383 protein-coding genes, 2 tRNA genes, 10 pseudogenes and 1 riboswitch (2 of these 396 running past the window's edge) are annotated in these 461,373 nt (G+C 72.5%); of the genes and pseudogenes, 225 read left to right on the forward strand and 170 right to left on the reverse strand.

Annotated features, from left to right (window positions below):
* From OG472_RS34860 to OG472_RS34875, 4 genes are all read left to right on the forward strand, one after another.
* Positions 1-632: the 3' portion of a helix-turn-helix domain-containing protein gene (locus tag OG472_RS34860; protein WP_401604920.1), read on the forward strand. 358 nt of this gene lie to the left of the window's left edge; only the last 632 of its 990 coding nucleotides appear in the window; its start codon lies off the left edge, out of view; it ends in the stop codon at positions 630-632.
* A 194-nt stretch (positions 633-826) separates the two neighbouring features.
* Positions 827-2,182: a 6-phospho-beta-glucosidase gene (locus OG472_RS34865; RefSeq protein ID WP_405832863.1), complete on the forward strand. Its 1,356-nt coding sequence runs from the start codon at positions 827-829 to the stop codon at positions 2,180-2,182.
* Positions 2,183-2,344: 162 nt separating this feature from the next.
* Entirely contained in the window at positions 2,345-4,327 is a 1,983-nt protein-coding gene (locus OG472_RS34870) for an MDR family MFS transporter (protein ID WP_405943227.1), read from the forward strand.
* Positions 4,328-4,462: 135 nt separating this feature from the next.
* Positions 4,463-5,128: a GPP34 family phosphoprotein gene (locus OG472_RS34875; protein ID WP_405832865.1), complete on the forward strand. Its 666-nt coding sequence runs from the start codon at positions 4,463-4,465 to the stop codon at positions 5,126-5,128.
* Positions 5,129-5,183: 55 nt separating this feature from the next.
* Here the strand turns inward: OG472_RS34875 and OG472_RS34880 are convergent, their stop codons facing one another.
* Together OG472_RS34880 and OG472_RS34885 are read right to left on the reverse strand one after the other, a co-directional pair.
* On the reverse strand, positions 5,184-5,681 hold the full coding sequence (locus OG472_RS34880; protein ID WP_405942378.1) for an NUDIX hydrolase: 498 nt from the start codon (positions 5,679-5,681) through the stop codon (positions 5,184-5,186).
* Entirely contained in the window at positions 5,678-6,295 is a 618-nt protein-coding gene (locus OG472_RS34885; protein WP_405942379.1) for a helix-turn-helix domain-containing protein, read from the reverse strand. Before OG472_RS34885 ends, OG472_RS34880 begins: the two co-directional genes overlap by 4 nt.
* Positions 6,296-6,445: 150 nt before the next feature.
* On the opposite strand from OG472_RS34885, the gene OG472_RS34890 reads away from it, so the two are divergent.
* The 3 genes and pseudogenes from OG472_RS34890 (at position 6,446) to OG472_RS34900 (ending at position 9,112) form a co-directional block, all read left to right on the forward strand.
* Complete coding sequence (locus OG472_RS34890) at positions 6,446-7,456, forward strand: NAD(P)/FAD-dependent oxidoreductase (protein WP_401604933.1); 1,011 nt, start codon at positions 6,446-6,448, stop codon at positions 7,454-7,456.
* 149 nt (positions 7,457-7,605) lie between these two features.
* Positions 7,606-7,692: pseudogene (locus tag OG472_RS34895) on the forward strand (hypothetical protein); the annotation flags it as partial.
* A gap of 241 nt (positions 7,693-7,933) precedes the next feature.
* Complete coding sequence (locus tag OG472_RS34900; protein WP_405942380.1) at positions 7,934-9,112, forward strand: FAD-dependent oxidoreductase; 1,179 nt, start codon at positions 7,934-7,936, stop codon at positions 9,110-9,112.
* Here OG472_RS34900 and OG472_RS34905 read toward each other — a convergent pair.
* Complete coding sequence (locus OG472_RS34905; RefSeq protein WP_405832871.1) at positions 9,019-10,143, reverse strand: ATP-dependent DNA ligase; 1,125 nt, start codon at positions 10,141-10,143, stop codon at positions 9,019-9,021. The genes OG472_RS34900 and OG472_RS34905 overlap by 94 nt on opposite strands.
* Before the next feature lie 75 nt (positions 10,144-10,218).
* Between OG472_RS34905 and ligD the strand changes: the two genes are divergently transcribed.
* The 3 genes from ligD to OG472_RS34920 all read left to right on the forward strand — a co-directional run bounded on the left by ligD (position 10,219) and on the right by OG472_RS34920 (position 12,933).
* Positions 10,219-11,238, forward strand: coding sequence for a non-homologous end-joining DNA ligase (ligD, locus tag OG472_RS34910; protein WP_351291914.1), 1,020 nt, complete (start codon positions 10,219-10,221; stop codon positions 11,236-11,238).
* A gap of 131 nt (positions 11,239-11,369) precedes the next feature.
* The gene (locus OG472_RS34915; protein ID WP_405942381.1) at positions 11,370-12,530 is read left to right on the forward strand and encodes a hypothetical protein; all 1,161 of its coding nucleotides are present in this window, start codon (positions 11,370-11,372) and stop codon (positions 12,528-12,530) included.
* A gap of 157 nt (positions 12,531-12,687) precedes the next feature.
* Complete coding sequence (locus OG472_RS34920) at positions 12,688-12,933, forward strand: WhiB family transcriptional regulator (protein ID WP_405832874.1); 246 nt, start codon at positions 12,688-12,690, stop codon at positions 12,931-12,933.
* On the opposite strand, the gene OG472_RS34925 is transcribed toward OG472_RS34920, so the two are convergent.
* From OG472_RS34925 to OG472_RS34955, 7 genes are all read right to left on the reverse strand, one after another.
* Positions 12,934-13,515 (reverse strand): hypothetical protein, encoded by a 582-nt coding sequence (locus tag OG472_RS34925; RefSeq protein WP_405942382.1) that lies wholly within the window; start codon positions 13,513-13,515, stop codon positions 12,934-12,936. It lies immediately after the preceding gene.
* Complete coding sequence (locus OG472_RS34930; protein ID WP_405942383.1) at positions 13,512-13,988, reverse strand: hypothetical protein; 477 nt, start codon at positions 13,986-13,988, stop codon at positions 13,512-13,514. Before OG472_RS34930 ends, OG472_RS34925 begins: the two co-directional genes overlap by 4 nt.
* A 140-nt stretch (positions 13,989-14,128) precedes the next feature.
* On the reverse strand, positions 14,129-15,262 hold the full coding sequence (locus OG472_RS34935; protein ID WP_405942384.1) for a hypothetical protein: 1,134 nt from the start codon (positions 15,260-15,262) through the stop codon (positions 14,129-14,131).
* A complete protein-coding gene (locus tag OG472_RS34940) occupies positions 15,255-15,557 on the reverse strand; it encodes a hypothetical protein (protein ID WP_401604950.1) in 303 nt (100 codons plus the stop codon). Before OG472_RS34940 ends, OG472_RS34935 begins: the two co-directional genes overlap by 8 nt.
* A 72-nt stretch (positions 15,558-15,629) precedes the next feature.
* Positions 15,630-16,601, reverse strand: a complete 972-nt coding sequence (locus OG472_RS34945) for an acyl-ACP desaturase (protein WP_401604951.1) — start codon at positions 16,599-16,601, stop codon at positions 15,630-15,632.
* 244 nt (positions 16,602-16,845) lie between these two features.
* Entirely contained in the window at positions 16,846-18,486 is a 1,641-nt protein-coding gene (locus OG472_RS34950) for an ABC-F family ATP-binding cassette domain-containing protein (protein ID WP_405942385.1), read from the reverse strand.
* Between the two features lie 202 nt (positions 18,487-18,688).
* The gene (locus OG472_RS34955; RefSeq protein ID WP_401604957.1) at positions 18,689-19,105 is read right to left on the reverse strand and encodes an SsgA family sporulation/cell division regulator; all 417 of its coding nucleotides are present in this window, start codon (positions 19,103-19,105) and stop codon (positions 18,689-18,691) included.
* 350 nt (positions 19,106-19,455) lie between these two features.
* Between OG472_RS34955 and OG472_RS34960 the strand changes: the two genes are divergently transcribed.
* Positions 19,456-20,571, forward strand: coding sequence for a WD40/YVTN/BNR-like repeat-containing protein (locus tag OG472_RS34960; protein WP_405942386.1), 1,116 nt, complete (start codon positions 19,456-19,458; stop codon positions 20,569-20,571).
* 37 nt (positions 20,572-20,608) lie between these two features.
* Here the strand turns inward: OG472_RS34960 and OG472_RS34965 are convergent, their stop codons facing one another.
* A complete protein-coding gene (locus OG472_RS34965; protein WP_401604962.1) occupies positions 20,609-20,908 on the reverse strand; it encodes a YciI family protein in 300 nt (99 codons plus the stop codon).
* Between the two features lie 26 nt (positions 20,909-20,934).
* Here OG472_RS34965 and OG472_RS34970 point away from each other — a divergent pair, with 26 nt between their 5' ends.
* Positions 20,935-21,615, forward strand: a complete 681-nt coding sequence (locus tag OG472_RS34970) for an endonuclease V (protein WP_401604965.1) — start codon at positions 20,935-20,937, stop codon at positions 21,613-21,615.
* A gap of 26 nt (positions 21,616-21,641) precedes the next feature.
* Here the strand turns inward: OG472_RS34970 and OG472_RS34975 are convergent, their stop codons facing one another.
* Entirely contained in the window at positions 21,642-22,841 is a 1,200-nt protein-coding gene (locus OG472_RS34975) for a saccharopine dehydrogenase family protein (protein WP_405832885.1), read from the reverse strand.
* 196 nt (positions 22,842-23,037) lie between these two features.
* Positions 23,038-24,645, reverse strand: a complete 1,608-nt coding sequence (locus OG472_RS34980; RefSeq protein WP_401604970.1) for a hypothetical protein — start codon at positions 24,643-24,645, stop codon at positions 23,038-23,040.
* 336 nt (positions 24,646-24,981) lie between these two features.
* On the opposite strand from OG472_RS34980, the gene OG472_RS34985 reads away from it, so the two are divergent.
* From OG472_RS34985 to OG472_RS35005, 5 genes are read left to right on the forward strand one after another with little or no spacing between them, the layout of a single operon-like run.
* Positions 24,982-26,136, forward strand: coding sequence for a CaiB/BaiF CoA transferase family protein (locus tag OG472_RS34985; protein WP_401604973.1), 1,155 nt, complete (start codon positions 24,982-24,984; stop codon positions 26,134-26,136).
* Positions 26,136-27,161 (forward strand): LLM class F420-dependent oxidoreductase, encoded by a 1,026-nt coding sequence (locus OG472_RS34990; RefSeq protein WP_401604975.1) that lies wholly within the window; start codon positions 26,136-26,138, stop codon positions 27,159-27,161. The genes OG472_RS34985 and OG472_RS34990 overlap by 1 nt, the downstream gene beginning before the upstream one ends.
* An 11-nt stretch (positions 27,162-27,172) precedes the next feature.
* Entirely contained in the window at positions 27,173-28,315 is a 1,143-nt protein-coding gene (locus tag OG472_RS34995) for an acyl-CoA dehydrogenase family protein (protein ID WP_401604977.1), read from the forward strand.
* Positions 28,316-28,343: 28 nt separating this feature from the next.
* Positions 28,344-29,558, forward strand: a complete 1,215-nt coding sequence (locus tag OG472_RS35000) for an acetyl-CoA C-acetyltransferase (protein ID WP_401604980.1) — start codon at positions 28,344-28,346, stop codon at positions 29,556-29,558.
* A gap of 51 nt (positions 29,559-29,609) precedes the next feature.
* Positions 29,610-31,781 (forward strand): 3-hydroxyacyl-CoA dehydrogenase NAD-binding domain-containing protein, encoded by a 2,172-nt coding sequence (locus OG472_RS35005; RefSeq protein WP_405832894.1) that lies wholly within the window; start codon positions 29,610-29,612, stop codon positions 31,779-31,781.
* A gap of 63 nt (positions 31,782-31,844) precedes the next feature.
* Here OG472_RS35005 and OG472_RS35010 read toward each other — a convergent pair whose 3' ends face one another.
* Positions 31,845-32,426, reverse strand: coding sequence for a maltokinase N-terminal cap-like domain-containing protein (locus OG472_RS35010; protein WP_401604983.1), 582 nt, complete (start codon positions 32,424-32,426; stop codon positions 31,845-31,847).
* 58 nt (positions 32,427-32,484) lie between these two features.
* Positions 32,485-33,210, reverse strand: a complete 726-nt coding sequence (locus OG472_RS35015) for a MerR family transcriptional regulator (RefSeq protein ID WP_405942387.1) — start codon at positions 33,208-33,210, stop codon at positions 32,485-32,487.
* Positions 33,211-33,295: 85 nt separating this feature from the next.
* On the opposite strand from OG472_RS35015, the gene OG472_RS35020 reads away from it, so the two are divergent.
* Positions 33,296-35,137, forward strand: coding sequence for an AMP-dependent synthetase/ligase (locus OG472_RS35020; RefSeq protein ID WP_405942388.1), 1,842 nt, complete (start codon positions 33,296-33,298; stop codon positions 35,135-35,137).
* 54 nt (positions 35,138-35,191) lie between these two features.
* On the opposite strand, the gene sph is transcribed toward OG472_RS35020, so the two are convergent.
* Positions 35,192-36,181 (reverse strand): sphingomyelin phosphodiesterase, encoded by a 990-nt coding sequence (gene sph, locus OG472_RS35025; RefSeq protein ID WP_401604992.1) that lies wholly within the window; start codon positions 36,179-36,181, stop codon positions 35,192-35,194.
* 128 nt (positions 36,182-36,309) lie between these two features.
* Between sph and OG472_RS35030 the strand changes: the two genes are divergently transcribed.
* Entirely contained in the window at positions 36,310-37,206 is an 897-nt protein-coding gene (locus OG472_RS35030) for an oxygenase MpaB family protein (protein WP_405832896.1), read from the forward strand.
* A 64-nt stretch (positions 37,207-37,270) separates the two neighbouring features.
* On the opposite strand, the gene OG472_RS35035 is transcribed toward OG472_RS35030, so the two are convergent.
* Positions 37,271-38,860, reverse strand: a complete 1,590-nt coding sequence (locus tag OG472_RS35035) for a M1 family aminopeptidase (RefSeq protein WP_405832898.1) — start codon at positions 38,858-38,860, stop codon at positions 37,271-37,273.
* Positions 38,861-39,243: 383 nt separating this feature from the next.
* Positions 39,244-40,278 carry a PucR family transcriptional regulator gene (locus OG472_RS35040; RefSeq protein ID WP_405832899.1) on the reverse strand — a complete coding sequence of 345 codons (1,035 nt, stop codon included), beginning with the start codon at positions 40,276-40,278 and terminating at the stop codon, positions 39,244-39,246.
* A 108-nt stretch (positions 40,279-40,386) separates the two neighbouring features.
* Here OG472_RS35040 and OG472_RS35045 point away from each other — a divergent pair, with 108 nt between their 5' ends.
* From OG472_RS35045 to OG472_RS35075, 7 genes and pseudogenes are all read left to right on the forward strand, one after another.
* Positions 40,387-41,283 carry an alpha/beta hydrolase gene (locus OG472_RS35045; RefSeq protein WP_401605002.1) on the forward strand — a complete coding sequence of 299 codons (897 nt, stop codon included), beginning with the start codon at positions 40,387-40,389 and terminating at the stop codon, positions 41,281-41,283.
* A 217-nt stretch (positions 41,284-41,500) separates the two neighbouring features.
* Positions 41,501-42,627: pseudogene (locus tag OG472_RS35050) on the forward strand (serine hydrolase domain-containing protein).
* A gap of 60 nt (positions 42,628-42,687) precedes the next feature.
* Positions 42,688-43,551 carry an SCO6745 family protein gene (locus tag OG472_RS35055; RefSeq protein ID WP_405942389.1) on the forward strand — a complete coding sequence of 288 codons (864 nt, stop codon included), beginning with the start codon at positions 42,688-42,690 and terminating at the stop codon, positions 43,549-43,551.
* An 84-nt stretch (positions 43,552-43,635) separates the two neighbouring features.
* Positions 43,636-46,116, forward strand: coding sequence for a Tex family protein (locus OG472_RS35060; RefSeq protein WP_405942390.1), 2,481 nt, complete (start codon positions 43,636-43,638; stop codon positions 46,114-46,116).
* A gap of 331 nt (positions 46,117-46,447) precedes the next feature.
* Positions 46,448-46,888, forward strand: a complete 441-nt coding sequence (locus tag OG472_RS35065; RefSeq protein WP_401605014.1) for a hypothetical protein — start codon at positions 46,448-46,450, stop codon at positions 46,886-46,888.
* Entirely contained in the window at positions 46,878-48,068 is a 1,191-nt protein-coding gene (locus tag OG472_RS35070; protein WP_405942391.1) for an MAB_1171c family putative transporter, read from the forward strand. The genes OG472_RS35065 and OG472_RS35070 overlap by 11 nt, the downstream gene beginning before the upstream one ends.
* A gap of 7 nt (positions 48,069-48,075) precedes the next feature.
* The gene (locus tag OG472_RS35075; RefSeq protein WP_405942392.1) at positions 48,076-48,867 is read left to right on the forward strand and encodes an SDR family NAD(P)-dependent oxidoreductase; all 792 of its coding nucleotides are present in this window, start codon (positions 48,076-48,078) and stop codon (positions 48,865-48,867) included.
* Positions 48,868-48,900: 33 nt separating this feature from the next.
* Here OG472_RS35075 and OG472_RS35080 read toward each other — a convergent pair whose 3' ends face one another.
* Positions 48,901-50,538, reverse strand: coding sequence for an ABC-F family ATP-binding cassette domain-containing protein (locus OG472_RS35080; protein ID WP_401605022.1), 1,638 nt, complete (start codon positions 50,536-50,538; stop codon positions 48,901-48,903).
* Between the two features lie 102 nt (positions 50,539-50,640).
* On the opposite strand from OG472_RS35080, the gene OG472_RS35085 reads away from it, so the two are divergent.
* Positions 50,641-51,609, forward strand: a complete 969-nt coding sequence (locus tag OG472_RS35085) for a GlxA family transcriptional regulator (protein WP_405942393.1) — start codon at positions 50,641-50,643, stop codon at positions 51,607-51,609.
* A 63-nt stretch (positions 51,610-51,672) separates the two neighbouring features.
* Positions 51,673-52,302, forward strand: coding sequence for a DJ-1/PfpI family protein (locus OG472_RS35090; protein WP_401605028.1), 630 nt, complete (start codon positions 51,673-51,675; stop codon positions 52,300-52,302).
* A 39-nt stretch (positions 52,303-52,341) separates the two neighbouring features.
* On the opposite strand, the gene OG472_RS35095 is transcribed toward OG472_RS35090, so the two are convergent.
* Positions 52,342-53,094, reverse strand: coding sequence for an enoyl-CoA hydratase/isomerase family protein (locus OG472_RS35095; protein WP_405942394.1), 753 nt, complete (start codon positions 53,092-53,094; stop codon positions 52,342-52,344).
* Between the two features lie 76 nt (positions 53,095-53,170).
* On the opposite strand from OG472_RS35095, the gene OG472_RS35100 reads away from it, so the two are divergent.
* Together OG472_RS35100 and OG472_RS35105 are read left to right on the forward strand one after the other, a co-directional pair.
* The gene (locus OG472_RS35100) at positions 53,171-53,866 is read left to right on the forward strand and encodes an HdeD family acid-resistance protein (RefSeq protein ID WP_405942395.1); all 696 of its coding nucleotides are present in this window, start codon (positions 53,171-53,173) and stop codon (positions 53,864-53,866) included.
* A 130-nt stretch (positions 53,867-53,996) separates the two neighbouring features.
* Positions 53,997-54,491 carry an ATP-binding protein gene (locus OG472_RS35105; protein WP_401606399.1) on the forward strand — a complete coding sequence of 165 codons (495 nt, stop codon included), beginning with the start codon at positions 53,997-53,999 and terminating at the stop codon, positions 54,489-54,491.
* Between the two features lie 80 nt (positions 54,492-54,571).
* Here the strand turns inward: OG472_RS35105 and idi are convergent, their stop codons facing one another.
* A complete protein-coding gene (gene idi, locus OG472_RS35110) occupies positions 54,572-55,171 on the reverse strand; it encodes an isopentenyl-diphosphate Delta-isomerase (RefSeq protein ID WP_383572546.1) in 600 nt (199 codons plus the stop codon).
* A 161-nt stretch (positions 55,172-55,332) separates the two neighbouring features.
* Positions 55,333-56,628 carry a GNAT family N-acetyltransferase gene (locus OG472_RS35115; RefSeq protein ID WP_401605036.1) on the reverse strand — a complete coding sequence of 432 codons (1,296 nt, stop codon included), beginning with the start codon at positions 56,626-56,628 and terminating at the stop codon, positions 55,333-55,335.
* A 375-nt stretch (positions 56,629-57,003) separates the two neighbouring features.
* Here OG472_RS35115 and OG472_RS35120 point away from each other — a divergent pair, with 375 nt between their 5' ends.
* The 16 genes from OG472_RS35120 to OG472_RS35195 all read left to right on the forward strand — a co-directional run bounded on the left by OG472_RS35120 (position 57,004) and on the right by OG472_RS35195 (position 74,649).
* Positions 57,004-58,800, forward strand: coding sequence for a DUF5941 domain-containing protein (locus tag OG472_RS35120; protein ID WP_401606402.1), 1,797 nt, complete (start codon positions 57,004-57,006; stop codon positions 58,798-58,800).
* A complete protein-coding gene (locus tag OG472_RS35125) occupies positions 58,797-59,549 on the forward strand; it encodes a sugar phosphate nucleotidyltransferase (RefSeq protein WP_405832912.1) in 753 nt (250 codons plus the stop codon). The genes OG472_RS35120 and OG472_RS35125 overlap by 4 nt, the downstream gene beginning before the upstream one ends.
* The gene (locus OG472_RS35130; RefSeq protein ID WP_351287210.1) at positions 59,537-60,598 is read left to right on the forward strand and encodes an iron-containing alcohol dehydrogenase family protein; all 1,062 of its coding nucleotides are present in this window, start codon (positions 59,537-59,539) and stop codon (positions 60,596-60,598) included. The genes OG472_RS35125 and OG472_RS35130 overlap by 13 nt, the downstream gene beginning before the upstream one ends.
* On the forward strand, positions 60,576-61,355 hold the full coding sequence (locus OG472_RS35135; RefSeq protein WP_383572555.1) for a CDP-alcohol phosphatidyltransferase family protein: 780 nt from the start codon (positions 60,576-60,578) through the stop codon (positions 61,353-61,355). Before OG472_RS35130 ends, OG472_RS35135 begins: the two co-directional genes overlap by 23 nt.
* Positions 61,356-61,363: 8 nt before the next feature.
* Entirely contained in the window at positions 61,364-62,236 is an 873-nt protein-coding gene (locus OG472_RS35140; protein WP_401606405.1) for a glycosyltransferase family 2 protein, read from the forward strand.
* Positions 62,237-62,330: 94 nt separating this feature from the next.
* Positions 62,331-63,260 (forward strand): ABC transporter permease, encoded by a 930-nt coding sequence (locus tag OG472_RS35145; protein WP_405942396.1) that lies wholly within the window; start codon positions 62,331-62,333, stop codon positions 63,258-63,260.
* A gap of 7 nt (positions 63,261-63,267) precedes the next feature.
* Positions 63,268-64,035: an ABC transporter ATP-binding protein gene (locus OG472_RS35150; protein WP_362798131.1), complete on the forward strand. Its 768-nt coding sequence runs from the start codon at positions 63,268-63,270 to the stop codon at positions 64,033-64,035.
* 364 nt (positions 64,036-64,399) lie between these two features.
* Entirely contained in the window at positions 64,400-65,329 is a 930-nt protein-coding gene (gene hpnC / locus OG472_RS35155; protein WP_405832915.1) for a squalene synthase HpnC, read from the forward strand.
* A gap of 44 nt (positions 65,330-65,373) precedes the next feature.
* Positions 65,374-66,294, forward strand: coding sequence for a presqualene diphosphate synthase HpnD (hpnD, locus tag OG472_RS35160; RefSeq protein WP_401605046.1), 921 nt, complete (start codon positions 65,374-65,376; stop codon positions 66,292-66,294).
* Complete coding sequence (locus tag OG472_RS35165; protein WP_405832917.1) at positions 66,294-66,512, forward strand: hypothetical protein; 219 nt, start codon at positions 66,294-66,296, stop codon at positions 66,510-66,512. The genes hpnD and OG472_RS35165 overlap by 1 nt, the downstream gene beginning before the upstream one ends.
* Positions 66,509-67,888 (forward strand): hydroxysqualene dehydroxylase HpnE, encoded by a 1,380-nt coding sequence (gene hpnE, locus OG472_RS35170; protein WP_401605049.1) that lies wholly within the window; start codon positions 66,509-66,511, stop codon positions 67,886-67,888. Before OG472_RS35165 ends, hpnE begins: the two co-directional genes overlap by 4 nt.
* Positions 67,885-69,051, forward strand: a complete 1,167-nt coding sequence (locus OG472_RS35175; RefSeq protein ID WP_383572570.1) for a polyprenyl synthetase family protein — start codon at positions 67,885-67,887, stop codon at positions 69,049-69,051. The genes hpnE and OG472_RS35175 overlap by 4 nt, the downstream gene beginning before the upstream one ends.
* A gap of 120 nt (positions 69,052-69,171) precedes the next feature.
* The gene (gene shc / locus OG472_RS35180; RefSeq protein ID WP_405942397.1) at positions 69,172-71,508 is read left to right on the forward strand and encodes a squalene--hopene cyclase; all 2,337 of its coding nucleotides are present in this window, start codon (positions 69,172-69,174) and stop codon (positions 71,506-71,508) included.
* Positions 71,508-72,200, forward strand: coding sequence for a 1-hydroxy-2-methyl-2-butenyl 4-diphosphate reductase (locus OG472_RS35185; RefSeq protein ID WP_405942398.1), 693 nt, complete (start codon positions 71,508-71,510; stop codon positions 72,198-72,200). The genes shc and OG472_RS35185 overlap by 1 nt, the downstream gene beginning before the upstream one ends.
* 5 nt (positions 72,201-72,205) lie before the next feature.
* Positions 72,206-73,237 carry an adenosyl-hopene transferase HpnH gene (hpnH, locus tag OG472_RS35190; RefSeq protein WP_401605061.1) on the forward strand — a complete coding sequence of 344 codons (1,032 nt, stop codon included), beginning with the start codon at positions 72,206-72,208 and terminating at the stop codon, positions 73,235-73,237.
* Positions 73,234-74,649: an aspartate aminotransferase family protein gene (locus OG472_RS35195; protein ID WP_401605064.1), complete on the forward strand. Its 1,416-nt coding sequence runs from the start codon at positions 73,234-73,236 to the stop codon at positions 74,647-74,649. Before hpnH ends, OG472_RS35195 begins: the two co-directional genes overlap by 4 nt.
* An 18-nt stretch (positions 74,650-74,667) precedes the next feature.
* Here OG472_RS35195 and OG472_RS35200 read toward each other — a convergent pair whose 3' ends face one another.
* Positions 74,668-75,459: a tyrosine-protein phosphatase gene (locus OG472_RS35200; RefSeq protein WP_401605066.1), complete on the reverse strand. Its 792-nt coding sequence runs from the start codon at positions 75,457-75,459 to the stop codon at positions 74,668-74,670.
* 282 nt (positions 75,460-75,741) lie between these two features.
* Positions 75,742-75,947, forward strand: a riboswitch (cyclic di-AMP (ydaO/yuaA leader).
* A 5-nt stretch (positions 75,948-75,952) separates the two neighbouring features.
* Between OG472_RS35200 and OG472_RS35205 the strand changes: the two genes are divergently transcribed.
* The 10 genes from OG472_RS35205 to OG472_RS35250 all read left to right on the forward strand — a co-directional run bounded on the left by OG472_RS35205 (position 75,953) and on the right by OG472_RS35250 (position 84,401).
* A complete protein-coding gene (locus OG472_RS35205; RefSeq protein ID WP_405832925.1) occupies positions 75,953-76,921 on the forward strand; it encodes a peptidoglycan DD-metalloendopeptidase family protein in 969 nt (322 codons plus the stop codon).
* A gap of 163 nt (positions 76,922-77,084) precedes the next feature.
* Positions 77,085-77,870: an SGNH/GDSL hydrolase family protein gene (locus OG472_RS35210; protein WP_383572592.1), complete on the forward strand. Its 786-nt coding sequence runs from the start codon at positions 77,085-77,087 to the stop codon at positions 77,868-77,870.
* A gap of 194 nt (positions 77,871-78,064) precedes the next feature.
* Positions 78,065-79,267: an MBL fold metallo-hydrolase gene (locus tag OG472_RS35215; protein ID WP_401605070.1), complete on the forward strand. Its 1,203-nt coding sequence runs from the start codon at positions 78,065-78,067 to the stop codon at positions 79,265-79,267.
* 261 nt (positions 79,268-79,528) lie between these two features.
* Entirely contained in the window at positions 79,529-81,682 is a 2,154-nt protein-coding gene (locus OG472_RS35220; RefSeq protein WP_405942399.1) for an ATP-binding protein, read from the forward strand.
* A gap of 35 nt (positions 81,683-81,717) precedes the next feature.
* Positions 81,718-82,152 carry a roadblock/LC7 domain-containing protein gene (locus OG472_RS35225; RefSeq protein WP_383572739.1) on the forward strand — a complete coding sequence of 145 codons (435 nt, stop codon included), beginning with the start codon at positions 81,718-81,720 and terminating at the stop codon, positions 82,150-82,152.
* Positions 82,149-82,568 (forward strand): DUF742 domain-containing protein, encoded by a 420-nt coding sequence (locus tag OG472_RS35230; protein WP_405832929.1) that lies wholly within the window; start codon positions 82,149-82,151, stop codon positions 82,566-82,568. The genes OG472_RS35225 and OG472_RS35230 overlap by 4 nt, the downstream gene beginning before the upstream one ends.
* Positions 82,546-83,172: a GTP-binding protein gene (locus OG472_RS35235; protein ID WP_401605076.1), complete on the forward strand. Its 627-nt coding sequence runs from the start codon at positions 82,546-82,548 to the stop codon at positions 83,170-83,172. The genes OG472_RS35230 and OG472_RS35235 overlap by 23 nt, the downstream gene beginning before the upstream one ends.
* The gene (locus tag OG472_RS35240) at positions 83,169-83,738 is read left to right on the forward strand and encodes a GAF domain-containing protein (protein ID WP_401605079.1); all 570 of its coding nucleotides are present in this window, start codon (positions 83,169-83,171) and stop codon (positions 83,736-83,738) included. Before OG472_RS35235 ends, OG472_RS35240 begins: the two co-directional genes overlap by 4 nt.
* A gap of 72 nt (positions 83,739-83,810) precedes the next feature.
* On the forward strand, positions 83,811-84,173 hold the full coding sequence (locus OG472_RS35245) for an MmcQ/YjbR family DNA-binding protein (RefSeq protein WP_401605081.1): 363 nt from the start codon (positions 83,811-83,813) through the stop codon (positions 84,171-84,173).
* Between the two features lie 154 nt (positions 84,174-84,327).
* Positions 84,328-84,401: transfer RNA gene (locus OG472_RS35250), tRNA-Pro, on the forward strand.
* Positions 84,402-84,564: 163 nt separating this feature from the next.
* On the opposite strand, the gene OG472_RS35255 is transcribed toward OG472_RS35250, so the two are convergent.
* Positions 84,565-85,344: an IclR family transcriptional regulator gene (locus OG472_RS35255; RefSeq protein ID WP_405942400.1), complete on the reverse strand. Its 780-nt coding sequence runs from the start codon at positions 85,342-85,344 to the stop codon at positions 84,565-84,567.
* Between the two features lie 399 nt (positions 85,345-85,743).
* On the opposite strand from OG472_RS35255, the gene OG472_RS35260 reads away from it, so the two are divergent.
* The 4 genes from OG472_RS35260 to OG472_RS35275 all read left to right on the forward strand — a co-directional run bounded on the left by OG472_RS35260 (position 85,744) and on the right by OG472_RS35275 (position 91,462).
* Positions 85,744-87,153: a phenylacetate--CoA ligase family protein gene (locus OG472_RS35260; protein WP_405942401.1), complete on the forward strand. Its 1,410-nt coding sequence runs from the start codon at positions 85,744-85,746 to the stop codon at positions 87,151-87,153.
* Positions 87,150-88,064, forward strand: a complete 915-nt coding sequence (locus tag OG472_RS35265; protein ID WP_405942402.1) for a hypothetical protein — start codon at positions 87,150-87,152, stop codon at positions 88,062-88,064. Before OG472_RS35260 ends, OG472_RS35265 begins: the two co-directional genes overlap by 4 nt.
* A gap of 152 nt (positions 88,065-88,216) precedes the next feature.
* The gene (locus tag OG472_RS35270; RefSeq protein ID WP_405832937.1) at positions 88,217-89,884 is read left to right on the forward strand and encodes a phospholipase D family protein; all 1,668 of its coding nucleotides are present in this window, start codon (positions 88,217-88,219) and stop codon (positions 89,882-89,884) included.
* A 132-nt stretch (positions 89,885-90,016) separates the two neighbouring features.
* Entirely contained in the window at positions 90,017-91,462 is a 1,446-nt protein-coding gene (locus tag OG472_RS35275; protein ID WP_383572624.1) for a glyceraldehyde-3-phosphate dehydrogenase, read from the forward strand.
* Positions 91,463-91,506: 44 nt separating this feature from the next.
* Here the strand turns inward: OG472_RS35275 and OG472_RS35280 are convergent, their stop codons facing one another.
* From OG472_RS35280 to OG472_RS35290, 3 genes are all read right to left on the reverse strand, one after another.
* Positions 91,507-92,712 (reverse strand): MFS transporter, encoded by a 1,206-nt coding sequence (locus OG472_RS35280; protein ID WP_405942403.1) that lies wholly within the window; start codon positions 92,710-92,712, stop codon positions 91,507-91,509.
* Positions 92,713-92,767: 55 nt separating this feature from the next.
* Entirely contained in the window at positions 92,768-93,802 is a 1,035-nt protein-coding gene (locus OG472_RS35285) for an NUDIX domain-containing protein (RefSeq protein WP_401605100.1), read from the reverse strand.
* A gap of 88 nt (positions 93,803-93,890) precedes the next feature.
* Positions 93,891-94,514: a LysE/ArgO family amino acid transporter gene (locus OG472_RS35290; protein ID WP_401605103.1), complete on the reverse strand. Its 624-nt coding sequence runs from the start codon at positions 94,512-94,514 to the stop codon at positions 93,891-93,893.
* A gap of 69 nt (positions 94,515-94,583) precedes the next feature.
* On the opposite strand from OG472_RS35290, the gene OG472_RS35295 reads away from it, so the two are divergent.
* The 8 genes from OG472_RS35295 (at position 94,584) to OG472_RS35330 (ending at position 102,746) form a co-directional block, all read left to right on the forward strand.
* Positions 94,584-95,501: a LysR family transcriptional regulator ArgP gene (locus OG472_RS35295; protein ID WP_405942404.1), complete on the forward strand. Its 918-nt coding sequence runs from the start codon at positions 94,584-94,586 to the stop codon at positions 95,499-95,501.
* A gap of 10 nt (positions 95,502-95,511) precedes the next feature.
* Positions 95,512-95,904, forward strand: a complete 393-nt coding sequence (locus OG472_RS35300) for a TOBE domain-containing protein (protein WP_319722527.1) — start codon at positions 95,512-95,514, stop codon at positions 95,902-95,904.
* An 80-nt stretch (positions 95,905-95,984) separates the two neighbouring features.
* Entirely contained in the window at positions 95,985-97,067 is a 1,083-nt protein-coding gene (corA, locus tag OG472_RS35305) for a magnesium/cobalt transporter CorA (RefSeq protein ID WP_401606409.1), read from the forward strand.
* 86 nt (positions 97,068-97,153) lie between these two features.
* Positions 97,154-97,783, forward strand: coding sequence for a GNAT family N-acetyltransferase (locus OG472_RS35310; RefSeq protein ID WP_405942405.1), 630 nt, complete (start codon positions 97,154-97,156; stop codon positions 97,781-97,783).
* 141 nt (positions 97,784-97,924) lie between these two features.
* Complete coding sequence (locus OG472_RS35315) at positions 97,925-98,740, forward strand: chitosanase (protein WP_405943228.1); 816 nt, start codon at positions 97,925-97,927, stop codon at positions 98,738-98,740.
* Positions 98,741-99,051: 311 nt separating this feature from the next.
* Positions 99,052-99,405, forward strand: coding sequence for a DUF805 domain-containing protein (locus OG472_RS35320; RefSeq protein ID WP_383572648.1), 354 nt, complete (start codon positions 99,052-99,054; stop codon positions 99,403-99,405).
* Between the two features lie 201 nt (positions 99,406-99,606).
* Complete coding sequence (locus tag OG472_RS35325; RefSeq protein ID WP_405942406.1) at positions 99,607-101,826, forward strand: NADP-dependent isocitrate dehydrogenase; 2,220 nt, start codon at positions 99,607-99,609, stop codon at positions 101,824-101,826.
* A gap of 143 nt (positions 101,827-101,969) precedes the next feature.
* Positions 101,970-102,746, forward strand: a complete 777-nt coding sequence (locus tag OG472_RS35330) for a hypothetical protein (RefSeq protein ID WP_405832947.1) — start codon at positions 101,970-101,972, stop codon at positions 102,744-102,746.
* 17 nt (positions 102,747-102,763) lie between these two features.
* Here OG472_RS35330 and OG472_RS35335 read toward each other — a convergent pair whose 3' ends face one another.
* From OG472_RS35335 to OG472_RS35345, 3 genes are all read right to left on the reverse strand, one after another.
* Positions 102,764-103,177, reverse strand: a complete 414-nt coding sequence (locus OG472_RS35335) for a hypothetical protein (RefSeq protein ID WP_383572657.1) — start codon at positions 103,175-103,177, stop codon at positions 102,764-102,766.
* Positions 103,178-103,367: 190 nt separating this feature from the next.
* Positions 103,368-105,647: a terpene synthase family protein gene (locus OG472_RS35340; protein WP_401605114.1), complete on the reverse strand. Its 2,280-nt coding sequence runs from the start codon at positions 105,645-105,647 to the stop codon at positions 103,368-103,370.
* An 11-nt stretch (positions 105,648-105,658) separates the two neighbouring features.
* Positions 105,659-107,068, reverse strand: a complete 1,410-nt coding sequence (locus tag OG472_RS35345) for a family 2B encapsulin nanocompartment shell protein (protein WP_401605116.1) — start codon at positions 107,066-107,068, stop codon at positions 105,659-105,661.
* Positions 107,069-107,400: 332 nt separating this feature from the next.
* Between OG472_RS35345 and OG472_RS35350 the strand changes: the two genes are divergently transcribed.
* Both OG472_RS35350 and OG472_RS35355 read left to right on the forward strand, forming a co-directional pair.
* On the forward strand, positions 107,401-108,777 hold the full coding sequence (locus OG472_RS35350; protein WP_405832951.1) for a hypothetical protein: 1,377 nt from the start codon (positions 107,401-107,403) through the stop codon (positions 108,775-108,777).
* A gap of 162 nt (positions 108,778-108,939) precedes the next feature.
* The gene (locus OG472_RS35355; protein ID WP_401605121.1) at positions 108,940-109,494 is read left to right on the forward strand and encodes a hypothetical protein; all 555 of its coding nucleotides are present in this window, start codon (positions 108,940-108,942) and stop codon (positions 109,492-109,494) included.
* A 47-nt stretch (positions 109,495-109,541) separates the two neighbouring features.
* Here the strand turns inward: OG472_RS35355 and OG472_RS35360 are convergent, their stop codons facing one another.
* Complete coding sequence (locus OG472_RS35360) at positions 109,542-110,789, reverse strand: family 2 encapsulin nanocompartment cargo protein terpene cyclase (RefSeq protein ID WP_405942407.1); 1,248 nt, start codon at positions 110,787-110,789, stop codon at positions 109,542-109,544.
* Between the two features lie 273 nt (positions 110,790-111,062).
* Here OG472_RS35360 and OG472_RS35365 point away from each other — a divergent pair, with 273 nt between their 5' ends.
* The 3 genes from OG472_RS35365 (at position 111,063) to OG472_RS35375 (ending at position 115,812) form a co-directional block, all read left to right on the forward strand.
* Positions 111,063-112,481 (forward strand): family 2B encapsulin nanocompartment shell protein, encoded by a 1,419-nt coding sequence (locus tag OG472_RS35365; protein WP_405942408.1) that lies wholly within the window; start codon positions 111,063-111,065, stop codon positions 112,479-112,481.
* A gap of 281 nt (positions 112,482-112,762) precedes the next feature.
* Entirely contained in the window at positions 112,763-114,448 is a 1,686-nt protein-coding gene (locus tag OG472_RS35370; protein WP_405942409.1) for a glycoside hydrolase family 71 protein, read from the forward strand.
* 152 nt (positions 114,449-114,600) lie between these two features.
* On the forward strand, positions 114,601-115,812 hold the full coding sequence (locus tag OG472_RS35375) for an aminotransferase class V-fold PLP-dependent enzyme (RefSeq protein ID WP_405942410.1): 1,212 nt from the start codon (positions 114,601-114,603) through the stop codon (positions 115,810-115,812).
* On the opposite strand, the gene cobF is transcribed toward OG472_RS35375, so the two are convergent.
* The gene (gene cobF, locus OG472_RS35380) at positions 115,799-116,551 is read right to left on the reverse strand and encodes a precorrin-6A synthase (deacetylating) (RefSeq protein WP_401605132.1); all 753 of its coding nucleotides are present in this window, start codon (positions 116,549-116,551) and stop codon (positions 115,799-115,801) included. The two genes, OG472_RS35375 and cobF, sit on opposite strands and share 14 nt — an antisense overlap.
* Positions 116,552-116,569: 18 nt before the next feature.
* Here cobF and OG472_RS35385 point away from each other — a divergent pair, with 18 nt between their 5' ends.
* Genes OG472_RS35385 through OG472_RS35400 form a run of 4 tightly spaced genes read left to right on the forward strand, consistent with a single transcriptional unit; the run spans position 116,570 to position 119,871 of the window.
* Complete coding sequence (locus OG472_RS35385; protein ID WP_401605135.1) at positions 116,570-117,325, forward strand: (Fe-S)-binding protein; 756 nt, start codon at positions 116,570-116,572, stop codon at positions 117,323-117,325.
* Between the two features lie 17 nt (positions 117,326-117,342).
* Positions 117,343-118,815 carry a lactate utilization protein B gene (locus OG472_RS35390; RefSeq protein ID WP_405943229.1) on the forward strand — a complete coding sequence of 491 codons (1,473 nt, stop codon included), beginning with the start codon at positions 117,343-117,345 and terminating at the stop codon, positions 118,813-118,815.
* Complete coding sequence (locus OG472_RS35395; RefSeq protein WP_401605138.1) at positions 118,812-119,471, forward strand: lactate utilization protein C; 660 nt, start codon at positions 118,812-118,814, stop codon at positions 119,469-119,471. Before OG472_RS35390 ends, OG472_RS35395 begins: the two co-directional genes overlap by 4 nt.
* Before the next feature lie 4 nt (positions 119,472-119,475).
* Entirely contained in the window at positions 119,476-119,871 is a 396-nt protein-coding gene (locus OG472_RS35400; RefSeq protein WP_405942411.1) for a VOC family protein, read from the forward strand.
* Here OG472_RS35400 and OG472_RS35405 read toward each other — a convergent pair.
* Positions 119,848-120,333 carry a DUF309 domain-containing protein gene (locus OG472_RS35405; RefSeq protein ID WP_401605142.1) on the reverse strand — a complete coding sequence of 162 codons (486 nt, stop codon included), beginning with the start codon at positions 120,331-120,333 and terminating at the stop codon, positions 119,848-119,850. The two genes, OG472_RS35400 and OG472_RS35405, sit on opposite strands and share 24 nt — an antisense overlap.
* 109 nt (positions 120,334-120,442) lie before the next feature.
* Here OG472_RS35405 and OG472_RS35410 point away from each other — a divergent pair.
* The 3 genes from OG472_RS35410 (at position 120,443) to OG472_RS35420 (ending at position 125,212) form a co-directional block, all read left to right on the forward strand.
* Positions 120,443-120,516 (forward strand) — tRNA-Pro (locus tag OG472_RS35410).
* A 338-nt stretch (positions 120,517-120,854) separates the two neighbouring features.
* A complete protein-coding gene (locus OG472_RS35415; protein ID WP_401605229.1) occupies positions 120,855-122,003 on the forward strand; it encodes an FHA domain-containing protein in 1,149 nt (382 codons plus the stop codon).
* Between the two features lie 176 nt (positions 122,004-122,179).
* Positions 122,180-125,212 (forward strand): protein kinase domain-containing protein, encoded by a 3,033-nt coding sequence (locus tag OG472_RS35420; RefSeq protein WP_405942412.1) that lies wholly within the window; start codon positions 122,180-122,182, stop codon positions 125,210-125,212.
* 106 nt (positions 125,213-125,318) lie between these two features.
* Here the strand turns inward: OG472_RS35420 and OG472_RS35425 are convergent, their stop codons facing one another.
* A complete protein-coding gene (locus OG472_RS35425; RefSeq protein WP_405942413.1) occupies positions 125,319-126,851 on the reverse strand; it encodes an amino acid permease in 1,533 nt (510 codons plus the stop codon).
* Between the two features lie 86 nt (positions 126,852-126,937).
* Complete coding sequence (locus OG472_RS35430) at positions 126,938-127,918, reverse strand: hypothetical protein (protein WP_405943230.1); 981 nt, start codon at positions 127,916-127,918, stop codon at positions 126,938-126,940.
* A 303-nt stretch (positions 127,919-128,221) separates the two neighbouring features.
* Between OG472_RS35430 and OG472_RS35435 the strand changes: the two genes are divergently transcribed.
* The 3 genes from OG472_RS35435 to OG472_RS35445 are packed head-to-tail and all read left to right on the forward strand — an operon-like array spanning position 128,222 to position 132,278.
* Entirely contained in the window at positions 128,222-129,658 is a 1,437-nt protein-coding gene (locus OG472_RS35435) for an FGGY family carbohydrate kinase (protein ID WP_405942414.1), read from the forward strand.
* A complete protein-coding gene (locus OG472_RS35440) occupies positions 129,655-131,082 on the forward strand; it encodes an FAD-dependent oxidoreductase (RefSeq protein ID WP_405942415.1) in 1,428 nt (475 codons plus the stop codon). The genes OG472_RS35435 and OG472_RS35440 overlap by 4 nt, the downstream gene beginning before the upstream one ends.
* A complete protein-coding gene (locus OG472_RS35445) occupies positions 131,079-132,278 on the forward strand; it encodes an NAD(P)/FAD-dependent oxidoreductase (RefSeq protein WP_405942416.1) in 1,200 nt (399 codons plus the stop codon). The genes OG472_RS35440 and OG472_RS35445 overlap by 4 nt, the downstream gene beginning before the upstream one ends.
* Positions 132,279-132,382: 104 nt before the next feature.
* On the opposite strand, the gene OG472_RS35450 is transcribed toward OG472_RS35445, so the two are convergent.
* From OG472_RS35450 to OG472_RS35460, 3 genes and pseudogenes are all read right to left on the reverse strand, one after another.
* Positions 132,383-133,534, reverse strand: coding sequence for a hypothetical protein (locus tag OG472_RS35450; protein WP_405942417.1), 1,152 nt, complete (start codon positions 133,532-133,534; stop codon positions 132,383-132,385).
* A 109-nt stretch (positions 133,535-133,643) separates the two neighbouring features.
* Positions 133,644-134,021, reverse strand: a pseudogene (locus OG472_RS35455) (protein kinase domain-containing protein); the annotation flags it as partial.
* Between the two features lie 265 nt (positions 134,022-134,286).
* A complete protein-coding gene (locus OG472_RS35460; protein WP_405942418.1) occupies positions 134,287-136,353 on the reverse strand; it encodes a phosphocholine-specific phospholipase C in 2,067 nt (688 codons plus the stop codon).
* A 246-nt stretch (positions 136,354-136,599) separates the two neighbouring features.
* Between OG472_RS35460 and OG472_RS35465 the strand changes: the two genes are divergently transcribed.
* The gene (locus OG472_RS35465; RefSeq protein ID WP_405942419.1) at positions 136,600-137,946 is read left to right on the forward strand and encodes a cytochrome P450; all 1,347 of its coding nucleotides are present in this window, start codon (positions 136,600-136,602) and stop codon (positions 137,944-137,946) included.
* Between the two features lie 196 nt (positions 137,947-138,142).
* On the opposite strand, the pseudogene OG472_RS35470 reads toward OG472_RS35465, so the two are convergent.
* Positions 138,143-138,414 (reverse strand): annotated as a pseudogene (locus tag OG472_RS35470) (transposase); the annotation flags it as partial.
* A gap of 168 nt (positions 138,415-138,582) precedes the next feature.
* Here OG472_RS35470 and OG472_RS35475 point away from each other — a divergent pair.
* Positions 138,583-138,987, forward strand: coding sequence for a type II toxin-antitoxin system PemK/MazF family toxin (locus OG472_RS35475; RefSeq protein ID WP_401605251.1), 405 nt, complete (start codon positions 138,583-138,585; stop codon positions 138,985-138,987).
* Positions 138,988-139,121: 134 nt separating this feature from the next.
* Here the strand turns inward: OG472_RS35475 and OG472_RS35480 are convergent.
* A pseudogene (locus OG472_RS35480) lies at positions 139,122-139,759 on the reverse strand (IS5 family transposase).
* Between the two features lie 43 nt (positions 139,760-139,802).
* Here OG472_RS35480 and OG472_RS35485 point away from each other — a divergent pair.
* Positions 139,803-140,375, forward strand: coding sequence for a barstar family protein (locus OG472_RS35485; RefSeq protein ID WP_405942420.1), 573 nt, complete (start codon positions 139,803-139,805; stop codon positions 140,373-140,375).
* 160 nt (positions 140,376-140,535) lie between these two features.
* Positions 140,536-142,377, forward strand: coding sequence for an ABC transporter ATP-binding protein (locus OG472_RS35490; protein WP_405832976.1), 1,842 nt, complete (start codon positions 140,536-140,538; stop codon positions 142,375-142,377).
* Between the two features lie 162 nt (positions 142,378-142,539).
* On the opposite strand, the gene OG472_RS35495 is transcribed toward OG472_RS35490, so the two are convergent.
* The 5 genes from OG472_RS35495 to OG472_RS35515 all read right to left on the reverse strand — a co-directional run bounded on the left by OG472_RS35495 (position 142,540) and on the right by OG472_RS35515 (position 150,955).
* Complete coding sequence (locus tag OG472_RS35495; RefSeq protein ID WP_405942421.1) at positions 142,540-144,345, reverse strand: trypsin-like serine protease; 1,806 nt, start codon at positions 144,343-144,345, stop codon at positions 142,540-142,542.
* A 219-nt stretch (positions 144,346-144,564) separates the two neighbouring features.
* The gene (locus OG472_RS35500) at positions 144,565-145,062 is read right to left on the reverse strand and encodes a hypothetical protein (RefSeq protein WP_401605262.1); all 498 of its coding nucleotides are present in this window, start codon (positions 145,060-145,062) and stop codon (positions 144,565-144,567) included.
* A 61-nt stretch (positions 145,063-145,123) separates the two neighbouring features.
* Positions 145,124-145,519, reverse strand: a complete 396-nt coding sequence (locus tag OG472_RS35505) for a hypothetical protein (RefSeq protein ID WP_401606425.1) — start codon at positions 145,517-145,519, stop codon at positions 145,124-145,126.
* On the reverse strand, positions 145,519-149,046 hold the full coding sequence (locus OG472_RS35510) for a hypothetical protein (RefSeq protein ID WP_405832978.1): 3,528 nt from the start codon (positions 149,044-149,046) through the stop codon (positions 145,519-145,521). The genes OG472_RS35505 and OG472_RS35510 overlap by 1 nt, the downstream gene beginning before the upstream one ends.
* A 913-nt stretch (positions 149,047-149,959) precedes the next feature.
* Complete coding sequence (locus tag OG472_RS35515; protein ID WP_401605266.1) at positions 149,960-150,955, reverse strand: LuxR C-terminal-related transcriptional regulator; 996 nt, start codon at positions 150,953-150,955, stop codon at positions 149,960-149,962.
* A gap of 80 nt (positions 150,956-151,035) precedes the next feature.
* Here OG472_RS35515 and OG472_RS35520 point away from each other — a divergent pair, with 80 nt between their 5' ends.
* The 4 genes from OG472_RS35520 to OG472_RS35535 all read left to right on the forward strand — a co-directional run bounded on the left by OG472_RS35520 (position 151,036) and on the right by OG472_RS35535 (position 154,760).
* Positions 151,036-151,326, forward strand: a complete 291-nt coding sequence (locus tag OG472_RS35520; protein WP_405942422.1) for a hypothetical protein — start codon at positions 151,036-151,038, stop codon at positions 151,324-151,326.
* A 233-nt stretch (positions 151,327-151,559) separates the two neighbouring features.
* Positions 151,560-151,712 carry a hypothetical protein gene (locus OG472_RS35525; protein ID WP_401605269.1) on the forward strand — a complete coding sequence of 51 codons (153 nt, stop codon included), beginning with the start codon at positions 151,560-151,562 and terminating at the stop codon, positions 151,710-151,712.
* Between the two features lie 205 nt (positions 151,713-151,917).
* Positions 151,918-152,646 (forward strand): carbonic anhydrase, encoded by a 729-nt coding sequence (locus tag OG472_RS35530; RefSeq protein WP_401605271.1) that lies wholly within the window; start codon positions 151,918-151,920, stop codon positions 152,644-152,646.
* A 137-nt stretch (positions 152,647-152,783) separates the two neighbouring features.
* Complete coding sequence (locus OG472_RS35535) at positions 152,784-154,760, forward strand: flavin monoamine oxidase family protein (RefSeq protein ID WP_405942423.1); 1,977 nt, start codon at positions 152,784-152,786, stop codon at positions 154,758-154,760.
* 30 nt (positions 154,761-154,790) lie between these two features.
* Here OG472_RS35535 and OG472_RS35540 read toward each other — a convergent pair whose 3' ends face one another.
* Both OG472_RS35540 and OG472_RS35545 read right to left on the reverse strand, forming a co-directional pair.
* On the reverse strand, positions 154,791-156,752 hold the full coding sequence (locus tag OG472_RS35540) for a CASTOR/POLLUX-related putative ion channel (RefSeq protein WP_405942424.1): 1,962 nt from the start codon (positions 156,750-156,752) through the stop codon (positions 154,791-154,793).
* A gap of 155 nt (positions 156,753-156,907) precedes the next feature.
* Positions 156,908-157,495 (reverse strand): isochorismatase family protein, encoded by a 588-nt coding sequence (locus OG472_RS35545; protein WP_401605277.1) that lies wholly within the window; start codon positions 157,493-157,495, stop codon positions 156,908-156,910.
* A 127-nt stretch (positions 157,496-157,622) separates the two neighbouring features.
* On the opposite strand from OG472_RS35545, the gene OG472_RS35550 reads away from it, so the two are divergent.
* Together OG472_RS35550 and OG472_RS35555 are read left to right on the forward strand one after the other, a co-directional pair.
* Entirely contained in the window at positions 157,623-158,183 is a 561-nt protein-coding gene (locus tag OG472_RS35550) for a DUF6434 domain-containing protein (protein ID WP_401605279.1), read from the forward strand.
* A gap of 94 nt (positions 158,184-158,277) precedes the next feature.
* On the forward strand, positions 158,278-159,375 hold the full coding sequence (locus tag OG472_RS35555) for an enoyl-CoA hydratase/isomerase family protein (protein ID WP_401605282.1): 1,098 nt from the start codon (positions 158,278-158,280) through the stop codon (positions 159,373-159,375).
* Here the strand turns inward: OG472_RS35555 and OG472_RS35560 are convergent.
* Positions 159,362-160,123, reverse strand: a complete 762-nt coding sequence (locus tag OG472_RS35560) for a TetR/AcrR family transcriptional regulator (protein ID WP_401605283.1) — start codon at positions 160,121-160,123, stop codon at positions 159,362-159,364. The genes OG472_RS35555 and OG472_RS35560 overlap by 14 nt on opposite strands.
* A gap of 70 nt (positions 160,124-160,193) precedes the next feature.
* Positions 160,194-162,461, reverse strand: coding sequence for an ATP-binding cassette domain-containing protein (locus OG472_RS35565; RefSeq protein WP_401605285.1), 2,268 nt, complete (start codon positions 162,459-162,461; stop codon positions 160,194-160,196).
* 104 nt (positions 162,462-162,565) lie between these two features.
* Here OG472_RS35565 and OG472_RS35570 point away from each other — a divergent pair, with 104 nt between their 5' ends.
* Positions 162,566-163,339 (forward strand): TetR/AcrR family transcriptional regulator, encoded by a 774-nt coding sequence (locus OG472_RS35570; RefSeq protein WP_405942425.1) that lies wholly within the window; start codon positions 162,566-162,568, stop codon positions 163,337-163,339.
* Between the two features lie 5 nt (positions 163,340-163,344).
* Here the strand turns inward: OG472_RS35570 and OG472_RS35575 are convergent, their stop codons facing one another.
* From OG472_RS35575 to OG472_RS35585, 3 genes are all read right to left on the reverse strand, one after another.
* Positions 163,345-165,249, reverse strand: a complete 1,905-nt coding sequence (locus tag OG472_RS35575) for a helix-turn-helix domain-containing protein (RefSeq protein WP_405832992.1) — start codon at positions 165,247-165,249, stop codon at positions 163,345-163,347.
* Between the two features lie 7 nt (positions 165,250-165,256).
* A complete protein-coding gene (locus tag OG472_RS35580; protein WP_405942426.1) occupies positions 165,257-166,639 on the reverse strand; it encodes an MFS transporter in 1,383 nt (460 codons plus the stop codon).
* A gap of 1,045 nt (positions 166,640-167,684) precedes the next feature.
* Positions 167,685-168,704, reverse strand: a complete 1,020-nt coding sequence (locus tag OG472_RS35585; RefSeq protein WP_405942427.1) for a LacI family DNA-binding transcriptional regulator — start codon at positions 168,702-168,704, stop codon at positions 167,685-167,687.
* Between the two features lie 153 nt (positions 168,705-168,857).
* Here OG472_RS35585 and rhaI point away from each other — a divergent pair, with 153 nt between their 5' ends.
* From rhaI to OG472_RS35610, 5 genes are all read left to right on the forward strand, one after another.
* Positions 168,858-170,024 carry an L-rhamnose isomerase gene (gene rhaI / locus OG472_RS35590; protein WP_401605296.1) on the forward strand — a complete coding sequence of 389 codons (1,167 nt, stop codon included), beginning with the start codon at positions 168,858-168,860 and terminating at the stop codon, positions 170,022-170,024.
* Positions 170,025-170,139: 115 nt separating this feature from the next.
* Complete coding sequence (locus OG472_RS35595; RefSeq protein ID WP_405942428.1) at positions 170,140-172,179, forward strand: bifunctional aldolase/short-chain dehydrogenase; 2,040 nt, start codon at positions 170,140-170,142, stop codon at positions 172,177-172,179.
* A gap of 7 nt (positions 172,180-172,186) precedes the next feature.
* Positions 172,187-173,659 (forward strand): rhamnulokinase family protein, encoded by a 1,473-nt coding sequence (locus OG472_RS35600; RefSeq protein WP_405942429.1) that lies wholly within the window; start codon positions 172,187-172,189, stop codon positions 173,657-173,659.
* 448 nt (positions 173,660-174,107) lie between these two features.
* A complete protein-coding gene (locus tag OG472_RS35605) occupies positions 174,108-177,272 on the forward strand; it encodes a discoidin domain-containing protein (protein WP_405942430.1) in 3,165 nt (1,054 codons plus the stop codon).
* Positions 177,269-177,595 carry an L-rhamnose mutarotase gene (locus tag OG472_RS35610; protein WP_405942431.1) on the forward strand — a complete coding sequence of 109 codons (327 nt, stop codon included), beginning with the start codon at positions 177,269-177,271 and terminating at the stop codon, positions 177,593-177,595. The genes OG472_RS35605 and OG472_RS35610 overlap by 4 nt, the downstream gene beginning before the upstream one ends.
* 349 nt (positions 177,596-177,944) lie before the next feature.
* Here the strand turns inward: OG472_RS35610 and OG472_RS35615 are convergent, their stop codons facing one another.
* The 12 genes from OG472_RS35615 to OG472_RS35670 all read right to left on the reverse strand — a co-directional run bounded on the left by OG472_RS35615 (position 177,945) and on the right by OG472_RS35670 (position 199,659).
* Positions 177,945-178,397 carry a hypothetical protein gene (locus OG472_RS35615; protein ID WP_405942432.1) on the reverse strand — a complete coding sequence of 151 codons (453 nt, stop codon included), beginning with the start codon at positions 178,395-178,397 and terminating at the stop codon, positions 177,945-177,947.
* Positions 178,398-178,552: 155 nt separating this feature from the next.
* A complete protein-coding gene (locus OG472_RS35620) occupies positions 178,553-179,350 on the reverse strand; it encodes a 3-hydroxybutyrate dehydrogenase (RefSeq protein WP_405942433.1) in 798 nt (265 codons plus the stop codon).
* A gap of 108 nt (positions 179,351-179,458) precedes the next feature.
* Positions 179,459-180,382 carry an SDR family oxidoreductase gene (locus OG472_RS35625; protein WP_401605310.1) on the reverse strand — a complete coding sequence of 308 codons (924 nt, stop codon included), beginning with the start codon at positions 180,380-180,382 and terminating at the stop codon, positions 179,459-179,461.
* A gap of 9 nt (positions 180,383-180,391) precedes the next feature.
* Positions 180,392-181,666 carry an MFS transporter gene (locus OG472_RS35630; RefSeq protein WP_405833006.1) on the reverse strand — a complete coding sequence of 425 codons (1,275 nt, stop codon included), beginning with the start codon at positions 181,664-181,666 and terminating at the stop codon, positions 180,392-180,394.
* 19 nt (positions 181,667-181,685) lie between these two features.
* Positions 181,686-182,972 carry an alkaline phosphatase family protein gene (locus OG472_RS35635; RefSeq protein ID WP_405942434.1) on the reverse strand — a complete coding sequence of 429 codons (1,287 nt, stop codon included), beginning with the start codon at positions 182,970-182,972 and terminating at the stop codon, positions 181,686-181,688.
* Positions 182,973-183,009: 37 nt separating this feature from the next.
* Entirely contained in the window at positions 183,010-183,999 is a 990-nt protein-coding gene (locus OG472_RS35640; protein ID WP_405942435.1) for a galactokinase, read from the reverse strand.
* Complete coding sequence (locus tag OG472_RS35645; RefSeq protein ID WP_405942436.1) at positions 183,996-185,864, reverse strand: methyltransferase domain-containing protein; 1,869 nt, start codon at positions 185,862-185,864, stop codon at positions 183,996-183,998. The genes OG472_RS35640 and OG472_RS35645 overlap by 4 nt, the downstream gene beginning before the upstream one ends.
* Complete coding sequence (locus tag OG472_RS35650) at positions 185,861-187,027, reverse strand: glycosyltransferase (RefSeq protein ID WP_405943231.1); 1,167 nt, start codon at positions 187,025-187,027, stop codon at positions 185,861-185,863. The genes OG472_RS35645 and OG472_RS35650 overlap by 4 nt, the downstream gene beginning before the upstream one ends.
* Before the next feature lie 2 nt (positions 187,028-187,029).
* Positions 187,030-187,899: an alpha/beta fold hydrolase gene (locus OG472_RS35655; RefSeq protein ID WP_405942437.1), complete on the reverse strand. Its 870-nt coding sequence runs from the start codon at positions 187,897-187,899 to the stop codon at positions 187,030-187,032.
* Between the two features lie 7 nt (positions 187,900-187,906).
* Complete coding sequence (locus OG472_RS35660; RefSeq protein ID WP_401605324.1) at positions 187,907-188,227, reverse strand: acyl carrier protein; 321 nt, start codon at positions 188,225-188,227, stop codon at positions 187,907-187,909.
* Positions 188,217-192,842 carry a beta-ketoacyl synthase N-terminal-like domain-containing protein gene (locus OG472_RS35665; protein WP_405942438.1) on the reverse strand — a complete coding sequence of 1,542 codons (4,626 nt, stop codon included), beginning with the start codon at positions 192,840-192,842 and terminating at the stop codon, positions 188,217-188,219. The genes OG472_RS35660 and OG472_RS35665 overlap by 11 nt, the downstream gene beginning before the upstream one ends.
* A complete protein-coding gene (locus OG472_RS35670) occupies positions 192,835-199,659 on the reverse strand; it encodes an SDR family NAD(P)-dependent oxidoreductase (RefSeq protein ID WP_405942439.1) in 6,825 nt (2,274 codons plus the stop codon). Before OG472_RS35670 ends, OG472_RS35665 begins: the two co-directional genes overlap by 8 nt.
* Positions 199,660-200,141: 482 nt before the next feature.
* On the opposite strand from OG472_RS35670, the gene OG472_RS35675 reads away from it, so the two are divergent.
* The 3 genes from OG472_RS35675 to OG472_RS35685 all read left to right on the forward strand — a co-directional run bounded on the left by OG472_RS35675 (position 200,142) and on the right by OG472_RS35685 (position 203,757).
* The gene (locus OG472_RS35675; protein WP_383576751.1) at positions 200,142-201,035 is read left to right on the forward strand and encodes a LysR family transcriptional regulator; all 894 of its coding nucleotides are present in this window, start codon (positions 200,142-200,144) and stop codon (positions 201,033-201,035) included.
* An 88-nt stretch (positions 201,036-201,123) separates the two neighbouring features.
* Positions 201,124-202,404, forward strand: coding sequence for a putative Ig domain-containing protein (locus tag OG472_RS35680; protein WP_405942440.1), 1,281 nt, complete (start codon positions 201,124-201,126; stop codon positions 202,402-202,404).
* A gap of 84 nt (positions 202,405-202,488) precedes the next feature.
* A complete protein-coding gene (locus OG472_RS35685; RefSeq protein ID WP_405833020.1) occupies positions 202,489-203,757 on the forward strand; it encodes a cytochrome P450 in 1,269 nt (422 codons plus the stop codon).
* A 43-nt stretch (positions 203,758-203,800) separates the two neighbouring features.
* Here OG472_RS35685 and OG472_RS35690 read toward each other — a convergent pair whose 3' ends face one another.
* The 3 genes from OG472_RS35690 to OG472_RS35700 all read right to left on the reverse strand — a co-directional run bounded on the left by OG472_RS35690 (position 203,801) and on the right by OG472_RS35700 (position 207,759).
* The gene (locus OG472_RS35690; RefSeq protein WP_405833022.1) at positions 203,801-204,976 is read right to left on the reverse strand and encodes a serine hydrolase domain-containing protein; all 1,176 of its coding nucleotides are present in this window, start codon (positions 204,974-204,976) and stop codon (positions 203,801-203,803) included.
* A gap of 77 nt (positions 204,977-205,053) precedes the next feature.
* A complete protein-coding gene (locus OG472_RS35695; protein WP_405942441.1) occupies positions 205,054-206,181 on the reverse strand; it encodes an alpha/beta hydrolase in 1,128 nt (375 codons plus the stop codon).
* Between the two features lie 75 nt (positions 206,182-206,256).
* The gene (locus OG472_RS35700) at positions 206,257-207,759 is read right to left on the reverse strand and encodes a molybdopterin-dependent oxidoreductase (RefSeq protein ID WP_401606431.1); all 1,503 of its coding nucleotides are present in this window, start codon (positions 207,757-207,759) and stop codon (positions 206,257-206,259) included.
* A gap of 224 nt (positions 207,760-207,983) precedes the next feature.
* Here OG472_RS35700 and OG472_RS35705 point away from each other — a divergent pair, with 224 nt between their 5' ends.
* The gene (locus OG472_RS35705) at positions 207,984-209,222 is read left to right on the forward strand and encodes an MFS transporter (RefSeq protein ID WP_405942442.1); all 1,239 of its coding nucleotides are present in this window, start codon (positions 207,984-207,986) and stop codon (positions 209,220-209,222) included.
* A 63-nt stretch (positions 209,223-209,285) separates the two neighbouring features.
* Here OG472_RS35705 and OG472_RS35710 read toward each other — a convergent pair whose 3' ends face one another.
* Both OG472_RS35710 and OG472_RS35715 read right to left on the reverse strand, forming a co-directional pair.
* A complete protein-coding gene (locus OG472_RS35710) occupies positions 209,286-211,634 on the reverse strand; it encodes an alpha-N-acetylglucosaminidase (RefSeq protein WP_405942443.1) in 2,349 nt (782 codons plus the stop codon).
* 16 nt (positions 211,635-211,650) lie between these two features.
* The gene (locus OG472_RS35715; RefSeq protein WP_401605345.1) at positions 211,651-213,339 is read right to left on the reverse strand and encodes a ricin-type beta-trefoil lectin domain protein; all 1,689 of its coding nucleotides are present in this window, start codon (positions 213,337-213,339) and stop codon (positions 211,651-211,653) included.
* A 155-nt stretch (positions 213,340-213,494) separates the two neighbouring features.
* Here OG472_RS35715 and OG472_RS35720 point away from each other — a divergent pair, with 155 nt between their 5' ends.
* A complete protein-coding gene (locus OG472_RS35720; RefSeq protein WP_401605348.1) occupies positions 213,495-214,136 on the forward strand; it encodes a TetR/AcrR family transcriptional regulator in 642 nt (213 codons plus the stop codon).
* A 14-nt stretch (positions 214,137-214,150) separates the two neighbouring features.
* The gene (locus tag OG472_RS35725; protein ID WP_401605350.1) at positions 214,151-215,101 is read left to right on the forward strand and encodes a serine/threonine dehydratase; all 951 of its coding nucleotides are present in this window, start codon (positions 214,151-214,153) and stop codon (positions 215,099-215,101) included.
* A gap of 45 nt (positions 215,102-215,146) precedes the next feature.
* Here OG472_RS35725 and OG472_RS35730 read toward each other — a convergent pair whose 3' ends face one another.
* Positions 215,147-215,623, reverse strand: a complete 477-nt coding sequence (locus tag OG472_RS35730) for a universal stress protein (RefSeq protein ID WP_401605353.1) — start codon at positions 215,621-215,623, stop codon at positions 215,147-215,149.
* Between the two features lie 189 nt (positions 215,624-215,812).
* On the opposite strand from OG472_RS35730, the gene OG472_RS35735 reads away from it, so the two are divergent.
* A complete protein-coding gene (locus tag OG472_RS35735) occupies positions 215,813-216,178 on the forward strand; it encodes a hypothetical protein (RefSeq protein WP_401605355.1) in 366 nt (121 codons plus the stop codon).
* Positions 216,179-216,235: 57 nt separating this feature from the next.
* Here the strand turns inward: OG472_RS35735 and OG472_RS35740 are convergent, their stop codons facing one another.
* From OG472_RS35740 to OG472_RS35750, 3 genes are all read right to left on the reverse strand, one after another.
* Positions 216,236-216,784 carry a DUF1062 domain-containing protein gene (locus tag OG472_RS35740; protein ID WP_405833032.1) on the reverse strand — a complete coding sequence of 183 codons (549 nt, stop codon included), beginning with the start codon at positions 216,782-216,784 and terminating at the stop codon, positions 216,236-216,238.
* Positions 216,785-217,041: 257 nt separating this feature from the next.
* Entirely contained in the window at positions 217,042-218,382 is a 1,341-nt protein-coding gene (locus OG472_RS35745) for a DUF4157 domain-containing protein (RefSeq protein ID WP_401605360.1), read from the reverse strand.
* A gap of 393 nt (positions 218,383-218,775) precedes the next feature.
* Positions 218,776-218,958, reverse strand: a complete 183-nt coding sequence (locus tag OG472_RS35750; protein WP_405942444.1) for a hypothetical protein — start codon at positions 218,956-218,958, stop codon at positions 218,776-218,778.
* Positions 218,959-219,318: 360 nt separating this feature from the next.
* Here OG472_RS35750 and OG472_RS35755 point away from each other — a divergent pair, with 360 nt between their 5' ends.
* From OG472_RS35755 to OG472_RS35770, 4 genes are all read left to right on the forward strand, one after another.
* Positions 219,319-220,653, forward strand: coding sequence for an ABC transporter substrate-binding protein (locus tag OG472_RS35755; protein ID WP_405833034.1), 1,335 nt, complete (start codon positions 219,319-219,321; stop codon positions 220,651-220,653).
* Positions 220,654-220,820: 167 nt separating this feature from the next.
* Positions 220,821-221,714 carry a carbohydrate ABC transporter permease gene (locus tag OG472_RS35760; RefSeq protein WP_405943232.1) on the forward strand — a complete coding sequence of 298 codons (894 nt, stop codon included), beginning with the start codon at positions 220,821-220,823 and terminating at the stop codon, positions 221,712-221,714.
* Positions 221,711-222,637, forward strand: a complete 927-nt coding sequence (locus OG472_RS35765; protein ID WP_401605365.1) for a carbohydrate ABC transporter permease — start codon at positions 221,711-221,713, stop codon at positions 222,635-222,637. The genes OG472_RS35760 and OG472_RS35765 overlap by 4 nt, the downstream gene beginning before the upstream one ends.
* Before the next feature lie 83 nt (positions 222,638-222,720).
* Positions 222,721-225,744, forward strand: a complete 3,024-nt coding sequence (locus OG472_RS35770) for an alpha-mannosidase (protein ID WP_405942445.1) — start codon at positions 222,721-222,723, stop codon at positions 225,742-225,744.
* A gap of 29 nt (positions 225,745-225,773) precedes the next feature.
* On the opposite strand, the gene OG472_RS35775 is transcribed toward OG472_RS35770, so the two are convergent.
* Positions 225,774-226,310: a hypothetical protein gene (locus OG472_RS35775; protein ID WP_405942446.1), complete on the reverse strand. Its 537-nt coding sequence runs from the start codon at positions 226,308-226,310 to the stop codon at positions 225,774-225,776.
* Between the two features lie 341 nt (positions 226,311-226,651).
* On the opposite strand from OG472_RS35775, the gene OG472_RS35780 reads away from it, so the two are divergent.
* Together OG472_RS35780 and OG472_RS35785 are read left to right on the forward strand one after the other, a co-directional pair.
* Entirely contained in the window at positions 226,652-228,676 is a 2,025-nt protein-coding gene (locus OG472_RS35780) for an FAD-dependent oxidoreductase (RefSeq protein WP_405942447.1), read from the forward strand.
* A 55-nt stretch (positions 228,677-228,731) separates the two neighbouring features.
* Positions 228,732-229,145, forward strand: coding sequence for a PaaI family thioesterase (locus OG472_RS35785; protein ID WP_401605375.1), 414 nt, complete (start codon positions 228,732-228,734; stop codon positions 229,143-229,145).
* Positions 229,146-229,165: 20 nt separating this feature from the next.
* On the opposite strand, the gene OG472_RS35790 is transcribed toward OG472_RS35785, so the two are convergent.
* Complete coding sequence (locus OG472_RS35790; protein ID WP_405942448.1) at positions 229,166-230,275, reverse strand: FAD-dependent monooxygenase; 1,110 nt, start codon at positions 230,273-230,275, stop codon at positions 229,166-229,168.
* Positions 230,276-230,438: 163 nt separating this feature from the next.
* Between OG472_RS35790 and OG472_RS35795 the strand changes: the two genes are divergently transcribed.
* Positions 230,439-231,386, forward strand: a complete 948-nt coding sequence (locus tag OG472_RS35795; RefSeq protein ID WP_405942449.1) for a TetR/AcrR family transcriptional regulator C-terminal domain-containing protein — start codon at positions 230,439-230,441, stop codon at positions 231,384-231,386.
* Positions 231,387-231,429: 43 nt separating this feature from the next.
* Here OG472_RS35795 and OG472_RS35800 read toward each other — a convergent pair.
* Positions 231,430-231,528 (reverse strand): annotated as a pseudogene (locus OG472_RS35800) (enoyl-CoA hydratase); the annotation flags it as partial.
* A gap of 153 nt (positions 231,529-231,681) precedes the next feature.
* Here OG472_RS35800 and OG472_RS35805 point away from each other — a divergent pair.
* On the forward strand, positions 231,682-232,596 hold the full coding sequence (locus tag OG472_RS35805) for a cobalamin-binding protein (RefSeq protein ID WP_405833045.1): 915 nt from the start codon (positions 231,682-231,684) through the stop codon (positions 232,594-232,596).
* 18 nt (positions 232,597-232,614) lie between these two features.
* On the opposite strand, the gene OG472_RS35810 is transcribed toward OG472_RS35805, so the two are convergent.
* Complete coding sequence (locus OG472_RS35810) at positions 232,615-234,018, reverse strand: short-chain fatty acyl-CoA regulator family protein (RefSeq protein WP_401605385.1); 1,404 nt, start codon at positions 234,016-234,018, stop codon at positions 232,615-232,617.
* 390 nt (positions 234,019-234,408) lie between these two features.
* On the opposite strand from OG472_RS35810, the gene aceA reads away from it, so the two are divergent.
* The 4 genes from aceA to OG472_RS35830 all read left to right on the forward strand — a co-directional run bounded on the left by aceA (position 234,409) and on the right by OG472_RS35830 (position 239,003).
* The gene (aceA, locus tag OG472_RS35815) at positions 234,409-235,710 is read left to right on the forward strand and encodes an isocitrate lyase (RefSeq protein WP_401605388.1); all 1,302 of its coding nucleotides are present in this window, start codon (positions 234,409-234,411) and stop codon (positions 235,708-235,710) included.
* Between the two features lie 106 nt (positions 235,711-235,816).
* Complete coding sequence (gene aceB, locus OG472_RS35820; protein ID WP_405942450.1) at positions 235,817-237,409, forward strand: malate synthase A; 1,593 nt, start codon at positions 235,817-235,819, stop codon at positions 237,407-237,409.
* The gene (locus tag OG472_RS35825; protein ID WP_405942451.1) at positions 237,406-238,332 is read left to right on the forward strand and encodes a 3-hydroxybutyryl-CoA dehydrogenase; all 927 of its coding nucleotides are present in this window, start codon (positions 237,406-237,408) and stop codon (positions 238,330-238,332) included. The genes aceB and OG472_RS35825 overlap by 4 nt, the downstream gene beginning before the upstream one ends.
* 215 nt (positions 238,333-238,547) lie before the next feature.
* Positions 238,548-239,003 carry an SRPBCC family protein gene (locus OG472_RS35830; protein WP_405942452.1) on the forward strand — a complete coding sequence of 152 codons (456 nt, stop codon included), beginning with the start codon at positions 238,548-238,550 and terminating at the stop codon, positions 239,001-239,003.
* A 21-nt stretch (positions 239,004-239,024) separates the two neighbouring features.
* Here OG472_RS35830 and OG472_RS35835 read toward each other — a convergent pair whose 3' ends face one another.
* From OG472_RS35835 to OG472_RS35855, 5 genes are all read right to left on the reverse strand, one after another.
* Positions 239,025-240,599: an alpha/beta hydrolase gene (locus tag OG472_RS35835; protein WP_405942453.1), complete on the reverse strand. Its 1,575-nt coding sequence runs from the start codon at positions 240,597-240,599 to the stop codon at positions 239,025-239,027.
* Positions 240,600-240,741: 142 nt separating this feature from the next.
* Positions 240,742-241,278: a hypothetical protein gene (locus tag OG472_RS35840; RefSeq protein ID WP_401605399.1), complete on the reverse strand. Its 537-nt coding sequence runs from the start codon at positions 241,276-241,278 to the stop codon at positions 240,742-240,744.
* A 128-nt stretch (positions 241,279-241,406) separates the two neighbouring features.
* Positions 241,407-242,369: an SCO0930 family lipoprotein gene (locus OG472_RS35845; RefSeq protein WP_401606437.1), complete on the reverse strand. Its 963-nt coding sequence runs from the start codon at positions 242,367-242,369 to the stop codon at positions 241,407-241,409.
* A 137-nt stretch (positions 242,370-242,506) separates the two neighbouring features.
* Complete coding sequence (locus OG472_RS35850; RefSeq protein ID WP_401605401.1) at positions 242,507-243,955, reverse strand: NADH-ubiquinone oxidoreductase-F iron-sulfur binding region domain-containing protein; 1,449 nt, start codon at positions 243,953-243,955, stop codon at positions 242,507-242,509.
* On the reverse strand, positions 243,952-244,761 hold the full coding sequence (locus OG472_RS35855; RefSeq protein ID WP_401605403.1) for a hypothetical protein: 810 nt from the start codon (positions 244,759-244,761) through the stop codon (positions 243,952-243,954). Before OG472_RS35855 ends, OG472_RS35850 begins: the two co-directional genes overlap by 4 nt.
* Before the next feature lie 603 nt (positions 244,762-245,364).
* Between OG472_RS35855 and OG472_RS35860 the strand changes: the two genes are divergently transcribed.
* Positions 245,365-246,660, forward strand: a complete 1,296-nt coding sequence (locus OG472_RS35860; protein WP_405942454.1) for a PucR family transcriptional regulator — start codon at positions 245,365-245,367, stop codon at positions 246,658-246,660.
* A 225-nt stretch (positions 246,661-246,885) separates the two neighbouring features.
* Here OG472_RS35860 and OG472_RS35865 read toward each other — a convergent pair whose 3' ends face one another.
* The 3 genes from OG472_RS35865 to OG472_RS35875 form a co-directional block, all read right to left on the reverse strand.
* A complete protein-coding gene (locus OG472_RS35865) occupies positions 246,886-248,262 on the reverse strand; it encodes a DUF1996 domain-containing protein (RefSeq protein WP_401605407.1) in 1,377 nt (458 codons plus the stop codon).
* Positions 248,263-248,271: 9 nt separating this feature from the next.
* Entirely contained in the window at positions 248,272-248,910 is a 639-nt protein-coding gene (locus OG472_RS35870) for a DUF4142 domain-containing protein (protein ID WP_401605409.1), read from the reverse strand.
* Positions 248,911-249,164: 254 nt separating this feature from the next.
* Positions 249,165-249,458, reverse strand: coding sequence for a hypothetical protein (locus OG472_RS35875; RefSeq protein WP_405942455.1), 294 nt, complete (start codon positions 249,456-249,458; stop codon positions 249,165-249,167).
* Between the two features lie 355 nt (positions 249,459-249,813).
* Here OG472_RS35875 and OG472_RS35880 point away from each other — a divergent pair, with 355 nt between their 5' ends.
* From OG472_RS35880 to OG472_RS35890, 3 genes are all read left to right on the forward strand, one after another.
* Positions 249,814-250,431 (forward strand): helix-turn-helix domain-containing protein, encoded by a 618-nt coding sequence (locus tag OG472_RS35880; RefSeq protein WP_405942456.1) that lies wholly within the window; start codon positions 249,814-249,816, stop codon positions 250,429-250,431.
* Positions 250,428-251,336, forward strand: a complete 909-nt coding sequence (locus OG472_RS35885; RefSeq protein WP_401605414.1) for an SDR family oxidoreductase — start codon at positions 250,428-250,430, stop codon at positions 251,334-251,336. The genes OG472_RS35880 and OG472_RS35885 overlap by 4 nt, the downstream gene beginning before the upstream one ends.
* A 167-nt stretch (positions 251,337-251,503) precedes the next feature.
* Positions 251,504-251,923: a molybdopterin-binding protein gene (locus tag OG472_RS35890; protein WP_383577762.1), complete on the forward strand. Its 420-nt coding sequence runs from the start codon at positions 251,504-251,506 to the stop codon at positions 251,921-251,923.
* A gap of 29 nt (positions 251,924-251,952) precedes the next feature.
* Here OG472_RS35890 and OG472_RS35895 read toward each other — a convergent pair whose 3' ends face one another.
* The 3 genes from OG472_RS35895 to OG472_RS35905 are packed head-to-tail and all read right to left on the reverse strand — an operon-like array spanning position 251,953 to position 256,069.
* Positions 251,953-252,420 carry a molybdopterin-dependent oxidoreductase gene (locus OG472_RS35895; RefSeq protein WP_405942457.1) on the reverse strand — a complete coding sequence of 156 codons (468 nt, stop codon included), beginning with the start codon at positions 252,418-252,420 and terminating at the stop codon, positions 251,953-251,955.
* Positions 252,417-255,245, reverse strand: a complete 2,829-nt coding sequence (locus OG472_RS35900) for a molybdopterin-dependent oxidoreductase (RefSeq protein ID WP_405942458.1) — start codon at positions 255,243-255,245, stop codon at positions 252,417-252,419. The genes OG472_RS35895 and OG472_RS35900 overlap by 4 nt, the downstream gene beginning before the upstream one ends.
* A complete protein-coding gene (locus OG472_RS35905; protein WP_401605420.1) occupies positions 255,242-256,069 on the reverse strand; it encodes an FAD binding domain-containing protein in 828 nt (275 codons plus the stop codon). Before OG472_RS35905 ends, OG472_RS35900 begins: the two co-directional genes overlap by 4 nt.
* Positions 256,070-256,292: 223 nt before the next feature.
* On the opposite strand from OG472_RS35905, the gene OG472_RS35910 reads away from it, so the two are divergent.
* On the forward strand, positions 256,293-257,762 hold the full coding sequence (locus OG472_RS35910; RefSeq protein WP_401605423.1) for a PucR family transcriptional regulator: 1,470 nt from the start codon (positions 256,293-256,295) through the stop codon (positions 257,760-257,762).
* Positions 257,763-257,801: 39 nt separating this feature from the next.
* On the opposite strand, the gene OG472_RS35915 is transcribed toward OG472_RS35910, so the two are convergent.
* From OG472_RS35915 to OG472_RS35925, 3 genes are all read right to left on the reverse strand, one after another.
* Positions 257,802-258,200, reverse strand: coding sequence for a molybdopterin-binding protein (locus tag OG472_RS35915; protein ID WP_405942459.1), 399 nt, complete (start codon positions 258,198-258,200; stop codon positions 257,802-257,804).
* Between the two features lie 107 nt (positions 258,201-258,307).
* A complete protein-coding gene (locus OG472_RS35920) occupies positions 258,308-260,110 on the reverse strand; it encodes an Ig-like domain-containing protein (protein WP_405942460.1) in 1,803 nt (600 codons plus the stop codon).
* 102 nt (positions 260,111-260,212) lie between these two features.
* The gene (locus OG472_RS35925) at positions 260,213-261,292 is read right to left on the reverse strand and encodes a hypothetical protein (protein WP_405942461.1); all 1,080 of its coding nucleotides are present in this window, start codon (positions 261,290-261,292) and stop codon (positions 260,213-260,215) included.
* Between the two features lie 578 nt (positions 261,293-261,870).
* Between OG472_RS35925 and helR the strand changes: the two genes are divergently transcribed.
* Positions 261,871-264,045, forward strand: coding sequence for an RNA polymerase recycling motor ATPase HelR (helR, locus tag OG472_RS35930; RefSeq protein ID WP_405942462.1), 2,175 nt, complete (start codon positions 261,871-261,873; stop codon positions 264,043-264,045).
* Between the two features lie 61 nt (positions 264,046-264,106).
* Here helR and OG472_RS35935 read toward each other — a convergent pair whose 3' ends face one another.
* Both OG472_RS35935 and OG472_RS35940 read right to left on the reverse strand, forming a co-directional pair.
* The gene (locus OG472_RS35935) at positions 264,107-264,562 is read right to left on the reverse strand and encodes a GNAT family N-acetyltransferase (protein ID WP_405833078.1); all 456 of its coding nucleotides are present in this window, start codon (positions 264,560-264,562) and stop codon (positions 264,107-264,109) included.
* Positions 264,563-264,797: 235 nt separating this feature from the next.
* Positions 264,798-265,217 carry a VOC family protein gene (locus tag OG472_RS35940; protein ID WP_405942463.1) on the reverse strand — a complete coding sequence of 140 codons (420 nt, stop codon included), beginning with the start codon at positions 265,215-265,217 and terminating at the stop codon, positions 264,798-264,800.
* Between the two features lie 232 nt (positions 265,218-265,449).
* Here OG472_RS35940 and OG472_RS35945 point away from each other — a divergent pair, with 232 nt between their 5' ends.
* The 5 genes from OG472_RS35945 (at position 265,450) to OG472_RS35965 (ending at position 271,239) form a co-directional block, all read left to right on the forward strand.
* Positions 265,450-267,513 carry a SpoIIE family protein phosphatase gene (locus tag OG472_RS35945; protein ID WP_405942464.1) on the forward strand — a complete coding sequence of 688 codons (2,064 nt, stop codon included), beginning with the start codon at positions 265,450-265,452 and terminating at the stop codon, positions 267,511-267,513.
* Positions 267,514-267,595: 82 nt separating this feature from the next.
* Positions 267,596-268,840 carry an erythromycin esterase family protein gene (locus tag OG472_RS35950; protein ID WP_405942465.1) on the forward strand — a complete coding sequence of 415 codons (1,245 nt, stop codon included), beginning with the start codon at positions 267,596-267,598 and terminating at the stop codon, positions 268,838-268,840.
* A gap of 70 nt (positions 268,841-268,910) precedes the next feature.
* A complete protein-coding gene (locus OG472_RS35955; RefSeq protein ID WP_405942466.1) occupies positions 268,911-269,273 on the forward strand; it encodes a gamma-glutamylcyclotransferase family protein in 363 nt (120 codons plus the stop codon).
* A gap of 161 nt (positions 269,274-269,434) precedes the next feature.
* Complete coding sequence (locus OG472_RS35960; protein ID WP_405942467.1) at positions 269,435-270,427, forward strand: ATP-binding cassette domain-containing protein; 993 nt, start codon at positions 269,435-269,437, stop codon at positions 270,425-270,427.
* Positions 270,424-271,239 (forward strand): ABC transporter permease, encoded by an 816-nt coding sequence (locus OG472_RS35965; RefSeq protein WP_401605449.1) that lies wholly within the window; start codon positions 270,424-270,426, stop codon positions 271,237-271,239. The genes OG472_RS35960 and OG472_RS35965 overlap by 4 nt, the downstream gene beginning before the upstream one ends.
* Before the next feature lie 9 nt (positions 271,240-271,248).
* Here the strand turns inward: OG472_RS35965 and OG472_RS35970 are convergent, their stop codons facing one another.
* On the reverse strand, positions 271,249-272,046 hold the full coding sequence (locus OG472_RS35970) for a VOC family protein (RefSeq protein WP_401605451.1): 798 nt from the start codon (positions 272,044-272,046) through the stop codon (positions 271,249-271,251).
* Between the two features lie 15 nt (positions 272,047-272,061).
* A complete protein-coding gene (locus OG472_RS35975) occupies positions 272,062-272,808 on the reverse strand; it encodes a hypothetical protein (protein ID WP_405942468.1) in 747 nt (248 codons plus the stop codon).
* Between the two features lie 169 nt (positions 272,809-272,977).
* On the opposite strand from OG472_RS35975, the gene OG472_RS35980 reads away from it, so the two are divergent.
* Together OG472_RS35980 and OG472_RS35985 are read left to right on the forward strand one after the other, a co-directional pair.
* Positions 272,978-273,790, forward strand: a complete 813-nt coding sequence (locus OG472_RS35980) for a crotonase/enoyl-CoA hydratase family protein (RefSeq protein ID WP_401605455.1) — start codon at positions 272,978-272,980, stop codon at positions 273,788-273,790.
* A 95-nt stretch (positions 273,791-273,885) separates the two neighbouring features.
* Entirely contained in the window at positions 273,886-274,446 is a 561-nt protein-coding gene (locus OG472_RS35985; RefSeq protein WP_383576717.1) for a 2'-5' RNA ligase family protein, read from the forward strand.
* Here OG472_RS35985 and OG472_RS35990 read toward each other — a convergent pair.
* A complete protein-coding gene (locus tag OG472_RS35990) occupies positions 274,428-275,276 on the reverse strand; it encodes a DeoR/GlpR family DNA-binding transcription regulator (protein ID WP_405942469.1) in 849 nt (282 codons plus the stop codon). The genes OG472_RS35985 and OG472_RS35990 overlap by 19 nt on opposite strands.
* Positions 275,277-275,374: 98 nt before the next feature.
* Here OG472_RS35990 and galT point away from each other — a divergent pair, with 98 nt between their 5' ends.
* Entirely contained in the window at positions 275,375-276,424 is a 1,050-nt protein-coding gene (gene galT / locus OG472_RS35995; RefSeq protein WP_405942470.1) for a galactose-1-phosphate uridylyltransferase, read from the forward strand.
* The gene (gene galK, locus OG472_RS36000) at positions 276,421-277,617 is read left to right on the forward strand and encodes a galactokinase (protein WP_405942471.1); all 1,197 of its coding nucleotides are present in this window, start codon (positions 276,421-276,423) and stop codon (positions 277,615-277,617) included. Before galT ends, galK begins: the two co-directional genes overlap by 4 nt.
* Positions 277,618-277,669: 52 nt before the next feature.
* On the opposite strand, the gene OG472_RS36005 is transcribed toward galK, so the two are convergent.
* From OG472_RS36005 to OG472_RS36020, 4 genes are read right to left on the reverse strand one after another with little or no spacing between them, the layout of a single operon-like run.
* Positions 277,670-279,214, reverse strand: coding sequence for a glycoside hydrolase family 31 protein (locus OG472_RS36005; protein WP_405833093.1), 1,545 nt, complete (start codon positions 279,212-279,214; stop codon positions 277,670-277,672).
* Positions 279,215-279,255: 41 nt separating this feature from the next.
* Positions 279,256-280,614, reverse strand: coding sequence for an ABC transporter substrate-binding protein (locus tag OG472_RS36010; protein WP_405942472.1), 1,359 nt, complete (start codon positions 280,612-280,614; stop codon positions 279,256-279,258).
* A gap of 44 nt (positions 280,615-280,658) precedes the next feature.
* Positions 280,659-281,531: a carbohydrate ABC transporter permease gene (locus OG472_RS36015; protein ID WP_405833097.1), complete on the reverse strand. Its 873-nt coding sequence runs from the start codon at positions 281,529-281,531 to the stop codon at positions 280,659-280,661.
* Complete coding sequence (locus tag OG472_RS36020; protein ID WP_401605472.1) at positions 281,528-282,412, reverse strand: carbohydrate ABC transporter permease; 885 nt, start codon at positions 282,410-282,412, stop codon at positions 281,528-281,530. Before OG472_RS36020 ends, OG472_RS36015 begins: the two co-directional genes overlap by 4 nt.
* Before the next feature lie 345 nt (positions 282,413-282,757).
* On the opposite strand from OG472_RS36020, the gene OG472_RS36025 reads away from it, so the two are divergent.
* The 4 genes from OG472_RS36025 (at position 282,758) to OG472_RS36040 (ending at position 288,500) form a co-directional block, all read left to right on the forward strand.
* The gene (locus tag OG472_RS36025) at positions 282,758-283,741 is read left to right on the forward strand and encodes a LacI family DNA-binding transcriptional regulator (protein ID WP_405943233.1); all 984 of its coding nucleotides are present in this window, start codon (positions 282,758-282,760) and stop codon (positions 283,739-283,741) included.
* 70 nt (positions 283,742-283,811) lie between these two features.
* Positions 283,812-285,878 carry a beta-galactosidase gene (locus tag OG472_RS36030; protein WP_405942473.1) on the forward strand — a complete coding sequence of 689 codons (2,067 nt, stop codon included), beginning with the start codon at positions 283,812-283,814 and terminating at the stop codon, positions 285,876-285,878.
* 72 nt (positions 285,879-285,950) lie between these two features.
* Complete coding sequence (locus tag OG472_RS36035) at positions 285,951-287,855, forward strand: glycoside hydrolase family 5 protein (RefSeq protein WP_405942474.1); 1,905 nt, start codon at positions 285,951-285,953, stop codon at positions 287,853-287,855.
* A 135-nt stretch (positions 287,856-287,990) separates the two neighbouring features.
* Positions 287,991-288,500 carry a hypothetical protein gene (locus OG472_RS36040; protein WP_401605480.1) on the forward strand — a complete coding sequence of 170 codons (510 nt, stop codon included), beginning with the start codon at positions 287,991-287,993 and terminating at the stop codon, positions 288,498-288,500.
* A gap of 92 nt (positions 288,501-288,592) precedes the next feature.
* Here the strand turns inward: OG472_RS36040 and OG472_RS36045 are convergent, their stop codons facing one another.
* Together OG472_RS36045 and OG472_RS36050 are read right to left on the reverse strand one after the other, a co-directional pair.
* Complete coding sequence (locus tag OG472_RS36045; RefSeq protein WP_405942475.1) at positions 288,593-289,738, reverse strand: ABC transporter substrate-binding protein; 1,146 nt, start codon at positions 289,736-289,738, stop codon at positions 288,593-288,595.
* A gap of 121 nt (positions 289,739-289,859) precedes the next feature.
* Complete coding sequence (locus OG472_RS36050; protein WP_401605486.1) at positions 289,860-292,526, reverse strand: SpoIIE family protein phosphatase; 2,667 nt, start codon at positions 292,524-292,526, stop codon at positions 289,860-289,862.
* 450 nt (positions 292,527-292,976) lie between these two features.
* Between OG472_RS36050 and OG472_RS36055 the strand changes: the two genes are divergently transcribed.
* The 5 genes from OG472_RS36055 (at position 292,977) to OG472_RS36075 (ending at position 297,598) form a co-directional block, all read left to right on the forward strand.
* Positions 292,977-293,810, forward strand: coding sequence for a class II glutamine amidotransferase (locus tag OG472_RS36055; RefSeq protein ID WP_401605488.1), 834 nt, complete (start codon positions 292,977-292,979; stop codon positions 293,808-293,810).
* Positions 293,811-293,921: 111 nt separating this feature from the next.
* On the forward strand, positions 293,922-294,341 hold the full coding sequence (locus tag OG472_RS36060) for an SHOCT domain-containing protein (protein WP_401605491.1): 420 nt from the start codon (positions 293,922-293,924) through the stop codon (positions 294,339-294,341).
* Between the two features lie 54 nt (positions 294,342-294,395).
* Positions 294,396-296,258, forward strand: coding sequence for a glycoside hydrolase family 15 protein (locus OG472_RS36065; RefSeq protein WP_405942476.1), 1,863 nt, complete (start codon positions 294,396-294,398; stop codon positions 296,256-296,258).
* Between the two features lie 28 nt (positions 296,259-296,286).
* Positions 296,287-296,979 carry a GAP family protein gene (locus tag OG472_RS36070; RefSeq protein WP_405942477.1) on the forward strand — a complete coding sequence of 231 codons (693 nt, stop codon included), beginning with the start codon at positions 296,287-296,289 and terminating at the stop codon, positions 296,977-296,979.
* A gap of 154 nt (positions 296,980-297,133) precedes the next feature.
* On the forward strand, positions 297,134-297,598 hold the full coding sequence (locus OG472_RS36075) for a DUF6325 family protein (RefSeq protein ID WP_405833109.1): 465 nt from the start codon (positions 297,134-297,136) through the stop codon (positions 297,596-297,598).
* Positions 297,599-297,668: 70 nt separating this feature from the next.
* Here the strand turns inward: OG472_RS36075 and OG472_RS36080 are convergent, their stop codons facing one another.
* The 5 genes from OG472_RS36080 to OG472_RS36100 form a co-directional block, all read right to left on the reverse strand.
* A complete protein-coding gene (locus OG472_RS36080) occupies positions 297,669-297,977 on the reverse strand; it encodes an SHOCT domain-containing protein (protein ID WP_401605502.1) in 309 nt (102 codons plus the stop codon).
* Between the two features lie 91 nt (positions 297,978-298,068).
* The gene (locus tag OG472_RS36085; RefSeq protein ID WP_401605505.1) at positions 298,069-299,163 is read right to left on the reverse strand and encodes a glutamate--cysteine ligase; all 1,095 of its coding nucleotides are present in this window, start codon (positions 299,161-299,163) and stop codon (positions 298,069-298,071) included.
* A 145-nt stretch (positions 299,164-299,308) separates the two neighbouring features.
* A complete protein-coding gene (locus OG472_RS36090) occupies positions 299,309-300,274 on the reverse strand; it encodes a CinY protein (RefSeq protein ID WP_405942478.1) in 966 nt (321 codons plus the stop codon).
* 50 nt (positions 300,275-300,324) lie between these two features.
* Entirely contained in the window at positions 300,325-300,633 is a 309-nt protein-coding gene (locus OG472_RS36095) for an amphi-Trp domain-containing protein (RefSeq protein WP_401605510.1), read from the reverse strand.
* A 9-nt stretch (positions 300,634-300,642) separates the two neighbouring features.
* Positions 300,643-302,055 (reverse strand): MFS transporter, encoded by a 1,413-nt coding sequence (locus tag OG472_RS36100; protein WP_401605513.1) that lies wholly within the window; start codon positions 302,053-302,055, stop codon positions 300,643-300,645.
* A 201-nt stretch (positions 302,056-302,256) separates the two neighbouring features.
* On the opposite strand from OG472_RS36100, the gene OG472_RS36105 reads away from it, so the two are divergent.
* Positions 302,257-302,583 carry a carboxymuconolactone decarboxylase family protein gene (locus tag OG472_RS36105; protein ID WP_361766248.1) on the forward strand — a complete coding sequence of 109 codons (327 nt, stop codon included), beginning with the start codon at positions 302,257-302,259 and terminating at the stop codon, positions 302,581-302,583.
* A gap of 87 nt (positions 302,584-302,670) precedes the next feature.
* On the forward strand, positions 302,671-304,101 hold the full coding sequence (locus OG472_RS36110) for a DUF2252 domain-containing protein (RefSeq protein ID WP_401605516.1): 1,431 nt from the start codon (positions 302,671-302,673) through the stop codon (positions 304,099-304,101).
* Between the two features lie 48 nt (positions 304,102-304,149).
* On the opposite strand, the gene OG472_RS36115 is transcribed toward OG472_RS36110, so the two are convergent.
* The 4 genes from OG472_RS36115 to OG472_RS36130 form a co-directional block, all read right to left on the reverse strand.
* A complete protein-coding gene (locus OG472_RS36115) occupies positions 304,150-305,541 on the reverse strand; it encodes a chloride channel protein (RefSeq protein ID WP_405942479.1) in 1,392 nt (463 codons plus the stop codon).
* A gap of 221 nt (positions 305,542-305,762) precedes the next feature.
* Positions 305,763-308,087: an FtsX-like permease family protein gene (locus OG472_RS36120; protein WP_405942480.1), complete on the reverse strand. Its 2,325-nt coding sequence runs from the start codon at positions 308,085-308,087 to the stop codon at positions 305,763-305,765.
* Positions 308,088-308,089: 2 nt separating this feature from the next.
* Complete coding sequence (locus tag OG472_RS36125) at positions 308,090-308,857, reverse strand: ABC transporter ATP-binding protein (RefSeq protein WP_401605524.1); 768 nt, start codon at positions 308,855-308,857, stop codon at positions 308,090-308,092.
* Positions 308,854-309,360: a PadR family transcriptional regulator gene (locus OG472_RS36130; RefSeq protein WP_401605526.1), complete on the reverse strand. Its 507-nt coding sequence runs from the start codon at positions 309,358-309,360 to the stop codon at positions 308,854-308,856. The genes OG472_RS36125 and OG472_RS36130 overlap by 4 nt, the downstream gene beginning before the upstream one ends.
* Before the next feature lie 169 nt (positions 309,361-309,529).
* On the opposite strand from OG472_RS36130, the gene OG472_RS36135 reads away from it, so the two are divergent.
* The 14 genes from OG472_RS36135 to OG472_RS36200 all read left to right on the forward strand — a co-directional run bounded on the left by OG472_RS36135 (position 309,530) and on the right by OG472_RS36200 (position 339,866).
* Entirely contained in the window at positions 309,530-310,804 is a 1,275-nt protein-coding gene (locus OG472_RS36135) for an ABC transporter substrate-binding protein (protein WP_405942481.1), read from the forward strand.
* 214 nt (positions 310,805-311,018) lie between these two features.
* On the forward strand, positions 311,019-312,701 hold the full coding sequence (locus OG472_RS36140) for a glycoside hydrolase family 13 protein (protein WP_405942482.1): 1,683 nt from the start codon (positions 311,019-311,021) through the stop codon (positions 312,699-312,701).
* 77 nt (positions 312,702-312,778) lie between these two features.
* Positions 312,779-314,110 carry an ABC transporter substrate-binding protein gene (locus tag OG472_RS36145; protein WP_401605538.1) on the forward strand — a complete coding sequence of 444 codons (1,332 nt, stop codon included), beginning with the start codon at positions 312,779-312,781 and terminating at the stop codon, positions 314,108-314,110.
* Positions 314,111-314,120: 10 nt separating this feature from the next.
* Positions 314,121-315,461 (forward strand): ABC transporter permease subunit, encoded by a 1,341-nt coding sequence (locus OG472_RS36150; RefSeq protein ID WP_401605541.1) that lies wholly within the window; start codon positions 314,121-314,123, stop codon positions 315,459-315,461.
* Positions 315,458-316,414, forward strand: a complete 957-nt coding sequence (locus OG472_RS36155; protein ID WP_405942483.1) for a carbohydrate ABC transporter permease — start codon at positions 315,458-315,460, stop codon at positions 316,412-316,414. The genes OG472_RS36150 and OG472_RS36155 overlap by 4 nt, the downstream gene beginning before the upstream one ends.
* Before the next feature lie 634 nt (positions 316,415-317,048).
* Positions 317,049-326,399 carry a neuraminidase-like domain-containing protein gene (locus tag OG472_RS36160; protein WP_405942484.1) on the forward strand — a complete coding sequence of 3,117 codons (9,351 nt, stop codon included), beginning with the start codon at positions 317,049-317,051 and terminating at the stop codon, positions 326,397-326,399.
* Positions 326,396-327,607, forward strand: a complete 1,212-nt coding sequence (locus OG472_RS36165) for a Kelch repeat-containing protein (protein WP_401605546.1) — start codon at positions 326,396-326,398, stop codon at positions 327,605-327,607. Before OG472_RS36160 ends, OG472_RS36165 begins: the two co-directional genes overlap by 4 nt.
* A 28-nt stretch (positions 327,608-327,635) precedes the next feature.
* Positions 327,636-328,847 (forward strand): Kelch repeat-containing protein, encoded by a 1,212-nt coding sequence (locus OG472_RS36170; protein ID WP_405942485.1) that lies wholly within the window; start codon positions 327,636-327,638, stop codon positions 328,845-328,847.
* Entirely contained in the window at positions 328,844-330,004 is a 1,161-nt protein-coding gene (locus OG472_RS36175) for a kelch repeat-containing protein (RefSeq protein ID WP_405942486.1), read from the forward strand. Before OG472_RS36170 ends, OG472_RS36175 begins: the two co-directional genes overlap by 4 nt.
* A gap of 115 nt (positions 330,005-330,119) precedes the next feature.
* Entirely contained in the window at positions 330,120-337,550 is a 7,431-nt protein-coding gene (locus tag OG472_RS36180; RefSeq protein WP_405942487.1) for a SpvB/TcaC N-terminal domain-containing protein, read from the forward strand.
* A gap of 1 nt (position 337,551) precedes the next feature.
* Positions 337,552-337,944, forward strand: a complete 393-nt coding sequence (locus tag OG472_RS36185; protein WP_405942488.1) for a hypothetical protein — start codon at positions 337,552-337,554, stop codon at positions 337,942-337,944.
* 378 nt (positions 337,945-338,322) lie between these two features.
* Entirely contained in the window at positions 338,323-338,742 is a 420-nt protein-coding gene (gene panD, locus OG472_RS36190) for an aspartate 1-decarboxylase (protein ID WP_401605557.1), read from the forward strand.
* Between the two features lie 15 nt (positions 338,743-338,757).
* Entirely contained in the window at positions 338,758-339,117 is a 360-nt protein-coding gene (locus OG472_RS36195) for a GNAT family N-acetyltransferase (RefSeq protein ID WP_405833137.1), read from the forward strand.
* Positions 339,118-339,128: 11 nt separating this feature from the next.
* Positions 339,129-339,866, forward strand: a complete 738-nt coding sequence (locus tag OG472_RS36200; protein WP_401606443.1) for an aspartate/glutamate racemase family protein — start codon at positions 339,129-339,131, stop codon at positions 339,864-339,866.
* A 139-nt stretch (positions 339,867-340,005) separates the two neighbouring features.
* Here the strand turns inward: OG472_RS36200 and gndA are convergent, their stop codons facing one another.
* Positions 340,006-341,451 (reverse strand): NADP-dependent phosphogluconate dehydrogenase, encoded by a 1,446-nt coding sequence (gene gndA / locus OG472_RS36205; protein ID WP_401605560.1) that lies wholly within the window; start codon positions 341,449-341,451, stop codon positions 340,006-340,008.
* A gap of 194 nt (positions 341,452-341,645) precedes the next feature.
* Between gndA and OG472_RS36210 the strand changes: the two genes are divergently transcribed.
* Complete coding sequence (locus OG472_RS36210) at positions 341,646-342,962, forward strand: transglycosylase family protein (RefSeq protein ID WP_405833140.1); 1,317 nt, start codon at positions 341,646-341,648, stop codon at positions 342,960-342,962.
* A 24-nt stretch (positions 342,963-342,986) separates the two neighbouring features.
* Here the strand turns inward: OG472_RS36210 and OG472_RS36215 are convergent.
* Positions 342,987-343,799, reverse strand: a pseudogene (locus OG472_RS36215) (DMT family transporter); the annotation flags it as partial.
* 292 nt (positions 343,800-344,091) lie between these two features.
* Here OG472_RS36215 and OG472_RS36220 point away from each other — a divergent pair.
* Positions 344,092-345,579 carry an SDR family NAD(P)-dependent oxidoreductase gene (locus tag OG472_RS36220; protein ID WP_405942489.1) on the forward strand — a complete coding sequence of 496 codons (1,488 nt, stop codon included), beginning with the start codon at positions 344,092-344,094 and terminating at the stop codon, positions 345,577-345,579.
* 18 nt (positions 345,580-345,597) lie between these two features.
* Here the strand turns inward: OG472_RS36220 and OG472_RS36225 are convergent, their stop codons facing one another.
* A complete protein-coding gene (locus tag OG472_RS36225; RefSeq protein WP_401605567.1) occupies positions 345,598-346,089 on the reverse strand; it encodes an HD domain-containing protein in 492 nt (163 codons plus the stop codon).
* Positions 346,090-346,401: 312 nt separating this feature from the next.
* Between OG472_RS36225 and OG472_RS36230 the strand changes: the two genes are divergently transcribed.
* Both OG472_RS36230 and OG472_RS36235 read left to right on the forward strand, forming a co-directional pair.
* Positions 346,402-346,578 (forward strand): hypothetical protein, encoded by a 177-nt coding sequence (locus OG472_RS36230; RefSeq protein ID WP_361759439.1) that lies wholly within the window; start codon positions 346,402-346,404, stop codon positions 346,576-346,578.
* 153 nt (positions 346,579-346,731) lie between these two features.
* Positions 346,732-347,715, forward strand: coding sequence for an NAD-dependent epimerase/dehydratase family protein (locus tag OG472_RS36235; protein WP_405942490.1), 984 nt, complete (start codon positions 346,732-346,734; stop codon positions 347,713-347,715).
* On the opposite strand, the gene OG472_RS36240 is transcribed toward OG472_RS36235, so the two are convergent.
* Genes OG472_RS36240 through OG472_RS36250 form a run of 3 tightly spaced genes read right to left on the reverse strand, consistent with a single transcriptional unit; the run spans position 347,701 to position 350,647 of the window.
* Complete coding sequence (locus OG472_RS36240; protein WP_405942491.1) at positions 347,701-349,140, reverse strand: lipase maturation factor family protein; 1,440 nt, start codon at positions 349,138-349,140, stop codon at positions 347,701-347,703. The two genes, OG472_RS36235 and OG472_RS36240, sit on opposite strands and share 15 nt — an antisense overlap.
* Before the next feature lie 20 nt (positions 349,141-349,160).
* Positions 349,161-349,694 (reverse strand): DUF1990 family protein, encoded by a 534-nt coding sequence (locus OG472_RS36245; protein ID WP_401606446.1) that lies wholly within the window; start codon positions 349,692-349,694, stop codon positions 349,161-349,163.
* Between the two features lie 41 nt (positions 349,695-349,735).
* The gene (locus tag OG472_RS36250) at positions 349,736-350,647 is read right to left on the reverse strand and encodes a YndJ family protein (protein ID WP_405942492.1); all 912 of its coding nucleotides are present in this window, start codon (positions 350,645-350,647) and stop codon (positions 349,736-349,738) included.
* A gap of 232 nt (positions 350,648-350,879) precedes the next feature.
* Between OG472_RS36250 and OG472_RS36255 the strand changes: the two genes are divergently transcribed.
* The 5 genes from OG472_RS36255 to OG472_RS36275 all read left to right on the forward strand — a co-directional run bounded on the left by OG472_RS36255 (position 350,880) and on the right by OG472_RS36275 (position 356,813).
* On the forward strand, positions 350,880-352,112 hold the full coding sequence (locus OG472_RS36255) for a DUF6777 domain-containing protein (protein ID WP_405942493.1): 1,233 nt from the start codon (positions 350,880-350,882) through the stop codon (positions 352,110-352,112).
* A gap of 7 nt (positions 352,113-352,119) precedes the next feature.
* Entirely contained in the window at positions 352,120-354,183 is a 2,064-nt protein-coding gene (locus OG472_RS36260) for a SpoIIE family protein phosphatase (RefSeq protein WP_405942494.1), read from the forward strand.
* A 79-nt stretch (positions 354,184-354,262) separates the two neighbouring features.
* Positions 354,263-355,516 carry a hypothetical protein gene (locus OG472_RS36265; protein ID WP_405942495.1) on the forward strand — a complete coding sequence of 418 codons (1,254 nt, stop codon included), beginning with the start codon at positions 354,263-354,265 and terminating at the stop codon, positions 355,514-355,516.
* A 20-nt stretch (positions 355,517-355,536) separates the two neighbouring features.
* Entirely contained in the window at positions 355,537-356,397 is an 861-nt protein-coding gene (locus tag OG472_RS36270; protein WP_405942496.1) for an Fpg/Nei family DNA glycosylase, read from the forward strand.
* Between the two features lie 26 nt (positions 356,398-356,423).
* The gene (locus OG472_RS36275) at positions 356,424-356,813 is read left to right on the forward strand and encodes a hypothetical protein (RefSeq protein ID WP_401605583.1); all 390 of its coding nucleotides are present in this window, start codon (positions 356,424-356,426) and stop codon (positions 356,811-356,813) included.
* Positions 356,814-356,817: 4 nt separating this feature from the next.
* On the opposite strand, the gene OG472_RS36280 is transcribed toward OG472_RS36275, so the two are convergent.
* Together OG472_RS36280 and OG472_RS36285 are read right to left on the reverse strand one after the other, a co-directional pair.
* Positions 356,818-357,318 carry a hypothetical protein gene (locus OG472_RS36280; RefSeq protein WP_361759354.1) on the reverse strand — a complete coding sequence of 167 codons (501 nt, stop codon included), beginning with the start codon at positions 357,316-357,318 and terminating at the stop codon, positions 356,818-356,820.
* A gap of 208 nt (positions 357,319-357,526) precedes the next feature.
* A complete protein-coding gene (locus OG472_RS36285) occupies positions 357,527-358,066 on the reverse strand; it encodes a sigma-70 family RNA polymerase sigma factor (protein WP_401605586.1) in 540 nt (179 codons plus the stop codon).
* Positions 358,067-358,394: 328 nt separating this feature from the next.
* Here OG472_RS36285 and OG472_RS36290 point away from each other — a divergent pair, with 328 nt between their 5' ends.
* The 3 genes from OG472_RS36290 to OG472_RS36300 all read left to right on the forward strand — a co-directional run bounded on the left by OG472_RS36290 (position 358,395) and on the right by OG472_RS36300 (position 364,184).
* On the forward strand, positions 358,395-359,582 hold the full coding sequence (locus tag OG472_RS36290) for a CapA family protein (RefSeq protein ID WP_401605589.1): 1,188 nt from the start codon (positions 358,395-358,397) through the stop codon (positions 359,580-359,582).
* A 289-nt stretch (positions 359,583-359,871) separates the two neighbouring features.
* Positions 359,872-363,177, forward strand: coding sequence for a bifunctional lysylphosphatidylglycerol synthetase/lysine--tRNA ligase LysX (gene lysX, locus OG472_RS36295; RefSeq protein ID WP_405833154.1), 3,306 nt, complete (start codon positions 359,872-359,874; stop codon positions 363,175-363,177).
* A gap of 92 nt (positions 363,178-363,269) precedes the next feature.
* Positions 363,270-364,184, forward strand: a complete 915-nt coding sequence (locus OG472_RS36300) for a polysaccharide deacetylase family protein (protein ID WP_401605594.1) — start codon at positions 363,270-363,272, stop codon at positions 364,182-364,184.
* Positions 364,185-364,211: 27 nt separating this feature from the next.
* Here OG472_RS36300 and OG472_RS36305 read toward each other — a convergent pair whose 3' ends face one another.
* Positions 364,212-364,874: a class F sortase gene (locus OG472_RS36305; protein ID WP_383575950.1), complete on the reverse strand. Its 663-nt coding sequence runs from the start codon at positions 364,872-364,874 to the stop codon at positions 364,212-364,214.
* Between the two features lie 365 nt (positions 364,875-365,239).
* Here OG472_RS36305 and OG472_RS36310 point away from each other — a divergent pair, with 365 nt between their 5' ends.
* Positions 365,240-365,749, forward strand: coding sequence for a hypothetical protein (locus OG472_RS36310; RefSeq protein WP_383575948.1), 510 nt, complete (start codon positions 365,240-365,242; stop codon positions 365,747-365,749).
* Between the two features lie 67 nt (positions 365,750-365,816).
* Here OG472_RS36310 and OG472_RS36315 read toward each other — a convergent pair whose 3' ends face one another.
* The 3 genes from OG472_RS36315 to OG472_RS36325 all read right to left on the reverse strand — a co-directional run bounded on the left by OG472_RS36315 (position 365,817) and on the right by OG472_RS36325 (position 367,575).
* The gene (locus OG472_RS36315) at positions 365,817-366,413 is read right to left on the reverse strand and encodes a hypothetical protein (protein ID WP_405942497.1); all 597 of its coding nucleotides are present in this window, start codon (positions 366,411-366,413) and stop codon (positions 365,817-365,819) included.
* Positions 366,414-366,619: 206 nt separating this feature from the next.
* Positions 366,620-367,390 (reverse strand): hypothetical protein, encoded by a 771-nt coding sequence (locus tag OG472_RS36320; protein ID WP_405942498.1) that lies wholly within the window; start codon positions 367,388-367,390, stop codon positions 366,620-366,622.
* Between the two features lie 32 nt (positions 367,391-367,422).
* Positions 367,423-367,575, reverse strand: coding sequence for a hypothetical protein (locus OG472_RS36325; RefSeq protein WP_327418259.1), 153 nt, complete (start codon positions 367,573-367,575; stop codon positions 367,423-367,425).
* A 900-nt stretch (positions 367,576-368,475) separates the two neighbouring features.
* Between OG472_RS36325 and OG472_RS36330 the strand changes: the two genes are divergently transcribed.
* Together OG472_RS36330 and OG472_RS36335 are read left to right on the forward strand one after the other, a co-directional pair.
* Positions 368,476-369,306, forward strand: coding sequence for an SAM-dependent methyltransferase (locus OG472_RS36330; RefSeq protein ID WP_405943234.1), 831 nt, complete (start codon positions 368,476-368,478; stop codon positions 369,304-369,306).
* Positions 369,307-369,419: 113 nt separating this feature from the next.
* Positions 369,420-371,561: a putative bifunctional diguanylate cyclase/phosphodiesterase gene (locus OG472_RS36335; RefSeq protein WP_401606453.1), complete on the forward strand. Its 2,142-nt coding sequence runs from the start codon at positions 369,420-369,422 to the stop codon at positions 371,559-371,561.
* 95 nt (positions 371,562-371,656) lie between these two features.
* On the opposite strand, the gene OG472_RS36340 is transcribed toward OG472_RS36335, so the two are convergent.
* On the reverse strand, positions 371,657-372,724 hold the full coding sequence (locus tag OG472_RS36340; RefSeq protein WP_405833162.1) for an FAD-dependent monooxygenase: 1,068 nt from the start codon (positions 372,722-372,724) through the stop codon (positions 371,657-371,659).
* Positions 372,725-372,830: 106 nt separating this feature from the next.
* On the opposite strand from OG472_RS36340, the gene OG472_RS36345 reads away from it, so the two are divergent.
* Complete coding sequence (locus tag OG472_RS36345) at positions 372,831-373,541, forward strand: TetR/AcrR family transcriptional regulator (RefSeq protein WP_405942499.1); 711 nt, start codon at positions 372,831-372,833, stop codon at positions 373,539-373,541.
* A 75-nt stretch (positions 373,542-373,616) separates the two neighbouring features.
* On the opposite strand, the gene OG472_RS36350 is transcribed toward OG472_RS36345, so the two are convergent.
* Positions 373,617-374,495 (reverse strand): LysR family transcriptional regulator, encoded by an 879-nt coding sequence (locus OG472_RS36350; RefSeq protein ID WP_383575935.1) that lies wholly within the window; start codon positions 374,493-374,495, stop codon positions 373,617-373,619.
* A 95-nt stretch (positions 374,496-374,590) separates the two neighbouring features.
* On the opposite strand from OG472_RS36350, the gene OG472_RS36355 reads away from it, so the two are divergent.
* The 5 genes from OG472_RS36355 (at position 374,591) to OG472_RS36375 (ending at position 379,982) form a co-directional block, all read left to right on the forward strand.
* Complete coding sequence (locus OG472_RS36355; RefSeq protein ID WP_401605609.1) at positions 374,591-375,295, forward strand: succinate dehydrogenase; 705 nt, start codon at positions 374,591-374,593, stop codon at positions 375,293-375,295.
* A 2-nt stretch (positions 375,296-375,297) separates the two neighbouring features.
* The gene (locus OG472_RS36360) at positions 375,298-377,250 is read left to right on the forward strand and encodes a fumarate reductase/succinate dehydrogenase flavoprotein subunit (protein ID WP_401605610.1); all 1,953 of its coding nucleotides are present in this window, start codon (positions 375,298-375,300) and stop codon (positions 377,248-377,250) included.
* Positions 377,247-377,993 (forward strand): succinate dehydrogenase/fumarate reductase iron-sulfur subunit, encoded by a 747-nt coding sequence (locus tag OG472_RS36365; RefSeq protein WP_401605612.1) that lies wholly within the window; start codon positions 377,247-377,249, stop codon positions 377,991-377,993. The genes OG472_RS36360 and OG472_RS36365 overlap by 4 nt, the downstream gene beginning before the upstream one ends.
* 278 nt (positions 377,994-378,271) lie before the next feature.
* Complete coding sequence (locus tag OG472_RS36370; RefSeq protein ID WP_405942500.1) at positions 378,272-378,922, forward strand: hypothetical protein; 651 nt, start codon at positions 378,272-378,274, stop codon at positions 378,920-378,922.
* A gap of 103 nt (positions 378,923-379,025) precedes the next feature.
* Positions 379,026-379,982, forward strand: a complete 957-nt coding sequence (locus OG472_RS36375; RefSeq protein WP_401605616.1) for an endonuclease/exonuclease/phosphatase family protein — start codon at positions 379,026-379,028, stop codon at positions 379,980-379,982.
* 56 nt (positions 379,983-380,038) lie between these two features.
* On the opposite strand, the gene OG472_RS36380 is transcribed toward OG472_RS36375, so the two are convergent.
* The 4 genes from OG472_RS36380 to OG472_RS36395 all read right to left on the reverse strand — a co-directional run bounded on the left by OG472_RS36380 (position 380,039) and on the right by OG472_RS36395 (position 388,315).
* On the reverse strand, positions 380,039-382,432 hold the full coding sequence (locus OG472_RS36380; RefSeq protein WP_405942501.1) for an ABC transporter: 2,394 nt from the start codon (positions 382,430-382,432) through the stop codon (positions 380,039-380,041).
* 38 nt (positions 382,433-382,470) lie between these two features.
* Positions 382,471-383,274, reverse strand: a complete 804-nt coding sequence (locus OG472_RS36385) for a hypothetical protein (protein WP_405833172.1) — start codon at positions 383,272-383,274, stop codon at positions 382,471-382,473.
* Positions 383,271-387,230 (reverse strand): hypothetical protein, encoded by a 3,960-nt coding sequence (locus OG472_RS36390; protein ID WP_405942502.1) that lies wholly within the window; start codon positions 387,228-387,230, stop codon positions 383,271-383,273. The genes OG472_RS36385 and OG472_RS36390 overlap by 4 nt, the downstream gene beginning before the upstream one ends.
* 83 nt (positions 387,231-387,313) lie before the next feature.
* A complete protein-coding gene (locus OG472_RS36395) occupies positions 387,314-388,315 on the reverse strand; it encodes an LLM class flavin-dependent oxidoreductase (RefSeq protein WP_401605624.1) in 1,002 nt (333 codons plus the stop codon).
* Between the two features lie 88 nt (positions 388,316-388,403).
* On the opposite strand from OG472_RS36395, the gene OG472_RS36400 reads away from it, so the two are divergent.
* Positions 388,404-388,898, forward strand: coding sequence for a hypothetical protein (locus OG472_RS36400; RefSeq protein ID WP_405833176.1), 495 nt, complete (start codon positions 388,404-388,406; stop codon positions 388,896-388,898).
* A 48-nt stretch (positions 388,899-388,946) separates the two neighbouring features.
* On the opposite strand, the gene OG472_RS36405 is transcribed toward OG472_RS36400, so the two are convergent.
* Positions 388,947-389,162, reverse strand: a complete 216-nt coding sequence (locus tag OG472_RS36405; protein ID WP_030663252.1) for a dodecin — start codon at positions 389,160-389,162, stop codon at positions 388,947-388,949.
* A 165-nt stretch (positions 389,163-389,327) separates the two neighbouring features.
* On the opposite strand from OG472_RS36405, the gene OG472_RS36410 reads away from it, so the two are divergent.
* Complete coding sequence (locus OG472_RS36410; protein ID WP_401605630.1) at positions 389,328-390,590, forward strand: extracellular solute-binding protein; 1,263 nt, start codon at positions 389,328-389,330, stop codon at positions 390,588-390,590.
* Here the strand turns inward: OG472_RS36410 and OG472_RS36415 are convergent.
* Positions 390,574-390,717, reverse strand: coding sequence for a hypothetical protein (locus OG472_RS36415; RefSeq protein ID WP_401605633.1), 144 nt, complete (start codon positions 390,715-390,717; stop codon positions 390,574-390,576). The genes OG472_RS36410 and OG472_RS36415 overlap by 17 nt on opposite strands.
* An 87-nt stretch (positions 390,718-390,804) precedes the next feature.
* Between OG472_RS36415 and OG472_RS36420 the strand changes: the two genes are divergently transcribed.
* Together OG472_RS36420 and OG472_RS36425 are read left to right on the forward strand one after the other, a co-directional pair.
* Positions 390,805-391,647 carry a GNAT family N-acetyltransferase gene (locus OG472_RS36420; RefSeq protein WP_405833181.1) on the forward strand — a complete coding sequence of 281 codons (843 nt, stop codon included), beginning with the start codon at positions 390,805-390,807 and terminating at the stop codon, positions 391,645-391,647.
* Positions 391,644-392,582 carry a lysophospholipid acyltransferase family protein gene (locus OG472_RS36425; RefSeq protein ID WP_405833183.1) on the forward strand — a complete coding sequence of 313 codons (939 nt, stop codon included), beginning with the start codon at positions 391,644-391,646 and terminating at the stop codon, positions 392,580-392,582. Before OG472_RS36420 ends, OG472_RS36425 begins: the two co-directional genes overlap by 4 nt.
* Here OG472_RS36425 and egtD read toward each other — a convergent pair.
* Genes egtD through egtA form a run of 4 tightly spaced genes read right to left on the reverse strand, consistent with a single transcriptional unit; the run spans position 392,465 to position 396,847 of the window.
* The gene (gene egtD / locus OG472_RS36430) at positions 392,465-393,439 is read right to left on the reverse strand and encodes an L-histidine N(alpha)-methyltransferase (RefSeq protein ID WP_401605639.1); all 975 of its coding nucleotides are present in this window, start codon (positions 393,437-393,439) and stop codon (positions 392,465-392,467) included. The two genes, OG472_RS36425 and egtD, sit on opposite strands and share 118 nt — an antisense overlap.
* A complete protein-coding gene (egtC, locus tag OG472_RS36435; protein WP_401605641.1) occupies positions 393,436-394,194 on the reverse strand; it encodes an ergothioneine biosynthesis protein EgtC in 759 nt (252 codons plus the stop codon). Before egtC ends, egtD begins: the two co-directional genes overlap by 4 nt.
* Positions 394,194-395,504, reverse strand: a complete 1,311-nt coding sequence (egtB, locus tag OG472_RS36440) for an ergothioneine biosynthesis protein EgtB (protein ID WP_405833185.1) — start codon at positions 395,502-395,504, stop codon at positions 394,194-394,196. The genes egtC and egtB overlap by 1 nt, the downstream gene beginning before the upstream one ends.
* A complete protein-coding gene (egtA, locus tag OG472_RS36445; RefSeq protein WP_405833187.1) occupies positions 395,501-396,847 on the reverse strand; it encodes an ergothioneine biosynthesis glutamate--cysteine ligase EgtA in 1,347 nt (448 codons plus the stop codon). Before egtA ends, egtB begins: the two co-directional genes overlap by 4 nt.
* Positions 396,848-396,954: 107 nt before the next feature.
* Between egtA and OG472_RS36450 the strand changes: the two genes are divergently transcribed.
* A complete protein-coding gene (locus OG472_RS36450) occupies positions 396,955-397,806 on the forward strand; it encodes a TIGR02452 family protein (protein ID WP_405942503.1) in 852 nt (283 codons plus the stop codon).
* A gap of 156 nt (positions 397,807-397,962) precedes the next feature.
* On the opposite strand, the gene OG472_RS36455 is transcribed toward OG472_RS36450, so the two are convergent.
* The 4 genes from OG472_RS36455 to OG472_RS36470 form a co-directional block, all read right to left on the reverse strand.
* Complete coding sequence (locus tag OG472_RS36455) at positions 397,963-398,427, reverse strand: type II toxin-antitoxin system PemK/MazF family toxin (protein WP_401605648.1); 465 nt, start codon at positions 398,425-398,427, stop codon at positions 397,963-397,965.
* Between the two features lie 54 nt (positions 398,428-398,481).
* The gene (locus OG472_RS36460; RefSeq protein ID WP_405833191.1) at positions 398,482-398,919 is read right to left on the reverse strand and encodes a hypothetical protein; all 438 of its coding nucleotides are present in this window, start codon (positions 398,917-398,919) and stop codon (positions 398,482-398,484) included.
* A gap of 187 nt (positions 398,920-399,106) precedes the next feature.
* The gene (locus OG472_RS36465; RefSeq protein ID WP_405833193.1) at positions 399,107-400,525 is read right to left on the reverse strand and encodes an amidase; all 1,419 of its coding nucleotides are present in this window, start codon (positions 400,523-400,525) and stop codon (positions 399,107-399,109) included.
* Between the two features lie 100 nt (positions 400,526-400,625).
* Positions 400,626-401,294: a hypothetical protein gene (locus OG472_RS36470; protein WP_405833195.1), complete on the reverse strand. Its 669-nt coding sequence runs from the start codon at positions 401,292-401,294 to the stop codon at positions 400,626-400,628.
* Positions 401,295-401,364: 70 nt separating this feature from the next.
* Here OG472_RS36470 and OG472_RS36475 point away from each other — a divergent pair, with 70 nt between their 5' ends.
* Complete coding sequence (locus tag OG472_RS36475) at positions 401,365-401,865, forward strand: GNAT family N-acetyltransferase (RefSeq protein WP_405833197.1); 501 nt, start codon at positions 401,365-401,367, stop codon at positions 401,863-401,865.
* Positions 401,866-402,050: 185 nt separating this feature from the next.
* Here OG472_RS36475 and OG472_RS36480 read toward each other — a convergent pair whose 3' ends face one another.
* Complete coding sequence (locus OG472_RS36480) at positions 402,051-402,746, reverse strand: alpha/beta fold hydrolase (RefSeq protein ID WP_405833198.1); 696 nt, start codon at positions 402,744-402,746, stop codon at positions 402,051-402,053.
* Between the two features lie 127 nt (positions 402,747-402,873).
* A complete protein-coding gene (locus OG472_RS36485) occupies positions 402,874-404,130 on the reverse strand; it encodes an MFS transporter (RefSeq protein WP_405833200.1) in 1,257 nt (418 codons plus the stop codon).
* A 331-nt stretch (positions 404,131-404,461) separates the two neighbouring features.
* Here OG472_RS36485 and OG472_RS36490 point away from each other — a divergent pair, with 331 nt between their 5' ends.
* The 5 genes from OG472_RS36490 (at position 404,462) to OG472_RS36510 (ending at position 410,569) form a co-directional block, all read left to right on the forward strand.
* Positions 404,462-405,514, forward strand: a complete 1,053-nt coding sequence (locus OG472_RS36490; protein WP_401605661.1) for a LacI family DNA-binding transcriptional regulator — start codon at positions 404,462-404,464, stop codon at positions 405,512-405,514.
* Between the two features lie 255 nt (positions 405,515-405,769).
* On the forward strand, positions 405,770-406,969 hold the full coding sequence (locus OG472_RS36495) for a thiolase family protein (protein ID WP_401605664.1): 1,200 nt from the start codon (positions 405,770-405,772) through the stop codon (positions 406,967-406,969).
* Between the two features lie 185 nt (positions 406,970-407,154).
* Entirely contained in the window at positions 407,155-408,594 is a 1,440-nt protein-coding gene (locus tag OG472_RS36500) for an aldehyde dehydrogenase family protein (protein ID WP_401605666.1), read from the forward strand.
* A 99-nt stretch (positions 408,595-408,693) separates the two neighbouring features.
* A complete protein-coding gene (locus tag OG472_RS36505; RefSeq protein WP_401605669.1) occupies positions 408,694-409,101 on the forward strand; it encodes a thioredoxin family protein in 408 nt (135 codons plus the stop codon).
* A gap of 40 nt (positions 409,102-409,141) precedes the next feature.
* Positions 409,142-410,569 carry a dihydrolipoyl dehydrogenase family protein gene (locus tag OG472_RS36510; RefSeq protein WP_401605671.1) on the forward strand — a complete coding sequence of 476 codons (1,428 nt, stop codon included), beginning with the start codon at positions 409,142-409,144 and terminating at the stop codon, positions 410,567-410,569.
* Positions 410,570-410,613: 44 nt separating this feature from the next.
* On the opposite strand, the gene OG472_RS36515 is transcribed toward OG472_RS36510, so the two are convergent.
* The gene (locus OG472_RS36515; RefSeq protein ID WP_401605672.1) at positions 410,614-410,814 is read right to left on the reverse strand and encodes a DUF5988 family protein; all 201 of its coding nucleotides are present in this window, start codon (positions 410,812-410,814) and stop codon (positions 410,614-410,616) included.
* Between the two features lie 294 nt (positions 410,815-411,108).
* On the opposite strand from OG472_RS36515, the pseudogene OG472_RS36520 reads away from it, so the two are divergent.
* The 3 genes and pseudogenes from OG472_RS36520 (at position 411,109) to OG472_RS36530 (ending at position 414,377) form a co-directional block, all read left to right on the forward strand.
* Positions 411,109-411,647: pseudogene (locus OG472_RS36520) on the forward strand (hypothetical protein).
* Positions 411,648-411,749: 102 nt separating this feature from the next.
* Positions 411,750-413,486 (forward strand): hypothetical protein, encoded by a 1,737-nt coding sequence (locus OG472_RS36525; RefSeq protein ID WP_405942504.1) that lies wholly within the window; start codon positions 411,750-411,752, stop codon positions 413,484-413,486.
* 126 nt (positions 413,487-413,612) lie between these two features.
* Positions 413,613-414,377 (forward strand): metallophosphoesterase, encoded by a 765-nt coding sequence (locus OG472_RS36530; RefSeq protein ID WP_405942505.1) that lies wholly within the window; start codon positions 413,613-413,615, stop codon positions 414,375-414,377.
* On the opposite strand, the gene OG472_RS36535 is transcribed toward OG472_RS36530, so the two are convergent.
* Genes OG472_RS36535 through OG472_RS36545 form a run of 3 tightly spaced genes read right to left on the reverse strand, consistent with a single transcriptional unit; the run spans position 414,350 to position 415,939 of the window.
* Positions 414,350-414,658, reverse strand: coding sequence for a DUF2087 domain-containing protein (locus OG472_RS36535; RefSeq protein ID WP_383577506.1), 309 nt, complete (start codon positions 414,656-414,658; stop codon positions 414,350-414,352). The genes OG472_RS36530 and OG472_RS36535 overlap by 28 nt on opposite strands.
* Positions 414,651-415,178, reverse strand: a complete 528-nt coding sequence (locus tag OG472_RS36540; RefSeq protein ID WP_405942506.1) for a nuclear transport factor 2 family protein — start codon at positions 415,176-415,178, stop codon at positions 414,651-414,653. The genes OG472_RS36535 and OG472_RS36540 overlap by 8 nt, the downstream gene beginning before the upstream one ends.
* A 26-nt stretch (positions 415,179-415,204) precedes the next feature.
* A complete protein-coding gene (locus OG472_RS36545) occupies positions 415,205-415,939 on the reverse strand; it encodes an SDR family oxidoreductase (RefSeq protein ID WP_405942507.1) in 735 nt (244 codons plus the stop codon).
* A gap of 139 nt (positions 415,940-416,078) precedes the next feature.
* Between OG472_RS36545 and OG472_RS36550 the strand changes: the two genes are divergently transcribed.
* The gene (locus tag OG472_RS36550) at positions 416,079-416,939 is read left to right on the forward strand and encodes a helix-turn-helix transcriptional regulator (RefSeq protein ID WP_405942508.1); all 861 of its coding nucleotides are present in this window, start codon (positions 416,079-416,081) and stop codon (positions 416,937-416,939) included.
* A 24-nt stretch (positions 416,940-416,963) separates the two neighbouring features.
* Here the strand turns inward: OG472_RS36550 and OG472_RS36555 are convergent, their stop codons facing one another.
* The 6 genes and pseudogenes from OG472_RS36555 to OG472_RS36580 all read right to left on the reverse strand — a co-directional run.
* Positions 416,964-417,620 carry a hypothetical protein gene (locus OG472_RS36555; protein ID WP_401605691.1) on the reverse strand — a complete coding sequence of 219 codons (657 nt, stop codon included), beginning with the start codon at positions 417,618-417,620 and terminating at the stop codon, positions 416,964-416,966.
* Positions 417,617-418,144, reverse strand: a complete 528-nt coding sequence (locus tag OG472_RS36560; protein ID WP_405942509.1) for a DUF6114 domain-containing protein — start codon at positions 418,142-418,144, stop codon at positions 417,617-417,619. Before OG472_RS36560 ends, OG472_RS36555 begins: the two co-directional genes overlap by 4 nt.
* A complete protein-coding gene (locus tag OG472_RS36565; RefSeq protein ID WP_405942510.1) occupies positions 418,135-418,776 on the reverse strand; it encodes a DUF6230 family protein in 642 nt (213 codons plus the stop codon). The genes OG472_RS36560 and OG472_RS36565 overlap by 10 nt, the downstream gene beginning before the upstream one ends.
* Positions 418,777-418,883: 107 nt before the next feature.
* Entirely contained in the window at positions 418,884-419,645 is a 762-nt protein-coding gene (locus tag OG472_RS36570; RefSeq protein ID WP_405833217.1) for a MerR family transcriptional regulator, read from the reverse strand.
* A gap of 28 nt (positions 419,646-419,673) precedes the next feature.
* Positions 419,674-420,867: a methyltransferase gene (locus tag OG472_RS36575; protein ID WP_401606456.1), complete on the reverse strand. Its 1,194-nt coding sequence runs from the start codon at positions 420,865-420,867 to the stop codon at positions 419,674-419,676.
* Between the two features lie 457 nt (positions 420,868-421,324).
* A pseudogene (locus OG472_RS36580) lies at positions 421,325-421,621 on the reverse strand (tetratricopeptide repeat protein); the annotation flags it as partial.
* Between the two features lie 570 nt (positions 421,622-422,191).
* Here OG472_RS36580 and OG472_RS36585 point away from each other — a divergent pair.
* Positions 422,192-423,649 (forward strand): hypothetical protein, encoded by a 1,458-nt coding sequence (locus OG472_RS36585; RefSeq protein WP_405942511.1) that lies wholly within the window; start codon positions 422,192-422,194, stop codon positions 423,647-423,649.
* Between the two features lie 133 nt (positions 423,650-423,782).
* Here OG472_RS36585 and OG472_RS36590 read toward each other — a convergent pair whose 3' ends face one another.
* Positions 423,783-424,115 carry a type II toxin-antitoxin system prevent-host-death family antitoxin gene (locus OG472_RS36590; protein ID WP_405942512.1) on the reverse strand — a complete coding sequence of 111 codons (333 nt, stop codon included), beginning with the start codon at positions 424,113-424,115 and terminating at the stop codon, positions 423,783-423,785.
* A 406-nt stretch (positions 424,116-424,521) separates the two neighbouring features.
* Here OG472_RS36590 and OG472_RS36595 point away from each other — a divergent pair, with 406 nt between their 5' ends.
* From OG472_RS36595 to OG472_RS36705, 23 genes are all read left to right on the forward strand, one after another.
* Positions 424,522-424,692, forward strand: a complete 171-nt coding sequence (locus tag OG472_RS36595) for a hypothetical protein (RefSeq protein ID WP_405942513.1) — start codon at positions 424,522-424,524, stop codon at positions 424,690-424,692.
* Between the two features lie 109 nt (positions 424,693-424,801).
* The gene (locus OG472_RS36600; RefSeq protein WP_405942514.1) at positions 424,802-425,002 is read left to right on the forward strand and encodes a hypothetical protein; all 201 of its coding nucleotides are present in this window, start codon (positions 424,802-424,804) and stop codon (positions 425,000-425,002) included.
* A complete protein-coding gene (locus tag OG472_RS36605) occupies positions 425,002-425,154 on the forward strand; it encodes a hypothetical protein (RefSeq protein WP_405942515.1) in 153 nt (50 codons plus the stop codon). Before OG472_RS36600 ends, OG472_RS36605 begins: the two co-directional genes overlap by 1 nt.
* On the forward strand, positions 425,154-425,309 hold the full coding sequence (locus OG472_RS36610) for a hypothetical protein (RefSeq protein ID WP_405942516.1): 156 nt from the start codon (positions 425,154-425,156) through the stop codon (positions 425,307-425,309). The genes OG472_RS36605 and OG472_RS36610 overlap by 1 nt, the downstream gene beginning before the upstream one ends.
* Complete coding sequence (locus OG472_RS36615; RefSeq protein WP_405942517.1) at positions 425,306-425,548, forward strand: hypothetical protein; 243 nt, start codon at positions 425,306-425,308, stop codon at positions 425,546-425,548. Before OG472_RS36610 ends, OG472_RS36615 begins: the two co-directional genes overlap by 4 nt.
* A gap of 130 nt (positions 425,549-425,678) precedes the next feature.
* The gene (locus tag OG472_RS36620; RefSeq protein WP_405942518.1) at positions 425,679-427,118 is read left to right on the forward strand and encodes a DUF2637 domain-containing protein; all 1,440 of its coding nucleotides are present in this window, start codon (positions 425,679-425,681) and stop codon (positions 427,116-427,118) included.
* Between the two features lie 158 nt (positions 427,119-427,276).
* A complete protein-coding gene (locus OG472_RS36625) occupies positions 427,277-427,492 on the forward strand; it encodes a hypothetical protein (protein WP_405942519.1) in 216 nt (71 codons plus the stop codon).
* The gene (locus tag OG472_RS36630) at positions 427,489-428,007 is read left to right on the forward strand and encodes a hypothetical protein (RefSeq protein WP_405942520.1); all 519 of its coding nucleotides are present in this window, start codon (positions 427,489-427,491) and stop codon (positions 428,005-428,007) included. Before OG472_RS36625 ends, OG472_RS36630 begins: the two co-directional genes overlap by 4 nt.
* A complete protein-coding gene (locus OG472_RS36635; RefSeq protein ID WP_405942521.1) occupies positions 428,004-428,498 on the forward strand; it encodes a hypothetical protein in 495 nt (164 codons plus the stop codon). The genes OG472_RS36630 and OG472_RS36635 overlap by 4 nt, the downstream gene beginning before the upstream one ends.
* 161 nt (positions 428,499-428,659) lie before the next feature.
* Positions 428,660-431,035 (forward strand): FtsK/SpoIIIE domain-containing protein, encoded by a 2,376-nt coding sequence (locus OG472_RS36640; RefSeq protein WP_405942522.1) that lies wholly within the window; start codon positions 428,660-428,662, stop codon positions 431,033-431,035.
* Positions 431,036-431,136: 101 nt separating this feature from the next.
* Entirely contained in the window at positions 431,137-431,484 is a 348-nt protein-coding gene (locus tag OG472_RS36645) for a hypothetical protein (RefSeq protein WP_405942523.1), read from the forward strand.
* Positions 431,485-431,540: 56 nt separating this feature from the next.
* The gene (locus OG472_RS36650; protein ID WP_405942524.1) at positions 431,541-431,753 is read left to right on the forward strand and encodes a hypothetical protein; all 213 of its coding nucleotides are present in this window, start codon (positions 431,541-431,543) and stop codon (positions 431,751-431,753) included.
* 354 nt (positions 431,754-432,107) lie between these two features.
* The gene (locus OG472_RS36655) at positions 432,108-432,482 is read left to right on the forward strand and encodes a hypothetical protein (protein ID WP_405942525.1); all 375 of its coding nucleotides are present in this window, start codon (positions 432,108-432,110) and stop codon (positions 432,480-432,482) included.
* Complete coding sequence (locus OG472_RS36660; RefSeq protein WP_405942526.1) at positions 432,479-432,994, forward strand: hypothetical protein; 516 nt, start codon at positions 432,479-432,481, stop codon at positions 432,992-432,994. The genes OG472_RS36655 and OG472_RS36660 overlap by 4 nt, the downstream gene beginning before the upstream one ends.
* Positions 432,991-433,320: a hypothetical protein gene (locus OG472_RS36665; protein WP_405942527.1), complete on the forward strand. Its 330-nt coding sequence runs from the start codon at positions 432,991-432,993 to the stop codon at positions 433,318-433,320. The genes OG472_RS36660 and OG472_RS36665 overlap by 4 nt, the downstream gene beginning before the upstream one ends.
* Before the next feature lie 58 nt (positions 433,321-433,378).
* Positions 433,379-433,849 carry a hypothetical protein gene (locus OG472_RS36670; protein ID WP_405942528.1) on the forward strand — a complete coding sequence of 157 codons (471 nt, stop codon included), beginning with the start codon at positions 433,379-433,381 and terminating at the stop codon, positions 433,847-433,849.
* The gene (locus OG472_RS36675; protein ID WP_405942529.1) at positions 433,846-434,121 is read left to right on the forward strand and encodes a hypothetical protein; all 276 of its coding nucleotides are present in this window, start codon (positions 433,846-433,848) and stop codon (positions 434,119-434,121) included. Before OG472_RS36670 ends, OG472_RS36675 begins: the two co-directional genes overlap by 4 nt.
* Before the next feature lie 119 nt (positions 434,122-434,240).
* Positions 434,241-434,660, forward strand: coding sequence for a hypothetical protein (locus OG472_RS36680; RefSeq protein ID WP_405942530.1), 420 nt, complete (start codon positions 434,241-434,243; stop codon positions 434,658-434,660).
* Positions 434,661-435,093: 433 nt separating this feature from the next.
* Complete coding sequence (locus OG472_RS36685) at positions 435,094-436,311, forward strand: tyrosine-type recombinase/integrase (RefSeq protein ID WP_405942531.1); 1,218 nt, start codon at positions 435,094-435,096, stop codon at positions 436,309-436,311.
* Positions 436,308-436,916, forward strand: a complete 609-nt coding sequence (locus OG472_RS36690) for a hypothetical protein (RefSeq protein WP_405942532.1) — start codon at positions 436,308-436,310, stop codon at positions 436,914-436,916. The genes OG472_RS36685 and OG472_RS36690 overlap by 4 nt, the downstream gene beginning before the upstream one ends.
* The gene (locus tag OG472_RS36695) at positions 436,916-437,698 is read left to right on the forward strand and encodes a hypothetical protein (RefSeq protein WP_405942533.1); all 783 of its coding nucleotides are present in this window, start codon (positions 436,916-436,918) and stop codon (positions 437,696-437,698) included. Before OG472_RS36690 ends, OG472_RS36695 begins: the two co-directional genes overlap by 1 nt.
* Positions 437,695-438,357, forward strand: a complete 663-nt coding sequence (locus tag OG472_RS36700; RefSeq protein ID WP_405942534.1) for a hypothetical protein — start codon at positions 437,695-437,697, stop codon at positions 438,355-438,357. Before OG472_RS36695 ends, OG472_RS36700 begins: the two co-directional genes overlap by 4 nt.
* A 9-nt stretch (positions 438,358-438,366) precedes the next feature.
* Positions 438,367-439,314 (forward strand): hypothetical protein, encoded by a 948-nt coding sequence (locus tag OG472_RS36705; protein ID WP_405942535.1) that lies wholly within the window; start codon positions 438,367-438,369, stop codon positions 439,312-439,314.
* Here OG472_RS36705 and OG472_RS36710 read toward each other — a convergent pair whose 3' ends face one another.
* On the reverse strand, positions 439,315-439,593 hold the full coding sequence (locus OG472_RS36710; RefSeq protein WP_405942536.1) for a hypothetical protein: 279 nt from the start codon (positions 439,591-439,593) through the stop codon (positions 439,315-439,317).
* Positions 439,594-439,639: 46 nt separating this feature from the next.
* On the opposite strand from OG472_RS36710, the gene OG472_RS36715 reads away from it, so the two are divergent.
* The 3 genes from OG472_RS36715 (at position 439,640) to OG472_RS36725 (ending at position 441,312) form a co-directional block, all read left to right on the forward strand.
* Positions 439,640-440,464, forward strand: coding sequence for a DNA cytosine methyltransferase (locus OG472_RS36715; protein WP_405942537.1), 825 nt, complete (start codon positions 439,640-439,642; stop codon positions 440,462-440,464).
* Positions 440,425-440,646: a hypothetical protein gene (locus OG472_RS36720; protein WP_405942538.1), complete on the forward strand. Its 222-nt coding sequence runs from the start codon at positions 440,425-440,427 to the stop codon at positions 440,644-440,646. The genes OG472_RS36715 and OG472_RS36720 overlap by 40 nt, the downstream gene beginning before the upstream one ends.
* A gap of 162 nt (positions 440,647-440,808) precedes the next feature.
* Positions 440,809-441,312 (forward strand): hypothetical protein, encoded by a 504-nt coding sequence (locus tag OG472_RS36725; protein WP_405942539.1) that lies wholly within the window; start codon positions 440,809-440,811, stop codon positions 441,310-441,312.
* Here the strand turns inward: OG472_RS36725 and OG472_RS36730 are convergent.
* The 13 genes and pseudogenes from OG472_RS36730 to OG472_RS36790 form a co-directional block, all read right to left on the reverse strand.
* Complete coding sequence (locus tag OG472_RS36730; protein WP_405942540.1) at positions 441,309-442,769, reverse strand: hypothetical protein; 1,461 nt, start codon at positions 442,767-442,769, stop codon at positions 441,309-441,311. The genes OG472_RS36725 and OG472_RS36730 overlap by 4 nt on opposite strands.
* 130 nt (positions 442,770-442,899) lie before the next feature.
* Entirely contained in the window at positions 442,900-443,193 is a 294-nt protein-coding gene (locus tag OG472_RS36735; protein WP_405942541.1) for a hypothetical protein, read from the reverse strand.
* Between the two features lie 485 nt (positions 443,194-443,678).
* Positions 443,679-444,128, reverse strand: a complete 450-nt coding sequence (locus OG472_RS36740; RefSeq protein WP_405942542.1) for a hypothetical protein — start codon at positions 444,126-444,128, stop codon at positions 443,679-443,681.
* Positions 444,129-444,398: 270 nt separating this feature from the next.
* Positions 444,399-444,704: a hypothetical protein gene (locus tag OG472_RS36745; RefSeq protein WP_405942543.1), complete on the reverse strand. Its 306-nt coding sequence runs from the start codon at positions 444,702-444,704 to the stop codon at positions 444,399-444,401.
* A gap of 523 nt (positions 444,705-445,227) precedes the next feature.
* Positions 445,228-445,743: a hypothetical protein gene (locus tag OG472_RS36750; protein WP_405942544.1), complete on the reverse strand. Its 516-nt coding sequence runs from the start codon at positions 445,741-445,743 to the stop codon at positions 445,228-445,230.
* A gap of 73 nt (positions 445,744-445,816) precedes the next feature.
* Positions 445,817-447,109 carry a hypothetical protein gene (locus OG472_RS36755; RefSeq protein WP_405942545.1) on the reverse strand — a complete coding sequence of 431 codons (1,293 nt, stop codon included), beginning with the start codon at positions 447,107-447,109 and terminating at the stop codon, positions 445,817-445,819.
* 234 nt (positions 447,110-447,343) lie between these two features.
* On the reverse strand, positions 447,344-447,640 hold the full coding sequence (locus OG472_RS36760; RefSeq protein ID WP_405942546.1) for a hypothetical protein: 297 nt from the start codon (positions 447,638-447,640) through the stop codon (positions 447,344-447,346).
* 35 nt (positions 447,641-447,675) lie between these two features.
* Positions 447,676-448,095, reverse strand: a complete 420-nt coding sequence (locus OG472_RS36765; RefSeq protein WP_405942547.1) for a hypothetical protein — start codon at positions 448,093-448,095, stop codon at positions 447,676-447,678.
* A gap of 606 nt (positions 448,096-448,701) precedes the next feature.
* On the reverse strand, positions 448,702-450,330 hold the full coding sequence (locus tag OG472_RS36770) for a hypothetical protein (protein WP_405942548.1): 1,629 nt from the start codon (positions 450,328-450,330) through the stop codon (positions 448,702-448,704).
* A gap of 435 nt (positions 450,331-450,765) precedes the next feature.
* Positions 450,766-451,206: pseudogene (locus tag OG472_RS36775) on the reverse strand (transposase); the annotation flags it as partial.
* A gap of 358 nt (positions 451,207-451,564) precedes the next feature.
* Entirely contained in the window at positions 451,565-452,341 is a 777-nt protein-coding gene (locus OG472_RS36780) for a hypothetical protein (protein ID WP_405833249.1), read from the reverse strand.
* Positions 452,341-452,889, reverse strand: a complete 549-nt coding sequence (locus OG472_RS36785; protein ID WP_405833251.1) for a hypothetical protein — start codon at positions 452,887-452,889, stop codon at positions 452,341-452,343. The genes OG472_RS36780 and OG472_RS36785 overlap by 1 nt, the downstream gene beginning before the upstream one ends.
* A 796-nt stretch (positions 452,890-453,685) precedes the next feature.
* Entirely contained in the window at positions 453,686-453,889 is a 204-nt protein-coding gene (locus OG472_RS36790; RefSeq protein WP_405833252.1) for a transposase, read from the reverse strand.
* A gap of 383 nt (positions 453,890-454,272) precedes the next feature.
* Between OG472_RS36790 and OG472_RS36795 the strand changes: the two genes are divergently transcribed.
* From OG472_RS36795 to OG472_RS36810, 4 genes are read left to right on the forward strand one after another with little or no spacing between them, the layout of a single operon-like run.
* The gene (locus OG472_RS36795; protein ID WP_405833254.1) at positions 454,273-455,043 is read left to right on the forward strand and encodes a hypothetical protein; all 771 of its coding nucleotides are present in this window, start codon (positions 454,273-454,275) and stop codon (positions 455,041-455,043) included.
* A gap of 17 nt (positions 455,044-455,060) precedes the next feature.
* Positions 455,061-455,582 (forward strand): hypothetical protein, encoded by a 522-nt coding sequence (locus OG472_RS36800; protein ID WP_405942549.1) that lies wholly within the window; start codon positions 455,061-455,063, stop codon positions 455,580-455,582.
* Complete coding sequence (locus tag OG472_RS36805; RefSeq protein WP_405833257.1) at positions 455,579-456,391, forward strand: hypothetical protein; 813 nt, start codon at positions 455,579-455,581, stop codon at positions 456,389-456,391. Before OG472_RS36800 ends, OG472_RS36805 begins: the two co-directional genes overlap by 4 nt.
* 20 nt (positions 456,392-456,411) lie before the next feature.
* Positions 456,412-456,870 carry a hypothetical protein gene (locus OG472_RS36810; RefSeq protein ID WP_405833259.1) on the forward strand — a complete coding sequence of 153 codons (459 nt, stop codon included), beginning with the start codon at positions 456,412-456,414 and terminating at the stop codon, positions 456,868-456,870.
* Between the two features lie 116 nt (positions 456,871-456,986).
* Here the strand turns inward: OG472_RS36810 and OG472_RS36815 are convergent, their stop codons facing one another.
* The 4 genes in view from OG472_RS36815 to OG472_RS36830 are tightly spaced (each overlapping or abutting the next) and all read right to left on the reverse strand, a layout consistent with a single transcriptional unit that may run on beyond the window.
* A complete protein-coding gene (locus OG472_RS36815; protein WP_405833261.1) occupies positions 456,987-457,403 on the reverse strand; it encodes a hypothetical protein in 417 nt (138 codons plus the stop codon).
* On the reverse strand, positions 457,400-459,520 hold the full coding sequence (locus OG472_RS36820) for an integrase (protein WP_405833263.1): 2,121 nt from the start codon (positions 459,518-459,520) through the stop codon (positions 457,400-457,402). Before OG472_RS36820 ends, OG472_RS36815 begins: the two co-directional genes overlap by 4 nt.
* On the reverse strand, positions 459,517-461,250 hold the full coding sequence (locus tag OG472_RS36825; RefSeq protein WP_405942550.1) for a hypothetical protein: 1,734 nt from the start codon (positions 461,248-461,250) through the stop codon (positions 459,517-459,519). The genes OG472_RS36820 and OG472_RS36825 overlap by 4 nt, the downstream gene beginning before the upstream one ends.
* Positions 461,247-461,373: the end of a tyrosine-type recombinase/integrase gene (locus OG472_RS36830; protein ID WP_405942551.1), read on the reverse strand. Its footprint extends 1,481 nt past the window's final position; 127 of the gene's 1,608 nt are visible here — the last part of the coding sequence; its start codon lies off the right edge, out of view — the gene reads right to left on this strand; the stop codon is at positions 461,247-461,249. Before OG472_RS36830 ends, OG472_RS36825 begins: the two co-directional genes overlap by 4 nt.

A 461,373-nucleotide genomic window follows, 5' to 3' on the forward strand; every position in this document is an offset into this window, starting at 1 on the left:
CCGAGGACCCCGCGCAGCGCGACTACCTGTGCGACTATGCGGCCCTCATGGAGTCCGTGCCGTACCCGAGCTTCCTGGTGGACCACCGCTGGGACGTCGCACTCACCAACTCGGCCTTCGACCAGCTCTTCCAGTCCGTACGGCCGCACCCGACGGCCCTGCCGGACGACAACTTCCTGCGCTTCGTGCTGTTCCACCCGGACGCGGCGGCCGTGCTGGAGGACCACGAACCGGCCTGGTGCGTACCGCTGCTGGCCCAGTTCGCGGCCGCCCTGGCCGCGGCTCCGGAGGACGAGGGGCTGCGCAGCATCCGCCAGGAGGTGGCCCGTGACCCGTTCATGGAGGCCGCCTACCGGTACGGGGTGCCGCACTGGCTGAGCATGCGCGGGGCCGAGGCCGCCGAGATGGACGGGGCGGTGCGGACCGTGCGCCACCCCGACCCGCGGAGGGGGCTGGTGCGCTGCCGGATGGTGGCCGAAACCAGCCGGATGCTGGGCGAGATGGGGCTGACGCGGATCACCCTGATCCTGTCGGCGCCGCAGGGCGGACCGGTGGGTCCCGTGCGGGGCGGCGCCGGGGTCGTGCACCAGCAGGGCGCCCGGCTGCGCGCCGTGCCGTCGCTGGGGGAGTGACCGGCCGGGGCAGACTGGTGCCGGCGGGTGCGCGCCTCGGGTTCCCTGCCACCGATCGTGTCGACGATCGTGGCATCGGAGCCCCCGGAGCCGCCGCCGGCACGATCGTGGTGCGTGGAACGGCCACGGGAGCTGCCACTGTCACCGGCACCTGCCGTGGCATGTGCACCGGCACGGGCGAAGGGCGGTAGGGCGTGCGGCTGACGATCCTCGGCGGGGGCGGTTTCCGGGTACCGCTCGTCTACGGAGCACTGCTCGGCGACCACGCCGAGGGCCGGGTGTCCCATGTGACGCTGTACGACGAGGACCCGGCGCGGCTCACCGCCATGGCCCGCGTCCTTCACGACCAGGCCGCGGCCGCCGGCGTACCGGACGCCCCGGCCGTCACCGCCACCGGGGACCTCGACGAGGCCCTGCGCGGCGCGGACTTCATCTTCTCGGCCATCCGCGTCGGCGGCCTGGACGGACGCGCCGCGGACGAGCGGATCGCCCTGGCCGAGGGAGTGCTGGGCCAGGAGACGGTGGGCGCGGGCGGCATCGCGTACGGCCTGCGGACCGTGCCGGTGGCCCGCGCGATCGCGCGCAGGATCGCCCGTACCGCCCCCGAGGCGTGGGTCATCAACTTCACCAACCCGGCGGGTCTGGTCACCGAGGCCATGGCCGAGGAGCTCGGCGAGCGGGTGATCGGCATCTGCGACTCCCCCGTGGGCCTCGGCCGGCGCATCGCCCGGCTGCTCGGGGCCCGGCCGGGGGAGGCGTGGATCGACTACGTCGGTCTCAACCACCTGGGCTGGGTGCGCGGGCTGCGCATCGGCGGCCGCGACGAACTCCCCCGGCTGCTGGCCGACACCAAGGCCCTGGAGTCCTTCGAGGAGGGCCGCCTCTTCGGAGCCGAGTGGCTGCGCTCGCTCGGCGCGATCCCCAACGAGTACCTGCACTACTACTACTTCAACCGTGACACCGTACGGGCGTACCAGGAAGCCGTGCAGACCCGCGGGGCCTTCCTGCGCGACCAGCAGCGCGGCTTCTACGCCGAGGCCGGCCGGGCCGGGCAGCCGGCCGGGGCGGCGCTGGCCGCCTGGGACCGGACCCGGGCCGAGCGCGAGGCCACGTACATGGCCGAGAACCGCGAGGCGGCCGGCGTCGGCGAGCGCGACGAGAGCGACCTCGAGTCCGGGGGCTACGAGAAGGTCGCGCTCGCCCTGATGCGGGCCATCGCCCGGGACGAGCGGGCCACGCTGATCCTCAATGTCCGCAACGGCTCGACGCTGTCGGTCCTGGACGCCGGGGCGGTCATCGAGGTGCCCTGCCTGGTCGACGCGAACGGCGCCCACCCGGTCGGCGTCGAACCGCTGCCGCTGCACGCGGTGGGGCTCGTGACGGCCGTCAAGGCGGTCGAACGGGAGGTCCTGGCGGCCGCGGCGAGCGGGTCCCGGGCGGCCGCGGTCAAGGCCTTCGCGCTGCACCCGCTGGTGGACTCCGTGGCCGTGGCGCGGCGGCTGCTCGACGGGTACGCGGCGGAGCACCCGGGCCTGGCCTACCTGCGCTGATCCGCCTGCGCCGAGCGCCGCCCGGTCCCCCCGTACGGCGCAGTGCCGCATGCGGTGGGGCGGGGGCGCTGTGAGAGTGCGAGGGTGACCACTGCTCCCGCCGTAGCCGCCGCGCCACCCGTGCTCGACCGGGCGCAGCGCAACATCATCTTCGGCACGATCATGCTGGGCGTGCTGCTCGCGGCACTCGACCAGACGATCGTCGGCACCGCCCTGCCCACGATCGTGGGGGACCTCGGCGGCGGGGACCACATGTCCTGGGTGGTGACCTCCTACCTGCTCGCGGAGACCGTGTCGACGGTGCTGGTGGGAAAGTTCGGCGACCTGTACGGCCGGAAACTGATCTTCCAGATCTCCGCGATCATCTTCATCAGCGGCTCCTTCCTGTGCGGCCTGTCCAGCAACATGACGCTCCTTATCGTGTGGCGCGGCGTCCAGGGCGTCGGAGCCGGCGGCCTGATGGTCACCGCCATGGCACTGATCGCCGACGTGGTGCCCCTGCGCGAACGCGGCAAGTACCAGGGCATGATCGGCGCGGTCTTCGGCGTCGCCACCGTGATCGGACCGCTGCTCGGCGGATTCTTCACCGACCAGCTGACCTGGCGGTGGTGCTTCTACGTCAACGTCCCGATCGCGATCCTCGTGGTCGTCGCGGCCGCCAAGACGATCCCGGTGGTACGGGCCTCGGGCAAACCGGTCATCGACTACCTGGGCATCGCCCTCGTCGCGGTCGGCGCGAGCGCACTGATCCTGGCAACCAGCTGGGGCGGGAACGAGTACGCCTGGACCTCGCCGGCGATCATCGGCCTCTTCGCGGGCGGCGCGGTCGCGCTGGCCCTGTTCTGCCTGGTCGAGACGCGGGCCGCGGAACCGATGCTGCCGATGCGGCTCTTCCGCAATCCGGTCTTCGCCGTGTGCTCCGTACTGAGCTTCGTCGTCGGGTTCGCGATGCTCGGCGCGATGACGTTCCTGCCGACCTACCTCCAGTACGTCGACGGGGACTCGGCCACCATCTCGGGCGTCCGGACCCTGCCCATGGTCTTCGGACTGCTGATCGCCTCCGTCTTCAGCGGCAACGTCACCAGCAAGACCGGCCGGTACCGGATCTTCCCGATCGTCGGCAACGCGGTCATGGGCGTCGGCCTCTACCTGCTGTCGCGGATGCAGCCGGGGACCAGCACCCTGCTGGAATCGCTCTACATGTTCGTGCTCGGCACGGGCATCGGCCTGTCCATGCAGGTGCTGACGATCGCCGTGCAGAACACCGTCGACTACGCCGACCTCGGCACCGCCACCTCCGGGGTCACCTTCTTCCGCACGCTCGGCAGCGCCTTCGGGACGGCGGTCTTCGGCACGATCTACGCGAACCACCTGGGGCCCGGACTGGAGGCGGCGGTGGCGGAGGCGGCCCGTGCCACCGGGCAGGACCCGGCACGGCTGGCCGAGGCCGCGTCGACCCCGGAAGGGGTGCACCGGCTCAGCCCCGAGGCCGCGGCACCCATCATCGACGCGTACGCGGAGGCCCTGCACACGGTGTTCCTCTGGACCGTGCCGGTCGCGGTCTTCGGGTTCGTCGCCGGGCTCTTCCTCAAGCAGGTCAAGCTGCGCGACACCGCCCGGGCCGGCTCCACGGACATGGGCGACGGTTTCGGCTCGCCGGCCACGGCCAGCGGGGATTCGGCCAAGCTGCTGGAGCTGGCGGTCGGCAAACTCGTACGGAGCATGGGGCGGGACACGGCACGCGGGATCTTCGAGGCCTCCGACACCCGGCTGGACATCGCGGGGGCGTGGGCGGTGATGCAGGTGGAACTCATGACCCGGACGGTCGGCACCGCCAGCATCGGGCTGATCGCCGCGCGCCGGTCGCTGCCGCCGGAGGTGCTGCTCCCGGTCTTCGACCGGATGACGGACGAGGGCTACCTCAGCCGCGAGGCCAGCTACTTCTCCCTCACCCCGGCCGGGGAGCGGGAGGCCGCCGTCATCTCGGCGGCGTGGGCCCGGTGGCTCGGCGACCAGCTGGAGAAGGACCGGGGGCGGCCGCGGAGCGCCGAACTGCGGGTGGCGGCGGACGCGATCGCGAGGCGGCTGCTGGCCGAGGACCTGGGCGAGGGGAACTTCGCGCCGCGGGTGGTGGCGCGGACGTAGCGCGGTGGGGTCCGGCGGGTCCGTGGCGGGATCCGTGGCGGGATCCGTGGCGAGTGCGTGCCGGAATCGGAACCTCCGCCTGTCGGCAGCCGTCCTCCCCGTCGACGCGTGTGGAGCACGGGGACGGGAGCCGACATGGGAATCACACTGGCCGAGGAGATCGTGCTGCTGTCCCTGGACGACGGGTCCGGGCAGGTGCGCGAGCGCCAGTCGGCGGGCTGGGCCGCAGCGGGCGCGATCCTGCTCGAACTGGTCATGGCGGAGCGGGTGTCCGTGGCCGGCAAGTACCTGGAGCTGCGGGACACCACGCCCACCGGGGAAGAACTGCTCGACGGCCGGATCCGGCTGATGGAGGCCTGGCTGCGCGGCCGCGCCAGCCGCCGGGTGACGGACTGGCTGACCAGGGACCAGACCAAGGCGGTCGGCGCCGCGCTGGAGCGCCTGGTCGCGCGCGGCCTGGTGGCGGCGGAAGTGCACAAGGTGCTCGGGATGTTCCCGCAGCGGCGCTACCCCGAGACCGACGGCGCCGTCGAGCGCGCGCTGCGGGAGCGGCTGTGCTCCGTCGTCATCGACGGTGCCGAGCCGGACGAGCGAACGGCCGGCCTCATCGCACTGATCCACTCGACCGGGCTGCACCGGCTGGCCTTCCCCGACCGGCCCCGCGACGCCGTGGCCCCGAGGGCGGCGGAGATAGCCGCAGGTCAGTGGGCGGGCGACAGTGTCCGGACGGCCATCCGCGACGTGCAGGCCGCGATGGTGGCGGTGACGGCCGTGACGGTGGCGACGACCTTCACGGTGTGAGGCCGGGTCCCGTACCCGCCCGGGGCCGCGGGTGGCCGCGGGCGGTGCGGGGGTCTCAGGATGTCGCGGTCGGGCCCGGGCTCGCGGTCGGATAGTCGTACGAGGGGACGCGCGGCAGGGCCGCGAGGTCCGGGCGCCAGGTACGCAGCACGGCGGCCGACGGGGCATACAGGGCCGAGGGGATCTCGGCCGGGGCGAACCACTGCCAGCGGGCGATCTTGTGGGGCTCGGTGACGGTGGGGACGCCTTCCGCCGAGGTGGTGACGGCGGCCGCCGTCAGCCGGGTCATGCCGGATTTCGCGTCGATCTGGACGGAGAGGACGCGGATCTCCTCGGGGGCCGCCCGCAGATCCGTCTCCTCGGCGAGCTCCCGGGCCGCGGCCTGTTCGAAGCCCTCCCCGGGGTCGACCTTGCCGCCGGGCAGCTCCCAGCGGCCGTCGTGCGCCTGGCCGAGCAGCACCCGGCCGTCCGGGCCGACGACGACCAGCCCCACGCCGACGACGGCATTGGGCTGCGGCACGGCGCGCTCGGGACGTTCTCCGGCGGTGGTCATGGGCGTCCTTCCGGTGGAGTGGTGGGCCGGGCGCGGACGTGGATCCGTTCGCCCTGGGGGCCGAAGAGGCTGAGGAACTCCGCAGGCTGCGGACCCGCGTTGAAGAAGGCGTGCGGGGTGCGCGTGTCGAACTCGGCGGCCTCGCCGGGGCCGAGGACGAGATCGTGCTCCCCGAGCAGCAGCCTGATGCGCCCGGACAGCACGTACAGCCACTCGTAGCCCTCGTGGACCTTGAGTTCGGGCTCGGGCGCCGGGCCCTCGAGGGGCGGGAGGATCTGCTTGAAGGCGTGCACCCCGCTGAACTTGCGGGTCAGCGGCACGTAGGTGCTGCCGTGCCGGACGAAGGGGCGCGGACGGACCCGGGGATCACCGGTCTCCGGGGCGCCGACCAGCTCGTCGAGCGCCACCCGGTGCGCCCTGGCCAGCGGCAGCAGCAGCTCCAGCGTCGGCCTGCGCTGCCCGGACTCCAGCCGGGAGAGGGTGGAGAGGGAGATCCCCGTGGTCTCGCTGAGCTGGGCCAGCGTGGTGCCGCGCTGCCGGCGCAGGGCGCGCAGCCGTGGACCCACGGCGGTGAGCACGCCGGCGAGTTCCTCGTCCTGCTCCTCGGTGGCCATGGCTCCATTTGCCACTTCGGCAAGAACATTTGTCAAGCGGGCGCCTGCGAGCGGACCCTCGGAGGCATGGACAACGCACGGGACCCAAGGAATTCAGGCGCCTCAGGGAATGCGGGCGCCTCAGGGAATGCGGGCGACTCGGGGGACGACGTGTTCGACGTGGTGGTCGTGGGCGGTGGGGCCGCCGGGCTCGCCGCGGCCCTGACCCTGGTCCGGGCCCGCCGGTCGGTGCTGGTGATCGACTCCGGCAGCCCGCGCAACGCCCCGGCCGCGCACCTGCACGGATACCTCGGCCAGGACGGGGAGAGTCCGGCCGCACTGCTGGCCCGGGGGCGCGCCGAGGTGGCCGGTTACGGCGGCCGGATCAGGCAGGGCACGGCCATCGCCGCGGACCGGCTGCCCGACGGGGGTTTCCTGGTCCGCTGCGCGGACGGCTCTGCCGTCCGGGCGCGGCGGCTGCTGGTCGCCACCGGTCTGGTCGACGAGCTTCCCGCGGTGCCGGGCCTTCGGGCGCGCTGGGGCCGGGACGTGCTGCACTGCCCGTACTGCCACGGCTGGGAGGTCCGGGACCTGCCGGTCGCCGTGCTGGCCGACGGACCCGTCGCGGTGCACCAGGCCCAGCTCTGGCGGCACTGGAGCGAGCGGACCACCCTGCTGGCGCACACCTGGCGGCTCACCGGCGCGGACCGGGAACTGCTGGCCGCCCTCGGCGTCCGCGTCGTCGAAGGAGAGGTGACCGGGCTCGCGGTCGAGGAGGACCGGCTGACCGGGGTGACCCTGACCGACGGCGCCGTCGTGGAGTGCGGGGCCCTGGTGGTGGCCCCGCGGTTCACCGCGCGCTCGGGCGTCCTGACCGCTCTGGGCCTGCCGACCACCGCCGTGGAGCGGGACGGGCACGTGATCGGCACCTGCGTCGAGTCCGACCCGGCGACCGGTGCCACCGCGCTGCGCGGGGTCTGGGCTGCGGGCAATGTGACCGCCCCGATGGAGCAGGTCGCGGGCGCGGCCGCGCAGGGGGTGCGTGCGGCCGTCTCCGTGAACGCCGACCTGATCGAGGCGGAGGCCCGCCGGGCCCTGGAGGCCCACCGCGCGGGTACGGGCGCGGGCGTGCGCAGCGAGGCCGGCGCCGGAGGACCGGTCGCAGGACCGGGTCGCGGCTGAGCGGCCCGGCCCGCGGCCGGGCGGACGGCCGCTCGGCGAACGGCTCGTATCGGACAACTGTGCGGGTTTCGGCCGCCGTCCGTCCGCGCAGGCTCTGGGCGGTGTGATCGTCGTACGGTCCGACGGTCCAATGGGCGGGGGGATGCTCCATGGCACATCTACTGGTCATCGGCGGAGGAGTCGGAGGGCTGGCCACGGCCCTGCTCGCGGCGCGGCACGGACACACGGCGGAACTCTTCGAGCGCGATACGCGCGCTCCGGGCACCGCCCTCGACCGTGACTTCTTCGGCTGGCGCCGGCCGACCGTACCGCAGGCGGTCCAGCCGCACGTGCTGCTCGGGGCCGCCCGCGCCGTCCTGCGGGACGAACTGCCCGATGTCTACACGGAGATGCTCGCACTCGGCGCCCGGGAGCGGCACGAGCTGGACTGGTTCGACGTGCGGCCCCCCCGCCCTCCCGGGCGACGAGGACCTCGTCATGCTCCAGGCCCGGCGCATCGTGCTGGAGAGCGCGCTGACCACGGCCCTGCGCGCGGAGGCGGGCGTCGTCGTCCGGTACGGGGAGCCGGTCACCGCACTGACGACCGTCCCGGGGCCGGCCGAGGCCGCGGAGGTCCACGTGACGGGAGTGACCACCGAGACCGGGAGTTACGAGGGGGACCTCGTCGTGGACGCGGGCGGGCGGCGCGGGGGCGTCGAGCGCAGGCTGGCCGAGGCGGGCTGCCGGCCGCCCGTCGTGGAACGGCACCGCACGGGCCTCGCGTACTTCTGCCGCTGGTACCGGCTGCCCGAGGGCATGGAGGAGGGGCCGCGCCGCCCCTGGGCGGTGACCGGCGGGGCCTTCGCCGGGTGCGCGGTGTTCCCGGCCGACAACCGGGTCTTCGCGGTGACGCTGTTCGTGCACACCTCCGACACCACCCGCTCGGCGCTGCGCGACCCCGCCGTCTTCGAGCGGGCGGCCCGCGCCTTCCCGCCCGGTGCTGCCTGGCTGGCCCTGGGCGCCGAGCCGCTGTCGGACGTGCGGGCCACGGCGAGCCTGGACAACCGGTGGAGCGCGCTGGTCGACGAGCGGGGCCCGGTGGTGACCGGGCTGGTGCCGGTCGGCGACTCGATCACGCACACCAATCCGACCCTGGGGCAGGGCACCTCGCTCGCTCTGTGGGCCGCGCACCGGGTGGCCCGTACGGCGCACCGGGGCCCGGGATCGGCCCGGTTCGCGGTCGGCCACCACGACTGGGCGGTGCGCACGCTGAAGCCGTGGTTCGACTTCCAGGTGGTCGCCGACGCGGCCATCGGGGAGCGCTTCGCGACCCGGGCCGGGCGTACGGGGACGGCGCGCGAGGTGGCCGCGCTGTTCGACTGCGCACTGGAGGATCCCGAGGTGATGCGGGCGCGGGCGAGGGTCCGGCACCTGGCCGAGCCGCCGGAGCGGGCGTACGCGGATCCGCGGATCAGGGCCCGGGTGGCGCGCTGGCTGGCCGCGCGGCCGGACTACGTCCCCCACGAGGCGGGGCCGGACCGGGCGCTGTGGGAGGAGCTGACGGCGGGGCCGGGGTGGGGCGCTCAGCAGGCGGAACCTCCGGTACCGGAGGCCCGGGCGGTACCGGAAGCACCTCCGGTGCCAGCGGCCGGGCCGAGCACTTCGGCGAGGTCGTAGCCGACGACCTCCTCCAGTTGGGTGTAGGTGCAGCTCTCCGGTGTCCGGTCCTCCCGCCAGCGGTGGAACTGGGCGGTGTGCCGGAAGCGGTCGCCCTCCATGTGGTCGTACTTCACCTCGACGACCCGCTCGGGCCGCAGCGGCACCCAGGACAGGTCCTTCTTGCCGGTCCAGCGGCTCTGCGCACCCGGCAGCCGGGCGCTCTCGTGGGCCGACTCCTCCGCCCAGGCGGCCCACGGATGTCCGGCAGGGTCGGGCATCCGCAGGGGTTCGAGTTCCTCCACCAGCTCGGCGCGGCGCTTCATGGGGAAGGCCGCGCAGACGCCCACGTGCTGGAGGGTGCCCTGGGCGTCGTACAGGCCGAGGAGCAGCGATCCGACAATCGGACCGCTCTTGTGGAATCGGAAACCCGCGACGACGACGTCGGCGGTACGTTCGTGCTTGATCTTGAACATGAGGCGGGCATCGGGCCGGTAGAGGAGATCGAGCGGTTTGGCGATCACTCCGTCGAGCCCGGCGCCCTCGAACCGCTCGAACCACTCCTGCGCGAGCGCGGGATCGGTGGTCGCGGGCGCGAGGTGGACGGGGGGCCGAGCAGTGGAGAGCGACCGGACCAGGGCGGCACGGCGGTCGGTGAGCGGCGTGTCGAGGAGCGACTCGTCGCCCAGCGCGAGCAGGTCGAAGGCGACGAAGCTGGCGGGGGTGGTCCCGGCCAGCAGGGCGACACGGGACTGCGCGGGATGGATCCGCTCGGTCAGCCGGTCGAAATCGAGCCGCCCGCCGTGAACGATCACGATCTCGCCGTCGACGACGCAGCGATCCGGCAGATTGGCCTTCAGCGCCTCCGCCAGCTCGGGAAAGTACCGGGTCAGGGTCTTGCCCGTGCGGCTGCCGATCTCGATCTCGTCGCCGTCGCGATGGACGATGGCCCGGAAGCCGTCCCACTTGGCCTCGTACTGCATGCCGGGCGGGATCTTCGCCACGGACTTGGCGAGCATCGGCTTCACGGGCGGCATCACTGGCAGATCCATGCCTTCGATTCTGCGGTGGTACGTCCGGCCCCGCCCGGTATGCGCCCTCGCCCGGGCCCGCCTACCGTGGCGCACATGGGTGCTGCCGGTAATGCCATCGAGCTGGACGCGGGCGGGCGGACGGTACGGCTGTCCAGCCCGGACAAGGTGTACTTCCCGGAGCGCGGCCTCACCAAGCGGCACGTGGCCGAGTACTACCTGGCGGTCGCGGACGGCATCACGCGAGCCCTGCGCAACCGGCCCACAACCCTGGAACGCTTCCCGGACGGCGTGGAAGGCGAGTCCTTCTTCCAGAAGAGGGCGCCGAAGAACCTCCCCGACTGGATCCCGACCGCCCACATCTCCTTCCCGAGCGGCCGCTCGGCCGACGAGATCTGCCCGACCGAGCCGGCCGCCGTCCTGTGGGCCGCCAATCTGGGCTGCCTCACCTTCCACCCCTGGCCGGTACGCCGCGAGGACACCGACCGCCCCGACGAACTGCGCATCGACCTGGACCCGCAGCCGGGTACCGACTACCACCACGCGGTGGCGGCCGCCCACGAGCTGCGCGCCCTGCTGGAGGAGCTGGGCCTGCGGGGCTGGCCCAAGACCTCCGGCGGCCGCGGGCTGCACGTCTTCGTGCCGATCGCCCCGCGCTGGACCTTCACCGAGGTCCGCCGGTGCGCCATCGCCCTCGGCCGGGAACTGGAACGCCGGATGCCGGGCAAGGTCACGACGGCCTGGTGGAAGGAGGAACGCGGCGAGCGGATCTTCGTCGACTACAACCAGACGGCCCGCGACCGCACGATCGCCTCCGCCTACTCCATCCGCCCCCGCCCGCACGCCCCGGTCTCGGCACCGCTGCGCTGGGACGAGGTGGACGACGCGGAGCCGCGCGACTTCGACATCGTGACGATGCCGGCCCGCTTCGCCGAACTGGGCGACCTGCACGCCGACATGGACGAACACGCCTTCGCCCTGGACCCCGTACTGGAACTCGCGGCGCGCGACGAACACGAGCACGGCCTGGGCGACATGCCCTACCCCCCGGACTACCCGAAGATGCCGGGCGAGCCCAAGCGCGTCCAGCCCAGCCGCGCCAAGCACGAGGACTGACGTCCGTCCTTCCGCCGCGGGGCCGGGGGAGGGCCCGGCTGTCCGGATCGTGTCTGTTCATCCCGGTGCGGCACGGCAAGGATGTGTCGCGGCCAGCCGGCCGTCACGTGAATCGATCCGGGGGGATGTTCATGGGAACGAGGAACACGCGCATCGGTCTCGCCGTGGTGGGGAGCCTCCTCGCCGCGCTCGCGGTGACCGCTCCCGCGCAGGCGGCACCGGTGGGAGCCGGCGCGGGCTGCAAGCCGTCCCTCCAGATCCTGGAGAGACTGTCCCCCGCGGAGGACCCGCATCCGAGCCCGTGGGTGCGCCGCACCCAGGTCAGCGCCATCGCGCCGGGGCCGTCACGGCTGGCCGTCGGCATGTCCGGGCTGCAGCCCGTCTACTGGATCGGGACCCGGGTGTTCGCCGTGCCGCTGCCCGCCGGCTCCGGCCCGGGCGCGCTCACGGACGTCAACCGGTCCGGCCTCATGGTCGGCAAGGTGCTCACGTCCGAAGGCAGCAAGGCGTTCAGCTACCGGCACGGCGACCGCGCCATCACCGTACTGCCCGGCGGGGGTGCGGCGTACGGAGTCAACGACCACGGGGTCATCGTCGGCAATGTCTGGGACGTGGCCCGGAACCGGACCATCGCCATGGAATGGTCCGGCACGAGGATCCGCCGCGAACTGCCGGCGCCCGCCGGATACCGGATCCACTTCATGTCCGGGATCAACAACGCCGGCCAGGCCGTCGGCAACGGCGAGACGCAGGAGCCCCTCCCCGGCACACAGATCTGGATCACCCCGGGGCTGCACTGGTCCGCCGACCCGCGCACCGCCCCCAGGGTGCTCCAGCCCGCCGACCACACCGGGGACCACTACGTCACCCGGGGCATCGACGAATCCGGCCGGATCGTCGGCTACCAGAAGCAGGCATCGGTCGACGGGAGCGAGGTCGCCGTGATGTGGAACCGCCCCGACGGCCCCCCTGTGTACGCGCCCTGGGCGCCCGGCGCCATGGGCGGCACCTTCGAGGCCGTCAGCCCGAACACCGACGTCGCTGTCGGCCTGGCCGAATTCCGCTACGACTCCCCGCGGCCGGCGGACAGCCCGGACGCCCGGGCCCAGTACTGGACCGGCAGCGGTCCGATGCGGGTCCTTCCCGGACTCGCCCCGTCCCGCTTCACCGCCGCGTTCGCCGTCACCGACGACGACCGCGTCGGCGGGGCCGCCCTGGACGCCGAGGGGCGGGTCCAGCCGGTGATCTGGACCTGCGCGGCCAAGCAGGCCTTCGTCCTGCCCGAAGGGTGAGCCGGCCCCGGCCGGCCCCTGTGCGGGCAGGGCCGCTGTCAGTGGGGGGTGCGATGCTGGAAGACGAGGCCGTAACCGGCGCGCCGGCGGGGGGCCATGACGGAGTGTTGATCAGGCGTTGATCGGACGTCCATCGGCGGCGGCCAGTATCTGCGGCATGTCTATGAACACCACTACCGCAGCCACGGACACCGCCTGGTACGAACTCGCCCTGTGCGCCCAGACGGGCCCCGGCTTCTTCTTCCCGGAGCCGGGCTCGTCGCTGCGCGACGCGAAGCGGCTGTGCGGGGCGTGCGAGGGGCGGGCGGCGTGCCTGGAGTACGCCCTGGCCAATGACGAGCGCTTCGGCGTCTGGGGCGGCCTCTCAGAAGCCGAACGCCTCGCCCTCCGCCCCCGCCGCTGATCAGGTCCGCGTCCCCTTGCCGCTTGCCCGAACCAGCCCCACCCGCCGCGCGAGTTCGAACCCCTCGCCACCACATTCCTCGCGGCGCGGCGTGTGGGGTACGACGCGCACGGGATAGTGCCCCCCGACGGGCGAGACGACCCCGCCGAACCGAGGATCCCCTGCGAACCAGATCCGGCCCGGGTGCGCGTTGTCCAGCTGTGTGAGCACGACCGGGAACGGGATGAACCGGAACGTGGCCGTGAAGTCGTCCCGGAACGGGATGACGACGGTCCCGGGACTCCCGGGTGGCCGGGGCGGGTGCTGGCACGGCCACTCACGCCAGGGGTAGGCCTGCAGGACGGCGGCGACGCGCCGCCGCCTGAAGTAGGCGATGACCACCCAGGGGAGAAGAGGCGAGACCAGCAGCGTGATGAGGGCGAACGCCGTTCCAGCATGGGGGACGTGGTCAGTGCAGGCCAGGGCGACCAGAGGCGGGCCTCCGAGGCTGAGTACCCATCCGATACGGCGGGCCACCAACCGCCTGTAGCCGACCACCGTCGGAGGGTGGTCCCACGCCACCTTGGTGAGCGTGAGACTCACAGGAGTACCTCCAGGATGCGTGAGCTCCCGGTCGCCGTCGGAGTGCTCGGTTCGGGGTCCGTGAAGAGGAGGGTGTGCGCCACGGCTTCAAGGATGTCCGCGTACGCGTCGGCGTGCTGGATGGAGGCGCTGGTCAGATCGAGCACGAGCAGGTGGAGACCGTCCGGATGCACGGTCGCGACCCTGGCCTGAAACAGTCGCTGCTCCACACCGGGCACGCAAATGATGCCGGCGACGAGGCAGCACGGGAGCGCTGATGGCAGATCGATGAACCTGCGAGTGGAGCTCTCCCACAAGGAGGATCGTGCGATGGCCAGGGCCGTGCGCGCCACGGTGAGCCGGGGGTTGGGTTGTTCGGCACGTTGGATGACCAGAGAGAACAGCGAGGTGGTGACGCCGACCGGCTCCTCGGGGTGAAAGCCGAGTGCGGTATGCACGACGTCGTGTCCTGCCAGTTCCTCAAGGGCATCCATGAGCTGGGTCAGTTCCCTTTGGGCGTCAGCACTGCCCAGGGCCTCGGCAACGACGAGGAGGGAGTCTCTGTCGCCTGGGCCCACGTCGTGAAAGCCGGGAGGGAGGCGGAACCAGACCGGCGGGACGCTGCGCTGATGTGTCACGGCCTCAACCCCGACCAGACGCGCCCCGATTTCCTCAGGGCCGAAGGAGCGTCGTCGAGGGCCCCTCGGGCACCGTCCATCGCCGTCGAGCCATGCTCAAGCGCTTCGTTGTCCGGGGCGTAATCCAGTCCGGCGGTTGCGGCACCTGTACCAGCCACGGCCACACCCACCCGGTCTCGGGTCCCCTGAGTCGCTGACCGCATGGCCCATCCGGTGAGGGGGCTCTCCACCTGCCGCAGCTCCTCGGCGCTGGTCCATGCGCTGTGGCGGAACGCGGTGGCCCCAGGAGACAGCCCTGCCAAAGCGCTGCCCTCCGGCGCGGCTGCCATTGCTGCGCGGGCGGCCGCGGTGCCGGCCTTGGCGCCGGAGGCAACCGCCGCCACGCCAGGGACCGTGCCTGCAAGGTCGCCGACCAGGGTCACACTGCTCTTCCAGAAATCTGCGTCGAACTCGCCCTTCGTGACGCCGTCCCCGAGGGACTTCCGGAATTTCGGGTCAGACGTGTGCATCGCCAAGGCCGCCAAAGACAGGCCGCTCCCGACGAGCATGATCGCGAGCCCGGCAGGCGGGCAGGCGAGCGACACCAGGGCGCCGACGAAACCCAGGACCGCCGACGCGTTCGACAAGGCGTCGCCCGGGTCGTCCACGATCTTGTGCCAGATCGAGGCCAGCATGCCCGGTTCCTTCGGAGCCAGCCGGTCCGTGGCCGCGGTCAGGGTGCGGGCGACGCGGCTCGCCGCCGCCGCGTGTTCGGCGGCGAGTTCGCGGGCCAGGCGGCGGGTGTCGGAGAGGGCTTCGTCCGTCTTGGCCGAGGCGGCCTGGGCCTCGTAGCGGGCGGCCAGTGTGCGGTGCGCGACCAGGGTGTCGTGCCAGCCGGTGAGCCGGCGGGCGGCCTCCGCGAGGGAGGTGTGGGCCGCGGCCAGGTAGCGGGGGAGGTCCTGCGAGAGGGAGGCGCGGAAGGCGGTCGCGGCCTCGCCCTGCCACTGCGAGCTGTGGGAGACGAGGTCCTTCACGACGCGGGCGGCCTCCCCGAGGGAGTGCGCGGACGCGGCGAGCGTCTTCGTCAGGGCCAGGACCGAGGCAGGGTTGCCGGGCGCCGGGTCGAAGCCCAGCGCCGCGTGGTCAGCCATGCGCGGCCACCGCCCGGAGGAAGGCCCCGCGGATGGCCTCCTCGAGCTCCGCGTACTCCGCCGCGCTGCGGTCCACGCCCTCCCGCACGGTCTTGACGCGTTTCGTCAGCTCCCGCGTGCCGTGGGCCCACCGTTCCTGGAAGGCGTCGCACGCCGCGTCGAGATCGGCCGTGCCCAGCTGGTCGGGCCGTACGTGGGCCAGCGCGCGCCGGGCCTCCCGCAGGGAGACCAGCGAGGAGTCCAGGGCGCGCGTCAGACGGGTCAGCTGGTCGATGTCCACCTGGAGCGAGGTCATGACGCGAAACCCTGGCAGAGCACGGCTCTGCCAGGGCAATCGGCATCACTCGCCCGAGCGAGCGGAAACAGGTCAGGCCTTGCGGGCCGCGATCCGTGCGGCGCGGGCGGCCAGGCGCTCGTCGAACTTGCGGGCCTCGCCGTCCAGGCCGTTCATGAACAGGCCGAGCTCCTCCTGGGCCTTCTGGCCCTCGGGGCCGAGGCCGTCGATGTCCATGATCTTCAGGAAGCGGATCACGGGGCTCAGCACGTCGTCGTGGTGGATCCGCAGGTTGTAGACCCCGCCGATCGCCATCTGCGCGGCCATCCGCTCGAAGCCGGGCATGCCGTGTCCGGGCATCCGGAAGTTGACCACGACGTCCCGCACGGCCTGCATCGTCAGGTCCGGGGCGAGCTCGAAGGCCGCGCCCAGCAGGTTGCGGTAGAAGACCATGTGCAGGTTCTCGTCCTGCGCGATGCGCGCCAGCATCCGGTCGCAGACCGGGTCACCGGACTGGTGGCCGGTGTTGCGGTGCGAGATGCGGGTGGCGAGCTCCTGGAAGGCCACGTACGCCACCGAGTGCAGCATGGAGTGGCGGTTGTCGGACTCGAAGCCCTCCGACATGTGCTGCATGCGGAACGCTTCCAGCTTGTCCGGGTCCACGGCGCGCGAGGCCAGCAGGTAGTCGCGCATCACGATGCCGTGGCGGCCCTCCTCGGCCGTCCAGCGGTGCACCCAGGTGCCCCAGGCGCCGTTGCGCCCGAAAAGGCTGGCGATCTCGTGGTGGTAGCTGGGGAGGTTGTCCTCGGTCAGCAGGTTCACGACGAGCGCGATCTTGCCGATGTCGGTGACCTTGGACTGCTCCGGGTCCCAGGCCTCGCCGTCCTCGAAGAAGCCCGGGAAGTTCCGGCCGTCGCTCCACGGGACGTACTCGTGGGGCATCCAGTCCTTGGTGACCTTCAGATGGCGGTTGAGCTCCTTCTCGACCACCTCTTCCAGCGCGAACAGCAGCTTGGCGTCGGTCCACGCCTCCGAGCTGCCGAGGTGGGGAGAGGTGATCGTCACGGGTACTCCTGGGTGCAAAGCGAATTACCTACGGTTCCGTAGCCTACGGAGTCGTAGGTTAAGCGCGGCATCAAGGCCAGCCAAGTCCCGCCCAGGTGTCGGTCTGGTTACATTCAGTTATCTGTGCAGTTGGTGAGGGGTATGAGAGGGGATCGAGGGGGCGAAAACACGCCGGTGGGCGGTCTGCAGCCCTGCCTTGACGGCCGAGATTGGTACAAAGAGGCCCGGGCAGGGCGGCCGTCGATCACTCGTGCCACAGCGTTTCCCGGACCTCCTCGGCCGTGGTCGGCCGCAGCTCGCCGTCCAGCAGCAGCCACCGCGTGACGCCGATCGACTCCAGGAACGGCACGTCGTGGCTCGCCACCACCAGCGCGCCCTCGTAGGACTCCAGCGCCTGCGTCAGCTGCCGCACGCTCGACAGGTCCAGATTGTTCGTGGGCTCGTCGAGCATGAGCAGCTGCGGGGCGGGCTCCGCCAGCAGCAGGGCCGCCAGCGCCGCCCGGAACCGCTCGCCGCCCGACAGGGTGCCCGCCGGCCGGTCCGCCCGGCCACCCCGGAACAGGAAGTGCGCGAGCCGCGCCCGGATCAGGTTGTTCGTGGCCTGCGGGGCGAACCGCGCCACGTTCTCCACGACCGACCGGCTCTCGTCGAGCACGTCCAGCCGCTGCGGCAGGAACCGGGTGGTCACATGCGCCACCGCCGCCCCGGACTCCGGTGCGAGCTGCCCCGCGACCGTGCGAAGCAGCGTGGTCTTCCCCGAGCCGTTGCGGCCCACCAGGGCGATCCGCTCCGGACCCCGCAGCTCCCACTCGCCCGGTACGGAGGCCCCGTGGGTCAGGCGCAGATCGCTCAGGGTCAGCACGCGGCGCCCCGGCGGGACCCGGGTGGCGGGCAGCTCGATGCGGATCTCGTCGTCGTCGCGCACTGCCTCCACCGCCTGGTCCAGCCGCTCCTTCGCCTGCGCCAGCTTCTCGGTGTGCATGATCCGGTGCTTGCCGGCCGACTCCTGCGCGGCCCGCTTGCGCGCACCCATCACGATCTTCGGCTCGCGCTTGTTCTCGAACATCTTCTGGCCGTACCGCTTGCGCCGCGCCAGTTTGACCCGGGCGTCGGCCAGTTCGCGCTTCTGCCGCTGTACGTCGGCCTCCGCGACCCGGACCATCCGCCCGGCAGCCTCCTGCTCGGCGGCGAGCATCTCCTCGTAGTCGGTGAAGTTCCCTCCGTACCAGCGGACTTCGCCGTCGCGCAGATCGGCGATCTGGTCGACCCGCTCCAGCAGCTCGCGGTCGTGGCTGACCAGGAGCATCACCCCGGACCAGGACTCGACGGCCGCGTACAGGCGGCCCCGTGCGCGCAGGTCCAGGTTGTTGGTGGGCTCGTCCAGCAGCAGGACGTCGGGGCGCGCGAGCAGCAGCGCGGCCAGCCGCAGCAGCACGGACTCGCCGCCGGAGAGCTCGCCGACGGTGCGGTCCAGGCCGATGCCGGCGAGACCGAGCTGGTCGAGCGTGGCCAGGGCCCGCTCCTCCAGGTCCCAGTCGTCGCCGACGGCGGCGAAGTTCGCCTCGGTGGCCTCGCCCGCCTCGATGGCGTGGAGGGCGGCGCGGGCGGCGCGGATGCCGAGCGCCTCGTCCACGCGCAGCGCGGTGTCGAGGGTGACCGTCTGGGGGAGGTGACCGACCGAACCGGTGACGGCCGACTGGCCCCCGGTCGGGGTCAGTTCACCCGCGATCAGCTTCAGCAGGGTGGACTTCCCGCAGCCGTTGAGTCCGATCAGGCCGGTGCGGCCGGGACCGACGGCGAGTTGGAACCCGTCGAAGACGGGGGTGCCGTCGGGCCAGTCGAAGGACAGCGCGGAGCAGGTGATGAAAGCAGGGGCGTGACTCATGGAGGCCTCCAGGTTGCGTGAGTGGTGCGTGCAACGCGGGGAGACAGCCGACGCTCAGCCGTGGCGACAGGGGGTCACGGTGATCGGTGGTCGGTGTCTCGAACCTCAGACGAGCAATGTCCTGCTCCGTTTCGACGACAATGGGACGTCGACGAAGCTACGGGCGGCCGGAGCCGCCCGCAATCGAATAACCGGCGCCGGGTCAGCAGGTGTCGCGCATCAGCTCGGCCAGGCTGTGGTCCATGTCGAGGTAGAGGTGCTCCATACCCGGAGGCACCACGCCCGCCGCCCGCTCCAGGAAGCGGTGCAGCTCGGCCGTCAGCATCAGCACGATCGCGACGCCCTCCGCCGCGTGGAACTCGATGGTCGTCCGGTCGCCGTCGTACGGGCGCACGCGCACGTCGCCGCGGCCCGACGGACGGTCCAGCCCGGACTCCAGCAGCTCGCGGGAGAAGGTCCACGAAACCTCGACCCCCTCCAGCGTCGCCGGGGCGGGGAAGGCCATCCGCACGGCGAAAGGATCCGCACGGTCGTAGCAGAGGGTGACGGGAACGGTCTCGACCTTCGGCGCGGTGGCGACCAGACGGGCCTGTGCGGCCTGCTCGATGACAGTGATCAAGGCTCACTCCCTTGCGGCGGATCTGCTGCCGGGCCGTGGGGTGGAGCCCGGCAACCCGATAGACGCCGGAATCGGCAAATCCGTGCATGGGCCGTTGCGTGAGCTGTGTCACCGATTGGCCGGAACCCATCCGTGCGATCGCACAGAGTGACCGGTGGAGGGGAGATGCCCGAAGGAGGACCAGTGGTTCCCGCAGGCCCCGGAGGCGCCGCAGAAGGGCTGGTTAACGATCACTCCACAGGCGCAAGGCAGGCCCCGCGTCCCGCTGCTCCCCTCCCGTCCGCGCTGGTCGCGCGGGGCCGGTGAGGCGCTCTGGACGACGGATCCGGGGTGCGTTAGCTTCCGGCGCCATGAGACTTCTGGGAGTTGGAGTGGGCCTGTGCGCGGCTGCCCTGGTGGTGGGGGCGCTGGCCGCCCCCGCCCACGCCGGGGCGGACCCGGCCGGGGAACCGTCCGGCGGGGCCCCGCCGGCGCAGGACTTACGGGGCGCCGGCTGGGCGCTGAAGGAGACCGGGAAGACCGCACGCTTCCGGGGGCTCGCGGCGGTCAGCCGGAGCACGGCCTGGGCGGCCGGTTCCCAGGGGACCGTGCTGCGCACCCTGGACGGCGGGCGCAGCTGGCAGGACGTCTCGCCGCCCGGAGCGGTCGCGGAGGGGCTGGAGCTGCGCGACATCGAGGCCTTCGACGCGCGGAGAGCGGTGGCCCTGTCCATCGGGGAGGGCGAGGCCTCCAGGGTGCTGCGCACCGAGGACGGCGGCGCCACCTGGACCGAGACCTTCCGCAACCCCGACCCGCGCGCCTTCTACGACTGCCTGACCTTCTTCGACGCGCGGCACGGACTGGCGATGAGCGATCCGGTGGACGGCAGGTTCCGCATCCTGTCCACGGACGACGGCGGGCGGAACTGGCGGGTCCTGCCGACCGCGGGCATGCCCGAGGCGCTGCCCGGCGAGGCGGGCTTCGCCGCGAGCGGCCAGTGCCTGGTCAGCGCGGGCCCGCGGGACGTCTGGCTGGCCACGGGCGGCGGGGCGAGCGCACGGGTCCTGCACTCCGCGGACCGCGGTCTGACCTGGCGGGTCGCCGAGTCCACCGTCCCGGCGGGCGACCCGGCGCGCGGGGTCTTCGCCCTCGCCTTCCGCGACCGTACGAGGGGACTCGCGGTCGGCGGCGACTACCGCACCGGGCAGGCCTCCCCGCAGGCCGCGGCCGTCTCCTCCGACGGCGGACGCACCTGGCGCCGGGCGGCGGCCCCGCCGCCCGCCTACCGCTCGGGCGCGGCCTGGTTCCCGTACAGCAGGGGGACGGCCCTCGCGGTGGGGCCGACGGGTACGGACGTGACCACGGACGGCGGCGGCAGCTGGCGGCCGCTGGAGCCGGGGTCCTTCGACACGGTCGACTGTGCGCCGGACACGGGATGCTGGGCGGCGGGGGAGAAGGGGCGGGTGGCACGGCTGGAGCGGCGCTGACCGGCCGCGCCCTGCACCGGCCGCGTCGTCGCGCCGGCTACGCCACCGGGTTCTCCCGCACCGTCGCCAGGTCCGACGAGGTCTTCGTCGCGATGAACTCGGTGATGCGGTAGGCGCAGACGCCCGCCACCGTGAAGGGGTCCTCGGCCGCGATCTTCTCGATCTCGGCCCGGGACACCCCGCCGGCCAGGATCACACCCCCGTCGCGCGGGACCTTGCGCCCCGACGCGAGGAAGACGCCCGCGGCGTAGTAGCCGTCCAGCCAGGCGATGTGGGCGTCCATCTCCTCCTCGACGGCCTCGATGGGTGCGGTGTAGCTGAGCTCCATGACGAACATGATCGCCAGGCTACTCTCGCTCCATCATGACGAGTGTGAAGACCCCCGCCGACGAGGCCGAGGCCCGGGCGATACAAGACGAACTACGCCATCAGGTCGTGCTCACCGAGCCCGGCCCCCGACCCGGCCGCGGGCTGGTCGCGGGAGTGGACGTGGCCTACGACGACGAGCGCGACCTGGTCGCCGCCGCGGCCGTGGTGCTCGACGCCGCCACCCTGGAGGTCGTCGAGGAGGCCACGGCCGTCGGGCACGTCAGCTTCCCGTACGTGCCCGGGCTGCTCGCCTTCCGCGAGCTGCCGACCGTACTGGCCGCCCTCGACGCCCTGACCACCGGGCCCGGCCTCGTCGTCTGCGACGGCTACGGCCTCGCCCACCCGCGCGGCTTCGGCCTCGCCTGCCACCTCGGCGTGGTCACCGGGCTCCCGGCGATCGGCGTCGCGAAGAATCCGTTCACCTTCACCTACGAGGAACCGGGCGCCCGGCGGGGCGACGCCGCCGCGCTGCTCGCGGCCGACGGGGCCGAGGTCGGGCGGGCGCTGCGGACGCAGGACGGGATCAAGCCGGTCTACGTCTCCGTCGGGCACCGGGTCTCGCTGGACAACGCCTGCGCGCACGTCCTGGCCCTGAGCCCCCGCTTCCGGATCCCCGAGACCACCCGGCACGCCGACTCCCTGTGCCGGCGCGCCCTGCGCGAGGCCACCGCCTAGGCCTTCGCCCCGGTCCACCGCGCACGTCAGCGGGCGTCGGCCACCCGGAAGGCGATACCCGCCTTCTGCAGGCGGGCGGTGAGGGCGTCGCCCATCGCCACGGCCGTCGTCAGCTGTCCGGCGGCCTCCGGCAGGGCGTCGTAGGCCAGGCACAGCGCCGACTCCGCCAGCATCTTCGCGGTCTCCGTGTAGCCCGGGTCGCCGCCCGACACCTCGGTGAACACCCGCCGGCCGCCGCCCTCGCCGACGAACCGCAGGCTGAACCAGCTGCGCGCACGGCGTTCGGCGTCCGGCCCCAGGCCCGGCTCCCAGCGGTTCATCAGCCACTGCCGGGCCGGCGGCACCTGCGCCAGGGCCACCGTCGCACCCAGCGCCGCCGTGCCGCCGACCGCGACCGGGAGGTGCTTGACGGAGGCGTAGTGCCGGTAGCGGAAGTCCGGGCCGTACCGCTCCAGGGCGGCCGCCGAGCGGGCCACGATCCGCGGGTCCAGGGTGGGCAGGGGCATCGCCCAGGTGCCGGTCTCCCGGCTGAACCGCGGCGCGCCCACCGGCCCGCGGGCCCGCCGCCCCAGCAGCCGGGGCTCGTGCAGCCGGCGCTGCCGGGCGGCCGCCACGGTCTGGGGGCCGCGGGACAGCGCGGTCAGCGCGGAGGCCAGGGTGCCGCCGGAGAAGAGCGCGTTGGACCGTACGAACCCGTCGACCGTCAGCGGCACGCCTTCCGGCAGCTGACGGACCGTGAAGTAGGCCCCGAGGTCGGCCGGGATCGAGTCGAAGCCGCAGGCGTGGACGAGCCGCGCTCCGGTCTCCCGGGCCCGTGCGTCGTGCTCCACGTACATCCGGTCCACGAACTCGGGCTCGCCGGTGAGGTCCACGTAGTCCGTGCCCGCCTCGGCGCAGGCGGCCACGAGCTCCGCCCCGTACCAGACGTACGGCCCCACGGTCGTGGCCAGCACCCGCGTGGAGGCGGCGAGCTCGCGCAGGGCCCCGGCATCGGCCGCGTCCGCCCGCAGCAGCGGCAGCCCCGCGCACGCCGGATCGATCGCGGCCAGCCGCTCGCGCAGCCGCTCCAGCTTCGCGAGGTCCCGGCCGGCGAGGGCCCACCGGCAGCCGGCGGGCGCCTGCGCGGCCAGGTACTCGGCGGTGAGCGCCCCCACGAACCCGGTGGCGCCGAAGAGCACGACGTCGTAGGCCCGTTCCGGTCGGTCCTGCGGGACCCGTGCGTTCATGAGCGCTCCTCCCAGGTGGTGGCGGTGGTGCCGGTGGCCGAGGCTAGCGTGACGCTCGGCCGCCCGTGCGAGCAGGTGACGAGAACCGCTCGCGGCGGGCGTCGCCCGCGGCAAGAGCCGCCTGCGACGAGAACAGCGCCCCGGGAACGGCCTTGCGGCCGCGCCCGGGGCGCTGTGGGAACCGCCTGTCGGCGGATCAGCCCTGCTGGTACAGGCCGAAGAGGTCGACGACGAGGTCGATGTCCTCCCAGCCCTGGTTCCAGAAGTCGATGATGCCGTTGGCCCCGGTGCTCGCCTGGACCAGGTTCGGGACGGTGTCGCCCTTCACCCAGTTCAGGTTGGAGGAGTTGGGCGGCGTCGGCCAGGACTCCGTGCCGTTGTCGTAGTCGTCGATCGAGTTCGGGTCGGGGGTGACCGTGAGGAACCCGTCGCCGTTCGTGTTCGTGACCGTGGAGTTCATCACGAAGCCCGTGATGCTCGGCGCGTTGAACGAGAGCGGCATGTAGACGTAGCTACGGGCGCCCAGCGGGCCGAAGGCCCACTGCTGCGGGTCGCGGGTGTCGAGCAGGCGCTCCGGCTCGAGCGGCACGAAGGCGCTCGTGCTGTCGGTGCTGTAGAAGCCGACGACGTCGACGACGACGTCGGTGCCCGCCCAGGCGCCGTTGAAGACGCTGATCTTGCCGTCCGCGCCCACGGGCACGATCACCGAGTTGGCGACCGTCTGACCGGGGGTGAAGTTCAGGTTCGACGCGGTCGGGGTGGCGCCGCCGCTCGGGAAGACCGACAGGTGGCCGGCTTCCTTCGGGTTGGTGACCGTCACGTTGAGCGCCACGGCGGTGATGCCCTGGGGCACGCCGAGCCGGCCGCCGATCTGGGTGGAGAACGTCTTGCGGCCGCCGAGCTGGCCCTTGACCGTGCCGAGGCCCTCGCGGGTGTCGACGAAGCGGGACGGGGTGATCGGGGTGTAGCCGCTGGACGCGGTGGCGCTGAAGTAGCCCGTGACGTCCGCGATCAGGTCGACCGACTGCGAGCCGCGGTTGGCGAGCTCGACGTAGCCGTTCTTGCCGACCGGCACGATGACCAGGTTCGGGACGGTCTGGCCGGCCTTGAAGTTGACGTTCGACGTGGTCGGACGGGTGGTGCCCTCGGCGAAGGCCGTGATGTGGCCGGCGCTGGTGGTGTTGGTGACGGTGATGTTGAGGACCACGGCGGTGACCCCGGCCGGGATCCCGCCGTTGCCGCCGACCTTCACGCGGGTCGAGCCGTACGGCGCGACCTTGCCCTTGACCGCGCCGGTGCCGTCGCGGGTGTCCAGCAGGCGGGTGGGCGCGTACGGGGTGAAGTCCGTGCCCTGGGTGACGAACGTGACGTCGTTGACGACCGAGACGGCGTTCGCGGTGTCCTTGACGGTGACCTTGATCGGGTAGGAGCCGACCTCGGCGTAGGTGTGGGCCGTGGTCAGCGTGGTCTCGCCGGACGCGCTGAGCACGTCCGTCTTGCCGTCGCCCCAGGCGATGGTGACCTCGAGCGTGCTGGGTGCGCTCGTGATGACGGTGTCCAGCTCGACCCCGTGCGCCGTGGTGCCGTACGCGTACACGCCGACCGCGAGGTCGGGGTTGGCGGCGACGGACTGCGCCTGCGGAGCGGCGGCCGCCCCGGCCTTGCCGGCGGGCAGGGCCTTGCGGACCGAGCGCTCGGCAGGGCTGGTGAAGGCGTGGCCCTTCGACTTGGACCCCTTGGCCAGGTCCAGGTCGGGAACGGTCGCACCGTGAGCGTCGGGCTGGGCCGGGTCGGCCTGGGCCACGCCCGGGATGAGACCAACGCCTGCCGCGATGGCGGCGGCGGAAATTACAAGTCGGCGACGGCGCACCGGCCCCCCATTATCTCTGGTTGAACGCTTGAACAAGTTCGAAAGCGTGTTCAGAGTACACAGTCGCGCGGCGATTGATCAGGGGGGTGGCCTTACAGTCTGACCTTGCTTTTCCCGACCCCGACACGCCGGTGCCGAGCGATACCGCCCCAACGCCGCCCGGGGGCTTGTGCTCGGTGGAACACGTTCCTAGCATCACCGGTGTTACATCAGTTGTGTCACACAGTCGCACACCACGGACACGATCCACACGGAGACGCTGGGGGCTCGATGGCAGTGACAGGGAACGGCGCCGGGGACGCGGGCGGGCGGGGCCCGCTCGCCGGACTGCGCGTCGTCGAGCTGGCGGGCATCGGTCCCGGACCGTTCGCCGCCATGCTCCTCGCCGACCTGGGCGCGGACGTCGTACGGGTGGACCGGCCCGGAGGCGGCGCTCTCGCGGTCGACCCGGCCTACGACCTCACCAACCGCGGCAAGCGCTCCGTCCTGGTCGACCTCAAGTCCGCCGACGGGCCCGCCCGCGTCCTGGACCTGGTCGAGCGGGCCGACGTCCTCGTCGAGGGGTTCCGCCCCGGGGTCGCCGAGCGGCTCGGCGTCGGCCCGGCCGAGTGCCACGCCCGCAATCCGAGGCTCGTCTACGGCCGGATGACCGGCTGGGGCCAGGGCGGCCCGCTCGCGCAGACCGCGGGGCACGACATCGCGTACATCGCCGTCACCGGCGCCCTCGGCATGATCGGCAACCCGGGCGAGCCCCCGGCGGTGCCCGCCAACCTGGTCGGGGACTACGCCGGCGGCTCGCTCTACCTCGTGATCGGGGTCCTCGCCGCCCTCCAGCACGCCCGGGCCACCGGCACCGGGCAGGTCGTCGACGCGGCCATCGTCGACGGCACCGCCCACCTCACCGCCATGATCCACGGGATGATGGCGGCCGGCGGCTGGCAGGACCGCCGCGGGGCCAACCTGCTCGACGGCGGCTGCCCCTTCTACGGCACCTACGAGACCTCCGACGGCGGGTACATGGCGGTCGGCGCGCTGGAGCAGCAGTTCTACGACACCTTCACGGAGCTCCTCGGCATCGCGGACCGGGCCCCGGCCCGCAAGGACACGGCCCGCTGGGGCGAGCTGCGCGAGGTGGTCGCCGCACGCTTCAGGACCCGTACGCGCGAGGAGTGGACCGCGGTCTTCGAGGGCACCGACGCCTGCGTGGCGCCCGTGCTCTCGCTGCGCGAGGCCCCGCACCACCCGCACCTGGCCGCCCGCGGGACCTTCACCGAATTCGGCGGGATCGTCCAGCCCGCCCCCGCACCCCGGTTCTCGGCGACCCCGGCAGCCGTCACCGCGGGCCCCGCCCAGCCGGGGGCGGACACCGGGAGCGTGGCCCGCGACTGGGACGTGCCCGCCCTCGCCGCCAAGGAGGTGGACTGATGGAACTGTCGATGCTGCTCGACTACGCCGGGGACCCGCGCCGGGCCGCCGACGAGGCCGCGGCCCTGGAGTCGGCCGGCCTCGACGCCGTGTGGGTGGCCGAGGCCTGGGGCTTCGACTCCCCGACGATCATGGGCTACCTGGCCGCACGCACCGAGCGGCTGAAGATCGGCTCGGCGATCCTCAACGTCTACTCGCGCACCCCCGGCCTGATCGCCCAGACGGCCGCCGGACTGGACGCACTCTCGGGCGGCCGGGCGCTGCTCGGGCTCGGCGCCTCCGGCCCGCAGGTCGTCGAGGGCTGGCACGGGAAGCCGTACGACAAGCCGCTCGGCCGCACCCGCGAGACGGTCGGCCTGTGCCGGCGCATCTGGCGGCGCGAGACGATCGACCACCACGGCATCACCGACATGCCGCTGCCCCCGGAGCGGGGCAGCGGGCTCGGCAAGCCCCTGAAGATCCTCACCCGGCCGGTGCGCGACACGATCCCCGTCTACATCGCCTCGCTCGGCCCGGCCAACGTGCGGCTGACCGCCGAGATCGCCGACGGCTGGCTGCCCACCCTCTTCATCCCCGAGAAGGCCGCGGCGGTGTGGGGCGGGCCCCTCGCCGAGGGCGCGGCGAAGCGGGCGCCGGAGCTCGGCCCGCTGCAGACCGTCGCCGGGGGCCTGCTCGCCATCGGCGAGGACGCGGCCGCCGTACGGGACCTGGCGCGCCCGCAGATCGCCCTGTACGTCGGCGGCATGGGCGCGGTCGGCAAGAACTTCTACAACGACCTCGCCGTGGCCTACGGCTACGAGGAGGAGGCCCGGAAGATCCAGGAGCTCTACCTCTCCGGCCGCAAGCGCGACGCGGCCGCCGCCGTACCGGACGAGTTCTGCGAACTGATGACCCTGTGCGGGCCCGAAGGGTACGTGCGCGAGCGCGTCGAGGCCTTCCGCGAGGCGGGCGTCACCATGCTCAACGTCACGCCCGTCGGTCCCGAGCCGGCCCGGCTGATCGAAACCGTCAAGAACTGGCTTTAGGGAGCCGACCGATGAAACGCCAGATCTTCGACGCCGACCACGAGGCGTTCCGCGAGACCGTGCGCACCTTCCTCACCAAGGAGGTGCTGCCGCACTACGAGCAGTGGGAGAAGGACGGCATCGTCAGCCGCGAGGCCTGGCGGGCCGCGGGCCGCCAGGGGCTGCTCGGCCTCGCCGTCCCCGAGGAGTACGGCGGCGGGGGGAACACCGACTTCCGCTACGCCGCCGTCATCGCCGAGGAGTTCACCCGCGCGGGCGCCCCGGGACTGGCCATCGGCCTGCACAACGACATCATCGGGCCGTACCTGACCTCGCTCGCCACCGAGGACCAGAAGCGCCGCTGGCTGCCCGGCTTCTGCTCCGGGGAGACCATCACCGCCATCGCGATGACCGAGCCGGGCGCGGGCTCCGACCTCCAGGGGATCCGCACCACCGCGGAGGACCGCGGCGACCACTGGGTGCTGAACGGCTCCAAGACCTTCATCTCCAACGGCATCCTCGCCGACCTGGTGATCGTGGTCGCCAAGACCACCCCCGAGGGCGGGGCGCACGGACTGTCGCTGCTGGTCGTCGAGCGCGGCGCGGAGGGTTTCGAGCGCGGCCGCAACCTCGACAAGATCGGCCAGAAGTCCCAGGACACCGCCGAACTGTTCTTCCACGACGTGCGCGTCCCGAAGGAGAACCTGCTCGGCGAGCTGAACGGCGCCTTCGTCCACCTGATGACCAATCTCGCGCAGGAGCGGATGGGCATCGCGATGGCCGGCATCGCGGCCGCCGAGTACCTGCTGGAGATCACCACCCAGTACGTGAAGGAGCGCGAGGCCTTCGGCCGCCCGCTGTCCAAGCTCCAGCACATCCGCTTCGAGATCGCGGAGATGGCCACCGAGGTCGCCGTCACCCGGACCTTCCTCGACCGGTGCATCACCGACCACTCGAACGGCGAACTGGACCACGTGCACGCCTCGATGGCCAAGTGGTGGGCCACCGAGCTGCAGAAGCGCGTCGCCGACCGCTGTCTGCAACTCCACGGCGGATACGGATACATGACCGAATACCGGGTCGCGCGGGCCTTCACCGACGGCCGGATCCAGACCATCTACGGCGGCACGACCGAGATCATGAAAGAGATCATCGGCCGCTCCCTCCTCGGCTAAGACCCAGACCTCCCGAAAGGCTTGACCAGTGAGCACCGAAGCTTACGTATACGACGCGATCCGCACCCCGCGCGGCCGCGGCAAGGCCAATGGCGCCCTGCACGGCACCAAGCCGATCGATCTCGTCGTCGGGCTCATCGAGGCCCTGCGCGAGCGCAACCCCGGCCTGGACCCCGCCACCATCGACGACATCGTGCTCGGCGTGGTCGGCCCGGTCGGTGACCAGGGCTCCGACATCGCCCGGATCGCGGCCATCGCCGCCGGTCTCCCGGACACCGTGGCCGGCGTACAGGAGAACCGCTTCTGTGCCTCCGGCCTGGAGGCCGTCAACCTGGCCGCCGCCAAGGTCCGCTCCGGCTGGGAGGACCTGGTCCTGGCGGGCGGCGTGGAGTCCATGTCCCGCGTCCCGATGGCCTCGGACGGCGGCGCCTGGTTCAACGACCCGATGACGAACTGGGACGTCAACTTCGTCCCGCAGGGCATCGGCGCCGACCTGATCGCCACGATCGAGGGATTCTCCCGGCGGGACGTGGACGAGTACGCGGCCCTCTCGCAGGAGCGCGCCGCCGCCGCCATCAAGGACGGCCGCTTCGCGAAGTCCGTGGTCCCGGTCACCGACCGCAACGGCCTGATCGTCCTGGACCACGACGAGTTCGTCCGCCCCGGCACCACCGCCGACACCCTCGCCAAGCTGAAGCCCTCCTTCGCGGACATCGGCGAGCTGGGCGGCTTCGACGCCGTCGCGCTGCAGAAGTACCACTGGGTCGAGAAGATCGACCACGTCCACCACGCGGGCAACTCCTCCGGCATCGTCGACGGCGCCTCGCTCGTCGCCATCGGCTCCCGCGAGGCGGGCGAGCGCAACGGACTGACCCCGCGCGCCCGGATCGTCTCGGCCGCCGTGTCCGGCTCCGAGCCCACCATCATGCTCACGGGCCCGGCCCCCGCCACCCGCAAGGCCCTCGCCAAGGCCGGACTGACCATCGACGACATCGACCTGGTCGAGATCAACGAGGCGTTCGCCGGCGTCGTCCTGCGCTTCGTCAAGGACATGGGCCTGTCCCTCGACAAGGTCAACGTCAACGGCGGCGCCATCGCGCTCGGCCACCCGCTCGGCGCCACCGGCGCGATGATCCTCGGCACGATCGTCGACGAGCTGGAGCGCCAGGACAAGCGCTACGGCCTCGTCACCCTCTGCGTCGGCGGCGGCATGGGCGTCGCCACCATCGTCGAACGTCTCTGATCAGCCCTGTTCCCCCTGCCCCCCGGACCTTCCGAAACGAAAGCAGTGACCATGAGCGAGTCCACCACGATCCGCTGGGAACAGGACGAGACCGGCGTCGTCACCCTGATCCTCGACGACCCGGGCCAGTCCGCCAACACGATGAACCAGGCCTTCAAGGACTCGATCGCGGCGATCGCCGACCGCGCCGAGGCCGAGAAGGACTCCATCCGCGGCATCATCTACACCTCCGCCAAGAAGACCTTCTTCGCGGGCGGCGACCTCAAGGACATGATCCGGCTGCGCCCCGAGCACGCGCAGCTCGCCTTCGACACCGGCACCGCCATCAAGCGCTCGCTGCGCCGCATCGAGACCCTCGGCAAGCCCGTCGTCGCCGCGATCAACGGCGCGGCCCTGGGCGGCGGTTACGAGATCTGCCTCGCCTCCCACCACCGCGTCGCCCTCGACGCCCCCGGCTCCAAGATCGGCCTGCCCGAGGTCACCCTCGGCCTCCTCCCGGCCGGCGGCGGTGTCACCCGTACCGTCCGCCTGATGGGCATCGCCGACGCGCTGCTCAAGGTGCTGCTCCAGGGCACCCAGTACAACCCGAAGCGCGCCCTGGACAACGGCCTGGTCCACGAACTGGCCGCCACCCCCGAGGAGATGCTCGCCAAGGCCCGCGCCTTCATCGACGCGAACCCCGAGTCGCAGCAGCCCTGGGACGTACCCGGCTACAAGATCCCGGGCGGTACGCCGTCCAACCCGCGGTTCGCCGCGAACCTCCCGGCCTTCCCGGCCAACCTGAAGAAGCAGCTGAACGGGGCCCCGTACCCGGCCCCGCGCAACATCCTGGCCTGCGCCGTCGAGGGCGCCCAGGTGGACTTCGAGACCGCGCTGACCATCGAGGCCCGCTACTTCACCGAGCTGGTCACCGGGCAGACCGCCAAGAACATGATCCAGGCCTTCTTCTTCGACCTCCAGGCCGTCAACGCGGGCCGCAGCCGCCCGCAGGGGATCGAGCCGCGCAGGGTCCGCAAGGTCGCCGTCCTCGGCGCCGGCATGATGGGCGCGGGCATCGCCTACTCCTGCGCCCGCGCGGGCATCGACGTGGTGCTGAAGGACGTCAGCGCCGAGGCCGCCGCCAAGGGCAAGGCGTACTCCGAGAAGCTCCTCGACAAGGCCGTCTCCCGCGGCCGGAGCACCGAGGCCCAGCGCGCCGAGCTGCTCGCCCGGATCACCCCGACCGCGGACGCCGCCGACCTGGCCGGCTGCGACGCCGTCATCGAGGCCGTCTTCGAGGACACCTCCCTCAAGCACAAGGTGTTCCAGGAGATCCAGGACGTCATCGCGCCCGACGCGCTGCTGTGCTCCAACACCTCCACCCTGCCGATCTCCGGCCTCGCGGAAGGCGTGAAGCGGCCCGCCGACTTCATCGGGCTGCACTTCTTCTCGCCCGTCGACAAGATGCCGCTCGTCGAGATCATCAAGGGGGAGCAGACCGGGGACGAGGCCATCGCCCGAGCCTTCGACCTGGTCCGCCAGATCAACAAGACCCCGATCGTGGTCAACGACTCGCGCGGCTTCTTCACCTCGCGCGTCATCGGCCAGTTCATCAACGAGGGCGTGGCCATGGTCGGCGAGGGCATCGAGCCCGCCTCGGTCGAACAGGCCGCGGCGCAGGCCGGCTACCCGGCCAAGGTGCTCTCCCTGATGGACGAGCTGACCCTGACCCTGCCGCGCAAGATCCGCAACGAGACCCGCAAGGCCTTCGAGGCCGAGGGCCGGGCCTGGACCGAGCACCCCGCCGACACCGTCATCGACCGGATGGTCGACGAGTTCGGCCGCCCGGGCCGCAGCGGCGGGGCCGGCTTCTACGAGTACGACGACGCGGGCAAGCGGGCCCGCATCTGGCCGGGCCTGCGCGAGCACTTCGCGAAGCCGGACGCCGAGATCCCCTTCGAGGACATGAAGGAGCGGATGCTCTTCTCGGAGGCGGTCGACACCGTGCGCTGCCTCGACGAGGGTGTCCTCACCTCGATCGCCGACGCCAACATCGGCTCCATCATGGGCATCGGCTTCCCGGCCTGGACCGGCGGCGTGATCCAGTACATCAACGGCTACGAGGGCGGCCTGCCGGGCTTCGTCGCCCGCGCCCGCGAGCTCGCCGAGAAGTACGGTGAGCGCTTCACCCCGCCGGCCTCCCTCGTGGAGAAGGCCGAGCGCGGCGAGACGTACGGCGACTGAGCGCACGGCGGCGTACCGCGGTCCCGGGGGCGGTTGCCGCCCCGGGACCGAGGTACGGCGGGGTCAGCGCTTGGCGAGGGACGCGAACACGCCCCGGTGCGCGGTCCCGTCCGGGCCGGTCCAGCCCGCGGTGACCTCGCCGAGGGGCTCGGCCGCCGGTGCCGCGTCCCCGAGCACGCGCGTCACGGTGAGCGCGTCGGCGCCCGCCGGCTCCGGTCCGTCGTACCGCGCGGTGACGGTGGGGTCCGGAGTGTCGCTCAGGCTCTGCGCCTGCGGCGTGGCGCGGCCCTGGAAGAGCGCGAGCAGCTGCGCCGTCAGCACCGGGTCGTGCGGCCCGTCGTACACCCAGCGGCGTCCCAGGACGCCGTGCTCGGTGGTGCCGACCAGGGCCGCCTCGGCGCCCGCCAGCGGCGCGCCGCGGTAGGTGAGCGGCACGTGGTACGCCGTCGGCTCCCCGCCGGAGGTGTCGGTGACCACCATGAACTCGATGCCCACCTCGCCCTCGGGGTCGTCGAGCCGGAAACCGCCCGCGCGGGCCAGGACCGGCGGCCGTCCGGTGGGCAGGTACCAGGGCTGGGCCGGCAGCCACGCGGCAAGCAGCTCCAGCTTGCCGGGGCTCATCGTGGTCTTGTGGATGATCGCCATGATGGTGAACCTACCTGGCGGGGTGCCCTGTTGGGCGACCGGGTGGGGCTGCGGGGCGTCACGCCTCCGGGGCGAACGCCGCCTTCAGCTCCTCCTTCAGCGACCGCTGGAAGGCCGTCACCAGGGCCTGGACCACCATCGGCTGCATGTGCGCCGACAGCGCCTTCATCGACTCCACCCGCTCCGGATCGCTCTCGTCCCGGGTGAACGGGCCCCACACCTCGTCCCGGAACAGCGTCGTCAGCTCGTGCGCGGCCGACCTGGTGTGCTCCACCAGCACCCGGCGCGCCGCCAGGATCGTCTCGTGCGCGATCGGCACGTCGAGCAGCGCGACCCCCAGCCGCAGCAGCCCCACGTCCACCCGGAACCCGTCGCCCGACGCGACGAGCACGTTCATCGCCGTCAGCCGCCGGACGTCCGTGTCCGACAGGCTCCGCCCGGCCCGCTTCTCCAGCTCCTCGCGCGAGACCTCCTGGGCCGCGTCCGGGGCCCAACTGGCCACCATTGCGCGGTGGATCGCCAGGTCGTGCGCGCTCAGGTCGTCCGGCAGCGCGTCCAGATAGCGCTCGATGGCGGACAGGGTCATGCCCTGGTGCTGGAGCTCCTCGATCAGGGCCAGCCGGGACAGGTGCTCCGGCCCGTAGTGCCCCACCCGACGAGGGCCGATCACGGGAGGGGGCAAAAGCCCGCGGGTGCTGTAGAACCGTACGGTGCGCACGGTGACGCCCGCCCTGGCCGCCAGCTCGTCGACGGTGAGCATCGGCTCGGTTGCCTGGTCGGCCATCGTCTGCGCCTCGCTCTCTGCTCCACAGCTTGGGTTCAACAGTATTGCTGTCGCACCAACGATGTGAAACGGCCAGGAGCTGCCCATGACCACGAACCTGCGACTGCCCGGACGACCCGAAGAGATCACCCTCCCCGCCCTGCTGGCCCGCAACGCCGCCGAGCACGGGGAACTCCCCGCCCTCTCGTGGCGCGCCGGCCCCGGCTCCGCCGAATGGGCGACCCTCACCTGGAGCGAGGTCCGCCGCAAGGTGGCCGTCCTCGCCTCCGGCTACGCGGCCCTCGGTGTCGGGCGCGGCGAGCACGTCCTGATGATGATGGGCAACCGTCCCGAGCACTGGCTCAGCGACCTCGCCCTCGTCCACCTCGGCGCCGTGCCCGTCACCGTGTACGGGACCTCCGCGCCCGAGCAGATCGCCCACATCGCCCGCCACAGCCGGGCCAGGGTCGCCGTCGTCGAGGGCGCCCGCGAACTCCTGCGGTGGGAGCCGCTGCTGGCCGACGCGACCGTTCCGCTGGAGCGCCTCGTCGTGGCCGAGGCCGCCGACGCGGGCGGGCACTCCACGTACGGCTCCCTGCACGCGAGCGGGGCCCGGACCCACCGGGCCGACGCCTTCGAGAAGGCATGGCAGGAGACCCGCCCCGAGGACCCGCTGACCGTCGTCTACACCTCCGGCACCACCGGCGACCCCAAGGGCGTCCGGCTGACCCACCGCAACCTCATGCTCCAGGCGATCCGCCTCGACCGGCACGTCGACCTGCCCGAGCACGCCGAGCACCTCTGCTACCTGCCCTTCGCGCACATCGCCGAGCGGGTCCTCGGCATCTACCTGCCCCTGCTGCGGGCCGCGCACGTGCGGCTGTGCGCCGACCCCACCGCCGTGGCGGGGGCGGTCCGCGAACTGCACCCGGTGCAGTTCTTCGGCGTGCCCCGCGTGTGGGAGAAGCTCGCCGCCTCGGTCCGCGCGGTCCTCGCGCAGCTCCCCGAGGCGCAGCGCGGGGCCATCGAGGCCGCGAACGACCTGGCCCGCGCCCGGGCCGGCCACCGGGAGCGCGGAGAGGAGGTGCCGGCCGCGCTCGAAGCCTCGTACGCCGGGGCGAAGGAACAGGTGCTGGATCCGCTGCTGCGCATGGCCGGCCTGGACCGGCTGGTCTGGACGGCCAGCGCGACCGCGCCGATGCCGATCGACGTGGTCCGCTTCTGGGCCGGCTGGGGCGTCACGATCATGGACGCCTGGGGGCTCACCGAGACGGCCGGCGTGTGCACGGTCAACAGCCCGGACGGCTTCCGGCTCGGCTCGGTGGGCCGCCCGATCGAGGGGCTGGAGCTGAGGCTCGCCGAGGACGGGGAGATCTTCACCCGCGGTGCGACCGTCTTCGGCGGCTATCTGCGGCCGGACGGCACGGTGGAGAGCGCCTCCGACGCCGAGGGCTGGTTCCCGACCGGGGACGTGGGCCGGCTCGACGAGGACGGGTTCCTCTGGCTGACCGACCGCAAGAAGGAACTGATCATCACCTCGAACGGCAAGAACGTCTCGCCGGCGCTGGTGGAGAACACCGTCAAGGAGCACCCCCTGATCGGCCAGGCCCTCGTCCACGGCGACGGCCGGTCCTACCTCGTCGCCCTGCTGGTCCTGGACCCCGAACTGGCCCCGGTCTGGGCCGCCGCCCGGGGCATCGAGGCCGCCACACCGGCCGGGCTCGCCGCGCACCCGGCCGTCCGGGAGGAGATCGCCCGCGCGGTCGAGGCGGCCAACGCCCGGCTCAACCGGACCGAGCAGATCAAGCGGTACCGGCTGCTGACCGAGGAGTGGGGTCCCGACACCGGCGAGCTCACCCCCTCGCTCAAGCTCCGCCGCCGCGTGATCCGCGACAAGTACGGCGCCCTGATCGACGGACTGTACGAGGAACCGTACGAGGCCCCGTGACGGGCTGAGCGGACGCACCGCACCCGGGGACGGACCGGGTGCGGTGCGCGGCCGCTAGCGGCCGATCAGCGGGTAGTGGTCGGAGAGGTTGGTGTAGGTGTAGGAGGTGCCCCAGCTGGAGACCGTCCAGGGCGCCGACTGCTCCTTGACGACGTTGTTCTCCCAGCCCGCCGGACGGGCGTTGCCCTTGCGGTAGAGGACGTAGTCCAGGTCCTCGCGCGGGTCGGTCGGGTAGCGGTAGTTCGCTATCGAGTTCAGCGCGGTGTCGAAGGAGTACGGGTGGCCCGTGCGCGTGTCGGTGCCCGCCAGGTCGGCGTTGGCGAGCAGGGCGGCGTACTCGGGCGTGCGCGAGTCGACGTTAAGGTCGCCCGCCACGATGACCTGCTCGTTCGACGGGATGTTCTTCCCGTCCAGGAAGGCGTCGATCGCGCGGAACTGGCGGGCGCGCATCTCCGCGGCCTCGCCCGCCCCGCAGCCCGGGTCGGTGGACTGGGCGTGGGTGCCGACCACGTGCACCTTCGCGCCGTTCACGTTCAGCACCACGTAGGCGAAGCCCTTGTTGGACCACCAGTCGGCGCCGCAGGCGTCCTTGTAGACCACCTGCTCCTTGCGGACGATCGGCCACTTGCTCAGGACCGTGACGCCGCCGTCCTCCGGGGTGGTGGAGGAGTACGCGCCGCCCGTCGCGTCCCAGCCGCTCTTGCTGCGGCCGACGACCGGGGTCTGGTACGGGTACTGCGCGGCCGAGTTGGCCTTCAGCGCGTCCGACGCGCCGTTGTCGAAGGCCTCCTGGAGCACCACCACGTCGTGGCCCTGGTAGAAGGAGGCCTTGGGGATCTCCGCGGCCCGGTGGTCCTGGCCCCAGTTCGGGTAGAGGTTCTTGCTCATCAGGAACACGTTGTACGACAGGACGCTGAGCCGCGGGGCGGCGGCGCCCTCCGCGGCCGTGGCGGCGGGCGCGGAGGCGGCGGCCAGGGCGCCGGCGGCGACCGCCGCCACGGCCGCGGAAGCGGCACGGTGGCGACGGGGGGAGTTCTGGGGCATGGGGGACTCCATCATTCCTGCGGGAAGATCGGCTCCGTCATCCAAGCAGCCGCGGTTACCTCTGGGTAACACCCGTGCAGCGACTTTCTGTCCGGCTCGGGGCCATCTGGCTCTCGCATACTGGTGACATGGAAAGAACGGCAGCCCACGCATCCGAAAGCCGCCCCGCGCGCCCCCGCACGGACCCCGAGCCGCCGCCCCCCGGCGGGGTGCTCTGGACCATCGCGGGCGACGTCCGGGCCCTGCTGATGCTGCCCGCCGCCTTCACCCTGCAGGTGGCCCACCCCGCGATCGGGGCCGGCGTCGACCAGTACTCCGTCTTCCGAACCGACCCCTGGGGCCGCGGCGAGCGCTCGCTGCGCTCGGTCCAGCTGTGGGTGTACGGCGGGGAGGAGGCCGCCGAGGAGGGCCGCCGGGTCCGCCGCCTGCACAAGGAGATCCAGGGCACCGACACCCGCGGCCGGCGCTACCACTCCCTCGACCCCGCCTGCTACTCCTGGGTGCACGCCACCGGCTTCCCCGTCTACCTGTACGCCGGGCGCTACCTGCTGCGCCGCTTCACCCCCGCCCAGGAGCGGCAGCTCTACCGGGAGTGGCTGATGGTGGGCCGGATCCTCGGCATACACGACCGGGACATGCCGCAGAGCATCGAGGAGTACTGGACGTACTGGGGCCGGATGCTCGCCGAGGAGATCGAGCCCACCAAGGTCGCCCGCGAGCTGGTCGCCACCGATGTGCCGCTGCCCCGGCCCGAGGCCGGTTCCCCCGCCGTACGCGTGGTGCTGCGGCTGACCTGGCCCGCACTGCGGGCGGCGTTCCTGCAGCTGCGGGCCTTCGTCACCGTCGGCTACATGCCGCCCGAGGCGCGGGCCGCGCTCGGGCTGGAGTGGAGCCCGGCCCAGGAGCGCAGGCTCCGCCGGTTCAGCACGGCCGTGCGGCTCCTCGTACCGCTGCTGCCGGAGCGGTTGCGGTACCTGCCGATCGCCTACCGGGCGCGGGCCGCATGGCATGCGGGAGGCCGGTGACGAGTCCGGCACGCGCGGCCCCCGCCGGATGCGGGGGCCGCGTGCGGTGCGGGCGGGCGCGGACTCAGTGCCGGTGGCCGGGCTCGGAGCCGTGCTCGGTGTCGTGGATCGTGTTGGTCTCCGCGATCTTCTTCCAGGACTTCGGCTCCGCGGCGGCCCTCGCCGGGGTGGACTGTGCCGGGGCGGACTGTGCCGGGGCGGACTGTGCCGGGGCGGACTGGGCCGAGCGGGCCGCCGGCTTCGAGGCCGCCGGATTCAGGGCCGAGGCCTCCGGCTTGCCCGGGGTGTAGAGCCAGGTCTCGAACAGCTGGGCCAGCGGCTTGGCCGAGACCTTCTCCGCGTAGCGCACGAAGTCCCCCACCCTGGCGTTGCCGTAGGCCCGCTCGGTCGGCCAGCCCTTGAGGATCTGGAAGAACTTCTCGTCGCCGATCTCGTTGCGCAGCGCCTGCAGGGCGATGCCGCCACGGTCGTAGACGGCCCCGTGGAACTGGTTCTCCGGACCCGGGTCACCCGGCTTGACCTGCCAGAACGCGTCCTCGGCCGGGCGCAGCGCGTAGGCCCAGTCGGCGAGCTCCTGAGCGGTGCCCTCGCCCTCCTTCTCCGACCACAGCCACTGGCTGTAGCGGGCGAAGCCCTCGTTGATCCAGATGTCCTTCCAGCCCTCGACGGACACGCTGTCGCCGTACCACTGGTGGGCCAGCTCGTGCACGACCACCGAGACGTTGGCGCCGTTCTGGAACTGGCGCGGACCGTAGAACGGCCGCGTCTGGGTCTCCAGCGCGTAGCCGGCGTTCACGTTCGGCACGTAGCCGCCGAGCGCGTTGAAGGGGTACGGCCCGAACACCCCCTCCAGCCACTCGGTGACCTCGCCGGTGCGCTCCACGCTCGCGCGCGCCGCGCCCGCGTTGTCGCCGAGGTCCTTGCTGTAGGCGTTGACGATCGGAAGCCCGCTCGCCGTCTTGTCGGTGGTGATGTCGAACTTGCCGACGGCGAGGGTGGCGAGGTAAGTCGCCTGCGGCTTGTTGGAGCGCCAGTTGTACCGGGTCCAGCCGAGCCGCGAGGTCTGCGACTGGAGCACGCCGTTGCTGATCGCCTGGGTGCCGTCGGGGACGTTGACGGAGACGTCGAAGGTGGCCTTGTCCAGCGGGTGGTCGTTGCTGGGGAACCACCAGACCGCCGAGTCGGGCTCCTGCGCCGCCACACCGCCGTCGGGCGTGCGCTGCCAGGCCGACCAGCCGTCCACCTTGAACTCGGAGGGCTTCCCGGCGTACTTGACGACGACGGTCAGCGGGGTGTTGCGCGCCAGCGGCTTCGCCGGGGTGACCTCCAGCTCGTGGGCGCCGGACGTGGCGAACTTCGCCTTGGCGCCGTTGACGCGGATCTCGCTGACCTGAAGGCCGAAGTCGAGGTTGAAGCGGGACAGGTCCTGCTTGGCGGTGGCGAGGAGGGTGGCGGTGCCTTCGAGCAGGTCCGTCTTCGGCTGGTACTGCAGGCGCAGGTCGTAGTGGGACACGTCGTATCCGCCGTTGCCGCTGGCCGGGTAATAGGGGTCGCCGATACCCGGGGCACCCGGACCGGCACTCGCCGCCGACGCCGGGATCACCAGCAGCAGGGAAGCGGCGAGCACGCTCGGGGCGATGACTTTGCGGTGCACGAATGACTCCAAGTGGTAGGGGAGGCAGGTCGGTTCCAGGTCTTGTCGCTCGACCGTATTCACCCGTGATCGCTCACGTCATGTCCATGGCCCCTGCTGTCACACGATCGCCATTCGGCCGTCACGGTATGGCGCAAGACCCGGGGCCCGCGCCGGGGGAGCCGCCCGCCGGGCGCACCCCGCCGACGGCCCGGCGCCACCCGGCCCGGGCCCGTGGCCTGCGGCGCAGCCGCCGCCTCCCGGCCCCGCCGGCGCCCGCGCGGCCCGTGCCGGGGAGGCACGGAGCAGTGCTGCGCCGCGTCGCGTCCGGCCTCGCGGATCGGCCGAATCGGGCCTGAGGACCCGGGGGAAGTCCTGCTCCTCCCGGCCGGCGTGCGGGCGGCTCAGTCGTCGAGGAGCCGCCAGGCGGTGAGGGCGAGTGCGGCCCGCTGCAGGCCCGTGGGCTCGGTGAAGTCGATGCCCAGGGTCTTGCCGATCTGGTCGATCCGACGGGCGACACTGCTGTGGTGCAGGTGGAGGAGGTCGGCGGCCCGGCGCAGCGAGCCGGTGGCGCAGTAGGCGTCCAGGGTCGCCAGGTCCTCCGGGTGGGCGGCCACGCGGGCGACCGCGGCCACGTCCCTGTTCTCGCGCGCGGCGCCCCGGGGTATGTCGGCCAGCAGCGCCAGCGCACCCAGGTCGTCGTGGCGGACGACGGGTTCGCGCGGGGTGGTGAAGCGCAGGGCGGTGCGGGCCTGCCGCCAGGAGCGGTCCGGGCTCCCGGCGGCGCCGATGCCCGCGCGCACGTCCGCCGGAAACCGGGCCGTGTCGACGGCGGTGGCCAGGATGACGCCCACGCCGGCGACCGATGCCGCCTTCACCGGGCGGGCCGGGCACACCAGGGCGCCGATCCGGTCCAGCGGCAGCCGCGACCGTACGGCGACGGCGCGGACCGGCAGGCCTGCGGCGAAGCCCAGCAGCCGCAACGCCCGGGCCCGGGCCGCCTCGTCGCCGTCGGAGCTGATCGCCAGTTCGACGAGCGCGGGGTCGGCCATGGTGGTGGGGGCGATGCCGTAGCGTTCCACGACCGCCGCGGCGGCGAGGGCCAGCCGCTCCAGGAGCACCTCGTCGAGCGGGTTCGGCGCCCCGGCGCGCTCCAGCCACACCGCGCCGATCTCCTCCTCGTCCAGCGTGATCGGCGCCGTGGAGGAGGCGGCGGGCGGCAGGGCGGACACCTGTCCGCCGTCGGGCGAGACCCGGACCACCCGCCCCGTGCCGTGGAGCCGGAACCCCGCCACGCATTCGGCCAGGCCCGCCGAAGCCCGCGCGAGCGCCGGGAGGTCCACGCGCCGGCGCATCAGCGTGTCGTAGAACGCGACGACGCGGATCGCACCCTCGGCGTACGAATCGAGTCCCGACAGCCGGACGGCCAGTGCCTCCATGGCGCAAGCATAGGCACCGGCCGGTGCGCCGATCGGCGCGCGATCGGGGCGAGATGCGCGACGGACGGCGGACGACCCGCCCGGGCGAAGGCCGTGAGGATGGGCGTCATGGATCCCGAACTCGAAGCATTCATCCCGCTGCTCGCTCCGCTGGACCTGAGCGACCCGGTCACCGCACGCAAGCAGTTCGCCGAGCGCGCCGCGGCGGCGCCGTCGCCGGACACCTCGACCATGGAGGTCGAGGACCGCACGGTGTCCGCCGACCCGGACGTGCCGGTGCGGATCTACCGCCCGCACGGGGCGCAAGGAGCCGTCGTATGGCTGCACGGCGGCGGCGGGGTCTTCGGCGACCTGGACACCGAACATCCCTGGGCCGCCCGGATCGCGGACCTCTCCGGGGCGGTGGTGATCTCGGTGGGCTACCGCCTGGCGCCCGAGCACCCGTTCCCCGCCGCCCTGGACGACGCCTACGCCGTACTGGACTGGACGGCCGGGCACGCGGACGAACTCGGCATCGATCCGGCGCGGATCGCGGTCGGCGGACACAGCGCCGGCGCGAACCTCGCCGCCGCGACCGCGCTGCGGGCCCGTGACGAGCAGGGGCCCGCGATCCGCTTCCAGCTGCTCAACCAGCCGGGACTGGACGACCGTCAGATGACCTGGTCGGCGCGGAACTTCACCGACACGCCCTGGTTCAACCGCGACCAGATCGCCGCGGCCTGGCGGCACTACCTGGGCTCCCGGCCCGCCACCCCGTACGCGGCCCCGGCGCGGGCCGCCGACCTGTCCGGGCTGCCCCCCGCCTACATCGCCACCGCGGAATTCGACCCGAACCGCGACGAGGACATCGACTACGCACTGCGCCTGCTGCAGGCGGGCGTGTCCGTCGAACTGCACCAGTGGCCCGGCACCTTCCACGGATCCCAGGCGATCCTGTCCGCCGAGGTCTCGCAGCGCCAGAACGCCGAACTCGCCGCAGCCCTGCGCCGCGCCCTCGCCGAATGAGCCGCGGACGCCGGCCGGCAGGGGGAGGGCCCCTGATCAACTCGCCGGTCGACTCCCCGGGCAACTCACCGGTGACCAACTCGCCGATCGTGAAAGGACGGACGTGGTGAAGATCCGACTGGCGGTATGTGCAAGCGTGGCCGCGCTGAGTGTCTGTGCGGGCACGGCGGCGGCAACTCCCGCACCCCACGCGCCGACCGCCTCCGATCCCGCGCAGCTGCAGTCCGCCCTGGACGGCGTCCACCGCGCGGGAGTCCCGGGGGTGTACGCCGAGGTACGCGATGCCGGCCGGGTGTGGCGCGGCGCCTCCGGGGTCGCCGATGTCAGGACCGGCCGTCCCGTCAGGCCCGACATGCGGCAGCGCGTCGGCAGCATCACCAAGACCTTCACCGCCGCCGCGATCATGCAGCAGGTCGAGCAGGGCCGCATCCGGCTCGACGCGCCGATCGGTGACCACCTGCCGCAGCTGGTACCGGGGGAGCGCGGCAGGAAGATCACGGTCCGGATGCTGCTCAACAACACCAGCGGCCTTCCCGACTACATCCGCCATGCGTTCCCCTCATTGCAGGAGATGTCGCCCAAGAGCCTGGACGACAACCGGTTCAGGCGGTTCCGCCCGGCTGAGCTGATCGGGATGGGAGTCGACGCGCCTCCCGCGGGCGAGCCCGGAGCCACTCCGGGGGTGTACTCCAACACCAACTACCTGCTCCTCGGCCAGCTCCTGGAGCAGGTGACCGGCACCCCGGCCGAGGAGTACATCACCCGGAACGTCATCGAGCGTGCGGGCTCCGGCACACCGGGTTTCCGACCGGGCCGCGGATCGAGGGACCGCACTCGCGGATGTACGAGGCCCTGTGGGGCCTGATGGACCCGCCGCGCGACTACAGCGTCTACGACATGTCCTGGACGGGTACGGGTGCGGCCCTCGTGTCGACCATGGAGGACCTCAACCGCTTCTACGGCAAGCTGCTCGACCGGAAGATCGTCAACCGGTCGTCCCTGGCACAGATGCAGCGCACGGTCCCGGTCATCGCCCTGGACGGATCGACGATCGAATACGGCCTCGGTCTGCACAAGGTCGACATCGAGGGCTGCGGCACCTTCTGGGGCCACGACGGCACGGTCTGGGGGGCCGGAACGATGTCCCTGACGCGGGCCGACGGCAAGCGCCAGATGTCCGTCGCGGTCAACCTCCAGAGGTGGAACCGGCCGGACTCCTCGGGCGAGCCGCAGCACCACCCCGTCGACGACGCACTGAAGGCCCTGTACGGGCGGGCGATGTGCGGTGACGCGGACGCCGGGGCCCGGCCGGCCGGGAGCGCGGGGGAGGTGTCCACGGGGTGAGACGGGCACCACGGGCCCCGGCCCTACCCGGCGTACCAAACAGTCGGTAGCCTGCGGCACATGACGTTTCCCTTGCTCGCCGCCCGTCGCTGCTGGCACGCCGCGATCAACCCGCTGCACGCCACCGTCTACTTCTCGCCGGAGATCGCCAAGGAATTCGCCGCCCTCGGGATCACCGATCCCGTCGGCGTCAACCTCGCCCACCGGTCGGCCGCGATGGGCGCCGTCGGGGCCGGCGTGGTCACCGCCACCTTCTACAACTACCGCCACGACCTCGTCACCCGGCACCTGCCCGCAGTCTGGGACACCACCACCCCCGAGGAGGCCCTCGCCGCCCGGCTGCGGGCCGCCGACGGCTGCCTGCGCCGGCTCCTCGGCGCCGAGACCATAGCCTCGCCCGAGCTCGCCGAGGCCGCCGACCTGGCGATGCGCGCCACCGAGGGCTGCACCCGGCACGCCCGCACCCTGTACGCGGCCCACGCCGACCTCCCCGTACCGCAGGAGCCGCACCTGCGCCTGTGGCACGCCACCACCCTGCTGCGCGAGCACCGCGGCGACGGCCACCTCGCCGCCCTCCTCCTCGCGGGCCTCGACCCGGTCGAGGCCCTGGTCAGCCACACCGCCACCGGCAAGGGCATGACCCCGAAGTGGCTCAAGGTCCAGCGCGGCTGGGAGCAGGCCGACCTCGACGCCGCGGCCGACCGGCTGCGCGAGCGCGGCGTGCTCGACGCCGCCGGCGAGCTGACCGCGCAGGGCACGGCCTTGCGCGAACAGCTGGAGAGCGACACCGACCGCCTCGACGCCGCCCCCTACCAGCACCTCGGCGAGGCCGGCCTGGCCCGCCTCACCGAGCTCGGCGGCGCCCTCGTGGTCAAGGCCGTGACCGCCGGGGCCTTCCCCGCGGACCTGATGGGCAGGGGCTGACGGACAGGGCTCCCGCCGTCCGCCACCGCCACCTGCCACAATTGGCAGCCTTCCAGTGCAAACGAAGGCAGGCGGGACCCGATCGTGACGATGTCCATCGAAGGCAGGATCGCCGAGGAGCTCGGCGTACGGGAGCGGCAGGTCAAGGCCGCCGTCGAGCTGCTCGACGGCGGCTCCACCGTGCCGTTCATCGCGCGCTACCGCAAGGAAGCGACGGAGATGCTCGACGACGCCCAGCTGCGCACCCTCGAGGAGCGGCTGCGGTATCTGCGCGAGCTGGAGGACCGGCGCGCGGCGATCCTGGACTCCGTACGGGAGCAGGGCAAGCTCGACGCCGAGCTGGAGGCCCGGATCAACGCGGCCGACACCAAGGCCCGGCTGGAGGACATCTACCTCCCCTTCAAGCCCAAGCGGCGCACCAAGGCGCAGATCGCCCGCGAGGCCGGGCTGGAGCCGCTCGCGGACGGCCTGCTGGCCGACCCGTCGGTGGAACCGGCCGCCGCGGCCGCCGCGTTCGTCGACGCCGACAAGGGCGTCGCCGACCCGGCAGCCGCCCTCGAAGGCGCCCGCGCCATCCTCACCGAGCGGTTCGGCGAGGACGCCGACCTGATCGGCGAGTTGCGCGAGCGCATGTGGGGCCGCGGCCGGCTCGCCGCGAAGGTCCGCGAGGGCAAGGAGGAGGCGGGCGCCAAGTTCGCCGACTACTTCGACTTCGCCGAGCCGTTCACCGCGCTGCCCTCGCACCGCGTCCTCGCCATGCTGCGCGGCGAGAAGGAGGACGTCCTCGACCTCACCCTGGAGCCGGAAGAGCCTTCGGAGGCTCCCGGGCCGTCCACGTACGAGGGCATGATCGCCCGCCGCTTCGGGGTGAACGACCGCGGCCGCCCCGGCGACAAGTGGCTGGGCGACACGGTCCGCTGGGCCTGGCGTACGAAGATCCAGGTGCACCTCGGCATCGACCTGCGGATGCGGCTGCGCCAGGCCGCCGAGGACGAGGCCGTCCGGGTCTTCGCGTCGAACCTGCGCGACCTGCTGCTCGCGGCGCCCGCCGGCACCCGGGCCACGCTCGGCCTCGACCCCGGTTTCCGCACCGGCGTGAAGGTCGCCGTCGTGGACGCCACCGGCAAGGTCGTGGCCACGGACGTGATCTACCCGCACGTGCCCGCCAACAAGTGGGACGAGTCCCTCGCCAAGCTGGCCCGCCTCGCGAAGGAGCACGCGGTCGAGCTGGTCGCCATCGGCAACGGCACCGCCTCCCGCGAGACCGACAAGCTCGCCGGGGACCTCATCACGCGCCATCCCGAGCTGGGGCTCACCAAGGTGATGGTCTCGGAGGCGGGCGCCTCCGTGTACTCGGCCTCGGCCTTCGCCTCGCAGGAACTCCCCGGCATGGACGTGTCGCTGCGCGGCGCCGTCTCCATCGCCCGCCGCCTGCAGGACCCGCTCGCCGAGCTGGTCAAGATCGACCCGAAGTCGATCGGGGTCGGCCAGTACCAGCACGACCTGTCCGAGATGAAGCTCTCGCGCTCGCTCGACGCGGTGGTCGAGGACTGCGTGAACGGCGTCGGCGTGGACGTCAACACCGCCTCCGCGCCCCTGCTTTCGCGCGTGTCGGGCATCAGCGGCGGCCTCGCCGAGAACATCGTGGCCCACCGCGACGCCAACGGCCCCTTCCGCAACCGCAAGGGGCTCAAGGACGTGGCCCGCCTCGGCCCGAAGGCGTACGAGCAGTGCGCGGGCTTCCTGCGGATCCGCGGCGGGGACGACCCGCTGGACTCCTCCGCCGTGCACCCCGAGGCGTACCCGGTGGTCCGTGCGATGGGGAAGACGGCCGGCGGCGAGGTCGCGGCCCTGGTCGGCAACACCGCCGTCCTGCGGTCCCTGCGCCCCGAGCAGTTCGTCACCGAGGCCTTCGGACTGCCCACGGTCACCGACATCCTGCGCGAGCTGGAGAAGCCGGGCCGCGACCCGCGTCCCGCCTTCAAGACCGCGACCTTCAAGGAGGGCGTGGAGAAGATCGGCGACCTGGCCCCCGGGATGATCCTGGAGGGCGTGGTCACCAATGTGGCCGCCTTCGGCGCCTTCATCGACATCGGCGTCCACCAGGACGGCCTGGCGCACGTCTCGGCGCTGTCGAAGAACTTCGTCAAGGACCCGCGGGACGTGGTCAAGCCGGGCGACATCGTCCGCGTGAAGGTCATGGACGTGGACATCCCGCGCAAGCGGATCTCGCTGACCCTGCGGCTGGAGGACGAGGCCGGGGCGGAGCGCGGCGCGGGAGCCCCCAGGCAGCGCGAGGACCGGCGGGGCGGTGGCTCCGGCGGCGGCCGTCCCCCGCAGCAGCGCGGCGGCTCCGGCGGCGCCCGCGAGGGCGGCAGGAACCAGGGCGAGCGCGGCCAGGGCAGCCAGCGTCAGGGCCAGGGCGGCCAGGGCCAGGGGCAGGGCCAGGGCGGTCAGGGCCGGCGCCAGGGCGGCGGCGGTGCCCCCGCCCCCGCGAACAGCGCGATGGCGGACGCGCTGCGCCGCGCGGGCCTCACGGCCCCCGAGGAGCGCCGCAAGCGGTAGGCGTCGTCGGGGGCGGCTTGCAGCCACCCGGCGCGTCGGGGTCTTCGTACGCAGTGGCCGAATAGGTTCCCCACCTGGGGACTTGCCTTGCCAACTCGCGTACAAGATCTGTAGGCATGGTGGAACGCCCGTTCGTCATCCGGCGGACGGGCTTCCGCGTTTCCCCCTCAGGACCGCATTCCCCGAGGCCGCCTTGAAGGCACAGGACGTCATGCCCATGCCCATACACGCCTACCGACGCTGCCCCGGAAAGGGTCCGAAGAGGGATCACATGCCCCACCGGCAACTCAGCATTCGCAAACGGTGCGAGAACATTCTCGGCCATCTGGATTTGACCCGTCCGTTCTCCCTCGACGCGCTGTGCAACCGGATAGCCGAGCAGCGCGGCCGCCCCATCCGCCTCCACCCGCTCCCCAAGGAGGCGGCGGAGTCCGGAGTGTGCGGACTGTGGGTGGGCACGGCCAGCGTCGACTACGTCTTCTACGAGGCGCAGACCACCCCGCTGCACCGGGAGCACATCGTCCTCCACGAGCTCGGCCACATCCTCTTCGGACACCACTCGCTGGAGGGCGAGGACGCCGACGGCAACCTTCCCACCGTGCTCGGGCGCACCAACTACACCACCCGCCAGGAGCAGGAGGCGGAGATGCTCGCGAGCATGATCCGCATCCGCACCTCGAACGCCGGCCCGCGCCCGGCGGACCGCAGCCGGGGCACCCTGGCCCGGCTGGAGTCGGCCATGGGCTACGAGTGGGGCAGCGATGGGAGCTGACCTCACCGCCTTCGGCAACTGGCTCGCCGTCCCCAGCGTGGTGTGCCTGTGGGCCGCCGTCCTGCTCCGCGCCCCCGGGGCCCTGCGCTCGCCCCAGCAGCGCGGCCTGTGGCTGGCCGTCGCCACCGCCGCCGCCGCGATGACCCTGAACCTCCCGGACGTGGTCGCCTACGCGATGAACCGCGGCTCCGGCTATGCCCACACCATCGGCCTCGTCCGCAACCTCATCGGCGTGCTGTCGGCGGGCGCCGTGCTCTACTTCGTCGCCGCCACCACCCGCGGCCGGCGGCTCCAACTCGCCTCCTGGATCGCCACGGTGGCGTGGCTGGGCGCGCTCCTGGCCCTGGACGCGGCCGCACCCGGGCACGGCACCCACACCATGCCGCCGGCCGGCGACCCGGTGCCCTCCCTCGCGTACTGGCTGGTGCTGATCTCCGCCCACATCGTCGCCAACACCGTCTGCGTGTCCCTGTGCTGGCGCTACAGCCGGCGCACCGAGAGCCGGGGCCTCGCCGCCGGACTGCGCCTCTTCGGCCTCGGCACCACCCTCGCCGGACTGTTCTGGCTGGCGTACCTGCTCAAGGCCCTGTTCGGCAGCACCTGGGCGATGCCCGCCCTCCCGCTGCTGATGAACCTGCACGGCATGCTGCGCGCCGCCGCGATCCTCGTGCCCACGCTCTTCACCCTCCGCCGCACCGCCGCCGACACCGTCACCGCCTGGCGGCTGTGGCCGCTCTGGCGCGACCTGGTCGAAGCCGTCCCGCACGTGGCCCTCAACAAGCCGCGCGCCGGGCGGGTGGTGGAACTGCTGTGGCCGCCGGTCCCGCGCAACCTGCTCGTGTACCGCAAGGTCATCGAGACGCGCGACGCGATCCTGATCCTGGGGGAGTACGCGGCCCCGGGCGCCCTGGAGCGGGCCCGCGGCCGGGCCGCCGGACAGGGGGTCCCCGAACAGCGGCGCACCGCGGCCGCGCTGGCCCGCGTACTGCAGGAGGCGCGGCAGGCGAAGCTCGACGGACTGCCCGGGCAGCAGGGCGAGGCCGCCGCGCTGGAGCTGCCCGCCTCGATCCACACCTCCCAGGAGGGCGGGGACCTGGCGGACGAGGCCCGGTTCCTCGTCGACGTCGCCCAGGCGTACGCCGCGCCCGCCGGTACCGCGTCTGCCCGCACGAGGAAGTGAAGCCGTCTTGACGACCGCAGGAACCACCGTACTGATCACCGGGGCGAGCGCCGGACTGGGCGCGGCCTTCGCCCGCGGCTTCGCGGCCAAGGGCTGCGACCTGGTCCTCGTCGCCCGCGACAAGGAGCGGCTCGAAGCCGTCGCCGGGCAGCTGGGCCGCGCGTACGGCACCGTGTGCGAGGTGCTGCCCGCGGACCTACTCGATCCGGGGGACTGCGCGGCGGTCGCCGAGCGGCTCGCCGACCGGTCCAGGCCCGTGGACATGCTGGTCAACAACGCGGGCTTCGGGCTGCCCGCGCCCTTCCCGTACAGCCCGGTCGAGGACGAGGAGCGGATGCTCGACCTGCTCGTGAAGGTCCCGCTGCGGCTCACCCACGCCGTCCTGCCCGGCCTGCGCGAGCGCCGCCGCGGCGCGGTCCTCAACGTCTCCTCGGTGGCGGGGCTGCTGCCGACCGGCACGTACGGGGCCGCCAAGGCCTGGATCACCGCGTTCAGCGAGTCGCTCCGGGTGGACATGGAGCCGTACGGGGTCCGGGTCCTGGCGGTGGTCCCCGGCTTCACCCGCACCGAGTTCCAGGAGCGCGCCGGGATGGACGTCAGCGCGCTGCGCGACGCGGTCTGGCTGGAACCGGAGGCCGTGGTCGCCCAGGCGCTGAAGGACCTGGCCCGGCGCCGCCCGGTCAGCATCACCGGCCGCCGCTACCAGGCGTACGCCCTGGCGGCCCAGCACCTCCCGCGCGCCTTCGTGGCCCGGAAGATGGCCCGCCGGCGACGGCCCCCGGCCGGCCCGGACGCGTGACCCCGCCCGTGGGCGGGGCCCGCGGGTGCGTGGCTAGAGCTCGGTGACCTTGCCGCCCGAGACCTCCAGGCGACGGTTCACGTGCACGGCTTCCAGCATGCGGCGGTCGTGGGTGACCAGGAGGAGGGTGCCCTCGTAGGCGTCGAGGGCGGACTCCAGCTGCTCGATCGCCGGGAGGTCGAGGTGGTTGGTGGGCTCGTCCAGGACCAGCAGGTTCACCCCGCGGCCCTGGAGCAGCGCCAGCGCGGCGCGGGTGCGCTCGCCGGGGGAGAGGGTGGCCGCCGGGCGCAGGACGTGGGCCGCCTTGAGGCCGAACTTGGCCAGCAGGGTGCGCACTTCGGCCGGCTCGGTCTCCGGGACCGCCGCACAGAAGGCCTCCAGCAGCGGTTCGCCGCCGAGGAACAGGCCGCGGGCCTGGTCCACCTCGCCGACCAGGACGCCGGAGCCGAGGGTGGCGGAGCCCGAGTCCGGGGCCAGCCGGCCCAGCAGGACCGCGAGGAGGGTGGACTTGCCCGCGCCGTTGGCCCCGGTGATCGCCACCCGGTCCGCCCAGTCGATCTGCAGGCTGGCCGGGCCGAAGGCGAAGTCGCCCCGCTTGACGGCCGCTTCGCGCAGGGTGGCCACGACCGAGCCGGAGCGCGGGGCCGCCGCGATCTCCATGCGCAGTTCCCACTCCTTGCGGGGCTCGTCCACGACCTCCAGCCGCTCGATCGCACGCTGCGTCTGGCGGGCCTTGGCGGCCTGCTTCTCGCTGGACTCGCCGCGCAGGTTCTTGCCGATCTTGTCGTTGTCGGAGGCCTTGCGGCGGGCGTTGCGCACGCCCTTGTCCATCCAGTTGCGCTGCATCTGGGCCCGGCCCTCCAGGGCCGACTTCTTGCCCGCGTACTCCTCGAACTCCTCGCGGGCGTGGTCGCGGGCGCGCTCGCGCTCCTCCAGGTACGCGTCGTAGCCGCCGCCGTAGAGGTTGATCTGCTGCTGGGCCAGGTCGAGTTCGAGGACCTTGGTGACGGTCCGCGTCAGGAACTCGCGGTCGTGGCTGATGACGACCGTGCCCGCGCGCAGCCCCTTCACGAACCGCTCCAGCCGCTCCAGACCGTCCAGGTCCAGGTCGTTGGTGGGCTCGTCGAGGAGGAAGACGTCGTAACGGGACAGCAGCAGCGAGGCGAGGCCCGCACGGGCCGCCTGACCGCCCGAGAGCGCCGTCATCGGCAGGTCCAGGCCCACCATGAGGCCGAGCTCGGCGGCGACCTCCTCGGCCCGCTCGTCGAGATCGGCGCCGCCGAGGTCCAGCCACCGGTCCAGCGAGGTCGCGTACGCGTCGTCCGCGCCCGGCGTCCCGTCCACCAGCCCCTGCGTCGCCGCGTCGAGCTCCGCCTGCGCGGCGGCCACACCCGTACGGCGGGCCAGGAAGTCCCGGACCGACTCGGACGGTCGGCGCTCCGGCTCCTGCGGGAGATGGCCGACGGCGGCGGTCGGCGGGGAGAGCCGCAGCTCCCCGGTCTCGGGGGTGTCCAGCCCGGCGAGCAGGCGCAGCAGGGTGGACTTCCCGGCGCCGTTCACGCCGACGAGGCCGATGACGTCACCGGGGGCGACGACGAGGTCGAGATCGGCGAAGAGCGTGCGCTCACCGTGCGCGGCGGTGAGCTTCTTGGCGACGAGGGTTGCAGTCATGATGTGCCGATCCTATCCGGGCCGGCGGACGTCCCCCGGATGGCCGAATAGGTGGGAAGCACGTCATTGCGGCCATCGGCGCCCGCGTCACACCATGGGGTCATGTCGTTGCGAAACGTGCTCGTCGTCCTCTACGACGGGGTGCAGAGCCTGGACGTGACCGGGCCCGTGGAGGTGTTCGCCGCCGTGGACCGGTTCCCCGGGCTGCCGGGCTACACCATCGCCACGGTGTCGCCGGGAGGAGCGCCGGTCCGTACCAGCAGCGGGCTGACGCTGGTGCCGGACGGAGACCTGGAGAGCGCCCGGCCGGGCGCCGGGACCACACTGCTGGTGCCCGGGGGCCGGTACACGGGCGACTTCGAGCCGCGGCTCACCGACTGGCTGCGCACCTGCGGGGGTGGGGCGGAGCGGCTCGTGTCCGTGTGCACGGGCGGACTGCTGCTGGCCGAGGCCGGGCTGCTGGACGGGCGGCGGGCGACGACGCACTGGTACGTGTGCGAGCAGATGGCGCGCGACTACCCGGCCGTGGAAGTGGAGCCCGACCCCATCTACGTGCGGGACGGACCGGTGGCCACGTCGGCCGGGGTCACGGCCGGTATCGACCTCGCGCTCGCGCTGGTGGAAGAGGACCACGGGAAGGACGTCGCACTGGCGATCGCCCGCCACCTGGTGGTGTTCCTGCACCGGCCGGGCAACCAGGCCCAGTTCAGCGCGCAGCTGGCGGCCCAGACGGCCCGGCGGGAGCCACTGCGGGACGTACAGCAGTGGATCACCGAGCACCCGGACGGCGACCTCAGCGTCGATGCGCTCGCCGCACGGGCGCGCCTCTCCCCGCGCCACTTCGCCCGGGCCTTCCAGGCGGAGACGGGGGTGACCCCGGGCCGGTACGTGGAGCGGGTGCGGGTGGAGCACGCCCGGCGCCTGCTGGAGGAGGGCTCCCCGGGCATCGCCCAGGTCGCCCGTGCCTGCGGGTACGGCACGCCGGAGGCGCTGCGCCGGGCCTTCGTGAAGACGCTGGGACAGCCCCCGACGGAATACCGCCGCCGGTTCGGCGCACCCCGGGCCCCTTAGCCGTACGGCCGGCCGGCCAGAGAACGCATCAACGCATCACCCATCAACAGCTCCGGAGGAGCCATGCAGATCGCCGTACTGCTCTACGACCGCTTCACCGCCCTCGACGCCATCGGGCCCTTCGACACGCTCGGACGGCTGCCGGGCGCCGAGGTCGTGTTCGTGTCCGAGCGGCCCGGGCCCGTGCGGACGGACAACGGGTCGCTCGCGCTCGTCGCCGACAAGGCGCTCGGCGAGGTGACCCGGCCCGACATCGTCATCGTGCCCGGCGGGCCGCACCCCGAGCTGGAGATGAAGAACCCGGCCGTCATGGAGTGGCTGAGGACCGTCGACGCCACCAGCACGTGGACCACGTCCGTGTGCACCGGATCGCTGCTGCTCGCCGCGGCCGGGCTGCTCGACGGGAGGCGGGCGGCCGGCCACTGGCTGTACCTCGACCGGCTGCCGCAGTTCGGGGCCGAGCCCACCGGGGAGCGGGTGGTCTTCGACGGGAAGTACGTCACCGCGGCCGGGGTGTCCTCCGGGATCGACATGGGCCTCACCCTGCTCGGCAGGATCGCGGGGGACGAGATCGCCCAGACCGTCCAGCTGATGACCGAGTACGACCCCCAGCCGCCCTACGACGCCGGTTCGCCGGAGAAGGCGCCCGCCGAGCTCGTCGCCCGGCTGCGGGCGAACAACCCCCTGGTGTAGGCCGGGGGCGTCACCGGAGCCGGTCGGGGCGGCACCGCCTCACGGCGTCCAGGTGAAGCGGGGGGCCCGGCGCTCCAGGAACGCGGCGACGCCCTCCGCGGCTTCGCCGCTCTCCGCCGCCCGGGCGTCCCAGTGCCCGTCCCGGTCCGTCCGGCCGTCCGCGAACTCCTTGGCCGCCGCCTGGGTCAGCTGCGAGCGCGAGGCCAGGATCCGGGTGAACTCGGCGACCCGCTTGTCCAGCTGCCCGGCCGGCAGCAGCTCGTTCAGGAAACCGGCGCGCAGCGCCTGGTCCGCGCCGATCAACTCCGCGGAGAAGAGGAGGTACTTGGCCCAGGCCGGGCCGACCAGGGAGGCCAGCCTCCGGGTGGAGGAGGCCGGGTAGACGATGCCCAGCTTGGCCGGGGTCACCCCGAAGGACGCGCCCTCCTCCGCGAAGCGCAGGTCGCAGGCCGCCGCCAGCTGGCTCCCGCCGCCCACGCAGAACCCGCGGACGGCCGCCAGCGTCGGCTTGGGGAAGGCGGCCAGGGCCTCCTCCGCCGTCACGGCGAGGGCCCTCGGGTCCTCGTCCCCGGTCAGCGAGGAGATGTCGGCGCCCGCGCAGAAGGTCGGTCCGGCACCGGTCAGGACGAGCGCCCGTACCGCCGGGTCGCCCGCCAGTCCCGTCAGCAGCTCCGGGAGCGCCCGCCACATCGCGGCGGTCATGGCATTGCGCTTGGCGGGGTGCGAGATGACGACGGTGGCGACCCCGTCGGCGACCGTGTGCAGGAGGGTGGCCTCGAGGTCTGCGTCCATGCGCCGGATGCTATCCCGGGCGGCCAAACCTATGATCAAGGGAGTCGGTCCGGGGGTGCGAGGAGGTGGCGCGTCCATGGGCACAGACCGTGCAGACCGTACCGGGGCCGAGGCGGCCGGGGGCCGGGAACCGCAGCAGGAGAAGAAGAAGCTCAGCCGCAGCTACGGGCTGCTGGCCCTGCTCGGGGTGATCCTCGTGCTGGCCGGTCTGGTGGGCCTCGTCTACACCGGCCTGGCCACGCTCACCTCGATGTTCCTCTTCGGCTGGCTGCTGCTGATCGGCGGCGCGGTGGGTCTGCTGCATGCCGTGCAGTCGCGCAAGAGCAACTACTTCTGGCTCGCCGTCGTCGTCGCCGCGATCGATCTCGCGGCGGGCTTCGTGATCCTGCGCCGCCCCGAGGCGAGCGCCGAGGCACTGACCATGTTCGCCGCGCTGCTCTTCCTTACCGGCGGGCTGTTCCGGCTGGTCGGAGCGCTGGTGGTGCGCGGATCGAACTTCGGGCTCGCGCTCGTCCAGGGCGCCTTCGGGGTCCTGCTGGGGGTCCTGATCCTCTCCAACTGGCCCGGCAACAGTCTGTACGTGATCGGAACCTTCTTCTCCCTCGCCCTCCTGTTCGACGGCCTGAGCCTGATCGCCCTGGGCATGGGGGCCCGGCGCATCCTGGGCTTGGTCAGGGAAGACGAGGAGCCGCGGGAGGCGGCCGCGGCGGACGGGGCCCGCGAGTCGGCCGCGAAGCGCCCGACAGAAGATCAGGAACAGTCGAACAACTGACTCTGTCATACGCCAGCGGTCAGAATGTGTCCGATTGACGCTGACTTCTGGTCAGCAGTCCGGTCCCGTTCAGCACGTTCCCCACTCTTGACGCGTGGAGACGATCGAGCGTGAAGACGGGGGACGGAAGATGGATGTCAGCGGGAGTGTCCCGCCAGCCAAGGAGGGGGAGCCGGAGGCTCCGGCCGACCCCCTCGCCTACGAGGGAGTGTGGAGGTTCACGGCGCCCGCGGTAGAAGAATCCGTTCCGCAGGCCCGCCGGGCGGTCCGGGACCTGCTCGGGCGCCAAGGGGTGCCGGCCCATCAGGACCTCGTGTACTCCCTGCTCCTGATCGTCTCCGAACTGGTGACGAACTCGGTCCGGCACGCCGCCCTCCTCTCGCCGGAGGTCGCGGTCGAGGTCGCGATCGGCCGCGATTGGGTACGGGTGGCGGTCGAGGACAACCACCCGTACCGGCCCAAGGCGCTGGAGGCCGACTTCGGCCAGACCGGCGGCCGGGGTCTGCTCCTCGTACGGGAGGTCACGCACGAGGCCGGCGGGGTCTGCGACGTCGAGCACACCTCGACCGGCGGCAAGGTCATCTGGGCGGCCCTGCCGCTCACCACCCCGCCGGCCGCGGGCTGAGCGGCGGGCGGCGAGGCGGCGGTCGAGCGGGACGGCGTACGGGCAGGACCCCGGAGGCCGGGCAGCGGGACGGAGTACGGCTACCAGCCGGCCGCGTCGCCGGTCAGCTCGCGGATCGCGGGCCGCGCCGCGTCCAGCACGGTCATGAACCAGGCCGAGAACGGCACTTCGGCATGGCGCTTGGCCAGCTCCTCGGCGGTGACGAAGGCGGTGTCCTCGACCTCCTCCGGATCGGGCCGCACGACGGTCTGCGCGAGTCCCACGAACAGGTGATTGAACTCCTGCTCCACCAGACCCGACGCGGGGTCCGGGTGGTTGTAGCGCACCGTCCCCGCCTGCGCGAGCAGCGAGGGCGACAGCCCCAGCTCCTCGTGGGTCCGCCGGGCCGCGGCCGCGAACGGCGACTCCCCGGGATAGGGGTGACCGCAACAGGTGTTCGACCAGACGCCGGGGGAGTGGTACTTCCCGAGGGCCCGCTGCTGGAGCAGCAGACGGCCCTGCTCGTCGAAGAGGAACACCGAGAACGCCCGGTGCAACTGCCCGGGCGCCTGGTGGGCGGAGAGCTTCTCCGCCGTGCCGATGGTGTTGCCGGACTCGTCGACCAGTTCGAGCATGATCGGTTCTTGAGTACCGGTGCCGTTGGACGCGCGGTTCGCGGCGGTGGCTGGTGTGGTCGGCATACCCATCCTTCGCTTCGGACTTCGGCCTTCAGTCTGCCGTACAAAAGAGGCTTGTCCCCACTTCGGAGATCCGCGCATGTCCGCCCCCCGTCCCGTGCTAGGCGACGAGGGGCGGATCACATCGGTCCTCCGCGGTCCTCCGCGGCGGCCCTGCGCGCGCGTCAGACTCCGAAGGGGGCCGGATACTCGATGGTGCCCGCCGGTACCGGCACGGAATCGTCCAGCACCAGCGCCATCATCACCTCGTCCCGAACCTCGAAGGGCGCCCGGATCCCGAAGCGCGACGCCGGTGTGAAACCGAAGCGCGGGTAGTACTCCGGGTGGCCGAGCACGAGGACCAGCGACTCCCCGCGCTCCGCGGCCGCCGCGAGCAGGGCCCGTACGACCGCGCTGCCCGCGCCCGAACGCTGGAACGCGGGCGAGACGGCCACCGGGGCGAGCGCGAGCGCCCGTACCCCGCCGACCCGGCACGCGGTGAGCAGGGCGTGCGCCGCCACCGATCCGTCCGGGGCCTCGGCCACGTACGACAGTCCGGGCAGCCAGGCTCCGTCCGTGCGCAGCGCGTCCACGAGGTCCGCCTCCAGCGCAGTCCCGAACGCCGCCAGGTTGACCTCCCGTACGGCGGCCACATCGGCAGCGGTCTCGGGGCGGGCGGGCCAGGCGCCGCCGTCCCCGGCCGTCACCGGGCGCAGGACGTAGCCCGTGTACCCGTACTCGTGCCCGTGCCGGGCCCGTACGCCGAGCTCCTCGCGGCTCGCGGCCAGGGCCGCGGCCATCGCGGGGGCGGCGGCGCCGGAAAGGGTACGGACCCGCTCGGCGAGCGGTTCGTAGTACTCGGCCCAGTCGGAATCGGGCAGGTGGTGCACGCCGAGCACCTGGTACCCGGCGGCCTGGGCGGCCGCGAGGTTGCGGGCGGTGGTGCGCAGCGGGCACTGCGGGTCCCAGAAGGCGCGGGCGCCCGCGGACGGCTCGGGCACCGTCCACTGGATCTCGGTCAGGACGAGGGTGCCGCCCGGGGCGATCAGCCGCTTCCACTGCTCGAGCGCGGCGTCGAAGCCGAGGATGTAGGCGGAGCCCTCCGCCCAGACGAGGTCGAAGGAACGGTCCGGGAAGTCCTCGCCCGTGAGTGCGCCCATGTCCGCCTCGACGGTGCGGACGCGTCCGGCGAGCCCGCGGGCCGCGGCGGCCGTGCGGAGCTCTTCGAGGAAGGGGGCGTGCAGGTCGACGGCGGTCACCTCGGCGCCGGCGCCGCCCGCCTCGGCGGCGAGCAGCAGGGCGCTGCGGCCCGGGCCGCAGCCCAGGTCGAGGACGCGCGGCCGCTCGGGCAGCGGTCCGCACAGGGACAGCAGGTGGCGGGTGCTCGCGTCGGAGCCCGGAGCCTGCCGGGGCAGGCCGTGGTGCAGGGCGAAGAAGGCCTCGGTGAAGGCGTGGTCGGTGAAGGCGTTGTGGTCGGTCAACGTGAACCCTTGGAACGGGGGCTCCGGCCGACGAGGCCCAGCGGTGTGATCAGGCCCGGCCGGATGCCCGGAGGAAACGGGAAGTGGGGATGCACCGGAGTTCGCTGCGCATGGCCGCGACCACTACGACGGTCATCAACCCACCTCTTTCCACTCGACACGTTCAGGGGCGTGTCCACCGTAACATCCGGGCCGTTTGTGGTACCGCGCCGTGATCATCGATGATGATCGCGACCCGGCCCGGGGCCGCGATATTCGGCTTATCGGGGCGTAAACGGGTGATGAACCCCTGCTTCCATTCATCCGATAGCCTCTGCCGACGTGCCGCCGCCCCCGAGGCGCCCGTCCGGAATCCGTTACAAGGAGTGAGTTCGTCTGCCGACCGTCATCCTCACCGGCCTGCCGGTCCCCGGATCACCGCTCGCGGACGAGCTGCGCTCACTCGGCTTCGAGGTCCGCCCCGCCACCGGTCCCGAGGACGCCGCCGCCGCACTGGCCGCCGTACCCGCCGACCAGCGGGTGGCCGTCGTGGACAGCGCCTTCGTCGGGCACGTGCACGCACTGCGCCTCGCGCTGACCGATCCGCGCTTCGACGCCTGCGCCGTGACCGGAGCCCTCGCCGTCCTGCCCGGAGCCCGCGACGCCCTCGACAAGGCCGCCGTCGCCACCGGGGCGGACACCGACGCCGCCGCCCCGTACGCGGACCGCCTCGCGGCCGCGGTCGAGGCCGCCGGGACCTCCGTCCAGCGCCCCGAGCTGGGCACCCTCGTCGCCACGGTCCCCGCCGGTCCGGCGGAACGGGACGCGGCGACCGCCGCGGTCGCCGCCGTCGACGACGAGGCCGTGCGCCTGCGGACCGCCGTGAAGTCCCGCGACGGCTTCTTCACCACCTTCTTCATCAGCCCGTACTCGCGCTACATCGCCCGCTGGTGCGCACGACGCGGCCTGACCCCGAACCAGGTCACCACCGCCTCGCTGATCACCGCGCTGATCGCGGCCGGCTGCGCCGCCACGGGCGAGCGCTGGGGCTACGTGGCGGCCGGCGTGCTGCTCCTCGTCTCCTTCGTACTGGACTGCACCGACGGGCAGCTCGCCCGCTACTCGCTCCAGTACTCGACGATGGGCGCCTGGCTCGACGCCACCTTCGACCGCGCGAAGGAGTACGCCTTCTACGCGGGCCTCGCGCTCGGAGCCGCCAGGAACGGCGACGACGTCTGGGCCCTGGCCACCGGCGCCATGATCCTCATGACCTGCCGGCACGTCGTGGACTTCTCCTTCAACGAGGCCAACCACGACGCCACCGCCAACACGAGTCCCACGGCGGCGCTCTCCGACAAGCTCGACAGCGTCGGCTGGACCGTGTGGGTCCGCCGGATGATCATCCTGCCGATCGGTGAGCGCTGGGCGATGATCGCGGTCCTGACCGCCTTCACCACCCCCCGCATCGTCTTCTACGCCCTGCTCGTCGGCTGCGCCTTCGGCGCGCTCTACACCACCGCCGGCCGGGTCCTGCGCTCCCTGACCCGCAAGGCCACCCGCACCGACCGGGCGGCGCGGGCGCTCTACGACCTGACCGACTCCGGCCCGATCGCCGAGCTGGTGGCCGGGGCGCTGATCCGCCTCCGGGCCAGTTCGCCGGGGGCCCTCGGGATCGCCGTGCTGGCCTCGGCGCAGCTGATCTACGGGGCCACGCAGGCGCCCTTCGGCTTCTGGGGCATGGTCGCCGCGGCGGGCATCTACGCCTTCTTCGCCGGCGGCGCCGTCCTGGCTCCCCTCAAGGGAGCCCTCGACTGGCTCGTCCCGCCGGTCTTCCGGGCCGCCGAGTACACCACCGTGCTGATCCTCGCCGTCAAGGCGGACGTCCCGGGAGCCGTTCCGGCGGCATTCGGCCTGATCGCGGCGGTCGCCTACCATCACTACGACACGGTGTACCGCATCCGCGGCGGCACCGGCGCGCCCCCGCACTGGCTGGTGCGGACGATCGGCGGCCACGAAGGCCGGGTCCTGCTGCTCACGGTCCTGGCGGCCGTCCTCGCCTCGCGCGCAGCGGACTTCCCCGTCGCGCTCACGGCCGTGGCCGTGTTCGTGGCACTCGTGGTGCTCGTCGAGAGCATCCGATTCTGGGTCTCCTCCGGAGCACCCGCCGTACATGACGAAGGAGAACCAGCATGATCGGCCTTGTACTCGCTGCCGGTGCCGGACGCCGTCTGCGTCCCTACACCGACACCCTGCCCAAGGCGCTCGTGCCGGTCGGCCCCGAGGGTGACGAGGAGAGCCTGACGGTTCTCGACCTGACCCTCGGCAACTTCGCCGAGGTCGGCCTGACCGAGGTCGCCATCGTCGTCGGCTACCGCAAGGAAGCCGTGTACGCCCGCCGCGAGGCCCTGGAGGCCAAGTACGGCGTCAAGATCACGCTGATCGACAACGACAAGGCCGAGGAGTGGAACAACGCCTACTCCCTGTGGTGTGCGCGTGAGGTCCTCAAGCAGGGCGTGATCCTCGCCAACGGCGACACCGTCCACCCGGTCTCCGTCGAGAAGACCCTGCTCGCCGCCCGCGGCAACGGCCAGAAGATCATCCTCGCCCTCGACACGGTCAAGAACCTGGCCGACGAGGAGATGAAGGTCGTCACCGCCGACGGCAAGGGCGTGCAGAAGATCACCAAGCTGATGGAGCCCTCCGATGCCACCGGCGAGTACATCGGTGTCACCCTGATCGAGCCGGAGGCCGCCGAGCAGCTGGCCGAGGCCCTGAAGACCACCTTCGAGCGCGACCCCGACCTCTACTACGAGGACGGCTACCAGCAGCTCGTCAACGACGGCTTCACCATCGACGTGGCCCCCATCGGCGACGTCAAGTGGGTCGAGATCGACAACCACGACGACCTCGCCAAGGGCCGGACGATCGCATGCCAGTACTGACGAGGCTCATCCCCTCGCCCGTCGTCGTCGACATCAGTCGTGGGGCGATGGACGACCTGGCCGGCCTCCTCGCCGACCAGCGGATCTCCGCCTCCGGCAAGCTGGCCATCGCGATCAGCGGAGGCTCCGGCGTGGCGCTGCGCGCCAAGCTGGAGCCCGTGCTGCCGCACGCCGACTGGTACGCGGTCGTCGACGGCACCATCGACTCCGCGGTCAAGCTGGCCGACGACATAAAGGGCCGCCGCTACGACGCCGTCGTGGGCCTGGGCGGCGGCAAGATCATCGACGTGGCGAAGTACGCCGCGGCGCGGGTCGGCCTGCCCATGGTGGCCGTCGCCACCAACCTCTCGCACGACGGCATCTGCTCGCCGGTGTCCATCCTGGACAACGACAACGGCCGCGGTTCCTACGGCGTCCCGACCCCCATCGCCATGGTCATCGACCTCGATGTGATCAAGGACGCCCCGGTGCGGTTCATCCGCGCCGGCATCGGCGACGCGATCTCCAACATCTCGGCGATCGCCGACTGGGAGCTCTCGCACCGGATCACCGGCGAGCCCGTCGACGGCCTGGCCGCCGCCATGGCCCGTACCGCCGGCGAGTCCGTGCTGCGCCACCCCGGTGGCTGCGGCGACGACGAGTTCCTCACCGTGCTCTCCGAGGCGCTGGTCCTCTCCGGCATCGCCATGTCGATCAGCGGGGACTCCCGCCCGTCGTCCGGCGCCTGCCACGAGATCAGCCACGCCTTCGACCTGCTCTACCCGGGGCGCTCCGCGCTCCACGGCGAGCAGGTCGGCATCGGCGCCGCCTTCGCGATGCACCTGCGCGGGGCCGCAGAGCAGTCCGGCCTCTTCACCGAGGTGCTGCGCCGGCACGGCCTGCCGGTGGCGCCCGAGGAGATCGGCTTCAGCGTCGACGAGTTCGTCACGGCCGTCGAGTACGCCCCCCAGACCCGCCCGGGACGCTTCACGATCCTGGAGCACCTCAACCTGTCCGCAGCCGAGATCAGGGACGCTTACGCCGACTATGCCAAGACCATCCGTAGCTGAACTCCGGCCCGTCGTGCACCCGGCGGGCGTCAAGGACCGGGTCAGCGGCGAGCACTGGGGCGGGCGCCTCTACATGCGCGAGATCTCCCTGCGCATCACCCGCCTCCTGGTCACCACCAAGGTCACGCCGAACCAGCTGACCTACGTGATGACCCTCGCCGGCGTCCTCGCCCTCCCGGCCCTGCTGGTGCCGGGCATCCTCGGCGCCGTCCTCGGCGTGGTCGCGGTCCAGCTCTACCTGCTGCTCGACTGCGTCGACGGGGAGGTCGCGCGCTGGAAGAAGCAGTTCTCGCTCTCCGGGGTGTACCTGGACCGGGTCGGCGCCTACCTGTGCGACGCGGCCGTCCTCGTGGGCTTCGGCCTGCGCGCGGCGGACCTGTGGGGCACCGGGCGGATCGACTGGCTCTGGGCCTTCCTGGGCACCCTCGCGGCGCTCGGCGCGATCCTGATCAAGGCCGAGACCGACCTGGTCGGCGTCGCCCGCCACCAGGCCGGCAAGCCGGTGGTCAAGGACGCGGCGGCCGAGCCGCGCTCCTCCGGCATGGCGCTCGCCCGCCGGGCCGCCGCCGCGCTCAAGTTCCACCGCCTGGTCCTCGGCATCGAGGCCTCGCTGCTCATCCTGGTGCTGGCCGTCCTGGACCAGATGCGCGGCGACCTGTTCTGGTCCCGCGTCGGTGTGGCCGTTCTGGCCGGCATCGCGGTGCTGCAGACCGTGCTGCACCTGGTGTCGATCCTGGCCTCCAGCAGGCTCAAGTGACCGCCCCGATGCGGCTGGGCGCCGTGATCATCACCATGGGCAACCGGCCCGACGAGCTCAAGGCGCTCCTCGACTCGGTGGCCCGCCAGCAGGGCGACCCCGTCGAGGTGGTCGTCGTGGGCCAGGGCGTCGAGGTCACCGGCCTGCCCGAGGGTGTGCGCAGCATCACGCTGCCCGAGAACCTGGGCATCCCCGGCGGCCGCAACGTCGGCATCGAGGCCTTCGGCCCCGGTGGCCGCGAGGTGGACGCGCTGCTCTTCCTGGACGACGACGGGCTGCTGGAGCGCACGGACACCGCCGAGCTGTGCCGCCAGGCCTTCGCCGAGGACCCCGGGCTCGGGATCATCAGCTTCCGGATCGCGGATCCGGACACCGGCGAGACCCAGCGCCGGCACGTGCCGCGGCTGCGCGCATCGGACCCGATGCGCTCTTCCCGCGTGACCACCTTCCTGGGCGGCGCCAATGCCGTCCGCACGACGGTGTTCGAGCAGGTCGGAGCCTTGCCGGGGGAGTTCTTCTACGCCCACGAGGAGACCGATCTGGCCTGGCGGGCGCTCGACGCCGGGTGGCTGATCGACTACCGGGCGGACATGGTCCTGCTGCATCCGACCACTGCCCCCTCCCGGCACGCGGTCTACCACCGTATGGTGGCTCGTAACCGGGTGTGGCTCGCCCGCCGCAACCTGCCCGCTCCGCTGGTCCCGGTCTACCTGGGCGTCTGGCTCCTGCTGACGCTCGTACGCAGGCCCTCGGCACCGGCGCTCAAGGCCTGGTTCGGCGGATTCCGAGAGGGATGGACCACTCCCTGCGGACCCCGTCGCCCCATGAGATGGCGTACGGTCTGGCGGTTGACCCGGCTGGGCCGACCGCCTGTCATCTGACCAGCCCGCGTCTGGGAACATGGCGCGATCACGGGCCTCGCGCCACCAGCCTGATGCCCACCTGGCCGCATCTTGAGGACGAAAGTTTCAACTTGTGAGTGACACAACCCACGACGGCGCCCTCGCCACGAGCAAGCCGCCGTCCGAAGACGCGGGGCTCAGCTCCGCGGAGCTCGCCAGGAAGTACGGCCTTTCCGTCAGCGGTGCCCGGCCCGGCCTGGGCGACTACGTGCGCCAGCTCTGGGGCCGGCGCCACTTCATCATGGCCTTCTCCCGGGCCAAGCTGGTCGCGCAGTACAGCCAGGCGAAGCTGGGCCAGGTCTGGCAGGTGGCGACCCCACTGCTGAACGCCCTGGTCTACTGGCTGATCTTCGCGCTGATCCTCAAGGCGGACCGCGGCATGCCGAAGGGGGTCTACATCCCCTTCCTGGTGATCGGCATCTTCGTCTTCACCTTCACCCAGAGCTCGCTGATGGCGGGTGTCCGGGCGATCCCCGGCAACCTCGGCCTGGTACGCGCGCTGCACTTCCCGCGCGCCTCCCTGCCGATCTCCTTCTCGATGCAGCAGCTCCAGCAGCTGCTGTACTCGATGATCGTCGTGTTCGTGGTCGTCATCTGCTTCGGGAACTTCCCGCAGCTGTCCTGGCTGCTGGTCATCCCGGTGCTGGTGCTGCAGTTCGTCTTCAACACCGGCCTCGCCATGGTCTTCGCGCGGATGGGCTCCAAGACGCCCGACCTCGCGCAGCTGATGCCGTTCGTCACGCGTACGTGGATGTACGCCTCCGGCGTCATGTTCTCGATCAGCACGATGCTCGAGGACAGGCCCACGTGGATCGCGGACGCGCTCCAGTGGAACCCGGCGGCGATCTACATGGACCTGATCCGCTTCGCACTGATCGCCAACTACGGCGCGGAGAACCTGCCGCCGCACGTCTGGGCGTTCGCCGTCGGCTGGGCCGTCGTGATCGGCCTCGGCGGGTTCGTGTACTTCTGGAAGGCTGAGGAGCGTTACGGCCGTGGCTGAGAACTCCATGGGGCGCGTCCCCACCGTCATCGCCGACGACGTCCACATCGTCTACCGGGTCAACACCGGCAGTTCCGGCAAGGGCAGCGCCACCGCGGCGCTGAGCAAGATAATCCGCCGGGGCAAGGGCGACGCCCCGGGCGTCCGCCGGGTCCACGCCGTGCGCGGGGTCTCCTTCACGGCGTACCGCGGCGAGGCGATCGGCCTGATCGGTTCCAACGGCTCCGGCAAGTCGACCCTGCTGCGCGCCATCGCGGGCCTGCTGCCCTGCGAGGCCGGCAAGGTCTACACCGACGGCCAGCCGTCGCTGCTGGGTGTCAACGCGGCGCTGATGAACGACCTCACCGGTGAGCGCAACATCGTCCTCGGCGGTCTCGCGATGGGCATGAGCCGCGAGCAGATCAAGGAGCGCTACCAGGGCATCGTCGACTTCTCGGGCATCAACGAGAAGGGCGACTTCATCTCCCTGCCGATGCGCACCTACTCCTCCGGCATGGCGGCGCGACTGCGCTTCTCCATCGCGGCGGCCAAGGACCACGACGTCCTGATGATCGACGAGGCCCTGGCCACCGGTGACCGCAGCTTCCAGGTGCGTTCGGAGAACCGCATCCGCGAACTGCGGGAGAAGGCCGGCACGGTCTTCCTCGTGAGCCACAACAACAAGTCCATCCGCGACACCTGTGACCGGGTGCTCTGGCTGGAAAAGGGCGAGCTCCTGATGGACGGGCCCACCGAGGAAGTCGTCTCGGCCTACGAGAAGGCCTCCAACGGCTGACCTCCGGGTCGCGCGGCGCCCGTCAGGGCGCTCGTACGCTTCTCCCGAAGGCCCCCGCTGCCGTGCATGGCGGGGGCCTTCGGCGTGCTTTCGCATTCAACGGCGACATTCGACGCCGGAGCGAATACCCGAGAGGCCTCCGCGACGTTCTACAGCGTAAGCTGAAGCGGTCCTGAATCGCGGCAAGAGGGGACGATTCCCCGCAGGTGAACGGCCCTGGGGCAGCCCCGGGGAAACCCCCGGCGGCGTGTCCGAAATGGGATGTATTGGGTCGGCAGTGTAGAACGGGAGATGTGACGGCAATGGCTACGGGAATTCTCCGGCCCCCACGCACGACGGCCGTCCCCGCCCCTGGCGGCGGGCGGTGACCGCGGCGCACGGCATCCGGCCCCTGTCCGACACGGTCCACGTGAGCGCCACCCTCGACAAGGCATCGGCGGAGAACTTCCCCGTCGCCCCCGTCTTCCTCCCCCGCGCCTGGCGCGACGGGCTGACGGCCGTCTACGGGTACGCCCGCCTCGTCGACGACATCGGCGACGGCGACCTCGCCCCCGGCGGACGCGACGCCGTACTCCTCGGCCTCGACCCGGCCGCGACCGACGACCGGCTCGCCATGCTCGACGCCCTCGAGGCGGACCTGCGGCGCGTGTTCGGCGGCACGGACGGCCCCCCGAGGCACCCCCTGCTGCTCGCCCTGCAGCCCGTGGTCCGCGCCCACGGCCTCACCCCCGAGCCCTTCCTCGGGCTCATCGAAGCCAACCGCCAGGACCAGCGGGTCAAGCGCTACGAGACCTACGGGGACCTGGTCGGCTACTGCGAGCTCTCCGCGAACCCGGTCGGGCGCCTGGTGCTCTCCCTCACCGGCACCAGCACCCCCGAACGCATCCGCCGCTCCGACGCCGTCTGCACCGCCCTGCAGATCGTCGAGCACATCCAGGACGTCGCCGAGGACCTCGGCAACGACCGGATCTACCTGCCCGCCGAGGACATGCGGCGCTTCCACGTGGGCGAGGCCGATCTGGCGGCCCCGTCCGCCGGCGCGTCCGTACGCGCCCTGGTCGCATTCGAAACTGAGCGCGCACGCGAGCTGCTGAATGAAGGCACCCCGCTCGTGGGTAGCGTGCACGGCAGACTCCGGCTGCTGCTCGCGGGCTTCGTGGGAGGAGGGCGCGCAGCCCTGCGAGCCGTCACGGCCGCCGGCTTCGACGTACTCCCCGGCCCGCCCAAGCCCACCAAGAGCGGCCTGCTCCGCGAGGTTGCCGCCGTCCTGCGCACAGCGCCGAGAAAGGGGTGAGCCCGACCGTGGAGGGCCCCACACACGCTTCCGCACCGGCTGCGATGTCCGCACCGATTTCGGCGGCCTACAGCTACTGCGAGGCCGTCACCGGTTCACAGGCGCGCAATTTCGCGTACGGCATCCGGCTGCTGCCCACCGACAAGCGGCAGGCGATGTCCGCGCTGTACGCCTTCTCCCGGCGCGTCGACGACATCGGCGACGGCACGCTGGCGCCCGAGGCCAAGCTGGCCCGGCTGGAGGAGACCCGCGCCCTGCTCGGACGGATCCTGGCCGAGGAGGTCGACGAGGACGACACCGACCCGGTCGCCGTCGCCCTCGCACACGCCGCCCGCCGTTTCCCGATCCCGCTCGGCGGCCTCGACGAACTCATCGACGGCGTCCTGATGGACGTCCGCGGCGAGACCTACGAGACCTGGGACGACCTCAAGGTCTACTGCCGCTGCGTGGCCGGAGCCATCGGCCGGCTCTCGCTCGGCGTGTTCGGCACCACGGCCGGCGCGGCCGACTCCGAGCGTGCCGCCGAGTACGCCGACACCCTCGGCCTCGCCCTGCAACTCACCAACATCCTCCGCGACGTTCGCGAGGACGCGGGCAACGGACGCACCTACCTGCCCGCCGAGGACCTCGCCAAGTTCGGCTGCTCGGAAGGCTTCCACGGCGACCGGGCGCCCGTCGGCTCCGACTTCGCCGGGCTGGTCCACCACGAAGTCCGGCGCGCCCGCGCCCTGTTCGTCGAGGGCTACCGGCTGCTGCCGATGCTCGACCGGCGCAGCGGCGCCTGCGTGGCCGCCATGGCCGGCATCTACCGCCGCCTCCTCGACCGCATCGAGCGGGAGCCGGAGGCGGTGCTGCGGGGCCGCGTCTCACTGCCGCCGCACGAGAAGGCGTACGTCGCCGTCCGCGGCCTGTCCGGCCTCGACGCGCGCACCATCTCCCGCCAGAGCACCCGGAGGCGGCCCTGATGGCCCCGATCACCCTGCCCCCGGTGACGGCGCCGGGAGCGGTCCCGGCGGGCCGTACCCGCCGGGACGGAAACCGGGCAACCGCCGCGGCGGCGGGCGCGTCTCTTCCGGCGGACTCCGGCCCTGCCGGGCGGGCCGCCGCACGCGGGGCGGCCCCGACCGCCCAGGACCGACCGGCCGGCCCGGAGGGCGACCGCACCACGGGGGAGGGCGCATGACCGGCACCGACCACCACGCCGTCGTCGTGGGCGGCGGCCTCGCCGGGGTCACCACCGCCCTCGAACTCGCCGACGCCGGGCTCCGCGTGACCCTGCTGGAGGGCCGCCCCCGGCTCGGCGGACTCGCCTTCTCCTTCAAGCGCGGCGACCTCGACGTCGACAACGGCCAGCACGTCTACCTGCGGTGCTGCACCGCCTACCGGTGGTTCCTCGACCGCGTCGACGGCGCCGCCCTCGCCCCCCTGCAGGACCGGCTCGACGTACCCGTCCTCGACGTGGCCCATCCCGGCGGCCCGCGCCTGGGACGGCTGCGCCGCAGCGCCCTGCCCGTCCCCCTGCACCTGGCCGGATCGCTGGCCCGCTACCCGCACCTGTCCCTCGCCGAGCGCGCGAGCGTCGGCCGCGCCGCCCTCGCGCTGCGCCGCCTCGACCCCGCCGACCCGGCCCTGGACGGCCTGGACTTCGCGACCTGGCTCGGCCGCTACGGCCAGAGCCCGCGCGCCATCGAGGCCCTGTGGGACCTCGTCGGCATCGCCACCCTCAACGCGACCGCCGCCCAGTCCTCGCTCGGCCTGGCCGCCATGGTCTTCAAGACCGGGCTGCTCTCCGAGAACGGCGCCGCCGACATCGGCTGGGCCCACGTACCGCTCGGCGACCTGCACGACGGCCTCGCCCGCAAGGCCCTCGACGCGGCCGGCGTACGGACCGAGCTGCGCACCCGGGTCACGGGCATCTCCCGTACCGACGACGGGAACTGGCGGATCGACACCGAGGACGAGAGCCTCGACGCCGGGACCGTCGTCCTCGCCGTCCCGCAGCGCGAGGCGCACGGACTGCTGCCGGCCGGCGCCCTCGCCGACCCCGACAAGCTCCTCGACATCGGCACCGCGCCCATCCTCAACGTCCACGTCGTCTACGAGCGCAAGGTGCTCAAGCAGCCCTTCTTCGCCGCGCTCGGCTCCCCGGTGCAGTGGGTCTTCGACCGCACCGAGTCCTCCGGGCTCCCCGACGGCGGCCAGTACCTGGCGCTCTCCCAGTCCGCCGCCCAGGACGACATCGACGAGCCCGTCTCGGTCCTGCGCGCCAAGTACCTGCCCGAGCTGGAACGGCTGCTCCCCGCCGCGCGGGGCGCCAAGGTACGGGACTTCTTCGTCACCCGGGAGCGGACCGCCACCTTCGCCCCCACCCCCGGGGTCGGCCGGCTGCGCCCCGGGGCGCGCACCGACACGCCGGGGCTCTACCTGGCCGGTGCGTGGACTGCCACCGGTTGGCCCGCGACCATGGAGGGCGCCGTCCGGAGCGGAATGAGCGCGGCGCACGCCGCACTCGCCGCGCTCGGCCGCCACCGCGACCACCCTCTGCAGGAGGCGGCATGACGATCACCACGAGCACGACCAGCAACACCGGCACAGCACGTACAGGAACAAGAGGAGAGCCAGTGAACCCGGGGAATCCGGCCGTCGAGAACACGGATGCCAGTGTGGGCACGGCCGGAAGGGGCGCGGAGAAGGCGGACACCATCGCCCTCCTGGAGCGCGGCCGCACACTGTCGACCCCCGTGCTCCGCGCCGCCGTGGACCGGCTCGCCGCGCCCATGGACACCGTCGCCGCCTACCACTTCGGCTGGATCGACGCCCAGGGCAACCCGGCGGACGGCGACGGCGGCAAGGCCGTGCGCCCCGCTCTCGCGCTGCTCTCCGCCGAAGCCGCGGGCGCCGCGGCCGAGGTCGGCATCCCCGGCGCCGTCGCCGTCGAGCTCGTGCACAACTTCTCGCTGCTGCACGACGACCTGATGGACGGCGACGAGCAGCGCCGCCACCGCGACACGGTGTGGAAGGTGCACGGACCGGCCCTCGCGATCCTGGTCGGCGACGCCCTCTTCGCCCTCGCCAACGAGGTGCTGCTGGAGCTCGGCACCGTCGAGGCCGGCCGGGCGACCCGCCGCCTGACCACTGCCAGCCGCAAGCTCATCGACGGCCAGGCGCAGGACATCTCCTACGAGCACCGCGAGCGCGTCAGCGTCGAGGAATGCCTGGAGATGGAGGGCAACAAGACCGGCGCGCTGCTCGCCTGCGCGGTCTCCATCGGCGCGGTGCTCGGCGGCGCGGACGACCGTACGGCCGACAAGCTGGAGGAGTACGGCTACCACCTCGGCCTCGCCTTCCAGGCCGTCGACGACCTGCTCGGCATCTGGGGCGACCCGGAGGCCACCGGCAAGCAGACCTGGAGCGACCTGCGCCAGCGCAAGAAGTCCCTGCCGGTGGTCGCCGCCCTCGCGGCCGGCGGGCCGGCCTCCGAGCAGCTCGCCGAACTGCTCGCCGCGGACGCCAAGGCCAGCGACTTCGAGAACTTCTCGGAGGAGGAGTTCGCGGCCCGCGCCGCACTCATCGAGGAGGCCGGCGGCCGTCAGTGGACCGCCGACGAGGCACGCCGCCAGCACGCGGTCGCGATCCGGGCCCTCGACGACGTCGACATGCCGCAGCGGGTGCGCGAACAGCTCGTGGACCTCGCCGACTTCGTCGTCGTGCGCAAGAGGTGATCGCCACCCGACAGCGGATATGAATCGCGAGTCGCCGGCCGGAGCCGCCATCTGAGCGTGGCGCGCACCGGCCGACGGCAGACCCCAGCACAGCAGAGGACACTGTTCTAAGGGGAAGCCATGACAGCGACGACCGACGGCAGCGCCGAGGGCGCTGCCGCTGGCAGCGAATCAACCCCGGGTCTCCCGGCGGCCCCCGCCGTGGGGCACGCCCGCGGCCCGGCCGCCGAAGCGGGGCCCCCGGCCCCGCCGCGCGCAGGCCGGCCCGGCCTGCAGGCCGAGTACGGAGCCGCGCCCGGCGCCGCCGGCCCGCGGGCCGACTACGGCCCGCGCGGCACGCCCGGAGCGGACGGCGGCCGGGTGCGCGTGAGCCCGGTCGGGGACCGGCCGGGCACGGCGCGGCTGCCGGGCGCCACACGGCCCGACTTCGCCCCGGAGGCCGACCCGCCGGGCGAGCACGGTGGCCGCGTACGCGTGAGCGTGCTCCCGGACGCGCCCCCGGGCCCGGACCGGGCGGGACCGGACCGGGGCGCCGCGGACCTGCCGGAGCCACCGGAAGGCGCACCGCCGGGCGTGTACGAGGCCACCGCGCGGGCGACCCGGCACCTGCTGGAGCGTCAGGACGCCGAGGGCTGGTGGAAGGGCGACCTGGAGACCAACGTCACCATGGACGCGGAGGACCTGCTGCTGCGGCAGTTCCTCGGCATCCGGGACGAGGCCACCACCCACGCCGCGGCCCTGTTCATCCGCGGCGAGCAGCGGGAGGACGGCACCTGGGCCACCTTCCACGGCGGCCCGTCCGAACTGTCCGCCACCATCGAGGCCTACGTCGCGCTCCGCCTCGCCGGGGACGCGCCGGACGCCCCGCACATGGCCCGTGCCTCGGCCTGGATCCGGGCCCACGGCGGGATCGCCGCCGCCCGCGTCTTCACCCGGATCTGGCTGGCGCTCTTCGGCTGGTGGAACTGGGACCACCTGCCCGAACTCCCGCCCGAGCTGGTGTTCCTGCCGTCCTGGGTGCCCCTGAACATCTACGACTTCGGCTGCTGGGCCCGCCAGACCATCGTCCCGCTCACCGTGGTCTCCGCGCTGCGCCCGGTCCGCCCGGCCCCCTTCGCCCTCGACGAACTGCACGCCGACGCACGGGTGCCGAACCCCGCCAAGCGCCCCGCCCCGCCGACCAGCTGGGAGGGCGTCTTCCAGCGGATGGACAAGGCCCTGCACGTCTACCGGCGGTTCGCGCCGCGCCGGCTGCGCAAGGCCGCCATGGCCACCGCAGGCCGCTGGATCGTCGAGCGCCAGGAGAACGACGGCTGCTGGGGCGGGATCCAGCCGCCCGCCGTGTACTCCGTCATCGCCCTGCACCTGCTCGGCTACGACCTCCGGCACCCCGTGATGCGCGCCGGACTGGAATCCCTGGACCGCTTCGCGGTGTGGCGCGAGGACGGCGCCCGGATGATCGAGGCCTGCCAGTCCCCGGTGTGGGACACCTGCCTGGCCGCGATCGCCCTCGCCGACGCGGGCCTGCGCCCCGACCATCCGGCGCTGGTCAAGGCCGCGGACTGGATGCTCGGCGAGGAGATCACCCGCATCGGGGACTGGTCGGTACGGCGGCCGGGGCTGGCCCCCGGCGGCTGGGCCTTCGAGTTCCACAACGACACCTACCCCGACATCGACGACACCGCCGAGGTCGTCCTCGCCCTGCGCCGGATCCGGCACCCCGACCCGGCCCGCGTCGAGGCGGCCATCGCCCGCGGCGTGTCCTGGAACCTCGGCATGCAGTCGAAGAACGGCGCCTGGGGCGCCTTCGACGCCGACAACACCAGCCCCTTCCCGAACCGGCTGCCCTTCTGCGACTTCGGCGAGGTCATCGACCCGCCCTCGGCCGACGTCACCGCCCACGTCGTGGAGATGCTCGCCTTCGAGGGCCGGGCGGGCGACGCCCGGACCCGGCGCGGCATCGCCTGGCTGCTCGCCGAACAGGAGCCGAACGGCGCCTGGTTCGGCCGCTGGGGCACCAACTACGTCTACGGCACCGGTTCGGTGCTCCCGGCGCTCACCGCGGCCGGCATCGCCCCGGGACATCCCGCGATCCGCCGGGCCGTGCGCTGGCTGGAGACCGTACAGAACGAGGACGGCGGGTGGGGCGAGGACCAGCGCTCCTACACGGACCCGTCCTGGGCCGGGAAGGGGGCCTCCACCGCCTCGCAGACCGCGTGGGCGCTGATGGCCCTCCTGTCGGCCGGCGAGCGGGACGGCAAGGCCGTCGAACGGGGCATCGGCTACCTGATGGGGACGCAGCGGGAGGACGGCTCCTGGGACGAGCCGTACTTCACGGGCACCGGCTTCCCCTGGGACTTCTCCATCAACTACCACCTGTACCGGCAGGTGTTCCCGCTGACCGCGCTCGGCCGCTACCTGTACGGGGAACCGTTCGCCGCGGGCGGGGGCGTCTGATGTCCGCCGCGGCGGAGCGGACCAAGGGGGACCGGGCCCGGCCCCCCGACCCGCTGCTGGTCGCCTGCGCCCTGCGCATCGAGCAGGCGGCGCTGCGCAGCGCCGGGTCCGGGGCGGCCCGCGGCCCGGCCGGGGGCTACTCCCTGCTGCGCACCGGGATGGGCCCGCGCGCGGCCGAGCGGGCCGTCGCCCGGGTACTGGACCGGCCCGGGATGGACCGGGCCGCCGTCCTCGCCACCGGTTTCTGCGCCGGGCTGGTCCCCGGCATGCACCCCGGCGACCTGGTCGTCGCCGAGGAGACCCGGGACCCGCAGGGGGCCGTCACCTGCACCGGCACCGCCCTGCTCGCCGAGGCACTGGCCCGGGCCGCACCCGGCCGGACCGTGCACACCGGCGCACTGACCGGATCCGACCACGTCGTCCGCGGCCAGGAGCGCGCGCAGCTGCGCGCCACCGGCGCCATCGCGGTCGACATGGAGTCCGCGGCCACCCTGTGGACCGCCACCCGCGCCGGCCCGTCCCCGGACGGCGGCCGCCCGGTTGCGGCCGTCCGGGTGATCGTGGACGCTCCGGAGCACGAGCTCGTCCGAATCGGCACGGTTCGCGGGGGAATATCGGCCTTCCGCGTTCTGCGTGCCGTACTGCCCGCGTTTTACGAATGGCACCGTTCTTTGCTGCTCCCCAGGAGGTGAGCCAGATGGCCATGCCGCTGCGCCAGTCCATCAGGGTCGGGACCTATCTTCTCGAACAGAAGCTCCGCAAGCGTGAGAAGTTCCCGCTGATCGTCGAGCTGGAGCCGCTCTACGCCTGCAACCTGGCCTGTGAGGGCTGCGGAAAGATCCAGCACCCGGCCGGGGTGCTCAAGCAGCGCATGCCGGTCGCCCAGGCGGTCGGCGCCGTGCTGGAGTCCGGCGCGCCGATGGTGTCCATCGCGGGCGGCGAGCCCTTGATGCACCCGCAGATCCACGAGATCGTCCGGCAGTTGGTGGCGAGGCGGAAGTACGTCTTCCTCTGCACCAATGCGATGCTCCTGCGCAAGAAGATCGAGAAGTTCACCCCTTCCCCCTATTTCGCCTTCGCCGTGCACATCGACGGCCTGCGCGAGCGCCACGACGAGTCCGTGGCCAAGGAAGGCGTCTTCGACGAGGCGGTCGCCGCCATCAAGGAGGCGAAGAAGCGCGGGTTCCGGGTGACCACCAACTCCACGTTCTTCAACACGGACACCCCGCAGACGATCATCGAGGTGCTCAACTACCTCAATGACGACCTTCAGGTCGACGAGATGATGATCTCGCCCGCCTACGCCTACGAAAAGGCTCCCGACCAGGAACACTTCCTCGGCGTCGAACAGACGAGGGAACTCTTCAGGAAGGCCTTCGCGGGCGGCAACCGGCGGCGCTGGCGGCTCAATCACTCGCCGCTCTTCCTGGACTTCCTGGAAGGGAAAGCCGATTTCCCCTGCACGGCCTGGGCCATTCCGAATTACTCCCTCTTCGGCTGGCAGCGCCCCTGCTATCTGATGAGCGACGGCTACGTGACGACGTACCGGGAGCTGATCAACGACACCGACTGGAGCAAGTACGGCCGCGGAAAGGACCCGCGCTGCGCGAACTGCATGGCGCACTGCGGCTACGAGCCCACCGCCGTCCTCGCCACCATGGGCTCCCTCAAGGAATCCCTGCGAGCGGCCCGGGAGACGATCGGCGGCAACCGGGGCGCGTCGGCATGACCCCGGCGGAGGAAGGAGCGGGCGCGCGGGGCAAGGGCTTCGACCTCGGCGCCCTGCTGGCCGCGCGCGGAGGGGAGCGGTACGAGCTGCACGCCCGGCACCTCAACCACCAACTGCCGCGGATGCTCCACACCATCGGCTTCGACAAGGTCTACGAGCGGGCCGAGGGCGCCCATTTCTGGGACGCCGAGGGCAACGACTACCTGGACATGCTGGCCGGCTTCGGGGTGATGGGCCTGGGCCGCCACCACCCGGTCGTCCGCCGGGCCCTGCACGACGTCCTGGACGCGCAGCTCGCCGACCTCACCCGCTTCGACTGCCAGCCGCTGCCGGGGCTGCTGGCGGAGAAGCTGCTCTCGTACAGCCCGCACCTGGACCGGGTCTTCTTCGGCAACAGCGGAACCGAGGCGGTGGAGACGGCCCTGAAGTTCGCCCGGTTCGCCACCGGGCGGCCCAGGATCCTCTACTGCGACCACGCCTTCCACGGCCTGACCACGGGCGCGTTGTCGGTGAACGGGGAGGGCGGGTTCCGCGACGGCTTCGCCCCCCTCCTCCCCGACACGAAGATCGCCCTGGGTGACCTGGGCGCCCTGGAGCGGGAGCTCCGCAAGGGCGATGTCGCCGCCTTCGTCGTCGAGCCGATCCAGGGCAAGGGGGTCCTCGAGGCCCCGCCCGGATTCCTGCTCGCCGCGCAGGAACTGCTGCACCGGCACAAGGCGCTGCTGATCGCGGACGAGGTGCAGACCGGCCTCGGACGTACCGGGGACTTCTACGCGTACCAGCACGAGCCGGGCGTGGAGCCGGACCTGGTGTGCGTGGCCAAGGCGCTGTCCGGCGGCTACGTGCCGGTCGGCGCGACCCTGGGCAAGGACTGGATCTTCAAGAAGGTCTACTCGTCCATGGACCGGGTGCTCGTGCACTCCGCGAGCTTCGGGTCCAACGCGCAGGCGATGGCGGCCGGGCTGGCCGTGCTGTCGGTCATGGAGGACGAGGAGCTCGTCGCGCACGCCCGGGCCACGGGCGACCTGCTGCGCGGGCGGCTCGCGGCCATGGTGGACGAGTACGAGCTGCTGTACGAGGTGCGGGGGCGCGGGCTGATGATCGGCATCGAGTTCGGCCGGCCGTCCTCGCTGGGGCTGCGCAGCCGGTGGACGATGCTGCAGGCGGCCCGCAAGGGGCTCTTCGCCCAGATGGTCGTGGTGCCGCTGCTCCAGAAGCACCGGATCCTCACCCAGGTCTCCGGGGACCACCTGGAGGTCATCAAGCTCATCCCGCCGCTGGTCGTGGACGAGCGGGACGTCGACCGGTTCGTCGGCGCGTTCCGCGCGGTCATGGACGAGGCGCACGGCGGGTCCGGGCTGATGTGGGACTTCGGCAGGACGCTGGTGAAGCAGGCCGTCGCCCAGCGCTGACGGCCCGCTCCGGGTGATCTATTCCAGCAGCGAGTCGCGCAGCCGGCGGAGGGTCTCGGGCTTCAGCCCGAGGCCCTCCGCCAGGTAGGGGTCCACCCCGCCCCAGGTCTCGTCGATGGTCTCGAAGGCGGCGACCAGGTACTCGGCGCGGGCGTCGAAGAGCGGTGCGAGCAGCTCCATCACCTCGGGGGAGCGGGCCTCGTCGGACGCGCCGCTGCGGCGCACCCGGTAGCGGCGGTGCGGGGCGTTCGACTCCAGGTAGTCCGCCACGATCGCCTCGCGCTCGACGCCCAGCGCGAGCAGGGTCACGGCGATCGAGAGGCCGGCCCGGTCCTTGCCGGCCGCGCAGTGCAGGAGGGCGGGGACGCTGTCCTCGGCGAGCGCGTGCACGACCCGGCTGTGCTCGGCGGTGCGCTGCTCGATGATCCTGCGGTAGGAGTTCGTCATCCGGGCCGCTGCCTTGCCGTCGCCCAGGATCGCGCGGAGCTGGTCGAGGTCGCCGTCGCGCACCAGCCGCCAGAACTCCCGGCCGTCGGCCGGATCCGAGAGCGGGATGTTCACGTTCCGCACGCCGGGCAGTTCCACGTCCGGCCCCTCCAGCGCGTGGTCGGCGCCGTTGCGGAAGTCGAAGACGGTGTGGAGGCCGAGCGAGGCGAGGAATTCTGCATCGGTTTCGGTGGCATGTGCGAGATGTCCGCTTCGGAAGAGTCGTCCCGTCCTGACCCTTCGACCATCAGAAGTCGGCAATCCGCCGACATCACGGAAATTGCGCACTCCGGTCAGCTCCGGCTCCTGTATCTGCTGGGTCACGGGAATTCCTCCGCTTCATGGTGGGACGTCTGTCCGAATTGAGCCGTTTGGCGCCAACTTGCCATATCCGGAGGCGAGATCGGGCACGTCCCCGTGAGCCAGATCATACGGTGACCGTGAGTGCCTGATCGCGAATGCCGAATGGCCCCGTCGGAGCGGTTGTTGACGGCGGGTAATGGACGGAGGGTGACCGGAATTCCGTCGAATCCTGATCCCTGTGATTCCGTCAGGAAATTGGTGGCTTGTTCCCTGCTGGCGCAAGGGATTACCTTCGCGATCGATCCGGGTGGATCGCCGAATCCTGCCGCCGCCCGGAAACCGCACCCGACCATTCGTGCGGCAGGAGCGGGGGAACCAGGTAAGCCGCTGTTTCGGAGATCTTTTTGCCGGAACGGCTCGGGGTGAAGACGTACATGTGCCGTTCATGTGCGGCCGGGCATCTCCAGTCCGAACCCGACAGCTCACCTCGCAGGCGCCGGAGAGGAATTTCGCCATGCCTGCAAAGGGTAAGCACCGCCGTCCCAAGTCCCTTTCGATATCGCGCGGTTTCGCCGTCGCAGGCACCGGTGGCGCGGCCCTCGCGCTGCCGCTGATCGGCGCGGCCGGCGCCCACGCGGCCGGCGCCCCGGCCGCGGCGACCGCGGTGGCCCCCGCGGTGGCCCCGCAGCTCCCCGCCGCGCTGCAGGCCGCGCCCGCCGCCGTGCAGAGCGCGCCGAGCGTCTACACGGTCGTGCCGGGCGACTACCTCTCCAAGATCGCTGCCGAGCGCCACCTGTCCGGCGGCTGGCAGCAGCTGTACGCCGACAACCGCGAGGCGGTCGGCGCCAACCCGTCGCTGATCCACCCCGGCCTGAAGCTGAACCTCGGCGGTGCGGCCGAGGCGGCTCCGGTGGAATCCGCCCCCGAGGCCGAGATCGAGGCCGCCCCCGAGGCGGCTCCGGAGTCCGCCCCCGAGGCTGCTCCCGAGGCCGCGCCGAAGGCAGCCCCGAAGCCGGCCGCGAAGGCCCCCGCGCAGCAGGACTCCGCCGCCGAGGCTCCCGCCGCGCAGCAGTCGGCCTCCGGCTTCGTCGCCCCGGTCGGCGGCGGCATCTCCACCCAGTACAAGGTCGCGGGCGCCATGTGGTCCTCCGGCTACCACACCGGCGTCGACTTCATCGCGAGCTCCGGTACCACCGTCAGGGCCGTCGGCGCGGGCACGGTGGTCTCCTCCGGCTGGAGCGGCGCGTACGGCAACGAGGTCGTCATCCGGCACGCGGACGGCAAGTACTCCCAGTACGCCCACCTGTCCCAGCTGTCCGTTTCCTCCGGCCAGAGCGTCACCGCTGGCCAGACCCTCGGCCTCTCCGGCTCCACGGGCAACTCCACCGGCCCGCACCTCCACTTCGAGATCCGCACGGGCCCCTCGTACGGCTCCGACATCGACCCGCTGGCCTACCTCCGCTCCAAGGGCGTGAGCATCTGACGGCACCCGCCGTCGGAGCACGGACACGCGTGAGGCCGGGACCCGAGGGGGGTCCCGGCCTCACGTGTACTTATTCCTTATCCCCCACGTGGTAGAGATCACGGTCCGTCAACCCCTCATTACGTTGGCGTAGGTTGGTTACGGGAGTGAAGGATGGGTTCTCGTGGCAGCGACGACGACGAAACTCAAGACCATCGGCTCGTACGCGGCGATCGGGGACAGCTTCACCGAAGGCGTGGGGGACCCGGGACCCGGGGATTCGTATCTCGGCTGGGCGGACCGGCTCGCCGTACTCCTGGCCGATCAGCGCGAAGAGCACGACTTCCGTTATGCGAATCTGGCGGTGCGGGGGAAGCTCCTCGACCAGATCGTGGCCGACCAGCTTCCGAGGGCCAAGGCCCTCGCACCGGACCTGGTGACCTTCTGCGCGGGCGGCAACGACATCATCCGGCCGGGCACCGACCCGGACGACGTGGCGGAGCGGTTCGAGGCGGCCGTGGCCGACCTCGCCGGCGCGGTCGGCCAGGTCATGATCACGACCGGCTTCGACACCCGGGGCGTGCCGGTCCTCAAGCACCTCCGGGGCAAGGTGGCGACGTACAGCGCGCACGTGCGCGCCATCGCCGACCGCTACGACTGCCCGGTGCTCGACCTCTGGTCGCTCAAGTCCGTGCAGGACCGGCGGGCCTGGGACGCGGACCGGCTGCACCTCTCGCCCGAGGGGCACACGCGGGTCGCGCTGCGGGCGGCGCAGGTGCTCGGGCTGGACGTGCCGACCGATCCCGACCAGCCGTGGCCGCCCCAGCGGCCGCGCGGCTCGGTGGACGTGACCCGCGACAACATCCAGTGGGCGCGCGACCACCTCGTGCCGTGGATCGGCCGGCGGCTGCGAGGGGAGTCCTCCGGGGACCACGTCGAGGCGAAGCGGCCCGACCTGCTGCCGCTGTAGACGCACGGACCCGGGGGCGGCGGGGACACCGGAGCCCAGGGCGGGGACGCAGGGGGGCACGGGGCCCCGGGGGCGCACGGGGGACGGGGCACGGAAGGGGACGGGAGCCGCAAGCGGAATCCTTCGGGGCCGGTGTGCGTTGGGATGGTCGTAGAGAGACGACCCACCCTTACTCCATCCTCCCTGGAGGCGCTTTGACCGGCTCCCGTCCCCTGCGTCCCCGGCTGCGCGCCCTGCGGCCCGAAGCCTTCGGCGCGGACCCGTCCGGTGCCCGGCTGGACCGCATCCGCCGCTCGCCGAACTTCGCCGACGGCGTCTTCCAGAACCCGGTCGGGGCCCGGAACCGGCCCTCGGGGTCGATGGCGGAGTTCGCCAAGATCTACTTCCACCGGGAGCAGCGGGTGCGGCGCAGTCCCGCCGCGCCCATTCCCGTGTACCCGACGACCCTCGCGGAGCTGGCGAAGCCGCCCGCGAGCGGTCTGCGGCTGACCTGGATGGGCCACTCCAGCGTGCTCGCGGAGATCGACGGCCGCCGGGTGCTGTTCGATCCGGTGTGGGGCGAGCGGTGCTCCCCCTTCCCCTTCGCCGGCCCCAAGCGGCTGCACCCGGTGCCGGTCCCGCTGGCCTCGCTGGGCGAGGTCGACGTCGTGGTCATCTCGCACGACCACTACGACCACCTCGACCTGCCCACCATCAAGGCCCTGGCCGGTACGGACACGGTCTTCGCCGTCCCGCTGGGCGTGGGCGCGCACCTGGAGCGCTGGGGCGTGTCCGCCGACCGGCTGCGCGAGCTGGACTGGAACGAGAGCACCAAGATCGCCGGGCTCTCCCTGACGGCCACCCCAGCCCGGCACTTCTGCGGACGCGGCCTGCGCAACCAGCAGCACACCCTGTGGGCCTCCTGGGTCGTCGCGGGCGACGAGCACCGGATCTACCACAGCGGGGACACCGGCTACTTCCCCGGCTTCGAGGAGATCGGCGCCGAGCACGGGCCCTTCGACGCCACGATGATCCAGATCGGGGCGTACTCGGAGTACTGGCCCGACATCCACATGACCCCCGAGGAAGGCATGCGCGCCCACCTCGACCTGCAGGGCGGCACCGCGCACGGCACGATGCTGCCGATCCACTGGGGCACCTTCAACCTGGCCCTGCACCCGTGGGACGAGCCGGGCGAGGGCACGCTGACCGCCGCCGAGGGCGCCGGGGCGGCCATCGCGCTGCCGATCCCGGGCCAGCCCTTCGAACCGGGGTCCGGCGAGGCCCCGGCGCAGCCCTGGTGGCGGCCGTTCGTCGCGGGCGGCGCGGCCGTCGTCCCGGCCGCGGCCCCCGGCCCCGTCACCGCGGAGCGGCAGCAGGCCGTGATCCGCGAGGAACCCGAGGCCGTCGGGTCCTGACGTACCGCCGCCCGCCACGGGGCCCGGGGCGGGCGGCGGCGCCCCGGGGGCGAGGGCGCGAGGCCGGAGGCTGTCCGCGCCCGGGACCGCCGGGCGCATTCGGGCGGCTGTACGAGCGCTCCACCGGGAGCGGGAAGCACCCCCTCGAAGTTCCCCAACTGGCGTTCCGGGGCGGGACGGCGGGGTCTAGCGTGGGTATCCGGTGATCAACACCGGGCCCCGGGAACGCTGGGGGCCGGGCCCCACGTACCGAGGACGCCGATGTCCGGACTCCGCGCCGCCCGCCACTCCCCGTCGAGACACGCCGTCACCGGTCCCGGTCGGCAGCTGCGCCCCCAGTTGGTGCGCGCAGCCGTCCTGCCGACGCTCGCCGCCGCGCTCAGCGGCGCCGCCGCGGTGATCTTCACCCTCCAGCTCGGCGGCGGCGCGGGCGACCGCGACGCACGGCTGTGGCCGGTGCTCACCGGCTGCGCCCTGCTCGTGGTCGGCGCCCTCGCCGCGGCCCTGCTCGGGGCCCAGCGCGCCGCCAAGGCCGTACGGGACCGGTGCGAGGCGCTGCGCCGCTCCAGCGTGCGCGGCCGCCACGAGCTGCGCACCGCCGCCGACCGGCTGGAACGGGGCGAGACCCCGCCGCGCCCGGTGCGGGGCGGGCCGGCGTCCGGCGGCGACCCGGCCGGGGTGGACGAGTTCTGGCTGCTCTCCCAGGAGCTGCGCGGCGCCCGCGAACAGGCGCACACCACCCTCGTACGGCTGGCCGGCCCGGCCGCCCCGTCCGACAGCGAGCGCAAGGTCGAGGTCTTCGTCAACCTCGCGCGTCGCCTGCAGTCCCTGGTGCACCGGGAGATCTCGCTCCTCGACGACCTGGAGGACACGGTCGAGGACCCGGACCTGCTCAAGGAGCTCTTCCACGTCGACCACCTCGCCACCCGGATCCGCCGGCACGCCGAGAACCTCGCCGTGCTGGGCGGGGCCGCCTCCCGCCGCCAGTGGACCCGGCCGATCGAGCTGAGCGAGGTGCTCCGCTCCTCGGTCGCGGAGGTCGAGCAGTACACCCGGGTCAAGGTCGTGCCCCCGGCCGGCGGCAGCGTCCGCGGGCACGCCGTCGCCGACGTGGTGCACCTGCTGGCCGAACTGGTCGAGAACGCCACGGTCTTCTCCGCCCCCGACACCGACGTGGTGCTGCGCGCCGAGCGGGTCACCGCGGGGATCGCGGTCGAGGTGGAGGACCGGGGGCTGGGCATGCCGGCGGAGGAACAGCACCGGATGAACGCCCTGCTCGGCGACCCCGACCAGATCAGCGTCCGGCACCTGCTGGCGGACGGGCGGATCGGGCTGTTCGTCGTCGCGGCACTGGCCCGCCGGCACGGGATCGCCGTCGAGCTCAAGTCCAACATCTACGGTGGAGTGCTCGCCGTGCTCGTGCTGCCGCAGGAGCTGCTGGGCGCGGAGGCGCCGAGCGCCGCCGACGCGGCGGGAGGCTCCCGGTCCACCTCGTGGGGCACGGGCGAGGCCCCGTCCATCCCCCGTCTGGAACCGGTCCCCGTGCCGGTGCCCTGGCAGCCGGCCCCGCAGCGAGGCCCCGCCCCGTCGGACCCCACTGCGTCGGGCCCCGCCCCGTCAGGCCCCGCCCCGCGCCCGCACCCCGGCTCCGCAGCCTCCCCGCTGCCCGCACCCCGGACCGGCTCCGAGACGCCGGCCGCTCCCGCACCGCGATCCGTTCCACCGTCTCCCGCCGCCCCCGAGGCCGCTCCGTACCCCGCCCCCCGGGCCGACGCCCCGACCGCGACCGGTCCCGCTCCGCGAGCCGGAGCCCCGGCCGGTCCCGTGCCCGGTACGGCGCCCGGGTCCTGGGCCGAGGCCCCGGCCGGGGCGCCGCCGGGGCCGGAGGCCGGGTCCCGGCCCGGGCCTGCGCACGGAGGCGGGCCGTTGACGTGGCTGGAGGGCGCTCCACGGGCCGGGGCGTCCGCCGAGCCCTGGGGCGGCGCCCAGGCCGCGCCCCCGCCGCGGGCGGGGGCCGGGCTCTGGTTCGCGCCCGGGCCGGGGGAGGAAGCAGCCGCGCGGGTCGGGTTCCCGGCCTCTGCCGAGGGGGCCGCGGCCCCCTCGGCGCCGGCGCCGACCCCTGCTCCCCGGCCGGGGGACACGGCTTCCGGTGCGGCGCTGCCCGCCCAGCGGGCCGGCGAGATGGGCGAGGGGGAGCCGTGGGCCGACGGCGCGGGCCTGCCCGGCGAGCCCGGGGACGGGGCGGAGCGGCCCGCGCTGCCCCGGCGGCGGGCACAGGAGCATCTGGCGCCGCAGCTGCGCGAGGCGCCCCTACCGCGCCCGGCCAGGGACGCCGAGCAGCCACTGCACGACCCCGGCCTGATGGCCGCCTTCCAGCGGGGCTTCGGCCTCGCACAGTCGGAGAACCAGCTATGACCCCGACACCCCACCTCAGCAAGGAGCACACCCCCATGGGCGGCGAAGTGGCGACGAAGACCGGCAGCCGGCTCTCGGACCTCGACTGGCTGCTCAGCGGCCTGGTGCAGCGCGTGCCGTACACGCGCAGCGCCGTACTCCTCACCGCCGACGGGCTCGTCACCTGCGTGCACGGCCTGGACGCCGACAGCGCCGACCACCTGGCGGCCCTCGCGTCCGGCCTGTACTCGCTGGGCCGCAGCGCCGGCTCCCGCTTCGGGGACGGCGCCGAGGTGCGGCAGGTCGTCGTCGAACTCGACACCGCGCTCGTCTTCGTATCGGCGGCCGGATCCGGGACCTGCCTGGCCGTCCTCGCCGACCGCGAGGCCGACGCCGGGGTGCTCGGCTACGAGATGGCGATGATGGTCAAGAGCGTACGTCCGTACCTGGCGGCCCCGCCGCGGCGGCCCACCGCCGACCCGGAGCGATGAGGGCACACGGTACGGGGGCGTACGCGAAGGGGCGGGACACACCGTGGCTCGACGCCTCGGCGGGCCGGGTGATGCGCCCGTACACCGCCAGCGGCGGGCGGACCCGGCCGGGCGTCCCGCTCGACCTGCTCTCGCTGGTGACCGCGACCGGGGTGCGCCCGCGCATCCCGCTCGGGGCCGAGCACACCCTCGTGCTGCGGCTGTGCGCGGGCGCCGCGGCGGTCACCGTCGCCGAGGTGGCCGGGCAGCTGCGGCTGCCGGCCGCGGTGGTGAAGGTGCTGCTGTCCGACCTGATGGAACACGGGGCAGTCGTGGTGCAGGCGCCGAGGTTCCCCGGCATCGGCGGCGACGCGTTCGCCGCCACCGACCAGTCACTGCTGAGGGCGGTGCTCGATGGCCTGCGTAGACGACTGTGAAGCCCCCGCGCCCGCCCCCGCGACCCTGAAGATCCTGGTCGCGGGCGGTTTCGGCGCGGGCAAGACCACCTTCGTGGGCGCGGTGAGCGAGATCGAGCCGCTGAGCACCGAGGAACTGCTCAGCGACCTCGGCGCGGCCGACGACCCGCTGCACGGCGTCGAGGCGAAGACCACCACGACCGTGGCCCTCGACTTCGGGCGGATCACCCTGGACGAGCGCCACGTGCTCTACCTGTTCGGCACGCCCGGACAGCACCGCTTCTGGTTCCTGTGGGAGGAGCTGTGCGCGGGCGCGCTCGGGGCGGTCGTGCTCGCCGACACCCGCCGCCTCGCCGACTGCTTCCCCGCCGTGGACTTCTTCGAGCGGCGCGGGATCGGCTTCATCGTCGCCGTCAACGAGTTCGACGAAGCCCACCGCTACACCACCGCCGAGGTCCGCGAAGCGGTGGGGCTCGCGCCCGAGGTGCCCGTCGTACGGTGCGACGCGCGCCTGACCAGTTCCGGGACGGGGACGCTGGCCGCCCTGGTCCGGCACCTCCTGTGCATGTCCACGGCCACGGCCACAGTCAGCTCTTCGTCTTCGGAGTCGGGGGAACCGCCATGACGTACTACGAATCGACCGGACACCTGCTGCTCACGCCGGTGGACCGGGAGGCGCCCGCGCGCGTCGTCCGGCTGCGCGAGCTGGGTCTGGGGGAGCGCACGGACGCCGAACTGGACGCCTTCGCGAGGCGGGTCGCCGACGTGCTCGACGCCCCGTACGCGGGGGTCAACTTCGTCGGTGAGGAACGGCAGTTCTTCGCCGGGCTGCACCACGCGGCCGAGGCCCCGGCCTGCGGGTACCCGGCCCGGGTCCTGGCCCGCGACCACGGCTACTGCCCGTACGTGGTGGTGCGGCGGCGCGCGCTGGTGCTGGAGGACGTACGGGACTTCGCGCGCTTCGCGGGCAACGCGGTCGTGGACGGGAGCGGGGTGCGTTCGTACGTGGGCGCGCCGCTGACCGACCGGCGCGGGATCGTCCTCGGCACGGTGTGCGCGGTGGACGTGGTGCCGCGGCGGTGGGGGACGGAGGGGCTCGCCACCGTCAAGGCGCTGGCCGCGGACCTGGTGGCGCTGGTGCACGAGCGCGAGGACCGGGCGCAGGCCCGCACGGCGGACCGGCGGGGGTGAGGGCCGTTGTCGGTGGCGGGGGCTACGGTCGTCGGACGAGGGTTCACCGGCGGCTGGAGAGGAGTCTCGGGGATGGCCACGACCGCGCAGGACGTCCGCCTGATCGCGCTGTCGCTGCCGGACAGCAGCGAGAAGCTCGCCTGGGGCATGCCGACCTTCCGGGTGGGCGGGAAGATCTTCGTCGCGCTGGCCGACGACGACACCACGATCGGGGTGAAATGCCCCAAGGAGGACCGGGCCGAGCTGATCGCGGCGGAGCCGGAGAAGTTCTTCATGCGTCCGGGCCACGACGACAACTACGCCTGGATCCGGGTCCGCCTGGAGGCCCTGGGGGACGCGGCCGAGCTGCGTTCCATCCTGGCCGACTCCTGGCTCCAGGCGGCCCCCAAGCGGCTGGTCGCGGCCCATCCGGAGCTGTCCGGCGACGCGGGCTGAGCGCCCGGCGCCGCCGTGGGGCGCGGGGACCGGCGGCCGTGGCCGCCGAGCCCCCGTGGAACCGGTAGCGGAAAAGGTGCGCGCGACCACCCACAGAAATGCGGTATCGTTCTCATGCGCGTTCGGCCAGGGGAAACCCCAGGTCAGCGGGTATCGGGACGTGGCGCAGCTTGGTAGCGCACTTGACTGGGGGTCAAGGGGTCGCAGGTTCAAATCCTGTCGTCCCGACTCGAGAGAGTCGCAGATCAGGGGCCGTTTCAGAGCAATCTGAAACGGCCCCTGACCGTTTTCGGGGACCTTTTTGGGAACCTTTCGGGACCGCACCCACCGACGGCATCCGGCGACACCGTGCCCGCCCCTCTCGGGCGGGCACGGTGTCCTGGTGCCCGGCCTAGTGCGGAGGCGCCATCGCCGGGTGCCCGACCTGCGCGCCGGGCGAGGGCGCGGGGGAGGGCGCGGGGGAGGGCAGTCTGGTCAGGTTGGCGCTGATCATCGCCGCCGCGCGGCCCACGGCCTCGCCGAGCGGGGCGATCTGTTTGCCGTCCAGGGCGGTCGCCGCCACGGCGGCCACCACCTGCCCCGATGCGGAGAGGACCGGCGCCGCCACGCACGACAGCGTGCTCACGCACTGTCCGTACTCGAAGGCGAGACCCCGCTCCCGGGCCCGCGTGACCTCGCGGGTCCACGTCGGCTTCGTCCACCCCTTGGGCAGCTCCGCCGACGGGCTGGACGCCGCGAGGATCAGCTCCGCCGCGCTCCCGGGCGGCAGGACGGTTCCGGAGTGCAGCGGGAAGACCTCGTCCACCTCGCCCCGCATGCCCCCGACGATGATCGTGTGTCCCGCCTCCGGCACCGACAGGCTGAGACTCAGCCGGCCGCTCATGGCCGCGAGTTCGCGCAGCGGCCGGGCCGAGGCCGCGCGCAGCAGGCGCGCGGGGTGCCAGGCCTGTCCCAGGCGGAACGTCCGCGGCCCGAGCCGGTAGCGGCCCGAGCGGCTCTGCACCGCGCCGAGTGCGACCAGCTGCCCCAGTAACCGGTGGGCCGTGGCCTTCGGCAGTTCGGCGTCGGTCGCCAGGCGGGTCAGGCCGACTTCCTCGCCCTGTGCGAGCACTTCCATGAGGGCGAACGCGCCCTCCAGTACACCCCGCCCCTCTGCGCCTGATCTGGCCATGAGCGAGTCCCCCTTTCGCCCGGAGCCCATCGGTCGGATGGGTCCGAAACTCCCCGTTCGTCCCGGCTCATCAGCGAGAACGGTGGTGTCGCCCTCCGCTTCCGCCGGTCCGTTGAACGGACCCGATCATTGCCCGTGTGTTGCGAACGCGCCAGTGTGTTGTCGGCCCGAGGGAGAAACGATTCGGTGGCCCACCGGCAACCGGGCGTTCGTCCCACAGCGACGAAACAAGGAGGATCCGATGAGCGCGATCAAGACCAGCGCCAAGCAGTTCAAGTACGTCATGGGTGCCATGACGGCCGTCTTCTTCGGCAACTGCTCTGCCAGCTGACGCTGTTTCGGGGGGTGGGGGCGGCATGTCGCCCCCACCCCTTTTCTTTACGCCTTAGGGAGGCACGAGTGCTGGAAACCGGTGTCCGGCAGGTCCGGGTGGCGATGGCCATGGTGTTCGGCCGGCGGCTGAACGTCCGGGCCGTGGAGCGGCTGGTCGCCGACGCCCTCGCCACACTGGAGGAGTTCGGCTCGCTCGGCGACGACGTCGACGAACTGGCCGACGGACCGTTCGCCGACCCGGCCGAGCGCCGCGACCTGCAGAACCGTGCCCTCCAGCGGACCGTCAACCGACTCGCCAAGCGCTCTCCCTTCTACCGCGAACGCCTCGCCGGCATCGACCTCGACGGGCTGACCACCGAGACGCTCACCCGGATCCCGGTGACCCGCAAGGCCGACCTGATCGAGCGCCCCGCCGACTTCCTGTGCAGCGCCCCCTACCTGGCGACCCAGACGACCGGCACCACCGGCCGCCCCGTGCAGATGTGGCTCTCCCGCTACGAGATGGAGCTCTGGCCCGCGCTGATCGCCCTGTCCGTCGTGCTGCGCGGCGACATCCGCCCCGGCGACCGGATGCAGATCAACCTCAGCTCCCGGGCAACGGCCGCCGTCCAGGAGGACGTCGAGGTGTGCCGGATGGTCAACGCCTCGTGCCACGTGGTGGGCCAGGTCCCGCCGGAGGAATCCGTCGAGCACCTGCTCGGCCGCAACGGCACCCGGCCCACCCTGCTCACCGGCAACCCCAGCTACCTGGCCCGGATGCTCACCGCCGCACGGCAACGGGGCTACGGGCCGGACGACTTCGGCCTGCGGGCGATCTACGCCGGCGGGGAGATCGTGTCCCCGGCCTTCGTCCGGGCGCTGCGCGAGACCTTCGGGGCCGAGACCATCGGCGACAACTTCGGCATGACCGAGCTGCTGCCCGTCGGCGGTCGCACCTGCAGCAGGCGCCACCTCCACATCGACCCCAACATGGGGTACACCGAGGTGCTCGACCTGGAGACGGGCGAGCCCGCCGGGCCCGGACAGCTCGGGGAGCTGACCGTGACGCCGTACTACCCCTACCGGGAGTGCATGCCCGTCCTGCGGTACAACACCGGCGACGTGGTCCGCACCCTGGACGGCGAACCGGACTGCGAACTCGCGGCCGTGCCCGCCGTCTCCCAGATCCTCGGCAAGGCCGGCACGCTGCTGCGCACCGCCGATTCCGTCGTGACGCCGCGCGAGATCGTGGAGGCCCTGGACGGCACCCCCGGAATGCCGTGGCCCCTGCGCCACCGGGCCGCGGTCGCCGACGGCCGGCTCCACGTGGAGGTCGCCTCCCGGGACGCCACCGCGGCGGAGGTGACCGAGCGGCTGCTGGCCCGGGGCATCGACGCGCGCGTCACGGTCCTGCCGCTGGACGACGAGGAGGCCGCGCGCCGCTTCCCCCTCCGCTGTGACCTGTTGGAGCACACCTTCACCCGGAGCCACGCATGACGGTCTTCTTCCAGATCGCGGCCACCGCCGCCCTGGCACTCGCGGTCGTCGTCGGCACGATCGCCTACTTCCGCGCCGTACGCGCCGCGAGGCCGCCCGTCGGCGTCTTCAACGGCAAGGACATCTTCATGATGATGGGCTTCGTCCTGGCCCTGCCGTACGTGTACCTCGCCCTCCCCGGCGCCGTCCTGCCGGTCGTGCTCGCCCTGGTCTTCGCGGGCGGGCTGTCCGTCGGCTACCAGCCCCTCATCGGCAACGGCCGGCTGCGCTGGGCGCTGATCTCCGTGCTGATCGCGAGCGTGCTCGTCACCCACCTCGCCTTCGGCGAGACCGCCCCGCCCTACTGGGTGGCGAACAGCCTTGTCGTCGGACTGGTCGTGGTCTCCGCCACCAACCTCAACGTCCAGGGCGGCATGCGCCTGAAGAACGTCGCCTGGTTCCTGCTCCTCCTCGCCGTCTACGACGCCTTCTTCGCCTGGGTCGTACCGCTGACCCAGGAGCTCGCCGAAGCCGTCCAGGGATATCCGTACGCCCCGGCCGCCGGCCTGCGCATCGGCGAGGACCTCGGCGCCGTCGTCGGCATGGGCGACCTGCTGGCCTACGCCCTCTTCACCACCACCGCCTACAAGGCGTACGCGAAGCCGGGCCTGCGGACCGGGATCGCCCTGGTGGTGCTCTTCGGAGCCGTGGCCCCCGTCGCCGCACTGCACCTGATCGCCGCGGCCACCGGTGACGCCCCCGGCCTCATCCCCGCCCAGGTGTTCTTCGGCCCGGCCGCCTTCGTCGGCTACCTGTTCCTGAGCCGGCGCGGCCCGGAGCGGCGGATGGTCGACGTGCCGTTCCGCGGGAACCGCGCGGCGGCCGTGCGGCAGGCACCGGTGCGCAGCGCCGAAGCACACCCCGTGGCCTGAGCAGGCCCGAGAACCGCCCGGGCCCGCGGGAGCACGACCTCGCGCGGGCCCGGGTCACCACCGGACGGCCGCCCGCCCCGGCGGCGGCTAGCCTGGGATTGCGTCACGCACGCACGATCGGAGCATGCGGTGGATCCTGGGACGGGCCGGCCGTGAGACCGGCGGATGCCGTCACGCCCGGCGGCGCCGACTGGCTGCTGGCCTCCGGCGAACGGGGCAACCCGGCGACGCGCCTGGACCGGCGCCGCCCGGACGGCGCGGCCTGGTCGCGGGGCAACCACGTACGGCCCCTGGTCCACGGGTCCACGTACTTCGCGGAGCTGCTGGCGGAGATCCGCGCCCTGCGCGCCGGCGACCTGCTGCTGTTCACCGACTGGCGCGGTGACCCCGACGAGCGCCTCGACGGGCCCGGCACGGAGATCGGCACGGTCCTGAGCCGGGCGGCCGGGCGCGGAGTCGTCGTCAAGGGGCTGCTGTGGCGCTCCCACCTCGACAGCCTGCAGTTCAGCGAGGCGGAGAACCGCCACCTCGGGGAGGAGATCGAGGAGGCCGGCGGCGAGTGCCTGCTCGACATGCGGGTGCGGCCCGGCGGCTCCCACCACCAGAAGATGGTGGTGCTGCGCCACCCCGGCCGCCCCGGGCTGGACATCGCCTACGTCGGAGGCATCGACCTCTGCCACAACCGCAACGACGACGCCGCGCACCACGGCGACCGCCAGTCGCTGCCGCTCGCCCCCGCCTACGGGCCGCACCCGCCGTGGCACGACGTCCAGCTCGCCCTGCGCGGACCGGCCGTGGGCGACGTGGAGGCCGTCTTCCGCGAGCGGTGGGAGGACCCGGCACCGCTCAGCCGCAGCCCGCTCACCCGGCTGCGGTCGCTGGCGCACCGCGAGGACACCAGCGCGGACAGCCTGCCCCCGCAGGCCGCCGACCCGGCGCCCTGCGGCACGCAGACCGTCCAGGTGCTGCGGACCTACCCCAACCGGCTGCTGCGCGGCTACCCCTTCGCCCCCGACGGGGAGCGCAGCATCGCGCGCGCGTACGACAAAGCGCTGCGGCGGGCCCGGGTGCTGATCTACCTGGAGGACCAGTACCTGTGGTCCCCGCGCGTGGTGGCCTTCTTCGCCCGGGCGCTGCGCGGGCATCCGGGGCTGAGGCTGATCGGCGTCATCCCCACGGTCCCGGAGCAGGACGGCCGCCTCACGGGGCCCATGAACCTGATCGGGCGGATCCACGCCCTGGAGGAACTGCGCCGCGCCGGCGGCGGGCGCGTCGCGCTGTACGGACTGGAGAACCACGCCGGAACCCCGGTCTACGTCCACGCCAAGGTGTGCGTGATCGACGACGTGTGGGCCTCCGTCGGCTCCGACAACATCAACCTCCGCTCGTGGACACATGACTCCGAACTCGGCTGCGCGGTGTACGACGAGGCCCCGGACCCCCGGCTTCCGCGCGACCCGGGCGGCCTCGGCGACGGCGCGCGGGCCTTCGCCCGGGAGCTGCGCCTGGAGCTCATGCGCGAGCACCTGGACGCGCTGGACCCGCGGGAGGACCCGGGCGTTCCGGGCTCGGCGGGCCGGGAGGCGGCGGGCGCGCTGTGCGATCCGGCGGCCGCGTTCGAGGCCTTCGCGGCGTCGGCCGCCGCGCTGGACGCCTGGCACGCCGGCGGCCGCCGCGGTCCACGGCCGCCGGGCCGGCTGCGCCGCTACGTGCCGCCGGACCTGCCCGCCGCGCAGCGGCTGCTCGCGGCTCCGCTGAACCACCTTCTGGTCGACCCGGACGGCCGCCCGGCGGGGATGCGGAGGCGGAATGCCTTCTGAGGTCAAAGCACCGCAACCAGGGACACCTTTACGCCGCATAGCGCACGTTTCCGGCCCGGGTGGGTACCGCCTGAGGGGCCCGGGCGGCGTCGGGTTAGCATATGAGCACCGCCTAGCTCGAAAGATAATCCTGTGACTGTCAATGAGGACTCGTTCACCAGCTGGAAGAACCGCGAGGAGATCGCGGAGTCGATGATCCCGATCATCGGGAAGCTGCACCGGGAGCGGGACGTCACGGTCCTGGTCCACAGCCGATCCTTGGTGAACAAGTCGGTGGTCAGCATTCTCAAGACCCACCGGTTCGCCCGCCAGATCGCCGGCCAGGAGCTCTCGGTCACCGAGACCCTGCCGTTCCTGCAGGCGCTCACCACCCTCGACCTCGGCCCGTCGCAGATCGACATCGCCCTGCTCGCCGAGGCGTACAAGACCGACGACCGCGGCCTGTCGGTGGAGGAGTTCACCGCGTCGGCCGTCGTGGGCGCCACCGGTGAGAACAAGATCGAGCGCGGCGACGGCCGCGACGTCGTCCTCTACGGCTTCGGCCGCATCGGCCGCCTCGTCGCCCGCCTGCTCATCGAGAAGGCCGGCTCCGGCAACGGCCTGCGCCTGCGTGCCATCGTCGTCCGCGGCGGCGGCGAGCAGGACCTGGTCAAGCGCGCCTCCCTGCTGCGCCGCGACTCCATCCACGGCCAGTTCCAGGGCACCATCACCGTGGACGAGGCGACGAGCACGATCATCGCCAACGGCAACAGCATCAAGGTGATCTACGCCAACGACCCCTCCGAGGTCGACTACACGGCGTACGGCATCAAGGACGCCATCCTCATCGACAACACGGGCAAGTGGCGGGACCGCGAGGGCCTGTCGAACCACCTGCGCCCCGGCATCGACAAGGTCGTCCTGACCGCCCCAGGCAAGGGCGACGTCCCGAACATCGTCCACGGCGTCAACCACGACACCATCAAGCCGGACGAGCAGATCCTGTCCTGCGCGTCCTGCACCACCAACGCGATCGTCCCGCCGCTGAAGGCCATGGACGACGAGTACGGTGTCCTGCGCGGTCACGTGGAGACCGTCCACTCGTTCACGAACGACCAGAACCTGCTGGACAACTACCACAAGGCCGACCGCCGCGGCCGTTCGGCGCCGCTGAACATGGTGATCACCGAGACCGGTGCCGCCTCCGCCGTCGCCAAGGCGCTGCCCAACCTCAAGGCGCCGATCACCGGCAGCTCGATCCGCGTCCCCGTCCCGGACGTCTCGATCGCCATCCTCAGCCTGCGCCTGGGCCGCGAGACCACCCGCGAGGAAGTCCTCGACTACCTCCGCGACGTCTCCCTGCACTCGCCGCTCAAGCGCCAGATCGACTTCACCACGGCCCCCGACGCGGTCTCCATGGACTTCGTCGGCTCGCGCCACGCGTCGATCGTGGACGCCGGAGCCACCAAGGTCGACGGCGACAACGCCATCCTCTACCTCTGGTACGACAACGAGTTCGGCTACTCCTGCCAGGTCATCCGTGTGGTCCAGCACGTGTCCGGCGTGGAGTACCCGACCTACCCGGTCCCGGCGGTCTGATCCCGGCCCACCGTTCCACCCGCTGTTCCCGTCAGGCCCGGCCGTCAGGCCGGGCCTGACGTGCTCCCCGTCCGTACCGGCTGGCGCAGGAGGTAGGCGGCCGCGCCCGAGACGAGGACGGCCATGCAGGCGATGAAGACCAGCCCGGCGCCCTCCAGGCCGAGCGGGTCGGCCAGCAGCCCCACGCCGATCACCGGCACCGAGATGCCCGCGTACGCCACCACGAACAGCGCCGAGATCACCGCCGCGCGCCGGTCCGGCGGCGAGGCAGCGGCCACCGCGGACAGCGCCCCGCGGAACGCCAGCCCCTGCCCGGCGCCGCCGACGAGCGCGCTCGCCACCACCAGCGCCAGCCGGTCCCACACCAGCGCGCCCGCGAGCAGGGCCAGCCCGGCGAGGAGACCGGCGCAGCCCAGCGGGAGCGAGCGCCCCACCCCGACCCGGCCGACCGCCAGCTGCCCGGCGGTCGAGGCGAAGAAGGCCAGCGAGACGACCGCCCCGCTCACGGCGCGGTTGTGCACGTCGAGGGACTGGGCGAGGAAGGCCGGGCTGACCGAGGTGAACACGCCGAACAGGGCGAAGCCCACGAACGCCGCGATCGCCGCGGGTGCGAACACCGCCCGCACCTGCGGGGGCAGGCCGGGCCGCTGCGGCCGTACGGTGCTCAGCGGCCGCCGCTCCGTCACGGTCTCCGGAAGGCCCAGCAGGACGCCGGCCGAGGCCACCACCAGCACCAGGTGCACGGCGAAGGTCAGGTGGAGGGGCCAGGGGGCGTACTGCGAGAGCACCCCGGCGAGCAGCGGACCGCAGCCCAGCCCGCCCATGTTGGCGGCCGTCGCCACGAGCGTGGCCCGCGAGGCGCCGCTGCTGGGTGCCAGCTCCATCACGTACGCCGTCGCCGCGCCGGTGAACAGCCCGGCCGACAGCCCCGACAGCAGCCGCCCCGCGTACAGCCACCCCATGCCGGTGGCGCACAGGAAGCAGACGGCGCTCGCCGCCGCGAAGCCCAGGCCGGCCAGCAGCACCGGCCGCCGGCCCACGGCGTCCGAGGCGTTGCCCGCCAGCAGCAGGACGCCGATCACCCCGAAGGCGTACACGGCGTACACCACGGTCACCATCAGCTCGGAGAACCCGAACTTCTCCTGGTACAGGCCGTAGAGGGGGGTCGGCAGCGTGGTGCCGGCCATGCACACGGCGAAGACCGCCCCGCCGAGCAAGCACTGGCGCCACCTTCGGCGATCACCGTCCATGCCGCCGACGGTAACCCCGCGGCCGCGGCCCGGCGCGCCGGGCGGGGCCCGGCCGTCAGGGGCGGCCGGCGTGGAGTTCCAGCGGGCCGGTGCCCGTGGCGCGGGCGGTCAGGCAGGCGGTGATCTGGCGCCGCAGGGCCGGTTTGACCAGGACCGGGAGCTCCGCGGGCGCGACGGTGCGCCACTGGAGGAGCTCGGTGTGGTCGAGGCGGATCCGGCCGAGGACGGCGGCGTCGAGGACGCCGCCGTCGTAGAGGAAGCGGATGCGCGCCGGACGGCCGGGCTTGTGCGCCCAGTTCACGGCGAGCAGCCGGCCCGGGGCGAGGTCCAGGCCCAGCTCCTCGTGGACCTCCCGCCGGGCGGCGGCCCGCGGGGTCTCGCCGAGGTCGCTGTCGATGCCGCCGCCGGGCAGGTTCCAGCGGTCGCTCCGGCCGTACGCGGGCTGGACCAGCAGGACCCGGCCGTCGGCGGCGGTGAACAGCACGCTCGCGGCGGTCACCGCCTTGGGCCGGCTGGCCCGGTGGCTGGCCGCGTCGAGGGCGCCGGAGTGCTCCAGGGCGAGGCGCCGGACCGGGTCCAGGCCGGCCGGGGAGCCCGGCTGCGGCACGCCGTCGACGAGGTGGGCGAAGGAGCCGGTGTGCAGGGCGGCCAGGCCGGCCCGCAGCCGGGGCGCGACGCGGGCCGGCAGCGCCTCGCAGGCCTCGTCCGGCCGCAGCCAGCGCCCCTCGGTGATCCCGCCGTCCCGGAAGGAGAGCGCCGCGGCCTCCTCCGGGGTCAGCGGGCCGACCAGGTGGACGTGCACGACCAGGGCGCGGCCGAGGGTCCCCGGCGGCCGGGAGTCCACCGCCAGCAGCCGGCCGACGGGCACGTGGAGGTCGAGCTCCTCCCGCAGCTCGCGGGCCAGCCCGGCCTCCGGGGTCTCGGCGGCCTCGACCGTGCCGCCCGGGAGCTGCGGATCCGCCCCGTACGAGGTGGCCAGTACGAGGACCCGCCCGCGGGTGTCCACGACGATCCCGGTGGCGGCCACGAGGGGGGCCGGTCGGGCGGCGTGGTACGCGCGCACCGCGTCGGGGGAGGGGCGGTCGGGCACGGCGGGCTCCTGGGGCGGTCTCGTCGGTCGGGTCGTCGGCACGAGCACTATGCCGGGCCCCGGCCGGTGCCCGCCGCCGACATGCGGCTCAGGCCCGGGCCAGCAGCAGGCCGCCCATGGTGACCATCGTCGCCGCGACGAGCCCGTCCAGCACCCGCCAGGACGACGGGCGGGCGAGCAGGCCGGTCAGCAGCCGGGCCCCGTACCCCAGGCTGACGAACCAGGTCAGGCTGGCCAGGACGGCCCCGATGCCGAAGGCCCACCGCAGGTCCCCGCGGTCGGCGGCCAGGGAGCCGACGAGCAGGACGGTGTCCAGGTACACGTGCGGGTTGAGCCAGGTCATGGCCAGGCAGGTCAGTACGGCCCGGCGGCCGGATCCGGCGGCGGCCCCCTCCGCAGTGAGGGCGGCGCCCGGGACGGGGCGCAGCACCCGGCGGGCGGCCAGGACTCCGTAGCCGACCAGGAAGAGGCCCCCGGCCAGGCCGACCGCGGTCAGGGCGGCCGGCCAGGCGGTGACGAAGGCGCCGACGCCGGCGACGCCGAGGGAGATGAGGAGCGCGTCGGACACGGCGCAGATGGCGACCACGGCGAGGACCGCGTGGCGGCGCGCGCCCTGGCGGAGGACGAAGGCGTTCTGCGCGCCGATGGCGACGAGGAGGGAGAAGCCGGTGCCGAAGCCGGCGAGGGCCGCGGTCAGGGTGCCGTGTGTCATGTCGTCGACCGTAGGCAGCGAAGTCTGTTCAGTACAGCTAATGATTTTTACGTACCATTAGCGCTCGTGATGGACGAGCTTCCTCTGGACCAGGTGCGCACGCTGCTCGCGGTGGTGGACGAGGGCACCTTCGACGCGGCGGCCGCCGCCCTGCACGTGACCCCCTCCGCGGTCAGCCAGCGGGTCAAGGCGCTGGAGCAGCGGACCGGCCGCGTGCTGCTGATGCGGACGAAACCGGTGCGGGCGACGGAATCGGGGGAGGTGGTGGTCCGCTTCGCCCGGCAGCTGGCCCGGCTGGAGCGGGACGCGCGGGCCGAGCTGGGCATGGCCGACGGGACCGGCCCGGTGCGGCTGCCGATCGCCGTGAACGCGGACTCCCTCGCCACCTGGTTCCTGCCGGCCCTGACCCGCGTGCCGCAGGATCCGCCGGTCTGCATCGAACTGCACCGCGAGGACGAGTCGCACACGACGGCGCTGCTGAGGGAGGGGCAGGTCATGGCGGCGGTGACCTCCTCACCGGACCCGGTGGCGGGGTGCAGCGTACGGCTGCTGGGCCTGGCGCGGTACCTGCCGACGGCGAGCCCCCGGTTCGCGGCCCGGTACCTGACGGGGGCGCCGGAGCGCGATCTGCGGGAGGCGCCGACGATCGTGTTCGACCGCAAGGACGACCTCCAGGACGCCTTCGTCCGGTCGCTGACGGGGGACCCGGCAGCCGGGGCGGGAAAGGTACGGCACCACATTCCGACCTCGGAGGGGTTCCGCGACGCGGTGGTCGCGGGACTGGGGTGGGGGCTGGTGCCGGAACAGCAGGCACGGCCGCTGGTGCGGACGGGGGAACTGGTGCTCCTGGAGCCCCTGCGGCCGATGGACGTGCCGCTGTACTGGCAGCAGTGGAAGCTCGACTCGCCGGCCCTGTCGACGGTGGCGGAGGTGGTCGCGGCGGCGGCCCGGGAGGCCCTGCGCAGCCCCCCGCACCGGGGGCTCTAAGCTGCCGACCATGGAGTCCTACACGATCGGACAGGCTGCCCGGATGCTCGGCGTCAGCGTCGACACGGCCCGCCGCTGGGCGGACGCGGAACGGTTCCCCACTCGCCGGGAGGGCACACGGCGGATGGTGGACGGTCCGGACCTGGCCGCCTTCTGCGTCGAGGCCGCACAGGAGGCCGGCGACGGCGAGGAGGCCCCGTACACCTCGGCGCGCAACGCCTTCCCGGGGATCGTCACCGGCGTGAAGCTGGGCACGGTCGACGCGCAGGTGGAGATCCAGGCCGGGCCGCACCGCATCGTCTCGCTGCTGACGCGCGAGGCGGTGGAGGAGCTCGGGCTGGAGGTGGGGGCGCGGGCCACGGCGCGGGTGAAGTCGACGAGCGTGTTCATCGACCGGACCTGAGGCCGGAGGCCCGGCGGGGGCGCCCCGGCGGCGATGGCAGACTGGCCGCTGAACCGCCGAAGGGGAGTACGTCCTTGTCCATGTTCAGCAACCTGCGCCGGGCCGTGCGCCGCGGCTACCGGCGGGCCGTCGACCTCAGCCACCCGGCCCGCTCCCCGCTCGGCAGCGCGGTGGTCAACTGCATCGTCTACCGGGACGGCGTGCGGCAGGAGGACTGCGCGGAGGTCGAGGAGGCGCTGCGCCGGGTCCGCAAGGCGGGCGACGGCTTCGTCTGGATCGGCCTGCACGAGCCGGCCCAGTCCGAGCTCGCCGGGCTCGCCGAACTGTTCGGCCTGCACCCGCTCGCGGTCGAGGACGCCGTGAACGCGCACCAGCGTCCCAAGGTCGAGCGCTACGACGACACGCTGTTCTCGGTCTTCAAGACGGTGCGGTACGTGGAGCACGAGGAGCTGACCGCGACCAGCGAGGTCGTGGACACCGGCGAGCTGATGGCCTTCACCGGCGAGGACTTCGTCATCACCATCCGGCACGGCGGCAGCGGCACGCTCGGCCCGGTCCGCGAGGAGCTGGAGGCCTCCCCGGACCAGCTGGCCAAGGGGCCCGCGGCGGTTCTGCACGCCATGGCCGACCACGTGGTCGACGACTACGTGGCCGTGACGGACGCCGTGCAGAACGACATCGACTCCGTCGAGACGGCGGTGTTCAGCGAGAACGGCGGCCGCGGCGACGCCGGTCGGATCTACCAGCTCAAGCGCGAACTCCTGGAGCTGCGGCGTGCGGTTGCGCCGCTGAGCCGCCCCCTGGAGCAGCTGGCCACGCAGCCGATACCGGTCATCCCGCCGGAGATCCGGGCGTACTTCCGGGACGTGGCCGACCACCTGACCCGGGCGACCGAGCAGATCGGCGCCTACGACAACCTGCTCGACTCCATCCTCCAGGCGCACCTCGCCCAGGTGACCGTCGCCCAGAACGAGGACATGCGCAAGATCACGGCGTGGGCGGCCATCGTCGCCGTCCCCACCATGGTCTGCGGGGTCTACGGCATGAACTTCGACCACATGCCCGAACTGCACTGGACCTACGGCTATCCGCTCGTCCTCGGCGTCATGGCGCTCGCCTGCTTCGTGATCCACCGCGGCTTCCGGCGCAACGGCTGGCTCTGACCTGCGAAATCCCCGATGAGGCAGGCGCGGACGCCGGATAGGGTCCGCCTGTCACCGATCATCGACAGGGAACGGGCGGGTCGCACATGGAGCGGACGACGGCGCAGCGGGACGGCGGCACGGCAGAAGGAGGGGCGGCCGACGGGCTCGCGGGCGACCGGGTCCGGCTGGAGCCGCTCGCGCACCGGCACCACGACGGCCTGTGCGAGGCGGTCCGGGACGGGAGGTTGTGGGAGCTCCCGGTGACGATCGTCCCCCACCCCGACGAGGTGCGCGGATTCATCGACGACGCGCTGGCGGCGCGGGCGCAGGGCACGCAGATCGCGTACGCCACGGTGGACGTCGCGACGGGCCGGATCGCCGGCTCGACCCGGCTCATGGCCATCAACACGGCGTACCGGCGGCTGGAGATCGGCTTCACCTTCCTCGGCGGGACCTGGCAGGGGACGGGCGTGAACACCGAGGCCAAGCTGCTCATGCTCACGCACGCCTTCGAGGGCATGGGGATGAACCGCGTCGAGTTCCTCACCGACGTGCGCAACAGCAGGTCGCGGGCGGCGATATCAGGGCTCGGCGCGACGCACGAAGGAGTCCTGCGCCACCACATGGTGATGCGCGACGGCTGGATCCGCGACAGCGCGGTCTACAGCATCACGCGTCCCGAATGGCCGGACGCCAAGCGGGAACTGACGGTCCGTCTCGCACGCCGGGCCTGACGCGGAGCGGGGGCGGTCGCGGCGATCGCCGTGTGACGCACGGGTCTTGAGCTGTCGTCAGCTCTGGTAGTAAAGTTTCCTAACGAAGTAGGGACGCCTCAACTACCCCACGGAGGCCTTGTGTTCACCCCCCACCGCAAGATGCTCGCGATCGGCGCACTGCTCGGCAGTGCGCTCATCGCCGTCCCCGTCGCCGCCCATGCCACCGCGGCCCCCGCCCCCGTGGCGGAGACCTCGGCGGCAGCGGCCGCAGGACTCGACGATCCGGCGAAGAAGGAGATCGCCATGAAGATCGTCTCCAGTGCGGAGAACTCCTCGCTGGACTGGAAGGCGCAGTACAAGTACATAGAGGACATAGACGACGGTCGCGGCTACACGGCCGGCATCATCGGCTTCTGTTCCGGCACCGGCGACATGCTCGACCTCGTCGAGTACTACACCCAGGTCAAGCCGGGCAACGTGCTCGCCAAGTACCTGCCCGCCCTGCGCAGGGTCGACGGCAGCGACTCCCACGCCGGCCTCGACCCGAACTTCACCAAGGACTGGGCGAAGGCGGCCCAGGACGCCGAGTTCAGGAAGGCCCAGGACCACGAGCGCGACCGGGTCTACTTCAACCCGTCCGTGCAGCAGGGCAAGTCCGACGGGATCGGCGTGCTCGGCCAGTTCATCTACTACGACGCCATCGTCATGCACGGTGACGGCACCGACTCCACCAGCTTCCGCAACATCCGCAAGCGCGCCCTGTCCAAGGCCAAGCCCCCGTCCCAGGGCGGCAACGAGACCGCGTACCTCAACGCCTTTCTCGACGCCAGGGTCTGGGCGATGAAGCAGGAGGAGGCGCACAGCGACACCAGCCGCGTCGACACCGCGCAGCGGGTCTTCCTCAAGAAGGGCAACCTGAACCTCAACACCCCGCTCGACTGGAAGGTCTACGGGGACTCCTTCCACATCGGCTGACGCCCGCCGCGGCCCGGGCCGGACCCTCCTCCCGGCGGCCCGGGCCGCGGTGTCGCGGTGCGGTAACGATGTGGGTAACGATCGAGGCGGCTGCCGGGGTGTCAAGTAGGCGCGTGGGATGGACTTTTCGGACTTCCGGGTACACAGCACCACTCCTGTGCTCCCCAGTCGCAGATTCGATGCCGGAAATCTTCCTGTCCAGCCGATTTGGCTTCGCGTCAACTGGCTTGACCGCGACGTAAGGGGGGCATAAGTTCTGCCCCGGCTTGCTCCAGCAGGACGGGCCGACCAACCGTCCTCTGGGGGGACCCATGAACTACTACCTCGACGTTCTGAAGAAGTACGCCGACTTCTCCGGCCGCGCCCGCCGCCAGGAGTACTGGATGTTCTTCCTCTTCCAGATCGCCGCGCTGATCATCACCGCGATCCTGGACGCCGTGCTCGGCACCTCGCCGTGGCTCTACCTGCTCTACGCCCTCGGCACCTTCCTCCCGAACCTCGGTGTGACCGTGCGTCGTCTGCACGACACCGGCAAGTCCGGCTGGTGGGTCCTCATCAACTTCGTGCCGCTCGTCGGCTTCATCTGGCTCATCGTCCTGCTGGCGACCGCCGGTGAGGACCAGCCGAACCAGTATGGCGTGAACCCGAAGGCCGTCCAGGCCTGACCTGGCCCGCAAGCCTTCACGGCTGAGCGCCGCCCCGGCTGGGAACAGCCGGGGCGGCGCTTTTCGCCGTTCGGGGGGTCCGCGTGACACGCGTCTCCCGGACTGGCGGCAGGGGGCTGTCCAGACCGGCCCGATCACGAGATATCTTGATGTCGAGCAATGTTGCAGACGAGAGACGCAGACTGTGGAGCGGAGCATCCGGTGACTGACTCGACCATCATCTACACGCACACTGACGAGGCCCCGGCCCTCGCGACGTATTCCTTCCTGCCTGTGATCCAGGCATACGCGTCGACGGCCGGTGTGAATGTCGAGACCCGTGACATCTCCCTGGCCGGTCGGATCATCGCCAGCTTCCCCGAGCACCTGGAGGAGAGCCAGCGGATCGCCGACGCCCTCCACGAGCTCGGTGAGCTGGCGAAGACCCCCGAGGCCAACATCATCAAGCTGCCCAACATCTCGGCGTCGATCCCGCAGCTCAAGGCCGCGGTCGCCGAGCTCCAGGGCCAGGGCTACGCCCTCCCGGACTACCCGGACGACCCGAAGACCGACGAGGAGCGCGAGATCCGCGCCCGCTACGACAAGGTCAAGGGCAGCGCCGTCAACCCGGTCCTGCGCGAGGGCAACTCCGACCGCCGCGCCCCCGCCTCGGTCAAGAACTACGCCAAGGCGCACCCGCACCGCATGGGCGCCTGGACCCCCGAGTCGAAGACGAACGTCGCCACCATGGGCGCGAACGACTTCCGCTCCACCGAGAAGTCCGCAGTGATCGCCGAGGCCGGCACGCTCCGCATCGAGCACGTCGCCGCCGACGGCGCCACCACCGTCCTGCGCGACTCCGTACCGGTCCTCGCCGGTGAGGTCGTGGACGCGTCCGTCCTGCACGTCGACGCCCTGCGCACCTTCCTGAACGACCAGATCGAGCGTGCCAAGGCCGAGGACGTGCTGTTCTCCGTGCACCTCAAGGCCACGATGATGAAGGTCTCCGACCCGATCATCTTCGGCCACGTGGTCCGCGCCTTCCTCCCGAAGACGTTCGCCCGCTACGGCGAGACCCTCGCCGCCGCCGGCCTGTCGCCCAACGACGGCCTCGGCGCCATCCTGAACGGCCTGGGCGCGCTGCCCGACGGCGACGCGATCAAGGCGTCCATCGACGCCGAGATCGCCGAGGGCCCGGCCCTGGCGATGGTCGACTCCGACAAGGGCATCACCAACCTGCACGTGCCGTCCGACGTCATCGTCGACGCCTCGATGCCGGCCATGATCCGCACCTCCGGCCACATGTGGGGCCCGGACGGCGCCGAGGCCGACACCCTCGCCGTCCTCCCGGACAGCAGCTACGCCGGTGTGTACCAGGTCGTCGTCGACGACTGCCGCGCCCACGGCGCCTTCGACCCGTCCACGATGGGCTCGGTGCCGAACGTCGGCCTCATGGCCCAGAAGGCCGAGGAGTACGGCAGCCACGACAAGACCTTCGAGATCGCCGCCGCGGGCACCGTCCGCGTCGTCGACGCCGCGGGCAACACGGTCCTGGAGCAGGAGGTCGCCGCCGGTGACATCTTCCGCGCCTGCCAGACCAAGGACCTGCCGATCCAGGACTGGGTCAAGCTCGCCGTCACCCGCGCCCGCGCCACCGGCGTCCCGGCCGTCTTCTGGCTGGACGAGGACCGCGCGCACGACGCGCAGCTGATCGCCAAGGTCAAGACGTACCTCGCCGAGCACGACACCGAGGGTCTGACCATCGAGATCCTCTCCCCGGTCAAGGCCACCGCGTACTCCCTGGAGCGCATCCGCCGCGGCGAGGACACCATCTCGGTGACCGGCAACGTGCTGCGCGACTACCTGACCGACCTCTTCCCGATCCTGGAGCTGGGCACCAGCGCCAAGATGCTGTCGGTCGTCCCGCTGATGAACGGCGGCGGCCTCTTCGAGACGGGCGCCGGCGGCTCCGCCCCGAAGCACGTCCAGCAGCTGGTCAAGGAGAACTACCTGCGCTGGGACTCCCTCGGTGAGTTCCTCGCGCTGGCCGTCTCCTTCGAGCACCTCGCCACCACCACCGGCAACGCCCGCGCCCAGGTGCTGGCCGACACCCTGGACCGCGCGACCGGTTCCTTCCTCAACGAGGACAAGTCGCCGAGCCGCAAGCTGGGCGGCATCGACAACCGCGGCAGCCACTTCTACCTCGCCCTGTACTGGGCGCAGGAGCTGGCCAAGCAGACCGACGACGCCGAGCTGGCCGCGGCCTTCGACGCGCTCGCCAAGACGCTGGGCGAGCAGGAGCAGACCATCGTCGCCGAGCTGATCGCGGTGCAGGGCTCCCCGGCCGACATCGGCGGGTACTACCAGCCCAACGCCACGAAGGCCGCGGCGATCATGCGCCCGTCCGCGACCTTCAACCAGGCCATCGCCACCCTGGGCTGACCCCCGGCCCGGCGGCAGGCAGCCGTACGAGTTCCGCCCCGGTCGGCATCGCGCCCGGCCGGGGCGGACCCGTATCCCGGACCCGGTGGCCGGGGAGGGGGCCCTGCGCTAGCGTTCGCGGTCCGTGACCTCGAGGGGGATCTGTGGGACGTCGCTCCGACACGTCGTGCGCCGGCATCGGATGCGTGGGGCTCCTGCTCGTGGTGTTCGTCCTGCCCACGGTCGGATATCTGCTGGCCGTGCCGCTCGCACTGCCCGATCTGCTGGCGGAGCAGACGCCGCCGCAGCAGATGCACGGCTTCGCGCAGTACCTCGTCGCCTATGCCGTTCCGGTCGTCGTGGCCCTGGTCCTGGCGTTCTTCGCGAGCCGGCGCAGGCCGTGGTTGTGGTGGCTGGTCCCGGCCCGGGCGGCGGGTCTGCTCGCCCTGGTGGCCGCGGCGCTGTGGTGGACGGAGAGCAAGGTCGGCGACCACCCGGTGTGGAACGTCCGCGCCGCGGCGCAGAGCGCGGCCGCCGCTCTGGTGGCCCTCGCCTTCGTCGTCGCGGTCCGCCGCTGGGACGCCTCCCGGAGCGGCCGGCCCGTCGCCGCGTCCCCCCGGCGCCCGGCCCCCGGGGAGATCTGGCTGGCCATGGTGCCGCTGCGCGAGGACCCGGCGCGGCAGCTGCGCCACTACTGCGTGGTGCTGGCGGCCCACGCCGACCACGCCGAGGTCGCCCAGATCACCAGCAAGGACAAGGATGGGCGCTCCGACCACATCCGGATGCCGAACGACGGCTGGGACAAGCACTCCGGCCGCGACCACTGGGTGGAGAGCGGCCTGCCGCCGCGCCGTGTCGACTACCGGATGTTCCTCACCTCGCGGCCCCAGGGGCGCTGCCCGGCCCCGGTGTGGCGCGAGCTCGGCCGGCAGCTCGACTGACGCCCGGAGCCCGCGGCTCAGAGACGGTGGATCCGTTCCTGCTCGAAGGCCAGCGGGGAGCGCCCGGCGGCCAGGATGCGCAGCCCGGGGGCCACGCACAGCAGGTTCCGCAGCCAGGCCAGGGCGTCCGGGCCGAGCAGCTCCGCGCCGTCCAGGACGAGCAGCATGTCCCGTTCGGCCAGCCACGAGGCGGCGTTCGCCGTCCCGCCCGGAGGCGCGGGCATGTCGGGTACGCAGCGCAGCTCGGCCGTCAGCTCGCGGATGCCGTAGCCGCCGTGGAGCGGGTCCATGGCGACGACGGCCACCCCGTCGTAGAAGTTGGACGCGAGGCGCCTCGCGATCTCCCGCACCAGCAGGCTCCGCGGCTCGCGCAGGCCCCCCGCCACGGTCAGTACCCGTCCCCGCCGGACGGCGGTGAGCAGGCGGGACATTTCACTGGATGTTGCCGGAAGCATGATCGTTTTTCGCAATTCCCTCATTGGCACGATGGCCCCCCATCGCATGCGTGACCACGCGCGGCAAGAGGGTTCAATCGAGCCGCGTGTCGATGATTATGCGCCACTTGCGCCGTAAGACCAGGGGAATGTCGCATTCCGGCGAGTGGCTCCGGAGCCCCGCAGGTCAGGCCCACACGGGGAGATGAGGAGCCGGGGGCAGCAGCCGGCCCCGGCCCGGCGGATTCGGCGTCACGGCGCCCGCCGCCACGGCCGGGCGGTGCGCGTGGTGGCGTTTCAGGTCCTCCTCCCGGTACCGCCGCGTCTGTGCGTGCCAGCAGGCGATCGCCGCGATCCACTGCTTCAGCTCGTCCACGTGGCGGTCCATGGCCGCGCGGGCCGGCGCGTCCAGCCCGTGGTCCGCGTACACGACGGGGAGTTCGTTGGCCACCACGTGCTCGAACTGCTTCATCCGCGAGGTCATCAGGTCGTTCACGACCCGCAGCGCCGTCGGGTAGTCGCAGTCGAAGAAGTTCTCCACGACGATCAGCAGGTTGTGCAGCTCGCCCTCGTACTCCGCCTCCTTCTGGTACGAGAACACGTCGTTCATGACCGCCGTGTAGTCGAAGGCCGCCGCCTGCAGGGACTGCACGGCCGAACTCGCGTAGACCTCCTCCGGAACCACGTCCATGTGCGCCATCCGCGCCAGCGAGATCGTCATCGGCGACCCGAAGGTCACCCGGCGCATCTCCAGGTAGTCCACCGGGTCCGGGACCCGGTTGGCCGCCTGGTTGTCCAGCTCCCACAGCCAGCTGTCCAGCACCTGGTCCATGGCCGAGCGGAACATCTCCCGGCCGCGCGTCCCCATTGGCGCGGCCGTGCGCCGCCACAGGTCGGCCAGCCCCCGCTCCATCGCGTTGACCGCCGTCGGCGGCGCGGACAGGTCGAGCGGCATGCAGGCGCGCAGCCGCTGCGTCTGCGCCCTGGCCGCCGCCAGGGCCCGGGGGGCGCCGAAGAGCAGGGGGTAGCTGTCGTCGGCGTACGTGCCCCAGCTCAGCCAGCCCGCGCCGATGTCCAGCGCCTCCGCCGAGCACGTCGGGTCGATGCCCGCCGAGCACAGCGCGAAGTCGTACCCCCGCGCCTTCTCCTCCCACCAGATGCCCTCGTCCAGGATCCCCATCGCCCGGTTCCACTCGATGAGCCGCTCCCGGGCGCCCGCCAGGTGCGGGTTGAGCACGTTCCGGTACGGCAGGTAGAACTCCGGGATCACCGAAGGGCCCACCGGATGCGGGACGTTGGAGTGCCGACGCAACCGCCGCGCGCCGCCGGTCACCCCCAGCAGCGCCTTGACGTTGGCGCCGGTGGTGCCCAGCCCGGAGGGGCCGCCCGGCCACCCGGGCAGGCCCGCATCGCTGCGGCCCGGCCGGGTCTTCGTGTACCGGCTGGAGCGCATGTGCCACTCGTGGCCGCCGGACTGCCAGTCCTGGAGCCCGCGCGCGTAGGTGAGGACCGCGAGGATCCCGTCCGGGCCGAGGCCCTTCTCCGCGAACAGCGCGGGCAGTTCGGTGAAGAAGGTGCTCTCGAACTGCTGGAGCCGCGAGGTGATCATGTTGTTCAGCTGGTCGGCGGCCTCCTGGGCCGTGCAGCCGAAGAACCGCTCCAGGACCAGCACCCCGTTGCTCAGCTCCCCCTCCTTCCCGATCTCCCGCTCGTACGAGAACAGGTCGTTGCGGAAGTGGACCGAGTCGGCGAAGCAGTCGCGCAGCACCCGCAGCGCCCGCTCCCCGGAGACCGACGCGGGCACCTCCACGCCCACCGCGTGCTCGACGATCCCCGCCGACCAGGGCGCGCCGCCCACCTTGCGGCGCTGTTCGACGTACTCCATCGGGTTCGACACCCGGCCGATGCTGATGTTGTCGAGCTCCCAGAGCGACTCGTCGAGCAGATCACGGGTGGTGCGGGTGAAGCGCGCGATCCAGTCCGGCGAGTGGCCCGGCACCGTACGCCGCCACAGGTCGGCGAGGCCCGCCTCGACCGGATTGGCGGGCTCGGGCATCGGCGCGCGCGGATCGGCGGGCATGAACGGCGTGAGCCGCTCCAGCGCGGCCCGGCCCGCCGCCCGGTCGCCGGTGCGCTTGAACCGCTCCAGGAACCAGTCGTCGAAGAAGAACACCCACACGTACCAGTCGGTGACGAGCGAGAGCATCGGGCCGTCGCACTCGGGATGGGTGTAGGCGCACAGCAGCGCGTAGTCGTGCGCCTCCAGATCGGCCGGGCCCCACACGCCCGAGCCTTCCAGCATCCCCCGCTCCGCGGCCCACGCGCGGGTGTGCGTCCGGGCCTCCTCCAGACGGGGGTTGAGGCGGGCGGGATGCGGGAGGTAGAACTCGGGCAGCTCGAAGGGCTGCCCCGAAGCCTTCTCCTGCCGGTCGCTCTCCTGCCGGTCGCTCTCCTGCCGTGCGGTCATGACGAGGCCCCTCAGTCGTCGAATCGGGAGATCTCGACGTTCTCCAGCACCCCGACGGCGTCGGGCACCAGGATCGCCGCGGAGTAGTAGGCGGTGACCAGGTAGGAGATGATCGCCTGCTCGTTGATGTTCATGAAACGGACGGACAGGCCCGGCTGGTACTCGTCGGGCAGGCCCACCGGGTGCAGTCCGATGACCCCCTCGTTGTCCTCGCCGGTGCGCAGGACGAGGATCGAGCTGGTCCGCTCCGCCGTCACCGGGATCTTGTTGCAGGGCAGCAGCGGCACCCCCCGCCAGGACGGGACCCGGTGGCCCTGGAAGTCCACGCTGTCCGGGTACAGGCCGCGCCGGCTGCACTCGCGGCCGAAGGCGGCGATGGTGCGCGGGTGGGCGAGGAAGTACTGCGACCCGCGGCGGCGGCTGAGGAGTTCGTCCATGTCGTCGGGGGTGGGCGGGCCGGTACGTGCGTAGACCCGCTGCTCGTAGTCGGCGTTGTGCAGCAGCCCGAACTCCGCGTTGTTGACGAGCTCGCTCTCCTGACGCTCCCTCAACGCCTCTACCGTGAGCCGGAGTTGCTGCTCCGACTGGTTCATCGGCTTGTTGTAGAGGTCGGCGACCCGGGAGTGCACGCGCAGCACGGTCTGCGCGACGCTGAGCTCGTACTCGCGCGGGTCCAGGTCGTAGTCCACGTACGTGCCGGGCAGCATCACCTCGCCCGTGTGGCCGGCGGACAGGTCCACGGCGTCGCTGCCCCGGCGGCCGACGCGCTCGGCCTCCAGGTACGCCTCGGCGTGCCGGCGCAGCGCGGCGGAACTGTTCAGCGCCGCGTCCCAGTCGCCCCGGTTGAAGGTCATCGTCACCACGTCCGTCTGCGCCCGGGCGGTGAACTCCCACCGGGCGTCGGGCAGCGGATGGTGGCCGAAGTGGTCGCCGTCGCTGAGCACGTCCAGGCTCGCCTCGTCCCCGTAGGCGCCGGTGCCGAGCCGTTCGATCCGCCCGTGGGCGATGAGGAAGATCTTGTCGACGGGCTCGCCGCGCCGGACGATGACGTCGCCCTTGCGGAACTCCTCCTTCACGAACCGGTCGGCGATGGCCTTGACCACCTGGTCGTCGGGGAAGTTCCGGAGCATGCCGAGCTCGCGCAGCATCGGCGGGATGACGCGGAGCTCGGTCCCGGTCTTCACGAAGGTGATGCGCCCGTCGCCGACGGTGTAGCTGACGGTGCGGTTGACCCGGTAGGTGCCGCCGCCGGTCTGCACCCACGGCAGGATCCTCAGCAGCCAGCGCGAGCTGATCCCCTGCATCTGCGGCGCGGACTTGGTCGTGGTGGCCAGATTCCGGGCGGCCTCGGTGCTCAGGCTCTGCCGGGCGGTGGCGGCCGGGTGCTCGGCGCTCACTTCGGTGCTGGGGTCGACGGACATGGCGGGCCTTCCTCTCGGTCGGTCTTCCTGGGAGTGGCGCGGGTGTCGTGCGCGACGGTGGGGTGTCCTGCCGGTCGGTGCTCCCTCCGGGGGCGGGCGGGGGGTGGTGTGCGGGGGGTGGTGTGCGGGAGCGACCGGGAGGGGCGGTCCCGCTCCGCGCGATCTGCTGTGCTCCCGTACGCCAGGGCCACGCGGTGTGACCGTGTGCAACCCGGCGCACACGTCTAGTTAGGGGCAGGACGGCCTCACCCGGTACATCCGTCCCGGCCCCGCCGTGTTGAATGTCCGACCGCGTTGAATGGATGGACACGTGTACGAGCTGGGCGGTTCTGATGGCCAAGCGTGAACCCAACGGACGACTCCGCACCCTCCTCACCGACGCGCGCTGGAGCGGGCAGGACTTCGCACGCGCCGTCAACGGCGTCGCCGCCGAGGCCGGCCTCACCCTGCGTTACGACCGGACCTCCATATCCCACTGGCTGGCCGGCACCCGGCCTCCCGCGCACGTCGTCGCCCTCGCCGCCGAGGCACTGAGCCGCCGTACCGGACGGCGCGTCAGCCCGGCCGACACCGGCCTCGCGCGGCCGGCCGGCGCCACCCGCGTGCGCGACCGCACCGGAACCGGCCCGCACGCCGCGGACGTCCTCGCCCCGGACCTCTCGGCGGTGGTGGCCGGATCCTCCGCGGGCCCCGCGGAGACGGCCGGACCCGGCATCGAGGCGGCGGCCCTGCTGGGGGAGATCCCGGTCTACTCCTCCGCCTGGCGGCCCCCCGGCTGGCCGCCGCCGGAAGCAGCCGGGGTGGCCGCCCGTCCGGCCGGGCGGATCGGGCTGCACCACGTGGAGGCCGCCGAGGCCGTACTGCCGGTCTTCCGCAACGCCGACATGATGTTCGGCAGCGGCCTGGCCCGGCCCGCCCTGACCCGCTACCTCGCCACCACCGTGGCACCCTGGCTGCGCGCCGGCGCCGCACCCGCGGTACGCCACCGGCTGCTGGGCTGCGCCGCACGGCTCGCCTACACCGCCGGCTTCCTGTGCTTCGACGGCAACCAGCAGGGCACGGCCCAGGCGTACTACCGGGCGGGGCTGCGGCTCGGCCAGGAGGCGGGGGACCCGCAGTGCTGGGCGCCCGTACTGCGGGCCATGAGCGTCCAGGCCCACCACCTGGGCCACCGCAAACAGGCGTGGGAGCTGGCGGAGGCGGCCGCCCGGGAGGCGGGTCGGCTGCCCACCCTGCAGGCCGCGTTCGTCACCGGGCAGCTGGCGGTCGCCGAGGCCGGCTGCGGCGACCGGCGGGCGGCGGTGGCCCGGCTGGGCGAGGCGGAACGGTTGCTGGAGCGCTCGGCCGGGCAGCGGGCGGCCATCGGCGACTACCACCACGCCGCGCTCGCCCACCAGCAGGCCGAGGCGCTGGCGGCCCTCGGGGACGCGCGCGGCGCGATCGCCGCGCTCGGCACCTCACTGCGGCACCGGCCCCCCGGCGAGCGCCGCGCGCGGGCCGTCACCCTGGCACGGCTCGCCGAACTCCACCTGAACCAGGGCCATCTGGAACGGGCCTGCGCCACCTGGCACGAGATGCTGGACGCGGTGCCCCAGCTGGACTCGGCGCGGGTGGACGACGCCGTGGGCCGCCTGCGCGGCCGCCTCCAGAGCGTCGGGGGCAACCGCACCGCGCGGGCGCTGCTGGTCCGGGTCCGCGGACTCGGCTGAGGCATCCTGCCGCGTCCTGCGCCGACCCGCGTACGGCATCGGGCGCACTGCTTCGTACGTACGGCGCCGGGAGTACGGCCCGCGCCAGCTCCGGTCCGGTCCGGTCGGCCGCGACCGTCTCCGGATCAGTAGGGTCGACCGCACCGGGCGAAGGGGGAGGGCGTGGGGACCTATCGGCAGACCGTGGTGGACATGGACGCCTCGCCGGAGGAGGCGGCCGCCGGGGGCGAGCGCGGCAGGGGGTGGCTGGAGGCGGAGGGGTTCATCCGCCCGGTGCCTTGGCGGGGCGACGTGGTGTACCTGGCCGGTCCGCAATGGCGGGAGGCGGTCGACCTGGTCTCCTGGGACTGGCGCGCCCGGCTCAAGGGGCTGGAGGAGGAGCCCTGCGACGAGCTGCGCGTCGTCGTGGGCCGTACGGTCTTCTGCGCGGGCCAGGGCGATGCCCCTGCCGCGCTCTGCCCCCACTGCCGAAGTGCCGCCCCCGACTGGCCCGGCGAGGCCCTCGACGCCTGGTACGCGACGGGCGCCGCCGATCTCGACTGCCCGGCGTGCGCCCACCGCGCTCCGCTTCCGGAGTGGAACTGGACCGACGACTACTTCGCCCTCGCCCACCTCGGCTTCGAGTTCGACGACTGGCCGCCTCTGCACCCGCGCTTCACCGAGGCCTTCGGCCGGGCACTGGGCCACCGGATCCGGGTGGTCGCGGGGAAGATCTGAGACCGGGGGAGGGGCAAGGACAGGGGCAGGGGGGGGCGAGCCGGCTTCTACGCGGTGCGCGGCTTCCGGGCGGTGCCCGCCTCCGCGGGGCCGTGGTAGCGGGGGCTCGTGGCGTGCCACTCCTTCGCCCCGCCCATCCAGTTCCAGATCCCCTCCAGGAAGCGGCCCAGCGCGGGCGAGCCGAGGGCGGCCAGGGCGGCCGACTCCGCCTCGACGGTGTGCATGATCTCGTCGTGGACCTCGGCCGTCAGGTTCACGGCCTCCTGGAGCGAGCAGTGCTCCTCGGCAGCGATCAGGCGGGGGAGGCTGGTGTCGCCGGGGTCCTCCCGGGCCATCGAGTACAGGTCGTTGAGCAGGCAGCTGGCGACCCCCGCGTACATGTACGTGCGCCGCACCCGCGCATCCGCGAACTCGTGCGCGGGGACCTCGTACCCGCCGACCGGATCGGTGAGGCCCATGCAGGGGAAGAAGCCGTTCTCGTACCGGTGCAGCAGGTACTCCCAGACCGGCGGCCGGCGGGCGGACGTCCGCCACTCGGCCTCGTGGTTGTACCCGACGAACATCACCGCCAACTGGTAGCGCAGGCGGGTCACCTGAGTGGGGGAGGCGAACTCGGCGAGATGCTCCAGCGCGGAGCGGAAGGCCCGCAGCACGGGCTCGGCGTCCACCTGCTCCTCGAACCGCCGCTCGTAGCGCGGCGGCAGCCGCACCGGGTCGACCACGGCGTGCGCGAGCGCCAGGCGCAGGCCGATCAGCCGCGGGTCGGCGTCCTCCCCGTCGTCGGCCCAGTGATCGTCGACGGCCCACTCGGAGAGCCCGCACCGGGCGGCCGCCAGCAGCCGGTCGGCGTCGTCGCAGTCCGGGTGCGCGAGCATCATCAGCCGGCCGAAGTGGCACGAGCGCAGCATGTCCAGGCGGCCGGCGTAGATCCCGATGTCGGCGGCCCACCGGACGAGTTCCCCGTTCACCGCGTCGGCCAGCGCCGGGTCGTCCCGTACGGCGTCGGGGCAGTACAGCGGGGGGATGACGATCCCCGTGCCGGTACGGGTACCCGTGCGGCTGTCCGTACCGGCGGGGCCGCGACCGGCGCGCGGGGGAGCGGCACCCAGGCCGCTCCGGCCGTCGAGCAGCCGGCCCAGGACCTCCGCCGGGCCGGCGGCCGCGGCGCCGGTGCGGCCCGGGGCGCGAGCGGGGGCGCGGCGCACGGCACCTGCGGTCACGGCTGCTGCGGTCAGTGCTCCTGCGGTCACGGCGCCTGGGGTCAGTGCTCCTGCGGTCACGGCTCCTGCCGGCATGGCTCCTCCTGCGGGTCGGCACACCCACCCATGGAGCGGGGGCGGCCCCGGGTCCGGTAGGTCCGGCGCCCCGTCGGCCCGTTGAGGATCCGGCAGCGTTGAATACCTGCACGGGTGTACGCACGCCCGGGAGTTCGCACAGGAGTGCAGGCCTTCAACCGCCGGGGATTTTCAACAGCCTCCGGGCCGGGGCGGCTACCGCGCCCCGCGCCCCGCGCCCCACGGTGAGCGTGCAGCACGCTCCGCGTGGACCGACGCAGGGAGGAACCCCGCATGACCGCAGAGGCGCAGCCACTCCTGGACCCCGCAGACGACCGGCAGCTGAGCCTGAGCACCGCCGCGGCCCGCAATCTCGCGACGACCACCAAGTCCGTCCCCCAGATGCAGGGCATCAGCTCGCGCTGGCTGCTGCGCATGCTGCCCTGGGTGGACCTGGGAGCCGGCACCTACCGCGTCAACCGCCGGCTGACCCATGCCGTCGGGCGCGGCCGGGTCTCCTTCGTCCAGGCAGGCGCGGACGACGTACGCATCCTCGCCCCCACCCTCACCGAACTGCCCGTCCTCAAGGGCTACGCCGAAGCCGCCGTCCTGGAGGAACTGGCCCGGCGCTTCGTCAAGCGCGACCTGCGCGCCGGAGACGTCCTCGTCGAGGCGGGCGCCCCCGTCGCCGAGGTGTTCATCATCGCCCACGGCCGGGTCGAGAAGCGGGCGTCGGGCAAGTACGGCGGCAGCGAACTCCTCGGCGTGGTCGCCGACGGGGACCAGCTCGGCGACGACGCCCTCGGCCAGGCCGACCCGCGCTGGGCGTACACCGTGCGGGCGGCCACCGCGGGCACCGCCATGGTCCTGCGGTGGAGCGCCTTCCAGGAGGTGCTGGGCCGCTCGGAGAGCCTGCGGACCCACCTGGAGCAGTACGTCGAGAACGGCCTGCGGCCCGTCAACCGGCGGGGCGAGGCCGACATCGAACTCGCCTCCGGCCACGAGGGCGAGGCCCGGCTGCCCGCGACCTTCGCCGACTACGAGCTGAGCCCGCGCGAGTACGAGCTGAGCCTCGCCCAGACCGTCCTGCAGATCCACACGCGGGTCGCCGACCTCTACAACGACCCGATGAACCAGTTCGAGCAGCAGCTGCGGCTGACCGTCGAGGCGATGCGCGAGCGCGAGGAGTCCGAACTGCTCAACAACCGGGAGTTCGGCCTCCTGCACAACGCCGACTACGGGCAGCGCATCAGCACCTGGTCCGGCCCGCCCACCCCCGACGACATGGACGACCTGCTCAGCATGCGCCGGGGAACCGCCTTCTTCCTCGCGCACCCCAAGGCCGTCGCCGCCTTCCTCCGTGAGTGCAACAAGCGCGGCCTCACCCTCGACACCGTGGACGTGCACGGCAAGCAGGTGCCCGCCTGGCGCGGAGTCCCGCTGCTGCCCTGCGGAAAGATCCCGGTCGTTGGCGGGCACACCAGCTCGATCCTGGCCCTGCGCACCGGGGAGGACAACGGAGGGGTCATCGGCCTGCGCCCGGCCGCGATCCCCGAACAGATCGAACCGGGCCTGAACGTCCGCTGCATGGGGATCGACCAGAAGTCGGTGATGTCCTACCTGGTCAGCTCCTACTACTCGGTGGCGATCCTGGTACCGGACGCGATCGGGATCCTGGAGAACGCCGACATCGCCGCCGCCCGCTCCGGCTGAACCCTCCCGTGGGCCCGCCTGCCGCCTGCCCGCTGCCCGCCGCCCGGGCGTCGGCGCGGCGGCGTAGTTCCGGTGGTGCGGGTGACGTACGTGCCCGGGCCCGGGCGCCTGGGAACGGTTGTCCGCACGCCGGGAATGGGCTCTACTGCTGTGCAGCCCCCGCTCGGGGCATATGCGCGGGAGGGACCAGGATGACAGCGGACCGTCGAACGGAGCACGGGACGGAGCACGGGAGGGGCCGCGGGAGGCGGCGCCCGACGCGCGCGTCCGGCGCGGTCGGCGTGCCCCGGCCCGCGTCGCACCGCCGGCGGCGGGGCTCCCGCGGCCGAAGACCGCTGCTCACCCTGGTGCTGTCCGCCTTCTTCCTGGTCGGTGTCTGCGCGGCCACCGGCATCGCCTGGGACCCCTACAACGGGGCCTCCGTACAGAGCGGTTCGGCCCCGGCCGTCGACCTCCCGCAGGCCGTTGGGCCCGACGGAGGCGCCACGGCCGGCGCCACCGGACCGGCCACCCCGCAGCCGGCCGCGACCCCGGCGCCCACCAAGGGCGCGGCCGCCAAGGGCAACCCCCAGGGCGCGGTGGACACCGGTGCCGAGCGCCCCACCGGCGCCCTGCCCTTCGACATGCCGCAGCCGGCCGCCCTGCGCTCCGGCGAAGCGGGCAAGAAGCTGGTGTTCGCCCACTACTTCACCCCGTACCCGCTCTCCCTCGACAACGCGAGCGCGGACAACGACTACTACACCCGCAACTACCTCGACCCCGACGGCGAGAGCGGCAAGCACGGCAAGTACGGCGGCCTGCTGCGCGACCGGCCGCTGCCCGTGGCACCGAAGAGCGGCGACTGGGAGTACGCCAACCTCCAGCAGGAGGTGCGCACGGCCCGCGCGGCGGGCATCGACGGCTTCACCCTCGACCTCCTCTCCCTCTCCGGCAAGAACTGGGACCGCTCCAACCTGCTGATGGCGGCGGCCCGTTCGGTGGATCCGGCGTTCAGGATCATGCTGATGCCGGACATGACCTCGCTGAAGACCGACGACCCCCGCGAGCTCGCGAAGGCGATCGCCACCCTCGCCGACGCCCCCGCCGCACACCGGCTCCCCGACGGCCGCCTCGTCGTCTCCCCGTTCAAGGCGGAGGCGAAGGGCGTGGCCTGGTGGACCGAGGTGATCGGCGCCCTCAAGTCCGAACACGGCATCCGCACCGCCTTCGTTCCCCTCTTCCTCGACTTCGGCGCCCACAGCGGGGAGTTCGCCCCGATCAGCCACGGGTTCTCCGAGTGGGGCAGCCGCAGCTACGTCGGCCAGGAGAGCTCCACGCGCGACGTCCAGCGGGCCCACGGCATGGGCAAGATCTGGATGCAGCCCGTGTCGGTCCAGGACGCCCGCCCCAACCAGGGCATCTACGACGAGGCCGGCAACACCGCGACCCTGCGCTCCACCTGGACGCACGCCATCGAGGACGGCGCCGACTGGGTGCAGCTCACCACCTGGAACGACTATTCGGAGGGCAGCCAGTTCGCACCCTCCCTGCACAACGGGCACGCCTACCTGGACCTGAGCTCGTACTACCTGACCCGGTTCAAGACGGGCAGCTGGCCGAAGATCGTCCGGGACACCCTCTACCTCAGCGCGCGCACCCAGTTCGCGAACGCCGACCCGACGGGCGACCAGTCGCTGGTGATGTCGCTGCGCAAGGGGAGCGCCCCGCCCCGGGACACGGTGGAGGTGCTCAGCTTCCTCTCCGGGCCCGCCGTCGTCCGTACGACCGTCGGATCCGCGAAGGGCAGCCACGAGGCCCCGGCCGGGATCCACTCGCAGCTGCTGCCGCTGAAGGCGGGCACCAGCTCGGCGCAGATCGTCCGGGACGGCAAGGCCGCGGCGAAGGTCGACCTGCCGTACCGGGTGGACCACGCGGTGGAGGTCCAGGATCTCCAGTACTACGCGGCAACGAGCGGCCGCGAACCGTAGCCGTATTCAGCCCCTCCGGCGTTTGAGGAGCGGGGTCTGGGGCGGAGCCCCAGGGACCCGCGCGGCAGGGGCCCGTCGGCGGCGGTCTTCCGGCATCGGCGGCCGCCGGGGGATGATCCGGGCGACAGCCGCGCCGCACACCCGGAGGTCGCATGCCCGAGCCGACACGCCCCGCCGCCGATGTCCCCGCCGAGCCGCCCGCAGGGCACACCGCCGAGCCGCCCGCAGGGTTCCCCGGCGGGCCCGAGCTGTTCCGCCTGGACCCGAGCGTCGCCCACCTGAACCACGGCTCCTTCGGGGCCGTCCCCGTCCCCGTGCAGGAGGTCCAGGCCGCGCTCCGCGCGGAGGCGCACGCCGATCCCGACGCCTTCTTCATCGCCGTCCCCGACCGCCTCGCCGCGGCCCGAACGCGGATCGCCGCGCACCTCGGCGCCGACCCCGACGGGCTCGCGTTCATCTCCAACGCCACCGAGGGCGCCAACCTCCCCCTCGACGCCGTCCCGCTCGCGGGGGGTGACGAGATCCTGGTGACCGACCACGGCTACGGCACGGTCGTCGCGGCCGCCGCCCGCCGCGCCCCGGTCACCACCGTCGCCCTGGACCCCCACCTGCCCGACGAGGACGCCGTACGCGAGACCGTGCTGGCCGCGCTGACGCCCCGTACCCGGGTGGCCGTGCTCGACCACGTCAGCTCGCCCACCGCCCGGATCATCGCCACGCCCCGGCTCCTCGCCGACCTGCGGGAACGCGGAGTCACCACCGTCGTCGACGGCGCCCACGCCCCCGGCATGCTCGCCGACCCCCTCGCCGGCGGCGCCGACTTCTGGTTCGGCAACCTCCACAAGTGGGGCTACGCGCCCTCCGGCACCGCGATCCTCGCCGTCGCCCCGCAGCACCGCCACCGGATCCGCGCGCTCGTACCGTCCTGGGAGGACCTGTACGGCTTCCCGCGGTCCGTCGAGAACCGCGCGACCGCCGACTACACCGGCTGGCTCGCCGCCCCCGACGGACTGGACCTCATCGAACGCCTCGACGCGGCCAAGGTCCGGGCCCACAACAGCGCCCTCGCCGCCCACGGCGCGGCGCTGCTCGCGGGGATCCCCGGGCTCGAACCCCTCCCGCACACGGACGGCCTCGCCATGCGCGCCCTGCGGCTGCCGCCCGGAGTCGCCGAGACCCCGGACCGCGCCCGCGCCCTGCGCGAGGAGCTCGCGGCCCGGCTGCGCGTCCGTGTGCTGGTCTGGCCGTGGCCGGGCGGCGGCGGCATCCGCGTGTGCGGGCAGATCTACAACCGGCCCCGGGAGTACGCCCGGCTCGCCGCCGCCCTGCCCGAGTACCTCGCCCGGGCCGTCAGCCGCGCCTGAGCAGGTAGGTGTCCATGATCCAGCCCTTGCGGGCGCGGGCCTCGGTGCGCAGCTCCTCGATCCGCCCCGCGACCTCCGCCAGCTTGCCCGAGACCAGGATCTCGTCCGGGGTGCCCACGTAGGCCCCCCAGTAGATGTAGAGGTCCTGGTCCAGGTGGGCGGTGAAGGCGTGCCGCGCGTCGAGCATCACGACCACGTCGTCCACGTCCTGCGGCCAGCCCTCGGCGAGCCGGCGCCCGGTGGTGATCTGGACCGGGCGCCCCACCCGGTTCAGATTGGTCCGGTGCCGTGCCAGCAGCGCGGAGATGCTGCTGATGCCCGGCACGACCTCGTGCTCGAAGGCCACCCGGCCGGCCTCCAGCACCTCGTCGAGGATCGCGAGGGTGGAGTCGTACAGGGAGGGGTCGCCCCACACCAGGAACGCCCCGGTCTCGCCGTCCGCGAGGTCCTCCGCGATGAACCGCTCGAAGATCTCGGCCCGCGCGCTGCGCCAGCCGTCCACCGTCGGCGCGTAGTCCGCGGGGGTCCGGTCCCGGTCCGGGTCGCGGCCCTCCACCAGCCGGTGGCCGGGCCGGGCGTGCGCGTCGAGCATCGCGCGCCGCAGCCCGGTCAGATCCGCCTTCTCCTCGCCCTTCTCCAGAATGAGGAATGCGTCCGCCGCGCCGATCGCCCTGACCGCCTGGAGGGTCAGATGGTCCGGGTCGCCCGCGCCTATGCCGATCACTGAGAACTTCTTCACCCGGCTATTCTGCCCGTCATGCGCGTCGCCCTGTTCGTCACCTGCGTCAACGACGCGCTGTACCCGCGCACCGGCATCGCCGTCGTGCGTCTGCTGGAGCGGCTCGGCGTCGAGGTGGACTTCCCGGCGGGCCAGAGCTGCTGCGGGCAGCCGCAGTACAACACCGGCTACCGGCACGAGACGGAACCACTCGTCCGGCGTACCGCGGAGGCCTTCGCCGGCTACGCGTACGTGGTCACCCCCTCCGGGTCCTGCGCCGCGATGATCCGCGAGCACTACCCCCGCATCGGCCGGAAGGCGGCGGCCGAAGGGCGCGGTACCGCCCTGGCGGAGGCGGCTCGCTCGCTGGCGCCGCGCGTGTACGAGCTGACGGAGTTCCTCGTCGATGTGCTCGGGGTGACCGACGTGGGCGCGTACTTCCCGCACAGCGTCACCTATCACCCTTCCTGTCATGGTTTGCGCGGCCTCGGCCTCGGGGACCGGCCGCGGCGGCTGCTGGCCGCCGTCGAGGGCCTGCAACTGGTCGAGCTGCCGGGCGCCGAGGAGTGCTGCGGATTCGGCGGCACCTTCGCCGTCAAGAACCCGGACGTGTCCGCCGCGATGGGCACTGACAAGATCACGGCTGCCGCCGCCACCGGCGCGCAGGTCCTGTGCGGGGCGGACAACTCCTGCCTGGCCCACCTCGACGGCCTGCTGCGCCGCGCCGACGCCCCGCTGCGGACCGTGCACCTCGCGGAGATCCTGGCCTCGACCGAGGAGGAACCGCTGCCGTGACCGGCGTCCACCTGGGCATGCCCGCCTTCCCCGCCTTTCCCGGGGCGGCCCGTGAGGCCGTACGGGACGAGGTGCTGCGCGCCAACCTCCGGCACGCCACGCACACCATCCGCGACAAGCGGGCGCGGGCCGTCGCCGAACTGGCGGACTGGGACGGGCTGCGCGCCGCGGGCAAGGCCGTCAAGGACCACACGCTGCGCCATCTCGACCACTACCTGCTGCAGTTGGAGGAGGCGGTGACGGCCGCCGGCGGCACCGTCCACTGGGCCGCCGACGCGGACGAGGCCAACCGGATCGTCACCGACCTCGTCAGGGCCACCGGGGAGCGGGAGGTCGTCAAGGTCAAGTCGATGGCCACCCAGGAGATCGGGCTCAACGAGGCCCTGGAGGCCGCCGGGATCGCGGCGTACGAGACCGACCTCGCCGAGCTCATCGTGCAGCTCGGCCACGACCGCCCCTCCCACATCCTGGTCCCGGCCATCCACCGCAACCGGGCCGAGATCCGCGACATCTTCCGCGCGGAGATGGGGAACTGGGGCCGCCCGGCGCCCGAACCGCTCGGCGACGACCCGCGGGAACTCGCCGAGGCGGCGCGCCTGCACCTGCGCGAGAAGTTCCTGCGCGCCAAGGTCGCCGTGTCCGGCGCCAACTTCATGGTCGCCGAGACCGGCACCATGGTCGTCTTCGAGTCCGAGGGCAACGGGCGGATGTGCCTGACCCTGCCCGAGACCCTGATCTCGGTCGTGGGCGTGGAAAAGGTCGTCCCGACCTTCCGGGACCTGGAGATCTTCCTCCAGACGCTGCCGCGCTCCTCGACGGCCGAGCGGATGAACCCGTACACGACGATGTGGACCGGGCTGGGCCCTTCGGGAGGGGCGGACGGCGACGGGCCCTCCGCCTTCCACCTCGTCCTCCTCGACAACGGCCGCACCGACACGCTCGCCGACGAGACCGGCCGGCAGGCCCTGCGCTGCATCCGCTGCTCCGCCTGCCTCAACGTCTGCCCGGTCTACGAGCGCGCCGGCGGGCACGCCTACGGCTCCGTCTACCCGGGCCCCATCGGCGCCATCCTCAGCCCCCAGCTCCGCGGCACCGGCAGCGAGATCGACGCCTCCCTGCCCTACGCCTCCACCCTGTGCGGTGCCTGCTACGAGGTCTGCCCGGTCGCCATCGACATCCCCGAGGTCCTCGTCCACCTGCGCGAACGGGTGGCCCAGGGCGGCCCGGTGACGCGGGACGGCGTGCGCGTACGGATCCGCCCCGCCCGCGGCCACGCCGCCGAACGGGCCGCCATGCGCGCCGCCCGGCTGCTCCTGGACCGTCCGGGGGCCCTGCGCGCGGGGGAGCGGCTGCTGGCCAGGGCCCGCCGGCTCGCGCCGCGCCGGCTCCCCGGCCCCGGCCGGGCCTGGACCGACACGCGCGAGCTGCCCCCCGTACCCGCCGAATCCTTCCGCGACTGGTGGACCCGAGAACGGGGGAACCCGCAGTGACCAGCAAGGACCGCATTCTGTCCCGCATCCGCCGGGCACTGGCGCAGCCGGGCCCCGGCGCCGGAGCCGAATCGGCGGTACCCGTCGCCGACATCCCCCGCGACTACCTCCGCGTGCACGGCGACCGCACCCCCGCCGAGAGCGCCGACCTGCTGGCCGCCCACCTGTCCGAGTACCGCGCGAAGGTCCACCGCACCGACGCGGCCGGCCTCCCCGGCCTCCTCGCCCGGCTCCTCGCCGCACGCGGCGCCCGCACGGTCCTCGTCCCGCCCGCCCTGCCCGCGCACTGGCTCGCGGCCGCCGACGCGGCCCTCGTCCAGGACCGCGCCGAGTCCACCCCGTACGAACTGGACGCCGTCGACAGCGTGGTGACCGGCTGCGCCCTGGCCGTCGCCGAGACCGGCACGATCGTCCTGGACGGCGGCCCGGACCAGGGCAGGCGCCGCATCACCCTGATCCCCGACCACCACGTCTGCGTGGTCCGCGTTCCCGACCAGCTGGTCGACTCCGTACCGCAGGCCCTCGCGCGCCTCGACCCGACCCGCCCGCTGACCTGGATCTCCGGCCCCTCGGCGACCAGCGACATCGAACTGGACCGGGTGGAGGGCGTCCACGGCCCCCGCACCCTGGAGGTCGTCCTCCTCGGCGCACAATAGGACCATGTCGTCCCACATCGCCCTCACCGCCCTGGTCGTCAACGACTACGACGAGGCCATCGACTTCTACACCCGCGCCCTCGGCTTCGACCTCGCCGAGGACACGGCGCGCCCGGACGGCTCCCGCTGGGTCGTGGTCCGCCCGCCCGGCGCCACCGAAACCGCCCTGCTGCTGGCCCGCGCCAAGGACGACGCCCAGCGCGCCCGCGTCGGCGACCAGACCGGCGGCCGCGTCGGCTTCTTCCTCTACACCGACGACTTCACGCGCGACCACGCCCGGATGGCCGCCGAGGGCGTCCGCTTCCTGGAGGAGCCGCGCCACGAGGCGTACGGCTCCGTCGCCGTCTTCGAGGACCTGTACGGAAACCGCTGGGACCTACTCCAGCCCGCCGCCGGCTAGCCGCGGCGCCTCCCGTACGGGATCGACCGCCGGGCCGCCGGCCTCCACCCGGCCGGCCAGCTCCCGGGCCCACCGCACCAGCCCCGGCACGTCGATCCCGTACGGCCCTCCGTCCATCTCCTCGATCCCGGCGGCCCCGCGCCGCAGCAGCCGCGCCCCGCCGACCGCGTTGCCGCGCGCGGCGTGCGTCAGCCCGACCGCGAGCTGCGCCAGCCCCCGCCACAGCGGGGCACCGCCCTCGGGCCCCGACTTCCAGGCGTCCTCGAACACCTCGTGCGCGTGGAACGGCATCCCGGCGTCCAGCAGCCGCTGCGCCTCCCGCACGGTCTCCGCGGGCGGGCGCACCACCCCCTCGGGCTGCCGCTCCACCCCGGCCTCCCCGTAGGGCAGCGGCCGCCCCAGCCCATCCCTGGGACGCGCACTGCGCGCCCGCCCTTCACCATCCCGATCCCGTGCGTTCACGGCCCCATCCTCCCCCTCGCCGATCACCGGTGCATGGACACCCCTCGGCGTGCGGTAATGTTCTGCATGTGCCGCCGAGCACGGGGAAACCCGCAGGTCGAAGGCACATCGGGACGTGGCGCAGCTTGGTAGCGCACTTGACTGGGGGTCAAGGGGTCGCAGGTTCAAATCCTGTCGTCCCGACTTTACGAAGTCGCAGGTCAGAGGTCGTTTCAGAGCAATCTGGAGCGGCCTTTTGGCGTTCCGCGTGTCGGCGTACGGGCCCGCGGCATCGCCGGGGTTTCAGCGCCCCGCGGCAGGTCTGCCCGCACGATCCGGTCCGTCTGCGAGGCAGGGGCCGGCCTCTGGCCGGGGCTCCCGGGACGGGTGCCCTCGGCTTTCGAACAGGGCCCCGGAGTGCGGGAATTGCGCAGACGGCGGAGTGCGCGGCGCCGGATGCCGATAGCCTCTGTTCCTGTCACCGGAGGGATCGGCGAGAGGGCGGGACACGCGTGGCGAGCGATCTGGCGGCGTTCCGCCGTATGGAACGTCAGTTACGGGGTGAGGCCGCCCAGGCCGACTACCTGATCGACCTCTCGAACGTGGTCCGCGACAGGGACCTCGGCGGCAGCGCTCCGAGCTCGCTGGAACGACTGCGGCTGGTGCTCGCGGCGCTGCGGGAGTGGACCGGGGACCGGGAGGCGACCGTCCACGCGATCGCCGACGACAATCTGCTGGGCCCCCGGTCCGATGCGGACTACCCCGACCCCGCCGAGGTCGCGCTGCTGCGCGACTGGCGGGACCGCGGCCTGATCGCCGTGATCGCCAAGGCGGATCCGGACCTGCTCGACCACGCCAAGGTGTTCGGCACCAGGGTCATCAGCCACGACTACTTCCGCGGGCACCGGGGAGAGCACCCGTGGATCCAGGGCGACCGCGAGCACTTCCTCGAGCCGAGGCGCGGTACCGACGGCTCGGTCCGGCTGGTCCTGCGGGACATGCGGGTGTTCGCGGACCGGGTGATCTCCCAGGAGGGCGAGCGCGACGACCTCAAGGCGCGGAACCTGCTGGACTTTCGGGGCCGCCCGCGCTCGGAGGTGCTCGAACGCTCCTGGCGCTGCCCGCGGACGCCCTGCAACCCCAGCCCGGCGATCCGATCCGGCAAGGTGGTCTGCCGGTCCCACGGGACGCTGCTGGCCGACCTCGGACCCCGCCGCCCCCGGCTCCAGCTCAAGATCCTGGTCGACGGCGTCTGCCAGGCATGGGAGAACCTCACCGAGGACGACAGCCGGGAGTTCGTCCTCGGGCGCGGGCACCTCGCCTCGATCGGGGAGCGCCATCTCGCGGACGACCGCCGGGGCAGGATCAGCCGGCGCCATCTGGTGATCGTCTCGCGTCGGGGCACCCTCCGGGTCCTGGACGCCAGCACCGCGCGCAGCCGGATCCGCACCCTGCGGCCCGGGCGTGAGCCCACGCCGTGGCAGCCCCTTCCGCATCTCGACGAGGGCTCCGGGGGCGTGCCGAGGGAGCGACTGTTCCGGGGGTTCGGCCCCGACGACGAGATCGAGCTCGTCCCCGGGGTCGTCCTGCGGCGCAGTGGCCAGCGGTGGCCCGGGGAACGCGGCGATGGCGTACGGGCGAAGCCGCCCAGGCGGGCACGGGGCAACGACGCACTGACCAGCACGGACTGAGCGCGGCGCGGGAGCTGTGGACGGCGCGCACGTTGCCCGGCCACGGCCGCCGGCCGCGAAGGCGCGGCCGGCATGGCGGTAGGAGTGTTCGAACGGCCCTGCGGGACCGGCGGGTCGATTCCGGTGTGCGCCCCGCGGGGTGCAGTGACGGCCGGTGGATCGGTGGGGGAGTCGATTTGGAGCCACTGCGGGAGGACGATCCCGAGACGATCGGTCCGTACCGGCTGTTCGCCCTGCTGGGCCGGGGCGGCTGGGGGAACGTCTACTTCGCGCGCAGCGAGTTCGGCCGCGGCGTGGCGCTCAAGACGATCAGGCCCGAGCACCTGGCGGGGAATCCGGAGCGCTTCCGCCGCCGGTTCGCCCGTGAGGTCGAGGCGGCCCGCGCGGTCGACGGTACGTACACCGCCCAAGTGGTGGACGCCGACACGCATGCCGCCGAGCCCTGGCTCGCCGCCCGCTACATCCGCGGGGTCGACCTGGCGGAGGCGCTCGACCACTGCGGGGCCCCGCTGCCCCAGCGGACGTGGCGGGTCCTGGCGACCGGCCTGGCCGACGCCCTGCGGAGCATCCACGCCGCGGACCTGGTGCACCGCGACCTCAAGCTCGCGAACATCCTGCTGGCCGGAGACGGACCGTACGTCATCGACTTCGGGATCGCCCGGAACCTCTCCCCGGCCGGCAGCGCCACGCTGACCGGCTCCGGTGCGGCCCCCCGCACCGTCACCTTCTCCTCGCCCGAACAGCTCCGGGACGAGCGGGTGGGGCCGGCGAGCGACGTCTTCGCCCTCGGCGTGGTGCTGGCCTACGCGGCGCTGAACCGGCACCCGTTCGGGCCCGGCTCCGAGGCCCAGATCCAGTCGAACATCCTGCACGGGCACCGCCGGCTGGACGGGCTGCCGTCCGGCGTGGAGAAGATCGTCCACTCCTGCCTGGAGCCGAGCCCGCAGAACCGGCCGACGCCGGCGGAGCTGGCCCGGCTGCTGCCGCCGAGCGTGTCGCCGAAGGAGCAGGAGTGGCTGCCTCCCGGGCTGCGGAGTGCGCTCGCCGGGCTGTCGGACCTCGCTGTGGACCTGGCGGAACCGATGCGCCACCGGCGCCCCGGGCACGAACCGCCGGTTCCCCCCGGCCCCGGACACCCCCGTGCCGCCACGCCCGCTTCGCCGGCCGTCCGCTCGGTCCGTGAGCGCGATTTGGCGCCCGCGCCGCCCAGGGCGTCGTTCCACGAGGCGACCACCCTGCCCCCGGCCGGCGCCGGGCCGACCGCGCGGCAGGTCCCCCCGCCGGCCGAGCCGAAGGTGGCGCCGCCGCCGGCGAGTCCACCAGTGGCACCCGCCCGCAAGGCCTCGGCCGGCAAGGCGTACGCGGGTGAGCCCGGCGCCCGCCACCGGGCCGCCGCCGAAGCCGGGAACTCGGAGGCCATGCGCCAAGTGGCCGCCGCCTGCCGCTCTGTCCGCGACTGGCAGCAAGCGCTGTCCTGGTTCCGGCGAGCGGCCGAGGCCGGCAACCCGACCGGTGCGAGGGAGGCGGCTCAACTGATCGAGGCGCACATCCCGGAACAGCGGGACCAGGCCGCATCCCTCTACCGGAGGGCGGCCGAGGGCGGGGACCTCCACTCGGCGATGCGGCTGGGCGCCCTGCTGGAGCAGGAGCCCGGCGGGCTGGCCGAGGCCCTCGCGTGGTACCAGAAGGCCGCGGGGCGCAGCCATGAGAAGGCCCCCGAGGCGGTGGCCCGCGTCCGCGCGGCGCTGGCCCGCGCCAAGTCGTCCCAGGCGAAGGACGTGAAGGTCGCGAAGGTCGCCAAGGAGGTGAAGGTCGCAGAGGACGCCGAGGCAGCGCCGATGCACGAGCACGAGGCAGCCGCCCGCGACGGCCGGGTGGAGTCGATGCTGGCGCTGGCCAGTTGGCACCTGGCGGCGAAGCGTGAGCAGAGAGCCCTCACCTGGTACCGGAGCGCCGCCGAGGCCGGCGATGTCGATGCCATGGTGATCTCCGCCCAGCTGCTGGCCAGGGATCCCAGGAAGCAGGCCGAATCCCTCGACTGGTACCGCCGGGCCGCAGCTGCAGGCAACACCTACGCGATGCACTGGGTGGGGTGTTGGCTGAAGCAGCAGGGCAACCTTCCGGACGCGCTGGCCCACTTCCGCGTGGCCGCGGCCAAGGGGCACCGGGGCGCCATGGTCGAGGCGGCGGAGATCCTGGAGCGGACGGCACGGGAACCGGAAGCGCTGAAGTGGTACCAGCGCGCCGTCGAGCAGGGACACCCCAAGGCCGCCGGCGAAGCGGAACGCCTCCGCGCGGCGCTGGCCGGCACCGGTCCGACCGGTTCCACCGCGCCGAAGCCCACGCCGAAGAAGGCGGCAGCGGAGCCCGCGCCGAAGAAGGTCGCAGCCGAGCCTGCGCCGAAGAAGAATGCGGCCGAGCCCGCCTCGAAGAAGAAGGCCGCAGCCGAGCCCGCGCCCAAGAAGGCGGCCGCTGAGCCCGCGGGGAAGAAGGCCGCTGCCAAGTCCGTGCCGAAGAAGGCCGCGGCCGAGCCCGCCTCGAAGAAGGCCGCCGTACGGACGCCGCCGAGCCTCGCCGCGCCGACCGAGGGGGCGCAGCCGACCCCCGCCTCCCTGCGGGCCGCCGCCGCGAAGCACGAGCGGGGCGACCGGCTGCCGGATGCCCTGCAGTGCCTCCTCCGGGCCGAACAACTCGGTGACCGGACCACCAAGCGGGACATCGCCCGGCTGCACCTCGTACTGCGCGACCGGAGCAACCGCTCCGTCGACCGCAAACAGCACCTCAGGCAGGCGGTACAGCGCTACCGCGACCTTGCCGAGGGCGGCGACGTCGAGGCCATGCTCGCCTTGGTGGGACTGGACTCCGGCAACGCCTTCGCATGGCGGCTGCGGGCCGCTCAGGCGGGCAACATCCAGGCCATGCGACAGGTCGCCCGCACCCAGCTGAAGGTGGGCGACGACGAGCACGTGCAGGCGGCCCTGTCCTGGCTGCTGGAGGCCGCCAAGGCCGGCGACGGCGCGGCCATCCTGGAGGGCGCCCGGGCCCACGAACAGCGCGGCGCATACGGGAATGCCATCGACTGGTACCGCTGGGCCGAGGAGAACGGTGTGCCGGGCGCGGCCAAGGAGGTGGCCCGCGTGACGGCCGAACGCCCGGGGGCCGCCCTCTGGCACCGGTGGTCGGAACGCCTGCGCCGGTTGAAGGGGTGACCGGCATCTTCGCCGTCGCCCGGCAGGGGCCGTTCCGGGGAGATCCGGAACGGCCCCTTGGTCATGGTCGTGGTCATGCCCGGGAGCAGTGTGCGCGGGGGGAGGGTCAGACGATGCCCTCGGCGATCTCGGCCTGTTCGCGGGCGTTGCCGTATGCCGACGGGGTTCCGTACGAGCGGCGGGCGGTGTACCACCAGGCGCTGGCCAGGGCCAGGACCACCGCCAGGGCGATCACGGCGTAGTTCATCGAGTCGATGGTGACCGGCGACTTCTGGGGCAGGCAGAACAGGACGGTGACCACGGCCACCCAGACGACGGCGGTCCAGCCGATCGGCTTGCTCCAGCGGCCCAGGTTCCACGGGCCGGGCTGGAAGCGGTTGCCGGCGCGCAGGCGCAGGTAGATCGGGATGGCGTAGGCCGGAGTGATGCCGATGACGTTGATGGCGGTCACGGCGCCGTAGGCGGTGGCGGAGTAGAGGGAGGGGAGCGCCAGGACGCCCGCGACGACGACCGAGAGCCAGACGGCCGGGACCGGGGTCTGCGTACGGCTGCTGACCTTGCGCCACAGCGCGGAGCCGGGGAGGGCGTTGTCGCGGCTGAAGGCGAAGACCATCCGGCTCGCGGCGGCGACCTCGGCGTTGCCGCAGAAGAGCTGCGCGACGATGACGACGAGGAGCAGGGCGGTGGCGCCTCCGGAGCCCAGGGCGTCGAGGAAGATCTGGGCGGGCGGGACGCCGGTGGCGCTGCCCTGGACGGCCGCGTAGTCCTGGATGGCGAAGGTGAGGCCCGCGAGCAGCGCGAACCCGGCGATCCAGGAGACCCAGATGGCCCGGACGATGCCCTTGGCGGCGGAGACGGAGGCGTTGGAGGTCTCCTCCGAGAGGTGCGCGGAGGCGTCGTACCCGGAGAACGTGTACTGGGCGAGCAGCAGGCCGACCGCGGCCACGTAGAACGGGTTGGCCCAGCCGGTGTCGTTGACGAACTCGGTGAAGACGAACGAGGCCGACTGGTGCCGGTCGGGGACGAAGGCCAGGGCGCCGACGATCACGGCCACGCCGGCGAGGTGCCACCAGACGCTGACGGAGTTGAGCACGCTGACGAGGCGGACGCCGAACAGGTTGAGCACGGCGTGCAGCAGCAGGATGCAGAGGAAGATCAGGAAGGTCGAGCCCGCGGTGGGCACGAAACCGAACTGGAGGTTGAGGAAGGCGCCGGTGAACAGGGCGGCGCCGTAGTCGATCCCGGCGATGGCGCCGAGCAGGCCGAGCAGGTTGAGCCAGCCCGTGTACCAGCCCCAGCGGCGTCCGCCGAGCCGGTCGGCCATGTAGTACAGCGCCCCCGAGGTGGGATAGGCGCTGGTCACCTCGGCCAGGGCGAGACCCACGCAGAGGACGAAGAGGCCGACGCCGACCCAGCCCCACATCATCACGGCCGGACCGCCGGTGCCCAGGCCGAAGCCGTAGAGGGTCATGCAGCCGGACAGGACGGATATGACCGAGAAGCTGATGGCGAAGTTGCCGAAGCCGCCCATCCGGCGGGCGAGGACGGGCTGGTAGCCGAGTTCCCTCAGGCGTTCCTCCTCGTCCTGCCGGGGCGGGGCCTTGCGGTCCTGGCGGACGGTCGGCGCGGTTCGGGACATGGGGAGGTACCTCCGGGGGTTCGTGGAGCGCGGGGACGGGGAGCGGGAGTGGGGCGGTGAAGCGGTGGGGCCGCGGGGAGCGGAGGTCAGCCCCGGCCGGCGAGGCTGCGGGACCGGGCCTGCAGGAAGACCTCTGCGGCCAGTTCCTGGTCGGCGGGGTCGCGGGTGCGGTAGGCCCAGGGCAGGGTGGTCCAGTACCGGTCGATCGTGTCGAAGACCTGGGCCGCCTCGCCGAACCGGTTGGCTCCCCACAGGGCGTGGGCGAGGTGGTTCAGGTCGAGCGGGGAGGCGCGGCGCAGGTCGGCGTACCGGAACCAGCTGTCCAGGGCGTGGCCGGCGTCACGGATGGAGTCCTCGGCGACCCAGTGCAGGTCGAGCGCCCTCTCCTGGCCGCGCTCGCGGCGGTAGCGCTCGATGCTCAGGTACAGCGGCAGGAGGTGGACTGCGGACCCGGGCGCAGCCGAACCGGCGGCCCAGTGCACGAAGTTGGCCGCCTCGGTGAGCGGCCCGGGGGTGCCCGCACACACGAACTGGAGCATCCGGTGGTACGCCTCGCGGTTGTGCGGATCGCGCTTGTCGGCCTGCGCGAGGATGCCCCAGGGTCCGGTGGGCAGCATCACGGTGGGCGCGCGGAGCCGGTGCTCGTCCATCGAGCGGTGTTCGTCGAGGGAGGCGAGGGCGAGCAGGCAGACCCACGGCACGGGGTCGGCGGGGCTGGCCTCGGCGGTGTCACGGCAGGCCTCCCACGCCTCCCGCCACAGCTCGCGTGTGCGCGGGTGCCGTGCGCGGTGGGCGCGGACGGCCCGTTCGACGACGACACGGGTGTGCATGACGGACGCGGCGACGCTGCGCGGCTCCTCCGCGCGCCAGGCCTGGACCACGTCCGAGCCGGCGGCGACCGCGGCGAGCACCTGGGTGCGCTGGGTCCACAGCCCCCAGCCGTCCGTCCGGTCCAGTAACTGCGCCATCGACACCCAGCGGCCGGTGCGCAGGTCCTGGACGGCGACGCGCAGCTCGTTGTCGTGACCGGCGGGATGGTAGACGGGCCGGAAGTCGCCGCCCGCCATCACCTCGCCCCGGTCGACGGGCGGCCGGGACGGGCGCGTCTTGCGGTGGTCGTGGTCATCGGTCCTCGCATCGCACATGGCCTTCGCGCCTGGTGATCGCCGATCACTATAGATCGAGTGTGAGCGTTCGGGTCGGGGAACATTTCAAATGCAACTATCAAGCCACATACGAGATATGAATTCGCGTCAGCTCTGTCGTGATGCGATCGCCGGCCGCACGGACGGATCTTGACGGGCGACGTCCGCTGGTGAAGGCTTCCGAACGACGATCACACGCATGCCGATACCAGGGACGGAGTGGTGATGACGGGCCCGGTGCTCGCTGTGGACCAGGGGACGTCGGGAACCAAGGCCCTCGTCATCTGTCCCGTACGCGGGGTCATCGGCTCCGCCTCCGCCCCCGTGCGGCCCCGGTACCTGCCGGGCGGCCGCGTGGAGGTCGACCCCCGTGAGCTGCTGGACTCGGTCGTCGACGCGGGGCGCGCCGCACTGGCGGCGGCCGGTGAGCCGGTGGTGGCGGTGGGCCTGGCCAACCAGGGCGAGACCGTACTCGCCTGGGACCCTGCGAGCGGTGAGCCGCTGACCGACGCGATCGTCTGGCAGGACCGCCGGGCCGAGCAGCTCTGTACGGAACTGGCCCCGCACGCCGCGTCGTTGCAGGAGCTGTCGGGGCTGCCCCTCGACCCGTACTTCGCCGCGCCGAAGATGGCCTGGATACGCCGCAGCCTGACCCGGCAGGGAGTCGTGACGACCAGCGACGTGTGGCTGGTGCACCGGCTCACGGGCGCCTTCGTCACCGATGCGGCGACCGCGGGCCGCACCCAGCTCCTCGACCTCGACACCGTCGACTGGTCCCCGGCGGCACTCGACGCCTTCGGCCTCACCGGCGAGCGGCTGCCGGAAGTCGTCGACGCGGACACCCACGTCGGCACCACCACCGCCTTCGGGCCCCCGCTGCCGCTGACGGGCCTGCTCGTCGACCAGCAGGCCGCCCTGCTCGCACAGCGCGTCACCGAGCCGGGCACCGCCAAGTGCACCTACGGCACCGGGGCGTTCCTCCTCGCACAGACCGGCCCGCTGCCCCGGCGCAGCACCTCCGGACTGGTCGGCTGTGTCGCCTGGCGGCTCGGCGGGGAGACCAGCTACTGCCTGGACGGGCAGGTCTACACGGCCGCCTCCGCCGTGCGGTGGCTCACCGACCTCGGCGTGATCTCCGGCGCCGAGGACATCGACACCGTGGGAGGCACCGCCCCGGACGCCGGCGGCGTCACGTTCGTCCCCGCGCTCGCCGGGCTCGCCGCCCCGTGGTGGCGGGGCGACCTGCGGGGCTCGGTCACCGGCCTCGGCCTCGACACGACCGCCGGGCACCTCGTGCACGCCCTGTGCGACGGCATCGCCGCGCAGGTCGCGGAGCTCGCGGACGCGGTCGCCGCCGACCTGGGGGCGCCGCTGGCCACGCTGCGCGTCGACGGCGGACTCACCCGGTCCGCGCTGCTCATGCAGGCACAGGCCGATCTGCTCCAGATCCCCGTCGAGGTCTCGGCGCTGCCGGACGCCACCGCACTCGGCGTCGGGGCGGTCGCCCGGCTCGGCCTCGACCGCTCGCTCACCGCCCACGAGGCCGTCCCGGAGTGGAAGCCCTCCGCCGTCTACGAGCCGAGGGCCGGCTCCGCGCACGCGGCGGAGCGCCGCGCACGGTTCCGGACGGCGGTCTCGGCCCTCCTCGACGGCCCGGCATGACGGTCACCACCGGCGGCCCGCTGCCCGCGGGCGACGGCCGGGGCGAGCAGGGAGCGTACGGCGCGTACGACGTGACGGTCATCGGCGCCGGCGTCGTGGGCTCGGCCATCGCCCGTGAACTGGCCCGGCTCCCCCTGCGGATCGCCCTCGTCGACGCGTCCGACGACGTCGGCAACGGCACCTCCAAGGCCAACACCGCCATCCTGCACACCGGTTTCGACGCCGTGCCCGGCTCCCTGGAGTCCCGGCTCGTCCGGGAGGGCCGGCGGCTCCTCGCCTCGTACGCCGCCGGCACCGGCATCCCGGTGGAACCGCTCGGAGCGCTCCTCGTCGCCTGGAACGAAGAGCAGCTCGCGGCGCTGCCGGGGCTCGCCGACAAGGCCGTACGCAACGGCTACCGCGCGGCCCGGATCCTCCCGGCCGGGGAAGTGTGGGCCCGCGAGCCGGAGCTCGGGCCCGGCGTCCTGGGGGCGCTCCACGTGCCGGACGAATCGATCATCTGCCCCTGGACGACCACCCTCGCCTACGCGACGCAGGCCGTGCGTGCCGGCGTCGACCTGCACCTCAACTGCCCGGTGCGCTCCATCACTCCGGGCGAACCGCACACCCTGGCCACCGGCCGGGGTCCGCTGCGCACCCGGCACCTGGTCAACGCGGCGGGCCTGTACGCCGACGAGATCGACCGGCTGCTCGGCCACGCGGACTTCACCGTGACGCCCCGGCGCGGCCAGCTGATCGTCTTCGACGAACTCGCCCGCGGCCTCGTACGCCACATCCTCCTGCCGGTGCCGGACGCGCGCGGCAAGGGGGTGCTGGTGACACCGACCGTGTACGGGAACGTCATGCTCGGGCCGACCGCCGAGGACCTCGACGACAAGACGGCCACCGGGTCGACCGCCGAAGGGCTCGCACTGCTGCGGGAGAAGGGCCGGCGGATCCTGCCGGCGCTCCTGGAGGAGGAGGTCACCGCCGTGTACGCCGGGCTGCGGGCGGCCACCGGGCAGGAGGACTACGCGATCCGGGCGCATCCCGCACAGCGGTACGTGAGCGTGGGCGGGATCCGCTCCACGGGGCTGACCGCCTCCCTGGCGATCGCCGCCCATGTGGTGGAGCTGCTCGCGGACGGCGGTCTGCCGGTGTCCGGCGCACGGGAGCTGGAACCGGTGCGGATGCCGAACCTCGGCGAGGCCTTCCCCCGGCCGTACCGCGACGCGGCCATGATCGCGGCGGACCCGGAGTACGGCAGGATCGTCTGCCACTGCGAGCGCGTGACCCGCGGGGAGATACGCGACGCGCTCGCCGGGACCGTCCCGCCCGGTTCGCCCGACGGCCTGCGGCGGCGTACGCGCGCCCGGGGCGGCCGCTGCCAGGGCTTCCACTGCGGGGCCGCCGTCCGGGCCCTGTTCGAGGAGGCCCGCCGGTGAACCGTACGGACGTGCCGGTCGACGTTCTGATCGTCGGCGCCGGCCCCGCCGGACTGACCCTCGCCGCCCGGCTGGCGGCCGCCGGCGCCGGGCGGGTCGAGGTACTGGAACGAGAGGAGGAGGCGGGCGGAATGCCGCGCCACCTCCACCACGGCGGCTTCGGCCGGCCGCCGCGGCCCTGGCTCCGCGGGCCCGAGTACGCACGACGGTCGGTGCGGGCGGCGCTCGCGGCCGGGGCCACGGTCCGCACCGGGGCCACCGCCACCGGCTGGGCCGGCCCGCTGACCCTGGAGACCACCAGCCCGGCGGGCCTGGAACGGATCACGGCCCGGGCCGTGGTCCTCGCCACGGGCGCCCGGGAGCGCCCCCGCAGTGCCCGGCTGGTGCCGGGTTCGCGCCCGCAGGGCGTGCTGACCACCGGCGAGCTGTTCCAGACGGTCCACCGCCACGGCCTGACCGTCGGGCGGCGGGCCGTGGTCGTGGGCGACGAGGCGGTGGCCCGGCACGCGGTGGGCACGCTGCGGCGGGCGGGTACGGAGGTGGTGGCGATGGTCACGGAGCGCCCGCGCGCCGCAGCCGTTCCCGGGGTCCCGCTCCTCACGGCGACCACGGTGGGCGAACTGCGCGGCCGTGGCCGGCTGACCGGCGTGGCCGTCCGCCACCGGGACGGCCGGTCGGGGGTGCTGGCCTGCGACACGGTGGTCTTCACCGGCGACTGGATCCCCGATCACGAACTGGCCCGCCGGGGCGGCGTCCCCCTGGACCCCGGCACCCGGGGCCCCGGTGTGGACGCGTCGTTCCGTACCCCGGTGCCGGGCGTCTTCGCGGTCGGCAACGCCCTCCACGGCATCGAGCGCGCGGCCACCGCGGCCGGGGAGGGCGCGGCCGCGGCGGCCCCGCTCCTGGCCCACCTGGCCGGCGCCCCCTGGCCGGAGCCCGGCCCGCCGCTGGAGGCCCGGGCCCCGCTCCTGTGGGTGACGCCGAACCGGCTCACGGGCACCGCCGGGCGGCCGCTGCTCCTGCGGTCCGGGGAACCGCTGACCGCCCCGCTGGTGACGGTCCACCAGGACGGTCGGCCGCTGTGGCGGCGCCGCTTCGCGGGCCCGGCCTCCCCGTCCCGGTCGCTGCGGCTGCCCCCGGGGTGGACGGCCCGCGTCGACCGGACCGGCGGCCCGGTCGTGGTGGCCGTCGGCTGACGCGGGCCCGCCGGGAGACCGACGGAGCCGGTCACGAAGACACGATGGCCGGGTGGACCGGCTCTCCCCCTTCGGCGGGGAGCCGGTCCTCGAGGCCGTACCCGCTACTGATGGACGGCCGAGACGGGAACGCTGTCGATGGTGGCCGCCCCGTCGGCCCGGTAGCCGGCGGTCCAGAGGGGGCGGTCCTGGTCCGGGTCGCCGTACACACTTCCGCCACCCGCGCAGAAGTAGTTGAGGCGCAGGCCGGCCAGGGAGTCCGTGGCGCCGCCGGCGAAGGTGCACGTCTTGCCGTTGGCGAGCTCGAGGATCAGGGGCGTCGGGACGGGGCCGCCCGGAATGTGGAAGTTGTTGCCGGGGAGCGTTTCGGTGAGGGTCAGCCGCCGCATGTGCCTCGGGTCGCCCTCCATGCAGAGGAGCACGGGGTGTTCCGGGCCGACGTCCGGGGCGAAGCAGGGGTCGAGAACGGTGCTGTCGGCGGAGCAGCGCCAGGCGTCCGTGCGCTGTGTCTTGCTCGAGCTGCTCCAGCACGATCCGACGGCGTCCCCCGTGACCACGATGCCCTTCGCGGGGGCGTTTCCGCCGACAGCCCAGGGGGCGATGGTGCGGACCACGGTCCGGGTCGGCTGCCGGACGGCGACGGTGGGCGTCGCGACCGGCTCGGCCGCGGACACGGTGGGCGCCGCCGTGCTGCTCGACGCCAGCGGGGCAGGCGGTCGTTGATCGTCCGCAGCCTGAGGAGGAGCCGGTGCCGTGGAGGCGGCCACCGGCTGCCCCGGAGAGCCGTCCGGAGGGACGAGGATGAGGAACATGGCGCCGAGAGCGCCGACGGCAGCGCCGCCCGCGACGATCGCCGCGCGCTGCAACCAGGTCCTGTTCCTCGCCGGCGGAGGCTGCGCAGCCGTGCTCCAGGCGGGGTCTTCGACGGTGGGGACGCGCCACTGGGTGGCGATCAGGCTGTGCACCGCCGCCGGCTGCCCCGGGGTGGCGGCGAGGAGCTGGGTCGCAGCGCTGCCGAGCAGGTCGGACGTGACCTCCTCCAGGTGCTCGGCGGCCGGGCGCTGGGCGGGCTCCTTGGCCAGACAGGACGCGACCACTCCCCGGAGCTCCTGCGGTACGCCTTCGAGATCGGGTTCCTCGCGCAGCACCCGGTACGCGACCACGTCCGGGGCTCCCGTCCCGAACACGGGGCGGCCGGTGGCGGCGTAGGCGACGAGCGCTCCCCAGGCGAACACGTCCCCCGGGCTGTCCACCACGCCGCCCCGGTACTGCTCGGGGCTGATCCAGCCCGGAGTGCCCCGTCATGACACCCGTCCGCGTGACCGCGGTTCCATCCGTCACATGGGCGATGCCGAAGTCGAGAACACGCGGGCCGTGCGGGGAAAGGATCACGTTCGCCGGCTTGAGGTCACGGTGCACGACCTCGGCGGCGTGCACGGCAGCCAGCGAGGCGGCGGTCCCGGCCGCGAACAGGAGCAGCGGGACGCCGGAGAGCGGACCGTACGCAGCCGTGTGTTCGTGCAGGGTGGGGCCCGGCACGTACTCCGTGACCAGCCAGGGGATCCCGGCGGCCGGGTCGGCGTCGACGAAGGGGACCAGGCCCGGCCCGGCGACTCGACGGAGCACCCCCACCTCGCGATGGAACCTGGCGCGGAACTGCGGATCGGCGGCGAGCTGCGGGTGCACCCTTTTGAGCGCGACCCTGCCGCCCCGGCCGTCCAGCGCCGCGTACACGGTGCCCATGCCACCCGAGCCGAGCCGGCCGATGAGCCGGTACGAGGCGATCTGCGGCAGGTCGCCGGGCAGCAGCGGGCTGATCACAGAGCTCAAGGCAGGTCCTCGACGATGGAGCACGGAGGCGGGTCGCGCGGTAATTCCGAACCGTAGCGGGTGGCTCGGCCCGGTACTGAACCTTGCCTTGCGACCATGCGGTCGGGGGCCGTTTCGGAGAATTCCGGAACGGCCCCCGACCGCATGGCGGGGAGGGGGTGCCGGTGCTGCTGTGGGGTCAGGAGGACTGGTTCGTGAGGATTCCCGGGTCCGACAGGCCGGCCGCGCCCGTCTCGACCTTGCCCGCGAAGCGGCGTCCGAAGTCCGGGGTCTGCGAGGAGGTGACCGTCACGTCGTACCAGCGCCGCGTGTTCTTCAGCGAGACGGTGTACGTGACGGTCGCGCCCTTGGCGACGGTGAGGCGCTTCGGCCCGCCGGCGTAGGCGTTCGTGACCGTCAGGGTGGCGGTCGACGCCCCGGCATTGGTGACCGTGAGGTCCAGGTTCCCGGTGGCGGCGTTGTGGCGGGCGGTGACCTCGGGGCCGGGGGTGGTGCCAGGGTTGCGGAAGCCGCGCAGGAAGCCGTTGGGGCCGTGCACGGTCAGGTCGGTGACCCCGGCCGAGTAGCGGGTGTTCCAGGTGTCCGCGATCGACTTGCCGGCCTCGGTCGTGTAGGTCCAGGGGGCGTCGGTGCGGTTGCCGGAGGTGACGTAGAACTGCGCGCCCAGGTCCGGGCCGCCGCTGAACGTCAGCCGGAACCTGCCCTCCGCCACGAGCGCCGAGCCGTCCACGTACGGGGCGTACTTCAGCGGACGGGTCTGGCGCAGGCCCTTCTCCTGGCGCGGCATGACGCCCTCGGCTGGCGGGGTGGCCCGGAAGTCGGGGTGGCGCTCGCGGTCCTGCGGGAACCAGGCGCCGGTGTCGGGCAGCGGGGCCGTGCCGGTGTCCTTGCGGGCGAAGTCGAAGGCGGAGGTGAGGTCGCCGCAGACGGCGCGGCGCCAGGGCGAGATGTTGGGCTCGGTCACCCCGAACCGCTGCTCCATGAAGCGGATGACGGAGGTGTGGTCGAAGGTCTCGGAGCAGGAGTAGCCGCCGGTGCTCCACGGGGAGACCACGAGCATCGGCACGCGCGGGCCCAGGCCGTACGGTCCGGCGACGTAGCCGGGCTTGCCGGGGAAGACGTCCAGGGCGGTGGGGGTGGTCGACAGGCCCTGCGCGGCACTGGCGGGGGCGTACGGCGGGACGACGTGGTCGAAGAAGCCGTCGTTCTCGTCGTAGGTGATGAAGAGCGCGGTACGGGCCCACACGTCGGGGTTGGAGGTGAGGGCGTCCAGCACCTGCGAGATGTACCAGGCGCCGTAGTTGGAGGGCCAGTTGGAGTGCTCGCTGAAAGCCTCGGGGGCGGCGATCCAGGAGATCCGGGGCAGGGTGCCGGCGGCGACGTCGGCGCGGAGCCGGTCGAAGTAGCCCTCCCCGGCCTTGGCGTTCGTGCCCGTCCGGGCCTTCTCGAACAGGGGGCTGCCGGGCTGGGCGCCGCGGTAGGTGTTGAAGTAGAGGAGGGAGTTGTCGCCGTAGTTGCCGCGGTAGGCGTCGTTGATCCAGCCCCAGGAGCCGGCCGCGTCCAGGCCGTCGCCGATGTCCTGGTAGACCTTCCAGGAGATCCCGGCCGTCTCCAGCCGCTCCGGGTAGGTGGTCCAGTCGTAGCCCGCCTCGGCGTTGTTGAGGACCGGGCCGCCGCCCTTGCCGTCGTTGCCGGTGTGGCCGGACCAGAGGTAGTAGCGGTTGGGGTCCGTGGAGCCGATGAACGAGCAGTGGTACGCGTCGCAGATGGTGAAGGCGTCCGCCAGGGCGTAGTGGAAGGGGATGTCCTCGCGCGTCAGGTGGGCCATGGTCGTGGCCGTCTTGGCGGGCACCCAGTTGTCGTACTTGCCGTTGTTGAAGGCGCTCTGGCCGCCCGCCCAGTCGTGGTTGAGGCCCTGGAGGAACTCCATGCCGAGGTCGTCGGACGGCGGGCGGAAGGGCAGTGTCACCTTCGTGCCGTCGGACTGGTGGAAGACCGACTTGCCGCTGGGCAGGGTCACCGGGCGCGGGTCGCCGAAGCCGCGGACGCCGCGCAGGGCGCCGAAGTAGTGGTCGAAGGAACGGTTCTCCTGCATGAGCACCACGATGTGCTCGACGTCGGCGATGGTGCCGGTGGTCCCCTGCGCGGGGATGGCGGCGGCGCGGGCGATGCTCTCGTTCAGCATCGTCAGCGCGGTGGCGCCGCCGGCGAGCTGCAGGAAGCGACGGCGGTTGAGTTCTGCCATGGCGGTAACGACCTCTGCGGTTGGGGGTGGTTGCGCGCCCTCAGCAGAGCGCGCCCGGCATACCGGATGGGGAGCCTGGCGTGACGGTGGCGCATACGCCAGGCGAACGGCAGCCGGATTCCGGCGGAGTTCGGCCGGAACCCGCCTACGGGGGCGGGCGGGCGCGAGGCGGGGTGTCGCCCGGCGCGCCCGCTCCCCTACAGTGCGTGATGACCCCACCCGGTGCCGCCGAACAGGAGCACGCCCGTGGCCACCCACGCCCGCCCCGGTCCCCGTCCGAGTCCGTCCTCCGCCGGCCGCCGGGTCCCCGAGCTGGATCCCGGCACCGTCGGGCAGTGGCGGGACGGGGGAGGGGAACTCGTCGAGCTCTTCACCCAGGCGCACCAGCGGCTCGGCGGTGTCGCCGCGTTCCGGCTGGGGCCCCGCCCGACCGTGCTGGTCACCGGCGCCCAGGCCGTCCAGCACGTGCTCGCGCTCCGTCCGGACCGGTACGTCAAGCGCTCGCACCGCGCCCGGCTGCTGATCGGCGACGGCGTCCTGTCCGCGACGGGGGAGGCGTGGCAGCGGCAACGGCGGCTGCTGCAGTCGCAGTTCACCGGTCCGGGAATGCGCCGCTACGAGCAGCGGATCACCGAGGCCGCCCGGACCACCGCGGCGCGCTGGGCCGGGTACGCCCGCAGCGGGCAGGTCCTCGACGTCGGCGAGGAGATGCGCCGCTTCGCCCTGGACACCATCTGGCGTTCCCTGACCGGGCACCCCCTCGACTCCGCCACGGAACGCGAACTCGCCGCCGTACCCGCCGTGGTGGCCGTACTGCCCCAGCTGCCCGCCGACGGCGCCGCCGCCCAGGAGGCCGTCTCCGCCGAGCTGGCCAGGATCGACGCCGTGGCGAGCCGCGCCATCACCGCCGCCCGCGAGGGCGGGGCCGGACCCGACGGTCCCGGCCTGCTGCACGTCCTGCTGGACGCGGCCACGACGCGGCCCGAGTACACCGACCGGCTGATCCGCGACGAGCTGGTCACCCTGCTGCTCGCCGGCCACGAGACCACCGCCACCACCCTGACCTGGCTCTACCTCCTGCTGGACCGCAACCCGCAGGCGCGGGAACAGGCCCTCGCCGCCGGCGCCGAGGGGTCCCCCGAGCGGCGGCACGCCATCCAGGCCCTCGTCAACGAAACGCTGCGCTTCTACCCCTCCGCGTGGATACTGCCGCGCTGCGCCGCGCAGGACGACGTCCTCGCCGGATACGAGGTCGAGGCCGGCACCGACGTCATCGTCTGCCCCTACCTCACGCACCGCGACCCCGGACTGTGGGAAAACCCCGCCCGGTTCGACCCGGGGCGCTTCACCACCCCCGGCCGGCGCCCCGCCCACCCGGGGAGCTACCTCCCCTTCGGCATCGGGCCCCGGGCCTGCCTGGGCCTGCAGTTCGCCCTCCGCGAGTCGACCCTCCTCCTGGAGCACCTGCTGCCCGCGCACGTCCCGCACTTCCGGTCCCTCCCCGCCAAGGCCGCGTACGGCATCACCGTCCGCCCGGACGGTCCGACCCCGGCGGTGCTGGCGGGCGGTCAGTACCCCAGCCGTAGATCGTGATCTTCATGCCTGAGTGGCTTGTCGACGGCGTGGACGGGTCGGACAACGAGTGTGATGAACAGGCGCTGGATCTCGTGTCAGGTGAGCGGAATGAGGGCATCGGGTCCGGGGCGGGTGTGCTCGTCTGCGCGTACGACGGTGAGGAAGGCGTGCGCGAGCATGGCGAGGGTGACCCAGCGGGACCAGGAGGCATGTCCTTCTTCACGTCCTCGGTCTCGTCGACCACCAGTACCTCCTGGTCGTCGTGCAGGTGGTCCACCACGTAGTCACACACATCGTCGCGGACCCGGTCGGCGTCCCACTCGGCCCGGCCGAGCAGGTGCTGCATGCCGTCCGGGGTCCTCTCCCCGGCCCATTCGGCGATGGTCCAGCAGTTCGTGCGCGGCGGTCCGACAGCAGCCCGAGCATCAACTTCCATATTCGAAATGGGGGTTCGACCCCTGTGAACCGTCCCGCTGTCCGGCTCATCAGGCCCTCGAACGCCTCCTGCCGGCGGGCAGGGTCTACGCTGTGACCTGCGGCCACCGCGTGATCGTTTGTCTTCACACACCGATGATCAACGGGTTGCCGCACCCGTCTCCACAGCGCGTCGGGGTCGCGCAGCGTCCGCCCGCCGTTCCTGTGTCAGGAGGACATGTGCAACGTGGCGAAGTCTGGTGGGTGGAGTTCGACGAGCGGCGGCCGGTCGTGCTGCTGTCGGGAGACGACGCGTCCGGGATCCGGGTGATGCAGGTCGTCGCTCGGGCGGGTGTCGACATCACCGGTCTGGGCGTCGAAGTGGCAGTAGGCGCCGTGGAAGGACTGCCCTTTGAAGGCGTGCTGCGGTTCGCGTTGCCGCGTCCGGGCTTTACCCCTTGCACGTGGCTGACCACCGTGTCCCGGGACGACCTGATCGAGCGAGCGGGCGTTCTGTCCTCCGCGAAACTCAGCGAGATTGAGAACGCCCTCCGTCTCGGTGAGCAGGCGAAGGAGTGGACCCCGGCGACGACCGCGAAGCTCAGCGAGACAAGGAACGCCCTCCGTCTCGGTGGACTCGGGTAGGCGGAGAAGGAACGGACGCCGGCGACGGCGTGGTCGGTCTCGTCCAGATGATCGAAGCTGCCAGCTGCCTCCTCGGTGCCCCCCACGATCGAGATCACGAACTACGGCTGGAGTATCAGGCCGTCTCTTTCGGATCACCTCGCGGCCCAGATGAGGATGGCTGCGAGGTGAAGTCCGGCGAGGTGGATCGTGACGGTCTTGTCGTATCGAGTAGCCAGACCACGCCATTGCTTCAGCTTGTTGATGCAGCGTTCCACGGCGTTGCGCAAATCGTGTTTATGACCTGCTCGCATGCGGGTGCATCCCCGGGCTTGTCCGGCGGAGAGCACGAAGGCCAGCGGTCGGCAGTTACCGTCAGCAGCCAGGTGAACCTTGGTGGTGAGTCCTCCGCGGGAGCGTCCCAGGGCATGGTCATCAGGCTCCCTGACATGGGCGCCTTTGCTGCGGGCTCCGGCGCGTGCTGATGTGCCCGAATGATGGTGGAGTCGACAGCGACGACCCAATCCAGGTTCTTCTCGGCGTCCGTATGGGCGAGCAGAGCCGTGAACACCCCCTCCCAGGTGCCGTCGATCGCCCACTTCCGCAGACGGTTGTAAGCGCCCTTCCATGAGCCGAGCTCGCTGGGGAGGGCTTTCCAGGGCGAGCCTGTGTGGTACTTCCAGGCGATTGCGTTGATCACTTGTCGGTGATCACACCAACAGCCACCTCTCCGCGGCGTCCGGTCCGGCAAGAGCGGCTCGATCCTGGCCCACTGCACGTCAGTCAACGACACAGCCGAGCAACGAGCCGGGAATCTCCACGATCCGATTCCGAAGGTGCGTGCGAAGATCACGGGCGTGACCACCCCAAGCCTTACCCAGCTCACATCGCCCTGGGTCGTCTTCACCGCCGAGACCGACCCGTGGGTGTCCGCCGAAGCGACCGCGCTCCTGGAGCGGGGCGGCCTGGTCTTCCGGATGAATGCCCGAGACCTGCTCGAACCTGCCTCGCTGTTCCGTACCTTCGCACGGGAACTCTCCTTTCCGGGGTACTTCGGCCACAACTGGGACGCCCTCGTCGACTGCCTGCACGACTGGCATGACCACGGGCACGGCAGGAGCGACGTCGCGGTCTTGATCGACGACGCCGACGCACTACTCAACGCTGAGTTCCTGGGACTGTTCGTCTCGGTGCTTTGCCAGGCGGCTTGGAAGGCGAATCTCCAGCTCGACGGTGACGGTGTGCCCCACGGGGACTGGCCGCCGTTCGCCCTCCACTTCGTACTTCTGCTGGAGCACACCCCTCCGGCTGACTTCACCGAAGCCGTTTTGAAGGGCAGGTGGTTGGATGCCGAGCTCACAGACGAACGGCTGACCGCCGCCCTGAGCAGGACATACTGGACCGACTAGCCGGTCATCGCATTGCACCCCCGGACCGGCGACCGGACATCGACAAACGCAGCAACATGATCCGGAAGAGACGCCCTAGGTGAAAAACGCTTGGACGGTGCGGGTGCCGTCGCGGAAGACTGCCAATCCTGTCCTGTAGGTCCGGCAAAACAGGGTTGGGATGGAATTGCCTGAATCACACAAAGGTTCGCCGGGCAGGGGCCCGGTGCTCCTCGCCCTTCGTTATTACGGACGGGAGCTGGCCCGCCTCAAGTGGCTGACGGTTCCCGCGATGCTGCTCCCGGCGCTGGGCAACATCGGCATCGACTACATCGCGCCGCTGGTCGTCGCCAAGCTCGTCGCACGCATCGCCGAGGGCGGCGGTACCGGTACGGGCGCCGACGCCGGCTTCGACATCGGCCCGATGCTGCCCTACGTCCTCGGCTTCGCCGCGGTCCTGCTGCTCGCGGAAGGGCTGTGGCGCCTCGGACTGCACTGCCTCAACCGCCTCGACGCCCGCGGCATCGAGCAGCTGTACGTGATCGGGATGGACGAGCTGTTCGCCAAGGACGCCGCGTTCTTCCACGACAACTTCGCCGGGTCCCTGACCAAGCGGGTGCTGAGCTTCGCCTCACGCTTCGAGGAGTTCGTCGACACGCTGACGTTCTCGCTCGTGGGCAGGTTCGTACCGCTGATCTTCGGATCGGTGGTGCTGTGGCACTACGAACCGCTGCTCGTGGTCGCCCTGTTGGTGCCGATCGTCCTGACGGCGCTGTGCGTGGCCCCCCTGATCCGCCGCCGCCAGGCGCTCGTCGTCCAGCGCGAGGCGGCGATCGCCCGGGTCTCGGGCCACGTCGCCGACAGCCTGATGAACATCGACACGGTCCGGGCGTTCGCCGCCGAGGACCGCGAGGCCGCCGAACACCGCTCGCGGGTCGCGGAGTCGCGGCGGCTCACCCTGCGTTCCTGGGACTACGGCAACCTGCGCATCGACACCATCGTCGCGCCGATGTCCGTCCTGACCAACGCGCTGGGCCTGCTGCTGGCCATCGTGCTCGCCGGCAGCGGCCGCGGCGTGGAGGCGGTCGTGGTCGCCTTCGCCTACTACTCGAGCGCCACCCGCATCATGTTCGAGTTCAACCAGATCTACCGTCGTCTGGAGAGCTCGATGACGGAGGCCGCGCAGTTCACCGAGCTGCTGATGACACCGCCGACCGTACTCGACCCGGTGTCGCCGCAACCACTGCCGGCCGCGGGGGCCGCCGACGTCCGCTTCGAGCAGGTGACCTTCGCCCACGGGGGCGGAAAGCCGCTCTTCGAATGCCTCGACCTGGCCGTGCCCAGCGGATCGAAGATCGGGCTCGTCGGCCGGTCGGGCGGGGGCAAGACCACCCTCACCCGGCTGCTGCTGCGGATGACGGACGTCGACGCAGGCCGGATCCTGATCGGCGGGCGGGACATCAGCCGGCTGTCCCAGGCCGACCTGCGCAGCCTGATCGCGTACGTGCCGCAGGACCCGGCGATGTTCCACCGCACGCTGCGGGAGAACATCGCGTTCGCCCGGCCGGACGCCACCGAGGCCGAGATCCGCCGGGCGGCGGAGGCGGCGCACGTCACGGAGTTCGCCGAGGGGCTCGTGGACGGCTTCGACACGATGGTGGGCGAGCGCGGGGTCAAGCTGTCGGGCGGACAGCGCCAGCGGGTCGCCCTCGCCAGGGCGATCCTGCGCGACGCACCGATCCTGCTGCTCGACGAGGCGACCAGCGCCCTGGACTCCGAGAGCGAGATCCTCGTCCAGGAAGCGCTGTGGCGGCTCATGGAGGGGCGGACGGCGCTCGTGGTCGCGCACCGGCTCAGCACAGTCGCCGGCATGGACCGGCTCGTCGTCCTCGACGGCGGACGGATTATCGAGCAGGGCACGCACCAGGAACTGCTGGCCTCGGAGGGTGCCTACGCGAAGCTGTGGCAGCACCAGTCGGGCGGCTTCCTCGACGACACCCCCGCGCGGTCCGACCTGCTGTGACCTGCACTGAAGGCAGGGGGGCGACGACCAGCCGGCACGTCACCCAGGAACCCCGGGAGCCGGAGAGCGCCCCCTCGCGGCGAGAAACAGACCTGTCCCGCCCCGGCGCCGAGGGGCGCCGGGGCGGGACAGGGGGTGGTTGCACCACGTCCGGAGAGTGGGTCAGTACAGCTGGATGGCGTTCCAGTCCCAGCCGGCGTTGGCGGGGGTGGCGTAGCTGCTGGTGAAGGGCTGGATGTGGCCGGCGGTGTCGGCGAGGCCGGTGTACATCTTCATGGTGCCGTCCGGCTGGCGGTACATCATGCCCATGTCGGTGCGGCGGTCGCCGTTGAAGTCGCCGGTGATGAGCTTCATGGCGTTGCGGTCCCAGCTGTTGGCGGGGACGGTGTAGCCGGCGGTGTACTCGCCGAAGCCGCCGTCGGCCTTGGCGAGGGAGGTGTAGAAGCCGATGGAGCTGTCGGCGTGGTGGTAGACCATGACGGCGTCGGTGCGGCCGTCGCCGTTGACGTCGCCGGAGTGCAGCTGGATGGCGTTCCAGTCCCAGCCGGCGTTGGCGGGGGTGGCGTAGCTGCTGGTGAAGGGCTGGATGTGGCCGGCGGTGTCGGCGAGGCCGGTGTACATCTTCATGGTGCCGTCCGGCTGGCGGTACATCATGCCCATGTCGGTGCGGCGGTCGCCGTTGAAGTCGCCGGTGATGAGCTTCATGGCGTTGCGGTCCCAGCTGTTGGCGGGGACGGTGTAGCCGACGGTGAAGTCGCCGAAGCCGCCGTCGGCCTTGGCGAGGGAGGTGTAGAAGCCGATGGAGCTGTCGGCGTGGTGGTAGACCATGACGGCGTCGGTGCGGCCGTCGCCGTTGACGTCGCCGGAGTGCAGCTGGATGGCGTTCCAGTCCCAGCCGGCGTTGGCGGGGGTGACGTAGCTGCTGGTGAAGGGCTGGATGTGGCCGGCGGTGTCGGCGAGGCCGGTGTACATCTTCATGGTGCCGTCCGCCTGGCGGTACATCATGCCCATGTCGGAGCGACGGTCGCCGTTGAAGTCCCCGGTGATGAGCTTCATGGCGTTACGGTCCCAGCCGCCACTGGTGGGGACGGTGTAGCCGACGGTGTACTCGCCGAAGCCGCCGTCGGCCTTGGCCAGGGAGCTGTAGAAGCCGATGGAACCGTCGGCGTGGTGGTAGACCATGACCGCGTCGGAGCGGCCGTCACCGTTCGCGTCACGCTGTGCGAGGGAACGTCGTACCGTCTCCTCCATCCAGCCGCCGAGGTCGTCGGTGCGTACGGAAATGGCGCCGGTGCGGGATTCCGCGGGGTCGGTGCCGAGGCAGCCGCCCTGCCAGGAGCGGCTGTTGACGCCGACCAGCTCACCGGTGGCGTTCAGCAGCGGGCCACCGGTGTCGCCCTTGCAGAGGGAGTCGGTGCCCTTCCCCGTGATGGTCAGGGTGGTGGCGTTGGACGTGTTGAGGGTGAACGCACCGGTGTGGACCTTGCCGGGCACCCACTCGGTCTTGGTCCGTCCGAAGCCCACGGCGGTCAGATCGGCGCCGGCTGCCGGGGCAGTGCTCGCCTGCTTGATGCGCGCGGTGCCGCCGGCGGGAGTGGCGAGGCGGGCCAGGACCACATCCCGGTCGGTGCGGGGGACGAGCTCGGAGACGTCGACGCGCTTGCCGTCGCTGAGGGTCACGGTGGTCTTGAGCGCGGGCGCACCGGCCGGCACCGTGGTACCGGGCGTCGCGGCGAAGCAGCTGGCGGCGGTCAGGACCCAGGAGACGTCGACAACGGCGCCGGTGCATCCGCGGCCGTTCGCCTCATCGCCGATGTTCAGCTTGACGACGGAGGCGTGCTGGCCGGCCGCCGTCTCCGGGCCGGAGACGGCATGGGCGGAGCCGGCGGGAACGAGGCCCGCGGCGACCGCGGTCGCAGTGACGAGGAGGCCCGATATCCGCGCGGTGCGCGGACGGAGTGCAGACATGTGCGGTTTCCTTTGGGAACAGGATTCGGTGAGCGTATGCGCCGGGGTTCGGTCGTGCCGTGTGCGCAACCGGTGGTCGGCCGGTGACGAGAAGCTCGACGGGGATCGAGAGAGTGACTCGGTCGCCTGCTTCACCGAAGACTTGTGGAGATGGCCGGGGCGCCGATGACAGGCGCGAGTGGTGCCGAGGGTGCGACCCTCGTTGCAAAGCGGAGCGGGCTACTTGGTGACCCGGATCTCGACCAGGACGTGCTCCCGGCCGTCGACGGACTCGCCGACCCCTTCCCAGGTCTTCGCCGGGATGTTGTATTCGACGCGGTCGTTCTCGGCGGTCATCGCGAGGTGGGTGTTGGCGGAAGCGTCGGTCCGCACTCCGTGCACCGACTTGATCTCCAAGGTCAGGAAGCCCTCGTTGCCGGTGACCTTGAAGCACACGTCCGCCCGGTCACGGGCGAGGAACTTGAGGAGGTTCTCCTCGCTCCGGCAGTCGGCGAGCACGATGTGGCCATCGCCCCGCTTGAGGACGATGCCCTGTTCGGCCAGGATCTTGTCGGCGTTGGGGTAGTTGTAGTCCTCGACGGCGTATCCGGGCCCCGCGTCGGCGACGGGTTCGGTGGTGGCGCTGGAGGGCTGGCCCCCGGCCAGCACGGCCCATGCCAGAACACCGGCCGCTGCCGCGGTTCCCAGAATGCGCGTCCATGCGTTGCGTGAATTCATCACAGTCCTAGAAGTCGAGATTGATCAGGTGTCGATGCCGGAAAGCGGCGGCGCGCGGCATCTACGGTGCCGCCGCCTTGGTGAGTTTCAGGGAAGGCGGTCCGTCGGGATCCGGACGGAACTCCAGCACGTTCCCTCCGCGCGGGTAGAGCTGGATTCCGGAGGTCGTGCCGAGCCCGCCGTTCTTGACCGACAGGTAGATGAAGTCGCTGGATGCCTGGTCATCGAGCCACTCCCATCGGCCGCTGAAGTCCGCGGGGTCGGAGAATCCGTCCGTCACCACGTCAGTGGCCGTGAACTCTCCGTCGGACTCGAGCCGCAGCTCGGCGCCCGCCTTGTCGTTGCGGTAGACGCCGGGCAGTTCGGCGGGGTCGACGGAGCCCATGCACCCCGAAACGAGCGCGACGGAAGCGGCCAGGGAGGCGACGAGCCGCCTTTCGCCGGTCCTGCTGTACATCACGGCCCCAGCGTCACGTTGAACTCGATGACCTGGGTCTTGGGCGACATCGGACCGGAGTCGCCGACGATCTTGTCGACGAGCGAACCGACCGTGTTGCTCCACCAGTCCGTGTATCCGATGACCGGGGGGTGGGTCGCGGACTCGATGTCCGACTCGTTGTACGCGGTGTACCGCCACACGACGGAGCCGTCCGCATTCTTGCGGATGGGAGTCATCCGGACCTGGTGCGAGCCCAGGAACGTGTACGCGAGGTTTCCCGTGAGACCGACCGTGGAGAGCGTCCCGTAGTCCTTGAGGTACTTCCCCGCACCGTCGAATCCGCTGAGCGTGTAGTCGTACAAATAAGAGCGGCCGAGTTCGAAGTTTCCGTCCCGTGTACGGCCGGCGAAGAAGGCGAGCGCATTCTGCGTGTGCTCGTGCTCACGGTAGAGGCGGGTGAAATCGTCGTCCGGGCCGAAACACTGCGACCGGGGACCCGTTCCGGAAAGCCAGCTCCAGCCCAGCTCCCACGGATTGGTGCTGTTGCCGGACTCGATGGGGGCGCCGAACGGCGTCAGGCAGCTCTCGGCGCCTTCCGGGAGGCCGTTCTTGCCCGGGACGATGGGGACCTTCGCGTTGTCCAGCGCGTTCTGGATCGCCTCTTGCACCGCGGCCTGGATGACGAGCTGCCTGGCCTCCAACGCGGCCTGGGAGGCTGCGCCCGCGCTCTGTCCGGCATCGAGCGATGCCTTGCGGGCTGCCGCGGCCGAGGCCGCGGCGGCCGAGGCGTAGGAAGCGGCCTCGGTGGCGGACCGCACGGCGCGGTTCGCCGCACTCCGCGCCACGCTGCTCGCCCTGCGCGCCGCAGCGGCCGCCTGACGCGCGGTCTCGGCGGAGCGCGCCGCAGCGGCCGCGGACACCTCGGCGGCAGCGGCGTTCTTGCGCGCCTCCTCGGCGGACAGCTTGGCGGCCGCGGCGTAGCCCTTGGCGAGGTCGGCCCACTCGACCGCCTTGGCGGCGGCGTCGCGTGCGATGGCCGCTGCCTCGGAAGCCCGTGCCGCGTTCTCCTGCGCTTCCTGGGCCACCTTGGCCGCGCCCGCGATCAGCGCACGGATCGCGCTGATGTGCGTGGCGTGGTCGTGGTCGATCCGGGCGAACTCGTGCTGCGTGGTGCCGATGAACTGGCGCAGCATGTGGGTGTCGCCTTCGAGGGCGATCTTGGCAGCCGCCTTGACGTAGGGGCCTCCGTTCGCCAGGAGGGTGGTGGCCTTCACTCGGTCGTCCTCGCGGACGGCCGCGCCACGCTCGACGTGCAGGAAGGCGTGCAGGGCCTGGGCGGTGCCCTTCTCCAGCGCGGCCACGGCCGCACGGCGTACCGCGGGGCCGGTGTTGTCGTCGGCCAGGACCGTCGTCACCTCGACCCGGTTGTCCTCCTTGGCCGCCTCGATCGCACCGCTCTCGAGGAACGCCCTTACTTTCGCGGGGTCCTGGGTCTTGAGCACCTCCACGGCCGCCAGGGCCACGTTCTTGGTCGAAATCGCCGCCATGGCCGCGACGTTCTCGACGTTGTCCTGATGGAGGGCGATGAGGCGGTCGGCGTCGATCCAGTGGACGACGTCCTCGTCCGAGCCGGCGAGCGCGAACTCCGCGGCCTCCCGGGTCCACGTACCCGCACGCCCGATCAGCTGGATCGCTGCCTTGCGTCCGGCGGCCACGGCTTCCGCGGTCCGGCCGGCCTTCAGCGCCGACTCCGCGGAGCCGATGAGCGCGAGCAGCTCTTCGGACAGGCGCGCTTCCTGCGTCCGCTCCCGGTTGTACCGTTCGAGCTGATTCGTTTCCGCGCTCGCCTCGAGCCGGGCCCGCTCGATCGCCTCGGCGGTCTCCTCGGCCAGCCTGGAAGTCTCTGCCTCACGAGCGGTCTGTTCGACCGCACGTGCCTTCTCGACGGCGTCGGAGGCCTTGTTCGCCGCCTCGACGGCAGCGTTGGCGGCTGCCGTCGACCGGTTGGCGTAGTCGACCGCCTGGCCGGCGTGGTTGGCCGCTTCCACGGCGGCCGCGGCTGCCTTCTCGGCGTGATCGGCGGCGCTGTTGGCCGCGTCGCGCGCCGCGCGGGCGGCCGTGGCCGCCTGTCCGGCCAAGGTCCGCGACTTGCTCGCCGCCCGCGTCGCCCTGCCCGCGGCGGCCTCTGCCACGGCGGCTTCCCGCTGCGCGACGGCGGCCTCGGACTGTGCGGCCCCGGAGGCCACGGCCGCGTCGGCCGATGCCCGGGCGGCGGCGGCAGCGTTGACGGCCGAGTCGGCGGCAGCCGCGCCTGCGGAATCCGCCGCTTCGGCGGCCATGGCCGCGAGATCGGCCTTCTGAGCCACAGTGCGGACGAACTTGACCATGGCCGTGGCGGTCTGCGCCGCCGCTCGGGCCGCGTCCGCCATCGATGCGTCCTTGGAGGCCCCGATCGCGGCCTGGTACGCCCGGGCCGCGGCGCGTCCTGCCGATGCGGCCGCTGCGGCGGCGGCCTGTGCTGCCGCCACCGAACGCTGCGCGGCGGCCTGCGCCGTCCGCGAGGCCGACACCGCGGTCGACGCGGCGGCTGCCGCGCCCCGGGCCGCCTGCGCCGCCTTGTTCGCAGCACTGGCAGAGCGCTGGACGTCCTGATTGGCGGCCTCGGCCTCGGCCTTGGCCTCCAGCGCCGCCTCCTTCGCCTTCTCGGAAGCCTTGACCGCCTGCTGGGACAGCTCGACGGCCTCGTCGGTCTTCCTGCCGGCGCGCTGCCCCTCCACCTCAACGACCTTGACCAGCTGCTGAATCGTCGCGGTCTCCTCGTCACGGGCCCGGGCGATGTACTGGCCCGTCTCCAGGAACCACCGGATCGCCCGCGGCGACCCGTCGTCCAGCGCCCGCTGCGCGTACTCCCGCACCTGCGGTGACGCCGTCACGAGGATGGACGTCACCTGCACCCGCTGGTCCTCCTCGTGGGCGGTGAACTGCCCGCCGCTCAGGAAGGCGCGCAACGCGAAGTCCGAACCGGCCTCCAGTGCAGCGGACGCATCACGCTTCACGGCACGGCCACCGCGGGCCATGACCGTGGTCACGGCCACCTTCAGGTCCTCGTGCACCGCGGTCTGGAATCCGCCCTTGAGGAAGGTCTCGACCGCCGCCGTGCCGCCCGACAGCGCCGCGCCGATACCGTCGCGCGTTGCCCGGCCCGCCATGACCAGGGACTGCGTGAGCGTGAACCTGTTGTCCTCGGCCCGGGCCGCGGGCAGCTTCTCGTCGAGGAACGTCTTCACGTCCGCCGCACTGCCCACCAGGGCCGCGGCAGCAGCGGTCCGGACGGCGCGGCCGCCCGTCCGGTACGCCCAGACGACCCGACCGCGATCGGTGTCCGGCAGACCGGATCCCACGGGCAGCGAGCCGGATCCGGCCCCACCCGCCGCGTAGGCGGGCCGGCTGAGGACCGTGCAGTTCGGCAGCGCACAACCGGCTGCCACCCCGGCGAATGCGGCGAGTATCCGACGTCTGCTGACCTGCCGTGAACGTGGTGCCATCACGACTCCCTTCTCTTGAGCTGATTCCGACCAGGAGGTGCTCCCGGCCTGACGGGCTGTCGTGGTCGGTTTTTCCGCACCCGGCGTGCCGCGTCGGACTCTGAATTCACGTCCCGCGGTGCCGTGTTCTCCGGTGGTGCCGACCGGGTTCGCGTTTCGCTCCCTGGAGGCGATCACTACTCTCGGCGCACCGCGAAGGCGAGGGGAAGGGGGTTCAGGTGGACGGAAGCGTCCCTGACCCGATCCGGCCCGGGTGCGCTTCCACCGGCACTCTGCGGCACCACGTCCCGCGCGCGCCGGCACGTGCCGCGCCTGTGCCGTGGCCCGCCTCACGAGGTTTCAGCCGGCCAGGGGTTCGTCAGCGGGTACGGACCCACGCAGACCTGCGGCCGACAGACGAGCGGAACATGCCGGGACGCTTCTCACCGCAGCAAGGTGGGATGGGGCCGGGACGAGAGGACGGCCGATGGCCTGGACGCTTGTGGCCCAGGCCTCTTCAGGCCAGTGCCTCCGGCTTTCGCAGATGCCGGGAAGCGGAAACACTGGGCTGTGTGACGACAACGCACATCCGGCGCACGCCCGCCCTGCGGGACCACTGTCCCGGAGGCCCCTGACCACACCCTCCCGGCCCAGGGGCGCCCGGCCGGTGCCGGCGGCTACGGCAGCACCGGCCCCGCACCCCGCGAACCGCCCTCAGCCACAACCCATTCCGGGGATCACCATGCCTGCTCACCACACAGCGACCGGTACGCCCCCTTCGCCGGCCGGCCAGGGCGGCGATCGCTGCGGCCCGCCATGTGACGGCAGCGCCCCACCCGGGCTCGGAACCACGCCGCCGGCACGGCCGGGGCGCCGAGGCATCCGAGGAGCCCGCGCACCCCGCCCGGCCACGAGGGTCCCCGGTGAGGCGGAATCAGCCCCGTTGCGCGGGCAGCCATCCGTGCTGGACCGCCCGGACACCCGCCTCGAACCGGCTGCGCGCGCCCAGCCGTTCCATGAGATCGTTCGCGATCCGCCGGGCCGTACGCGCGGACACACCCAGCCGCTTGGCGATCGTCTCGTCCGTGTGCCCCTCGGAGAGCAAGGAGATGATGGTGGCCTCCTGCGCGCTCAGGCCGTGAACGTCCCGGACCGGGGCCTCACCGAGCGGCTGCGCCGCAGCCCACACACTCTCGTACAGCGCGCACAGCGCGGTCAGCGTTCCCTGCCCGGTCAGCACCACGGCGCCGCCCGCCGTGTCCTCGCTGCTCACGGGAATCACCGCGGTCGACCGGTCCGTGATGATAAGCCGGGTGGGCAGGGAAGCCACGGTGCGGACCTGTCCGCCCAACGAGGCGGTCCAGCGCGCGTACTCCACGGTCGGCCGGTGGTGGCGGACGCTGTCCAGGTACACCACCCTGGTGCGCACCCCGCGCCCCAGCAGCTCGGCGTCCAGTGGTCGTGAGGCGGCGATGTTCCCCTCGGTCTGGGGCCCTCCGGGTGCGAACGTCATGACCTCGTGGCGGACTTCACGGGTCAGACGCGCGAGGCGGTCCCTGATCTGGTCCAGCCCGATCAACTGCTCGACTCCCGGGCTGACGGTGGCCGGCCGCAGGTCGGCGTACTCGGCGATCAACTGGGCGGCGACCGCCCGCGAGGCCTCCAGCCGCTGCTGCTGGGCGGCGATCTCGGCCTGCTGGCGGGCCATCAGGACTTCCATCCCGACGTCCGGCGAGACCGCGCGCAGCCCTCCGTGCTCAGCCGAGGGCCGGACCAGCGCGAGCTCACTGAGGACGTCGAGTCCGTCCCGCACCTGTTGTTCCGTCGTGCCGATGCGGGCGGCCAGGGCCGCGACCCCGTCCCCCGGAGCGGCCAGCATGGCTCGATAGACGGCCTCCGCCATCGTGTCGAGACCCAGCGCAGACAGCATGAAATTCCCCCCAGGACATGCTCATCTCCAGCACAAAAAGGTCATCATATGCCCGCAGCGGGGTGGCAGAAAGAGACACCATGTACCTCGTACACGCACACCTGAGGCCGCCGTCCCGGGGCGGCCAACTGCCCCCCGATCTGCGTGCCGTCGTCTACGAGGCCGCCCGTCCCGAGGACGGCGTCGAGCACGCCAGCGTGCACGGTGACGCGTCCCCGGCGCCGGTGCTGGGCCTCTTTCTGCTGGCCGACTCGCTGGCCCAGGCGGAGGTGAACGCGGCAGCCGTCTGCGCCCGGCTGCTGGAGATCCACCCCGAACTGTCGGGCTGGACCCTCGTGCGGGCCGAGGCCCCGCTCCTCGCCATCGACTGACAGTGAGGAGGGGCCAGGGCACCGCGCGGGGGCCTGGGGTGGACACAAACGGCCGCTGCCGTTTCCGTCCACTCGACACCCCTTCCACCCTCCCTGACCTGCGGCGAAAGTAGTTCTTGCCCGAACGGACACCGATCCCGAAGGCACTCGGACCGGAAAGCGCCACCGCGGGGCGCGACCGATTCAGGACACCCGTCCGACTCGCCGTCAACGCTCAGGAACGGAAAAGCCCCATGATTCGCATGCGTATCGCCCAGGCCGCCGCGGTCCTCACGCTCACCGTCGTCGCCCCGCTGGTCGCCGCCGCAAGCGCAAGCGCAACCGCAGCCGCCCCTGCCCAGTCCGCCCCGACCGTCACGGTGCAGGACAACATGGGCTGGCAGTAGGAGTGGCCCGCCCGCTGCGCCCCTGTGACCTCAGGGGCGGCGTTGCGGGTCCCGGCACACCTCCGTGAGGACGATCGCATTCGATCGGGATACGGGCTCTGAGCCACACGGATGAAAGCGCGGCCCCCGATTGCGCCGCCATGCGGGCGCGCTGAGACTGGACCCGCGTGTGAGGGGTCAGGAACGGCGGACGACGGGATCCGGCATGTCTGATCGGCACGAGGCCCCGGGACGGCGCCGGGTGGTCCGGGCGGCGCTGACCGGTGCGGTGGCCGTGGCCGCCGGGCTGGGGTCGGGTGCCCGCGGAACCCCGAGCGCCGTCCGCGCCGCGGGAGCGGCCGCGTTGCGGCCTACTTCCCCCGAGGCCGCGCTGGGCGCCCTGGTGGCGGGGAACGCGCGCTGGCGCACCTATCACGAGCGGCATCCCGACCAGACGCGGACGGTGCGGCGGACGCTGGTGGGCGGGCAGCACCCGTTCGCCGTCGTCCTCGGCTGCGTCGATTCCCGCGTCCCCCCGGAGCTCGTCTTCGACCAGGGGCTCGGCGACCTGCTGACCGTGCGGTCGGCGGGCGAGGTCCTGGACGAGGCGGTGCTCGGGAGCATCGCCTACGGGGTCCTCGAACTCGACATCCCGCTGATCGTGGTCCTGGGGCACCAGTCGTGCGGGGCCGTCGCCGCGGCCGTCCAGGCCCACGAGGGGGGACCCCCGCTCCCGGGCCACATGCAGTACCTCGTCGACCAGATCCACCCCGCGATCGACCGCAGGCTCCGGGGAGCGGCCCGGATCGACGCGGCGATCACGGCGAACGTGCGCCGGGTGAGCTCGCGGCTGGGGGCCGAACCCGAGCTGGCGGCCAGGATCGCGGCCGGGAAGCTGGCCGTCGTCGGGGCCCGGTACGAGCTCACGAGCCTGCGGGTGCGCGGGATCCGCTGACCGGCCGCGAGCCGCCGCCCCGCACACGAAACCCCGTTCGTCAGCGCGGGATTGACCGCGCCGCACGTCCGGGTGATTGTTTCCCGCCCGGGCCGCTTTCGGCGATCAAGCAGTGGGTGGGCAACGAGAGTTGACCCATGATCATCGACTCTTCCCCCACGCCCGGCCCTGCGCCCGATCCCGCGGACGGGCCCGCCCCGGCGGCGGCGCCCGCTCCCGCGTCCGGGCAGCGCCCCTCCCGCCGTACCGTCATCGCGGGCGCCGCCGCCGTCGCGGGCGCCGGCGCGCTCGGCGTCGCCGCCGCGTCCGCCGGGACCCCGAAGACCCCCTCCGGCTCCGCGCGCCCCGACTGGGACACCTGCCTGACCATCGCCCGGGCGATCCTCGTACGGGACGAGGACGACCAGCCGCTGGTGCCCCGTTACGCGGACATCCTCCTGAAGTCGGGCCTGCCCCGGTCCCGCAGCCGCAAGAAGGTGCTGATCGTGGGCGCCGGGCCGGCCGGGCTCACCGCCGCCCACCTGCTGCGCGAGGCCGGCCACGAGGTCACCGTCATCGAGGCCAACGGCAACCGGGTGGGCGGCCGGATCAAGACCTTCCGCACCGGCGGCCACGAGAAGTCCGCCGCCGCCTTCGCCGACCCCAAGCAGTACGCCGAGGCCGGCGCCATGCGCATCCCCGACAGCCACCCGCTGGTCACCGGGCTGATCGACAGCCTCGGCCTGAAGCGCCGGCGCTTCCACCTGGTCGACGTCGACGGCTCCGGCCGCCCCGCCTACCGTACGTGGATCCACGTCAACGGCATCCGCGTCCGCCGGGCCGACTACGCGCGCAGCCCCCAGGTCCTCAACCGCTCCTTCGGCGTCCCCGCGGCCTACGAGTCCCTGCCCGCCGCGCAGATCGTGCGCAACGCCTTCGCCCCCGTACGCAAGGAGATCGAGGGCAGGAAGGACAAGGCGCTCGTCGAGGGCTGGGCGCGCGTCGTCCAGCGCTACGGCCACATGTCCATGTACCGCTACCTGACCGAGGAGGCGAAGCTCGACGAGCGGACGATCGACCTGATCGGAACCGTCGAGAACCTCACCTCCCGGCTGCACCTCGCCTTCATCCACAGCTTCATCGGCGCCTCGCTGATCAGCCCGGACACCGCCTTCTTCGAACTGCCCGACGGCACCGCCACCCTGGCCGACGCGCTCTACGCCAGGGTCGAGGACGTCGTCCGGCTCGACCGCCGTGCCACCCGGATCACGCACGGGGAGGGCAAGGTCACCGTCGACACGGTCTCCGAGGGCCGCGGCGGCGCCGTGCAGCGCGAGACCTTCACCGGCGACACCGCCATCATCACCGTCCCCTTCTCCGGGCTGCGGCACATCCCGGTCGCCCCCGCCCTCTCCTACGGCAAGCGCCGCGCGATCACCGAACTGCACTACGACGCGGCCACCAAGGTGCTGCTGGAATTCAGCCGCCGCTGGTGGGAGTTCGACGAGGCCGACTGGAAGCGCGAGCTGGAGGCCGTGAAGCCCGGCCTGTACCGGAACTACCAGGTCGGGCGGACGCCGGCGGACGGGATCCTGCTGGGCGCCCACCCCTCCGTGCCCAAGGGTCACATCTCCGAAGCCCAGCGCGCCCACTACGCCGCCTGCCGCGCCGTCACCCGCGACCAGCCCGAGGCGGCCGGGGTCATCGGCGGCGGCTCGGCCACCGACAACCCCAACCGGTTCATGTTCCAGCCCTCCTACCCCGTCGAGGGCAGCCCGGGCGGTGTCGTGCTGGCCTCGTACAGCTGGTCGGACGACGCCCTGAAGTGGGACTCCCTCGACGACGCGGAGCGCTACCCGCGGGCGCTCGCCGGGGTCCAGGAGGTCTTCGGGCAGCGGATCGAGGTGTTCTACACCGGCGTCGGACGCACCCAGTCCTGGATGCGCGACCCGTACGCGTACGGCGAGGCGTCCGTGCTGCTGCCCGGGCAGCACACCGAGCTCTTCCCCCACGTCCGCAAGGCGGAGGGGAACCTGCACTTCGCCGGCTGCCACACCTCCATCAAGCCGGCGTGGATCGAGGGAGCCCTGGAATCCGCCGTACGGACCGCCCTGGAGGTCCACACGGCGCCCTGAGAGGCCGTACGGCAGGGCTTCCCCCGGGCCTCAGCTTTCGGCGAGCACGATCAGCCAGTCGTGCGCGCCGAAGCGGACCCGCTGCCGCTTGTCGGGATTGAGCCGGACCCCGAAGGCGGGGCCCGTGGCGGCCGACGCACGCAGCCGGTAGCCGACCGCGCATTCACCGCGGCGGCGCGCCGACTCGACGAGGGTGGCGAACGACACCTCGCGGCCGGTCCGGACGTAGTCCGCGACCGGCTTCAGGTAGAGCTCGTTCCCCTCCGCCCTGAAGAGCTCCTCGAACACGTCCGCCAGGTAGCGGCTCTCCGAGATCTGGGTCATGAGGAGGCTGATGAGCCGGCCGCTGACGATGAAGTCGGCACCCTCCCGGGCGGGGGCGAGCAGCCGGTTGCCGTCGTCCGACATCTCGGTGGTGAGCGCGAGTTCCCGCTGCGCGGCCTCCCCGATCGCCCGCAGGTGCAGCAGCGTGACCAGCGTCCGGTCGTCCGTCGCGGTGCCGGTGCCGGTGCCGGTGCCGGTGCCGGTGGGGCCGGCGGCCGCCCCCGTTCCGTTCGCCGCCTCGCCGATGACGATCACGCTGTCGTACGAGGGCACGTCCAGCTTCGCCAGGACCTCGGGATCGGTGATGTCCCCGCCGTGGAAGGACACTTCGAGGCGGCTGCGCACCCCGGCGATCTCGGAGGCGGCGTGCAGGGTCGTTTCGCCGCAGAGGGCCACCACGTCCAGGGTGGTTCCGGGGCTCACGAACTGGTCGAGCTGATCCAGGACGAGCGGGGCGCGGCGGTTCCAGCCCAGGAGGAGCAGGCGTTCGGGCAGCGGGGTCCGCGGGCGGGCCGTCACGATCGCGTCCTCGTCCACCCAGGCGCCCGCGTCCTGCGGCACCGCCGTGTCGTCGTCCTCGGAGATGACGACGATCCGGTCGCTCGCGCGGATCACCGTGCCGGCATCCGGGTTGAGGGCGACGCCGCCGTCGGCGCGCAGCAGGCCGACCACCGAGGACGTGGTGAACGCGAGAAGGGCCTCGCCGAAGGTGCGCCCGGCGAGATCACGGGCGGCGGCGGTGTAGAACTCGTCGCCCGCGAAGTCGAGCAACTCCTGGTAGACGAGGGAGAGTCCGGGCTGGCGCGCAGTCTGCACGAGGAGCCGCGCAATGATGTCGTCGACGCACAGGACGTGCCCGCCGGGCCCGGCCGCCAGCCGGGCGGTGAGGTGGTTGCGGGTGTCGCGGACGGCGGCGACCACCACTGCGCCACCGGTGCCGGGAACCGCCGCGTCGAGGGCGAGCAGGGTCTTCACCACGTGGGCGTCGCCCGCCTCCCCGGCAGGAGGCAGGACGAGCACGGCCTTCGCGGTCTGCGGGCTCACGCGGGCCAGCACCGTGGGATCGGTGGTGCGGCCGCTGCGGCAGACGATCCTCGTCGTGCCGGTTCCGGCGCCGCTCCCGGCACCGGGACCCGTGACGAAGGCGGAGATCTCGTCCTCCATCTCCACCTTGTCCTTCGGGGCGAGCACCGCGACGGCCGACCTGCGCTGGTTGGCGTTGGCGGTGACCAGTTCCCCGATCACGGGGAAGATCTGATCGGACCATCCGAGGACGACGGTGTGGCCCGCCTCCAGGACGGTGGAGCGGCCGCGGCGCAGCGACATGATCCGCCCGTTGATGCCGGTGGTGATCAGGCTGACCAGGGTGGACACGAACAGCAGGGCGACCAGGGCGAGCGTCACCGAGGCCAGCACGTAGAGGGGGGAGCCGACCGCGCCGCCGATCTTGAGCGTCTGCCCGACGCTGACCCACACGGCGGTGAGGCGGCCGGAGAGGGTCGTCGGAGCGCCGGGGTCGGCCCAGACGAGCACCGTGCTCGCCGGGATCACGACCGCGAGGCAGGCGAGGGCGAGCCAGCCGATGAGCGCGGCGGTGCCGCCTGCCACCAGATTGTCGAACCGGTACCGGAGGCGCAGCCGCAGGGACTTCGTGTGCTGCTGTGCCATGCGGACTCCCTCGTCTTCCGCGCTGCTAACCCACGGGAGTCCTCCCGGTTACGGGTGAACCGCCCCGGGCGGTCCTGCCCGATGTCGCCTCCGGCCGACCGGGAGCCGCCGGGCCACTCCCCGTACGGCGCCCCCGGCGCCCCGACGGCGCCTGCCTAGGAAGGGGACCGCAGGGCCGCGATGACCTCGTCGGTGCTGCTGACCTTGCCGATGCGCGGGAAGATCTTGCCGAAGGTGTGGGCGTGGGATTCGGGGTCGGTGTCGGCGGTCGCGTCCTCGGCGAAGACCAGGTCGTAGCTGAGTTCCCACGCCGTACGGGCGGTGGACTCGACGCCCGCGCTGGTGGAGATGCCGGCCAGCACGATGCGGTGGATGCCGCGGCGGCGCAGCTGGAGGTCGAGCTCGGTACCGGTGAAGGCGCCCCAGTGCCGCTTGGTGACGACCGCGTCGCCGAGGGCGGCGAGTTCCGCGGGGATCTCGGAGAACGCCGGCGGCGGGGCGGCGGCCGGACCGGGGCGGTCGACGTTGGCGGTGGGCAGGTCGCCGCCGTCGGGGGACCAGGCCACCTTGACCAGGACCACGGGCAGCCGGTGGGCGCGGAACGCCTCGGCGAGCGCGATGCCCTTCTTGAGGATCTCGGGCGCGGGCCTGGCGATGGGCATGCCCAGGATGCCCGTCTGGAGGTCGATGAGGACCAGGGCCGTGTCCTCGCCGAGGGTGAGGCGGTTCGGGTCGTCGGTCATGGGGCCTCCGTCGGGGCGACTGGACTGGACATGTCTGAAGATAAGGGACATTGAGCGGAACCTGTTGGTTGGCTCCATGGTTCCACCGCCGTGTTCACCGTCCGCTCCCGCCCTTTAGAATGGGAACGTGAGTACGAATACAGGGGAATCCCGGCCGGCCCTGACGCCGGCGCTGACCGGGGCGGAGCTGCTGCGCTGGTACTGGACGCTGGCCGAACTGAGCGCCCTGGCGCGCCGGATGGGCCTGTCCGCCGGGGGCGGCAAGGCGGCCGTCACCGCCCGGCTCGCCGCCGCGCTCGACGGTCTCCCCGTGCCCGCCGCCCCGGCGGCCTCCGCGCCCCGCCGCGCCGGGCGCCAGCTCGCCGCCCCCGTCGACGGCTCGACCGTGATCCCGCAAGGGCAGCGGTGCAGCCAGGTGCTGCGGGAGTACTTCGTACGGGAGATCGGTCCCGCCTTCCACTTCGACGCCTTCATGCGGGAGTACGTCGCCGGGCACGCGGGGCACACCCTCGCCGATGCCGTCGCCCACTGGCACGAGACCCGCGCGCGGGCGGCCGAACCCCAGGAGGTCGGCGCCCAGTTCGAGTTCAACCGGTTCCTGCGCGACTGGCACGCCCGGCATCCCGACGGGGCCCGCCCCGAGGCCCTGGCCGCCTGGCAGGCCCACCGGTCCCGCCCCCGCGACTGACGCGGCGCAGCAACGGCGCGGCGAGGCCCGCCCCGGTGGGCACCAGGTCGCCGGGAAGCCCTGCCGGCCCCGGGCCGCCGACATACTGATCGCTGTGAAGAGCGAAGACGACACCGCCGGGAACCCCGGCAGCAACGACAGCACGGTCCTGCTCCACGTCGAGGGCGGGACGGGCGTGGTCACCCTCAACCGCCCCAGGGCCCTCAATTCCCTCACCCACCCCATGGTGCTGCGGATCGACGAGGCGCTCGCCGCGTGGGCGGAGGACCCGGCCGTCCACCAGGTCCTGATCCGCGGGGCCGGGGAGCGCGGGCTGTGTGCGGGCGGGGACATCCGGGCCATCCACGACGACGCCAAGGCCGGCACCACCGCCTCGGCGGACTTCTGGCGGGACGAGTACCGGCTCAACGCCCGCATCGCCCGCTACCCCAAGCCGTACGTCGCCCTCATGGACGGCATCGTGATGGGCGGCGGAGTCGGCGTCTCGGCCCACGGCTCCGTCCGGATCGTCACCGAACGCTCCCGCGTCGCCATGCCCGAAACCGGCATCGGCTTCGTCCCCGACGTCGGCGGCACCTGGCTGCTGTCGCTGGCGCCCGGGGAACTGGGCACGCACCTGGCCCTGACGGGAACCGCGATCGGCGCCGCCGACGCGCTGCTCTGCGGGCTCGCCGACCACTTCGTCCCCGCCGCCCGGCTGCCGGAACTGACCGCCGCGCTCGCCGGCGCCCCCGTCCACGAGGTGCTGCCGCGGTACGCCGCCACGCCCCCGCCCGGTGAACTCGCCGGCCGGCGGCCCTGGATCGACCACTGCTACGCGGCGGACACGGTCGAGGAGATCGTGGAGCGGCTGCTCGCCCAGGGGGAGCCGGCCGCCAAGGAGGCCGCCGAGACGATCCTGGCCAAGTCCCCGACCGCGCTGAAGGTCACCCTCGCCGCCATGCGCCGGGCCGCCGGCCTCGGCACGCTGGAGCGGGTGCTGGCCCAGGAGTTCCGGGTCTCCTGCAACGGGCTGGGCTCGCCCGACCTGGTGGAGGGCATCCGCGCCCAGGTCATCGACAAGGACCGGCGTCCGCGCTGGTCCCCGCCCACCCTGGCCGAGGTCACCGGCGCGGACGTGGAGCATTACTTCGCCCCGCTCGGCGAGGACCGCGAACTGCACCTGCCGCAGGGGGACGTCAGCCGCGGCTGAGCCGGGCCTCCAGGCCGTCCAGGACCCGCTGGAGCCCGTAGTCGAAGTTCTCCTCGCGCAGCAGCGCCGGATCCTTGCCGCGCTTCGCCGCGGCGTGGTCGTGCGTCAAAGGGTGGTCCCCCAGGGCCTCCTGGGCCGCGGGCAGCAGCGACTCCAGCCACTGCGCCTCGCTCTTCCCGCTGCGGGCGAGCAGGGAGAGGTAGGAGGCCTCGCTCGTGGTGGCGCCGATGACGTAGGAGATGACGGCCTTCATCGCGAGCTCCGCCTCGGCCGGCGGGAAGCCGGCGGCCTGTGCCAGCCGCAGCATCCGCTCCGACAGGCGCATCAGGTTCGGGCCCAGGTAGGCCAGTCCGACCTGGCCGAGGACGGAGGCCACCCAGGGGTGGCGCAGGACCATGTCGCGCAGGCTGTGACCGCTGCGCGCGAGGGCCTCGCGCCACGCCCCGGGGTCGGTGATCTCCGGCACCTCCAGCTCGCCGTAGACCTCGTCCACGACCAGCTCGATGAGCTCATCCTTGTTGGCCACGTGCCGGTACAGGGAGGTGGCCGCGGCGCCCATCCCGGTGCCGAGCTTGCGCATGCTCAGCGCCTCGATGCCCTCGGCGTCGAGCAGTCGCACGGCCGCCGCGACGATCTGGTCCCGGCTGAGCGCCGGCTGCTGTTCCTTGCGGCGCGGGCGGGTCCAGACGGAGGGGACCGGGGAGGCGGCGGACGCGCCGGGACTCTGCTGCTTCTCGTCGGCTGGCATGCCACCACCCTAGCGCACGTGCGAACGCCGTACGCATTGCGCGTACGGCGTTCTCAGTGCGTGTCGGATCCTACCCGGGGAAGGAGACGTACTCCCGCAGGTGACGGGCGGTCAGGGTGTCCGCCCCCGCCACCAGGGCCGCCGGAGTGCCCTCGAAGACGATCTCGCCGCCGGCGTGCCCGCCGCCCGGGCCGAGGTCGATCAGCCAGTCGGCGTGCGCCATCACCGCCTGGTGGTGCTCGATGACGATCACCGAGTTCCCGTCGTCGACGAGCCGGTCCAGCAGGGCGAGCAGCTTGTCGACATCGGCCAGGTGCAGACCGGTCGTGGGCTCGTCCAGGATGTACGTCGAGGCCTTCTCCGCCATGTTGATGGCGAGCTTGAGCCGCTGCCGCTCGCCGCCCGACAGGGTGTTGAGCGGCTGGCCGAGCCGCAGGTACGACAGGCCGACGTCGACCAGCCGCCCCAGGATCGCCCGCGCCTGGCCGTCGGAGAAGAAGGCGTGCGCCTCCGCGACCGGCATGTTCAGCACCTCGCTGATGTTCTTGCCGTGGAGCTCGTACGTCAGCACCTGCGGCGTGAACCGCCTGCCCTCGCACTCCTCGCAGACCGAGGCCACCCCGTCGATCATCGCCAGGTCCATGAAGACCAGCCCCAGGCCGTTGCACTTCGGGCAGGCGCCTTCCGAATTCGCGCTGAACAGCGCCGGCTTGACCCCGTTGGCCTTGGCGAAGGCGGTCCGGATCGGGTTCAGCAGCCCGGTGTACGTGGCCGGGTTGGACCGGCGCGAGCCGCGGATCGGCGACTGGTCGGCCACCACCACCCCCTCCTGCCCGGCCAGGTAGCCGTGGATCAGCGAGCTCTTCCCGGAGCCCGCGACCCCCGTCACCACCGCCAGCACGCCGAGCGGCACCTCCACGCTGACGTCCTTCAGGTTGTGCAGGTCCGCCCCCTTGACCGACAGGTGCCCGCGCGGGGTGCGCACCGACTCCCGCAGCCGCGCGCGGTGTCCGAGGTGGCGGCCGGTGAGGGTGCCGGAGGCGCGCAGTCCGGCCACGTCCCCGCTGTAGCAGAGCTGCCCGCCGGCCGTGCCCGCGCCGGGGCCGAGGTCGACGACGTGGTCGGCGATCGCGATGACCTCGGGCTTGTGCTCCACGACGAGCACGGTGTTGCCCTTGTCGCGCAGCCGCAGCAGCAGGTCGTTCATGCGCCGGATGTCGTGCGGGTGCAGTCCGATGGTCGGCTCGTCGAAGACGTACGTGACGTCCGTGAGCGAGGACCCCAGGTGGCGCACCATCTTGACGCGCTGGGCCTCGCCGCCGGAGAGCGAGCCGGAGGGGCGGTTCAGGCTGAGGTATCCCAGGCCGATCTCGACGAGGGAGTCGAGCAGGTCTCCCAGGCCGGTGAGCACCGGGGCCACGCTCGGGTCGTCGATCCGGCGGACGAACGCGGCGAGCTCGCTGATCTGCATCGCCGCGCAGTCGGCGATGTTCGCGCCGTCGATGCGGGAGGAGAGGGCGGCCGCGGAGAGCCGGGCGCCGTGGCAGTCCGGGCAGTCGGCGAAGACGACCGCGCGGTCCACGAAGGCCCGGATGTGGGGCTGCATCGCCTCGCGGTCCTTGGACAGGAACTTCCGGTTGATCCTGGTGATCAGGCCCTCGTAGGTGATGTTGTTGGGGCCGACCTTCACCTTGACCTGCTCCTTGTGGAGTAAGTCGGCCCACTCCTGCTCGGAGAAGTCCTTCAGCTTCTTCTCGGGGGAGTAGAAGCCGGAGGCGGTCGTGACCTGCCAGAGCATGGAGTCCACGGCGTAGCCCGGGACGGTGATCGCGCCCTCGTTGAGGGAGAGTTCCCGGTCGACCAGCTGGTCCACGTCGATGTCGGAGGCCCGGCCGACGCCCTCGCAGCGCGGGCACATGCCCTCGGGGGTGTTGAAGCTGAAGGCGCTCGACGCGCCGATCTGGGGCGAGCCGAGGCGGGAGAAGACGATCCGCAGCATGGTGTAGGCGTCGGTCACGGTGCCCACGGTGGAGCGGGTGTTCGTGCCCATCCGCTCCTGGTCCACGACGATGGCGGCGCTCAGGTTGTGCAGCCCGTCCACGTCCGGGCGGCCCAGGCTCGGCATGAAGGACTGGATGAAGGCGGCGTACGTCTCGTTGATCATCCGCTGCGACTCGGCGGCGATGGTGCCGAAGACGAGCGAGGACTTCCCCGAGCCGGAGACGCCGGTGAAGACGGTGAGGCGGCGCTTGGGGATGTCGAGCGATATGTCCGCCAGGTTGTTCTCCCGCGCTCCGCGGACCTGTATGACCTGGTGACTGTCGGCGGCGTTCTGCACGGAACTCCTCGAATGGCGGTGTCACGAGCTTACTCTCTACATTGTACTCTATACGTTGTACTGAGTTATGGGCCCGAGCGGGCGACCGTGCGGAGGGACCGGACATGGTGAAGGACCGGAGCGGGGCGGGCGACCCCGTCCGCACACTGGAACTGCTGTGGCGCGAGCCCGGAGAGCCGGCGCAGCCCGTGCGGCGCGGCCCGCGGCAGGGTCTCAGCGTGGACGCCGTGGTCCGCGCCGCGACCGCCCTCGCCGACGAGGAGGGCCTGGCCGCGCTGACCATGCGGGCGCTGGCCCGGCGCCTGGGCGTGACGCCGATGACCCTCTACACGTACGTCCCCGGCAAGGCCGAACTGCTCGACCTCATGCTGGACTCGGCCTACGGCCACATGGACCGCCGGCCGGTGGCCCCGGGCGAGCCCTGGCGGGTACGGGTCACCCGCGTCGCCGACGACAACCGGGACCTGTTCGCCCGGCACCCCTGGATCGCGGACCTGGCGGTCACCCGCCCGCCGCTGGGCCCCGGAGTGATCGGGAAGTACGAGTACGAGCTCGCGGCCTTCGAGGGCCTCGGGCTCACCGACGTCGAGATGGACGCCGGCCTCACCCACCTCCTCGGCTTCGTCCACGCCAACGCCCTGGCCGCCGCAGACGACGCCGCCCACAACAGCCGGCAGAGCCAGCAGGACTGGTGGGCCGTCAGCGCACCCCTGCTCGAGCGGGCCCTGGACCCGGAGCGCTACCCGCTCGCCGGCCGCGTCGGCAGTGAGGTCGCCGGATACCACCCGGAGACGATCTGGGCCTTCGGCCTCCACTGCGTCCTGGACGGACTGGCCCGCCTGATCGACTCCAGGCCCGGCCCGGACGACACCCCCTGATCCCCTCAGAGTCCGAGCGTGAGCCGGTGCAGCCGCAGCGCGAGCTGTATCTCGAGGGTCCGAGCCGGGGAGTTCCAGTCCTCCCCGAGGAGCCGGCCGACCCGGTCCAGGCGCTGTACGACGGTGTTGACGTGGACGTGCAGCGCCGCCCTCGTCCTGGTGAGGCTCGCGCCCTGGGCGAAGTACGCGTCCAGGGTGTGGACCAGGTCCGTGCCGCGCTGGGCGTCGTAGTCGAGCAGCGGACCGAGCGTGTCGCGTACGTATCCGAGCAGATCGGCCTGACCGCCGAGGAGCACGCCGACGAAGCCGAGGTCGGACAGGGCCCCGCCCCGCCCGGTGTGTCCCAGGGCGCGCAGGGCCGACAGGCAGCGGTGGGCCTCACCGTGCGCGGCGGACAGGCCCGCGGGCCCCGTGGCCGGTCCCGCGGCGCCGACGGTGACCGGGGAACCCACGGCCTGACCCAGCTCGGCCGCGAGCGCCTTGGCGGCCGGGCCGGGCGCCTCCACCGGAGCGACGAGCACCACGTGGTCGTGGTGGAGCCCGGCGAGAGCGCCGCGTGCCACACCGCTGCGGGCGACCGCCGCGAGGATGCGATGGCGTGACGCCGCGTCGCCGTGCACGGCGAGGACGGAATGCCGCCGGGCCAGATTCACGCCCAGCCGCTGCGCCCTGGCCGTCAGAGCGCCCGGATCCGTGGTCGCGGCGAGGAGATCGGTGAGGAGTTCACCGCGTACCCGGTCCTCCGTCTCCGCTACGGACCGGCGCAGCAACAGCAGCAGCGCGGTGACGACGCTCGCGCGCTCGAACAGCAGCCGGTCGGTGTCCGGCAGACCGGCGCGCCCGGTCAGGGCGATGCTGCCGAGCAGCTCCGGTCCGGCCAGGACCGCGCACACCCAGGTCCCGTCCTGCGCGACGGCCCGGCCGCTGGCCCGGGAGGCCTCCACGGCCGCGGCGGGCGGAGGCACGGGCCCGGTTCCGGCCCGGGCGAGCTCGGCTCCGTGGGAGTCGTGGAGGACGATCGCGCCGTCCAGGATGGCGGCGATGGCGGCCGCCACCTCGTCGGCTCCGCCACCGCGCAGGACCAGGTCGGTGAGCTGGTCGTGGGCCTGCTCCGCGCGGCGCACGTCCGCGCTGTGGGCCCGGATGGTCTCCGAGGCGGAGTTGAGGTCGGCCAGGGCGGCCCGGGTCTCCTCCAGCAGCCGGGCGCCGTCGATCGCGATGGCGGCGTGGTCGGCCAGAGAGGAGAGCAGCGCCACCTCTTCCGGGGAGAACTCCCGGGTGGCCCGGTCCGCCGCGTACAGCACGCCGATGATCCGGGCGCCGACGCGCAGGGGCACGCCCAGGATCGCCCGCAGCCCCTCCTGGCTGACCGCGCCGTCGATGGCGGACGTGTGGTGGAACCGGGAGTCGGCCTGGTAGTCGTCCGTGGCGTAGGGACGGGCGGTCTGGGCCACCAGGCCGCCGAGCCCCTCGCCCATGCCGAGCCTCACCTGCTGGAACGCGGCGGCGACCGACCCGTCCGTGACCCTCATGTACGTGTCGCCGGCGGCCTCGTCGTTGAGGGAGAGATAGGTGACGTCCGTGCCGAGCAGCAGCTTGGCCCGGTGCACGATCGCCCGCAGCACCGCGTCCAGATCGCGCAGCGCGGCCAGGTCGCTCGCGGTGTCGAACAGCGCCGTCAGCTCCGCCTCGCGCCGGCGGTGCTGGCTGAGGGTCCGCCGGATGCGCAAAGCCACGCCGGTGGCCTCGGCGATGTCGGCCAGCTCGTCCGCCGGGGCGCCGGCTTCCCGGGCCTCGGCGGAGGGGCGGCCGTAGTCCTCGGCCGGTGCCCCCTCCGCCAGCAGGTCGAGCAGCCGGCGCACGGCGGTGTGGGAGTGCTGGGTGCCTGGTGCTGTCACGGCGGGGAGCATACGGGGATCAGCTGCCGATCGGCTCGGAGTCCCACCGTTTGCGGCCCGGCTCCGCGGCGGAGGGCGGGCCGTCCTCGGCCAGGTCGCGGCCGCGTGTCTCCCTGGCCGCCCAGACGGTCACCGCGGTGACGAGCGCCGCGAGGCAGAGGTAGAGGGAGACCGGGGTGGACGTGCCGTACTCCTTCAGCAGTTCCACCGCGATGATCGGGGCGAGCGCGCCTCCGACGATGGAGGCGAGCTGGGAGCCCATCGAGGCGCCGGAGTAGCGGACCCTGGTGTCGAACATCTCGGAGATGAAGGCGGCCTGCGGGCCGTACATCGCGCCGTGGAACAGCAGACCGACGGTGACCGTGAACGCGATGGCGGGGAAGGACCGGGAGTCGAGCAGGGCGAAGAAGGCGAACGCCCAGCCGGCCATGCCGAGCGCGCCGATCAGGGTGACCGGGCGGCGGCCGAGGCGGTCCGAGAGCGCCCCCCACATCGGGATGGTGACGAAGTGGACCGCGGAGCCGATCAGCACCGCGTTGAGCGCCTCGCTCTTCGGGAGCTGCAGGTGGACGGTGACGTAGACGAGCAGGAACGCGGTGAGGACGTAGTAGGAGATGTTCTCGCCGAAGCGCGTGCCCATCGCGGTGAGCACCTCGCGCCAGCTCTTGCGGAACACCTCGACGACCGGGAGCTCGTCCTTGACGCCGGCCGCCGCCTGCTCGGCCGCCTTCTCCCGGGCTTCGAGGAAGACCGGGGACTCGGTGACCGAGATGCGGATCCACAGCCCGATGACGACGAGCACGCCGGAGAGCAGGAACGGGATGCGCCAACCCCAGGCGAGGAAGGCCTCGTCGGACTGGACCGCGGCGAGCAGCGCCAGGACCCCGGTGGCGAGCAGGTTGCCGCCGGGAGCACCTGCCTGCGGCCAGGAGGCCCAGAAGCCGCGGCTCTTGTCGCCGCCGTGCTCGGACACCAGCAGGACCGCGCCGCCCCATTCGCCGCCCAGGGCGAAGCCCTGGACCAGGCGCAGCACGGTCAGCAGGACGGGAGCGCCGACGCCGATGGAGGCGTGGGTCGGCAGCAGGCCCATCGCGAAGGTGGCCCCGCCCATCATCAGGAGGCTGAGCACCAGCAGCTTCTTGCGGCCGATCCTGTCGCCGAAGTGGCCGAACACGACTCCGCCGAGCGGCCGGGCCGCGAACCCGACCGCGTACGTCAGGAAGGCCAGCAGGGTTCCCACCAGCGGGTCACTGGAGGGGAAGAAGAGCGTGTTGAACACGAGCGCGGCCGCCGAGCCGTAGAGGAAGAAGTCGTACCACTCGATGGTGGTCCCGACGAGACTGGCGGCGACGATCCGTCTGATGCCGGACGGAGCCTTCGGGTCGGTTGCGGGGTAGGCCATGTGCACCACTTCCAGGGTGTCTGCGGGGACGTCGGGTGTGGGCACAACGTAGGAGTCCGCAGGTCGGTGGCATATGTGGCCGACCATCACAATCAACCCCACTTGAGTGTGCCAGACCACCACCCGTCCCGAACCGATCCCCTGGGACCCTTCCGGAAGCGGGTGGGAGGACCCTGTCGGAATTGGACGCCGTTCCGGTCCCCGGAACGAGGTTCTTGATCTTGGGGTCGCGTCCCATGCGGAGCAGGGCGTGGTCAAGTCCGGCCGGACGAATGCCGACCCTTTGCCGACTATGCTGACGAGTAGTTAGATTCCTGCATTGGAAGCTCGGGCGGTGTCGTCCAGCAGAGCGACGGTACGGCGGGGCGCGGGGTCGGGGACTCTCCGGCTGTCACGGCCGGTTCCGGGTGGTCTCTCGCCCGAGGTTGTGGCCGGCTTGCGGACTGTCGCGCAGGCCGGGGCGGGACGTTGTGGGTAGTCGACAATGCGCGGCGTTGAAGCTGCCACCGCTACTTGCGGCCGGGACGCGGCTCGCCGGGTCGCCATACGGGACGGCGGCGACTGGGGCGGATCACCCCCGCGTTGGCGGGGAGGACGTGGCGAAGATGGCGATCCGCAGGGCCCGCATCGGAACACCTCCGCGCAGGCCGCCTCGGGACCATCCGAGGCCGTGGTCGGTCGGCTCGACGAAGACGCCGCCGGGCGGCTCATTTTGGAGATCCCCCTTTTCGCCGCCCCCGCGGTGTGCCGGTGGGCCCGGCAGACGGTGGAGTCGACGTTGACCTCCCAGGTGATCAGGCCCTTGGCGTCCGCCTCGGCCTGGAGTGCGGTGAGGATCCCGGCCCAGGTTCCGTCCCGCTGCCACCGCCGGAACAGATCGTAGACCCGGTCCCAACGGCCCGTAGCGTTCCGGCACATCCCGCCACGGGGCGCGCGCGAACCCGCCCGAGCCGTCTCCTCGCCTACGAGACCCGGCCTGGTCGCCCCGGCCCCGCCGTCCAGGTGCCGCACTGACGGCAGGCGCGCGGGCACGGCAACGCCACGCTCAGCCGGGCAGCGGCACGACCAGCGTCGAACGCCGCACCACCAGCTCCGGCTCGAACACGACTTGTCGGTGCCGGTGGGCCGCGCCGCCCAGGCCGGTCTCCTCGGCGAGCATCTCGGCCGCCGTCCGCCCCATCGCCTCCGCGGGCTGGCGCACCGAGGTCAGCGGCACCGCGGCCGCCGCGGCGAACTCGATGTCGTCGTAGCCGACGATCGCGAGGTCCTCGGGTACCCGCAGGCCCGCGGCGAACGCGGCCTGCAGCATCCCGAGGGCCAGGAGATCGTTCGCGCAGAACACCGCGGTCGGTCTCGGCAGCATCCCCAGCAGGCGGGCGCCGGCGTCGCGGCCCGCCGCCACGTCCAGCCCGTCCACCTCCAGGTCCAGCAGGACGGCGTCGCGGCCGGCCAGCGCCTGCAGCGCGCCGCTGCGGCGGTCGGCGACCTGCTGCAGCCGGTGGCGGCCGCCCGCGAACGCGATCCGTCGGTGGCCGCTCGCCAGCAGGTGCCCGGCCGCCAGGGCGCCGCCCCCGACGTCGTCCACCGACACCGAGCAGGCCTCCAGCTCCGGGGCGAGCCGGTCCACCAGCACGAAGGGCACGCCGCCGCGACGGAGCGCCGCCGCTCCCGACCCCTCAGCGTCGGCCGGAGTCAGCAGTACCCCGCGCACCCGCTGCTCCGCGAAGAGGGCGAGGTAGTCCGCCTCGTCGGCGAGCCGCTGAGCGCTGTTGCAGACCATCACGCCCAGGCCCGCCGCGCGCGCCGCCTGTTCGGCCCCGCGCGCCACGGAGACGAAGAACGGGTTGCCCAGGTCGAGGACCAGCAGACCGATGATCCGGCTGCTGCCGGAGCGCAGCTGGCGCGCCGACTCGCTGCGTACGTAGCCGAGCCGGTCGATCGCGGCCCGGACCCTGGCCCTGGTCTCCTCGCCGACCGTCTCCGGCCGGTTGATCACGTTGGAGACCGTGCCGACCGACACACCGGCCGCCCGTGCCACGTCCTTGATGCTTGCCGCGCCGCCCATGTCCCACCATTGAAAGGTTTCACCGGCTCCGACGGCCGACCCGGAGGTCAGGTTACGACATCACGCCAACTGCCCCCCGTCGGTGCCTTGACGCTTCCCGCGGCTCCTCCCTACCGTCGGAATGAAACGATTCAGATCGTGGGAGGTGCTCCGGTGGCCGACCGATCCGCCGTGAAGGACGCCCTTCGTGCCCAGCGCATCGAGACGCCCTCGTGGGGCTACGGGAACTCGGGAACCCGCTTCAAGGTCTTCGCCCAACCCGGCGTGCCGCGCGACCCGTTCGAGAAGCTCGCCGACGCGGCCCAGGTGCACGCCGCCACCGGCGTCGCCCCGAAGGTCTCGCTGCACATTCCCTGGGACCGGGTCGAGGACTACGGCGCGCTGTCCGCCCACGCCCGCGGGCTCGGACTGGAGATCGGCGCGATCAACGCGAACGTCTTCCAGGACGAGGACTACAAGCTCGGCTCCGTCACCCATCCGGACCCGAGGGTGCGCCGCAAGGCTCTCGACCACCTGCTGGAATGCGTCGACATCATGGACGCCACCGGCTCGCGCGACCTCAAGCTGTGGTTCTCCGACGGAACCAACTACCCAGGCCAAGACGACATTTCGGCCCGCCAGCAACGCCTCTCCGACGCCCTGTCAGAGGTGTACGGGCGGCTCGGCGACGACCAGCGGATCCTGCTGGAGTACAAGCTGTTCGAGCCCGCCTTCTACACCACGGACGTCCCGGACTGGGGCACCGCGTACGCGCACTGCCTGCGGCTCGGGCCCAGGGCCGCGGTCGTCGTCGACACCGGCCACCACGCCCCCGGCACCAACATCGAGTTCATCGTCGCGTTCCTGCTGCGCGAGGGGAAGCTCGGCGGCTTCGACTTCAACTCCCGCTTCTACGCGGACGACGACCTGATGGTCGGCGCCGCCGATCCGTTCCAGCTGTTCCGGATCCTGCACGAGGTCGCCGGGAACGGCGGCTTCGCCCCCGAAACCGGCGTCGCGTTCATGCTCGACCAGTGTCACAACATCGAGGCGAAGATCCCTGCGATCATCCGCTCGGTGATGAACGTCCAGGAGGCCACGGCCAAGGCCTTGTTGGTCGACCGCTCGGCACTGACGGCCGCTCAGAACGCGGGCGACGTACTCGGCGCCAACGAGGTACTGATGGACGCCTACGCCACCGACGTCCGTCCGCTGCTGGCCGAGGTCCGCGCCGAGGCCGGGCGGGACCCGAACCCGGTCGCGGCCTACCGGGCCGGCGGCTGGGCCGAGAAGATCGTCGCCGAGCGGGTCGGCGGCGCCCAGGCCGGATGGGGGGCTTGACCCGTCCGCCACGCCAGCCGGCCCGCACCACCTCGTACCCACGGGCCGGCCCGCACCCTCCTCGGGCACCCCCACGAGAGCGCCACCGCCACCGGACAAGGAAGCTGCTCCCGCCATGGCCCAGCACCCCGTCGTCGCCGCCCTCCTCGCCCGCTCCCACCGGCTCGGATCGGATCCGCGCAACACCAACTACGCCGGCGGCAACACCTCTGCCAAGGGCGCAGCCACCGACCCCGTCACCGGGCAGCCAGTCGAACTGATGTGGGTGAAGGGCTCCGGCGGCAACCTCGGCACCCTCGCCGAGGCGGGCCTGGCCGTGCTGCGGCTGGACCGCCTGCGCGCCCTCGCCGACACCTACCCGGGCGTGGAACGGGAGGACGAGATGGTCGCCGCGTTCGAGTACTGCCTGCACGGCAATGGCGGCGCGGCTCCGTCCATCGACACCGCCATGCACGGTCTGGTCGACGCCGCGCACGTCGACCACCTGCACCCCGACTCCGGCATCGCGCTCGCCACCGCCGCCGACGGCGAAAGGCTTACCGCCGCCTGCTTCGGCGACGCCGTTCCGTGGGTGCCCTGGCGCCGTCCCGGCTTCCAACTCGGCCTGGACATAGCCGAGATCAAGCGGACCCACCCGCAGGCCGTCGGCTGCGTCCTCGGCGGTCACGGCATCACCGCCTGGGGCGCCACCAGCGAGGAGTGCGAGGCCAACGCCCTGCACATCATCCGCACGGCCGAGGCCTTCCTGGCCCGCCACGGCAAGGCCGAGCCGTTCGGCCCGCAGCTTGACGGCTACCGAGCCCTGCCAGAGGCAGAACGCCGCCGGCGCGCCGCCTCGCTCGCCCCCGTCATCCGCGGTCTGGCCTCCACCGACCTCCCGCAGGTCGGCCACTTCACCGACGCCGCGCCCGTGTTGGACTTCCTCGCCCGCGCCGAGCATCCCCGCCTGGCCGCCCTCGGCACCTCCTGCCCCGACCACTTCCTGCGCACCAAGGTCGCCCCGCTGGTCCTCGACCTGCCCGCCACCGCGCCCCTGGACGAGACGATCGCCCGCCTGCGGGAGCTGCACACCGACTATCGGGTCGGCTACCGGGCCTACTACGAGCGGTACGCCACCGCGGACTCGCCCCCCATGCGCGGCGCCGACCCGGCGATCGTCCTGGTCCCGGGCGTCGGCATGTTCTCCTTTGGCAGGGACAAGCAGACCGCCCGCGTGGCCGGCGAGTTCTACCTCAATGCGATCAACGTGATGCGCGGCGCGGAGGCGGTCTCCGGCTACGCCCCGATCGAGGAGCGCGAGAAGTTCGCCATCGAGTACTGGGCACTGGAAGAGGCGAAGCGGCGGCGGATGTCCGCGCCCAAACCGCTGGACACCCGCGTCGCCCTGGTCACCGGCGCCGGTTCCGGCATCGGCAAGGCCATCGCGCACCGCCTGGCCGCCGAGGGCGCCTGCGTCGTCGTCGCCGACGTCAACACCGCAACCGCCCGGGCCGTCGCCGGCGAACTCGGCGGCCCGGACCGGGCCGTGGCCGTCACCGTCGACGTCACCTCCGAGGAGCAGATCGCCGAGGCGTTCCGCACCGCGGTCCTCGCCTTCGGCGGTGTCGACCTGGTGGTCAACAACGCGGGCATCTCCATCTCCAAGCCACTGCTGGAGACCACCGCCGATGACTGGGACCGGCAGCACGCCATCATGGCCCGCGGCTCCTTCCTCGTCTCCCGGGAGGCCGCCCGCACCATGATCCGGCAGGGCCTGGGCGGCGACCTCGTCTACATCGCCTCGAAGAACGCGGTCTTCGCCGGCCCCAACAACATCGCGTACTCCGCCACCAAGGCCGACCAGGCCCACCAAGTTCGTCTGCTCGCCGCCGAGTTGGGCGAACACGGAATCCGCGTCAACGGCGTCAACCCGGACGGCGTGGTCCGCGGCTCGGGCATCTTCGCCGGCGGCTGGGGCGCCCAGCGCGCCGCCACCTACGGCATCGCGGAGGAGCAGCTCGGCGCGTTCTACGCCCAGCGCACCCTCCTCAAGCGCGAGGTGCTGCCCGAGCACGTCGCCGCCGCCGTCTTCGCCCTCACCGGTGGCGACCTCACCCACACCACCGGCCTTCACATCCCCGTCGACGCCGGCGTCGCCGCGGCCTTCCTGCGATGAGGCGGCCGTGACGCCCCGCACCCCACACACCCCGGCCGCCTTCGCTGCGGCGGACCTCGGCGCCACCAGCGGACGGGTGCTCGTCGGCCGGGTCGGCCGTGACCGCCTCGACCTCACCGAGACCCACCGCTTCGACAACACTCCCGTCCAACTCCCGGACGGGTTGCACTGGAACGCCCTCGGCCTGTACCAAGGCGTCCTGGACGGCTTCCGCGAGGCCGCCGCGCGCTGGGACCTCGCCTCCGTCGGCATCGACAGCTGGGCCGTCGACTACGGGCTCCTCGACGCCGACGGCGCGCTCCTCGGCAACCCGTTCCACTACCGCGACCCGCGCGGCGCCGCCGCCGTCCAGGCCGTCTGGTCCCGCCTCCCGGCCCGTGAGCTGTACCGGATCACCGGCCTTCAGCACCTGCCGTTCAACACGATCTTCCAGCTCGCCGCCGAGAGGCACCTCGACCGCGCCCGCACCCTGCTCCTGCTGCCCGACCTGATCACCCACTGGCTCACCGGCACCGTCGGCGCCGAGGTCACCAACGCCTCCACCACGGGCCTGTACGACGCCCGCACCGGCGCCTGGTCCGCCCCGGTCCTCGCCGCCCTCAACCTGGACCCGGCCCTCCTGCCCGCACTGCGCCGCCCCGGCGACCACGCCGGCGCCGTGCTTTCGCACGTCGCCGCCGCCACCGGCCTGCGCCCCGATACCCCCGTGGTCGCGGTCGCCTCCCACGACACCGCCTCCGCGGTCGCCGCCGTCCCCGCCGGCACCGAGGACTTCGCCTACATCTCCTGCGGCACCTGGTCGCTCGTCGGCCTCGAACTCGACGCGCCCGTCCTCACCGACGCCTCCCGCGCCGCCAACTTCACCAACGAACTCGGTATCGACGGCACCGTCCGTTACCTGCGCAACGTCATGGGCCTGTGGCTGCTCAGCGAGAGCCAGCGCACCTGGCGCGCCCGTGGCGAGGGGCACCACCTGCCCGAACTGCTCGAACGCGCCGCCGCCGCACGCCCGTTCACGGCGCTCGTCGACCCCGGCGCCCCCGAGTTCCTCGCCCCCGGCGACCTGCCGGCCCGTCTCGCCGAGCACTGCGCCCGCACCGGCCAGCACCTGCCCGAGGATCAGGGCGCCGTCGTCCGCTGCATCCTGGAGAGCCTGGCCCTGGCGCACCGTCACACCCTGTTCCAGGCCGTTCAATTGAGCGGCCGCTCGATCCGCGCCGTGCACCTCGTCGGCGGCGGCAGCCGCAACGCCCTGCTGTGCCGCCTCACCGCCGACGCCACCGGCCTGCCCGTCATCGCCGGCCCCGCCGAGGCCACCGCCATCGGCAACATCCTCGTCCAGGCCCGCACCCACGGCCTGGTCGAGGACCGCGGCGCCATGCGTCGCCTGGTCGCCCGCACCCGGCGCCTGCGGCGCTACGAGCCCGCCGGAGACATCCGCGCGTGGGACGCCGCCGCCGCCCGTGTGGGGCTCGCCTGACCGGAGCTGCACGGCATGGACGCGGTGTCACCCCCCGCCGACCAGACCAGACTGTGACGCTCAGTCAAATATTGCTCAAGCGTGCATGGTTGTGGATCGCAATTCTGGAAATACTCCATTTACCGAAGGGCAACGTGCTGGCCGCCAGGTGGCCGGGTGCGCATATCCCCGATGCGATCGCGCGACCAGCGGCCGCCCTTCGTGTCATCCCCGACTTCGCTGTCATCGCTGTGAGCTGCCCGCACGCCGTCACCAGGACTCCGAACAGCGAGGCCCCGCGTCGACCGAAAGTCGCGCCGCAAAACAATTGTGGGCGGCCCGAACAGGTTTAGAGAAAAGGCCTGTTCGGCTTTCGGAGTCATTTCTCAGAGTTCGGAGGGTTTCCATGCGCACGCGTCGCCGCAGATCCCTGCGTCTCCTGATGTGCCTGGCACTGTCACTGTATGCAGTGCCGCTGTCCGTCCTCGCCGCGTCTCAAGCCGGCGCAGCCGGCGGGCCGACCGTGTGGATCCTGGACGCCACCGACAGGCCCTTCACCTCGACCACCCCGCCGGGCTGGGCGCCGACCGGGATCGAGCTGTACGCGGCCCGCAACGCCTACGAGGCGGCGCAGATCCTGGTGCGGTCCGGTTCGGCGCAGACCGGGGTGTCCGTCACCGCCGGGGCACTGACCGGCCCCGGCGGCGCGGTCATTCCCGCCGCGAACATCACCACGCGCTACGAGTACAACCACCCGAACATCCAGAAGGTCGGCAACGTCCAGAACCCGCCCGACGGTGGGACCGCCTACTACGACGCGCTGATGGACAACACTCCGCAGTCGGTGCCGGCGAACACCACGTACGCCGCCTACTACCAGGTCCACGTGCCGGCCGGTCAGGTGCCGGGCGCCTACATCGGCAGCGCCACGGTGAACAGCAGCCTGGGCGCCGTCACGGTTCCGGTGTCGGTGACCGTGTACAGCGCCACGATCCCGCCGACCTCGCAGTCCACGTTCAAGATGAACAACTGGTTCTCCTCGGCGGGCTGGGACTACGCGGGCACCGAGGCGTCGATCCCGAACGCGTACGGCGTGCAGATGTACGACGCCAACTGGTGGAAGGTCGAGGCCAACATCGCGGCGAACATGGCGCGGCACCGGAACAACGTGATCTACGCCGACGCGGTGGCCCTGCTGATCCCGGACACCACCGTCGACGCCGCGGGCCGCTTCACCTTCGGTTGGTCCACCTTCGACCGGTTCGTGAACCTCTTCGTCAGCGCCGGGGCCATGCAGTACCTCTACACCCCGACCCTGCTGGAGCCGCCCGCCATCGATCCGAACCTCGACACCCTGGTGCCGGTCAACGGCGTCAGCGGCGCGGTCAAGCACGTGCTCTGCCGGCCCAACTCCGCTCCGGCCAACGGCTGCCCGGACACCAACGACTGGTTGAACCAGTTGTTCCCGGCGCTGAAGGCGCACCTGGATGCCAAGGGCTGGACGAACAACTTCTACATGAGCGCCCTGGACGAGCCCACCACCACGCAGCAGGCCACGGCCGCCAACTGGCTCTACACCCTCTACGAGAAGTACTTCCCGAACCCGCGGACCAACGAGGCGCAGCTGACCACCTTCACCGGGAACGCGGCTCACCTGTCGACGCAGACCCCGCTCTCGTCGAACTACGACGCGAACGTCGCGCTCTATCAGAGCTACCGGATCAGCGGGAAGGACCTGTGGCTGTACAGCTGCATCCTCCCGCAGGGCTCGTACATGAACCGCTTCACCAGCAACCACCTCAGCGGGACCAGGCTCCTCCCCTGGCTGACCTGGAAGATCGGCGGCGAAGGCTACCTGCACTGGGGCTGGAACTACTGGCACGACGGCTTCAGCGAGCCGTACCCGGCCGCCGACACCTTCAACACCCCGCAGACCGGCGACAACTGGCTGGTCTATCCGAACAAGGCCGCCTACGGCATCTACGGCAGCCTCCGCAGCGAAGCCCAGACCGCGGGCCTGCAGGACTTCGAACTGCTGCAGCAGCTGGCCGCGGTCAAGCCGCAGGCGGCACGCACCCTGGCCGAGACGTTGATCACCAACCCGTCGGCGTACGACCCCTCCGGGTGGAACGTCGAGGGCCGGCACAAGCAGCTCCTCGACGAACTGAGTGCGGCGGCCGGTGACCTGGCGCTGCCGTTCACGGACGACTTCAGCGGCGGCGACCACTTCTGGACCCACACCCGGGGGACCTGGTCGACCAATGGCGCCCAGTACGCGCAGTCCGACGCGTCGGCGAACTGGGGGGACGTCTCCTACCTGCGCGGCCGGGGCTACACCGACGTCTCGGTCGGCGTGGACCTGCAGATCACCGGAGTGAGCTCGTCCGGCGGAAGCACCAACTGGGCTGGTCTGATGGTGCGTTCGGCCAACGGCACGGACCTGGACTCCGGCTACCTGATCGCCCAGCGGGACAACGGCCAGGTGTTCGTCTACCGCAGCGGCACAAGGATCGGCTCGGCGTCCGTGCCCGGCTACGTGTCGGGGCAGCGCACCCGCCTGCGCGTAGTGGCGCGCGGGAACGCACTGACGGTGTACTCCGGGACCGGGCAGGCGCCGGTGCTGACCGTGACCGACGCGGCGTTCACCGCAGGCGACGTGGGTCTGGTCACCGGCGGCGCCAGCGCGAAGTTCTGGAACGCCCGGGTCATGCCGACCTCTCTCGCCCCGGCCGAGAGTGCCGCCGTCACCGCCTCCAGCTCGTACGAGGCCGACGGCTGGGGTATCCGCTCGGCGGTCGACGGGCAGCGGCCGTCGGCGCCGAACGCTGCGGGGTGGAGCAGCTCCGGCAGTATCGCCACCAACCACACCGAGTGGGTGCGGCTGGACCTGGGCTCGACCCGGCCCGTGAGCCGGGTGGACCTCTACCCGCGCAGCGACGGGGCCAATGCCGGTCAGGGCTTCCCGGTCGACTTCACCATCCAGACCTCCACCGACGGTACGAACTGGACCACGGTCAGCACCCGGACCGGGTACGCGAGGCCCGGCGCCACGGCGCAGACCTTCCCGTTCGCGACGGTCAATGCGCGCTACGTGAAGGTGACGGGGACCAACCTGAGCACAGATCAGTTCGGTAATTTCCACATGCAGTTCGCGGAGATCGAGGCTGTCGGCGGAGATCTGGCACCGGGCCGCACGGCGACCACCTCCAGCTCGGTCGAGTACCCCAACGAGGGCTGGCTGACCGCCAACCTCACCAACGGGACCCATCACACCGACCTGTGGAACTCCTCGGGCTGGAGCAGCGCCGGGGCCGGCTCTCCGAACACCACGCAGTGGGCGCGGGTGGACCTCGGCGGCCCGTCACGGATCAGCCAGGTCACTCTGTACCCCCGCGACGACATCCCGAACACCGGGCGCGGCTTCCCGTCGGCCTTCACCGTCCAGCTCTCGGCCGACGGCACGAACTGGACCACCGTGGTGTCGAGGAGCTCGTACCCGCGCCCCGGAGCCGGCGGCCTCTCCTTCGCCTTCGCCGCCACCACCGCCCGGTACGTGAAGGTCACCGGCACCACGCTCACCGCCGACCAGTTCGGCGTGTACTACATGCAGTTGGCGGGGATCGGTGTCTCATGACGAAGCACCGGGTCTGCTTCCTGCTCCAGGTGAAGGCCGAACTCGCCGACGAGTACCGCGAGCGCCACGCCCAGGTGTGGCCGGAGATGCTCGATGCCCTCCGGGCCACCGGCTGGACCAACTACTCCCTGTTCCTGCGCCCGGACGGCCTGCTCGTCGGCTACCTGGAGACCGAGGACTTCGATCGCGCCCGCGAGGCGATGTCCGCCACCGAGGTCAACGCCCGCTGGCAGGCCGAGATGGCCCGCTACTTCCAGTACCTGGACGGCGCGCCGGCCGACCAGGCGATGGCACCGCTGACGGAGGTGTTCCACCTGGACTGACAGTCCTGAGAGGAGGTATGTGACTTTGTCCGGCCTGCCGCCGCGGCTGCCCAGCCGTTTGCGGTTGGCGGCCTGGTCGGCGGGCTGCGGGATCACTGCCCGGATTCCGCGGCGCCGCAGATGACGGTGGATCGCCCGGGCCCTGTGCCGTTGGAGGCGCTGGCGCCGGTGGGGAGGTGATCGCCGTGGTGGGCGCGCTGCTGCTGGCAGGGTGACACGCAGGAAGGGGCGGCAGCCCGGCACTGGGAGCATACGCAGCCGGAGCTCGGTCACCGGCATATGTGGCCGGTCACCACGATCACCCTCGCCCCGGTGCAAGCCACCCCCCACACGGGTGTGGGCGGCCGGGTCAGCGGTACAGCACGACGAGGGAGGCGAGGAGAAGGGCGGCCGCGGCCGAGAGGCCCGGGATCCGGTAGCGGTCCCACGCGGCCAGCGCGAGTGTGCACGACCACGCTCCACCCGCGAGGGCGGCAGCCCACCAGCCGGCGGTCGTCTGTGCGGCGGCGAGGGGGAACACCCCGAGCACGACCGTCGGCAGGACGACGGCGAGCCGGGGGCCGATGCCCAGCCGCCCGTAGACGATCATCAGGACTGTGAGGGCGGCCGTCAGGGTGACGGGAACGGCCGCCCAGTCCCACCAGGTCCAGCAGAGGCCTTCCGTCGCCTCGCACGCCCGGGCGTCGTGATGCTCGACCCAGGTGAAGAAGAGCACGGCGCCGTAGGCCAGAACCGCACCGGTGAGGGCCGCGCCGAACGCTCTCGGTACGACGGGCCGGGTCTCCGCGTGCGGCGTGCTCATGGTTCCGGACTCTCCTCTTGTCGCTCCGTCACTTCCTTCGGACGCATTCGATCAGATGATCACCGTTCTCCGCATCCACGGTCGCCCCGTGGTCCTCGCCGTGGAATCCGGGGAAGGCACGGTCGAAGGCCTCCGCGCTCCCCGCCCCCGAAGGGTCAGTGCGCGCCCCAGCCGCCGTCGACGGGGAGCGAGGCGCCGGTGATGTAGCCCGTGAGCGGCCCGCAGAGCCACACCGCCACCGCGGCCACCTCTTCCGGCTCGATCAGCCGCTTGATCGCGGCGCGTTCCAGCAGTACGTCCGTGACGACGTCCTCGGGGGCGATGCCGTGGGCGGCGGCCTGCGAGGTGATCTGGTGCTCGACCAGAGGGGTGCGTACGTAGCCGGGGTTGATGCAGTTGCTGGTCACCCCGTGCGGCGCGCCCTCGAGGGCGGTGACCTTGCTCAGCCCCTCCAGGCCGTGCTTGGCGGCGACGTAGGCGGACTTGAAGGGGCTGGCCCGCAGGCCGTGCACGCTGGAGATGTTCACCACCCGGCCCCAGCCGGCCGCGTACATGTGCGGCAGGCACTGCCGGATCAGCAGGAACGGTGCGGTGACCATCACCTTCTGGATCAGCTCGAACCGGGCCGGCGGGAAGCGCTCGATGGGCGCGACGTGCTGCAGCCCGGCGCTGTTGACCAGGATGTCGACCTCGTCCGGCAGCGCATGCACCGCCTGCGCGTCGGCGAGGTCCACGGTGTGCGCACGGCCGCCGACGGCAGTCGCCACGGCCCCGGCCGCGTCGGCATCGAGGTCCGCCACGTGCACCAGGGCCCCGGCCTCTGCCAGCGCCTGCGCACAGGCCCGGCCGATACCGCTGGCGCCCCCGGTCACCAGGGCGGTGCGCCCCGAGAGGTCCACGCCGCCGGCACCGTGGGCGAAGGATCCGGGAGTCGCGTGAAATTGGCTCGTCATGGCCGGAACGCTAGAGACGCAGCGCCGGACATCCCATGTGCACGAGCGCCACAGTGGGCCGCGGGGCAGTGTGCCCCGGCGCCATGCCGGCCCGGGGACCGGCACTGCCTAGCGGTAGCCGGTGGTGTCCGCCGGGCGGTCCGGGTCCTGGACCTCGACCATGTAGCGCCAGGCGTCCGGGCGGCTGCCGTCGAGGTCGGTGAAGCCGTAGACGCCCGCGAGCTGCCCGCTCGAGAGGGACTGTCCGTTCCAGCGGGCCACCTCCGGGTCCGCGGCGAGCGCCGCGACCGCCCGGCCGACGTACGACGGGGTCTCGGAGATGGCGAAGTGCGGGACCTTGGCCAGCGCGTCCCGCCAGTTCTCCTCCGTCACCCCGAAGTTGTCGAGCATCATCTCCGAGCGCAGCCAGCCCGGGGTCAGTGCCACCGCCGTGACCCCGCGCGGCCCCAGCTCGTGCCCCAGCGCGAACGCCATGCGCAGGACCGAGGACTTGGCGATGTCGTAGAAGAAGGAGACGCGGTAGCGGCTCGCGTTGTACTCGGCCGTGCCGTCCGTCATCTCCACCACCAGGCCGCCGGGTTCGCGCAGCATCAGCGGCAGCGCGAAATGGCTGGTGATGGCGTGGGTCTCCACCGCCAGCCGCATCAGCCGCAGCCCGTTGTCCAGGTCGTGCTCCCACACCGTACTCTCCCACTCGAAGAGCCGCTCCCCGCCCCAGACGTCGTTGACCAGCACGTCGAGCCGGCCCTGCTCGGTGTCGATCCGCCGCACCAGCGCCTCCACCTCGGCCGGCACCAGGTGGTCGGCGACCACCGCGATGCCCCGGCCGCCCGCGGCCGTGACCAGCTCGGCGGTCTCCTCGATCGTCTCGGGGCGGTCGTACTCCGAGCGGCGGCCGGCGGTGCTCCGCCCGGACACGTACACCGTCGCGCCCTGTGCGCCCAGTTGGACCGCGATGCCGCGGCCCGCGCCCCGCGTCGCCCCGGCCACGAGGGCCACCCTGCCTTCGAGAGTCCGCTGTGTTTCCGGCATGGCCCGACCCTACGACGACCGCCCCGCCCGTGTCCCGCCGGACACGGCGACCGCCGCCAGGGTCAGCAGCAGCCCGCCCGCCGCCAGGCCCAGCGCCTGGCCCGGCCCCCACAGGGTCCAGGCCGCCCCGAAGAGCAGGGAACCCGCGAACCGGGCCAGCGCCTGCGCGGTTTGGAGCGCCGCGAGCCCGGTGGTGCGCAGCTCGGCCGGGAGCAGCGGCCCGGCCGCGGCCATCAGCACCCCGTCGGTGGCCGCGTAGAACAGGCCGAGCAGGGCGAGCACGCCCGCGGCCAGCGGCGCCCCGGCCGGTACCGGGGCCAGGAGCAGCAGGCAGGCGCCGAGCAGCAGCGCGTGCCCGCCGAGGAAGACCCGGCGGCGCCCCAGCCGGTCGGCGAGCCGGCCCACGGGCAGGGCGGCCAGCAGGAACACGGCCGCCGTGCCCACGGGCAGCAGCGGGAAGTACGCGGCCGACAGGTCGAGCCGGCGCTGGAGCAGCAGGTAGAGGAAGGCGTCGCCGACGGTGAACAGGCCGAGCACGGCGGCCGTCAGGCACAGCCGCCGCAGGCCGGAGAGCCGTAGCAGGGTGCGTACGGGGGACGGCGGGGTCCGGGGTGCCGCCGATGCGGGGACAGGGACAGGGGCGGGGACGGGTGCGGGGGCCTCCCGTACGAAGAGCGCGAGCAGCACCACGCCCAGCACGGCGATGCAGCAGCTCACGGTGAACACGGCCTCGTACCCGTCCACCGCCACCCACAGCACCCCGAACGCGGCCAGCGGCCCCAGCAGCGCGCCCGCCGTGTCCAGCGCGCGGTGTACCCCGAAGGCGCGGCCCTGCTCCTGCGGCGGCACGGACAGCGAGATCAGCGCGTCGCGCGGGGCGGTGCGCAGGCCCTTGCCGGTCCGGTCGGCGGCCAGCACCGCGGCGACCGACCAGGGGGTGGTGACGGCGAGCAGGGCGGCCTTGCACACGGCGGAGAGCGCGTAGCCCGTGCCCGCGACGAGCTTGCGCCGGTGGGTGCGGTCGGCGATCCGGCCGCCCGCGAGGCGAAGCAGCGCGGTGGCGCCCTGGTGAAGCCCGTCCAGGGCGCCGAACGCCAGCGGGGACATGCCCAGTCCGGCCATCAGGTACAGCGGCAGGACCGCAGTGACCATCTCCGCGGAGACGTCCGTGACCAGGCTGACCAGTCCGAGCGCGAACACCGTGCCGGGGACGGCACGCAGGGGGCCCTTCGGGGCCGGGGTGTCCCCGGCGATGTCCGCGGCCCGGCTGGTCGACAGGTACACGGATGCCTCCTCGGAGCGGCTAGAACCAGTTGACGGTGAGCGGGAACGCGGCGGTGACGGTGGTGCCGGTGGTGTCGGTGGCGGTCGCCGTGATCTGGACCGTGCCGCTGCCCCAGGGCTTGCCGGAGAGGCGTCCCGAGCCGGCGTCGACGCTCAGGCCCCAGGGCAGGCCGGTGGCCGCGTACCGGTAGGCGGGCTTGCCGCCGGTGGCGGTGAGCTGGATGGTGCAGGACTGGTTGAACTTGCAGGTCTGCGGGCCGGGGTTGGCCAGCTTCAGATCACCCGGAGTGGGGGTGGGGGTCGGCGTGGGTGTCGGTGTCGGGGTGGGCGTCGGGGTGGGAGTGGGCGTGGGGGTCGGGGTGGGCTCCGTCGAGGTGTCGAACACCTCGCTGATCGGCTGGACGTTGGCCGCGTTTCCGGCGTGCGTCGCCGTGCCGAAGAGGTCCTCGAAGGTCCGCAGCAGGTGGTGGTGGTTGAAGGCAGTGGCGTACTTGCCCGTCTTGACCTTCGCGCCGTAGAAGACGGTGGCGATCTGGTTCGAGCCGAGGTAGTTGTCCTCGTCCCAGGTGAGCACCAGCAGGCTGTTGTTGGCCTTCGCCCACTGGGCGTAGGCGTCGATGTTGTTCCTCGTCCAGGTGTCTCCCGTGTTCACGGAGCACGAGTGCATGTCGTTGCACTGGTTGGGGACCACGAAGGAGAGGTTCGGCAGCGCCGCGAAGTTGTTCTGCGGGAACTGCGCCCACGTCTTGCCGGTGTTCAGCGGCACGTTCTTGAAGGCGAACCACGGGTTGTGCTTCTGCGCGTACTGGCCGTTCGTGCAGGCCGTGGACCCCTCGCTCGGCAGGTCCTCGTTGTACGTCGCGAAGGTCTTGCCCGCGGCGATCAGCTCCTGGCCGAGGTTCGGCGCCGTCATCGACTGCGGGGTGTAGCAGCCGTCGCCCGTGATGCCCTGGGTGGCACCGGAGAAGAGGTTGAAGTAGTTCGGCTGGCTGGGGTGGGTCAGCGCCTTCATGCCGGTCAGGCTCGCGCCGCCGTTCGCCAGCTGGTTGACGTACGGGGCGTTCGCGCTGCCGATGATCTCCCCGTACTGCTTGTTCTCGTACACGACGACCACCACGTGGTCGTACGTCGGCAGCGCGGCCGCGGCCACCGCCGCACCGGACGGACCGCTCTCCGCGGCCTGCGAGTTGGCCACGGTGAACGCGCCCAGCAGGCCGAGCGCGCCGAGCCCGGCCACGAGCGCCGACCAGCGGGCCCGGCGTCTCATCTCGGCCCTGGGCGAGGGTGATGGCGAGGGGATGGGCATGGTGTTTCCTCCCTGTCGTGGGTCCGGCGACCCGGTGTCATTCCTCGCGCCGCGCCGCACCGGCCGCGGCGATGTTCAGGAAGCGCGGTACGGGCCGTCCCCGGCCGCGGAAGTCCTCCGCGACCGCGGCCCGCACCGCCGTCAGTCGTGCCTCGGGCAGCAGCACCAGCACGCTCCGCCCCGGCCGCGGCCCGGGCTGCCAGGCGCTCAGCGCACCGGCCCGCCGGGCGCAGGACACCGCCCGCGCCAGCTCACGCGACCGGTCCTCGGCCTCGCCCCGGACGGCGACCAGCACCAGCCGGGCGCCCGAGGCCGCAGGGTCGAAGGGCACGTACCGCTGCCGCCGCCGGGGTTCCGGAGCCACCAGCAGGGCCCGGCCGGGCCGGGCGAAGAGCACCGCCCTGCGCAGCCCGTCGTCCCCGTCCGGCAGCGCACCGGCCAGCAGCCGGGCCAGGTCCGCGCGGTCCGGCCGCTCACCCGCCGCCGCGTGCACGTCGGCCACCGCCAGTGCCACCGCGCACTCGGCGGGCTCCGCCGTGGCCAGGCCGGCGGCCCCCGTGAGCGAACCCTGCACGTGCAGGTCCGTCCCGCCGCGGCCGTGGCCGGCACGGGCCAGCGCCCGCAGCACGGTGTACGGCCGCACGGCCCAGTCGGGTGCGGTGGGCGGCGGCCCGGACAGCGTCAGCGGCAGATCGCAGCTGTCCGCGGGGTGGGCGAGGGAGCTGAGCCGCACCAGGCCGTCGGTGCGCGGGGCCGCGGCGGCGGCCGTCGGCCAGCCGGCCGCCGCGACCAGCCCGGGGGAGCCCAGGTGGAAGGCGTACGGCGCGCTCCACACGGCGGCGGGGGGCCGCCCGTGCGCGGCCTCCAGCGCGTAGGCGACGAGCCGGAACAGCGGATCGGCGGTGGCCCGCCGGGCCAGTCCGCCGCCGGCGAGGCCGACCGGTTCCCCTCCGGCCCGGTCGGCGGCCCGCCCGGTGTCCGGATCGTCTGCGGTGGAGGGTGCCCCGGAGGCTTCCGCGCCCTTCACGCGATGTCCTTGCGGGCCAGCATCCGGTAGGCGTTGCCGCCGTCCGTGCGGTGGGCCGACGCCGTGCGCAGGGCGTCGAGCACCGCCGCGCCCGCGAAGGCCGGCAGGGCGGCCAGCCGAACGGCGTGGGCGAGGGCCCGGGCGCGGGCCGTGGCCGGGGGACCCCACGGGCGGTCCGGGTCCGGGGCCAGCCGCGTCGCCGTGAGCGCCACCGCGCCGAAGAAGTCGTTGCCCTGGTGGGCCGGTCCGTGCTCCTCGGCGAGGACGGTGAACCCCCGGTCGGCCAGTGCCTCGCGCAGGTTCGCGGCGGGCACCAGGTGCTGGTGCTGGGGCTGGAACCAGGGCAGCCACACCGGGCCGAGCAGCCGGGCCATCCGTGATTCCGGGTCGGGCAGCTCGATGGTCAGGAAGCCGCCGGGGGCCAGGACGGCGGCCGCCGCGTCCAGTTCGGCGAGCGGATCCCGGGTGTGTTCCAGGTAGTGGTACATGCTGACCACCTCGTACTGGCCCGCCAGCTTCGATGCGAACTCCGGGAACTGCCCCTGGTATCCGGTCTCCACCCAGCCGCGGCGCTCCGCCTCGCGGACCCCGTCTCCCATGTCGAGCCCGTCGAACCGGGTCCGCGGCCAGACGGCCCGCGCCGCGTTGCAGAAGTGGCCGTGCCCGGTGCCCACGTCGAGCCAGGAAAGCGGGTCGGCGTGCGGCAGGAGCATCTCGGCGCGCCCCCGGTAGGCGGCGCCCAGCCTTCCGAAGACCGTGCCCGCGCCCTCGCCGCCGCGCCCATCGTAGAAGTCGCGGTAGTAGAATTCCAGGCCCTCAAGGGTCAGCCGGGGGTTCTGGAAGACGTGCCCGCACTCCCCGCACTGCTCCAGGGTGAAGAGGCCCGGCTTGCCCTGGAGCAGATCGGGCACCCGGACCCGGACGGCGAGCCTGCCGGAGCCGCACCACGGGCAGTCCGGGCGGCGCGGTTCGAGGAAGTGTGCGACACCGGAGGTCAGTTCGGCCCGGTAGGCGGCGGCCCGCGTGGCGTCCCGCGCGCGGTCCTCGCCGGTTCCGCCCCGGCCGGCCGCCGCGGCCGTACGCAGGGCGGCGCCGAGGGAGCGCAGCGGCCGGGCCGCGGTGGCCCGGGCCAGATCGGCGGGCCGCAGCGGGGAGCCCGGCCCGCCCAGGGCGAGGTACGGCTGGAGCCAGTACAGTCCGGCCGCGGCTGCGCCCCACCGGCCCTGGCGCAGCGCGACGCCCGCCAGCAGCGCCAGCCCGCCGAGCTGCGCGGCGGCCAGTGCCCCCGGCGGCAGCCCCTGGGCCCGCAGCTCGGCGACCCGCGCCGGTCCCCGGGGCTCGTCGGGTGCTCCACAGCTCAGGCCGGGAGCGATGGCCAGGCCCGTCGCATCGGCGGCGTACTCCTTCAACCGGCGGGTCAGCGCGAGGAGTTCCGCCGGTTCCGGGCGCGGCCCGACCGGATCCGCCCCGGCCCGCGCCAGCACTTCCTCGGCGACGAGCACGGCGAACCCGGCCCCGCGCCCCTCGCCGAGCCGGTCCCACCGGTACCGGGCCGGATCGACCAGCCGCAGCAGCCCCAGCGCCCGCTCGGCGGCCAGGTCGGCGGGCAGCAGGTCCAGCACCCGCAGCCCTTCCCCTTCGGCGTGCGCGCAGGCGGCGAGGAAGGTGGCCGCGTCGGGCTCGACGCCGCGGGCGGTGAGCAGCCGCCAGCCGGCCGGCCGCGGTACGCCGGCCGCCGCGAGCGGGGTCACGGACAGCACCGGGATCGCCCGCAGCCGGCGCCCGGCGCGTACGGTGCCCGCGGCGAGTGCGGCCAGTAACACCGCGGAGGTCCACCGGACCCGGGAGAGCGGGGGTGGCGTCATAGCAGTTTCTCCAACCGGTCGGCCGCGGCGGCAGCCCCGCCCGCCGCGGCGAATGAGGCCTGGATCCGCCGGGCGGCCCGGCGGGGGCCGGGATCGTCCAGCACGGCCGTGAGCGCGTCGCGCAGTTCCTCGGCCCGGGTCCTGCCGAAGCGCACCCGGATTCCGGCTCCGGCCTCGACCACCTGCCGGGCCACGATCGGCTGGTCGTCCCGGATCGGGGCGACCACCAGCGGCAGCCCGTGCGCCAGGGCCTCGCAGACGGTGTTGTGGCCGGCGTGGCAGACCACCGCGTCCAGGTGCGGCAGCAGTTCCAGCTGCGGGACGCTCTCCTGGAGCAGTACGTGGCCGGGCACCGGCCCGATCAGCGCGGAGGGCGCCGCCAGCACGAACTGGACGTCATCGGCGAGCCGTTCGGCGGCGCCCAGCACCGCGCCGTAGAAGCGGGCACCGGCCTCCTGGTTCAGGGTGCCCAGGGACACCAGCACCCGCCGCCGCGCCGGGTCCAGCCGCTGCCAGGGGAACCCGGGCGGGACCGGCCGGGCCCCGAAGGCCGGTCCGACGTAGGCGTGGTGTGCCGGGAACTCCCCGGCAGTTCCGACGAGTTCGGGAGTGGAGAAGACCAGGACCAGCCGCTCCGAGAAACGCGGGTCCCAGCCCCCGGGCTCCCGCGCCGCGTCACCGAACTCCGCGAGCAGTCCGGAGATCTGCCCGGCAACCCACTCCCCGACCTTCGCGAAGTCCGAGAAGGGCCGGGTCAGTTCGGCCGAGGTGCTGGCGGAGGTCGCCCACGGGACCCCGAGCCGCCGGGCGACCAGCGGCCCGGCCAGGGCCTGCTGGTCGGCGACCATCACGTCCGGCCCGAACGCCCGGACGGCCCGTTCCACCCCCGGCGCCATCGCCCGGGCCAGCGGCACCAGCGCCTCCTCCCACAGGAACCGCAGCGCCCCCACCCCGCGCAGATCGCGCCAGCGCTCGTGCAGCGCCGCGTACCCGCCGCCCGCCTCCTCGCCGGCCGGCAGGATCCGTGCCTGCGCGGGCAGCAGGCGGGCCAGCGCGGAGGCCGGCCCCGTCCAGGCGATCTCGTGTCCCCGGGCCGCCAGTTCGGCCCCGACGGCGACGGTCGGATTGACGTGCCCCGCCAGCGGGGGCACGGTGAACAGCACCTTCACCGGACCAGCGCTCCCGCCCGCGGCCGTACCGCTGCTGCCGCTGCCGTCGTGGCGGACGGGTTCGCCGGAGTCTTCGCGGCCGTCGCGTCGAGATGGGCCAGCACGGACTCCCGCAGCACCCCGCTGCTCTCCTTGAGCACGTCGTGTCCCAGACCCGGCAGGATCCGCAGCGCGCCCTTCGGGGCGTGGCGGGCCAGCTCCCGCGCGCCCGGGACCAGTTCGGAGTGCTCGCCGCAGACGGTCAGGACCGGGCAGCGCAGCCGGGCGTAGTCGGCCGGGGTGAAGGTGCGGCTCGCGGCGATGTCGTCGATGAGCGTGGTGCGGTTGAGGAGGGCGTCGGCGATGGCCGTGAGGTTGGCGGCCTTGCGCAGGCGCAGGGTGAGCAGCTCGGCGGGTACCGGGCTGTCCTCCAGGCTGAGCGCGGCCGCCGACAGGGTGTCCACCATGTTCTCCACCCACGCCCCGCCGAGCGGGGGTTCGAGGAGGGTGAGCCCGGCGACGAGGTCGGGCCGGGCCAGGGCGGCGTGCAGGGCGAGGGTCCCGCCGTAGCTGTTGCCGACCAGGTGGACCGGGCGCTGCCCGAGGCCCAGCGCGCCGAGCAGGGCGAAGAGGTCCCGTACGGCGGTGCGGCCGTCGTAGCCGGAGGCCGGGCGCTCGGTACGGCCGTGGCCGCGCAGGTCGTAGAGGACGGCCTCGTGCCCGGCCCGGGCCACGGGCACGGCCAGGGGGCAGTAGAAGGAGGAGAGGTTGTCGACGACCAGCCCGTGCAGGAAGACCACGACGGGGCGGTCCGGGGCGTCGGCTCCGTCGGCGGCCGGGAGCCGCTGGACGTGGAAGCGCAGGGAGTTGGCGAGGACGACGGCCATGGCGGGCTCAGCCGGCCGACGCGGGCGAGCCGCCCGCCGAGACCCGGGCCAGGGAGGTGTGCGTGATCCGGCCGATGTGGGTGACGAGTTCGCCGACGGACATGGCCAGGATGGCGTCCATGTCCTTCTCCGCCAGGAAGCCCATCAGGTCCACGTCGGCGCCGTAGCGGTGGTGGAGCAGCTCGGCGAGGGCCACGAACTCGATGCTCTCCAGGGCGAGGTCCTCGTTGAACGTCGTCTTCATCGTGACCTCGTCCGCGAGGAGGTACTCGTCGCCGACGATCTCCACGAGCATGCCCGTGATCTCGGCGAGGATGTCAGTTGCCATGACGGTTCTCCGTGAGGTGGAAGGGGACGGGGGAGGGGGAGGGCGCGGTCGGGCGGGCGGTCCAGGCGACGACGTGGTCGGGCGGCGCCGGGTCGGCGGGCGCGGCGCCGGCGGGCGGTGTGCCGATCCGTGTCGTGCGGATCGGGTACGGGTGCCCGTCCGGGGACGTCACGAGCAGGGCGCCGGAATCCGGGTCAGCGGTCACCCGCCAGTCCCGCGGCCGGCCGCCCAGCCCGCCGCCGTCCGCCTTGGCGGCGGCCTCCTTGGCGCACCACAGGGCGGTGAGGGCGGCCGGCAGACCGGTTCCGCCGCGGGCCGCCAGCCGTTCGGCGAGGCGGAGTTCGTCCGGCCCGAGGGCGATCCGGATCAGTGCGTCCGGGTCGGCGGTCACCGGCTCCACGTCGATGCCGACCGGCCGCGCCGGGTCGGCGAGGGCGACCGCGATCCGGTCCTTGTGGGCGATGGACAGCCGGTGGCCCCGGGTCAGCGGACCCTCGGCGAGCGGCCGGCCCGCCGGATCGTTGCCGATGGGCACCTCCGCCGGGAACACCGGCCCGGCCCCGCCGTCCCACAGGAGCCCGCGCAGGGCGTCCTTGGCCGCGATCCGGCCCAGCAGCCAGGGCGCCCGGGCCCGCGGCGACAGCCGCTCGTACGCGGCCCGCTCGGCGGCGCCCAGGTAGCGGCGCATCACCAGCTCCTGCGAGGCGGGATCGGTCCAGCGGCGCCGGGCCAGGCACCAGCCCTCGGGCCGGGGCTCGCCGATCCCGCAGACCTCCGGGGTGAACTTCATCGGCCAGACCCGCTCGTCGGCGCCGAACCGGCGGTACGTCCACCCCTCGATCCGGGCCCACACCGAGCCGGCGGCCCGGCGCAGTTCGAGGTCCCCGCGCACGGTGACGTCGTGCACCTCGCGGATCCGGGCGGTGGCGTTGACCAGCTCCTGCGGGGCCGGCGGCGGCCCGAAGAACCGGATGCGGTCCACGGTGGCCGGGAAGACCAGCCGGTCCACCGGGAGCCGCAGCTGCATCCAGTGCCCGAAGAGCTGCCCGGCGGCGTCGAGGAGCGCGCCCGGGTCGGGCAGGGCCCGCAGCACGCCGTGGATGCCGTCCGAGCCGACGGTCCGCACCTCGTGGACCCCCGCGAAGCGCGGGCCGTGGAACATCCAGCGGTCCCGGTACAGGGCCGAGGCGCTGACGGGTGCGGGCCCGGGGTCGCGCAGCGGCGTGTCGTCGGGCGCGGGCGGCTCCCCGTACCGCTCGCCGAGCAGCACGACGACCGATGCGTACTCCCCGAGGGTGACGCGCGACCGGCGGGGCCCGTCGCCGTGGACGCGGACCTCGACGTCGACGGCCGGCTCGACGGCGAGCCACCGCAGGGCCCGTACGTCCTCGTAGCCGGCGACGGCGAGGCCCGGCGGGGCGTGCCGCCGGGCGGCGTCGGCGGCCAGCTCCAGCATGGTGGTCATGGGCACGACGGGGAACCGGTCGGAGTCCTCCGGCCAGCCGTCGGGCTGGAGGTACACGCAGTGGTCGCGTACGTAGGGCAGCGCGGCGAGGGAGAGCCGCAGGCGTTCCTTCCCCGTGGCCCGTCCCGAACCGTTGGGGTCCCGGGCCGGCGTCGGTGCCTGTGCCTCCGTCGCGGTTTTCGGCGGTCCTGCGGTCGACCAGGCGTCGGTGACGGCCCGGGCGGCCGAGCCGGCGTCGGCCAGCACCGCGTCCAGGGCGGAGAGCAGCACCGGGCGGGCCGCTCCCGCCGCCGCGGACAAGGGCACGGGAGTGCCCGTCGGCCGGGCCGGGGCCGGGGCGGGGGCGGCGGTCGGGGACGGGCCCGGGGTGAGGAGGCCGCTCAGGGAGGCGCGGGCCGCCTCGCCCAGGCGGACCAGCGGGGACCCCAGGTCCAGGGGCATGCGGAGTCCCGGTCCGGCGGGTGCCGGCTGCGGCGCGGCCGGGCCGGGGCGAAGCGTCGAACCGGCCGCCGGGGCCGCCCCGGCCAGGAGCCCCCAGCGCGGCGCGTACCCCTCGGCCCACAGCGCGGCGCAGGTGCGGCTCAGCGCCGCCAGGCCCGGCAGCCGGGGCGAGGAGGTCGACACCGAGAGGTGGGGACGCTCGCGCAGGGTGTCCTCGACGAAGCCCGGCAGGCTGCCCGGCCCCAGTGTGACGAAGCTGCGCACGCCCTCCTCCTCGTACAGCCGCAGCGTCAACTCGCGGAAGCGGACCGGCTCCAGGAGGTGGCGGACCACCAGGTCCCGCACCTCCTGCGGGGCGGAGGGGAACGGCGCGCACGTGGTCGCCGACCACACCGGGAGGGAACCGGACCGCAGCGGCAGCCGGCCGAAGGCGGCGCGGACCTGGCCGAGGTACGGCTCCCACATGGGGGTGTGGAAGCCCGAACGGAACGGCAGTTCCTGGCCGAGCACCCCGTCGGCGCGCAACCGCTCCACCACCGCGGCCACTTGGTCCGGGTCCCCGCAGATCACCGACTGGTGCGGGCAGTTGTCGTGGCTGACCACCACCGCGTCCAGGCCGTGCAGGGCCGCCTCGGCCCGCCGGGCGCCGCACCCCAGTGCCGCGTACACGAGGTCCGGGACCCGCAGATCCTCCGGCTGCAGCGAGTCCAGGAAGGTGTCGGCCGCCTCCTGCGGATACATCCCGGCGGCCACCATCGCCGCCCACTCGCCCAGGCTGTGGCCCGCCAGCACATCGGCCTCGATGCCGAGTCCGGGCAGCACCCGGGCGAAGAAGCGGCCCGTCGCGATCGCGTCCAGGGCCCGTTCCATGAGGGTCGCCCCCCGGGTGAGCCGGGGCGGGGCCAGCGCGAGCCGCTCCGCCACGTCGTCGACCACCGGGGCGAACTCCGGCTCCAGGCCCGGGAACAGGAATGCCACCCGGCCGCCCAGCGGCTCCGGTGTGAACCACACGTTCCCGCGCCCCCGCCACGGCCGGCCCCGCGCCACCACCTTCGCGGCCAGCGCGAGCCGCTGCGGCGTCGGCCCCACCACTGCGAGCCGGCAGGGCCCGTCGCCACCGGACACGGGGGAACCGGACGCCAGCCGGGCCGACAGCTGCGCCGCGGTGTCCGCGCCGATCAGGAGTACGTCGGCCCGCGCGGCCGGCCCCACCGGCGCGGCCGCGGATCCCAGCGGCAGGAACCGCCGCACCGGAAGCGGCGGCCGCGCGGCCGCCGGGGCCTCCTCCAGGACCACGTGCGCGTTGATCCCGCCGAAGCCGAACGCGTTCACCCCGGCCCGGCGGGGAGCCGGCCCCCGCTCCCACGGCTCCGCCGCCGTCACCGGCCGCATCCGGGTCCTGGCCAGGTCCGGGTGCGGCTCCTCCAGGTGCAGCGTCGGCGGCAGCACCCCCCCGTGCACCGCGAGCGCGGCCTTGATCAGCCCGGCCATGCCCGAGGCCTGCATGGTGTGCCCGAGCATCGACTTCACCGAACCGAAGCCGATGCCGCGCCGGTCGCCCGGCTCGGGCGGGCCGAACACCTGGGCCAGGGTGTCCAGTTCGGCCGCATCACCCACCGGAGTGCCCGTCCCGTGCGCCTCCAGCAGGCCCAGCGCACCCGGCGCCCGCGGATCCAGGCCGGCCTCCCGCCAGGCCCGCTCCAGGGCCCGTACCTGGCCGGCGACCAGGGGGCTCATCAGACTCGCCGCCCGGCCGTCCCCGGCCACGCCCGTCCCGCGGATCACCGCGTACACCCGGTCGCCGTCCCGCTGGGCGTCCGCCAGCCGCTTCAGCAGCACCACCCCGGTCCCCTCGGACAGCAGGGTCCCGTCGGCCCTCCGGTCGAAGGGCCGGATCCGCTCGCTCGGACTCAGCGCCCGCAACTGCGTGAACACGCTCCACAGGGTCGCGATGTGGCAGTGGTGCACCGCCCCCGCGACCACCGCGTCACAGCGGTCCGAGGCCAGCAGCCCCACCGCCTGGTCCACTGCCAGCAGGGAGGAGGCGCAGGCCGCGTCCAGGGTGTAGGCGGGGCCGCGGAAGTCCAGCCGGTTCGCGGTCCGTGCGGCCGTGAAGCTCGGCACCAGCCCGATCGAGGCGTCCGGCCGCTCCGGCCCCAGCGCGTCCTGGAAGGCCGAGCGCACCGCCGCGATCCGGTGCTCGCCCAGCTCCGGCGCCAGCTCCCGCAGGGTCTGCGCCAACTGGTGTGCGGTTCGGACCCGTTGGTCGAGACGGGCGGTGGCCACGCCCATGAACCCGCCCCGTCCCAGCACCACCCCGATCCGCGAGCGGTCGGCCGGCAGCCGGTCCTTGCCGCCCGCGTCGGCGATCGCCTCCGCGGTCGCGTGCAGGGCCAGCATCTGATCCGGCTCGGCCCCCTCCACGGCGGCCGGCATGATCCCGAACCGGGTCGGGTCGAAGGCGGCGAGGCCGTCGACGAAGCCGCCCCTGCGGCAGTAGAAGCGGTCGCCGGAGGCGGGTCCGGAGGTGGGGTCGTAGTACACCTCGGGGTCCCAGCGGTCCGGGGGGACCTCGCCGATGGAGTCCGTACCGGCGAGGAGGTTGCGGCGGTACGCGGCCAGGTCGGGGGCGCCCGGGAAGACCGCGCCCATGCCGACGATGGCGGCGTCGGTGGGGCGTGGGGCGGTGCCGTTCCGTCGGCTACTCATGGCCCCCGTCCTCCTGTGCCCGTGCCATCAGGACCACCTGTACGTCGGTCCCGTGCGACAGTTCGGCGAGGAACGCGGCGGTGCCGGCCGTCGGATCGATGAGCGGGATGCCGCGCCGGGCGTACGCACGCTCCAGCTCGGGGGTGACCATCCCGCCCGCCTCCGCCGCCCAGGGGCCCCAGTCGACCGACAGCACCCGGCCCGGGAACGACTCCGCCCAGCTGTGCGCGAGGCCGTCGAGGGCGTCGTTGGCCGCGGCGTAGTCGGTCTGGCCGCGGTTGCCGTAGACCCCGGCCACGCTCCCGAACAGGGCCAGGAAGCGGGGGGCGGGCGCCGAGCCGTGTTCGGCGGCCGCGGCCGCCAGGTGCCGGGCGCCGGCCACCTTCGTGGTGAACACCTCGGTGAAGTCGGCCGGTTGTTTGTCGCTCAGCAGGCCGTCGCGCAGCACTCCGGCGCCGTGCACGATGCCGTCGAGCCGGCCGTGGCGCTCCCGTACTCCGGCCACCACGGCCCGTACGGCCTCCTCGTCGGTGACGTCCGCGCAGTGGTAGCGGACGGAGGCGGCCGCCGCGGTGAGTGCGGCCAGGCTGGCGCGCACCTCGCGCTCGGCGAGGATCCGCGAGGCCGCGGCCTCGATCTCCGCGGGCGTACGGAGCCCGGCCGCGATCAGGGCGGCGCGGAGGGCGACCCGGTCCTGGGCCTGGGCGAACCGGTCCCCGGAGGGGGAGGCGGCAGCGGGTTCTGGGGTGCGGCCGAGGAGTTCGATGTGGCATCCCGTGGCATGGGCCAGGGCCAGGGCGGTGCGGGCGGTGATGCCGCGGGCTCCGCCGGTGAGCAGGACCACGGAGTCGGGGCCCAGGGGCGGCGCGGCGCCTCCGGCCGGTGTGCCCCCGGCTGCGGAGAGGGGGGCCGGGACCGGTGTGCGGGTGGCGCGGGTGCCCTCCGTCGTGTAGCCGACGGAGGCGCCCGTGTCGCAGCTCAGTTCTGCGAGGAGTTGCGCGGCGACCTGTTCGGGGGCCTCCTTGGGGTGGACGTCCACGGCGCGGACGAGCGTGCCGGGGAATTCGAGGGCGGCGCTGCGGGCGAAGCCGTGCAGGCCGGCGGCGGGGGCGCCGGGTGCGGTGACGAGGAGCAGCCGGTGCGTTCCGTCCGTCAGGACGCGACGCAGTGCGGGGAAGATCCGGGGGAGGACGGGCTCGGAGCCGGTCCGCAGACCGGTCAGGTCGACGATGGCGTCGAAACCGGGCTCGGGTTCGGTGAGGGGGTGCGGCTCGGCCCCGTACGCCTCCAGTGCCGTGGAGAGCGCCTGGGCGAGGCCCTGGCCGTCGTCGACCACTCCGACCCGCAGGCCGCGGAGGGCTTCCGGGTCCGGGGTGGCGGGGGGCGCGGGGACGGTGTCCACCCGGAGGCGGGTGAGCGGGGGTGCGGCCGGTGGGGCGGGAGGCGCTGGACGAGGGTCCGGCTGTGGTTCGGTGTGCGTGGTGATCCAGTCGACTATGGCGCGCAGGGTCTTGATCCGGGACAGCTCCTCGACCGCGGACTCGGCGGAGCCGCCCGGGTCCCGGGGGAGGCCGATCCGGTCGGCCAGGGCGCCGATGATCTCCACGCGCTTGATCGAGTCGATGGAGAGGTCCGCCTCCAGGTCCAGGCCGGGGTCGAGCATGTCCAGGGGGTATCCGGTGCGGGTGTGGACGATCTCCAGGACGACCTCCATGACCGCCTCGGGGGACCGGGCGGGGGCCGCGCCTTCGGCGGGGGCCGTGGGAGAGATGGGGTCGGGCGCGCGCCGGGGCGTCTCCTCCTGCGCCGAAGGTGGCGGGGGGTCGGCGGGCCGGGCCACCTGGCGTTCGGCGCCCTGCGGGGATCGTCCCGGCACGCTCCCGGCGCCGGCGGAAGCGGCCTCCGGCCCGTGGGGCGGCAGACCCAGGTAGCCGAGGAGGACGTCCCGCTGCGCGGCGACCAGTTCGCGGGTGCTGCGGAGGTATTCCAGGACCGCCTCCTCGCGACCTGCCGACCTGCCCGTACCGGCTTCTGCCGTCCTGTCCGTGGTCCGATTCGCGGTCATGCCCGCATCTCCGTTCGCGCCGGCTTCGGTGGTAGGGGCAGGCAGGGGGGTCGGCGCGGCCACGCGTTGCGCGGGGCGCAGGCCGCCGGGGACCGGGGTGCCGGCCGCCGTGCGGACCAGGTGGCCGTCCACCAGCCAGCCCGGGCGGCGCGGGGCGCGCTCCGGGAGTCGGGAGGTGCGGCCGCGGAACAGGGCCTCCGGTGCCACCGAGACGCCTGCCGAGGTCAGTTCCGCCAGTGCTGTGACCAGCCGGAACAGGCCGTGTTCACCGGGGGCGTCCAGCGGGACCACCGTGTGGGGGCGGTCGGACAGGATGCGGCCGATCAGGGCCGTGAGGACCCGGCCGGGGCCCGCCTCCACGAAGGTGCGGACGCCGGCCGCGTACATGGCCTCCACCTCGTCGACGAACCGGACCGGCTCCGCGACCTGGCGGGCCAGGAGGCGCTGGATCTCCTCGGCCGATGTCGGATACGGGCGCCCGGTGGTGTTCGACCAGACGGGGACGGCCGGGGCGGCCATCGGTGTGTCCGCCAGTGCCGTGGCGAGGTCCTTCGATGCCCCGGACACCACCTCGCTGTGGAAGGCGCAGGCCACCGGGAGGGGCTCTGCGGACAGTCCCGCCCCCCGGAGTGCGGACAGAGCCTCTTCGACGGCGGGCGTGGGGCCCGAGATCACGCACTGGCGGGGGGCGTTGTGGTTCGCGATGGTGCACCCGGTGCGTGCGGCGACCTCGTCCGGCGTCGCCGAGACGGCCGCCATCGAGCCCGGGTCCGCGCCGGCGGCCTTCAGGATCGACTCGGCGCGCCGCGCGCTCAGCCGTAGCAGGCTCCCGGTGTCGTAGACCCCGGCTGCCCACAGTGCGGTGAGCTCCCCGTACGAGTGCCCGGCCACGCAGTCCGGGCGTACGCCGAGCTCGCCGAGCAGCAGATGTGCCGCCGCCCCCGCCAGTCCCAGGGCCGGCTGGGCCACGCGGGTGTCGGTGACGGCCGCCTTCTGGGCTGCCCGGCCTTCGGGGGTGAAGGCCGCCGGCGGGAACATCGCCGACACGACGGGGGGCGGAGCCGAGTCCAGGAGGGTGCGCAGGGCAGGGAAGGAGGTGAACAACTCACTCAGCATGCCCGGGCGTTGGCTGCCCTGGCCGGGGAAGACGAAGGCGGTGAGGCCCGGGTTCTCCCTGGTGATGTGGATGCCCGTGCCGTGGGTGAAGGTGCGGGCCTGTTCGAGGCGGTCCGCCAGTTCGTCGAGGTCGGCGGCCACGATCGCCACCTGGACCGGTTCGGTGCCGGTGGCGGTTTCCGCCGCGAGGTCGCGCAGGGGCCAGGGGCGTCCGGCCGCGTCGTTCTCCTCCAGGCGGGCCGCGAGCCGGGCCATCGCGCGGTCGGCCGCCTTCCGGTCCGCGCCGCGGAAGCAGAACAGCTCGGCCGGCCACTCCTCCAGGCCGTGCCGGGGCTCCTCCGCGCCTCCGTAACCGGCCAGCACAGCGTGGTAGTTGGTGCCGCCGAAACCGAAGGCGCTCACTCCGGCGATCCGCCGCTGCGCGGGTACGGCCCAGGGGCGCGCCCTGGTGTCGAAGGAGAACGGGCTGGTTTCCGCCTGCCAGGCCGGGTTCGGCGTGTCGATGTGCAGGGTGGGCGGCCGGACACCCGTGTGGACGGCCCGGGCGGCCTTGATGAGTCCGGCGAGTCCCGCGGCGCACTTCGTGTGGCCGAGCTGGGATTTGACGGAGCCCAGGGCGCAGGATCCGGTCGGTGCTCCGGAGGCGGTGAACAGGTCGCCGAGGACGGCCAGTTCGGTGCTGTCGCCGACGACCGTACCGGTGCCGTGCGCCTCGACGAGACCCACCTCGGCCGGGGCGATGCCGGCCCGTGCGTAGGCCCGCTCCAGGGCCCGCCGCTGTCCTTCCGGGCGGGGTGCGGTCAGGCCGAGGGAGCGGCCGTCGCTGGCGGAGCCCACCGCCTTGATCACGGCGTACACCCGGTCGCCGTCCCGCTCCGCGTCCGCGAGCCGCTTCAGGACGAGCGCCCCCACCCCCTCGCCGAGGGCGATCCCGTCGGCGGCCGCGTCGAAGGGCCGGCAGCGGCCGCCGGGCGAGAGGGCGCGGACGGAGGCGAACATCAGGTAGTCGTTGATCCCGTTGTGTACATCGGCGCCCCCGCACAGCACCATGTCGCTGTCCCCGTCGCGCAGTTGGCGGCAGGCGAGGTCCAGGGCGGCGAGGGAGGAGGCGCAGGCGGCGTCGACCGTGCAGTTTGCCCCGCCCAGGTCCAGCCGGTTGGCGACCCGGCCGGCGATGACGTTGGCGAGGATGCCGGGGAAGGAGTCCTCGGTGAGTCGCGGCAGTTGCTCGTCCAGGGCGGGCGGCAGCTCGCCCAGGTAGGCGGGGTGCAGGGCGCGCAGCCCGTACGCGCCCGCCAGTTCGGTACCGGCCTCCGCGCCGAAGACCACCGAGGTCCGCGAGCGGTCGAAGGCGCGTTCCTTGCCGTAGCCGGCGTCGCCGAGGGCCCGCGCCGAGATCTCCAGGGCCAGCAGCTGCACCGGCTCGATCCCGGCGAGGGAGGCGGGCGGGATGCCGTGCGCGAGGGCGTCGAAGGGCACCGGACCGAGGAAGCCGCCCCAGCGGGAGGGCGTGCGCTCCCCGGCGCGGGCGGGGTCGGGGTCGTAGTAGAGCGCCGGGTCCCAGCGCTCGGCCGGCACCTCGGTGACCGCGTCCGTTCCGGCGAGGACCATCGCCCAGTAGGCGGCGAGGTCCGGCGCGCCGGGGTAGGCGCAGGCCATGCCGACGATGGCGATGTCGAGCGGGTCGGCCGCCTCCGCCGCCGCGCCGTCCGCGAAGTCCCGGGCGCGGCTCTCCAGCAGTGCGGTGGCTCCCTCGGTGACCTGCGCGTGCAGTGCGGCGACCGTGGTGGTCGCGGTGCGCAGGGTCGCGGCCTGCCCGAGCATGAACAGCCCCTCCGCGTACTGCTGTTCCTCGCCGACGGCCTCCAGCCGGTCCGTCGCGCGCCGCAGGCCCTTGCTGGCGATCCGCAGCCGCCCCAGGTTGAGCCGCTCCAGCTCCTCCCACATCTCGCGCGGCTCCACGCCGCTCTCCGCGAGCCGCCGCCGGGTCGCCTCGAAGGTCCCGGCGTACGGGGTGTCCGCGCAGCGGGTAGCGTGCCCCGGCGCGGTGCGCAGCAGCACGGTGTCCGTGCACTCCACCGCCGCCCGCTGGAAGCCCGGCAGTACCGCGCCCGCCGCCACGGCCTCCTCGGTGAACAGGTACGCGGTGCCCATCAGCACCCCGATCCGCGCGCCGCGCCCGGCCAGCGGAGCCGCGGCCGCCAGTGCCATCGCGGCGGACCGCTCGTCGTGGATCCCGCCCGCGAACAGCACGTCCAGCGCCTCCGGTTCGGGGCAGGACAGCAGCCGCTCGATCTGCTCCTCCCAGAGCGGGAACGACGCACGCGGCCCGACGTGCCCGCCGCACTCCAGCCCCTCGAAGACGAACCGCCGCGCCCCTTCGGCGAGGTACCGCTCCAGCAGGCCGGGCGAGGGCACGTGCAGGTGGGTGCGGATCCCGGCGGCCTCCAGCGGGGCCGCCTGCGCCGGTGTGCCGCCGGCGATGATCGCGTGCGGTGGACGGGCCTCGGTCACGGCGGCCAGCTGCGCCCGCCGCAGCTCGGGCGGGGCGAAGCCGAGCAGCCCCACGCCCCAGGGGCGTTCCCCGAGCCGTTCGGCGGTCTCGGCCAGGAGGCGGCGTACGTCCGGGCCCTCCATCACCGCGAGCGCCAGGTACGGGATCCCGTCCGCGGCGGCGACCGCCTCGGCGAAGGCCGCCTGGTCGCTCACCCGGGTCATCGGGCCCTGCGCGACGGCCGGCGGCCGGTTCCGGGCCGCCGCCTCCAGGTGCCCGCCGATGGCCGCCCGTACGGCGAGGAGCACACCGCCGGTGGTCCGGTGGCGCTCGGCGAGCCGGGCCGCGGTCGCTCCGTCCTGGCCGACGGGCAGCAGCTGCGCCCGCAGGTCCCGGGCGCCGAGGAGCAGGTGCGCCGGACCCCCGGGCGGGGTGAGGTCGGGCCGTGCGAACACCCGGTGCCCGTCGACGAGCCGGGTCTCGGAACCGTCCATCGCCCGCAGCGCGGCCGCCACTTCCGCCGGTATCCCGGCCTCTCCCTCGACGGTCAGGGCCAGTTGTGCGTCGAGGAGCACCCCGGCGGCGCCGCCCGCGACGGCCGCGGCCGCCGTGTGCGGGCCGATCCCGCCGAAGGCCCGTACGGGAACCCCGATCGAGGGGTCCCCGAGGAGCTGCTGGAGCAGTACGAAGGTGGTGGCCGCGCCCACCCGGCCGCCGGCCTCGTGGCCCTTGGCGACGAGCGAGTCCGCCCCCGCGCCGGCCGCGGTCACGGCCTCCGCCAGGCTGGTGACCTCGGCCCACACCCGGGGCCGGCCGGCCGCCGAGGCCCACGCCGACACCCGCTCCGGGGTGTGCCACGCGGGGTCGGCGAGCAGCACGGTGTCCACCTCGGCCGGCAGGTCCTCCGGTCCGAGCGGACAGCCCGCGGGTACCCGCACTCCGTACCTGCCGCTGCCGCCGAGCCGGCGGACCGATTCCGCGAGGCCGTCCCGTGCGGCATTCGCGTCCCGGCCGAGGTCGAGCAGTCCGAGGGACCCGGCGCGTTCGGCGGCGGTCACGATCCCCGGGCGGGGCTCCTCGAAGGGACTGACCGCGACGACCAGATCGCGGGTGGCGGCGGACTGTGGGGGATGGGGGGTCACGGGCGCTCCTCTTCCAATGCTGTGTGACATGGCGGAGTGCAGGGCGGAAGAACGGCAGAACGGAGAGCGGAAGGAAGCGGCAGAGCGCGAGGAGGGGAGTGCGGCGGTCTCGCACCTCGGCCGGCGTCCGGCGGCAGGCTTGAACAGTGGTCAAACACCCTCATGCCGCGATGCATCGTGCGGTGACCGCCGTGCACTGTCAACAGCTATGCGGAGTGCGGTACTTCGCTCCCCCGACGGGGGCGGACCGCCCGGCGCGCGCCCCGGCGGGACCCCGGATCCGCCCCGGCCGAGCCGTGGCCTGCGACGTTGCCCGCCACGGTGGGCCGAGCCCGCGGCGCGACCCGCGGCAGTGCGTCCTCGGGGGCATGCCGCATGGGCATGCCTATCCGCCGACCGGGCATGAACGCGAAGCGGCACCCGGTCAGTTGTTCACCCGACGAGCCCTTACAGGTACAGCCTCGCGCGGTTACCGTCCGGTCATGACCCCCACGCTGGCGCAGCTCCGCTACCTCGTCGCCGTCGCCGACTGCCGGTCCATCACCGGCGCCGCCGCCTCGGTCTTCGTCGCCCAGTCCGCCCTGTCCCGGGCCGTCCAGGCCATGGAACGAGATCTCGGCGTCGAGCTCCTCGCCCGCCGGGGAAGGGGGGTGGACCTCACGCCGGAGGGGGCCCGGGTCGTCCGGCTGGCCCGCACCGTGCTCAACGCGGTGGAGGCCATCGACGACATCGGGACCCCGCACGGCAGGGACACCCGGGCCGTCCTGACCCTCGTCACCACGCCCACCCTCGCCCTCGACCTGGCCTCCGACCTGGTCGCGGCCTTCACCGAGCGGCACCCGACGGTCGACGTCCGCCTCCAGCAGCACGACAGCAGGGAGGTCCTCGTCGAGGAACTGAACCAGGGCCGGGCCGAGTTGGCGCTGGTCGACCTGCCCGTGGACAAGGAGCTCTCCACCCACTTCATCCAGGAGCGCGAGGTGGTGCTGATCTCCCCGGCCGGCTCCCGGCTGCCGCATCCGATGCCGCTGCGCATGCTCGACGGGCTGCCGATGGTGCTGCCCACCCCGGGGACTGGCCGGCGCACCGAGATGGAGGCCATGTTCAGCTGCCTCGGGGTGCGGCCCGTCCCCTCCCTGGAGGTCGACGAACGCCTCGCCTGGGTGACCGGGGTGACGGACGGCCGCGGCTCGCTCATCTGGTACCGCGACGTGGTGTTGAGGGCCTTCGGGAGCCGGGCCGAGATCCGCTCCTTCACCCCGCCGCTGCTGCGTCCGGTGGGCATCGCCCACGCCCGTCGGCCGCTGAGCCGCGCGGCCCGCGCGTTCATCGCGCAGGCCGGGCACAAGGGGCCGGTCCGGGAGCCGGTGCGCTGACGGGACATGCCCCCTCGGCATTGAACGATGCTCGAACGGGAGGGAACCGGACCTGGCACACCAGCTGATGTCCCCTCACATTGTGCGCATGTCCCGACTCCTGACACCCCCACGGGCCGCCGCCCTCGCGACCGCGGCCCTCGCCACGATCCTGCCCGCGGTCGCCTGGATGGCCAGCGCCACCGCCTCCCCGGCCCCGTCCGCCGCGGTGGCGGCCGCCGGAACCCAAGCGCTCGCGCCGGAGAAGAAGTGCACCCTCCCCGGCGGCCTGGCCGAGTTCAGCGGCCTCGCCATGAGCCGCAAACACCCCGGCGTCTTCTACGCCGTCAACGACAGCGGGAACACCAACCAGGTCTTCGCCGTCGACTGCACCGGCGCCACCGGCCGGCTGCTGGCCACCTTCACCCTGTCCGGCGTCGGCAACACCGACTGGGAGGGCCTCGCGCTCGGCAAGGACGCCTCGGGCGGCCCGGTGATCCTGGTCGGCGACATCGGCGACAACTTCAGCGGCCGCGCGGAGATCACCGTGCACGGCTTCGCCGAGCCCGACCAGCTGGCCAACGCCATGGTCACCCCGGTGACGTACCGCTTCTCCTACGCCGACGGCAGGCACGACGCCGAGTCCTTGCTCGCCGATCCCGTGACCGGCCGGCTCTACGTCGCGAGCAAGCTCATCGGAGCCGCCGGCCAGCTGTACCAGGCCCCGCTCCCACCCGTGACCGGGCAGACCAACACCCTCACGCCGGTCCGGCCCGGCCCGGTGTTCGCCACCGACGGCGCGTTCTCCCCCTCGGGCGCCTCGTACACCCTGCGCAGCGGCGGGCCCCTGGGGGCCAACACGGCCTCCGTGTACGACACCGCGGGGGTCAAGCTCGCGGACGTCGCCCTCCCGGCCCAGTCGCAGGGCGAGACGGTGACGTACGCGGACTGCACGAGCCTGCTCGTCGGGTCGGAGAACGACACCCAGGTCTGGCGGGTCCCGCTGCCACCGGAGGCCACCCCGGGCTGCGGCACGACGCCGACCCCCACGCCCACTCCCACGCCGACCCCGACTCCCACTCCGACCCCGACTCCCACGCCCACTCCGACCCCGACTCCCACCCCCGGTGACCTGAGGCTCACCAACCCCGGTCCGCAGACGTGCAGGTTCAACCAGTCGTGCACCGTCCAGCTCACCGCCACCGGCGGAAAGCCCCCCGTCCGGTACGCCGCCACCGGTCTGCCCTGGGGCCTGACCCTCGACAGCGCCTCCGGCCGGATCTCCGGCAAGCCCTGGGGCAGCGGCACGGTCCAGGTCACCGCCACCGCGACCGACTCCACCGGGGCCGCCGCCGGCACGGCCTTCGCCCTCACCGTCAACTGGTTCTGAGACGCGGGGAGGGCGGACTTGTCCAACCCGCCTCCGAGGCCGCACTGTTGACCGAGTTTCGTCCATCAGGTCAGGAGAGCCGGCTTGTCGTCCCCCATTTCACCCGTCCCGTCCGCCTCGGGCTCCCCGCACGTCATCGACCCCGCCGGTGGCTGTCCCCACGCCCTCAACGCCCGGCTGCGCGCCGAGCACGGCCCGGTGGCGGAGGTCGTACTGCCCGGCGGGGTGCCCGGAGCGGTCGTCCTGGGCCACGACGCGCTGAAGGAGTTCCTCGGCCACTCCGAGGTGGCCAAGGACGCCCGGCACTTCCCGGCCCTGCACGACGGCACCATCCCCCGGGACTGGCCGCTGCGGGCCTTCGCCAACGCCCAGGGCATGCACACCGCCGACGACGAGGACCACCGCCGGCTCCGCGGCCTGGTCGGCAAGGCGTTCACGGCCCGCCAGGTGGAAAGGCTGCGGCCGCGCGTCGAGGAGCTGACCGCCGGGTTCCTCGACGACCTCGCCCGGGCCGCGGCCGAAGCCCCCGACGGGGTCGCCGACCTGCGCGAGCACTTCGCGCTCCCGCTCCCGATGAGCGTCATCTGCGAGCTGCTCGGGGTGAACCCCGAGCACCGGGGCCGGCTGCACCACCTGTCCAACAAGGTGATCATCGCTACCGACACCACCCCCGCCGAGGCGATGGCCGCCGTACGGGAGCTGGTCGAGCTCATGGGGACGATCGCCGCCACCCGCCGCGAGGCGCCGGGCGACGACCTCACCAGCGCCCTGATAGCCGCCCGCGACGACGACGGCGGCCGGCTCAGCGAGGCCGAACTCATCGGCACCATGAGGCTGATGCTCGTCGCGGGTCACGAGACGACCCTGAACCTCATCAGCAACGCCGTCCGCGCCCTGTGCACCCACCGCGACCAGCTCGACCTCGTCCTGGAGTCCAAGGCGACCTGGTCGGACGTGGTGGACGAGACCCTGCGCTGGGACGGCCCGGTCAGCTGGTTCCCCTTCCGCTATCCCACCCGCGACCTGACCGTCGGCGGCACCCTCATCCCGCAGGGCACCCCGGTGCTCGCCGGCTACACCGCCGCGGGCCGCGACGAGGCCTTCCACGGTCCGGACGCCGACCGCTTCGACATCACCCGCCCCACCGCCGCGCGCGCCCTCTCCTTCGGGCACGGCGCCCACTACTGCGTGGGCGCCCCGCTCGCCCGCCTGGAGGCCACCATCGCCCTGGAGCGGCTCTTCACCCGCTTCCCCGGCCTCGACCTCGCCACCCCCGAGGGGGAGCTCCCGCACCAGCGCAGCTTCATCGGCAACAGCGTGGAGACGCTCCCGGTCCGCCTGTCCGGAAACTAGCGCGTCAGCCGCCCGCCCGCCCGGACCGGCGGGCGGCGGACCGTCATCCCAGATTGAGGGGCTGTTCCGGGGCCAGGTGCGCCGCGATCGCCTGCAGCACGTCGGAGCTCGCGTTCTGGACGGTGCTGCCGAGGCCCTGCGTCGCCACCGTCGCGATGGCGATCTTCTTGGACGGCAGGTAGGCGACCGTGCCCGCGTAGCCGGCGAAGGACGGGTTCTGGACGATCCAGGTGTTCTGCACGGGCAGGCCCAGCGCGAACCAGGTGTCCCCCTTGACCTTCACGACGCCGGTCAGCTGGGCCTTGTGCGACTCGGGCGTCAGCAGTTTCCCCTCACCGATCCCCGCGAAGGACTTCGCCATGTCCTCCAGGGTTCCCGTCATCACCGCGCCAGGCGCAAGCGTCCACGAGGGGTTCCAGTAGGTGGCGTCCTCGAACACGCCCCGCTCGTTGTCGAAGGAGTGCAGGACCGGCTCGGGGATGTCCGCCTTCGACGAGATGGCGGTGTGGTTCAGGCCGAGCGGCTTGAGGACGTCCTGGACCATCACCTCCTCGAGGGGCTTGCGCCTCACCCTCGCGATGATGTCGCCCAGGATCACCCAGTTGGCGTGCGAGTAGGCGAAGCCCGAACCGGGCGGCAGCACCAGGGGCTTGGAGACCGAGATCTTCACGCGCTCCTCCGCCGTCCAGGTCCGGAAGGGGTTTTTGTAGAGAGCGGCGATGAAGGCCTGGTCCGTGACGTAGTCCGCGTAGCCGGATGAGGTCGAGGCCAGCATCTTCAGCGTGATCTCGTCCGCGTGCGGGAGGTCCGGGCGCCAACGGGAGATCTTGTCGTCGAGCGAGACCTCGCCCTCGTCGACGAGCTTGAGCAGTGCGGTCGTCAGATACGGGATCGCGACCGATCCGATCCGGAAACGCATGTCCGTCGTCGCGGGAAAGCCCGTCATCGTCTCCCCGGCCGCGGCGGCCGAGACGCGCTCACCGTCGACCCACACCTCGGCCATCGCCGCCGTCAGCCGGTACTTCCCGAGTGCGTCGGCGACCTGCTTCGCGGTGAAGTCCTCCGTGTCGCCCGGGAGGCACGTGCCGCCCCGGGAGATCTGGCCCGCCGGGCATTGCCTCGCGGCGCTCTCGGCTCGGCCGAGGGCGCATCCGCCGGCCAGCGAAGCGCCCAGGAGCAGGTTCAGACAGGTGAGGGTGAGGATCCTGGAACGGCGCACGGCGGTGCCTCCATACGGGTCGAAGGCGAAGGTTCCCCGGTTCCCCCGCCTCACGGTTGCAGGCCCCGTCACGCAGGCTAGCGGGGGGTGTCACCCGTCGCACTCCGGAAGCGTTCCGGGAGTGACGCGCCCGCCGGCCGGCCCGCGCCCGGCGGCGTCAGTTCCGTGCTCAGCCAGCCCAGCGCGTCCGGGTACATCCCGGTCCAGGTCTGGAAGTTGTGCCCGCCCGCCGGGCGGACGAGCGTCTTGACCCGGACGCCGCTGCCCGCCGCGGCCCTGGCGAAGGCCTCCAGCTGCGGCGGCGGACTGTCCTTGTCCTGGGCGGAGGTGGCCAGGAACAGCCCGACGTCCGCCTTCTTCGTGTGTTCCACCAGCCACATCGGGCTGTTGCGCTCGCGCAGCGTCCGGTCGGCCAGCACCTCCGGGTCACCCGTCAGCGGGTCCGGGTCCAGGGCCGCGCCCGCCCGGAACGCCTTCGGGTACTGCAGCGGCAGTTTCACCGCGCAGAATCCGCCGGTGGAGACGCCCATCAGCCCCCAGCCGCCCGGGGCGGGCAGCGTACGGAAGTTCCGCGCGACCAGGTCCGGCACGTCCAGCGCGAGCCAGTCGGCGATCCTGCGCTGCGGGGTGTTGCTGCAGTCGGTGTTCACCCCGCCCGGGTAGATCTCCGGGATCACCACGATGAAGGGGTGCGCCGCCCCCAGTTCCACCAGTTGCGCCAGCGCCCCCGGCATGTCGCCGAGGTCGATCCACGTGCGGGGCGTGCCCGGATGGCCGTGCAGCAGCATCAGCACGGGGAAGCGCGTCCGGTCCGCGCCCGGGGCGCTGTACTCCGGGGGTGTCCACACGGTCACCTGCCCGGCGAGCTTCGCATGGGAGCCCCGGAAGAAGGTGGTCTGCGTACCGTCCCCGTTCTGCGTGAACCTGGCCCGGCCCACCGCCGGCCCGGTCATCGAGCCCGCGTCCTGCGTCGTGTCGGGGCCCAGCAGGTCGTCCCAGGACGAGTAGAGCCCGTAGCTGCCGTTGATCCAGGTGGCCACCACGCAGATGGCGGTGAGCTGGCACAGTCCGATCATCAGCACCCGCGCCGGCCACCGCACCCACCCCGGCCCGGGGATCCGGTTCCACAGGAGCAGCGCGGCGAGCACGGCGAGCGCGGTCACGACGAGGAGCGTGACGAGGAACGGCGTACTGGTCAGCTCCACGGCGCCGGCTCCTGTCGTGCGGGGCGACATGCGAATGATGTACGGATTATTCCGTGGATCTGCCGCCGAGGCAGTTCAACCGTGGTCCTTGACCTGTACTTCCACGGCGTGCCACCCGGTCGCCCCGTCCGGCACGGTCCCGGTGCGGACCCCGGTCTGGACGGCGCCCGTGCCGTCCGTCGCGCGGACCTCCAGCGTGTGCCGCCCGGGGGTCGCCTCCCACGGCCACACCCACTGCCGCCAGGTGTCGACGCCGTCCGCGGCCCCGAGCCGCGCCCGCTGCCAGGGGCCGCCGTCCACCCGTACCTCGACCCCCTCGATGCCGCGGTGCTGCGCCCAGGCCACCCCGGCGACCGCCACCCGGCCCGGCGCCAGGCCGGCGTACGGGCGCGGGGTGTCGATCCGCGACTGCGTCTTGACCGGGGCCTGCTGGGCCCAGGATCTGCGCACCCAGTAGGCGTCGTAGGCGGCGAAGGTGGTCAGCCGCAGCTCGGTCAGCCATTTGCAGGCGGAGACGTACCCGTACAGGCCCGGTACGACCATCCGGACCGGGAAGCCGTGCGCGAAGGGCAGCGGCTGGCCGTTCATGCCGATGGCCAGCAGCGCCGCCCGGCCGTCCATGACGGCCTCGACGGGCGTGCCGATCGTCATGCCGTCCACCGAACGCGCCACCAGCTGATCGGCCGGACCGCCTTGGGACGGCGGCCGCACGCCCGCCTCGCGGAGCAGGTCGGCGAGGCGTACGCCGAGCCAGCGGGCGTTGCCCGCGTACGGGCCCCCGACCTCGTTGGACACGCAGGTGAGGGTGATGTCGTGCTCGACCAGCGGCCTGTCGAGCAGCTCCCGGAGACCGAGGGTGAGGGGCCGGGCGACCCCCTCCCCGTGGATGCGCAGCCGCCAGGTGTCCGCGTCCACGCGGGGGACGACCAGGGCGGTGTCCACCCGGTAGAAGTCGCGGTCGGGGGTGAGGAACGGGGAGAGCCCGGGCACCCGCAGGTCGGCCCCGGCCGGCACCGGCGGCGCGGGCACGGTGGGCGGCGGGAGGACGAAGCGGGCCCGGGAGGCGGTGGCGCCCGCCGAACCGTGGGCGCCCAGACGCCGCCCGGCGAAGCCTGCCGCGGCCGAGCCCACCAGGACGGCGGTGACCAGCCGGCCGAATCCGCGCCGGTCCATCGGCCAGGTCCCGGAGGGCTGCGCCCCGCCGGGCCGGGGCCGCGTCGCCGCCGTGACCAGCAGGTACAGCACCCCGGCGGCGGTCAGTCCGCCCACCAGCGAGGGCAGCGCGTCCCTCCAGGAGGCCTCCGGACGGCTGAGCGCGGCGGCCGCCCCCACCAGCCCGAACCCGCCCGCGACCGCGAGCCCGGCCGGGAGGTGGCGTACGGCGAGGAGCCCGGCCAGGGCCGCGACCACGGCCAGGACGGCGATGATGCCGAGCGTCAGCACCAGCTTGTCGGCGGTGCCGAACAGGCCGATCGCCCATTCCCGGACGGCCACCGGCGTCAGGTCGACCAGCGCCCCGCCGACGGCGGTGACCGGTGAGGCCTCGGGCCGCACGGCGGCCGAGGCCAGCTCCGCCATCGCCAGCCCGGCAATGGCTGCGACGAGCCCGCTGACGACGCCCAGCGTGCGCCGCGGCCGTGCGGAACGGCTCGGGTCTGCCTTCACACGGCCAGTGTGCCGCGCCGGCCTCTTGTGCCCAGGGTGAAAGGACCACGCCCGCAGTGAACGGACCGCGGCGACGGCGGGGTGCGCGGCAACGATGACGACATGAACCTCCTCCACTCCCCGGAATCGTGGATACCGTGCCCCTGAAACCCGCCCGGCCCCTGCGCACCTCGCCCTACCGGCCGGTGTTCGCCCACGCGACGCTGCGCCGGCTGTTACCGGGATTCGCCGTCTCCTCGCTCGGCGACGGCATGGCCGTGGTCGGCGTGAGCTGGCTGGCGATCGAGCTCGCACCGGCGGCAGAACGCGGCCTGTGGGTCGCGTTCGCGGCCGCCGCCTACACGCTCCCGGGCGCAGTGGGCGCGGTCCTGCTGGGACGCTTCCTGCGCCACCGGTCCCCGGCCCGGCTGGTCGCCTGCGACGCGCTGCTGCGCGCCACCGCCCTGGGAGCGATTCCCGTGTGCCACGCCCTCGGGACGCCGGGCATCGAGCTGTACGTCGTGCTGCTCGCCGTCTCCTCCGTCCTCCACGCGTGGGGCCAGGCCGGCGTCTACACCCTGCTGGCCGGACTGCTGCCCGAGCGCGACCATCTGGCCGGCAACGCCGTCCTGTCCGGTGTCGGCTCGCTCTCCACCGTCCTCGGCCCGCCGCTCGCCGGCGCCCTCGTCCTCTGGGGCGGCGCCGTGACCGTGATCGCCGTCGACGCGGCGACCTTCCTCGTCCTGGCCGCCACGTTCCTCTTCGGCGTCCCGGACGACGGGGCGCCCACCCCCGGGGAAAGCGGTTCCCGTACCGCGGGCTTCACCGTCATCCGCCGCACTCCGGCCCTGCTGGGGCTGCTCGGCCTGAGTTCCGCCTTCTTCTGCCTGTTCGGCCCCGTGTACGTCGCCCTGCCGCTGCACGTGTCGGAAGGCCTGGGCGGTCCTGCGGGCCTGTTGGCCGCCTTCTACACCGCGTTCGGCATCGGCGCGGTCCTCGGCTCCGTACTGGCCGGATACCTGAGCCGCCGGCCGATGTGGCCGACCACCACCGGCATCGTCGTCGCCTTCGGCGTGTTCCTGCTGCCGGCCGGGCTGGGAGCGCCGACGGCCGTCGCCGTCGCCGGATTCGCCGCCGCGGGCCTGCTCTGGCCCCCGTACGCCGCGCTGTCCACCGCCCTCTTCCAGCGCTCGGCCCCGCGGCACCTCCTTCCCCAGACCCTGGCCGCGAGCTCTGCGGTCCGCGTGCTCTCGGTGCCGCTCGGTACCGCGCTGGGCGGCCCCCTGGTGGCCGGACTCGGAGCCCGGGAGACCCTGTTGGTCTCGGCCGCCTCGATCACCGTCCTCGGTCTGGCCGCGGCCGGGGCCGCACGGGCGGCGCGGCGGCGCAGGTCGTGAGGGCTGCCCACGGGCCGGCCCGGACACCGGGGAGGCGGTGTCCGGGCCGGACGGTGGTGCGGGTCAGCCGCCGGCAGCCGCCGGGGGCAGGGCCGCCGCGATCTGTGCGGCGAGCCGGTACGGGTCACCGGTCGGCCGGTCCGGATGGCGGGTGGTCCGCCCGGCCCACTCCGCCTCGAAGGCGTGCCAGTCGATCTCCCGCGGCGCGGCCTTGCGTACCAGTGCCTCGTCCAGCGAAGCGAAGTAGTGCTCCCATCGGGGGGCGTACAACTCCGAGATCAGGCCGCTCCATTCGCGGTTCGCGTAGTCGTGCAGGAAACCGCCCTCGCTGGTGCTGCGGTGGCCCCACACGCTGAGCAGGGAGCGGGTGTCGTACTCGTACCGGTCCTGCTCCGCCCGGTCGGCGCCCCAGGAGCGGGCCCCGGCGAGCCGGCTGCCGAGGAGGAAGTTCGGGTCGGAGCCGGTCACCGCGTCCAGCCTCGCCTCGCTCTCCCGCCACTCGGCCGTGAGGCTGCGGAACAGGGGCAGGTCCTTGGCCTCGTACGCCGCCCTGATCCTCGGCAGCAGCACCCGCGAGTGGTTCGCGAGGGCCTGCCGGGCGGTGTCCACCAGGTCGAAGCGGTAGGCGCTGGAGCCGCGCAGCTGCGGAGCCACCTTCAGCAGGTGGTCCAGTGCCCTGCGGACCGAACCGGTGGGGTAGCGCATGGACTTGGGGCTCCAGTACGCCGCCCCCGCCGCGGTCAGGCCCGGCCGGGCGGTGAACAGGCTGTCCTGCGACTCCGACCACAGCCCCGAGGACGTGCTGTACGGCCCCTTGCGCAGCTCCTCCCAGGCCGCCGCGGCCGCGGCGTCGGGACGGCCGTAGCGGCGGGCCGCGAAAGCGGCGAACCACTCGCGCTGGTCGATCCCGCCCGGCTCCCAGGCCAGGTCCGTGAAGAGGTCGAAGGCCGCCGGGTTGGTCCCGGTGGCCTCCGGCAGGTAGGCGATCCCGGCGAGCGCGCTGTTGCTCTTGGCGCGCCAGGGGCCGAACCGTTCGAGCCACACGGAGGTGTTGGCACCGATCGTGGTGTGCCCGCCGAAGTTGTAGATGGTGCCCATCGCGTACGGGGTGCCGCCCCAGCGGGCCTCCCGGTCCAGCCGGTTGTACCGGTCGGACAGCCCGTCCAGGATCAGCAGCCGCGAGGTGTCCACCCCGGCCAGCAGCTCCGGGGTCGGGTCGTCCTGCCAGCCCAGCACCGCCCACAGCGCGCCCGGGTGGGCGGCGTGCAGCGCGGACTGGATGGCGCCCGCCGCTGCGCCGACGTCGACGGAGCCGGTCCGACCGCCCTCGTGCAGCGGGCTCATCCGGTACATCGTGCTGTCCCCGAACACCGCGCGCTGCTCCGCGTAGTACGCGGCGGCCAGCTGCCGGAACGCGGGCGAGGCGGGGTCCAGCCAGTCGGGGCGGTCGAAGCCGGCCCAGTCGCCCTGGGCCACCGTGGCCGCCCCGGGGTTGCGCGCGGTGAACTCCGGCGGCACGGTGCCGAAGTAGCCGGGCAGCACCGGCGTCATGCCGAGCCCGCGCAGCTGCTCGGAGATCCGCCCGCCCAGTTCGGCGCGCTCCCGCATCAGCCGCTCGGTGACCGGACCGCCGAAGCCGCTGAGGTTCTGCAGCAGCCACCAGCTCTGGTGGCCGGGTCCGGGGATCCACTGGCGCAGCTCCTCGGCGGAGTAGCCGAAGCCCTGGAGCGCCCGGTAGTACGGGTATTCCGCCCCCACCTGCACGAACACCTCGTTGATGCCGTGCAGGGCGAGCAGGTCGATCTGCCGCTGGTGCTCCTCGAAGGTGCGGTACGGGCCGGAGTACCCGTCGTCGGTGTCGTTGAGCGCGTACCGGTGCGGGACCTGCGCGCTGCGGGTGACCGGCGCGGGGACGGCCGGCAGGCGGGCGGGCAGCATGCCGATGCTCTCGCCCGGCCAGCCGATGTCGGCCCCGGCGACGTGCTGGAGGTACCAGCCGACGCCGGTGAGCAGGGTGGCTCCGGTGCTGCCGCGCACGGTGATCGCGCCGGCGGTCCCGGACACGGTGAAGGTGTCGGCGCCGCCGGCCGTGTCGGGCACCAGGGTGAACTGCCCGGAGTGGCGCGGAAGCAGCCGCTCCAGGGCGGCCCGGGCAGGCGCGGTGTCGAAGCTCCGGCTCCGGGGCGCGCCCGCCCGCCCGGCACTCCGTACCCGGGCCGCCGCTCCGGCCCGTACGTCCTCCCGTGCAGGGGACCGTACGTCGGCACGTGCGGGCGGCCCCGCGCCGGGGGCGGTGGCCCCGGGCGCGGGCCCCGCGCAGATCAGCGCCAGCAGCGCCGCGGGCAGCGCGGCGAGGGCGAGCGGGCGGGGGACGAGCGGGCGGCGCCCGCCTCGCGGCGTGGTGTTCCTCATCCGTCGGCTCGGGCCGTCAGACCGGCAGGGCCCAGGCCTGGTCGACCCGGTGGTCGCCGCAGGCGGTCAGCCGCAGTCGGGCGGCCGGGGCGTCCGGGGTCGCGGCGGCGGCCGGCGCCGTCAGGCACATCCCGCTCGCCGGCTCCACGAGGGCTCCGTCACGGCGGTGCGTCCAGCTCTGGCCGGGCTGCCGGTCCTGCGCGGGCGCGCAGTCGGCCAGTTCCACGAGCCCGTCCTCGCCCGCGGAGAGGCATTCGCCGGCCAGCCGCAGGCTCGCGTCGTCGCCCAGGGTCCACCGCTGGTCGGGGGCGCCGGTGCACGCGGCCATCACGACCGCGCCGACGCCCGTGGTGTTGGCCCCGTCGGCGCACTTGGCGCCGTCACCGACGACCTGCCCGGTCGGGACGGCCTCGGCGCAGCCGCGCGGGCTGAGCCGCCAGACCGCGGTGTCGTGCCCGGCCAGCCTGCCGGTGAGCGCCTCGGTGACCTCCCGGCGCGTTCCGCTCCACAGGTCCTGGGCGTCGGCCGTGCAGTCGCCCAGGCCGATCTCGTCGAGCGGGACCCTGATGTCCCGGGTGGTGGCCGAGCGGTTGAGCACGGCCACCGCGCGGTCGCCGTTCGCGAGCGGCCGGGCCAGGATCTCGAAGGTGGCGTTGGAGGAGACCACCGCGCCCTGACGGCCCATCGGGTCCTGGTCCAGCTCGATCATCCGGGTGTTCCCGAGGGCGGCGAGCCCCTGGGGGGTCAGCTTGGAGACCTCGGAGGACAGGATGAACGGGGACGCCATCATGGCCCAGAGGGCGACCTGGCTGCGGCTCTCGGCCGCCGTGAGGCCGGGGGCGCCCGCGATCAGGAAGTCGGGGTCGTTCCAGTTGCCGGGGCCGGCGTACCGGCCGAGCCAGCGGTTGTATCCGTAGTTGCCCATGACCGAGCTCCACCGCGAGGTGGCGGGCGTCGCCGGGTTGTAGACCTTGATGTCCTTGCCCTCGCGCCACAGCTGGCCGGTCTCCCCGACCCAGCCGAGGACCTTGTGCCAGTCGGAGCCGCCCCACTCACCCTGCTGGAAGTAGGCGGGCGCCGACGCCGACAGGACCATGTCCCGGCCGCTGTCCCGCAGCGCCCGGGCGACGGCGTTGTAGGCGTCCCGGTAGGCCTGCTCCTTGGTCTTGCCCTCCGGCACCCACAGGTTGCAGCCGTCCATCTTCACGTAGTCGACGTTCCAGGAGGCGAACTGCCGGGCGTCCTGGGCGTAGTGGTCCGCGCCGCCGCCCTGGGGCGCGCCGCTGCCCGGGTACTTCTCGCAGGTGAGCGAGCCGGCGTCCTGGTAGATGCCGAACTTCAGGCCCTTGGCGTGCAGGTAGTCGCCGAGCCAGGCCATGCCGTGCGGGAACTTCGCCGTGTCGACGACCAGAGCGCCCTGCGCGTCCCGGCTCCTGGTCATCCAGCAGTCGTCCACCGTGACGGTGTCGTAGCCCTTGGCGGCGAGCCCGGTCGACACGAGCGCGTCGGCGTTCGCGACGACCTTGGCCTCGTCGATGTCGCACATGTAGTGCGCCCAGTTGTTCCAGCCCATGGGAGGCGTGAGCGCGAGCGGGGTGTCCGAGGTGGCCCGGGGCTCGGCCGCCACCGGGGCGGGGGAGAGGGCGAGGGCGAACAGGGCGGCCGCGGTCAGGCAGGGGAGCGAGGCACGCAGGCGAGGCGGCACGGAGTCTCCTTGACGTGGGGGCAGGCGTGCGCCCAGTGCAGCGAGGCGATTACCCACTGTCAACAAAAGTCGCCGACTGTCGGCCAATGACCAGCAATATGGCTGCAATAGATGTCACACGAAAGAGGAGATACATCGTATGTTACGTTGTATCTATGCCTCGTAGATCAGATGCCCTGGACCGCGCGACCCCCGAGGCCATCGCCGTCGCCGCCCTTCGGATCCTCGACGAGGAAGGGCCGGGACGCCTCAGCTTCCGCACCCTCGCCGACCGGCTCGACGTCTCCCACGCCACCGTCCAGCGCCGCTGCACCGACCTCGCCGGGCTGCTCGACCTGTGCACCGAGCACCTGGCCGCGCAGCTCCCCGATATCCCCGCCGGCACGGACTGGGCGCAGGCCACCGAGCAGCGGTTCCGTGCGCTCTACCTGCTGCTCACCGCCCACCCCGGGCTGCTGGTGCTGCGCGGCGGCCGTCCCTGGCTCGGCCGCCAGCTCCTCGCCCGGCTCGTCGAGCCCGCCCTCGCCGACAGCGTGGCCGCCGGGATGACCGCCGCCGACGCGATGACCGTCTACCGCCGCATGTACCTGCTCACCCTGGGCAGTGCGGCCTTCGTGGACCACCGGGACCCGGCCGGGGCCACCGCCGCCTCGCGGGCGGCCCTGGCCGCGCTGGATCCGGCGGAGTTCCCCGTGCTCTGCGGCGGACTGGCCGACGTACTGCCGCCCCTGACGGACCACGAGGTGTACTACGGCGCCCTGCGCCAGCTGATCGACGCCGCCCGGCCCACCACCTGATGGGGAGACAGTCCATGCCAGCAGCACCGGCACAGCAGCTCGACTACGCCGCCGTCCGCGCCGCCGCCGACCGGATCGCCGGCGGGATTCGGCCCGTCGCCGTGGCGCCCGCGGCCGAAGCGGGGGTCTGGTACGCGCTGGAGTACCTCCAGCACACCGGCAGCTTCAAGGCGCGCGGCGCCCGCAACTTCCTCGCAGCGCACCACGAGGCCGGCGGCCTCCCGGCCGCGGGCGTCACCATCGCCTCCGGCGGCAACGCCGGGCTCGCCTGCGCCTGGGCGGCCCGCGCACTGTCCGTGCCCGCGACCGTGTTCCTGCCCGCCAACGCCCCGCGCGTGAAGGTGGACCGGCTGCGCGGATACGGGGCCGAGGTGCGGCTCGTCGGCGACCGGTACGCCGAAGCGCTCGCCGCCTGCGAGGAGTTCGCCGCCGGGAGCGGGGCGCTGAGCAGCCACGCCTACGACCACCCGCTCATCGCGGCGGGCGCCGGGACACTGCTCGACGAGATCCGGGCCGCCCTGCCCGGGCTGGACACCGTGGTCGTCGCGGTCGGCGGCGGCGGACTGTTCGCCGGGGTCGCCACCGCCGCGCGCGAGCACGGCGTACGGGTGATCGCGGCCGAGCCGGAGAACTGCCGGGCCCTGAACGCGGCCTTGGCGGCGGGCCGGGTCGTGGACGTGGCCGTGGACTCGGTCGCCGCCGACTCCCTGGGGGCCACCCGGGTCTCGGCGGACGCGCTGGCCGCCGCGCAGGAGAAGCACGTGACGTCCGTACTCGTGCCCGACGGGGCCATCACGGCCGCCCGGCGCGCCCTCTGGGAGGAACACCGGATCGTGGTGGAGGCGGGCGCGGCCACCGCCCTGGCGGCGCTGCGCGGTGCGCCGGAGCCGCTGGGCGAGCGGGTCGCCGTCATCCTGTGCGGGGCCAACACGGACCCCCGGGACCTGGTGGCCCCCACGGCCTGAGCCCGCCGCCGGGCGGGGGCGCCGGCCGCCAACCGCCCACCGCCGTCAGTCGTCGTCCTCGTCCTCGACCTCGCGGACGACCACGACGCTGCCGGCGGCGTACTGCACGACCTGCTGGCTCACCGAGCCCAGCAGGGCGCCCTTGAACCCGCCGTAGCCGCGGGTGCCGACCACCGTCAGGTCCGCCTCCTTCGAGGCGTCGACCAGGACCTGAGCCGCGGAGCCCTGCTCGACGCGACGGAACACCGGCACACCGGGCGAGGCGCCGACGGCCGCCTTGACGGTGTCCGCCAGCTTCCGCCGGGCCGCCTCCTCGACCGTCACCGCCCCGGCGTCGGAGACCTCGGCGGCCACCGGAGCGACGGAGAACGGATTGCGGTTCCACTCCCAGGCCATGACGGCGTGCACCCGCCCGCCCGTCATCCCGGCCTGCGCGACGGCCCAGCGCAGGGCCTCCTTGGAATGGTTCGAACCGTCCACGCCGACGACGATCAGAGGCTCGACGGTGTCCTGCTCGCTCACGGGGGTCCCTCTCGCTTCGTCCGAATAGTCGGTCTCATCCTTGTATACCCGGAAGGCGGGCCTGACCTCGAACGACGATCGTTGCGGCGCCCGACGACTTTCGAGGACAGCCCGGGACCCCCGCCCCTTGCGAGGGTGTGAGCGTCCAGGCGACCGCCGCCGGACACGGAGCGACATGGAGGAACGGGCGTGGCTCAGCGCAAGGGTTGTCTGATCGGGTGCGGCGTGGCGCTGGTGCTGGGCGTGGGCCTTCTCGTGGCCGTGTTCTTCGGCGTGGGCAAGTTCCTCGACATGGCCGACAAGACCCTGCTCGACCCGACGGTCTACGAGTCCGTCAAGACGGGCGACGCGGAGAGCGAGGTCCGCGGAAAGCTCCCGTCGGGCGACAGCTTCGTCAAGGACGCCCTCAAGGAAGGCGGACCGGCCGAGCCCGAGGGCAGCGCCTGCTCCTGGTACATCTCCAGCGGCGACACCAAGAACGGCAAGGAGACAGTGCTCCGCTTCTGTTTCAAGGACGGCAAGCTCGCGGAGAAGACCGAGTACCCGATGCGCTAGGGCGCGCGGGCCTGTCCGGCGGATCCCGCCGGACAGGCCCTTGGCCCCGGGGAGGGGTCAGCGCTTGAGCGTGAAGGTGAAGTCCCCGGAGAGCCTGCCGCTCAGCCGGACCGCCGAGACGAGCTTCCCGTCCGTGATCAGTCTCTCGACCTCGGCCCGTGAAAGCCCGCACCCCTCAGAGATCAACCGCACCGGCCGGACCGGGATCCGCGCCGCGAAGCGGACCGAGACGTCGATCACCTCGCGGTCCAGGTGATCCGATCCGCCGGTGTCGAGGCGCCAGGCGCCGTCCCAGTCGAGGGCGATGTGATTGCGGCGCCGCACGACCGGATCCTGGAGCAGTTCGGCTGCCAGGCCCGGGTCGTTGTCATGCAGCCGGTCCAGCAGCTCGGGTCGTACGGAGCGCACGTGCACCCGCTCCAGGACCGTGAGTTTCGCCGTGTCCCCGCAAGTGGTGCAGAGCACGAGGAGCCAGGCGTCGAGGAGCTTGTGGTTGGCGTTGACGCGAAATTTGCCGTTCGCCCGGAAGCGCTCGGACGCGCACGTGTGGCATCGGCGGAGAACGAGCGGAAGGCAGGTGGGAGCGACCACCCAGGTATTGAGCACAGAAGTACACCGGTTCCAGTGAGAAGACCGCAGCAGAAAGGAGCGCGGCGCACATGCGCGACGCGCGACGAATCAGCACTCGGGGGGTCTCACACGGTGTACAACGGAACGTCCTTGCCTAGACGACTTGTCCGGCAGCACGGTAACGGCGCCCAGCGGGGCGGCTCCACTGGATTTCTCAGGACTAGGTGCCACCCCCGCACGCGGATGCCCCGGACCGGTCCGGGACATCCGCGGCGTTCTGTCGTGGCGCAGCTCTACGGGAGCTCTTTCCCCGACCTGTTCTTGACGAGTTCGACGTTTTCGAGGAACAGCTGGAAGAGCAGCTGACTCGCGCCGAGCTCCCTGCCGTTCTTGCCGTTCGCCCCCTGAGCGATGCCCAGGCTGTAGGGCTCCTTGTCCTCGGCCTTCACGCCGATGTACCCGCCCAGGGTGCCCTCGTTCGCGCTCGCGTTCTTGTAGACCCCGCCGCCTTCGTTGGCCTTGCGGATCAGGTCGTTCTTGTATCCCGGTCCGAGGGCCATGTGGTCCTGGTTGAAGAGGAGTTCGTGGGCGCCGGGCTTCAGCGTGAACTTCAGCTGGACCGCGTAGGGGTCGCCTTGGGTGTCGTAGTACCCGTCGGCCTGGCCCTGGTCGCCGAGATGGGCCCCTATCGTCAGGCCCCCGAACCCTTGCTCCCTGAAGTCCTTGCCCGAGCCCTGACGGGAGGCTATGTACGCCACCATCGTTTCCCGTGAGGCCGCGTCGCCCCAGTAGGTCAGGGCGCTGTGGGCCTCGTCGAAGCTCATGGACCTGAACAGCTCCATCCTCCCGGCGTCCGGCCCCTTCAGGGCCAGGTCGTCCAGGAGCTGGGGGCCGACGATCCTGACGATCTCATCGATCGTGCGCGGAGGCTTGTGAGCCTTGAACTTCTTCGCGCTCGCCTTGGACGCGTTGATCTGCTTGGCCCGGTCCTTCGCGGCGCTGCTGCTGGCTCCGCCCAGTCCCGCCTTGGCCTCCCAGTACTCGACCGTCATCCGGTCCTGAGGGTTCTCGACGCGCTGCACGGAGGGGCGGGAGCCGGAGGCGGACGAGGGCGCCGCGTGGCGCTGCACGTTCGTGGCGGCTTGCGGGCCGGCCGCCATGACCCGGCTGGCGTTCGCCTCCGCCTCGCGCTCGAACCGGTCCGACGGGTCGGAGACCTTCAGGCCCGTTCCGTTGTCGGTGCCCGCGACGGGGCCCTGGCGTTGCTGGATGACGTGGGTGAGTTCGTGGGCGAGGGTGTGCTTGTCGTTGCCGCCGTCGCCGATGACGACGTGGCTGCCGGAGGTGTAGGCGCGGGCGCCGACCTCGGCGGCGGAGGCCTTCGCGGCGCTGCCGCTGTGGATGCGGACATCGGAGAAGTCCGCGCCGAGCCGGGCTTCCATGTCGGTACGGGTGGCGTCGTCCATGGGGCGTCCGGGACTGCGCAGGACGTCGTGGACGGCGGACCGCTGCACCGCGGGCTGCCCGTGTCCGCATCCGTCGGTGTGCTGGTGCTGTTCCTGGTCCGGGGAGTGACCGGCCCTGCGGAGCATCTGCACGACCGCGGCGTTGCCCGCGCCCGCCTGAAGCGCCATCAGCCCCGCCGGCGCGGTCGCCGCCTGCTGCGCGGTCGCGGCAGAGCGGGAGGAATGCAGTAATTGTTCGTCGGTCTTATGCGCCGGGCGGGGGTGCTTGGGGCTCACGCGATCGCCTTTCCCATACGTCGGGGCAGCCGCTTCGCGCGGCTGCCGGCCACATTCCCCGAGGGTCGGCCACCGGTCGTGACCAGGGGGTCTGAAGTATTATCAGCTAGCTTGCGGGCGTGCAGCCAACGACCGGCCACCGCGGCACGCCGCGAACCCGTCGGCGTGCACCGCGCGGTGACGCCGTCAGGGGCGCCGCCGTCGGTCAGCCGCGCACCCGGTGCAGCTTCACGCTCTCGATGCGGGGCTGTCGGGCGATCTGCCTCCTCAACTCCGCGCGCCGGCCTACCGGCATGCCGGCCTCGAAGTTTCCGCCCGGTGGAACGCGTTCGGCTCGGCCAGCGCGGGGCCGAGCCGGAAGTGCCAGGCGTACGAAGTGGTGCCCACCGCGACCGCGGGGACGGCCGGCGCGCCGACGCTGCACCCTGTGCGCAGGCTGGACCCGTACGTCGTACTGAACGTGTTCACGCCATCGCGTCCGTCCACCGGTCGGCGCGCCCCGTCGCCAACGCGGTTTCGCGGCGCGGTGGTAAAGCGCATTAGTGCACGCCCTCGCGAACCGGCCATAAGTGGTCATGAGTTGACGGTAAGTCGCACTTCGTTATCGAATCGATATCATGCCGAACCGGCTTTGTGCTAAAGCGCATTAGTCCAGGTCAACCTTGGCGTGATGAAGCCATCTGGCCGCCTGTGCAGGCCTGTTGGTGGATTCGGCACCCGGGTGTCATCGGCCAATGGGGCCTCCGCCTCATTGACGGGATCCTGACTTCGGGCGACGGTGGGCACCGCCTCCGGCAAAGAGGCCGGACTTCTGCAAAGGCGGCGACGATGACCCGTTCGAACCCGACCCGTATTGCCGTGGCCACGCTGGTGACCGGCGCCCTCCTCTCGACCGCCGCGTGCGGTCTGAGCGGTGGCGCCGGTGACGCGAAGGAGGCCGAGAAGACGGGCAGGGTGGCCGGTGGGATCACCTTCCGGACCCTCCAGCTGAAGCCGACGTTCACGGCCTACGTACAGGGGGTCATCGACGCCTTCGAGCAGAAGTACCCCGAGGTCGAGGTCACGTGGGAGGACGTCCCCGGCGACGGCTACAACGAGAAGCTCGTCGCGGACGCCCAGGCCGGGGCCCTCCCCGACGTGGTCAACCTCTCCACCGACTCCTTCCAGCTCCTCGCCGACCGCGGCATGCTCGCCGACGTGGCCAAGCTCGACGGGGCGGCGGCCAAGGAGTACGTGCCCGGTGCCTGGGAGCAGTTCAAACTCCCGGGCAAGGGGGACAGCGTGTACGCGTACCCGTGGTACGTGACCCCCGAGATCCTCACCTACAACAGAGAGCTCTTCGAGAAGGCCGGCCTGGACCCGGCCAAGCCGCCGACCGGCGTGGAGCAGTTCTTCGACTACGCCGAGAAGATCGCCGCCACGTCCGGGGGCCGGTACTCCGCCTTCATGGCCGACCCCAAGGGCCGGCTGCCCGGGGACTGGCAGAAGATGGGCATACCGATCCTCAGCGAGAAGCAGGACCGCTTCACCTTCGGCACCGACCGGGCCGTCGCCTGGGTGGAACGGATGAAGGACCTGTACGCCAAGGGCGCCATGCCCAAGGAGTCCCTGCTCAAGTCCGACGACATCAACCAGCTCTACGGCGGCGGCAAGCTCGTCTTCGGCCCCGGCTCCCCGGGCTTCGTCAAGGACATCAGGCAGAACGCCCCGCAGGTCTACGCGAAGACCCAGGTCGCGGGCGCCGTCACGGGCAGGCTCGGCCACATCGGCATCTACGCCCAGTCGCTCGGCATCAGGAAGGACACCAAGCACCCGGACGCGGCGGCCGAGTTCGCGAAGTGGGTGACCAACGGGCCCAACCAGGTGGAGTTCTCCAGGAAGGCCACCATCTACCCGTCCAACGCCCAGGGCCTCGCCGACCCGTTCTTCTCGGACAAGGGCGACGGCAAGGACGCGGAGACCCTGGCCCGCGCGGTCGGCGCCGAACAGCTGAAGACCGCCGCGCTCGACGCCAACACCCCCGTCCAGTGGACCAATCAGGTGGGCGACGCCGTCGTACGCGAGGTGCAGAAGGCCATCACGGGTGAGCAGGACCCCAGGACGGCGGTGAAGAAGGCCGAGGAAGCGGCGAACAAGCTCCTCGCCGCCGCGGCCGACAAGTGACGGCCGCGGGCGGGCGCGTCGGCGCGGGCGCGGGCGCCGGCGCCGGACGGTCCGAGGCCGAGACCGGGGAGTCGGAGGGCGACGCCGTGAAGCCGAGCGGTGGCATCCGGGTGCCGGGTGGCGGCGCCCTCGCGCGCAGACGGCGACGCCGGGCCGCGCAGCGTGCCATGGAGACCGACACGGGCCTGGTCCACCGCAAGTGGTGGACCCCCTACCTGTTCCTCGCCCCCGGCCTGGCGATGGTGGCGCTCTTCAGCCTCTGGCCGTTCGTCAACACCGTCGTCCTCTCCTTCACCGACGCCCAGATCCTGCGCGGCGGCACCTTCGTCGGCCTCGAGAACTACCGCCGCGCCCTCGACGACCCCGACTTCTGGGTCGCCACCGGCAACAGCGTCCTGTACCTCGCGGTCGTCGTACCGTGCCTGGTCCTCCTCCCGCTGGCCCTCGCCGTCCTCGTCCAAGCCAAGGTCCCCGGCATCGGCTTCTTCCGGTCCGCCTTCTACACCCCGGTGATCGCCTCCGCCGTGGTCGTCGGGCTGATCTGGCAGTGGGTGCTGCGCAGCGACGGTCTCGTCAACACCGTCTTCCAGCGGCTGAACCTCATCTCCGAGCCGATCCCGTTCCTGACGGACTCCGCGATGCTGCTGTTCTCCGCGATGCTCGTGACCGTGTGGAAGGGCCTCGGCTACTACATGGTCTTCTACCTGGCGGCCCTCGGGAACGTCCCCGCCTCCCTCTACGAGGCGGCCGCCATCGACGGCGCGGGCCCCGTCCGCCGCTTCTTCAGCATCACCGTCCCCCAGGTGAAGCCGATGATGCTGCTGGTCGGCACCCTCTCCGCGATCTCCGCGCTGCGCGTCTTCACCGAGATCTACATCCTCGGCGGTGAGAGCGGCGGCCCCGGCGGCGGCGCCCGCACCCTGCCGTTCCTCATCCGGCAGGTCGGCCTCGGCTTCTCCGGCGAGACCGGCTACGCCTCCGCCATCTCCATCCTGCTGTTCCTCCTGACCCTGGTCTTCAGCCTGCTGGGCCGCCGCCTGTCCAAGGGAGACGAGAGTTGAGCACCCCGCCCTCCCCAGGGAGCACCGAGTCCTCCCGGGGAAACAGCCCGCCTTCCCCCGGGAGCGGGCCGCCCCGCCGCACCGGCCCCGGCCCGGCCGCCCGCAGGCGCCGGTGGCTCGGCCCGGCCGCCCGGTACGCCACGCTCCTGCTGATGCTCGTCGTCATGCTGGGCCCGATCGTCTGGCAGTTCCTCACCTCGATCCGCGGCCGCACCGAGAACGTCTACGACGGCGTGCTGCCCTCGCAGCCCACCCTCGACAACTACGTCCGGGTCGCCGAGTCCTTCCCGCTGCTCCAGTACGTCGGCAACACCCTCACCGTCGCGGTCCTCGCGATCACCTCGAACCTGCTCTTCGCGGCGATGGGCGGGTACGCCCTCTCGCGCGCCGCCTGGAAGGGACGCCGGGTCGTCTTCACCGTGCTCGTGGCGACCCTGATGTTCCCCTTCGAGTCCGTGATGATCTCGATGTTCCTCACGGTCCGCGAGATGGGCCTGGTCGACACCCTCATCGGCGTCTGGCTCCCCGGCGCGGTCTCCGTGCTCAACATCATGATCATGCGGGCGGCCTTCCTCGCCGTGCCCAAGGAGGTCGAGGAGGCCGCGGTCCTGGACGGGGCCGGCGAATGGACCCGCTTCACCCGGGTGTTCCTGCCCGCAGCCAAGGGCGCCCTGGCCGTCGTCTGCATCACCAGCTTCATGGGCGCCTGGGACGACTTCCTCTGGCCCCTGCTGGTCCTCACGAACAGTGACCACTACACCCTGCAGCTCGGCCTGAAGACCCTGGCCGGCGCCACCACCGTCAACGACCAGCGGCTCATCGCCGCCGGCGCGATGGCCGCGCTCCTGCCGATGATGCTGCTCTTCTTCGCCCTCCAGCGTTTCTTCTTCAAGGGCGTGGGCGAGGGAGCAGTCAAGACCTGAGCCCGTCCGCCGCCGGGCCAGTTCCACCGCCCCCGCACCGACCAGCCGTCCGTACCGACCACCCAGTCCCTGGAGCAGCCGTCATGCACGACGACCGCAGCATCACCGAGCACCGTCTCCGCCGGGTCCTGAAGGAGCGGATCAAGCCCGCCGTCCACTCCCGCCCGCTCCCGCTGACCGTCGAGCGCTGGGAGGCCCCGGGGGAGCCCGTCCCCGTCGCCGAGGGCCTGGCGGCCCCGTACGGGCCCTGCGCGATCGGCGACCCGTGGGGCCCGGCCTGGGGCACCACCTGGTTCAAGGTCACCGGCACCGTCCCGGCCGACTGGGCCGGCCGTACCGTCGAGGCCGTCCTCGACCTCGGCTTCGACCGGATGATGCCCGGCTTCCAGTGCGAGGGCCTGGTCCACCGGGCCGACGGCGGCGAGATCAAGGCGCTCAACCCGTACAACGACTGGGTCCGCGTCGCCGACCGGGCCGAGGGCGGCGAGCGCGTCGAGTGGTACGTCGAGGCCGCCTCCAACCCGGTCCTGGTCGACCACGCGGTCACGTACGAGGGCGACCGGCTGACCAGCGGCGACCAGCCGCTCTACCGGCTCGCCCGGATGGACCTCACCGTCTTCGAGACCGAGGTGTGGGAGCTGGTCCAGGACCTTGAGGTCCTCTACGACCTGATGATGCAGCTCGACACCCGGGACGCCCGGCGCCACGGGATCCTGCACGCCATCGGCTCCGCCCTGGACGCGGTGGACCTGACGGACGTGCCCGGCTCGGCGCCCGCCGCCCGCGCCGAGCTCGCCGGCGTGCTGGCCTCCCCGGCCGGCGCCTCCGCACACCGGATCAGCGCCGTCGGCCACGCCCACATCGACTCGGCCTGGCTGTGGCCGCTGCGCGAGACGGTGCGCAAGGTCTCGCGCACCGCGTCCAACATGGTCAACCTGATGGACGAGCACCCCGAGTTCGTCTTCGCGATGTCGCAGGCCCAGCAGCTGGACTGGATCAAGACCTATCGGCCCGAGCTGTTCGAGCGGGTCAAGAAGAAGATCGCGGACGGGCAGTTCGTGCCCGTCGGCGGGATGTGGGTGGAGTCCGACACCAACATGGTCGGCGGCGAGGCCATGGCCCGGCAGTTCCTCTACGGCAAGAAGTTCTTCCTCGACGAGTTCGGCATCGAGACGAACAACGTCTGGCTCCCCGACTCCTTCGGGTACACCGCCGCGATGCCGCAGATCGTCAGGCTCTCCGGCTCCCAGTGGTTCCTCACCCAGAAGATCTCCTGGTCCCAGGTCAACACCTTCCCCCACCACACCTTCTGGTGGGAGGGCATCGACGGCACCCGCGTCTTCACGCACTTCCCGCCCGTCGACACCTACAACTCCGACCTCGGCGGCGCCCAGCTGGCGCACGCCGCCCGCAACTACCGTGAGAAGGGCCGTGGTTCTCGGTCGCTCGCGCCCTTCGGCTGGGGCGACGGCGGGGGCGGCCCCACCCGCGAACACCTGGCCCGCGCCAAGCGCCAGCGGGACCTCGAAGGCTCCCCGAAGGTCCGGATCGAGCGCCCGGACGCCTTCTTCGAGAAGGCCCGCGCCGAGTACGAGGACGCGCCCGTCTGGGCGGGCGAGCTCTACCTGGAGCTGCACCGCGGCACCTACACCTCCCAGGCCAAGACCAAGCAGGGCAACCGCCGCAGCGAATCACTGCTGCGCGAGGCCGAGTTGTGGGCGGCCACCGCCGCGGTCAGGGTGCCGGGGTACGGGTACCCGTACGAGGACCTGGAGCGGATCTGGAAGACGGTGCTGCTGCACCAGTTCCACGACATCCTGCCGGGCTCCTCCATCGCCTGGGTGCACCGCGAGGCGCGCGATACGTACGCGAAGCTGCGCGAGGAGCTCCGGGCGATCACCCTCGCCGCGCAGCTGGCCCTCGCCGGGGACGGCGGCGAGGAGCTGGTCTTCAACTGCGCCCCGCACGCCCGGCGGGGCGTTCCGGCGGGCGGGGCGGGCCGGCCGGCCGAGGCCGGGGAGCCGGTCACGGTGGAGGAGCGGCACGGCGGCGGGCACGTGCTGGCCAACGGCCGGCTGCTGGTGGAGATCGACGGCCGCGGGCTGATCGTCTCCGTCTACGACCTGGAGGCGCGCCGCGAGACGGTCGCTCCGGGGGCCGCGGCGAACCTGCTGCAGATCCACCCGGACTTCCCGAACATGTGGGACGCGTGGGACATCGACGCCTTCTACCGCAACCGGGTGACGGACCTGGTGGACGTCGACGACCTGGCGGTCGCCGAGAGCGGGCCGGAGTCCGCCACGGTCCGGGTCACCCGCTCCTTCGGCTCCTCCACCGCCGTCCAGTCGGTCACGCTGCGGGCCGGGGCCAAGACGGTGGACCTCGCCGCGGACGTGGACTGGCACGAGACGGAGAAGTTCCTCAAGGCCGCCTTCCCGCTGGACGTCAAGGCCGAACGGACCGCCTCCGAGACGCAGTTCGGTCACGTCCACCGGGCCACCCACACCAACACCTCGTGGGAGGCGGCCAAGTTCGAGATCTGCGCCCACCGCTGGATCCACGCCGAGGAACCCGGCTGGGGGGTCGCACTGCTCAACGACTCCACGTACGGGCACGACGTCACCCGGGACGTGCGGCCCGACGGCGGCCAGACCACCACCGTCCGGCTCTCCCTGCTGCGGGCCCCCCGCTACCCCGACCCCGAGACCGACCAGGGAGCCCACACCCTGCGGTTCTCCCTCGCGCCCGGCGCGTCGATCGGGGACGCGGTCCGCGAGGGGCACGCGCTGAACCTGCCCGAGCGCACCGTCACCGGCGCGGGCCCGGTCGTCCCGCTGCTCGCCGTCGACGAGGACGCGGTGGTCGTGGAGGCGGTGAAGCTGGCCGAGGACCGCAGCGGTGACGTGGTCGTCCGCCTCTACGAGTCCCGCGGGGGCCGTGCGACGGCGGTCCTGACGGCGGACTTCCCCTTCACGGCGGCGGTCGAGAGCGACCTGCTGGAACGCCCCCTGGCCGGCTCGGCGGTGGGCGCCCCCACCGCGGCGGGTGCGGTCCCCCTGACCCTGCGCCCGTTCCAGATCGTCACGGTCCGCCTGCACCGCGCCTGACCGCAGGGCGGGTGGGCCCGGCCCTGACCTCAGACGGCCCACCCGCCGGTGCGTTGCGCAGCCCGGCCAGGTGCTCCGTGTCCGCCGGGAGTGCCAGCCGGTCGAGGACGGCGAGCGCCGCCGCCGGTTCGAGGCCGCCGTACACGTCGTGGTGGCTGTGCAGGACGCCCCGGAACACGGCCTCGTGCAGGGCCGGGACCCGGGCCGCGGCCCGGTAGACCGGTGCTGGCCTGCCAGGGCACCGGTCCGGAGGATTCCAGCACGCGCCGGGCGCGGCGCAGCAGGGGCTCCGGGGCGTCCGGCCGCAGCTGCGTGATGTCCTTGCCGAGGACCTCGGTGAAGACCGTCTCCGCGGTGTCGCGGTCCTCGAACCAGTCGACCCAGAGGGAGTGGACGATCGCCTCGCAGGCCGCCGGGGCCTCCAGCCGGCTGTGGTAGCCGTTCCACAGCAGGCGGCTGATGCCCGGACCCTCCGCGCCCCGGACGGCGGAGCCGATCTCGACGGTGGCCCCGTACGCGTCGAGGAGGTCGACCAGCCCGAAGCCGATCCGCAGCCGGTGCTCCATGGCGAGGGAGCCGTCCCCGAGGGCCGCCGCGGCCCACTGACGGGCGGCCTCGTTCGAGGTGAGCCGGCCCTCCTCGGACTCCCGTCCGTCCAGGTGTCCTCGCCGGCCCGGACCACGCCCCGCTCGGCCAGCCAGAGCCCGGCCGACTCGCTGTCCCGTCGGCCGGGCTCTGGCTGGGCCGCGCCGTCGGCGTGAACTCCGCCACAGGTGAGGGAGGGCCGGCCCCGTGGGCTCCGGGATGGCGGGGCGTGACGCGGGCACCTGGTTATGCACCTAGTTGCAAAACCTGCCGCCCCTCGCTAGAACAGGGGTCATCACCCCCGCGCGAGGAGGCGCCCCTCATGAGTTCCCAGAGCCGGTACCCGCACCTGCTGAGCCCCCTGGACCTCGGCTTCACCACCCTGCCGAACCGGGTGATCATGGGGTCGATGCACACCGGCCTCGAAGAGCACGCGGGCGGCTTCGAGCGCCTCGCCGCCTTCTACGCCGAGCGCGCCCGCGGCGGCGCCGGCCTGATCGTCACCGGAGGCATCGCCCCGAACGACGCCGGGCGCCCCTTCGAGGGCGGCTCCCGCCTCACGACCGAGGACGAGGCCGCGGAGCACCGGGTGATCACCGAGGCCGTGCACGTCGAGGGCGGGAAGATCGCGATGCAGATCCTCCACTTCGGCCGCTACGCCTACCACAAGGACCTGGTCGCCCCCAGCGCCCTCCAGGCCCCCATCAGCCCCTTCGTGCCGAACGAGCTCTCCGACATCGAGGTCGAGCGGACCGTCGAGGACTTCGTCCGCGCCGCCCGCCTCGCGAAGCTCGCGGGCTACGACGGCGTCGAGATCATGGGCTCCGAGGGCTACCTGATCAACGAGTTCATCGCCGCCGCCACCAACAAGCGCACCGACCGCTGGGGCGGCGCGTACGCGAACCGCGTCCGCTTCCCGCTGGAGATCGTCCGGCGCACCCGCGCGGCCGTCGGCGAGGACTTCATCCTCATCTACCGCCTGTCCATGCTGGACCTCATCCCCGGCGGCTCCACCCTGGACGAGGTCGTCCACCTCGCCAAGGAGATCGAGGCGGCCGGCGCCACCATCATCAACACCGGCATCGGCTGGCACGAGGCCCGCATCCCCACCATCGCCACCTCCGTCCCGCGCGGCGCCTACACCTGGGTCACCAAGCGCCTGATGGGCGCGGTGAGCGTCCCGCTCGTCACCAGCAACCGCATCAACACCCCGGAGATCGCCGAGGAGCTGCTCGCCGACGGGCGCGCCGACCTGGTGTCGCTGGCCCGCCCCTTCCTGGCCGACGCCGACTTCGTCGCCAAGGCCGCGGCCGGCCGCTCCGAGACCATCAACACCTGCATCGGCTGCAACCAGGCCTGCCTCGACCACACCTTCAGCGGCAAGATCACCAGCTGCCTGGTCAACCCGCGGGCCTGCCACGAGACCGAGCTCGTCCTGTCCCCGACGCGCACGAAGAAGAGCGTCGCCGTCGTCGGCGCCGGCCCGGCCGGTCTCGCCTGCGCGGTCTCCGCCGCCGGACGCGGCCACGCCGTCACCCTCTTCGAGGCCTCCGGCCACATCGGCGGCCAGCTCGACATCGCCCGCCGCATCCCCGGCAAGGAGGAGTTCGAGGAGACCATCCGCTACTTCGGCACCCAGCTTGCGGAAAGCGGTGTGGAGGTCCGCCTGAACACCCGCGCCGACGTGGAGACCCTGCGCGGCTTCGACGAGGTCGTCGTCGCCACCGGCGTCACCCCCCGCACCCCCGACATCGAGGGCGTGGACCACGCCAACGTCGTCAGTTACCTCGACGTGCTGCGCGACGGCGCCCCCGTCGGCGAGCGCGTCGCCGTGGTCGGCGCCGGCGGCATCGGTTTCGACGTCGCCGAGTTCCTCACCGACAGCGGCGAGGGCGCCTCCCAGGACCCCGAGGTCTACTTCCGCCACTGGGGCGTGGACACCGAGTACACCGGCCCCGGCGGGCTCGCGAAGCCCGAGCGCCCCGCGCCGCCGCGCCGCGTCCACCTGCTCCAGCGCAAGGCCACCAAGGTCGGCGCCGGTCTCGGCACCACCACCGGCTGGATCCACCGCGCGGAGCTCAAGCACCGCGGGGTCGTCTCCGTCGCCGGGGCCGCGTACGACCGGATCGACGACGAGGGCCTGCACATCACCGTCGACGGGGAGCAGCGCCTCGTGCCCGCCGACACGGTGGTCCTGTGCACCGGCCAGGAGCCGCGCCGCGACCTGTACGAGGCGCTGCGCGCGGCCGGTGTCGAGGCGCACCTGATCGGCGGCGCCGACGTGGCCGCCGAGCTCGACGCCAAGCGGGCCATCCGGCAGGGCACGGAACTGGCCGCCGCACTCTGAGATCCGCAGGCCGAAGGGGATTGTGGCGGTCCGGCCGGGCCGCCACAATTTCCCGGTGACGTTCTCAGCCGCAGACGCAGACAAGATCCTCGCCGACAACTTCGCCCCCTGGGTGCTCGCCCTCGGACTGACCGTCCAGGAGACGGGCGAGCGGCACGCAGTGCTGCGCCTGCCCTGGTCCGGGGAGCTGGCCCGGGACGGCGGCGGCCTCTCGGGCCAGGCCATGATGGCGGCCGCCGACACGGCGACGGTCATCGCGATCTCCGCCGCCCGCGGCGGCTACGGGCCGATGACCACCGTCCAGCAGTCGACGAGCTTCCAGCGGCCGGTGGTCGGCGCCGACGTGCTGATCCACGTACGGGTCACCAAGCTCGGCAAGCGGATGGCCTTCGCCGACATCACCCTCACCCCCGAGGGCGCGGACGAACCGGCCGCCACGGCCTCGACCGTCTACGCCCTGCTCGGCTGAGGACCGTCCGGCTCGCCGGCTCAACCGTCCAGCGAGAGTGCGTTCTTGGCGCGGTCGACGGATTCCTCGCAGGCGGGTCCGCCGGGATTCTCGGTGGCCAGGGCCTGGTTGGCGGCGACGAAGGGGCGCATCCGCCGCTCGTAGCGGGCATACGCGGCGCGGTGGTCGCCGTCGTCCGCGGCCAGGCAGTCGGCCAGCACGTGGGCGCCCACGAGGGCCAGGCTGGTGCCCTGCCCCGAGAGGGGGGACGGGCAGTAGCCGGCGTCTCCGAGCAGGGTGACCCGGCCCCGGGACCACTGGTCCATGCGGATCTGGGCCATGGCGTCGCAGTAGAAGTCGGGCGCCTTCCGGGCGGCCTCGGCCAGTCGGGTGCCCTCCCATTGCATCGAGGCGAGCCTGTCCACGACGAGCTGCCGGAGGGCGCCGCCGTCGCGGAGCTCGGGGGCGAGGGGGCCGGACTCGAAGCCGAAGGCGATCCTGAGCTCCGTGTTGTCGCGGACGGGCATGATGCCGAAGCCCGCGTCCCCGTCCCTCAGCCACATCTGCCAGTCGTCCAGGCCGAGGAAGTTCTCCGCGCCGAACACCGAGAGGTAGCTGCCCAGGTGGTGGGCGAAACGCTCCTCCGGACCGAAGGCCAGGCGCCGTACGGTGGAGTGGAGGCCGTCGGCCCCCACCACGAGGTCGAAGGTGCGGGAGGGCCCGTGCGCGAAGTCGGCGCGCACGCCGCTCTCGTCCTCGGCGAGTGCGGTGATGCTGTCTCCGAAGAGGTACTCGACGCCTGAGCGCGTGTGCTCGTGCACCATCCGTACCAGGTCCTCGCGCAGCACCTCGATGTCCTCGCTGTCCAGCCGGCCGCTGCTGAAGGTCGCCTCGGTGGAGCGGTCGACCTCGCGGCCGTCGGGGCCGAGGATCGACATGCCGCGCATCCGGGTCCGCACGCTGCGCGCCTGCTCCAGCAGGCCCATCCGCTCCACGACTTCGAGCGCGACGCCGCGGATGTCCACGGCCTGGCCGCCGGGGCGCAGGCTCGGGGCGCGCTCGACGACGGTCGGCGCGAAGCCGTGGCGGCGCAGCCAGTAGGCGAGGACGGGACCGGCGATGCCGCCGCCGGAGACGAGTATGGTCCGCATGGGGTGCTCCTTCGTGCGTACGCTGTAAGTGCTCTGAACGTACGCCGTACGAGCAGCACCCTCAACTGGGCTTATCTGTCAGGTGTACTAGGACAGATGGGTCCGCGCTCCGGATCGCCGCTGCTACCCTCTGCACTAGTACAGGAGAAGGAGGCGGCAGGACGTGACGAAGGCCACAGGCGCGGCGGGGGATCCGCCCTATCTGCGCATCGTCGCCGCGATCCGGCAGCGGATCGCGAACGGTGAACTCGCCCCGGGGGAGCGGGTTCCCTCGACCCGGCAGCTCGCCGCGCAGTGGGGTGTCGCGCTCGCCACCGCCACCAAGGCTCTGACCACCCTGCGACTGGAAGGACTTGTCGAGGCACGGCCCCGGATCGGCACGGTCGTCGCCGAAACCACGCGCGCCGCGCCGGCCCGCAGGCGCCCGCCGTCCGCCCCGGACGCCGAGCAGGAGCTGAGCCTCGACCGGATCGTCCGCACCGCCATCGAGATCGCCGACGCCGAAGGGCTCCAGGCGCTCTCCATGCGCGGCGTCGCGGCCCGGCTCGGCGTGGCGGCGATGTCGACCTACCGCTACGTCCCGAGCAAGGAGGACCTCGTCCTCCACATGGCCGACGCCGCGTTCGGCGAGGAGTCCTGCCCCGCGGACGCACCCGGCGACTGGCGTGCCCGCATCGAGCTGGGCGGCCGGACCCTGTGGGGCCTGTACCGCAAGCACCCGTGGCTGGCCCAGCTCGGTTCCCTCACACGCCCGTTGCTCGTACCCAACCTGATGGTGCACGGCGAGTGGATGCTGGCCGCCCTCGACGGCCACGGCCTCGACTCCACCACGCTGTTCGACATCCACGTCCTGCTCTACAGCCACGTCCAGGGCCTTGCCGCGCACCTCGAACTGGAAGCGCACGCCGAGGCCGCCACCGGCCAGTCGGAGGAGCAGTGGATGGACAGCCGCGCCCCGGCCCTCCGGGGGCTGGTGGAATCCGGCCGCTTCCCGACCTTCACCCGCGTGGTCGGATCCTTCGAGGACGGCTACGACCTGCGTCTCGACGCGCTCTTCGAGCTCGGCCTCAAGGCACTCCTCGACGGCCTGGCGCCCCTCGTCGACGGCTGATCAGGGTGGGCCCGCGGTGCTCGCGGCGGGCCCACCGCGAGGCTCAGCCGTGGACGAACCCCGGCGGGCGCTTGTCCACGAAGGCCGCCATGCCCTCCTTCTGATCGGCAGTGGCGAACACCGCCTGGAACAGCCGCCGTTCGCCGTCGTTGAGGCCGATCACGATGATGCGGAAGCCGTCTCCCCCGGAGCCGAGCCGCCGGTCGGCGGGGATGTGGACGCCGTCGACTACCACGTGCCGGGTGGGCTGCGCGTTCCAGCCGCCCGTGCGCAGCGCTGCGCCTACAGTCGGGGCATGCGCATCGTCTCCCTGCTGCCGGCCGCCACCGACATCGTCGCCGAGCTCGGTCTGGCCGGTGACCTGGTGGGACGCACCCACGAATGCGACTGGCCGGCGCAGGACGTCGCCGGTGTCCCGGTGGTCACCGCGGCCGAATTCTCCGCCGAGACGCTCAGCAGCCGGGAGATCTCCGACGCCGTCGGCGGCGCGGCGCACTCCGGATCCTCCCTCTACACCCTCGACACCGAGGCCCTGGCGGCCCTCGCCCCCGACGTGGTGCTGACCCAGGACCTGTGCGACGTCTGCGCCGTGTCCTACCGCGGGGTGTCGCAGGCGGTCCGGGTGCTCGACGCCGGTCCGCGGGTGCTCAGCCTGGAGCCCCGCACCCTGGACGACGTACTGGACTGCCTGGTCACCGTGGGGGAGTTGCTCGGCGTGCGCGAGCGGGCCGAGCGGCGGCGCGGGGAACTGCGGGCACGGCTCGCCGGGGTGCGCCGTGCGACGGCGGGGCTCGCCCGGCCCCGGGTGGTGGCCGTCGAATGGCTCGACCCGCTGTGGCCGGCCGGGCACTGGGTCCCCGAACAGATCGACTGCGCCGGCGGCGAGCCGCTGCTCGCCGCGCCGGGGGAGCACACCAAGGCGATGACCTGGGACGAGGTCGTCGCCGCCCGCCCCGACGTCCTCCTCGTCCTGCCCTGCGGCTTCCCTCCCGAGCGCACCCTGCGGGAGCGGGAGCTGCTCACCTCCCTGCCCGGCTGGGACGAGCTGCCCGCCGTACGCTCCGGCGCCGTCTGGGTCCTCGACGGGCCGGCGTACTTCAACCGCCCCGGGCCCCGCGTGGTGCGCGGCGCGGAGGTGCTCGCCCACGTGCTGCACTCCGTACGGGCCGGTGAACCCGTGACCGCGGCGGAGGCCCGGCGGCTGGACTGAGCCGCCCCGCGGCGCCGGTCAGCCGCGTTCCGCGGTCACCGGGTACGGGATGAAGGTGCTGCTGTTCTCGTCGACGGCGAGGGTGCGGCCGAGCGGCGGGACCGCCCGCTGGGGGCAGTCGAGGCGCTCGCAGAGGCGGCAGCCCATGCCGATGGGCGTGGCCGCAGCCCTGTTGTCCAGGTCGAGCCCGTCGGAGTAGACGAGGCGGGACGCGTGCCGGATCTCGCAGCCCAGGCCGATCGCGAAGGTCTTGCCGGGCTCGCCCCAGCCGCCCCGGTGGCGGGTGACGGCGCGGGCGGTCCACAGGTGGCGCTGCCCGTCGGGCATGGCCGCGACCTGGACGTGGATGCGGCCGGGCGCGGCGAAGGCCTCGTAGACGTTCCACAGCGGGCAGGTGCCGCCGGCCCGGGAGAAGTGGAAGCCCGTGGCGGACTGCCGTTTGGACATGTTCCCGGCCCGGTCCACGCGGACGAAGGAGAAGGGCACCCCGCGCAGCCTGGGCCGTTGCAGGGTGCTGAGGCGGTGGCAGACGGTTTCGTAGCCGAGGCCGAAGTGGTCGGTGAGCCGCTCGATGTCGTAGCGGAACTCCTCTGCCGCCGTGTGGAAGGCGCCGTACGGGAGGATCAGCGCCGCGGCGAAGTAGTTCGCGATGCCGATCCGGGCCAGGCCGTGGGACGCTGAACCGGGCGGGAAGTCCTCTGCCGCCAGCCCGTCCAGCTCCTCGCCGTACTCCAGCAGGGCCAGCTGGGTGGCGAGCCGGAAGGCCTGCTGGCCCGGCCGGAGCCGGCTGGAGATGTGCAGGACGCGGGCGCGCTCGTCGTAGTGGTGCAGCCGGTCCGAATCGGCCGCGAGGCGCACCCCGTGCCGGTCCGCGAGCCGCGCGGACAGGGCGCGTACGACGTCCCCCGGCCGGATCCCCACCTCGCGGGCCAGCGCCTCGGCGGCGAGGTCGGCGTCGTGCAGGTAGTTCTGCCGCCGGTAGAAGAACTCGCGGATCTCCTCGTGCGGTGAGCGGGGTACGTCGAGCGTGCCGTCCCGGCCGTCCGCGGCCCCGGCGAGCCGCTCGGCGAGCAGCTGGCCGCGCCGGCCGAGGTCGAGCAGGACCGAGGCGACGGCGGGCATCCGGGTGGCGAGTTCCGCGAGGTCCGAGGCGGACACGCGGGCCTCGGCGACCTCCGTGGCCAGCGCCTCGCGGAGGTCGGCCACCAGCCGGGAGGTGTCGCGCTCCGAGAAGAAACCGGGGTCGACGCCGAACGCCTCGGTGAGCCGCAGGAGCACCGGGACGGTGAGCGGGCGCGAGTCGTGCTCCATCTGGTTGAGGTAGCTGGGCGAGATCGCGAGGACTCGCGCCAACTCCGCCTGGCTCATGCGCCGTTCCTCGCGCAACCGCCGCAGCCGCGCACCCGCGTACGTCTTGCTCACCGTGCTCCTCGCCTGCTCCTGGTGTGCCGGGGACAGCCGCAACCCTACGCGGGATCCGCGCCCCGCCAAGGTTTGCAAACTTGGCAAAACGGCCTGTGAAGATTCGCAGAACTTGGCATTCGTCCCTCCTTGATGGCACTCGGTGCCACTGCCAGAGTCTGTCCTGCGGCCCGCCGGACCCGGCGGCCGAGACGGACGCCCCGGGCGCGATTCATGCCCTGATGTCGGAGATCCCGGCAGTCCTGGCTCGGTGGTTCGGCAACATTGCTCAGTTCGGCCCACGGGTCGGTCCGGCGGCCGCGATCCCCTACTCAGGCACACGGTGCCAGCACCTTGCACAGCTGACCAGAACATTGGCAGATCAAGCGATTCACGGAGACGGTGACGGTCATGGCAGAGGCGAACACGACGGCGGCGGCCCAGCAGCTCGAACAGCGGTGGGCCACGGACCCGCGGTGGGCCGGGATCGAGCGCACCTACACCGCCGAGGACGTGGTGCGGCTGTCCGGCAGCGTCCGCGAGGAGCACACCCTCGCCCGGCGCGGAGCCGAGCGGCTGTGGCGGCAGCTGCACGAGCGGGACTACGTCCACGCGCTCGGCGCGCTCACCGGCGGCCAGGCCGTCCAGCAGGTCCGGGCCGGACTGCAGGCGATCTACCTCTCGGGCTGGCAGGTCGCCGCCGACGCCAACCAGGCCGGCCACACCTACCCCGACCAGAGCCTGTACCCGGTCAACTCGGTGCCGCAGGTGGTGCGCCGGATCAACAACGCGCTGCTGCGCGCCGACCAGATCGCCACCGCCGAGGGCGGCACGACAGGCTCGTCCGACGGGGGGACGGACTGGCTGGCGCCGATCGTCGCCGACGCCGAAGCCGGTTTCGGCGGCCCGCTCAACGCCTTCGAACTGACCAAGGCGATGATCGCGGCGGGCGCGGCCGGCATCCACTACGAGGACCAGCTGGCCTCCGAGAAGAAGTGCGGCCACCTGGGCGGCAAGGTGCTCGTGCCGACCGCGCAGCACATCCGCACCCTCAACGCGGCCCGCCTGGCCGCCGACATCGCCGATGTCCCCACCCTGGTCATCGCCCGTACGGACGCCCTCGCCGCCACCCTGCTGACCAGCGACGTCGACGAGCGCGACGCGCAGTTCGTGACGGGTGAGCGCACGGCGGAGGGCTTCTACCGCGTCCGGAACGGCATGGCGCCCGTCATCGCCCGCGGCCTCGCCTACGCCCCGTACGCCGACCTGATCTGGGTCGAGACCGGCACCCCGGACCTCGCCCAGGCCCGCGAGTTCGCCGAGGCGATCCACGCCGAGCACCCGGACCAGATGCTCGCCTACAACTGCTCGCCCTCCTTCAACTGGAAGGCGGCGCTGGACGACGACCAGATCGCCAAGTTCCAGCGGGAGCTGGGTGCGATGGGCTACCGCTTCCAGTTCATCACCCTGGCCGGCTTCCACTCCCTCAACCACGGCATGTTCGAGCTCGCCCGCGGCTACGCCGAGCACGGCATGACCGCGTACGTCGACCTCCAGGAGCGCGAGTTCGCCGCCCAGGAGCACGGGTTCACCGCGGTCAGGCACCAGCGCGAGGTCGGCACCGGCTACTTCGACCTGGTCTCCACCGCCGTCAACCCCGCCTCCTCCACCACTGCGCTCTCCGGCTCCACCGAGGAAGAGCAGTTCCACTAGGCCGCGCCCGCCCGCGGTCGGGTGGGGGCGCCAGCCCCACCCGCGCCGCAGGCCCGCCCCGCGCCCGTGTCCCTCCCCGCCCGCCGCTCCCGCCGAGGAGACCCGCATGTCCACCACCGAACTCACCGGTCGCGTCCAGGTCCTCGGCGCACCGGGCGACCGCTTCGCCGAGATCCTCACCCCCGCCGCCCTCGACTTCCTCGCCCGGCTCCACACCGCCTTCGGCGACCGCCGCGAGGAGCTGCTCGGGGAACGGCGCCGGCGCACCACCCTGCTCGCCTCCGGCACCCCGCTCGACTTCTCCCGCGCGACCATCCCGGTCCGCGCCGACGCCGACTGGCGCGTCGCCGCGCCCGCCCCGGGCCTCACCGACCGGCGCGTGGAGATCACCGGCCCGCCCGAGCGCCGGATGACCGTCAACGCACTCAACTCCGGTGCCCGGGTCTGGATGGCCGACTTCGAGGACGCCACCGCACCCACCTGGGCCAACGTCATCGGCGGCCAGCTGAACCTGCTCGACGCGATCGAACGCCGGATCGACTTCACCACTCCGGAGGGCAAGGAGTACCGGCTCGGGACGGACCTCGCGACCATCATGGTCCGCCCCCGCGGCTGGCACCTGACCGAGCAGCACCTGGAGGTCGACGGCCGCCCCGTTCCGGCCTCCCTGGTGGACTTCGGGCTGTACTTCTTCCACTGCGCGCAGCGCCAGATCGACGCCGGCCACGGTCCGTACTTCTACCTCCCCAAGCTGGAGAACCGGTACGAGGCCCGGCTCTGGAACGACGTCTTCCTCCTCGCCCAGGAGCTCCTCGGCATCCCCCGCGGCACCATCCGCGCCACCGTCCTCATCGAGACGGTCACCGCCGCCTTCGAGATGGAAGAGATCCTCTACGAGCTGCGCGAACACAGCGCGGGACTGAACGCGGGGCGCTGGGACTACCTGTTCAGCCTGATCAAGACCTTCGGCCACCGCACCGACTTCCAGCTCCCCGACCGGGCCAAGGTCACGATGACCGCCCCGTTCATGCGCGCGTACACCGAACTGCTCGTCCGTACCTGCCACAAGAGGGGCGCCCACGCCATCGGCGGCATGGCCGCCCACGTCCCCGGCAAGGACGCCGGGGCGAACGCCGCCGCCCTCGCCAAGGTCCGTCTCGACAAGGAGCGCGAGGCGGAGGACGGCTTCGACGGCTCATGGGTGGCCCACCCCGGACTCGTCCCCGTCTGCCGCGAGGTCTTCGGCGGGGTGCTCGGCGCGCGGCCCCACCAGCTCGACCGGCTGCGCGAGGACGTCCACGTCACCGCCGCCGACCTGCTGTCGGTCCGGCGGATCAGCGGCCCGCCCACCCCGGAGGGGATCCGCGCCAACACCGCCGTCGCGCTGCGGTACTTCGACGCCTGGCTGCGCGGCAGCGGAGCGGTCGCCCTGTACGGCCTCATGGAGGACGCGGCGACCGCCGAGATCGCCCGGGTCCAGCTCTGGCAGTGGCTGCGCCACGGCACCGCCGACCGCGAGGACGTACGGGAGATCCTCGCCGCGGAGTGCGCCGCGCTCGCCAAGGAGCAGCCGGACGCCCTGGTCGCCGAGGCCGCCGCCGTCTTCGAGCGCACGGCGCTCGCCCGGGACCTGCCGGCCTTCTTCACCCTGGACGCGTACGAGCGCCACCTGGTTCGCCACCCGGAGGCCCGCTCATGAGCGCCGCCCCCGCCCCGGGCACCGGCGTCCCCGGCCCCGGCGTCCCCGGCATCGGCACGGCCGGCATCCGCCGGGTCGGCATCGTCGGCGGCGGCCGGATGGGCGCCGGCATCGCCGAGGTGTGCGCCCGCGCCGGCCTCGACACCGTGGTCTGCGAAGCAGACGCCACCGCCGCGCGCGCCGCCCGCGAACGCGTGGCCGTCTCCCTCGAACGCGCCGTCCAGCGCGGCAAACTGGACCGGTTCACCGCCGAGGACGCCCTGGCCCGGCTGGTCTTCTCCGGCAGCCTCGACGACCTCGCCGACCGGCAGCTCGTCGTCGAGGCCGTCGTGGAGAACGCCGGGGTGAAGACGGAGGTCTTCACGGCTCTCGACAAGATCGTCGAGGACCCGGAGGCCATCCTCGCGACCAACACCTCCGCCATCCCCGTGATGCGCCTGGCCATGGCCACCGGCCGCGCCGACCGCGTGGTGGGCCTGCACTTCTTCAACCCCGTACCGGTCCTGCCCCTGGTGGAGATCGTCTCCTCGCTGCACACCGGCCGCGGCACCGTCGAGACGGTCGAGGCGTTCGCCCGCGACACCCTCGGCAAGACGGCCGTCCACTCGCAGGACCGGTCCGGCTTCGTCGTCAACGCGCTGCTGGTCCCGTACCTGCTCTCGGCCATCCGGATGGCCGAGTCCGGCTTCGCCACCGCCGCCGACGTCGACACGGCCATGGAACTGGGCTGCGCCCACCCCATGGGCCCGCTCAAGCTCGCCGACCTGATCGGCCTGGACACCGTCGCGGCCATCGCGGAATCCCTGTACGAGGAGTTCAAGGAGCCGCTCTACGCCCCGCCCCCGCTGCTGCAGCGGATGGTCCAGGCGGGGCTGCTGGGCCGCAAGAGCGGCCGCGGGTTCCACACATACGACCGGGGCTGATGAGGGACCCGGTGGTGCCGCTGCGGGGTTGAGGGACCCCGGCGGCGCGGACAAGGAGCGCGGAGCGGCCCGGTGGCCCGCTCCGCGCTCCTGTCGGGAGGCGCTCCGTCCGGACGGACGCGGGGCTGCGGCCCCGGCCGCCCGGCCGTCGGCGCGCGCACAGGGCGGCGTTCTGGGATCGTGGATCACAGGTGCAGTCACACCGAGGAGCCGACATGTCCGGACAGTTCGAGGCGAGCGTCGAGATCGACCGGCCGGTCGAGGAGGTCTTCGCCTACCTCGCCGACGGGCGCAACGACCCGGATTTCAGCCCGCGCGTCCAGGAGATCACCAGGACCCCGGACGGCCCCACGGCCCTCGGCACGGTCTTCCGCAGCACGGTCAAGGACGCCGGGATGAAGACCGCCCGAGAGTTCCGCATCGTCGGCTTCGACCCGCCGCACCGGATCCGCTGGACCGAACAGAGCAAGAACCTCGTCACCGCCGAGGGCGGCTACGACCTCGAAGCCCTCCCCGGCGGCCGCACCCGGGTCCGGATCTTCAACACCCTGCACGGCCACGGCCTCGGCAAACTGCTCGTCGGTATCGCGGTGAGCGCCGCGCGCAAGGACGCCCCCGCTTTCGGCCGCCGTATCAAGGCCGCCGCGGAGGCGTCTCGCGCTCAACCCTGAGCGGGCATCGTCCGGACGGTGTCAGAACCGCCCGGGGCCGGCCGGGATCGGCAGCCGCTTCGACGGGGCCAGGGACTCGCGCTGCCCGGCAGCGCCCGCCGGGTTCTGGCAGGTCACGTCCTGGGCGGGCAGCCTGCCCGTGGTCAGGTACGCGTGGACCGGCGCGTTGGCGCAGGAGGAGGGGTCGGCGAGGTACACCCCGTGGCCCTCACCGCCGGCCGCCAGCACCATCCGCGAGCCCTTGAGCGCGCGGTGCAGGCCCTGCCCGCTGACGAGCGGGGTCTGGGAGTCCCACTCGTTCTGCACGGTCAGCACGTTCGCCTTCTTGTTCATCGGAGTGGCCGCCTCGACCGGCCGGTCCCAGAAGGCGCACGGCTTGATGTTGGACGCGAAGTCCCCGTACAGCGGGTACCTCGCCTTGTCCTTCGCCGCGTCCCGCTCGTACTGCTCCGTGTAGCGGGGCCAGCTGCCGGTGTCCCCGCAGGCCACCGCCCAGAAGACGGCCGTGCCGTTGTCCGAGGCGGGCTCGGCCGCCGCGCCGCCGGTCAGCAGCCGCCTCATCTCCGTCAGGGTCGTGCCCGCGGGCAGCGGCTTGCCCTCGGCCGCGGCCTTCAGGGCCACGATCATGGGAGTGGCCTGCGCCGGGTAGAAGAACACCCCGCGCGCGGAGCGGATCATGTCCCCGTCGACCTTCATGCCGTCGAAGTCGATGGGCTCCTTGTCGGCGCGCGCCACCAGCCCCCAGAAGGTCTCGGACACGGCCTTCGGGCTGTCACCCAGCTGGAATTCCGCCGACCGCTGCGCCGCCCACTGGGTCCACCGCGCGAAGGCGGGCTCGGCCTCGGTGGCCCAGACCTGGATCATGCCGCGCCAGATCCGCTGCGGGTCCACCCCGCTGTCGAGCACGAAGCGGTCCGTGCGGTCCGGGAACATCTGCGAGTACACCGCGCCGAGGTAGGTCCCGTACGAGTAGCCCAGGTACGAGAGCTTGCGCTCGCCCAGCACCGCGCGGATCGTGTCCATGTCGCGTGCCGTGTTGCGGGTGGTGATGTACGGAAGCTCCGGACCGGCCTTCTCGCGGCACTTGTCGGCGACGGTGCGCGCCCACGTCACGTCGGCGTCGAAGGTCTCAGGACGGTAGGCCCGGTTGAAGTTCTGCTCGGCGTCGTCCAGACCGCAGGTGATCGGGCTGCTGGCGCCGACACCGCGCGGGTCGAAGCCGATGAGGTCGTACTGCTCGCGGACCTCCTTGGGTATCGCCTCGTTCATCATGAGCGGCAGGTCGAGCCCGGAACCGCCGGGGCCACCGGGGTTCAGCAGCATGGCGCCGTGGCGCTTGGCCGGGTTCTCGCTCTTCATGCGGGATATGGCGAGGTCGATCGTGCGCCCGTCGGGACGCCGGTAGTCGAGCGGCACCTTGAGCGTGGCGCACTCGTACGAGGCCGGCAGCTCGGTGCTGCAGCGGTGCCAGGCGGGCTTCTGCCGCAGGTGGTCCGGTGCCGGGGCGGCCGATGCCTGGGCCGCGGACAGCAGGGGCACGGTGGACGCGAGGAGTCCGGCGGCGGCGAGCAGTGGTGCGAAGCGTTTCAGGCGCACGAAGGCGGTTCCTTTCGGTGAAGTCGCTTACAGGTCCACCTTGTTGTACGCGGAGACCTGCCGAATCATCCCGAAGGGTCGTGCCTTGTGCTCCTCACGAATGAGCTGAAATCAGAACAACTGGCCGACACGCCGTGCAGGTTCAGGGATGGGCGGAGTCGTCGGCGTGCGCAGAGGGGTCGCCGTGCTCGGAAGGACCGGTGTGTTCGGAAGATCCGGTGTGCCCGGAAGGGCCGGTGTGCTCCGAGGGGCTGCCGTGCGTGTCGCCGGTCTCCAGGGAACCGCCGAGCCGGCCGCGCACCGCCGCCAGGGCATCCTCCGAACGGGCGGTGACGACCCACCGGTCCCCGACCAGATAGATGCCGCCGTAGTTCCGGGCCTCGGCCAGCCAGGAGCGCAGCCCCTTCTCGGCGGCGAAGGTGACCATCCGGTAAGGGCCGCCCTGCCCGGTCTCGCAGCCCCCCTGCCGCAGCTCCTCGGCCTCCACGCTCACTTCGGCGGTGCAACCGATGGCCGTGGCGATCTCCTCGATCGAGGTCTGGTGCGCGGACTCCGGGGTGCGGTGCGCGGCAGCCTTCCCGGCGCAGCCGCCGCACAGGAGAGCCGTGACGCACAGCGCGGCGAAGGCCGCACGGGACGGGCCCGTCCGGCGGGTGCGGCGGTAGGTGGACGAGGGCATGGCGACCTCACTGGCTGATCGGGAAGGGGGTCGTGGTGCCCGGGAGGGGAGGGCCCGGGCACCACGCGTCGAGGGGAGGGGTGGGGAGGAAGGAGAGGGGGGCTGCGGCGGGAGGGACCGGTCGGGTCCTAGCCGACGACCTTCGCCTTCTTGCCCTTGTCGGTGACGGCGAACCAGAGGCCCTTGTTGTTGTGTCCGCTGATGTCCCCGGGTTCCTTGTCGCCGGTGAACGTGTAGACCGGCCAGCAGTCGATCGTCAATTGCTCACTGCCGTCGGGCCGCTTCACCTTGCCGATCAATTCGGCGGCAATTCCCTTCACATTCGCCTTGTCGACCGGCTTGGCGGGCTTCCAGGTGTCCGTGCAGGCGTCCACGCAGCCGATTTTCATGGGCCAGGCGCTGTCCTTGTCGAACCGGTAGAGCGTCCGGCCCTCCGCGTCCGAGACAATGGGGCCGAGTTCGGCATTCTGATTGACGGCGAGTTCGGTGAGCTGCTGTGCCGAGCCGTCCTTCCCGCCCTTGTCGGCCCCGCCCTTGGCCGGTGCGGCCGGCTTCCCGCCGGGTCCCAGTACGTGCCAGGTCCCGCCGACGCCCTCACCGAGCGTGTCGCCCGCCTTGGTGTCCTTGGCGTAGCGGTACACGGGCCACCCCGCGAGCGTCAGCTGCCGGGTGCCGTCGGCCCGTTCGACCGAACCGAGCAGGGTCTTGTCGATGCCCTCACCTGCGGAGGCGTCGTCCGCGGCCACCGCGGGCCAGGCCGTGGCGCAGTCCCCCTCGCAGTTGGACTTGGGGGGCTTGGGCGTGTCCTTGTCGAACCGGTAGAGGGTGAAGCCCTGACTGTCGGTGACCCCCGCGCCGAGGTCCGCGATGTCCTGCACCTTCAGCTCCCCGGCCGGGCCGCTCTTGCCGGCCGCGCCCGGGTCGGCCCCGGCTCCGCTTCCGTAGACGTCGTCGTAGCCGTTCCCGACCTGTTTGCTGTCGCCCACCGGCTGAACCGAGCTCCCCTTTCCCGAGTAATTGTCTCCGGAGCCGCATGCGGCCGTCATCAGCAGTACCGCGACCGCCGACCCGGCGTATATTCCACGACGCATCCTCTTCACGATCTCTCCTTCAGGTTCGGTTCCGCGTTTTCTTGCCCCCCGGTAATTGATACGGGGCTTCGGACGGTGGAAGCAGAATTCCCTGGGAATTTGTCAGATCGCGCCAAGATTGAACCCGGCGCAATGGTTCAGTCCTGGATGCGCAGGGCGAGGGCCGGGCAGCGCCGCACCGCGCGCAGCGCCTTCGGCCGCAGCCGTGCCGGCACCGGCATGGACGCCTGCGCCGGAAAGCCGTCCGCGTCGAGCCGTACGACGTCGGGCACGATGTCCACGCACAGCCCGTGCCCCTTGCACAGGGTCCAGTCCACGACGAGCCGCTCCGGACTCTCGTCCTGGGGCAGCGGCAGCGCCCCCAGCACCCGTCGGCCGCACCCGCTGCCGAGGGCGTGGTCCCGGAACTCGTCCGGGAACACGCTGAGCGCCGAGGCCACGAAGCGCGAGGTGCCGTCGGGATGACTGCACGCGCCGCGGCCCAGGACCGACTTGAGCCGCGCCTCCACCATTTCGAGGGCGCCTGCGCCCCCTCCCCGGATCGCGTCCTCCAGTACGTCGGCCAGTGCGGGCAGTCCCCGTACGCAGGGGCCGCACTGGCCGGCCGACTCCTTCGCCATCCAGCGGGTCACCCGTGCCACCTCGCCGGCCGGGCAGGTGTCCTCGGGCAGCGGCAGGACCGCTCCCGCCCCCAGCCGCGCGCCGAGCGAGTCGAGGGACTGCCGGGACACCTCCGCGGCGCGGGCCGATCCCGGATCCAGCCATTTGCCGTGATAGCCGCCGACCAGGACGCCCTGGCCGGGATTGGTGCCGCACAGTTCCAGGATGTACGACAGCGCGGCCCCGGTCGGCGTCTCGACGACGGTGGAGCCGGCGACGGTCAGCAGGACCGTGCCCGGCTCGGCGGGCAGGCCGACCGTGCGGTAGTCCAGCGCGCCGAGCCGTGCGGCGACGCCGAGTTGGGCGAAGGTCTCGGTGTTGGACAGCAGGGTGGGCACACCGTTCAGGCCTCGCTCGCTGGTCCGCACCTTCTGCCCGGACGGCAGCGTGTCACCCCCGTTCAGGCCGTTGATGTGGGCGGTTCCCTCGCCGGTGACGAACCGTTCGGGGAGCAGGGCCACCCGGACCCGGCGTCCTGCCGGGCCGCGTTCCGCGACGGCGGCCCGTACCGACTGCTCCACGTCCGTCCTCGTGACCCCGACCACGACGTCCTCGGCGGAGATCGCGGCGGCGGCCAGCAGGGCTCCGTCGAGCACCAGGTGCGGGGCGTGCAGCAGCAGTGCGGTGTCCTTGAGACAACTCGGCTCTCCCTCACTGCCGTTGACGACGACGGCGGTCTGGCCCTCGCGGCCCCGGGCGGCCCGCATGACCGCGCGCAGCTTCCGGGAGAAGGGGAAGCCCGCACCGCCGCGGCCCCGCAGGTCGATGTTGTCGGCGAGGTCGACCAGCTCCTCCGGCCGGTACCGGGGCAGCGAGCCGTGCGTCGTCAGATGGGCGACGCGGTCGAGCCGGGGGGCCTGGTCGAGCCCGGCCAGCAGTCTGGGGGCGCCGACGCAACCCAGGCTGGGGGTCGGCTCGCCGGTCACAGGCGCTGCTCTCGGGTGGCGAACTGCTCCTCGGCCGGGCCGAGGCCGCCGGCCCGGCTCCGCGCGTACACGGCGGTACGCGGCGGGTCGTCGGGCCCGGGCGGCGCCGCCGGCCGGTCGAACGGGACGGGACGCGTGCCCCGCCTCGGCCGGGGCACGGCCGCCAGCACAACGGACGGCTGCGCCACGGCCTGTGGGGTGGGCGGCCGGTTCGTCACGTCACTGATGCGGGCCTTGAGACGGAAGGCGAGCACACCGGCGACACCGGCCAGGCACAGGGCGTAGGCCGCCGTGACCCAGACGTCGGCGGACCGGCCCGCCTTCAGCCCGTGCACCAGGGACGCACCCCATGCGGGGTAGGCCCCGAAGTGGAGGGCCCGCCACCACAGGGAGCGGCCCTTGGTGGCGAAGGCGCTGCGCACCGCACCGGAGACGGCAACGGCAAGGAAGAGGTATCCGGCCAGCGAGCCGAGGCCGATCAGGACCGGCTGGCCGACGTCCGTGAACGGCACCGCGGCCGAAGCCGCCGTCGTCCGCTGTTCCGCGACCTTGACCCAGATGTGGAGGGCCAGGAACCCCAGCCCCGCCACCGCGAGGCCGCGGTGCACGCCTTGGGCGAGCAGCCGGTGGCCCGACCCCAGCAGGAGCCGGTCGCTGGCCACCAGCCCCCACAGGACGGTGGAGGTGAGCGAGACGAGCGAGAGCACGCCCGCCCCGTAGTCGAGGAAGTCCCACAGATGGGTCAGGGCGCCCGCGCGGGCGGCCACGGCGAAGGAGACGATGGCCGCGCCGGCGGCGCAGATCACGCCGGGGCGCAGTCTGCCGGCAGTGGGAAGGAGGGAGGGCCGCCGAACGGCCCGCCGTCCGGCGGCCGGTGCCGCTACCGCTGCCGCGTGACGGCTCCTGCGGCGGGCTCTGTGTGAGCGGGGCATGTGAGGCTGGGGCAGGGGCATCCAGTTCTCCTGTGCGCCTGGGCTCCGAGCACTCCACCTGGCGCTCGGGCACCCGGGGGTCGTTGTGTCCTTTGTGCCCGGCAGCGCTGTGAAACTCCGCGCCGGCCGAGGGAACTTGGGGCCGGAGTGCAGCAGCATCGTGGAGCTGCACACCAGCTCCACAGGATTTATCGAAACGTGATAATTTCTCGCAGCGTGTCTCCGACGCATCGAACAACACCGGAAGATTCCCCTCCAGCGGAGGTTGCGACTGGCCACCGCGCCGCCTGTCACCTACGCGTCCCCGACGGCAAAATTACCGCAAAATCACGGGGCCGTAAGTGGCCGGACCTCTCCAGGAGGGAGTACGAGGGCCGCAACTCCTGTTCCAGACAACGTTGTTGGCGCAGGGGGCAACCTCGGCGGGCTTGTCGCTCTTCCCCGGACAAGCCTCACCCCGGCACGAACGAGGAAACGATGTGCGAACTTCTGAACCGCATCTGGTCCCGCCCGCGTGGCGAGTGGACCCGCGTCCTGCGCAAAGAACTGCCCGCGCTGGCCGCCGAGATAGTGGAGGAGCTTCTGCATGGAATTCCGGAATTTTCCGCCCTTATCGATGACAACGATGCCATCGATGACGAGTTGCTCAGGCAGTGCGTGGAAGAGGCTCTTCTCACCGCGCTCGGCTACCAGAAGCAAACCCGGGAACAGACACCGGACAAGTACGAGGACCAGGACCGGGACGAGGACCCGGACGAGGGCCCGGACGAGAGTGAGGACGACATCGCGGACACGGACAAGGGCGAAGTCGCGGCCGGGACCAGGCGCGAGACCAGGCCCGAGACCAGGGCCGAGACCAAGGCCCGGATCAAGGCCGGAATCACGGTCGAGAGGAACGACGAGTGCGAGGTCACGCACGAGGGCCGGTACGAGGGCGTTCGCGAAGGCGTTCGAGCGGAGGCCCGCGAGAGTGCCGGCGACCGCGCACGCGAGGACCTCTTCAAGGCGCTCACCGATGACCGGGCGGCTTCCGAGAGTTCCCTCGTCGAGCTCGCCGAGGCGGCCGGCTGGCCCCTCCCATCAGCCGTACGGGCCATCGTGCCGGCCACGCCCGTCGAGGCCCAGCAGCTCGCCTCCGTACTGCCCGAGGCCCTCGCCGGTTCGTTCGCGGGCCGGCCGTGCCTGCTGCTCCCCAGCCCCGACCCCGACAGCCGCGCCCCTCTGGACCAGCTGCTGCGCGGCCGGTTCGCGGCCGTCGGCCACGCGGTCCCGCTCCGGGACACGGCCTCCTCGCTGCGCTGGGCACTGCGCCTGTTCGCCCTGACGCCCGCCCGCCCGGGCCTGGAGCTGCGGGCCGTGTTCGTGGACGACCACCTCTCGACCCTGCTGCTGCTCCAGGACGAACCGCTCGCCCACGCGCTGGCCGCCCGGTGGCTGCGGCCGCTGGCCGACCTGACCCCGCGCCAGAGCGAGCGCCTGGAGGTGACCCTGCTCGCCTGGCTGGAGGGCGGCGGCGCCCCCGAGGCGGCCAAAGCCCTGAGCGTGCACCCGCAGACCGTGCGCTACCGGATGCGCCAGCTGGAGAAGCTCTTCGGCACCGGCCTGCGCGACCCCCGTACCCGCTTCGAACTGGAGATGGCCCTGCGCAGCCGCCGGCTGATGGCCCAGGTGCGGCGCCAGCACTCGCGCGTGAGCCGCAGGGCGGCGCGCGTGATCACCGCGGACTTCACCCCCGTGGTCGTCGGGCGCATGGCCCGCGTCAACGGCCTCTGAACGGCGGCTGAACCGCACGGCAACTGAACCGCAAGAGCCCGGCCCGGCCCCGTGACGACGGGGCCGGGCCGGGTCTGCGTGCGGTGTTGGCCCGAAGCCGACTCCGGGCCAACACCTTTCCCGGGCCGGGCGCGGTGGGTGGGGGAGGGGGGCGCCCGGCCCAGGAGCAAAGAGGTCCGCACCGGTCCGGATCGCGAGGAACCGGACCGGTGCGGACCAGGGGGGTCAGCGGCAGGTGCGCCCGTCGTTGATGCAGCTCACGGCCTTGTTCATCAGGCCGTTCGACATCACGTTGATGAAGTCGTCGTGGTCGGTCACCGGCTTGTGCAGCTGCTCGGGGAAGCTGTCCACGGCGAAGCGGGCACCCGGCGCCACCCCGTACGTGAGGCGCATCACCAGCTGCGGAATGGCCTTGAAGCCCTTCTGGCAGCGGCCGTTCTTGTCCGGGAAGGCCACGTGCGTCCGGTGGTTGGCGCTGTCGACGTTCTTGCCGTCCCAGCAGCTCTGGAAGGTGAAGGTGCGCACCACGTCGCTGCCCTTGGGGCAGACCGGGTACTTGTCCTTCAGCTGGCGGTTCTCGAATCCGGTGCAGCTCCACGAGGCGTTGGCGTTGGCGTTGCCGTTGGTGAAGGCCTTGGCGTCACCGGTGATGATGCGCAGGAAACGGGGCATCGCGGTGACCTTGCCGACGGGGCTGCCCTTGAAGCTGATCGACACCTGCTTCGGCTGGAGGATGGTGCCGACGTTGGCGTCCTGGCCACCGCCGGGCGCCTTGGCGTCCCGCTCGGCCTTGCCGTCGCGCAGCCGCAGCACGGGCCAGTAGTAGGCCGACTGGTCACCGTTCCCGCAGGTGGTGCCGGAGCCGGCGAGGCTGTCGTTGGTGGAGAAGGCGTCGGTGGTCTTGTTGCCCACGTAGTCGTGCATGTGGTGGGCGCCGTTGGAGACACCGGGGGCGACGATCACGTTGTCGGGGTTGAAGTGGCCGTTCTCGTTGCGGCCGCACTGCGAGCTGAAGGAGCCCTTGGAGGCGTTCCCCGCGGCAGCGGGGGTGCGTACGTTCGGCTTGATCTTGGTGATGTTGACGAAGTCGCTCCGCGCGGGACCGCCCTTCTGCCCGGCACCGCTCTTGGCGGCGGCGGCCTGCTGGTCGCCCCCGCCCGCCTGAGCCTCTTCCGCGCCGGGTGCCTCCTTCATCGCGCAACCGCTCAACTGCTTTATTTCTGCGGGGGGTTGACCGGCTCGGCCGATGGCGTCCGCCATGCCGTTGATGGTCTTGTCCCGCTGTTGCTTGAGCTCACCGAGGAGGGCGTCGCCCTTCGCCTCGCCGGCGGCGAGGCGCCGGTAGGCATCGGCCACCTGGTCGTCCAGCTTGGCGAGGCCCGCGTCCACCTCGGGCTTGGCCTGGTCGGGCACGGCGGTGATCTTCTCCCCGACATCGGGGCAGTCGATGGTCGCGGTCAGTTGCCCCGCACGGCCGCCCTCCTGCCCCGCGGACGCGTTTCCGGCGACGATGGCGACCCCGCCACCGCCCAGCACGAGGGCGGAGACCACGGCCAGGAGCTTGTTCGACAACCGGGGGCGTTTGTGGCCCTTTTGACTCATGCGATCACTTCACTTCGTCGGTGGGACATTGTCGGAGAGCGAGTCGAAGTCGACCAGTCCGCTTTCTTCGAGGACCGTGATGTGGTCCAGGACCGTGGTGTTGGCGGACGTGGCGAGGGCTCGCACCATGGAGTTGCGGGTCTGCGCCCGGATCACGGCCACCAGTGCGAAGACCTTTCCGTGCGCTCGGCGCAACAGCTTGATGAACAGTCGTTCGTATTCGTCCCCCTTGGCGCGGGTCAGCTGGCCCAGCCATTCCTGCTGCTGCGCGGAGGGCTGGTTGGGCAGATCGACGCCGAGGGCCTGGCCGACCTGGATGACCTCCCGGTCGAGCTTGGTGTGGCCATCGACCAGGTGCTCCCCGGCCGTGCGGATCGGGGGGCGCGTCCCGCGCTGCTGGGCCTGCCGTCCTGCGGGCAGCTCCCACAGCCCGGCGAGCCGGACCTTGCGGATGAAGTCCCGGTCCGCGGCCGTCAGGGGCCCGTACGCCGTGCTCATCGTTCCGAGGCCGTCGTCGTCGCCCGCCGGAGCCGCGACGGCGGCCACGGCACTGCTGCCGAACCGGTCCACGGGTATCAGCAGTGCGATCAGGGTGAGCGCAAGCGCGGTGATGACGACACCGCTTCCGATCGTGTATCTCGTGGCCACCGACAAGCTGCTGAAGGATCTCCGCCGCAATGACAGCACTGTGCCTCCTCGCTCCATGGGCCGGGAAGGTGGCGGGGCAGGAGGGTCCGCACGAGCCGTGCGGTGCACACCCGCATTCCCGGGGTGTCACGGGACGCTAGTGCCAGGCGTGGCGCCGCTGCGGGAGGACATCACCATCGGACAAACATCCCGGCGGTCCCGCGAAAGGCTGCTATCTTGCCGCGGCCCGTGCAACGGCGGGCCGCGGCGCCGGATCAGCGGGGGGACGTGTCCACGAGGTGGTCGAAGGCGAGGCCGCTGGAGGCCTCCCCGCGGCCCGCGCCGCGGCGCGCGCCGAGCCGGACGGCCACCTGGCCGTCCCGGCCGGGGGTGCGGTTGTACGACACCGTCAACCGGGTGCCGGACTGCGGTACTTCCTCCTCGTTCAGGTAGTAGGCCAGTGTCCGGGCCGGGGGCGCAAGGTCGAGTCCCGGCCGCAGCGGCTCCGTCCGCGGCCGTACCGCGTGGCCGCCGACGGGATGGGGCACGGCGGCGCGCTGCAGCCGCACCGACCGGTTGCGCCGGGCTCTCGGCGGAGGGCTCGCTGCCGAGCCGCGGCTCACCGGTCGCCGTACGGGCCGTCTGCTCCAGACCCCACACCGGATTGGCCTGTTCGTCGCGCACGAGCAGCACCTCCCTCGAGTACCGGACCGTCGGCGACGCTCAGCCCGCGCACGGACGCCAGGATCCCGGCCGGCAGGTCGCACGGCAGCCGGTACCAGTCGTTGCTGGAGACCAGCGCGAACTCCAGCGGCATCCCGGGGAAGCGGACCGGTGCGGGGAAGGCGGTGCGGTGCAGCGATCGCGTGGTTTAATAAATGAACGAGCATTTATTAACTAGGGAAGTGTTGAGGGGTGGCGGTGGTGGGACGTCCCCGGGGGGTCGAGGATGCGGTGATCCTGCGCGCCGCGGCCCAGGTCATGGGCCGGGTCGGGCCGACCGGGCTCACGCTGGCCGCCGTGGCGCGCGAGGTCGGGCTGGTGCCCGGCACCCTCGTGCAGCGGTTCGGGTCCAAACGGGGTCTGCTGCTGGCCCTCGCCGAGCAGTCCGCGAAGGATGCGGGCGAACGGGCCGGCGGCGTCCGGCAGGCGCACGCCTCGGCGCTCGGGGCCCTGGCGGCGCTCACGGTGGAATCGGTGGCCGGGATGGACACGCCGGAGACCTTCGCCCACCACCTGGCGTTCCTGTGTACGGACCTCGCCGATCCGCAGCTCTACGAACACGCCCTGGCCGTTCACCGGGCCCAGGGGCGGGCGGTCGAGGCGCTGCTGGCGGAGGCGGCGGGCGCGGGCGAGCTCCGGGCCGGCACGGACGTCGCGGCCCTGGCCCGCACCGTGCAGGCGATCACCGCCGGAGCGGGCCTGACCTGGGCGCTCGAACGCCGCGGCACCCTCGAACAGCGGCTCCGGCAGGAGCTCGACACCGTACTGCTCCCGCACGTCGCGCCCCGGCACGGCCGAGACCTGGAGGAATCACGATGACCGACACGCGCCCGCTGAAGGGCAAGGTGGCCCTCGTCGCCGGCGGCACCCGCGGAGGCGGCCGGGGCATCGCCGTCGAGCTCGGGGCCGCCGGCGCCACGGTGTACGTCACCGGCCGCAGCAGCACGGCCGGGCGCTCCGACCTGGACCGCCCGGAGACCATCGAGGCGACGGCGGAGAAGGTCACCGCCGCGGGCGGCACCGGCATCCCCGTCCGCGTCGACCACAGCCGTCCCGACGAGGTGCGGGCCCTCGCCGAGAGGATCGCGGACGAGCAGCAGGGGCGGCTCGACGTCCTGGTCAACTCCGTATGGGGCGGAGATCCGCTGACCGACTGGGAGAACCCGCTGTGGCAGCAGGACCTGGAGACCGGTCTCCGGCTGCTGCGCCAGGCGGTGGAGACCCACGTCATCACCAGCCGGTTCGTGCTCCCGCTGCTCGTCGCGCGCAAGAGCGGCCTGGTCGTGGAGGTCACCGACGGCAACACCGCCCGCTACCGCGGCTCGTTCTTCTACGACCTCGCGAAGTCCTCCGTGATCCGGCTCGCCGTCGCGCAGGCGGCCGAACTCAAGCCGCACGGCGTCGCGGCCGTGGCCGTCACACCCGGCTTCCTGCGTTCGGAGGCCCTGCTGGAACACTTCGGCGTCACCGAGGACAACTGGCGCGACGGCGTCGCCCAGGACCCGAACTTCGCCCACTCCGAGACCCCCGCCTACCTCGGCCGGGCCGTCGCCGCGCTGGCCGCCGACCCCGACGTCATGGCCAAGACCGGGCGGGCCCTGGCCACGTGGGGCCTGTACCAGGAGTACGGCTTCACCGACGCCGACGGCACGCAACCGGACTTCGCCGCCCACTGGGCCCGGAACCTGGAGGAGGAGTACGGGCCCCTGGGCGACCCGCTCTGACGGCCGGGCGGGGGCGAGGGCGCTCGCACCGGCAGGGGCCAGCCGGGCGGGTGGTTCCGGCCCGCGGATGCGAGGGGGTCCGTGCGTGCCGGACCGGGGGAACCTACGGTCGGTGTCGAGCGGTTCCCTCCGGGCCGCTACGCGTCGAGCCAAGAGGTCGAACCTTCATGAGTCTCAGCATCCGCAACCAGATCGCCGGCACCGTCCTCGCCGTCACTGTCGGCGAGGCCATGGCGACGGTCAAGGTCCGTCTGGACGGGGGGCAGGAGATCACCGCGGCCATCACCGCCGACGCCGTCAAGGACCTCGGCATCACCTCCGGCTCCGGGGTCAAGGCGCTCGTCAAGGCCACCGAGGTGGCGCTGGCCACCGGCCCGGTCGAGAACATCTCCATCCGCAACCAGCTCACCGGCACCGTCTCCGACGTGGCCACCGGCCCGGCCATGGCCGCCGTGAAGGTGAACGTGAACGGAGGCCACCTCACCGCGGCCGTCACCGCCGACGCGGTCGAGGCGCTCGGTCTGTCCGCAGGCTCGTCCGTCGTCGCGCTGATCAAGTCGACCGAGATCTCCCTCGCCACCGTCTGATCCCCGGTCAGGGCCGGGCCGCGGCCCGGTCAGAGGTCCGGCGCCGCCAGCGCGCCGAACCACACGTGCGTGACGGCGCTGACGTAGCGCGCCCCGCACCGGTCCGAGGGGACCACCAGCTGCGCGCCCGCATCGTCGAGTTCCTCCCCGTCGAGGCGGGTGGCCAGCAGTACCGGGCTGCCGCCGAAGTCCTCGTCGAGCTCGGCCCAGGCGAGGACGGTGTGGTGCCCGTCCCCGCCGCTGACGGCGAGGAGGAAGCGCGAGCGGTCCTTGCGGCGCCGCGCATCGAAGGCAGGACCGGCCCCGGCCACCACGTCGCGCAGCAGCGGGCCCTCGAACACATGGTGCTGCGGGCCGTTGGTGGCGCAGTCGAACACCACCTCCGTGCGGTGCTGTTCCCATTCCCGCAGGTCCGCGACGCTCAGGGTCGCCGGGTGGACCAGGTCTCCGTGCAGCATGAGTTTGGCCATACGGGTCCGATGCCCAGACTTCGTCATCGTGGAAACGTATCTGCCACCCTCATCTCACTATGTGGCTGGCACCTGTGTGAGGTTTTCTCGTCATGGGCTTGCATCCTCTGCCAGACCACGTCCCGGGTCACCGGCAGCTCCGTGAAACGCACCCCCGTGGCGTCCCGCAGGGCGTTCGCGAAGGCGGGCGCCACCGGGTTGAAGGGGCTCTCGCTCATCGACTTGGCGCCCAGCGGCCCGATCGCGTCCGAGGTCTCCATGAAGTGCACCTCGGTGCGCGGGACATCGGCGTACTGCGGGAGCCGGTAGCGGCGGAACGCCGCCGTGGTCACCTCCCCGCGCTCGTCCACCCGTACCGTCTCGAAGAGGGTCGCGCCCAGCGCCTGCGCCACGCCGCCCTCCACCTGGCCGCGGCACTGCACCGGGTTCATGACCTTGCCGGCGTCCGCCGCGTGCACGCTGCGCAGGATCTTCATCTCGCCCGTGTCCGGGTCCACCGCGATGCGGAACCACTGGGCGTTGAAGGCGACCGAGCGCGGGGAGCCGCCCCAGTGGCCGTCCGCCGCGATCTCGTCGAGCCGGCCCTTGTCGTACGCGGCCTCGTACAGCTCTTTGAGGGTCACGGTCCGGCCCGCGCAGTCGAAGGCCTCGGCCTCCGGCCTGCACAGGTGCCGGGCCACGCCCGTGTGGCGTGCCGCGAAGGTCCGGAGGCGTTCCGCGAGCGAATTCGCCGCCAGCATCACGGCCTTGCCCGCCACCACCGTGCCGGCCGAGCCGAACGCGCCGGTGTCGTGGCGGACGACGTCCGTGTCCGACTGGCGGACCGTGATCCGGTCGACCGTCGTGTTCAGCGCGCCCGCGGTGATCTGCTTGTGGACGGTGGTCGTGCCGTTGCCGAACTCCGCCGTGCCCACCGCGATGTCGTACGTGCCGTCGCGCAGCAGGCTGACCCGCGCGTCGGCGAAGTGGCCGCCCGGCGGACCGGTCGCGATCATGGCGACCGCCGTGCCCGTGCCGGTGAGCCAGCCCTCCGGGACGTCCTCGTGGCTGCGGTCCTCGGCGATGGCCTTGCGGACGACGTCCATGCACTGCTTCACCCCGTACGAGGCGATGAACAGGTCCTCCTCGTGGCCGATCGGGGTCACCATGTGGTCGCCGGCGCCGATGACGTTCTTCTCGCGCAGTTCGAGCGGGTCCATGCCGAGCCGGCGGGCGAGTTCGTCCATCACCGATTCGAGGGCGAAGAGGACCTGGCCGAGGCCGTAGCCGCGGAAGGCGCCCGCCGGTACGCCGTTGGTGTAGACGGAGTACGCCTCCACCTCCTTGTTCGGCGCCTTGTAGACGGCGAAGGACTCGCCGACGCTGTGGAACATGACGGCCGGGCCGTGGTTGCCGTAGGCGCCGGTGTTGGAGACCACGCGGATGCGCAGCGCGGTGAGGGTGCCGTCGGCCTTGGCGCCGATCTTGATGGTGATCTTGAAGGGGTGGCGGGTGGTGGCGCCGTAGAACTGCTCGGCCCGGGTGAATTCGAGTTTCACCGGGCGCCGCAGCTTCAGGGCGGCGAGGACCACGATGTCCTCGGTGAGCATCTCCTGCTTGCCGCCGAACCCGCCGCCCACCCGGCCCGCGACGACGCGCACCTCGTCCTCGCCCAGGTCGTAGAGGGCGCACAGCGCCCGCCGGGTCAGGAACGGCGCCTGGGTGGAGGAGCGGACGGTGATGCGCTCGCCGTCGCCCTCCTCCTTGGGCTCGAAGTACGCGACGCTGCCGTGAGTCTCCAGGCTGGCGTGCTGCACGCGCTGGGTCAGATAAGTCTCCTCGTAGACGACGTCCGCCTCCGCGTACCCCTTCTCCATGTCGCCGAGGGTGTTGTGGACTTCGCCGCACACGTTGTTCCCGGCGCGGAAGATCCCCGATTCGGGGCCCTTGGGGTGCAGGACCGGGGCGCCCGGGAGCATGGCCTCCTCCGGGTCGATCACGTAGGGGAGTTCCTCGTACGTGACGACCACGCGGCGGCAGCCCTCCTCGGCGGCCTGCTCGCTGTCGGCGACCACGGCGGCCACGCGCTGGCCGACGAAGCGGACCACGTCGTCCAGGACGCGGGTGTCCATCGGGTCCTCGGTGGGGTGCTCGTGCCGGGCCGAGGAGTACAGCCGGTCGGGGGCGTCGTGGTGGGTGAAGACGGCGTGCACGCCCGGGACCTGCAGGGCGTCGGTGGTGTCGATGGAGACGATGCGGGCGTGCGGGTGCGGGGAGCGCAGCAGCTTCATGTGCAGCAGCCCGGGCACCTCGACGTCGAAGGTGTAGTGGGCGGTGCCGGTGACCACCTGCGGGCCGGCCGGGGCGCCCAGGGACCTGCCGACGGCCTGCCCCGCCTCGGGACGTTCGGTGTGCTTGACCCCGCGCACGGCGTCCTCGATGGCCCGGTAGCCCGTACAGCGGCAGATGTTGCCCTTGAAGGCGCGCGGGAGGTCGTCGAGCTTGCCGTCGTCGTGGGCGGTGCCCTGCTCGGCCTGGAGCGCGGCGGTCGTCATCAGGAAGCCGGCCGTGCAGAAACCGCACTGGAAGCCCTGGGCGTCGAGGAACTGCTGCTGGGCGGGGTGGAGTTCGCCGCCGGGTGAGCAGAGCCCCTCGACCGTGGTGACGGATCGGCCCTCGGCCCGGACGGCGGGGTAGAGGCAGCTGTGCACCGGCCGGCCGTCGACGTGGACGGTGCAGGCCCCGCAGTCGCCCTGGTCGCAGCCCTTCTTCACGCCGAACCAGCCGCGCTCGCGCAGGTAGGTGCGCAGGCACTGGCCGGCCCGCGGCTCCTCCTCGAAGCGCTGCTTGTTGATCTCGATCTCGTAGCTCATCGGGAAGCCTCCTCCGGCGTGAGTTCGCGGCGGATCTCCTCCGCCAGGCGCAGCGCCATGTGCCGCCGCCAGGCGGGCAGGCCGTGGATGTCGTCGAACCACTCGTCGGGGCGGACCGCGGTGTCGATCGCCTCGCGCAGCTCGGGGGCCGTGGGCGGCAGCGCGAACCAGAAGCGGAAGGGCCGGGTGGTGGCGGCGGTGACCGTGACCGTCAGGGAGCCGTCGGCGGGGTCGGACGCGCCGATCACGAGAGCGCCGGAGCGCCCGAGCCCGTAGAGCGAGGCCTGCCGGAAGGCCGTACGGGCGTCCAGGGCGCGGGCGGGGAGCCGCACCGAGCGCAGCAGCTCGCCCTCCTTCAGGTCCTTGACCCCGGCCCCCAGGATGAAGTCGGCGACCGGAAGGCGGCGGGTGGCGCCGTCCTGGCCCTGCAGGAGGACGCTGCCGTCGAGGCCGGCGGTGAGGGAGATCATCGGACCGGCGGGCAGGCCGTTGCAGAGGTTGCCGCCGACGGTCGCCATGTTCCAGATCTTGAAGCTGGCCAGGAAGGCCCGGCAGCACTGCTCGACGAGCGGGGCCGCGGTCTTCTGCAGGGTCCGGCCGAACCGGGACAGCTCGGTGATGGTGCAGGTCGCGGCGATGTCGAGGGAGCCGTCGGGCTGCCAGGACAGGGGCGGCCAGCCCATCCGGGACAGGTCGACCAGGCGGCGGATGTGGGGCTGCGGCTCGGAGAAGAGGTACGTGCCGCCGCCGAGCCAGGCGTCGCCGGGACGCCAGGGTTCGCGGCGGCGCGCATCGCGTACGTCGAGCACTGTGTTGAGATCCAATTCGCGCCACCAGCCTTTCCGGCCATGGAGGGGTTTCCGCCAGTGAAGCAAGGGGATCCGGGCGAAACGACTGGTCCCGGCCACGGAAACCAACGAGGTCGCCGCTGTCCGTCCTGGAGGATCAACCAAGAGGCTCCCCAGGTGCTTCACCTAGCATTTACGATGACTCAGCCCCTATTCACCTCGCGAATGTGGGCGCCGCCCGCCGCAAGGAGTCCCCGCCATGCACGTCCTCGACCTGCTCCAGCTCGACAGCCTCGGTCTCAACCTGCTCTGGGGAGAGGAAGCCCTTCTCGGCCAGGAGGTCATCGGAGTCACCGCCACCGATCTGGAGGAGCCCGGCCGGTTCCTGGGACCCGGGGAGCTCGTGCTGAGCGGCCTGGTGTGGTGGTCGGAGGGCGACGAGGCCAAGGCGGATCGTTTCGTCACCGCCCTCGCCGACGCCGGAGCCACCGCGCTGCTGGCCGGGGAGGAGACCCACGGCAGGGTCCCCGACGCACTGGTGGCCGCCTGCCGGGCCCACCGGGTGCCGATCGTGGCCGTCCCGGCCCGGACCAGCTTCCGGGCGGTGACCGAAGCGGTGTACCTGCGCCAGTGGGGGGACCTGAGCCGCCGCCCGACCCGGCTCTTCGCCCTGCCCGAGAACGTGCGCGGCGAACTGAGCCGGCTCGTCGAGGGCGGGGCCGGCCCCGCCGAACTGCTGGACCGGGCCTGCGCGCACCTGGGCCGGGTGTCCTGCTACCTGCTCACCGCCAGCGGCCGCACGGTGGCCCGTACGCCGTCGGCTCCCGAGCTCCCCGCCGCACAGGCGTCGGCCGCCTCCGCACGGGGCGGGGTCTGGCTGCGGATCGAGGCCGAGAGCTCCCCGTACGACGCCTGGCAGCTGCACGTCCCCGACCCGGACGCGGCGCCTCCGCGCGTGCTCCACGAGATCGCCGACGTGCTCGCCCAGTGCCGCGGCGGCCAGGCCCGCCGGCTCGCCGCGGAGCGGGCCGCCGGACAGGAGCTGATCGGCCTGCTGGAGGGGATCCCGACGGGTCCCGCGCCGGCCGACACGGGGGCCCTGGAGGAGGCGCTCGCGGCGGCCGGGCTGCCACCCGGCGGGCCGTACCGGGTCCTGACGGCGACCTCGGGCGACGCCCTGGCGGAGGGCCTGCGCCACCTGGACAACGCCTCGTACGCGGTGGGGCGTTCGGTGGCGGTGCTGCACGAGGACCCGGCCGCCGCGGGCGACGGCGCCGGCCGGCTCCACGCGGTGTGGCCGCTGCTGCAGCAGTGCGGGGGACCGCAGACGGACCTCCGGCTGGGTGTGGGGGCCCGGACCGCCGGAGCGGACGGGCTGCGCGCTTCCCTCAGCCAGGCCCGGTTCGCGCTGACGGCGGCGGACGAGGCCGTCCCGGTACGCGAGGTCGAGCAGTTGGACACCCTCGCCGAGCTGATGGCGGGGGTCCCGCCGGAGGTGCGGACGGTGTTCGCCGCCCGGATCCTCGGAACGCTCGGGGACGGCATGCTGCGGGAGACCCTGGAGGTCTTCCTGGCGAACAACTGCTCCTGGGCGCGCACGGCGGAGGCGCTCCACCTGCACGTGAACACCGTGCACTACCGGATCGAGCGGGTGCAGGTCCTGACGGGCCGCGACCTGTCCCGCCTCGACCACAAGCTGGACCTGTACGCGGCGCTGCGCTGCGGATGACGGGGCGCGGGGGTCGGGCGCCGGCCGGTGGGGGCCCGGCTACGCCAGGTCGATGTGGACCTCGGTGGACTTCACCCGGGCCGTCACCGTCGCCCCGACCGTGATGCCGAGCTCCTCGACGGACTCCCTGGTCACCAGGGACACCACCCGGTGCGGACCCGACTGGATCTCGACCTGGGCCGCCACGTCGTCGAGCCGCACGGCGGTGACGATCCCGGCGAAGGAGTTGCGGACGGACGTGACGACGGTGCCCGACGGCAGCGGATGCAGCCCGGCGGCACGGTCCTTGGCGAAGGCGGCGAGGACCAGCCCGTCGACGATCCGGGACCCGTCCGGGCCGCGGCCTGTCGGCAGCCGTCCGGTCTCGGCCCACCGGCGGACGGTCTCGGGGCTCACGCGCAGCAACTGGGCGGCCTGCACCATGGAATACGACGGCACGCTCGCAGCATAGGCGGTGTACCGCCGTTCGTGCCGGGCGGGATGCGGCGAGGCACCCGGGACGGCGGTCCCGGGTGCCTCGCCGTGCTGTCGCTCGCCGCCGGCCGCTACCGCGCCTGGCGGCACTGGCCCGTCCGGGGGCCCGTGACGACCGTGCCCGTCTGCGCCAGCTCCGGCTCGTTGCCCTCGCAGCGCAGCGGTCCGGTGACCCGGTTGGCCTGGAACGCCGGGACGCCCTCCCCGGCCCGCGGGCCGCTGCCGCTGTTGCCGTCGATGTGCACCGGTCCGGTGACGGTGTTGGCCGAGGCCTGGAGGCCGCCGGTGTTGCCCACGAGGCCCAGCGGCCCCTGGAACGTGTTGCCGGCGCAGTCCGCCGCCCCGTCCTGCGAGCCGATCAGCACGTAGCCGGCGGTGCCCGTGACGGACACGGGGCCGGTGAGGCTCGAGCGGCAGACGCTCACGGCGAGAGCGCCTTCGGCGGAGACGGGACCCGCGACACGGGCGTCAGACAGAGCCAGGGACCCGCCCGGCGCGACCGTGACCGGGCCCGTCTGGCTGCCGCCGGAGCCGATGCAGAGCGCCTCGTCGGCGTGCACGGTCAGGGCGCCGGTGTGCGCGGTGGTGATGCACGGCCGGCTGAATCCCACGGTGACCTCGGAGGGCGCCGCCGTCGCGCCCGGCGTGTGGCTCGCATCCCCGCTGTACGTCGCGGTGATCGCGTGGGCGCCGGGCTGGAACGCGCCGGTACGGAGCTGCGCGCGGCCCTCGTCCAGCGGGACGGTCGCCAGCGGGGTCGCCCCGTCGAAGAAGGTGACCGTTCCGCCCGGGGCGCCCGCCGCCGGATTCGCCGAGGCGGCGGTGGCGGTGAGGGTGACGGCGTGCCCGAACAGCGGCGTGGCCGTGTCCGCGGCCACCTCGAGCGAGGCGCCGTACCGGAAGGTGACGACCGCCTTTCCGTTGCCCCGGTTGACGCCCTGGGCGAGGGTGACTCCGGTGGCGGAGGGCGCCGCGTAGCTGCTGCCCCCGCCGCCGCCGGCCCCGGCGAGGTCGCCGGGCCGCCCGCCGCCGGAGCCGCCGCCACCGGCGAAGTAGCCGCCGCCGCCACCGCCGCCGCCGTTGCCGCCGCCCCCGCCGTTGCCGCCGGAGCCACCGCTGCCGGGGTTGGGCTGGCTGCCGTACTGGTCGATGTCGCTGCCCGCGCCTCCCGGCGCGCCGACGGTGTTGTTGCGGGGTCCGCCCGCGCCGTGGGCGGACTGGGTTCCACCGCCGCCCGCGAGGCCGGAGCCCTCCGGGCCGCCGCCCTGGCCGCCGGGCTGCGCTTCGAGCCCGCCGCCGTGGCCGCCGTGCAGCAGCGGCCCGCCGTTGCCCGCGCCACCGCCGCCTCCGGCCACCAGGACCCGGTCGGCGCCGCCGAAGTCGCCCGTACGCAGGTCGCTCGCGCCGCCGCCGGAACCGCCGCCGCCGTGGGCGCCGCCGCCGCCGGAGCCGTGGCCGCGGCCGCCGGGACGGGCGAACTCGCCCTTCCGGGAGGTCCCGGAGCTGCCGACTCCGCCGATGGTGATCTGGAGGGCCTGGCCCGGCGTGACGGCCAGGTCCGCGCGGGTCTCACCGCCCAGTCCGCCGGGTGCGCCGGCGTTCGGGGGGCTGGGGAGGACGAAGCCGGCCGCGCTGCCGCCCTCGGCGCCGAAGAGATCGACCGTCACCGCGGTCACCCCGGCCGGGACGGTGAAGGTGTCCGTGCCGACGGCGGCGTAGGTGCACGAGGGCGGTGAGGCGGTGAAGACGCCGCCCGCGCCGCAGGGGCCGGCGGCGGCCGGGGCCGCCGGATCGGCCGTCGCGGGCAGGGGCGCCAGCGCGGCGGCCAGCAGGCCGGCCGCGGCGGCAGCCTTCAGGATCTTCGATCGGTACATGCTCAAGAGGGTTCCAAACGAGGGTACTTGGGAGAGGGGGTGTGCAGGGCCGCAGCCGGCCACGACCGTGGCCCCGGCTGCGGCGACCGCGCTACGGGTGGCTCAGACGCCGTCGTCGGCGCACAGCGCCCAGGCGTCGGAGTAGGTGTTCGGGGAGCTGCCTCCCCCGGTGTGGGTGAAGGCCGACCAGTACGAGGCCGTGGTGGTCCCGTCCGCGACCGGGCTGCCCCCGGAGTCGCTGGGGTAGCTGCCGTTGAGGTGGTCGCCCGGGGAGCCCGGCCCGGTGAAGTTCGTGGTCGTGACGCTGCCTCCGCTGATCGCGGCGCCGCCGCTGACCAGCTTGCCGTCGTTCTGGCCGCAGCCGACGGTCACGGTCGCGCCGCTGGTGGCGGAAGTGGGGCCGCTGACCTCGCTGAAGCGGACCTTGACGGTCGTACCGCTGATGTCGATGTTGTTGCCGCTGCAGATGGCGTACGCGTACGTGGTGTTGCCGCTGTCACCGCCGCCGCCGTTCCAGCCCACGGCGCTCCAGGAGTCGGGGTTGGTCTCACCGTCGGCCGCGGCCTTCTGGCCGTAGCCGTGGGCGGAGTCGTTGAAGGTGGGGAAGCTGGCGATCGGCTTGAGGCTGCCGACGACGGCCGGGGTGATGCGGGCTCCGCCGCCGAGCAGCCGGGTGTTGGCCGGGCAGGTCGCGGTGACGAGGCCCACCGTCGAGCTGGTGGTGGGTCCGGCGACCTTGTTCATCACCACCTGGGTGTGGTTGATCAGGTTGCTGCTGAAGCACATCGCGTACGGGGTGCTGGAGAAGGAGGCGTTGACCGCGCCGCCGCTGCCGCCGATGCCGAGCCAGTAGGTCACGTCGGTGCCGACGACTCCGGTGGAGCCGAGGTGCTCGGTGCTGCCGTTGGGGCTCGGCGAGGTGCCGTTGATCTTGTTGCCGTTCGACGAAGTGCCGGTGCCGATGGCCTGGTTGATGCCGCCGCCGGAGATCAGGCCGCTGCTGCAGGCGGCGTTGGTCGTGATCTCGGAGAAGGTGGATCCGGGACCCGCGGTGGCCCCGGGGGTCTTCACGGTCACGCCGACCGTGTTGGCGTACGCGCTTCCCGGTATGGCCAGGGCCAGCAGGGCGCCCATGACCAGCGCCTTCCCCGCGGCGGAGCGCCGCAGAAGCATGTTCCTCATCAAATGTCCCTCTCGGAGTGGATCACGGCTGGAGACGGCCGGCCGCGGGCGCACGGCGGTGTCGCGGTGCGGGTGCGGGGCCGTGGGGAGCGTCAGGGGCACCCCTGAGAGCGCGGCTGCGAAGGGGTGTGGAGCCGGACGGACCAGGTCGTGGCCCGCCGCGAGCTGACGGGCATGCGGATTGCGCTTGCGGAATGTATCAGTCAGATAAGACTGCAAGTAAGGCGGATTCGATGAATTCCCCTAGCAGATGCGGTACTCGCCAGTAGCGGTTTCGGAGGCGTGCGCGACCGCTGGGCCGTGCAGGGGGTGGTGTGCCGTGGAGGGGGGTGGTGTGCCGGATCGGCGCGCGGACGTGGCGACGTCGGCGAGACGCACGAGGGCAAAGAAAAAGGCAAGGAGGTGGAACCACTCCTTGCCACTCTCAACTTATAGCGCACCGGGGGGCTTGCGGCAAGGCCCCGGCCGTGAGGCAGACTTCGCGGACCGAGGTCCGACCTGCAGAAACAGGAGATCCACCCAGTGTGTTCGCTGTTGTCGAATTATCCGTCGTACGACCTCGGATCGGAGCTGATGCCGTGAACTCCCTTACCGACACGAGTGCGTTCGACCTTCCCGAGCGCCTGGCCGCCAAGGCCGACGCGGCACTGATCGACCGCGACGAGCAGCACTTCGCGGCCATTTCGGAGAGCCTCGCGCAATCGATCGCCGAACTGTCCGACCGTCTGGAGGCCGCGCGCAAGGCGCCCGGCGGCATCGGCCGCGAGGCGATGGACCGGGACGCGGAGATCCACCGCCTGACCAGCCGTCTGCGCACCCTGCGCCGCTTCGGCCTGGACCTGTGCCTGGGACACGTCGTCGGTGCGGACGACGCCGAGCCCGTCTACATCGGACGCCTCGGCCTCACCGACAGCACGGGGCGCCGGCTGCTGGTCGACTGGCGTTCCCCCGCGGCCGAGCCCTTCTTCGCGGCGACCCACGCCAACCCGATGGGTCTGGCGAGCCGCCGCAGGTACCGCTGGACCCGCGGCCGGATCAGCGACTACTGGGACGAGGTGTTCACCGCCGACGGGCTCGAAGGGCACGCCGCCCTCGACGACCAGTCCGCTTTCATCGCCAGCCTGGGCACCAACCGGTCGGAACGGATGCGCGACGTGCTCGCCACCATCCAGGCCGACCAGGACGCCGTCATCCGGGCGGGATCCCGCGGCGCCCTCGTCGTCGACGGCGGTCCGGGCACCGGCAAGACCGTCGTCGCCCTGCACCGGGCCGCGCACCTCGTCTACTCCGACCCCCGCCTCGGCCACCGTCGCGGCGGCGTGCTGTTCGTCGGTCCGCACGAGCCCTACCTCGCCTACGTCGCCGACGTCCTGCCCAGCCTCGGCGAGGAGGGCGTGCAGACCTGCACCCTGCGGGACCTCGTCACCGAGGGAGCCGGAGCAGCGGTCGAGACCGACCCGGAGGTGGCCCGGCTGAAGTCGTCCGCCGGCCTGGTGAAGGCGATCGAAGCGGCCGTCCGGATCTACGAGGAGCCGCCGACCGAGGGGATGGAGGTCGAGACCCCCTGGTCCGACCTCTGGCTGAGCGCCGACGACTGGGCGGTGGCGTTCGACGCGGTCGAATCCGGCACCCCGCACAACGAGGCGCACGACCAGATCAGGGAGGAGCTCGCCACGATCCTGATGGACAAGGACGACAGCGACGCCCCGCCCCACCTGCTGAAGAGGGCGCTGCTGCAGGACCGGCAGCTGCTCAGGGCCCTCCACCGGGCATGGCCGATGATCGAGGCGACCGACCTCGTCGCGGACCTGTGGTCGGTGCCCGCCTACCTGCGCAAGTGCGCTCCCTGGCTCGGCCCCGACGAGGTGCGCGCGCTGCAGCGCGCCGACGCCGACGCCTGGACGGTGTCCGACCTGCCCCTCCTGGACGCGGCCCGGCAGCGGCTCGGCGACGCGGAGGCATCCGTACGCAAGCGCCGGCACGACGCGGCCGTCGCCGCCGAACGCGCGCGCCGGTCCGATGCCATCGACAGCCTGCTGCAGAACGTCGTGCTCGACGAGAGCGAAGGCGCGGTGGGGATGCTGCACGGAGCGGACCTGCAGGACACCCTGGTCGACGAGGGTGCACTGCCGCGCACCGAACCGGACCTGCTCGCGGGCCCGTTCGCGCACATCGTGGTGGACGAGGCGCAGGAACTGACCGACGCCGAGTGGCAGATGCTGTTGCTGCGCTGCCCGTCCCGCAGCTTCACCATCGTCGGCGACCGCGCCCAGGCCCGGCAGGGGTTCACGGAGTCGTGGCGGGAACGGCTCGAACGGGTCGGGCTCGACCGGATCGACGTGGCCTCCCTGAGCGTCAACTACCGCACGCCGGAAGAGGTCATGGCGCACGCCGAGCCGGCCATCCGCGCCGTGCTGCCGGACGCCAATGTGCCGACCTCGATCCGCAGCAGCGGCATCCCCGTCGTCCACGGATCCGTCGCGGAGCTGCACTCGGTCCTCGACACCTGGCTCGCCGCACACGCCGAGGGGGTCGCGTGTGTCATCACCACCGGTGACGGCGGCGGCGGGGGTGCGTTCCGGGCCACGTCGCGCGTCCGGACGCTGGCGCCGGAACTGACGAAGGGGCTCGAATTCGACCTGGTCGTCCTGATCGACCCGGATACGTTCGGCGAGGGCGTCGAAGGAGCCGTCAGCCGCTATGTCGCGATGACCCGCGCGACCCGGCAGCTCGTCATCCTCACGAGCTCGTAGCCGGGGGCCCTTGGGCCGGGGCCCCGAGCCGGGGCCTCCCGGCCGGGGCCCCTCGGCAGGGTCAGCAGCCGGGCGCCATGTCGTAGGTGACCCACATGGTGCGGGTGGCCACCTGGTCGTACTTCGCCCGCGCGCGGTGGTTGTCGTCCGCGGTGATCCAGCGGACGACGCTCCAGCCGCGCTCGGCCGCGAGCTCGCGCAGGGCGTCGAGGAGCCGGTCGGCGGCGCCCGATCCACGGTGTTCGGGCGCCACGAACAGGTCGTCGAGGAAGCAGCCGACCGTCGCGGAGAGCGGCCGGGCGAACGGGCGGTAGTGGGCCAGACCGAGGAGGCGGCCGGAGGCGTCCTCGGCGACCAGTGCGCCGACCTCGTGACCGGGGTCGTTCACCCAGGACCACACGGTGGCGGCCGCTTCCTCGGTCTGCTCCACCCGGTAGAAATCGGCGTAGCCGCGGTAGAGGGCGCGCCACTGGGCGAAGTCCCCGGCCCGTACGGCACGCACGCTGATGTCGGACATGTGGCGGGCTCCCGTGATCGAAGGAATGCGGTGGGGGAGGAGCGCGCGCTCCTCCTTCGGTGCAGGGAATCGATCATGCGGGAGCCGGGCGGCGGAGGCAGGTGCCGGGGTGGAGCAACGCGGACCTCCGGAGCGCCACCGTGGAGGGGTGGCCCGGAGGGCCCGGGCTGCTAGGCCGCCCAGGCCGGACAGGGCCTGCGGGCCGGACGGGACCTGGCGGGCCGGCGGGGTCGGGTCAGCCGTGGGGCTGGACGATGTTGACCATCCAGGTGATGCCGAAGCGGTCCGTGCACATGCCGAAGACGTCGCCCCACATCTGCTTCTCCAGCGGGACCGCGACGGCGCCGTCGCCGGAGAGCTTGGCCCAGTAGCCGCGCAGTTCGTCGGCCTCGTCTCCGCTCACGCTGATCGTGATGTTGTTTCCGGGCGTGATCTCCGACCCCGGCGGGTTGTCGGCGCCCATGAGCGTGAAGCCGTTGTCGGTCTCGAGCATGCTGTGCATGATCATGTCGTCGGAGCCCCCGGCCTCCTTCCCGCTGCCGAAGTCGCCGTACGTGTTCACCGTCAGGGTGCCGCCGAAGACCCTCTTGTAGAACTCCATGGCCTGCCGGGCGTTGCCGCTGAAGCTGATGTACGGGTTGAGGCGAGAAGGCACAGGATTTCCCCTTCACGAGCATGCGGGAGTTTTGTGCCAGATTAGGCGAAGCCCCGCCGGTGGCGCGGCCCGACTCCCCGGCCCCCGCGACTGCTCTGCCGCAAGCGGATCGCCTCATATGTGCACATGGATCCCATTGTCGTTTGGTCGGGGTTCTCCTGGCTGCCGCCGCGCAATCACGGTGGCGTCCGCATAATGGGTGGAGGTATCGGCGGGCGGAAGGGGTCGTCTCGTGCCATCGGCTCGGCCGGGGGGCGAGGAGGCTCACGGCCCGTTCTGGTCCGAGCCGGGGACGCTGCTGGAGCACGTGCGCGTCGCCGTCTTCGGCATCGACGACCGCGGCCTCGTCTGCTACTGGGGGCCCGGCGCGGGTGAGCTCTTCGGGTACGACTCCGCCGCCATCCTGTCGAAGCCCGCAGCCCTCCTCTTCGCCGACGAGGTCCGGGGCGAGTCCGTCTCCGGTGCCGGGCTGGCGGACAAGGGCCGGACCCTCGGGTACTGGAGGGGCCAGCTGAAGGCGCGGCACCGTGACGGCACGGCCTTCGACTGCGGCTTCCGGGTCTTCCCCGTCACCGGAGCCGGCAGCAGTCCCGTGGTGATGGGCCTGGCGAGCCGCAGCGACGAACTCGACCGGGTCAAGACCAACCTCGCCTTCCTCGACGCCCTCTTCGAGACCTGCCCGATCGGTCTGGTCATGCTCGACCCGGACCTCCGGTACATCCACCTCAACCAGGTGCTCGCCGACATGGACGGCCTGCCCATCGAGGCACACCTGGGGCGCCGCATGGACGAGATCATGATCATGTCCGACGGCGGCGAGTACGAGAGCATGCTCCGCGCCGTCGCGAAGGGCGGAGAACCGGTCGTCGGGGCGCTGGTGGGCATGCGCCCGCAGGGGCATCCTGACCGCGACCAGGTGCGGTCGGTGAGCTTCTTCCCCCTGAGTGAGGCGGTCGGCTCGCGCCCCGGAGTGGGCGGGCTGATGGTGGACGTGACGGACCGCGAACAGGCCATTCTCGAAGCCACCGCCAGCCGCAGGCGGCTCGCCCTGCTGGACGGGGCCTCCACGCGCATCGGGACCACCCTCGACGTGAACCAGACGGCCCAGGAGCTGGTCGACGCGTCGATGCCGGACTTCTGCGACGGCGCCGTCGTCGAGGTCGTGGAGTGGATGGACGAGTCGGAGGACTTCGACCCGGCCCGGCCGCTGTTCACCCGCAGGATCGCCTCCGGGACGATCCTCCCCGGACCGGCGATCGAGCTCGTCAGCGGAGTGGACAAGGTCCGGTACCCGCCCGGCTCCGTCATGCACGACATGCTGAGCACCGGTCGGGCCGTCTCCGCCGTGGTGGACGAGGACTTCCTGGCCCGGACCGTTTCCATCGAGTCACGCGCCCGCCTCTTCACCGAGAGCGGGGTGGCCGGCGTCCTCGTCGCCCCGCTCATCGCCCGGGGCACCGTACAGGGCATCGCCATGTTCGGCCGGTCCGCGGGCCGGCCGGCCTTCACCCAGGACGACGTCAACCTCGCCGGTGAGCTCGCCTCCCGCGCCGCGATCTGCCTCGACAACGCCCGTCTGTACTCCCGGGTCCAGGACATCGCCCTCACCCTGCAGCGGGCGCTGCTGCCCACCGCCCTGGCGAGCAGCCCGTACGTGGACGTCGCCCACCGGTACGTGCCCGGCAGCCGGATCACCGAGGTCGGCGGCGACTGGTACGACGTGATCAACCTGTCCGACGGCCGGATCGCGCTCGTGGTGGGCGACGTGATGGGGCACGGGGTGTCGGCGGCCGCCGCCATGGGCCGTCTCCGCATCACCGCCCAGGCCCTGTCGCGGCACGACAGCGAGCCCGAGGACCTGCTCACCGAGCTCGACGAGTGCGCACAGGAGTCGGGCATCGAGCTCGCGACGTGCCTCTACATCGTCTACGACCCGCAGAGCGGACGCGCCCGCATCGCCAGCGCCGGCCACCCCCCGCCCCTGGTGCTCCGCCCGGACGGGACGGTGGAGACCGTCGGCGAGGTCCTGGGAGTCCCGCTCGGCGTCGGCGGCTGCCCCTTCGGGGCGACGGAGGCCGAACTGCCCGAGAACGCGACCCTCGTGCTCTACACCGACGGCCTCATCGAAGCGCGCGGCCGGGACATCGAGGCCGGCCTGGACGTGCTGCGCGCCGAACTGGTGCGGGGGCAGGGCTCGTTGGAGGAGCTGGCGGATCACATCCTCGCGAGCCTCCTGTCCGCCCCGCCGACCGATGACACGGTCCTCGTCCTCGCCCGGGTCCACCGCACACCGTGAACGCGGACTACGATCACGTGACGGCAGGAGCGGCCCCGGCCGAGGCGGGAGCCGCCGCACACCACGGCCGAGGAGACTGCTCTTGTCCGACGAGATCACGCGCTGGTTATCCGCGAACGCGCTGCCCCTCAGCACTCTTTCCGCCGGCGAACCGTCCGAGGACCTTCAGCCCTTGCACGAGGTCCTGAAGGGTGTCCGCGTCGTCGGCCTCGGTGAATCCACGCACGGCACAAGGGAGTTCTTCCAGCTCAAACACCGGCTGCTGGAATTCCTGGTCCGCGAGATGGGGTTCAGGGCGCTGGCGATGGAGGCCAGCGAATCGGCCGCCCTGGCCGTGGACGCCTATGTGGGGGGCGCCCCGGGCGACGCCGCGCGACTGGTCTCCCGACTGGACTTCTGGACGTGGCGGACCCAGGAGATCGTCGCGATGGTCGAGTGGATGCGGGAACACAACCGCACGGTCCCGGCGGCCGAGCGGGTGCGCTTCGTCGGCATCGACCCGCAGCGCTGCGCGGACTCGGCCGACGCGGTCGGCGCCTTCCTGGAGAAGGCCGCGCCGGCGACCGCCGAGTCCGTACGGGAGAGCCTGGGCGTGCTCGCCGCCTCCCGGCCCGGGTCGCTTCCGGACCCGGGGCGACGCCTCTACGAGGAGGCCCGCGAGCTGGCCGGATTCCTGGAGGAGCACCGCGCGAGCCTCGCCGCCCGCACGAGTCCCGAGGCGGCCGATGACGCGGTCCGGCACGCGGGCATCCTCGTCCGCTGCGCCGATCTGATCACCCGGCCCCTGCAGGCGGGCCCCGGCGAGGAGAGCCTGTACGCCGTCAGGGACCGCCACATGGCCGAGGCGGTCCACGCACTGGTGGACGGTACGGCCGACCGGGTCGCCGTATGGGCGCACAACGGGCACATCGCGAAGGGCACTTACGGTCAGGACGTACCCGCACTCGGGAGCGTGCTGCGCCGCTACCACGGCGATGCCTACTACGCGCTGGGCCTGCTCTTCGGGAAGGGCCGGTTCCGGGCCCGCCGGAGCGGCGACACCACCGGCCCGGCGCTCCGGCACCGGATCGGCGGCGCAGGCCGCTCGGTCGAATCCCGGCTCGCCGCCGCCGTACCCGGCGACTACCTGGTCGACCTGCGGGGCGGGGCGGCCGAAGCGGCACCCGCCGTGCAGCAGTGGCTGCGCGGCCCCGGCCTCCAGCGCAGCTTCGGCGCCAGCGTCCCCCGGTTCACCTACCGCTTCCACGTCGCACCCCTCGTACCCGCCGAGGACTACGACGGGCTCGCCTTCGTGGCGAAGTCGACGTGCTCCCGCCCCCTGGCGTGATCTCACCCGTGACCGACGGACGACCGCGCAACCACCCGTCCCCGTACCGCTGCTCCCGGAGGTTCCCCGCATGACCGGCCCGGCTCGCCACCAGTTGTTCTCCTACGGCACGCTGCAGTTCCGCGAGGTCCAGCTCGCACGGTTCGGCAGGCTGCTGGAAGGGACGCCCGACGCACTGCCCGGACACCGGATGACCTACATCGCGATCACCGACCCGGATGTGATCGAGGCCAGCGGAACCGACCGCCATCCCCTGGTGGTCGCCTCGTCCGATGCGAACGAGGCCGTCGAGGGCACGGTCTTCTCGATCACCGACGAAGAGCTGGCATCAGCGGACGACTACGAGGTCGACGACTACGCCAGGACCCGGGTCGTCCTGCGCTCGGGCACGAAGGCGTGGGCCTACCTGGAGGCACCGGCCACGTCCGGCTGAGCCGGCCGTACCGCGCGACGCGCCGGCGGTGACGGCCGGTACGCCTGCGGGTACACGCCGGCAGCGAGAGGGGGGTGGGGGCGCTCGGCCGGACAGTGTCAGTGGTGTGCGTCACAGTTGAGGGAAGTGGCAGCACGTACCCCGCGTCCGAGGTGATCTCCATGAGGTACGCGATCCGGGCCGAAGGCCTGGCGAAGCGGTTCAAGCAGACCCGGGCACTGGCCGGTGTGGACCTTCAGGTGCCGGCCGGTACCGTCCTCGGCCTGCTCGGTCCCAACGGAGCGGGCAAGACGACCGCCGTCCGCATCTTCGCCACCCTCCTGCAGCCGGACGGCGGGCGGGCCGAAGTCGGAGGGTACGACGTCGTGCGGCAGGCGGGCCTGGTCCGCTCGATGATCGGGCTGACGGGCCAGTACGCCGCCGTGGACGAGAACCTGACCGGCACGGAGAACCTGCTGATGATCGGGCGGCTGCTCGGCCTCCCGCGCGGCCCGGCCCGGGCCCGGTCGGCCGAACTGCTCGACCGCTTCCAGCTGGGCGACGCGGCGGGACGGGCCGTCAAGACCTACTCGGGTGGCATGCGACGGCGCCTCGACCTCGCGGCCAGCCTGGTGGGGCGGCCGCAGATCCTCTTCCTGGACGAACCGACCACCGGACTCGATCCGCACAGCCGCGGTGAGGTCTGGGACATGCTGCGCACCCTCGTCGCGGAGGGGATGACGGTCCTGCTGACCACGCAGTACCTGGACGAGGCGGACCGGCTGGCCGACAGCATCGTCGTGATCGACAAGGGCAGGGTGATCGCCGACGGCACCCCCGACGGGCTGAAGGCGCAGGTCGGCGGGCAAGTGCTGCAGCTACGGCCGGCCCGTGCCGCCGATCTCGGCACGGCGCACACCCTGCTCACCGAGGAAGCCGGGCCCCAGGCCAAGATCGAGGGCGACGAGATCACCGTGCCCGTCAAGGACCCGGAGCTCATGCCGAGCGTGGTGCGCCGGCTGGACCAGGCGGGCATCGCGGTGGCCGAGCTGACCCTGCGGCGCTCGTCCCTCGACGAGGTGTTCATGGTCCTGACCGGCCACCGGGCCGAGCCGGAGCCCCAGGAGGGCGGGGGCGACGACGAGCAGTACGCGACCGCGGGGAGCCTGTCATGACCACCGCCTCCGCCTCCCCGGCCGACACCTTCGGCGGCAGCGGCCGGGTGCGTCCCCTGGCGGCCCTGCGGCAGACCGCGACCCTGGCGTGGCGGAGCCTGGTCTCCGTCAAGCACAACCCGCTCGAACTCGTCGACTACAGCATTTCGCCGATCATGTTCGTGTTCCTCTTCACGTACGTCTTCGGCGGACAGATGGCCGGATCCCCGCAGGAATACCTCCAGTACGCGCTCGCCGGGATCATCGTCCAGAACACGCTCTTCATGAGCATGTACACCGCCATGGCGTTGAACACCGACCTCACCAAGGGCGTCTTCGACCGCCTGCGCAGCCTGCCCATCGCCCGCGGGGCGCCGCTGTACGGGCGGATAACGGCCGACCTGGCCAAACAGCTCTGGGCGATGCTCCTGATGATCGGCCTCGGCACGCTGCTGGGCTTCGAGGTCACCGGCGGCGCCGCCGGCCTCTTCGCCGGGCTCCTCCTGCTGCTGATCTTCGCCGCCGCCGTCTCGTGGACGGCGGTCCTGATCGGGATGCTGGCCGGCGACGCGGAGAAGGTACAGGTCTTCGCCTTCACGCTGATCTTTCCGATCACCTTCACGAGCAGCGCGTTCGTGCAGGTCGACACGATGCCCGGCTGGCTCCAGGCATGGGTGAACGTCAACCCCGTCACCTACCTGTCGGACGCCTTCCGCGGCCTGCTGCTCGGCACCCCGGCTAGCCGGTCAATCATGTGGTCCCTGATCTGGGCTGCGGGCATCGCCGTGGTCTTCATGCCCCTGGCCCTGCGCGCGTACCGTTCCAGGGCCTGAGGCCGGGGTTCAGCTCCGGGCCGGGGCCAGCACCACGAAGTCCGCGTTCGACGGGTCGAGGCAGACGGCGAGCCGGCCGACGCCCTCGGCGTCCTCCGGCCCCATCTGCACGCTGCCACCGTTCGCGGTGACCTCGGCGACCGTGGCGTCGCAGTCGGTGACGGCGAAGACCGGGTGCCAGTACGGCCGCCCGTTCGTCAGGGCGAGGTGCTCCTGCGGCAGCTCCATGAGGCCGCCGTGCATGCGCTCCTCGGGTAGTCCGGCCGGGGTGATGAGGGAGTACGCGCCCCCGCCGCCCGGCAGGGGCATGTCGCTGAACGTCCAGCCGAACAGACCACCGTAGAAGTCCTTGGCGGCCGAGGCGTCACTCGTGTACAGCTCCGTCCAGGACAGCGAGCCCGGCTCGTCCACCAGCTGGACCCCGGAGTCCTTGCCCGGCTGCCAGACGGCGAACTGGCCGCCCAGCGGGTCGTCGTACTGCGCCATCCGCCCCCACTCGTCGAGGTCCCTCGGCGGCACCCGCACCGTCCCGCCGGCGCGCTCGACGGCCCGGGTCGTGGCGTCCGCGTCGGCGACGCTGTAGTAGATCATCCAGGCCGGGCGCGCCCCCTCCTCGGTCAGCTTGCCGAGCCCCGCGACGATCTTGCCGTCCTTCCGGAACATCCCGCCTTCCATCTCCTCGCTCTCGCCCATGGACTCGTAGTCCCACCCGAGCACGGCGCCGTAGAAGGCCGCGGCGGCGGGGACGTCGGGGGCGCCGAGGTCGATCCAGCAGGGGGAGCCGGGGACGAAGTCCGTGGTGATCATGCGAGATCCCTTTCGCTACTGCAGCTCGGACAGGTCGACCGAGTCGGCGGGGGCGGGCGGCTTGGCCTGGACGGGCTCGTCGAAGGCGGAGAAGGAGGCCTCCACCCGCTCGCCGGACTTGTCGGTGCCCTGGATCCGCAGGAGGTACGGCTCGTCCTCGGTGGAGACCTGGTAATTGCCCGTCCGGTCGGGCTGCCGGCTGGTGACCGTGATGGCCGGCCGGCCGTCGACGGTGGTGCGCGCGCCCTTTTCGAGCTGCTCGTTCACCGGTTTCCTGGTGAACTCCTTCTTGTAGAAGTCGAGATCGCAGAATTCGGCGAAGTCGCTCAGGAGCGGGCTGCTCGTGGTGCCGTGCAGATAGCGGCCGTTGATGAGCGCGATCGCGTCGTCGGCCTTGCCACCCGGCACCTGGGCCCGCAGAAGCTCGTCGTCGAGCTTCATCCACACGTCGTCACCGCGTTTGACGACGTCGGCCGTGCCGGAATCGCCGGGCGGGGTGACCGTGCCGGCGCAGTTGCCCTGCGCGTCGAACCGGAGGTCCAGAGCGGTGGTGCCCGACGGGTCGGTCACCTTGGCCGCCATGCGCATCGACGTGAGCTCGGACATCGCCTTGCGGGCGGCAGCCACGATGGCGGGGGCGCTCTTGTCGGCGATGCCGTTGTCATCGGCGACGGCGGCGCCCGTGCCCGGGCCCGCGAACATGAGGAGACAGACGGTTCCCACGGCCGCACATCGGGCCGTGGCTGCCCGGGGTGCAGACATCGGGCATCACCTCCCTCTGGCAGCGTAGGTCCGTGCGGCGGAGGGCGCAGTCCGGGCGAGGTCCAGGCGCGGTCCGGGGCGGTCCCGGCGGCCGACGGCCCCCTCGTGCCGCCCGTGCGATTGCTGCAGAGTGGGCGTTCGCACACCACTCGACCCAGGGAGTTCCGCTGTGGCCACGACCTCCGAGACACCGGGGACGACGCCCGCCGGCCCGTCCGCCGTGCGGACCGAAAGCGACGGCCCGGTGCGTACGGTGATCCTCAGCCGCCCCGGGGTCCGCAACGCGGTCGACGGTCCGACGGCGGCCCTGCTCGCCGATGCCTTCCGCGCGTTCGAGGAGGACGAGGAGGCGTCCGTCGCCGTGCTGTGGGGCGAGGGCGGTACGTTCTGCGCGGGCGCGGACCTCAAGGCCGTCGGCACCGACCGCGGCAACCAGGTGCTGGCCGAGGGGGACGGGCCGATGGGCCCCACGCGGCTGAGCCTGACCAAGCCGGTGATCGCCGCGGTCAGCGGCCACGCGGTCGCGGGCGGACTCGAACTGGCCCTGTGGTGCGACCTGAGGGTGGCCGAGGAGGACGCGACCTTCGGCGTGTTCTGCCGCCGCTGGGGCGTGCCCCTGATCGACGGCGGTACGGTGCGGCTGCCCCGCCTGATCGGGGAGAGCCGCGCGATGGACCTGATCCTCACCGGCCGCCCCGTGACCGCCGCCGAGGCGTACGGGATCGGCCTCGTCAACCGCCTCGTTCCGCCCGGGGAAGCCCGCCGGGCGGCCGAGCGGCTCGCCCACGAGATCGCCGGGTTCCCGCAGTTGTGCCTGCGGCACGACCGGCTGTCCGTACGGGAACAGCACGGTCTGGACGAGCGGGAGGCGCTGGCGGCCGAATACCGCCACGGCCTCGTGCCGCTCACCGCGGGGGAGACCCAGGCCGGCGCCGACCGGTTCGCGGGCGGCGCCGGCCGCCACGGCTCCTTCACCGGCTGACGGGCACGGTCCCGACGGGCGTCCGGGGGCATCATGGCCGTGTGAACGGGTTCCCGACCACCGGTGGCGGAGCCGGTGTCCCAGGATTCCTAGAGGTGGCCCCCACACCCAGGACGGCCGTCGTGTGGCTTCCTCCGGCCGGACTGTGGCCTCCCATCCAGAGCATCCGGGCGGAGCACGACCCCCAGATCCGCCGCTGGCCCCCGCACGTGAACCTGATCTTCGGCTTCGTCCCGGAGGCCGACTTCACCGCGGCGGCCCCACTGCTGGCCGCAGCCGCCACCGGGATCCAGCCCTTCTCCGTCCGCCTCAGCGGAGTGCGCACCTTCCGGCACCGCGCCTACGCCACCGTGTGGCTGGACCCCGCCGCTGCGGGCCCTGCCCCCTGGACGGCGCTCCAACGGGCCCTGGTGGAGCCCTTCCCCCTGTGCCGCGGCAGATTCCCGTCCTTCACGCCGCACCTGTCACTGGGGCGCACCCACGACCCGCGGCACCTGGCCGCGGAGTGCGCCGCACGCCTGGGAAGCATGCCGGCGGAGGTCGGCGAGATCGTTCTGCTCGCCCGCAGGGGCGAGGAGCCGATGCGGCCGCGGGCCACGATCCTCCTCGGCACGGGCGGACTCCGCTGGCGCGGCGATCAGGGCTGCTCGCCGTGATCCCTGCCGTGCTGCCCGCCGTGTTCCTCGCCCGCGACGAGGAGTTCACCCACCGCCTCCGCGAGGACGGCGCGGGCCGGCGCGGGCATGCCCGCGTCGGTCACGAACCAGTCGGCCCGGTCCAGCGCGGCGAAGCCGCTCAGCCCGACCACCCCCCACTTGCTGTGGTCGGCCACGACGGCGATCCGCCGTGCCGAGGCGACCAGGGCCCGGTTGGTCTGGGCCTCCGTGAGGTTGGGGGTGGTCAGCCCCGCCTCCTCCGTCACCCCGTGGGCGCCGAGGACGAGCAGGTCCACGTGGAGCGAGCCGATCACCAGGTCGGCGAGGGGGCCCACCAGTGCGGCCGAGGGGGTGGGGGAGCCGCCGGTGAGCAGCAGGGTGGGGGCCGCGCCCGCGCCGTCGCGGTCGGCCGCCCGTACCAGATCGGCCACCGGGAGGGAGTTGGTGACGATCGTGAGCCGGGGGACGCCGAGCAGCCGGGTGGCGACCGCGTACGCGGTGGTGCCGCCCGAGAGCGCGACCACGCTGCCCGGTTCCACCAGGCCCGCGGCCGTGTCCGCGATGGCGGCCTTGGCGGCCGCCTCCAGATCGGACTTGGCGTCGAATCCGGGCTCGTGCGCGCTGGCCCCGGCGGTGGCGACGGCCCCGCCGTGGACCTTCTCCACGGCGCCGCGCCGGGCCAGGGCGTCCAGGTCCCGGCGGATCGTCATGTCCGAGACGCCGAGCTGTCCGACCAGGTCCGCCACCCGTACCGTGCCGTCGCGCCGGACCGCGTCGAGGATGAAGGCGCGGCGCTGATGGGCCAGCTGTGCAGCCTGCTGCTCGGCCACGAGGTCACTCCCGGATAGCGGGGACATCCGATCAGAAAGCAACAAGATAGCACGCATCATGATGTTGATTTGTTTTGGAATCTGTTTAGTCTTGGTGGGTGAAGAAGACCCTCGCGAAACTCGCGGACGGCCGCGAACTGATCTACTTCGACAACGACGAGAGCGCCGTACGCGAGGCGCCCGACCTGCGCCCGCTGGACCGCGTGCGCAGTCACCCGGAACTGCGCCGGGACGAGGCGACCGGCGACTGGATCACGATCGCCTCCCACCGGCAGGGCCGGACCTACCACCCGCCCGCCGGCGAGTGCCCGCTCTGTCCCTCCCGGGACGGCCGGCTCGGCGAGATCCCCGCCGCCGACTACGAAGTGGCCGTCTTCGAGAACCGCTTCCCCTCCCTCGCGGGCGAAGCCGGCCGCTGCGAGGTCGTGTGCTTCACCCCCGAGCACGATTCCGGTTTCGCCGACCTCACCCCGGTCGCCGCCCGCCTGGTCCTGGACGCGTGGACCGACCGCACCGCGGAGCTCTCCGCCCTCCCGGGCGTCGAGCAGGTGTACTGCTTCGAGAACCGGGGGGTCGAGATCGGGGTGACCCTCTCCCACCCGCACGGGCAGATCTACGCCTTCCCCTTCGTCACGCCGCGCACCGCCAAGATGGCCGCCGCCGCTGCCGCCCACCGCGCCGCCACCGGACGCAACCTCTTCGAGGACCTGCTGTCCCGGGCCCGCGCCGCCACCGAGCGGGTGGTGACCGCCGGGGAGCACTGGACCGCCTTCGTGCCGTACGCCGCCCGCTGGCCGTACGAGGTGCACCTCTACCCGCACCGCCGCGTCCCCGACCTGACCTGCCTCACCGAGGCCGAACGGGCCGAGTTCCCCGGCATCTACCTGGACCTGCTGCGCCGCTTCGACCGGCTGTTCGCCGTACCGGGGCGGCCGCAGGCGCCGCCTCCCACGCCGTACGTCTCCGCCTGGCACCAGGCACCGCGCACCCGGGGTGCGGAACTGGCCCTGCACCTGGAGCTGTTCACCATCCGCCGGTCTCCCGACAAGCTCAAGTTCCTCGCCGGGACGGAATCCGGCACGGAGGCCTTCATCAACGACGTGGCCCCCGAGGCGGCCGCGCGGCGACTCCGGGAGGCCCTGGCGTGAACGCGACCGCGCAGTGCGACGACAGCCGGGCCGAGCGGCTCGCGGACACCTTCGGGCGGCTCTTCGGGGGCTCCCCGGACGGGGTGTGGGCGGCGCCGGGCCGGGTCAACCTGATCGGCGAACACACCGACTACAACGACGGCTTCGCCCTCCCGATGGCCCTCCCGCAGACCACCCTGCTCGCCGCCCGCGCCCGCACCGACGGACGGCTTCGGCTGCACAGCGCGCAGGGCGACGGCCGGACCGCCGACCTGGCCGTGTCCGGGCTCGCCCCCGGCTCGGCCAGGGGCTGGACCGGCTACCCGGCCGGCGTGGTCTGGGCGTTCGCCGAGGCGGGGCACCCGGTCGGGGGCGCGGACCTCCACTTCGACAGCACGGTGCCCACCGGCGCCGGCCTCTCCTCCTCCGCAGCGCTGGAATGCGCGGTGGCGGTGGCGTACGACGAGCTGTACGGCCTCGGCCTGCCCGGGCCCGAACTGGCCCGGATCGCCCAGCGCGCGGAGAACGGCTTCGCCGGAGTCCCGTGCGGGATCATGGACCAGATGGCTTCCGTCTGCTGCACCGCCGACGCAGCCCTCCACCTCGACGCCCGCACTCCGGAGGCCCACCGGCAGGTGCCCTTCGACCTGCGGGGCCGGGGGCTGCGACTGCTGGTGATCGACACCCGCGTCACGCACGACCTCGGGGACGGGGCGTACGCCGCCCTGCGCGCGGGCTGCGAACGCGCGGCCGCGCTGCTCGGCCTGCCCGCCCTGCGCGACCTGCCCACCGGGGAACTCCCGCGGGTCCTGGACGACCTGCCGGCGGAACTCGCCCCGCTGGTGCGGCACGTGGTGACCGAGAACGCCCGGGTCACCGAGGCCGTCGCCCGGTTGCGGGAGGGGAACGCCGCGGCGCTCGGCCCGATCCTCACCGAGGGCCACGCCTCGCTCCGCGACGACTACCGCGTCTCCTGCCCCGAGACCGACCTCGCCGTGAGCGCCGCGCTGGGCGCCGGGGCGCTCGGCGCCCGGATGACCGGAGGCGGCTTCGGAGGATCCGTCATCGCCCTGGTGGAGGACGGGCGGGAGGACGCGGTGGGCGAGTCGGTCACCGCCGCCTTCGCAGCCGCCGGCCACCGCCCCCCGCGCCTCCTGGAGGCCACCCCTGCCGCGGGCGCACGCAGGCTCGCGCCGGCCCTCGGGACGCGGTAGCGGGGGGCGGGGCGTCCGGCGCGGGACGCGGGGGTTCCGTGCCGGACGCCCCTCACCCCTGCGGCACGTCCGTCCTGCGCAGGTACGGCAGCCGGGCCAGGGGCGCGTCCATCCAGACCGTGGCCGGGCCCTCGTACGACCGGCCGTCGTCGGCCAGCCACGTGCCCGGCGGGATCACGACCTCCCGCCCGGCCGCGCCCCGGGTCACCACCGGAGCCACCAGCAGGCTGTCGCCCAGCACGAACTGGTCGGTGACCTCTGCGTACCCCCGGTGCGGGAAGGCCCATTCGAGGGGGCGCTGGACCGGTTCGCCCGTGGCCGCGGCGTGCGCGGCGAGGGCGAGCAGCTCCGGGGCGAGCTCGGTGTGGAGCCGGGCGGCCGCGCGGACGATCGCGAGGCCGTCGGCGGAGAGCACGCGCCACGGCGCCGTGGAGAACTGCATCATGGGGAACAGCGCGGCGATCTGGGCGTAGCGGACGAACAGTTCCTCGTCGAAACCCTCGCCGTCCTCACCCGGGACGAAGCGGAACTCGCCGCCGCCGATCATGTCGGGACACGTGAACGCATGGCCGGTCAGGGCCTGGGCCAGGGCGTTCGGGATCAGGCTCGCCAGCCCGAAGCGCCCCTCCCACAGGTGGTACTTGTCCTGCTGGCGTTGTGCGAGCGGCAGACCCGCCGCGCGCCACGCGTCACGGAACTCGTTGAGCGGCCAGTCGGCACCGAAGCGGTTCCACGCGTGCGTATAGGCCTCCGGGTCCGCGCACCCGAGCGCGCGCCACCAGGGCGCGTCGCCGCCGTCGAACTTGAACCCGTCGACGCCGATGTCGTCCCGCAGGGCTTCCAGGCGGCCGGTGAGCCATGCCCGTGCCCGCGGATCGAGCAGGTCGAGGCCGGCGCTCCAGCCGTTCCACCACCACCCGACCGCGGCCCGCCCGTCCGCGCCGGCCCCGAAGTCGCGGATCAGCAGGCCCCGGTCGCCCAGCTGCCGCGCGGTGGGGGAGTCCGGGGTCACGTACGGCACGAGCCACAGCATCACCTTGAAGCCGAGCCGGTGGAGCTCGGCGACCATGCCCGCCGGATCGGGGAAACGGCCGGGGTGGAAGGTCCAGTCCCCGTAGTCGTTGCTCCACCGGTCGTCGATCATCAGCACGCCGGGCGGGAACCCCTCCGCGAGCAGGCGCTCCGCGTAGGCCAGCACCTTCTCCTGGGTCGGCTCGAAGACCGTCTCGATCCACAGGTTGTACTGCGGTGCGGCGAAGAGGAGCGGGTCCGGCATCGTGCCGGACGGCGGGTAGTGGCGGGTGATCGCGTGGCGGTACGCCCCGCGCAGGTCGCCGTGCCCCTCGCCGTACTCGACGACCGCGTCCGGCTCGTGCGCCCGCACGCTCAGCCGGCCGTCGGAGAGGGTGAAGCCGAAGGTGCGCTCGCTGTGCACCCAGCGGCCGCGGTCGGAGAGCAGCAGCGGCATGCCCTGGTTGGCCAGCACGTCACGCAGGTCGAAGGCGTAGCCGTCGGGGTACGGCATGTGCCGCCCTTCGGCGACCGCCCCTCCCCACCAGTGTTCCCCGTCGAGGAGGGGGAGTTCGAGTGTCGTCATACCTGTGGGGTTCCTCCGGTGAAAAGGGGCGGTGCCGCGCACTACTTGACGGTGAAGCCCTGTTCCTTGCCGTACGCCTTCACCCGGTCCTGCCAGGCGGCCAGCGCGCCGGGCAGGTTTCCACCCGGCTGCAGGCCCTGGCCGACCGAGTCCTTGAAGACGCTGTTCGCATAGACCTGGAACGGCAGGTACTGCCAGCCGGGACGCACGGCCTTCGACATGTCGGCGAAGACCTCGTTCGGCTTGCCGCCGGGGAAGAACGGCACCCCGGCGCCGCGGAAGCCGGGATCGTCGAGCAGCACCTTGGTCGCGGGGAACAGTCCGACCTGGGAGTTGAGCGACCTGACGGCCTCCGGGTCGGTGCCCAGCCACTGGGCGAAGGCCACGGAGGCCTCCTTGTTCCGCGCCTGGGTGGTGACCGCGACCGACGAGCCGCCGTTCTCCGCGCTGACGCCGCCCGGCATGGGAGCGACCGACCACTGGCCGCTGCTCTGCGGGATGTTCTGCTCCAGGACCGCCGGCGCCCAGGCGCCGGCCAGCCAGGTCGCGTACCGTCCGGAGGCCATCGACTTCCACCACTCGTCGTTCCAGCTCGCGGTGGAGTCGACCAGTTTGTCCTCGATCAGCGGGCCCCAGGTGTCGGCGTAGGCCTTGGCCCCGGCGTCGTTCTTGAGATCGACGGTGACGCCGGTGGCGCCGGCGGTGCCGTCGACGGTGTACGGCTTGCCGCCGGCCTGCCAGATCAGGCTGTTGGACGTGCCCGCGTCGCCGGGGTCGACGTACGTGATCCGGACGTTCGGATCGGCGTCGTGGATCTTCCTGGCGAGTGCGCCGTACTCCTCCCACGTGCTCGGCGGGGCGGCACCGAACCTGTCGAGGATGTCCTTGCGGTAGAACATGGCCATCGGCCCGGTGTCCTGCGGTATGCCGTAGACCCCGTCGGCGAGGCTGACCTGGGACCAGGCCGAGTCGGCGAACTTGTCCTTCAGCCCGGCGGAACCGTAGCCGGCGAGGTCGACCAGGGACTTGGTCATCGCGAACTGGGGGAGTGCGAAGTACTCGATCTGCACGACGTCGGGCGCGCCCGTGCCCGCCTTGAGGACGGTGGTCAGCTTCGTGTACTCGTCTTTGGACCGGCCCGCGTTGACCAGGTTGACCTTGATCTTCGGGTACTTCTTCTCGAACAGGGCGACCGTCTTGTCGATGTTCGGGACCCAGGTCCAGAAGGTGATCTCGGCGGGCTTGTCCAGGGCGGCCCGCACGGCCGCGGGGTCGCCCTTGCCGCCGCCGTCGGAGGTGCCCGGGCCACCGCCGCACGCCGTGAGGGAGAGGGAGAGGGCCGCGAGGGTTGCCGCGCCGAGGGCGCGGGTGAGGGCCGACGGCCGCAGGGATCTGCTCATGTCGAAACCTTTCGTGCTGGACGTGGAGAGGGGTGGGCGGTGGGCTACTGCTTGACGCCGCCGGCGGCCAGCCCCGACTGCCAGAACCGCTGGAGGAAGAGGAACGCGACGATCAGCGGGACGACCGCCAGCAGGCTGCCGGTGATCACCAGCGGGAGGATCGGCGTGCCGCCGGCGCCGGCGCCGCCCTGCGCGAGCGAGTCCCACTGGCGCAGCCCCACCGTGAGGGGGAACAGCTCCGGGTCGTTGAGCACGATCAGCGGCAGGAAGTAGTTGTTCCAGGTGGCGACGAGGGTGAACAGCAGCACGGTGACGAAACCGGGGGCCAGCAGCCGCAGCGCGATGGTGAGGAAGATGCGCAGCTCACCGGCGCCGTCGAGGCGTGCGGCCTCCAGCATCGCGTCCGGAACGGCCTCGGTCGCGTACACGCGCATCAGGTAGAGCCCGAACGGACTGGCGAGGGAGGGCAGCAGGACCGCCCACGGTGTGTTGACGATGCCCATGTCGCTGAACAGCAGGTACGTCGGGACGGCGAGTGCGGACGCGGGGATCGAGATAGCCCCGATGACGACGGCGGACAGCACCCGGCGGCCCACGAACTCGTACGTGGCGAGGGCGTACCCGCCCAGCGTCGCGATCACCGAGGCTCCGCCCGCCCCGACCACCGAGTAGAGGAGGGTGTTGCCGAACCAGCGCAGGTAGATCCCGTCCTCGTAGGTGAAGACGTCCCGGACGTTCTCGAACAGGTGGAAGCCGTCCCCGAACCACAGCCCGGGTGAGTCGAAGAGGGTCTGGTTGGACTTCGTCGCACTGACGGCGAGCCAGAACAAGGGGATCAGCGTGTACGCGAGCATCAGGCCCATCGCCACGGTCAGAGGGGTGGACGCCCTGCCCGGACGGCGGCGTGCGGTGGTCACAGCAGGCGCTCCCTTCGGGCGGTCGCGCGCTGCACCCCGAAGGCGACGAGCACGGTCACCAGGCCGAGCAGCACCGCGATGGCGGCCGAGTAGGTGAACTGGCGCCCGTCGAAGGCGAGGCTGTACGCGTACATGTTGGGGGTGTAGTTCGTGGAGACGGCGGCGGGCGCCAGGGACTGGAGCACGCTCGGCTCGTTGAACAGCTGGAAGCTGCCGATCACCGAGAAGGTGGTGGCGAGCAGCAGCGCCGGGCGCAGTGCCGGCAGCTTGATGCTGAACGCCTTGCGGAAGGCTCCGGCGCCGTCGACCTCGGCCGCCTCGTACAGCTCCCCGGGGATGGACCGCAGCGCGGCGTAGAAGATCAGCATGTTGTAGCCGACGTACGACCAGGTGACGATGTTGCCGATCGACGCGAGCATCCAGCTCCCGGAGAGCAGGTCGGGCAGCTCGGTGTGCAGGAGGCCGCCGATCTCGCCGGCCAGGCCGAAGCGGTCGCCGTAGAGGTAGCCCCACATCAGTGCCGCGACGACGCCGGGAACGGCGTACGGGACGAAGATGCCGATCCGGAACAGCCCCGGCGCGCGCAGCCGGCCACTGTCGATCGCGAGGGCGGCCGCCAGCGCGAGGCCGAGCATCAGCGGTACCTGGACCGCGAAGAAGAGTGCGACGCGGGCGAGACCGGCGTGGAACAGGCTGTCCCCGAACGCCTTGGTGTAGTTGTCCAGCCCGGTGAAGACCATCCCGCCGATCATGCGCTCCTGATAGAGGCTCAGGTTGACCGAGTACGCCAGCGGGGCGACGACTCCGATGACGAAGACGCACAGGAACGGCAGGAAGAACGCATGGGCGGTGAGGTTGCGCCGAACAGCGCCGCGTTTCAAGGGTAGGACCTCCGATGCGTGTTAGCGCCAACATGGCGGCGCGGTTCGGAAGTGTGTCCACTGCTCTCGGAGAGTGTCAAGAGTTTTGACCGTCGCTCCTGGTGGATCGTCAGTTGTCTTTGATTCCAAGGGGTTTCGGGTGCCGAGGTGCGCCCTCCCGTCCACTGATCCCACCCGTCGGCGTTCGCCAACCTGTTGACCGACGCAGCATGTTCGCGCAAACATGACGGCGGTCGGGAAGACGCCCGGGCCGCACCGTGCGAGAGGAACTGCACCATGGCGAAGGACGGGCAGAGGCCACGCAGGCCCCGTTCCCCGGCCGCGGACCGGCCCCGGCCCCCGTCGATGGCGGACGTCGCGGCCATGGCGGGAGTCTCGGCGCAGACGGTCTCCCGCGTGGTCAACGCGACGGCCCATGTCGACGAGGCCACCCGCGACCGGGTCGTCCGGGCCGTCCGCATGCTCGGGTACCGCCCCAACACCGCTGCCCGGGCGCTGGCCACCGGAAGGTTCCGGATGATCGGCGTCATCAGCTTCGACCTCAAGGCCCACGGCAACGCGCGCACGCTGGAGTCGATCGTCTCCGCCGTGCAGTCCACCGAGTACTCGGTCAACGTCGTCGTCCCGCAGGCACAGACCCAGGAGGCCGTGCTGGAGGCGTTCCGGAGGCTGAGCGGGCATGCCGTCGACGGGGTCATCGTGAACGAGGCACAGATCCTCACCGGCTCGCTGATGCTCCCCTGGGGGCTTCCGGTCGTGGTCGTCGACGGCGGCGAGGACCACCGCTACCCCGGCGTCCACACCGACCACGCGGCCGGAGCCGAGATCGCCGTGACCCACCTGCTCGGACTCGGCCACACCACCGTGTGGCACCTGGCCGGGCCGCAGGACTCCCACCCCGCACGCCGCCGCGCCGAGGCGTGGCAGCGCGTGCTCCGGGCGGCGGGCGCCCCGGTCCCGCCGGCCGTCCACGGCGACTGGAGCGCCGGGAGCGGCTACCGGGCGGGCCGGGAACTCGCCGGCCGGCCGGAGGTCACCGCGGTGTTCGCCGCCAACGATCAGATGGCACTCGGCCTGGTCCGGGCGCTGCGCGAGGCGGGGCGCCCGGTCCCGGAGGACGTGAGCGTGGTCGGCTTCGACAACATCGTCGAATCCGGCTACTTCCTCCCGCCGTTGACCACCGTGGACCAGGACCTCACCCGCGTCGGCGCGGCCTGCGTGGACCGGCTCCTGAGCCAGATCGAGGGCGTTCCGTCGACGGACTCGTCCGTCGTGTCGGTCATGCCGACCCTCGTGGAGCGCGACAGCACCGCTCCGCCGCGCGCCTGAACCCGGGCCGGTACGTCCGCCACGAGGCGCAGTGCGTCCCCGTCCCGAAGTACCTGAAGGGGTAAGGAAGATGAACTCTCCGGCACACGACCGTGCCCGCACCCTCGGCGCACGGCTGGGCGGTCTCGGATTCGGCGGCGACTACAACCCCGAACAGTGGGACGAGGCCACCCGCGCCGAGGACCTGCGCCTGATGAACCGGGCGGGCGTCAACCTCGTCAACCTCGCCATCTTCGCCTGGGCCCGCGTCGAACCCTCTCGCGACGCCTACGACTTCCGGTTCTTCGACACGGTCATGGACGACCTGGCGGCCCACGGCATCACCGCCGACCTGGCCACCATGACCGCCTCGCCACCCCCGTGGCTCGCCACCGAGCATCCCGAGATCCTGCCGGTCACCGCCTCCGGAGGCATCCTCTCCCCGGGGGGCCGCCAGCACTTCTGCCCCTCCAGCCCGGTCTACCGCGACCGGGCCGTCCGCCTGGTCGAAGCCGTCGCCACGCACTACCGCGACCATCCGGCCCTCGGCCTGTGGCACGTCGGCAACGAGTACGGGATCCATGTCGCCGAATGCTTCTGCGACACCTCGGCCGCCGACTTCCGGAGCTGGCTCGCAGCCCGGTACGGCGAGGTCGACGCGCTCAACGAGGCCTGGTCCACCGACTTCTGGTCGCAGCGCTACACCTCCTTCGACCAGATCCTGCCCCCGCGCACCGCACCCACCTACCCCAACCCGTCCCAGCAGCTCGACTTCAAGCGGTTCAGCAGCGACGCGCTGCGCACGTGCTTCACCCTCGAACGCGACGTGCTCCGCCGCATCACCCCCGACACCCCGGTGACCACGAACTTCCTCGCCGGACACAAGGCCGTCGACGTCCACGCGTGGGCGCCCGAGATGGACGTCCTCGCCCTCGACAGCTACCCGGACCCCCACTGGGACGCGGCGCACATCGGCGCGGCCCTCTCGTACGACCTCCTGCGCGGCGCTGCCGACGGGAAGCCGTGGCTGCTGACCGAACAGGCCCCGTCCGCCGTCAACTGGCGCAGCCGCAACGGCGGCAAGAGCCCCGGCCGGATGCGCCTGTGGAGCTGGCAGGCCGTCGCCCAGGGCGCCGACGCCGTCATGTACTTCCAGTGGAGGCAGTCCCGTGGCGGCGCCGAGAAGTTCCACTCCGGCATGGTCCCGCACGCGGGGCCCGGGACCCGGGTGCACACCGAAGTTCGAGAGTTGGGCCGCGAACTGGCCCTGGTCCCCGAGCTGGCCGGCACCCTCGTCCGCAACGAGGTCGCGATCGTCTTCGACTGGGACAACTGGTGGGCGCTCGAACTCGACTCGCACCCCTCGGACGCCGTGCGCTGCCTCGACCGCGTCCTCGACCACTACGCGCCGCTGTTCGAGGCGGGCGTCGGCATCGACGTCGTCCACCCCTCCGCCGACCTCTCCCCGTACAAGCTGCTCGTGCTGCCCGGCCACTACCTGCTGTCGGCCGAGAACGCGGCGCGGATCAGCACGTTCGTGGCCGACGGCGGATCCCTGCTCGCCTCCTTCTTCACCGGGATCGTCGACGAGCACGACCGCGTGCACCCCGGCGGCCGTCCCGCCCCGCTCGACGACGTACTGGGCGTACGGGTCGAGGAGTTCTGGCCGGCCGCGGCGGACGAGGCGGTCCCTCTGCGCGCTCCGGAAGCGGACGGCCCGGCCGCTGCCGCGGCCCCGCCGTCGGCGTCGCTGTGGCGCGAGGAGGTGAAGCTCACCGGCGCCCGGGCCGAACTCTTCTTCGCCGGACCCGACTGGGACGACGACCGCCCGGCGGCCACGGTGCACGCCCATGGCCGGGGGAGTGCCCGCTACGTCGCGACCCGGCCCGACCCCGTCACCATGCGGGCCCTCGTCGACCGCTCACTGGCCGAAGCGGGCGCCCTCCCCGTGCTGCCCGGCCTGCCCGCCGGGATCCAGGCCACGATCCGGCACGGCGCCGGTCACGACGTCCTCATCCTGCTCAACCACACCGAGGACGAGCAGGAGGTGGCGCTGCCGGCCGCCCGCCGGGACCTGCTCGACGCCCACCGGCCCCTCGTCCGCCGCGTGACCCTCGCACCGCGGGGCGTCGCCGTCCTCGGCAGCGGCGGCAACTGAGCGCACCACCGCGTCACCGCTCCAACCGCTCCACCACGCACGTCCCACCCCCCCAGCCCCTCGGAGGACACTGTGAGAAGAGCCCTACTACCGGCGGTGCTCGCCGCGGCGCTCGCGCTCGGCGCGCTCGGCGCCTCCCCGACCGCCGCGTCCCCGACGACCGAGACGAACGCGGCTCCCGCGGCTCCGGCCGCGTTGGCCGACTCCTGGACCGCGCCCCTCAGCACCCGCGGCCGCTACGTCGTCGACGCGGGCGGCAACCGCTTCAAGCTCAAGTCCGCGAACTGGCACGGGGCCCAGGGATCGTGGAGCGGCTCGGGCGACATCAACGACCCGGCCGGCCACCACGACGGCGAGAAGGCCGACCAGATGCCGCTCGGCCTGGACCGCGCGCCGATCCCGCGGATCCTCGCCGGATTCCACGAACTCGGCATCAACAGCATCCGGCTGCCGTTCTCGAACGAGATGCTGCACGACCAGCGCCCGGTCTCCGACGCCTCGGTCGCCGCCAACCCGGCTCTGCGCGGCAAGACCCCGCTCCAGGTCTTCGACGCCGTCATCGCGGCCACCACGGCCGAGGGCTTCGCGGTGATCCTCAACAACCACACCAACACCTCACGCTTCTGCTGCGGTCTGGACGGCAACGAGCGCTGGAACACCAGCCAGTCCACCGCGCAGTGGGAGAACGACTGGATCGCCCTCGCCCGACGCTACAAGGACAACAAGCGCGTCGTCGGCGCCGACCTCTACAACGAGGTCCGCCGCACCGTCACCGACGACGCCAACTGGAACTGGGGCAACGACCACGACTGGTGGGCCGCGTCCCAGCGCCTCGGGGACCGGCTCCTGACCGAGGCCAACCCCGACCTCCTGGTGATCGTCGAAGGCATCAACTGGCAGGGCATCCCGGCCGACGGGCTGCCCCACGGGCGCCCCACGCTCGAACCGGTACGCACCCTGTCGCACACCCTCGTCGCCTCGAACAAGCTGGTGTACGCGGCGCACTTCTACGGCTACACCGGGCCGAACCACACCGGAGCCACGGGCATGGGCGAGACCCACGACCCGCGCTACCAGGAACTCTCCCGCGAAGAGCTCTTCGCCACCTTGCAGCGCCAGGCGTTCTACGTGACATCCGAATCGGGCAGCCACTTCACCGCACCCCTGTGGATCAGCGAGTTCGGCATCGGCAGCGACGAGACCAACCCGCAGGCGCGTGCCTGGTTCGGGAACTTCGTGGACTACCTGATCTCCCATGACACCGACTTCGCCTACTGGCCCCTGGTCGGCTGGACCGGACACGGCACCTGGTCCATCCTCAACTTCGATGCGGCGGGCCGCCGTTCCGGCCTCCTGGACGGCGGCGACTGGCGCGCCACCGACTGGAACCGGCTGGTCACCTCGCCGCAGAAGAGCGGCCAGGTCGCCGTCTCCGACACCTGGGACATGCTCAACCTCGACCACGCCGACGCGGTCCAGTCGGTACGCGTTCGGAACCTCGGGGACTGGGACGCGGGAGCCCGCAAGGGGACCTGCCCCGACGGACAGCGCCTCATCGGCCTCGCCCACCGTGACGGGCGCGGGCTGTGCACCGATGCCGGGGCGCCCGGCCTGGCGGCCACCGGCCCGGTGCCGACGGCGGTGAGCGACGAACGCCACGTACAGCAGGGCGACTGGGCGGGCGGCTACACCAAGTACCAGTGCGGGCCGGGCCAGTTCATGACCGGCTACAGTGTGCGCGGCCAGGCGGTCTCCGCGGTCCTGTGCGCCCAGGCGGGCCGGCCCCTCGGGACCGGCGGCCGCACCGTCTGGTTCGACCGGGGTGACAACCGTCCGGCCGCGGGCCCGGGCGGAGAGTTCGCCTACGGCAACTACAAGGGGCAGTGCGGCACGGACGAGTACGCCGCGGGCATCGCCTTCACCGGGGCATGGGCCAAGGGCAAGACGCCGGACGCCCTGCTGTGCCGCAAGCTGTGACCCCCGGCACCTGACGGCGCCGCGGGCCGGGGAGCCGCGGGCTCCTGCGCCGGAGGTGCGCATCCGCCGGGTGTGCGCAGCCGCGTCCGGTGTTGCTCCGGGTTCCCGGTCCGGCCGCCCCTTACGGTGGCTTCCGTGACGGATCACGCGGCGGACGCACCGGGCACGGAGGCTGCCTCGGCCCAGCTCAAGGAGCGGCTCTACGCGACGATCACCATGATCTCCGTGGTCATCGGACTCGCCGGCAGCAGCCATGTGACCGCCCTCGGAGCCGCGGCGACGATCGGGACCGCGTCGGTCGGCCTGTGGCTGGCCGCGCTGGTCGCCGATCAGCAGGCCCATCGCGTGACGCACGGCGCCCTCGCCCGGGGGCGGGAACTGCGCGCGATGCTCTTCGTCAGCAGTCCGCTGCTGCTGTCCGCGGTGGGCCCGCTCGTGCTGGTCGGCGTCTCGGCGCTGGGAGCGATGGGCCTGGACACGGCGCTGCTCACGGCGGCCGGGATCAACGTCGCCACCCTGTTCGCGTGGGGGTGCTACGGAGGGATCCGGATGGGCGGAGGAGCCCCCTTCGCGCTGCTCGCCGGCGCGATCGACGCGGCGATCGGGACGGCGGTCGCGCTGGTCAAGGTTGCCGCCGGCCACTGACGTCACCGTGCTGCGCCGGCCGGGGAGGCGTCTTCGGCTCCGGGCGGTGGAGGCGGCCGACCGCCGACCGTGCGGGATCGGCCGCGCACACCTCAGCCCGAGACGGCCTTGCCCCAGCCGCGGTTGACGGTCTCCCTCGCCTTCTCCGTCTGCTCCTCCGTCGGGAACATCGGCGTGCCCTCGACCGTCGGGAGCTTCTCCGCGGCGGTCTTGTCGAGGGTGCCGTCCTCCGCCATGGCGTCCATGAGGACGGGGCGCGCAAAGGCGCCGAGCCGGAGGTTCTGGCCTTCCGGGCTGAAGACGTACTCCTGCCACAGGCGTGCCGCGGCGGGGTGCGGGGCGTCCTTGTTCACCCCGTTCGCGTAGTACTCGGCGAAGCTGCCGTCGAAGGGGATGGCGGTCCGCCAGTCGACGTCCGCGCCCTGCCTGCGGAATTCGTCGGCGTATCCGAGGTTGAGGAAGTCCCAGTCGATGCTGATCGGGGTCCGGCCCTTCGCGATCGTCTCCGGTGAGGATTCGATCGGGTTGAAGTTGCCGTTCTTGCTGAGCTCGGCGAAGAAGTCGATGCCGGGCTGGATGTTGTCGAAGGAACCCCCGTTCGCCAGGGCCGCCGCGTACACGCCGGCGAAGGCGGACCCGGACTTGGTGGGGTCGCCGTTGAGGGAGACCTGGCCCTTGTACTCGGGCTTGCGCAGATCGGCGAAGGTCGAGGGGCAGGTCTTCACCCGCTTGGCGTCGCAGCCGATCGAGACGTAGCCGCCGTAGTTGTTGTACCAGCGGGCCTCCGGGTCCTTCTGCTCCTTGGGGATCTGGTCGAACGCGGCGACCTCGTACGGAGCGAGCAGGCCCTGCCGGGCCGCGGACTGCGCGAACGAGCCCCCCACGTCGATCACGTCCGGGGCGCGGCCGTCGGTCCGGTGCTCCTTCAGGGCGTCGATCTCGTCCTGGCTGGTGCCGTCCGGGTTCTCCACGGAAACCTTGATCCCGTACTTCTTCTCGAAGCCGTCGATCAGCGCGCCGTAATTGGCCCAGTCGCGGGGGAGCGCGATCGTGTTGAGCGAGCCCTCCTTCTTCGCCGCCGCGGTCAGCGCCGCCATTCCGCCCGCGTCCGCGGCGGAGGTGGCCACCGCGGGTGCCCTGGGCACGGTGACGGGGTTGTCCCCGCAGGCGCCGAGGGGCGCGGCCGCGAGGGCCAGGAAGGCGGCGACGAAGGCTGTCCGGAGACGGGGTGCGGGCACGAAGGCTCCATAACCTGCGGTCGGTACCGATCGAGGCCAGCGTACGTTCGGCGGCCTCCGCGGCGCAGTCCCGGACGGTGGTGTCCGCCGTCTTCCTTCCGGCCGTCGTTCCGGCGCGCTCTCAGAACCCGTCGTCGTCCCACCCGGCCAGGAGCGCCTCCCCGAGATCCATCGAGGCAGGTACGGACCCGTTGTGGAGCGACTGCTCGCTCCAGATGATCTTGCCGCGGGCGGTGTAGCGGGTGCCCCAGCGCTCGGCGAACTGCGCGACGAGGAACAGACCGCGGCCGCCCTCGTCCGTGTCCGCGGCCCGGCGCAGGTGGGGGGAGGTGCTGGACCCGTCGGAGACCTCGCAGACCAGGCAGCGGTCGTACAGCAGCCTCACCCGGATGGGCTCCGTGCCGTAGCGGATGGCGTTGGTCATCAGCTCGCTGAGGATGAGTTCCGTGGTGAACGCGATGTCCTCCAGGCCCCAGTCCGCCAGCCGGCGGGCGCACGCGTTGCGCACGGGGGACACCGACGCGGGCTCGGGGGACACGTCCCACTCGGCGATCCGCGCACGGTCGAGCAGACGGGTGCGGGCCACCAGCAGCGCGACGTCGTCGCTGGGCCTGGCGGGCAGCATCGCGTCGATCACCGCGGTGCAGGTTTCCTCCGGGGTGCGGGCGGGCCCGGACAGGGCGGCGCTCAGCGCGGCCAGGCCGGCGTCCGGATCGCGGTCGCGGTTCTCGATCAGCCCGTCGGTGAAGAGCGCCAGCCGGGAGCCCTCGGGCAGGGTGAGCGTCATGGTCTCCATGGGCAGACCCGCGCCCAGGCCGAGCGGCGGGGCGACCGGCACCTCGGGGAAGGACACGGTCCCGTCGGGGCCGACCAGAGCGGGGCCCGGGTGCCCGGCGGTGGCGGCGGTCACCTGCCCCGAGACGGGATCGTAGATCGCGCACAGGCAGGTGGCGCCGGTGATCCCCTGCCACTCCTGCTCGTCGGCGTCGATGTGGGCGACCAGCTCGTCCAGGTGGCTCAGGAGTTCGTCCGGCGGCAGGTCGAGGGTGGAGAAGTTGTACACGGCGGTGCGCAGGCGGCCCATGGTGGCGGCGGCGTGGAGACCGTGGCCGACGACGTCGCCCACCACCAGGGCCACCCGGGTGCCGGGCAGCGGGATGACGTCGAACCAGTCACCGCCCACCCCGGCCTGCGCGGCCAGATACCGGTGTGCGACCTCGACGGCGGACTGTTCCGGTACGCCCCGGGGCAGCAGGCTGCGCTGCAGGGTGACGGCCATGTTGTGCTCGCGGGTGTAGCGGCGGGCGTTGTCGACGGACACGGCCGCCCGGGCGGTCAGCTCCTCGGCGAAGGACACGTCCTCCTCGTCGAAGGCCGGGGAGTCCTGCCCCCGCCAGTAGCCGGCCATGCCCAGCACCACGCCCCGGGCCCGCAGGGGCACGACGATCAGGGAGTGGATGCCGCGGTCCAGGATCTGCCGGGCGTTGCCCTGGTGCTGGGCCCGCCAGCGGTGGGTGGCGTGCAGGTCGGCCTCCAGGACCGCACGGCCGACGGCCAGGCCGGTGGCCATGGGACCGGCGGGAGCGAACCGGATCAGCTCGCCGACGGGGGTGAGCGGGTGATCGCCCTGAAGGCCGACGACGGCGGTGCGGCGCATCTCGGTGTTCGCCTCGGGCGGCTCCTCGCCGCGCAGCACCGGGTCCAGCAGGTCGACCGTGACCACGTCGGCGAAGCGCGGGACCGCCACCTCCGCCAGCTCCTGCGCGGTGCGCTCCACGTTCAGCGTCGTTCCGACCTGCACCCCCGCGTCGTAGAGCAGCTTCAGCCGCTCCCGGGCCACCTCGGCCCTGCCGGAGAGCGCCCGCAGCTCGGTGGTGTCCCGCAGGGTGACGACGGTCCCGGCCTGACCGTAGGGGGCGGTGGGCCGGATGTTCACCGCCAGCAGCAGGTCGCCCGCCATGTGCAGTTCGTCGGTCGCGGAACGGCCCGATGCGATCAGCTCGGCGATCGCCTCCTCCAGCCCCAGGTCGGTGACGGACAGCCGTTCCGCGTCCGCCGGCAGATCCAGCAGCCGCCGCGCCTCGTCATTGGCGAGCAGCAGCCGTCCGCCGTCGCCGACGATCAGCACGCCCTCGCGCACCGCGTGCAGCACCGCGTCGTGGTGCTCGTACATCCGCGTCATCTCGGCCGGTCCCAGGCCATGGGTCCGGCGCAGCAGTCTGCGGCTCACCAGCGCGGTTCCGCCCGCGGACAGGGCGAGCACCGCGGCCGCACTGCCGAGGACGACCGGCAGCTGCCGGTTCACCATGCCCTGGACGTTCTGGACCGTGACCGGGGAGGCGACCACGGCGATCACGTGGCCGTCGGGGTCCTTGACGGGGACGACCGAGACCACGGACTGGCCCAGGGACCCCTCGAACGTCTCGGTGAAGGACTTGCCGGCCGCCGCCTTGGAGAAGGGGCCGACGACGTGCTTCCCGATCTGCCGCGGGTCGCTGTGGGTGAGGGTGACCCCGTCGAGGCTGTAGACGTTGATGCCGTCGACTCCGGCGATCTTCCGGGCCGCCTCTGCGCTCGGCTGCAGCACCGCGCTCGGATCGGGGCTGTGCAGGGCCTCGACGATTCCCGGGGATTCCGCGAACGTCCCGGCGGCGGCGAGCGTACGGTGCCGGGCGTCCAGCATGGCGGCGCTCCGGGCCTGCACCACGAGCGCCGCCACCGCCGCGGCGACGAGGAGCACCACGACGGCCAGCTGCAGGAGGAACACCTCGCCTGCCACACTGCGCACGCTCAGCAGGGAGGACAGACGTTGCGGCCGCCGCGCCCTTCCCCTGCGGGGCTGGACGCGCTCCTGATGGAGGTCGGTCATACTCCATCTTCTAACCTCTATGGGCTGTCGGCAGCGGGGAGCGACCGCCGGCTGCTGGAGCGCATGCCCGAGTGGAGCTCGCGGCTCGGGTGCGCGCCGCGGAACGGGCCGCAGAGGACCTGCGGCAGACCGTGGTGCGGGCGCCCGCAGCGGGAGCGGGCCCGCAGCGGAGCCGGCCCCTCCGCCCGCGTGGCGCTCCTCGGGGAGGGACCCGAGAATGAGATGGCCGGACGAGATCCACACGGCGGCCCGCAGCGCTGCGGGCGCAGCAGAGAGGTGACAGGCGGGCTCGTTGCAACAGCCGAACTCCGGGGGCGAGCGCGGGACGGTCTGGTTCCCGCACTGCTGTAGAAACGCAGGTGATGACGCATGTGCCGATGGCTCGCGTATTCGGGAACGCCCATGCTGCTCGACACCATCCTGTACAGACCGGAACACTCCCTGATCGACCAGAGCCTCCACTCCAAGCTCGGTGTGGAGACGACGAACGGCGACGGGTTCGGCGTCGGCTGGTACACGGGAGACATCGACTCCCCGGCGCTCCTCAGAGACGTCGGTCCCGCCTGGAACAACCGCAACCTGCGGGAGATGGCGGACCACGTCCGCTCCCCGCTGTTCTTCGCGCACATCCGGGCGTCGACCGGGACGGCGGTACAGCAGTCGAACTGCCACCCGTTCCGGCACGGCCGGTGGATGTTCATGCACAACGGCGCGATCACCGGTTTCCACATGATGCGCCGGGACCTCACCCTGCTCGTCGATCCCGCCCTGTACGCCGACATCGGCGGAACGACGGACTCCGAGGTGATGTTCTACCTGGCCCTCACGTTCGGCCTGGAGGAGGACCCGCCGACCGCCGTCGCCAGGATGGCGGGAGTGGTGGAGCGCGTCGGGCACGAGCACGGGGTGGAGTTCCCGCTCCAGATGACGCTCGCCGTGACCGACGGGGAACGCGTCTGGGCCTTCCGCTACTCCAGCGGGCACGCCTCCCGCTCGCTGTTCTACAGCAGCAAGGTGGACTCGCTGCGCAGGCTGCACCCGGACATGGCGTTCCTGCAGGAGGTCTCCGACGACACCCGCCTCATCGTGTCCGAACCCCTCGGTGATCTGCCCGGCGCCTGGAACGAGGTACCGGAGAGCAGCTACGGGGTCGTACAGCCGGGCGGCGACGGGATGTTCTCCTTCACCCCGACGCCCGCATGACGCGATGCGCCCGTATGACGCGATGTGCCCGCATGACGTGACCGCTCATTCGCTTGCGCGGGGGGTTCTCGGGGCCCGCCGGGCCCGCCACGACCGACAGGAGACCGGGCCATGCAGAACGCGCTGCTCGACCTGGCAGAGGACTACGACTATCCCCTGCTGAACTTCTTCTGGACCATGATGCTGATCTTCCTCTGGGTGCTCTGGTTCATGCTGCTCTTCCGCGTCATCGCCGACGTCTTCCGTGATGACGACCTGAGCGGCTGGGGCAAGGCGGGATGGACCATCTTCGTCATCCTGGTGCCCTTCCTGGGCGTGTTCGTCTATCTGATCGCCCGAGGGCGCGGGATGGGCGAACGCGAGTTCAAGCTGGCCCGGCAGCAGGAACAGGCCTTCCGCTCCTACGTGCGCGAGAGCGCCGGGCCCACCGACCAGGCCGAGGCACTGTCGAAGCTCGCCGACCTCAAGAACCGCGGCGACATCACGCCGGCCGAGTACGAACAGGCCAAGGCCAAGGTCCTCGGTCCCTGAGAACGGACCCCGCTCTGCCTGCCCGGGCATCCCCAATCCCCTTGTGGAGGGCCGATGCGTCCCTACCCGCCGATCGCCGAGCACGGTCTGATCGGGGACCTGCAGACGTGTGCCCTCGTCTCGTCCGAGGGTGTACTCAACTGGTTCTGCTCACCCCGCTTCGACTCGCCCAGCATCTTCGCCAGCCTGCTCGACGACAGCCGCGGCGGCTACTTCGCCATCACCGCCGACGTGCTCCCCGTCTCCGACGACGAACCGCCGGGCACCGCCGAGGTCGTCAACCAGCAGCTCTACATGGCGGACACCGCCGTCCTGATGACCCGTTTCCTCACCCCCGAGGGCGTCGGCGAGGTCATCGACTTCATGCCCGTGCGCGATCCGCACACCGTCACCGACCGGCACCAAGTGGTGCGGGTCATGCGAGGTGTACGCGGGACCGCGCGCTTCAGCCTGGAGTGCCGCCCCCGCTTCGACTACGGCCGGGCACCTCACGACCTGACGTTCGACGGTGCCACCGCCCGCTTCGACGGACCCGGCATCACGGCGTACCTGCAGGCACTGGGGCCGGTCGTGCTGGAGGCCGACGACACCGACGTGTGGGCGAGCGTGGCCCTGGCCGAGGGCGAACGCGCGGCCGTCGTGCTGACCGTCTGCGACGCCGACGGCGCAGCCCCGCCGGAGGTGAACGTGCGCGACATGGTGGAGGAGTTCAACAGCGTGCGCGACTTCTGGCACGACTGGATCGGACACTGCACCTACCGCGGCCGCTGGCAGCAGATGGTCAACCGCTCCGCGATCACCATCAAGCTGATGACGTACGCACCGACCGGCGCGCCGATCGCCGCCGCCACGATGGGCCTGCCCGAGCAGGAGGGCGGGGAGCGCAACTGGGACTACCGCTATACCTGGGTGCGCGACGCCTCGCTCTCGGTCCGCGCCATGCGCGACCTCGGATTCACCGACGAAGCCAACGCCTTCCGCGACTGGCTGCTCCGGCGGCTGAAGGACGGCGGCGCTCCCAACGGCGAACCCCTGCAGATCATGTACCGCGTCGACGGCGACCCGTACCTGACCGAGGAGGTCCTCGACCACATGGAAGGGTGGCGGGGCTCCGTACCGGTGCGTTCGGGCAACGGCGCCGCGGACCAACTGCAGATGGACATCTACGGCGAGGCCATCTACGCCCTCGCCCAGACCGGACAGGTCAGCAACGTCATCGGCTACGACGACTGGCAGCGCTGCGCCGCCCTGCTGGACTGGCTCTGTGCGAACTGGGACCGGCCCGACGAGGGCATCTGGGAAACCAGGGGCGGCCAGAAGGACTTCACCTACAGCCGCCTCATGTGCTGGGTCGCCCTCGACCGCGGCATCCGCCAGGCCATGGCCACGGCCCGCCCTGCCGACCTGACCCGCTGGACGGCGGCACGGGACGCGATCCTCGATCAGATCATGACCCTCGGCTGGAGCGAAAAGCGTCACGCGTTCGTCCAGGAGTACGACAGCACCGTCCTGGATGCCTCCCTGCTGCTCATGCCCATGGTCGGCTTCATCGCCCCCAGGGATCCGCGCTGGCTGTCCACCCTCGACGCGATGGACAGCGAACTCGTCTCCGACAGCCTCGTCTACCGCTACGACCCGGAGGCCTCTCCCGACGGCCTGGAGGGCTCCGAGGGCACCTTCTCCCTGTGTTCCTTCCTGTACGTCTACGCCCTCGCCAGAGCCGGCCGTCTCCATCAGGCCCGCTACTCCTTCGACAAGATGCTCACCTACGCCAACCACGTCGGGCTCTTCGGCGAAGAGGTCGGCCTCACCGGGGAACAGCTCGGCAATTTCCCCCAGGCCTTCACCCACCTCGCCCTCATCACCGCGGCCCTCGCCCTCGACACCGAGCTCGACCAGGCCGCGAGCGCGGGCTGAGGCCTGCTCTCCGAGGGGGTGCGCCGCGATGGTGCTCGACCTGCTCCTCATCGGCCTGGCGGTCACGCTGTTCCCGCTGCCCATCATGGCCTTCGTGCTGGTGGTGTCCGCACCCCGCGGGGTGCGCAAGGGCCTGGCCTTCATCCTCGCCTGGCTGGCGTGCCTCGTGGCCGTGATCGCCATGGTCCTCTTCTTCACCGGCGGGCAGCCGCCCCCGCCCCGCTCCCCGCCCTCGATCGCGGGGCTCGTGGCCACGCTGGTGATCGGCATCGGCCTGGTCGTGTACAGCGAGCACCGGCGGCGCCGCAGCCGCCGTATCACCGCGACCGCGGATCCCTCCGTACAGGAGGGGACCGCGGCCTCCGCGGGCTCCGGGTCGTCCATGTCGTCCCGGATGGACGACGCCACCGGATGGTCCGCGGCGGCCCTCGCCGTGCTCCTCCAGCCCTGGGGGATGGTCGCCGCCGCGGCCGCCACCGTCGTCCAGGCCGACCTCTCCCACGGAGGGAGCTTCCTGGCCCTCATGGCCTTCTGCCTCCTGGCCACCTCCACCCTGCTGGCCATGGAGCTGTACATGGTGTTCGCGCCGGAGAAGGCCCAACTCGCCCTGCTGGGCCTGCGCGCATGGCTGGAACGGCACAAGGACCAGGCGATCGTCGTCCTGTGCCTGCTGCTGGGACTGTGGCTCGTCGGCAGGAGCCTCTACCAGCTCACCGGCTGACACCCGGCCGCCGTGCTCCCGTGCTCCGTCGCCCCGGCGTGAAGGTGCGGGGCCTACATACGGATGCTGCAATGAGAACAGAGCCGGGTCCGGCCACCGGCGGATTTCCCCAGCCCACACCGCCGGGCCGTCGAGGCACACGCGAGGAGTGCGCATGAGCGACGACATCGAAGACATGGGCCCCGTCGACTACGTGGTCGTCGAGTTCCCCGGGAACCGCATGACGGGCGAGGCGTTCCCCCTGCTGATCGACCTGGTGGAGAAGGGCATCATCCACCTCCTCGACCTCCGCTTCGTGAAGAAGGACGCCGACGGAACCGTCACCGCCCTGGAGCTCACGGACCTCGACGGTGAAGGGAACTCCTTCGGCCTGACCGTCTTCGAAGGCGCGTCGTCCGAGCTGCTCGACCAGGAGGACCTGGACGAAGCGGGCCACGCCCTCCAGCCGGGCAATTCGGCCGCGATCCTCGTCTACGAGAACCGGTGGGCCGCCCCCTTCGCCCGGGCCCTGCGCCGCAGCGGCGCGCAGATGGTGGCAAGCGGGCGCATCCCCGTCCAGGCCATCCTCGCCTCCCTCGACGCGGAGGAAGCCGCCGAAGGCGGTCAACCGCCGCAGTGACCCGCCCGGCGCCGGGCGGGTCGGCCGGCGCCGGGCGGGTCAGCCGACAGGGTCAGCCGGCACCAGGCGGTCAGGCGCTCAGGATCCTGCTCTTCTGCTCCGCGAACTCCGCCTCCGTCAGGATTCCCTGCTCCTTCAGCGCTCCGAGTTCCTTGAGCTGATCGATCTTGCTGCTCATGTCGTCCGCGACCGGCGGAGCAGCAGCGGGGGCGGGCGCGGCGTACTCCTGCGGGGGCTGAGCGTACTGCTGCTGCGCAGCGGCTTGATCGTCCTGCGCGGCCCACCTGCCCGCCTGGCGCCGCGACACGCGGTTGGACACCGCCGTCGCCGTACCGGCGATCACCGCGGTGCGCGCTACTCCTCGAAGAAGACCAGGCACGTCGTTCTCCCTTGCTGACGGGGCCGGGCCGGGAAGTCCAGCCGCCGGCCGTCCACTCCACTGCTTCCAGCATCGCACCTCGACGGGCGGCTCACCCGGTGGTGGCTCCGGCGGTGATCAGGGCCGCGACCGCCGGCAGGCCGGCCTCGGCCAGGGCCCGGCGCTGGCGGTCGGCCGAGGTGCCGTGCCGCAGGAGCCGGTGAAGGAGCGAGCTCACCTCGCGGAAGTCGCCGTTCTCCTCGAGGGCGGGGCCGATGTGCCGCAGCAGCGCGCACAGTACGTCCCCGCTGCTCCGCAGCCGGCCTCCCGGGTCCATCAGCGTGCTGCTCATCCCGTGCCGGGCCGCATGCCAGGTCGCGGCTTGGAGGATCTCCGGCCGGCAGGGCGTGGGAGCGGCTCCCGCCTTCTCCTCGGCGATCGCGGTGGCGGCGAGCGCGCGGACGACGCCGGCGAGCATGACGGCGTCGTCCGCCTCCAGCTGCACGTCACAGCAGCGCACCTCGATGGTCGGGTAGCGCTCGGAGAGCCGGGCCTGCCAGTACAGCTGCCCCCGGTCGGGGATCAGCCCGGAATCCACCAGCTCGTCGGCCCGCGCCTCGTAGTCCGCGAACCCGTCGAAGTACGGCGGCGGGCCGCTGACCGGCCAGCGCCCGAAGATGATCGTGCGCCAGCTGGCGAAGCCGGTGTCCCGCCCGTCCCACAGGGGCCCGTTCGAGGACATCGCCAGCAGGGTGGGAAGCCAGACGCGCAGCCGGTTCAGGACGGCCACTCCGGTCTCCGGGTCGGGAATCCCCACGTGGACGTGCATGCCGCAGATCAGCTGCTCGTCGACCAGCAGGCGGGCCTCTCCGCGCATCTTCAGATACCTCGCCGTGCTGGTGACGGGGACCGGGAGCACGTCCCTGACCGGCGCGGTGGCGGAGATCGCGATGCGGCAGCCGTGGGCCTGGGCGGCGGAGGCGACCGCGTGGCGCAGCCGCAGGAGATGACCCCCCACCTCCTCCAGGGCCGTGCACACGGGGGTGGCGACTTCGATCTGTGCCTGGAGCAGTTCGTCCTGGACCTCTCGCGCGTCCGCGATCGGTGTGAGGCTGGCCGTGGCACGCACCTCCTGCACCAGCGGAACGGGAAGGAGCGTCTCCGGGTCGACCAGCAGGTACTCCTCCTCGACCCCAAAAGTGATCATGAGGGGTGGCTTACCCAGAACCCGCCGAGACCACCCAGCTGACAGCTCAGTTCGGCGTAATAGGGGAAAAACTACCGCTCTTCGCGTCACTGTGGCACCGGTGGGACGGCCAGGGCGCAACCGGGTTCGTGGGCCGCAACCGGGTTCAGGGGCAGCTCGACTCCGGGTCGTCGTGGACCAGGGCGCAGATCATCTGCTCGCCGCGCCGGTGGTCCGGATAGGCCGTGAGCAGTTCCGCCTTGAAGTCGTTCCACTGGCGGGTGATCTCGGCGGTGGCCCCGGACACGGCGTGTCCGAAGTTGTCGCCGGTCCTCGAGCGGGGGGACGCGGGGGTGTCCTTGTTGAGGCCTTGGTTGTGAGTGACCCGGCCGGCGCAGTCCTCGGCCTTGACGCCGGTGGAATCGAAGTCGGAGTAGCAGCCGGTCGTGAGGTCCGCGGGTATGCGGGCGCGCGCGTCCCGGGTCCAGTCGGCGTCGTCCATGGCGCTGTAGCGGCGGATGTCGAGGAAGGGGGCGACATCGGTACGGGCCAGTCCGGGCGGATCGGCGAGGCTCACCGGACCGGGGGCGGCCTGGTCGGACCAGTTGGAGTGCGAGTAGAAGTCCTCGAGCTGGTGCCAGCCGCGGCCGAGCTGTTCCAGGACGTCGCACTTGGCGCGGTCGGACGTCTCCTTCCACGTGCAGGGGGAGGAGAGGTCGCTCTGGTCGGCCCGGACCCTGCCGTCCGCGTCGACGAGGCCGTCGGCCGCCCGGACCGCGTTCCGGAAGCGCGCGACGGAGGTACGGATGCAGGCGAGGAGCTCGGTGGTGGCCTCGTCCCGGCTGCGGGGATAGTGCTGGACGTAGCGGGGGGCGAGGTAGTCGGCGTTGTCGCAGTGCAGCGGGCCGAGGGCGAAGTATCCGCCGTGGTCATTGGCGTTGACCGCCCCGTCGCGGGCGCCGGCCATCGCGGACAGGGTGACCGGCTCCCAGGGCAGGGCCGCCCGCGTGATGTCCTCGTGGTTGTCACCGGTGAACGCGAGCGCGGGACCGGGCGGCGCGGCGCCCAGCGCGATCACGAAGACGGCCGCGACGGTCGTCCGCGTCGGGCCGGGCAGCAGGCGGTGTGACACGCGAAGCTCCCGTCGTACGAGTCATCCGGAGCCGAAGCCCCCCGTCGCGGTCACGAGGTCCGGGCCGCCTTGCTCCGGCTCCGGGCCGGCCGCTTCGTCCGTGCCGGTGCGGCCCCGGTCTGCGCGGTGGGCCACTTGAGTTCGACCTCCAGCTCGACCTGCCCGTCGCCGACTTCGACCTCGATTTCGGTGGCGACCTCGTCGGGGACCTGCAGACTCAGCGTTCCGGAGCCGAATTCCAGTTCGACGTCGCCGCCCTGCCTCAGCGCCTCCGCCAGTGCGGAGAGCTGGTCGGCGGCCTCAAGGCGCGACAGCGACCCCTTCTGCTCAAACTTGAGGTCCTTCACGATGTCTCCCATTCCGTTGCGCTACGTGGGTTCATGAGACGGGGGAGCGGTGCCCGGCCCCGTGTCCCGGGGAAGGAACACCGCGGCGGCGAGGCCGGCGAGCCCGAGGACGGCCAGGGTGATCATCGAGGCGGCGTAGGCGCGGGTGGTGAGGCCGGCGACGAGGATGGTGCCGGCGATCGCGGTGCCGAGCGACGAACCGAGGTTGGACACGCTGCGTGAGAGCCCGGAGATCTCGCCCTGCTGCTCCTCGGGGAAGCTCGACTGCACGACGTTGACCGAAGGGGTCAGCATCACACCGAGTCCCAGGCCGATCAGCAGCAGTCCGGGGGCGAAGGCCCAGGCGCTCGGAGAGCCGCTCACCATGGCCAGCAGCACGGCGACTCCGGCGGTCGTCAGCACGAAGCCCGCCATGATGAGGGTGCGCTGGGCGTACCGCTCCGCCAGGCGTGCGGCGGCCAGTGACGTCACGAGCAGGCCGAGGGTGGCCGCCGTGAAGATCACGCCGGTCTGGATCGCGTCGTATCCGCGCACGACCTGGAGGTAGGCGGCGACGACGAACGACGTCCCCATGAGCACCAGCCACTGCACGTTCTGCGTGACGAGACCGAGATTGGACGTGCGGTTGCGGAACAGGCTCGTCGGCAGGAGCGGCTCCTTGCCGGCCCGCTCCTTGGCGCGTACCGACAGGAAGAACCACAGCAGCACGAGCGCACCGAGGACGATCAGAGCGAGCATGAGCCAGACGTTGTCGTCTGCTGCCAGGATCCCCGTGACGAGGAGGACGAGCCCGACGGCGGAGAGGACCGCTCCACCGGTGTCGAAGGGGCGCGTGGGATCCGGCGGCAGGGGGTCCCTGATCCGGCGGCTCAGCATGATGATCAAGGCGATCACCACGGCCTGGAACACGAAGGCCGCCCGCCAGCTGATGGCCGAGGTGATGAGTCCTCCGATCAGTGGCCCGGCGGCCGCGCCGATGCCCCCCAGCGCCATGATGGTCCCGAAGGCGCGGGCGCGTGAGGTGGTTTCCGTGAAGAGCAGCGTCGTGAGGATGTAGACGGGCGGGATGAGCAGCGCCGTCCCGACACCTTCGAGGATCGAGTTGCCCAGGATGAGGACGCCCAGCCCCGGGGCGGCGGCGCTCAGCAGGGCGCCGACACCGTACACGGCGAGACCGGTCAGGAAGCACCGCTTGCGTCCGTAGCGGTCGGTCAGCTTGCCGCCGGGGATCATCAGCGCTGCCATGACCAGGAGGAAGATCGTGATCGCGATCTGCACTCCCTGCACGGTCGTGTCGAGGTCCTCGCTGATGTCGTTGATCATCACGTTCATGTTCGAACCGGCGAAGCTGCAGATGAACTGGGCCAGGGCGAGCGGGGCCAGCACACCGCGCAGGGCGCCGGGCGCACGTCCCGGGGTATCGGCTTCGGCCACCGGCGTTGCTCCCTTCTGCGCTGCCTCAAGACTGCGCCGCGGCCCGGCCCGCCGCACTCCGGATCGGCAGGATTGCGCCCCCATGCGCCGTACCCGGTGAGGTTCTAGGGTGGAGACGAAGGCATGCCGGTGGTCACGGCCATGCTCTCCCCTCGCTTTGCCCCGTGCTCGGGCGGGACCACACCCCGGAGGACGTGCACCATGTCCACTGCATCCGACACCCCTGTCCTGGACACCCTCGCCGCGATGACGGTCGACTCGCTCGAGCGGTGCGGCTTGGCCCCGGACATGCTCCTGATGACCCGTATCGCTGCCCTCGCGGCATCGGACGCCCCGCCGATCTCCTACGCCGCACACATCGACCCCGCCCTCCAGGCCGGCCTCACCGCCGAGCAGTTGCAGGACGTACTGGTCGCCATCGCCCCCATCGTGGGCACCGCCCGCGTCATGACGGCAGCCGGCAACATCGCCACGGCGCTGGGCTTCGCCATCGCCGTCGCCGAGGCCGAGATCGAGGCCCAGGGCTGACAGGACGACGCACGGCAATCACCGGACGGCGCGCGGGCAGGGCGCCGTTCCGGTGCTGAGGACGCAGGTCCAGACAGGAGCGCAGCGATGTCCCAGAGCGCGACCACCTCGATGCGCGCGGTCCCCGGCAGCACACCCGAGGAACGCGCGGCCCAGGGCAAGGAGGCCCGGAGCCGCTCGCCGCGGTCGGGGCACGCCGTGTACCGGCCGTCTCCGGACAGGCCGGATCCGTTGGCGATCCTGGAGGAGCAGTCCGAGGTCCGGGTGCCCGAGCTGGTGCCGATCCGCTACAGCAGGATGTCTGAGTCGCCGTTCCGGTTCTACCGGGGAGCCGCCGCGATCATGGCGTCCGACCTGGCCGGCAGTCCCGACTCGGGGGTCACGGTCCAGCTGTGCGGGGACGCGCACCTGCTGAACTTCCGGCTGCTGGCCTCTCCGGAGCGGCGGCTGATGTTCGACATCAACGACTTCGACGAAACCCTGCCCGGACCCTGGGAGTGGGACGTCAAACGACTCGCGGCGAGCTTCGTCATCGCGGGCCGGGCGAACGGCTTCGACGACGCCGAGCGCGCGGGCATCGTGAGCGCTGCCGTGCGCTCGTACCGCGAGGCGATGCGCGGCTTCGCCGGCATGGGAAACCTCGACGTCTGGTACGCGAAGATCGACGCGGACCGCCTGGAGGCCCTCACCACGGATCAGCTCGACAAGAGCGGACGGAAGAAGCTGGCCCGTGCCCTGGAGAAGGCCCGTTCGCGGGACACGCTGCAGGTCTTCGACAAACTCACGGAGCTCGTCGGCGGCCGGCCGAGCATCGCGGCGGACCCCCCGCTGCTGGTACCGCTCGCGGACCTGCTGCCGGACGTCGAGCGCGGGGAGCTCGAGAGCCGGTTCCGCCGCCTGCTGGACTCCTACGGCCTCACGATGGCGAGTGACCGGCGGGCGCTCCTGGAGGACTACCACCTGGCGGACGTGGCCCGCAAGGTGGTCGGCGTCGGCAGCGTCGGAACCCGCTGCTGGATCCTGCTGCTGCTCGGCCGCGACGGCCGGGACCCCCTCTTCCTGCAGGCCAAGGAAGCCGACACCTCCGTGCTCGCCCCCCACATCGGCACGAGCAGATACCGCAACCAGGGCGAGCGCGTGGTCTCCGGACAGCGGTTGATGCAGGCGGCGAGCGACATCTTCCTCGGCTGGGAGCGGGTGGACGGGATCGACGGCAAGCAGCGCGACTTCTACGTCCGCCAGTTGCGCGACTGGAAGGGCATCGCCATGCCGGAGACGATGTCGCCCGCGCAGTTGCAGACGTTCGGCGAGGTGTGCGGCATCACCCTCGCCCGTGCGCACGCCCGGTCGGGCGACCGGATCGCGATCGCCGCGTACCTGGGACGCAGCGAGGCCTTCGACCGGGCGCTCGTCACCTTCGCCGAGGCGTACGCCGACCAGAACGAACGCGACCACCAAGCCCTGGTCGACGCGGTGCGCGCGGGCCGGCTGCCGGCACAGGAACTGCCGGGCGCCTGACCGCGTCACGCCGCACTGCCCTCAGGATGCCGTCACGGCACACTGCCCTCAGGATGCCCCGGCCGCTTCGGGGCGGCCGTCGGTGTCCGCCGACTGCGCGGCGAGCGGAGCGGGCGGATGCGCCGTGCCGGCCGGGAGCAGTTCGGTCGTGGCGAAGGAGATCACGGCCGCGAGGATTGCGAGGGGAATCATGGCGGAGCTGCCCATCAGCAGCACCACGAGGACCACGCTGCTGACCGGGAGCCGCATGACGGCCGCGGTGGCCGCGGCCATGCCCGCCGCCATGGCCGGTACGGCGCCCAGGCCGGGCAGGGGAGCCAGTACGACTCCGGCTGCGGCTCCGAGGAAGACGGCGGGGAAGATGGCGCCGCCGCGCATGCTGCCCAGGCAGAGGGCGTAGGCGATCGTCTTGAGGAGCAGGACGGCGATCAGCGCGCCGATGCCCCAGGCCTGCGGGTCGGCGGCCAGCTCGCCCAGGGTGGTCTGGCCGGAGAGAGCGACGTCCGCGGGCGTGCGGCCCGTGGCCAGGGCGTAGACGGCGGCGCAGGCCGCAGTGCCCAGCGCGCACAGGACGGTGCGGGGCAGCACCCGGGCGGAGACGAAGGCCGCGACCCGTCGGCCCGCCTCCAGGACCGGGTTCAGGAGTACGGCGAGGACGAGGGCGATGAGTACCGTCCAGAGAACGTCCGCGGGGTCCAGGCGCGGCAGGGGCGTGGGCAGCGTCAGGTTGAGGCTGCCGGTCTCCAGGCCGGTCCAGTGTCCGAAGCCCGTGAAGACCAGGGCCCCGATCCCGCTGGAGAGCAGGGCCGGGAGCATGACGGCGAAGAGCTGGGGACCGCCTATCCCCGACAGCTCGATGAGGAGTACGGCGGCGATCAGCGGGTTGCCGAAGATCGCCGCGATGGCGGCCGCCGCACCTGCCGCGCCCAGCAGCGCGGTGGTCTGAGGGGTCGCCGGGGTCCGGGTGAGGTCCCGGAAGAGCAGGGCCAGGCCGCCGCCGAGGGCGACCAGCGGTGCCTCCGGTCCCAGGACCGCGCCCAGGGGCAGGCTCGCGGCCGCGGCGAGCACCACGCCCGGCAGCGCGTCCGGGTGCGTCGCGCCCGCGTGCAGGCCGCCGGCGGGTATGTGGCCGCCCCCGCCGGTGAGCCGGCCGGCGATCAGGCCGACGATCAGGCCGGCGATCAGCAGCAGGGGCAGCGGCCACCACCAGGGGGGCGTGTCCCAGCCCAGGCGGTGCGGAAGGTCCGACCAGAAGACGTTCTGCAGCTCGTGGAGTCCGACGAGGAACCAGAACGCGATGAGCGACACCGGAATGCCGATGAGGGCCGAGTAGACGAGGATCACGAGGTAGCCGGGGGCGTGGAGGATCTCCCGCAGCCGGTCCGCCTCGTGCGGCTGACCGCTGGGGGCTTCGACGGGTCGAGGACTCGGCTCCTTCATGGAAAGCCTTCTTCCTGACATGTGGCCGCGAGGTCCTTCGGGGCTGCCGCCGGAGCTGCGGTGCGCCAGAGGCAGCCCCCTGCGCCGCCGGCCGTACGCCGCCGCCGAGGCGGCCGAACCCCTCGTCTCGATGATCCCTCCGGCCGGCGGTATCCGCCGCCGGAAGGCTCGTGGCCGCTACACCCGGTCCGGGTACGGCTCTCCAGGGCGGCCCCGGAGGGTCAGAGCGTCTCGCTCAGCGAGTCCGCCAGGCGCCGCCGTGCCGCCCGTGTCGCCGGGAGCGCCGCCGCCGCCACCGCACCCAGCACCGCCCCGACGATTACCGTCAACAGCACGGGAAGCGGGGGCAGTTGCGCGATCCCCGCACCGATTCCACTCGACGCGCCCTGTTGGTCCACCAGCCAGCTTCCCGTCAGCGCGCCCACCGTCGTGCCCACCACGGCGGACACGAGCGCGGTCAGACCGGCGGCCGTCACGATCATCGATCCGATCTGCCGGGGCGTCAGCCCGATCGCCTTCAGCGCGAGCAGGTCGCGGCCCCGGTCGCGCACGCCGGTGCTGATCAGCGTCAGCAGTTCGGTCAGCCCGATCAGTGCCAGCACCGCGATCAGGGCGGCGATCACTCCGCGGGCCGGCTCCAGCCGGCCGGCCGGATCGGGCGTCTCCCGGATCTCCAGCGTTCCGCCTGCCGCCGCGGCGAGCGTGCCGCTCACCGCGCGGGGGTCCGCCCCCTCGCGCAGCACCAACGCGTGGAAGGCGGGCCGCAGCTGCGGATCGCGCTCCTGCAGGGCGTCGATGGTCGTGGTGATCACCCGGCCGCCGGATTCGGGTTCGATGGTGCGGCCGACGAGGTGGAGGATCTGCGGCCGTCCCCCGACCGTCATCCGCACCCAGTCGCCGACCCGCACCCCGAGGAGATCCAGCAGTCCCTGCCCGGCCACCGCCTCGTCCGGCCCGCCGACCGCGCGCCCTTCCACCACCGCGGACGGATACGGGTGCAGGGCCGTGCCCAGCCCGCGGAGCGTGATGGTGTCGGTCTGCCCCGGCACGAGCGCCGCCATCTCCGCGCCCGGGTGGACCGCGGCGATGTCCGGGATCGCCGAGAGGGTCTTCTCCAGCTCCGAGTCCGACGGCCCGGCGGGCTGCTGGGCCCGTACGGTCAGTGCTGCGGGCAGTCCCATCTGCGCCGGCCGGCTGCGGAACTGGTCCAGCGTCGACCAGGCGACGAGGGCGACCGTGATGAGCATCAGCGGCAGGGCGAGCCGGGCCACCGGTATGACCGTCCGGCCGCGGCGCGCGAACGCCGCACGCCACCCCAGGACCAGGGCCGGGGGGACCCGCATCCCGAGAGCCCGCCTGCCGAGTGCGGTCATCGGTGCGGCGGAGGGCAACGCGGCCCGTGCCACCGGCACCGGCGGCACCCGTCCGGCCCGCCAGGCCGAGAGCCCGGTGGCGGCCGCGATCAGCAGCACCGCACCGCAGGGGATGCCGATCATCAGCGCGGTGTGGCCGGGCAGGTCCTCCCACACCGCCGCCGCCTCGCCGATCCGCCCCGGTATCCGGGCGCCCAGCAGGGCGATGGCCGCCGTGCCGAGGGCCGTGCCGAGGAGCGCGAAGGCCAGGTGCTGCACGAGGAACCCGCGGGTCACCTGGCCGGGCGTGAAGCCCACGGCCTTCAGGATGGCGATGTCCCTCAGCTGCCCGCGGACGCGGGCGCCGATGGCGCCGGACGCGGCGAGCGCCGCCGCGAGCAGCGCGCCGAGCCCGAAGACGGCGAACATCTGCCCGAGGAGCTGGTCGTCGCCGCCTGCCTCGGACCTCGTCTGCTGCCACTTGGTGACCTGGGCCACCCGGTCGGCACCGAGGACGGTCACGGCGCGCTGGACCATGAAGTCGGTGTCGTTCGGATCCTCCAGGCGCAGGCCCACGCTCTGCCCGGTGTCGCCATGGGCGATCTCGTCGAGGGCGCCGGGGAGCACCCAGCCGATGCCCGGTCCGCCCCCGGGCCGGTAGCGGGGCTCGGCCACCTCGGCTATCCCGCTCACCTGCAGCGCGTGCGGGGCGCCGTCCGGGCCGGTGACCCGCACCGTGTCGCCCGGCTCGGCCCACAGCGCCCGCGCGACGGAACTCTCCAGCACGACGGCGTCGGCCCCGGTGCCGCCGTCCGGTCGGGCCAGCCAGCTGCCCGCGGTGACGATCGGCCGCCCCGTCTCCGGGGGCTCCACCGCGGCCGCGCGCAGCGTCATCCCGGCCCGCGCGCCGCGCGACTCGACGGTCGTCGCGGCTGTGCGGTAGGGCCCCGAGAGGGCGGCGATCCCGTCCACGCGGGTCAGGGCGTCCATGTCCGCCCCGCCCCGGGTGTGCAGCCAGATGTGCGCGCCCTGGGACTGGTTGAAGATCCGCTGCCAGGGGTTCGCGGCGTAGCTGAACAGCGCCCCGGCCAGGAGGAGCGAGGCGATGATCCCGGCGCTGGCCAGTACGACGAAGAGGGCTTCGCCGCGGTGCGCGCGGAGGTCGGCGTGCGCCCAGCGCAGAGTGGCCCGCACGGTCACTCCTTCAGTTCGAGTACGCCGCGGACGCCACGGGCCGGCTCGCGGCGCCCGTCGCCGAGCTGTGCGTCGTCGGCTATGCGCCCGTCGAAGAAGCTGATGACGCGGTCGGCGGCGCTGGCCATCCGGGCGTCATGGGTGACCATCATGATCGTCTGGCCGCGCTGGTGGAACCGGGAGAGCAGTCGCAGCACCTCGCGGGTGCCCTTGCTGTCGAGGCTGCCGGCCGGCTCGTCGGCGAGGAGCAGTGCGGGGTGGTTGACCAGCGCCCGGGCGAGCGCGACCCGCTGTTGTTCGCCGCCCGACAGCTCGCCGGGCATCGACCGCTCACGGCCTTCCAGACCGAGTTCGGCGAGCAGTTCGGCGCGGGAGTCACGGGCGGCCTTCGGGGAGACGCCGGCGAGGAGAGCGGGCAGTTCGACGTTGTCGGCGACGGTGAGGTTGGAGACCAGGTTGAAGAACTGGAAGACGACGCCGATGCTGCGTCGCCTGAGGACCGCCCAGCGCGCCTCGCGGTACTCGTCGACCCGCTGCCCGTCGATCCAGAGCTTTCCGCCGTCGGGCCGTTGGAGGCCGCCGATCAGGTGCAGCAGCGTCGACTTGCCGGCCCCCGAGGGCCCGGTGACCGCGACGAACTCGCCCGGCCGGACGGCCAGGTCCACCCCGCGCACGGCGTGCACCGGGGCGCCCTCGCCGTGGTGCGTCTTGGTGAGGCCCTCGGCGCGGACGATGGGTACGGCAGGAGCGGTGGTGGCGTCGTCGCTCATTCCAGCTCCTCCTGGCAGCGTTCCAGCCAGTCGAGGTCGGCCTGCAGGTGCAGCATGGCGCCCTCGATCAGCAGTTGGGAGATCTTGTTGTCGCGGTCCTCGGCCGCGGCCAGCTTCGACAGGTCCCGCATGGTGTTGAGGTACTGCCGCCGCTGCTTGTTGATCAGCGCGACCGGGTCGGCCAGACCCGACTCCGGCGCGAGAGCGAGCTTCATGAAGAACTCGTCCCGTACCCGGGGCTCCTCGGCGGTGTCCTCGAACCAGGCCAGCACGGCCTCGTGCCCGGAGTCCGTCAGCCGGTACGTGCGCTTGTTGGGCCGGCCCGACTGCTCGACTTCCTCGCCATCGATCAGACCGCTCTTCTCCAGCCGGCCGAGGGTGACGTAGACCTGGCCGACGTTGGGCTGAGGGTACGCGGCGCCCAAGAGCTTCTCAAGGTCCTGCTTGAGCTCGTAACCGTGAGCAGGGCCACGGGCGAGGAGTGCCAGGAGCGCCAGCCGCACTCGCTCCCCCCTCCTTCCCGCTCCGTAGTCGACTGTTCACTCGGCATCGGGCCAGTGGCCACCGCCACCCGTCTTGTCTGCCTGGGCGTCTAGTATCGCCCATGCCTAACGGGTATATATAGGCCGCGATGGTCGGCGGCGAAGCCGGATCGTGCACTGGGAGGAACCTATGCGGTGGATGCGTGCCGCGGGTAGAGCTCTCCTGGTCGCGGCGGTGGTGCTGGCGGGATACTCCGGTTTCGGCGTCCGTGCGGACGCGGGCGCGGCCTCCGGGGCCCGCGGCCCCATGACGCTCGTCACGGCGGGCGACCTGACCGACTACCTCTCCCCGCTGCTGGACGACTGGAACGACGGCCATCCCGGCGAGCGCGTCACGCTCGTCGAGCTGCCCGACTCGGCGGACGAGACCCGGGCCCAGATGATCAGCGAACTGCGATCGGACAACAACCGGTTCGACGTGCTGAACATCGACGTCGCCTGGACGTCCGAGTTCGCTGCGGCCGGATGGATCTCCCCGCTCCGGCGCGACCGCTTCCCCCTGGACTCCTTCCTGCGGCCGGTCGTCGACACCGCGACCTTCGACGGCCGGCTGTACGCGGTCCCGTACGTCACCAACGCGGGACTGCTCTACTACCGCAAGGACATCCTGGGCGAGGAGGGCGAGGAACCGCCGCGCACCTGGGCGGAACTCGCCCGCCAGGCACGCACGATCGCCCCGAGGCACGGGCTGGACGGCTACGCCGGCCAGTTCCTGCCCTACGAGGGGCTCACCGTCAACGTCACCGAGGCCGTGCACTCGGCGGGCGGTTCCATCCTGCAGGGCGACGGCGCCCGGGTGACCGTGGACTCCGACGCGGCGCGCGCCGGACTGCGCTTCCTCGCGGACGGCGTGAGGGACGGCTGGATCTCCCGCGACGCGCTCGGCTACAAGGAGGAGGAGTCCCGGCAGGCGTTCCAGGACGGCCGGCTGCTCTTCCTGCGGAACTGGCCCTATCTGTACGCGGACGCGAGCGCGGAGGGGTCGAAGGTCGCGGGCCGGTTCGGCGCCGTGCCGTTGCCCGGCCCCGACGGGCCCGGCACCAGCGTGCTGGGCGGCTCCAACCTCGCCGTCAGCAGCAGTGCGCGGCATCCCGCGTCGGCAGCCGATCTCATCTCCTACCTCACGAGCGAACGGGTCCAGCGGCAGGTGCTCACCGAGGGCTCGCTGCCACCGGTGCGCGCCGCGCTGTACGAGGACCCCGAGCTGATCCGCGCCTATCCGTACCTGCCGACGCTCCGCCAGAGCGTGCTGTCGGCGGCGCCGCGCCCCAAGAGCCCGCGCTACGACCAGGTGAGCCTCGCCGTGCAGGCCGTGGCGCAGGACCTGATGGCGCTGCGCCAGACACCCGAGCAGGCGGTGGCGCGGCTGGCGCGCGAGCTCGGGACCATCTCCCGCAAGCGCTGATCGCACTCCGCCACCTCCCTCAAGGGCTCCTACTTACATGTTAAGTAGGAGCCCTTCCTTTTGCATCTGGGCATTTCGCCACAAACCATCCCAGCTTTCGGTTGTTTATGGACACATCGTTGACACCTTCCAGTCGCCGCTACTTAACATGCATGCATAACAGCGCACCTGATCCAGGGCGCTCTCGCATTCAGCAGAAACAGGTCGACGCGAGATGCTCAGCACCCTTCCGGCCGGCTCCGGCCACCCCTCCCGCACCGCCCCCACACCCCACCCCTGGTGGCGCGACGCGGTGATCTACCAGGTCTACGTCCGCAGCTTCCTCGACAGCACCGGGGACGGCATCGGCGACCTGGCCGGCGTACGGGCCGGGCTTCCCTACCTCAGGAAGCTCGGTGTCGACGGCATCTGGCTCAGCCCCTTCTATCCGTCACCGCAGCACGACCACGGCTACGACGTCGCCGACTACTGCGGAGTCGATCCCGTCTACGGCGACCTCGCCGAGTTCGACCGGCTGGTGGCCGACACCCACCGCCTCGGACTCAAGCTGCTGCTCGACATCGTTCCCAACCACTGCTCCAGCGAGCACCCGTGGTTCCGCGAGGCACTCGCCGCAGCGCCGGGCAGCGCGGCGCGCGCCCGTTTCCACTTCGCGCCCGGCCGCGGCCCGGACGGGGAGGAGCCGCCCAACAACTGGCGCGCCATGTTCGGCGGTCCCGCCTGGAGCCGGACCACCGAGCCCGACGGCACTCCCGGCGAGTGGTACCTGCACCTCTTCACGCCCGAGCAGCCCGACCTGAACTGGCGCGACCCGGCCGTGGGCGACGACTTCGAGCGGGTGCTGCGCTTCTGGCTGGACCGCGGTGTCGACGGCTTCCGGATCGACGTCGCCGCCGGACTGTTCAAGCACCCCGAGCTGCCCGACTCGGACGACCCCGGAGCCGACGAGCGGGCCCGCGACGCCGTCAACCAGCTGGCGTGGAACCAGCCCGAGGTCCACGACGTGTGGCGGCGCTGGCGAGCGGTCTGCGAGGAGTACACCGCCGGGGACGGCCACGAGCGACTGCTGGTCGGCGAGGTGTCCGTGCCGACCGCACGCGAGCACGCCGAGTACGTCCGCCCCGACGAACTGCACCAGGCGTTCTTCTTCGACCTGCTCAGCGCACCCTGGGACGCCGACGCCTTCCGCGCGACGATCACCGAGGCGATCCGCGACATCGCCGGCACCGGCTCCACCGTCACCTGGGTCCTCAACAACCACGACCAGGTCCGCACCGTCACCCGCTACGCAGGCGAGCCCGGGGTGGAGGGCAGCGGACTGGGAGCCGCCCGCGCCCGCGCAGCGGCCCTCCTCATGCTCGCCCTGCCCGGCGCCGCCTACGTCTACCAGGGCGAGGAGCTCGGCCTCCCCGAGGTCCTCGACCTGCCCGACGAGGTCCTCACCGACCCGATCTTCCGCCGCACCGGCAGCCGCAAGCACGTGCGGGACGGCTGCCGCGTGCCACTGCCCTGGTCCGGACACGCCTCCCCGTTCGGCTTCAGCCAGGCGGCGGTCGGCGCCAAGCCGTGGCTGCCGCAGCCCGAATGGTTCGCCGAGCACGCCACCGACCGCGCCCTGGCCGACACCCGTTCCTTCTGGCACCTCTACCGCGACGGCCTCCAGCTGCGGCGCACCCTGCCGCAGCTCGGCGACGGCACCCTGCGCTGGCTGGACGCGCCGGCGCACGTACTGGCGATCGCCCGCGGCGAGGGCCTGGTCTGCGCGGTGAACTTCGGCACCGAGCCGGTGCCCGCCCCGGTCCTCGGGGCTCCGCTGCTCGCCAGCGGGCCCTGTCCCGACGGGGTGCTCCCCGCGGCGACCGCGGCCTGGTGGGCGGGCGAGTACCCGGCCCCGTAGCCCGTAGTCCGAAGACCCCGAGACCTCACCTCCCTCCGCCCCCGCCCAGCCCCCTGACCTCCTCGAAAGGACTCCTCATGCGACGACCCAGCAAGACGACCCGTCGGAGCGCCGCCACCGCGACGGCAGCCCTCGCCCTCGCCCTCGGCACCACCGCCTGCGGCGGCACCACCGGACCCGCGAGCGGCGGCGAACTCAGCGGCCAGACCGTCACCGTGGCAGGCGTCTGGACCGGCGCCGAGCAGCAGAACTTCAAGAAGGTCCTCGACGCCTTCACCGAGAAGACCGGCGCCAAGACGGTCTTCGTCCCCTCCGGCGACAACGTCTCCACCTTCGTCGGCAGCAAGATCGAAGGCGGCAACGCGCCAGACGTGGTGATGGTTCCCCAGGTGGGCGTGCTCCAGCAGTTCGCGAAGGAGGGCTGGCTCCAGCCCCTCTCCGACCAGACCGTCCAGACGACCGGATCCACCCTCGCCCCGGTGTGGAAGAACTACGGCACCGTCGACGGCACCTACTACGGCCTCTACTTCAAGGCCGCCCACAAGTCCACCGTGTGGTACGCCCCCGAGGCCTTCGCCCAGGCCGGCGTCGGCGAGCCCAAGAGCTACAGCGACATGCTGAAGACCGGCCGCACCCTCGCGGACTCCGGCCGCCCGGCCTTCGCCATAGCCGGCGAGGACGGCTGGACCCTCACCGACTGGTTCGAGAACATCTATCTCTCCCAGGCCGGGCCGGAGAAGTACGATCAGCTCGCCCAGCACAAGCTGAAGTGGACCGACGAGAGCGTCGTCAGGGCCCTGACCACCCTCGGGGAGCTGTTCAAGGACAAGCAGCTCGTCGCCGGCGGCGCCCAGACGGCACTGGGGACCGACTTCCCCTCGTCGGTCGCGCAGGTGTTCGGCCCCGAGCCCAAGGCGGGCATGGTCTACGAGGGCGACTTCGTCGGCGGCGTCGCCAAGGGGCAGTTCGGCAAGAAGCTCGGGCAGGACGCCAAGTTCTTCCCGTTCCCCTCGGTCGACGGCGGCAGGCCCCCGGTCGTCAGCGGTGGCGACGCGGCGGTCGTCCTCAAGGACGGCAAGAACGGAAAGGCCGGCATGAAGCTGGTCGAGTTCCTGGCGAGCGCCGAGGCGGCTTCCGTCTGGGCCGGCGCGGGCGGCTTCCTGTCCCCGAACAACGAGGTCGACTTCGCCACGTACAGCGACGACACCACGCGCAGCACCGCCAACTCGCTGATCGCGGCGGGCAACTCGATCCGCTTCGACATGTCGGACCAGGCCCCGGCCGCGTTCGGCGGCACCAAGGGCGCGGGCGAGTGGAAGCTCCTCCAGGACTTCCTGCGCGACCCCTCGGACGCCCAGGGCACCGCCGCGAAGCTCGAGGCCGAGGCCGCCAAGGCCTTCGGAAACTGAGGCGCCCGCCATGGCTGACACCATGACCGCCCATCCCGCGGCCGACGGGCGGCGCCGGGCCCGGCGCGGGAGGCGCCGCCTCGCGGTCGTCTTCGTCCTGCCGGCCCTCCTGCTCCTCGGCGCGCTGGTCGTCTACCCCGTCCTCTTCTCCTTCGGCCGCAGCCTCTTCGACGCGGACGGCGACCGGTTCGTCGGAGCCGCGAACTACGCGGCGATCGTGCAGGACCCGGCCACCCTCAAGGCGATCCGCAACAGCGCCGTCTGGGTCGTCGTCGCCCCCACCCTGCTCACCGGACTCGGGCTGATGCTCGCCGTGCTCACCGAGAAGGTGCGCTGGGCGACCGCGTTCAAGCTCGTGCTCTTCCTGCCGATGGCCGTCTCGTTCCTCGCCGCGGGCATCATTTTCCGGCTCGCCTACGACCAGGACCCGGACCGGGGCGTGCTCAACGCCGCCGTCGTCGCCGTCCACGACGGTTTCGACGACGCCTCCGCCTACCCGACGGCCCGGGCCCGGGAGGGCCACGGTCTGACGGGCGCGGCGGGCGGCCCTTACAGCACGGGGAGCACCGTACGGCCCGGGGGCTCGCTCAGCCTCGGGTTCATCGGGGTCGCACCCGACGCGATGCCCGCCGATGCGAAGGCCGCTTCGGACGCGGCCGGCGCGGCGCCCGGCGCGGATGCGATCGGGGGCGTCGTCTACCTCGACTTCGCCCCCGGCGGTGCGGGCACCCCCGGCAGGGTCGACCCGGGTGAGAAGGGGCTGCCCGGCATGACGGTCGAGGCCGTACGGGACGGCAGGGTGGCCGCGACCGCCACCACGGCGGAAGACGGCTCCTTCCGCCTCGCCGGGCTCGCGGACGGCGACTACACCGTCCGGCTGCCCGCGGCCAACTTCGACGCCCCCTACCAGGGCGTGAACTGGCTCGGCCCCGCGCTGGTGACGCCGGCCATCATCGGCGCCTACCTGTGGGTCTGGACGGGCTTCGCGATGGTCCTGATCGGCGCCGGCCTCGCGGCCATCCCGCGCGACGCGCTGGAGGCCGCCCGGATGGACGGTGCCACCGAGGGCCAGATCTTCCGCAAGATCACCGTGCCGCTGCTCGCGCCCGTGCTCACCGTCGTCTTCGTGACCCTGGTGATCAACGTGATGAAGGTCTTCGACCTCGTCTACATCATCGCCCCGGGCCCGGTGCAGGAGGAGGCGAACGTGCTGGCCACCCGCATGTGGCTGGTCTCCTTCGGCGGTGGCAACGACCAGGGGCTCGGCAGCGCGCTCAGCATGGTGCTCCTGCTGCTGGTCGTCCCGGCAATGATCTTCAACGTCCGGCGTTTCCGAAGGAGTGGAGCATGAGCCGCCACAGCACCGTCGAGCGGCGCGGGCCGTCCCGGCGGACGACGGCGCTCCGGCCCGTCGCCCCGTCCCCGTCCGCCTCCGCGCCGGCGTCCGCACCCGGACGGCGCCGCGGGGGCCGGCTGTCCCGCCTCCTGGGCAGTTCCGTCGTCCAGGGCATCCTGATCCTGGTCGCCCTCGTATGGATCACTCCGCTGGCGGGCCTGCTCCTGTCCTCCATGCGCTCCGAGCAGGACAACGCCACCGAGGGCTGGTGGACCGCGCTCACCGATCCGTCCCAGCTGTCCCTGGACAACTACAGCGCCCTGCTGAAGGACTCCGGCATGGCGTCGGCCTTCTGGAACACCGTCCTGATCTCGGTGCCGACCACCGTCCTCGTGGTCGCCATCGCGGCACTCGCCGGATACTCCTTCGCGTGGCTGGACTTCCCCGGCCGGGACGGCGTCTTCCTGGTGGTCGTCGGGCTCCTCGTCGTGCCCGTGCAGATCGGGCTCCTGCCCGTGGCCAAACTCTTCGGCGCGGTGGGACTGTTCGGCACGGTCACGGGCGTCGTCCTCTTCCACGTCGCCTACGGGCTGCCGTTCGCCGTCTTCCTGCTGCGCAACTACTTCGCCGAGATACCGCGCGAGATGCTGGAAGCCGCCCGGATGGACGGCGGCAGCGAGTGGCGGATCTTCTCCCGGCTCGTGCTGCCGCTCGGCCGGCCGGCCATCGCGAGCCTGGCCATCTTCCAGTTCCTCTGGGTCTGGAACGACATGCTCGTGGCGCTGCTGTTCGCGGACAGCGAGTCCCAGCCGCTCACGGTCGCGCTGCAGTCCCAGATGCGGCAGTTCGGAAGCAACATCGGCGTCCTCGCGCCGGGGGCGTTCCTGTCCCTGGTGGTCCCGCTGATCGTCTTCTTCGCGTTCCAGCGCCACTTCGTCCAGGGCGTGATGGCGGGCTCGGTGAAATAACCGCCCCGCCCCCTCCCCAGCGCCGGCCCTGCCGTCGGTGTCCCTCCCCGGGACACCGACAGCAGGGCCTGCGCCGTCTCCCGGCGGCCCCCGTCTCCGCCTCGGCCAGAGCCCGGCGCCTTCCATCGCCGCAACCTCGGGTTGCCGGACGCTGTTCCATCGATGCTGACCTCCGGGCGAGGCAGTGGGGGCGGGCCGGCGGTCGCCTGCACGGTCCGAAGGCTCTCCGACGCGAGCGCTGTGGGCGGCCCCGGCCCGGCGGCCGCCGCGAGTGCGGCCCGTGGCCGGCGTCTGGTGCTCGTGTTCGACGGCCTCGACGAGGACCGTGGTGTGGTGTCCGGGCCCGTAAGTCACGGCATTGCGGCGTTGCTGCCGCAGACCCCGCCACCTGTCCACCGGGCCGGGCTGGGCCGGGATCTGGTCGGTCTGGCCGCTGCTGTCGGAGGCGGCCGCTCGGGAAGCGCCGCTTTTCGAGCGGTCTCCCGCTCGCCCGGCCCGGTTGCGGCAGGCTGCCCAATTCAGCCGCATAGGGGGTTTAAGGCCGGAATGCGAGGATGTGGGGTGAGCCGTCGCTATGCTCCCCAGCGAAATACCCCAGCTCACAGGCGAAGAACCCACGTCACCAGGTGAAGCCATGACCAGTGCAGTCGTCCCCCGTTCCGTGACCATCCAGGGCCGAGTGCTCCGCGAAGACGGCACACCCGTCGCGGGTGCCGCTGTCACGGTGTCGGCGAGACGGCTGCGCGCCACGGAACCAGTGGGGGAGGCGCACACCGATGACCGGGGCGCGTACCGCCTGGATTGCCCGCTGCCGGACACCGCCGCGGAACTGGTGGTCGGCGCCGCCCTGGAGGGGGAGACGGTCCATACCGTGCGGTCCGTCGCCGAGGCCGGAGAGGATGTCGACCTGCGGCTGCCGGGCAGCGGACCGTGCCGCTACGAGGCCTTGCTCACCGCCGTCGGCGCGCACCTCGACGGGGTGCGGTTCGCCGAGATCGCGGAGGACCACGACCTCGCCTACCTCTCCCGCGCCACTGGCCACACCGCGCAGGACATCGAACACGCCGCCCTGGCCGCGGGACACGAACAGCGAACCGGGCTGTCGGCCGATCGGTTCTTCGGGCTGCTCACCCGCGGCCTGCCCGCCGATCTGGCCGCCCTGGCCCAGCGGCCCACCTCGGAAGTGACGGCTGCGCTGGTCGCCGCGGCCGAGGCCGGGGCCATCTCCTCGCCGGACGGAGCGGTGGAGTTCATGGCGACCCTGCGCGCCCGGGAACTCCAGGCCGCGGCGGCCGATCCCGCCCATCTGGACGGAGTGGTCCCCTCCGCCCTGGCGCGCATCTTCGCCGCGGCGGTTCCCGAACCTGAGGTCCGCGCCCGGCTGTACACCGCCCACCTGGACCGCACCGGCGCACCCGAGAGCATGGCCGGCGAGCTCGACGGGCACGCCGATCGGCTGGACCTGGACCTGGCCCTGGAGCTCGGTCGGCTCACCCGTGACAACCCGGCGCTGGTCACCTCCCTGCTGGCGCGCTTCGACATGGGGGAGTTCACGCACCGTCGGGACCTCGTCCGCCTGGACGGCCGCTGGGCCGAACTGGTCGCCGAGACGGGCGGCGTACCGGAGCCCGGCCCCCGTACCGGCTCGGACCCCGACCCGGTACGGCCCCGGCCCGCCGGCCCGGTCGCGGCGACCTCCGGGGAGACGACGCGGAACGCGTTCGAGGGGGACGAGGACGAGCACGCCGTACGGGCCTACGCCGAGGACATCAGGACCCGGGTGGCCCAGGCCTACCCCACCGCCCACCTCGCCTTCCGGCTGGCCGCTCACCCGCAGCACACCGAGGCCCCCGCCACCCGCTTCCTGGCGGCCAACCCCGACTTCGACCTGACGGCCACCCCGGTCGACGCCGCCACGGTCCCGGACGCGGAGGTGCGCCGCGAACTGGCCTCGATCCAGCGGACGTTCAAAATCGCCCCCCGCTTCGAGGCCATGCAGGCCCTGCGGGACAACGGCTTCCACTCCTCCTACGCCGTCGCAGGCATCGGACGCTCCGACTTCGTCCGCAAGGTGTCCGGCGACGTCGACGAGGCCGAGGCCTTCGCCATCCACGCGCGGGCCACCCAGGTGCACGCCGAGGCCGTCAACCTCGTCGCCGATCTGCGTACCGCAGGACAGTTCGACGTGCCCTGGCTGCCCGCGATCCAGCCCCAGACCGCGCAGATCCCCGACTGGGAGGAACTCTTCGGCTCGGCCGACTATGCGCCGGTCGAGGAGAGCCGCTCGGTGTACGGCCAGGCGGCGTACCTCGTGGACCTGCTGTACTACCTGCGCAGGCTCGGCGGGGGCGCCCAGACCGGAGAATCCAAGTGCGGCCCGGTCGCCGAGGTGCTCCACGCCCGTCGGCCGGACCTGTGGGACGTCGAACTCAGCAAGGAGAACACCGAGTTCGCCATCCCGTACGTGGACCTCGTCAACGAGGTCCTGGAATCCGCCGTCTCCCCGGAGACGGCGGTCCCGGCCGGCGAGCGCCAGAGCCGCGGCGGCCCGGACGAACTGCGCGTACAGCCCCAGCACGTCAACACCGGTGCGTACGACAAGCTGCGCAACGCCGTCCACCCCTGGCAGCTGCCCTTCGACCTGTGGGGCGAGCAGACCACCAACTACCTCGGCCACCTGGGGGTCACCCGGGAGTCCCTGATCCTCGACCTCTGCTACGACACGACCCACCCCACCGACTTCGACCGGCTGCTGACGGCCGCCCGGCTCGGCCTCTCCAAGGTGTCGCAGCAGATCATCGCCGGCGAGACGCTCACTCCGCCGCGCACGCTCGCCGAGTTCTACGGGCGGCCCGCCGCGACCACCGATCAGGCGCTGACGGGCTTCATGGCCAACGTCCGCACGCTCCTGGACACCGCCGGACTGCGCTTCACCGGGCTCGCGGCCGTGCTGGAGACCCGCTTCGTCAACCCGGGCGGCGTGGTGCGGTTCGTCCCCGACGCGAGGTTCCCGAACAACACCGCGAAGATGACGCTCTCCGGCCTCGACGCCGCCGTCCTGGACCGGCTGCACCGCTTCGTCCGCCTCCAGCACGTCCTGGGCGTCGACGCGCGGGAACTCGACCGCCTGATCCACGGATCCAACAACGACGGCCGTCTCGACGCGCTCACCCTGCGCTCCATCGCCGCGGTCCGTTCCATGAGCGGCAGGCTGGACCTGCCGGTGGACCGGGTCCTCGGCTTCTGCCGGCCGCTGGACACCCACCACTACCCCTCGGACAAACAACCCCCGCTGTACGACCGGATGTTCCTCGACCCCGCCGTGGTCAGTCCGCAGCAGGGCGCCCCCAACCCCTTCGAACTCAACGCCGACCGCAGCGAGCTGAAGGTCATCGGCAGCCTGGAGACGCCGGGCGTCTCGGCCGCCCTGCTCGCCGCGCTCCAGGTCACCGACGCCGAGCTGGCCGACCTGGTGACCGGGCCCGACACGCCCCTGCGGAACAAGTCCCTCAGCCTGGTCAACCTGACGGTCCTCAGCTGTGCGGTGACCCTGGCCCGCGCCCTCTCCCTGCCGATGGCCGATCTGCTGAGGATCGCCCTCCGTAGCAGCTCCAACCCCTGGTCCCATCTGGCCGCCTCGGCCTCTGCGGTCACGTCCGCCCAGTCGGAACTGGCCGGCGGCGCCCCGGTGCGGGCCCCGGGCGCGGAAGCCGCGGCCGGTCCGCCGCTGCTTCCCGCCGCCTCCGAGATGGGCGTCCTCGGCCGCTTCCTCGACCTGATGGAGGCCTTCTCCGGAGCCGGCTTCGGCGCCGCCGCGATCGAGACGGTCCTCGACGCCCGCCCATCCCAACGCGACGGCCTCGTCCCGGACGACACCGCCCTCGCAACAGCGCTCACCTCCCTGCGCACCGCTCTCCAGGCCGTCCGCCAGCAGACCCAGGGGACCACCGACGAGCGGGGCGAACTCACCCGCCGGAACCTCGCCCTCATGGGCTGGGACGCGGCGCTGGTCCAGGAAGCGGTGTCCACCCTCGCGGGCACGGCCGGATACGCGGCGCCGCTCGCAGCGCTGCCGGCCGGAGTCACCCTGCCCCCCGGTCTGCCCGTGCGCTTCGAGCCGGTGGAGGGGCCGGAGCGCGGGCGGCTGTCGTTCACCGGACCGATGAACGACGCTCAGAAGCAGCAGCTGCTCGCCCTCTCCGCCGGCCCGGAGGGCGCCGCCTACCGCACCGCGGTCGAGGAGCTGTACCAAGCGCCGCGCCGGTTCGTCACCGGCCGGATGAAGGCCCTGCGCATCCCGGTGTTCTCGGCGCCCCTCGCGGCCCTGCCCGCCGGGTACGCCGTCCCCGCCACGCTGTCCGGGAAGGTCTTCCACGACGTGACCGGCCACGCGCTGCGTTCGCGCGGATACCTGAGCGAGGCCGAGGCAGGGCTGCTGAAGCAGGCGCCCGGGGCCGACTCCGCCCTCGTGGCCGCCGTCGACGGCCTCGTCACCGCCCAAGAGGCGGCGCCGGAGCCCGGCAACACCTTCCTCGTCGCGGCCGACACCGGCCCCCTGTTCGACGCGCCGGACGTCATCCCCGCCGACCGCTTCCGTCTCGTACTGGAGCGGCTCGTCCCCCATCTGCGCCTCACCCTCAGCAAGGCCGCGGTCGTCCAGCAGATCGGCCAGTCGGCCGGTCTCGACCCGGCCCTCGCCGAAGCCCTGCTGGGCACGTGGCTGCCGGGCGCCGCGGGCAAGCCGGTGTTCGAGGAGTTCCTGACGACGGCGTTCACCGGCAGCGATCCCACGGTCGTGATCAGCCGGGGCGGATTCGGGCCCCAGTTCACCGCACTCGAACTCGTCCACCGGGTCGCCCTGGTCCTCAAGGCCCTGCGCTTCACGGCCGAGGATCTGCCGTTCGTCTTCCGGTACGCGGCCGTCGGCCAGTGGCTCGACCTCGGCTCGCTGCCCGCCGCCCCGCCGACCGCGCCCTCGCACGTACCCGTACTGCGGCTGTCCGCGCTGATCGCGCTGGCCAGGCTGCGCGAGGCCGTGCCCGGCGGGATCGCGACCCTGGAGGCGGTCTTCGTACTCGCCACCACCCCCGGAAGCTACGACAGCCAGATCATCAGGGAGCTGAGCCGCCGCACCGGATGGCCCTTCCTCGACGTCGTCATGGTGGCCCGCAACTACCAGATCAACATCGCGGAGCGCTTCGCCGGCCTGGCCAACCTCGACAGGATCCGGCGCGGCGTGGCGATGTACCGCCGCCTCGGGGTGTCCGCCGAGCGCGCCAACCTGTGGCTGCGCGCCGAGTTCACCCCCGAGGCCGCCCAGGCCGCCTGGGGCGCCGTCCGGGCCCGGCACTCCGCCACCGACTGGCCCGCGGTCGCCGGTCCCGTGCAGGACGCCCTGCGCGAGCGCCGGCGCGCCGCCCTGGTGGCGTACCTGGTGGCACATCCGGCCCTCGAAGGCGGCACCCCGCTGTGGCGGGACGCCAACGGTCTGCACGACCACTTCCTGCTGGACGTGGAGATGGGCGCCGGCCAGCAGACCACCCGCATCGCGCAGGCCGCGTACAGCATCCAGCTCTTCGTCCAGCGCTGCCTGCTGAACCTGGAACCGCGGGTCACCACCTCCGACTCCGAGCTGTGGGAGCAGTGGGAGTGGATGAAGCAGTACCGGCTGTGGGAGGCCAACCAGAAGATCTTCCTGTACCCGGAGAACTACTTCGAGCCGGAGCTGCGGGCCGACAAGTCGGCGTTCTTCGGGCAGCTGGAAACAGACCTGACGCAGAAGGACCTGAACGACGAGACGGCACGCGGGGCGCTGCTGGGCTACCTCGAAGAGCTGTCGGCCGTCGCACGGCTCCAGCCGAGCGGGGTGTACGTCGACTACGACCTCGACGATCCGCCGACGGACTTCAGCGGTGAAACGGTCTACGTGCTCGCCCGCACGGAATCGGCGCCCCGGACGCACTACTTCCGCACGTGGGTCAACCGGCTCTACTGGACCCCGTGGCAGAAGGTCAACCTCGACATCGACGGCGAGTGCCTGTCGCTCGGGATGTGGGACAGGCAGCTGTACGCGTTCTGGCCGACCTTCATCCCCGCGGGCGAGGCCCAGGAGATCACTGCGCTGCCCGACGGCACCGGGGCGAACAAGATCGTCCCCAGTCCGAGGTACTGGAAGATCCAGCTCAACTGGAGCGAGTTCCGCAACGGGCAGTGGACCACGAAGCGGGTCTCGGGCGAGACGCTCGACACCAACCCCGTACTTCCGGCGGGATGGGAGCCCGACCAGCGTTTCTCGGACCACTTCGACCCGGCGGAGAAAGCACCGTACCTGTTCGTGCCGGGGTCGGACTTCTACAGCCGTGAACCGGTGGTCTGGTGCAACTACGGCCGACTCTTCGACCTGTCGAACACAACCACCCACAACTCCCACTCCTCGACCGTGTGGGGCAGGTTCCGGCTGAGCAGGCGCCGTGGCACCATGCTCGCCGAGCCGATGGGATTCTCCGCCGTCCGCGTCGAGACCAACGAGCCTTCCCCGACCGACCCCGGCGGTCAGACCGCCGTCGAAGGGGCCAGCCAGTACCAGTACTTCATTCCACCGCCCGGCCAGAAGGTCGTCAACAACTGCTGGGTGGAGAACCAGATCGGCGGGGAGTTCGGCCGGCAGTTCTGCCTGCACGACGCCCGCGCGATCCTGACGCGGACCCCGCTGTCCCTCCCCTTCCGCGTGGTGACGCCCCATCAGGCCTACCCCAGGACATGGCAGCGGGACATCCTGTTCTTCACGGACAGCGAACGGTCCTATCTGGTGACCCCGGACTGGCGGAACGACAACTACTACCGCCAGGAGTTCTCGGCCTTTTACCACCCGTACACCGAGGTCTTCAAGGCGCAGCTGGGCCTCTTCGGTCTGTCCGGACTCTTCGACCGCGAGCTCCAGCTCCGTCCCGATCGGTTCACACCGACCGGCACGACCGAGAGCTTCGAGGAGCGCTACTCACCCGACCCGGAGCGCGCGCTCGGCCCCCACTACCCCACGGAGGACGTCGACTTCGAGGCCGAGAAGCCCTACGCCGTCTACAACTGGGAGCTCTTCTTCCACGCCCCCCTGCTCATGGCCGGCCGCCTCTCCGTCAACCAGCGCTTCGCCGAGGCCCAGCAGTGGTTCCACCGGATCTTCGACCCCACCGACCGGACCCCCGCGACCGGGCCCCAGCGGTTCTGGCGGACCAAGCCCTTCTACGAGACCTCTATCGACCCCGACGACCCGGACGGCTACCAGGGGCAGCGCATCGAGGAGATCCTGCGACGGCTCGCGGAAGGGAACACGAAGGAGGCCGCGAAGGTGGACGCCTGGCTGCGGCACCCCTTCCAGCCGGACATCGTCGCGCGGCTGCGGACCACCGCCTACCAGAAGGCCGTGGTGATGAAGTACCTCGACAACCTCATCGCCTGGGGTGACCAGCTGTTCCGCCAGGAGACCCTGGAGTCGGTCAACGAGGCCACCCAGCTGTACATCCTCGCCGCCGAACTCCTCGGCCGGCGGCCGGAGGAGGTGACCGGGCGGGCCCCCGCGCCCGTCCTCAGCTTCCGGCAGCTGAACGCACAGCCGCCCGCCGCCGCGGTCGCCGCCACCGAGAACCTGATCCCCGCCCCGCGGCACGCGCCCCCGGCCATCGCCCCCGGCGTCGGCGTCCGCTGGCTGGACTACTTCGGCATCCCGCGCAACGAGAAGCTCCTCGGGTACTGGGACACCGTCGACGACCGCCTCTACAAGATCCGCCACGGCCAGAACATCGAGGGCGTCGCCCGGCAGACGCCCCTGTTCGGGGCGGAGATCGACCCGGCGCTGCTCGCCCGCGCGGCATCCTCCGGCCTCGACCTGTCGACCGTCCTGTCGGACATGAACGCCCCCGTCCCGCACTACCGGTTCGCCACCGTGCTCGCCAAGGCCAAGGAGTTCGCCCAGCAGGTCCAGAGCTTCGGCGGCGAGCTGCTCGCGGCACTGGAGAAGCGCGACGCGGAGGAGCTCGCGCGCCTGCGGTCCACCCACGAGTACGCCGCCCTCGACGCCGCGCTCAAGGTCCGCAAGGTGCAGGTGGATGAGGCCAAGAAGTCCGTCAAGGCGCTGGAGGCGTCCCGGGTCATCGCCAAGGACAAGGAGAAGTACTACGAGGGCAAGGCCAAGCACCGGATGAACGCCAAGGAGAAGACGGCCGCCGAACTGAGCAAGCAGTCCGTCGAGCTCCAGAAGGTCTCCGCCACCATCAACACCCTCGCCAGCTACCTGTCCCTGATCCCCGAGCTCAAGATCGGCGCCCCGACCTCGGTGGGCGTCACCTTCGGCGGCAACAACCTCTCCGACGCCATGATCGGCATGGCCCACGGCATCATCGGCTACCTGAGCGCCGATGCCTCCCAGGCGCAGCAGTCCGCCACGGTCGGCGGCTACGACCACCGACTGGAGGAGTGGAAGTTCCAGAAGAAGCTGGCCGCGGACGAGGTCAAGCAGTTCACCGCCCAGATCAAGGCCGCGAAGTCGCACCAGAGCGCCGCGGAGAAGGAGGTGGAGAGCCACGTCAGGCTCATGACCAACTCCCGTGACGCCGACGTGCTGCTGCGCGGCAAGTACACCAACCAGGAGCTGTACGACTGGATGGCGGGCCAGCTCGGCACCAGCTACTTCCAGGCCTACCAGCTCGCCTACGACGTCGCGAAGCGGGCCGAGCGCGCCCTCCGCCACGAACTGGGCACCGACGAGACCGACTTCATCTCCTTCGGCTATTGGGACAGCCTGCACAAGGGACTGCTCGCCGGGGAGCGCCTGATCACCGATCTGCACCGGATGGACGCGGCCTACTACGAGGCCAACGCCCGCGAGCTGGAGCTGACCAAGCGGATCTCGCTCGCCCAACTGGATCCCGGCGCGCTGCAGAGCCTGAAGGAGACCGGCAGGGCGTACGTCTCCCTCCCCGAGGCCCTCTTCGACCTCGACACGCCCGGGCACTACATGCGCCGGCTGAAGCAGGTCAGCTTCACCGTGCCGTGCGTGGCGGGCCCGTACACGGGGGTGAACCTCACCGCCACCCTGCTGCGGAGCAGCGTGCGGCTCGAATCGAGGCTCAACGGCGGCAAGCACGCCCGCCAGCCCGGGGACATCCGCTTCCGGGACCACATCGGCCCCGTGCAGTCGGTGGTGACCAGCACCGGACAGGACGACGCCGGGCTCTTCGAGGGCACGCTGCGCGACGACCGGTTCCTGCCGTTCGAGGGCGCGGGCGCCATCGGGCAGTGGCAGCTGTCGCTGCCGGACTCCTTCCGCCAGTTCGACTACGCGACCATCAGCGACGTCGTCATCCAGATGCGGTACACGGCCAGGGACGGCGGGGCCACCCTGGCCTCGGCGGCCGTCGCGGAACTGCACCGGGCACTCGGATCGTGGCTGCACGCGGGCGGCGGCACGGGCCTGTACCGGTACTTCAGCGCACGCCGCGAGTTCCCCGACCAGTGGAGCCGGTTCCTGGCCGCCCCCGCGGGCGCCCCGGCCACGCTCTCCTTCCGCCTCGCCAAGCGGCACTTCCCGTACCTCTTCCACGACCGGACCACCGAACTCCAACGGCCCGAGCTGATCCTGCTCCTGTCCACCGACCGCGCGCCCGGCTCCTCCACTCGCTTCAGGGACTGCTACCCGGGCGGTGGAGCGCTGACCGTGCGGCTGAGCGGGCCGGGCGGCGCACACGGCGACCTGACGCTGACCGCGGATCCTGCCCTGGCGGGCCAGCCGCGGGCCGGCGTGGACGGAGTACACGGAAAGGTGACCGAGACCGACCAGGAGTGGCTGGTCACCGTACCCGCCGACGCGATCGCGGCGCTCGCCCCCGAACTGCTCCGCGACGGCAGGCTCAACCCGGACGCCTTCGCGGATCTGCTGCTGGTGTGGCAGTACGCGGTGGGGCCCGCCACGGGCCAGGCGGTCACCTCGTGATCGCGGACCCGCACCGGCGCGCGGGGCGCTTCGCCGCCCGGACCGCGGACGCGGCCGGGCAGGCGGCACCCGGCCGCTGGTCCCGGGCCGGGGAGATGCCGTTCGCCGGCTTCTGGGCGCAACCGGCGGACGCGGCCGTTCTGCTGACCGACGGCCGGGTGCTCATCACGGGCGGAGAGGACGGGCGGCGGGTCCCGACCGATGTGACCGCGCTGTTCGATCCGGCAGCGGGAACGTGGACCTCCTCCGGGGCCCTGTGGACCGGCCGCCGCCTGCACAGCACCACCCGGCTGGCCGACGGGCGGGTCCTGGTCGCCGGAGGTCTCGGCGAGGCGCCGGGTCCCGTCCCGGCCACCGGCCTCGGCTCGTGCGAGGTGTACGACCCGGCCACCGGCACCTGGTCCGCCACGGGGCCGCTGGCCGAGCCGCGCTTCTCGCATTCGGCGACCCTGCTGCCCGACGGCAGGGTCCTGGTCGCCGGCGGCGCCTCCGTCCGCTCGGCCGACTCCCACCGCACCCTGAGATCGGCCGAGGCGTACGACCCGGCCACCGGCAGCTGGACACCGGTCCGCCCGATGACCGACGCCCGCTTCGGGCATCCCGCCGTACGCCTGGACGACGGCCGGATCCTGATGGTCGGCGGAATCCTCGCCGTGGGGCGCGGCAGCTACACCGCTCTCGCCTACTGCGAGCTGTACGAGCCGGAGGGAGACCGCTGGGTGCCCGCCGCCGGCCTGGCCACCGGCCGCAAGAGCCACCAGGCGACCCTGCTCCCGGGCGGCGGAGTCCTGGTCACCGGCGGCGACATGGCGGGCTTCAAGGACTCGGACTGGACCTACGACCCGTACAGCCAGTGGACCACCGAACGTTACGACCCGGTGGCGGACCGCTGGAGCGCCGTGGCGGAGATGCCCTGGGGCCGCAGCCACCACCGGGCCGTACGACTGGCCTCCGGCGACGTCCTCGTCCTCGGCGGTACGGACGACGCCTCGATGTCCGTCGGCTACCAGAACGCCACGCTCTACGACGTCGCCGCCGGCAGCTGGTCGGCGGAGTTCCCCATGCTGCGGGGCCGCTGGGCACCCGCCGCGATCGGCCTCGCCGACGGCAGGGTGCTCGTCATGGGAGGACTGGACGAGTCCGGCCCGGCGGCCCCGCTGCCCGGTGAGGACCAGGTCACCGCCACCGCGGAGATCTACGCGCCGTAGCCGGCCGGAGGTGAAGGAGAGAGCACCCATGCGCACCACGCTCGCGGCCGGTGGCGAAGCGACCGGCCCGGCAGGCGCCCCGCCGGTCGCGCGGACCGCGCCCTCGGGGCGGTGGACGGCGGCCGGCGAGCTGCCCTTCCCGCTGGTCATGCTGCACGGGCAGCAGGACTGCCCGGTACTGCTGCCGGACGGCGGCGTGCTCCTCGCCGGTGGCGCGGGACCGGCCCTGCAGGCCCTCGACGGCACGGCCCTCTTCGATCCGGCCGAGACCCGGTGGACCGTGGCGGCCCCGCTCCGCCAGGCCCGGCGGATGCACAGCCTCACCCTGCTCGCCGACGGCCGGGTCCTCGCGGCGGGCGGCATCACCGGAACGCAGGCCTACCCGCCCCGCGCCGTGGCCACCGCCGAGCTCTACGACCCGGCCACCGGCAGCTGGACCCTCACCGGCGCACTCCACGAACCCCGCCACAGCCACACGGCGACCCGCCTGCCGGACGGCAGGGTGCTGGTCGCGGGCGGCGAGCGGCACCGCGACGCCGTTTCCCCGCGCGCCCTCGCCACCGCCGAGCTGTACGACCCGGCCACCGGCACCTGGACCCCGGCCCGGGAGATGGGCGACGCCCGCTGGCACCACCAGGCCGTCCTGCTGAGCGACGGCCGGGTCCTCGTGGCCGGCGGCCTCACCGACACCGGCCGCAGCCGGGCGCGGGAGCTCGGCCTGTGCGAGATCCACGACCCGCAGACCGGCCTCTGGACCCCCACCGCGGCACTCCACGAAGCCCGTTGCGGCCACCAGAGCCTGCTCCTCGCCGACGGCACGGTCCTGACACTGGGCGGCTCCGGCCCCCGAGTGGCCGACGACGCGCGCTACGACCCGCACAGCCTGGCCGGCGTCGAGCGCTACGACCCGGTGGCCGAGGAGTGGCGCCCGGAACCGCCTCTGCCGTCGGGCCGCGGCCACCACCGGGCACTGCTCCTCGGCACGGGCGAAGTGCTGGTCTGCGGCGGCTTCGACGCCGCCTGCCAGGACATCGGCTACGCCGCTGCGCTGCGCTACGACCCGGGCGCTCGGGCCTGGTCCGTGGCGGCACCGATGCGTACCGGCCGCTGGGCCTTCGGGGCGGTCCTGCTTGCCGACGGCCGCGTGCTCGCGGTCGGGGGGCTGGCCCGCAGCGGCCCCGCGGCCCCCGTGCTCGGCGCCCACCTGCCGGCCGCCACCGTGGAGGTGTTCAGCCCGTGACGGACGACCGAGGCGCCACGGGGCGCTGGGAGGCAGCCGGGCCGCTCCCCTGGGAACGCAACCTCTTCGGGGCGGCGAGCGGCGCCGTGCAACTGGCGGACGGGCGGGTCCTCATCACCGGCGGGGCGGACGGGACGCTCACCGCCGAGGCCGGCACCGCGCTGTTCGACCCCCGCGACGGCGCCTGGTCGCAGGGGCGGCCGATGGCCACCGCCCGGCGGATGCACTCCACGACCCTGCTCGCGGACGGCCGGGTCCTGGTCGCCGGCGGCCATGCCGGCCCCAACACCTTTCCGGTACGGCCCCTGGCCACCGCCGAGGTCTACGATCCGGAGTCCGGGGACTGGAGCCCGGCGGGCGAACTGGGCGAGGCGCGCTGCGGCCATTCGGCGACCCTGCTGGCGGACGGGCGGGTGCTGGTGGCCGGCGGTGCGGTCCGGCGTTCGGCCGGCTCGCAACGGTGCCTGTTCTCGGCGGAGTTGTTCGACCCGGCGGGACCGGCGTGGACGCCGGCCGGCGCGATGACCGACGCCCGTTCCTTCCACCCCGCGGTGCCGCTCCCGGACGGACGGGTTCTGGTCGCCGGCGGCTGGGTGGCCACCCGTACCGACGCGCGCGGCGGGACGTCGCTGGCGTACGGCGAATGCTTCGACCCGGCCGCGGGCAAGTGGACGCCCACGGGCGGCCTCGCCGCTCCGCGCAGCGGCCACCAGCTGACCGTACTGGCCGACGGGTCCGTCCTGGCCACGGGCGGAGCCGACGGCTGGGCCGCCGAGAACGGCCGTCTGAGCCCCTACAGCCGGGCGGCGGCGGAGCGCTGGGACCCGCCGACCGGTCTGTGGACCCGTGAGGCGGACATGCCGTGCGGCCGGTCCCAGCACCGCGCCGTGCTGCTGCCGACGGGGGAGGTGCTGGTGCTGGGCGGTACCAACGACCACCTCGGCGACGCGGGCTTCCGCAGCGCCGCACGGTACGACCCGGAGGTGCAGCGCTGGACGCCGGTGCCCGGGATGGCCGTGGGCCGTTCCGACTTCGCGGCGGTCACCCTGGCCGACGGGCGGGTCCTGGTGGCCGGCGGCATGGTCCGCGCCCGCCCCGCCGGCCCCTCGGGCGCGCCGCACGTGCTGACCGCCACGAGCGAACTGTTCGCCCTGTGACGGGGCATGGCACCGTTCGGGTGATGCGGCGGGTGATCGGCGGACCGGCCCGTACCGGGCGTGGTAGCAAAGGGGCCGTGAGCAGGCGGGTTCGAGCCAGGGGCGGCTGCGCGTGATGAGTGGCGAGCGAGACGGTTCTGGTCCCGGTACGCGGCAGTCCGCCGCCGCGCAAGGGGCGCTCCCGACGGTCGACGGGGGCGCCACCGGCGCCCTTCCGGCCGTCCCGGGCATGCCGAACCTCTCGCTGCCCAAGGGCGGCGGCGCGATCCGCGGACTGGGTGAGAGCTTCCGCTCCAATCCCGTGGCCGGGACGGCGGGCCTGTCGATCCCGGTCGAGACGACACCGGGGCGCGGGGGCTTCGGCCCGGCCTTGGCGCTGACCTACGACTCGGGCACGGGCAACGGTCCGTCTGGAGCCGGCTGGAGCCTCGGACTGCCGGCGATCACCCGGATGACCGAACGCGGCGTTCCCACATATGACACCGGGACCGAGGCCGACCGGTTCGTCCTGGCCGAGCACGACGAACTGCTGCCCGTCCTGGTACCGGCCGCCGGGGACTGGCGACGCCACGGCGACGAGCGAACCCTGAGCGACGGGTCCGTCTGGCTCGTCCGGCGCTACCGGCCGCGGGTCGAGGGCGCGTTCATCCGCATCGAGCGCTGGAGCAACCGGCAAACGGGCGAGACGCACTGGCGGACGATCAGCCACGACAACCTGACGACGCTCTACGGCCGCTCCGCGGAGTCGCGGATCGCCGACCCGGCCGATCCGGCGCGCCGCGTTTTCAGCTGGCTCGTCTGTGCCTCCTATGACGGCAAGGGCAATGCCATCCACTACCAGTACCGGGCGGAGGACGGCCTGGGAGTCGATCCGGGCCGCCCGGAGGAGCGGAACCGGACCGCCCTCGGCCTGAGCGCGGGCCGCTATCCGAAGCGGATCCGGTACGGCAACCACCGGCCGGTCGAACCGGGCGAGAACCTCGATGAGGTGGACGACTGGCACTTCGAGGTCGTGTTCGACTACGGCGAGCACGACCCGCAGGCGCCGACGCCGCAGGACGCCGCTCCCTGGCCGGTGCGGAGCGATCCGTTCTCGACCTACCGCGCAGGGTTCGAGGTCCGCACCTGCCGGCGCCTTCAGCGGGTCCTGGTCTTCCACCACTTTCCGGAGGAAGCGGTCGGCGCGTCCTGTCTCGTCCGCTCGACGGATCTCACGTACGACGACAGCCCGTTGCTGTCGAAACTGACGGCCGTCCGCAGGTCCGGCTACATCCGGGACGGTGCGAGGGGCTACCGGCGCTCCTCGCTGCCGCCGCTCGACCTCGCCTACAGCACGGGGCACATCGACGAGACGGTTCACGATCTCGACCCCGTCGGCCAGGAGAACCTGCCCGCGGGACTGGACGGCGGGGCCGCGCGCTGGGTCGACCTCGACGGGGAGGGGCTGGCCGGTGTCCTGATGGAGCAGGACGGCGGTTGGCACTACAAGCGCAACCTGGGCGGGGGACGGCTCGGGCCGCTGGAAGTCGTATCGTCCCGGCCCTCCACCGCCCGGATCGCGCACGGCCGTCAAGCGCTGCTCGACCTCGGCGGGGACGGCCGGCTCGATCTCGTCCAGCTCGGTGCGTCACCGGCCGGCTTCGCGGAGCGGACCGACGAAGGCGGCTGGGCGCCCTTCCGGCCGTTCGATTCGCTGCCGAACCTGTCCTGGGGCGACCCGAATCTGCGGTTCGTCGACCTCGACGGCGACGGCCTCAGCGACGTCCTCATCACCGAGGGGGACGCACTCGTCTGGCATCCGTCGCTCGGGGAGCGCGGTTTCGAGGCGGGGCGACGGGTCGCGGCCGCAGCCGACGAGGAGCGGGGCCCGCGCCTCGTCTTCAACGACGGGACGCGGTCGGTCTTCCTCGCCGACATGAGTGGCGACGGGTTGACCGATCTCGTCCGCGTCCGCAACGGCGAGGTCCGCTACTGGCCGAATCTCGGTCACGGCCGGTTCGGCCCCGCGGTGACCATGGGCAGGGCCCCGTGGTTCGATGCACCGGACCTGTTCGATCCCGACCGCCTCCGACTGGCCGACATCGACGGCTCGGGCGGGACGGACCTCGTCTATCTCCACGCCGACGGCCCCGTCATCTACGCCAACCAGTCGGGCAACAGCTGGGCGGAGCCGCAGCGCCTGGCCGCCTTCCCGGCCGTCGACGACGTCGCCACCGTCTCGGTGCTCGACCTGCTGGGCACGGGCACGGCCTGCCTGGTCTGGTCCTCGCCGCTCGCCGGCGACGCCGGTCGCGCCTGGCGCTACGTCGATCTGACGAGCGGACAGAAGCCCCACCTGCTGAACCTGGTCCGGAACAACATGGGCGGCGAGACGCGGATCGAGTACACCTCCTCGACGGTGTTCCACCTGGCCGACAAGGCAGCAGGGAGGCCATGGGCGACGAGGCTCCCCTTTCCCGTCCACTGCGTCTCCCGAGTGGAGGCGACGGACGCGATCAGCCGGTCTCGGCTGACGACCCGCCACGCGTACCACCACGGCTACTTCGACGGCGAGGAGCGCCAGTTCCGCGGCTTCGGCATGGTCGAGCAGTGGGACGCCGAGGCGTTCGACGCACTCGCCCCTGCCGCCGGGCTCCTCGCCGGGACGCCGCCGACGCACACCAAGACGTGGTACCACATGGGCGCCGACCTGGCTGATCGTGCTGTGGCCACGGCCTTCGGCGCCGAGTTCCGCCATGACGACCCGGCCGCGCCGACGCTGCCGAGCCCGCGCCTGGTCCCCGGCCCCGGCCCCGGCCCGGACCCGACCGTGCTCCGGGCCCCGGAAGCCCGGGAGTTCGACCGGGCCCTGAAGGGCCGGCCCCTCCGTGTGAAGATCTTCGCCGACGACGCCTCCGACCAGGCCGCCGAACCCTATCTCGTCACGACGCACGCCTACCGACTACGGAGGGAACAGCCCCACGACGGCGATCACGAAGCCGTGTTCTCGGTCTGGGAAGCGGAGACGCTGACGCTGCACGGCGAACGGACCGCCTCCGATCCACGCGTCCAGCACAGGCTCACCCTTGAGGTCGATGAGATCGGCAACCCGACGCGCGTGGCCGAGGTCAGCTATGCGCGCCGGCCGGGGCCGGACCGGCAACCCGAGCAGCAGCGGACGTGGACCACCGTGACGCGCAACCACTGGGTCAACGCCCGGGAGGAGCAGGACTGGTACCGGGCGGCGGTGCTGGTCGACACGAGCACCGAGGAGGTCAGCGGGGTCGAGCCACCCGACGGCCGGCCCTTCACCGTCGAGGGACTCGCGGCGCTGATCGACGCCGCGGCCCCGATCCCCTACGAAACGCCGGCGACACCGACGATCGCCCAGCGGCGGCTCATCAGCCGGATGCGCGTACGCCATTGGCGGGAAGACCTGACGGGGCTGCTGGCGCCCGGCGCGATCGACCGGCTCGGGCTGGTCGCCGAGACGGCCGTGCTCGCACTGACCCCCGGCCTGCTCGACGTCTACCGGGGCCTCATCGAGCCCGACGCCCTCACGACCGCGCTGCGCGACGAGGGCGGCTACCGCGACCTCGACGGCGACGGCCACTGGTGGGTCCCCTCCGGGCGGGTCTACTACGCCCCGGTCGGTGCGAACCCGCCCGATCCGGTTCCGCAGGACGCGCTCGCGGCTGCCCGGTGCTTCTGGCAGGTCCAGGCCGGGACCGATCCGTTCGGGAACCTGACCCGCTTCACTTACGACGTCTACCGCATGCTCCCGACCGGATCCGCCGATCCCGTCGGCAACGAGCGGCACGCCGTCCATGACTACCGGGTCCTGAAGCCGGCAGTGGCCGTCGATCCGAACGGCAACCGGAGCGCGGTGAGGTTCGACGAGCTCGGGATGATCACCGCCACGGCGGTGATGGGGAAGGAGAACGAGCCGGACCCGGCCCGTCGGGGGGACACCCTCGACGATCCGACCACGCGCGTCGAGTACCGCTTCATGGAGTGGCTCGACCACGGCCGGCCGGCCGCGGTGCGGACGCTGGCCCGTGAGCGTCACGGGCCCGGCACCCCGCGGTGGCAGGACACGTTCGTCTACCTGGACGGGCTCGGGCGGGAAGTACAGCACAAGGTCCAGGCCGAACCGGGGACGGTCGACGGCACGGACGTGTCCGAGCGGTGGGTCGGAACGGGCACGACGGTCTACAACAACAAGGGGCTCGCGGTCCGGCAGTACGAGCCGTTCTTCAGCGCCACCTCCGCCTTCGAGTGGCGCCCGGACGGACCGGCCACGACCCTTCTCTACGATCCGCTCGACCGCAAGGTCGGGACCGCCACGGCCGACCACCGGCTGAAGAAGGTGGTCTGGGCGCCGTGGCGGGAAGAGGCGTGGGACGAGAACGACTGCGTGCTCCTCGACCCGGCCACGGATCCCGATGTGGGTCCCGCGCTGCGGTCGGTCGACCCGGCCGACTACCTCCCGACCTGGCACCGGGCGCGGCAGGGGAACGCGCTCGGAGCGGAGGAGGCACGGGCCGCGGAGCTCGCCGCCGCCCACGCCGCCACCCCGACCGTCAGCCATCTCGACCCGCTCGGACGCGAGGTCGTCGTGGTCGCGGACAACGGGCCGCAGGGCCTGGCGGCGACGCGCCAGGAGATCGACGTCCAGGGTCGCGTCCGGGTCGTCGTCGACGCGCTCGGACGGCCGACCGTGCGGCGCGTCTACGACCTTCTGGGGACCACGCTCCGGCAGTCGAGCGCCGACGCAGGCGAGCGCTGGCACCTCACCGATGTGCGCGGCAACGCACTGCGAACCTGGGACGGACGGGGTTTTCGGACGCGGAGCGACTATGACGAACTGCGGCGGCAGCGGCGGCTCTTCGTCCGGCAGCCCGGCGGCGTCGAAGCGCTGGCCGAGGAGTTCGTCTACGGAGAATCGAGCCCCGGCAGCGCGGAGCGGAACCGGCGCGGCCAGGTCCACGTGATCCGTGACGGCGCCGGGCTGCAGACCAACGAGGAATTCGACTTCAAGGGAAACCTGGTCCGCTCGACCCGCCAACTGGCCCGTGAGTACCGCCAGGAACTCGACTGGACCGGCCAGGTTCCGCTCCAGGCCGAGCAGTTCGTCACGATGCGAGCCTATGACGCGCTCAACCGGCCGGTCATGCTCGTCACACCGCACGGCGGCGGGGTGCGCCCGAGCGTGATCCAGCCCGGCTACAACGAGGCGGGACTGCCAGACCGGCTCGACGTCTGGCTCCGGCGCGCCGAGGCCCCGACGCGCTTGCTGGACCCGGCGACCGCCGACCTGCGTGCCGTCACCGACATCGACTACGACGAGCGCGGCAACCGGACACGGATCGCCTTCGGGAACGGGGCGGTCACCCGCTACGAACACGATCCGGCCAATGCGCGCCTGACCCGGGTCCTCACGGCACGGGCGAACGGCGCCGACACGCTCCAGGACCTGCGGTACACCTACGACCCGGTCGGGAACGTCACCTCGATCCGGGATCTGGCCCAGCAGACGGTCTACTTCAACAACCAGGTCGTCGCCGGCGACACCGCCTTCACCTACGACGCGCTCTATCGGCTGGCATCCGCCCGGGGCCGCGAGCACGCGAGCGCCGGGGCGCCGCCACCGGAGTTCGACGACGGGACGCGTCTCGGCCGGCCGCACCCGAACGACGGCCAGGCGGTGCGCCGTTACGAGGAGGCTTACACGTACGACGCGGTCGGCAACATCCTCGGTCTCCTCCACCAGGCGGTCGGCGGCAGCTGGAACCGCACCTACGCCTACGACGAGCCGAACGCCTCTGCGACCACCAACCGGTTGACGAGTACGACGGTCGGAGGTGTCACCGGCCGGTACGGCTACGACACCAACGGCAACATGACCGCCATGCCGCACGTCGCCGAGCTGCGCTGTAACGCGCGCGATCAGATGCGCGTCGTCGACCGCGGCGGAGGCGGGCGGGCCTACTCCGTCTACGACGGCCAGGGGCAGCGCCTGCGGACGGTCTGGGAAAAGGGAGCGGGCCTGGTCGAAGAACGGATCTACCTCGGTCCCTTCGAGCTGTTCCGGCGGAGTACCGGCGGCGGTCTCGACCGCGAGTACGAGACGCTGCACCTGATGAACGGCGACCAGCGGGTGGCGCTGATCGAGACGCTGACGGTCGACGGCGGCGCACCCGTCGGCGACCCGAGTCCGCGGTTGCGGTACCAGCACGACAACCTGATCGGCTCGGCAGTGCTCGAGCTCGACCACTCGGCGCAAGTGATCTCGTACGAGGAGTACTACCCGTTCGGCAGCACCTCGTTCCAGTCCGTACGCGGGGCCGTCGAGGTCGGCTCCAAGCGCTACCGCTTCCTCGGCAAGGAGAGAGACGAGGCCAGCGGACTGGTGATGGCCGGGGCGCGCCGCTACGCGCCCTGGCTGGGGCGTTGGACGAGCTGCGACCCGGCAGGGCTGCTCGACGGAGTCAACGTCTACGCCTATGCGCGCAACAATCCGGTCGTCATGGTCGACCCGGAAGGGACGATGAGCTGGGCGAAGATCTTCGGTATCGCGGCGGCGGTCGTCGTCGGCGCAGCGGTCACGGCGCTGACGGCGGGTGCGCTGGGTCCGGTCGGCGCCGGAATCGTGGCGGGCGCGTTCGCCGGTGCGGCCGGGGAGGCCGCCGAGGCGTTCGCCGGCGACCAGCCGATCACGGCGCGCAACCTGCTCGTCTCGGCGGGGCTTGGGGCGGCGTTCGGCGGGATCTTCGCCGGAGCCGGGCAGATCCTCGCCCGGACCGGGATCGGGGCGCGGATCGGCGCGTGGGTCGCCAGCAGGGCGGCCGTTCAGTGGGCGAGCCGGGCGGCCTACCGCGTGACCGGCTCGACCTCCCGGCCCGTCGTGGCCGCTCGGGCGGCCGGGGCCTGGGTACGGCGTGGGGTGGAGCGCCTGGAGCGGGCCGGGGAATGGGCGGGCCGCCGACTGGGCGGGCCCTTCGCCCAGAACGCGGAGCGTCAGGCAGCGGACCGCGCCGGTCTGCAGGGCGCCCGGCAGCACGCGGCGGACCACGAGACGAAGGGCGTTCAGGCGACGGTCCAAGGGGAGCTGAACGGCCAGCCCTCCTCAGCCACGACACGGAGCGGCCGTGACAAGGGCGGCAAGGGCTTCACCGCGATCGAGACGCCGCAGGGACGCGTCGACGCGCCCGCGCCGGACGCGGTATCGGACGTGCTGCGCCCGCTGCCGGCGCGCATTGTGCCGGGAGCGACGTTCGTACGCGACGCCGATGCGGAGTTCAAGCTGTTCGGCCACACTCTGATCAGCACGAGCCGCGATTCCACGGGTCGGCTCTATCTCGGCGTGACGGCTCCCATCTGCCCGAGCTGTTACTCGAACCTCTGGAACACGAGGGCAGCCCTGCCCGGGGTTCGCATCCTCGCCGACCTGCCGTCGCAGACCCAAGGCGCGGCCGGTGCCCTGCAGACGTTCGTGCCCCATCAACGAGACGACGTGCCGCCGCCGATGCCGGTCCTCCAGCTCCAGGGCACCTTCGGAGAGTGAAATGACCGGAGTGCGCGAGGGCTGGCAGGACTTGCCGAACGGCGGAATGGTCCGGCTCGAAGACGGAGTGCCGGCCGAAGTGACCGACGCGGGACGGTGGGACCTGGACGAGCACCAGATCCTTGCCGAGGCGGGCCGGACGGTCGACATGCCCTTGACCTGGGCCGAGCTGGACCGGGCAAAGCGCTGGCGGCACACGGGGCTGACGACCTTGCTCAAGGCGTCGAACGAATGGCGTTGGTGCGTTGCCCCGGTCCTTCGGGAGACGTGTGAGCTGTGCGGCACCGAGGTCGGCACGGCCTGGATCACTTTGGCGGGAGGGCCTGAGCGCGTCTGGGCCGGAGAACAATGCGTTCAGGAGGCACGGGAGGGGACCCTCGACGTCGACCAGTGACATTCCACCCGCGAGCCGTGTCGGCGGTGGGTCCTGGATGGCGTCCAGGACCTGGTAGATGGTCAGGCCGACGTGTGTGTTTCTCGGTCGAGCCGCCGCAGAGTGAGGAAGGCCTGGGCAACGGTGATGACGCTCCGTCAGGGAAGGCGGGATCTGGTCAGCATCGGTTCCACCACCATCCCGAAGTGGCTGTCCGATTCGACGCCTGGTCGGCGGCGTCACAACAGCCTGGTTCGCGCGGAAGTACAGGCGAGGGGCCTTCTCGGCAGAGGGGATCGATGTTCCTGGCCATCTTCGATTTGACGCGTGCCGGTGTAGAGTGCTGAGCGCCCTTGACCTGCAGAAAGCAGGCAGGGAGCCGTCTTCTAGGAGCTCAGAATGCTGCGCACCATGTTCAAGTCCAAGATCCACCGGGCCACCGTCACCCAGGCCGACCTGCACTACGTCGGTTCCGTGACCATCGACGCCGATCTGCTGGACGCGGCGGATCTGCTGCCCGGGGAGATGGTCCACATCGTGGACATCACCAACGGTGCCCGGCTGGAGACCTACGTCATCGAGGGCGAGCGCGGGTCCGGGGTCATCGGGATCAACGGGGCCGCGGCCCATCTCGTGCACCCCGGAGACCTGGTCATCCTCATCAGCTACGCACAGGTCGAGGACGCGGAGGCGCGGGCGCTCAAGCCCCGCGTCGTGCACGTGGACGGCGACAATCGGATCGTAGAGCTGGGCGCGGACCCCTCCGCCCCGGTGCCGGGTACGGATCAGGAGCGCAGCCCCCACGCGGTGGCTGTCTGACGGGAGTCGGGGACCATGCCGGAGAGCCAGAACGCGCCGATCGAGTTCCGGGACGAGCGGAAGGCCGGGCGGCTGCTCGCCGTCGAGGGCGGGGCGGTGGTCGGGTTCATCGCCTACTTCGTGCTCGCCGAGGCGCCCCACGCCCTGGTGGCGGTGCACACCGTCGTCGAGCCGGGCCATGAGGGCCGGGGCATCGCCGGAGGGCTGGTGAAGACTTTCTACGGGATCGCCGCCGCCGAGGGCGTGCCCGTGGTGCCGCTCTGCCCGTACGCGGCGAGCTGGGCCGCCAAACACCCCGACCAGGCGCCCGAGCCGGCCGCCGAGGTCGTGGCGGCGGCCAAGGCCCAGCTCGACTCGGACTCCGACCTCTGGTGACGCCGCCGGACCTGGTTCTGCTGCACACCTCGCCCGTGCACGTCCCGGTCTTCGACGCGCTGCGGGACCGGCACCACCCGGAAGCCGTACTGCGCCACCTGGTGGAGCCGGAGCTGCTGGAACGGGCCCGCGCCGAAGGGCCCCCGGCCGTGGCTCCGGCCCTGCGCGCGGTGCTGGCGGCCTCGGGGCCCGCGCCCGTCCTCGTCACCTGCTCGACCATCGGGGCGACCGCGGAGTCGCTGGCTCCGGAGCTCGGCGTCCCCGTGCTGCGGGTGGACCGGCCGATGGCGGCCGCGGCCGTGCGCACGGGCGCGCGGATCGCCGTTCTGGCCGCCCTGGAGTCGACGCTCGCCCCGACCGCGGAGCTGCTGGCCGATGAGGCGGGGGCGGGCGGGCGGCGCGTGTCCGTCCGTCCGCATCTGGTCGCCGGGGCCTGGGAGTGCTTCGAGGCGGGGGACACGGACGGTTACCTCGCCCGCGTGGCCGCGGCCGCCGATGCCGTCACCGGCGCGGACGTCATCGTGCTGGCCCAGGCCTCCATGGCCGGGGCCGCCGATCTGACCACGAGCCCGCTCCCGGTGCTCTCCAGCCCTGCCCCGGGTCTGGCCGCCGGCCTGCGGATGTGTCCGGCAGCGGGGCCGCGGTGGGGGGCGTACGCGGCGCCATCGCGGGAAACTGAACAATATGGGACGAAACGTAGAGCAGACGCAGCCGCCGGTCCCGGAGCCCAACCCGTTCCCCGATCCTGAGCCCATGCCGCGGCCGGTACCGCCCGTGCCCGGGCCGGTGCCCGAGCCGGACCCGATCCCCCCGCCCCCAGGGCCCGCGCCGATCCCCCAGCCGGGGCCCCTCAGCTAGGCCCCCGGCCGGGGAGTCCCGGACCGGACGTCAGTCCGTGCGGACCTCCGAGCGGTCGCCGCTCCAGAGGGTGTGGAACGAACCCTCGCGGTCGGTCCGCCGGTAGGTGTGCGCCCCGAAGAAGTCACGCTGCCCCTGGGTGAGGGCCGCCGGCAGCCGTTCGGCGCGCAGGGCGTCGTAGTACGCGAGCGAGGCCGCGAACGCCGGTACCGGGATGCCCTGGCCCACGGCCGCCACGATCACCGCACGCCAGTCCTCCTGCGCCGCGCCGATCTCATCGGCGAAGCCCGGGTCCGCCAGCAGGCTCGGAAGCTCCGGCCGGGCGTCGTACGCCGCCCGGATCCGGTCGAGGAACGCGGCCCGGATGATGCAGCCGCCGCGCCACAGCGAGGCCATCGCGCCCAGGTCCACGCCCCACCCGTACTCCTCGCTGCCCGCGCGGATCTGGTGGAACCCCTGGGTGTACGAGACGATCTTCGACGCGTAGAGCGCCTGCTCCACCTGTGCGGCGAAGGCCTCCGCCGCCTCCGGCGCGAGCGCGGCGGCGGTCGGGCCCGCGAGCCCGCGTGCGGCCGTCCGCAGGTCCGCGTGGCCGGAGACGGCGCGGGCGAAGACCGCCTCGGCGATCCCCGACACCGGCACCCCCAGGTCCAGGGCGATCTGCACGGTCCAGCGGCCGGTGCCCTTCTGCTCGGCGGCGTCGGCCACGACGTCGACGTACGGCCGGCCGGTCGCGGCGTCCGTGTGCGCGAGCACCTCCGCCGTGATCTCGATCAGGTACGAGTCCAGGCGCCCCCGGTTCCAGCCGCGGAAGGTCTCCGCGATCTTCTCGGGGGAGTAGCCGGCCACCTCGCGCAGCAGGTGGTAGGCCTCGGCGATCAGCTGCATGTCGGCGTACTCGATGCCGTTGTGCACCATCTTGACGAAGTGGCCGGCGCCGTCGGGGCCCACGTGGGAGGTGCACGGCGTACCGTCGGCGGCCTTTGCGGAGATCTTCTCCAGCAGCGGGCCGAGTGACGCCCACGACTCCTCCGAGCCGCCGGGCATGATGCTCGGGCCGAGGAGCGCGCCCTCCTCGCCGCCGGAGATGCCCACGCCGACGAAGTGGATGCCCTGCTCGCGCAGTTCCCTCTCGCGGCGCCGGGTGTCCTCGAAGTGGGCGTTGCCGCCGTCGATGATGACGTCGCCCTCCTCCAGGAGCGGGGCGAACTCGCGGATCACGGCGTCGGTCGGGTCCCCGGCCTTCACCATGATGACGATGCGGCGCGGGCGCTCCAGCGCGTCGACGAACTCCTTCGCCGACTCGGCGGCCACGAAACTGCCCTCGTGCCCGAATTCCTCCACCAGGGCCGTGGTCTTGGCGGCGGTCCGGTTGTGGACGGCCACCGTGAATCCGTTGCGGGCGAAGTTGCGGGCGAGGTTGCTGCCCATGACGGCGAGCCCGGTGACGCCGATCTGGGCTGTGCTGGTGCTCATCGTTGCGCTCCTGCGTGCTTCGGTGTGCTTCGGTGTGCGGGACTGCCGACGCTACCCCCACGCGGTCGCATGTGGATCTCATGACGGGCAACACACCGTCAAGTACCGCTGACAAGCGCCCCGTTGCGCCCCTTGTCATGCCCTGTTCGCAACGTTAAGTTGTGCGGTTCCTGATGTCTTCGAGGGGGGCTCCCATGGGTGTACGGGGCCGGCACCGCCGGTATCAGCCGAGCAGCATCAACCGGGCCTCACTGGCCGTCACCGCCGGCGGCGCCGGGATGGCGCTCCCGCTCATCGGCGCCGGGGTCGCGCACGCCGCCACCGTGGACACCTGGGACAAGGTCGCCACCTGCGAATCCACCAACAACTGGCGCATCAACACCGGGAACGGCTACTACGGCGGCCTCCAGTTCAGCCAGAGCACCTGGCGGGCCTTCGGCGGCACCGCCTACGCACCGCGCGCCGACCTCGCCACCAAGGACCAGCAGATCGCGGTCGCGGAGAAGGTTTTGAAGGGCCAGGGCCCCGGTGCGTGGCCGCAGTGCGGCAAGAAGGCCGGCCTCACCCGCAGCGGCCCGGCACCGGCCGTCGCCCCGCAGGCGCCGTCGCAGCCCAGGGCGCAGTCCGCGGCGCAGCCCAAGGCCGTGGCACCGTCCCAGCCGGTGAAGACGGCGGCCCCGGCGCAGACCGGCGCACCCCGCCCGACGGGGACCTCCGTCCTGCCGAACCCGTACGTCGTCGCACCCGGCGACTCGCTCTCCGCCATCGCCACCGATCAGCACGTCGAGGGCGGCTGGCAGGCGCTGTACGAGACCAACCGGGCCACCGTGGGGCCCAACCCGAACCTGATCTTCCCGGGCCAGCGGCTCACCCTGCGGATCACCGCCACACCGGCCAAGCCGCCGACCGAGCCCGCGACGCCCCCGCCCGCCAGGCAGGACCCCGAGAAGCCGCCGCGGACCGCCGACCCGGTGAAGCCGGGGGAGCCGGCGGCCGAGAAGCCCGCAGAAAAGCCCGCGCCACCGAAACCGGCCGAAAAACCAGCCGAAAAACCGGCCGAGAAGCCCGCGACGCAGCCCGCCTCAGCGCAGCAGAAGCCGGATGCGGGCGGTTTCTCCGCCCCCGTCGACGCCGCCCTCGGCACCGCGTACCGCGTCTCGGGCTCCCACTGGTCCAGCGGCTACCACACGGGCGTCGACTTCCCCGTGGCGACGGGCACCACCGTCAAGTCGGTCGGGCCCGGCCAGATCGTCTCCGCCGGCTGGGCCGGTGCCTACGGCTACCAGGTCGTCATCCGCCACACCGACGGCCGGTACTCCCAGTACGCCCACCTCTCGGCCCTCGGCGTCAAGGCCGGCCAGCAGGTCTCCGGAGGCCAGCGGATCGGCCGCTCCGGCTCGACCGGCAACACCACCGGCCCGCACCTGCACTTCGAGATGCGCACGGGACCCGGATACGGCTCCGACATCGACCCGCTGAAGTACCTCCGGGGCCACGGGGTCCGCATCTGACCCGCGCACGTGCGCGGGCACGACCGTGAGCAGGACCAGGCCGGCGGCCGCCACGAGGGCGCTGGCCACCGCCGCGGCCGTGCCCGCGGCCCCGTACCGGAAGCCCTCGTCGAACAGCGTGATGCCGACCGTCGCCGCGACCACCGGGTTGATCACCGTCACGGTGGCCAGCGGCGCGGTCAGCCCGGCGCCCCGGTAGGCCGCCTGCGACAGCAGCAGCCCGGCGGCCGCCAGCGCCGCGATCGCCGTGAGGTCGGGCCACAGCCCGCCCAGCGCACCGGGGGCGAAGCTTTCGGCCACCGACTTGGTGAACACGGAGGCCATGCCGAAGGCGGTACCGGCGGCCGCGGCCAGCAGCACGCTGTGCAGCACCGCCCGGCGCATCCGTTGCGCCGCCACGAACAGCACGGCCACCGCCGCCCCGGTCACCGTCAGCAGCATGCTCCCCTCACCGCCCGCCAGGGACTGCTCCGCCCGGCCGTCCCCGCCGGTCAGCGCCAGCAGCCCGGCCAGGCCCACCGTGGCCAGCACCGCCCCGCGCCAGGCCGCCGCGCCCGCCCGGCGCCGTACGAAGACGGCCGCCATCGGCAGGGCGAAGACGATGGTGAGCGCACCCAGCGGCTGCACCAGGCTCAGGGGTCCGTACGCGAGGGCCACCACGTGCAACAGTGCGCCCAGGCCGTTCAGCCCCACCGCCACCCACCAGCCGCCCCGCCGCAGCGGGGCGTACGGGCGGTCCGGCGTGCTCGCCGCGACCCGTTCCTGGACGATCGCGCCACCCGCGTAGGCCAAGGCGGACACGAGACAGAGCAGGACCGCCAGCGCCAGTGCACTCATAAGGTCCACAATGCCCGACCCATCTGCGCTATTCCTCCGCCCACAGGTGGTCACCGGTCATACTCCCGGCGTAGTACAGGAGTACGCCAGCGTGGCCCTTACGGCAGCGGAAGGCGACCCCTGAGGTGCCCCGCAACCACCACGGCCGACCCCTTAAGTGACCGGCCGCTCTCGGTCCGTGAGGATTCCCGGAGCGGGTTTGGCTCCAGGCGCGTGGGATCCGTACAGTTCCCCTTTTGAGGACTTCCGCAGCAGGCGGATGCGGACGAGTGATCAAGGAACGGCAGCGGCCATGACGGTGACCGAAGAAAGCCTCGACCACGGGCAGGCCTACGGGCCGGGCATCGACCCCGAGCGACTGGCTCTCTGCCTCAGCGTGCTCGACGAGCTGGACAAGCTCGACGTCGACCATCCCGACGCCATCACCGTACGCCGCGCCACCGCCGGCCTGTACCGCACGGTCAAGCAGCGCCGCCGCCAGGAGCGCCGCGCCGCCAAGACCGCCAACGACAAGGCCGTCACCGAGGCCACCGCGACCGGCTCCGCCGAGCGCATCGACGACGAGACCGAGGGCATCCTGCCCTCCTCGGTCACGGAGGCCGGCCGGATCGCCGGGATACTCCAGCGCCCGCGCTCCTGCTACATCTGCAAGACGCGGTACGTCGAGGTCGACTACTTCTACCACCAGCTCTGCCCGGAGTGCGCCGTCGAGAACCGGGCCAGGCGCGAGGCCCGCGCCGACCTCACCGGCAAGCGCGCGCTGCTCACGGGCGGCCGGGCCAAGATCGGCATGTACATCGCGCTGCGGCTGCTGCGCGACGGCGCCCACACCACCATCACCACGCGCTTCCCCAAGGACGCCATCCGCCGCTTCAAGGCGATGGAGGACTCGGCGGAGTGGATGCACCGGCTGGAGGTCGTGGGCATAGACCTGCGCGACCCGGCCCAGGCCGTGGCCCTCGCCGACCAGGTGGCCGCGGCCGGTCCGCTCGACATCCTGATCAACAACGCGACGCAGACCGTGCGCCGGCTGCCCACCGCCTACGCGGCGCTGGTCGAGGGGGAGGCCGCCCCGCTGCCCGCCGGCGAGCTCCCCGCCCACCACGTCATCGGCGCCTTCAACTCCGGCGCGGTCGACGGCCTGACGGCGCTGCCCGTCGGGGTGAGCGGGCTCGAAGCGCAGAAGGTCGCCGACCTCGCCCTCGTCGCGGGCAACGCCAGCCTGGAGCGGCACCTCGACGGCACCGCCATCGACGCGGGCGGCCTGCTGCCCGACGTCGTCGAGAGCAACACCTGGGTGCAGACCATCGACCAGATCTCCCCGGTGGAGCTGCTCGAGACCCAGCTGTGCAACTACACGTCGCCGTTCATCCTGATCAGCGCCCTCCGGCCGGCCATGGCCGAGGCTGCCCGGAAGGCGTCCAGCGGGCGTGCGTACGTCGTCAACGTCTCGGCGATGGAGGGCGTCTTCAGCCGCGGCTACAAGGGAGCGGGGCACCCGAACACCAATGCCGCCAAGGCGGCCATGAACATGGTGACGCGGACGAGCGGCCAGGAGATGTTCCAGACCGACCGCATCCTGATGACCTCGGTCGACACCGGCTGGATCACCGACGAGCGCCCGCACTTCGACAAGCTGCGCCTCGCCGAGGAGGGCTTCCACGCCCCGCTCGACCTGGTCGACGGCGCGGCCCGCGTCTACGACCCGGTCGTCCGCGGCGAGGCCGGCGAGGACCTGTTCGGCGTCTTCCTGAAGGACTACGCCCCGGCGAACTGGTAGCCCCGGCGGCCCCCGGGCCTACGGCATGCCCGCGATCGACCCCCTCGGCGAACCGAGGGGGTCGATCGCGTTCCGGGCGGATGCGGCCCGGCAGGACCCGGCCGCGACCAGTTCCAGCAGCGGCCGCCAGTCCTCCAGCACGCCCGCGTCCAGTCCGGACCCGGCGGCCGCGTCACGGGCCTGGCGCAGGGTGGCCACCGCGTCGGCGTCGTCGCCCTGCCCGTCGGCCCCGCCGGCCCGGTCGCTCCCCGTGGCCGACGCGTGCAGCCGTACGAGCCGGGCCACCCGCTCACCCAGCAGCGGGCGCACCGCCTCCGCTGCGAACACGGCGTGTCGCGCTCCGTCACCCGGACGGAGCAGCTTGCCGATGTCGTGCAGCAAGCCCGCGAGCTGCAGTTCCTTGTCGGAGGGGTGTGAGCGGCGGATCAGCGCCGCCGTCCTCAGGGCATGGTCGTCGCGGCTGCCGTGCAGCAGGTCCATCAGCTCCACCACGCTTGTGACGTACGGCACTTCGGCCTCCGCCGCTCCGGACCTCGACACCGCCGACCCCCTCCGTCGCGCCTCGCGCATCCGGGTCCGAGCACACCATCCGACACGTACCCGCCGACCTACGACTTGCTGAACTCGGGACGAAACTAAGAGGGCGCAGCGGATTTTGCCTTCCTATCGAGCGGAGGTCCGCTCATATGTGTACTCTGGGGCATCAAGACGGCCCCCATCCGGGCCGCGCTCCACTAAGGCGCCACCGCGTCCGGAAAACCCTTGATCCCTTGCTCGGCGCGCGGTCCGCCTGCCGGGTTACGCGACATAAAGGAGTGCGCGGTGACTGAAATGACGCAGCCCGAACCGACGTTGCTGGAGCGACCGGCATCGCGGGCGAAGAAGCCCCGGACCGACGAACTCGGCAGCCTCGAGGTCTGGGCCCGCTCCGCCCCGATCCGGCTCGCGGGGTACGAGGACGACCTCGCGGAATCGCACATCCTGCCCGGAATCGACTGATCCGCAGAGCAGTGCAGAGCGCCCCTCGTGCCGATCGGCACCGGGGGCGCTGCCCTTTCCCGGCGGGTTCCCGTCCCGCGTACGCCCTGAGCGTCATCGCTGTCGGCGATCACCGCTTCCGCCGCCCCGCCCGGCACCGGCAGGCTGGTGCGCATGAAACTGCTGATGCTGGGTGGTACCGAATTCGTCGGACGCGCGGTCACCGAGGAGGCCCTCGACCGGGGCTGGGAGGTGACCGTCTTCCACCGCGGACACCACGCGCCGCCGCCGGGCGCCTCGGCCCTGCACGGGGACCGCACCGCTCCCGGGGGCCTGGACGCCCTCGCCGCGGGGGAGTGGGACCTCGTCGTCGACACCTGGGGCGGCGCCCCCACGGCGGTGCGTGACAGCGCCAGCCTGCTGAGCGCCCGCGCCGGGAGGTACGCGTACATCTCCAGCCGCTCGGTGTACACCTACCCGGCGCCCACCGGGCTGGGGGAGGACGGCCCCCTCGTCGAGGGGTCGCCGGACTCCGCGGCGACCGCCTACGCCGAGGACAAGCGGGGCGGTGAACTCGCCGCCCTGGACGCCTTCGGTGACCGCGCCCTGCTCGTGCGCGCCGGACTCATCCTCGGCCCGTACGAGAACGTCGGCCGGCTGCCGTGGTGGCTGAACCGCGCCGCACGGGGCGGCCCGGTGCTCGCCCCCGGCCCCCGCGAGCTCCCGCTCCAGTACATCGACGTGCGCGACCTCGCGCGCTGGACCCTGGACGCGGCCGAGGCCGGGCTCGGCGGCCCGTACAACATCGTCTCCCCGGCCGGGCACGCCACCATGGGCGCTCTCCTCGGCGCCTGCGCCGCCGTCACCGGCGGCCGCGCCGAACTGCGCTGGACCGAACCCGCGCTGATCATCGAGGCCGGCGTCGAGCCCTGGACCGAACTCCCGGTCTGGCTCCCCGAGGGCGAGCTGCACGACTACATGTTCGGCGGGGACGTGACCAGGGCGCTGGAAGCCGGCCTGAAGTGCCGCCCGGTCGAGGAGACCGTGGCCGACACGTGGGCCTGGCTCCGCACTCTCGGCGGGCAGGCCCCGCAGCGGTCCGACCGGCCGGCCCCCGGACTCGACGCCGAGCGGGAGGCCGCCCTACTCGGGCTCTGACAGCCAGGCGTCCGCGAGACGGGTCGGCGGGAGGTACTCGCGCACCAGCGTGCGGTGCCACCAGGCCCCCGTCTCGCGCAGCTCCCGCCAGGTGGTGAACCGGTAGCGGTAGAGCAGGGCCCGGACGTAGACGGGCGGCGCGTCCGGGAAGGGGTTGTGGCGCAGCAGTCGCAGGGTGTCCCGGTCGCCCGCCAGGAGCCGTTCCACGAACGGCCCGAACCAGTCCCGCGCGTAGCCGGGGGAGATGGCCGCGAACCACATCAGCCAGTCCAGCCGCAGGTGGTACGGGGCGAACTGGCACGGCATCCTGCGCAGCTCGGTCGGTTTGCCCCGGAAGCCGTACTCCCGCCAGGCCCCGTCCTCGTGCGGCACCCGGTCCGCGGTGCCCTCCACCACCACCTCCATGCGGACCCGGCCGACCGAGCCGAAGGCCCCGTAGGTGTTGACCAGGTGCAGCGCGTCGAAGGAGCGGTTCATCACCTGGCGGCGCGAGACCATGTTGAGCACCGGGTGCCGGCTGAGGAACAGGACGAGTACGGTCACCGCGCAGACCAGGACCACGAACCACACGGGAGCCCCCTGCGAGGCGGCGGCCGGCGGAGCGCCCGCGAGCCCGGTGAAGTCCACGGCCGACAGGGCCAGCGTGATCGTCAGCCAGTTCAGCCAGGCGAAGTTGCCGGACAGCACCAGCCACAGCTGCGTCGCGACGATGATCCCGGCGGCGTACGAGGCCACCGGCTGCGGGGTGAACAGCAGGACGGGGACGACCAGTTGGGTCACGTGGTTGGCCGCGCACTCCACCCGGTGCAGCGGCTTCGGCAGATGGTGGAAGAACCAGCTCAGCGGCCCGGCCATCGGCTGCGTCTCGTGGTGGAAGTAGAGGCAGGTCAGCTTGCGCCAGCAGGAGTCCCCGCGCATCTTGATCAGCCCGGCCCCGAATTCCACGCGGAAGACCACCCACCGCAGCAGCCACAGCACCAGCACCGGCGGTCCGGCCCGGGCGTTGCCGAGGAACACGGCGAGGAAGCCCACCTCCAGCAGCAGCGACTCCCAGCCGAAGGAGTACCAGGTCTGCCCGACGTTCACGATGGAGAGGTAGAGCAGCCACAGCAGGGCCCACATCGCCATGGCGGCGCCCAGTGGAATCTCGTCCCCGGCCCCGGCGGCCAGTGCCGCGGCCAGGGCCGCTCCGGTCCAGGCGCAGCCGGCGAAGAGCCGGTCGGAGTAGCGCAGTTGGAACAGGCTCGGGGCGCGCCGGAATGGCACGTACCGCACGTAGCGCGGCACGGGCAGCATGCCGTGCGCTCCGATCAGGGCCCGGAACTGCAGGGCGGCCCCGACGAAGGCGACGAGGTAGACACCGGCCAGCGCCCGCTGGAAGACCAGCCGGGCGAGCCAGTATCCGGGCGCCGTGAACCAGTCCATCGCCTCCAGTATCGGACCGGTCAGGCGGCGGTGGCCAGCTTGCGCAGGTGGTGGCCCAGCCAGCGGGCGTAGCGCAGCTGGAGGAAGGGGACCACCGGGCCGGCGAGGCGGGTGTACCAGCTGTTCGGGCGGCTGAATGCGGTCACCGTGAACCACACGGAGCCGTCGGGGTCCATGTCCACGATGAAGGACTCCTCGCCGCACTCGGGGTGGCCGGGCCGGGTCCCGTAGGCGAAACCGATCCGGGCGGGCTCGTACGCCGTCCAGATCACCTGGCACGGGGCGTCGATACGCAGCGGCCCCACGCCGATCCCGACGACCACGCGGCTGCCGGGACGGACGGCGCCGGCATCGGCGCGCACCCGCATCCCCGAGGCGCGGTGCGCGTGGAAGGTGGTCACCGCGGTGCCGGCGGCCTCGAAGACGGCCCGGCCGCGCCCGAGGCGGGTGCGGTGGTTCAGGTGGTGGTATCCGGCGGGCAGCGGCCGGTGGGCCGTCGCGCCCCTGTCGGGGTAGTTGACGGTGTCCCGGCCGGCGCTGATGAGGCGGGTCATGGCGAGGTCTCCAGTCGGTGGGTGGTCAGTGGGGGGGATGGTCAGTGGCGGATGGCCTGCGGTGGGTGATCGGCGGTGAGCGGCCGGTCGCCGTCGGCGGGCGGTCGGCGGTCGATGGGGCCGGTGGTGAGCCGTCGCCAGGCCAGTACCGAGCAGAGGGCGAAGCCGAGGGCGTTCCCGAGGCCGTGGGTGGCGGCCATCCAGGTCAGGGTGGGATGCACGATCCCGGTGGCCTCGCCGACCGCCCACCACAGGGTGAGCAGCATGGTGGCCACCAGCACGGCCGCCGAGGTCGCGAGCAGCGCCCGCGTGGCGCGGTCCCGGGCCGCGGGCCGGATCTCCCGCCAGGTCAGCAGGGCCACGGCCCACATCCCGCCGGTCAGCACGACGGCGCCCACCAGCTCCGCCCAGTCGTCGACGAAGTAGCCGAGGAGCACGAGCAGGGTGCCCGCAGGAACGCTGTACGCGGCCCAGCGCGAGAGCCCCGTCGCGGGCCGGTCCCGGAGGGCCCGGCACACGAGCCCGGCGACCAGTGCGGCCGCGAACCCGGCGAAGTGGAAGTGCGGCACGGTCAGCGCCAGGATGTCGAGGTCGAAGCCGAACAGCCGGTACCCGGCGCGCTCGGCGACCAGCGCGGTCCCGGCGATCGAGGGCGAGGCCAGCGCGGTGGCGACGGCGATCTCGGGCGGGGCCGGGGCGCGCCCCGGGGCACGGCCCCGCAGCAGCCGGACCGGGGCCCGGGCCGCGAGCGCCAGGCAGGCCGCCGCGTAGAGTGCGGCGAGCGCCGTGGCGGGCAGCCCGCGCGGCAGCCAGAGGCACAGCGCCCCGGGGGCGGCGAGCAGCGGCCAGAGACGGGCGGTCCGGCGGAGCCCGGCCGGGTCGATCAGGCGCAGGCCCGCCGGGACGACGTACAGCATGCCCAGGGTGACGATCACGTTCACCAGTACCGTCACCCTGGACTCCCCCCAACGCTGCGGCCAAACGCCTTGAACGCGTTCAACTCACGGCGGTGAGCCTACGGCCTTCCTTGAACATGTTCAAGACGCCCTCCGGTTGCGGGTCCCGCGCGCATGGGGCAGACAAGAGGGAGCAACCGGGGCGAAAAGGGAGATTCACGTGCACGCACCGTCAGTTCCGACACCTCGTCAGACGTCGGGCCGTCACCTACCGGCCGGCGCCGCCCTCTTGGCCCTCCTCAGCCTGTTCGCCGCAGGCTGCGGCGGCGCCGAGGAGCCCAAGAGCGCGGCCGGACCCGAGAGCCAGGAGGTCTACCTCCAGCCCGTGGCCTCCGCCGGCCCCGACCCCTTCACCGCCTCCTCGGCCACCGCCGAGTCCGCCCCCGTACAGCCGCCGCTGCCCAACCCGACCGGACAGGGCATCCGCACCATCAACGCGGCCACCCCCGGCCTGTACGGCGGCACCCAGCGGCTCGGCAGCTGCGACGTGGAACAGCAGGTCCGCTTCCTGACCGCCGACGACGCCAAGGCCCGCGCCTTCGCCCAGGTCGCGGACATCGAGCAGGCGAGCATCCCCGAGTTCCTGCGCGGCCTGACCCCCGTCGTACTGCGCGCCGACACCCGCGTCACCAACCACGCCTTCCGCGACGGCGCCGCCGACGGCTTCCAGTCCGTCCTGCAGGCCGGCACCGCCGTCCTCGTCGACGAACACGGGATGCCCCGGGTGCGCTGCGGCTGCGGAAACCCGCTGGCCTCCCCGCTCGCCGCCAAGGGGTCCCCGGTGCACAAGGGCGACCCGTGGAGCGGCTACCAGCCCAACCAGGTCGTCGTCATCGAACCCACCCCCAACGTGATCAACAACCTGGTGATCGTCAACATCGCCGACAACACCTGGATCGAGCGCAAGCGGGGCGACGACGGGGCCCAGGACCGGCCCCCGCGCACCCTGCCCCAGTACGACCCGGCCGACGGAATCCCGACGGGGCCCGTCACCCCGTCCGGGTCCGCCTCGGGCGAGCCGTGCCAGAGCGATCCGGCGGCCGCTGCGCCCGACTGCAGGCCGACCGGACCGGCCGCGCAGAACCCGCAGGGCGAGAACCCGCCGCAGAGCCCGGGCGTCCCGCAGACCCCGGGCTCGCCGTCGGACTCCGTCACCCGGCCGCAGCAGCCGCGCTCGGACAGCCCGTCGGACGTCCCCTCCGACCTGCCGGGCGACGTGCCCCCGAACGTCCACTCGGACATCCCGTTCGACCTGACGCAGCCCGCCCCGAACGACCCGGGACTCCTCCCCGAGCCCGACGGAACGGTGCCGCAGCCGAACGACCCCTACGCCGATCCGTACGCCGATCCCTACGCAGACCCGTTCACGGCCCCCTCCGCCGACCCGTACACGGACCCGTACGCCGACCCGGGCCTGCAGCCGCAGCCCTCCGACGGAAGCCAGTCGCTGGAGAGCGCCTGACCGGCCCGTGTGTCATGGTGGATCGGTGCCGACCGCCGTATCGCTGCCGGACGACTGGCCCGCACACCCGGACCGGTCGCTCTCGCTGAACCGCATGGGCAGTTTCGACTGGGACCTCGTGACCGGTCTCATGCACATGGACGAAGCGGCCCTCGACGTCTTCGACACGACCCCCGACGCATACGACGGCCGGCCCGAGTCGCTCTCCCCCCGCGTCCCGGCCACCGAGTCGGCCCGTCTCGACGCCCTCGTCTCCTCCGCCCTCAAGAGCGGGGTGGACAGCTACGGCGCCTACTTCCGCATCCGCTGCCGCGACGGGCGGCTGCGCTGGACGCACACCCAGGGCCGCGTCATGCGCGGCCCTGACGGGCGGCCGTACCGCATCATCGGCATCGTCCGAGACGCGACCGACGAGCTCAGCCACTCGGCGGAGCGCCTCGGCCTGGACGAGGAGCGGCGCCGTCAGACCTCGGTGGTCGAGTCCACGACCGCCGCCCTCGCGCACGCCCGGACCGTACGGGACGTCATCGACGTCATCGGCGACGCCCACGGCCTGGAGCGGCTCGGCTCCATGGGCATGGTGATGGGCCTCGTCGAGGCCGGGCGCATCCACCTCGTGGCCGAGGGCCCCCAGGACAGTTTCGTCCCCGGCACCCGCTACACCCGGATCGACGAGCAGTACCCGATGAGCGAGGTCGTCCGCTCGCTGCAGCCGCGCTTCCTCGACTCCGCGGAGGAGTTCGCCGAGGGCTATCCCGAGCTCTGGTCGAAGATCTCGTACATGCGCATCTCGGCGGCCGCCTATCTGCCGCTCATCGCCCAGGCCCGCCCCATCGGCGCGATCGGGCTGCTCTACCAGGACAAGGACGGCTTCACCCAGGAGGAACGCAACCTGCTCGTCGCCCTGGGCAGCAGCATCGCGCAGAGCCTCCAGCGGGCCATGCTGCTGGAGCAGGAGCACGACCTCGCCGAGGGCCTGCAGCAGGCCATGCTGCCGAGGCGGATACCCTCCGTGCCCGGCGGGGAGATCGCCGTACGGTACCGCTCGGCCCGGATGGGCCGGGACATCGGCGGCGACTGGTACGACGTCATCCCGCTGCCGGGCGGCCGGGTCGGCGCCGTCATCGGCGACGTGCAGGGCCACGACACGCACGCGGCGGCGGTCATGGGCCAGCTGCGGATCGTCCTGCGCGCGTACGCGGCCGAGGGCCACTCGCCCGGCACCGTCATGGCCCGCGCCTCCGTCTTCCTGCACGAACTGGACACGGACCGCTTCGCGACCTGCACCTACGCGGAGGCCGACCTCTCCACCGGCGTGCTCCAGCTGGTACGGGCCGGCCACATCGACCCCCTGCTGCGCACCCGCGACGGGGACTGCCACCGGCTCCCGGTGGGCGGCGGGATGCCGCTCGGCCTCTCGGCGGAGTTCGGCCAGCTCGAATACCCGGTGACCACGGTGGAACTGGACCCGGGGGAGACGCTCCTGCTGTGCACCGACGGCCTGGTGGAACAGCCCGGCGCCGACCTCGACGACGGCATCCAGCTGCTGACCTCCCAGATCCGCAGCGGACCGGCCGACCTGCAGTTCCTGGCGGACCGGCTGTGTGCGCTCGGCGACGACCGGGGAGGAAACGACGACATGGCACTGCTCCTGCTGCGCCGCGAGGTGGCGGCCGCACCCCAGGCCGGCAGCCGCCTGCAGCAGCACGTGGCACCCGGCGACCCCGAGGCCCTGGTGGCGGCCCGCCACATGATCGGCGCGGCGGTGCGCGCGTGGGGCGCGCGGGAGCGGTCCGACGAGATCGAACTGGTCGCGGACGAGCTGATCGTGAACGCCCTGATGCACACCGACGGCCCGGCGATCGTCACCCTGCGCATCCTGGCGGGCCACGAACGCAGGCTCCGGGTGGAGGTCGAGGACCGCTCCAGCGCGCTGCCGCGGCGGCGCGAGGCGGGGGAGGCGGGGGTCTCGGGACGCGGCCTGATGCTGGTCGACCGGCTGGCGGACGTGTGGGGCGTGGAACCGCGGGGCGGCGGCAAGTGCGTGTGGTGCGAGTTCGTCATGGGCTAGCCGTCCCTGCCGCCCCCACTCGCGCCAGGCGGGGAAAGTCCGTTGCGGGGCGCCGCCCGGTCCGTGAGGATCCATGGCGATGACTATCGCCATGGATGACGTCCGCCGGCTGCTCAAGGCAGGGGATCTGCCCGGAGCCGTGCGTTCACTGCGCCCCCGCGCGGAGACCCTCCCCGTCGCCGAACTCGCCAACGCCACAAGGGCCTTGGCCGAGAATGCCGGCTTCGCCGACCTGGCCGACGCCGCCGGGGCCGCCGCCGAGCGGGCCGACGAACCGCAGGCCCTCTACGACTTCGGCTACGCGTGCGTGGAGCGCGGCGTCGCCTTCCTCGCCGTCGCGCCCCTGCGCGAGGCGCTCCGGCTGCTCCCCGACTCGCGGCCGCTCCTCGCCGAGCTGGTCTCCGCCCTGGAGGACGAGCACCGGCACACCGAGGCCGCCGCGCTGCTCTCCGGCCGCGGCGACCGGCTGCCCGCCTGGCCCGAGACGTACCTGCTGGTCCACCACACCCTGCTGGCCGGGGACCTGGACACCGCGGAGGGGCTGCTCGCCGACCTCCCCGCCCCCGAGGACCCCCAGTGGTCCGGCGCGCGCGAGCGCCAGGCACGCCAGGTGCTGCGCAGCGGCCGGTCCCGCCGGGCCCAGACGGCGGCGGGCCACCCCGACCCGCTCGGCGCCGCCGACCTGCGCGGCTGGCACTACGGGCTCACCGGCGGCCTGCTCGGCACCCTGTCCCCGTACGGCTGGGACGCCGGGATGACGGGCCGGTACGCCTACCTCGGCGACAGTCCCGAACAGTGCCGCCGCGGCCTGGCCCGGCTCGCGCTCGCGCTGGAGGCCGCCGGGCGCAGCCCCGCCACGGTCTCGCTGCTGCCCGGCCGGTCCGACCGGATCCTCGGGCTCGCCGCCGCCCGGGTGCTGGGGCTGCCCGCCGTGCCGTACGAACCGAACCGGGCGGACACCCTCGTCGTCTCCTACGACCTGAACGCGGCCGACCGGGAACTCGTCCGCACGCTGCGCGAGCGCGCCGACGGCCAGATCCTCCACGAGCACGCCACCTGCTGGACCGATCCGCCCGCGGTGAGCGCGGACTTCAGCGCGCTGCTCTGCCAGTACGTCGCCCCGCCGTGGCAGGACGACGACCGGCCCGAGGCGGAGATCGCCGACGAGATCGCGGCGGCCGACCCGGGCCCGGACGAGGGCGACGGCGCCACCCCGGCCGACCCGGACGAGGCCTTCCGGGCGTTCGTGACGGCGGTCCGCAGGGACTGGCTCTCGGCGCCCCGCGACCGGGTCGCCTCACCGGGGCCCGTGCCCGGCTCGCGTTTCGCCTGAGGCGGCGGCAGGCTGGACCCATGCCGGAGCTGCCCGAGGTCGAGGCCCTGCGGGAGTACCTCGACGAGCACCTCACCGGGCGGGTGGTCGAGCGCGTCCTCCCGCTAGCCGTCAGCGTGCTCAAGACGTACGACCCGCCGCTGTCCGCTCTCGAGGGACAGCCGGCGGGCGCCACCGCCCGGTACGGCAAGTTCCTGGCCCTGCGGATCGGCGGGCTCCACCTCGTCACCCATCTGGCCCGGGCCGGCTGGCTGCGCTGGCAGGACGCCCTGCCCGCGCAGCCGCCGCGCCCCGGCAAGGGGCCGCTCGCGCTGCGCGTCGTACTGGAGGGCGGCGGCGGTTTCGACCTCACCGAGGCCGGGACCCAGAAGCGCCTCGCCGTTTACGTGGTCCACGACCCCCAGGAGGTCCCCGGCATCGCCCGCCTCGGCCCCGACCCGCTGGCCGGGGACTTCGACCGGGACGCCTTCGCCGCACTGCTCGACGGGGAACGGCGCCAGATCAAGGGCGTGCTGCGCGACCAGAGCGTCATCGCGGGCATCGGCAATGCGTACAGCGACGAGATCCTGCACGCGGCGAAGGTCTCCCCCTTCAAGCTGGCCGCCTCGTTCGACGACGACCAGGTGACCCACCTCTACGAGGCCGTGCGCGCCACCCTGGGCGAGGCCGTCGCCCGGGCGCACGGCGTGGCCGCCGGTGCGCTCAAGGCCGAGAAGAAGAGCGGGCTGCGCGTCCACGGGCGGGACGGAGAGCCGTGCCCGGTGTGCGGGGACACCGTGCGCTCGGTGTCCTTCGCCGACTCCTCGCTCCAGTACTGCCCCACCTGCCAGACGGGCGGTAAGCCGCTGGCCGACCGGCGGCTGTCGCGTCTCCTCAAATAGCGGGGCGCTGCGTAGACTCCCACGCCATGGCGGAGGAGCAGCAGCAGTCGCCGCCCCGGCGCGAGATCGTCACCGGGGTGCCCCGGGGCGCCCGGCGCCGGGCGCCCGCACACGCCCCGGCCCGCTCGGAGATCTCCGAGCAGACCACCCTCGGGGCCACCTACGTACGGGCCCTGATGCGCAGCCAGCTGCGCGCCGGGCTGGGGGCGCTGGGCGCGCTCGCGGCACTGGTCGGGTCGCTGCCGCTGGTGTTCGCGGTGCCGCGGGCCGCGTCGGGGCCGCTGGTGTGGGTGGCGCTCGGCCTGCTGGTGTACCCGGTGATGTGGCTCATCGCCCGGTGGTACGTCACCTGCGCCGAGCGCAACGAGGCGGATTTCACCGGCCTGGTGACGGACCCGGCAGAACGGTCCACGTAGGGCGTCAGAACAGGTGCATCGCCAAGTGGCCCAGGGGCAGCCCGAGCTGCCAGGCCGGGGTCCACACCCGGGCGTTCTCGTCCAGTCCCGGCGGGGTGTCGGCGTGGCCGTGCCGGCCGGGGTCGAGGTTGGTGGCGAAGAGCTCGGTGCGGTCCAGCCAGCGCCACGCCGCCCGGGCCAGCTCCAGGTCGGGGTCCTCGCCGCGGTCGCGCTCCCTGGCCTCCTCGCCCAGCGCGAGGAACCGCGTGTGCACCCAGTCCCGCCAGGGATGCCCGTACGCCGTCAGCGACATCCACTCGTCGAGCTGCGAGACCACGCGGATCCCGGAGAGCTCGCCGGCGGCGTCCGACAGGTAGATCGTCAGGGCGAGCGTGTCGCGTCCGGCCCGGAACTCCAGGGTGCTGACCGGGATCAGCCGGCCCGTACGCAGCAGTTCGTCCGCGATGTACTCGGCGTAGAGCCAGGCCATGGGCACCGCGAGCCCGCCGTCACTGGTGCCGTTCATACCCTCGGGCTGCACCGTTCCACCTTCTCCCACGCGTCGAGCGTCCCGTCGTCGTCAGCCCCGAGCCTTCACCGAGCGGCTCGCGCAGCGGGGGATGTTTACGCAACTTGGACGCACTTATGCCCAATTCCCTGCGTTTTTTGTCCGGTCCGCATCTCTTCACGGCGTTCCCGGACCCGTTGCCCCGATGTCCGCGCGCGGCGGAGGCTCAGGCGCCGAGGCCGTAGCCGTACCCCTGGAGACCCTTCCGCAGGGCGCGAAGGGCGTAGTACGTACGGGACTTGACGGTACCGGCCGGGATCCCGAGCTCGGCGGCGGCCTCCGCCACCGACCGGTCCCGGAAGTAGACCTGCATCAGCACCTCGCGGTGCTCCTGCCCCAGGGACCCCACGGCCCGCCGGACGTCGATCGCCGTGACCGAGCCGGACACCGCGTCGTCGGGGGCGGGCGCCTGCTCCAGTCCCTCCGCCTCCACCTCCAGCGGCCGTGACAGCCGGGCCCGGCGGGCGTCGATGGCGAGCCGCCGGGCCACCGTGAACAGCCACGGCCGCATGGAGTCGTGCCCGCTCGCCAGGGCTTCCGGGTGCTGCCAGACCCGTACGAGGGTCTCCTGTACGAGGTCCTCCGCGCGCTGTGCGTCCCCTGCGGTGAGGCCGAGCAGGAAGCCGAACAGGGCCCGCCCGTGGTCGCGCTGGAGTTCGGCCAGCGCCTCGGGGTCCGTGTGCGGGAGGGCGGGGGAGAGCGGCACGAGGGGCTCCTTCCGAGGTGCGTGGGGGCTGTCAGGGGTCCGTACGGGGTCCGTAGGGGAGGCGTCCCGTTCACCCTGACCTGCGGCGGGCCCCCCGGGAACCGTCCCGCCCCGGCGATGCGCCCAAGGCACCGGGTCGTCCGCCGGGCGGCCGTGCCGGGCGGTGAACGGTCGAACGGCGCGGCGAACGGCAGGAGGGGGCGACGGTGTCCGCCGTTGGGGTGGGTCCGGTGTCCGCGTGCGGATCCGTTCCTTGACTTGTGGCGTCTGTTTCTATGGATTGCAGGTGATCACATATCAGATAGTCGTATTAATGAGAGCTGGGTAGATGACCAACCGAACCCGGCCCCAGGCGGTCGCCCTCCTGTCGGCCCTCCTCCTGTCCGCGGCCGCAGCCGGATGCTCGGGCTCCGGCGCCCCCGCACCGGCCCGCCTCGGGAACCCCGACGGACCGGCCCCCTCCAGCGCCGCCGGCTCCCCGGCCGGCAAGGGCTTCACCCTGGTCGCGAGCGGAGACGTGCTGCCGCACACCTCCGTCATCCAGCGCGCGTCGAACGACGCGGACGGGGACGGCTACGACTTCAGGCCGATGTTCTCCGGCGTCAAGCCCGTGGTCTCCGCGGCCGACCTGGCCCTCTGCCACATGGAGACCATCTACGGGGAGGAGGGCGGGCCGTTCTCCGGCTACCCGGCCTTCAAGTCCCCGCCGGAGGTCGCCGACGGGCTGAAGGACGCCGGGTACGACGGCTGCTCGACGGCCTCGAACCACACCCTCGACGACGGGGCCGCAGGGCTGCGCCGCACCCTGGACCGCTTCGACAAGGTCGGGCTGAAGCACGCCGGTTCGGCCCGCACGGCGGCCGAGGCGGCCACGGTGACCACGTACACGGCCGGCTCCGCCAAGGTGGCGCACCTCGCGTACACCTACGACACCAACGGCTACCCGCTGCCCGAGGGCCAGCCGTGGGCGGTCAACCTGATGAAGCAGGACAAGATCATCGCGGATGCGCGGGCCGCCCGGAAGGCGGGCGCGGACGTGGTGCTCGTGAGCGTGCACTGGGGCACGGAGTGGCAGACCGAGCCGGACGAGACCCAGCTCTCGCTCGGCAAGGCGCTGACCGCCTCGCAGACCGGCGGCCGGCCGGACATCGACATGATCCTCGGCACGCACGCGCACATCCCGCAGCCCTACGAGAAGGTCAACGGGACCTGGATCATCTACGGCATGGGCGACCAGGTCGCGGGCGAGATGTTCAACTACACGGGCGCCCGCGACATGCGGGGCAACTACGGCTCGATCGGCCGCTTCACCTTCGCTCCGCCGGCCGCCGCCGGGCAGCGCTGGCAGGTCACCAAGGCCGAGTTCGTGCCGCAGATGATGGACCTGTCCGCCGGCCGGGTCGTCAACCTCGCACGGCCCTCCGACCGGGACGACCACGAGAGCGCGCGGGAGGACATCATCGAGGCCGTGCTCAGCCGCGGCGCGGCCAAGGACGGCCTCACCCTCGCCGAGTAGGGAGCGACGGTTCCGTGCCGGCCCCGGGCGAGCCCGGGGCGCCCCGGCCGGCATCACCGGCTGGACGTGCACCAGCGCCGACGGCGCGTTCCGCCGCCGGGCCGGCCCCGCCGCGCAGGCCGCCGCCCGCAGTGCGGACGCGGACCCGTCGACCCGGTGGGGACCACCTTCGGTCCGTCGATGCCGCGTTCGCATCCCGTGTTCGCGTGCCCGTCACCCTGCCGGGGCGAGGCGATGCCCCGCTCCGCTCGGCGCGCGCACCGGCGCGGGCCTCCCTACAGTGCGAACCATGAGTGCCACCGTGGAGGAGACGCGCGGGACCCGGAACCGCTTCCTGAACCGGGTGCCCGACGGGTTCGGCGCGTTCTTCGGAGCCCTCGGCCTGCTGTGCGCGCTGCTCTCGCTCTCCCCGACGCTGCGGCGGCTCCTGCGGCACGTCGTGCGGTTCCTCGACCTGATCGTCGTCCCGGTCAGCGCGAACCTCGCCTACGCCGTCTTCCTCTTCCTCCTCGCCGCGGCCCTCGGCACCCGCAAGAAGGTCGCCTGGTGGATCGTCATCACCTATTTGGCCCTGCTGATCCTCGACGACGTGCTGGACATGGCCGTCGGCGACTACTGGATCGGCGTCCCCTCCATGGCCATCGCCGTCGCCGCCATGGCCGTGCTGATCGCCGCCCGTGACGAGTTCTACGCCGCCTCCCGGCCGGGAGCCCTGTGGCACGCCCTGTTCGTGCTGGGCCTCGGCCTGCTCGCCGCCGTCCTCGTGGGCTGGGGGCTCGTCGCCCTCTTCCCCGGCACGCTGCCCAAGGGCCAGTGGCTGGACTGGGCCGCCAAGGAGGTCTTCGGCGGCCTCTTCTCGGCCCGCGAGTTCGACGGCCGCCCGCCCCGCCCGCTGTCCTTCCTGCTCGGCCTCTTCGGCGCCCTCGCCCTGCTGAACGCAGCCGCCACCCTCTTCCGCTCCCAGCGGCTGACCGCCGCCCTGCACGGGGACGAGGAACCCCGCATCCGCGCCCTCCTCGGCGCCTACGGGCGGGGCGACTCGCTCGGCTACTTCGCCACCCGGCGCGACAAGGCCGTGGTCTTCGCCCCGAACGGCAAGGCCGCCGTCACCTACCGCGTCGAAGCCGGCGTCTGCCTCGCGAGCGGGGACCCGGTGGGCGACCCCGCCGCCTGGACCGCGGCCGTCGACGCATGGCTGGCCGTGGCCCGCCGCTACGGCTGGCAGCCCGCCGTCATGGGCGCCTCCGAGGTCGGCGCCACCGCCTACGCCCGCTCCGGACTGAGCGCCCTGCAGCTCGGCGACGAGGCCATCCTGCAGGTCGCCCACTTCGACCTCGACGGCCGGGACATGCGCGTCACCCGCCAGGCCGTCAACCGGGTCAAGCGGGCCGGCGCCACCACCCTCATCCGCCGTCACTCGGCCCTCTCCGAGGACGAGATGCAGACCATCGTCGACCGGGCGGACCGCTGGCGGGACACCGAGACCGAACGCGGTTTCTCCATGGCCCTGGACCGGCTCGGCGACCCCGCCGACGGGGACTGCCTGCTGGTCGAGGCCTTCGACGCACAAGGCGAACTGATCGCCCTGCTCTCCTTCGTCCCCTGGGGCAAGGACGGCATCTCCCTCGACCTGATGCGCCGCGACCGCGCAGCCCCGAACGGGGTCATGGAGTTCATGGTCGCCCAGCTGTGCGCCGCGGCCCCCGGCCTGGGCGTCCGGCGGATCTCCCTGAACTTCGCCGTCTTCCGCTCCGCCTTCGAGGAGGGCGGCCGGATCGGCGCCGGACCCGTCCTCAAGCTGTGGCGCAGGCTGCTGCTGTTCTTCTCCCGCTGGTGGCAGCTGGAGGCGCTGTACCGCTCGAACGTCAAGTACGGCCCCGAGTGGTACCCGCGGTTCCTCTGCTACCAGGACGCCGGCTCGCTTGCCCGGGTCAGCCTCGCCTCCGGCATCGCCGAAGGCTTCGTCTCCGTACCCAGCCTGCGCACCCTGTGGGGCAACGGCCACCCCAAGGGACTCACCAACCCCGCCACCACCGAAGGGCTGCCCTCCATCGACTCCCTGGGGCTGGACGCCGTGGGGGAGGAGGGCGAGGGCCCCGCCGCGGCCGAGCGGCTGCCCGAGCAGGTCCGCGTCCGCCACGCCAAGATGGAACGCATCCGGGCGGCCGGCACCGACCCCTACCCGGTGGGGATCCGCCCGCGCACCCACACCGCCGCCCAGCTGAAGGCCGCCCACCCGGGCCTCCCGCCCGCCGCCCGGTCCGGCGAACAGGCCACCCTCGCCGGGCGCGTGATGGTCGTGCGCGACCTCGGCGGCGTGGTCTTCGCCGTCCTGCGCGACTGGTCCGGGGACATACAGCTCATGCTGACCCGCGACGAATCCGGGAGCGACGTGCTGGACTCCTTCACCTCCCAGGTCGACTTCGGCGACCACGTCCTCGTGAGCGGCGAGGCCGGTGCCAGCAAGGCCGGCGAGCCCTCCCTCCTGGTCCGGTCCTGGCAGCTCACCGGCAAGTGCCTGCGCCCCCTGCCCGACAAGCGCAAGGGACTCGCCGACCCCGAGGCCCGGGTCCGGCGCCGCTACCTCGACCTCGTCGCGAGCCCCGAGGCGCGGGACGTCGTACGGGCCCGGTCCAGCGCCGTCCAGGCCCTGCGCCAGGGGCTGCTGGAGCGCGGCTACCTGGAGGTCGAGACCCCGATGCTCCAGCAGATCCACGGCGGAGCCAACGCCCGGCCCTTCCGCACCCACATCAACGCCTACGACCTCGACCTGTACCTGCGCATCGCCCCCGAGCTGTACCTGAAACGGCTGTGCGTCGGCGGCATGGAGAAGGTCTTCGAAATGGGCCGCACCTTCCGCAACGAGGGCGTCTCCTACAAGCACAACCCCGAATTCACCATGCTGGAGGCCTACCAGGCCTTCGCCGACTACGACGTGATGCTCGACCTCACGCGAGAACTGATCCAGGGCGCCGCCACCGCCGCCTTCGGCTCCCCGATCGCCCACAAGGCGGGTGCGGACGGGAAGCTCGTCGTCCACGACATCTCGGGACCCTGGCCGGTCAAGACCATGTACGGGGCCATCAGCGAGGCCCTCGGCGAGGAGGTCGACGCCGACACCGAGGAGCACGTACTGCGCAGGCTGTGCGACCGGGCCGCAGTGCCGCACGCCCCCGAGGACACCCGCGGCGACGTGGTCCTGGAGATGTACGAACGGCTGGTGGAGGAGAAGACCAAACTGCCCACCTTCTACAAGGACTTCCCCACCGACGTCTCCCCGCTCACCCGCCAGCACCGCAAGGACCCGAGGCTCGCCGAGCGCTGGGACCTGGTCGCCTTCGGCACCGAACTGGGCACCGCGTACTCGGAGCTGACCGACCCCGTCGAGCAGCGGCGCAGGCTCACCGCCCAGTCCCTGCTCGCGGCGGGCGGCGACCCGGAGGCCATGGAGCTCGACAACGACTTCCTGGACGCGCTGGAGTACGCGATGCCGCCGACGGGCGGCCTGGGCATCGGGGTGGACCGCCTGGTCATGTTCCTCACTGGCCTGACGATCCGCGAGACCCTCCCGTTCCCCCTGGTGCGGCGCGGCTGACCCGCCGCACCGGCTGGTCCGGGCGGGTGACGGGGACGGGGCGCGTCCGCGCCTCTCGACATCTGCGGCGATGTCGTTGATACGTAGTAATAATGAAAAATGACGAGCCGACAGTAGGGCGGCGCGCGCTCCTGCGCACCGCCGTCTTCCTCGGAGTCGCGGCCGCCGCGGGCCTGGTCTCTTCGGGCGGCGAGGGCGCAGCGCCCGGTACGCCCGGCATGCCGCGGGCGGGCGGTGCCGGCGGTGCGCCGGGTGGCGCCGCCGGGCCGGGGCCGAATCCCGCGGCGGGAGCACCCGGGGCCGCCTTCCCCCAGGGGCTGCCCGAGAAGGCCTACCGGCTGCGCCCCATGACCTCCGACGCCCCCGCCCGGCCGGGCGCCGTGAAGCCGGCCGTCCGGACCCGGCCCATCCTGGAGCTCCCGGCCGACGCGACCACGGCGAGCGCCATGGTCCTCACCTTCGACGACGGCCCCGACCCCCGCTACACCCCGGGCATCCTCGACACCCTCGCCCGGTACGGGGTACGCGCGATGTTCTTCGTCTGCGGGGAGATGGCCGCGGAGAACCCGAACCTGCTGCGCCGGATGGTCGCCGAAGGACACGTCATCGGCAACCACACCTGGACCCACCCGCTCATCCCCAAACTCAGCCGGCCCGCCCTCGCCTCCGAGATCGGCCGCACGAGCGAGGTCGTCCAGAAGAGCGTCGGCGAGGCGCCGGTGTGGTTCCGGGCGCCGTACGGGGCGTGGAACCGGGCCGCCTTCGAGATCGGGGCCGAGCTGGGCATGGAGCCGCTCGCCTGGACCGTGGACACCCTGGACTGGAAGGAACCCGGGACCGGCACGATCATCTCCCGGGTCCTCGGCGGCGCGGGACCCGGCGTGATCGTCCTGTCGCACGACGCGGGCGGCAACCGCTCGCAGAGCGTCCAGGCCATCTCCTCGTACCTGCCCCAACTGCTGGCGCGGGGCTACCGGATGACCCTTCCGACGCTGCCGCCCCGCTGAGCGGCCCGGTCCGGGCCGGTAGAGGACTCAGCGGGCCTCCACCATGCGGGCGAAGACGACCACGTTGCCGTCGTAGCCCCGGGCCTTCGAGTAGCCGCCGCCGCACGTGATCACCCGCAGTTCCGGATGCCCGGTGTCCCCGTACACCCGGGCTCCGGGGAACGCCTCCTTGGAGAACACCTCCACGCCGTAGACCTCGAACACGGCCGTGCGCCCGTCGTACCGCTCCACCTCGATGCGGTTGCCCGGCTTGACCGAGCCCAGGCCGTAGAAGACCGCCGGGCCCTGCGCGTTGTCCACGTGGCCCACGATCACCGCCGAGCCGCGCTGGCCCGGCGAGATGCCGTTGAGGTACCAGCCGGCGAGATTGCGGTCCTGGGGCGGCGGTGCGTCGATCCAGCCCTGCGCGTCCAGCCCGACCGTCATCACCGGCGCGTCCACGTTGATCGTGGGAATCCGGATGCGCTGCACCGACGAGTGCTGCAGCACCTCCATGCCCGCGGGCGGCAGCGGCGGATTCGCCGGCAGCTGGTCGGCCGTCACCGCCACGGCCGAGGCCGCGGTGGGCTGGGGCGGTCCGCCGCCGACGTCCACCCCGTTCCGCACCATGGCGAGGCCGGTGAGCATGACCAGGGCGAGTACGCCCCACGGTGAGCGTTTGCGTGACTGCCCGGTCTCGTCCTCGCCCATCGTTCTCCCTTCCCGACGCGGGGGTCCCGACCCGCGTTCCTGTCCCGCCCCCGTACGCCCTACCTCACGCACGCTAAGGGCGAGTCGGCGGGACGGCGAGGGGGAAGGTGCGAACGGGTGGACGCGGCGCCGCAGGGGGCCGGAAGGGGTGCGTCCATCCAGGTAATCGTCACATAAATGCCTGACGGGTCGTGACCTGCGGATCCGTCAGCTCCGCCGTCCGTGCTTCGGCGTGTCGCTCAACCGGGCGGCCCAAAGCCGGAAATGCGGAGCTTGCGGGGCGACCGGAGGGTTCGACGTGGGAGGCGTTCTCGTCGATCATCCGGGGCCGACGCTCCGGGGCGCTTCCCGCTGGAGGTTCCACCATGCGTGTCTTGCGCGCTCTAACCGTGACGGCGGCAGCCTGCGCCGCGATCGGCCTCAGTGTCCCGTTCGCCTCCGCGAACCAGAACCCCGGTGGTCAGGGCGGGAACGGCGGTCCCAGCAACATCTCGGTCAACCCGTACGCCGTGCACCAGGGATCCACCATGCAGGTGAGCGCGGCCGGCTGCGGACACGGCGGTACCGTCTCCTCGCACGGAAACTTTCCGCCGGCCAACCTGTCCGCCGGGTCGATCGGCTTCGCGAACGTCCGGATCTTCAACCACGCCTCGCCCGGCCACCACACGCTCTCGGTCCGGTGCAACGACAGCAACCTGGTCGCCACGCACCGCTTCACCATCCTCGAAGGCAACCCCTCGCAGGGCGGCATCGGCGGATCCTTCGGCCCGTCCACCGCCGAGACCGCCATCGGCGCGGGCCTCGTCGGCGCCGCGGCGCTCGGCGCGGGGGCCCACGTGATGCGCCGCCGCCGTCCGCTCCGCAGCCGGGCCTGACCGGCCCGCCTCCCCGGTCAGGCGTTCCCCGCCCGTGTTCCCGTTGCAGGGAACACGGGCGGGTTCTTCAGTGGCCGCGGCCGGAGCTCCTGCGGCGCAGGGCGTACGCGGTGCCGCCCGCGGCGGCGAGGAACAGGCAGGCGCCGGCGCCGAGCTCCACCGGATCCATGCCGGCCACGCTGCCGCCGAGGCCGCCGCGGACACCGCGGGCGGAATTGGCGACGGTGGCGTTCGTGGGATTGAGGGCCCTCGGGGCGATGATGGTGGCGGTCCGCGTAGAACTCGTGGTCGGCCGGGTCGTGCCGCCGGCGATCGTCAGATCGGCCGACCCGCTCTCCCCGTTGCAGGTGAAGGAGACGGAGTAGACGGCCCCGGGCCGGGCGTCCCGGTCCACGTTGACCCGCACGGTCTGCCCGCGCGCGATGCTCACGGTGTCGAAGACCCCGGAGGAAGCGGTGGAGTAGGCGGCGTTGCAGCCGCTGACCGCGAGCACCGTCTGCCCGCCCGGGGCCACGGTGGAGGGGGTGAGGGTGAAGCCGAACGAGGTGACCTGGCGCGCCTCGGCCGCGGTCGCGCCGGACGCGCCGAGGGCACCGAGCGCGAGTACGGCGCCCGTGGCGCCGGCGCTGAGCAGAACGGTGACGGAGCTGCGTATCGCACCCATGGTTGAGTCTCCGGATCCCCGAGGAGCAGCCGCGGAACGGTTTCCGCACGTGGGGGGTCGTGCGCCTCGATGTCCGCCACGCTAGGTGCGGGTGCGGTGACCCGCGATCAGGAACGGGCGAATGGGGCATGGCCGTAGGCCGAACCGGGGACGGGAGGCCCGTCCCCGGTTTGCCGGGCGGCGGTCGGCCGCCTGCCGGACGGCTGTCAACCGCCGAGGTCCAGGTGCGGGAACTGCGCGAGGAAGGGTTCGGCGGTGGCGGCGATGCCCCGCCCGAAGGGCGCGTCGAAGTCCCAGATCAGGAACAGCAGGAACGCGATGAGCGCGCTGAAGAGGCCGGCCAGCAGCATCTCCCGGAACGACCGCCTGATCTGCAGCGTGAAGATCAGCCCCACCGTCACCAGGGCGCCCGTGATCAGCCCGAACCACACCACCCCGGGCATGGTGGCCCCGGCGCTCTGGCCGCGCGCACTGCGGGCGTCGTCCGCCACCGCGACCTGGTCGACCAGCGGCTGGTACGCCTGCCCCTCGTGGTCGGTCTGCGGCTCGTAGTCGGTGACGTCCCGGCGGATACGTTCCAGCAGCTCACCGCCGCGGTCCGTGAGGTCGCCGTGGTCGGCCATCTCCTTCCACTCGGTGTCCACCACGTACGTCACGTACGCATCGACGTCGGACCGGATCTTCTTGCGCACCTCGGCCGGGTAGACCTCGGAGCGGACACTGATCTCGTGGAGGGCCTGCGCCTCCTGGCGCACGTACTCCTGGGCGGCGCCGCGCGCCTCCCAGACGCCGGCGATCGCCAGGCCCAGCACGATCGCGTAGATCACGCCGATCATCATCGTCATGTATTCGATGACGTCCGGAGTTTCGTTCGGATCGTCGTCCTCGCCGATCCTGCGGTGATTGAAGAAGGCGATGGACAGCACCACGGCACAGGCCGCTGCCATCGCGAGGGACAGGACGAGCCATTCCGACAAGATGACTCCCGATCTGTTTCAGGTGGGGCGGGCTAGCGCGGGCGCAGCGCGACGATCGCGAGCACCGCGGGAGCCGCGGTCAGCAGGGTGAAGGTCACCGGAGAGATGTGGTGCTCCACCGGTTTGCGGGCCGGCGCGTGGTAGGCCGGGCGAGCCACCGGCTTCGGCGGCGGCGGCGTCACCACGGGGGCGGGCGGGGGCGGTGCGGGGGCCTTGGCCGCGCGGGGCGGCTGGGGCGTGGGTTTCGGCGGAGGTGGTGGGGGCAGGACGGGCTTGGGTACGGGTTTCGGCGCCGGCTTGGGCGGAGGCGGTGGCGTGGGCTTCGGGGGCGGGGCGGGCGTGGGCGGTGGTGGAGGGGGCGGCGGCTCGGGCGGTGGCGTGGGCTTCGGCGGCGGAGGCGGCGGTGGTGGTGGCGGCTTCGGTGGACACGGCGGGGGCGGCGGAGGCGGCGGGCAGTGGGGACCGCCGTGACGGCCCCCGCCGTGGTCCCCGCCACGGTCCCCGCCACGGCCCCCGCCGTGATCCCTTCCGTGGTCCCTTCCGTGGCCGGAGCCGCGGTCGTCACCGTGATGTCCGCCACCCGAGCCGCCTCCGCGGCCGCCTCCGCCGGCCACCGCGACCACCGAGGTGGCGGTCGCGGCGTCGCCGGAGCAGGTCGTCGCGTAGGCGCAGCTATCAGCCACGGCCGGCGTGGCGGACAGGGCCGCCCACAGCAGGACCGGGACCGCCAGCAGGCGCTTGGCACAGGCTCTGTTCACCCGGGGAGCATGGGCTCGCGCGCGCTCGCGCACGCGAGGCTCGGCCCCGGTTCGCCTGAACGGGTGGAGTGGCGACCCGTGAGGTTTGAGCCAGTCTCGGGCCGGTCCTGCGGCGAGCCCGATCACCCGCCGGTCAATTCCCAAAAGGGATTTGTCGGTATCGGTCATTCGCCCCGCAGGGCGTGCCGGACGCCTTTGGTGTGTGACGAAGAACGGATCGCCAATTTCCGCTTTTGCTCGCCCTGTTGGGCAATGATCAGTACATTCGGCTCGGACAGGAGTCCGACCTCGGACGGACCGCCGCAGGAACAACGCTTGGAGACCCCGATGGAGCGCCCCGCCTGGGCCCCGCCAGGCATCGACATATCGGTGCCCAGCGTGTCCCGCATCTACGATTACTACCTGGGCGGGTCCCACAATTTCGAGGTCGACCGCCAGGCGGCCCGCCGCGCCATGGAATTCATGCCGGGACTGCCCAAGATCATGCAGGCCAACCGGGCATTCATGCGCCGCGCCGTCCGGCACGCCGTCGCCGAGGGCGTCACGCAGTTCCTCGACATCGGCTCCGGCATCCCCACCTTCGGCAATGTCCACGAGGTCGCCCAGGCCGCCAGCCCCGAGGCGCGCGTGGTCTACGTCGACCACGACCCGGTGGCCGTCGCGCACAGCCGGGCCGTCCTCGGCGAGGACGACCGCACCGACATCGTCGCCGCCGACCTGCGCAAGCCGAAGGAGATCCTGGCCGCCCCCGAGGTCGACCGGCTGCTCGACCTCGAACGCCCGGTCGCCCTGCTGCTCGTCGCCGTCCTGCACTTCCTGGAGGACTCGGACGACCCGTACGCCGCCGTCGCCGGACTGCGCGACGCCCTGGCCCCCGGCAGCATGCTGATCCTCACGCACGCCTCCTACGAGGGGATCCCGCTCACGGAGGAGGTCGCGGGCGGCGTCGTCGACGTCTACCGGGACATCCGCAACCCGCTCGTCATGCGCACCGGGCCGCAGATCGGAGCGTTCTTCGACGGCTTCGAGCTGCTGGAGCCCGGACTGGTCTCCATGCCCGACTGGCGGCCGGACAGACCCGGCGGCGAGGCGGAGGGCGAGACGGCGGAGGACCCGTACGCCTTTTCCGGCTTCGGCGGAGTGGGACGCAAGGCGTGAGACTTCCGGCACAGACCGCGGGCGCCCCGGACGCCGCCGTGGCGCCCGTCCTCGCACCGGCTGCAGTACCGGCCGCAACGCCGGCCGCCGGCGCCGCGGCCCCCCACGGCGGCATCGAGGACCGGATCGCCCGCTTCGCGACCATCTGGGGCCGGGCGATCTTCCCGGTCACGGCCACCTCGCTCACCCGCACCGAGTTCGAGCGGCACCTGGTGCCGCTCACCCGGACGCTCACCGAGGCCCTGCGCGCCCGCCCCTTCGACGCCGCCGTCGCCCAGCGCGTGGGGGCGGAACTCGTCGCCGTGCACTGCACCGACCCGGAGGCCCTGGCCGGCACCCTCGGCGTGGTCGAGTCGTACCTGGTGCTCTACTGCGGCCCGGAGGGACCCGAGGGCTGCGGCGTGGCGGGCACCGAGGAGTACCGGTCGCGCTGTGCCCGGCTCCAGCACGGCATCGCGGCGGGATACGCCCGCGCCCTGCGCGAGCGCACCCTCCGGGAGCAGGAGGCCATCGCCCGCTCCGCGCTGACCGCCCGCACCGACGCCCAGCAGGCCCTGCACGCGAGCGAGGAGCGCTTCCGGGCCGTCTTCGAGGGCGCGGCCGTCGGCATCGGCATCGCCGACCTCGACGGGAACGTGCTGGAGGTCAACGACACGCTCCTGCAGATGTTCGGCGGCCTGGAGGGCCACGTCCGCAGCCGCAACGTCAGCGAGTGGGGCCACCCGGACGACACCCCGCACGTCTGGCGGATGTACGGGGAACTGGTGCGCGGCGAGCGCGAGAGCTACCGCGTGGAGAAGCCGTACTACCGGCACGACGGAACCGTCCTCTGGACCAACCTCACGGTCTCGCTGCTGCGCGACGCCGACGGCAAGCCGCAGTACCAGCTGGCGCTGATGGAGGACACCACCGAACGCCGGCTGCTGAACCTGCGCCTGCGCTACGAGGCCACCCACGATGCCCTCACCGGCCTGCCCAACCGGACGCTGTTCTTCGAACGGCTCGAGAAGGCCCTCGGCGGGGCCGGCGGCAGCCGCTACGGCCTGTGCTACCTGGACCTCGACGGCTTCAAGGCGGTCAACGACAGCCTCGGGCACTCGGCGGGTGACCGGCTGCTGGTGGAGGTCGCCGACCGGCTGCAGAGCTGCGCGACCGGCCCCGGCGAGGTCGTCGCCCGGCTCGGCGGCGACGAGTTCGTCGCCCTGACCACCGGCCCCGACACCGAGCAGAAGGTGACCGACCTCGCCGTCCGCATCCTCTCCGCCCTGTCCACGCCGATCCGGCTGGAGGGCCGTGAGCTGACGGTCCGGGGCAGCATCGGGATCGTCGAGGGCCCGGCCAAGGAGCGCACCGCGGCGGAGGTGCTGCGCAGCGCCGACATCACCATGTACCGGGCCAAGGCGGCCGGCGGCAACCGCTTCGAATTCGCCGACGCCGAGGCCGACGCCCGCGCGATCACCCGCCACGGACTGACCAACGCCCTGCCGGCGGCGCTGGAACGCGGCGAGTTCTTCATCGAGTACCAGCCGCTGGTCCACATGCGCGACGGCAGCGTGCGCGGCGCAGAGGCCCTGGTGCGCTGGTCGCACCCGCAGTACGGGGTGCTCGGCCCGGACCGCTTCATCCCGCTCGCCGAACGGACCGGGCTGATCGTGCCGCTCGGCCGCTGGGTGCTGGAGGAGTCCGTCCGCCAGGCCCGGATCTGGCAGTGCCAGAACGGCGGCGCGGCCCTGCGGATCAATGTCAACCTCTCGCCGACCCAGCTGCACCACCCGGGCCTGGTCGCCGACACCGTCGCGGTGCTGGAGAAGTCCGGCCTCGCCCCGGGCGCCCTGTGCCTGGAGGTCACCGAATCCGCCCTGATAGGGGCCGACGACGAACTCCTGGAGCCGCTGCGCCGGCTCGCCGCCCTGGGCGTGGACATCGCGCTCGACGACTTCGGCACCGGCTACTCGAACCTCGCCAATCTGCGCCGCCTGCCGGTCAGCGTCCTCAAGCTCGACCGCTCCTTCACCCAGGGGATGCAGCAGCAGCCCGCCAACCCGGTCGACGTCAAGATCGTGGAGGGGATCGTCGCCCTCGCCCACAGCCTCGAACTCGCCGTCACCGTGGAGGGCGTGGAGACCGGTGCCCAGGCCGCCCAACTGCGTGCCCTCGGCTGCGACACCGCCCAGGGCTGGTACTACGCCCGCCCCGGAGCCCCCGACCGCATCCACGCCCTCTCCCTGTCGGACGCGGTGCCCACGCCTTCCTGACCTCCCTTCCCCGGACCGCCCGAATCCCGAGCCGGAGCCTGAACCCCGCGCTGGAGCCTGAGCCGGAGGCGGCCCGGGCGGCCCCACCCCGCCGGTCAGTCCAGGCCGGCCTCCGTCCCGAGGCCGGGCGTCCGGACGGCCTCCATGACCCGCTCGTACCGCCGGGACGTGTCGGCCAGAACCTCGGCGGCCACGGGCAGCCGCTTCGCCTCGTACCCGTCGAGCACCTCCTCGCCGGCCGGCCCGCTGAGTGCGGCGGCCAGCGTCCGGCCGAGTGCGGCGGCGTCCTGGATGCCGGTGTTCATACCCAGCCCGCCGGCTATGGGGTGCACGTGCGCGGCATCCCCGGCGAGGAAGACCCGGCCCTCCCGCATCCGAGTGGCCATGCGGACGTTGACCCGCCAGGAGGAGAGCCAGGTGGGATCCGCGAGCCGGATCCCGGGCATCCGGGCGTGCCGGTCGAAGAGCCGCTGGAAGCTCTCCAGCGAGGGCGGCAGCTGTCCGCCGTGCTCGTCCTGCTCCGGCGAGGCCTGCAGCTGGAAGGTGTCCGTCCCCGGCATGGGGCAGAGCAGTATCCCGGCGCCTTCCGAGGTGAACCACTGGTGCCAGACGTCACGGCTGAGTCCGGACGCCCTGACATCCCCGAGCACCATCGCCGGCTCGGCCTCCGCGCTTCCCTCGAAGGGGATGCCGAGGAGCTTGCGGGTGGTGCTGTGCCCGCCGTCGCACCCGGCGAGATAGCGGGCGCCGATCACGGTGGCGTCCGCGAGCTCGGCGCTGACCCCGGCCGCGTCCTGGGTGATTCCGGCGAGCGGGGACCCCCACTCGACCCGCACGCCCAGCTCGGCGAGCCGCTCGCGCAGCGCCTCCTCGATCTGCCACTGCCCGATCAGCAATCCGGCGTCGATGAGGGTGTCGTTGACGTGTGCCCCGTCGAAGTACTTGCGCAGGACCACCTTGCTGTTGCCGGTGGAGATGAGGGGCTCGGCCGCGCCCAGTTCCCGGAAGATCTCGAGGCTGCCCGGCTGCAGTCCCTTGCCACGTGACTCACGGTGGGGCGCGGGCCGCTGGTCGATGACGCGCACGGCCGCTCCGCGCAGTGCGAGATCGCAGGCCAGTGTCAGTCCTGTAGGGCCGGAGCCCACGATCAGTACGTCGGTCATCGGATGTCCTCTCCTCGTCGTTGTCTCAAGGAAAGCGGACCCCGCCAGAAAAAGCAACCCGGTTAAAAAAATAACTGAGTCACCAATTCGTGCTACGCTGTTCGGCATGGAGAACACGACAGGTCTGCGCGAGAGCAAGAAGCTCCGTACGCGCCGCCAGCTGGCGGCGACGGCGCTGGAACTCTTCCTGGAGCGGGGCTTCGACGCCGTGTCGGTGGCGGATGTCGCCGCGGCGGCCGAGGTCTCCAAGCCCACCCTCTTCCGGTACTTCCCGAGCAAGGAGGACCTGCTGCTCGACCGGTTCGCCGACCATCAGGACGAGGCGGCGCGCATCGTGCGCGAGCGGCCCGCCGGTCGGACGCCGGTGGGTGCGCTGCATGACCATTTCCTGGCGGCCCTCGCCGAACGGGACCCGATCACCGGTCTGTGCGACCACCCCGGGGTGCTCGCCTTCCAGCGGCTGCTCTACGGCACCGCCAGCCTCCAGGCCCGGCTCGGCCACTACACCGACCGGGAGGTGGAGCTGCTCGCCGCCGTGCTCGAGGCGGAGTCGGTCCCGCCGCTCACCGCCCGCCTGGCGGCGATCCACCTGGTTGCCGTCCGCCACGAGCTCGGCCGGGAGAACTGGCGGCGGCTCGACGCCGGCCGGAGCGCCGACCAGGCCCACCCGGCCGCCGTGGCCGACGCCGATCAGGCCTTCGGCATGCTGGCCGACGGCCTCGACAAGGCCCTGCCGATAGCGTCGGCCCCGGCCCCGGCCCCGGCCCCGGTCTCGCCTTCGGCCTCGGCCTCGGCCCCGGACTCGCCTTCGACGTGAGGTCCGCTCCGCCCGCAGCGGGGGGAACCGGGTGGTCGAAGCCGGCCGGTGACCGGCGCCCGGCCCCCGCCGCGGTCAGCCCAGCAGCATGCGCTTCAGCTCGCGGGCCGCGCGCGGGGGAGCCACGTCGGTGCGGTGGGCCAGGGCCACCGTGCGGCGCAGCGGGGATCCGGCCAGCGGGGTCGCCCGCAGACCGGGACCGGCACGGTCCACCACCATCGCCGGGACCACCGCGATGCCCAGCCCCGCCCGGACGAAGCCCAGGACCGCGTCCATCTCGCCGCCTTCCACGGTGAAGACCGGTTCGAAGCCCTCCGCGCGGCAGGCCGCCACGGTCAGCTCCCGGAGGTCGTAGCCGTGCCGGAACATCACCATCGGCTCGTCGCGCAGGCCCCGTACGGTCAGCTCGCCGCCCCCGCCCGGCGCCGGCCGCTCCGTCGACGAGACCACCACCAGGTCCTCCGTCAGCAGTTCCACCGTGGTCAGGGCCGGAGCCGAGGGCGGCAGCGGCAGCGCGATCAGGGCGAGGTCCAGGGCCCCGCGCGCGAGCTCCCGTACGAGGTCCAGCGAACCGCTCTCCTCGATCAGCAGCTCGATCCCCGGATGTGCGGCGTGGAAGGCCCGCAGCACGTCCGGCAGCAGGCCCGTGCACACGCTCGGGGTGGCGCCCAGCCGGACCCGCCCGCGCCGAAGCTGCGCCAGTTCCTGCACCTCCAGCCGCGCGGTGTCCGCGTCCGCCAGGATCCGCCGGGCCAGCGGCAGCAGTGTCTCGCCCGCGTCGGTGAGCGCGATGTTGCCGCGCGCCCGGCTGAAGAGCTCGGCCCCCAGCTCCCGTTCGAGCGCCTTGATCTGCTGGGAGAGCGAGGGCTGGGCCACGTGCACCCGCTCCGCGGCCCGGGTGAAGTGCCGGGTCTCCGCGACGGCCACGAAGTACAGGAGCTGCTGGAACTGCATCGGCCCAGCGTAACCCGCTCCATAGGAAATGCCTATTGATTTGAGCTCTTCCATGTCTTGGACCTTTCGGGGCCTCGGTCCCTACCGTCGAAGACATGGCTCTGGCAACGCGGACGGGTCGACGGCCGTCCACCACGCGCACACTCTGGGACTCCTCCGTCGGCAAGAAGTCCGTGATGGCCGTCTCCGGCCTGATCATGCTCGGCTACCTCGTCGTGCACATGCTCGGCAACCTCAAGATCTTCTTCGGCTCGGACGAGTTCAACGGCTACGCCCACTGGCTGCGCACCCTCGGCTCGCCCTTCCTCCACCACGAGTGGGCCCTGTGGATCGTCCGCGTGGTGCTCCTCGCCGCGGTCGTCGCCCACGCCGTGTCCGCCTACCAGCTCAGCCGGCGCGACATCAAGGCCCGCCCGGTCAAGTACGCGCACAAGCGCCGCCGCGCGAGCTACGCCACCCGGACCATGCGCTGGGGCGGCATCATCCTCGGCCTCTTCATCGTCTGGCACCTGCTCGACCTCACCACGCTCACCGTCAACGAGCGCGCCTGGGCCGGGCACCCGTACGAGAACGTCCTCGCCACCTTCTCCACCTGGTACGGGAACACCATCTACATCGTGGCGATGGCCGCGCTCGGCCTGCACGTCCGGCACGGCTTCTGGAGCGCCGCCCAGACCCTCGGCGCGGGCAACGCCCGACGCGACCGGGCGCTGAAGTCCCTGGCCAACGCCCTGGCCCTCGTCCTCTTCGCGGGCTTCGTCTCCGTGCCCGTCGCCGTCATGACCGGAGTGGTGAGCTGACCATGAGCAACGACTACGCCCACTACACCGAAGGCGAGCCCGTCGCCGACACCAAGGCCCCCGAAGGTCCGATCGCCGACCGCTGGGACCGCCGCCGCTTCGAGGCCAAGCTCGTCAACCCCGCCAACCGCCGCAAGCACCGCATCATCGTCGTCGGCACCGGCCTGGCCGGCGGCGCGGCCGGCGCCACTCTCGCCGAACAGGGCTACCACGTCGTCCAGTTCTGCTTCTCCGACTCCCCGCGCCGGGCCCACTCCATCGCGGCCCAGGGCGGCATCAACGCGGCCAAGAACTACCGCAACGACGGCGACTCGGTGCACCGCCTCTTCTACGACACCGTCAAGGGCGGCGACTTCCGCGCCCGCGAGTCCAACGTGCACCGCCTCGCCCAGATCTCCGTCGAGATCATCGACCAGTGCGTGGCCCAGGGCGTCCCCTTCGCCCGCGAGTACGGCGGACTCCTCGACACCCGCTCCTTCGGCGGCGTCCAGGTCTCCCGCACCTTCTACGCCCGCGGCCAGACGGGCCAGCAGCTCCTCCTCGGCGCCTACCAGGCCCTCTCCCGGCAGATCGCCGCGGGCAACGTCGAGATGCACGCCCGCACCGAGATGCTCGACCTGGTCGTCGTCGACGGCGTGGCCCGCGGCATCGTGGCCCGCGACCTGATCACCGGCGAGATCTCCACCCACTACGCGGACGCGGTGGTCCTGGCGAGCGGCGGCTACGGCAACGTCTTCTACCTCTCCACCAACGCCATGAACTCCAACGCGACCGCCGTCTGGCGGGCGCACCGGCGCGGCGCGTACTTCGCCAACCCCTGCTTCACCCAGATCCACCCCACCTGTATCCCGCGCACCGGCGACCACCAGTCCAAGCTCACCCTGATGAGCGAGTCCTTGCGCAACGACGGCCGGATCTGGGTCCCCAAGGCCAAGGGCGACACCCGCCCCGCGGCCGAGATCCCGGAAGCGGAGCGCGACTACTACCTGGAGCGGATCTACCCCTCCTTCGGCAATCTCGTGCCCCGCGACATCGCCTCCCGCGCCGCCAAGAACGTCTGCGACGAGGGCCGTGGCGTCGGCCCCGGCGGCGAGGGCGTCTACCTCGACTTCGCCGATGCCATCCGCCGCATGGGCCGCGACAAGGTCGCCGAGAAGTACGGCAACCTCTTCGACATGTACGAGCGGATCACCGCGGAGAACCCGTACGAGGTCCCCATGCGGATCTACCCCGCCGTGCACTACACGATGGGCGGCCTGTGGGTCGACTACGACCTGCAGACCACCGTCCCCGGCCTGTTCGCGATCGGCGAGGCCAACTTCTCCGACCACGGCGCCAACCGCCTCGGCGCCTCCGCCCTGATGCAGGGCCTCGGCGACGGCTACTTCGTGCTCCCCTCCACCATCAACGACTACCTGGCCCGCCACCCACACCAGGACGTCGTCGACGACACCCACCCCGAGGCCGCGGCCGCCGTACGGGAGGTCCGCGACTGCCTCGCCAAACTGCTCGCCGTGGACGGCGACCGCACCCCGGACTCCTTCCACCGCGAGATCGGCGAGCTCATGTGGGAGTACTGCGGCATGTCCCGCACCGAGGAAGGGCTGCGCAAGGCCCTCGCCCGGATCCCGGAGATCCGCGAGGAGTTCTGGCAGCGCATCAAGGTCCCCGGCAGCGGCGAGGAGTTCAACCAGTCGCTGGAGAAGGCCAACCGCATCGTCGACTACCTCGAACTCGCCGAGCTGATGTGCCTTGACGCCCTCCACCGTGCCGAATCCTGCGGAGGCCACTTCCGCGAGGAGTCCCAGACCCCGGACGGCGAGGCCGCCCGCCGCGACGAGGAGTTCGGCTACGCCGCCGCCTGGGAGTACCAGGGCACCGGCGCCGCCCCCGTCCTGCACAAGGAAGACCTCGTCTTCGAGTACGTCCACCCCACCCAGCGGAGCTACGCATGAAGCTCACCCTGCGCGTCTGGCGCCAGCGCGGCGCCGACGCCCCCGGCCACATGGCCTCCTACGAGGTCGACGGGATCTCCGAGGACATGTCCTTCCTGGAGATGCTCGACACCCTCAACGAGGACCTCATCCTGCGCGGCGAGGACCCGGTCGCCTTCGACCACGACTGCCGCGAGGGCATCTGCGGCGCCTGCAGCCTCGTCATCAACGGCGACGCCCACGGCCCGGAGCGCACCACCACCTGTCAGCTGCACATGCGCTCCTTCACCGACGGCGACACGATCGACGTCGAACCCTGGCGGGCCGCGGCCTTCCCGGTGGTCAAGGACCTCGTCGTCGACCGCGGCGCCTTCGACCGGATCATCCAGGCCGGCGGCTACATCACCGCCCCGACCGGCGCCGCCCCCGAGGCCCACGCCACCGCCGTGCCCAAGGCCGACGCCGACTTCGCCTTCGAGCACGCCGAGTGCATCGGCTGCGGCGCGTGCGTGGCGGCCTGCCCCAACGGCTCGGCGATGCTCTTCACCTCCGCCAAGGTCAACCACCTGAACGTCCTCCCGCAGGGCTCGCCGGAGCGGGAGACCCGGGTGCTGGACATGGTGGCCCGGATGGACGACGAGGGCTTCGGCGGCTGCACCCTCACCGGGGAATGCGCCACGGCCTGCCCGAAGGGCATCCCGCTGCCTTCGATCGCCGCGATGAACAAGGAGTGGCTGCGGGCGGTGCGCAAGGGCCCCCGCTGAGCGTCCCGCGACGCCGGTCCGGGGCCCCGCAGCCGCCCCACCAGCCCCCGTACGGGCGCCCGCGGCCGGGTGCCGCCGCCGGGCCGGGTCCCCGTCCCGGCCCGATCGGCCCACCCGATCCGCCGGCCGGGCGCCCGTACGGGCCGTACGCCGCCGCCCGCCCCGCAGGGGGGCGGGCGCGCCGCCCTCGGGGCCGGCCCTGCGCCGATCGGCTGACCGGAACAGCCCGGCTCGCGCCGCGCCCCGGCGGCGCCCGGGCCATGGGGGACAGTGGCCCCATGCCACAAGCCCCCACCGGGTCCGGACCGCGCCGCCGAGCCGTACTGGCCGCCGCCCTCGCCCCGCTGGCCGCGGTCGGCTGCTCCGGCGGGGAAGACCCCCGCACTTCCGCGCCCGGCCCGGAGGCCGGGCCCAAGGACGCCCTGATCATGCTGATCCGGCACGCGGAGAAGCCGTACGCCGGTGACTCCGGCTGGGACGAGGAGGGCGAGGACGATCCCGGCTCGCTGGCCGGGCGCGGCTGGCGCCGGGCCGAGCAGCTCCCGCACCTCTTCCCGCCGGCCAAGGGCTCCTCGCTGCCCCGCCCCGCCGCGGTCTTCGCGGCCGGCGGCAAGGTCCGCGCCCCGGCACGGTGCAGGCAGACCGTGGCGGCGCTGGCCACCGCACTGCACACCACCGTACGCGGAGAATTCGCCGTCGGGGCCGAACCGGCCCTGGTGAAGGCCGTGTTGACCGCGCCCATGCCCGTACTCGTCTGCTGGGAGCACAGTGGCGTCCCCCGCCTGATCCGGGCCCTCGGCGCCCACCAGGTCCCCGGTGTCCCCGCGACCTGGCCCGACCGTTACGACCTCGTCTGGGAGTTCACCCGGCGCCGGGGCCAGTGGAGCTTCCGCGAACTGCCGCAGCACCTGCTGTCGGGGGACGTGTAGTCCTGCGGTCCCCGGTCACCCGCATGGGACTTCGTGGCGGTCATCCTGCCTACGAGCGGCCGGTGTTGGGGTAGTGGAGGCGCCCGCGGGAAGGATCACGGGTGTGCGCCGAACCCCTGCCGCCCTGGCCGTTCTCGCCGTCACCTCCGCCTTCTGCGTCCTCGCCGCGCCCGGACCTCCCGCTGCGGCGGCCCCCGCCACCGTCCCCGCCTCCGCCGCCGTCCGCGCGGCTTCCACCGAAGCCGGCATCGCTGCCGGCACGGTCCGGCTGACCAGCTACAACATCTGCGGCAACATGTGCTCCGGCCCGGCCTACGACGCGGACCGCCGGATCGCGGCCGTGGCCGCCGAGGCCGACCCTGCGGTCTGGGGTGCCGGACAGCTCTTCCTCCAGGAAGTGTGCGAGCACCAGTACGACGCGCTCCTCGCCCGCCTGGGGCCGCTCGGCTACGGCGGGTTCTACTCCGCCACCCTGCCGCCCGGGAACCCGGCCATCTGCGAAGGACACGCGTACGGGAACGCCGTTCTCGTACGCGGCCCGGTCTCGGACACCGCCGACCTCGACCTGACCGTGGGCGGCGAACGCGAACCGATCACGGTGCCCTGCGCCCTGGCCTCCCTCTCGGACCGGCCCACCTGGTCCTGCTCGGTCCACCTCTACTGGGACGACGGGACCCTCGCCGTGCCCGAGGCCGACCGGCTGGCGGAGCAGGCCCGCAAGTGGCTGGACGACGGGTTCGCCGTCGTCCTCGGCGGGGACTTCAACCACTCCCCGCGCACCGCCACGCTGTCGCGCTTCTACCTGCCGGAACGAGGGGACGGCGCCCACGGATCCTTCATCGAGGCCGACGAGAGCGATCCGGAGTTCTTCGACCCCGCAGCCTGCCCGCCCGCCTCCACCTCCGCGTGCCGGTCGGGCGAGACGACCTTCGGCGCGAAGAAGCTCGACTACCTCTTCCTCAGCGCCCCGCACTTCCGGGCCGCGAGCGCCGACGCCCTTCCCCTCGACACGAAGGTCTCGGACCACAACCTGCTGCGCGTCGCGGCCACCGCCACCTGACCGCCACCCCCGACCGCCCACCGAGCGCTGCGGCCGGGCCGGAGCCCGCCCGCCCCCTACCCGTCGAGCGCCCGCGCCAGGTAGGACGCCGTGCGGCCCCGGCCTGCCGCCGCCACCTGAGCCGGGGTGCCCTCCGCGACCACCCGGCCGCCCGCCGTACCGCCGCCCGGACCGAGGTCGATCACCCAGTCCGCGCCCGCCACCACATCCATGTCGTGCTCCACGACCACCACCGAGTGCCCGGCGTCCACCAGCCTGTGCAACTGCCGCAGCAGTACCCGTACATCGGCCGGATGCAGGCCGGTCGTCGGCTCGTCCAGCAGGTACAGCGTGTGGTCCCGCCGCAGCCGCTGCAGCTCCGTGGCCAGCTTGATCCGCTGCGCCTCGCCGCCCGACAGCTCGGTGGCCGGCTGCCCCAGCCGCAGGTAGCCCAGCCCGATGTCCTCCAGTGCGCGCAGGCTGCGCGCCGCCGCCGGGACCTCCGCGAAGAAGCCGGCCGCGGCCTCCACCGTCAGGCCGAGCACCTCCGCGATGTTCAGGCCCGCGTACCGCACCTCCAGCGTCTCGGAGTTGTACCGGGCGCCGGCGCACTCGGGGCACGGGGCGTACGTACTCGGCAGGAACAGCAGCTCCACCGACACGAAGCCCTCGCCCTGGCAGGTCTCGCACCGGCCGCCCGCCACGTTGAAGGAGAACCGGCCCGCCTTCCAGCCGCGGGTCTTCGCCTCCGGCGCCGCCGTGAAGAGCCGCCGCACGACGTCGAACAGGCCCGTGTACGTGGCCAGGTTGGACCGCGGGGTCCGGCCGATCGGCTTCTGGTCCACCTCCACGAGCCGCCGTACGGGAAAATCCGGCTCGGCGAGCCGCTCGCCGACCTCGCGGGCCAGCACCTGCCCCACCAGCGTGGACTTCCCCGACCCCGACACCCCGGTCACGGCCGTGAACACCCCCAGCGGGAACCGTGCGTCCAGGTCCCGCAGGTTGTGCCGGTCCACCCCGGTCAGGCGGACCGCCCCGGTCGCCGTGCGCACCGGCCGCGGCGCCGCGGCCGGCCCCCGCGCCGCGAACAGGTGCCGGGCCGTCGCCGACCCCTCCACACCGGCCAGCTCCTGCGGCGGCCCGCTGTGGAGCACCTGCCCGCCGTGCTCCCCGGCCAGCGGCCCCACGTCCACCAGCCAGTCCGCGTGCCGCACCACATCCAGATGGTGTTCGACGACGAAGACGGTGTTCCCCGCCTCCTTCAGCCGGTCCAGTACGCCCAGCAGCGCCTCGGTGTCGGCCGGGTGCAGCCCCGCGGACGGCTCGTCCAGCACGTACACCACGCCGAACAGGCCCGACCGCAGCTGCGTCGCCAGCCGCAGGCGCTGCAGCTCACCCGCGGAGAGGCTCGGCGCGGTCCGGTCCAGGCTCAGATAGCCCAGTCCCAGCTCCGTGACCGGACCGATCCGGGAGCGCAGGTCCTCGGCGAGCACCCGGGCGGCCTCCCCGTCCAGAGGCGCCCCGGCCAGTACGGCGTCCAGGTCGCTCAGTGCCAGCGCCGCCAGCTCCGCGATGGTCCGCCCCGCGAAGGTGACGGCGAGGGCCGCCGGCCGCAGCCGCCGCCCTTCGCACACCGGGCAGGGCGAATCGGCGAGGAACCTCTCGGCGCGCGCCCGCAGCGTGGCGCTCTTGCTGTCGGCGAAGGTCCGCATGACGTAGCGGTGGGCGCTCATGTACGTGCCCTGGTACGGCCGCTGGATCCGCTCGGCCTCCCGCACCGGGTGCACGGTCACCACCGGCTGCTCCTCGGTGAACAGGATCCACTCGCGGTCCTTCGCCGGAAGCTCCCGCCACGGCCGGTCCACGTCGTGGCCGAGCGTCTCCAGGATGTCCCGCAGGTTCTTGCCCTGCCAGGCGCCGGGCCAGGCGGCGATGGCTCCCTGACGGATCGACAGGCTCGGGTCCGGGACCAGGAGTTCTTCGCTGGTGCGGTGGATCCGGCCGAGCCCGTGGCACGAAGGGCAGGCGCCGGAGGCGGTGTTGGGCGAGAAGGCGTCGGAGTCGAGCCGCTCCGCGCCGGGGGGATAGGTCCCGGCGCGGGAGTACAGCATCCGCAGGGAGTTGGACAGCAGGGTCACCGTGCCGACGGAGGAGCGCGAGCCGGGGGAGGAGCGGCGCTGCTCCAGCGAGACGGCCGGCGGCAGCCCGGTGACGGAGTCCACCTTCGGGGCGCCGATCTGGTGGATGAGCCGGCGGGCGTACGGGGCCACCGATTCGAAGTAGCGGCGCTGGGCCTCGGCATAGAGCGTGCCGAAGGCGAGCGAGCTCTTGCCGGACCCGGACACCCCGGTGAACACGGTCAGCGCGTCGCGCGGGATGTCCACGTCGACGCCGCGCAGATTGTGCTCCCGGGCGCCCCGGACCCGTACGAAGGGGTCACGGGGAGCCTGAGGATCGGTGAACTGGTGCATTCGCCCCAGTTTAGGGCCTCGCCGGCGGTGCGGCGGCGTCAGCGGCCGGCGGCAGTGATGGCCTCCGCCACCGCCGGATGCTTCAGGTAGTCGAGCACGCTGTGCGGCCACAGGGGAGCGATGCTGATCTCCGGCTGCCCTTCCACGCCCTCGAACACCCGGGCCAGCTCACCCTTCGGAACGGCCACGAAGTCCCCGACGTCGGCGATGTCGACCCACTGGCGCACACCCGGCGGCCTGGCACCCCGGCCCTCCAGCGGCCCCGGATCGAGGCGGTGGAAGACGGCGTTCGGCAGGGCCAGCGGGGAGCCCAGGGTCAGCAGGAGCCGCACGTCGAGTTCGCCCGCCAGGTCGTGCAGGGCCTCGTAGGCGACCACACTGCCCAGCGAATGCGCGACGACGACGTCCGGCCGGTGCCGGACCAGCGCGGATCTCACCCGCTCGCGCACGGGGTCGCGCCCGGCGGCGAAGTACCGTGCCACCTCGGGGAAGAACAGCTTCACGCTCTTCTCCACCACCGCGGGGTTCTGCCTGGTCCGCTCGGCGACCTGCCCGCAGATCCACCGCAGCCAGCCCGTCGCCCGGCCCTGGACCCCGCTCGGATCGATTCCCCAGACCATCGCCCACTGCTCGACCAGCGCCAGCTCGTCGTCAGCCGGATCCGCACTCTGCCGTTCGCTGCGCAGCAGGTCGGCGTAGTAGGCCGTCTCCAGATCGAGCCCGGGGGCGGCCGGCCCGATCGCCGCGAGCCATTCGGCCCGCAGCCGGGCGCTGCCGAGGTGGGGCGTGCGGTCGGCGGCCTTGTAGTTGCGGACGCCGTGGATGCCGAGGACGCGGGTCATGCGCGGGACTCCTCCGAATCGGTCTCGCCGCAGTCGTAGACCGCGAGGGCTCCGTTGATGGTGACGAACAGCTTCCCCGGTCCTGCGAACCCGAAGTTGTCCGGTGCGTCGGGCAGCGGAATTCGTCTGACGAGGCGCAGATCACGGGAAGCCCAGATCTTGATCACCGAGGTCGTCGGATGTTCCATGACCAAGAGCGCGAACCATTTGCTGTCGGGGGAGAAGACGACGCGAGGCAGGGCGTACGTGTGTCCCCCGATGCGGAGGGTCTCTGCGGGCGGAGGGGGGAGCGATCCCGTGCGGATGATCTGCAGGGATCCGGAGAAGCCCGAGGCGATCAGGAGTCGGCTGTCGGGCGAGAAGAGGAAAAGGGAGCCGCTTCCCCCGGGCATCTCTGCGAGTGTTTCCCCGGTGGCCGGATCGCGGAGTTCGAGACACCCTTTGGTCTTGTTGAGGACGGCGAGCAGGCGCCCGTCGGGCGAGCCGGCGGCACTGGACGAGGCGAACTGCGTCAACCTCGGCTCCTGAGTACCCTCTCCCAGCCCCCTCCACAGGCGCAGGCGCCCCTCCGCGTGACCGCTGATCAGCAGCGCCGGATTCGAGGGGTGGAACGCCACGCAGGTGCTGTAGGCGCCTCTGTCGGCAAGGCGGCTGACCGTTTGCCCCGAGGAGACCTCGACGACGTGCAACGAACTCCAGCTACCGATCGCCAGGAGTGCGCCGTCGGAGGAGAAGGAGAGGCCACCGCCGACGGCCATGGGCTTCTGACCCACCCGGCGCATCCATTCGAGCGTCTCGCAGGACCAGAGGCTGACCCCCTCGCTGTCGAGTGCGGCGAGCAGGCCGCCGTCCGGCGAGAAGGCGATGGCCCGGGCCTTCTCGGTGCTGAGGGACACGCGGTTCCAGTCGTTGGTCGTCCAGACGGCCAACCCCCGTCCACCGCACACGGCCAGCAGTTCCCCATCGGGGCTGAACTGCAGGTCATCGACGCCTTCACTGTGCTGGAGGCGCACCTCCTCGACCGGATGGCCGCCGGTCACATCCCAGACGGAGGCACCGAGATCGTGGCGTCCGACCGCGAGCCGACGGCCGTCGGGGGAGAACGCGAGGGCGCTGACCCTTCCCGTCACGTGCTGCCACGGCTCTCCGACAAGCGTGCGCTTCTCGACGTCCCAGAACTGAAGGCTCCGTGTCCAGGCGTTCGTGACGAACGCGAGCAGACGGCCGTCCGGCGAGAAGGCGACGTGGGTGATCGGGTCCTGCGAATTTCCGAGGAAGTGCGCGATTTCGCGCCACGTATCCGTCTCGACGACGTGCACGCCTCGACTCGTGGCGGCCGCGACGAGGCCACCGTCCGGCGAAACCGCCACATTGCGCACCGCCGAGCTCACACGTTCGATGAAGCGGGTGCCGGCGTCCACGTGGCCACCCTCGGCCCAGAGCAGGGAATGGGCCTCTTCCGGCTGGAAGGCGACCATCCCCGCGATGCGGGCGAACTGCTTCCGGCGCTGCGGAAGATTCAACCGATGGGCGTCGAAGGCGCACACCGACGCACGGTCGGACGCCTTCGTGATCTGCGCGTGCGCGGACCACGACGCACTCAGCAGCCGGACGTACTCCGCGGCCTGCTCGGACCGCGTCATGTCGATCGCCCGGTGATCCTGCCGAGGGTCGAAGCGGATGAGGAAGTAGGGGTCCGTCAGGAGCAACTCCGCGGACTCGGCCGCATCGGCCTCGGCGACGTGCCCCAGCGCGTGCCGCAGTACGTACGGTTCTGCGGAGTACCAGTCGTCGCGGGACTCGGCGGCACCCGTCGTGAAGGGCCCGATGATTTCCGAGAGCAGCCTCCGTTCGAGGTCCAGGCTCTGGGCGGCGTCCACCGCATCCGAACTCGCCGGGTGATCGTGCAAGTAGTCCGCCAGACCCTGGTGGAAGATGCGGTACAGGGCCACGTCACTCGCCGGGTCGACTCCGGTACGGAGGAACGGCGAAGCCTCCCGCAGGGTGTCGAGGAACTTCTTGTCGGTGATGTCGTCGGCGTCCATGGCCTTGAGGCAGCGGCGCAAGGTCGTCAGCGGCATTCCGTCCCCGTGCGACCGGGCGAGGATCGCGAGAACCGCACGCAACGAGGGGAACTCGTCGTGCCGGGCGAGGAGGACGGCCTCCATCAGGTCCGGCAGGTCCGCCGACGCCTCCCGGGCGTAGGCCCGTGCCGCGGTCTCGTCCTGCGGCGGGTACTTCAGGGTCACCAGGTAGTGGACGTACAGGCCGGCGAGCAGGAACGGTCCCCACAAACTGTCCGAGCGCAGGTGACGGACGATGCCGGTCGCCCCTCGCTTCGCGAGTGTGTCGACGAACTCCGCTGAAGGGCCGCTGGCGTAAGGCTTGCCGGCACGAAGCAGCCGCGCGATGTAGTGGCGTACGTCTTCCTCCAGCGCGACGGGATCCGCCGTGTCCAGATCGATCTGGTCGGCGGCGATCTCCGCGAGTTCCTCGGCGCAGGACAGTCCGGCCACCACCTCGCGCCGTCCGCCCAGCAGGACCCTGCACGGCGCCTTCGCCAGAGTGCCGTCCCGCCGTTCCGGCGCGAGGAGGCTGCTGATCAGCCGCAGGACCGCGGGAGGGTCGGTGCTCTCGTCCACGGCGTCCACCACGATGAGGCGGCGCTTCCGCTCCTGGGCGAGAGCCTTGCGCAGGAGGCCGCCGGTCCACCGGACGGGGTCGGCGCCCCCGGTTTCCCTTTCGCGGGCCTGATCCTCCGGATTCTCCTCGTCCTTGGGCGGTTCGAGTCCCGCTTGCTCCACGATGATGTCGATCACCTGCCGCACCGAGCGCTGACGTGCGTGCAGGGCGATGATGTCGGGGACCTCCGGAAGATCGTGCGCGACGGATTCCCACAGCTCCCTGACGCCCTGTCGGAGCTTCGGGGCCGCCGCGCACACGATGAGGCCCAGCAGCCCCGACTTGCCTGCGCCTGCCGCGCCCGTAACGGTCAGCAGGGGGCGGTCGCCCGCCAGCCATGCGTGGTAGCGCTTCAGCTCCGCGGCGCGGCCCGAGAAGAAGCCCGTCCTGCCGTCGACGGAGATGAGACCGCGCCCGGACGCGCGGTCGATGAAGTAGAGGCTGTCGCTGATCTCCTTGCCCGCCGCGACCTGGGTACCCAGGTCTCCCAGGTCCTCGCCGGGGACGAAGCCGAGGGAGCGGCGCTGCAACTGGATCTGTTCCGGGGTGTGTTCGGCGGTCAGGGGATTCGGGAGGAACGGCCACTCGCCGTCGCCCTGCGCCACACTGAAGCCGAGGGAAACGCGCCGTGCGGTATCCGCCTTGGCCTCGTCGATCAGAGCCCGGACGAACCGCGTGAACCTGATCGACTCGACGTCCAGGGCGAAGTCGGTGAAGAACAGCGCGCCCAACGCTTTCGCGACCCATACGCTGAACCGGCCGCGTTCTGTCGGCGAGCTGCTGGTGGACGCGCCGAGCGACCAGACGCCGCGTTCGCTGTCCAGTTCGGAGATGGGCTGCCGTCCCGTCGCGATGCCCGCCCCGCAGGTGTCGACCAGGAACACCACGCGCTGGCGGTCCCGGCCCCGCTCGGCCTCCTGCTGCGCCTTCTCGATCCACCGGTCCACGTCGACCTCGCGGTCGTCGCGGGCCACGAAGGAGAGCCGGCCGCTGCGGTCGGCCCGCCCGTGTCCGATCACATGGATGACGACGACATCTGCGGACTTCCGCTCATCGACGATCCACTTCCGTAACAGGGCGTCGATCTCGCCCTCGGTTCCGTCCAGCGATGTCTCCACCACCGCGCCGAACTGCTCGAAGGCCTTGCGGACTTCCTCGATCCGATCGGCAACGAAGCCGAGCTCCTCCATGCCGGAACCGTCGCGGAAGCTTCCCACCCCGATCGACAGCACCATTAACCCGGGCGCGCCCCGGCCGCCTGATCTCCTGTCCAACACAACTCCCGCACAGTTCAGTTGACCCCGCCCCGCAGACGTGACCGGCGCAGTCCACTGACGCTATCCGATGTCGGAGTTCCTCACCGCAGGTCCGGCAGGCCAGCGATCCGGGCCAGTCGTGCGTACGAGTCCAGGAGCGCCGTGCGGTCGTACGTCGAGGTGGTGACCAGGAGTTCGTCCGCGTCCGTCAGGGCGGCGACCTCGGAGAGCCGGGCCGCCACCTGGTCCTCGGTGCCGTGGAGGTGGCCGGCCAGGGCGCCCTCGTACAGGTCCCGCTCCTTCGGGGTCATCTCCAGGGCCTCGATCTCCTCCGCCGGGCGGAGCGGAGGGAAGCTGCCGCGGGTGCGGGAGTGGGCGAGGGACCAGGCCTCCGGGACCAGGATGCGGCGGGCCTCGTCCGCCGTGGCGGCGACCGCCACCGTTCCGGAGACGACCACGTACGGCTCCGCGGCCCGGGCTGAGGGCCGGAACTCCTTGCGGTACGCCTCCACGATCTCCCGCACCCGGTCGCGGGCCCGCAGGTCGCCCACCACCAGCGGCAGCCCGGCCCGGGCGGCGATCCCGGCTCCTTCGCCGGTGGCCAGGACGTACGCCGGTATCCGCAGCCCTTCGGCGGGGCGGGCGTGCACCTCGGGGTGTGCCTGCTGGGTGCCGTCGAGCCAGCCCAGCAGCTCGGCCAGCTGCTCCTCGAAGCGGTCGGCGTCCCCGGTGTCCCGGCCGAGCGCGCGCCGGATGCCGTTGGTGAAGCCGACCGAGCGGCCGAGCCCCATGTCGATCCGGCCGGGGAACAGCGACTCCAGCACCCCGAACTGCTCCGCGACCACCAGCGGCTGGTGGTTGGGCAGCATCACCCCGCCCGTGCCGACCCGGATCCGGCGGGTCGCGCCGGCGACGGCCGCGGCCAGCACGGTCGGCGCCGAGCCCGCGACCCCGGGCACGCTGTGGTGCTCCGAGACCCAGAAGCGGTGGTAGCCGAGCTCCTCGGCCGCCCGGGCCAGCTCCACGGTGTCGCGCAGGGCCTGCGGGGCCGGGTGGCCCTCGCGGGTGCGGGACCGGTCGAGTATCGAGAGTTTTCGGATCACAGAGGAGTCAACGTCCCAGGGCCGCCAGGATTCCCCCACCCCTCCTCCGGGCCGCGCCCGTGTCGGTGCCCGGCCCTAGGCTGGCCGGATGAGCGAGAAGAGCACCTCTCGGCCGCTGGCCGTCTTCGACATCGACAACACCCTGGCGGACACCGGCCATCGCCAGCACTTCCTGGAGCGCCGCCCCCGTGACTGGAGCGGCTTCTTCGGCGCGGCCCCGGCCGATCCGCCGCTCGCGCGCGGGGTGGCGCTGGCGGTGGAGAGCGCGGCCGACTGCGAGGTGGTGTACCTGACCGGGCGCCCCGAGCGGTGCCGGGCCGACACGGTCGACTGGCTCACCCGGCACGGGCTGCCCGAGGGGCGGCTGTGGATGCGGGGGAACCAGGACCGGCGGCCGGCCCGCACGACCAAGCTGGAGGTGCTGGGGCGGATCGCCCGCGGCCGGGAGGTGCGCATGCTCGTGGACGACGACGAGCTGGTCTGCCAGGCCGCGCGGGCCGCCGGTTTCCGGGTGGTGCAGGCCGACTGGGCGGCGGACGCGCCGGAGCTCGAAGCCGCGCAGGAGGTCGACGGCCGGACGTGACGGGACCGGGCCGAGGACGGGGCCGGGGGCCGGGCCCCGGGTGGGGGCTCAGTCCTCGCCTTCGAGGCGGAAGCCGACCTTGAGGCCCACCTGGTAGTGGGCGATCTCCCCGTTCTCGATGTGGCCGCGCACCTGGACCACCTCGAACCAGTCCAGGTTCCGCACGGTCTGGCCCGCCCGGGCGATCCCGTTGCGGATGGCCTGATCGATGCCCTCGTGGGAGGTGCCGACGATCTCGGTCACCCGGTACGTGTGATTGGACATGGAGGTCTCCCGACAGTGGGTGGCTTTTGCCTGGTTCTACGGTGCCCCAGTACGTCCCACTCCGCGAACTATGCGCAAACAATCCCGAGTGGAAGACCCTTGACCGGCCCATTGGTCTATGCCAATTTCGAGCCATCTGAGACCGAGCCCCCAGAAGGTGACCTCTTGAAGATGCGCTTCCCCGCCCTGTGCACCGTCCTCGCGGCCGCGACCGCCCTCACGGGCTGCAGCCCGTCGGCCGACTCGGCCGCAGGGCCGCAGAAGGTGACGCTCTGGCTGATGAAGGGCAGCGCCTCGGAGGACTTCATCGACAGGTTCACCGCGTCGTTCGAGCACGAACACCCCGGCGTCGACCTGGAGGTCGAGATCCAGGAGTGGACGGGCATCGGCGACAAGGTGAACGCCGTGCTCGACGGCACGAGCAAGGAGAGCGCCGACGTCATCGAGGTCGGCAACACCCAGGTGGCCCAGTACATCGAGAAGGGCGGCCTCTCCGAACTCACCCTCGAGGGCCTGCGCGAATGGGACAGCAAGGACTGGCTCAAGGGCCTCGCCGATCCCGGCAGCATCAACGGCGCCCAGTACGGCGTCCCCTGGTACGCCGCCAACCGGGTGGTCATCTACCAGAAGGACCTCTTCGCGAACGCCGGGATCAAGACCCCGCCCAAGAACCGCCAGGAGTGGATCCAGGCCACCCAGAAGCTCGACAAGGGCGACCAGCAGGGCATCTACCTCGCGGGCCAGAACTGGTACGTCCTCGCCGGCTTCATCTGGGACGAGGGCGGCGAACTCGCCGTCGAGACCGGCGGCAAGTGGGTCGGCACCCTCGACGACGAGAAGGCCCTGGCCGGCATGGACTTCTACCGGCAGCTCCAGGCCCTCGGCGACGGCCCCAAGGACGCCGACGAGGAGACGCCCCCGCAGTCGCAGGTCTTCGCGCGCGGCCGGACGGCGCAGATCATCGCCCCGCCAGGCCAGGCCGCGGAGATCGAGGCGGCCAACCCCGCCCTGAAGGGCAAGCTGGGCTTCTTCCCGATCCCCGGCAAGACCTCCGACAAGGCGGGCGCCGTGTTCACCGGCGGCTCCGACCTGATCATCCCGGAGCGGACCGGACAGCGGAAGCACGCCGTCGACGTGATCACGGCCCTGGTCAGCGAGAAGTGGCAGACCGAACTCGCCCGCACGATGAGCTACGTACCGAACAAGACCACCCTCGCGCACGTGGTCGAGGGCAACGAGGGCGCCGCCAACATGGCCCCAGGCGCCGCCCAGGGCCGGGCCACCCCCACCTCCGCCCGCTGGGCCGAGGTCGAGGCGAAGAATCCGATCAAGCCCTTCATGACGGCCGTGCTCACCGGCCGGGACCCCAAGCAGGCGGCTCGGACGGCCTCCGAGGAGATCGGCAAGGTCCTCAGCTCCGACCGCTGAGCCGGGCCATCGACACGTCCACCCGCACGTCCACCGCTGCGTTCGCCGACGGGTCCACCGACAGGTCCGCCGTCACCCTCACCACCGAGTTCAGCGTCCGCACATCCAAGGGCCGCTGAGCGGTCATGTCGAATCCAGCCGGTCACGGAAGAAGTAAAGGAGCCAGGCCACGCACCTGCCGGCCTGGCCCTCCGTGCCCGGATCAGGAGCCGCCATGACCATCGCACCCCTGTCCCCGTCCCCCCTTTCCTCCCCCTCCCCGCTCACCGTCCCCGGCGCCCCCGCCCCCCTCACACCCACCGCACCCCGGGGCACCGCGCCGGCCCCCGGCCCCCACTACGCCGTGCGCCTCGCCCGCGACGAGTCCGAGGTGCGCGCCGCCCAGCGCCTGCGCCACCAGGTCTTCGCCGGCGAGCTCGGCGCCCGCCTCGACGGGCCCGAGCCCGGCCTCGACTCCGACGCCTTCGACGCCTACTGCGACCACCTCCTCGTCGTCGAAGAGGAGACCGAGCAGGTCGTCGGCACCTACCGGCTGCTTCCCCCGGAGCGCGCCGCCGTCGCCGGCCGCCTCTACTCCGAGGGCGAATTCGACCTCTCCGCCCTCGCCCCCATCCGCCCCGACCTGGTCGAGGTCGGCCGCTCCTGCGTCCACCCCGACCACCGCAACGGCGCCGTCATCGCCCTCATCTGGGCCGGCCTCGCCCACTACATGGACCGCACCGGGCACAACTGGCTCGCCGGCTGCTGCTCGATACCGCTCGCCGACGGCGGAGTCCTGGCCGCCGCCACCCGCGAGGCCGCCCTGACCCGCAGCCTCGCCCCCGAGGAGTACCGGGTCACCCCGCACCTCCCGTGGAGCCCCGAGGGCATCACCTTCCCCGACCGCATGGAGCTGCCCCCGCTGCTGCGCGGCTACCTGCGCCTGGGCGCCTGGGTCTGCGGCGAACCCGCCCTCGACGCCGGCTTCGGCTGCGCCGATCTGTACGTGCTGCTCTCGCTGCGCCGCACCAACCCGCGCTACCTGAAGCACTTCCGCTCGCTCGTCCCGGGCGCATGAGCGTCTGGCTGCCCACCTCGCCCTGCACCCCCGAGGCCTGTGCCGGCCACCAGGGGAGCACCGCGAGCGTCCCGCGGGCGGTGCTCAGGCTCGCCGCCGCCGTCGCCCTGATCCTGCTGGGGATCCTGGGCGCCCCGCCGGCCCGGCTGCTGCCGGCCGGCCCCCGGCACACGGTCGTACGGGCCTGGGCGGCCGCCCTGGTACGGGCCTTCGGCATACGGATTACCGTGTACGGCAGCCCGGGCCCGGGCGGCGGCCGCCTCCTCGTGCCCAACCACATCTCCTGGCTGGACATCCCGCTCGTGGCCGCCGTCATGCCCTGCCGGATGCTCGCCAAGAGCGACATCCGCGCCTGGCCGGTCCTCGGCCGCCTCGCCGGGCGGGCCGGCACCCTGTTCATCGAGCGCGACCGGATCCGCGCCCTGCCCACCACCGTCGGGACCGTCACCGGCGCGCTGCTGGCCGGCGACCGGGTCACCGTCTTCCCCGAGGGCTCCACGTGGTGCGGCCGCGCCCAGGGGACCTTCCGCCGGGCCGCCTTCCAGTCGGCGCTGGACGCGCGGGTCCCCGTACAGCCCGTGCGGCTGGCGTACCTGCTGTGCGACGGGACCCCGGCCGGGGCGCCCGCCTTCGTCGGGGACGACCCGCTGACCGCCTCGCTGTGGCGGATCGCGCGGGCCCGCGGGGTGCGGGCCGAGGTCAGGCTGCTGCCGCGGATCCCACCGGGCCGGTACGCGGACCGGCGGGACCTCGCGGCAGCCGCTCAGCAGGCCGTGCTCGGGGCCTCAGCCCCGACCCCGCTGCCTGGCATACCCACTCAGCCGACGGCGCCGTCGGCGACCGACAAGGACAGCGCGAACCGGCCCGCCGCGTCCGTCCACCACTGGGTCAGCTCCAGGCCCGCCGCCGCCAACTCCTTCCGCACGCCCTCCTGACGGAACTTCGCCGAGACCTCCGTCAGGATCTCCTCACCCGCCTCGAAGGGCACCACCAGATCCAGCGCCCGGATCTTCACCACCAGATCCGACCGGGCGCGCAGTCTCATCTCGATCCACTCCTGCTCCCTGTTCCACACCGCCACGTGCGCGAAGTCGGCGGTGTGGAAGTCCGCGTCCAGCTCCCGGTTGATGACCGCCAGCACGTTCTTGTTGAACTCGGCCGTCACACCCCGCGCGTCGTCGTACGCCGACACCAGCACGGCCTCGTCCTTCACCAGGTCCGTGCCCATCAGCAGCGCGTCCCCGGGCGACAGCATCGCCCGGACGGACGCCAGGAACACCGCACGCTCCGGCGGCAGCAGGTTCCCGATCGTGCCGCCCAGGAACACCACCAGCCGGGGCCCGGGGGAGTCCGGCAGCTGCAGCGCGCGTGTGAAGTCCGCCAGCAGGGCGTGCACCCGCAGCCCCGGATGCGCCGCGAGCAGGGTCTCGGCCGCCCCCCGCAAGGCGCTCTCGCTCACGTCCACCGGGACGTAGGTGTCCAGTGCGGGCATCGCCTCGATCAGGTGCCGGGTCTTCTCCGAGGACCCGGAACCCAGCTCCACCAGGGTGCGGGCGCCGCTCTCGGAGGCGATCTCCCGGGCCCGCTCCAGCAGGATCTCCCGCTCCGCGCGGGTCGGGTAGTACTCGGGCAGCCGGGTGATCTCCTCGAAGAGCTCACTGCCCCGCGCGTCGTAGAACCACTTGGGCGGCAGCACCTTCGGCAGGTGTGTGAGCCCGTGCAGCACGTCCGTGCGCAGCGCGGTCTCCGCCGCGTGCTCGTCGAGGGTCCGGGTCAACTGGAAGTTGGTCACGGGGAGTTCTCCTTGAGCGGGGTCAGTTCGACCCGCGTGCGGGTGGCGGTCAGCAGGGTCCGGTCGGGCACTTCGCGCCACCGGGGGTCGTCGTCGTACGGCTCGGAGGCCACCACGGTGCGCCGGGCGCCCGCATCGGCCAGGTACCAGAGCGAATCCCCCCACGCCGTCGCGGCGATCGCGGCGCCGTCCGTCACCAGCAGGTTCAGCCGCGAGCCGGGAGCCGCCGTGGCCAGCTCCCGGACCGGCTCGGCCAGCGCCGTGCCCAGGTCGTCCCCGGCCCGCAGCCGGTGCAGGACCAGCGCCCAGACCAGCGCCGAGTCCGTGCGCGCGGCCAGCCGGAGCAGCTCCTCGGGCGGCAGCCCGGCCGCGAGCGGGGCCGCCGCGTCCGGCCAGCCCCGTATCGCGCCGTTGTGGCTGAACAGCCACGGCCCCTCCGTGAACGGCGCCGCCGCCGCCTCCCCGTCGGCCCCGGGCAGCGTGGCGTCCCGTACGGCGGCCAGCACGGCCCCGCTGCGCACCACCCGGGCGAGATCGGCGAAGCCCAGGTCGGACCAGACCGGTCCGGACCTTCGGTAGCGCGCGGGCACCGGGTCGTCCTGCGCGTACCAGCCGATGCCGAAGCCGTCCGCGTTGACCGTGCCGGACCGCTGCCGGCGCGGTTCCCAGGACTGGCGCACCAGCGAGTGCTCGGGCTCGCTCAACAGTCTCCGGAGCTCCACCACCGGTCCCAGATAAGCAAGATGACGGCACATCAGACGTCCCTCGCAGTCCGGAAGCCGGAGAAGATCTGCCGCCGTACCGGAAGGTCCCAGTTGCGGAAGGTGCCCCGGCAGGCCACCGGGTCCACCGCGAAGGAACCGCCCCGCAGCACCTTGTGCTCCGGGCCGAAGAACACCTCCGAGTACTCCCGGTACGGGAAGGCACGGAACCCCGGATACGGCAGGAAGTCGGAGGCGGTCCACTCCCACACGTCGCCGATCAGCTGGCGCACCCCGAGCGGGGAGGCCCCGGCCGGGTAGCTGCCCGCGCGGGCCGGGCGCAGATGGCGCTGCCCCAGGTTGGCCAGGGCCGCGGTCGGCTCCGCGTCGCCCCACGGGTAGCGGGCCGAGCGGCCGGTCGCCGGATCGAACCGGGCGGCCTTCTCCCACTCCGCCTCCGTGGGCAGCCGCCGCCCCGCCCAGCGGGCGTAGGCGTCCGCCTCGTACCAGCTGACGTGCAGCACCGGTTCGTCCTCCGGTACCGGCTCGGTCACCCCGAAGCGCCGGCGCAGCCACTGGCCGGCCTCCTGGTACCAGAACAGCGGTGCCTCGATGGAGTGTTCACGGATCTGCTGCCAGCCCGGCGCCGCCCACCAGCGGGGTTCGCGGTAGCCGCCGTCCGCGATGAAGGCCAGGTAGGCGGCGTTGGTCACCGGCACCGTGTCGATCCAGAAGGGCGCGGTGTCCCGGACGTGCGCGGGCCGCTCGTTGTCCAGCGACCACGGCTCGGTGGAGGTGCCCATGGTGAACGGTCCCTCGGGGACGAGGACTTCGGCGACGAGCGGCGGATCGAACGGGGCGTCCGGATCCGGCGCGGCCAGCACGGGTGCGCCCCGCCGCAGCTGATGGGTGATCAGCATGGTCTCGTCGTGCTGCTGTTCGTGCTGGGCGATCATCCCGAAGGCGAAGCCGTCGTCGAGGAGCGCGCTTCCCTCCAGCGGGGTGCGCTCCAGCAGGTCGAAGACCCGGCCGCGCACCTCGGCCGTGTACCGGCGGGCCTCCTCGGGCCCGAGCAGCGGCAGCTTGGGCCGCTCGGCACGAGGATGCTCGAACGCGTCGTAGAGCGGATTGATCTCGGGGCGCATGGACTCGCGCCCGGCGACGTTGCGCAGCAGCCAGAGCTCCTCCTGGTTGCCGATGTGCGCCAGGTCCCAGACGAGCGGGGACATCAGCGGCGAGTGCTGGGCGGTCAGGTCCGCGTCGCTCACGGCGTCGGTGAGCCCGGCCGTACGCACGCGCGCGGCGGTCAGGGCGGCGGCCGCCCGCTCCCGCAGGGCTTCCCGGGACGGGTGCGAGGTGGTCACCGGCGGGCCTCCTTCGCGGCGGGCTGCAGGGGGGACGCGTCGTCGGCCGGGCAGCGGCCGCGCAGCACGAAGCGCTCGGTGAACGCGCCGACCGTCTCCTGGACGTGCCGGTTCGCGCCCAGCCGGGGCAGTGCCTCGGCGGCGGCCAGGAAACAGGCCGTCGCGGCCGTCCTCAGGTCCGGATCGGCCAGGCCGTGCCGGGCCGCGGACCGCCAGAGCGGATTGCGGGGCGAGGGCCGCGGTCCGTGCGCGTCGGACAGCGCCTTGGTCGCGCGGTACGCGGTCTCGGCGGCCTCCGGATCGTCGAACAGCGCGTGCACGACGGCCACCGGGACCAGCCAGCCGTCGTCGCCGGGCTGCGCGTCGATCATCCGCAGCTCCAGGTGGCCGCGCGGCCGAACCGGTGGGAACAGCGTGGTGAGGTGGTACTCCAGGTCCTCGGCGGTGGGCGGCCGCAGTCCGGCGCGGCCCGGGGGAGCGGAGTGGGCCGGCTGCCCGGGGTCGCCGCCCATGCGCAGCCAGTCGCGGAAGGTCGTGCCGCGCGGCATCTCCCAGGCTTCGCCCTCGTACGACCGGACGCACATCACCTCGGTGTCCAGAGCCTGCCGCGTCCAGCCGGCCCGCGGCTCCACGTCCAGCGGCGGGGCGAGCGCGCGCCGGCTGTCGATGTCGCCCCAGACCCCCTGGCGGGCACAGCACCAGCCGGCGTACGGGCCTTCGTGCGCGGGGGAGTTGGCGAAGGCGGCCACCAGGACCGCGCCCAGCAGGTGTGCGAGCCGCCAGCGCCGTCCGTGGCCGAGCACGCCCGGCTCCTCGTACCCGGCGTCCACGCAGACCTGTACGGAGGCGGAGGCGCACATCATGACGCGCCCGGCCGGGCCGGTGCGGTCGAAGTAGGCCTCCATCGCGTCGTAGCGCGGGCTGTTCAGCAGCCGGCGGTAGGGGCGCCGGGGATCGCGGCCGAGGCCGCGCAGGACAAGTCCGCGGGCCAGCAGGGCGCCGCGTACGGCGGTGAGGTCGGCCTGCAGGCCGTCCACGCATCCGCTGAGCGAGGCGGCGGGGGCCGAGCTGAGTTCGAGCTGGCCACCGGGTTCGACGGTCAGCCGCGAGTTCAGGGACAGTGCGCGGGCGGCGGCGTGCGCGGCCCGCAGCCGCTCTGCGGACAGGGGCTGTTCGGGCCGTTCGGCATCCATGACCAGCCATTCGAGCTCGGCGCCGATGAGGCGGGGCGGGCCGGTCTTGAAACAGATGCCGTGGATCAGCTCCTCCGCCTGGGTTTCGGTGAGGGGGGCGGTGGTCGGTGGGGCGGGTGGGCGTGGGGGAGTGGGTGAGTCCTGGGGCATACCGGGTCCTCGTCTCCTGTCGTCGGCCGTGACATCACCCGTGCCCTACCCCTCCCTGGGGCACAAATTCCTTTGCCGCCGGTGGCCGGGGTGCGGAGGATGGCGGCGTGAGCAGCAGATTGCGCGAGATCGCGCGGGAGAACGCGGAGATCCTGGCGGCCGGCGGCTACCGGACGCGGTCGGGACGGCAGGTCTCCCTTGCCGCCGCCCTGGCGGACGCCAAGGCCGGAACCAGGATATACGGACCAAATCGGGTCGTTCCAGGCGAAGGGATCGTCCGTGGGGGCGGCCCGACGGCCGTCGAGGTCACGGGCGAGAGCACCACGGTCGCGGCCCGCCGGCTCGCGACGGGGGGACCGGACGCCGCGGCAGGCCCGGACGGAGCCCCGGTCGCGGCCCTGAACTTCGCCTCGGCCCGCAATCCCGGGGGTGGCTACGTCCGCGGGGCCAAGGCCCAGGAGGAGGCCCTGTGCCGCGCCTCGGCCCTCTACGAGACGCTGCTGGAGGCCCCGGAGTACTACGAGGTCCATCGCGCGGAACGCAGCACCTTCTACACCGACCGGGTGATTCACTCGCCCGGGGTGCCCGTCTTCCGCGACGACCGGGGCGACCTGCTGGAGACCCCGTTCCGGGTCGGTTTCCTCACCTCTCCCGCCCCGAACGCGGGCACGATCCGGCGCCAGGAGCCGGAGCGGGTGGCCGAGATCCCCGCGGCGCTGGTCCGGCGGGCGGAGCTCGTGCTGGAAGTGGCGGTGCTGCACGGCTACCGGCGGCTGGTGCTGGGGGCGTGGGGCTGCGGGGTGTTCCAGAACGACCCGGCGCAGGTGGCCGAGGCCTTCCGGGGGCTGCTGGCGGACCGGTTCGCGGGGGTCTTCGAGCGGGTGGTGTTCGGGGTGCTGGACCGCAAGCCCGAGACGCGTCAGGCCTTCGAGCGGGCCTTCGCCGGATTCGGGGCCTGAGAGCGGGCGCCGGGGCCCCTGGGTGACCGCGGCGGTCTGCGCCGCCGGGGCCCCTGGGTGGCCGCGGCCGTCCGGCGCCGCTCCGGTCCCGCGCCCCTGCCGCCCTGCGGCCCCGTCCGTCCCGCGCCGGTCCGTCGTACGCCCGCCCGTCCCGCGCTACGTCCAGCCGTAGCGCTCGCGCAGCCGGTCGACGACCAGCCCGAAGCGTCCGCGGTCCAGCGCGCAGGCCTCGCGCCGCATCCCCGTCTCGTGCACCCGGAGCACCCGGTCGACGTCCACCCAGGACTCCCGGCCCGCGCTGTCCCACGGGCCGGTCCCGATCGGCACCCACTCCCGGTCGTGGTCGTGCCGCTTGCTGGACAGCTGTACGGCGAGCAGGGTCCGCCCGCCCGCCTCCCGTGCGACGACCAGCACCGGTCGGTCCTTCCCGCGACCGTCGTTCTCCTCGAAGGGGACCCAGGTCCACACGATTTCGCCGGGATCGGGGTCCCCGTCGGGGTCGGGCGCGTACTCGGTGCGTACGGGGCCGATGGCGCGGGGGTCGGCCTCGGTGGTCGCCGTGTCCCCGTCGCGGCCGGGCTGGTCGGTGTAGCCGTTGCCGTGATGCGAAAGTGCCGTCATCCCGCCGAGGTTACTGGGTCGGGAACCATGACCCGGTGCAGCCTGGGCCGGTGGTCAGACCATGTCCGATTCCCGGTGCGCGCCCGTGCACAGCGCCCAGACGACGAAGAGGTTGACGACGACCAGCACCAGCGCCCACCAGGGGTAATACGGGATCCAGAGGAAGTTGGCGATCGCGCCCAGGCCCGCGACCATGATGCCGAAGTAGCGGCCCCACAGGGCTCCGGCGAGGACGGCGCATCCGGCGACGACGAGGGCGATGCCCAGAATGAGGTGGACCCAGCCCCAGCCGGTCAGGCTGAACTCGAACACGTAGTGGCGCGTCACGACGAACAGGTCGTCACTGGCGACGGCAGCGATCCCCTCGAGGAACGCCATCGCCCCTCCGAAGATCATCAGCACTCCCGCCAGGAGGGTGGTACCGGACGTGGGTGCGTGCCAGGGGCGCGGTTGCCCGTGGCCTGCCTGGGGCCTGCTGGCGTCACTGGCCATTTCGATCTCCTTGGGTGCAGGGCCGGCCGAGCGGCCGGACCGGCGAGATCCCCCCATTCAGCGTGTCACGGAGGCTCACTGTCGGCACTCCGGCCCGCGGCCGTCATCCGCCGGCCCTCGGCCTCACGCGCCGGCCCGAGCCCTCCCCACCCGCCTGCCCGAGCCCCCACCCGCCGGCCCGCGGCCCTCACACGCCGGCCCGCACCGGATCCGGCCGCCGCGCGGCCCAGCCCCGCGCCGCCTCCACCTGCGCGGCCAGTGCCAGCAGCAGTGGCTCCGAGTCCGCCGGACCCAGCAACTGGGCACCCATCGGCAGCCCCTCGCCCGTGAACCCCGCCGGTACGTTCACCCCCGGCCACCCCAGGACGTTCCACGTCCAGGCGTACGGGCAGGCGGCTATCATCGCCCGGTCCGTGGCCATGGCGCCCAGCCCCGCCAGCGCCCCGATGCGCAGCGGCGGCGTGGCCGTCGTGGGGGTGAGCACCACGTCGAAACGGCCGAAGATCTCGCCGACCCGGTGCCGCAGCGCCGCCTCCGCCCGCCGGGAGACGCGCAGGGCGAGCCCGCCCAGGATCCGGCCGGTCCGTACCGCCTCGTGCGTGCGCGGGTCCAGCAGCGCCGGATCCGGCACCCGTGCCGCCCAGTCCCGTACGCCGCTGGTCGCGCGCGGTACGAAGGTCAGGCCGATCGGGCCGTACCTCGGGTCCTCCGGGACCACCTCGTGTCCCAGCGACTCCAGCAGCCCGGCCAGCCGCTCCACCGCGGAACGCACCTGCGGGTCGAGAGACTTCGGCGTGGCCGTGAAGGGCATCCCGAAGGAGAGGGCGATCCGCAGCCGGCGCGGGGTGCGCCGGGCCGCCTCGACCGCCGAGATGGGGGCGGGGCGGTGCAGGTCCTCGGGGTGCGGGCCGCTCGCGGCGTCCAGCAGGAGCGCCGCGTCGGCGACGGTGCGGGCCAGCACGCCGTTGACCGTGAGCCCGTGGAAGGATTCCGGCTCCGGCCAGGTGGAGATGCGCCCGCGCTGCGGTTTCACGCCGACCAGGTGGGTCCAGGCCGCGGGGATCCGGACCGAACCGGCTCCGTCCGAGCCCAGCGCCGCCGGGACCAGGCCCGCCGCCACGGCCGCCGCCGAGCCGCCCGAGGAGCCGCCGGGCGAGTAGGCCGGGTTCCAGGGGTTGCGGGTCTCGCCGAAGGCCTCGCCCTCGGTGAAGGGCCACTGCCCGAGCTCCGGCGTCTGGGTCTTGCCGACGATGACCGCACCGGCCGCGCGCAGCCTCCGTACCGCCTCGCTGTCGGCGGTCTTCGGGGCGAAGCTCCCGGCGCAGCCGAATGCGGTCGGCTCCCCGGTCACGTCCATGTCGTCCTTGACCGCGAGCGGCACGCCCAGCAGGGGCAGCCGCTCTCCCGCGGCCAGCCGCCGGTCGGCCGCGTCCGCCTCGGCGAGCGCGGCGTCGGCGCGCACGGTCCGGAAGGCGTTCAGCCCCGGCTGTGCCGCCGCGATCCGGCGCAGCGCCTGCTCGGTCAACTGACGTGCCGACACGCTGCCTTCGGCGAGTGCGGCAGCCATCTCGACCAGGCCGGCTGAAGAATCCGAAGAATCCGGCATCGCGAACCACTCCCCCTATTACCGTTCGGTAGGAAGACGGTAATGGGGACCTGCCTCGAGCGACTACCCGTGAAGGCACCGGCGTTGGGGACGGGGGCGGTCAGAGCAGAGACGAGACGTCCTCTCCCCAGGAGGAGAGCGTGTCGACGGCACGCCAGCGGTGCGGTCCGGCGCCGAAGGCCGCGCCGAGGACCCGGTCGCGGTGGGCGGGGCCCCGGTCGGCCAGGGCGGGCAGCCGGAGCAGCGGCAGGAGCGCGCCGAGGGCCGCCTCGCGTATGCCGGGGGAGTCCGAGGTGAGGAAAGGGTGCACGGCCTCGTAGAACTCCGGCGCGAGCTCGAGGAACGCGTCGAGGTCCTCCTCGTCGCCGTAGGGCCGCCCTTGCTGGGATATCGCGTCGACGACCGCGTCCCCCAGCCAGTTCATCAGGCCGGCGCGCAGCGGGAACGGGGTCTGCGGACCCGATTCGGGCACCTCGTACGCGCTGCGGTCGGTGACCTGCGCCAGGGTCCGCGGGTCCCCCAGGACCGCGGCCACGTACCGGGCCGCCGGAGCCGTGGCGGTGTAGAAGACGTTCCCGCGGATGAGGGCTTCGGCCAGGCAGCGCAAGGCGTACCCCTGCACGCGCGGGTCGTCGTCCAGCAGTTCCCGCAGGATCACGGGCGTCTCCGGTGCCACATCCGGGCAGCAGTGCTCCACCGCGTTCCAGTCCGTCCGCAGCAGCAGGTCCACCGGGTCCACCCGGCCGGCGTGTTCAACGTCGTTGCTCATGGCGCCAGTGTCGCAACCGCCTCTGACACGGCTCATGTGGCGCCGCTCCGTGTCGTGTGATGCTGGCGTCATGACTGATCAACGCGAGGTCGCCATCGTCCGCTGGCCAGACCGGAGCCCTTCCGCCGAGCACGGGCTGGCGGGTTTGCTGACGGCTTACCACCTGCGGACGGAGGCGGAGAAGGGCAGGGCCGTTGCCGACGTGGACGGGTTGCCCGACCGCTACCAGGCAGAGATCTCGGACCCGCGGACCGCGTTCGTCGACGATGCCGTGCTGTTGGCCCTGAGCGGCGACACGGCCGTGGGATGCCTGGTGGTGACAGCCCCCGTCGGCGGGCGGTCGGAGATCAAGAGACTCTGGACCGACCCGGCGTTCCGGGGCCGGGGCACTGCGTCCGGCCTGCTCGGCGCCGCGCTTGCGCATGCCGCGGAAAGCGGCGTGAGCGGTGTGGGGCTATCGGTGTGGAGTTGGCGGACCGGGGCCATCGCCCTGTACGAACGGCTCGGCTTCGTCATCACCGAGTCGTGGGATGAGCGGGATCAGCTGGTCTGCATGCAGCGCGCGGTGTGAGTGGCCACAGCCACGTCGTCGTATCGCGTGGCCACGGCGTGCTGCCCGCGACCGGGCCGGGTGCCGTGCGGGGCGGCCCGGCTCGACGCGGGGCACGGCCAGGTGGTCAGGCCCTTGGCATCGGCCCGGGCCCGCAGCCCGGTGAAGAGCCGCTGCCAGGTGCCGTCCCGCTGCCCGGCCCGGCCCTAGATCCACCCCTCCAGCGAGGCCATGAACCCGTCGAAGTCGTCGCGGTGGATGGTGTGTCCGGCCCCGGCGACCGTACGCACCTGGAAACCACGGCTCTTGAGCAGCTGCGCCCGCTCCTCTGAGATCAACTGGCTGGGATCGGCGAGCTGCACCAGCGACGGGACCACCGGCGCGGCCGGCATCAGGTCGACGCCGAGCAGCGGGGCGAGGTTCAGTGCCGTCTGCTCGTCCCACAGCGCCAGGGTCGCCAGCTCGATGTCGACGTCCACGTCCTCCCAGCGCGGACTCATCGCCCGGATCTCCTCCCTGGTCGCCGTCTTGAACCGGGCCAGCAGCTCCGGTCCGAAGCCCTCTGCGGGAGCGGCCAGGTGCCAGCCGGGGTCGGAGTACACCGCCCGCCGCGGCTTCAGCCGGTCCGCCGCGAGCGACAGGGCCAGGCCCCCGAGGGAGTGGCCGATGGCGAGCTCGGCGCCGGCCGGCAGCGTCTCGACCACGTCGTCCGCGTAGAGCTCCGGGCTGTACGCGCCGCGGTCGCTGGCCCCGTGGCCCCGCAGGTCCACGGCGATGACGCGGTAGCCGTGGTCGGCGAGGGCGGGGCCGACCCGGCGCCACGTCCGGTGGTCGGCCATGAGTCCGTGGATCAGGAGGGCGATGCGGTCGCCCTCGCCCCAGGTGTGGGTGTGCAGCTGCACGGTGGTGCCTTTCTCGGTGGTGTGAACGGTGTGCCGGGAGCGGTGAATTCCGGTCGGAGGTACGGACCAGAGGCGCGGATCAAGGGCGCGGACCAAGGCGGCGGGGTTCGAGGCGGCGGGTTCGAGGTCAGCGCACGCTGCGGATCGGCTTCACCGCCAGCGCCCCCGCCACCGCCAGCACGGCCGCGACGACGAACAGCGCGGTGTACCCGCCGCTGAGCGAGACGATCACCGAGGCGACGAACGGCGCGACGATCTGCGGACCGGCGTTGGCGATGTTGAGCACGCCCATGTCGCGGGCCGCGTCCTCGGCCTTCGGGAGCACCATCGTCACGAGCGCGGTGTCCACCGCCATGTAGCAGCCGAACGCGAGCCCGTTGACCACGGAGAAGGCCAGCATCGCGGTCCAGCCGGTCGACACGGCCGGGATGACGAGCGCGACGGCCGACAGCAGTGCGGAGGCGCCGACGAAGAGCTTGCGGCGGTCGAAGCGGTCGGAGAGGTATCCGCCGAGGACCGTGGAGATCACCATCGCCACACTGGTCAGCGGCATCATCACCGCCACCGCGGCCTCCGGCTTCATGCCGTCGGGCAGCACGGTGTGGTCCTGCAGGATGTAGAGCTGGTAGCCGGTCACCGCGAAGTACCCGAGGACGAGCAGCGCCCGCCCGATGAAGGCCCACCGGAAGTCGTGGTGGCGCAGCGCGCCCGCGAAGGCGCCGAGCTGCGCCCGTACGGGCATCGGGGCGCGGGCCGGGAGCCGCTCCTCGCGGCTGCAGGCGGTGAAGAGGACGGCGGCCCCCGCCACGAGCGCGCCGAACACGAGGTACCCGGTGCGGTAGTCCTCGGAGAAGGCCGCGCCGAGCAGCGCACCGAGGGTGGACCCGAAGGGCAGGCCGAGTCCCACGGCCGCCGAGGCCTTGCCGCGGGCGCTCAGGGGCACGCGGTCGGGGACCACGGAGGTGATGGCTGCCTGGTAGACGTTCATGACGGCCTGGCCGAGGCACCAGGCGATCGTGATCAGCAGGATCGTGTCGGCGAAGCCGAGCAGGAACATCGCCGGGACGGCGGCCAGACCGCCGCCGAGGATCCAGGGGTTGCGCCGTCCGCTGCGGTCGGACAGGGCGCCGGCGACGGGGTTGAAGACCGTGGCGAAGATCGCCGAGACCCCTGCGATCAGGCCGAAGTTGGACACCTTGTTCGCCGGGTCGATGTCCTCGACCTGGAGCGCGAGCAGAACGCCGGCCACGCCGACGTAGAGGGCGTACATGGCGCTGTTGCCGACGAGCAGCAGGGGGAGCAGGCCGCGGCGTGCGGGGCCGGGCCCGGTGGACGCGTCGGTGGTGGCGGCGGTGGAACCGGTGCCGGGGGAGGAAAGGGCCACGGTGCCCTCCTGGGCGGTTGCGGACGGACGAGGGGGCGAGGGGAGGGGCGAATGGGGGAGGGGAGGGGGCGAGGGGAGAGCGGGGGACGCAGGGCCGAGGGGTGGGCGCCGCCCTGTCGCGACGGCGGGGGTGCGACGGAGCGCGACAGGGCGGCGGCACGGCGGACCACGTGCCGGGGCACGTGCGGTGACACATCCGTCGCCACGTCCGTCGACGAGGATGTGACACAGTGGTTACACGTGTCAATGACTCGTGTAACCACTGTGTAGCATTCGTTTCCGGCCATCCGCTAGCCCCTGGGCCCAACCGGTCTGGAAAGATGCCACGGCAATGTCACAGTCATCGAAATCGCCGAAGCCGCCGACCCCGGCCTCCGGATCGACCACGCCGCCACCCGTCCCGACCAGCGCCGATGTGGCCCGCCTCGCGGGCGTGTCGCGCGCGACGGTCTCGTACGTGCTGAACAACGCGGAAGCCGTACGCATCAGCGAGCCGACCCGCCGCAAGGTCCGCGAGGCCGCCGAGGAGCTGGGTTACGTCCCGCACGCGGCCGCCCGCAGCCTGCGCGCCGGGCACACCCGGATCGTGCTGCTGCCCACCCCGAACGTGCCGATCGGCCCGCTCTACAGCGCCTTCCTCAACGAACTGCAGTGGGCGCTGCGCCGCCTCGACTACACCGTGGTCCAGTACGGGAGCCTCGGCCTCAGCGGAGACGAGGCCGTGCGGGCGTGGGCGGAACTGCGTCCGGTGGCGGTGATATCCCTCGGCGAGATCACCCTCTCCGCGCACAACGTCGCCACCCTCAAGCGGGCCGGGGCCCGCGCGGTCATCACCATGGGCCCGGTCGGCGTGCCCGGGGCGCACGCGCTGGTCATGGACCAGCAGGAGGTCGGCGCCCGGGCCGCGGCCCATCTCGTCGAGCGGGGCCGGCGGCGGATCGGTGTGGTCGTCCCCGAGGAGGAGGGGCTGGAGCTGTTCTCCGCGCCCCGGCTCGCGGGCGCACGCGCCGTGGCGGGTGCGGAGGGGGCGCGGGTCGAGCCCGTCCCGATGGCCTACTCCGAGGAATCGGCCGCGGCGCTCGCCGCCCGCTGGCGCGGCCTCGGGCTGGACGCGGCCTTCGCGTACAACGACGAGTACGCGATGCTGCTGATGCGGGCCTTCCAGGACGAGGGGCTGCGCATCCCCGAGGACGTCGCCGTCATCGGCGCCGACGACCTGCTCATCGGGCGGCTGCTGCGGCCCCGGCTGAGCACGGTGCGGATCGAGATGCCGACCGGTGACCACCTGGCGTCGCTGGTGGACCAAGCGGTGCGCGAGCCGTCGGAGGTCACCGAACGGCACGACCTGATGGCCGCCGAGGCCGTCCACCGCGAGTCGACCTGACGGAGCTCCCGCCGGGCCGGGCCGGGCCCGTCCGGCGGGTCCGCGGGGCGGTCCGCTGGGCCGGGCGCGGGCGGGGAGCCCCGCAGGGGGCCGTTGACAGGCGGTGACGTGCGGACGGAGACTGCGGGCGCGCCCCACCGGGCGTGCCCGGCGGCGTGTCGCGATGCCCACACCGGCGTCGTGCCCACACCGGCATCGCTGCCCACCCGGCACCGATGCGCCACCGCCCGTACGGATCCGCCCAGGAGAGACCCCATGAGCATCCGCACCGTCCGCGACGTCTACGTCGTCGACGCCGTCCGCACCCCGATCGGCAAGTTCGGCGGAGCCCTCGCCGGCGTGCGCCCGGACGACCTGGCCGCGCACGTGGTGCGCGCGCTGGTGGACCGTACGCCCGACCTCGATCCGGCCCGCATCGACGACGTGGTCTTCGGCGACGCCAACGGCGCGGGCGAGGACAACCGCGACGTGGCCCGGATGGCCGTCCTGCTGGCCGGCCTCCCGGTGAGCGTCCCCGGGGTCACCGTCAACCGGCTGTGCGGGTCCGGCCTCGAAGCCGTGATCCAGGCCGCCCGCGCCATCGCGGTGGGCGACGCCTCCGTGGCCATCGCGGGCGGCGTCGAGTCGATGAGCCGCGCCCCCTGGGTGGTCCAGAAGCCCGAACGGGCCTTCCCCGCCGGACACCAGCAGATGTGGTCCACCACCCTCGGCTGGCGGATGACCAACCCGCGGATGCCCGCGGAGTGGACCGGCTCGCTCGGCGAGGGCGCCGAACTCGTCGCCGACAAGTACGCCGTCACCCGCGAGGCGCAGGACGCCTTCGCCCTGGAGAGCCACCGCAAGGCCGCGGCCGCCTGGTCCGCCGGGCTGTACGACGGCGAGGTCGTGCCGTACGAGGGCGTGGACCTGGTACGGGACGAGTGCATCCGGGAGGGTTCCACCCCCGAGGCCCTGGCCCGGCTGAAGCCGGCCTTCCGGACTGACGGCCGGGGCACGGTCACGGCCGGCAACGCCTCCCCCCTCAACGACGGCGCCGCCGCCCTGCTGTTGACCGACGAGGCGGGCCTGGCCGCCACCGGCCGGGAGCCGCTCGCCCGGATCAGCGCCTCCGCCGTCACGGGGATCGAGCCCCAGCTCTTCGGACTGGGCCCGGTGGACGCGGTGCAGCGGGCTCTCGGCAAGGCCGGCCGCGGGCTGTCCGACCTCACCGTCCTCGAACTCAACGAGGCTTTCGCGGCGCAGGCGTTGGGCTGTCTGGCGGCCTGGCCGGAGCTGGACCCGGCCGTGGTCAACCCCCGCGGCGGAGCCATCGCGATCGGCCACCCGCTCGGCGCCTCGGGCGCCAGGCTGGCCGGCTCGGTCGCCCACCAGCTGGCGGCGGCCGGCTCCGGCACGGGCATGGCGGCGCTGTGCATCGGCGTCGGACAGGGCATCGCGCTGGTCCTGGAGCGCTGAGCCCCGCTGCGGCACCGCCCTGGTGGAGCACCCGCCCCACCAGGGCGTCGACCATTTCCGGTCAGCGCCCGCCGTCAACTGCCCAATAACTGAACAGAAGTGGAGCCCCCGGTCTGGCACGATGACGCGTGCTGCCGCCCCCCTCGCCCGGCACCCCGCCCATCCCCACCCGGAGGCCCCGCGCCATGCCGCTCCTCGACCCGACGCTCTGGCAGGACGGACCCACCCTCACCGGCGGCGCCGCGCCGGTCGTCGAACCCGCCACCGGCCGCACCCTCGCCACCCTCGACCTCGCCGCGCCCGGCGACGTGGCGGAAGCCGCCGTACGGGCCCGGGCCGCGCAGCACGACTGGGCGCGCGCCACCCACCTCGAGCGGGCGGCCGTACTGCGCCGCGCCGGGGACCTGTTCGCCGGCCACGCCGACGAGCTGCGGGAATGGCTGGTCCGCGAATCCGGCTCGATACCCGGCAAGGCCGGCTTCGAACTGCACGTCGCCGCCCAGGAGTGCTACGAGGCCGCCGCGCTGGCCTCGCGCCCGGTCGGGCAGGTACTGCCCAGCGAGGCACCGCGGCTGTCCTTCACCCGCCGGGTCCCGGCCGGGGTGGTCGGGGTCGTGGCCCCCTTCAACGCCCCGCTGATCCTGGCGATCCGCTCGGTCGCGCCGGCGCTGGCACTCGGCAACGCGGTGCTGCTCAAGCCGGACCGGCGGACCGCCGTCTGCGGCGGCCTCGCCCTCGCCGCCGTATTCGCCGCCGCCGGCCTTCCCGCCGGGCTGCTGCACGTCCTGCCCGGGGGCGCCGGGACGGGCGCCGCGGTGGTCGCCGACCCGCGGGTCCGGGTGGTGTCCTTCACCGGATCCACCGCCGCCGGCCGTGCCGTCGGAGAACTGGCGGGCCGTCACCTCAAGCGCACACACCTGGAGTTGGGCGGCAACTCCGCCCTGGTCGTGCTCCGCGACGCCGACGTCGACGCCGCCGTCGCCCAGGCCGCCTGGGGCAGCTTCTTCCACCAGGGCCAGATCTGCATGACCGCCGGGCGGCACCTCGTACACGCCTCGCTCTACGACGAGTACGTCGAGCGGCTCGCCGCGCGCGCCGAGGAACTGGCCGTGGGGGACCCGTACCGCGAGCAGGTCCACCTGGGCCCGCTCATCGACCGCGCCCAGGTGGAACGCGTACACGCCCTCGTGGAGGCCAGCACCGGAACGGGGGCCAAGCTCGTCGCCGGCGGCACCCACCGGGACCTCTTCTACCGGCCGACCGTCCTGGCGGGCGTCGGCGACGACACCCCTGCCTACGCCGAGGAGGTCTTCGGCCCGGTGGCACCCGTACGCTCCTTCGCGACGGAGGACGAGGCGGTGGCACTGGCCTCGGCGGGCCCCTACGGCCTCTCCCTCGGGATCGTGACCCGGGACGCGGCCCGCGGGCTCGACCTGGCCGAGCGGATCCCCACCGGGATCGCGCACGTCAACGACCAGACGGTCAACGACGAGGCCGTCGCCCCGTTCGGCGGAGTCGGCGCCTCCGGCACCGGCGCCCGCTTCGGCGGCGAGGCGAACCTGGACGCCTTCACGGAACTGCGCTGGACCACGGCCCGCAGCACCCCGGCCGGCCACCCCTTCTAGACCGCCTCGGACCGGCCCAGGGCGGCACCACCGTGCGGAATGCCCGGGGCCGGTCGTTCGTTCAAGGAGCAGTCGGTTCAATCAGGAGGTCTGGACACCGTGGCTACAGTCGAGCTCACCAAGGAAAACTTCGACCAGACGGTCAGCGAGAACCCGTTCGTGCTGATCGACTTCTGGGCGGGCTGGTGCCGGCCGTGCCTGCAGTTCGCGCCGGTCTACGAGCGGGCCTCCGAGGCCCACCCCGACCTGCTCTTCGCCAAGGTGGACACCGAGGCGCAGCAGGAGCTGGCCGGGGCCTTCCAGATCACCTCGATCCCCACCCTGATGATCGTCCGGGATCAGGTGGCCATCTTCGCCCAGCCCGGCGCCCTGCCGGAGGCGGCGCTGACCGACCTCATCGGGCAGGCCCGCGCGCTCGACATGGACGAGGTGCGCGCCAAGATCGTCGCGCAGCAGGGCGGCGCACAGGACGCCGGCACCCAGGACCCCGGCACGCCGGAGGCCTGAGTGCGTGACGCGGCCGCGGACCGGCGTGACACTGGCCCGTATGACTGAAGCCGTGGAGTACGACGTCGTGGTGCTCGGTGGGGGCCCGGCCGGCGAGAACATCGTCGACCGGACCCGCGCCGCCGGGCTGAGCACGGCGCTCGTGGAGAGCGAACTGGTGGGCGGCGAGTGCTCGTACTGGGCCTGCGTGCCGAGCAAGGCGCTGCTGCGCCCGGTCCTGGCCCGGGCCGACGCCCGCCGGGTGCCGGGGCTGGCGGGGGCCGTCGAGGGTCCCCTGGACACGGCGGCGGTGCTGGCGCACCGCGACTACTGGACCGGTGACTGGAAGGACCAGGGCCAGATCGACTGGCTCGATTCCATCGGGGCCCACGTCTACCGCGGCCACGGCCGGCTCTACGGGGTCCGCAAGGTCGCCGTCACCAGCCCCGAGGGCGAGCACCACGTACTGGCGGCCCGGCACGCCGTGGTCGTCGCCACCGGCACCCGGGCCGTGATCCCGGACCTGCCCGGCATCACCGGAGCCCGCCCGTGGACCAGCCGCGAGGCGACCTCCGCCCAGGGGGTTCCCGGCCGGCTGCTGATCGTGGGCGGCTCGGTGGTGGCCGCCGAGATGGCCACCGCCTGGCAGGGCCTGGGATCGCAGGTCACCGTCCTCGTACGCGGCTCCGGGCTGCTGCCGCGGATGGAGCCCTTCGCGGGAGAGCTGGTCGCCGACGCGCTGCGCGAGGCGGGGGCGGTGGTCCGTACGGGTGTGGCCGTCGAGGCGGTCGTACGGGACGGCTCGACCGGCCCCGTCCGGGTGGTGCTGGAGGGCGGCGAGAGCCTGGAGGGCGACGAACTGCTGATGGCGACGGGCCGGGCACCGCGGACCGACGACATCGGGCTGGAGACCGTGGGCCTGCCCGCGGGCAAGTGGATCGACGTCGACGACAGCTGCCGGGTGCCCGGCCACGACTGGCTGTACGCCGTGGGGGACGTCAACCACCGGGCGCTCCTCACCCACCAGGGCAAGTACCAGGGCCGGATCGCGGGCGCCGCGATCGCCGCCCGCGCGGCCGGCGGGCCGCTGGACACCGCTCCCTGGGGCGCGCACACGGCGACCGCCGACACCCGCGCCCTCCCGCAGGCCGTCTTCACCGACCCGGAGGCCGCCGCGGTGGGCCTGACCCTGGCCGAGGCCGAACGGGCCGGCCACCGGGTGCGCGCCGTCGACTACGACCTGTCCAAGGTCTCCGGCGCCGGGCTGTACGCCGACGGCTACCGCGGCCGCGCCCGGATGGTCGTCGACCTCGACCGGGAGGTCCTCCTCGGAGCCACTTTCGTCGGCCCGGGCGCCGCCGAGCTGGTCCACGCGGCCACCATCGCGGTCGCCGGTGAGGTTCCGCTCGAGCGGTTGTGGCACGCGGTGCCGGCCTTCCCGACCATCAGCGAAATCTGGCTGCGGCTGCTGGAGACCTACCGGGGGTGAGGCCGGGGTGAAGCCGGGGGGGGCGTGGCTCGCCCCCCGGCCGGTCATTCGGCGATCTCGGTGCGTTCCCACCACTCGTAGACCGGCAGTCGCCCCTGCGGGCCGTCCTGCTGCCGAGTGGTGGGCTTGAAGTGCTCGTATCCGCCGCGGTGCGGAACCTTCAGGTCTTCGCCGGGCGAGGCGATCGGGACGATCCGGTCCGGGAGGTCGTCCGGGCCGCCCTCCAAGGCTGCCTTGTTCGTCATGGCCCCAGTGTTGCCAGGCGCGGGGGCGCGCGCATCACGAGGGCGGTCGAGCCGGTCGGACCGACCCTGCCCGGAACCGGAGTGAGCGCTGCCTGAGCGCCGCCCGGCCGCCGGCCTCACCATCGGTGCCACGGAGCGGTCCGGCCGCCGCCGAAGCGGAAGTTGACGGACCGTCCTGGCGGCCGCGGTGTGGGGGAGAGGGGGTTCAAGCGTGATCGAAATTAGGTTAGCCTTACCTCACTTTTTGGGCTTCCGTATCGGAACCCGCTCCCGCACCCGAAAGGTGTCCCAGTGATGCGTGCTGCCTCCCTGCCTCGTACCGCCGCCCGCGCGGCCGTAGCCGCCTCCGCCGCCGTCGCGCCGCCGTCGGCGCGGCCGGCTCCGCCTCGGCCGCCACCTCGACGCGTACGGTCACCGACGGCGCGGCCACGTTCAGCCTCAGCGTCACGGCGCCCTCCTCCGCCGCCGCGGCCGGTCAGAACGTCACGGTCACCGGCAGCGGCTTCAACACCGCCAAGGGCATATACGTCGGCCTCTGCGCGGTCAACGGCGCACAGGGCGCGAACAAGCCCACCCCCTGTCTGGGCGGCTCCGACCAGTCCGGCACCACCGGCGCCTCGCACTGGATCAACAACACCTTCGGCGGGACCCTGGCCAACACGTCCAAGTACGGTCCGGGCGGCACCTTCAGCGTCACCATCCACGTCAAGGCCGACCTGGGCGGCGGCCAGATCTGCGGCGAAACCGTCCAGTGCGCCGTCGTCACGCGCGCCGACCACTTCAACTCCTCCAACCGCAAGTACGACGTCCACGTCCCGGTGACCTTCAACTAGTCCCCGGCCGGGCCCGGTTCGGTTCCGTTTCGGGTCCGGTTCGGGTCTGCTTCGGGCCGCGCCCGAGTCCTGGTACGTGTCCGACCCGTCGACGAGGAAGTCATGACACCCCGACACCCCCTCACCCCCGGCCGCCGCACGGGCACCGCCTCCGCCGTGCTCGCGCTCGTGCTCGCCTCGGCCGCCACCGGCGCCGGCCCCGCCTCGGCCGCCGGGGGCGAGGGGGCCGACGTACCGCCGGGCGCCGTCGCGTACCGGCCGGTGGCGCAGTTCACCACCGCCGGCAAACCGCGCGACCTGCTGCTGCACCCCGACTCGAAGAAGCTGTACGTCGGTTCGGACGACCTGCCCGAGACCGCCGAGGCCAACGAAGGCGGGCTGCACGTCCTGGACCCGGCCGACGGCAAGCTGCGCAGCAGTGTCGGGCAGGCCCCGGGCCCCACCGGCACGCTCGGCCGACGGGCCGTGCGGCAGCTCGTCGCCCCGCTGCCCGGCGACGGCGCGGTCTTCGTCCATCCGCTGCGCGGCATCGGCACGGCCAAGGACGGAGACGCCGCGGCGGCGGGCGCGTGGGTGCCGGGTGCGGCCGTCACCGACGCCGCCCCCGGGCCCACCCCCTCGACGGTGCTGGTCGCGCAGGGCCCCGTACTGTCGGAGGTCGACATCGCGACCGCGGCCGTCAAGCGGTCCGTGACCCTGGAGGGCGGCGAGGAGTTCGCGGTCGACGCGGCGCGCGGCGCGATCTGGTTCACCGACGTCGGCAACCGCCGGATGTACCGGATCGACACCGCAACCTTCCAGGTCACCAAGACCGTGGACCTGCCGGCGGGAGAGGGCTTCGGAGGGTTCACGGAGGTGGATCCCGAGACCGGCGCGGTGTGGGTCGGGCTGGACACCTCCGTCGTCGTCCACGACGCGACGGGCAAGCGGCTGCGCACCATCGAGGGCGTCGACATGCCCCGCGCGGCGAGGTTCGACGCCGCCGCGCACGAGGCGTTCGTGGTGTGGCAGGACGCGGGGGACACCTCGCAGCCGGGCAGCGACAACAACGGAACGCTCACCGTCCACCGCACCGGCGACCTCCAGGAGGCCGCGAAGCCCGTTGTACTCCCCGGGAACCACGGGCAGTCGGGCAGCGCGGCCGTGGCCGTCGAGCCCGGCGGCGCGGTTGTCTTCGTCTCGGACCCGGCGGGGGCGAGGATCACCCGGCTGGAGCGGTCGACGTCCCCGAAGGTCACCCGGAGCCCGGCGGACCGGTCGGTCATCGCCGGAGCCGAGGTCGCGCTGACCGCGCAGGCCGAGGGGACCCCGCCGCCCTCCGTCGCCTGGCAGGTCAGTACGGACGCCGGCCGGACCTGGCGGGCCGTGCCGGGCGCGACCTCGCCGACGCACACCTTCACGGCGGCGGCCGCGGACAACGGCAGCCGGTACCGGGCGGAGTTCACCAACGACGCCGGGACCGCCCGCACCGACGCGGCCACGCTGACCGTCACCACCGCGGACACCACGACGGGCGGCGGAGCGTCCGCCGGAGGGGCCGGTGGCGGCTCCGGCACGTCCGGGAGCACGTCCGGGAGCACGTCCGGGAGTACGACCGGAGGCCCAGGCGGTCCGGGCAGCGGTTCGGGCGGCGCTCCGGGCGGCGCCGGCGACAGCACCGACGGAGTCTCGGTGGGCGGCTCGGCCGGAGGCTCGGTCGGAGGTACGGGCGCCACCCCCACCGGCGGCGCGCTCGCATCCACCGGAGCCACCGTCGCCTCCCTCGCCGCGGCTGCGGTCGTCCTCACGGCGGCCGGCTGGGTGCTGGTACGCCGCACCCGCCCGCGGAAGACCGCCTGAACTCCGGCCGTGCCCCGGGGCAACTCCGCCTGAATCCGGCTGAATCCATCCGATCCCCGCCGCAGGCCGCCCTGTTGAATGGGTGTCGAACGCATCTCTTGACCAGAGACGAAGGAGACACCGCTCGTGATCGTGATCGCCCACCTCAGCGACATCCATCTCGACGGGGGCCCGCGCGCAGCCGACCGCACCCGCGCCGTCATGGAGTACCTCGACGCTCTGCCGTACGACCTGGACGCCGTCCTGGTGAGCGGGGACATAGCCGACCACGCAGCTGCCGCCGAGTACGAGGAGGCCGCCAAGCTGCTGCGCTCGCGGCACCCGCTGGTGGTCTGCCCCGGCAACCACGACGACCGGACCGCCTTCCGCGAGGGCCTGCTGGGGGAGGAGGCCCCGTCCGCGGCGCCGGTCGACCAGGTGCTGCGCGGCGCCGGCTTCGTGCTCGCGGTGTGCGACTCCTCCGTTCCCGGCGTGGACCACGGCCTGCTGGAGGAGTCCACGCTGGCCTGGCTGGACGGCGTACTGACCGGCACTCCGCGGGAGACCCCGGTGCTGGTGGCCTTCCACCACCCGCCCGTCCCGCTGCACACCCCGTACGTCGACGAGATCCGCCAGTTCGGCGAGGAGCGGCTCGCGGCCCTGGCCGGACGGCACCCGCACCTCACCGCGTTCCTGTGCGGGCACGCCCACACCGCGGCCGCCACCACCTTCGCGGGGCGGCCCGTGCTGGTGGCGCCCGGTGTGGTGTCCACCCTGCGGCTCCCGTGGGAGCACCCCTCGGCCGGCTCCGAGCACGTCCACCTCGACGAACCGCCCGCCGTCGCCTTCCACTTGCTGGGCGACGACGGGCGGCTGACGACCCACTACCGGGTGGTCGTGGACCGCCGGTAGCTGCGTCCGTCACGGGTCCGCGTCAGCAGGCCCGAGGTGATCAGATACCGCCGCAGCGCCGAGCAGTCCTCGTGCACGGTGCGCAGCGCGTCGTTCACCTCGGGCTCCGTGTACTCCCGGTCCACCGTGAAGAGGGTCTCCGCGAGGTGGACGAGCAACTGCTCCCGCCGGGCGGCCCTGCGCGGCATCGCGATGAGCCGTCCGCCCGAGAAGAGGTCGCCGACGTCCCTCCGCTCCGTGCGCGGGGCGGACTGCGGTCGGTGATCGGTGCTCTCAGACATGAGAGCGAGCTTGACCGCTCGGCTCCCCGGCGGGCAACGGAATTTCCGGCTCGAAGGCCCTGAGGGCGTCCTCCCCGCCGGTCCACAGGACGCCGAGCCGTTGGCGGACCAGGAGCCAGCCGTCCGGCCCGCGGCGGAACTCCCATGCGTACGGCCCGCCCATGGAGTAGGTGGCGGAGGTCGACCCGGACGCGGTGACCGCGACGAACCACATGTAGCCGATGCCGCTCGCCCGGTCGCCCTCCACCTCGAAGTGCAGGTTGAGGAGGTGGTGCTGCATGCCCGGGTACGGCGATTCCGCCTCTTCCACCGTCGCCCGGATCGCCTCCTTCCCGCGGGTCTCGCCCCACGGCCCGAACTCCAGCACCGCGTCGTCGGCCCAGCAGTCGATCCAGGTCTGCCAGTCCTTGCGGTCCAGTGCCCGCCAGCCGCGGACCAGGAGGCTGCGCAGAGCCTCCTGGTCCTCCAGGTTCCGCAGCCTCCGGACCAGGCTGCCGTACTCGGCGGCGGTGGGCGGCACTTCGGTGCGCTCCCTCCCGGCGGGGGTCACCGGGCGCTCGCGGCCGGGCGGACGACGATCTCGTTCACGTCGACCTCCGGGGGCTGGGAAAGGGCGTAGGCGATCGCCTCCGCGACGGCCGAGGCCGGAAGTGCCACGGCGCGGTAGGCCTTCATCGCCTCTCTGGCTTCCGGATCGGGGATGCCGTCCGCGAGTTCGGACTCGGTCACGCCGGGCGAGACGAGGGTGACCCGGACGTCCCCGCCGGACTCCTGGCGCAGGCCCTCGGAGATCGCGCGGACGGCGAACTTGGTGGCGCAGTAGACGGCGGCGGTGGGGGAGACCTCGTAGGCGCCGACGGAGGCGATGTTCACGATGTGCCCGCCGCCCTGTGCGCGCATCACCGGCAGGGCGGCGGCGATCCCGTGCAGGACGCCGCGCACGTTGACGTCGATCATGCGGTCCCACTCGTCGGTCTGCAGCGCTGCCAGCGGGGAGAGGGGCATCACCCCCGCGTTGTTCACGAGGGCGTCGATCCGGCCGTACTCGCGGCACGCCGCATCGACGAACGCGTGCACGTCCGCCGCGTCGGTGACGTCCAGCGTCCGGAAGGCGGCGGTGCCGCCGTCCCGGGTGATCTCCTCGACCAGCCGTTCCAGCCGGCCGGTGCGGCGCGCACCGAGCAGGACCCGGTGCCCGTCCGAGGCCAGACGGCGTGCCGTGGCCTCCCCGATGCCGCTGCTCGCGCCGGTGACGGCCACGGTCATGGCGGTCTGCTTCATGTCTGTTCCTCCTTGTGGCCGGCTTTCGGCCGGCTCGCCCTCCGGAGTCTGGGCGGCGGCGGAAGGAGGGACCAGGACGGGCTGTGCCCGGGTACGGCGCACCCAGGCACGCGCCGGGGGAGCCGTCTAGCCTGGCGTGATGACAGGCAACGCCCTCGGGGACTTCCTTCGCGCGCACCGTGCACGGCTGCGGCCCGACGACGTGGGACTGGCCTCCCACGGCCCGCGCCGGGTCGCCGGTCTGCGGCGGGAGGAGGTCGCCGTCCTCGCCGGCATGAACTCCGACTACTACGCCCGCCTGGAACAGGGCCGGGAGCAGAGCCCCTCGCCACAGATCCTCGACGCGATCAGCGCCGCCCTGTGCATGGACCACGAGGCACGTGACCATCTGTTCCGGCTGGCGGGCACCCTGCCGGACGGGCAGCGGACCCGGCCGAGGGAGACCGTCAGCCCCATGCTGCGCCAATTGCTGGACGGGTACGCGCACACCCCGGCATTCGTCCTCAACCCGGCGCTGGACCTCCTGGCGGCCAACAGCCTGGCCGACGCGCTCTTCTCGCCGTTCGAGGAGGCGGACAACCTCGCCCGCATGACCTTCCTCGACCCCGCCGGCCGATCCTTCTACGCACAGTGGCAGCGGGCGGCCGAGGCGGTCGTCGCCGCCCTGCGCCAGGCCACCGGCCTCGCCCCGCACTACCCCCGCCTGCGCGAAGTGGTGGGCCTTCTCACCTCGGCGAGCGAGGAGTTCGCCGCGCTCTGGTCCGCGCACACCGTCTACGGAAAGACCCTCGAGGCCAAGGCACTGGTGCACCCGGAGGTGGGGGCCCTGTCCCTCACCTACCAGTCCTTCGACGTACGGGGAGCCCTCGGCCAGCAGGTGGTGATCTACCACGCGAAACCGGGAAGCCCCGGCGCCCACGCGCTCTCGCTGCTCGGCAGCCTCAACGCAACGGGCCCGTCCGGCACCGGAGTTCACCGGACCGGACGGGCGCGGGCGTGAGCGGTGGGTGGTGGCGGGGCGGGGTCAGGGGCCGACGGTGATCTGCTGTGCCGGATCGGTGGTGTCGGAGACCCGGTAGACCGCGTTGAAGGTGGACGAGGTCGCGCTGGTGGGGCAGCCGAACCCGCCGGTGACCTTCACCGGTACGGACGCGTTGGTGAAGGTCAGGCTGGACGGGGCGCCGTTGGCCCAGGTGCCGCCGACGCTCGCCGGGGCCGTGGGGGCCGCGGTGACCGTACAGGAGGCGAGCCCGCTCGTCTTGACCACCAGGCCGCCGACCGGCAGACCCATGGTGGCGGTGATCGGCGAGCCGTCCTGCATCGACACGGTCCAGGCTCCGGAGGTCGTGACCGTGGGGGTCACGCCCGGGATGCTGGAGGTGCAGGAGCTGTACGTCGGCGCGGAGATCGGCGAGGACACCGGCCCGGCCGGGTTGCTGTTGCCGGGGGCGGCCGGCACCGTGCCGGTGGCGACGGAGACGTTGCACGTCACCGTCACGGAACCGGCTTTGAGAGTGGCCTTCCCGGTGAGGGTGGCCTGGAAGGCGTGCCCGGCCGGGGAGACGGTGGTCGACCCGGCCGCGGGTAAGGGAGCGGCGGTGACCGGGGCGGTGACCGCGCCGAGCGCGAGGGCTCCGGCGGCGGCCGCCCCGAAGGTGAGCGCGGTGCGCGAACGGCTCATGGCTGTGCTCCTTGGGGATCGTGGTGCGAGGTGGGGGGAGGGGGCGCGGCGGCCGCCGAGGCGCCCACGGCGGACTCCGCGTTCCCGGTGCCTGACACGGACTCCTGCCGGGACTCCGCCGCGGACTCCTCCGCGGACTTCGGTTCCCCGGCGCGCGGGGCCGCGCGCGGGGCGGCGTACGGCTGCCACGCGAACATCAGGCCGCCGCCGAGAATGCCGAGCAGGGTGCCGATCAGGAAACCGCCCAGATTCGACAGGACCAGCGCGGCCGTGGCGATCAGGGTGGTGAGGATGCCCGCGAGGGTGCGCTGGGCGGGAGAGAACCAAGCGGTGAGGCCGAGCACGATCATCACGATGCCCATCAGGACGGACGGGATCCCCGCCACCCCCTGCTGGAGCATGATCTTCAGCGGCGCCAGCGGCAGGACGCAGATCCACGCCCCGGCGAGGATCGCGAGCAGCCCGCCCCAGAAGGGCCTGCTGCGCCGCCACCGTTGCCACCGCCGCCGACGGCTCAGAAGCATTCCTTCTTGCCCTTGCTGACGTTCATGCTGAGCCCGGAGAGCTTGAAGGTGCCGGCGTTGGTCGCCCACGCCGTCTGCTGCAGATCGGTGATGCGGACCGTGTCGGCCTGCTGGGCGAAGAGGTCCTGCATGCCCTGCGCTTCGGCCGGCCCCTTGTCGAGGGTGGAGGCGTCCCGCCCGATTTCGATGTTGGTGAAGACGGCGTCGCCGGCGAGCTGGGTCGCGTCGACGAACAGGTTGCTCGCCTCCACCGGGGCCTTGCGGCCTGCGGTGAGGTTGAGCGAGATGTCGCCGACCACCGGGAGCGTGGTGACCACGGACTGGCAGAGGTTGTGGAGCCTGGCCTCCCGGATGGCGGTGACGGCCACCGGTATCAGTTCCTCGCGGGCGTTGACGTCGACGCTGCCGTACTGGGCGAAGCCTTCGCCCTCCAGGCTGCTGGCCGAGACCTTGAACTGCTGGCCCGACACGGCGAAGGAGGCGGCCAGTACGCCCTGCGCGAGGGCGATGCCGAGGCCGGCGGTCACGGCCACGGCGGGGACGGTCAAGGCGGCGAACCGGCGCCAGCGAACACGGCCGGAGTCACTGCGCTCGTCGGATAAATGGTCGGATAAAAGGGGGGAGCCGGTCATGAGATCGTCCCTTATTTCGGCTGTGCACCGTTGTTACCGACGAGTTGAATGTAAGAGTGCCAATGGAGGTTGGCAAGGTTGTGCGAGCGCACCCTTTGAGCCGACTCCTACTGCTCCGTACGCAGCAGTTCGGCGACCTCCGCGTCCACCCGCCGGGCCATCGCCCGGGCGAACTCGGTGGCCACGACCTCCCCGGCCACCGGCCGCAGCGCCGCCACCGCCGCGGTGATGTGCTGGAGCCGGGTGGCCGAAAGTCGCTCCAGCCCCTCCGCCCCCTCCGTACCGATCACATGCCGGCGGAACAGCCCGACGAACCGGTCCGCGACCGTCGCCGCCTGCGTCTGTACGAACTCCCCGACGTCCAGGATCTCCGCCAGCGGCACCCCCAGGCGCACCAGCGTCAGCGTCGCGTCCAGCAGTCGGCGGCTCGGGTGCGTGACCAGGTCCCCGTCGACCGTCACGTAGCCCAGCTCCGCCGCCCGCCGGGTGTCCGCCGCGGTCGCCGTCGGGCCGAACAGCTCCCGCAGTTCGGCCCGGGTCATCGTCACCGGCTCCTCCTGCACCCAGTCCCGGGTCATCTCCCGTTCCAGGCCCAGCAGTCGGGACAGGCCGCCGCCCTCCTCCCACGCCTGCAGCAGCTCCGCGATCCCGTTGACCGTGTAGCCGCGCCCCAGCAGGTCGCTGATCAGGCGCAGCCGGGTCAGGTGGTCGTCGGAGTACCAGGCGATCCGGCCCTCCCGGCGCGGCGGCGGCAGCAGCCCGCGCTCCTGGTAGTAGCGCAGGTTGCGCACCTTGACGCCGGCCGCCCGGGCCACGTCCTCCCGGCGGTAGCGCCCGCCACCGCTCCCGTCCTCCACCTGGCTGCTCACGGGCCAGAGTGTAGGAGCTACCGGCAGGTCACATGGGCCGCGGACGATCCTGCTTGACCGCCCGCAGGACCACGAACTTCGGCTCGCTCGCGACGACTTCGCTGTTGCCGAAGAGCCGGCGCAGGTGGGTGTGGTAGCCCATGTGCCGGTTCGCGACGATCCACAGCTCGCCGCCGGGCCGCAGCACCTTGCGCGACTGCGCGAACATGCGCAGCGCCGTGGCGTCCGTGGTGGCCTGGTGGGAGTGGAAGGGCGGATTGCTCAGCACCAGGTCCACGGACGCGGGCGCCAGCATGGCCACCCCGTCGCCGACGAGGAACTCCGCGGTCCGCCGGCCCTCGCGGACGTTCGCCCGGTACGTGGCCTGCGCCGAGGCGACCGCCTGGTACGACTCGTCGGTGAAGACGACCTCGGCGTCCGGGTCGTGGACCTGGACCGCCGTGCCGACGACGCCGTTGCCGCAGCCGAGGTCGACGACCCGGGCCCCGTCGGTGTTGGTCGGCAGGTTCTGCAGGAAGAAGCGGGTGCCGACGTCGAGCCGGTCGGCGCAGAAGATCCCGGCGTGGTTGACGACGGTCAGGCCCGAGGCCGAGCCCGCGTCCTCGTCCACGGTGTACGTCAGCGGCCACGGCCCGGGGGTCGTGGGGCGGGTCGCCCCGGGGGTGCCCGGCGTGCAGAAGATCAGCCGGGCCTTCTTCTCGGCGAGCGAGGTCTTCGTGGGGCCGAGGATCTTCTCGAAGAGGCGCAGCGTGGAGGTGTGGATCTCCTTGACCATGCCGGCGCCGACCACGACCGTGCCCGCGTGCACGTGCGGGGCCAGCCGGTACAGCTGGTCCTCCAGCAGCGCCAGGCTCTTGGGCACGCGCACCAGCAGGACGTCGATCTTCCCGGGCGGCGGGTCCTGCGTGGTCAGCAGGGTCACCGTCGCCTTCGCCGTTCCGATCCCGTTGCGGTCCAGGTTGGCCGCGGTGGCGGAGCGGGTGAGGGCGGAGTCGGTGATCTGCGTCGGGCGGTACGCGGCGAGCGCCGTCGTCAGCGTCCCCCAGCGGTCCCCGAGCACCGTGATCTGGCCGGCGGAGGCCAGATCCACCGGCCCGCGCTCCCCGGTACCGGAGTCGAGGTGGCGCAGCAGGTACTCGTCGGCGGCGTCCCAGGCACGGAGCCGGTCGCGCGGATCCTCGGGGAAGCGGGTGAGCTCGTAGGAGCCGAAGGGTGTGGTCAGGCGGTTCATATGCACCCCAGGCTATCCGAGCCGACCGCCGGACCCCGCACGCACGGGGCCGGCCGACCGAATGCTCCGGGCCGGGCGGCTGCTCGGGGCGGGGCGGGGCGCTCGCTCGGGCGGGGCCGGTACGTCCGGCATGCGCGGGGCCGGACGTCGGCGGGTGGAGGGCCGGACGCCTGCTCGGGCGGGAACCGGGCGTCGGAAGGTGCTGGTGGGGGACGGGCCCGCACGCGCGTGGGGCCGGCCACATCCGCACGCGCGGGGCCGGGCGCCCGCGCGGCGGAGATGCCGGACATCCGCACGCACGGTGGCGGACGCCCGCTCGGGCGGAGCCGGACGTTGGCGCGCACCGAGCCGGGCGCCCACTCCAGCGGCTCCTGACGTCCGGCAGGTGCGGCGCCGGGCTACCGCTCGGGCGGACCGGCCGGGCCACCCGCTACTCCGACTACTCCGGCTACTCCGGGAAGTCGCCCGCCATCGCGGCGGCCACCCGCAGGTACGGGCGGGCCTCGGCGGCCCGGCCCAGGCGCTCCAGCGTGCGACCGAGCATCAGCTGTGCGTAGTCCTCCACCGGCCAGCGCTCCAGGATGGCGCGGAGCTCGTGCTCGGCGCGGGAGAGCTGGGCGGAGTGGTAATAGGCGCGGGCCAGCAGCAGCCGGGGTGCCAGCTGCTCGGGCACCTCGCCCGCCAGCCCCTCCAGGATGCGGCCGGCCGTCGCATACTCCTTCGCGTCGGAGAGGCGCCCCGCTTTTCTCGCACCTGGTCAGAGTGCCCTCAACACCTCTGACCTGCGATTTGACCCCTCTTGGGTTTGCCGGTCCATGCCGGTCTATGCCGCCCCGTGTGCCACGGCTGTGCCACGGCGAACGGGCCGTCGGGCTGGGGGTGTGCCGGTGTAGGCCGAGACGAGGAAAGGCCCCGGCGCTACCAACGCCGGAGCCTTTCAGACGAGTCCCAATTACCAGCGTCCCGCCCCAACGGCTTCCCAACCAGTTGGCGGTGACGCTTTCCCGAGACTCAGAGGGTCAGTGTGTCCCCCAATTCGTTCGCTACGGTAGCCGATCCGGCGCCCCCTTTCCACCCGGCCATCCCGCTACAGCCCTGCAATCACGGGGCTGAATGCCCATCGACACCCGCCCCGTGTGGCAGTTCCGAGCGTGCACTTTCACACGATCAGGCGACCAGCGCCGCCGGGCGCGTACCGCGCCCTCGGCTGGCCTACCGGGCGGGTGCCGAGTCCGGTGCCGGCGCAGGCCGCAGCCGCCTCGTTCGCGTCCCGCTCGCCCTGGTGAAGGGCGGGGAGGTCTACCCGGACATTGCCGTGACCGTGTTCATGAAGGTGGCCGCGCTGGCCGACCGCCCCGAAGCCTGCACGGCCAAGGTCGGCACGCTGGCCGAGTACCTCGCCCTGTCTCCCCGCAGCGTCCACCGCGGCCTCGCTGCGCTGACCGTGGACCACAGCCCCGGCCGTCCCGCCCTGATCCAGACCCAGCGGCGGACCCACCGGGGCGGAACCGGACAGTCGGCCCGGCGGACGGTCGTCCCCGTAGAGCGCGAGTACGTGCTGGTGCCCCTCCTCGCCGCCGAGACCCTGACACCCCGACACCTCCGGCTGCTCGCCCTCCTCATCGAGGCCGAGCGCCGCCGCTACACCCCCACGCTCGCCGAGGTCGCCGAGCACCTGCGCCACGCCTCCGGCCAGAAGGCCGGGGAGCCGCTCGCCGAGGCCACGGTGTCCACGCTGCTGGCCGACCTCGACACCGCCGGGTGGATCACCCTCGACCGGCGCGGCGGCTACCAGGGCCGCCACGCCGCCACTGTCCACAGGGCCCCGCTCCACGCTGTTCCGGCCCCTGACCTGCGGACCTCAAGTCCTGGGAACGGTGGCACATCGGGTGGTAGGTCCCATGGCGCATCCCTCGCGTATAAGGAAGACCGGTCATCTACTGACGTTGAACAACCCACGCCGGACATGGATCTGTCCGCCGTAGGCGCTGAGGCAGTAGAGGGCGCTCCGGCTGTGGAAAACCCGGAGGCCGTCGAAGGTGAAGGTGTTGGCGCCCTCCGGGCGGAGCAGCAGAGCAGCCCCTCCCCGACCACCAAGCGGACCGGCTACACCGGCTCGGGTATCACCCTGTCGCCGCAGATGACGTTCATCCTGGAGCCGATGGCGCACCTGCTGGACGGCGTGGGTGCCTACCCGGTCCGGCTGGCCGTCCGGGAGGTCCGCCGCCAGCTCGACCTCGGCACCGAACCCGAGCGGCTGCGTGCCCGCCTGACGGCCCGTTTGGCCCGCCTTGATCACCAGGCCCTCCTCGCCGACCCCAAGCGCGTCGAGGGGCTCCTGATCGGCCGGAAGGGCACCGGGGGCGTCTGGGCCCGCTGGGGCTGTGCCCGCTCCCAGTGTGAGACCGGCATCGACTGGGAGACCGGCGACCGCTGCCACGAGTGCGCCGAGGCCCGCACCGAGCGCAGGCTCGTGGGAGCCGAGGAGTTCGACCGCCGGGCCGCGCTGACCCGTGCCCACTTCCAGATGTCCGCGCCGGTCGCCACCTGGCACTGCGCCGACTGCGAAGCCGCCCAATCCGGCGCCAGTCCTGGCGCGGGCCTGTGCGGTCGCTGCTGGTCTCAGACCCCCGAGGGTCAAGCCGCGGCGACCGAACGCGAGGACCAGTGGCGGGCCGCTGTGACTGAACGGAATGCCCAGCAGGACCAGGCGCCCGAGAACGAGGGCCAGGCGCTCCGCGCCCAGATCCGAGCCCTTCGGCGGGCGTCATGAACACCACCACGAAGGAGCACTCCATGCCCGAGGTCCACGCCCGATTCCCTGCTCGCGGCCGGAGGGAAGCGTGAACCGCCCGGAGTTACGACGAAGCCCCCGCCGAATGCCGGCGGGGGCGGGGGGTTGGGGACTAGGCGGGGGAGCCGTAGCGCTCGGCTGCCCAGGCGTGGGGGACGAGTACCGCAACGCGGGTTCCGCGACGCGTGATCGCCACGTGGGTGCCCGCGATCCGTACGTCTTCGAGCAGGTCGGCCAGGGAGCGCAGTCCTTCCGTGGCGGTTTCCTCGCGAACTGCGGGGCCGTCCGCCCCTGCCGCCTGGGCGTACCACTCGGGCGGGATGACGGACACCGCCGCTTTGCCGTGGCGGGTGACCTGGTGGTGCCGGCCCGCTCGGTACGTCGCGGCCAGCACGTCAGCCCAGCCCTTCCGCAGCTCATCAGCGGTGATCGTCGTCGCTTCCATGGCTCGGAGTGTACGGAACGCGAGGTTTCCAGGGAATCCACGAAGCTCGTGAAATTCAACAAATTCACGGACTTCCACAAACTCTAGAAACTCGCTACGGTGAGAACCGCACCACACAGAGCCACCACTCCTCCGGAGACAGGCGGGCGCACGGCTTCGTCGGGCGTCGTCTAGCTCCTCCGCGGGGCCGTTCCTTGAGAACTCCACAGAGTGCCGAAACGAAAAAACCGCCCGTACGCAGGGCGGATGCAAATTCGCCGACCTGATGAACAGGTCCGGTCCCGCGCGGGCTCACACAGCCGTGCGGGAGCCGCGCCCGCTCAGACAGCAGGCAAACGCAAAACGGCCGCCGGGTGCGCGAACACCCGACGGCCAGCCGGACACCTGACGAAACCAGGAGCCAGCAATGCCGAAGCGTACTTCGTTCAACCAGCACGCCAACGAGGCGGTCGCCATCACCAAGCCCACCAAGGCCGCGACCAACGCCCCGCGTTACGCGGAGGCCCTCGACAGGGGCCCCCGCACCCAGGCCGCCGCCGGACGCCTCGTCTCCTCGATCCGTGGGGGGAAGCGCTGATGCCCCGCGCCTGGGTCCGCACCATCGCCGCCGCGAAGGACGCGGCCAAGGCCGCCGCCGCCGCGAAGAAGGCCGCCGACGCCATCCGCGCCGCCCGCAAGGGGGCGTGATGAGCCTCCGCAGCTTCCTCTTCGCCGACAGCTCCCGCCACGAGAGCACCGGGGACACCTTCGGCAAGGTCAAGACCGCCAAGCGCGGCCGGACCCGCGACGCCGAAGCCGACTTCAACCAGCGCGAACGCAACCGCGAGCGCGGCAGCCGCGAGGCCGACACCCCCCGCCGGAGCATCTTTGGGCGGAGGGACCGCTGATGGCCAGTCGATCCCGCTGGGACGTGGACCCGGAAACCCTCCGCGTCGCCCCCAGGAAGACCACCTCGAAGCCGGACTCCGCCCGCGCCGACACCCTGCGCGAAGCCCAGTCCGCCCGCCGCGCTGCCCGCTCGATCCTCCGGCGCGGCTGATGCACCGCCCCTGCCAGTTCCCGCTCGCCGCCGCCACGTTGGCGGCGGGCGGGTGCCGCACCCGCGAACAGGCCCACGAGCGCGGGATCTGCGCCCGCCTCTGGGCCCAGCAGACCGGCCGCACCACCCACACCAACCCGAGGAGCAGCACGTGACCAGACCCGACGAGCCCGACCTGGCCACCCTCGCGGCCATACGGGACCGCCTCGCCGACACCACCGCAAGCGCCTTACGCCGAGTCCGCCCCACCGGAGAGACCGAGACCCCCCAGCCCAACCCCGCACCGCTCGCGCCCGGAGACCTCTGGTCCGCCGAACTCGGCGGCATCACGGTCTCCGTCCGCTGGCGGGACCACTACACCGACGACGACCCGAAGGTGCCGGCCACCACCTGACGGACCGCCCGAAGCGGCCCTCGGACCCGGCAACGCCACCCGCACGAAGACGGGGAAGGCACCGGGCCCGAAGGCCGCCTCGGCCGACCGGCCACCAGCCCCCGCACACAAGCCCCCTGGAGAAAGCCAGATGAACAGTCCCTCGCCCCCGGGCGCCCGAGACCTCCGAAACCTTCCCCGGCCCCTGCTCTACCTCGGCGGGCTGGTCGTCTTCGGAGCGGTGATCATCGCCGCTATCGGGTTCGCCGGGTCGTACACCGCCGTGCGGGACCTCGCCGAAAGGAAGGGGTTCGGCAGCTTCGCCCGGGCGTTCCCCGTCGGGATTGACGCGGGGATCGTCGTACTCCTCGCCCTGGACCTGCTCCTGACCTGGCTCCGCATCCCCTACCCGCTGCTCCGGCAGACGGCATGGTTTCTGACCGCAGCGACGATCGCATTCAACGGGGCCGCGGCCTGGCCCGACCTCCTCGGCGTCGGCATGCACGCCGTAATGCCCGTCCTGTTCGTGGTCACGGTCGAGGCCGCCCGGCACGCGGTGGGGCGTCTCGCCGACATCACCGCCGACAAGCACATGGAGGGCGTGCGGCTGGTGCGCTGGCTGCTCTCCCCGGTCCCCACCTTCAAGCTCTGGCGCCGCATGAAGCTGTGGGAGCTGCGCAGCTACGAACGGGCCGTCGGGATGGAACAGGACCGGCTGATCTACCAGGCCCGTCTCGAAGCCCGGTACGGGCGGCGCTGGCGGCGCAAGGCGCCGGTCGAACTCCTGATGCCGCTCCGCCTGGCCAAGCTCGGCGTCCCCCTCCAACTGGAGGGTGACGCCATCCCGTCCCCCGACCCCATGGCGAACACCGGCTTGGCGGCCGACCCCGACCCCGACCAGATCCCGGCTCTGGAACCGGCCCCGGCCGACCCCGACCCCGACCTGATCGGGGGGCCGACCAACGACCCCGACCAGGCACCCGACTTCCCGTTGGTCGGGGGGCCGCTCCCGACCCCGACCTACCCCGACCCCGACCTGACCGGGGAGGCCGACCAGGCCCCCGACCTGACCCCGACCAAGGCCCCCGACTTCGCGTTGGTCGGGGCCCCGACCAATACCCCGACCTACACCGTGACCAGCAGTGGTTACCCCGACCCCGACGTGATCGGGGGGCCGCTCCCGACCCCGACCAGCACCCCCGACCTGACCCCGACCAACGCCCCCGACTTCGCGTTCGTCGGGGCCCCGACCCCGACCCCGACCAACACCCCGATCAACCCCGACCCCGACGAGATCGGGGCCCCGGCCCTGACCCCGACGCCGGTCGTCGTACCGGCCGCACAGTCCCCGACCAAGCGGCGCCAGATCACCGCGCCCGTCCCCCCGACCAAGCCCACGCCGCCCCCGAAGTCGGGGAGCCGACGCACCCGCGCCGAACTCCTCGACCTCGTGAAGCAACTCGACCCCGACCGGCAGACGCTCAGCCCGAACCGCGTCTCGGGCGAGCTCGGCGTCTCGTGGAAGACGGCCCGCGCGCTCCTGGAGGAGCTCGGGCGTCTGCCCGATCCCGAGCCCGCGCCGGGCGAGTAGCCACCGAAGGAAGCCATGACGAACGAGAAGCACAAGCAGAACGCATGAAGCGGTGCCGGCCAAAGGACCGGCACCGCCCCACTAACCCCCGGGAGGGGGCCCGGGTCACCGACCAAAGCAAGCCGGTGCCCCCTCCCCACACAGAGGTTGAGGACACGATGACAGCCATACCGTTCGAACAGAAATCGCTTCCGCTGCGCACGTGGCTCTCGGCGGCGGCGACCGTGCTCCGCATCTACCGCGCACGCACCCCCGAGGTGGTGCCGGCCGCGTGGGCGCCGGAAGAGATCCACACCGCAACGCCCGGTCAGGACGAGCTGATCGTGCGCGCCGCGCTCATCGCGCGGGGCGTCGCACCCGGGGGGCGGCCGTGACCACGCCCACCCCGGGCAGCTACCCGCCGCCCCCTGCCTACCCGCCCGGCCAGCAGCAGGACCCCGTGGCCTGGCACTCGATCCCCGCACAGCGAGAGCCTGAAGTGCACTACCCCGCCCCGGGCGCTGAGCCCTGGCGGGAGCAGGCCCAGGAGACCGCGCACATGATCGCGGACGCCTTGGCCATCTACATGGCCCCCGAGAAGCAGCGCGAGAAGCGCTTCGACTTCTCGTGGATCGGCCGAATGACCAGCTCAAAGCACGGACGGACCGCGATCATCGCGGCCGTGTCCTCGGCGCCGCTGGTCGGCGTGGCCGTCGCCGAGTACCAGGCCGCCACCCACGCCAACCCGCTCGGCCTGGTCGCCCTCGCCGGTCTCTTCGCCCTCGGAACGCACGGCTACTTCCACAACGCCCTGACCCGCTGGGCCCTGTGGGGCGTCGCCCTGTCCCCGCTCTACTCCATCCCGGCCTCTCTGGCCCTGCTCACCGCCACCGTTGGGAGTTCCTCGTGAAGACGGCAACGCTCGGAATGTTCACCGTCGGCCTGCTCGTCTTCGTCGTACGGATCGCCTGGTGGTGGTTCAAGTCGTCCAAGGGGTCCCGGAAGATCAAGGACCTGGCGTCCTTCGCGCTCGCGTCGGTCTCTTTCGGGCTGGCCGGTGCCTGCGCGGGCGGGATCATCGGGACCATCATCGGGTGGGCCCGCGACGGCATCGGCTGGGCCGGTGACCAGGCCCTCAAGTCCGGCACAGGGTCACAGGCTGTAAGCGTCTCGCGGGCCGCCGACTATGGCGTGCTCACCCCGTTCGGAGCCGTGATCATGCTCGTGGTCGTCGCCATCACGATCGTGTGGTTCAAGTCCGCAGTGGGCCCCCTCAAGAAGGAAATCGGGTGGGGCGGCGTCTCCGGGGTCGGCCTCGGCCCGTTCGTCGGGGCCGCGCTCATGGTCCCGATCGTCAACGGCATCGGCGCCAGCACCATTCAGGCCTGGTTCTTCGCTTAAGCGCCTGAACTGGGATGTAACCGCGTAACCGGTGTAGCCGAGGGCCCCGTATCGGCGGGTTACGAGCCGTAACCCGCCTGCGGGGACCCCTCGGTTACGGGTTACGGGTTACGCCCGCCGCCCCCAGGACGACCCCGAGACGCCCCAAGAAGGTGCCCAAGATGAGTGCCGAAGTGACCCCCTACGAAGGCGAATACGTGTGGGGCGAGTTCGTCGAGGACGATGCCCCGAGTGCCGGCGCACCGGAACCGCCCGACGGACCCGCCACCCACCGCCGCCCCTCCCGAATGTCGCAGACCGTCACCACCGCCGCCCGGGCCGTCGCAGGGCTGACCGGCCCCGGATACGCCAACCTGTGGCACGTCGCCGTGCACACGATCTCCGGCGGCCACAAGTCCGACGACGAGTTCCGCCGGGCCCTGGTGAAGATCCAGTTCGACCAGTACCAGCAGCAGCGCACCGAAGCGCAGACCGGTCTCACCGAGGCGGAGAAGCGCCTCGCGGACCTCATGTCCACGGCCGCGACGACCGGCCTCAACCAAGACCAGAAGATCGCGGTGCACCAGGCCCGCGACGAAGTACGGCGCCGCCAGGCCGGGCTTACCGCCCTGCGCGCCCAGCCGTTCGAGCCGGTCCAGCCGACCGCCGACCAGATCACCCGGGCCCGACGGGTCAGCGGCGCGAAGCGGTTCGTGTTCGCCGCCGTAGCAGTCACCGCGGCCGGGGTCGCCGTCGTCATCCAGGCCCCGCTCGCCGCACTCGCCGCACTGCCCGTCTCGGCCGTCGGGGCCTGGTGGCTCACCCGCCACCCGATCCCCCTCACACAGCGGGAGATCCCCGAGGCGCTGCGCCTGCCCGAACTCGGGCCCGGCGTCACTGCCACCGTGCCCGGACAGGCACCCGACCCGACCGCCGTGCACGAGACGTACGACCCCTCCAAGGTCTCCGACGAAGCTGTCGAGTTCACCCGTGCCCTGTACGCAACGAAGCTGATCAAGCCGGTGAAGGTGGGGGAGGGAGACAACGCGCAGACCCTGTTCCCGCACGCCACCATCGAAGGCCCCGTCGTACGCGACGAACTCGGCTGGTCCGCCGTGATGGTGCTGCCGTCGGGGATGGACCTCGACGCCGAAGCGGTCATGAAAAAGCGCGTCAAGGTCGCCGCCGAAATGAGCGTGGACGAGTCCCTGCTCATCCTGGAGCGGGTCCCCCCGAGTGCCGGCGGCCACGCCCGCATGATCCGCGTCTCCAAGTTCGTCGTGGACCCGTTCGCGGTCAGCCGCCCGTCCCCGCTGATCGGGCAGACCGAACCCCTCGACCTGTGGGAGATCGGCGCGCCGGTCGCGTTCGGGCCGCGCGGCGACGTGGTGTTCATCCCCCTGCGGGACATCGCCCTTCTGCTGGGCGGCGCCTCCCGCTCCGGTAAGGGCGTCGCCATCGCCGCACTCATCTGCGCGGCAGCCCTCGACCCCCGCGTCCGTTTCCGCATCATCGACGGCAAGGGCTCCGGCGAGCACAACCGCTCCGCCCGCCTCGCCGCGACGTTCTTCAAGCACTCGCCGGAGCGGCTCCTGGCGCTCCTGCTCATCTACAAGGAGGAGATGGACCGCAGGCACGCCCGCCTGTCCGACCTCGGCCGCAGCAAGCTCGACGCCGACCTGCTCCACGAAATGCCCGTCGAAGTCGTCGTCGTTGACGAGCTGTACCCGTACACCACGCACAAGAAGCTCGGCGCGAAGATCCTCCGCCTGCTGATCCTCCTCGGGTCCCAGGGCCTCGACGTCGGGATCATCCTCGTGATGGCCACACAGACCCCCATGGTCGAAGTGGTGCCCCGGCTCCTGCGCAACAACGTGGGCGGCCGGTGGGGCATGCGCACCGACGACGCGACCAGCTCGAACACGATCCTCGGAGACGGTCGGGCTGGACAGGGCTTCGACGCCTCCAAGATCAGCGACGAGACCCGGGGCGTCGGCTGGCTCGCCCTCGGCGGCATCCCCCGCAAGGTCCGCTCCTGCCACACCACCGACGCGGAGTTCGCCGCGATCATGGCTGTGGGCTACGCCCTCCGCCAGGCCGCCGGAGCCCTCCCCGGGCAGCGCTTCGACCCGATCGAGGAAGCCCTCCTCCAGCTCACCGGGATCTCCACCGCCGCAGGCGGCGCCGGAGGCTACGGCAACGCGGAAGGCGGCACCTACACCGCCGCCCAGGACGACGACACCGACGACGACTTCGACCCGTACGCCGCCGACGAAGACGGCGACGACGAAGCCCCCGAGGTCACCATCACCAACATGCGCGAGATCGTCGCCCTGATCCTCTCGCTCTACCCGGCCGACGCCGACCGCGCGCACCTCGCGGACATCGCCGACCGCCTCAACGCCGACGGGACCCACGGCGACGACTGGGACGCCGTGGCCGTCGGTGACGCCCTCCGCAACGCGGGAGTCACCGTCAAGCCGGTCCGCGTGAACAAGATCCCCGGCAAGGGGGTGTTCTTCGCCGAGCTGCACGCCGTCCTCGGCGACGCGAACTGACCCGGCGGCCCGGGGGACCTTCCCCCGGGCCGCCCCAACCGGCAACAGGCAACCGCCGGGAACCACTCGCGCAGGCCTGCACGGTGATGCACCCTCACCTCATGACCGCGCACCCCATCACCGCCGCCCAGGCCGCCGCTCTCCTGCGCCAGATCGCCCAGGCGACCGAGGACCCGAACCGCGCCTACGCGTACCCCGCCGAGGCCGCGGCGACCGCCGAAGCCCTCGCGGAAGCGGCCGACCAGCTCCGCGCGGCCAGCAAGCGCCTCGACCGCTACGTCCGCGCCCACCGGCACAGCGACGACTGGCGGTCCACCGACCGCGAGACCCCGCGCCACTGGACCGACGAAGCCGCCGTTCAGGCCGAGAACGCGACCCACCACGCCCGCCAGACCCAGGCCCGCCTCAGCAACACCGCCGAGGCGCTCCGCCACCTCGCCCCCAACTAGTCCCGGCCGTGCGCCCTTCGGTGCCGGCCACGAGGCCGACACTGAAGGAGAACCCGATGCCGACCGGAGCTTCCGTACGCCGCAAGGCCAGCCGCGCCATCGTGTGCACCGGCAAGAAGCCGTTCGCCAGCGAGGCCGCCGCGAAGGCCGCCGCGCACGGCATGGCCGCCCGCGAGCCCTACCTCCAGCGCCGCACCGCCTACCCGTGCCCGTACGCCCACGGCGGGCACTGGCACATCGGCCGCAAGCTCGGCCGGGACAACCGCTGATGACCCTCACCACCCCCGAGGCCCTGGCGAAGGCCCACTCCGCGAGCCCGGTCCTGGCCGCGCTGTCCGTCTCGCACCTCCACAGATCCACGGAGATACCCCAGTGAACGGATTACCCGGCCCTTCCGGCCGCTGCCCCACCTGCACGGCCGTGTTGCCCGGCACTCCCGGGACCCCCGCACCCGACCACCACGACGGTTCCGGCGCCGACTGCGCCGGGGGAGACCTGGAGCCCTTAAGACCCCAGCCCGGCCGCCACCCGGCGGCCGGGCGCATCACCCTCTCCGCCCGCCAGCCGAACCTCTCGGCTGGCGGGCGGAGTCGTTCCCGCACCCACACGAAGGAGACGTAGAGATGACCACCGACAGCGAGAGCGGAACGGCGGCACAGCTCGCCCGCGACGCCGACACCGATTTGCAGCTCCTCAACCGGACCGTCGCCGACCACGGATACGCGTACACGGGCGACGTGTACGACGTTCTCGGCGCACTCGCCTCGCTCGGCTCCAAGCTCGTCCAGGCCACCGAGGAAGCCGCCGCGGCCCTGGTCCGCATGGAGGCCCGCGGAGCCGTCGGCGTCTCCAGCGAGGAGACCGCCACCCCGCGCGAGGTCGTCACCGTCGCCGCCCGGTCCCTCGCGCACGCCACCGTCGCCGCCGAGCAGCTCCGGACCCGCCTCGCCGAAGCCCAGTCCACCATCCGCAACCTCACCACGGAGACCGCGCAGTGACCCGCTGGATCGAAGACTCTTCGCTCGACGCCCCCGACGGTCACCACTGGGCCCGGCCTGCGCCGGACGACTGCCCGAACTGCCCGTGCCACACCGCCCGCACCTGCCAGGCCGCAGGCTGGGCCTTCGCCCACCGGCCGACGCACCAGGACGGAACCCCCTACACCGAGCCGTGCCCGTGCGAGCGGAAAGCGGAGGAGGTCGGGCCCGAAGCGCGGACGGTCGTCATCGAGTTGGACGGCATTCTCGAGAACGTGCCGGCGGAGCTCCACCGGTCTGGGTTCGCCGCCGGGCGGATGCTCACCGAGCCCGTCTTCGCCGGACACTCCGCGATCCATGGCGACGCGCCGGGCCCGCTCCGCATGGGCCTGCACCGCCCGACCGAGGAGGACGATCCCCGGCACGTCGTCGTGGACGACCGCGGGGAACGGTGGGTGATGGGCGCCACGTCGATGCGCGCCACGATCACCTACCGGATCACCGGCTTCTGGGCGACCGGGGAGGCCCGGTGATCGCCCCGGCCGTCCTCTGCGAGACGGACGGGTGCAAAGGCCTGTACGTGTGGGAGGGCCTCGGCGACATCCTGCCCCAGGCTCAAGCCGTCGGCTGGACCCGCAGCGGTTCCACCGACACCTGTCCGGCCTGCAACCTGACCGATCTCCCGTTGCCCGGCGTCACCGCCGACCGGTGCGTCTTCTGCGGCGGCGAGACCTGGGCCGCCGACGACGCCGACAGGTGCCGCGCCTGCAAGCAGGTCCAGCCCGTCACGTACGACGAAAGCGAGTGGCCCGGCGACTGCGACGAGGACGACGGGCCCCATCCCGAGCCGGACGCCTGAATCCCCGCGCCCCCTGCCCACCCCGGGCAGGGGGATCTCTTCGTGAAGGGACAAGATCATGAACCGCTTACGCCGCACCATGACGGCCGCCCTCGCCCTGGCGGCCGTCCTCGCGGCCACCGGAGCCGAACAGGGCGGCTGTGCCCCGGCCACCGACGACAAGGGCCGCGTCACGGGCGACCGGGGGAGCGCCTGCCTGTTCGTGCCGCACATCCCGTTCGTGGAGGCGGGACGCCTGACCGGCCGCGTCGATCAGACCTGCTACGAGGCGGTGCTGGAGTCCACGGTGACGGTCACCTTGGAGAAGAAGACCCCCGGCGGCTGGCAGGAGGTCGCCCGCGAGCAGTACGCGAAAGCGCCCGCCCTGCGGGTGACGAAATCGCGGACCGTCACCACGGCGTGCGTGCCCGGCGCGTACCGTACGAGGTACTACGCCACCGTGCAGGCCCTCAAGGAGCCGGACGGGATGGCCGACAAGGGCGGCGCGTTCACCGGCCCCCAGGTGATCGGGAAGGAGCAGTGCCCGTGAGCGACGAGGCTTACGCGTGGACCGAGCGCGGCGGACACCGCACGGTCGTCCACCAGGGCCCCGCGGACCCGGCCCCCGCCGGGAGTACCGCCGTGCCGCTGCTGGCGGTCACCCTCGGCCGTACGACCCACCAGTGCCCCGGCGGCTGGTGCGCTGTCCGGCACGATCTCCTGCGCCGCGTCCACAACGCCCGCGTGATCGCCCTCGGATGGGTCGGCCTCCGCTGGGGCCGCACCGGCCTGGAGCGCCGCCGCCCCGCCCTGTGGGGATGACCCCCTGATTCTCGAATGCCCCCGCCGGATGCCGGCGGGGGCATTCGTGTTTCCGGGACCGGATCGGCGACACGGCCACGGTGCTCCGTCCTGGCCCGGAGCAGCCCGACACTGGCGCCATGTCCAAGCCTGAGAATCGACGTTGGCGTTCCATCGACCAGTGGTTCGCCTCCGAGGGCCTGACCGCGAACGGCCGCCCTCGCACAGCTCCTGACCGGCAGGTGGTCGCCTGGGAGCACCCTGTGCCCTACCAGCGCGAGGAGATCCGCGCGAGCGTCGCGGAGTCGGTGACGTACCCGTCCGTCCTGCACGCCATCCAGGCCGCGGGGGAGCCGGGCATCACCCCGTCGGATCTCGCCGCCCAGGGCCTGGGGGAAGAGTTCGAGGTGCTCCAGATCCTCGCCGAACACATCGCCCTGGGGCACGTGGAGAGCGCCCCCCGGAGCATCCGCGCGCGCCCGCGCTACGTGGTCACCGCGTCCGGCGAGCGGTGGCTGGCTGGCCTCGAAGGCCAGGGGGGCGCCGGAACGGGCCCGTGAATCCGTGCACACGATGCCGTGACCATGACACCCTGAATGGGGATATACCTCACAGGAGGTGTCACATCATGGCAAGTTGCTGCGAAACGGACGACTGCGCCGGGTGTGCGTGCTGCCGCCCCTACGCGCCCCGCTTCTCCCGCCCCGCTGCCCGCCCGGCACCGGCCCGCACCGCCGACCACCCATGCAAGCCGGTGCCGGCCGCACGCCCCGAAGTCCGCCAGGCCGCCCTCGCCTCGATCCGCGCGAACCTCCAACAGCGCCGCGAGGAAGCCGCCCGCGCCCGCAACTACCGCACCCGCTAGCCGCTCCGGCGAGCCGCACCATCCGGGACCGCCCCCGGGTGGTGTCATGATCGGGTACGCCGCTGGCTGGTGGGCCGGGCATGTGCGCAGGTGAGACGCCGCGCGCACTGGCCTGGGTGAGATGCCGGATGGTGAGAGGACGCAAGGGCTGGCGGCCCGGCGACGACGAACTGCTGCGCGGGACCGCGTTCGCCGCGTACAAGTCCTACCTTGAGCGGCGCTTCCCCCAACCGGAGCGCTCGTCAGCACACCCCTACGTCGGGGTGGTCCGGCAGTGGCTGACGTACTGCGAGGGCCAGAACACCGACCCGCTCACCGAGGCGACCGCCGCCCACGTCGAACGGTTCTGCACCCAGGCCCGCACCCACGCCCCGGGCCGCTCGTCGGGGATGCCATCCGCCCGGTACTCGGAGATGCGATCCAAGGCCGTGCGGTCGTTCAGCCGGTGGGCGGTCGAGGCAGGCCTGGCCTGGTCGGACCCCACCGAGCACGCCAAGGTCGCCCGCACCGACCGTGCCCGGGGCGTGGACGGCCGCACCCTCACCCCCGCCGACCTTCTCGCCCTCACCCGCGCCGCCCGTACCAATCCGCTGGACCTGGCGGTGCTCCTGGTCCTCGCCGACACCGGCATCCGCCCCATTGAGGCCCGGCGCCTGCGGCTCGGCGACTACCACCCCCGCGACGCACGCGGCCCCATCATCCGTGTGAAGGGACGCGGCCGGGGCCCCGGCACCACCGGGACCGCCCTGCGCGAGCCGATGGCCGTCCGCCGCCTCACCGAGGGCGCCGCCGAGGCCCTCGACAACGCGCTGCGCTACGGGCAGGCCGTCGCCCCGGCCCGTACGCGGGACGGCTGGGTGCCGCTCCTGAGGGTCCGGACTCGCGCGCACGGCGAGCTCGTCCCGCTCACCGAAGACCGCCTCGCACTGCTGGTGCGCCGCCTCACCACCGTGGCGGGGATTGGCCCCGTCGCCGCCCACGACTTCCGCCGGACCTGGGTCCGGACCGGCCTCGCCTGCGGGTACAGCCCGCAGGAGATCCGCCAGGAGATCGGGCACCGTTCCGTCCTCACCACCTTGCGGTACTGCTCCGACGGTCCCCGCCTGCCGCTGTCCCCGCACGCGGGCCGCATCCGCGAGGAGGCGGGCGACCACGTCGCCTACGCGATCAGCCTGTACCGCCACCTCCACGGCGGCGCCCCTCTCGGTGCGAAGGCCGACCGGCTCCGGGTACAGACCGCCGAGCAGGCCGAGCAGGCACGCCAGCTTCGCGAGTACGCCGACCTGCGCCGAGCCGCCGCGGAGATGGCCGAGGAGCTGGCCCGGCTCAAGGCGGCCACCCCGTGACCGCCCCCACGAAGCCGGTGCCGGCGGTACCGGGGTGTCCCGTCTGCATCCACTCCCGGCGCCTGGCCATCGAGGAGGCCCTCACCTCCGGCCTGATGGGCGTCACCGCGACCGCCGCCGCCTATCGGGTCCGCCCGGCCGACCTGCGCGCCCACATCCGCGAGCGGCCCGACGAGCTCGCCGCCCCCGGGGAGGACGACCTCGCCGACCTCGACACCCCCGCCCACTCCCGGAGCCTGGTCGCGGTCGCCGTCGCCGAGGCGCTGGAAACCCTCGACGCCTGCCCGGCCACCGCGCGCACCACCTCCGCCCGCACCCGGGCCGTGGAAGCCCTCACCCGGGCCGCCGAACTCCACGCCCGCACGACAGGCGCCCTGACCCCGCCACCGCCCGCCGAGACCGTCGTGCAGATCGTCGGCACGCCCGCCTGGCGCGGGATCGTCGCCATCCTCGACGAGCTGTTCGCCGCCGACCCCGAAGCCCGCCTCGCCTACGCCGAGCGGCTCCAGGAACTCGCCGAAGGCGCCCTCGCCCAGCCCCCGCCACCGCCCCCGCACACGCGGGCCCTGCCGCCCGTGATCCGCGCGGCGGAAGGCGGCCGGTGATGGACGACCTGACCGCGTTCCGCGCCGCTGTGGACCCCTCGGTGCTCGCCGCCGCTGCGGGCTACCAGTTCGACCCGTGGCAACGGGAAGTCGCCGTGCACGCCACCGCGCCCGGCTCGCGGCTCCTGGTCGCGGCGGGGCGCCAGGTCGGCAAGAGCACCTGCCAGGCCGTATTGGGCGTGTGGTTCGCCCTGTACCGCCCGCAGTACGACGTGATCGTTGCGGCCCCGGCCGTGCACCAGTCCACCGCCCTGATCACCACCATGCGGAAAATCTGCCGCCGCGCGGACGTACCCCTTGCCCGCGACGCGGCGACCTCCCTCGAACTCGCCGAGTCCGGAGGGAAGATCCGGGCAGTGCCGGCGGGAGTGGGAGCCCGCGGCTACACCGCCGGACTCCTCATCACCGACGAGTCCGCGTTCATCTCAGACTCCGCCGTCTCCGAAGCCCTCGCCCCGACCCTCGCGGCCGTCCCCGGCGGCGGCGCATGGGTCGCTACCAGCTCACCCAACGGTGAGCGCGGCTGGTGGTGGGACGCCTGGGCCAACGGCGGCGACTCCTACCAGCGGTGGCACGTCCCGTGGAACATGTGCCCCCGCCTGTCGCAGGACTTCGTGGAGCACTACCGGCGCACCCGGCCCCGGCACGTCTTCGCCCAGGAATTCGAAGCCGACTTCGTGTCGTCGTCGCGCGGCATCTGGGCGCCCGCCCTCATCGACTCCATGTTCGTGGACGACGACGAGCTGCCCTTCGAACTGCCCCTCATGCGGGAGGCAGCGTGAAGGTCATCAGCCTTGGCCTCGACATCGGGCAGGCCCGAGACCGCACGGTCCTCGCCGGACTCGTACCCCACGGCCGCCGCAACCCGGCCCGGACACTGCCCCGCTGGACCCTCGCCCTGTCCGCCGCCGCCCGCCCGGGCACCCGGTACGCCGACGTCGCCACCTGGGTCTGCGACACGATCACCGACCTGTCCGGCGCCGGGTGGGAGGCGGTCCTCACCCTGGACCGGGGAGGCATCGGCCGCGCCGTACACGAGCGCATCACCGACCAGGCGCCGCCCTGCGACGTCCTCGCCGTTCACGCCCACGGCGGGCAGAAGATCACCGGCTCGTGGGAGGAGGGCTTCGGCGTGCCCAAGGGCGGCCCGCACGGACTCGTCACCTGCCTGCATGCCCTCATCGAGCAGAAGGCCGTCACGGTGCCGGCCGCGCTCGACGACTCCGCGGCCCTCCGCGACGAGCTCACCGCCTACGCCTTCCACACCAGCCCGACCGGCCGCACCCAGTACCGGGCGGCGGGCACCGCCTCGGACGACCGCGTAAGCGCCCTCCAGCTCGCCGCTTGGACCGGCGAATACGTGTGGGCCCATGCCGCCGAACAGCGCGGTCTCACCCCGCCCCGCACCGCCCCCCGCGTCTACAGCCCAGACCAGCCGTAGGAGACCTTCGTGCCCACCACCGCGCCCGTGCGCCGGTACGTGATCGTCGCCGACATCGGCGGCACCGGCCGGTACGGCGGGATCATCACCGCCGCCCTGTACCGGCCGCCCGGCGAGAAGTTCGACGTGCTCTTCGTCGCCGACCTGGACGACGTGCCCGACGACACCACCGGCAAGGAGTACGGGGCCCGCCTCGCCCGCACGATCACCGCCCTCGCGCACGACGTGCCGCTGCACCTCTACATCGGCGTGACCACGGCAGGCGCCAGCCTCGCCGAAGAGGTCGTCGTACCCACCCTGCGGACGCTCCTCGACCAGGCCGCGGCGGTCGCCGAGACCCGCGGGGACAACAGCAACGCCCGCAGGCTCCGCCGCAAGGTCACCGCCCACACGTACGCGGTCGATGTCGGCCCCGCAGCAGCCGAAGCCCGGTACCGGATCTCCCTGCACCGCCGCATCGGGGGAGTGACCGCCCGCATCGAACTGGGCCGGATCAAGGTGTCCGGCCAGCACCGCCTCGCCCCCGACCTCCGCCGCGAACTCGCGTCCTACGACCCCACGAAGCGGGTCAACGAGTACGGCGAAGACATGTGGGGCGGCTCCCGCTTCGAGGGCCTCCTGGTCGCCCTCACGGTCGCCGACCACATGGCCAACACCTCGCGCATCGCCCGCGTCTTCTTCCCCCGCGGCCGAGTCGGTGCCGGCGCCCACTACGAGGAAGTCACCCGCGCCACCCCCGCCCGGCTCCAGCCCCCGCACGGAGCCGGGTACGTCACCCTGACCGGCGGCATCTCCGGCACCGCCCCCGCCCTGCGCGCCGAAGCCTCCGCGATGGCCAGCTACCAGCCGCCCACCGGCCGCACCGTGTTCGCCGTGACCACCGACCAGCGGTTCAGTGACGCCATGGAGGACTACCTCGACCGGCGCGGGCACGGCAGCCTCGGAGGCGGCCGGTGATCAGAACAGCGGCAACGGCTCCCCGCCACCGGCCCGGGCGGAACGACGGATCACCTTCAGCGCCAACTCCAGTTGAAGGGCCTTCGCGGACGGCAGCCGTACGCGCTGCGCCGACCCCGCGCACAGCACGAGTTCGCCGTGCCCGGTGGTCCGCTTGTGGTCCACGACCCGGCCCCACCCGGGTACCGCGATGGGCGCCAGGGCGACCTCACGGCCGCACCCCGGCAGAGACGACGGGCACGGGACCCGAGGCAAAGCGTGCGTCTTGGGCGTCTTCATACCCTCAGTGTGGGGTCAAGTCGCCTATGTGTGCAGGGGGCTTCGGATGACCGGCCCCCTACGCCTCGGGTCCCTGTGCTCGGGCCTCGGCGGCCTCGACATCGCCGCCGAGGAGTTCTTCGGGGCCCGCCTTGCCTGGTACGCCGACAACGACCCCGCCGCCCGCCAAGTCCTCGCACACCACTGGCCCGACGCCACCGGCCACGGCGACATCACCACCGTGGACTTCACCACCATGCCGGCGGTGGACATCCTCACCGCCGGGATCCCCTGTCAGCCCCACTCAGTCGCCGGACCCCGCCGCGGAGAGGAAGACCACCGTGACCTCTGGCCAGCTACACGAGACGCCCTTCGCGCACTGGGACACCCGTTCCTCGTCATGGAGAACGTGCCCGGCTGGGCCCGAGACCTGCCCCGCGTGGTCGGGGACCTGGCCCACCTCGGGTATCGCGTCGTCTGGGGCCGTATGGGCTCGTACCGAATCGGCACTCCCCACCAGCGCACTCGTCTGTGGCTGTGCGCCCAACACGAACAGCCGCCTGCCCACCCCCCCCGCGCCTCCGAGAACGAAGCCCGATCACGCAAGAGGACCCCCTCGGCAGCGATGGGCGGCTCGGGACAGACCGGCGGCCGTCACGGCAAGCACCTGGCGGCGGAACTCCTGGGGATGCTCGAACCACCGATCTCCCCGGAGCCGCCGACTACGCCGACGCCCTCGCCACCGCCTCCGGCCCGGCCTGGCCCCACGGGGTCCACCCGGGCGAGTACGCGCAGGCCCTCACGCACTGGGCGCGCTGCACCGGGCGGCCGATGCCCTGGCCAACTGACCCTGTGGACGGACGACCCAGCCCCGCCGCCCTCGAATGGATGATGGCCCTGCCCGACGGCTGGACCGACCTCCCCGGCATCGGCCCCAAGGCCCGCCGCAGGCTCCTGGGGAACGCCGTCTGCCCCGCCCAGGCGTACGCCGCGCTCGCCGTCCTCGTCCCGCGCCTGCACGAAGGCGCACCCGGCGCCGCGCCCACCCTGGACACCTCAGGGCCGTACGGGTGATCACCTGCCCGAACACCTCGTGCCGGGCCTGCGGTTGGCCGATACACCGGACACCGCTGACCCTCGGATCTTTCGGTGGGGCCCCTGGTACCCGGCCCCGCTCGCACGAGGTATGCAGCGCCCGCGCCTGACCGGCGTACTGACCGAATTCGACAAGGTCCCGTGAAGTACGCCGGGCAGGGCCAGCCCGACCACGCCCAGGAGTCCCTCGTGCCGCTGATGCCCGGCCCCGAGTACGTCGAGCAGGACCCCCGGCTCTTCGCGTGCTGCGACTGCGGGCAAGGCGTCCACGCCCCCGCCCGGGCTGGAAACGGCAAGATCGTGATGCGCGGCTCGAAACGCCCCCGAGGCTGGCGGCAGTGCGGCCACTGCGCCCGCAACCCCGACCCGCTCCACGACCTCCTCACCGCACGGTGCCGGCCACTGGCCGCCGCCCTCGCCATCGAATCCGGCCTCACCCTCGCCCAGGTCCACGCCCGCCCGTACTGGGACTCCGGCACCGCCAAGGCCCCCACGCTGCCCACCGACCCACCACAGGCGGCCCGGTGGGCACACATCCCCACCGATCACCTCGACCAGATCGCCCTCGCCTGTGCGGACATCGTGCACGGCCGTATCGCGGCCGCGACCGGGACACCCCTGCACGAGCTGCTCGTTGCCCTCTAGCGGGCCGCCTCCTCCGCCACCGGGACGGCCGGGGCGAGCCGCCTCTCCATCGCCAGGAGCGTCCGCTCCGTCCGGGCCGCCGCACCCAGAACGAGGCGCATCCCCTCCGCCAGCGACCGCACATCACCCGCGACGCCTGACACCTGCGAGGACACCCCGCCCACCTCGTTGGCCAAGTCGCCCATCTGCGCCCGCAGCCCGGACACGTCCACCGCCGTGCGCTCCTGCGCCGACTCGATCACCGGAAGCAGCTTCGCCGTGTGCTGCACATCGGCGTGCATGTCCACCAGGGCGCCGCGGATGTCGTCCATGATCGCCCGCACCGCCGCGGACAGTTCCGACACCACCACGCTCACCCGGTCCGCGACCGCCTCCGGTACGTCCCCGAGCGCCCGCAGCACCGCCAGCTCCGCAGTCAGCCGGTCCCCGAGATCCCGCAGCCGCTCCAGCGCCTTCTCGCCGTCCACCTCGGCCCGAATCTCCTCCGCCTGCGCCGACAGATGCGCGAGCACCTCCCCGATCCCCGGGACGGCCGCCACCAGGTGCCCGATATCCCCGGACTGCGCCGCCAGCACGGCGCCCAGCTCCCGCCCCGACTCGCGCACCGCATCTACGACACCTTCCACGTGCCGGCGCTGCTCCTCGCCGAGTTCACCCAGCCCGGCCTCGACCGCATCGCGCACCGCCGCCGTGTCTCCGGCCGCCCGCTGCTGCCCGGCCGCGAGCCCGTCGAGAACCTGGCGCTGCTCCACCTGCCCCGCCGCGAGATCCTCCAGAGCCGCCCCCGTACGCCCCGCCGCATCCGCGACCGCGCCCAGTACCTCCCGCTGCTCCTCCCGGCCGAGCACCACCATGCCCAACACTTCGCCCTGCCCGGCCGCCAGCGACTCCACCCCGCCCAGCAGACCGGCCTTCGCCTCCGCCAGGGCCTCCCGGTGCTCCGCCTGCCCGGCCGCGACCTCGCCGAAGGCCTCCTCGTGCTGCGCCAACAGCTCACCCCGCAGCGCCTCCAGCACCGTGACGATCTCGCCCAGCCCACCGGACTGCGCGACCGTCACCGCCTCCACGGCCGCCAGCAGTCCCGCCGCAGCCTCCCCGAGCGCCTCGTCCTGCTCCTGGTGCCCCGCGCGAACCGCCGCGAGGAGCTGCTCCGCAGCCCGGGCGACAGCGTTCTCGAGAACGTGCCGGCCAGCAGCCACCCCTTCGGCGACGTCGCCCACCGCGCCCAGGACCGCGCGGTGCGCGTCCGCGACGCCCTGACCGATTCGGTCCATCTGCCCGCCCAGGGACGACAGGTGACCGTCGATCACCCCGGCGTCCCGCGCGACGGCCGCCCGCACGGTGTCCACGGCGCTCTGCACGGCCTCGATCGCCTGCCCGTGCCGGGGGAGCACACCCTCGATCGCGTCGAGCCGGTCATCAGGGTGGACACGGCGGGGATCGTACGGCTGCGACATGGCGCACCTCCGGGGGAGTCGAGCACTCAACCCCGCGATCATCCCGACCCGTTCGAGCCCTGCCCCCCGCACCACGCCGAACACGACGATGCCCCCGCCGAAGCAGGGGCAGAGCGTCAGGGGCAGCCGGTCACATCAGGTCCTTCGGGACCGGCCTGCCCACGGTCAGCACCGGGGGAACGGACTCCGGAACGTACACGTACGGCACGGTGAACTCCCGTGCGCCAACCGTCATGGGGTACCAGAAGACGAGTTCGCCGTCTCCGCCCCCGCGGAGGTTCCCGATCAGCGGGTGCTCCTCCAGCTCGCCGCGCAGCCGCTCCAACGCGTCTGCCACCTCGGGCCCCATCATGGCGGCTTCCTTGGCTGCCTCGTTCAGGATCACTGCGACGACGGCAGGACGAGCGTGTTCGTGGTCGGTCATGGTCATCTCTTTCAGAAAGTAAGGGGTTTTGGTACACCCCTCCTCCTGTGCTGTCGCCGAGAGACCCGGCAGGCGCGTAAGCCTGCGTGACCATGGCGCCGCCCTTGGGCGGCTCGGGTCTCACGGATTGCAGGACAGCTACGGCGGGGCAGGCCCCGCGTGGAGGGAGGGTATCCCGATCGCGAAATTCAGCACTTTTGCTCCTGAGTTGTCCGGCTGTAGGTAGCTGGGTGTGTATGTGGGTGAGTGTGTATACGTGTGTTTCGGAAGTGTCAGAGAGTGTCTTAAGTCATCAATGCCGGACGCCACGGACGCTACCCGCGCCGCCCGCGCCGCAGTCCCGAAAATGCACTTACCGCTCGCACATTCGCTCGGGAGAGTGAAGGAAGTCAGGGTTCCGTTTTGTCTCGGGTATATGCACGTGGCTCACCGTGGCCGGTCAACGCTACGGAGATCAGATGCCGTTGCGGTTCGCGGCGAAGCGCTTAGAGGATCCGGCCGTCGCACACGCGCAAGGCCTCGGCCTTGGCCTTGCGGAAGGAGTCCTCGGCGGCGGCCCGGTCCGTACCCGCCACGTCCACGTGCACCCCGCCCCGGCCCAGTGGGACCACACGGCTCTCTGCGGGGAACGTGGACCAGTCCGCCTCGAACTCCCACGTCCACCTGCCCGACACGGGCACGTCGAGCAGCAACTCCCCGTCGACCGAGAACGTCGCGTATCCGATCCACGTTTGCGCGTACCGGGGGAGGCGATCCCATACCGGTCCCGTCCAGCCGTCCATGGCCGTCACGGTCGCCGCCTGGTCCAGCGCGGTCTCGGTGGCGATGGCCTCGGCGTGGTCGATGTTCCACGCGGCGCTGATCGCCTCGGCGTCCTCGCGGCGCGAGCACGGAACCGGGATGCCGTCGCAGTCGGCCACGAACACGGAGCGCATGGCCGGACGGTACGCGGCCCCGTACGAGCCCCCGAGACGCCACGCCGTCACCCGGACGGGCCCCGGCGGGAACACCCGGGCGTATCCCCGGCGCTGGCCCTGGTGGTGATCACCTCAGGGTGGACGCCTGAGGTACGGAGGCAGCGGCACCGCGTACGGGCGCCGGTCTCGCCATAGCTACCCCGGCGCCCACCCACCCGAGACCACCGCGCCCGGGCACCACTGCGCCCCGCTCGGCACGATGCCGGCGGGGCGCAGGGCGGGAGTTGGTCAGGCCTTCAAGGGGCGTCCCCAGCAGATCCTCACCGCGCACCCCGCGTACACGCCGATAGCGGCGAGCGCCGTCACCGGCAACCGGCCCTTAGGGTTTGCCGTCCCCGGTGCAGCGGCGACCGCCGCGACCTGCGCGCGGCCGATGGCAACCTCGGGCACCACCTCGGGCGTGACGACGAGCCCCAGCACCATCACGGCCGTCCCGGCGGAGATCCCCACCGCGTGCGCGGCGGCCGACCGCGACAAGAACAGCGGCCCCCGCTGGGACGACGTGCCCCCGACCTGCACCGCACCGTCTGTCATCCTGTTCTCCGTATCCCCTGGCGAGGCCGCCGCCCGTGAAGCAGTTTGGCCTGTCAGGAAGTACCGGCGGTGGGGGTGTTGAGCACCCCCACCGCCCCACCGCTGCTGCGGCGGGGCGAGCAGCAACGTAACTCAGTCTGGCCCCCTGCGCGAATCCCGCGCACCGCCTCTGACCTGGCCTTTTGCTATATTGGAGCCACATAGACCGGCCGGGCGATCGGCCGGGCGGGAGGAATAGCAGCAGGGTTCGCACATGGATGGTCCGCGAGCCCCTGGCCTGCCGGAACGTGCCGCACGGGCGCCTGCGGGCCCCGCCGTCCCATTGGGTTTTGGCCGGGAACCTGTACGGAATCCGCTCGGGCTCTGCATGGAAACGGGGGAGATCCCGAGCGGAATCCCTCCGCGGAAAAATGCTCGCCCGTTACCAACCTGTTATCTACCGGTCCCTAAGCGGGGCACCCGAGGGTGTGCAGCACCGTGTCGGCGTCTTGCAACGACGGGTTGAGTGTTGCCCGTTCCTGGGCTACGCGTGCACGTAGAGCTTGCCGACCCCGACCTTGCGCATCGCGTCGTCCGTCCCTGTGTCCTGCAACCGGGCACGGTGGTACTCCTGCGTGCGCCGCTCCACCCCCGTGGGCGTCCGGCACGGCACCCCCGGCGGGGCCTCGCACTGGCGGCACGAACCGCTCAGCACCTGCTCGACCAGCGGGGCCACCTTCGCCTGCCACTCCTCAGGAAGGCGGTCGCTGGGCAGGAGTGCCGGCGGAGCGAGCCGCGGCGGCCCGGGTGGCATCTTCACGGCCGCCGCAGCGGCGGCGTGGTCGGCCGCGAACATCTCCACGCGGTGCGGGCCCGCCCACGACGCCAGCAGCAACTCGCCCTCGCGCCAGGTGCGGAGGATGGCTACCTTGCCCGCGAGCGTCTGCCCGCTGGCGACCTTCCCGGCCGCATCGACGTGCACGAGCGTCACCATGTGGTCCGCGTACGGGAAAGCCGGAACCTCGGAGGCCGGGCGCAGGAGGGAGGTGTCGAAGTCCATGTGCCCGACGCTACCGGCCGGGTACGACTGCACCCCGCCGGATTCGGATTGGCGGGGTGCAGTGCTGTCTTCGTCAGGAGGTCGCGGGGCGCTCCGGCCAGCCCTCCACGGCCACCAGGCCGCCGCCGGGCTCGACATGGAGCCCGAGCTGACCGCCGTTCTCCTCCTCGATCTCGGCGGCCTCTTCCTTCGGGGTGGCGGCCGTCGGGTCGGAGGTCGCAGGCTCGGAAGCCTGGTTCAGGGGCACGCTGGCCATGGCACCGCCGCGGGTTCCCCGGGATCGTCCGTACCCCTCGGCGGCCTTGCTCTCCGGCGACCAGCGGCCAGCCTCGTGAAGGTCTTCCCGGCTCGCGCCGTGGCGCTCGGCTGCGGAGTAGCCGCTGGCCCGCCAGCCGTGCGCCGTGAACTTCCGGCCGTTCTCGTCGTACAGGTATCCGGCGGCCTCGACCAGCTCTTGCGTCACGCGGTTGATGGAGGAGCCGGAGTACGAGGCGGTGAGGTTCCCCCACCGGTCCACCCCGCGCACGACGCGGCCTTCCACGATGCCCCGTGCGGCGAGGGCCGCCCTCCACAGGCGCCAGACCTCCACCGGGCACAGCTCGTCGGCGCGGGCCGCGAGCTTGCTGGTGGTGCCGGCGCCCGCCTGGTCGGTCTTGGAGGAGCGGAAGAACACGTCGAGCCCCACCCGGTAGGCGGGCCCGTCCGGAGTGCTGATGCGCTCGGTCACCTCGCGCACGTCCACCAGGTTGAGACGGGCGAGTTCGCTGCGCCGGGTCCACAGGTTCAGCGACCAGACGACGAGCAGCCGGTTACGGAGGCCCACCAGCGTTGCCGGGTCGCAGGCCTCCAGGGCGAGGACGTCGAGCCACTGTTGCGGCTCGTCCATCACGGCCGACTTGCGGGTGCGCCGCCCAGCCTCCGACAGCTCCTTGCCGTGGGCCTTCACGAGCTGCCGGGCCGCGTAGGTCAGTTCGGGCTTGCCCTCGTACCCGTTGAGGGTGTGCACCTTCTTGATCGCGGCGACGGCCTGCCGGAGCGCGGAGACGCCGTACTTCTGCCCGGTCTTCGGGGCGATGGCGTCGGTGAGGGTGCGCACCCACTCCGTCAGCGTCTCGTCCGTCATCGGCAGCGGCACGCGGCCCTGCGATGCGCACCAGGAGACCGTGAGCGTCCACCACCGCTCGTAGGCGCGGAGCGTCTCCGGCGGCACGGTCTGTACGAGCTTCGCGCGGGTCCGCTCGGACAGCTCGAAGTCGCGGTTCGTCCACGCGGGCGCCTCGGCCGGAGTCCACCGAACGGGCCAGGCCAGCGATTCACTCAGCGTCACAGACCGGCCGGATTGGGTGACGATTTCGAGGTCGCCCATTTAGCCCCCTTTGTCGTGCACGGTAATCGGGTGTTACCGCACACGATACCGGCTGGTGTGCGGTAACACCCTGGCTTGGCCGGAACCTTGACGACTCGACACCTTCGGGTCGGCGATCGAACGAGCGTGCACAATCGGCTATTTGATTAAAAGTTCAATGAAACCTCGAGAATGCAGTTCGCGCATGACGACGCCCCCGTACGCGGCGCGTGGCCGGTACGGGGGCGCGGTGACTCAGGGCTTGAGCTTGCCTGTGCGGATCTGCTCGATGCAGGCCGGGCAGTACGCCTTCAAGGAAGGCTTGACGCGTCCGCATCCCTTGCACGTCCCCGCTTTCGCACCACCTGTGCGGGCGACGGGGGCGACGGGGTCATTCCGCTGCCGCTGTCGCCCCTTGATGTACCTGTCTTCTATCTCCTTGATCGCTTCCGCGTCCGGGTCCGGAATCGGGCTGGCGAATCTGACGCCGCGGACCTGGCGGACGGGGGAGGCGATCCGGTTGTTGCGAGTGTGTCCGCGCTTGTCGGCCATGCGAGTCCTTTTCTGGTTGGGGTGCCGGCGGTGGGTTACATGAACTGGAACAGGCTGTGCCCTCGACGGACGCCGTACGCGGTCACGATGGAGAGTAGGAGCACGACCGCCACCACCACGTTGGTCACCGGGTCCGGCATGTTGAGTGCGTCGGCGACAACGGCGGCCACGGCGAACCCGACGGCGACCGCGAGCAGCCGGAGCCAGTCCCAGGACCGGACGGGCTCTAGGTCTGCCAGCTCGCTCTCGGGCAGGAGAGCGCCGAACCGCCCGGCGGCGTGGTTGTCGGCCACGATCAGGAGAAGCCGGGCCACATTGGGCAGGGCCTCGACGTGCCCTTCGCGGTCGATGTTCGCCTCGGCTCGGCGTAGGGCCGCGGCGACGAGGGCAGCGTGCCGACGGAGCGCCCGCCTGCGTGGCGAGATCCACGGCAAGGTGCCCGAGTTTTGGGCCATGGTCCGCAGCGACCTTTGAGCTTGGCGGCACGAAACGGCCACCTGGCGAAGGGCCCGAGGGCGCCGACTGCGGCCTGCCCGTCGTGCGTCTGCGCAGGCGTTCACGGCGTTGAGGCAGATTGAGGCGGCCTGGAATCGTTGCAGATTGCCCGTGAGGTGGGGTATCGCTCCTGCTGCCGCAGAGGTGATCGCCGTGGCGCCGATTGTCGTGTAGGTGAAGAACTCCAGCTGTCCAGTGGGTTGGTACCACCTTGTGAGAACCGGCGTGATCACCGCTGTGAGGATGAGGCCACCCACGACGGTCTGTGTGAACACAAGCACGGGGCGGATCACAGCAACTCGGCGCTGAACCAGGCGCACCCGGGGAGTCAGTAGATCACCGGGGCTCCCCAGCCGATCCAAGGAGTGGGCGAGCTGGGAAATCGCCTTGTCGCCTTGGCGGCGGGCCCACCGGGACCACCAGGTGCGGGGGCTTGTCACGTTCTTCTCCTCCGGGTTGTCCGTGAATGGGCGGTGCCGGCCGAGGAGGCCGGGCAGGCGCTCGGTTCGCTCGTAGCGGGTGCCATGTGGGGGCGGTCCCTCGTGGACCGCCCCCACAACGGCCGCTCAGAATAGGGCGACCTGCCCGGCGCAGGTCCAGCCGGACGCGTCGCCAGCCGCACGGCGCCGGGCACGCTGCACGCGGGCCTGGCCATGGACTGTGATCTCGGGGGCGCGCGGTGCGGGTACCTCTGCGGCCTCGAAGGTCTCCTCCTCGGCGGCCGGTTCGTAGGTGATCTCCTTGCCCTGGTCGGTCATGCGCTCGGTGGTGACCGGCTCGGGTGCGGGGGCGTGGGTGGCGAGGAGGTGCTCCTCGATGTCCTGCGGCGGCTCCCAGCCTTCGGGGGCCTTGGCGAACGGGCTGGTGATTCCCTCCGCGCGTCGGTACAGGGCGTCACGCGCTTCGCGGGCGTCCCGCTCGACGGTGTAGACGGCCCAGTTGGCCGCCCACTGCTCCCGCTCCTTCTTCCACTGCCGGTGCTGCACGGCGGACGCCTTCGCGCGGAGGAGGGCTTCCTCGCCTTCGAGGAGCGGGCGGAGCTCCTCGCCCTCCTGGCGCCGGACGCGTACGGCCGGAGTCGGCGCCTCGGCCGTCCACGCGTCCAGGGCTGCCGCCCCGTCGCCGGTCGGCTGCCACCGCTCGCCGTCCGTGGCCAGGTACCCGGCGGCGGCCAGGACCCGCACCCGGTGCGCGTTGACGCGGCGCTTGCCGTGCCGGGGCCCGGCCTCGGTGTCGTACAGCTCCCCGGACGCGGCCCAGGCGACCGCCTGCGCGTGCTCGGCCGTCCACCCGAGCGCCTTCGCCCGGCGCTCGCGCAGGTACCGCGCGGCCCAGTCCAGTTCAGTCTCCTGCTCCTGGTGCTCGTTCTCGAGGATGGTGCCGGCGCACCGCTCGGTCCCGCCGTGGACGTTCGGGTACTGCTCGGCGAGGTAGCGCTCCAGGCAGGGCAGCCACGGCACTCCGAGGAGCACGCCCATAACTGCGCAGCTCACGACGGGTGCCACGATGTCGGCGTACTGCTGGCACACGGACGAGCGTGATCCCTCGCCGGGCAGGGTGACGAGCCGGGCTATCTCGGAGAGCGTGAACCGGAACTCCGGGTCGTCCTGCTTGTACCAAGCGCGGATCTTCGACGTGATGCCGGGGACGACGCGGCCCATGACGAACCCGTTCCCGCCCCGGGTCTTGCGGTTGGCACGGGTGACGATCACGGTGTCCGCGTCCATGTGCAGAGCCTCGTGCGCCATGGTCCGGCCGGTGAGGGGGCTCTCCGTGTGGATGCGGCGGTAGTGGTACCGGGAGGCGAGCATGAACATGCGGCGGCGGTGTGAGGGAGACCCGAAGTCGGCGGCGTCGATGTGCGCCCACTGGACGGACTCCCAGCCCGCCGAATACAGCTCGGTCGAAAGGTTCTCCTGGACTTCCTCCGGCAGGGCGCCGGACTGCTCCAAGACGACCGTTTCCAGGGGTGCGCCGACCTTCCACAGGGCGAGCGCCCATATGACCGGCTCCAGCATCAGCCGGGCGGTGGGCGCGGTCATGGCGTCCGTGATCGCCCGGACCTCGGCCCACGTCTCCCCGGACGGGGGCCCGTAGTAGGGCGGGAAGTCGGGGTCGTAGTCGGGGTGGTCCTCGTCGTCCTCGCCGGTCTCGCCCCAGGCGTAATTGCCCGCCGCCCACGCGGCACGGTTCACGGCCTCCTCCAGGATCGCCAGGTTCTCCGGCAGGTGCCCGAGGCGCTTCCCCGCAAGGGTCCAGTCCGTGCACGGCGGTTCCCCGTCAAGTTCAGCGTGTTGAGTATTTTCCTCCCTGGGGCGGCGCTCGTTCAGGTGCTTTTCGTGAAGGGAGTTCTGCGGCTGTGATCGGAAATGAAGGTTCTCCTTGGGAAGATTGGACTCATTAGCCTCGATCTTTCATGGCGGGTCGTCGGATTCTTCGGCGGCCGGTTTTGGCTTGTCCGGGTAGTGATGGGCAGGGCGAAGGCCCGGTTGTCGCGTGGGGTGGACACCGGGTTCCACGGCTCCGGTCATGGGCGATTCTGCTCGTCGGGTCAGGTGATTGCTGCAGGTCAGCCGGGATTCGGATTCGGTAGACCGTCGACTTGCTGGATCGCGCTGGTGATCACTTCGGTCCAGGTCCACGGTCACCTGCCCGTCGGCGTCCGGTGCCGCAGGCCCGGCCAACTTCCAGACATATTCGCGCACTTCTGTCCGTGCTGCCCTGATCGCTGCCAGGGCCTTCGGGCCGGCCGCGGCGAGGGTGTCGATCAGCCGGGAGATCGTCGGATCGGACGCCACCGGCCCGAAGACGGCCGGCTCGGCCCGCAGCATGGCGATATCGGCCAGGCAGTCCCCGCCCAATGCGACCTCAAGGGCCACATCCAGCAAGATCTTCCCCGGATCGTGCACCGCTCTCGGCCGTCGCCACGGCGCCAGCGCCGCCGATATCGCCCGGTCCAGCCCGGTCTTGCGGACGGTCTCGACCAGCAGCACGCCCCCGGCCTGGGATACCATCGCCCGGCCGCCGCCCTCGATACGGACACGCGGATAGGACCCGATACGCTTCTTCACCTGGAAAGTGCCTCCGACAGGGGCGGGAACAAGGACCTCGATAATCCTAATTCTCGCTGGTCAGAGGCACTTTCTGCTTACGCGATCACCTGTCGGACGACAGCCCACGCGAAAGCGCGAGGTTTAATTCCAAGCCTGCCCACTTCCTCGCCTTCGCAGCTGTCGCCGCAACCCTCATATGTCACCGCGACTGACCAAATGAAATGGTGTCTAAAAAGGAAAATTCCATCAGCCTCAACTCGGACTGTCGCCGGGTTGAGGGATAGCCTTGCTCCCGGCTCGGAGCGCGCGCAAGCCTGCAACCACGACCACCCGGCTGCTGCGGTGAAATAACGAGGCCAGCGGACCCTGAGGAAACTCACATCAGACCGGCAATGACCCCATTCAAATAGATTATTGCCGGATAGGTGGCTACAAAGGACCAAAGAAATCCGTTCAGGCCCATTACTGCAGCGGTGCTCGCATGGAACAGAACTGCCACACCCAGCAAGGTGAACAAGGGCACGCGCGGCAGGAAGGGCGCCAGCACGAACAAACTCTCAAAAGTCATTGTCACCCAGGACGTGAACAGTGCCGCCCCCGGAACCCGCCGCACGGCCGCAGCCAGTCGACGAGCGCCGTAGGTGCGGGTGGAGAGTATTCCGCGAATCGCATCTCCGCTTCGCCAGCACGGGCTGATCAGCTTTGCTATTCCTGCCGCGCTGTAGGCCAGGCAGGCCTGGGCACCGATGAAGCAAAGACCGGCCTCGGGTACGCCGTCAGCGAAGCTCAACATCAAAGAGATCGCGTAGGCCGTGCCCATAATGGTGAGCATCTGGTCGGATCCATCTTCCCCGCTGTAGAGGAGTTGCCACCCGCTCATGATTGAGGCGATGGAGAAGGTGGACCAGGCCAGACCCATGGTCAGAAGAGTGTCGGAGCTCACGAGTAGCACTGCACCGGCCAGAAGGCGTGCGACAAGCAATGCGCAATGGATCTCTTTTGTCCTTCTGTGTGCACCGCTCAACGCGACTTGCGGATGATAAACGCCTCCCGGACTGAACTCCCGAAGCGCCACAAGTCTCTCTGCCGATCCGATGACCACACACACTCCGGCGATCCTGCTGCTCAGTACGTATGCGAATTCGAGGGTCATCAACGCGCGTTCTTTCCCGAAGGGAAACCATGGAACTCGCTCACGAAGATCACCGCCCGATCGGCTCCGACCCCGAACGACTTGTCACGTCCCACAATGAACTGCCTGGATACGGCGTTGGAAGGGCGGGGCATCTGCATCGCCAGACCGATCAGCGTCAGATATGCGGAGGACAGCATTATCGCTCGCAGGTCCCGACCGTCCCGTGAAAGAGAAGACTGCTGTGCGGTGAGTGAATCGATCGCGTCCCAAAGGACTTTGTTTCGAAACTTTTTCGGATTCCAGACAGCATGGCGAATGCGCCGGTCCTCCGTGATCGGCACAGAACGGATCTCCCCTGTGCTGCCGCCCGGCAACTTGTCTCTGTAGAGCAAGTGCATGTCATGCATGCCGGGCTGGGGCGCAAAGAACGTCCACAGCGGAATCAGGCCGAGGGCTCGCGCGCGGGGGAGACGATCGCCAACCTTGTCGGAGAACTGGGCGGCGACTGAAACGGATAACCAGGTGGTGAGCCAGAGACACCATGCAGCCGCCAGGAGGAATTCCATACGTCATCTCCGCGGACTCACCTGCTGGCCGGGCTTCTCGTGGCGGGCTGGTCGGCGAGGCGCCGCCTCAGCTCCAGCAGCTCGTCGACTGAGACATCGTCGGGAAGCCGACTCAAGGTCGCGTCGTCGACATCTAGTCGTTCTTTCGGGCGGCTCAGCCAGCATATCGTTGCCACACGGCCACAGCGGATGGCTCGCTTGATCCGTTCCCAGATTCCGGCGCTTCCGTCGGGTAGAAGGGCTCGCAGAGAAATCTGACCGCCTCTCTTTTCAAGAGCAGTCAGAAGTAGTTCGAAGGCAACCAAGTCGGTCGGAACCTGCTCTGTCTTGCCGTACAACACAAGTGTCCCTCCTCGGCCGATGCCAGACTTCCCGGCAAGTATCTGAGTGGTCACTCTCATCGTCACCCATCGAGCGGGGCCTCGCACCTCCGGTCAGGAACGCCGCCTCGCCGAGTCGCCGGTTCCAGGCGCTGCGGATCCCTTGGACTGGTGGGCGCCTCGTTGGCCTGCCTGTCAGGCACGACCGTGCCTTGGCCCGTTGCGAGTGTTGCGCTATCAACAAGAGCGAATAGGGCATAGGGGCTATCGAAGCATTGGTTCTGCTCGCCTGGTGACAGTGCACCCCAGCACCTGGCGTACGTAGGAGAGAGGTCACGGTCATCATGGGCCTGGCAAGCTCTGATCTCCTCGCCGAGGTGGAGGCGGCGCTGGAGTAAGGTGACCGGGAGGCGCTTTAAACGGGACATGGCGCCCCACGTCACCAGTCACGTGCGGCAGACCAGGACGCATCGCGTTCACGCAAAGACCCTGCCCTGGAGCCAGGCCGGCACCGGCAGCAGCGGCCGGATGGCCGCCCATTCCGCGTCCGCCATGTCCGACGGATACCGGCGCACCCGGTCCGGATGATCAGCCGCGTTGCCGTACACGTGCGCGAGGCAATAGCACGACCGAACAGCCGAGTTGAAATCGACGGGCGCGGGCGCGTACAACAGCGACAACTGGGTCTCCCGGCAGTGCTCGGATTGGTTCGCACCCCCGAGCTACCGAGAGGCCCTGCCTTCATGCGCGTGCAGCCGGAAGACCACCCGATCCAGATCCCATTTCGCCCCGCACGTTCCAAGACCGGTTGAGACACGGCTTGTCAATCAATCTGCGCACTCCCAGCCATGCGACTTCGACTGGGCGGAGGCGGGTCGTCCCCAGCGAGAGCGCATAGTGCATCTCGGCTAAACTTGCCTTATCGGCTTTGCTCGCTCGGGGATGGTGCACCCAGCACCTGGTGTAGGCACGAGAGAGGGCGGCAGCGATGACAGCACGTGGAGTCCCCGTTCCTAGCGGTGAGACACTTCAGCGGATTGCCGAGGACCGAGCAACGCGGTTGGTGACGACTCGGCAGGTTCCGTTCTTCGAAATAAGTGGTCAGGCCACCGAGCTGTGCCCCGTGGGTACCGTCACGGTCGTCATGGGCTTGGCCAGTTCTACTCTTCTCGCCGAGGTAGAGGAGGCTCTGGAACAAGGCGACTTGGGGGCGCTGAACGAATCGATCCGGGCGGCCCGCGAGCATCCGCGGGTTGCAGGCCGTCTCGAGGCAGGGCCGGGGCTTCTGCCGGAGTCCCAAGCACTCGAGTACGCCCTGCAGGCACCCTCCTACGCCGATGTGCGTTATCTCGGCCGCACGCTGCTCAGCAACATCTTCCCGACCTCTTCTATCGACTTCGCTCGCTTCTTCATGCCTTACGCAGGAGGCCCGCTCGAAGCATCAGATTTTCAGGCCGCTCATCACCTGAAGGAAGCTGACTCGGAACCCTTTGAGGTTCTCGTCGTGGCGCACCCGCCCACGTTGTCGGCCGAACAGAAAGCTCTCGTTCGACGGCTGCCGCTAGAGCAACGGGAGATGCAGATTGCGCCAGGAGATACGCTGATAGCCACGCCCGCTGCCCTTGCGGCAACCGTCACCGCCGGCTTGGTGGGCGCAGCCGCCGGGTACGCCCTCGGACGTGCGCTGCAGCATGTCCTAATGGAGGTATTCCAGGAGATCGAACAGCGTGAGCTCACGCGACAGGCATTGAGTAGTAGGCTGGGCAACATCTCACCCGCCGCCTCGGTGCAAGAGCTGGTCGCTGCAAAGAGAGAGGCCTTGGCAGACCTATGAGCACTCCCATCCTATGGGTGCTCGGCGGCCTGTTTGTTGTCTGGGTAGCCCTCACGATTGCCTTTCAGTTCCGTCGCCTACAGGCGCCCATACGGATTCGCGACCCCCTTTTCATGCTCCCCAGCTGGTCATTCTTCGCGCCGGTTCCCAACACCAGCGACTTCATGTTCTTCGTTCGCTACGACTATGCCGGAGTGATGACCCCTTGGCAGGGGCCTCATCTCCCCTCCCACCGTAGTGTGTCCTTTCTGTGGGATCCTGGCCGCCGGCAGCGCAAGATCGTCGTAGACCTGAGCCAGAGCATCGCGGAGTCGACAAAGGGCGATGACGCGATGTCGCTGATTCATTTCAGCACTTGCTATTTGCAGTTGCTGAAGGTCGCGAGTAACCAACCGGAGGCGCTTTTTGCCACGGGCGTGCAGGTGGCGATTGCCGTACGGCCCAGCGGGGCGCAGGACTACGAGCTCTTCTTTGAGTCACATGTCCACAAACTTGACACAGGGTTGCTCACTCCTGCCATCCGAGGTGACCAGGAATGACCCTTGAAACGGCTCTGCGGCTGTCAGGAGCTCTGGTTGCGGCAAGCTCACTCTTCGTCAGCATCGAATACGTCGTGCTGGCCCGAACTGGATTCTTCGCCCCCAGCGGACTTCTAGACTGGCAGGTCCTGTCAACCTCCCACCGGTGGACATCGTCCGGTCGGCTTTCCGTAGCACTGAGGTCAGTGTTCACTCATAGGTATTTCTTGGCATTACTGATGCTGCAGGCCGCCTGTTCCGTGGCGATCGGCCTGGGAGTGCTCCTGGGAATATTCGTCCTTGCGGGCATCGGATGCCTCGGGTGGTACTGCATCGGGGTGTTGTGCGCGGTTCGCCATCCTTTCGGACGTGACGGCGCGGATGAGATGCTACTTCTTTTGATAGTGGGGCTGACCGTGGCCTTCCTGGTGCCGTCGCAACCGGCGAAAGTCATCGCGGTGCTTTTTGTGTGCGCTCAGCTGACGCTGTCGTACTTCGTCGCCGGACTATCAAAGCTCCGGTCCAGAGCGTGGATGCGGGAGGGAGTTCTCGGCGGCATCCTCTGTACTGAGGCATACGGTCGCATACCTCAGTTGGGCCGCTGGATGCGCAGCCACCGGCGCCTCGACCACGCAGGCGGTCTCGTGGTCGTTGCGCTCGAGGTCGCCTATCCGGCAGTCCTGGTACTGCCACCGCTCTATGCATCGGCGTGGCTGCTAGCCATGCTCGGATTCCATTTCGCCACAGCCATAGTCATGGGCTTGAATACCTTCCTCTTCGTATTCCCCGGCGCCCTGATGCTGATGTACTGGCTTGTCGTTGCCCACTGAGCGATCCAGAGGTGGAGATTATGAGTAAGGCATTGAAAATGCCTGAAGTATACACGAGCCTTGCCCGCTGGGATCTTGAGCGACAGGTGGATCGAATACACTCCGAAAACGTCAGTGATACTCATTCCTATCAGGGTATAACCACACTGAAGCTGTCCGGCCCCGGTCTTTTGCTGGGCGTGAGTACCATGATTGAGGATGAGGACATTGAGTACACATTCGACGGGCAGTGCTCTGTCAACCTTGGCGATCCCCTTCTCCTTTCCTCTAAATCGGAAGGTTCCGTGGAGCTGCTGAGTTCGGTCTCTGACCTAGTCGGTCAAAAGTTTAAGTTCGTGGCCGTCTTCGGAACCCTGGCCAGCCACGTGCAATGGAATTCAGAGAATGATGACGGGCCGCTCGGAACGATTGTCGGGGATCCCGTATTCCTAATAGGCGGTGCGGTCGTTCTAGGTGTAGGAGTTGTCTCCCGTTCATAAGTGGAAACAGTCCGCCAAATGCATCGACCGCAGTCAGACGCCAAGGTCGTCCGACTGGTCAGACCATCGGGGCAGCCGATAGCAATTACGGCTGCCCCGATAGTTCCCAAGGCTGGTTAGCCGGTGGGCTGGGGCTGCGTCGGAAGGACCCGGACCCGACTGTCGGGAGTGGCGAGTTCGGTCCGCAGCTGCCGGTTTTCCACTGTGAGCTGGTGCACGATGCGGACGAGTGCCTCGCGGTCCGTCTGGAGCTGGGAGATCTCGGCTTTGTCGTTGGCTCGGAGCTCTTTGAGCTTGACGATCTGCTGCCGTAGGCGCATCTCGCTGTCCGGCGTCTGACCGCGCTCCCGGACCTTGTCGTAGAACTCGTTCTTCAGGTCCACGTGGCGCTGGGTGAGCGCGTTGCGCGGGAGCTGGGCCTCCTGGGCCAGAGCAACGATCGTCAGGGCCCCGTTGGAGTGTTCGGGGGTCCCAGCCAGGATGCGGTCCATGGCGGCGCGGATGCGGTCGCGTTCGTTGAGGGCGGGGGTCATGGGGTGCTCTCCAACGGGGTGATGCGGGTGCGGTCGTGTTCGTCGGCGATTGTGCGGAGCCTGTCGGCGTTGTGGCGCAGGCGGTCGCCGATGGGGTCGGGCAGGCGGCCGGCCCGTTTCTCCAGGACGGCGGCCCGCTGACGAAGCTGTTCGGCGTGGTGGTCGGTCCGCGCGATGTTCGCGCAGGAGCTGACGCAGCGGTCCAGGCTGGGGCTGGTGTTGTCGGTGTCGCGGTGACACAGCGCGCGGTCTCGGTTGTAGACACACATCAACAGCGTGTTGGGGTTGTCGTAGACGGCGAGGTCGGCGTTGCTGAGGATCTTGCGGGCCGTGCGGGCGGTGATGGGCGTGCCCTGGAACTGCGGGGCGGTGGCGGCAGCGTTGATCGCGCGGCGGGCCGCCGGACCGGAGATGCCGAGTCCGTGGTCCAGGTCATCCTGCAGGTCGGTGATGGTGTCGATGGTGGCGCGGGCGGTCTCGACGTCGAGCAATTTGTGGATGCCGTCACGGCTGCGGGAGGCATATCCGCCCGAGACGGCGGTTCGTAGATGGCCGTACTGAATGGCCAGGGCCACCAGTCCGCCCGGCCGGCGGGCGATATGCCAGGCCAGGGATCTGCGGAAACGCTCGGTGCCAATGCTGCCGTGCTGGTCGGGCGGGATGACTTCATGGCCCCGGCCCAGGGCGGTGGCTTCCTCATTCGCCCAGGCCACGAAGTCCTCGATGCGGTCCACCAGGGTGGAGACACGCAGAGATCCGTTGCCCTTCTGCATCTTGCCCTTGCCCAAGTAGTGGGCACGATGGTCGAACAGCAGGGCGTCGTCGGCGACGATACGTTCCAGGACACGGACGGCGTGGACGACCGGGGCGATGGCCACCCAGGGTGCCTCCCGCAGGACCCCCGCCGACAGATGATTGCCGTCTTCATCGCGGGCGGTCTTGTAGACGTGGCCGTAGATCATGTGCTGGGGCAGCCCGCCGTTCTCATCCGGTTCGGGGTCGGGGCAGCAGCCGCTCCGCAGCCCCAGGACCTCGCCGGGCCGCATGCCGGTGAGGTAGGCGATGACGACGAAGCACGCCGTCGTCAGGTGTCGCAGCAGGTCGAGGGCTTCAGCGAAGTCGATGGCCTCACGCCATGGCCGCCCGCCGATCGTGCCCATGACGGGACTCTGTAGGGGGCTGGGGCCCGGCTGCCGGCTCACGGCCTGCCTCCACGTGGTCCCGGCGCGCTTGGAGACCTGGTCGATGGAGGCGCCGGTGACACCCGCGACGTACTGCACGTTCAGGCACCGGCGACCGGCGTGCATGCGAGTGGGCAGCGGGCGGCCGGCGGCGAGGAGCCCGTCGACGTACGAATACAACGCGGCCAGGGAGGCGGGGGTGCCGACGTTGCTGTTTGCCGCGGCGCTGAGCTGGCGGCGCTCGGCGGCCGCAGTCAGGATGTCCTCGGCGTAGTCATCGACCATCCGGATCGCCCAGACCAACAACGGCCCCATCGTCTCGGGGGCAAGTTCCTCGGTGAGGTTCTCCCCGCCCTGGGTGCTTGTCGCGGGCGGCAGGTAGTCATCGACGCCGTGGATGTCCCAGGGTGGTCTGCCGACGCCCAGGGGGTTGGGGCCAAGGCCGTCGAACACCCACAGCCGGGTCAGCGCGATGAGCGCCTTGTGCACGGTGTTGCGGGCGGTTCCGTTTTCCAGCAGGAAACTCCCGTACCTATCCAGTGTCTTGCTGTCGCACGAGCGCAGCGACCCCAGGCCCTGTGCGTGCATCCAGATGGCCAGCCGCCTCCAGTTCCACGCGGTCTGGTAGACGATGGGCGCGCTGGTACGAGTCCGCCAGGACGCCGGGCGCTCGCGCAGGAAGCTCGTCGTGAGCTCGCCGTTGATGAGCACCCAGGCGACCAGGCGGAACTCTTCCCGCAGGCCGGCAGGAAAGGCATCCCAGTAGATCGCCCCGACATCCGCGCTGGGGTTGCCGTTCATCGGTGCCATCGGCCAGACGCGGTCGCCGTAGCGGACAACGGGGCCCGTGTAGCCCTCGGCGATCAGACGCGGGGCGAAGACGGAGGTGTCCGGGCCGGGCAGGGAGCCCCGGCCCGCATCGATAGCAAGACTCACGCGGATAGCCCTCCAGTCAGCAGGTCGTCGATCAGGTCCCGGTCGTCATCGGTCACCTCGGTCAGCGCCTTGGTCCAGGCAGCGGGGCCAAGGAGTCTGCTCAAGTGCTCCAGCCGGGCATGGGTCTCCCCCCAGTCGGCCTGCCACAGCGTCGAGTTCATCGCGCTGCGCAGGTACGTCAGCGCATGGTGCAGGTGAGCCAGGCGGGAGTGGTGTCCGGGGTGGATACGCGCGTTGGTGCAGCCCAGACACGCCAGGAACGATGCCCCGCAACGGCCGTCCGGGCCGGGAAAGAGGCCGCCCTCGAAGTCCCGGCAGTCGGCGGTCGCCGTCGAAACGTCACCCGCTACCGGTGCATCACGCAGTTCGGCCGCCAGCACCACCTGCTCGGCCTGTCGGCGGGCGGCTTCGGCGGCCGCCGCGATCACCGGGGCGGCCGCCTCCCGGGCCCGCGCGTCGGGCATGATGTAGGTGGTGTCGTGGGTGCCCTGGCTGTTCTGGCCCGGCTCACGACGCTCGACCACGTTCACCGTCCGCCGGCCGCGCCGAAACGGCGAGCCGACCGCAACTCCCGCCAGCTGGCCCCAGTCGGCCGCGCTGTTCTCGCCGATACCCAGGCGGAACCAGGCGCCCACGCCAGTACCGCGTCTCGGCGTGCCCGTGCGCCAGATGATCAGGCGGTTCGTGCCCGGGGCCATCGCCTCCACAGCTTCGCGGGCGAAGCGAGTGGCCGCCAGGGCCTGTGTGATCAGCCGCCCCGGCGAACCGGATCCGAGATCGGTGACGTTGCGGGTCTCGTGGTGCTGCCCGCTGCCGCGCTTGCGTTTGACGAGTTCGAGGCGGTAGGTCGGATGCCCATCCGGTCCGCTGTCCGGGCTCGCGCGCGGAAGCGAAAGGGTGTGAATGACGGAGAGGTTCAGCCCGAACTCCGTCATCAGCAGTACCCCCAAGGACGTCGCCTCCAAGCGCGTCAAATACAACCGCTGCCAGGTGTGCTGCTTGCTCCCACCCCCCAGGGCCCGGGCATACCGCGGAACGACACTGAGTTCCCCTCGCCCACGCGGGCGGCACGGCACGTGGCCGGTGCGCGCGAGGCAGTCCAGCGCCTCTCCGATCAGCCAGTCGCGGCCGCCCTCCGAGAAGGCGCCCGCCCGCCACTGCTCGAGATGACGTGCGTTGTCCTCGATCCGCATCAACGCGCTGCGGAAGACGCGGCGAGCCGCCGACTTGATCTGGTCGAACTCGGCATTGGTGTACGAAGTCTCCTGGGCACGGGGCTTGGGTATCCGCCTACCCATCGCCTCGGCCACCTCGCCCACCACCCGCGGGTCATCGATCAACAACGCGCCCACGCGTGTCACCTGGTGATAGCCGCCGACCCGGGTGGTGCGGCTGAGTTTCCAGGCACTCCAGACTGCCGTAGTGATCGCGTCCACGTCGTGTGGCGACTCCGGCAGTGCCGCCAGCCAGACCGCGAACACCCGCAGCATCTCCCACATGTTCGTGCTGGTTTCGACCGACTCCCAGCGCCGGGGCCGGCAACGCGCGGCGAACAGCGAGGCCAGCGAACGCTGCATCGCCTCGGTGACCGGCAGGGCGGAGAAGTCGTAGGACCGCACCGATCCATCCCGCAGGTCGCGGTGTTCAACGACCAGGCCGCCGCCATCCAGCGCGTCGGGACGGTGGTGCACGGTCTGCGGCAGGGACGCCCTGCGTCCGCGGCGGCTCATCCGGCGTGTCCTTTCCTCGTCACTTCCATCCGGGCGTCGATATCCTGGATGCCTTCGGTCTCCCGAGCCACCCGGGCGAACAGGTCGTCCAGAGACCCCGCCGATTCCACCCCGTCACCGCCC

Source organism: Streptomyces sp. NBC_00207 (assembly GCF_045160965.1).
GTDB lineage: Bacteria > Actinomycetota > Actinomycetes > Streptomycetales > Streptomycetaceae > Streptomyces.

Bases quoted from the DNA above. Each gene is read 5' to 3' on its own strand.
- OG472_RS34870 (WP_405943227.1), top strand. From the start codon at position 2,345: ATGCTGGGCGTGCTGCTCGCGGCACTCGACCAGACGATCGTCGGCACC.
- OG472_RS34875 (WP_405832865.1), top strand. From the start codon at position 4,463: ATGGGAATCACACTGGCCGAGGAGATCGTGCTGCTGTCCCTGGACGAC.
- OG472_RS34880 (WP_405942378.1), bottom strand. From the start codon at position 5,681: ATGACCACCGCCGGAGAACGTCCCGAGCGCGCCGTGCCGCAGCCCAAT.
- OG472_RS34885 (WP_405942379.1), bottom strand. From the start codon at position 6,295: ATGGCCACCGAGGAGCAGGACGAGGAACTCGCCGGCGTGCTCACCGCC.
- OG472_RS34900 (WP_405942380.1), top strand. From the start codon at position 7,934: ATGCTCCAGGCCCGGCGCATCGTGCTGGAGAGCGCGCTGACCACGGCC.
- OG472_RS34905 (WP_405832871.1), bottom strand. From the start codon at position 10,143: ATGGATCTGCCAGTGATGCCGCCCGTGAAGCCGATGCTCGCCAAGTCC.
- ligD (WP_351291914.1), top strand. From the start codon at position 10,219: ATGGGTGCTGCCGGTAATGCCATCGAGCTGGACGCGGGCGGGCGGACG.
- OG472_RS34915 (WP_405942381.1), top strand. From the start codon at position 11,370: ATGGGAACGAGGAACACGCGCATCGGTCTCGCCGTGGTGGGGAGCCTC.
- OG472_RS34920 (WP_405832874.1), top strand. From the start codon at position 12,688: ATGTCTATGAACACCACTACCGCAGCCACGGACACCGCCTGGTACGAA.
- OG472_RS34930 (WP_405942383.1), bottom strand. From the start codon at position 13,988: ATGGATGCCCTTGAGGAACTGGCAGGACACGACGTCGTGCATACCGCA.
- OG472_RS34935 (WP_405942384.1), bottom strand. From the start codon at position 15,262: ATGGCTGACCACGCGGCGCTGGGCTTCGACCCGGCGCCCGGCAACCCT.
- OG472_RS34940 (WP_401604950.1), bottom strand. From the start codon at position 15,557: ATGACCTCGCTCCAGGTGGACATCGACCAGCTGACCCGTCTGACGCGC.
- OG472_RS34950 (WP_405942385.1), bottom strand. From the start codon at position 18,486: ATGAGTCACGCCCCTGCTTTCATCACCTGCTCCGCGCTGTCCTTCGAC.
- OG472_RS34960 (WP_405942386.1), top strand. From the start codon at position 19,456: ATGAGACTTCTGGGAGTTGGAGTGGGCCTGTGCGCGGCTGCCCTGGTG.
- OG472_RS34965 (WP_401604962.1), bottom strand. From the start codon at position 20,908: ATGTTCGTCATGGAGCTCAGCTACACCGCACCCATCGAGGCCGTCGAG.
- OG472_RS34970 (WP_401604965.1), top strand. From the start codon at position 20,935: ATGACGAGTGTGAAGACCCCCGCCGACGAGGCCGAGGCCCGGGCGATA.
- OG472_RS34975 (WP_405832885.1), bottom strand. From the start codon at position 22,841: ATGAACGCACGGGTCCCGCAGGACCGACCGGAACGGGCCTACGACGTC.
- OG472_RS34985 (WP_401604973.1), top strand. From the start codon at position 24,982: ATGGCAGTGACAGGGAACGGCGCCGGGGACGCGGGCGGGCGGGGCCCG.
- OG472_RS34990 (WP_401604975.1), top strand. From the start codon at position 26,136: ATGGAACTGTCGATGCTGCTCGACTACGCCGGGGACCCGCGCCGGGCC.
- OG472_RS34995 (WP_401604977.1), top strand. From the start codon at position 27,173: ATGAAACGCCAGATCTTCGACGCCGACCACGAGGCGTTCCGCGAGACC.
- OG472_RS35005 (WP_405832894.1), top strand. From the start codon at position 29,610: ATGAGCGAGTCCACCACGATCCGCTGGGAACAGGACGAGACCGGCGTC.
- OG472_RS35010 (WP_401604983.1), bottom strand. From the start codon at position 32,426: ATGGCGATCATCCACAAGACCACGATGAGCCCCGGCAAGCTGGAGCTG.
- OG472_RS35015 (WP_405942387.1), bottom strand. From the start codon at position 33,210: ATGGCCGACCAGGCAACCGAGCCGATGCTCACCGTCGACGAGCTGGCG.
- OG472_RS35020 (WP_405942388.1), top strand. From the start codon at position 33,296: ATGACCACGAACCTGCGACTGCCCGGACGACCCGAAGAGATCACCCTC.
- sph (WP_401604992.1), bottom strand. From the start codon at position 36,181: ATGCCCCAGAACTCCCCCCGTCGCCACCGTGCCGCTTCCGCGGCCGTG.
- OG472_RS35030 (WP_405832896.1), top strand. From the start codon at position 36,310: ATGGAAAGAACGGCAGCCCACGCATCCGAAAGCCGCCCCGCGCGCCCC.
- OG472_RS35040 (WP_405832899.1), bottom strand. From the start codon at position 40,278: ATGGAGGCACTGGCCGTCCGGCTGTCGGGACTCGATTCGTACGCCGAG.
- OG472_RS35045 (WP_401605002.1), top strand. From the start codon at position 40,387: ATGGATCCCGAACTCGAAGCATTCATCCCGCTGCTCGCTCCGCTGGAC.
- OG472_RS35055 (WP_405942389.1), top strand. From the start codon at position 42,688: ATGACGTTTCCCTTGCTCGCCGCCCGTCGCTGCTGGCACGCCGCGATC.
- OG472_RS35070 (WP_405942391.1), top strand. From the start codon at position 46,878: ATGGGAGCTGACCTCACCGCCTTCGGCAACTGGCTCGCCGTCCCCAGC.
- OG472_RS35080 (WP_401605022.1), bottom strand. From the start codon at position 50,538: ATGACTGCAACCCTCGTCGCCAAGAAGCTCACCGCCGCGCACGGTGAG.
- OG472_RS35085 (WP_405942393.1), top strand. From the start codon at position 50,641: ATGTCGTTGCGAAACGTGCTCGTCGTCCTCTACGACGGGGTGCAGAGC.
- OG472_RS35090 (WP_401605028.1), top strand. From the start codon at position 51,673: ATGCAGATCGCCGTACTGCTCTACGACCGCTTCACCGCCCTCGACGCC.
- OG472_RS35095 (WP_405942394.1), bottom strand. From the start codon at position 53,094: ATGGACGCAGACCTCGAGGCCACCCTCCTGCACACGGTCGCCGACGGG.
- OG472_RS35100 (WP_405942395.1), top strand. From the start codon at position 53,171: ATGGGCACAGACCGTGCAGACCGTACCGGGGCCGAGGCGGCCGGGGGC.
- OG472_RS35105 (WP_401606399.1), top strand. From the start codon at position 53,997: ATGGATGTCAGCGGGAGTGTCCCGCCAGCCAAGGAGGGGGAGCCGGAG.
- idi (WP_383572546.1), bottom strand. From the start codon at position 55,171: ATGCCGACCACACCAGCCACCGCCGCGAACCGCGCGTCCAACGGCACC.
- OG472_RS35125 (WP_405832912.1), top strand. From the start codon at position 58,797: ATGATCGGCCTTGTACTCGCTGCCGGTGCCGGACGCCGTCTGCGTCCC.
- OG472_RS35130 (WP_351287210.1), top strand. From the start codon at position 59,537: ATGCCAGTACTGACGAGGCTCATCCCCTCGCCCGTCGTCGTCGACATC.
- OG472_RS35135 (WP_383572555.1), top strand. From the start codon at position 60,576: ATGCCAAGACCATCCGTAGCTGAACTCCGGCCCGTCGTGCACCCGGCG.
- OG472_RS35140 (WP_401606405.1), top strand. From the start codon at position 61,364: ATGCGGCTGGGCGCCGTGATCATCACCATGGGCAACCGGCCCGACGAG.
- OG472_RS35150 (WP_362798131.1), top strand. From the start codon at position 63,268: ATGGGGCGCGTCCCCACCGTCATCGCCGACGACGTCCACATCGTCTAC.
- hpnD (WP_401605046.1), top strand. From the start codon at position 65,374: ATGTCCGCACCGATTTCGGCGGCCTACAGCTACTGCGAGGCCGTCACC.
- OG472_RS35165 (WP_405832917.1), top strand. From the start codon at position 66,294: ATGGCCCCGATCACCCTGCCCCCGGTGACGGCGCCGGGAGCGGTCCCG.
- hpnE (WP_401605049.1), top strand. From the start codon at position 66,509: ATGACCGGCACCGACCACCACGCCGTCGTCGTGGGCGGCGGCCTCGCC.
- OG472_RS35175 (WP_383572570.1), top strand. From the start codon at position 67,885: ATGACGATCACCACGAGCACGACCAGCAACACCGGCACAGCACGTACA.
- shc (WP_405942397.1), top strand. From the start codon at position 69,172: ATGACAGCGACGACCGACGGCAGCGCCGAGGGCGCTGCCGCTGGCAGC.
- OG472_RS35185 (WP_405942398.1), top strand. From the start codon at position 71,508: ATGTCCGCCGCGGCGGAGCGGACCAAGGGGGACCGGGCCCGGCCCCCC.
- hpnH (WP_401605061.1), top strand. From the start codon at position 72,206: ATGGCCATGCCGCTGCGCCAGTCCATCAGGGTCGGGACCTATCTTCTC.
- OG472_RS35195 (WP_401605064.1), top strand. From the start codon at position 73,234: ATGACCCCGGCGGAGGAAGGAGCGGGCGCGCGGGGCAAGGGCTTCGAC.
- OG472_RS35205 (WP_405832925.1), top strand. From the start codon at position 75,953: ATGCCTGCAAAGGGTAAGCACCGCCGTCCCAAGTCCCTTTCGATATCG.
- OG472_RS35220 (WP_405942399.1), top strand. From the start codon at position 79,529: ATGTCCGGACTCCGCGCCGCCCGCCACTCCCCGTCGAGACACGCCGTC.
- OG472_RS35225 (WP_383572739.1), top strand. From the start codon at position 81,718: ATGGGCGGCGAAGTGGCGACGAAGACCGGCAGCCGGCTCTCGGACCTC.
- OG472_RS35230 (WP_405832929.1), top strand. From the start codon at position 82,149: ATGAGGGCACACGGTACGGGGGCGTACGCGAAGGGGCGGGACACACCG.
- OG472_RS35235 (WP_401605076.1), top strand. From the start codon at position 82,546: ATGGCCTGCGTAGACGACTGTGAAGCCCCCGCGCCCGCCCCCGCGACC.
- OG472_RS35240 (WP_401605079.1), top strand. From the start codon at position 83,169: ATGACGTACTACGAATCGACCGGACACCTGCTGCTCACGCCGGTGGAC.
- OG472_RS35245 (WP_401605081.1), top strand. From the start codon at position 83,811: ATGGCCACGACCGCGCAGGACGTCCGCCTGATCGCGCTGTCGCTGCCG.
- OG472_RS35255 (WP_405942400.1), bottom strand. From the start codon at position 85,344: ATGGCCAGATCAGGCGCAGAGGGGCGGGGTGTACTGGAGGGCGCGTTC.
- OG472_RS35265 (WP_405942402.1), top strand. From the start codon at position 87,150: ATGACGGTCTTCTTCCAGATCGCGGCCACCGCCGCCCTGGCACTCGCG.
- OG472_RS35280 (WP_405942403.1), bottom strand. From the start codon at position 92,712: ATGGACGGTGATCGCCGAAGGTGGCGCCAGTGCTTGCTCGGCGGGGCG.
- OG472_RS35290 (WP_401605103.1), bottom strand. From the start codon at position 94,514: ATGACACACGGCACCCTGACCGCGGCCCTCGCCGGCTTCGGCACCGGC.
- OG472_RS35295 (WP_405942404.1), top strand. From the start codon at position 94,584: ATGGACGAGCTTCCTCTGGACCAGGTGCGCACGCTGCTCGCGGTGGTG.
- OG472_RS35300 (WP_319722527.1), top strand. From the start codon at position 95,512: ATGGAGTCCTACACGATCGGACAGGCTGCCCGGATGCTCGGCGTCAGC.
- corA (WP_401606409.1), top strand. From the start codon at position 95,985: ATGTTCAGCAACCTGCGCCGGGCCGTGCGCCGCGGCTACCGGCGGGCC.
- OG472_RS35310 (WP_405942405.1), top strand. From the start codon at position 97,154: ATGGAGCGGACGACGGCGCAGCGGGACGGCGGCACGGCAGAAGGAGGG.
- OG472_RS35315 (WP_405943228.1), top strand. From the start codon at position 97,925: ATGCTCGCGATCGGCGCACTGCTCGGCAGTGCGCTCATCGCCGTCCCC.
- OG472_RS35320 (WP_383572648.1), top strand. From the start codon at position 99,052: ATGAACTACTACCTCGACGTTCTGAAGAAGTACGCCGACTTCTCCGGC.
- OG472_RS35335 (WP_383572657.1), bottom strand. From the start codon at position 103,177: ATGTCCCGCCTGCTCACCGCCGTCCGGCGGGGACGGGTACTGACCGTG.
- OG472_RS35340 (WP_401605114.1), bottom strand. From the start codon at position 105,647: ATGACCGCACGGCAGGAGAGCGACCGGCAGGAGAGCGACCGGCAGGAG.
- OG472_RS35345 (WP_401605116.1), bottom strand. From the start codon at position 107,068: ATGTCCGTCGACCCCAGCACCGAAGTGAGCGCCGAGCACCCGGCCGCC.
- OG472_RS35350 (WP_405832951.1), top strand. From the start codon at position 107,401: ATGGCCAAGCGTGAACCCAACGGACGACTCCGCACCCTCCTCACCGAC.
- OG472_RS35360 (WP_405942407.1), bottom strand. From the start codon at position 110,789: ATGCCGGCAGGAGCCGTGACCGCAGGAGCACTGACCCCAGGCGCCGTG.
- OG472_RS35365 (WP_405942408.1), top strand. From the start codon at position 111,063: ATGACCGCAGAGGCGCAGCCACTCCTGGACCCCGCAGACGACCGGCAG.
- OG472_RS35375 (WP_405942410.1), top strand. From the start codon at position 114,601: ATGCCCGAGCCGACACGCCCCGCCGCCGATGTCCCCGCCGAGCCGCCC.
- OG472_RS35385 (WP_401605135.1), top strand. From the start codon at position 116,570: ATGCGCGTCGCCCTGTTCGTCACCTGCGTCAACGACGCGCTGTACCCG.
- OG472_RS35390 (WP_405943229.1), top strand. From the start codon at position 117,343: ATGCCCGCCTTCCCCGCCTTTCCCGGGGCGGCCCGTGAGGCCGTACGG.
- OG472_RS35400 (WP_405942411.1), top strand. From the start codon at position 119,476: ATGTCGTCCCACATCGCCCTCACCGCCCTGGTCGTCAACGACTACGAC.
- OG472_RS35415 (WP_401605229.1), top strand. From the start codon at position 120,855: ATGGAACGTCAGTTACGGGGTGAGGCCGCCCAGGCCGACTACCTGATC.
- OG472_RS35425 (WP_405942413.1), bottom strand. From the start codon at position 126,851: ATGTCCCGAACCGCGCCGACCGTCCGCCAGGACCGCAAGGCCCCGCCC.
- OG472_RS35430 (WP_405943230.1), bottom strand. From the start codon at position 127,918: ATGGCGGGCGGCGACTTCCGGCCCGTCTACCATCCCGCCGGTCACGAC.
- OG472_RS35435 (WP_405942414.1), top strand. From the start codon at position 128,222: ATGACGGGCCCGGTGCTCGCTGTGGACCAGGGGACGTCGGGAACCAAG.
- OG472_RS35440 (WP_405942415.1), top strand. From the start codon at position 129,655: ATGACGGTCACCACCGGCGGCCCGCTGCCCGCGGGCGACGGCCGGGGC.
- OG472_RS35460 (WP_405942418.1), bottom strand. From the start codon at position 136,353: ATGGCAGAACTCAACCGCCGTCGCTTCCTGCAGCTCGCCGGCGGCGCC.
- OG472_RS35490 (WP_405832976.1), top strand. From the start codon at position 140,536: ATGGAATTGCCTGAATCACACAAAGGTTCGCCGGGCAGGGGCCCGGTG.
- OG472_RS35495 (WP_405942421.1), bottom strand. From the start codon at position 144,345: ATGTCTGCACTCCGTCCGCGCACCGCGCGGATATCGGGCCTCCTCGTC.
- OG472_RS35500 (WP_401605262.1), bottom strand. From the start codon at position 145,062: ATGAATTCACGCAACGCATGGACGCGCATTCTGGGAACCGCGGCAGCG.
- OG472_RS35505 (WP_401606425.1), bottom strand. From the start codon at position 145,519: ATGTACAGCAGGACCGGCGAAAGGCGGCTCGTCGCCTCCCTGGCCGCT.
- OG472_RS35510 (WP_405832978.1), bottom strand. From the start codon at position 149,046: ATGGCACCACGTTCACGGCAGGTCAGCAGACGTCGGATACTCGCCGCA.
- OG472_RS35515 (WP_401605266.1), bottom strand. From the start codon at position 150,955: ATGCTGTCTGCGCTGGGTCTCGACACGATGGCGGAGGCCGTCTATCGA.
- OG472_RS35520 (WP_405942422.1), top strand. From the start codon at position 151,036: ATGTACCTCGTACACGCACACCTGAGGCCGCCGTCCCGGGGCGGCCAA.
- OG472_RS35525 (WP_401605269.1), top strand. From the start codon at position 151,560: ATGATTCGCATGCGTATCGCCCAGGCCGCCGCGGTCCTCACGCTCACC.
- OG472_RS35530 (WP_401605271.1), top strand. From the start codon at position 151,918: ATGTCTGATCGGCACGAGGCCCCGGGACGGCGCCGGGTGGTCCGGGCG.
- OG472_RS35535 (WP_405942423.1), top strand. From the start codon at position 152,784: ATGATCATCGACTCTTCCCCCACGCCCGGCCCTGCGCCCGATCCCGCG.
- OG472_RS35540 (WP_405942424.1), bottom strand. From the start codon at position 156,752: ATGGCACAGCAGCACACGAAGTCCCTGCGGCTGCGCCTCCGGTACCGG.
- OG472_RS35545 (WP_401605277.1), bottom strand. From the start codon at position 157,495: ATGACCGACGACCCGAACCGCCTCACCCTCGGCGAGGACACGGCCCTG.
- OG472_RS35560 (WP_401605283.1), bottom strand. From the start codon at position 160,123: ATGCCAGCCGACGAGAAGCAGCAGAGTCCCGGCGCGTCCGCCGCCTCC.
- OG472_RS35570 (WP_405942425.1), top strand. From the start codon at position 162,566: ATGGTGAAGGACCGGAGCGGGGCGGGCGACCCCGTCCGCACACTGGAA.
- OG472_RS35575 (WP_405832992.1), bottom strand. From the start codon at position 165,249: ATGCTCCCCGCCGTGACAGCACCAGGCACCCAGCACTCCCACACCGCC.
- OG472_RS35580 (WP_405942426.1), bottom strand. From the start codon at position 166,639: ATGGCCTACCCCGCAACCGACCCGAAGGCTCCGTCCGGCATCAGACGG.
- OG472_RS35585 (WP_405942427.1), bottom strand. From the start codon at position 168,704: ATGGGCGGCGCGGCAAGCATCAAGGACGTGGCACGGGCGGCCGGTGTG.
- OG472_RS35595 (WP_405942428.1), top strand. From the start codon at position 170,140: ATGGCCCAGCACCCCGTCGTCGCCGCCCTCCTCGCCCGCTCCCACCGG.
- OG472_RS35610 (WP_405942431.1), top strand. From the start codon at position 177,269: ATGACGAAGCACCGGGTCTGCTTCCTGCTCCAGGTGAAGGCCGAACTC.
- OG472_RS35615 (WP_405942432.1), bottom strand. From the start codon at position 178,397: ATGAGCACGCCGCACGCGGAGACCCGGCCCGTCGTACCGAGAGCGTTC.
- OG472_RS35620 (WP_405942433.1), bottom strand. From the start codon at position 179,350: ATGACGAGCCAATTTCACGCGACTCCCGGATCCTTCGCCCACGGTGCC.
- OG472_RS35625 (WP_401605310.1), bottom strand. From the start codon at position 180,382: ATGCCGGAAACACAGCGGACTCTCGAAGGCAGGGTGGCCCTCGTGGCC.
- OG472_RS35635 (WP_405942434.1), bottom strand. From the start codon at position 182,972: ATGCCCATCCCCTCGCCATCACCCTCGCCCAGGGCCGAGATGAGACGC.
- OG472_RS35645 (WP_405942436.1), bottom strand. From the start codon at position 185,864: ATGACGCCACCCCCGCTCTCCCGGGTCCGGTGGACCTCCGCGGTGTTA.
- OG472_RS35655 (WP_405942437.1), bottom strand. From the start codon at position 187,899: ATGGCCGTCGTCCTCGCCAACTCCCTGCGCTTCCACGTCCAGCGGCTC.
- OG472_RS35660 (WP_401605324.1), bottom strand. From the start codon at position 188,227: ATGGCAACTGACATCCTCGCCGAGATCACGGGCATGCTCGTGGAGATC.
- OG472_RS35665 (WP_405942438.1), bottom strand. From the start codon at position 192,842: ATGAGTAGCCGACGGAACGGCACCGCCCCACGCCCCACCGACGCCGCC.
- OG472_RS35675 (WP_383576751.1), top strand. From the start codon at position 200,142: ATGACCCCCACGCTGGCGCAGCTCCGCTACCTCGTCGCCGTCGCCGAC.
- OG472_RS35680 (WP_405942440.1), top strand. From the start codon at position 201,124: ATGTCCCGACTCCTGACACCCCCACGGGCCGCCGCCCTCGCGACCGCG.
- OG472_RS35700 (WP_401606431.1), bottom strand. From the start codon at position 207,759: ATGGCGGAGCTGGCCTCGGCCGCCGTGCGGCCCGAGGCCTCACCGGTC.
- OG472_RS35710 (WP_405942443.1), bottom strand. From the start codon at position 211,634: ATGAGGAACACCACGCCGCGAGGCGGGCGCCGCCCGCTCGTCCCCCGC.
- OG472_RS35720 (WP_401605348.1), top strand. From the start codon at position 213,495: ATGCCTCGTAGATCAGATGCCCTGGACCGCGCGACCCCCGAGGCCATC.
- OG472_RS35725 (WP_401605350.1), top strand. From the start codon at position 214,151: ATGCCAGCAGCACCGGCACAGCAGCTCGACTACGCCGCCGTCCGCGCC.
- OG472_RS35745 (WP_401605360.1), bottom strand. From the start codon at position 218,382: ATGGCGCTTCAGGCGGGCGCGGGCAACGCCGCGGTCGTGCAGATGCTC.
- OG472_RS35755 (WP_405833034.1), top strand. From the start codon at position 219,319: ATGACCCGTTCGAACCCGACCCGTATTGCCGTGGCCACGCTGGTGACC.
- OG472_RS35760 (WP_405943232.1), top strand. From the start codon at position 220,821: ATGGAGACCGACACGGGCCTGGTCCACCGCAAGTGGTGGACCCCCTAC.
- OG472_RS35770 (WP_405942445.1), top strand. From the start codon at position 222,721: ATGCACGACGACCGCAGCATCACCGAGCACCGTCTCCGCCGGGTCCTG.
- OG472_RS35775 (WP_405942446.1), bottom strand. From the start codon at position 226,310: ATGGAGCACCGGCTGCGGATCGGCTTCGGGCTGGTCGACCTCCTCGAC.
- OG472_RS35780 (WP_405942447.1), top strand. From the start codon at position 226,652: ATGAGTTCCCAGAGCCGGTACCCGCACCTGCTGAGCCCCCTGGACCTC.
- OG472_RS35790 (WP_405942448.1), bottom strand. From the start codon at position 230,275: ATGCGGACCATACTCGTCTCCGGCGGCGGCATCGCCGGTCCCGTCCTC.
- OG472_RS35805 (WP_405833045.1), top strand. From the start codon at position 231,682: ATGCGCATCGTCTCCCTGCTGCCGGCCGCCACCGACATCGTCGCCGAG.
- aceA (WP_401605388.1), top strand. From the start codon at position 234,409: ATGGCAGAGGCGAACACGACGGCGGCGGCCCAGCAGCTCGAACAGCGG.
- aceB (WP_405942450.1), top strand. From the start codon at position 235,817: ATGTCCACCACCGAACTCACCGGTCGCGTCCAGGTCCTCGGCGCACCG.
- OG472_RS35825 (WP_405942451.1), top strand. From the start codon at position 237,406: ATGAGCGCCGCCCCCGCCCCGGGCACCGGCGTCCCCGGCCCCGGCGTC.
- OG472_RS35830 (WP_405942452.1), top strand. From the start codon at position 238,548: ATGTCCGGACAGTTCGAGGCGAGCGTCGAGATCGACCGGCCGGTCGAG.
- OG472_RS35840 (WP_401605399.1), bottom strand. From the start codon at position 241,278: ATGCCCTCGTCCACCTACCGCCGCACCCGCCGGACGGGCCCGTCCCGT.
- OG472_RS35845 (WP_401606437.1), bottom strand. From the start codon at position 242,369: ATGCGTCGTGGAATATACGCCGGGTCGGCGGTCGCGGTACTGCTGATG.
- OG472_RS35860 (WP_405942454.1), top strand. From the start codon at position 245,365: ATGTGCGAACTTCTGAACCGCATCTGGTCCCGCCCGCGTGGCGAGTGG.
- OG472_RS35865 (WP_401605407.1), bottom strand. From the start codon at position 248,262: ATGAGTCAAAAGGGCCACAAACGCCCCCGGTTGTCGAACAAGCTCCTG.
- OG472_RS35885 (WP_401605414.1), top strand. From the start codon at position 250,428: ATGACCGACACGCGCCCGCTGAAGGGCAAGGTGGCCCTCGTCGCCGGC.
- OG472_RS35890 (WP_383577762.1), top strand. From the start codon at position 251,504: ATGAGTCTCAGCATCCGCAACCAGATCGCCGGCACCGTCCTCGCCGTC.
- OG472_RS35895 (WP_405942457.1), bottom strand. From the start codon at position 252,420: ATGACGAAGTCTGGGCATCGGACCCGTATGGCCAAACTCATGCTGCAC.
- OG472_RS35900 (WP_405942458.1), bottom strand. From the start codon at position 255,245: ATGAGCTACGAGATCGAGATCAACAAGCAGCGCTTCGAGGAGGAGCCG.
- OG472_RS35910 (WP_401605423.1), top strand. From the start codon at position 256,293: ATGCACGTCCTCGACCTGCTCCAGCTCGACAGCCTCGGTCTCAACCTG.
- OG472_RS35920 (WP_405942460.1), bottom strand. From the start codon at position 260,110: ATGTACCGATCGAAGATCCTGAAGGCTGCCGCCGCGGCCGGCCTGCTG.
- OG472_RS35925 (WP_405942461.1), bottom strand. From the start codon at position 261,292: ATGAGGAACATGCTTCTGCGGCGCTCCGCCGCGGGGAAGGCGCTGGTC.
- OG472_RS35935 (WP_405833078.1), bottom strand. From the start codon at position 264,562: ATGTCCGACATCAGCGTGCGTGCCGTACGGGCCGGGGACTTCGCCCAG.
- OG472_RS35955 (WP_405942466.1), top strand. From the start codon at position 268,911: ATGACCGGCCCGGCTCGCCACCAGTTGTTCTCCTACGGCACGCTGCAG.
- OG472_RS35960 (WP_405942467.1), top strand. From the start codon at position 269,435: ATGAGGTACGCGATCCGGGCCGAAGGCCTGGCGAAGCGGTTCAAGCAG.
- OG472_RS35965 (WP_401605449.1), top strand. From the start codon at position 270,424: ATGACCACCGCCTCCGCCTCCCCGGCCGACACCTTCGGCGGCAGCGGC.
- OG472_RS35970 (WP_401605451.1), bottom strand. From the start codon at position 272,046: ATGATCACCACGGACTTCGTCCCCGGCTCCCCCTGCTGGATCGACCTC.
- OG472_RS35975 (WP_405942468.1), bottom strand. From the start codon at position 272,808: ATGTCTGCACCCCGGGCAGCCACGGCCCGATGTGCGGCCGTGGGAACC.
- OG472_RS36005 (WP_405833093.1), bottom strand. From the start codon at position 279,214: ATGACGACACTCGAACTCCCCCTCCTCGACGGGGAACACTGGTGGGGA.
- OG472_RS36010 (WP_405942472.1), bottom strand. From the start codon at position 280,614: ATGAGCAGATCCCTGCGGCCGTCGGCCCTCACCCGCGCCCTCGGCGCG.
- OG472_RS36025 (WP_405943233.1), top strand. From the start codon at position 282,758: ATGGCGGACGTCGCGGCCATGGCGGGAGTCTCGGCGCAGACGGTCTCC.
- OG472_RS36030 (WP_405942473.1), top strand. From the start codon at position 283,812: ATGAACTCTCCGGCACACGACCGTGCCCGCACCCTCGGCGCACGGCTG.
- OG472_RS36055 (WP_401605488.1), top strand. From the start codon at position 292,977: ATGTGCCGATGGCTCGCGTATTCGGGAACGCCCATGCTGCTCGACACC.
- OG472_RS36060 (WP_401605491.1), top strand. From the start codon at position 293,922: ATGCAGAACGCGCTGCTCGACCTGGCAGAGGACTACGACTATCCCCTG.
- OG472_RS36065 (WP_405942476.1), top strand. From the start codon at position 294,396: ATGCGTCCCTACCCGCCGATCGCCGAGCACGGTCTGATCGGGGACCTG.
- OG472_RS36070 (WP_405942477.1), top strand. From the start codon at position 296,287: ATGGTGCTCGACCTGCTCCTCATCGGCCTGGCGGTCACGCTGTTCCCG.
- OG472_RS36075 (WP_405833109.1), top strand. From the start codon at position 297,134: ATGAGCGACGACATCGAAGACATGGGCCCCGTCGACTACGTGGTCGTC.
- OG472_RS36085 (WP_401605505.1), bottom strand. From the start codon at position 299,163: ATGATCACTTTTGGGGTCGAGGAGGAGTACCTGCTGGTCGACCCGGAG.
- OG472_RS36095 (WP_401605510.1), bottom strand. From the start codon at position 300,633: ATGGGAGACATCGTGAAGGACCTCAAGTTTGAGCAGAAGGGGTCGCTG.
- OG472_RS36105 (WP_361766248.1), top strand. From the start codon at position 302,257: ATGTCCACTGCATCCGACACCCCTGTCCTGGACACCCTCGCCGCGATG.
- OG472_RS36110 (WP_401605516.1), top strand. From the start codon at position 302,671: ATGTCCCAGAGCGCGACCACCTCGATGCGCGCGGTCCCCGGCAGCACA.
- OG472_RS36115 (WP_405942479.1), bottom strand. From the start codon at position 305,541: ATGAAGGAGCCGAGTCCTCGACCCGTCGAAGCCCCCAGCGGTCAGCCG.
- OG472_RS36125 (WP_401605524.1), bottom strand. From the start codon at position 308,857: ATGAGCGACGACGCCACCACCGCTCCTGCCGTACCCATCGTCCGCGCC.
- OG472_RS36135 (WP_405942481.1), top strand. From the start codon at position 309,530: ATGCGGTGGATGCGTGCCGCGGGTAGAGCTCTCCTGGTCGCGGCGGTG.
- OG472_RS36140 (WP_405942482.1), top strand. From the start codon at position 311,019: ATGCTCAGCACCCTTCCGGCCGGCTCCGGCCACCCCTCCCGCACCGCC.
- OG472_RS36145 (WP_401605538.1), top strand. From the start codon at position 312,779: ATGCGACGACCCAGCAAGACGACCCGTCGGAGCGCCGCCACCGCGACG.
- OG472_RS36150 (WP_401605541.1), top strand. From the start codon at position 314,121: ATGGCTGACACCATGACCGCCCATCCCGCGGCCGACGGGCGGCGCCGG.
- OG472_RS36155 (WP_405942483.1), top strand. From the start codon at position 315,458: ATGAGCCGCCACAGCACCGTCGAGCGGCGCGGGCCGTCCCGGCGGACG.
- OG472_RS36160 (WP_405942484.1), top strand. From the start codon at position 317,049: ATGACCAGTGCAGTCGTCCCCCGTTCCGTGACCATCCAGGGCCGAGTG.
- OG472_RS36170 (WP_405942485.1), top strand. From the start codon at position 327,636: ATGCGCACCACGCTCGCGGCCGGTGGCGAAGCGACCGGCCCGGCAGGC.
- OG472_RS36180 (WP_405942487.1), top strand. From the start codon at position 330,120: ATGAGTGGCGAGCGAGACGGTTCTGGTCCCGGTACGCGGCAGTCCGCC.
- OG472_RS36185 (WP_405942488.1), top strand. From the start codon at position 337,552: ATGACCGGAGTGCGCGAGGGCTGGCAGGACTTGCCGAACGGCGGAATG.
- panD (WP_401605557.1), top strand. From the start codon at position 338,323: ATGCTGCGCACCATGTTCAAGTCCAAGATCCACCGGGCCACCGTCACC.
- OG472_RS36195 (WP_405833137.1), top strand. From the start codon at position 338,758: ATGCCGGAGAGCCAGAACGCGCCGATCGAGTTCCGGGACGAGCGGAAG.
- gndA (WP_401605560.1), bottom strand. From the start codon at position 341,451: ATGAGCACCAGCACAGCCCAGATCGGCGTCACCGGGCTCGCCGTCATG.
- OG472_RS36210 (WP_405833140.1), top strand. From the start codon at position 341,646: ATGGGTGTACGGGGCCGGCACCGCCGGTATCAGCCGAGCAGCATCAAC.
- OG472_RS36220 (WP_405942489.1), top strand. From the start codon at position 344,092: ATGACGGTGACCGAAGAAAGCCTCGACCACGGGCAGGCCTACGGGCCG.
- OG472_RS36235 (WP_405942490.1), top strand. From the start codon at position 346,732: ATGAAACTGCTGATGCTGGGTGGTACCGAATTCGTCGGACGCGCGGTC.
- OG472_RS36240 (WP_405942491.1), bottom strand. From the start codon at position 349,140: ATGGACTGGTTCACGGCGCCCGGATACTGGCTCGCCCGGCTGGTCTTC.
- OG472_RS36245 (WP_401606446.1), bottom strand. From the start codon at position 349,694: ATGACCCGCCTCATCAGCGCCGGCCGGGACACCGTCAACTACCCCGAC.
- OG472_RS36265 (WP_405942495.1), top strand. From the start codon at position 354,263: ATGACTATCGCCATGGATGACGTCCGCCGGCTGCTCAAGGCAGGGGAT.
- OG472_RS36270 (WP_405942496.1), top strand. From the start codon at position 355,537: ATGCCGGAGCTGCCCGAGGTCGAGGCCCTGCGGGAGTACCTCGACGAG.
- OG472_RS36275 (WP_401605583.1), top strand. From the start codon at position 356,424: ATGGCGGAGGAGCAGCAGCAGTCGCCGCCCCGGCGCGAGATCGTCACC.
- OG472_RS36280 (WP_361759354.1), bottom strand. From the start codon at position 357,318: ATGAACGGCACCAGTGACGGCGGGCTCGCGGTGCCCATGGCCTGGCTC.
- OG472_RS36290 (WP_401605589.1), top strand. From the start codon at position 358,395: ATGACCAACCGAACCCGGCCCCAGGCGGTCGCCCTCCTGTCGGCCCTC.
- lysX (WP_405833154.1), top strand. From the start codon at position 359,872: ATGAGTGCCACCGTGGAGGAGACGCGCGGGACCCGGAACCGCTTCCTG.
- OG472_RS36300 (WP_401605594.1), top strand. From the start codon at position 363,270: ATGAAAAATGACGAGCCGACAGTAGGGCGGCGCGCGCTCCTGCGCACC.
- OG472_RS36305 (WP_383575950.1), bottom strand. From the start codon at position 364,874: ATGGGCGAGGACGAGACCGGGCAGTCACGCAAACGCTCACCGTGGGGC.
- OG472_RS36310 (WP_383575948.1), top strand. From the start codon at position 365,240: ATGCGTGTCTTGCGCGCTCTAACCGTGACGGCGGCAGCCTGCGCCGCG.
- OG472_RS36315 (WP_405942497.1), bottom strand. From the start codon at position 366,413: ATGGGTGCGATACGCAGCTCCGTCACCGTTCTGCTCAGCGCCGGCGCC.
- OG472_RS36330 (WP_405943234.1), top strand. From the start codon at position 368,476: ATGGAGCGCCCCGCCTGGGCCCCGCCAGGCATCGACATATCGGTGCCC.
- OG472_RS36340 (WP_405833162.1), bottom strand. From the start codon at position 372,724: ATGACCGACGTACTGATCGTGGGCTCCGGCCCTACAGGACTGACACTG.
- OG472_RS36345 (WP_405942499.1), top strand. From the start codon at position 372,831: ATGGAGAACACGACAGGTCTGCGCGAGAGCAAGAAGCTCCGTACGCGC.
- OG472_RS36350 (WP_383575935.1), bottom strand. From the start codon at position 374,495: ATGCAGTTCCAGCAGCTCCTGTACTTCGTGGCCGTCGCGGAGACCCGG.
- OG472_RS36355 (WP_401605609.1), top strand. From the start codon at position 374,591: ATGGCTCTGGCAACGCGGACGGGTCGACGGCCGTCCACCACGCGCACA.
- OG472_RS36360 (WP_401605610.1), top strand. From the start codon at position 375,298: ATGAGCAACGACTACGCCCACTACACCGAAGGCGAGCCCGTCGCCGAC.
- OG472_RS36365 (WP_401605612.1), top strand. From the start codon at position 377,247: ATGAAGCTCACCCTGCGCGTCTGGCGCCAGCGCGGCGCCGACGCCCCC.
- OG472_RS36370 (WP_405942500.1), top strand. From the start codon at position 378,272: ATGCCACAAGCCCCCACCGGGTCCGGACCGCGCCGCCGAGCCGTACTG.
- OG472_RS36380 (WP_405942501.1), bottom strand. From the start codon at position 382,432: ATGCACCAGTTCACCGATCCTCAGGCTCCCCGTGACCCCTTCGTACGG.
- OG472_RS36385 (WP_405833172.1), bottom strand. From the start codon at position 383,274: ATGACCCGCGTCCTCGGCATCCACGGCGTCCGCAACTACAAGGCCGCC.
- OG472_RS36400 (WP_405833176.1), top strand. From the start codon at position 388,404: ATGAGCGAGAAGAGCACCTCTCGGCCGCTGGCCGTCTTCGACATCGAC.
- OG472_RS36405 (WP_030663252.1), bottom strand. From the start codon at position 389,162: ATGTCCAATCACACGTACCGGGTGACCGAGATCGTCGGCACCTCCCAC.
- OG472_RS36415 (WP_401605633.1), bottom strand. From the start codon at position 390,717: ATGACCGCTCAGCGGCCCTTGGATGTGCGGACGCTGAACTCGGTGGTG.
- OG472_RS36420 (WP_405833181.1), top strand. From the start codon at position 390,805: ATGACCATCGCACCCCTGTCCCCGTCCCCCCTTTCCTCCCCCTCCCCG.
- OG472_RS36425 (WP_405833183.1), top strand. From the start codon at position 391,644: ATGAGCGTCTGGCTGCCCACCTCGCCCTGCACCCCCGAGGCCTGTGCC.
- egtC (WP_401605641.1), bottom strand. From the start codon at position 394,194: ATGTGCCGTCATCTTGCTTATCTGGGACCGGTGGTGGAGCTCCGGAGA.
- egtA (WP_405833187.1), bottom strand. From the start codon at position 396,847: ATGCCCCAGGACTCACCCACTCCCCCACGCCCACCCGCCCCACCGACC.
- OG472_RS36455 (WP_401605648.1), bottom strand. From the start codon at position 398,427: ATGACGGCACTTTCGCATCACGGCAACGGCTACACCGACCAGCCCGGC.
- OG472_RS36460 (WP_405833191.1), bottom strand. From the start codon at position 398,919: ATGGCCAGTGACGCCAGCAGGCCCCAGGCAGGCCACGGGCAACCGCGC.
- OG472_RS36465 (WP_405833193.1), bottom strand. From the start codon at position 400,525: ATGCCGGATTCTTCGGATTCTTCAGCCGGCCTGGTCGAGATGGCTGCC.
- OG472_RS36470 (WP_405833195.1), bottom strand. From the start codon at position 401,294: ATGAGCAACGACGTTGAACACGCCGGCCGGGTGGACCCGGTGGACCTG.
- OG472_RS36475 (WP_405833197.1), top strand. From the start codon at position 401,365: ATGACTGATCAACGCGAGGTCGCCATCGTCCGCTGGCCAGACCGGAGC.
- OG472_RS36490 (WP_401605661.1), top strand. From the start codon at position 404,462: ATGTCACAGTCATCGAAATCGCCGAAGCCGCCGACCCCGGCCTCCGGA.
- OG472_RS36495 (WP_401605664.1), top strand. From the start codon at position 405,770: ATGAGCATCCGCACCGTCCGCGACGTCTACGTCGTCGACGCCGTCCGC.
- OG472_RS36500 (WP_401605666.1), top strand. From the start codon at position 407,155: ATGCCGCTCCTCGACCCGACGCTCTGGCAGGACGGACCCACCCTCACC.
- OG472_RS36510 (WP_401605671.1), top strand. From the start codon at position 409,142: ATGACTGAAGCCGTGGAGTACGACGTCGTGGTGCTCGGTGGGGGCCCG.
- OG472_RS36515 (WP_401605672.1), bottom strand. From the start codon at position 410,814: ATGACGAACAAGGCAGCCTTGGAGGGCGGCCCGGACGACCTCCCGGAC.
- OG472_RS36525 (WP_405942504.1), top strand. From the start codon at position 411,750: ATGACACCCCGACACCCCCTCACCCCCGGCCGCCGCACGGGCACCGCC.
- OG472_RS36535 (WP_383577506.1), bottom strand. From the start codon at position 414,658: ATGTCTGAGAGCACCGATCACCGACCGCAGTCCGCCCCGCGCACGGAG.
- OG472_RS36545 (WP_405942507.1), bottom strand. From the start codon at position 415,939: ATGAAGCAGACCGCCATGACCGTGGCCGTCACCGGCGCGAGCAGCGGC.
- OG472_RS36550 (WP_405942508.1), top strand. From the start codon at position 416,079: ATGACAGGCAACGCCCTCGGGGACTTCCTTCGCGCGCACCGTGCACGG.
- OG472_RS36555 (WP_401605691.1), bottom strand. From the start codon at position 417,620: ATGAGCCGTTCGCGCACCGCGCTCACCTTCGGGGCGGCCGCCGCCGGA.
- OG472_RS36560 (WP_405942509.1), bottom strand. From the start codon at position 418,144: ATGCTTCTGAGCCGTCGGCGGCGGTGGCAACGGTGGCGGCGCAGCAGG.
- OG472_RS36565 (WP_405942510.1), bottom strand. From the start codon at position 418,776: ATGACCGGCTCCCCCCTTTTATCCGACCATTTATCCGACGAGCGCAGT.
- OG472_RS36590 (WP_405942512.1), bottom strand. From the start codon at position 424,115: ATGGAAGCGACGACGATCACCGCTGATGAGCTGCGGAAGGGCTGGGCT.
- OG472_RS36595 (WP_405942513.1), top strand. From the start codon at position 424,522: ATGCCGAAGCGTACTTCGTTCAACCAGCACGCCAACGAGGCGGTCGCC.
- OG472_RS36600 (WP_405942514.1), top strand. From the start codon at position 424,802: ATGAGCCTCCGCAGCTTCCTCTTCGCCGACAGCTCCCGCCACGAGAGC.
- OG472_RS36605 (WP_405942515.1), top strand. From the start codon at position 425,002: ATGGCCAGTCGATCCCGCTGGGACGTGGACCCGGAAACCCTCCGCGTC.
- OG472_RS36610 (WP_405942516.1), top strand. From the start codon at position 425,154: ATGCACCGCCCCTGCCAGTTCCCGCTCGCCGCCGCCACGTTGGCGGCG.
- OG472_RS36620 (WP_405942518.1), top strand. From the start codon at position 425,679: ATGAACAGTCCCTCGCCCCCGGGCGCCCGAGACCTCCGAAACCTTCCC.
- OG472_RS36625 (WP_405942519.1), top strand. From the start codon at position 427,277: ATGACAGCCATACCGTTCGAACAGAAATCGCTTCCGCTGCGCACGTGG.
- OG472_RS36640 (WP_405942522.1), top strand. From the start codon at position 428,660: ATGAGTGCCGAAGTGACCCCCTACGAAGGCGAATACGTGTGGGGCGAG.
- OG472_RS36645 (WP_405942523.1), top strand. From the start codon at position 431,137: ATGACCGCGCACCCCATCACCGCCGCCCAGGCCGCCGCTCTCCTGCGC.
- OG472_RS36650 (WP_405942524.1), top strand. From the start codon at position 431,541: ATGCCGACCGGAGCTTCCGTACGCCGCAAGGCCAGCCGCGCCATCGTG.
- OG472_RS36655 (WP_405942525.1), top strand. From the start codon at position 432,108: ATGACCACCGACAGCGAGAGCGGAACGGCGGCACAGCTCGCCCGCGAC.
- OG472_RS36670 (WP_405942528.1), top strand. From the start codon at position 433,379: ATGAACCGCTTACGCCGCACCATGACGGCCGCCCTCGCCCTGGCGGCC.
- OG472_RS36680 (WP_405942530.1), top strand. From the start codon at position 434,241: ATGTCCAAGCCTGAGAATCGACGTTGGCGTTCCATCGACCAGTGGTTC.
- OG472_RS36685 (WP_405942531.1), top strand. From the start codon at position 435,094: ATGGTGAGAGGACGCAAGGGCTGGCGGCCCGGCGACGACGAACTGCTG.
- OG472_RS36695 (WP_405942533.1), top strand. From the start codon at position 436,916: ATGGACGACCTGACCGCGTTCCGCGCCGCTGTGGACCCCTCGGTGCTC.
- OG472_RS36710 (WP_405942536.1), bottom strand. From the start codon at position 439,593: ATGAAGACGCCCAAGACGCACGCTTTGCCTCGGGTCCCGTGCCCGTCG.
- OG472_RS36715 (WP_405942537.1), top strand. From the start codon at position 439,640: ATGACCGGCCCCCTACGCCTCGGGTCCCTGTGCTCGGGCCTCGGCGGC.
- OG472_RS36730 (WP_405942540.1), bottom strand. From the start codon at position 442,769: ATGTCGCAGCCGTACGATCCCCGCCGTGTCCACCCTGATGACCGGCTC.
- OG472_RS36735 (WP_405942541.1), bottom strand. From the start codon at position 443,193: ATGACCGACCACGAACACGCTCGTCCTGCCGTCGTCGCAGTGATCCTG.
- OG472_RS36740 (WP_405942542.1), bottom strand. From the start codon at position 444,128: ATGCGCTCCGTGTTCGTGGCCGACTGCGACGGCATCCCGGTTCCGTGC.
- OG472_RS36745 (WP_405942543.1), bottom strand. From the start codon at position 444,704: ATGACAGACGGTGCGGTGCAGGTCGGGGGCACGTCGTCCCAGCGGGGG.
- OG472_RS36750 (WP_405942544.1), bottom strand. From the start codon at position 445,743: ATGGACTTCGACACCTCCCTCCTGCGCCCGGCCTCCGAGGTTCCGGCT.
- OG472_RS36755 (WP_405942545.1), bottom strand. From the start codon at position 447,109: ATGGGCGACCTCGAAATCGTCACCCAATCCGGCCGGTCTGTGACGCTG.
- OG472_RS36760 (WP_405942546.1), bottom strand. From the start codon at position 447,640: ATGGCCGACAAGCGCGGACACACTCGCAACAACCGGATCGCCTCCCCC.
- OG472_RS36765 (WP_405942547.1), bottom strand. From the start codon at position 448,095: ATGGCCCAAAACTCGGGCACCTTGCCGTGGATCTCGCCACGCAGGCGG.
- OG472_RS36780 (WP_405833249.1), bottom strand. From the start codon at position 452,341: ATGACCCTCGAATTCGCATACGTACTGAGCAGCAGGATCGCCGGAGTG.
- OG472_RS36785 (WP_405833251.1), bottom strand. From the start codon at position 452,889: ATGGAATTCCTCCTGGCGGCTGCATGGTGTCTCTGGCTCACCACCTGG.
- OG472_RS36805 (WP_405833257.1), top strand. From the start codon at position 455,579: ATGACCCTTGAAACGGCTCTGCGGCTGTCAGGAGCTCTGGTTGCGGCA.
- OG472_RS36810 (WP_405833259.1), top strand. From the start codon at position 456,412: ATGAGTAAGGCATTGAAAATGCCTGAAGTATACACGAGCCTTGCCCGC.
- OG472_RS36815 (WP_405833261.1), bottom strand. From the start codon at position 457,403: ATGACCCCCGCCCTCAACGAACGCGACCGCATCCGCGCCGCCATGGAC.
- OG472_RS36825 (WP_405942550.1), bottom strand. From the start codon at position 461,250: ATGAGCCGCCGCGGACGCAGGGCGTCCCTGCCGCAGACCGTGCACCAC.